This is a genomic window from Paenibacillus sp. FSL L8-0333 (genome assembly GCF_037965665.1).
In the GTDB taxonomy this organism is placed as follows: Bacteria; Bacillota; Bacilli; order Paenibacillales; family Paenibacillaceae; genus Paenibacillus_AQ; species Paenibacillus_AQ odorifer.
Map to the genome: position 1 here is coordinate 57,672 of NZ_CP150186.1, position 461,373 is coordinate 519,044.

The 461,373-nt window shown below is 45.4% G+C and carries 389 protein-coding genes, 13 tRNA genes, 6 rRNA genes, 2 other RNA genes, 1 pseudogene and 4 riboswitches (2 of these 415 running past the window's edge); of the genes and pseudogenes, 300 read left to right on the forward strand and 111 right to left on the reverse strand.

Translation table 11 applies throughout. From position 1 onward, the window contains the following. The 45 genes from NYE72_RS00265 to NYE72_RS00485 form a co-directional block, all read left to right on the forward strand. A protein-coding gene (locus NYE72_RS00265; protein WP_339211057.1) for a peptidylprolyl isomerase crosses the window boundary here: on the forward strand, nt 1-664 show its 3' portion. It extends 377 nt beyond the left edge of the window; the window shows 664 of its 1,041 coding nt (coding positions 378-1,041); the start codon falls outside the window, past its left edge; its stop codon occupies nt 662-664. Between the two features lie 255 nt (nt 665-919). Next, the gene (gene spoVT, locus NYE72_RS00270; RefSeq protein ID WP_036678783.1) at nt 920-1,462 is read left to right on the forward strand and encodes a stage V sporulation protein T; all 543 of its coding nucleotides are present in this window, start codon (nt 920-922) and stop codon (nt 1,460-1,462) included. 148 nt (nt 1,463-1,610) lie between these two features. Next, entirely contained in the window at nt 1,611-3,293 is a 1,683-nt protein-coding gene (locus NYE72_RS00275; protein WP_339211059.1) for a polysaccharide biosynthesis protein, read from the forward strand. A 27-nt stretch (nt 3,294-3,320) separates the two neighbouring features. Next, complete coding sequence (gene mazG / locus NYE72_RS00280; protein WP_076099916.1) at nt 3,321-4,820, forward strand: nucleoside triphosphate pyrophosphohydrolase; 1,500 nt, start codon at nt 3,321-3,323, stop codon at nt 4,818-4,820. A 289-nt stretch (nt 4,821-5,109) separates the two neighbouring features. Continuing rightward, complete coding sequence (locus NYE72_RS00285; protein WP_036678778.1) at nt 5,110-5,382, forward strand: HU family DNA-binding protein; 273 nt, start codon at nt 5,110-5,112, stop codon at nt 5,380-5,382. Continuing rightward, nucleotides 5,382-5,660 (forward strand): RNA-binding S4 domain-containing protein, encoded by a 279-nt coding sequence (locus tag NYE72_RS00290; RefSeq protein ID WP_036678775.1) that lies wholly within the window; start codon nt 5,382-5,384, stop codon nt 5,658-5,660. Before NYE72_RS00285 ends, NYE72_RS00290 begins: the two co-directional genes overlap by 1 nt. Before the next feature lie 157 nt (nt 5,661-5,817). Beyond that, nucleotides 5,818-6,102 carry a sporulation protein YabP gene (yabP, locus tag NYE72_RS00295; protein WP_036678773.1) on the forward strand — a complete coding sequence of 95 codons (285 nt, stop codon included), beginning with the start codon at nt 5,818-5,820 and terminating at the stop codon, nt 6,100-6,102. Continuing rightward, nucleotides 6,099-6,662: a spore cortex biosynthesis protein YabQ gene (gene yabQ, locus NYE72_RS00300; protein ID WP_036678771.1), complete on the forward strand. Its 564-nt coding sequence runs from the start codon at nt 6,099-6,101 to the stop codon at nt 6,660-6,662. Before yabP ends, yabQ begins: the two co-directional genes overlap by 4 nt. Before the next feature lie 24 nt (nt 6,663-6,686). Next, entirely contained in the window at nt 6,687-7,022 is a 336-nt protein-coding gene (locus tag NYE72_RS00305; RefSeq protein ID WP_036678769.1) for a septum formation initiator family protein, read from the forward strand. A gap of 124 nt (nt 7,023-7,146) precedes the next feature. Continuing rightward, nucleotides 7,147-7,647: a S1 domain-containing RNA-binding protein gene (locus tag NYE72_RS00310; protein ID WP_036678766.1), complete on the forward strand. Its 501-nt coding sequence runs from the start codon at nt 7,147-7,149 to the stop codon at nt 7,645-7,647. A 343-nt stretch (nt 7,648-7,990) separates the two neighbouring features. Beyond that, nucleotides 7,991-10,498 carry a stage II sporulation protein E gene (spoIIE, locus tag NYE72_RS00315; RefSeq protein ID WP_076099918.1) on the forward strand — a complete coding sequence of 836 codons (2,508 nt, stop codon included), beginning with the start codon at nt 7,991-7,993 and terminating at the stop codon, nt 10,496-10,498. A gap of 607 nt (nt 10,499-11,105) precedes the next feature. Continuing rightward, nucleotides 11,106-11,852: a VWA domain-containing protein gene (locus tag NYE72_RS00320; RefSeq protein WP_038568031.1), complete on the forward strand. Its 747-nt coding sequence runs from the start codon at nt 11,106-11,108 to the stop codon at nt 11,850-11,852. Beyond that, on the forward strand, nt 11,836-12,780 hold the full coding sequence (locus tag NYE72_RS00325; RefSeq protein WP_094902328.1) for a serine/threonine protein kinase: 945 nt from the start codon (nt 11,836-11,838) through the stop codon (nt 12,778-12,780). The genes NYE72_RS00320 and NYE72_RS00325 overlap by 17 nt, the downstream gene beginning before the upstream one ends. Nucleotides 12,781-12,816: 36 nt before the next feature. Continuing rightward, the gene (tilS, locus tag NYE72_RS00330) at nt 12,817-14,259 is read left to right on the forward strand and encodes a tRNA lysidine(34) synthetase TilS (RefSeq protein ID WP_038568032.1); all 1,443 of its coding nucleotides are present in this window, start codon (nt 12,817-12,819) and stop codon (nt 14,257-14,259) included. 46 nt (nt 14,260-14,305) lie between these two features. After that, nucleotides 14,306-14,845 carry a hypoxanthine phosphoribosyltransferase gene (gene hpt, locus NYE72_RS00335; RefSeq protein ID WP_036678757.1) on the forward strand — a complete coding sequence of 180 codons (540 nt, stop codon included), beginning with the start codon at nt 14,306-14,308 and terminating at the stop codon, nt 14,843-14,845. 109 nt (nt 14,846-14,954) lie between these two features. Further along, nucleotides 14,955-17,009, forward strand: a complete 2,055-nt coding sequence (ftsH, locus tag NYE72_RS00340) for an ATP-dependent zinc metalloprotease FtsH (RefSeq protein WP_038568034.1) — start codon at nt 14,955-14,957, stop codon at nt 17,007-17,009. 259 nt (nt 17,010-17,268) lie between these two features. Continuing rightward, the gene (nadA, locus tag NYE72_RS00345) at nt 17,269-18,207 is read left to right on the forward strand and encodes a quinolinate synthase NadA (protein ID WP_036678753.1); all 939 of its coding nucleotides are present in this window, start codon (nt 17,269-17,271) and stop codon (nt 18,205-18,207) included. Between the two features lie 39 nt (nt 18,208-18,246). Further along, nucleotides 18,247-19,863, forward strand: a complete 1,617-nt coding sequence (nadB, locus tag NYE72_RS00350) for an L-aspartate oxidase (RefSeq protein ID WP_036678750.1) — start codon at nt 18,247-18,249, stop codon at nt 19,861-19,863. Beyond that, nucleotides 19,853-20,728: a carboxylating nicotinate-nucleotide diphosphorylase gene (gene nadC / locus NYE72_RS00355; protein WP_036678747.1), complete on the forward strand. Its 876-nt coding sequence runs from the start codon at nt 19,853-19,855 to the stop codon at nt 20,726-20,728. Before nadB ends, nadC begins: the two co-directional genes overlap by 11 nt. Further along, entirely contained in the window at nt 20,725-21,492 is a 768-nt protein-coding gene (locus tag NYE72_RS00360; RefSeq protein ID WP_036678745.1) for a type III pantothenate kinase, read from the forward strand. The genes nadC and NYE72_RS00360 overlap by 4 nt, the downstream gene beginning before the upstream one ends. Before the next feature lie 48 nt (nt 21,493-21,540). Then, nucleotides 21,541-22,425 carry an Hsp33 family molecular chaperone HslO gene (gene hslO, locus NYE72_RS00365; protein ID WP_036678742.1) on the forward strand — a complete coding sequence of 295 codons (885 nt, stop codon included), beginning with the start codon at nt 21,541-21,543 and terminating at the stop codon, nt 22,423-22,425. Nucleotides 22,426-22,434: 9 nt separating this feature from the next. Next, on the forward strand, nt 22,435-23,379 hold the full coding sequence (locus tag NYE72_RS00370; RefSeq protein WP_081383712.1) for a peptidylprolyl isomerase: 945 nt from the start codon (nt 22,435-22,437) through the stop codon (nt 23,377-23,379). Nucleotides 23,380-23,520: 141 nt separating this feature from the next. Continuing rightward, nucleotides 23,521-24,459 (forward strand): cysteine synthase A, encoded by a 939-nt coding sequence (gene cysK / locus NYE72_RS00375; protein ID WP_036678737.1) that lies wholly within the window; start codon nt 23,521-23,523, stop codon nt 24,457-24,459. A gap of 338 nt (nt 24,460-24,797) precedes the next feature. After that, nucleotides 24,798-26,411 (forward strand): anthranilate synthase component I family protein, encoded by a 1,614-nt coding sequence (locus NYE72_RS00380; protein WP_339211062.1) that lies wholly within the window; start codon nt 24,798-24,800, stop codon nt 26,409-26,411. After that, nucleotides 26,408-26,989 carry an aminodeoxychorismate/anthranilate synthase component II gene (gene pabA, locus NYE72_RS00385; protein WP_036678733.1) on the forward strand — a complete coding sequence of 194 codons (582 nt, stop codon included), beginning with the start codon at nt 26,408-26,410 and terminating at the stop codon, nt 26,987-26,989. The genes NYE72_RS00380 and pabA overlap by 4 nt, the downstream gene beginning before the upstream one ends. After that, complete coding sequence (locus NYE72_RS00390) at nt 26,986-27,867, forward strand: aminotransferase class IV (protein ID WP_339211064.1); 882 nt, start codon at nt 26,986-26,988, stop codon at nt 27,865-27,867. Before pabA ends, NYE72_RS00390 begins: the two co-directional genes overlap by 4 nt. Continuing rightward, nucleotides 27,864-28,721: a dihydropteroate synthase gene (gene folP / locus NYE72_RS00395; protein ID WP_076142181.1), complete on the forward strand. Its 858-nt coding sequence runs from the start codon at nt 27,864-27,866 to the stop codon at nt 28,719-28,721. Before NYE72_RS00390 ends, folP begins: the two co-directional genes overlap by 4 nt. Before the next feature lie 30 nt (nt 28,722-28,751). After that, nucleotides 28,752-29,114: a dihydroneopterin aldolase gene (folB, locus tag NYE72_RS00400; RefSeq protein WP_036678726.1), complete on the forward strand. Its 363-nt coding sequence runs from the start codon at nt 28,752-28,754 to the stop codon at nt 29,112-29,114. A gap of 11 nt (nt 29,115-29,125) precedes the next feature. Then, nucleotides 29,126-29,677 carry a 2-amino-4-hydroxy-6-hydroxymethyldihydropteridine diphosphokinase gene (gene folK / locus NYE72_RS00405; protein WP_036678725.1) on the forward strand — a complete coding sequence of 184 codons (552 nt, stop codon included), beginning with the start codon at nt 29,126-29,128 and terminating at the stop codon, nt 29,675-29,677. Then, nucleotides 29,629-29,838: a helix-turn-helix transcriptional regulator gene (locus tag NYE72_RS00410; RefSeq protein ID WP_076099929.1), complete on the forward strand. Its 210-nt coding sequence runs from the start codon at nt 29,629-29,631 to the stop codon at nt 29,836-29,838. The genes folK and NYE72_RS00410 overlap by 49 nt, the downstream gene beginning before the upstream one ends. Nucleotides 29,839-29,871: 33 nt before the next feature. Then, the gene (gene dusB / locus NYE72_RS00415) at nt 29,872-30,888 is read left to right on the forward strand and encodes a tRNA dihydrouridine synthase DusB (RefSeq protein WP_036678722.1); all 1,017 of its coding nucleotides are present in this window, start codon (nt 29,872-29,874) and stop codon (nt 30,886-30,888) included. Between the two features lie 201 nt (nt 30,889-31,089). Continuing rightward, nucleotides 31,090-31,569 (forward strand): transcription elongation factor GreA, encoded by a 480-nt coding sequence (gene greA, locus NYE72_RS00420; protein WP_036678719.1) that lies wholly within the window; start codon nt 31,090-31,092, stop codon nt 31,567-31,569. A gap of 248 nt (nt 31,570-31,817) precedes the next feature. Beyond that, nucleotides 31,818-33,335, forward strand: a complete 1,518-nt coding sequence (gene lysS, locus NYE72_RS00425; RefSeq protein ID WP_038573979.1) for a lysine--tRNA ligase — start codon at nt 31,818-31,820, stop codon at nt 33,333-33,335. A gap of 405 nt (nt 33,336-33,740) precedes the next feature. Beyond that, nucleotides 33,741-35,298 (forward strand): 16S ribosomal RNA (locus tag NYE72_RS00430). A 232-nt stretch (nt 35,299-35,530) separates the two neighbouring features. Then, a 23S ribosomal RNA gene (locus tag NYE72_RS00435) occupies nt 35,531-38,456 on the forward strand. A 128-nt stretch (nt 38,457-38,584) separates the two neighbouring features. Then, nucleotides 38,585-38,701 (forward strand): 5S ribosomal RNA (gene rrf / locus NYE72_RS00440). The 16S, 23S and 5S rRNA genes sit together here, the layout of an rRNA operon. Nucleotides 38,702-39,132: 431 nt before the next feature. Next, complete coding sequence (guaB, locus tag NYE72_RS00445) at nt 39,133-40,590, forward strand: IMP dehydrogenase (protein ID WP_036679982.1); 1,458 nt, start codon at nt 39,133-39,135, stop codon at nt 40,588-40,590. A gap of 125 nt (nt 40,591-40,715) precedes the next feature. After that, nucleotides 40,716-42,110 (forward strand): D-alanyl-D-alanine carboxypeptidase family protein, encoded by a 1,395-nt coding sequence (locus NYE72_RS00450; RefSeq protein WP_036679981.1) that lies wholly within the window; start codon nt 40,716-40,718, stop codon nt 42,108-42,110. A gap of 112 nt (nt 42,111-42,222) precedes the next feature. Beyond that, a complete protein-coding gene (gene pdxS, locus NYE72_RS00455) occupies nt 42,223-43,104 on the forward strand; it encodes a pyridoxal 5'-phosphate synthase lyase subunit PdxS (protein WP_036679980.1) in 882 nt (293 codons plus the stop codon). 18 nt (nt 43,105-43,122) lie between these two features. Beyond that, the gene (pdxT, locus tag NYE72_RS00460; RefSeq protein ID WP_036679979.1) at nt 43,123-43,719 is read left to right on the forward strand and encodes a pyridoxal 5'-phosphate synthase glutaminase subunit PdxT; all 597 of its coding nucleotides are present in this window, start codon (nt 43,123-43,125) and stop codon (nt 43,717-43,719) included. Nucleotides 43,720-43,793: 74 nt separating this feature from the next. Next, nucleotides 43,794-45,080: a serine--tRNA ligase gene (gene serS / locus NYE72_RS00465; protein WP_076100088.1), complete on the forward strand. Its 1,287-nt coding sequence runs from the start codon at nt 43,794-43,796 to the stop codon at nt 45,078-45,080. Between the two features lie 67 nt (nt 45,081-45,147). Continuing rightward, nucleotides 45,148-45,236, forward strand: a tRNA-Ser gene (locus NYE72_RS00470). Between the two features lie 145 nt (nt 45,237-45,381). Beyond that, nucleotides 45,382-45,723 carry a hypothetical protein gene (locus NYE72_RS00475; RefSeq protein ID WP_036679977.1) on the forward strand — a complete coding sequence of 114 codons (342 nt, stop codon included), beginning with the start codon at nt 45,382-45,384 and terminating at the stop codon, nt 45,721-45,723. Between the two features lie 11 nt (nt 45,724-45,734). Beyond that, nucleotides 45,735-45,887, forward strand: coding sequence for a small acid-soluble spore protein P (locus tag NYE72_RS00480; protein WP_036679976.1), 153 nt, complete (start codon nt 45,735-45,737; stop codon nt 45,885-45,887). A gap of 105 nt (nt 45,888-45,992) precedes the next feature. Continuing rightward, nucleotides 45,993-47,084 (forward strand): hypothetical protein, encoded by a 1,092-nt coding sequence (locus tag NYE72_RS00485; protein WP_038568046.1) that lies wholly within the window; start codon nt 45,993-45,995, stop codon nt 47,082-47,084. Nucleotides 47,085-47,189: 105 nt separating this feature from the next. Here the strand turns inward: NYE72_RS00485 and NYE72_RS00490 are convergent, their stop codons facing one another. Both NYE72_RS00490 and tadA read right to left on the reverse strand, forming a co-directional pair. Beyond that, nucleotides 47,190-47,759 (reverse strand): GNAT family protein, encoded by a 570-nt coding sequence (locus NYE72_RS00490; protein WP_339211067.1) that lies wholly within the window; start codon nt 47,757-47,759, stop codon nt 47,190-47,192. Then, nucleotides 47,760-48,275 (reverse strand): tRNA adenosine(34) deaminase TadA, encoded by a 516-nt coding sequence (tadA, locus tag NYE72_RS00495; RefSeq protein ID WP_256721116.1) that lies wholly within the window; start codon nt 48,273-48,275, stop codon nt 47,760-47,762. 310 nt (nt 48,276-48,585) lie between these two features. On the opposite strand from tadA, the gene NYE72_RS00500 reads away from it, so the two are divergent. Together NYE72_RS00500 and rluF are read left to right on the forward strand one after the other, a co-directional pair. Then, nucleotides 48,586-50,913, forward strand: coding sequence for an ATP-binding protein (locus tag NYE72_RS00500; protein ID WP_339211069.1), 2,328 nt, complete (start codon nt 48,586-48,588; stop codon nt 50,911-50,913). After that, nucleotides 50,903-51,604 carry a 23S rRNA pseudouridine(2604) synthase RluF gene (gene rluF, locus NYE72_RS00505; RefSeq protein ID WP_036679985.1) on the forward strand — a complete coding sequence of 234 codons (702 nt, stop codon included), beginning with the start codon at nt 50,903-50,905 and terminating at the stop codon, nt 51,602-51,604. The genes NYE72_RS00500 and rluF overlap by 11 nt, the downstream gene beginning before the upstream one ends. Before the next feature lie 112 nt (nt 51,605-51,716). Here the strand turns inward: rluF and motB are convergent, their stop codons facing one another. Together motB and motA are read right to left on the reverse strand one after the other, a co-directional pair. Continuing rightward, the gene (gene motB / locus NYE72_RS00510; protein ID WP_036679969.1) at nt 51,717-52,532 is read right to left on the reverse strand and encodes a flagellar motor protein MotB; all 816 of its coding nucleotides are present in this window, start codon (nt 52,530-52,532) and stop codon (nt 51,717-51,719) included. Continuing rightward, the gene (gene motA / locus NYE72_RS00515) at nt 52,516-53,316 is read right to left on the reverse strand and encodes a flagellar motor stator protein MotA (RefSeq protein WP_036679967.1); all 801 of its coding nucleotides are present in this window, start codon (nt 53,314-53,316) and stop codon (nt 52,516-52,518) included. Before motA ends, motB begins: the two co-directional genes overlap by 17 nt. A gap of 206 nt (nt 53,317-53,522) precedes the next feature. Here motA and NYE72_RS00520 point away from each other — a divergent pair, with 206 nt between their 5' ends. After that, nucleotides 53,523-53,816: a hypothetical protein gene (locus NYE72_RS00520; protein ID WP_036679966.1), complete on the forward strand. Its 294-nt coding sequence runs from the start codon at nt 53,523-53,525 to the stop codon at nt 53,814-53,816. Nucleotides 53,817-54,044: 228 nt separating this feature from the next. Beyond that, the gene (locus tag NYE72_RS00525) at nt 54,045-54,332 is read left to right on the forward strand and encodes a 4a-hydroxytetrahydrobiopterin dehydratase (protein WP_036679964.1); all 288 of its coding nucleotides are present in this window, start codon (nt 54,045-54,047) and stop codon (nt 54,330-54,332) included. Nucleotides 54,333-54,413: 81 nt separating this feature from the next. On the opposite strand, the gene NYE72_RS00530 is transcribed toward NYE72_RS00525, so the two are convergent. From NYE72_RS00530 to NYE72_RS00555, 6 genes are all read right to left on the reverse strand, one after another. Next, nucleotides 54,414-54,770 carry a cytochrome c gene (locus tag NYE72_RS00530; protein ID WP_036679962.1) on the reverse strand — a complete coding sequence of 119 codons (357 nt, stop codon included), beginning with the start codon at nt 54,768-54,770 and terminating at the stop codon, nt 54,414-54,416. A gap of 127 nt (nt 54,771-54,897) precedes the next feature. Next, nucleotides 54,898-55,383: a GNAT family N-acetyltransferase gene (locus NYE72_RS00535; RefSeq protein WP_036679960.1), complete on the reverse strand. Its 486-nt coding sequence runs from the start codon at nt 55,381-55,383 to the stop codon at nt 54,898-54,900. A 188-nt stretch (nt 55,384-55,571) separates the two neighbouring features. Continuing rightward, complete coding sequence (locus tag NYE72_RS00540) at nt 55,572-56,024, reverse strand: C40 family peptidase (protein WP_232061490.1); 453 nt, start codon at nt 56,022-56,024, stop codon at nt 55,572-55,574. A gap of 44 nt (nt 56,025-56,068) precedes the next feature. Continuing rightward, nucleotides 56,069-56,211, reverse strand: a riboswitch (cyclic di-AMP (ydaO/yuaA leader). A gap of 348 nt (nt 56,212-56,559) precedes the next feature. Continuing rightward, on the reverse strand, nt 56,560-56,988 hold the full coding sequence (locus NYE72_RS00545; protein ID WP_052097401.1) for a C40 family peptidase: 429 nt from the start codon (nt 56,986-56,988) through the stop codon (nt 56,560-56,562). Between the two features lie 57 nt (nt 56,989-57,045). Beyond that, a riboswitch (cyclic di-AMP (ydaO/yuaA leader) is annotated at nt 57,046-57,184 on the reverse strand. A 217-nt stretch (nt 57,185-57,401) separates the two neighbouring features. Continuing rightward, the gene (locus NYE72_RS00550; protein ID WP_036679984.1) at nt 57,402-58,232 is read right to left on the reverse strand and encodes a hypothetical protein; all 831 of its coding nucleotides are present in this window, start codon (nt 58,230-58,232) and stop codon (nt 57,402-57,404) included. 11 nt (nt 58,233-58,243) lie between these two features. Next, nucleotides 58,244-60,250 (reverse strand): M1 family metallopeptidase, encoded by a 2,007-nt coding sequence (locus NYE72_RS00555; RefSeq protein ID WP_339211073.1) that lies wholly within the window; start codon nt 60,248-60,250, stop codon nt 58,244-58,246. A 103-nt stretch (nt 60,251-60,353) separates the two neighbouring features. Between NYE72_RS00555 and NYE72_RS00560 the strand changes: the two genes are divergently transcribed. Beyond that, nucleotides 60,354-60,860 (forward strand): YwhD family protein, encoded by a 507-nt coding sequence (locus NYE72_RS00560; protein WP_036679953.1) that lies wholly within the window; start codon nt 60,354-60,356, stop codon nt 60,858-60,860. Between the two features lie 78 nt (nt 60,861-60,938). Here NYE72_RS00560 and NYE72_RS00565 read toward each other — a convergent pair whose 3' ends face one another. Then, nucleotides 60,939-61,412: an AbrB/MazE/SpoVT family DNA-binding domain-containing protein gene (locus NYE72_RS00565; RefSeq protein WP_076106037.1), complete on the reverse strand. Its 474-nt coding sequence runs from the start codon at nt 61,410-61,412 to the stop codon at nt 60,939-60,941. A gap of 204 nt (nt 61,413-61,616) precedes the next feature. Further along, nucleotides 61,617-63,683, reverse strand: a complete 2,067-nt coding sequence (locus NYE72_RS00570; protein WP_339211075.1) for a PBP1A family penicillin-binding protein — start codon at nt 63,681-63,683, stop codon at nt 61,617-61,619. A 181-nt stretch (nt 63,684-63,864) separates the two neighbouring features. On the opposite strand from NYE72_RS00570, the gene NYE72_RS00575 reads away from it, so the two are divergent. The 3 genes from NYE72_RS00575 to argS all read left to right on the forward strand — a co-directional run bounded on the left by NYE72_RS00575 (nt 63,865) and on the right by argS (nt 67,811). Further along, a complete protein-coding gene (locus tag NYE72_RS00575) occupies nt 63,865-65,055 on the forward strand; it encodes a hypothetical protein (RefSeq protein ID WP_326047967.1) in 1,191 nt (396 codons plus the stop codon). A 630-nt stretch (nt 65,056-65,685) separates the two neighbouring features. Then, complete coding sequence (locus NYE72_RS00580) at nt 65,686-66,129, forward strand: DUF1934 domain-containing protein (RefSeq protein ID WP_036679946.1); 444 nt, start codon at nt 65,686-65,688, stop codon at nt 66,127-66,129. Next, nucleotides 66,126-67,811: an arginine--tRNA ligase gene (argS, locus tag NYE72_RS00585; protein WP_036679944.1), complete on the forward strand. Its 1,686-nt coding sequence runs from the start codon at nt 66,126-66,128 to the stop codon at nt 67,809-67,811. The genes NYE72_RS00580 and argS overlap by 4 nt, the downstream gene beginning before the upstream one ends. Before the next feature lie 128 nt (nt 67,812-67,939). Here argS and NYE72_RS00590 read toward each other — a convergent pair whose 3' ends face one another. Beyond that, the gene (locus NYE72_RS00590) at nt 67,940-69,106 is read right to left on the reverse strand and encodes a S8 family peptidase (protein WP_038568071.1); all 1,167 of its coding nucleotides are present in this window, start codon (nt 69,104-69,106) and stop codon (nt 67,940-67,942) included. A 460-nt stretch (nt 69,107-69,566) separates the two neighbouring features. Between NYE72_RS00590 and rpoE the strand changes: the two genes are divergently transcribed. The 35 genes from rpoE (at nt 69,567) to NYE72_RS00765 (ending at nt 97,223) form a co-directional block, all read left to right on the forward strand. Next, nucleotides 69,567-70,115 carry a DNA-directed RNA polymerase subunit delta gene (rpoE, locus tag NYE72_RS00595; protein WP_038568074.1) on the forward strand — a complete coding sequence of 183 codons (549 nt, stop codon included), beginning with the start codon at nt 69,567-69,569 and terminating at the stop codon, nt 70,113-70,115. 325 nt (nt 70,116-70,440) lie between these two features. After that, the gene (locus tag NYE72_RS00600) at nt 70,441-72,048 is read left to right on the forward strand and encodes a CTP synthase (protein ID WP_036679937.1); all 1,608 of its coding nucleotides are present in this window, start codon (nt 70,441-70,443) and stop codon (nt 72,046-72,048) included. 271 nt (nt 72,049-72,319) lie between these two features. Further along, on the forward strand, nt 72,320-72,706 hold the full coding sequence (locus NYE72_RS00605; RefSeq protein WP_036679935.1) for a response regulator: 387 nt from the start codon (nt 72,320-72,322) through the stop codon (nt 72,704-72,706). Between the two features lie 207 nt (nt 72,707-72,913). Continuing rightward, nucleotides 72,914-73,768 (forward strand): class II fructose-1,6-bisphosphate aldolase, encoded by an 855-nt coding sequence (gene fba / locus NYE72_RS00610; RefSeq protein ID WP_036679934.1) that lies wholly within the window; start codon nt 72,914-72,916, stop codon nt 73,766-73,768. A gap of 188 nt (nt 73,769-73,956) precedes the next feature. Further along, on the forward strand, nt 73,957-75,210 hold the full coding sequence (locus tag NYE72_RS00615) for a UDP-N-acetylglucosamine 1-carboxyvinyltransferase (RefSeq protein WP_036679932.1): 1,254 nt from the start codon (nt 73,957-73,959) through the stop codon (nt 75,208-75,210). Nucleotides 75,211-75,374: 164 nt separating this feature from the next. Beyond that, a complete protein-coding gene (gene rho / locus NYE72_RS00620) occupies nt 75,375-76,727 on the forward strand; it encodes a transcription termination factor Rho (protein ID WP_036679930.1) in 1,353 nt (450 codons plus the stop codon). A 25-nt stretch (nt 76,728-76,752) separates the two neighbouring features. Further along, nucleotides 76,753-78,030 carry a radical SAM protein gene (locus NYE72_RS00625; RefSeq protein WP_038568079.1) on the forward strand — a complete coding sequence of 426 codons (1,278 nt, stop codon included), beginning with the start codon at nt 76,753-76,755 and terminating at the stop codon, nt 78,028-78,030. A gap of 121 nt (nt 78,031-78,151) precedes the next feature. After that, nucleotides 78,152-78,349, forward strand: coding sequence for a 50S ribosomal protein L31 (gene rpmE / locus NYE72_RS00630; RefSeq protein WP_036679927.1), 198 nt, complete (start codon nt 78,152-78,154; stop codon nt 78,347-78,349). Nucleotides 78,350-78,466: 117 nt separating this feature from the next. Continuing rightward, an RNA gene (gene ffs, locus NYE72_RS00635) (signal recognition particle sRNA large type) lies at nt 78,467-78,735 on the forward strand. A gap of 137 nt (nt 78,736-78,872) precedes the next feature. Next, a complete protein-coding gene (dnaX, locus tag NYE72_RS00640) occupies nt 78,873-80,642 on the forward strand; it encodes a DNA polymerase III subunit gamma/tau (protein ID WP_036679925.1) in 1,770 nt (589 codons plus the stop codon). A gap of 47 nt (nt 80,643-80,689) precedes the next feature. Continuing rightward, entirely contained in the window at nt 80,690-81,001 is a 312-nt protein-coding gene (locus NYE72_RS00645) for a YbaB/EbfC family nucleoid-associated protein (protein ID WP_036679924.1), read from the forward strand. Between the two features lie 38 nt (nt 81,002-81,039). Then, complete coding sequence (gene recR / locus NYE72_RS00650; protein WP_036679922.1) at nt 81,040-81,639, forward strand: recombination mediator RecR; 600 nt, start codon at nt 81,040-81,042, stop codon at nt 81,637-81,639. A gap of 137 nt (nt 81,640-81,776) precedes the next feature. After that, the gene (locus tag NYE72_RS00655; RefSeq protein WP_036679920.1) at nt 81,777-82,028 is read left to right on the forward strand and encodes a DUF2508 family protein; all 252 of its coding nucleotides are present in this window, start codon (nt 81,777-81,779) and stop codon (nt 82,026-82,028) included. 33 nt (nt 82,029-82,061) lie between these two features. Next, nucleotides 82,062-82,328 (forward strand): pro-sigmaK processing inhibitor BofA family protein, encoded by a 267-nt coding sequence (locus NYE72_RS00660; RefSeq protein ID WP_038568084.1) that lies wholly within the window; start codon nt 82,062-82,064, stop codon nt 82,326-82,328. A 301-nt stretch (nt 82,329-82,629) separates the two neighbouring features. Further along, nucleotides 82,630-84,187, forward strand: a 16S ribosomal RNA gene (locus NYE72_RS00665). Nucleotides 84,188-84,311: 124 nt separating this feature from the next. Further along, a 5S ribosomal RNA gene (rrf, locus tag NYE72_RS00670) occupies nt 84,312-84,428 on the forward strand. Nucleotides 84,429-84,474: 46 nt separating this feature from the next. Then, nucleotides 84,475-84,551, forward strand: a tRNA-Ile gene (locus tag NYE72_RS00675). 24 nt (nt 84,552-84,575) lie between these two features. Continuing rightward, nucleotides 84,576-84,651 (forward strand) — tRNA-Ala (locus tag NYE72_RS00680). A gap of 165 nt (nt 84,652-84,816) precedes the next feature. After that, nucleotides 84,817-87,742, forward strand: a 23S ribosomal RNA gene (locus NYE72_RS00685). Nucleotides 87,743-87,824: 82 nt separating this feature from the next. After that, nucleotides 87,825-87,916, forward strand: a tRNA-Ser gene (locus NYE72_RS00690). Between the two features lie 30 nt (nt 87,917-87,946). Continuing rightward, nucleotides 87,947-88,023, forward strand: a tRNA-Met gene (locus NYE72_RS00695). 8 nt (nt 88,024-88,031) lie between these two features. Beyond that, nucleotides 88,032-88,107 (forward strand) — tRNA-Val (locus NYE72_RS00700). 32 nt (nt 88,108-88,139) lie between these two features. Continuing rightward, nucleotides 88,140-88,215, forward strand: a tRNA-Thr gene (locus tag NYE72_RS00705). A 14-nt stretch (nt 88,216-88,229) separates the two neighbouring features. Further along, nucleotides 88,230-88,307 (forward strand) — tRNA-Asp (locus NYE72_RS00710). A gap of 62 nt (nt 88,308-88,369) precedes the next feature. Then, nucleotides 88,370-88,442: transfer RNA gene (locus tag NYE72_RS00715), tRNA-Phe, on the forward strand. Nucleotides 88,443-88,450: 8 nt separating this feature from the next. Then, a tRNA-Tyr gene (locus NYE72_RS00720) sits at nt 88,451-88,536 on the forward strand. Between the two features lie 5 nt (nt 88,537-88,541). Beyond that, nucleotides 88,542-88,614 (forward strand) — tRNA-Lys (locus NYE72_RS00725). Nucleotides 88,615-88,763: 149 nt separating this feature from the next. After that, nucleotides 88,764-89,858 carry a helix-turn-helix domain-containing protein gene (locus NYE72_RS00730; RefSeq protein ID WP_036687042.1) on the forward strand — a complete coding sequence of 365 codons (1,095 nt, stop codon included), beginning with the start codon at nt 88,764-88,766 and terminating at the stop codon, nt 89,856-89,858. A gap of 111 nt (nt 89,859-89,969) precedes the next feature. Continuing rightward, the gene (ugpC, locus tag NYE72_RS00735) at nt 89,970-91,091 is read left to right on the forward strand and encodes a sn-glycerol-3-phosphate ABC transporter ATP-binding protein UgpC (RefSeq protein WP_036687044.1); all 1,122 of its coding nucleotides are present in this window, start codon (nt 89,970-89,972) and stop codon (nt 91,089-91,091) included. Nucleotides 91,092-91,301: 210 nt separating this feature from the next. Continuing rightward, nucleotides 91,302-92,240, forward strand: coding sequence for an HPr(Ser) kinase/phosphatase (gene hprK, locus NYE72_RS00740; protein WP_036687047.1), 939 nt, complete (start codon nt 91,302-91,304; stop codon nt 92,238-92,240). Between the two features lie 12 nt (nt 92,241-92,252). Continuing rightward, nucleotides 92,253-93,284, forward strand: a complete 1,032-nt coding sequence (gene lgt / locus NYE72_RS00745; RefSeq protein ID WP_076126827.1) for a prolipoprotein diacylglyceryl transferase — start codon at nt 92,253-92,255, stop codon at nt 93,282-93,284. Nucleotides 93,285-93,289: 5 nt separating this feature from the next. Then, on the forward strand, nt 93,290-93,946 hold the full coding sequence (ppaX, locus tag NYE72_RS00750; RefSeq protein WP_339211079.1) for a pyrophosphatase PpaX: 657 nt from the start codon (nt 93,290-93,292) through the stop codon (nt 93,944-93,946). Beyond that, entirely contained in the window at nt 93,943-94,452 is a 510-nt protein-coding gene (locus NYE72_RS00755) for an acyltransferase (RefSeq protein WP_170914218.1), read from the forward strand. The genes ppaX and NYE72_RS00755 overlap by 4 nt, the downstream gene beginning before the upstream one ends. A 293-nt stretch (nt 94,453-94,745) precedes the next feature. Further along, nucleotides 94,746-95,954 (forward strand): acyltransferase, encoded by a 1,209-nt coding sequence (locus tag NYE72_RS00760; protein WP_339211080.1) that lies wholly within the window; start codon nt 94,746-94,748, stop codon nt 95,952-95,954. A 111-nt stretch (nt 95,955-96,065) separates the two neighbouring features. Continuing rightward, nucleotides 96,066-97,223, forward strand: coding sequence for an acyltransferase (locus tag NYE72_RS00765; RefSeq protein WP_339211082.1), 1,158 nt, complete (start codon nt 96,066-96,068; stop codon nt 97,221-97,223). A 72-nt stretch (nt 97,224-97,295) separates the two neighbouring features. On the opposite strand, the gene gntK is transcribed toward NYE72_RS00765, so the two are convergent. Continuing rightward, on the reverse strand, nt 97,296-98,825 hold the full coding sequence (gene gntK, locus NYE72_RS00770) for a gluconokinase (RefSeq protein WP_339212037.1): 1,530 nt from the start codon (nt 98,823-98,825) through the stop codon (nt 97,296-97,298). A gap of 280 nt (nt 98,826-99,105) precedes the next feature. On the opposite strand from gntK, the gene NYE72_RS00775 reads away from it, so the two are divergent. From NYE72_RS00775 to NYE72_RS00900, 26 genes are all read left to right on the forward strand, one after another. Further along, the gene (locus NYE72_RS00775) at nt 99,106-100,323 is read left to right on the forward strand and encodes an ATP phosphoribosyltransferase regulatory subunit (protein WP_036687060.1); all 1,218 of its coding nucleotides are present in this window, start codon (nt 99,106-99,108) and stop codon (nt 100,321-100,323) included. Between the two features lie 69 nt (nt 100,324-100,392). Next, nucleotides 100,393-101,031 carry an ATP phosphoribosyltransferase gene (gene hisG, locus NYE72_RS00780; RefSeq protein WP_036687062.1) on the forward strand — a complete coding sequence of 213 codons (639 nt, stop codon included), beginning with the start codon at nt 100,393-100,395 and terminating at the stop codon, nt 101,029-101,031. Nucleotides 101,032-101,069: 38 nt separating this feature from the next. Further along, entirely contained in the window at nt 101,070-102,380 is a 1,311-nt protein-coding gene (gene hisD, locus NYE72_RS00785) for a histidinol dehydrogenase (protein WP_036687064.1), read from the forward strand. Beyond that, complete coding sequence (gene hisB, locus NYE72_RS00790) at nt 102,367-102,975, forward strand: imidazoleglycerol-phosphate dehydratase HisB (protein ID WP_036687073.1); 609 nt, start codon at nt 102,367-102,369, stop codon at nt 102,973-102,975. Before hisD ends, hisB begins: the two co-directional genes overlap by 14 nt. 1 nt (nt 102,976) lies before the next feature. Next, a complete protein-coding gene (gene hisH, locus NYE72_RS00795; protein ID WP_038568103.1) occupies nt 102,977-103,594 on the forward strand; it encodes an imidazole glycerol phosphate synthase subunit HisH in 618 nt (205 codons plus the stop codon). A gap of 147 nt (nt 103,595-103,741) precedes the next feature. Next, entirely contained in the window at nt 103,742-104,479 is a 738-nt protein-coding gene (gene hisA / locus NYE72_RS00800; protein WP_339211084.1) for a 1-(5-phosphoribosyl)-5-[(5-phosphoribosylamino)methylideneamino]imidazole-4-carboxamide isomerase, read from the forward strand. Nucleotides 104,480-105,598: 1,119 nt separating this feature from the next. After that, the gene (gene hisF / locus NYE72_RS00805) at nt 105,599-106,357 is read left to right on the forward strand and encodes an imidazole glycerol phosphate synthase subunit HisF (RefSeq protein WP_076101059.1); all 759 of its coding nucleotides are present in this window, start codon (nt 105,599-105,601) and stop codon (nt 106,355-106,357) included. Beyond that, nucleotides 106,354-107,067, forward strand: a complete 714-nt coding sequence (hisIE, locus tag NYE72_RS00810) for a bifunctional phosphoribosyl-AMP cyclohydrolase/phosphoribosyl-ATP diphosphatase HisIE (protein WP_339211086.1) — start codon at nt 106,354-106,356, stop codon at nt 107,065-107,067. The genes hisF and hisIE overlap by 4 nt, the downstream gene beginning before the upstream one ends. A 13-nt stretch (nt 107,068-107,080) precedes the next feature. Continuing rightward, nucleotides 107,081-107,908, forward strand: a complete 828-nt coding sequence (gene hisJ, locus NYE72_RS00815; RefSeq protein WP_076101063.1) for a histidinol-phosphatase HisJ — start codon at nt 107,081-107,083, stop codon at nt 107,906-107,908. A 26-nt stretch (nt 107,909-107,934) separates the two neighbouring features. Next, on the forward strand, nt 107,935-108,885 hold the full coding sequence (locus tag NYE72_RS00820; RefSeq protein ID WP_036687083.1) for a ribose-phosphate pyrophosphokinase: 951 nt from the start codon (nt 107,935-107,937) through the stop codon (nt 108,883-108,885). A gap of 233 nt (nt 108,886-109,118) precedes the next feature. Then, nucleotides 109,119-110,858: a tetratricopeptide repeat protein gene (locus NYE72_RS00825; RefSeq protein ID WP_051491491.1), complete on the forward strand. Its 1,740-nt coding sequence runs from the start codon at nt 109,119-109,121 to the stop codon at nt 110,856-110,858. A 151-nt stretch (nt 110,859-111,009) separates the two neighbouring features. Further along, on the forward strand, nt 111,010-111,963 hold the full coding sequence (gene trxB / locus NYE72_RS00830; RefSeq protein WP_036687084.1) for a thioredoxin-disulfide reductase: 954 nt from the start codon (nt 111,010-111,012) through the stop codon (nt 111,961-111,963). Nucleotides 111,964-112,314: 351 nt separating this feature from the next. Beyond that, nucleotides 112,315-113,742: a glucuronate isomerase gene (gene uxaC, locus NYE72_RS00835; RefSeq protein ID WP_339211089.1), complete on the forward strand. Its 1,428-nt coding sequence runs from the start codon at nt 112,315-112,317 to the stop codon at nt 113,740-113,742. A 57-nt stretch (nt 113,743-113,799) separates the two neighbouring features. After that, nucleotides 113,800-114,804 (forward strand): LacI family DNA-binding transcriptional regulator, encoded by a 1,005-nt coding sequence (locus tag NYE72_RS00840; protein WP_076105201.1) that lies wholly within the window; start codon nt 113,800-113,802, stop codon nt 114,802-114,804. A 157-nt stretch (nt 114,805-114,961) separates the two neighbouring features. Then, nucleotides 114,962-116,431, forward strand: a complete 1,470-nt coding sequence (locus tag NYE72_RS00845) for a tagaturonate reductase (RefSeq protein ID WP_339211091.1) — start codon at nt 114,962-114,964, stop codon at nt 116,429-116,431. 33 nt (nt 116,432-116,464) lie between these two features. Beyond that, nucleotides 116,465-117,955, forward strand: coding sequence for an altronate dehydratase family protein (locus NYE72_RS00850; RefSeq protein WP_339212039.1), 1,491 nt, complete (start codon nt 116,465-116,467; stop codon nt 117,953-117,955). A 203-nt stretch (nt 117,956-118,158) separates the two neighbouring features. Then, nucleotides 118,159-118,383, forward strand: a complete 225-nt coding sequence (locus NYE72_RS00855; protein WP_036687092.1) for a DUF1858 domain-containing protein — start codon at nt 118,159-118,161, stop codon at nt 118,381-118,383. A gap of 15 nt (nt 118,384-118,398) precedes the next feature. Next, entirely contained in the window at nt 118,399-119,658 is a 1,260-nt protein-coding gene (locus NYE72_RS00860) for a DUF438 domain-containing protein (protein ID WP_076105203.1), read from the forward strand. Between the two features lie 209 nt (nt 119,659-119,867). Next, nucleotides 119,868-120,818: an ROK family glucokinase gene (locus NYE72_RS00865; protein WP_036687097.1), complete on the forward strand. Its 951-nt coding sequence runs from the start codon at nt 119,868-119,870 to the stop codon at nt 120,816-120,818. A 46-nt stretch (nt 120,819-120,864) separates the two neighbouring features. Continuing rightward, nucleotides 120,865-121,764 (forward strand): RNase adapter RapZ, encoded by a 900-nt coding sequence (rapZ, locus tag NYE72_RS00870; protein ID WP_036687099.1) that lies wholly within the window; start codon nt 120,865-120,867, stop codon nt 121,762-121,764. A 54-nt stretch (nt 121,765-121,818) separates the two neighbouring features. Beyond that, the gene (locus tag NYE72_RS00875) at nt 121,819-122,766 is read left to right on the forward strand and encodes a YvcK family protein (protein WP_169744815.1); all 948 of its coding nucleotides are present in this window, start codon (nt 121,819-121,821) and stop codon (nt 122,764-122,766) included. Nucleotides 122,767-122,811: 45 nt separating this feature from the next. Next, entirely contained in the window at nt 122,812-123,741 is a 930-nt protein-coding gene (whiA, locus tag NYE72_RS00880) for a DNA-binding protein WhiA (RefSeq protein ID WP_339211093.1), read from the forward strand. Between the two features lie 97 nt (nt 123,742-123,838). Then, on the forward strand, nt 123,839-124,108 hold the full coding sequence (locus tag NYE72_RS00885; protein WP_036687106.1) for an HPr family phosphocarrier protein: 270 nt from the start codon (nt 123,839-123,841) through the stop codon (nt 124,106-124,108). 168 nt (nt 124,109-124,276) lie between these two features. Continuing rightward, nucleotides 124,277-125,032 (forward strand): SIMPL domain-containing protein, encoded by a 756-nt coding sequence (locus NYE72_RS00890; RefSeq protein WP_036687108.1) that lies wholly within the window; start codon nt 124,277-124,279, stop codon nt 125,030-125,032. 126 nt (nt 125,033-125,158) lie between these two features. After that, nucleotides 125,159-126,262: a DUF4163 domain-containing protein gene (locus NYE72_RS00895; RefSeq protein WP_339211095.1), complete on the forward strand. Its 1,104-nt coding sequence runs from the start codon at nt 125,159-125,161 to the stop codon at nt 126,260-126,262. 111 nt (nt 126,263-126,373) lie between these two features. After that, nucleotides 126,374-127,012 carry a GDSL-type esterase/lipase family protein gene (locus tag NYE72_RS00900; protein ID WP_076274174.1) on the forward strand — a complete coding sequence of 213 codons (639 nt, stop codon included), beginning with the start codon at nt 126,374-126,376 and terminating at the stop codon, nt 127,010-127,012. A gap of 89 nt (nt 127,013-127,101) precedes the next feature. Here the strand turns inward: NYE72_RS00900 and clpP are convergent, their stop codons facing one another. Both clpP and NYE72_RS00910 read right to left on the reverse strand, forming a co-directional pair. Further along, nucleotides 127,102-127,698: an ATP-dependent Clp endopeptidase proteolytic subunit ClpP gene (gene clpP, locus NYE72_RS00905; RefSeq protein ID WP_036687113.1), complete on the reverse strand. Its 597-nt coding sequence runs from the start codon at nt 127,696-127,698 to the stop codon at nt 127,102-127,104. A 193-nt stretch (nt 127,699-127,891) separates the two neighbouring features. Next, nucleotides 127,892-127,966 (reverse strand) — tRNA-Arg (locus NYE72_RS00910). Between the two features lie 268 nt (nt 127,967-128,234). Between NYE72_RS00910 and NYE72_RS00915 the strand changes: the two genes are divergently transcribed. The 14 genes from NYE72_RS00915 to NYE72_RS00980 all read left to right on the forward strand — a co-directional run bounded on the left by NYE72_RS00915 (nt 128,235) and on the right by NYE72_RS00980 (nt 145,352). After that, nucleotides 128,235-129,287, forward strand: a complete 1,053-nt coding sequence (locus tag NYE72_RS00915) for a sugar-binding domain-containing protein (RefSeq protein WP_036687118.1) — start codon at nt 128,235-128,237, stop codon at nt 129,285-129,287. A gap of 113 nt (nt 129,288-129,400) precedes the next feature. Continuing rightward, nucleotides 129,401-130,411: a type I glyceraldehyde-3-phosphate dehydrogenase gene (gap, locus tag NYE72_RS00920; RefSeq protein ID WP_036687120.1), complete on the forward strand. Its 1,011-nt coding sequence runs from the start codon at nt 129,401-129,403 to the stop codon at nt 130,409-130,411. Between the two features lie 116 nt (nt 130,412-130,527). Beyond that, entirely contained in the window at nt 130,528-131,709 is a 1,182-nt protein-coding gene (locus tag NYE72_RS00925; protein ID WP_036687122.1) for a phosphoglycerate kinase, read from the forward strand. A 26-nt stretch (nt 131,710-131,735) separates the two neighbouring features. After that, on the forward strand, nt 131,736-132,488 hold the full coding sequence (tpiA, locus tag NYE72_RS00930; protein ID WP_339211098.1) for a triose-phosphate isomerase: 753 nt from the start codon (nt 131,736-131,738) through the stop codon (nt 132,486-132,488). 1 nt (nt 132,489) lies between these two features. After that, nucleotides 132,490-134,034 (forward strand): 2,3-bisphosphoglycerate-independent phosphoglycerate mutase, encoded by a 1,545-nt coding sequence (gpmI, locus tag NYE72_RS00935; protein WP_339211100.1) that lies wholly within the window; start codon nt 132,490-132,492, stop codon nt 134,032-134,034. Between the two features lie 73 nt (nt 134,035-134,107). Continuing rightward, nucleotides 134,108-135,394 (forward strand): phosphopyruvate hydratase, encoded by a 1,287-nt coding sequence (eno, locus tag NYE72_RS00940; protein ID WP_036687130.1) that lies wholly within the window; start codon nt 134,108-134,110, stop codon nt 135,392-135,394. Between the two features lie 231 nt (nt 135,395-135,625). Then, the gene (gene secG / locus NYE72_RS00945; RefSeq protein ID WP_036687153.1) at nt 135,626-135,859 is read left to right on the forward strand and encodes a preprotein translocase subunit SecG; all 234 of its coding nucleotides are present in this window, start codon (nt 135,626-135,628) and stop codon (nt 135,857-135,859) included. Nucleotides 135,860-136,213: 354 nt separating this feature from the next. Then, complete coding sequence (rnr, locus tag NYE72_RS00950) at nt 136,214-139,081, forward strand: ribonuclease R (RefSeq protein WP_339212041.1); 2,868 nt, start codon at nt 136,214-136,216, stop codon at nt 139,079-139,081. Between the two features lie 598 nt (nt 139,082-139,679). After that, complete coding sequence (gene smpB, locus NYE72_RS00955; RefSeq protein ID WP_036687155.1) at nt 139,680-140,159, forward strand: SsrA-binding protein SmpB; 480 nt, start codon at nt 139,680-139,682, stop codon at nt 140,157-140,159. Nucleotides 140,160-140,360: 201 nt separating this feature from the next. Next, nucleotides 140,361-140,725, forward strand: a transfer-messenger RNA (tmRNA) gene (gene ssrA, locus NYE72_RS00960). Nucleotides 140,726-141,023: 298 nt separating this feature from the next. Beyond that, nucleotides 141,024-141,386 (forward strand): hypothetical protein, encoded by a 363-nt coding sequence (locus NYE72_RS00965; RefSeq protein WP_036687156.1) that lies wholly within the window; start codon nt 141,024-141,026, stop codon nt 141,384-141,386. Between the two features lie 405 nt (nt 141,387-141,791). Further along, nucleotides 141,792-142,157: a hypothetical protein gene (locus NYE72_RS00970; RefSeq protein WP_036687158.1), complete on the forward strand. Its 366-nt coding sequence runs from the start codon at nt 141,792-141,794 to the stop codon at nt 142,155-142,157. 539 nt (nt 142,158-142,696) lie between these two features. Next, a complete protein-coding gene (locus NYE72_RS00975) occupies nt 142,697-144,004 on the forward strand; it encodes an aminoacetone oxidase family FAD-binding enzyme (protein WP_143760541.1) in 1,308 nt (435 codons plus the stop codon). A 31-nt stretch (nt 144,005-144,035) separates the two neighbouring features. Further along, nucleotides 144,036-145,352 (forward strand): NAD(P)/FAD-dependent oxidoreductase, encoded by a 1,317-nt coding sequence (locus tag NYE72_RS00980; protein WP_036687159.1) that lies wholly within the window; start codon nt 144,036-144,038, stop codon nt 145,350-145,352. A 734-nt stretch (nt 145,353-146,086) separates the two neighbouring features. Here NYE72_RS00980 and NYE72_RS00985 read toward each other — a convergent pair. Continuing rightward, the gene (locus NYE72_RS00985) at nt 146,087-146,557 is read right to left on the reverse strand and encodes a DinB family protein (RefSeq protein ID WP_162164288.1); all 471 of its coding nucleotides are present in this window, start codon (nt 146,555-146,557) and stop codon (nt 146,087-146,089) included. 221 nt (nt 146,558-146,778) lie between these two features. Here NYE72_RS00985 and NYE72_RS00990 point away from each other — a divergent pair, with 221 nt between their 5' ends. Further along, the gene (locus tag NYE72_RS00990; protein ID WP_339211103.1) at nt 146,779-147,120 is read left to right on the forward strand and encodes a cyclic nucleotide-binding domain-containing protein; all 342 of its coding nucleotides are present in this window, start codon (nt 146,779-146,781) and stop codon (nt 147,118-147,120) included. Further along, nucleotides 147,084-147,404, forward strand: coding sequence for a Crp/Fnr family transcriptional regulator (locus NYE72_RS00995; RefSeq protein WP_080742373.1), 321 nt, complete (start codon nt 147,084-147,086; stop codon nt 147,402-147,404). The genes NYE72_RS00990 and NYE72_RS00995 overlap by 37 nt, the downstream gene beginning before the upstream one ends. A gap of 111 nt (nt 147,405-147,515) precedes the next feature. Here the strand turns inward: NYE72_RS00995 and NYE72_RS01000 are convergent, their stop codons facing one another. Continuing rightward, entirely contained in the window at nt 147,516-147,692 is a 177-nt protein-coding gene (locus NYE72_RS01000; RefSeq protein WP_169744731.1) for a hypothetical protein, read from the reverse strand. A gap of 342 nt (nt 147,693-148,034) precedes the next feature. Between NYE72_RS01000 and NYE72_RS01005 the strand changes: the two genes are divergently transcribed. Next, nucleotides 148,035-150,152, forward strand: coding sequence for a pectate lyase (locus NYE72_RS01005; RefSeq protein ID WP_339211106.1), 2,118 nt, complete (start codon nt 148,035-148,037; stop codon nt 150,150-150,152). A 135-nt stretch (nt 150,153-150,287) separates the two neighbouring features. On the opposite strand, the gene NYE72_RS01010 is transcribed toward NYE72_RS01005, so the two are convergent. The 3 genes from NYE72_RS01010 to NYE72_RS01020 all read right to left on the reverse strand — a co-directional run bounded on the left by NYE72_RS01010 (nt 150,288) and on the right by NYE72_RS01020 (nt 152,941). Next, entirely contained in the window at nt 150,288-150,509 is a 222-nt protein-coding gene (locus NYE72_RS01010) for a helix-turn-helix transcriptional regulator (protein ID WP_036687168.1), read from the reverse strand. Between the two features lie 334 nt (nt 150,510-150,843). Further along, a complete protein-coding gene (locus NYE72_RS01015) occupies nt 150,844-151,641 on the reverse strand; it encodes a WYL domain-containing protein (RefSeq protein ID WP_094902568.1) in 798 nt (265 codons plus the stop codon). Then, on the reverse strand, nt 151,628-152,941 hold the full coding sequence (locus NYE72_RS01020; protein WP_038568144.1) for a WYL domain-containing protein: 1,314 nt from the start codon (nt 152,939-152,941) through the stop codon (nt 151,628-151,630). The genes NYE72_RS01015 and NYE72_RS01020 overlap by 14 nt, the downstream gene beginning before the upstream one ends. 229 nt (nt 152,942-153,170) lie before the next feature. Between NYE72_RS01020 and NYE72_RS01025 the strand changes: the two genes are divergently transcribed. The 5 genes from NYE72_RS01025 to NYE72_RS01045 all read left to right on the forward strand — a co-directional run bounded on the left by NYE72_RS01025 (nt 153,171) and on the right by NYE72_RS01045 (nt 158,903). Next, nucleotides 153,171-153,962, forward strand: a complete 792-nt coding sequence (locus tag NYE72_RS01025) for a nucleotidyltransferase domain-containing protein (RefSeq protein ID WP_094902567.1) — start codon at nt 153,171-153,173, stop codon at nt 153,960-153,962. Nucleotides 153,963-153,986: 24 nt separating this feature from the next. Next, nucleotides 153,987-155,252 carry a class I SAM-dependent methyltransferase gene (locus NYE72_RS01030; RefSeq protein WP_339211109.1) on the forward strand — a complete coding sequence of 422 codons (1,266 nt, stop codon included), beginning with the start codon at nt 153,987-153,989 and terminating at the stop codon, nt 155,250-155,252. Between the two features lie 3 nt (nt 155,253-155,255). Next, nucleotides 155,256-157,841 carry a metallophosphoesterase gene (locus NYE72_RS01035; RefSeq protein ID WP_339211111.1) on the forward strand — a complete coding sequence of 862 codons (2,586 nt, stop codon included), beginning with the start codon at nt 155,256-155,258 and terminating at the stop codon, nt 157,839-157,841. Nucleotides 157,842-158,050: 209 nt separating this feature from the next. Next, nucleotides 158,051-158,500: a LytTR family DNA-binding domain-containing protein gene (locus NYE72_RS01040; RefSeq protein ID WP_038568151.1), complete on the forward strand. Its 450-nt coding sequence runs from the start codon at nt 158,051-158,053 to the stop codon at nt 158,498-158,500. Beyond that, entirely contained in the window at nt 158,493-158,903 is a 411-nt protein-coding gene (locus NYE72_RS01045; RefSeq protein ID WP_036687183.1) for a hypothetical protein, read from the forward strand. The genes NYE72_RS01040 and NYE72_RS01045 overlap by 8 nt, the downstream gene beginning before the upstream one ends. A 74-nt stretch (nt 158,904-158,977) precedes the next feature. Here the strand turns inward: NYE72_RS01045 and NYE72_RS01050 are convergent, their stop codons facing one another. From NYE72_RS01050 to NYE72_RS01060, 3 genes are all read right to left on the reverse strand, one after another. Next, nucleotides 158,978-161,359, reverse strand: coding sequence for a N,N'-diacetylchitobiose phosphorylase (locus NYE72_RS01050; protein ID WP_339211113.1), 2,382 nt, complete (start codon nt 161,357-161,359; stop codon nt 158,978-158,980). A 213-nt stretch (nt 161,360-161,572) separates the two neighbouring features. Next, complete coding sequence (locus tag NYE72_RS01055; RefSeq protein ID WP_076101093.1) at nt 161,573-162,181, reverse strand: zf-HC2 domain-containing protein; 609 nt, start codon at nt 162,179-162,181, stop codon at nt 161,573-161,575. After that, on the reverse strand, nt 162,178-162,660 hold the full coding sequence (locus tag NYE72_RS01060) for a sigma-70 family RNA polymerase sigma factor (protein ID WP_326046964.1): 483 nt from the start codon (nt 162,658-162,660) through the stop codon (nt 162,178-162,180). Before NYE72_RS01060 ends, NYE72_RS01055 begins: the two co-directional genes overlap by 4 nt. A gap of 204 nt (nt 162,661-162,864) precedes the next feature. Between NYE72_RS01060 and NYE72_RS01065 the strand changes: the two genes are divergently transcribed. Next, nucleotides 162,865-163,206 (forward strand): nitrous oxide-stimulated promoter family protein, encoded by a 342-nt coding sequence (locus tag NYE72_RS01065; protein ID WP_036687189.1) that lies wholly within the window; start codon nt 162,865-162,867, stop codon nt 163,204-163,206. Nucleotides 163,207-163,254: 48 nt separating this feature from the next. Here NYE72_RS01065 and NYE72_RS01070 read toward each other — a convergent pair whose 3' ends face one another. From NYE72_RS01070 to guaD, 3 genes are all read right to left on the reverse strand, one after another. After that, on the reverse strand, nt 163,255-164,406 hold the full coding sequence (locus NYE72_RS01070; protein ID WP_076274191.1) for a glycosyltransferase: 1,152 nt from the start codon (nt 164,404-164,406) through the stop codon (nt 163,255-163,257). A gap of 202 nt (nt 164,407-164,608) precedes the next feature. Beyond that, nucleotides 164,609-165,961, reverse strand: coding sequence for a solute carrier family 23 protein (locus tag NYE72_RS01075; protein WP_076187050.1), 1,353 nt, complete (start codon nt 165,959-165,961; stop codon nt 164,609-164,611). A gap of 38 nt (nt 165,962-165,999) precedes the next feature. Continuing rightward, a complete protein-coding gene (gene guaD, locus NYE72_RS01080; protein WP_339211118.1) occupies nt 166,000-167,364 on the reverse strand; it encodes a guanine deaminase in 1,365 nt (454 codons plus the stop codon). A 119-nt stretch (nt 167,365-167,483) separates the two neighbouring features. Between guaD and NYE72_RS01085 the strand changes: the two genes are divergently transcribed. The 8 genes from NYE72_RS01085 (at nt 167,484) to NYE72_RS01120 (ending at nt 177,217) form a co-directional block, all read left to right on the forward strand. Further along, a complete protein-coding gene (locus tag NYE72_RS01085) occupies nt 167,484-168,182 on the forward strand; it encodes a GyrI-like domain-containing protein (protein WP_339211120.1) in 699 nt (232 codons plus the stop codon). Nucleotides 168,183-168,297: 115 nt separating this feature from the next. Further along, nucleotides 168,298-168,486: a hypothetical protein gene (locus NYE72_RS01090; RefSeq protein WP_076101096.1), complete on the forward strand. Its 189-nt coding sequence runs from the start codon at nt 168,298-168,300 to the stop codon at nt 168,484-168,486. An 87-nt stretch (nt 168,487-168,573) separates the two neighbouring features. Then, nucleotides 168,574-169,296: a GntR family transcriptional regulator gene (locus NYE72_RS01095; RefSeq protein ID WP_036687196.1), complete on the forward strand. Its 723-nt coding sequence runs from the start codon at nt 168,574-168,576 to the stop codon at nt 169,294-169,296. Nucleotides 169,297-169,590: 294 nt separating this feature from the next. After that, nucleotides 169,591-171,972: a phosphoketolase family protein gene (locus tag NYE72_RS01100; RefSeq protein ID WP_178420378.1), complete on the forward strand. Its 2,382-nt coding sequence runs from the start codon at nt 169,591-169,593 to the stop codon at nt 171,970-171,972. A gap of 160 nt (nt 171,973-172,132) precedes the next feature. Continuing rightward, nucleotides 172,133-174,328, forward strand: coding sequence for an ABC transporter ATP-binding protein (locus NYE72_RS01105; protein WP_076101098.1), 2,196 nt, complete (start codon nt 172,133-172,135; stop codon nt 174,326-174,328). Then, nucleotides 174,321-174,854, forward strand: coding sequence for a DUF1854 domain-containing protein (locus tag NYE72_RS01110; protein WP_051491493.1), 534 nt, complete (start codon nt 174,321-174,323; stop codon nt 174,852-174,854). The genes NYE72_RS01105 and NYE72_RS01110 overlap by 8 nt, the downstream gene beginning before the upstream one ends. A 154-nt stretch (nt 174,855-175,008) precedes the next feature. Further along, entirely contained in the window at nt 175,009-176,331 is a 1,323-nt protein-coding gene (locus tag NYE72_RS01115; RefSeq protein ID WP_076101099.1) for an MFS transporter, read from the forward strand. Beyond that, nucleotides 176,303-177,217, forward strand: a complete 915-nt coding sequence (locus NYE72_RS01120; RefSeq protein ID WP_076101101.1) for a polysaccharide deacetylase family protein — start codon at nt 176,303-176,305, stop codon at nt 177,215-177,217. The genes NYE72_RS01115 and NYE72_RS01120 overlap by 29 nt, the downstream gene beginning before the upstream one ends. A gap of 36 nt (nt 177,218-177,253) precedes the next feature. Here NYE72_RS01120 and NYE72_RS01125 read toward each other — a convergent pair whose 3' ends face one another. Continuing rightward, nucleotides 177,254-177,691: a hypothetical protein gene (locus NYE72_RS01125; RefSeq protein ID WP_076101102.1), complete on the reverse strand. Its 438-nt coding sequence runs from the start codon at nt 177,689-177,691 to the stop codon at nt 177,254-177,256. 684 nt (nt 177,692-178,375) lie between these two features. On the opposite strand from NYE72_RS01125, the gene NYE72_RS01130 reads away from it, so the two are divergent. The 6 genes from NYE72_RS01130 (at nt 178,376) to NYE72_RS01155 (ending at nt 191,063) form a co-directional block, all read left to right on the forward strand. Further along, entirely contained in the window at nt 178,376-182,716 is a 4,341-nt protein-coding gene (locus NYE72_RS01130) for a bifunctional 2',3'-cyclic-nucleotide 2'-phosphodiesterase/3'-nucleotidase (RefSeq protein WP_076101105.1), read from the forward strand. Between the two features lie 227 nt (nt 182,717-182,943). Next, nucleotides 182,944-183,027, forward strand: a tRNA-Leu gene (locus NYE72_RS01135). A gap of 118 nt (nt 183,028-183,145) precedes the next feature. Continuing rightward, nucleotides 183,146-184,540, forward strand: a complete 1,395-nt coding sequence (locus NYE72_RS01140; protein WP_076135377.1) for an MATE family efflux transporter — start codon at nt 183,146-183,148, stop codon at nt 184,538-184,540. A 164-nt stretch (nt 184,541-184,704) separates the two neighbouring features. Then, on the forward strand, nt 184,705-185,805 hold the full coding sequence (locus NYE72_RS01145) for a glycerol dehydrogenase (RefSeq protein WP_076101108.1): 1,101 nt from the start codon (nt 184,705-184,707) through the stop codon (nt 185,803-185,805). 217 nt (nt 185,806-186,022) lie between these two features. After that, complete coding sequence (locus tag NYE72_RS01150) at nt 186,023-186,364, forward strand: hypothetical protein (protein ID WP_076101110.1); 342 nt, start codon at nt 186,023-186,025, stop codon at nt 186,362-186,364. 397 nt (nt 186,365-186,761) lie between these two features. Continuing rightward, the gene (locus NYE72_RS01155; RefSeq protein WP_339211123.1) at nt 186,762-191,063 is read left to right on the forward strand and encodes a glycosyl hydrolase; all 4,302 of its coding nucleotides are present in this window, start codon (nt 186,762-186,764) and stop codon (nt 191,061-191,063) included. Nucleotides 191,064-191,166: 103 nt separating this feature from the next. Here NYE72_RS01155 and NYE72_RS01160 read toward each other — a convergent pair whose 3' ends face one another. From NYE72_RS01160 to NYE72_RS01170, 3 genes are all read right to left on the reverse strand, one after another. Further along, nucleotides 191,167-191,922 carry an SDR family oxidoreductase gene (locus tag NYE72_RS01160; RefSeq protein WP_038568170.1) on the reverse strand — a complete coding sequence of 252 codons (756 nt, stop codon included), beginning with the start codon at nt 191,920-191,922 and terminating at the stop codon, nt 191,167-191,169. A 714-nt stretch (nt 191,923-192,636) separates the two neighbouring features. Continuing rightward, entirely contained in the window at nt 192,637-193,989 is a 1,353-nt protein-coding gene (locus NYE72_RS01165) for a HAMP domain-containing sensor histidine kinase (RefSeq protein WP_076101111.1), read from the reverse strand. Next, nucleotides 193,967-194,704, reverse strand: coding sequence for a response regulator transcription factor (locus NYE72_RS01170; protein WP_036687211.1), 738 nt, complete (start codon nt 194,702-194,704; stop codon nt 193,967-193,969). The genes NYE72_RS01165 and NYE72_RS01170 overlap by 23 nt, the downstream gene beginning before the upstream one ends. 160 nt (nt 194,705-194,864) lie before the next feature. Here NYE72_RS01170 and NYE72_RS01175 point away from each other — a divergent pair, with 160 nt between their 5' ends. After that, entirely contained in the window at nt 194,865-195,512 is a 648-nt protein-coding gene (locus NYE72_RS01175) for a hypothetical protein (protein ID WP_038568178.1), read from the forward strand. Nucleotides 195,513-195,608: 96 nt separating this feature from the next. Here NYE72_RS01175 and NYE72_RS01180 read toward each other — a convergent pair whose 3' ends face one another. Next, complete coding sequence (locus NYE72_RS01180; RefSeq protein WP_076101113.1) at nt 195,609-196,532, reverse strand: DMT family transporter; 924 nt, start codon at nt 196,530-196,532, stop codon at nt 195,609-195,611. A 142-nt stretch (nt 196,533-196,674) separates the two neighbouring features. Here NYE72_RS01180 and NYE72_RS01185 point away from each other — a divergent pair, with 142 nt between their 5' ends. Together NYE72_RS01185 and NYE72_RS01190 are read left to right on the forward strand one after the other, a co-directional pair. Continuing rightward, complete coding sequence (locus NYE72_RS01185) at nt 196,675-198,015, forward strand: PLP-dependent aminotransferase family protein (RefSeq protein WP_076101115.1); 1,341 nt, start codon at nt 196,675-196,677, stop codon at nt 198,013-198,015. A gap of 457 nt (nt 198,016-198,472) precedes the next feature. Then, nucleotides 198,473-199,447, forward strand: a complete 975-nt coding sequence (locus NYE72_RS01190; RefSeq protein ID WP_256717933.1) for a MerR family transcriptional regulator — start codon at nt 198,473-198,475, stop codon at nt 199,445-199,447. On the opposite strand, the gene NYE72_RS01195 is transcribed toward NYE72_RS01190, so the two are convergent. The 7 genes from NYE72_RS01195 to NYE72_RS01225 form a co-directional block, all read right to left on the reverse strand. After that, nucleotides 199,429-200,907 carry an acetylhydrolase gene (locus tag NYE72_RS01195; RefSeq protein WP_076101118.1) on the reverse strand — a complete coding sequence of 493 codons (1,479 nt, stop codon included), beginning with the start codon at nt 200,905-200,907 and terminating at the stop codon, nt 199,429-199,431. The genes NYE72_RS01190 and NYE72_RS01195 overlap by 19 nt on opposite strands. A 188-nt stretch (nt 200,908-201,095) precedes the next feature. Further along, nucleotides 201,096-202,406 carry a 6-phospho-beta-glucosidase gene (locus NYE72_RS01200; protein WP_076101120.1) on the reverse strand — a complete coding sequence of 437 codons (1,311 nt, stop codon included), beginning with the start codon at nt 202,404-202,406 and terminating at the stop codon, nt 201,096-201,098. Between the two features lie 6 nt (nt 202,407-202,412). Next, nucleotides 202,413-203,408: a BadF/BadG/BcrA/BcrD ATPase family protein gene (locus tag NYE72_RS01205; protein ID WP_076101122.1), complete on the reverse strand. Its 996-nt coding sequence runs from the start codon at nt 203,406-203,408 to the stop codon at nt 202,413-202,415. Between the two features lie 31 nt (nt 203,409-203,439). Continuing rightward, nucleotides 203,440-204,429: a LacI family DNA-binding transcriptional regulator gene (locus NYE72_RS01210; protein ID WP_076101123.1), complete on the reverse strand. Its 990-nt coding sequence runs from the start codon at nt 204,427-204,429 to the stop codon at nt 203,440-203,442. Nucleotides 204,430-204,564: 135 nt separating this feature from the next. Continuing rightward, on the reverse strand, nt 204,565-205,950 hold the full coding sequence (locus NYE72_RS01215; RefSeq protein WP_339211126.1) for a sugar ABC transporter substrate-binding protein: 1,386 nt from the start codon (nt 205,948-205,950) through the stop codon (nt 204,565-204,567). Between the two features lie 52 nt (nt 205,951-206,002). Next, on the reverse strand, nt 206,003-206,881 hold the full coding sequence (locus NYE72_RS01220; RefSeq protein WP_038568194.1) for a carbohydrate ABC transporter permease: 879 nt from the start codon (nt 206,879-206,881) through the stop codon (nt 206,003-206,005). Next, entirely contained in the window at nt 206,878-207,771 is an 894-nt protein-coding gene (locus tag NYE72_RS01225; RefSeq protein WP_036687229.1) for a sugar ABC transporter permease, read from the reverse strand. The genes NYE72_RS01220 and NYE72_RS01225 overlap by 4 nt, the downstream gene beginning before the upstream one ends. A gap of 362 nt (nt 207,772-208,133) precedes the next feature. On the opposite strand from NYE72_RS01225, the gene NYE72_RS01230 reads away from it, so the two are divergent. Further along, nucleotides 208,134-208,931 carry a hypothetical protein gene (locus NYE72_RS01230; RefSeq protein WP_339211127.1) on the forward strand — a complete coding sequence of 266 codons (798 nt, stop codon included), beginning with the start codon at nt 208,134-208,136 and terminating at the stop codon, nt 208,929-208,931. Here NYE72_RS01230 and NYE72_RS01235 read toward each other — a convergent pair. The 3 genes from NYE72_RS01235 to NYE72_RS01245 form a co-directional block, all read right to left on the reverse strand. Next, a complete protein-coding gene (locus NYE72_RS01235; RefSeq protein ID WP_076101127.1) occupies nt 208,926-210,275 on the reverse strand; it encodes a Mur ligase family protein in 1,350 nt (449 codons plus the stop codon). The two genes, NYE72_RS01230 and NYE72_RS01235, sit on opposite strands and share 6 nt — an antisense overlap. 14 nt (nt 210,276-210,289) lie before the next feature. Continuing rightward, complete coding sequence (locus NYE72_RS01240; protein WP_339211129.1) at nt 210,290-211,336, reverse strand: hypothetical protein; 1,047 nt, start codon at nt 211,334-211,336, stop codon at nt 210,290-210,292. Between the two features lie 67 nt (nt 211,337-211,403). After that, nucleotides 211,404-212,054 carry an N-formylglutamate amidohydrolase gene (locus NYE72_RS01245; RefSeq protein ID WP_339211131.1) on the reverse strand — a complete coding sequence of 217 codons (651 nt, stop codon included), beginning with the start codon at nt 212,052-212,054 and terminating at the stop codon, nt 211,404-211,406. Between the two features lie 345 nt (nt 212,055-212,399). Here NYE72_RS01245 and NYE72_RS01250 point away from each other — a divergent pair, with 345 nt between their 5' ends. The 4 genes from NYE72_RS01250 to NYE72_RS01265 all read left to right on the forward strand — a co-directional run bounded on the left by NYE72_RS01250 (nt 212,400) and on the right by NYE72_RS01265 (nt 216,810). Continuing rightward, entirely contained in the window at nt 212,400-213,782 is a 1,383-nt protein-coding gene (locus NYE72_RS01250; protein ID WP_036687237.1) for an ABC transporter substrate-binding protein, read from the forward strand. 156 nt (nt 213,783-213,938) lie between these two features. Further along, nucleotides 213,939-214,781, forward strand: coding sequence for a sugar ABC transporter permease (locus NYE72_RS01255; protein ID WP_036687240.1), 843 nt, complete (start codon nt 213,939-213,941; stop codon nt 214,779-214,781). Next, on the forward strand, nt 214,781-215,614 hold the full coding sequence (locus NYE72_RS01260; RefSeq protein WP_036687243.1) for a carbohydrate ABC transporter permease: 834 nt from the start codon (nt 214,781-214,783) through the stop codon (nt 215,612-215,614). The genes NYE72_RS01255 and NYE72_RS01260 overlap by 1 nt, the downstream gene beginning before the upstream one ends. A gap of 164 nt (nt 215,615-215,778) precedes the next feature. Next, the gene (locus tag NYE72_RS01265) at nt 215,779-216,810 is read left to right on the forward strand and encodes a LacI family DNA-binding transcriptional regulator (RefSeq protein WP_036687244.1); all 1,032 of its coding nucleotides are present in this window, start codon (nt 215,779-215,781) and stop codon (nt 216,808-216,810) included. A gap of 394 nt (nt 216,811-217,204) precedes the next feature. Here NYE72_RS01265 and NYE72_RS01270 read toward each other — a convergent pair whose 3' ends face one another. From NYE72_RS01270 to udk, 5 genes are all read right to left on the reverse strand, one after another. Continuing rightward, on the reverse strand, nt 217,205-217,435 hold the full coding sequence (locus NYE72_RS01270) for a hypothetical protein (RefSeq protein WP_235219548.1): 231 nt from the start codon (nt 217,433-217,435) through the stop codon (nt 217,205-217,207). Between the two features lie 180 nt (nt 217,436-217,615). Further along, entirely contained in the window at nt 217,616-218,815 is a 1,200-nt protein-coding gene (locus tag NYE72_RS01275; RefSeq protein ID WP_076101132.1) for a Ger(x)C family spore germination protein, read from the reverse strand. 50 nt (nt 218,816-218,865) lie between these two features. Beyond that, nucleotides 218,866-219,978 (reverse strand): endospore germination permease, encoded by a 1,113-nt coding sequence (locus NYE72_RS01280; RefSeq protein WP_076101133.1) that lies wholly within the window; start codon nt 219,976-219,978, stop codon nt 218,866-218,868. A 48-nt stretch (nt 219,979-220,026) separates the two neighbouring features. After that, nucleotides 220,027-221,619, reverse strand: coding sequence for a spore germination protein (locus NYE72_RS01285; protein WP_036687248.1), 1,593 nt, complete (start codon nt 221,617-221,619; stop codon nt 220,027-220,029). Between the two features lie 146 nt (nt 221,620-221,765). Further along, nucleotides 221,766-222,392, reverse strand: coding sequence for a uridine kinase (gene udk, locus NYE72_RS01290; protein WP_036687251.1), 627 nt, complete (start codon nt 222,390-222,392; stop codon nt 221,766-221,768). 157 nt (nt 222,393-222,549) lie between these two features. On the opposite strand from udk, the gene NYE72_RS01295 reads away from it, so the two are divergent. Beyond that, complete coding sequence (locus NYE72_RS01295) at nt 222,550-223,650, forward strand: beta-eliminating lyase-related protein (protein WP_036687253.1); 1,101 nt, start codon at nt 222,550-222,552, stop codon at nt 223,648-223,650. Here the strand turns inward: NYE72_RS01295 and NYE72_RS01300 are convergent. The 4 genes from NYE72_RS01300 to NYE72_RS01315 are packed head-to-tail and all read right to left on the reverse strand — an operon-like array spanning nt 223,636 to nt 228,676. Then, a complete protein-coding gene (locus tag NYE72_RS01300; protein ID WP_051491495.1) occupies nt 223,636-224,952 on the reverse strand; it encodes a glycosyltransferase family A protein in 1,317 nt (438 codons plus the stop codon). The genes NYE72_RS01295 and NYE72_RS01300 overlap by 15 nt on opposite strands. Nucleotides 224,953-224,971: 19 nt before the next feature. Further along, on the reverse strand, nt 224,972-226,519 hold the full coding sequence (locus NYE72_RS01305) for a sugar isomerase (protein ID WP_036687254.1): 1,548 nt from the start codon (nt 226,517-226,519) through the stop codon (nt 224,972-224,974). After that, nucleotides 226,494-227,621: a polysaccharide pyruvyl transferase family protein gene (locus NYE72_RS01310; RefSeq protein ID WP_076101135.1), complete on the reverse strand. Its 1,128-nt coding sequence runs from the start codon at nt 227,619-227,621 to the stop codon at nt 226,494-226,496. The genes NYE72_RS01305 and NYE72_RS01310 overlap by 26 nt, the downstream gene beginning before the upstream one ends. Continuing rightward, complete coding sequence (locus NYE72_RS01315; RefSeq protein ID WP_076147660.1) at nt 227,618-228,676, reverse strand: glycosyltransferase family 2 protein; 1,059 nt, start codon at nt 228,674-228,676, stop codon at nt 227,618-227,620. Before NYE72_RS01315 ends, NYE72_RS01310 begins: the two co-directional genes overlap by 4 nt. Before the next feature lie 220 nt (nt 228,677-228,896). Here NYE72_RS01315 and NYE72_RS01320 point away from each other — a divergent pair, with 220 nt between their 5' ends. The 4 genes from NYE72_RS01320 (at nt 228,897) to NYE72_RS01335 (ending at nt 234,489) form a co-directional block, all read left to right on the forward strand. Then, complete coding sequence (locus NYE72_RS01320) at nt 228,897-230,123, forward strand: Zn-dependent hydrolase (RefSeq protein WP_339211135.1); 1,227 nt, start codon at nt 228,897-228,899, stop codon at nt 230,121-230,123. Nucleotides 230,124-230,404: 281 nt separating this feature from the next. Continuing rightward, on the forward strand, nt 230,405-231,538 hold the full coding sequence (ald, locus tag NYE72_RS01325) for an alanine dehydrogenase (protein ID WP_038568222.1): 1,134 nt from the start codon (nt 230,405-230,407) through the stop codon (nt 231,536-231,538). Between the two features lie 884 nt (nt 231,539-232,422). Further along, nucleotides 232,423-233,685: a helix-turn-helix domain-containing protein gene (locus NYE72_RS01330; protein ID WP_036687266.1), complete on the forward strand. Its 1,263-nt coding sequence runs from the start codon at nt 232,423-232,425 to the stop codon at nt 233,683-233,685. A 75-nt stretch (nt 233,686-233,760) separates the two neighbouring features. Continuing rightward, nucleotides 233,761-234,489: a hypothetical protein gene (locus tag NYE72_RS01335; RefSeq protein WP_036687267.1), complete on the forward strand. Its 729-nt coding sequence runs from the start codon at nt 233,761-233,763 to the stop codon at nt 234,487-234,489. A 156-nt stretch (nt 234,490-234,645) separates the two neighbouring features. Here the strand turns inward: NYE72_RS01335 and hflX are convergent, their stop codons facing one another. Beyond that, nucleotides 234,646-235,911, reverse strand: a complete 1,266-nt coding sequence (hflX, locus tag NYE72_RS01340; protein ID WP_036687269.1) for a GTPase HflX — start codon at nt 235,909-235,911, stop codon at nt 234,646-234,648. A gap of 527 nt (nt 235,912-236,438) precedes the next feature. Here hflX and NYE72_RS01345 point away from each other — a divergent pair. Beyond that, nucleotides 236,439-237,239, forward strand: a complete 801-nt coding sequence (locus NYE72_RS01345; RefSeq protein WP_076275317.1) for a hypothetical protein — start codon at nt 236,439-236,441, stop codon at nt 237,237-237,239. A 49-nt stretch (nt 237,240-237,288) separates the two neighbouring features. Here the strand turns inward: NYE72_RS01345 and NYE72_RS01350 are convergent, their stop codons facing one another. Then, complete coding sequence (locus tag NYE72_RS01350; RefSeq protein ID WP_339211137.1) at nt 237,289-240,309, reverse strand: DEAD/DEAH box helicase; 3,021 nt, start codon at nt 240,307-240,309, stop codon at nt 237,289-237,291. After that, nucleotides 240,306-241,952 carry an SWIM zinc finger family protein gene (locus NYE72_RS01355; RefSeq protein WP_076101143.1) on the reverse strand — a complete coding sequence of 549 codons (1,647 nt, stop codon included), beginning with the start codon at nt 241,950-241,952 and terminating at the stop codon, nt 240,306-240,308. Before NYE72_RS01355 ends, NYE72_RS01350 begins: the two co-directional genes overlap by 4 nt. A 409-nt stretch (nt 241,953-242,361) precedes the next feature. Here NYE72_RS01355 and NYE72_RS01360 point away from each other — a divergent pair, with 409 nt between their 5' ends. From NYE72_RS01360 to clpB, 3 genes are all read left to right on the forward strand, one after another. After that, on the forward strand, nt 242,362-242,835 hold the full coding sequence (locus NYE72_RS01360) for an Hsp20/alpha crystallin family protein (protein ID WP_038568238.1): 474 nt from the start codon (nt 242,362-242,364) through the stop codon (nt 242,833-242,835). A 175-nt stretch (nt 242,836-243,010) separates the two neighbouring features. Beyond that, entirely contained in the window at nt 243,011-244,009 is a 999-nt protein-coding gene (locus NYE72_RS01365; RefSeq protein ID WP_169744732.1) for a J domain-containing protein, read from the forward strand. A gap of 1,278 nt (nt 244,010-245,287) precedes the next feature. Beyond that, entirely contained in the window at nt 245,288-247,930 is a 2,643-nt protein-coding gene (gene clpB / locus NYE72_RS01370) for an ATP-dependent chaperone ClpB (protein WP_326046941.1), read from the forward strand. 55 nt (nt 247,931-247,985) lie between these two features. Here the strand turns inward: clpB and NYE72_RS01375 are convergent, their stop codons facing one another. After that, nucleotides 247,986-249,563 (reverse strand): glycosyltransferase, encoded by a 1,578-nt coding sequence (locus NYE72_RS01375; protein ID WP_339211139.1) that lies wholly within the window; start codon nt 249,561-249,563, stop codon nt 247,986-247,988. Between the two features lie 434 nt (nt 249,564-249,997). Between NYE72_RS01375 and NYE72_RS01380 the strand changes: the two are divergent. The 7 genes and pseudogenes from NYE72_RS01380 to NYE72_RS01410 form a co-directional block, all read left to right on the forward strand. Continuing rightward, a pseudogene (locus tag NYE72_RS01380) lies at nt 249,998-250,158 on the forward strand (peptidylprolyl isomerase); the annotation flags it as partial. A gap of 127 nt (nt 250,159-250,285) precedes the next feature. Further along, entirely contained in the window at nt 250,286-251,902 is a 1,617-nt protein-coding gene (locus NYE72_RS01385; protein WP_076141416.1) for an ABC transporter substrate-binding protein, read from the forward strand. A 69-nt stretch (nt 251,903-251,971) separates the two neighbouring features. Further along, nucleotides 251,972-252,922: an ABC transporter permease gene (locus NYE72_RS01390; protein WP_036687292.1), complete on the forward strand. Its 951-nt coding sequence runs from the start codon at nt 251,972-251,974 to the stop codon at nt 252,920-252,922. A 4-nt stretch (nt 252,923-252,926) separates the two neighbouring features. Then, complete coding sequence (locus NYE72_RS01395) at nt 252,927-253,772, forward strand: ABC transporter permease (protein ID WP_036687295.1); 846 nt, start codon at nt 252,927-252,929, stop codon at nt 253,770-253,772. A gap of 15 nt (nt 253,773-253,787) precedes the next feature. Next, nucleotides 253,788-254,807, forward strand: a complete 1,020-nt coding sequence (locus NYE72_RS01400; protein ID WP_036687296.1) for an ABC transporter ATP-binding protein — start codon at nt 253,788-253,790, stop codon at nt 254,805-254,807. Continuing rightward, entirely contained in the window at nt 254,800-255,717 is a 918-nt protein-coding gene (locus NYE72_RS01405) for an ATP-binding cassette domain-containing protein (protein ID WP_280513446.1), read from the forward strand. The genes NYE72_RS01400 and NYE72_RS01405 overlap by 8 nt, the downstream gene beginning before the upstream one ends. A 33-nt stretch (nt 255,718-255,750) precedes the next feature. Then, nucleotides 255,751-256,200 carry a hypothetical protein gene (locus NYE72_RS01410; protein WP_076147623.1) on the forward strand — a complete coding sequence of 150 codons (450 nt, stop codon included), beginning with the start codon at nt 255,751-255,753 and terminating at the stop codon, nt 256,198-256,200. A 96-nt stretch (nt 256,201-256,296) separates the two neighbouring features. On the opposite strand, the gene NYE72_RS01415 is transcribed toward NYE72_RS01410, so the two are convergent. Genes NYE72_RS01415 through NYE72_RS01440 form a run of 6 tightly spaced genes read right to left on the reverse strand, consistent with a single transcriptional unit; the run spans nt 256,297 to nt 261,494 of the window. Continuing rightward, nucleotides 256,297-257,166 (reverse strand): metallophosphoesterase, encoded by an 870-nt coding sequence (locus NYE72_RS01415; protein WP_339211141.1) that lies wholly within the window; start codon nt 257,164-257,166, stop codon nt 256,297-256,299. A gap of 51 nt (nt 257,167-257,217) precedes the next feature. Further along, entirely contained in the window at nt 257,218-257,544 is a 327-nt protein-coding gene (locus NYE72_RS01420) for a multidrug efflux SMR transporter (RefSeq protein ID WP_038574002.1), read from the reverse strand. 11 nt (nt 257,545-257,555) lie between these two features. Next, on the reverse strand, nt 257,556-258,344 hold the full coding sequence (locus tag NYE72_RS01425) for an HAD family hydrolase (RefSeq protein WP_038568255.1): 789 nt from the start codon (nt 258,342-258,344) through the stop codon (nt 257,556-257,558). A 15-nt stretch (nt 258,345-258,359) separates the two neighbouring features. Further along, nucleotides 258,360-259,706: an ABC transporter substrate-binding protein gene (locus tag NYE72_RS01430; protein WP_339212043.1), complete on the reverse strand. Its 1,347-nt coding sequence runs from the start codon at nt 259,704-259,706 to the stop codon at nt 258,360-258,362. Between the two features lie 35 nt (nt 259,707-259,741). Further along, entirely contained in the window at nt 259,742-260,587 is an 846-nt protein-coding gene (locus NYE72_RS01435; RefSeq protein ID WP_051491496.1) for a carbohydrate ABC transporter permease, read from the reverse strand. A gap of 25 nt (nt 260,588-260,612) precedes the next feature. Beyond that, on the reverse strand, nt 260,613-261,494 hold the full coding sequence (locus NYE72_RS01440; RefSeq protein ID WP_036687311.1) for a sugar ABC transporter permease: 882 nt from the start codon (nt 261,492-261,494) through the stop codon (nt 260,613-260,615). A 219-nt stretch (nt 261,495-261,713) separates the two neighbouring features. Between NYE72_RS01440 and NYE72_RS01445 the strand changes: the two genes are divergently transcribed. The 3 genes from NYE72_RS01445 (at nt 261,714) to NYE72_RS01455 (ending at nt 264,825) form a co-directional block, all read left to right on the forward strand. After that, entirely contained in the window at nt 261,714-262,271 is a 558-nt protein-coding gene (locus NYE72_RS01445) for a transcriptional regulator (protein ID WP_076101159.1), read from the forward strand. A gap of 209 nt (nt 262,272-262,480) precedes the next feature. Then, the gene (locus tag NYE72_RS01450; protein ID WP_081393477.1) at nt 262,481-263,668 is read left to right on the forward strand and encodes a polysaccharide deacetylase family protein; all 1,188 of its coding nucleotides are present in this window, start codon (nt 262,481-262,483) and stop codon (nt 263,666-263,668) included. A gap of 140 nt (nt 263,669-263,808) precedes the next feature. After that, a complete protein-coding gene (locus NYE72_RS01455) occupies nt 263,809-264,825 on the forward strand; it encodes an AI-2E family transporter (RefSeq protein WP_036687315.1) in 1,017 nt (338 codons plus the stop codon). Between the two features lie 105 nt (nt 264,826-264,930). Here NYE72_RS01455 and NYE72_RS01460 read toward each other — a convergent pair whose 3' ends face one another. Further along, entirely contained in the window at nt 264,931-265,317 is a 387-nt protein-coding gene (locus NYE72_RS01460) for a hypothetical protein (protein ID WP_038568262.1), read from the reverse strand. 256 nt (nt 265,318-265,573) lie between these two features. Here NYE72_RS01460 and NYE72_RS01465 point away from each other — a divergent pair, with 256 nt between their 5' ends. From NYE72_RS01465 to NYE72_RS01525, 13 genes are all read left to right on the forward strand, one after another. After that, nucleotides 265,574-271,465, forward strand: a complete 5,892-nt coding sequence (locus tag NYE72_RS01465) for an S-layer homology domain-containing protein (RefSeq protein WP_339211144.1) — start codon at nt 265,574-265,576, stop codon at nt 271,463-271,465. Between the two features lie 574 nt (nt 271,466-272,039). Next, the gene (locus NYE72_RS01470) at nt 272,040-272,579 is read left to right on the forward strand and encodes a MarR family transcriptional regulator (protein ID WP_339211146.1); all 540 of its coding nucleotides are present in this window, start codon (nt 272,040-272,042) and stop codon (nt 272,577-272,579) included. 27 nt (nt 272,580-272,606) lie between these two features. Then, a complete protein-coding gene (locus NYE72_RS01475) occupies nt 272,607-274,061 on the forward strand; it encodes an aryl-sulfate sulfotransferase (RefSeq protein WP_339211148.1) in 1,455 nt (484 codons plus the stop codon). A 22-nt stretch (nt 274,062-274,083) separates the two neighbouring features. Beyond that, nucleotides 274,084-275,124: an ABC transporter substrate-binding protein gene (locus NYE72_RS01480; protein ID WP_036687322.1), complete on the forward strand. Its 1,041-nt coding sequence runs from the start codon at nt 274,084-274,086 to the stop codon at nt 275,122-275,124. Nucleotides 275,125-275,136: 12 nt separating this feature from the next. Then, the gene (locus tag NYE72_RS01485; protein ID WP_036687325.1) at nt 275,137-275,913 is read left to right on the forward strand and encodes an ABC transporter ATP-binding protein; all 777 of its coding nucleotides are present in this window, start codon (nt 275,137-275,139) and stop codon (nt 275,911-275,913) included. 15 nt (nt 275,914-275,928) lie between these two features. Beyond that, on the forward strand, nt 275,929-276,708 hold the full coding sequence (locus NYE72_RS01490; protein WP_036687327.1) for an ABC transporter permease: 780 nt from the start codon (nt 275,929-275,931) through the stop codon (nt 276,706-276,708). A 274-nt stretch (nt 276,709-276,982) separates the two neighbouring features. After that, nucleotides 276,983-278,095 (forward strand): extracellular solute-binding protein, encoded by a 1,113-nt coding sequence (locus NYE72_RS01495; RefSeq protein ID WP_076141409.1) that lies wholly within the window; start codon nt 276,983-276,985, stop codon nt 278,093-278,095. 91 nt (nt 278,096-278,186) lie between these two features. Continuing rightward, entirely contained in the window at nt 278,187-279,107 is a 921-nt protein-coding gene (locus NYE72_RS01500; protein WP_076101167.1) for an ABC transporter permease subunit, read from the forward strand. Beyond that, nucleotides 279,104-279,907, forward strand: a complete 804-nt coding sequence (locus tag NYE72_RS01505; RefSeq protein ID WP_051491499.1) for an ABC transporter permease subunit — start codon at nt 279,104-279,106, stop codon at nt 279,905-279,907. Before NYE72_RS01500 ends, NYE72_RS01505 begins: the two co-directional genes overlap by 4 nt. Then, nucleotides 279,904-280,947, forward strand: coding sequence for an ABC transporter ATP-binding protein (locus NYE72_RS01510; RefSeq protein WP_038568274.1), 1,044 nt, complete (start codon nt 279,904-279,906; stop codon nt 280,945-280,947). The genes NYE72_RS01505 and NYE72_RS01510 overlap by 4 nt, the downstream gene beginning before the upstream one ends. A gap of 4 nt (nt 280,948-280,951) precedes the next feature. Next, nucleotides 280,952-281,827 (forward strand): alkaline phosphatase family protein, encoded by an 876-nt coding sequence (locus NYE72_RS01515; protein ID WP_052096718.1) that lies wholly within the window; start codon nt 280,952-280,954, stop codon nt 281,825-281,827. A gap of 57 nt (nt 281,828-281,884) precedes the next feature. Next, on the forward strand, nt 281,885-282,202 hold the full coding sequence (locus tag NYE72_RS01520) for a hypothetical protein (RefSeq protein WP_036687337.1): 318 nt from the start codon (nt 281,885-281,887) through the stop codon (nt 282,200-282,202). A 110-nt stretch (nt 282,203-282,312) separates the two neighbouring features. Further along, nucleotides 282,313-282,549 (forward strand): hypothetical protein, encoded by a 237-nt coding sequence (locus tag NYE72_RS01525; protein ID WP_036687339.1) that lies wholly within the window; start codon nt 282,313-282,315, stop codon nt 282,547-282,549. 103 nt (nt 282,550-282,652) lie between these two features. Here NYE72_RS01525 and NYE72_RS01530 read toward each other — a convergent pair whose 3' ends face one another. Genes NYE72_RS01530 through NYE72_RS01540 form a run of 3 tightly spaced genes read right to left on the reverse strand, consistent with a single transcriptional unit; the run spans nt 282,653 to nt 286,012 of the window. After that, nucleotides 282,653-283,732 carry a mannose-1-phosphate guanylyltransferase gene (locus NYE72_RS01530; RefSeq protein ID WP_036687341.1) on the reverse strand — a complete coding sequence of 360 codons (1,080 nt, stop codon included), beginning with the start codon at nt 283,730-283,732 and terminating at the stop codon, nt 282,653-282,655. Further along, the gene (locus NYE72_RS01535) at nt 283,725-284,831 is read right to left on the reverse strand and encodes a glycosyltransferase (RefSeq protein WP_076107360.1); all 1,107 of its coding nucleotides are present in this window, start codon (nt 284,829-284,831) and stop codon (nt 283,725-283,727) included. Before NYE72_RS01535 ends, NYE72_RS01530 begins: the two co-directional genes overlap by 8 nt. Next, on the reverse strand, nt 284,831-286,012 hold the full coding sequence (locus NYE72_RS01540; RefSeq protein WP_036687342.1) for a glycosyltransferase family 4 protein: 1,182 nt from the start codon (nt 286,010-286,012) through the stop codon (nt 284,831-284,833). The genes NYE72_RS01535 and NYE72_RS01540 overlap by 1 nt, the downstream gene beginning before the upstream one ends. A 216-nt stretch (nt 286,013-286,228) precedes the next feature. Here NYE72_RS01540 and NYE72_RS01545 point away from each other — a divergent pair, with 216 nt between their 5' ends. From NYE72_RS01545 to NYE72_RS01555, 3 genes are all read left to right on the forward strand, one after another. Beyond that, the gene (locus NYE72_RS01545; protein WP_051491502.1) at nt 286,229-286,525 is read left to right on the forward strand and encodes a helix-turn-helix transcriptional regulator; all 297 of its coding nucleotides are present in this window, start codon (nt 286,229-286,231) and stop codon (nt 286,523-286,525) included. After that, nucleotides 286,491-287,435, forward strand: a complete 945-nt coding sequence (locus NYE72_RS01550) for a DUF1861 family protein (protein WP_038568279.1) — start codon at nt 286,491-286,493, stop codon at nt 287,433-287,435. Before NYE72_RS01545 ends, NYE72_RS01550 begins: the two co-directional genes overlap by 35 nt. An 87-nt stretch (nt 287,436-287,522) precedes the next feature. After that, nucleotides 287,523-288,107 (forward strand): 50S ribosomal protein L25, encoded by a 585-nt coding sequence (locus tag NYE72_RS01555; RefSeq protein ID WP_052096720.1) that lies wholly within the window; start codon nt 287,523-287,525, stop codon nt 288,105-288,107. A 64-nt stretch (nt 288,108-288,171) separates the two neighbouring features. On the opposite strand, the gene NYE72_RS01560 is transcribed toward NYE72_RS01555, so the two are convergent. Beyond that, nucleotides 288,172-290,469: a UvrD-helicase domain-containing protein gene (locus tag NYE72_RS01560; protein ID WP_076141407.1), complete on the reverse strand. Its 2,298-nt coding sequence runs from the start codon at nt 290,467-290,469 to the stop codon at nt 288,172-288,174. A 216-nt stretch (nt 290,470-290,685) separates the two neighbouring features. Here NYE72_RS01560 and NYE72_RS01565 point away from each other — a divergent pair, with 216 nt between their 5' ends. The 5 genes from NYE72_RS01565 (at nt 290,686) to NYE72_RS01585 (ending at nt 294,405) form a co-directional block, all read left to right on the forward strand. Continuing rightward, nucleotides 290,686-291,222: a hypothetical protein gene (locus NYE72_RS01565; protein ID WP_339211151.1), complete on the forward strand. Its 537-nt coding sequence runs from the start codon at nt 290,686-290,688 to the stop codon at nt 291,220-291,222. A gap of 84 nt (nt 291,223-291,306) precedes the next feature. Next, nucleotides 291,307-291,555, forward strand: coding sequence for a hypothetical protein (locus NYE72_RS01570; protein WP_339211153.1), 249 nt, complete (start codon nt 291,307-291,309; stop codon nt 291,553-291,555). Nucleotides 291,556-291,561: 6 nt separating this feature from the next. Beyond that, complete coding sequence (locus tag NYE72_RS01575) at nt 291,562-291,810, forward strand: hypothetical protein (RefSeq protein WP_339211155.1); 249 nt, start codon at nt 291,562-291,564, stop codon at nt 291,808-291,810. 376 nt (nt 291,811-292,186) lie between these two features. After that, nucleotides 292,187-293,023: a DUF6492 family protein gene (locus tag NYE72_RS01580; protein WP_076101176.1), complete on the forward strand. Its 837-nt coding sequence runs from the start codon at nt 292,187-292,189 to the stop codon at nt 293,021-293,023. A 2-nt stretch (nt 293,024-293,025) separates the two neighbouring features. After that, nucleotides 293,026-294,405: a sugar phosphate nucleotidyltransferase gene (locus NYE72_RS01585; protein ID WP_339211157.1), complete on the forward strand. Its 1,380-nt coding sequence runs from the start codon at nt 293,026-293,028 to the stop codon at nt 294,403-294,405. Nucleotides 294,406-294,819: 414 nt separating this feature from the next. On the opposite strand, the gene NYE72_RS01590 is transcribed toward NYE72_RS01585, so the two are convergent. Then, complete coding sequence (locus NYE72_RS01590; RefSeq protein WP_076275603.1) at nt 294,820-295,692, reverse strand: Cof-type HAD-IIB family hydrolase; 873 nt, start codon at nt 295,690-295,692, stop codon at nt 294,820-294,822. Nucleotides 295,693-295,996: 304 nt separating this feature from the next. Here NYE72_RS01590 and NYE72_RS01595 point away from each other — a divergent pair, with 304 nt between their 5' ends. Continuing rightward, on the forward strand, nt 295,997-297,238 hold the full coding sequence (locus NYE72_RS01595; RefSeq protein ID WP_339211160.1) for a DUF445 domain-containing protein: 1,242 nt from the start codon (nt 295,997-295,999) through the stop codon (nt 297,236-297,238). A 443-nt stretch (nt 297,239-297,681) separates the two neighbouring features. Here the strand turns inward: NYE72_RS01595 and NYE72_RS01600 are convergent, their stop codons facing one another. Beyond that, on the reverse strand, nt 297,682-298,821 hold the full coding sequence (locus NYE72_RS01600; RefSeq protein ID WP_076274116.1) for a glycosyltransferase family 4 protein: 1,140 nt from the start codon (nt 298,819-298,821) through the stop codon (nt 297,682-297,684). Nucleotides 298,822-299,002: 181 nt separating this feature from the next. On the opposite strand from NYE72_RS01600, the gene NYE72_RS01605 reads away from it, so the two are divergent. Then, nucleotides 299,003-299,779 carry a YheC/YheD family protein gene (locus tag NYE72_RS01605; RefSeq protein ID WP_036687402.1) on the forward strand — a complete coding sequence of 259 codons (777 nt, stop codon included), beginning with the start codon at nt 299,003-299,005 and terminating at the stop codon, nt 299,777-299,779. Here NYE72_RS01605 and NYE72_RS01610 read toward each other — a convergent pair. Further along, nucleotides 299,772-300,587: a hypothetical protein gene (locus tag NYE72_RS01610; RefSeq protein ID WP_339211164.1), complete on the reverse strand. Its 816-nt coding sequence runs from the start codon at nt 300,585-300,587 to the stop codon at nt 299,772-299,774. The two genes, NYE72_RS01605 and NYE72_RS01610, sit on opposite strands and share 8 nt — an antisense overlap. Nucleotides 300,588-300,867: 280 nt before the next feature. Between NYE72_RS01610 and NYE72_RS01615 the strand changes: the two genes are divergently transcribed. The 25 genes from NYE72_RS01615 to NYE72_RS01735 all read left to right on the forward strand — a co-directional run bounded on the left by NYE72_RS01615 (nt 300,868) and on the right by NYE72_RS01735 (nt 328,926). Continuing rightward, nucleotides 300,868-303,369 (forward strand): PAS domain S-box protein, encoded by a 2,502-nt coding sequence (locus tag NYE72_RS01615; protein WP_339211166.1) that lies wholly within the window; start codon nt 300,868-300,870, stop codon nt 303,367-303,369. Then, on the forward strand, nt 303,366-303,989 hold the full coding sequence (locus NYE72_RS01620; RefSeq protein ID WP_339211168.1) for a C39 family peptidase: 624 nt from the start codon (nt 303,366-303,368) through the stop codon (nt 303,987-303,989). The genes NYE72_RS01615 and NYE72_RS01620 overlap by 4 nt, the downstream gene beginning before the upstream one ends. A gap of 107 nt (nt 303,990-304,096) precedes the next feature. After that, nucleotides 304,097-306,052 carry a type I pullulanase gene (gene pulA, locus NYE72_RS01625; RefSeq protein ID WP_339211170.1) on the forward strand — a complete coding sequence of 652 codons (1,956 nt, stop codon included), beginning with the start codon at nt 304,097-304,099 and terminating at the stop codon, nt 306,050-306,052. 250 nt (nt 306,053-306,302) lie between these two features. Continuing rightward, nucleotides 306,303-307,787: a glutamate synthase subunit beta gene (locus NYE72_RS01630; protein WP_076141404.1), complete on the forward strand. Its 1,485-nt coding sequence runs from the start codon at nt 306,303-306,305 to the stop codon at nt 307,785-307,787. 125 nt (nt 307,788-307,912) lie between these two features. Then, complete coding sequence (gene yfcE, locus NYE72_RS01635; protein ID WP_076141403.1) at nt 307,913-308,461, forward strand: phosphodiesterase; 549 nt, start codon at nt 307,913-307,915, stop codon at nt 308,459-308,461. A gap of 538 nt (nt 308,462-308,999) precedes the next feature. Then, the gene (locus NYE72_RS01640; protein ID WP_076141401.1) at nt 309,000-310,028 is read left to right on the forward strand and encodes an agmatine deiminase family protein; all 1,029 of its coding nucleotides are present in this window, start codon (nt 309,000-309,002) and stop codon (nt 310,026-310,028) included. A gap of 54 nt (nt 310,029-310,082) precedes the next feature. Continuing rightward, nucleotides 310,083-310,958 carry an N-carbamoylputrescine amidase gene (aguB, locus tag NYE72_RS01645; protein ID WP_076107380.1) on the forward strand — a complete coding sequence of 292 codons (876 nt, stop codon included), beginning with the start codon at nt 310,083-310,085 and terminating at the stop codon, nt 310,956-310,958. Between the two features lie 225 nt (nt 310,959-311,183). Further along, nucleotides 311,184-311,999 carry a transporter substrate-binding domain-containing protein gene (locus tag NYE72_RS01650; protein ID WP_036687413.1) on the forward strand — a complete coding sequence of 272 codons (816 nt, stop codon included), beginning with the start codon at nt 311,184-311,186 and terminating at the stop codon, nt 311,997-311,999. Between the two features lie 93 nt (nt 312,000-312,092). Beyond that, a complete protein-coding gene (locus NYE72_RS01655; RefSeq protein ID WP_036687415.1) occupies nt 312,093-312,743 on the forward strand; it encodes an amino acid ABC transporter permease in 651 nt (216 codons plus the stop codon). A gap of 10 nt (nt 312,744-312,753) precedes the next feature. Continuing rightward, a complete protein-coding gene (locus NYE72_RS01660; RefSeq protein ID WP_076141451.1) occupies nt 312,754-313,476 on the forward strand; it encodes an amino acid ABC transporter ATP-binding protein in 723 nt (240 codons plus the stop codon). 155 nt (nt 313,477-313,631) lie between these two features. Further along, nucleotides 313,632-314,078 (forward strand): tellurite resistance TerB family protein, encoded by a 447-nt coding sequence (locus NYE72_RS01665; RefSeq protein WP_036687417.1) that lies wholly within the window; start codon nt 313,632-313,634, stop codon nt 314,076-314,078. 124 nt (nt 314,079-314,202) lie between these two features. Beyond that, complete coding sequence (locus NYE72_RS01670) at nt 314,203-314,799, forward strand: TerD family protein (RefSeq protein WP_036687418.1); 597 nt, start codon at nt 314,203-314,205, stop codon at nt 314,797-314,799. 29 nt (nt 314,800-314,828) lie between these two features. Continuing rightward, nucleotides 314,829-315,404 carry a TerD family protein gene (locus tag NYE72_RS01675; RefSeq protein ID WP_036687420.1) on the forward strand — a complete coding sequence of 192 codons (576 nt, stop codon included), beginning with the start codon at nt 314,829-314,831 and terminating at the stop codon, nt 315,402-315,404. Between the two features lie 56 nt (nt 315,405-315,460). After that, nucleotides 315,461-316,042 carry a TerD family protein gene (locus tag NYE72_RS01680; protein WP_036687422.1) on the forward strand — a complete coding sequence of 194 codons (582 nt, stop codon included), beginning with the start codon at nt 315,461-315,463 and terminating at the stop codon, nt 316,040-316,042. Between the two features lie 133 nt (nt 316,043-316,175). After that, nucleotides 316,176-317,456, forward strand: a complete 1,281-nt coding sequence (locus tag NYE72_RS01685) for a TerD family protein (protein ID WP_038568304.1) — start codon at nt 316,176-316,178, stop codon at nt 317,454-317,456. 27 nt (nt 317,457-317,483) lie between these two features. Then, nucleotides 317,484-318,224, forward strand: a complete 741-nt coding sequence (locus tag NYE72_RS01690; protein WP_036687425.1) for a TerC family protein — start codon at nt 317,484-317,486, stop codon at nt 318,222-318,224. A 224-nt stretch (nt 318,225-318,448) separates the two neighbouring features. Continuing rightward, nucleotides 318,449-319,657, forward strand: coding sequence for an HpcH/HpaI aldolase/citrate lyase family protein (locus tag NYE72_RS01695; protein WP_235219550.1), 1,209 nt, complete (start codon nt 318,449-318,451; stop codon nt 319,655-319,657). A gap of 76 nt (nt 319,658-319,733) precedes the next feature. Continuing rightward, nucleotides 319,734-321,044 (forward strand): phosphoribosyltransferase family protein, encoded by a 1,311-nt coding sequence (locus NYE72_RS01700; protein WP_038574026.1) that lies wholly within the window; start codon nt 319,734-319,736, stop codon nt 321,042-321,044. Then, nucleotides 321,025-322,176, forward strand: coding sequence for a cysteine protease StiP family protein (locus NYE72_RS01705; protein ID WP_038568308.1), 1,152 nt, complete (start codon nt 321,025-321,027; stop codon nt 322,174-322,176). Before NYE72_RS01700 ends, NYE72_RS01705 begins: the two co-directional genes overlap by 20 nt. Then, nucleotides 322,173-323,006: an HAD family hydrolase gene (locus tag NYE72_RS01710; protein ID WP_038568311.1), complete on the forward strand. Its 834-nt coding sequence runs from the start codon at nt 322,173-322,175 to the stop codon at nt 323,004-323,006. Before NYE72_RS01705 ends, NYE72_RS01710 begins: the two co-directional genes overlap by 4 nt. Next, a complete protein-coding gene (locus NYE72_RS01715) occupies nt 323,003-324,058 on the forward strand; it encodes an ATP-grasp domain-containing protein (RefSeq protein WP_036687430.1) in 1,056 nt (351 codons plus the stop codon). The genes NYE72_RS01710 and NYE72_RS01715 overlap by 4 nt, the downstream gene beginning before the upstream one ends. Before the next feature lie 34 nt (nt 324,059-324,092). Next, nucleotides 324,093-324,800: a hypothetical protein gene (locus NYE72_RS01720; protein ID WP_036687454.1), complete on the forward strand. Its 708-nt coding sequence runs from the start codon at nt 324,093-324,095 to the stop codon at nt 324,798-324,800. Between the two features lie 11 nt (nt 324,801-324,811). After that, the gene (locus tag NYE72_RS01725; RefSeq protein ID WP_038568314.1) at nt 324,812-325,912 is read left to right on the forward strand and encodes a toxic anion resistance protein; all 1,101 of its coding nucleotides are present in this window, start codon (nt 324,812-324,814) and stop codon (nt 325,910-325,912) included. A 416-nt stretch (nt 325,913-326,328) separates the two neighbouring features. After that, nucleotides 326,329-327,117, forward strand: a complete 789-nt coding sequence (locus tag NYE72_RS01730; protein WP_038568317.1) for a formate/nitrite transporter family protein — start codon at nt 326,329-326,331, stop codon at nt 327,115-327,117. A 192-nt stretch (nt 327,118-327,309) separates the two neighbouring features. Beyond that, nucleotides 327,310-328,926 (forward strand): ATP-binding protein, encoded by a 1,617-nt coding sequence (locus NYE72_RS01735; protein WP_076141400.1) that lies wholly within the window; start codon nt 327,310-327,312, stop codon nt 328,924-328,926. 91 nt (nt 328,927-329,017) lie between these two features. Here NYE72_RS01735 and NYE72_RS01740 read toward each other — a convergent pair whose 3' ends face one another. Together NYE72_RS01740 and NYE72_RS01745 are read right to left on the reverse strand one after the other, a co-directional pair. After that, a complete protein-coding gene (locus NYE72_RS01740) occupies nt 329,018-331,300 on the reverse strand; it encodes a TPM domain-containing protein (protein ID WP_076274109.1) in 2,283 nt (760 codons plus the stop codon). 174 nt (nt 331,301-331,474) lie between these two features. Then, nucleotides 331,475-331,618 (reverse strand): hypothetical protein, encoded by a 144-nt coding sequence (locus NYE72_RS01745; RefSeq protein WP_167348483.1) that lies wholly within the window; start codon nt 331,616-331,618, stop codon nt 331,475-331,477. 305 nt (nt 331,619-331,923) lie between these two features. Between NYE72_RS01745 and NYE72_RS01750 the strand changes: the two genes are divergently transcribed. Then, on the forward strand, nt 331,924-335,046 hold the full coding sequence (locus tag NYE72_RS01750; RefSeq protein WP_339211172.1) for an EAL domain-containing protein: 3,123 nt from the start codon (nt 331,924-331,926) through the stop codon (nt 335,044-335,046). A gap of 118 nt (nt 335,047-335,164) precedes the next feature. On the opposite strand, the gene NYE72_RS01755 is transcribed toward NYE72_RS01750, so the two are convergent. Next, nucleotides 335,165-336,259: a GGDEF domain-containing protein gene (locus NYE72_RS01755; protein ID WP_038568323.1), complete on the reverse strand. Its 1,095-nt coding sequence runs from the start codon at nt 336,257-336,259 to the stop codon at nt 335,165-335,167. Nucleotides 336,260-336,493: 234 nt separating this feature from the next. On the opposite strand from NYE72_RS01755, the gene NYE72_RS01760 reads away from it, so the two are divergent. Beyond that, a complete protein-coding gene (locus NYE72_RS01760) occupies nt 336,494-338,008 on the forward strand; it encodes a methyl-accepting chemotaxis protein (protein ID WP_052096724.1) in 1,515 nt (504 codons plus the stop codon). Nucleotides 338,009-338,083: 75 nt separating this feature from the next. On the opposite strand, the gene NYE72_RS01765 is transcribed toward NYE72_RS01760, so the two are convergent. Continuing rightward, nucleotides 338,084-338,599, reverse strand: coding sequence for a nucleotidyltransferase family protein (locus NYE72_RS01765; protein ID WP_051491511.1), 516 nt, complete (start codon nt 338,597-338,599; stop codon nt 338,084-338,086). Between the two features lie 261 nt (nt 338,600-338,860). Here NYE72_RS01765 and NYE72_RS01770 point away from each other — a divergent pair, with 261 nt between their 5' ends. From NYE72_RS01770 to NYE72_RS01780, 3 genes are all read left to right on the forward strand, one after another. Further along, nucleotides 338,861-340,465, forward strand: coding sequence for a sensor histidine kinase (locus NYE72_RS01770; RefSeq protein WP_280513476.1), 1,605 nt, complete (start codon nt 338,861-338,863; stop codon nt 340,463-340,465). Beyond that, nucleotides 340,462-341,190 carry a LytTR family DNA-binding domain-containing protein gene (locus NYE72_RS01775; RefSeq protein WP_036687441.1) on the forward strand — a complete coding sequence of 243 codons (729 nt, stop codon included), beginning with the start codon at nt 340,462-340,464 and terminating at the stop codon, nt 341,188-341,190. The genes NYE72_RS01770 and NYE72_RS01775 overlap by 4 nt, the downstream gene beginning before the upstream one ends. A 126-nt stretch (nt 341,191-341,316) precedes the next feature. Continuing rightward, complete coding sequence (locus NYE72_RS01780; RefSeq protein WP_143760543.1) at nt 341,317-342,573, forward strand: OFA family MFS transporter; 1,257 nt, start codon at nt 341,317-341,319, stop codon at nt 342,571-342,573. A gap of 656 nt (nt 342,574-343,229) precedes the next feature. Here NYE72_RS01780 and NYE72_RS01785 read toward each other — a convergent pair. Then, nucleotides 343,230-344,141, reverse strand: a complete 912-nt coding sequence (locus NYE72_RS01785; RefSeq protein WP_339211175.1) for an AraC family transcriptional regulator — start codon at nt 344,139-344,141, stop codon at nt 343,230-343,232. Nucleotides 344,142-344,331: 190 nt separating this feature from the next. On the opposite strand from NYE72_RS01785, the gene NYE72_RS01790 reads away from it, so the two are divergent. The 17 genes from NYE72_RS01790 (at nt 344,332) to NYE72_RS01870 (ending at nt 366,175) form a co-directional block, all read left to right on the forward strand. Beyond that, nucleotides 344,332-345,447: a glycoside hydrolase family 88 protein gene (locus NYE72_RS01790; protein ID WP_339211177.1), complete on the forward strand. Its 1,116-nt coding sequence runs from the start codon at nt 344,332-344,334 to the stop codon at nt 345,445-345,447. 128 nt (nt 345,448-345,575) lie between these two features. Continuing rightward, nucleotides 345,576-346,622: an inositol 2-dehydrogenase gene (gene iolG, locus NYE72_RS01795; RefSeq protein ID WP_339211179.1), complete on the forward strand. Its 1,047-nt coding sequence runs from the start codon at nt 345,576-345,578 to the stop codon at nt 346,620-346,622. A gap of 38 nt (nt 346,623-346,660) precedes the next feature. Then, nucleotides 346,661-347,491 (forward strand): 5-deoxy-glucuronate isomerase, encoded by an 831-nt coding sequence (iolB, locus tag NYE72_RS01800; RefSeq protein WP_038568337.1) that lies wholly within the window; start codon nt 346,661-346,663, stop codon nt 347,489-347,491. A 185-nt stretch (nt 347,492-347,676) separates the two neighbouring features. Next, nucleotides 347,677-348,687 (forward strand): LacI family DNA-binding transcriptional regulator, encoded by a 1,011-nt coding sequence (locus NYE72_RS01805; protein WP_076101202.1) that lies wholly within the window; start codon nt 347,677-347,679, stop codon nt 348,685-348,687. Nucleotides 348,688-348,950: 263 nt separating this feature from the next. Then, on the forward strand, nt 348,951-349,961 hold the full coding sequence (gene iolC / locus NYE72_RS01810) for a 5-dehydro-2-deoxygluconokinase (protein WP_038568343.1): 1,011 nt from the start codon (nt 348,951-348,953) through the stop codon (nt 349,959-349,961). Between the two features lie 115 nt (nt 349,962-350,076). Further along, entirely contained in the window at nt 350,077-351,537 is a 1,461-nt protein-coding gene (locus NYE72_RS01815) for a CoA-acylating methylmalonate-semialdehyde dehydrogenase (RefSeq protein WP_076274104.1), read from the forward strand. Nucleotides 351,538-351,563: 26 nt separating this feature from the next. Further along, the gene (gene iolD, locus NYE72_RS01820; RefSeq protein ID WP_038568349.1) at nt 351,564-353,537 is read left to right on the forward strand and encodes a 3D-(3,5/4)-trihydroxycyclohexane-1,2-dione acylhydrolase (decyclizing); all 1,974 of its coding nucleotides are present in this window, start codon (nt 351,564-351,566) and stop codon (nt 353,535-353,537) included. Between the two features lie 39 nt (nt 353,538-353,576). Further along, complete coding sequence (gene iolE / locus NYE72_RS01825; protein WP_038574038.1) at nt 353,577-354,473, forward strand: myo-inosose-2 dehydratase; 897 nt, start codon at nt 353,577-353,579, stop codon at nt 354,471-354,473. A gap of 281 nt (nt 354,474-354,754) precedes the next feature. Further along, complete coding sequence (locus tag NYE72_RS01830; protein WP_038568352.1) at nt 354,755-357,004, forward strand: helix-turn-helix domain-containing protein; 2,250 nt, start codon at nt 354,755-354,757, stop codon at nt 357,002-357,004. Nucleotides 357,005-357,383: 379 nt separating this feature from the next. Then, a complete protein-coding gene (locus NYE72_RS01835) occupies nt 357,384-358,994 on the forward strand; it encodes an extracellular solute-binding protein (RefSeq protein WP_038574040.1) in 1,611 nt (536 codons plus the stop codon). A gap of 74 nt (nt 358,995-359,068) precedes the next feature. Continuing rightward, a complete protein-coding gene (locus NYE72_RS01840) occupies nt 359,069-359,971 on the forward strand; it encodes an ABC transporter permease subunit (RefSeq protein ID WP_038568353.1) in 903 nt (300 codons plus the stop codon). A gap of 25 nt (nt 359,972-359,996) precedes the next feature. Beyond that, nucleotides 359,997-360,869: a carbohydrate ABC transporter permease gene (locus tag NYE72_RS01845; RefSeq protein ID WP_038568356.1), complete on the forward strand. Its 873-nt coding sequence runs from the start codon at nt 359,997-359,999 to the stop codon at nt 360,867-360,869. A gap of 34 nt (nt 360,870-360,903) precedes the next feature. Further along, entirely contained in the window at nt 360,904-361,854 is a 951-nt protein-coding gene (locus NYE72_RS01850) for a TIM barrel protein (RefSeq protein ID WP_076297266.1), read from the forward strand. Further along, on the forward strand, nt 361,854-362,540 hold the full coding sequence (locus NYE72_RS01855; protein ID WP_038568362.1) for a hypothetical protein: 687 nt from the start codon (nt 361,854-361,856) through the stop codon (nt 362,538-362,540). The genes NYE72_RS01850 and NYE72_RS01855 overlap by 1 nt, the downstream gene beginning before the upstream one ends. Nucleotides 362,541-362,568: 28 nt before the next feature. Then, the gene (locus NYE72_RS01860; RefSeq protein WP_076275619.1) at nt 362,569-364,317 is read left to right on the forward strand and encodes a hypothetical protein; all 1,749 of its coding nucleotides are present in this window, start codon (nt 362,569-362,571) and stop codon (nt 364,315-364,317) included. A 326-nt stretch (nt 364,318-364,643) separates the two neighbouring features. Beyond that, nucleotides 364,644-365,252, forward strand: coding sequence for an RNA polymerase sigma factor (locus NYE72_RS01865; protein ID WP_076275620.1), 609 nt, complete (start codon nt 364,644-364,646; stop codon nt 365,250-365,252). After that, nucleotides 365,213-366,175 carry a hypothetical protein gene (locus NYE72_RS01870; protein ID WP_076275621.1) on the forward strand — a complete coding sequence of 321 codons (963 nt, stop codon included), beginning with the start codon at nt 365,213-365,215 and terminating at the stop codon, nt 366,173-366,175. The genes NYE72_RS01865 and NYE72_RS01870 overlap by 40 nt, the downstream gene beginning before the upstream one ends. 403 nt (nt 366,176-366,578) lie before the next feature. Here NYE72_RS01870 and odhB read toward each other — a convergent pair whose 3' ends face one another. Further along, entirely contained in the window at nt 366,579-367,835 is a 1,257-nt protein-coding gene (odhB, locus tag NYE72_RS01875) for a 2-oxoglutarate dehydrogenase complex dihydrolipoyllysine-residue succinyltransferase (protein WP_339211184.1), read from the reverse strand. A gap of 52 nt (nt 367,836-367,887) precedes the next feature. Continuing rightward, nucleotides 367,888-370,755 carry a 2-oxoglutarate dehydrogenase E1 component gene (locus NYE72_RS01880; RefSeq protein WP_036682783.1) on the reverse strand — a complete coding sequence of 956 codons (2,868 nt, stop codon included), beginning with the start codon at nt 370,753-370,755 and terminating at the stop codon, nt 367,888-367,890. A gap of 470 nt (nt 370,756-371,225) precedes the next feature. Then, a riboswitch (cyclic di-GMP riboswitch) is annotated at nt 371,226-371,310 on the forward strand. A gap of 27 nt (nt 371,311-371,337) precedes the next feature. On the opposite strand from NYE72_RS01880, the gene NYE72_RS01885 reads away from it, so the two are divergent. Continuing rightward, nucleotides 371,338-371,493, forward strand: a complete 156-nt coding sequence (locus NYE72_RS01885) for an anti-repressor SinI family protein (protein ID WP_232061118.1) — start codon at nt 371,338-371,340, stop codon at nt 371,491-371,493. A gap of 107 nt (nt 371,494-371,600) precedes the next feature. Here the strand turns inward: NYE72_RS01885 and NYE72_RS01890 are convergent, their stop codons facing one another. From NYE72_RS01890 to NYE72_RS01925, 8 genes are all read right to left on the reverse strand, one after another. Then, nucleotides 371,601-371,930: a helix-turn-helix domain-containing protein gene (locus tag NYE72_RS01890; protein ID WP_036682795.1), complete on the reverse strand. Its 330-nt coding sequence runs from the start codon at nt 371,928-371,930 to the stop codon at nt 371,601-371,603. 169 nt (nt 371,931-372,099) lie between these two features. Next, nucleotides 372,100-372,708 carry a TasA family protein gene (locus NYE72_RS01895; protein ID WP_036682781.1) on the reverse strand — a complete coding sequence of 203 codons (609 nt, stop codon included), beginning with the start codon at nt 372,706-372,708 and terminating at the stop codon, nt 372,100-372,102. Between the two features lie 90 nt (nt 372,709-372,798). Further along, the gene (locus tag NYE72_RS01900) at nt 372,799-373,389 is read right to left on the reverse strand and encodes a signal peptidase I (protein ID WP_038568375.1); all 591 of its coding nucleotides are present in this window, start codon (nt 373,387-373,389) and stop codon (nt 372,799-372,801) included. Nucleotide 373,390: 1 nt separating this feature from the next. Further along, nucleotides 373,391-374,566: a hypothetical protein gene (locus tag NYE72_RS01905; protein ID WP_038568378.1), complete on the reverse strand. Its 1,176-nt coding sequence runs from the start codon at nt 374,564-374,566 to the stop codon at nt 373,391-373,393. Nucleotides 374,567-374,945: 379 nt separating this feature from the next. Then, a complete protein-coding gene (locus tag NYE72_RS01910) occupies nt 374,946-375,923 on the reverse strand; it encodes an aldo/keto reductase (RefSeq protein ID WP_036682775.1) in 978 nt (325 codons plus the stop codon). A gap of 52 nt (nt 375,924-375,975) precedes the next feature. After that, entirely contained in the window at nt 375,976-376,191 is a 216-nt protein-coding gene (locus NYE72_RS01915; protein ID WP_052096730.1) for a hypothetical protein, read from the reverse strand. 89 nt (nt 376,192-376,280) lie between these two features. Further along, complete coding sequence (locus tag NYE72_RS01920; protein WP_036682773.1) at nt 376,281-376,847, reverse strand: PadR family transcriptional regulator; 567 nt, start codon at nt 376,845-376,847, stop codon at nt 376,281-376,283. A gap of 5 nt (nt 376,848-376,852) precedes the next feature. Then, nucleotides 376,853-378,373: an MDR family MFS transporter gene (locus NYE72_RS01925; protein WP_036682771.1), complete on the reverse strand. Its 1,521-nt coding sequence runs from the start codon at nt 378,371-378,373 to the stop codon at nt 376,853-376,855. 259 nt (nt 378,374-378,632) lie between these two features. On the opposite strand from NYE72_RS01925, the gene NYE72_RS01930 reads away from it, so the two are divergent. The 9 genes from NYE72_RS01930 (at nt 378,633) to NYE72_RS01970 (ending at nt 386,388) form a co-directional block, all read left to right on the forward strand. Beyond that, nucleotides 378,633-378,980 carry a metal-sensitive transcriptional regulator gene (locus NYE72_RS01930; RefSeq protein WP_051491259.1) on the forward strand — a complete coding sequence of 116 codons (348 nt, stop codon included), beginning with the start codon at nt 378,633-378,635 and terminating at the stop codon, nt 378,978-378,980. A 53-nt stretch (nt 378,981-379,033) separates the two neighbouring features. Beyond that, entirely contained in the window at nt 379,034-379,234 is a 201-nt protein-coding gene (gene copZ, locus NYE72_RS01935) for a copper chaperone CopZ (RefSeq protein ID WP_036682768.1), read from the forward strand. Nucleotides 379,235-379,347: 113 nt separating this feature from the next. Then, nucleotides 379,348-381,810, forward strand: a complete 2,463-nt coding sequence (locus tag NYE72_RS01940; RefSeq protein WP_076275624.1) for a heavy metal translocating P-type ATPase — start codon at nt 379,348-379,350, stop codon at nt 381,808-381,810. 31 nt (nt 381,811-381,841) lie between these two features. Further along, nucleotides 381,842-382,594: an oxygen-insensitive NADPH nitroreductase gene (gene nfsA, locus NYE72_RS01945; RefSeq protein ID WP_076275625.1), complete on the forward strand. Its 753-nt coding sequence runs from the start codon at nt 381,842-381,844 to the stop codon at nt 382,592-382,594. A gap of 195 nt (nt 382,595-382,789) precedes the next feature. Then, nucleotides 382,790-383,698, forward strand: coding sequence for an ABC transporter ATP-binding protein (locus NYE72_RS01950; protein ID WP_038568382.1), 909 nt, complete (start codon nt 382,790-382,792; stop codon nt 383,696-383,698). Nucleotides 383,699-383,700: 2 nt separating this feature from the next. Further along, complete coding sequence (locus NYE72_RS01955; protein WP_036682760.1) at nt 383,701-384,435, forward strand: ABC transporter permease; 735 nt, start codon at nt 383,701-383,703, stop codon at nt 384,433-384,435. A 4-nt stretch (nt 384,436-384,439) separates the two neighbouring features. Then, complete coding sequence (locus tag NYE72_RS01960) at nt 384,440-385,594, forward strand: sensor histidine kinase (protein WP_038568385.1); 1,155 nt, start codon at nt 384,440-384,442, stop codon at nt 385,592-385,594. Continuing rightward, complete coding sequence (locus NYE72_RS01965; protein WP_036682756.1) at nt 385,591-386,193, forward strand: response regulator transcription factor; 603 nt, start codon at nt 385,591-385,593, stop codon at nt 386,191-386,193. Before NYE72_RS01960 ends, NYE72_RS01965 begins: the two co-directional genes overlap by 4 nt. An 18-nt stretch (nt 386,194-386,211) precedes the next feature. Further along, a complete protein-coding gene (locus NYE72_RS01970; protein WP_143758693.1) occupies nt 386,212-386,388 on the forward strand; it encodes a histidine phosphatase family protein in 177 nt (58 codons plus the stop codon). Between the two features lie 532 nt (nt 386,389-386,920). Here the strand turns inward: NYE72_RS01970 and infC are convergent. Continuing rightward, a complete protein-coding gene (infC, locus tag NYE72_RS01975; protein ID WP_038568388.1) occupies nt 386,921-387,439 on the reverse strand; it encodes a translation initiation factor IF-3 in 519 nt (172 codons plus the stop codon). Between the two features lie 61 nt (nt 387,440-387,500). Then, nucleotides 387,501-388,406, reverse strand: a complete 906-nt coding sequence (locus NYE72_RS01980) for a LysR family transcriptional regulator (protein ID WP_038568390.1) — start codon at nt 388,404-388,406, stop codon at nt 387,501-387,503. Nucleotides 388,407-388,516: 110 nt separating this feature from the next. On the opposite strand from NYE72_RS01980, the gene NYE72_RS01985 reads away from it, so the two are divergent. The 5 genes from NYE72_RS01985 to NYE72_RS02005 all read left to right on the forward strand — a co-directional run bounded on the left by NYE72_RS01985 (nt 388,517) and on the right by NYE72_RS02005 (nt 394,649). Further along, nucleotides 388,517-388,921, forward strand: a complete 405-nt coding sequence (locus tag NYE72_RS01985) for a tautomerase family protein (protein ID WP_038568393.1) — start codon at nt 388,517-388,519, stop codon at nt 388,919-388,921. A 1-nt stretch (nt 388,922) separates the two neighbouring features. Then, nucleotides 388,923-389,252, forward strand: coding sequence for a carboxymuconolactone decarboxylase family protein (locus tag NYE72_RS01990; protein ID WP_036682746.1), 330 nt, complete (start codon nt 388,923-388,925; stop codon nt 389,250-389,252). A gap of 85 nt (nt 389,253-389,337) precedes the next feature. Continuing rightward, complete coding sequence (locus NYE72_RS01995) at nt 389,338-390,912, forward strand: sigma-70 family RNA polymerase sigma factor (protein WP_339211190.1); 1,575 nt, start codon at nt 389,338-389,340, stop codon at nt 390,910-390,912. Between the two features lie 266 nt (nt 390,913-391,178). After that, nucleotides 391,179-393,569, forward strand: coding sequence for an ABC transporter permease (locus tag NYE72_RS02000; RefSeq protein WP_339211192.1), 2,391 nt, complete (start codon nt 391,179-391,181; stop codon nt 393,567-393,569). A gap of 102 nt (nt 393,570-393,671) precedes the next feature. Then, entirely contained in the window at nt 393,672-394,649 is a 978-nt protein-coding gene (locus NYE72_RS02005; protein ID WP_076101234.1) for a phosphotransferase, read from the forward strand. Nucleotides 394,650-394,696: 47 nt separating this feature from the next. Here NYE72_RS02005 and NYE72_RS02010 read toward each other — a convergent pair whose 3' ends face one another. Beyond that, nucleotides 394,697-395,590: a helix-turn-helix transcriptional regulator gene (locus tag NYE72_RS02010; RefSeq protein ID WP_036682739.1), complete on the reverse strand. Its 894-nt coding sequence runs from the start codon at nt 395,588-395,590 to the stop codon at nt 394,697-394,699. Nucleotides 395,591-395,735: 145 nt separating this feature from the next. Here NYE72_RS02010 and NYE72_RS02015 point away from each other — a divergent pair, with 145 nt between their 5' ends. The 3 genes from NYE72_RS02015 (at nt 395,736) to NYE72_RS02025 (ending at nt 400,529) form a co-directional block, all read left to right on the forward strand. Continuing rightward, the gene (locus tag NYE72_RS02015) at nt 395,736-397,988 is read left to right on the forward strand and encodes a glycoside hydrolase family 127 protein (RefSeq protein WP_076101235.1); all 2,253 of its coding nucleotides are present in this window, start codon (nt 395,736-395,738) and stop codon (nt 397,986-397,988) included. 306 nt (nt 397,989-398,294) lie between these two features. Beyond that, nucleotides 398,295-400,010: an ABC transporter ATP-binding protein gene (locus NYE72_RS02020; protein WP_076101237.1), complete on the forward strand. Its 1,716-nt coding sequence runs from the start codon at nt 398,295-398,297 to the stop codon at nt 400,008-400,010. A gap of 36 nt (nt 400,011-400,046) precedes the next feature. After that, nucleotides 400,047-400,529: an NUDIX hydrolase gene (locus NYE72_RS02025; RefSeq protein WP_076101239.1), complete on the forward strand. Its 483-nt coding sequence runs from the start codon at nt 400,047-400,049 to the stop codon at nt 400,527-400,529. 65 nt (nt 400,530-400,594) lie between these two features. On the opposite strand, the gene NYE72_RS02030 is transcribed toward NYE72_RS02025, so the two are convergent. Next, nucleotides 400,595-401,491, reverse strand: coding sequence for a LysR family transcriptional regulator (locus tag NYE72_RS02030; RefSeq protein ID WP_076101240.1), 897 nt, complete (start codon nt 401,489-401,491; stop codon nt 400,595-400,597). 228 nt (nt 401,492-401,719) lie between these two features. Between NYE72_RS02030 and NYE72_RS02035 the strand changes: the two genes are divergently transcribed. Then, entirely contained in the window at nt 401,720-402,391 is a 672-nt protein-coding gene (locus tag NYE72_RS02035; RefSeq protein WP_076101242.1) for an O-methyltransferase, read from the forward strand. Between the two features lie 164 nt (nt 402,392-402,555). On the opposite strand, the gene NYE72_RS02040 is transcribed toward NYE72_RS02035, so the two are convergent. From NYE72_RS02040 to NYE72_RS02060, 5 genes are all read right to left on the reverse strand, one after another. Further along, complete coding sequence (locus NYE72_RS02040; protein WP_038568418.1) at nt 402,556-404,502, reverse strand: ABC transporter permease; 1,947 nt, start codon at nt 404,500-404,502, stop codon at nt 402,556-402,558. Continuing rightward, nucleotides 404,492-405,253, reverse strand: coding sequence for an ABC transporter ATP-binding protein (locus NYE72_RS02045; RefSeq protein WP_038568421.1), 762 nt, complete (start codon nt 405,251-405,253; stop codon nt 404,492-404,494). Before NYE72_RS02045 ends, NYE72_RS02040 begins: the two co-directional genes overlap by 11 nt. Before the next feature lie 106 nt (nt 405,254-405,359). Then, nucleotides 405,360-406,364, reverse strand: coding sequence for a sensor histidine kinase (locus NYE72_RS02050; RefSeq protein ID WP_339211195.1), 1,005 nt, complete (start codon nt 406,362-406,364; stop codon nt 405,360-405,362). After that, nucleotides 406,361-407,050 carry a response regulator transcription factor gene (locus NYE72_RS02055; RefSeq protein WP_036682713.1) on the reverse strand — a complete coding sequence of 230 codons (690 nt, stop codon included), beginning with the start codon at nt 407,048-407,050 and terminating at the stop codon, nt 406,361-406,363. The genes NYE72_RS02050 and NYE72_RS02055 overlap by 4 nt, the downstream gene beginning before the upstream one ends. 77 nt (nt 407,051-407,127) lie before the next feature. Then, nucleotides 407,128-408,018, reverse strand: coding sequence for a TetR/AcrR family transcriptional regulator (locus NYE72_RS02060; RefSeq protein WP_339211197.1), 891 nt, complete (start codon nt 408,016-408,018; stop codon nt 407,128-407,130). A 205-nt stretch (nt 408,019-408,223) separates the two neighbouring features. Here NYE72_RS02060 and NYE72_RS02065 point away from each other — a divergent pair, with 205 nt between their 5' ends. The 3 genes from NYE72_RS02065 (at nt 408,224) to NYE72_RS02075 (ending at nt 411,412) form a co-directional block, all read left to right on the forward strand. Beyond that, entirely contained in the window at nt 408,224-409,747 is a 1,524-nt protein-coding gene (locus NYE72_RS02065) for a DHA2 family efflux MFS transporter permease subunit (protein WP_036682711.1), read from the forward strand. Between the two features lie 100 nt (nt 409,748-409,847). Continuing rightward, nucleotides 409,848-410,537, forward strand: coding sequence for a helix-turn-helix domain-containing protein (locus tag NYE72_RS02070; protein ID WP_076147889.1), 690 nt, complete (start codon nt 409,848-409,850; stop codon nt 410,535-410,537). A gap of 20 nt (nt 410,538-410,557) precedes the next feature. Then, nucleotides 410,558-411,412 carry an IS3 family transposase gene (locus NYE72_RS02075; RefSeq protein WP_081383579.1) on the forward strand — a complete coding sequence of 285 codons (855 nt, stop codon included), beginning with the start codon at nt 410,558-410,560 and terminating at the stop codon, nt 411,410-411,412. A gap of 209 nt (nt 411,413-411,621) precedes the next feature. Here the strand turns inward: NYE72_RS02075 and NYE72_RS02080 are convergent, their stop codons facing one another. Then, complete coding sequence (locus NYE72_RS02080) at nt 411,622-412,572, reverse strand: YncE family protein (protein ID WP_339211199.1); 951 nt, start codon at nt 412,570-412,572, stop codon at nt 411,622-411,624. 185 nt (nt 412,573-412,757) lie between these two features. Here NYE72_RS02080 and NYE72_RS02085 point away from each other — a divergent pair, with 185 nt between their 5' ends. Next, the gene (locus NYE72_RS02085; RefSeq protein WP_339211201.1) at nt 412,758-413,639 is read left to right on the forward strand and encodes a nucleotidyltransferase domain-containing protein; all 882 of its coding nucleotides are present in this window, start codon (nt 412,758-412,760) and stop codon (nt 413,637-413,639) included. A 368-nt stretch (nt 413,640-414,007) separates the two neighbouring features. After that, complete coding sequence (locus NYE72_RS02090; protein ID WP_339211203.1) at nt 414,008-414,757, forward strand: WecB/TagA/CpsF family glycosyltransferase; 750 nt, start codon at nt 414,008-414,010, stop codon at nt 414,755-414,757. A gap of 938 nt (nt 414,758-415,695) precedes the next feature. Here the strand turns inward: NYE72_RS02090 and NYE72_RS02095 are convergent. The 7 genes from NYE72_RS02095 to NYE72_RS02125 form a co-directional block, all read right to left on the reverse strand. Continuing rightward, complete coding sequence (locus tag NYE72_RS02095; RefSeq protein ID WP_339211205.1) at nt 415,696-416,895, reverse strand: hypothetical protein; 1,200 nt, start codon at nt 416,893-416,895, stop codon at nt 415,696-415,698. Nucleotides 416,896-417,125: 230 nt separating this feature from the next. Next, on the reverse strand, nt 417,126-417,959 hold the full coding sequence (locus tag NYE72_RS02100) for an ABC transporter ATP-binding protein (RefSeq protein ID WP_076107449.1): 834 nt from the start codon (nt 417,957-417,959) through the stop codon (nt 417,126-417,128). A 34-nt stretch (nt 417,960-417,993) separates the two neighbouring features. Next, the gene (locus NYE72_RS02105) at nt 417,994-418,755 is read right to left on the reverse strand and encodes an ABC transporter permease (protein WP_036682669.1); all 762 of its coding nucleotides are present in this window, start codon (nt 418,753-418,755) and stop codon (nt 417,994-417,996) included. After that, the gene (locus NYE72_RS02110) at nt 418,752-419,045 is read right to left on the reverse strand and encodes an MTH1187 family thiamine-binding protein (RefSeq protein ID WP_036682688.1); all 294 of its coding nucleotides are present in this window, start codon (nt 419,043-419,045) and stop codon (nt 418,752-418,754) included. The genes NYE72_RS02105 and NYE72_RS02110 overlap by 4 nt, the downstream gene beginning before the upstream one ends. A gap of 375 nt (nt 419,046-419,420) precedes the next feature. Continuing rightward, the gene (locus tag NYE72_RS02115) at nt 419,421-420,470 is read right to left on the reverse strand and encodes an ABC transporter substrate-binding protein (protein ID WP_076101299.1); all 1,050 of its coding nucleotides are present in this window, start codon (nt 420,468-420,470) and stop codon (nt 419,421-419,423) included. A gap of 161 nt (nt 420,471-420,631) precedes the next feature. After that, a riboswitch (TPP riboswitch) is annotated at nt 420,632-420,742 on the reverse strand. 158 nt (nt 420,743-420,900) lie between these two features. Next, entirely contained in the window at nt 420,901-422,364 is a 1,464-nt protein-coding gene (locus NYE72_RS02120; protein ID WP_076101301.1) for a hypothetical protein, read from the reverse strand. A gap of 72 nt (nt 422,365-422,436) precedes the next feature. Then, a complete protein-coding gene (locus NYE72_RS02125) occupies nt 422,437-423,657 on the reverse strand; it encodes an MFS transporter (protein WP_339211207.1) in 1,221 nt (406 codons plus the stop codon). Between the two features lie 160 nt (nt 423,658-423,817). Here NYE72_RS02125 and NYE72_RS02130 point away from each other — a divergent pair, with 160 nt between their 5' ends. The 9 genes from NYE72_RS02130 (at nt 423,818) to NYE72_RS02170 (ending at nt 430,833) form a co-directional block, all read left to right on the forward strand. Next, the gene (locus NYE72_RS02130; RefSeq protein WP_036682665.1) at nt 423,818-424,237 is read left to right on the forward strand and encodes a pyridoxamine 5'-phosphate oxidase family protein; all 420 of its coding nucleotides are present in this window, start codon (nt 423,818-423,820) and stop codon (nt 424,235-424,237) included. Nucleotides 424,238-424,356: 119 nt separating this feature from the next. Next, a complete protein-coding gene (locus NYE72_RS02135; protein ID WP_038568445.1) occupies nt 424,357-425,031 on the forward strand; it encodes a response regulator transcription factor in 675 nt (224 codons plus the stop codon). Beyond that, nucleotides 425,028-426,455: a HAMP domain-containing sensor histidine kinase gene (locus tag NYE72_RS02140; RefSeq protein WP_036682662.1), complete on the forward strand. Its 1,428-nt coding sequence runs from the start codon at nt 425,028-425,030 to the stop codon at nt 426,453-426,455. The genes NYE72_RS02135 and NYE72_RS02140 overlap by 4 nt, the downstream gene beginning before the upstream one ends. Nucleotides 426,456-426,525: 70 nt before the next feature. Next, entirely contained in the window at nt 426,526-427,437 is a 912-nt protein-coding gene (locus tag NYE72_RS02145; RefSeq protein WP_036682661.1) for an ABC transporter ATP-binding protein, read from the forward strand. Then, nucleotides 427,434-428,150 (forward strand): ABC transporter permease, encoded by a 717-nt coding sequence (locus NYE72_RS02150; RefSeq protein ID WP_339211208.1) that lies wholly within the window; start codon nt 427,434-427,436, stop codon nt 428,148-428,150. Before NYE72_RS02145 ends, NYE72_RS02150 begins: the two co-directional genes overlap by 4 nt. A gap of 1 nt (nt 428,151) precedes the next feature. Further along, nucleotides 428,152-428,886 carry an ABC transporter permease gene (locus NYE72_RS02155; protein ID WP_339211210.1) on the forward strand — a complete coding sequence of 245 codons (735 nt, stop codon included), beginning with the start codon at nt 428,152-428,154 and terminating at the stop codon, nt 428,884-428,886. Nucleotides 428,887-428,986: 100 nt separating this feature from the next. Beyond that, complete coding sequence (locus NYE72_RS02160) at nt 428,987-429,352, forward strand: metalloregulator ArsR/SmtB family transcription factor (protein ID WP_036682656.1); 366 nt, start codon at nt 428,987-428,989, stop codon at nt 429,350-429,352. 288 nt (nt 429,353-429,640) lie between these two features. After that, on the forward strand, nt 429,641-429,958 hold the full coding sequence (locus NYE72_RS02165; protein ID WP_036683594.1) for a transposase: 318 nt from the start codon (nt 429,641-429,643) through the stop codon (nt 429,956-429,958). Nucleotides 429,959-429,969: 11 nt separating this feature from the next. Then, complete coding sequence (locus NYE72_RS02170) at nt 429,970-430,833, forward strand: IS3 family transposase (RefSeq protein WP_256717136.1); 864 nt, start codon at nt 429,970-429,972, stop codon at nt 430,831-430,833. Between the two features lie 173 nt (nt 430,834-431,006). On the opposite strand, the gene NYE72_RS02175 is transcribed toward NYE72_RS02170, so the two are convergent. Then, nucleotides 431,007-431,768: a CPBP family intramembrane glutamic endopeptidase gene (locus tag NYE72_RS02175; protein WP_339211212.1), complete on the reverse strand. Its 762-nt coding sequence runs from the start codon at nt 431,766-431,768 to the stop codon at nt 431,007-431,009. A 264-nt stretch (nt 431,769-432,032) separates the two neighbouring features. On the opposite strand from NYE72_RS02175, the gene NYE72_RS02180 reads away from it, so the two are divergent. Both NYE72_RS02180 and NYE72_RS02185 read left to right on the forward strand, forming a co-directional pair. After that, complete coding sequence (locus NYE72_RS02180; RefSeq protein ID WP_339211214.1) at nt 432,033-434,282, forward strand: heavy metal translocating P-type ATPase; 2,250 nt, start codon at nt 432,033-432,035, stop codon at nt 434,280-434,282. Between the two features lie 180 nt (nt 434,283-434,462). Then, nucleotides 434,463-436,505, forward strand: a complete 2,043-nt coding sequence (locus tag NYE72_RS02185; RefSeq protein ID WP_244886415.1) for a methyl-accepting chemotaxis protein — start codon at nt 434,463-434,465, stop codon at nt 436,503-436,505. Nucleotides 436,506-436,614: 109 nt separating this feature from the next. On the opposite strand, the gene NYE72_RS02190 is transcribed toward NYE72_RS02185, so the two are convergent. The 3 genes from NYE72_RS02190 to NYE72_RS02200 all read right to left on the reverse strand — a co-directional run bounded on the left by NYE72_RS02190 (nt 436,615) and on the right by NYE72_RS02200 (nt 438,948). Then, the gene (locus tag NYE72_RS02190; RefSeq protein WP_036682652.1) at nt 436,615-437,577 is read right to left on the reverse strand and encodes an L-lactate dehydrogenase; all 963 of its coding nucleotides are present in this window, start codon (nt 437,575-437,577) and stop codon (nt 436,615-436,617) included. A gap of 402 nt (nt 437,578-437,979) precedes the next feature. Beyond that, on the reverse strand, nt 437,980-438,480 hold the full coding sequence (locus tag NYE72_RS02195; protein ID WP_036682651.1) for a cytochrome c biogenesis protein CcdC: 501 nt from the start codon (nt 438,478-438,480) through the stop codon (nt 437,980-437,982). Nucleotides 438,481-438,687: 207 nt separating this feature from the next. After that, nucleotides 438,688-438,948 carry a GlsB/YeaQ/YmgE family stress response membrane protein gene (locus NYE72_RS02200; RefSeq protein ID WP_036682650.1) on the reverse strand — a complete coding sequence of 87 codons (261 nt, stop codon included), beginning with the start codon at nt 438,946-438,948 and terminating at the stop codon, nt 438,688-438,690. Between the two features lie 249 nt (nt 438,949-439,197). Here NYE72_RS02200 and NYE72_RS02205 point away from each other — a divergent pair, with 249 nt between their 5' ends. Next, nucleotides 439,198-440,247, forward strand: coding sequence for a lactonase family protein (locus NYE72_RS02205; protein ID WP_038568464.1), 1,050 nt, complete (start codon nt 439,198-439,200; stop codon nt 440,245-440,247). A 129-nt stretch (nt 440,248-440,376) separates the two neighbouring features. On the opposite strand, the gene NYE72_RS02210 is transcribed toward NYE72_RS02205, so the two are convergent. Further along, a complete protein-coding gene (locus NYE72_RS02210; protein WP_339211217.1) occupies nt 440,377-442,644 on the reverse strand; it encodes an alpha/beta hydrolase in 2,268 nt (755 codons plus the stop codon). A 386-nt stretch (nt 442,645-443,030) separates the two neighbouring features. Here NYE72_RS02210 and NYE72_RS02215 point away from each other — a divergent pair, with 386 nt between their 5' ends. From NYE72_RS02215 to NYE72_RS02230, 4 genes are all read left to right on the forward strand, one after another. Further along, nucleotides 443,031-444,158, forward strand: coding sequence for a sulfate ABC transporter substrate-binding protein (locus NYE72_RS02215; RefSeq protein ID WP_339211218.1), 1,128 nt, complete (start codon nt 443,031-443,033; stop codon nt 444,156-444,158). Between the two features lie 93 nt (nt 444,159-444,251). After that, the gene (gene cysT / locus NYE72_RS02220; protein ID WP_339211220.1) at nt 444,252-445,100 is read left to right on the forward strand and encodes a sulfate ABC transporter permease subunit CysT; all 849 of its coding nucleotides are present in this window, start codon (nt 444,252-444,254) and stop codon (nt 445,098-445,100) included. Nucleotides 445,101-445,226: 126 nt separating this feature from the next. Further along, nucleotides 445,227-446,090: a sulfate ABC transporter permease subunit CysW gene (gene cysW, locus NYE72_RS02225; RefSeq protein ID WP_036682641.1), complete on the forward strand. Its 864-nt coding sequence runs from the start codon at nt 445,227-445,229 to the stop codon at nt 446,088-446,090. 117 nt (nt 446,091-446,207) lie between these two features. Continuing rightward, complete coding sequence (locus tag NYE72_RS02230) at nt 446,208-446,432, forward strand: YezD family protein (RefSeq protein WP_339211223.1); 225 nt, start codon at nt 446,208-446,210, stop codon at nt 446,430-446,432. A 637-nt stretch (nt 446,433-447,069) separates the two neighbouring features. Here the strand turns inward: NYE72_RS02230 and NYE72_RS02235 are convergent. Beyond that, on the reverse strand, nt 447,070-447,378 hold the full coding sequence (locus NYE72_RS02235) for a hypothetical protein (protein WP_038568468.1): 309 nt from the start codon (nt 447,376-447,378) through the stop codon (nt 447,070-447,072). 179 nt (nt 447,379-447,557) lie between these two features. Between NYE72_RS02235 and NYE72_RS02240 the strand changes: the two genes are divergently transcribed. From NYE72_RS02240 to NYE72_RS02250, 3 genes are all read left to right on the forward strand, one after another. After that, nucleotides 447,558-447,971: a GNAT family N-acetyltransferase gene (locus NYE72_RS02240; protein WP_235219476.1), complete on the forward strand. Its 414-nt coding sequence runs from the start codon at nt 447,558-447,560 to the stop codon at nt 447,969-447,971. 232 nt (nt 447,972-448,203) lie between these two features. Beyond that, nucleotides 448,204-448,836 (forward strand): NAD(P)-dependent oxidoreductase, encoded by a 633-nt coding sequence (locus NYE72_RS02245; RefSeq protein WP_076273102.1) that lies wholly within the window; start codon nt 448,204-448,206, stop codon nt 448,834-448,836. Between the two features lie 90 nt (nt 448,837-448,926). Further along, nucleotides 448,927-450,573: an NAD(P)H-hydrate dehydratase gene (locus tag NYE72_RS02250; protein ID WP_339211225.1), complete on the forward strand. Its 1,647-nt coding sequence runs from the start codon at nt 448,927-448,929 to the stop codon at nt 450,571-450,573. 16 nt (nt 450,574-450,589) lie between these two features. Here NYE72_RS02250 and NYE72_RS02255 read toward each other — a convergent pair whose 3' ends face one another. Both NYE72_RS02255 and NYE72_RS02260 read right to left on the reverse strand, forming a co-directional pair. Then, the gene (locus tag NYE72_RS02255; RefSeq protein WP_051491252.1) at nt 450,590-451,045 is read right to left on the reverse strand and encodes a hypothetical protein; all 456 of its coding nucleotides are present in this window, start codon (nt 451,043-451,045) and stop codon (nt 450,590-450,592) included. Nucleotides 451,046-451,076: 31 nt separating this feature from the next. Beyond that, complete coding sequence (locus NYE72_RS02260) at nt 451,077-451,976, reverse strand: SDR family oxidoreductase (protein ID WP_038568476.1); 900 nt, start codon at nt 451,974-451,976, stop codon at nt 451,077-451,079. A 124-nt stretch (nt 451,977-452,100) separates the two neighbouring features. Between NYE72_RS02260 and NYE72_RS02265 the strand changes: the two genes are divergently transcribed. The 4 genes from NYE72_RS02265 to sdaAA all read left to right on the forward strand — a co-directional run bounded on the left by NYE72_RS02265 (nt 452,101) and on the right by sdaAA (nt 454,838). Next, nucleotides 452,101-452,676, forward strand: coding sequence for a DUF4269 domain-containing protein (locus NYE72_RS02265; protein WP_038574055.1), 576 nt, complete (start codon nt 452,101-452,103; stop codon nt 452,674-452,676). 2 nt (nt 452,677-452,678) lie between these two features. Then, complete coding sequence (locus tag NYE72_RS02270) at nt 452,679-453,098, forward strand: GNAT family N-acetyltransferase (protein ID WP_076103846.1); 420 nt, start codon at nt 452,679-452,681, stop codon at nt 453,096-453,098. A gap of 154 nt (nt 453,099-453,252) precedes the next feature. Beyond that, complete coding sequence (sdaAB, locus tag NYE72_RS02275; protein ID WP_339211228.1) at nt 453,253-453,963, forward strand: L-serine ammonia-lyase, iron-sulfur-dependent subunit beta; 711 nt, start codon at nt 453,253-453,255, stop codon at nt 453,961-453,963. Next, on the forward strand, nt 453,960-454,838 hold the full coding sequence (gene sdaAA, locus NYE72_RS02280; protein ID WP_036682621.1) for an L-serine ammonia-lyase, iron-sulfur-dependent, subunit alpha: 879 nt from the start codon (nt 453,960-453,962) through the stop codon (nt 454,836-454,838). Before sdaAB ends, sdaAA begins: the two co-directional genes overlap by 4 nt. 2 nt (nt 454,839-454,840) lie before the next feature. On the opposite strand, the gene NYE72_RS02285 is transcribed toward sdaAA, so the two are convergent. After that, the gene (locus NYE72_RS02285) at nt 454,841-455,143 is read right to left on the reverse strand and encodes a hypothetical protein (protein ID WP_036682619.1); all 303 of its coding nucleotides are present in this window, start codon (nt 455,141-455,143) and stop codon (nt 454,841-454,843) included. Nucleotides 455,144-455,205: 62 nt separating this feature from the next. On the opposite strand from NYE72_RS02285, the gene NYE72_RS02290 reads away from it, so the two are divergent. After that, nucleotides 455,206-455,403: a YwbE family protein gene (locus tag NYE72_RS02290; protein WP_036682616.1), complete on the forward strand. Its 198-nt coding sequence runs from the start codon at nt 455,206-455,208 to the stop codon at nt 455,401-455,403. Nucleotides 455,404-455,468: 65 nt separating this feature from the next. Here the strand turns inward: NYE72_RS02290 and NYE72_RS02295 are convergent, their stop codons facing one another. Then, nucleotides 455,469-456,191: an HNH endonuclease signature motif containing protein gene (locus NYE72_RS02295; protein WP_052096736.1), complete on the reverse strand. Its 723-nt coding sequence runs from the start codon at nt 456,189-456,191 to the stop codon at nt 455,469-455,471. A gap of 366 nt (nt 456,192-456,557) precedes the next feature. Here NYE72_RS02295 and NYE72_RS02300 point away from each other — a divergent pair, with 366 nt between their 5' ends. From NYE72_RS02300 to NYE72_RS02315, 4 genes are all read left to right on the forward strand, one after another. Next, entirely contained in the window at nt 456,558-456,947 is a 390-nt protein-coding gene (locus tag NYE72_RS02300) for a hypothetical protein (RefSeq protein WP_235219475.1), read from the forward strand. 62 nt (nt 456,948-457,009) lie between these two features. After that, nucleotides 457,010-458,026: a LacI family DNA-binding transcriptional regulator gene (locus tag NYE72_RS02305; protein ID WP_339211229.1), complete on the forward strand. Its 1,017-nt coding sequence runs from the start codon at nt 457,010-457,012 to the stop codon at nt 458,024-458,026. Between the two features lie 395 nt (nt 458,027-458,421). Continuing rightward, complete coding sequence (locus NYE72_RS02310; RefSeq protein ID WP_076101329.1) at nt 458,422-459,759, forward strand: glycoside hydrolase family 30 protein; 1,338 nt, start codon at nt 458,422-458,424, stop codon at nt 459,757-459,759. Nucleotides 459,760-459,787: 28 nt separating this feature from the next. Continuing rightward, on the forward strand, nt 459,788-461,373 hold the 5' portion of the coding sequence (locus NYE72_RS02315; protein ID WP_339211232.1) for a cellobiose phosphorylase. It continues 1,642 nt past the right edge of the window; the window shows 1,586 of its 3,228 coding nt (coding positions 1-1,586); the start codon lies at nt 459,788-459,790; the stop codon falls past the right edge of the window.

Below are 461,373 nucleotides of genomic sequence, written 5' to 3' on the forward strand. Positions count from 1 at the left end.
TGACGTTACAGAGAAAGATATTCGTACTTATATGGAGCGTGTGCTGACAGTTTATCAGGATATGCTGCTTAAAGTGACTGATGATCAAGTTGTCAAAGAATTCGAAGCGACTAAAGGCGACTTTACGGTTGCCACACTGCGTCATGTGCTAATTGGTCTGACAGATGCAGACAACAAAGAGCGTACCAGCGAAGAAGCGCTTAAAATAGCGAAAGAAGTTAAGGCGAAGCTGGATGGCGGTGCTGATTTCGCAGCCATCGCTAAGGAATATTCTGACGATACTGGCTCTAAAGAGGCAGGCGGAGAATATAAAGATAAAGCTGTAGGCACTTATGTGGATGAGTTTAAGAAGGCTGCTCAGACCTTGCCTCTAAATACCATCAGTGATCCTGTAGAAACTTCTTACGGTTACCACATCATCAAGGTGGAGTCCCGTACAGACAAGACTTTTGACCAGTTAACGGATGAGCAAAAAGAAGGCATTAAGAGCTCAATTGTATCCAAGAACCTAGAAACGTTCATGGAAAAGGATCTGGAAGGCATTATTGAGAACATCAATCTGCCAAAAAGCTCTGCTGCCGCAGATGAAACCGGAACAAATAGTCGAACAGAAGCCACTACAGCTCCAAGCGCATCACCAAGTGCTACAGATGCCGCTGAATAAACATCGGTAAATATGGACAAGCTTACCTTAGAAAAGCCATCTTCACTTAAAGTGAAGATGGCTTTTTATTTCGCAGAAACGGCTGTAGAACTACCTTTATCTTGATGCAGATATTAATACATGTCAGCTTATGTATAAGGATCTGGGAAGAGATGAATACTATGGTCAGATATTACGATAAATCACTGGGATTATCCTTTCCCATAATGGACAGTAGTAAGACCATACTTCTTAAGAAAGCGGGGCACATGTGAAATGAAAGCTACTGGAATTGTTCGCCGTATTGATGACCTCGGACGCGTGGTTATTCCCAAAGAAATTAGACGTACTCTTCGTATTAGAGAAGGAGACCCACTGGAAATATTCGTCGATCGGGACGGTGAAGTCATTCTCAAGAAATATTCTCCGATTGGTGAGTTGGGTGACTTTGCAAAAGAGTACGCGGAGTCATTGTTCGAAGGTACTGGGCACATTACGATGATTGCTGATCGTGACACCTTCATTGCCCTTGCAGGCGGCTCCAAAAAAGATTATTTGGAGAAACAGGTGGGAGTGCTGTTGGAGAAAGTCATGGACAGCCGTAAGACTGTGTTAGAAACCAATGAAGGCAGTTATGAAATCGCTAAAGATCATCCGGATTTGGTGTCCTCATATGTAGCCTCACCGATCATTTCCGGTGGAGATCCTATTGGTTGTGTAGTGATGGTGAGCAAGGATGATTCGGCGAAGATGGCGCAAATGGAAATAAAAATGGCCGAAACGGCTGCCGCTTTCCTGGGCAAACAAATGGAGCAGTAATCTTAATTTAGACCCCGGTTTCCTTTTGGTAAGATATACAAAGGGCAAACGGGGTTTTGTCGTTTACACAAAACCGTTTCTACTTGTGGGCATACATAAGTTATAATATAGAAATTCATCCCATCAAAGTTGTAGAAGCAGGTATTATATGAAATCCAATACACAAACATCACGATTGCTGCAAGGCGCATTTATCCTTAGTGCCGCGGCCATTATCTCAAAGCTTATTGGCACACTCCAAAAAATTCCGCTGCAAAATCTAGGCGGAGATGCTGTATTTGGTATATACAACACAGTGTATCCCTTGTATACGATGCTGTTAACAGTAGCTATGCTAGGTCTGCCTGCGGCGATCTCCAAATTTGTCGCCGAAGCTTCGGCTGGGAGACGCGATGAAGAAGGCCGGCGGATTCTATTATTATCTGCGCTAATTACAGGCATCAGCGGTTATGTTATCGGCGCCATCACCTATGTAGGTGCACCCATCATTGCCGAATGGGTAGGTAACTCACATGTAATGCCTGCCTTGCGGACAAGCGCCTGGGGTTTGGCAGTTGTCCCTGTCATGTCGGCCATACGCGGGTATTTTCAGGGGCTGCATAATATGGTTCCTACTGCCGTGTCACAGATTGTAGAGCAGTCTGTACGGGTTACAGTGATGATTGTTCTTCTTTTATATCTCACTTCGCAGGGAGCAGGAGCTGAGAGCATCGCTGCTGGCGCGCTGCTTGGTTCTGCCGGAGGGGGAGCCGCAGGGCTTGTAATTATGCTGCTGTACTTGAGACGTCACCGCCGGAGGGTAAAACAGGAAGCTGCTGCTGAAGTAGCTGCTGCTGTCGAAAGTCAGCGTGTAAGAGCGCTGGATGCAGGACATGGACTAGGTTCCAAGCAAGGGTTCATGGGCATTAAAGCAGGTACACTGCTGGCTTATGGAATTCCCGTAATGCTAGGTGCACTGGCTATGCCTCTTATCGGTCTTGTAGATGTATTCACTGTGCCTCGACTGCTGTCGTCTGACGGAAGTGAAGTAGCTGCGATGGCCCAGTTTGGTGTGTACAATCGGGGTTTGCCACTTGTGCAGATTATAACGATGATTGCCACCTCACTGTCGGTTGTGTTCATTCCAGCTTTGGCAGAGGCGAAGTACAAGGGAGATATGAAGCTGATTGAGACCCGCTGCAGCTTGTCGCTGCGTTGGTTCTGGCTGTTGGGTCTAGCGGCCTCAGCGGGCCTTGCAGTGCTTGCTGAGCCGATTAATATGGCTCTTTACGGCGATACCGCTGGCAGCAGCACAATGACTTGGCTGGCTTTTACCGCTGTTGGCGGTACAGTCAGCATCATCTCTGCTGCGCTCCTGCAGGGCCTCGGCTACGTGCGCGCCCCGGCCCTGCACCTTTTGGCCGCCGCGCTGCTCAAGGCGGCCCTGAACCTGCTGCTGGTTCCGCAGCAGGGCATTACCGGCGCGGCCATCGCTGGCGTGGCTGCGCATTCGTTCGCAGCAGCGCTTAACGTGCTGCTGCTGTACCGCCAGGGCCATCTGCGGCTTCGCCTCGCAGATGCCCTGGCACGGCCCGCGCTGCTCACAGCGGGCCTGGCTCTTGCCGCCGCAGCTGCCAGCTGGGGCACTGGCGCCGCGGCTACGGCCGCTGGCATCGGCGGCGGACGCACCGCCAGCTTGGCGCAGAGCCTGCTTGGGGTGCTCGCAGGCTGCGTTATCTTTGCCGTAGGCGCGGTGGTGCTGCGGCTGCTCAGCGAAAGCGAACTTCGCCAGCTTCCGGGCATCGGCCCGTCTCTGGCGGACAAGTTCAAAAAGCTGTGGTTATTTCCATAATTAACTCGCTTAAAAGGAGGAACACATATGAGTGCAACATTAACAGTTGTTGGTCTCGGGTCAGGTAATCCCGATCGCCTGACACTAGGAATTATAAAAAAACTGAAGGCAGCATCCGTTGTATACGTTCGTACCCAAGAGCATCCAGTCATGGCTGCTCTCACCGAGCTTGAAATCGCCACGCAATCCTTTGATGGACTGTATGAAACATTATCTTCGTTTCCTGAGGTCTATGCGGCAATTACTTCAAAATTGATTGAAGAGGCTCGCTCTGCCGCAGACGGTACAGATATTGTCTATGCGGTTCCGGGGCATCCCATGGTTGCAGAGTCAGCTGTTTCACAGCTGCGTCAGCGTTGCCCGGAAGAAGGAATAGAACTGCAAATATTAGGCGGGGAGAGTTTTCTGGACGAGGCGTTTGTACGACTGGGGTTTGACCCTATTGAAGGGTTCCAGTTATTAGATGCTTCAGGCATTCGCAGCGCTCAGCTTCAACCTGAATTGCATACTCTGATTGGCCAGGTTTATGACAGCTTTACAGCTTCGGAGACAAAGTTATGTCTGATGGAGCTATATCCGCCGGAATATGAAGTGGTGGTGGGTCATGCCCTTGGCGTGGAGAACGAAGAAAGCATTGTGACTGTTCCTCTATACGAATTGGACCGGCTTGAGGGTTATGGCAATTTGTCTCTGGTCTATGTACCTGCGAATCGTGATGAGAAGCTAAGAAGTCGTACTTTCGCTCGCTTGCATGAGATTGTCGATATTTTGCGCAGTCCGGACGGTTGTCCGTGGGATCGGGAGCAGACTCATGAATCTTTACGTAAAAATCTAATCGAAGAAACCTATGAAGTGCTTGAGACGATTGATGAGGATGACCCAGACCATATGAAAGAGGAGCTGGGCGATCTTTTGCTGCAGATCATGCTGCACTCCCAAATGGAAGAGGAGCTTGGCACGTTTAACGTATTTGACGTCATAGAAGGACTGAATGATAAGCTTATCTTCCGCCATCCTCATGTATTTGGTGACAAGAATGCGAATGACGCTGAAGAAGCTCTGATCAATTGGGAGGGCATGAAGGCAGAGGAGAAGCGGCGGAAAGGCGTAAAGCCCGAGGAACTATCCGTACTCAGTGGAGTTCCGCGTGATTTGCCTGCTCTTATGAAGGCGTACAAGCTTCAGAAAAAAGCATCCAAGGTGGGCTTTGATTGGGACAACGCTACGGATTGCTTAGCTAAGGTTCGTGAAGAAATAGAAGAGCTGCAAGAAGCCATCGATACTGACGCAGCCGCGGAGGATCAAATCCTGGAGCTGGGCGATCTATTATTTGCTGTTACCAATGTTGCCCGATTTATTGGTGCAGATCCGGAAGAAGCTTTAACCCGGACCAACCGCAAATTTGTGCGTCGGTTTCAGTATATCGAGCAAAGTCTGCGAGCCAAGGGTGTGAGTGTAGAGGATAGCAGCTTGGAAGAGATGGAAGAGTTGTGGCAGGAGGCAAAGACTGAGGAACGAAAAGTATAGTGATTTTCTCAGACTATGTACGGTATACGGACCTTAAGATGAGGCAATGCTGTGAAAGTAGCATTCATCTCTGATTTAGATTATGGCGAGTAGTTTAATAGTGCTATAGAATAGATTCTGCGACGATTTCTGAGAAATAACTGTTTCTTTTTTTAAAAAACGACGATTCGTGGCAGGATTTTAAGATGACATCAAGAATATCATAAAGACGAAATGACGACTTGCCCCATAATATGGCGGTGAATCTCGTTTCATTTATTTTTTCGTATCCTAGGAGGAACTTTAAATTATGAACAAGACAGATTTGGTAAACAACATTTCCGAGAAAAACGGATTGGCAAAAAAAGATGTAGAAGCAGTATTGAACGGATTCTTGGGTGAGATCACAGAAGCTTTGGCAAAAGGCGATAAAGTCCAACTGATCGGTTTCGGTACATTCGAAACTCGCAAACGTGCAGGACGTACTGGTCGCAACCCGCAAACGGGCACAACGATTGAAATTCCAGAATCAACTGTACCGGCATTCAAAGCTGGTAACAAGCTTAAAGAAGCCGTTAACTAATGCGTCTTGACAAATTCCTGAAAGTGTCCCGATTAATCAAGCGCCGGACAGTGGCCAAGGATGTGTCCGAACAAGGCCGGGTGCTGATTAACGGGCGGGAATCTAAACCAAGTAGTGCAGTTAAGATCGGTGACGAGATTACTGTGCAATTTGGACAAAAGCTTGTAACGGTCAAAGTCGAAAAGCTAGTCGAAACGACGCGCAAGGACGAAGCCGCTGGTATGTATACTCTACTTCGGGAAGAGCCTGTTGCCAAAAGCAGCGGATTGGACTGGTAGGAGTAACATAATGAATAGTAAATAAGAAGGTGCAACTTTACATATTGTAGAGTTGCACCTTCTTTTTTCTTATTGTCTCTCTTATTTTAGTGGATTGGAATGTTCTATAACTTCTTCTACTGCCATAGATTAGAGGTAAGAAGGAGGGGTACATGCTATGATCGAGCCAGGAAAGGTAAATAAACAGCATGATCTGCACATGCGCAGTCGTAAACAGCTAGAGTTGACGGGCGTGCAAAATGTGGAGAGCTTTGATAGCGAGGAATTTTTGCTTCGTACAGAACTCGGCCATCTCACCATTCGCGGGAATCATTTACATATCAAAAATTTAAGTCTAGAGAATGGACTGTTGTCCTTGGAGGGCAATGTACATTCCCTGATTTATCTAGATCCCGGATCGCAGGGCAAAAATAAAGGTCTACTCGGTAAGCTATTTAAATGAATCCTGCAGTTCAGTGGCTGACGCTGTTCTACATGATATTGGCCGGGGTGACAATGGGACTGGCCTATGACAGCTACCGGGTGCTGTCGCTCAAGTTCAATTTTCCCAAATGGCTGAATGCCATGCTTGACCTGCTGTATTGGCTTTGTGCTGCTTTGTTTGTTTTTAGAATGCTCTATGCCGGAAATCAGGGGCAATTGCGATTTTATGTCTTTTTAGGTTTATTTCTAGGAATATGGATCTATTTTTTGATCTTCAGTGTTACGGTGCGGCGTTTTGTGTTAATGTTAATTCAATCGGTTCAGTATATGTGCAGATTGCTATGGAGACTTATGGAGATTATGATAGGTAAACCTCTTCGCTGGCTTTGGCGCCTTATTATAGGGTTGCTAGTGCTGCTAGGTCGTATTCTATTATTCATCCTTAAGCTTCTGCTGCGTCTAACGAAGCCAATTTGGGTATTACCTGTAAGGTGGATTTCTCCATGGTTATCACGGCTTAAGCATAGCGCCTGGATCGTGAAGATCACTGGATGGATTACCAAATGGCGGAAACGCTGACCTTTGAATTAGGGGGTACGCTGCATGAACAGATTCACTGCGGAAGAGAAAAGTAATCCTAGCAAAAATTCGGCCGCAGGCGCGAAGAGAAGAAGATTCATGTGGATTCTCTTTGTGGCAGTATTTTTTGGCTGGGCGGGTTATACTTACTTCAATCAAAGTGCAGTTATTGCGGACAAGGGCGAGCAACTCGCCAAGAAACAAAAGACTAGCGAGAGTGTCACGTCATCTTTGAATCAACTGAAATATGAAGTGTCCAGACTTAATGATGATGAGTATATTGGCCAATTAGCGCGTAAATGGTACAATATCTATCCTCAAGGGGAAACTCCTATTCGAACAGAGCAATCAGAGCAATAATACTGGCTAAAAGAGGCTTTTACTCTGTTGCCTTGCTTTGCTCTTTACTGTATAATCAAATCACCGCAGACAGGATGACCTTAATATTCGTCTGTATATTTTTAAGGGAGGATCATTTTATTCTATGGCAATTGAAGTGGGCACCAAGTTAGAAGGCAAAGTGACAGGCATCACGCATTTCGGAGCATTTGTGGATCTGTCAGGAGGTGTCACAGGTCTCGTTCACATCTCGGAAATCGCCGATAATTACGTCAAGGATGTTAACGATCATCTGAAGATTAGTGATGTAGTAACCGTCAAGGTGATCAACGTCGATAAGGACGGCAAGATCGGACTTTCCATTAAGCAGGCTGTTGACAAGCCAGCATCGGAAGTACGTCCGCCTAGAGCTCCAAGACCAGAACGTCCTAGCGGCGGAGACCGTTTCGGCGGCGGTGGCGGCAGTGGTGGAGGCGGCGGTGGATTCAATCGTGAACGGGGTGGGCGTCCATTTAAGCCTGCAGCCGGTAAACCTTCATTCGAGGATAAAATGTCGCGATTCCTGAAAGACAGCGAAGAACGGATATCTTCGATTAAGAAGAACACAGAAGGAAAGCGCGGAGGCCGTGGAGCCAAACGCGTATAATCCAATACCTGTACATCATAAATAACCGCAAGGGCATTTCGCCCTTGCGGTTTTTTTGTCGTGTCATATAAACTTGCCGACAGCATCCATGTCATTTTCACATAACTCTAGGGCAATCGCTGGCGAATGACCGCCAGGCTTGCGCCTAAAACTGCACTGGAATCAAGCTTGAGGAGAAGCAAACTACTGCGCCGCAAGGGATCGCTCTATTTTTTTAGGAATAATGAACAAAGGCTTTTTTGTCGGAAATTTCTTATGACTGTCCCTCCATTTCTGACAAACTTTCTCAAATGACCCGCTATATAATGAGAACCATAAATTCTTAAACGGGTGGTGTAGGGTAATGAGTAAAAGCAATGTGGTGAATTTGCCAGAGTGGACAAGAGTGGGAAGCGAAGATAAGAAGCAGAGACAAGCCTTAGGCACGCGTATTATAGCTTGGGGTCAGAAGCAGCGTTATATTCAGCTTATAACAGCGAAGAAGTGGATGCTTCTGTTAAGTTTTATGGGGTTTCTGCTAGGTAGAGCTATGATCCTGGACGAGCTGTCCCCTTTTGCTGTCGCATATTTTGCCGTCATTGTGTTTATGCGTCGAGACTCTATTTTACCTGTAGCGGGTGCTATTATAGCTGGAAGTCTCTTCACTCCGTTTCCGGGTGCCTTGGTTACTACGGCTGAACTGATTATCTTCTTTCTTGTTTATAGAGGGCTTGAAAGTTTCGAACGAATAGATTTGTCCTATGCACCCCTTATGGTATTCGTATCCTCGTTTATGGTTGGCCTGTTCAAGATTGTTCTCGGACCTTCTCTTTCCTGGTACCCCTTTATGATGACAACTCTGGATGCTTTACTTGGGTTTGTACTTACTCTTGTGTTCATTCAGGCACTTCCTCTACTAACTTACAAACAAAAGAGCAGATCGCTGAGGAATGAGGAGGTTTTATGCCTTATTATTCTGTTAGCCTCCGTAATGACAGGCCTTGTGGGATGGACCCTTAATGGTTTGTCATTAGAGCATATATTGTCTCGTTATTTAATTCTGCTCTTTGCCATGGCAGGGGGCGCTCCCCTCGGTGCAGCTGTTGGGGTGGTGACGGGGTTGATCCTTAGTCTGGCCGATATCAGTGCTATCTATCAGATGAGTCTGCTTGCTTTTTCCGGAATGCTAGCGGGAATGATGCAAGGTGGGCGAAAGGGTGCGGTATCTATTGGCATGCTGCTAGGATCAACGATCCTTTCCGTCTATTTTACGGGTCCGGGTGATATGATGGCCTCAACATGGGAGACCTGCGCAGCAGTAGTGCTGTTTCTAATAACGCCTAAAACGATGATATCAGCGATAGCAAAATATGTACCGGGCACGTCAGATCATAGCCGATCTCAACATGAATATGCCCGCAGGGTCAGGGATCTGACTGCAGAACGGGTCACTCAATTCTCACAGGTATTCCAACAGCTCTCCAGTAGCTTTGGTCAGATTCCACGTGCCGGAGAAGTGGGCAAATCGGATCGTGAAATGGAAGATTTTATGAATACGGTCACAGAAGGAGCCTGCGCTGGCTGCATTCGCCGTACTCACTGCTGGGATGCAAAATTCTATCAGACATATAGATACATGACAGATATGATGACAACTGTTGAGGAATGCCCTGATATTACGGCTGCTCAGCTGCCACCGGAATGGAGCCGTATTTGTGGCAAAACCGGTGAAGTGCTTGAGGTCATGAAGGGACAATATGATCTCTACCAACATGATATGCGGTGGAAAAGACAAATATACGATAGTCGGCAATTTGTTGCCGAGCAGCTGTCCGGCGTGTCACAGGTTATGGAAGACTTGGCCAAGGAAATTAAGCGTGAGGGGCAGGCCATGTATCGGCAGGAAGCGCAAATCCGCGAGGCTCTTGAGAAATTGGGACTGTCTATTCATGGCATTGAAATTTTAAGTCTGGACCCCGGACGCGTAGAAATAGAAGTAGTGCACGCTTATAATCGCGGTTTTGATGAATGCCGTAAAATGATTGCCCCACTCCTCTCCGACATTCTGGATGAGAATATTGCTGTCATGAGTGAGACGGCGGTTCATCCCCGGGAAGGACTCTCGATGGTTACCTTTGGTTCAGCCAAAGCCTTTGAGGTAAATACGGGTGTGGCAGTTGTTTCTAAAGGTGGAGATATGCTATCTGGCGATAGCTTCAGCACCGTAGAGCTTGGCAATGGCACCTTTGCAGTTTCCATCAGTGATGGAATGGGGAATGGTGAACGGGCAAGGATGGAGAGCAGTGCCGCACTCGGCATGTTAGAAAAGCTGCTGCAATCCGGAATGGATGAGAAGCTGGCTGTAAAGTCGGTCAACTCAATTCTTTTATTACGCTCCCCTGATGAATTCTATGCTACTGTCGACATGGCTTTAATCGATCAATATTCTGCGCAGACAACGTTTATGAAGATTGCTTCTGCACCAAGCTTTATCCGGAGGGGGAGTGAGGTCATTCCAATAACCTCTAGCAATCTGCCGATAGGAATCATTAAAGATATTGATGTGGATTTAATCAGTATGCAGCTTCGCCCCGGCGATATTTTAATTATGATGACCGATGGTATTTATGATGCGCCTGGATATGCCGTTAATAAGGAGATATGGATGAAACGGATGATCCAAGAGCTTGAGGGTGATGATCCTCAAGATTTAGCGGACAGCCTGTTGGAGAAAGTGATCCGTTACCAGGGCAATGAGATCCTTGATGACATGACTATTGTCGTCAGCCGTCTTGATCATTTCCATCCGGAATGGTCCAGCCTGCATATGCCGGGCATCGGCCGTATGGAGCGCCCGCGTACGGTAAGTTAGTTATTTTAGGTTTAGGTTTAGGTTTAGTAGGTTTTAATGTTGGGTACGCGCGAAGCGTCGTACTGCTTGTATAGTTTAAGGCACGCGTAAGATATCGTGCTGCTTGGGAGGCACGCGCGAAGCGTCGTGTTGCTTGTATAGTTTAAGGCACGCGTAAGATATCGTGCTGCTTGGGGCACGCGCGAAGCGCCGTGTTGCTTGTGGGTTTGTAGCACGCGTAAGGTGTCGTGCTGATGGAGGTATTCGAGGCGAGTCCGTGACATGTAACTCGCCGGCCTCTACTATTCTCGTTTCAATGGTCGGCTGACTTGGGACGGAATCTGTAGATCTAAACTGTTTACTAGTGAAGGTATGGAACGGAGAGAAAGTTTGGAGCTGTAGAAGCGGAGCGTTCGCCTTTGTCCTCGGATTCCAACCGCGAGAGGCGGTTCTAATCAAGGAATCTGAGGACAACAGCGATCGAAAGCCCAAACATTTCTCGTAGTTCCCCTATTCACTAACCCCCTCTGTTTTGATCTAGACTCCTCACTTAACATCGACCGTTTGAAATCTCTCATTTCTGGATATGCTAGAAACAGAGGTTCAAACAAAGGGGGAGTTGAGGGTTATGAAGCAAATTATGCTCATTACTGACGGTTGTTCGAATGTAGGAGAAAGTCCGGTGTTGGCAGCGGCGCATGCCCTGCAGGAGGGAATCACCGTAAATGTGGTCGGTGTAGTTGATTATGGTACGATCGGTGAAATCGGCAGCCGGGAGATTGCCGACATTGCCAAGGCCGGGGGAGGCCTTAGCCGAATAGTCGGAACACCACAACTGGCGCAGACGATTCAGATGATGACACGCAAGACCGTGGTTCAGACGATCCAGCAGGCGGTTAATAAAGAGGTAAAAAAGATACTAGGCGACGGCTCACTGGATCAGCTGCCTCCTGTTCAACGTTCACAGGTTGTTACAGTTGTAGATGAACTGACAGAAACAACGCCGCTGCGCATTGCACTCCTTATCGATGCCAGTGCCAGTATGAAGCCTAAACTGGGTGCTGTGGAAGATGCAATCCGCGATTTGGCACTCAGTTTAGAAGCACGGGAAGGCAAGAGTGAGATCGCTGTGTTTCATTTTCCCGGAAATAACAGCAGTGAAGATGCCAAGCTTGATCTAGATTGGACGCATGACATGTCAGGTATTCGTACGCTATTCTCTAAATTACACATGAGAGGCGCAACGCCGACTGGCCCAGCTATTTTCAAGGTGCTTGAACATTATCGTTATGATACACTGGATGAACATCGTGGACGCCGACTAAGCGATGACCACGACGAAAGAGAAGGGATGATTGGTGGGTATGTCGTCTAATCCGTCCTATCCTACTGGTACCTTAATTAACGGCAAATGGCGGGGTAACCGTTATGTCGTTGAGCGGATGCTGGGAAGGGGCGCGAACGGAACCGTATATCTTGTGCAAAGAGAAGGCAGACGGGAAAGGTACGCGCTAAAAATCGGATACGATACACTTGAACTTCAATCGGAGATCAATGTGCTGACCTCGCTGCAATCGCGACGAAAGCGGAATGAACATCGGGCTCGTCGTGAGAATCCATTGTCTTCTTATTTTTTGGAAGCGGATGATTTTGCGAATGGGGATAATATCCCCTTCTATGTGATGAGGTATGTTGAAGGCAAACCGCTGCATCATTTTTTATCGAAAAACGGTCCCGATTGGTTAGGCCTGGTAGGTCTTGGTCTGCTTGAAAAGCTGCGCACACTGCATGAATGTGGATTTGTGTTCGGTGATTTGAAGCCCGAGAACGTCATGGTATCGAAATACGGTGAAGTGGAACTGATCGACTTTGGGGGCACAAGCCCTATTGGTCGTAGTGTGAAGCAGTTTACCGAATGGCATGATCGTGGTTTCTGGAATGCGGGCAGTCGAATCAGCGATGAGGGTTACGATCTTTTCGCATTTGCTGTGCTGTGTCTTCGTTTGCTCAATGAAGAAGGGCTCAAAAAGGCAGCCTTACAGCTGCCGCAGACGAGAAGTGTGGACGAATTATTTAAGCTGGCTAGAAATTTACCCAATAAGAAACTATCCTCCTGGATTTGTATGGCGTTAAAAGGGGGGTTCTCAGGCTCTGCGGATGCTACTGAGGTCTGGCGAAACCATATTTATAACTCGCGCAGAAAGCGCCCGGATAGTATGGACACCCCCCGGTGGTTAAAAAATGCATTCGCATTGTCTTTGTTTTTGCTCGCCTTTACGATTTATTGGGTATTCCGTTTTTGAACTCATACATATAGTTGGAGAGAGAGGGGGGCGCATATGGAGCAAATGAATGGACTGGTGGAGTCTGTATTGGAGTCAGCAGCCGAGCATGAGCTGTGGGCGCCCCATGACACCATTGTAGTCGCAGTTTCCGGCGGCCCGGATTCTGTGGCTCTTTTGCATGTTTTACATGAAATATCTTTAAAATTTATACCGCTTACCTTAATATGTGCTCATGTGAATCATGGATTTAGGCCGGAGTCGAAGGAAGAGGCAGAGCTCGTACGTGGTATGGCTGAAGAACTGGGACTGCCCTTTGAGTTTGCGGAATTCGATATTCCCTCCTTGGCTAAAGAGAGTGGACTTGGTCCTGAGGGTACTGCACGTGAGAAGCGGTACGAATTTCTGATTGATACGGCACACCGATATGGGGCGCGTTCTGTTGCTCTGGCTCATCATGCTGATGATCAGGCAGAAACTGTAATTATGCGTCTATTACGCGGAAGTGGCTTATCTGGACTGTCGGGTATCAAGTGGAAAAGAACAGAAAAAAAGGTGGAACTCATTCGCCCATTCCTACGTATTAACAAAACAGCACTTTTAGGGTTATGCCAAAATGAAGGTTTCACTTATGCTGAGGATGCCACCAATCTGCTGACGAAATACAAGCGGAATGCCATTCGTTTGGAAGTTCTTCCTTTTCTGGAAAAGTATAATGGCAGAGTGAAGCAATCCCTCGTACAGCTTGCGGAAATTGCGGGAGCTGAAGATGAGTATATGGAGACGTCTGCGGCAAAATGCTTTGAAGAGCTAGTTTCGGAAGGGGATGGGAAATACACCTTTAACAGAGCTTCATTTGCTGCCATACCCTCCGCTTTACAACGGCGTTTGATTAAACTAATATTAAATTATCTGTCGGCGGATTTATCTGCCCTTGATTTCCCCAAGATCGAAACTGTACGTCGGGGAACGCTGCAGAGCTATCCCACCACCTGGAGCTTGGATTTGGGTGGAGGCCTGACTTGTGTGCGGCAATATGATAGTATCTTGTTCTCGTCCAAGCCCACGACGCCACAGGCAAGCTATACATATCGTCTGTTTTTACCGGACTCTAAGCTTAAATTGGAGGAAATAGGTAAGGTGATGTCGATGGCGGTACTGGAGAGAGAAAACTTTTTTGTACAGGGGGAGGATTATGGGAAGATGTCGGCTTGGTTTGACCGTGATGAACTGGTCTTTCCACTGACGATACGATCCCGATTGCCTGGAGATACCATAAGGATCATGGGATTAAACGGAAGCAAAAAGGTAAAAGATATTTATATTGATGATAAAATACCTGCTTCCGAACGGTCATTGATTCCCCTCGTTTGTGATGGTTTGGGCAATATCGTCTGGATTCCGGGCGTAAGACGCTCGATGCATGCCGCAGTAGGGCGGCACACGACCTCCGTACTTCTATTGTCTCTGGCAGAGCTGGATGACCGCGAAGAAACGTAATGGTCGAAGTAAGTCTTTCATAGTATAACTTAGGAGGTTTCGCAAGTTGCAAAACGATATTCAAGAAGTATTGATCACCGAAGAGGAACTTCAGCAGAAAATTAAGGAGCTCGGTCGAACACTGAGCGAAGAATACGCAGGTCGTACCCCTTTAGTCATTTGTGTACTAAAAGGTGCGTTTATATTTATGGCAGATTTGGTTAAAGCCATTACAGTACCTGTTGAGATGGATTTCATGGCAGTGTCCAGCTATGGAGCATCCACCAAGTCCTCTGGAGTAGTCAAAATTATTAAGGATTTGGATGTATCGGTAGAAGGCCGCGATATCTTGATCGTTGAAGATATTATTGACAGTGGTCTTACACTCAGCTATTTAATTGAGTTGCTCCGCAACCGGAATGCTGCTACTATCTCTGTGGTTACCTTGTTTGATAAACCATCAGGCCGCACTGTTAATCTTGAAGCCAGCTACACAGGCTTCGTGTTACCTGACGAATTTGTAGTAGGCTACGGATTGGATTATGCCGAGCGGTATCGGAACCTCCCATATGTTGGAGTACTGAAACCTGAGATTTATTCCAATTGAACTAAGGACTGCCTCGATCATACGGATCGGATACCCACAACTTCCTTTATTTGAGGTGTCCCAAGAGGCTATGGTACAATAACTTGAGTGTTGTGAGAGGAGGTAGGGGATGAATCGGTTCATCCGGAATTCTGGTTTTTATTTGATTTTATTTTTAGTCGTGGTGGGTATTGTCCAGTTTGTGAGCAATGGAAATGAAGCCGCCGATTTCCCTAGATACGACGAGTTACGGCAGGAGATCAAGAACAACAATGTGAAGGATTTGACGGTTCAGTTTGAGGGTAATGCCTTTCTGGTCACAGGCGAGTATAGAGAGCTGCCTGCCGATACTAAATCGAAAAGCTTCTCCACATATATTCCTCCTACAGATGCCGCTATCAATGAACTGATTCAAGCCAGTGATGTTAATGGGATTGAATTAACTCAGAAGAAAATGGAAGGTACCAGCATTTGGCTGACATTCCTTTCTTCAATTATCCCACTGGTAATTATGTTCATCTTGTTCTTCTTCCTGTTTAATCAGGCGCAAGGTGGCGGCGGTAAAGTCATGAATTTCGGCAAGAGCAAGGCTCGGTTATATAATGAAGAGAAGAAGAAAATCAGCTTTGAGGATGTTGCAGGGGCGGACGAAGAGAAGCAAGAGCTTGTCGAAGTCGTTGAGTTCCTGAAAGATCCACGCAAATTTGCAGCTGTCGGCGCACGTATTCCTAAGGGCGTATTGCTTGTAGGTCCTCCGGGAACAGGTAAAACATTGCTTGCCCGTGCGGTAGCAGGTGAAGCTGGCGTTCCTTTCTTTAGTATTTCCGGTTCTGACTTTGTGGAAATGTTCGTGGGTGTCGGTGCTTCTCGGGTACGTGATTTGTTCGAGAATGCTAAGAAGAATGCTCCATGTATTATCTTCATTGATGAAATTGATGCTGTGGGTCGTCAGCGTGGTGCCGGTCTTGGTGGCGGACATGACGAGCGTGAGCAGACGCTTAACCAATTGCTGGTTGAGATGGATGGATTCGGTGGTAACGAAGGCATTATTATTGTAGCGGCGACTAACCGCGCTGATATACTTGATCCGGCATTGCTTCGTCCAGGACGTTTTGACCGTCAAATTACGGTTGACCGTCCTGATGTGAAAGGCCGTGAAGCTGTACTTAAGGTGCACGCTCGTAACAAACCGCTTACGAAAGATGTAAGACTGGATGTTGTTGCTAAACGCACAACCGGATTCACAGGTGCTGATTTGGAGAATCTGCTGAATGAGGCAGCTTTGCTAGCTGCACGCCGTAACCGTAAAGATATTTCCATGATTGAAGTGGATGAAGCTATTGACCGTGTTATCGTAGGAACTGAGAAACGCAGCCGTGTGATCAGTGACCGCGAGAAACGTATTGTAGCTTATCATGAAGCAGGCCATACTATTGCTGGTTACTTCCTTGAGCACGCCGATATGGTGCATAAAGTTACTATTATCCCACGCGGACGTGCAGGCGGATACGTTATTATGCTTCCGAAGGAAGATCGGATGATCGTTACCAAGCAGGAGCTTTTAGATAAGGTTACTGGATTACTTGGTGGACGTGTTGCCGAAGAATTGTTTATTGGTGAGATCGGTACGGGTGCATACAGTGACTTCCAACAGGCTACGCGCATCGTGCGTGCCATGATTATGGAGTACGGTATGAGCGATAAGCTTGGACCTATGCAGTTCGGATCTTCTCAAGGTCAAGTATTCTTAGGTCGTGATATTGGGCATGAACAGAATTACAGTGACTCCATTGCTTATGAGATTGATCAGGAAATGCAGAACTTTATTACTTCGAGTTACGAACGTTGTAAAGATCTGTTGATCAAACACTCCAAAGAAATGCACTTGATTGCCAATACATTACTTGAGAAAGAAACACTTGAGCTTGATCAGATCACACAACTGATTGAACAAGGATTCCTTTCCGAGGATGGTAAACCAGAGGGTGGCGAAGGTGTTGCCCATGAAGTTGGCGAGCCTGTCATCGACAATATCGGTGATGTGCGAGTTCGCATTCAAGGCAAGCCTGAGGACGAACAGTCCACACTTCCTGACTTATCAAAGGATATCCCGAATAACCCTGATTCTGAGGGTAATGACGGTTCCGATGATGACAACAAAGGTGGGGGCACTAGCCTTACCTAATTGGGTCCACCATTCATATGATGTAAATTTATCCGGAGAACGTAACTGTTCTCCGGATTTTTTATTTTAATTTTTAAGGGATTCTATGCCTTAAAGCCTGTCCAGTTACATTGACAGGGGCTGGAACGTTGTGTACATTAGTGATTAATATTACTTACTATTTATATCAGCATGTTCATTTTTTCACCATGATGGCGCATGCCATTTGATAACATCATGTCGGCGAAAAGCCGCGAGGATTTAAGGGGGAGAACAATCGGTGGAAGCTCTGGCGCTTGAGCGCAAGCAGGAACAGAATCGAGAACTTCGTATACGTCTTGAACAGCTTAAAAAGGAACGAAACGCAATCATTTTAGCTCATTATTATCAGCGTGATGAAATTCAGGAGGTTGCCGATTTCCGGGGCGACTCTTTTTTACTCGCTCAGAAGGCTGCAGAGACAGATGCGGAAGTTATTGTATTCTGCGGTGTTCATTTCATGGGGGAAAGTGCAAAAATTTTAGCCCCGAACAAAACCGTCCTAATTCCTGATGAACGTGCAGGCTGTCCAATGGCAGATATGGTCAATGTAGACGGTTTACGTAAGCTAAAAGCTCAACATCCAAATGCTAAAGTAGTCACTTATATCAACTCGTCCGCCGAGATTAAAGCAGAAACCGATATTTGTTGTACCTCTGCTAATGCTGTGAAAGTAATCGAATCCCTTGACGCCGAAGAGATTATTTGGGTCCCAGATAAGAATCTTGGTCAATATGTACAAGATCAGACGGGCAAGAAGCTGATTATCTGGGAAGGTTATTGCAACACTCACGACATGTTGACCGTCAAAGATGTAGTAGAGATGAGAGCAAAATATCCAGATGCGGAATTTGTAGTTCATCCAGAGTGTCGTCCTGAAGTAGTGGCCATGGGTGACTATGTAGGCAGCACTACATCAATTCTGGAGTATTGCCGGAAATCGGATCGTAAGCAATTTATCGTTGGAACGGAAGATGGTACCGGATATCAGCTTCGTAAGGATAGTCCAGATAAAGAATTCCATTTTGCTACCAAATTTCTTGTTTGTCCTAATATGAAAGTTAATAATCTAAAAAAACTGGTGAAATGCCTGGAGACGATGAAGCCACAAATCTATGTACCGCCTGCTGTCGCCGACAAAGCCAGAACATCCCTAGAGCGCATGCTACAAGTCCGGTAGCATGCGCTACTCTTTCGTTGAAACAGGTGAAAAGCGGTCATGATTCCACAATATTTGGTTGATTTTGATCTTCGGGATATTCCTACGGTAAAGACAGATTGTATTGTTATTGGTTCAGGGATTGCCGGATTATTCACGGCTATTAAAGCCAGTGAAGATCGGCGTGTCATAATGATCACAAAGAAATCAGTAATGGAAAGTAATACTCGCTATGCACAGGGGGGGATCGCAGCTGTTATAGCTGAGGATGATTCCCCTGCATACCACCGGCAGGATACCTTAATGGCCGGTGCAGGTCTTTGCTCCTCAACAGCTGTCGATGCACTTGTTAATGAAGGGCCGGAAGGCGTTCATGAGTTAATTCGCTTAGGAACCCTGTTTGATAAGGAAGATGGGGTACTGGCTTTGACTCAGGAAGGAGCGCACAGCCACCGCCGTATTTTGCATGCAAATGGGGATGCTACTGGTTATGAGATTGTTCGTGCATTGGCGGAACAGGTAGCGGAACATGAGAATATTGAGGTCTGGGATGATCATTATGTTATCGATCTCATCACTGAAGGTGGCGAATGTGTAGGCGCATTATTGCAGCGGCCCGGTGGTGGACGGTTGTTCCTGCAAGGGGATGCGACCATTTTGTGCTCTGGTGGAGCAGGACAATTATATCGATACACTACCAACCCTGAGGTAGCTACAGGAGATGGTGTAGCGATCGCCTATCGCGCTGGTGCTCATATACGAGATATGGAATTTATTCAATTTCATCCTACAGCACTTAGTTACCCAGGAGCTCCTAGATTTTTAATCTCCGAAGCTGTGCGTGGGGAAGGAGCAGTCTTGCGCAATATTAATGGAGAGCGGTTCATGGAGCGTTATCATAACCTGCTTGAACTAGCCCCGCGGGATATTGTAGCGCGAGCTATTGTAAGTGAAATGGAACTTACTAAATCAACGTTCGTTTATTTGGATATTACACATGAATCTCCAGAGATGGTGAAGCATCGGTTTCCCACAATATATGAGACATGTATGGGCTATGGACTGGATATTACAAGTGATTGGATTCCAGTGGCTCCTGCTGCGCATTATATGATGGGGGGGATTAAGACCGATCTGAATGGAGAGAGTACCGTCCCGCGTCTGTTTGCTTGCGGAGAGGTTTCCTCCACAGGCCTGCATGGCGCTAACCGTTTAGCTAGTAATTCTTTATCTGAGGCCATTGTATTTGGACAGCGTATTATTGATCGGATTCATGAGCTTTCCCCGCTGGACCGTGATATTTTATCGGTTATCAGTAACGAGGGCCGTGTAGATTCGCCAACTCAAGCTATTGTGGAACGTCGTTTGAAGCTACAGAAGGTAATGGTTCGATATGCCGGACTACGTCGTAACGAAGAGATGTTACTTAAAGGATTAGATGAATTAAAACGACAGCTGCCAATCTTTGGATCAGCTTTGTCCAAACGTGAGGAATATGAATTTGCTAATATGCTGACCTGCTGTTTGCTTGTGACAGAGTCTGCTCTGGCACGGGAAGAGAGCCGTGGGGCGCATTACCGTGAGGATTATCCGCAGCGGGATGATGATCAGTGGCGTAAGCACCTGCTTCAAATTCGCGAACTGGGAATAGTGGAGGAATTAAGCGATGATGTTTAATGGTTACAATGAAGAACTAGTACAATCTATCAAGGCTTGGTTGCGGGAAGATGTTGGTTCCGGAGATGTAACCACGCAGATGACGATTCCAGTGGGCCATGAGTCCAAAGGGATTATTCATGCCAAGGAAGATGGGATAATTTGTGGCATCCCAATTGCAGAGCTGGTCTTTGAAATTGTGGATCCGGCGCTTAGTTTTACAGCCCTTGTCGAAGAAGGTCAAGCTGTAACCAAAGGGACTGTAATTATTGAGGTTGAGGGCAGCACACATGCGATTCTAACAGGTGAGCGGCTTGCGCTTAACTTGATGCAGCGTCTTTCGGGTGTGGCATCACGTACAGCTTCTTTCGTGCAGGTGCTGGAGGGATTACCGACTCGCTTAGTGGATACACGTAAGACAACACCAGGTCACCGGATGCTGGAGAAATATGCTGTTCGTATTGGTGGAGGCTTTAATCACCGTTTTGGCTTATATGATGCAGTTATGATCAAGGATAATCATATCAAAGGCGCGGGTGGTATTCGGCAGGCTGTAGGTCGTGCTCGGAAGAACATCCCGCATACGATGAGCATCGAAGTGGAGACCGAAAATTTAGAGCAAGTCGAAGAGGCGCTGGCAGCAGGTGCCGACATTATAATGCTCGATAACATGTCTAACGATATGATGAAGCAAGCCGTGGCTAGGATTAAATCCCAAGCTCCGCATGTTAAGACAGAGGCTTCTGGAAATGTATCGTTAGAAACCGTACGCGGGATTGCTGAAACGGGTGTGGATGTGATTTCTGTCGGGCGCCTTACGTACTCCTTCTCCAGTCTGGATATCAGTCTAGACCTTAATGCTAAGAAGGAAGGGCCTTTGTCATGATGCTTGCTGTCGATATCGGTAATACCAATATTGTTCTCGGTGTATATAGAAAACGCGAATTGCTGCATCATTTTCGGCTAAGCACTGCGCGCCAATCGACCGTGGATGAATATGGAGTAATGATACACAATCTTTTTCACATGTCAGGTATATCTGTCAAAGACGTTGAAGGTGTAATTATATCTTCGGTTGTTCCACCACTGGTTAAGACTATTGAGGATATGTGTATTAAATATATAGGGAAAGACCCATTGATTGTTGGACCAGGGATTAAGACGGGGCTTAACTTACGTTATGAGAATCCGCGTGAAATTGGCGCAGACCGGATTGTTAATGCAGTTGCTGCGATTGAACAATACAAATGTCCACTTGTGGTTGTTGATTTTGGTACGGCTACGACTTTTGATTGCATTGATGCAGGTGCTAATTATCTTGGTGGCGCGATAGTTCCTGGTCTAGGCATTTCAACAGAGGCATTATACCAGCGGGCATCTAAGCTGCCGCGAATTGAATTGGAGAAGCCTAAAAAGGTCATCGGGCGTAATACGGTGCATGCGATGCAGGCCGGAATTATTTTTGGCTATGCGGGTCAGGTTGAGGGCATCGTTAAACGAATTAAAGTCGAGATGAACGCTCCCGAACTGAAGGTTATTTCGACCGGAGGCCTCGCCTCGCTAATTGCGGGTGAAACGGACTGTATTGATGAAGTAAATCCTATGTTAACGCTAGAAGGATTAAGAATTATTTACGATCGTAACCAATAAAGATAAAGAAGCCTAAAAAGGCGAAGAGATAGGAGGGCTATGCACCCAATGGAAAAAAAGAAGGATCGACTAATCCGCGGCACGGCTCTTAATGGTAAAGTGAGAGCGTTTGCTGTCCGCACAACTGAATTGGTTGAAGAACTGAGACGCAGACACGATACGTATCCAACGGCTACAGCCGCAATGGGACGTACAGTTACCGCTGCAGCCATGATGGGCGCTATGCTCAAGGGTAGTGAGAAGCTGAGTATTATGGTTAAAGGGAATGGACCGATCGGACAAATCGTTGCAGAATCCAATGCATTGGGAGAAGTGCGTGGTTATGTGCATAATCCACACATTCATTTACCGAGCAATAGTATGGGCAAACTGGATGTAGCTGGAGCGGTGGGAACTGAAGGGTTCATTGATGTTATAAAAGATTTAGGCATGAAAGAGCCGTACCGAGGTAGTATTCCTATTATCTCCGGGGAGCTTGGCGATGATTTTACTTATTATTTTGCGGTTTCTGAGCAAACTCCAGCTGCGGTTGGCCTAGGTGTATTGGTAGATACCGATGAGTCGGTAATTGTGGCTGGAGGGTTTATTGTTCAACTTCTTCCTGGTCTGACAGATGCGGAGATTACTGAGATTGAAAAAGCTGTAGGGGCGATGCCTTCTGTAACAGCACTTCTCGATCAGGGGCTGGAGCCAGAAGAAATGCTGCGCTACCTTTTGCCGGATGCAGTGGTTATGGATGAACTGGATATTAACTTTGCTTGTCAGTGTTCGCGTGAGCGGGTAGAGCAGACATTGGTTAGCTTAGGGCGGGATGAACTGGAGAGATTAATTGCAGAAGATGAACAGGCTGAAGTCGTATGCCATTTTTGCAATGAGGCTTATGTTTTCAATAAGGACGATTTACAGGTCATTTTAGAACAAGCGAATTCGTAGGGCATTGGGATGATGACGAGACAGGAACGTGCACTTCGCAATACGGTTATTATTCTAGCTGTTGCAACTTTAATGCTCGGGGGTCTATTATTCTGGAGTTTGCGCGCCATGGCCCTACTTAAAGGAGATACAACAGACAATGAATCACCGGATGTAGCGACTGCAGGCGGACAACCGATAACGGATCAGCAGTGGATGGATGAGCTCAAAAAAAAGCATGGAGAAGAAGTGTTAATCAGTATGCTTAACCATATTGTCGTGGACATGGAAGCTAAGGCCTTAGGAATTACCGTGACAGACGATGAGGTTAAGCAGGAACTGGCACGCACTATAGTTGGATACGAATCAGAAGCGCAATATTATGCTCAAATGCAATCTCAGCTGGGATTATCTCGTCAGGAAGTGTTCGCAGAGACAGCTTATCGTCTGTCCTTACAAGCGATAGCCACGGTGGGCATTACAATCAGTGATGCCGATATAGATGCTTATTTAGAGCAAAATGCCGAGCGCTTCGTTCCAAAAAAGGAAATGCAGCTTTCTATGATCAAGGTTTCATCCTATGAGGAAGGTCAGCAGGTAATGGATCGCTTGGAACAGGGTGAGGATTTCGCTGATTTGGCTAGGGAAGTGTCTATTGATGAAGAGAGTCGGCAGCATGGAGGCAGTTTAGGCAAAGTAGAGGAAGACGACCCTTTTTGGCCAGAGGGAATGTTAAAGACTGCGGCTGGATTGGATGTGGGTGATATAGCCGGTCCGATCGAGACAGGGGAAGACTTCGCCATTATTCGCTTGGAGAGTATTCACTCTCCAGAAATGCCAGATCAGAAAGAAATTCGGGCGCTTGTACGTCAAGAGCTGGCTTTGGAGCAAGCCCCTCCCTTGCAGCAGGTGGAAAGCAATTTACGCAATAAATATGAGGTGTCAATAAATATTGACAACAGCCTGCAAGATTGATAATATGATATTAACGTAAACCCTACCGTTTTAGTCGGAAATAACTGACGGTGGTCAACAATTTAAACTCCACACACAGAAGCATAAAGTCACAATTTACGTTCTTATATCGCATTTATCATTCTAAGGAGGTTTTTGCTCATGGCTAAAGTCGTTAACAACGTAACAGAATTGATCGGAGGTACTCCGCTCGTTCGTTTGAATCGTCTGGCACAGGAAGGCTCCGCAGATATTTATTTGAAATTGGAATATCAGAACCCGGGATCAAGCGTAAAAGACCGGATTGCAATCAGCATCGTGGAAGAAGCTGAGCGTGAAGGTCTACTGAAACCAGGAGGTACGATTGTAGAAGCTACTAGTGGTAACACTGGTATCGGCCTGGCACTTGTAGCTGCTGCTAAAGGTTATAAGGCAGTTATCGTAATGCCGGAAACAATGAGCTTGGAGCGCCGTAATCTCCTTCGCGCATATGGAGCGGAATTGGTGCTGACCCCAGGATCGGAAGGTATGAATGGTGCGGTTAAGAAAGCAGACGAAATTCTGAAAGAGAACCCAAGCTATTTCCCATCCGAGCAATTCAAGAATAAAGCGAACGTGAAGATTCACCGTGAGACTACTGGACCTGAAATTATTGACGCTATTGAATCCATCGGCGGTCCTTTGGATGCTTTTATTGCAGGTATCGGAACAGGCGGAACGATCACTGGTGCGGGTGAAGTGCTGAAAAGCCAATATCCTGATATTAAGATCTATGCTGTGGAGCCTGCTGCTTCCCCAATCTTGGCTGGAGGCAAACCAGGCCCTCACAAAATCCAAGGTATCGGAGCTAACTTTATCCCTGAGATTCTGAACCAAGATATCTATGATGAAATCATCCACGTTGAGAATGATGAAGCTTTCGAAACTGCACGTCGTGTAGCTAAAGAAGAAGGCGTCTTGTCTGGTATTTCTTCAGGTGCTGCTGTATTTGCCGCACTTAAAGTAGCCAAAGATTTAGGCCCTGGCAAAAAAGTAGTAGTCATTATCCCAAGTAACGGCGAACGTTACCTGAGCACACCACTTTACAATTTCGAAGCGTAATTGTTTGCAATAACGTAAATCTATAAGAGTCTTCATACCACTTTTTTGGTGGTGATGGAGACTCTTTTCGTTGATTTAAAAGGCATTAGGTACTGTGCATATATGGCAGGCTAGACGTGGTAATTTTATTATTGTTGAAAAAAGCTCTGGTTTTTGCAGAAAACGAAAAAATCATAATAATTTCCTATCGCTGAGGGCTTTTCAATAATGCCTTAAGTACAGTATACTGACAGGCAATATACTACTGATGATTGGACAAAACTAAGCAAATGCTTACGAAGCGAGTTTTGTCTCGAAGATTAAACTGTAAGATGATGCTAGACAAAACTTTTAGGAGGATGGCTTTGGAAATCATAACAACCTGGAACGAGTGGGAACAATGGGCTGCTGAAGACTGGAGCATGTTTCCCTTGATTATAAAATCCCCCCGGTGCACAAACGAATTACCCGCGTCCTGGGAGAAAGCCTGGGAGTTAGCTTCCCAGTATTCTGTAGTTTTAGAAAGTGGTAAGGGTGGCCGTTATACGTACTTGGGCTTGAACCCTGTTTCGATATTGAAGGGCAAGGAGGATAATGCGGAAGTATTTAGCTTCCCTACTGAATCTTTGGAATCAGCATCAGTGGACGAGGAGAGGATACCTGAGGCAACAACACTACATGGACAACCGCTGGAGCTACTGCAGCAATGGATGTCGGATTTTACGTCACCTAAGTTAAAGGATGAAGATGTTCCTCCTTTTTCTGGTGGATGTATTGGTTTCCTTGGTTATGATGTGGTTCGTTCTTTGGAACGATTGCCGTCTCTTGCCCAAGATGATCCTGGTTTTCCTGATTATCTTTTTATGAGGTTTGACGAGATATGGATTTATGATCACGAAGAGCATGTGCTGTATTGTGCTGTTCACGTTCCAGTTCCAGCAGACTGTGGGATGGAAGAGCTGCAAAATCTTTATCTTGGCAGTATAGAACAGGCTGGACAAATGGTAGAGCAGTGGCAGCTGATATCTTCAGCTGCAGGATTGGATGATGAGGCTGTGGGCAGCATTGAGGCCCTTACAGTTTCATCAGGAGAGTGGCCGGGCATGGCTTCCGCTTTTTCGCCTGAGAAGTTTCAGCAGGCAGTGCTGGACGTTCAGGAATACATCCGCCAAGGCGATGTCTTCCAAGTGAACCTCTCGCTGCGCCAGGAGGCGCAGCTGAAGTCCCCGCCGGAGGATGTTTACGAGTGGCTGCGCAAGCTCAACCCGTCCCCGTACATGGGGCTCTTGCGGTCGCCCGGCTTCGCGCTGTCCAGCGCTTCACCGGAGCTGCTCGTCAAGCTGCACGGGGACAAAGTGAGCGCCCGGCCAATCGCCGGCACCCGGCGCCGGGGACTCACTCCCGCGGAGGATGCCGCCATGGAGGCGGAGCTTCGCGGGAGCGAAAAAGAGATCGCCGAGCATATCATGCTTGTCGATCTGGAACGCAACGACATCGGGCGTGTCGCTGCATACGGTTCCGTCAGCGTGCCGGAGCTGATGACGGTGGAGCGCTACTCTCATGTGATGCATCTCGTTTCGCAGGTAGAGGGCCAGATTGCGCCGGATAAAGACGCGTATGCGGTTATCGCAGCTTTATTCCCCGGGGGGACTATTACAGGGGCTCCCAAGGTAAGGACAATGGAGATTATTGAAGAATTGGAGCCGGTTCGACGTGGACCCTATACAGGATCGATGGGTTTTATTGACTATAACGGCAATATGGAATTAAATATTATTATAAGAACGCTGGCTGTAAAAGACGGGGTCGGATATATTCAGACAGGTGCCGGCATAGTGATCGATTCCGATCCCTACCGTGAATACCGTGAATGCCATAATAAAGCCAAAGCGGTAGTGAAGGCAGTACTCTGTAGTGAACTGCAGCAGGAATTTCCAGCTACCAGCGGAGCCGAAGGGGGAGTAGCACTGTGATCTTGGTCATCGATAATTATGATTCCTTTACGTATAACCTCGTACAGTATTTAGGTGAGCTTGGGGAAGAGGTTAAAGTGCACCGCAATGATGAAATTACCATCGAAGAGATTGAAAAGCTGGCACCTGACCATATTCTAATTTCACCAGGCCCATGTACGCCAAATGAAGCGGGAATTAGTCTGGAATTGTTGCATCATTTCAAGGGGATCATTCCGATCTTCGGCGTATGCCTTGGACATCAAGCGATTGGACAAGCATTTGGTGGCAATGTCATCCGTGCTGAGCGTTTGATGCATGGGAAGACATCGCCTATTTACCATAACGGGACCTCAGTTTTTGAAGGTCTGGAGTCTCCATTTACAGCTACCCGATATCATTCACTGATTGTAGAGCGGGAGAGTCTCCCAGATTGCTTGGAGATTACGGCTGAGACTGAAGAAGGGGAGATTATGGCATTGCGCCATAAAGAATACCCTATTGAAGGTGTGCAGTTCCACCCGGAATCTATTATTACGGATCATGGTCATACGATGCTGCGTAATTTCTTGAAACGGAGAGCCGGAGAAACGGCATGAAATATATAGGATTTAACAATGGTGTCATTGACGCCCGAGAAACCGTGGTTTCTACCTTGGATCACGGATTTTTGTACGGCATTGGCTTGTTCGAAACCTTTAGGACCTATGGGGGAGTTCCCTTTTTGCTGGAGCGTCATTTGAAGCGTATGGCAGAGGGTTGCAAGGCACTGGGCATTCCATTTGAAGCAGAAGCGGCACATCTACTTAACTGGATTAAGCGCGTTATGGACAAAAATGAATTAAAAGAAGCTTATATACGCTATACCGTAACAGCCGGTGAGGATATTCTCGGATTACCTGCTGGTGATTATCAAAAGCCTAATCATTTGTTGTACATCAAAGCGCTGCCGAAAGTACCAGATAAACTCTATAGTGAAGGCAAAGAGCTGCAGCTGTTGTCCTTGCGGCGTAATACTCCTGAGGGAACAGTGCGATTCAAGTCGCTGCATTATATGAATAACATTCTGGCTAAGCGAGAGCTTAGAGGGTATACTTCTGCGGCAAATGGTGCTGAAGGACTAATGCTGACGGCAGAAGAATTTATTGCCGAGGGCATTGTCAGCAACATCTTTTTTGTAAAAAACAACAGGCTCTATACCCCAGATCTTACAACAGGGATACTTCCGGGAATTACCCGGGAAATGGTAATGGAGCTGGCTCTTAGTGCAGGCCTTAGTGTTGAAGAAGGAACATATCACTGGGAGCAGTTAAAAGCTGCTGATGAAGTGTTTCTTACCAATTCCGTACAAGAAATCGTTCCTGTTACTGGGGTGTGGCACGGAGATGCAAGATTTACTATAGGTACTGGCCAGTGTGGAACAATTACTGCTGGCTTGATTTCATTATATAGAGATAGGACGGCGATTTCGAAATGAGACCAGTCCTCTTTAAGCGGACATACCGTTGTGGAAATACAGACTTGGAGTTAGGAAATCGAACATTGATTATGGGCATCCTTAATGTGACCCCGGATTCTTTTTCGGATGGAGGACTTTGGGATCATCCGGACAAAGCAGTTGAGCATGCGCTGCGTATGGCTGCAGAGGGTGCTGATATTATTGATATCGGCGGTGAATCTACTCGTCCTGGTCATCAACCGGTGGGACTTGAAGAGGAGTTAGCCCGTGTATTGCCTGTGATCGAGAGTATTCATAAGGCGGCACCTCACCTTCCGTTATCTATCGATACCTATAAAGCTGAAGTAGCCCGCCAAGCTATAGCTGCGGGTGCCCATATCATTAATGACATATGGGGTTGTAAGGCCGATCCGGAAATGGCGGCAGTGGCCGCTGCTGCTGACTGTCCTATTATTTTGATGCATAACCGGCAAGACCGTAATTATACGAATCTGAGTGCGGATATGTCGGCTGACCTTAAGGAAAGTATTGATCTTGCGGTAGCCGCAGGCGTTAAGCCGGCCAATATCATATTGGATCCAGGTATCGGCTTTGCTAAGGATTATAATGAAAACCTGCAGGCAATGACGCTTTTAGACGGGTTGACTGAGTTAGGTTATCCGTTGTTACTGGCGACTTCCCGCAAAAAATTCATCCGCACGGTACTTGATTTGCCGTCTGATGATGTTGTGGAAGGCACCGCAGCTACAGTAGCTTTTGGGATAGCTCAGGGTTGCCAGATCGTACGTGTACATGATGTATCTCTGATTAAACGAACGGTTAAGATGTGTGATGCGATGTTGTATGCTGCACCTCCATTGGTGCGTGAATAGCTATATTTTACGAAAAAGGGCGGATTAATCATGGATAAAATGACAATGCATCGCATGGAATATTACGGATACCACGGTGTATTTGAGGAAGAACGTAAGCTGGGACAACGTTTTTACATTGATTTAGAGCTGGAGCTTGATTTGCAGGGTGCGGGCTTGAATGATGATTTGAGTCAAACCGTGAATTATGCTGAAGTTCATGAATTAGTCAAAAACATTGTCGAAATAAAGTCTTTTAAGTTGATCGAAGCTTTGGCAGAATATATTGCATCCTCCGTACTGGACACTTATACTGTTATCAATGCAGTAACGGTTAAGGTAACTAAACCCCATCCGCCTTTCGACATTCATTTTCAGGGAGTGACTGTAGAGCTGCGCAGAACTAGAAAGTGAGAACAAGGTCCATGAATATACATTCCACCTCTGAAGAATCAGAGGCTTATATTGCTTTAGGGGCTAATTTGGGTGACCGCGAGGGCACACTGTCAGAGGCTTTGAACAGACTGGACGCTCATGATGAAATATCTGTGGTCCGCTGCTCCAAAGTTTACGAGACAGAGCCAGTAGGTTATTTAGATCAGCCGCAGTTTCTCAATATGGCAGCAGCTTTGCGAACGACACTTGCGCCCGAGTCCTTGCTGGAAGTGATGTTGGGGATTGAAACGCAGTTGGGTCGTATCCGGGATATCCGCTATGGACCGAGAACGGTAGATTTGGATTTGTTGTGGGTTGAGGGTCAGGTGCTCGATACACCACATTTAACGTTACCGCATCCACGCATGTTAGAGCGTGCTTTTGTATTGTTTCCGCTCAGTGACATCGTTCCACAGAATGAACAATCTTCCGGACTTCGCAAGCTGATTACAGCAGCGCTTCAAGACATAGACGGGAAGGAAGGAATTCGGTTGTGGACAACAAGCGTTTGGGACGGAGGGTCAGGGCATTCCGTAAGCTAAAAGGGTATACTCAACAGGATCTTGCGGATCTTGCCGGAATTTCCTTGGCTGTGCTTGGTGCAGTCGAGAGGGGTAACAGACGATTAGAAGATCAAATTTTAGATAAAATTGCGAATGTCCTAGGGGTTACAACAGAAGAGCTTGTGGATCCCAACTCATAATTTTTAAGAATTAAAAGGCAGGAAGTGATACGAATGCTGAAGATTGGCGATATCGAGATGAAAAATCAGGTTGTTCTGGCACCTATGGCTGGCGTGTGCAATCCGGCTTTTCGTCTGATCGCTAAGGAATTTGGTACAGGTCTGGTCTGTGCGGAAATGGTAAGCGATAAGGCCATTATTCACGGAAATACACGTACTCGCGAAATGTTGTTTGTAGATGAACGGGAGAAACCGCTTAGTTTGCAGATTTTTGGCGGGGATAGAGAATCACTGGTGCAAGCAGCAAAAGTGGTTGATAAAGAAACCAATGCTGATATTATCGATATCAATATGGGATGCCCAGTGCCTAAAGTAACTAAATGTGATGCGGGAGCCCGCTGGCTTTTGAATCCCGACAAAATCTATGAAATGGTCTCTGCGGTTGTCGATGTTGTCGATAAACCCGTAACCGTGAAAATGCGGATTGGCTGGGATAGCGAGCATATTTTTGTCGAAGATAATGCGCGTGCGGTTGAACGTGCCGGGGGTAAGGCTGTCAGCGTACACGGTCGTACCCGGGAGCAGCTTTACACAGGCCATGCGGACTGGAACTATATCAAGATGGCAAAAGAAGCAGTTTCTATTCCTGTTATTGGCAACGGGGATGTTAATACACCTGAAGATGCTCGGGCTATGTTGGATCAGACTGGCTGCGATGGCGTAATGATCGGGCGTGGAGCACTCGGCAATCCTTGGATGTTGTATCGTACGATTCAATATTTGAGCACCGGCGAGCTTATGCCTGAACCTGGCTTGGATGAGAAGATTAAGGTTGCTATTCTTCATATGGATCGACTGGTAGCTCTTAAGGGAGAAGCTGTAGCTGTCCGTGAGATGCGTAAGCATATGGCCTGGTACTTAAAAGGCTTGAAGGCTGCCGCTAGAGTGAAGGATGTTCTCATGACAGAAACAAAACGCGATGGAATGGTGAGGATATTGAATGATTTTGTCGTTCAATTAAAGCATGAAGAAGAGAGCAAGGGCATTGAAATGTCTTCTTCTGCTGTATAATCACCTTTTTTCTGCTGATATTTGAACACATCTGACTTTATATGTGGTGTCATTGACATTTTGTAGCGGTTCCAATATAATTTCACAGTATAAAATCGCCGTTACAGTAAGAGCAATGCAGCAGGGAGGGTTCTTATCCTTCTAGATTAGCATATAGTATGGTGTTTTCAATAATTGTATACGACAGGAGAATCGGTTGAGATGAGCGATAAAGAAGTCATCCTTACGCCGGACGGGCTAAAACGTCTGGAAGATGAGCTGGAGACCCTCAAATCCGTAAAACGCCGTGAGGTTGCTGAACGGATTAAGGTAGCGATTGGCTACGGAGATATCAGTGAGAACTCGGAGTATGAAGACGCGAAGAATGAGCAAGCTTTTATCGAAGGACGCGTTCTAACTTTGGAGAAGATGCTTCGCAACGCGCGTATCATCAATAGCGACGAGATCGTTACTGACGTAGTAAGTATTGGTGTTACTGTAAGTGTCGAGGATTTGGAATATGGGGACACTATGGAGTATACGATCGTAGGTACAGCAGAGTCTGATCCACTGAATAACAAGATTTCCAATGAAAGTCCGGTAGGCAAAGCTATTATCGGGAAAAAAATAGGTACGGTTGTTGATGTTTCTACACCTGCAGGAGTTATTCAATATAAAATTCTCGATATCAGAATGAAGTAATATACAGACCTTAATGTCTGTAAATAGATGTGCTGCCGTATGTATTAGTCATTTCACTGTACATAGGTAGATAAGGGAACATGTTTGGGAAAGCTTCCTTAGGGAAGCTTTTTTCAAATCATCCAGAAACGATAGGTAAAACAAACTGCTTATATTTTGAGCTGGAACGGGACTGTCCTCTAACTATGGAGACGGAGCCGTTTCTTCTTGTGTATATGATATTACTGAGTTATAAGGGGATGAATCGCATGACCGAGGAAATGAACAATGTGGACAATGCAGAGAACGAACTTAGTGAGCTTTTGCAGATCCGCCGTGCCAAACTGGACGAGCTAAGAGGACTTGGTATTGATCCTTTTGGCAAAAAATACGAGCGCACAGCTAACGCTGGCGATATCGTAGCTAAGTATGATGGACTTTCCAAAGAGGAATTGGACGAGCTTTCTGTTGAAGTGAGCATTGCTGGACGTATTATGGCAAAACGCGTTATGGGTAAAGCCAGCTTTGCGCATATCCAGGACCTTAGTGGAAGAATTCAGCTTTATGTTCGTCAAGACAGCATTCCTGAAACTCAATACGCGGCGTTTAATGTTCTCGATCTGGGAGATATTATTGGCGTTCGTGGAACAGTATTCAAAACCAAAACAGGCGAGACCTCCATCAAAGTGCATAATCTCGAAGTCTTGTCCAAATCCCTGCTGCCACTTCCTGAGAAATATCATGGTCTTAAAGATGTAGAACTGCGTTATCGCCAGCGCTATGTTGATTTGATTATTAATCCGGAAGTTCAACAGACCTTTATTGCCCGTTCAAGAATTATTCAATCGATGCGTCGCTATTTGGATTCACTTGGTTATCTTGAAGTTGAAACACCTACACTTCATACGATCGCCGGCGGAGCAGCTGCGCGTCCGTTTATTACTTACCACAACACACTTGAAATGCAGCTGTATATGCGGATTGCTATCGAGCTTCACTTGAAACGCCTTATTGTTGGCGGTTTGGAAAAAGTGTACGAAATCGGCCGTGTATACCGTAACGAGGGAATGTCGACTCGTCATAATCCAGAGTTTACTATGATTGAGTTGTACGAAGCATATGCTGACTACAAGGACATCATGAATCTCACGGAGAATATGATTGCACATATTGCCCAAGAGGTATTAGGTACACAACTGCTGGATTACCAAGGCAAAGAGGTAAATCTGTCTCCAGGATGGCGTCGTGTAACTATGGTTGATGCTGTTAAAGAAGTAACCGGTGTTGATTTCAGTGTTCACATGACAGATGACGAAGCACAAGCTTTGGCAAAAGAACATCGTGTGCCTGTTGAGAAACATATGACGTTCGGTCATATCCTTAACGCTTTCTTCGAGCAATTTGTAGAGGAAACTCTAATTCAGCCAACCTTTGTAATGGGACACCCTGTTGAAATTTCACCACTTGCGAAGAAAAACGATGAGGATCCACGCTTTACCGATCGTTTTGAGCTGTTTATTGTGGGTCGTGAGCACGCTAATGCATTTAGTGAATTGAATGATCCGATTGACCAACGTCAACGCTTTGAGGCACAGATCCAGGAGAAAGAGCAAGGTAATGACGAAGCTCATGAGATGGACGATGATTTCATCCGCGCCCTGGAATATGGTATGCCACCTACTGGCGGACTGGGAATCGGCGTAGACCGTTTGATCATGCTGCTTACCAATTCTGCATCGATTCGCGATGTATTGCTGTTTCCACATATGCGTAACCGTACTGAATAGTATCTATACAACACAGGGCTTAAGGGAGCTGTCTAAGGACAGTTCTCTTGGCTACTGTTGATTAGAAGCGGTGCTTTCACTTCATTGCTCCTATAGAATGTAGAGATTTAATATTAGTTTCAAAAAAACTCTTGCAATGCTTCTCCATACATGATATATTCTAAGTCCGGCCAAGAAATACACATGCCGAGCTCGAAAAAGAAGTTGAAAAAAGAGCTTGACATTAAATAGCCGAACATGATATAGTATAAGAGTTGCTGCTGAGACATTAAACGGCGCCAACGAGAACTTGATCTTTGAAAACTGAACAACGAGTGAGTAGGAAATCACGTAAGTGAAATCCAAAATAGAGAATTAATTTTCTCGTCAGATGTTTCAAAATGAGCATATCGCTCTTTTCAATACTAATTGGAGAGTTTGATCCTGGCTCAGGACGAACGCTGGCGGCGTGCCTAATACATGCAAGTCGAGCGGAGTTATTTTGAAAGCTTGCTTTCAAAATAACTTAGCGGCGGACGGGTGAGTAACACGTAGGCAACCTGCCCTTCAGACTGGGATAACTACCGGAAACGGTAGCTAATACCGGATAATTTCTTTTTTCTCCTGAGAGAAGAATGAAAGACGGAGCAATCTGTCACTGAGGGATGGGCCTGCGGCGCATTAGCTAGTTGGTGGGGTAACGGCCCACCAAGGCGACGATGCGTAGCCGACCTGAGAGGGTGAACGGCCACACTGGGACTGAGACACGGCCCAGACTCCTACGGGAGGCAGCAGTAGGGAATCTTCCGCAATGGGCGAAAGCCTGACGGAGCAACGCCGCGTGAGTGATGAAGGTTTTCGGATCGTAAAGCTCTGTTGCCAGGGAAGAACGTCCGGTAGAGTAACTGCTACCGGAGTGACGGTACCTGAGAAGAAAGCCCCGGCTAACTACGTGCCAGCAGCCGCGGTAATACGTAGGGGGCAAGCGTTGTCCGGAATTATTGGGCGTAAAGCGCGCGCAGGCGGCTATTTAAGTCTGGTGTTTAAACCTTGGGCTCAACCTGAGGTCGCACTGGAAACTGGGTGGCTTGAGTACAGAAGAGGAAAGTGGAATTCCACGTGTAGCGGTGAAATGCGTAGATATGTGGAGGAACACCAGTGGCGAAGGCGACTTTCTGGGCTGTAACTGACGCTGAGGCGCGAAAGCGTGGGGAGCAAACAGGATTAGATACCCTGGTAGTCCACGCCGTAAACGATGAGTGCTAGGTGTTAGGGGTTTCGATACCCTTGGTGCCGAAGTTAACACAGTAAGCACTCCGCCTGGGGAGTACGGTCGCAAGACTGAAACTCAAAGGAATTGACGGGGACCCGCACAAGCAGTGGAGTATGTGGTTTAATTCGAAGCAACGCGAAGAACCTTACCAGGTCTTGACATCCCTCTGAATCTGCTAGAGATAGCAGCGGCCTTCGGGACAGAGGAGACAGGTGGTGCATGGTTGTCGTCAGCTCGTGTCGTGAGATGTTGGGTTAAGTCCCGCAACGAGCGCAACCCTTAACTTTAGTTGCCAGCAGGTAATGCTGGGCACTCTAGAGTGACTGCCGGTGACAAACCGGAGGAAGGTGGGGATGACGTCAAATCATCATGCCCCTTATGACCTGGGCTACACACGTACTACAATGGCCGGTACAACGGGAAGCGAAGCCGCGAGGTGGAGCCAATCCCATCAAAGCCGGTCTCAGTTCGGATTGCAGGCTGCAACTCGCCTGCATGAAGTCGGAATTGCTAGTAATCGCGGATCAGCATGCCGCGGTGAATACGTTCCCGGGTCTTGTACACACCGCCCGTCACACCACGAGAGTTTACAACACCCGAAGTCGGTGGGGTAACCCGCAAGGGAGCCAGCCGCCGAAGGTGGGGTAGATGATTGGGGTGAAGTCGTAACAAGGTAGCCGTATCGGAAGGTGCGGCTGGATCACCTCCTTTCTATGGAGAATCGTTCTCTGCAATGAGGACATTCAAATCGGAAGCTAAGCTTCCACAACTCAGGTTTAGGCCTGTTACTCACTCGTTGCTCAGTTTTGAGAGTTTAAGCTCTCAAGTAAGACTTGATCCTTGAAAACTGGATACCGAAACGAATTTGCGTTTTAGAACATCTTTTAGCAACTTGTGCAAACAAGTAAATGTTATTAGTGAGATTTTTCTTCGGAGAAATCAAGGTTAAGCTAATAAGAGCACACGGAGGATGCCTAGGCGCCAGGAGCCGACGAAGGACGTGGCGAACAACGAAACTGCCTCGGGGAGCTGTAAGCAAGCTTTGATCCGGGGGTGTCCGAATGGGGAAACCCAGCTGTGGTAATTCGCAGTTACTCATTTCTGAATACATAGGAAATGTAGAGGCAGACCAGGGGAACTGAAACATCTAAGTACCCTGAGGAAGAGAAAACAATAGTGATTCCGTCAGTAGCGGCGAGCGAACGCGGAACAGCCTAAACCAAGGGGCTTGCCTCTTGGGGTTGTGGGACGTCTCACATGGAGTTACAAAGGAATATGGTAGGTGAAGAGGTCTGGAAAGGCCCGCGATAGAGGTAAAAGCCCTGTAACCTAAACTGTGTTCTCTCCGAGACGGATCCCGAGTAGTGCGGGGCACGTGAAACCCCGTATGAATCCAGCAGGACCATCTGCTAAGGCTAAATACTACCTGGCGACCGATAGTGAAACAGTACCGTGAGGGAAAGGTGAAAAGCACCCCGGAAGGGGAGTGAAATAGAACCTGAAACCGTGTGCTTACAAAAAGTCAGAGCCCGATCTATGGGTGATGGCGTGCCTTTTGTAGAATGAACCGGCGAGTTACGTTTAACATGCAAGGTTAAGCCGAGAAGGTGGAGCCGCAGCGAAAGCGAGTCTGAATAGGGCGATTTAGTATGTGGACGTAGACCCGAAACCGTGTGATCTACCCCTGTCCAGGGTGAAGGTGCGGTAACACGCACTGGAGGCCCGAACCCACGTACGTTGAAAAGTGCGGGGATGAGGTGGGGGTAGCGGAGAAATTCCAATCGAACTCGGAGATAGCTGGTTCTCCCCGAAATAGCTTTAGGGCTAGCCTCGGTATAAGAGTAGTGGAGGTAGAGCACTGATTGGGTGCGGGGTCCGCAAGGATTACCAAGCTCAGTCAAACTCCGAATGCCATATACTTATTGCCGGGAGTCAGACAGTGAGTGCTAAGATCCATTGTCAAAAGGGAAACAGCCCAGACCATCAGCTAAGGTCCCCAAGTGTGTGTTAAGTGGGAAAGGATGTGGAGTTGCACAGACAACCAGGATGTTGGCTTAGAAGCAGCCACCATTGAAAGAGTGCGTAATAGCTCACTGGTCGAGTGACTCTGCGCCGAAAATGTAACGGGGCTAAACACACCACCGAAGCTATGGCTAGATACTATGTATCTGGGGTAGGGGAGCGTTGTGTAGGGGTTGAAGGTGTACTGAAAAGAGCGCTGGACACTACACAAGTGAGAATGCCGGTATGAGTAACGAAAAGATCAGTGAGAATCTGATCCGCCGAAAGCCCAAGGTTTCCTGAGGAAGGCTCGTCCGCTCAGGGTAAGTCGGGACCTAAGGCGAGGCCGAAAGGCGTAGTCGAAGGACAACAGTTTGAAATTACTGTACCACCGTAATCCGCTATGAGCGATGGGGTGACGCAGGAGGGTAGTGACGCGGACTGATGGATGTCCGTCTAAGCAGTGAGGCTGATGTGTAGGCAAATCCGCACATCGATAAGGCTGGGCTGTGATGGGGAGCGAAAATTATAGTAGCGAAGGTCATGATCTCACACTGCCAAGAAAAGCCTCTAGCCAGGAGAAGGTGCCCGTACCGCAAACCGACACAGGTAGGCGAGAAGAGAATTCTAAGGCGCGCGGAAGAACTCTCGTTAAGGAACTCGGCAAAATGACCCCGTAACTTCGGGAGAAGGGGTGCCCCGGTAGTGTGAATAGCACGAGGGGGCCGCAGTGAAAAGGCCCAAGCGACTGTTTAGCAAAAACACAGGTCTGTGCGAAGCCGCAAGGCGAAGTATACGGGCTGACGCCTGCCCGGTGCTGGAAGGTTAAGGGGAGTGGTTAGGGGTAACCCGAAGCTATGAACCGAAGCCCCAGTAAACGGCGGCCGTAACTATAACGGTCCTAAGGTAGCGAAATTCCTTGTCAGGTAAATTCTGACCCGCACGAATGGCGTAACGACTTGGGCGCTGTCTCAACGAGAGATCCGGTGAAATTTTAATACCTGTGAAGATGCAGGTTACCCGCGACAAGACGGAAAGACCCCATGGAGCTTTACTGCAGCTTGATATTGAATTTGGGTACGATCTGTACAGGATAGGTGGGAGCCGTAGAAATCGGAGCGCAAGCTTCGGTGGAGGCGCCGTTGGGATACCACCCTGATCGTATCTAGGTTCTAACCTAGTACCCTTACCGGGTACGGGGACCGTGTCAGGCGGGCAGTTTGACTGGGGCGGTCGCCTCCTAAAGAGTAACGGAGGCGTTCCAAGGTTCCCTCAGAATGGTTGGAAATCATTCGCAGAGTGCAAAGGCATAAGGGAGCTTGACTGCGAGACCTACAAGTCGAGCAGGGACGAAAGTCGGACTTAGTGATCCGGTGGTACCGCATGGAAGGGCCATCGCTCAACGGATAAAAGCTACCCTGGGGATAACAGGCTTATCTCCCCCAAGAGTCCACATCGACGGGGAGGTTTGGCACCTCGATGTCGGCTCATCGCATCCTGGGGCTGAAGTAGGTCCCAAGGGTTGGGCTGTTCGCCCATTAAAGCGGTACGCGAGCTGGGTTCAGAACGTCGTGAGACAGTTCGGTCCCTATCTGTCGTGGGCGCAGGAAATTTGAGAGGAGCTGTCCTTAGTACGAGAGGACCGGGATGGACGTACCGCTGGTGCACCAGTTGTTCCGCCAGGAGCATGGCTGGGTAGCTACGTACGGACGGGATAAGCGCTGAAAGCATCTAAGCGTGAAGCCCCCCTCAAGATGAGATTTCCCAATTAGTAAGACCCCTTGAAGACGACGAGGTAGATAGGTTGGAGGTGGAAGTGCAGCAATGCATGGAGCTGACCAATACTAATCGGTCGAGGGCTTATCCTATACTTAGAATGCAGATTCGTTTCGGATTCAGTTTTCAGGCATCAAGCCTGTAACACGCTTAGAAATTCATTGTCACTTCTGGTGATGAACCGAATTTCACGCGGCAGCGTCTGTTTCACAGACGCATGTTTGGTGGCGATAGCGGAGGGGTTCCACGCGTACCCATCCCGAACACGACCGTTAAGCCCTCCAGCGCCGATGGTACTTGGACCGAAGGGTCCTGGGAGAGTAGGACGTTGCCAAGCACACAAGACCACTGTTGAGTAATCGACAGTGGTCTTTTTGTTATGTAAATAGAGAATTCATTAGGCTATATTTTGAAATACTATGATGGAGATAAGCGTGGGTAATAAGATGAGCAGAAATGCATTGTGGATTTTTTATACACTATATGTCCACTGAGCACGGACTAACGTCCAATAATTCGCTTACTCGGGGGCCGTTTTTTGAATACCTACTCTGATGATGTAATGTTCTTGACAGTCCAAATGCCCTTTGCTAAGATGGCAATAATATATTTTTGGATAAGCATCTCAAACCTTAATTGAAGATCTACACTTGTTCAGCCCCCAGATGTACAGAATTGTCTGTCGTGAATGGACTGGAGTCAAAGGTTCTTCTTTCATAAAGTTTGTAGGCGGGTATAATTTAAAACAACCGAGGAGGAATGACCCAGGTGTGGAAAGATAAGTTTGGTAAAGAAGGTCTAACTTTTGATGATGTGCTGCTGGTTCCGCGTAAATCTGAGGTACTGCCTAAAGAAGTGGATTTGACCACAGTTCTAAGTAAGAATGTGAAGTTGAATATTCCACTTATGAGTGCAGGGATGGACACAGTCACAGAAGCAGCCATGGCCATTGCAATTGCTCGTGAGGGTGGCATCGGGATTATACACAAGAATATGCCTGTAGAGCAGCAAGCGGAAGAAGTAGATCGTGTGAAGCGTTCCGAGAGCGGAGTTATTACGAATCCATTCTCACTTACGGCAGAACACATGGTATCTGATGCAGAGCTTTTAATGGGTAAATATCGCATTTCCGGAGTGCCGATTGTAGACAGTGACAATAAACTTGTCGGTATTCTAACTAATAGAGACTTACGCTTTATTCATGATTTCAATATTCAGATTAAAGAAGTTATGACACATGAGAATCTTGTAACAGCTGCTGTGGGTACAACCCTTCAGGAAGCAGAAGGTATCCTGCAACGTCATAAGATCGAGAAGCTTCCCCTTGTGGACGAGAATAATATTCTTAAGGGTCTCATCACCATTAAGGATATTGAAAAAGCTATTCAATTCCCTAACGGAGCCAAAGATGCACATGGCCGTCTACTTGTTGGAGCAGCTGTTGGTATCTCTAAAGACACGTTCGAACGTACTGCAGCATTAGTAAAAGCTGGTGTGGATCTGATCGTCGTCGATTCTGCACATGGTCACCACATTAATATTATTGAAGCGGTTCGCCAAATTCGTGAGTTGTATCCTGATCTTACGATTGTTGCTGGTAACGTAGCTACAGGCGAAGCAACCCGTGAACTTATTGAAGCTGGTGCATCTGTAGTTAAAGTAGGTATTGGACCAGGATCGATCTGTACAACACGCGTTATCGCTGGTATCGGCGTACCTCAGGTTACAGCCATTTATGATTGTGCGACAGTTGCTCGTGAGTATGGAATTCCTATTATCGCTGATGGCGGTATTAAGTATTCTGGGGAGATCACAAAGGCTATCGCAGCTGGTGCTCATGCTGTAATGATGGGAAGTATGTTTGCGGGTACAGAAGAAAGCCCAGGGGAATCTGAGCTCTATCAAGGCCGTAAATTTAAAGTATATCGTGGTATGGGCAGCATGAGTGCCATGAAACAAGGCAGTAAAGACCGTTATTTCCAAGATGATGATAAAAAGCTCGTTCCTGAAGGAATTGAGGGACGTATTGCTTTTAAAGGGCCTCTTTCTGACACTGTTCATCAATTGATCGGCGGATTGCGCTCAGGTATGGGCTATTGCGGTACGAAGTCATTGGAAGAACTGCGTAACGATACTTCTTTCATTCGCATCACAAGTGCTGGACTTCGTGAGAGCCACCCGCATGATGTGCAAATTACAAAAGAAGCACCAAACTATTCCGTATAATGGACTAACCGTATTATTTTTTGGACAGACAGGACTATTTCGTCCTGTCTGTCTTTTTTTGCGGGTACCCCTGTGTTAGAATAGAACAAGCTATTGATATGAGATTTAAAGGAGAGTCGTAATCATTGAAGCACAAACGAAAATTTAATGGTAAGCAAATTGTAATTAAGACAGCGACTGTAGGTCTGCTTTTAAATATGTTAATGAACCCAGTAATTCCAGCATTGGCTGAAGCGGGCAAAACTCCGGTTACAACCGAAGGTGCCGCAACTACTACTGAAACTGCACCCAAGACCAACGCAGTTAAGATCCCTTCTGTGGAATCTCTTAACTTGGAATTGAGTTCTGCTATTCTAATAGAACCAACTACAGGCCAAGTACTTATGGCTCTAAATCCAGATACACCACTCCCACCTGCGAGTATGACCAAGATGATGACTGAATATCTTGTATCTGATGCCGTGAAAAAAGGAGACATCTCTTGGGATCAGAAAGTTATCATTCAAGAGAATGCTTCCAAACAGGTCGGATCACGAATTTTTTTGGCAGCTGGAGATGAACATACGGTTAAAGAGCTATACATAGCGATGGCCGTAGGATCGGCGAATGATGCCACAGTTGCTTTGGCAGAATTGGTATCGGGTTCAGAAGAACAATTCGTAGAACTAATGAATCAGACTGCACAGAAGATGGGCATGAAAAATACCTATTTTATTAACTCAACTGGACTTGATCGGGCAGACATGCCGAAGAAATTCCGTCCTGATCTTGATAAAGAGACTGTAATGTCAGCTAGAGATGCAGCTACTCTTGCTAAATTTATAGTTACTGACCACCCGGACTTCACTGAATTTACAACGATTCAGTCTTATAAATTCCGTGATCGGGATACAGCGCCGATCATTAACTACAACTGGATGCTGGAAGCTAACAAAAGTATTCCCAACTTTAAGGCATATGCTTATCCAGGTCTAGATGGACTGAAGACTGGGCATACCACAAATGCAGGTAACTGCTTTACCGGTACTGCTGTGCGTGATGGAATGCGTCTAATCAGTGTTGTTATGGGTGCTAATTCAGAGGCACATCGATTCACAGAAACTAAAAAAGTGCTCGACTACGGGTTTAACAACTTTGAAATCAAACAGGTTGTAGCTCCGAAGGCTGTTATTGCTGGCACGGAAACAGTTCCGGTACTGAAAGGCAAGAATAAAGATGTTTCTATAGTTACTGATGAAGGAGTTTCTTTCATTGTTCCTAAGGGAACTGTTTCTCCTGAAGTTACTACAACTGTTGTAACAAATGACCCTGCAACTTTGGTTGCTCCTATAGCCCAATCCTCTAAAGTAGGTAAAGTTACCTATTCCTACAAGGCTGAAGGCATGCAAGCAGCACAGGAGAAAACAGTTAATCTGATCACTGTAGAGGAAGCTGAGAAAGCTGGCTGGTTCAAGTTGTTCCTTAGAGCGATTGGCGATTTCTTCGGTGATTTATTTTCAGGGATCAAGAACTTGTTCTAATGCAGTTCGGTGTCGAAATCAGCAGTAAATCCGAGTAAATGGGTTGTAGATTTCCCTTCATTGGGGTAAAATTACAAGTTAGATTAAGATAGATCATTCGGGGGGTTAGGACATGGAAACAGGTACATCGCGAGTTAAAAGAGGCATGGCAGAAATGCAAAAAGGCGGCGTCATTATGGACGTCATGAATGCAGAGCAAGCAAAAATTGCTGAGGCTGCTGGTGCAGTTGCTGTTATGGCTCTGGAACGCGTACCTTCTGACATTCGTGCAGCTGGCGGTGTAGCACGGATGGCCGATCCTACAATTGTAGAAGAGGTTCTCAAAGTGGTAAGTATCCCTGTTATGGCTAAGGCTCGTATCGGCCATTATGTAGAAGCGAAAGTTCTAGAATCTTTGGGTGTTGATTACTTGGATGAGAGTGAAGTTCTTACTCCTGCTGATGAAGTATTCCATATTGATAAACATGAGTTCACCGTTCCTTTTGTATGTGGAGCGAAGGATCTGGGAGAAGCACTGAGACGTATTAACGAAGGTGCCTCCATGATCCGTACAAAAGGTGAACCAGGAACAGGCAACATTGTTGAGGCCGTGCGTCACATGCGCTTTATCAACAGTCAAATCCGTAAAGTAACGAATTTGTCCAAGGACGAGCTATATAATGAAGCAAAGAACCTGGGAGTTTCCTACGAGCTGTTGCTCGAAGTGCATGAGCTTGGCAAACTGCCGGTTGTTAACTTTGCCGCTGGGGGTGTAGCTACACCTGCCGATGCTGCTCTTATGATGCATTTGGGTGCTGATGGTGTATTCGTAGGTTCGGGTATTTTTAAATCGGACAATCCTGAGAAATTTGCGCGTGCGATTGTTGAAGCCACTACACACTATACTGATTACAAACTGATTGCTGAAGTATCCAAGAACCTTGGTGCACCAATGAAGGGGATTGATATTGCAACTCTCACCCCGGCTGAACGTATGTCGGAGCGTGGCCGTTAATAGAGAGAAGGTTGTAGGATGAAGATAGGAGTATTGGCGCTTCAAGGCGCTGTTACGGAGCATATTGTTAGTATAGAGAAGACCGGTGCAGAAGGCGTGCCTATCAAGCGTGTGGAGCAGCTAGAAGAAGTTGAAGGCCTGATTATCCCCGGCGGAGAAAGTACAACGATTGGAAAGCTAATGCGGAAATATGGTTTCATAGAAGCCATCCGTGATTTTTCTGATCAGGGCAAGCCTATTTTTGGCACATGTGCGGGTATGATCGTGCTGGCCAAAAAAATTGCCGGTGGTGAACCGGGGCATTTGGAGCTGATGGATATTACCGTAGCCCGGAATGCATTCGGCCGCCAACGGGAAAGCTTTGAATGTGATCTGGAGGTTAAAGGCATTGATGAGCCGGTTCGTGCTGTATTTATACGTGCACCGCTTATCAACGAGGTAGGACCGGGAGTTGATGTGCTTACAGTCTATAATGATGAGATTGTAACCGCGCGCGAAGGGAACTTGCTGGTGTCTTCTTTTCATCCAGAACTGACCGATGATTTCAGACTGCACCAATATTTTGCCGATATGGTAGAGGCGAATAGGGAAGTCCAACAACAAAATTGCATATAAAGAACATCCTGACTCTTTCAAAGCTGTAATCAGCATTTTGAAAGAGTTTAGGCTGTTTTCAGGAGGGAAACATTGTGTTAGATGTAAAAATACTACGTAGTGATTACGCAAGAGTGGAAGAGGCTTTAGAAAAACGGGGCAAATCGCTGGACTTAATTGCTGATTTTCCACAACTTGATTTGCGCCGACGTGAATTACTGCAAGAAACCGAAGGGCTTAAGAACCGTCGTAATACAGTTTCGGGTGAAGTAGCGAAAAAGAAAAAGAACGGCGAGCCAGCAGATGATCTAATTACAGAAATGCGTACAGTATCTGACCGAATTAAAGAGCTTGATGACGAAGTACGTGAACTGGAAGCTCAGATTGCTGATCTTACTATGAATATCCCTAATATTCCTCATGATTCAGTTCCGGTAGGGAAGTCTGAGGATGATAACGTTGAATTACGCCGCTGGTCGGAGCCCAAAGAGTTCGGATTCACTCCGAAATCACATTGGGAGCTTGCGCAGCAGCTTGATATTATTGATTTCGAAGCTGCAGCAAAGGTTACAGGATCCCGGTTTGTTTTCTATAAAGGACTCGGAGCACGTCTAGAACGGGCGCTGATTAACTTTATGATGGATCTTCACAGTGGTGAGCATAACTATGAGGAAATGCTGCCGCCTTACATTGTGAACAAAGACAGCCTGTATGGTACAGGACAACTGCCTAAATTCGAAGAGGATCTGTTCAAGCTGCGGGATACCGAATACTATTTGATTCCTACAGCTGAAGTACCTGTAACGAACTACTATCGCGAAGAGATTTTGACGGCAGCTGACCTGCCTAAATACCATGTAGCTTACAGCTCTTGTTTCCGTTCTGAGGCGGGCTCGGCGGGCCGTGATACTCGCGGTTTGATTCGCCAGCATCAATTCAACAAGGTAGAGTTGGTGAAGCTCACCACGCCTGAATCCTCTTATGAGGAATTAGAAAAAATGACAGCAGATGCTGAACGTGTGCTGCAGCTGTTAGGACTGCCTTATCGTGTACTTGGGTTATGTACGGCTGATATGGGCTTTACATCGGCTAAGACGTACGATTTGGAAGTGTGGTTGCCTGAGAGCGGAATGTACCGTGAGATCTCCTCTTGCTCAAATACTGAGGACTTCCAAGCACGCCGGGCAAATATTCGTTTCCGTAAGGATCCAAAATCGAAGCCTGAATTTGTTCATACGCTGAACGGCTCTGCTTTGGCGGTTGGACGTACAGTTGCTGCAATTCTTGAGAATTATCAGCAAGAGGATGGCAGTGTTCTGATTCCAGAATGCCTACAACCTTATATGCGCAATGTAAAATCGATACAACCAAAAACTATTTAAAGATATAGTTGCTTTTTCTTTGCATTGTATGGTACAATCCTAATGCATGTGAAATTTAAATGCATTTGGAGAGGTACCGAAGCGGTCATAACGGGGCGGTCTTGAAAACCGTTAGGGTGCAAGCCCACATGGGTTCGAATCCCATCCTCTCCGCCATTCCTTTATGAACTTAAAGAATAATTAGATAGAAACCGTTCCCTCTGGGGGACGGTTTTTTGTTTTGTTTGGTAGACCGAGTTCTATTGAGAATAAAAAGCTTCATTTCTCCGCAATGTATTAGAGAAGGAGGATGATCATAATCATGGATAGATCATTAGAAGTTGATCAGCATAAGCTTGTTTCAGCCTGGCAGGAGCGTTTGCCGGCGTTGATGGATGATGGGGATAGTTTCAGTGTGCTGGCGGATAATGGGGATCCGAATAGCTTGCTGATTCATTTTAATGCGGCAGGTCATCAAGGCTATTCGCTGGATTTTCGCTGCAAGTATGTAGATAGCAGAGAAGTGGCAGTGGATCTGCTGGATGTGGAACAGAGCGGTCTCCATATTGATGAGCGTAGTGATGCCGTACAGCAGCTGGCACAGCAATACTCACGGCAAATTCACGAATGTGCTCAGGCTCTTCAGAACTTGACCAATCCTTAGGAGGAATGAAAATGTCGAAACCAAAAAGTATCCCTGTTCCTGGGGCAGAGCCAACAAGTGGTGAGCGGAGAAAAGACCATGCTCCTTCAGGTCCAGAACCGCTTTCAGGTTCTAAAAAGGTGAAACAAGCGAACCATGTTGACCACCATAATCCACAAGGTTAACAAATAAAAACGTTAAGAATTTTAAAGAAGTGTTTCTTGATTTTTACAAATGGTTTATCATAGGAGGGGGAGAGATTTCTTTTACAATGGGAGAGGAGAACAATAATGAACAAAAAGTGGGGTTTGTCGGCCGCTGCATTGCTGCTTACAGCAGCAGTAATTCTGCCGGGATGTGCAAGTAAACAGGAGGCGCCAAAAGAGGCCTTAAAATCAGCTGCTACTAAAGCGACTACAATGTCATCTTATGAGATGAAGAGTAAATTCACGATCAACGATCTTACGATCGAGACTTCTGACGCTGAATCTGCTGCAATGACTACACAGGTACTTAGTATGCTTAAGAATGCTGATATTACCATTGATGGGGTATATCAAGCAGAGCCAATGCAGACAGAACTAACTATGGTTCTGAATCTGAAAGGCGATATGAGCATGAGCTTTAATGTTCCTATGGTAATGACTGCCGAGAAGTTGTATGTTAAGATTCCATCTATTCCTTTCGTACCGATTCCTGAGACGATCCTCAATAAGTTTGTAGAGGTTGATCTGAAGGCGTTGGCAGAGCAGGAGGGTGCAGAATTTAACCCAAGTACGATGGATACTCAAAAAATGCAGAAGCTGTCTAATGAAGTGGTGGACACTGTCCTAGCTGAATATGACGAAGAAAAATATTTTAACGAGATTGATCCCAAAGATGCTAATTTACCAGAAGGTGTGGAAGCTAAACAAGTTGTTCAGTTCCAAGTGACTAACGATAATGTTAAAGAAGCAATCACTATCTTGGTGAATAATGCCCTGCCTAAAATTATTGATATCGTAAGCAAGGAAGAATACAAGGATATGCTGCAGATTAAAGATGCAGATCTAGCTAAGGCTAAAGAAGAACTGACATCAGGTGAAGCTAGAACTGAATTGGATAAGGGCTTAGCTGATCTTGATAAGTACCTTACCATCAACCAGTTCCACTATAATACTGCGATCGATAAAGATGGATACGCTGTGTATCAGGATTTATTGATGGATGTTAAAGTAAATGATCCGGAAGATGGCACAAAAGTGGCCTTCTCAGTAAATGGAACGGGCCAATACAGTAAGATCAACGAGAAGCCGGTATTCAAGATTGGTATCCCTCAAGGTGATGATGTAATTACAATGGATCAACTTGGAGAAGAATTCGGTGGTATGGGAACTTATTAATCCCAGTTCGCAAGATTAAGACCCGCATGATGCGTATATTATACGCCCATGCGGGTCTTTTTTTAGGAAAAAAAGTAGCACTCATTCCTGCGACAATGCAGAATCTTATTTCCGTTCCTCAGTCAGCACGTCTTCGGTTAAGATTGCGTAGGTTTGGTGATCCTGCCACTGTCCATTTATTTTAAGATACTGACGGGCGATCCCTTCAGGTTTGAACCCACTCTTCTCCAGGACTCTTCGGGAAGCTTCATTATGCAATAAAATAGCTGCTTGAACTCTATGTAGACCTAAGGCCCGGAACGCATAGCCGAGGACTAATCCGACTGCTGCTGTCATATAACCTTGTCCTTGCATCCGATGATCCATTAAATATCCTAAATCAGCATATTGTGCTATACCTCGTGAGACGTTGGACAATGTGATCTGACCGATTAGCTGTCCATCCAGCAGATAAATGCCGAACATATAAGCTCTGTCCTGTAGGGCGTCCTCAATACGCTGATTGATGATCTGTTGTTGACTCTCCAAGGTAAAGAAGTGATCATCACGTTTTGGCTCAAACGGTTCATGGGTTACCCGGTTATTTAAACGAAGCTCCAGCAGGCTCTGTGCATCCTTAAGCTCAAGTGGAGAAATATAGATGCCTTGAGAGGTATGATATAGAGTAAGGGTCATTTAGGAGTCCTCCTTTTGTTTTATTGGCTTTTTACGTAAACGGCGAAAGAAGGAGGTGAGTAGATCTGCACATTCTTCTTGTAAAACACCCTGTATTACCTCAGTTCTATGATTAAATCGCGGTTCTTCAAGCAAGTTCATGAGGGTCCCGGCACATCCAGCTTTAGGGTCAGGCGTTCCATATACCGTGAGAGGCACTCTGGACTGCACTATTGCTCCTGCACACATCGGACAAGGTTCTAGGGTGACGTACAGCTGGCAATCCAGCAGACGCCAAGAATTCATGACATTGCTGGCCTCACGAATGGCTACCATCTCTGCATGGGCTGTCGAATCCATTGTCGTTTCTCGTAAATTGTATCCACGTCCTATAATTTCACCATGTCGAACAATGACAGCGCCAATAGGAACCTCACCTAATGCCTCAGCTTTACGTGCTTCTGCGATCGCCTGCCTCATCCAATATTCATGAACCGCTTGTATATCTTCTGGCGATTCATTGGCTTTAATATTCAAGATCATCTTCCCTTCTTCTGTAACCATTGTACAACGAACAAATATTCGTTCTTAACAAAATGTGTATAACTCTGTGGATAACAGCCTACTTATACACATTTTTGTACACATCGGACTTTAATAATTTGTTTATATGTGCATAAGATGTGGATGGTTTCTTATATATTGTAGAGAAACACCTTTTGAATTTCAATATTTCGTGAATTAATAGGCTTGTTTTAAATGTCCTTTTCAAATGAGGGGGCAAAAGGTATGATGTTTATTATAGGCTCCGCAAGGATTTACCAGTGGATAAGAGGTGAATAACAGTTTGTCCATAAAGACAAAACTATCTGCTATTATTTTTGGAGCGGTACTGCTAATTTTAGCATTAAACCTGACATTTAACCTTTATGCCGCTCAGAATAATCTAAGAAATGAAAACGTAAATAATATGCAGATCACCGCTATGCAAATGGCTGTTTCTGTAGAACAAAGTAACTATAGCTCTAACTATGTAGAATATCAAATTGCGCATAACTTAAGAATGGCTGCCATCTTTGCCTCTAAGGAATTGGGTCCGGATTATAAGAATATAACCAATGCTCAACTTAAGGCCCTAACTTCCAAGTTGGGCGTGTCTAATATTTCAATTCTGGTAAAGATTGATAATGATATCGTGGTGACAAAGGCATCAAATCCGATTGATATTGGAATGTCCACTCAAGGTTGGGGGTACTGGTACCTTGCCCTTTTGGAGTTATTTGATAATCAGGAAGTCACTGTGGGACAAGGTCAGGCATTGGATCATTTTTGGTCAGGCCCATTTGAATATTCAACCTACAATCCCGATTTCATTGAGAAGTGGGGTTATTATCATGATGAAGCAAGTAACTACATCATTAATCCTGTTATTCTCAATACTGCGGCTAGTGAATATGTCAAAATCACCAATCCCGATCAAATTGTAGAGCGAACCAAAGAAGTTAATCCAGGGATTTTAGAGCTTACAGGATTTAATCCAACAACATTTGGTTTAGCGAGTATGGCGGGCGATGGAAGCGATGCATTTAAAAAGAAACTTGGCAACCGCCCAATTAAGTTCGGTACCTATACTTATGGTAATGTGGAGCAAGATAAAGCGGCCATTCTATTAGCTCAGCAGAAGCAGAAGCCAGTTACACTGGAGACGAGGGTACATGGGAAAAGAGTGCTCAAAAGCTTCATTCCTATTCAGAATCCTAAAATGGATCCTTACGTAATCGGTGTAGTTTTGGATTATTCTGTGATTTCATCCGTAGTTCATGAACAATTAGCCAATTATTTGACTACGTCTCTGTTGTTGCTGGCATTATTTTTGCTATGTAGTTACATACTTTCAGGTTTTGTTACTCGTCCAATTCAGGCTATACTTGCCAAAGTCAATGATGTAGCGCGAGGTAAGTTCGAACCTCCATTAAAGGTAACCTCTCGTGATGAGTTAGGTCAATTAGCCTTGCGGATTAACGCTATGACTTCTCATCTTATGCAACGCACCAATCGTCTTAAGCAGACGCTGGAAGAGAACCGGGCGGTTAAGGAGCATTTGGAATCCGTAATTAACGGTACGTCTGATGCGATTCATACGTTGGATATGGAGGGACGAATCACTAGCACTAACAGGGCCTTTGAGGAGCTGTATGGATGGAGTGCAACAGAAGTGATCGGCAATATGCCATATCTTGTACCCGCGACAGCGCTTAAGCAAGAGGAAGAGCGGCTTGACGCGTTAAGAAATGGTGCAGTTCTGCCACCGATCGAGACAGTGAGACTTAAACGGGACGGATCATTAGTTGAGGTTAGCGTTAGTACCTCGATAATTCGAGATGAAGAGGGTTATCCCCATTCCTTTATTCACGTTTCTCGTGATATGACGGAACGCAATCGAATGGAGGAGCTGCTTAGACGCTCTGAGAAACTAACTACAGTCGGCCAATTGGCCGCAGGAGTAGCTCATGAGATTCGTAACCCTCTTACCACATTAAAAGGATTTCTACAGCTTCAACAGGAGAAGGAGCTCTTGGTTCCGCTTCATGTAGAGCTGATGTTATCCGAGCTGGAGCGGATTAATCTTATTGTCAGTGAATTTTTAATCCTGGCTAAGCCGCAAGCCGTTCATTTTCAGGAAAAAGATCTTCGCTACATATTAGGTGATGTAGTTTCTCTATTGGATAGTCTGGCTCATCTACATGATATTCAATTTAGTACGAAATTCTCTGAACAACCTGCTACTGTACATTGTGAAGAGAACCAGCTGAAGCAGGTATTCATTAATATTGTTAAAAATGCAATTGAGGCTATGCCTGAGGGTGGCGTCATTTCAATGGAACTGTGGAACTCTGTGGATTGCGTCTTTATAGTAATCAAAGATCAGGGTGAAGGGATTCCAGAGGACGTGCTGCCTAAGCTGGGTGAACCGTTCTTCACGAATAAGGAATCGGGGACTGGTCTTGGGTTAATGATTAGCCAGCGTATTATTCAGGCTCATAAGGGTCATTTGGAAATACAAAGTGAAGTTGGCCGGGGGACAACCGTTATGATTAAGCTGCCTGCAGCTGGAGGGGGTACACCTTGGCTTAACATTAAGGATGAACGGAGTGAAGAACAACGTGAGAATTAATAAATTCATCAGTGAGACAGGGTACTGTTCACGCCGAGAAGCAGACAAGCTTGTGGATGCCGGCAGAGTTACGATCAACGGAGAGCCTGCTGTGCTGGGCAGTCAGGCTGTTCCGGGCGATGATGTGCGAATAGATGGTATAGCGCTTGAAACCTCAAGCCAGACGGTCTACATTGCTCTAAACAAGCCGGTAGGGATTACATCAACCACAGAACAGCATATCAAGGGGAATATTGTCGATTTTGTAGGTCATCATGAACGTATATTCCCGATTGGTCGTCTCGATAAGGATTCGGAAGGATTAATCCTGCTTACCAATGATGGCGACATCGTTAATAAAATTTTGCGGGCGGAAGGCCGGCATGAAAAAGAATACGTGGTTACCGTGGACAGACCCATTACGCCTTCTTTTATTACCGGCATGTCCAGCGGTGTGAAAATATTAGGCGAGAAGACGCTGCCCTGTGAGGTAACGCGTATTACGGAGCGTGTCTTCCGTATTATTTTGACAGAGGGCAAAAATCGCCAGATTCGTCGTATGTGCAGCGCTTTTGGGTATGAGGTTCGAAAGCTGCAACGCATTCGGATTATGAATATTCGCCTGGGGGCATTGCAAACGGGAGAATGGCGTGAGCTGTCTGCTGATGAGAAGAAAGAGCTTGGAGCTACGCTGAACTACGAGTTACTGTAGGAGTGTCATTACAATAATACAGTTCCATATAGAATGTAGTACTGCAACAAAAAAAGAGCTGTCCGGGGTCTAAGACCTTTGGACAGCTCTTTTTATTACCTTACGAAATCACTTATTCAGCAGAGGGAACAATCCCTGTAAACTCTTTGGTTTCTTGATATTTTCGAATAATGGAAACCTCTACCCGGCGATTCTTGCTTCGACCGGTAGCTGTGTCATTATCGGAAATAGGATGATATTCGCCGTATCCAATCGCACTAAATTTGCGTGGATTTAGATTTGTGTTCTGCAGCAAAATCTTCATGAACTGAAGTGCCCGATCCGCACTCAGATCCCAGTTGGATGAATAGTTGCTATTAGAAATCGGAATATCGTCGGTGTGCCCTTGCACTACTACATCATAATCCGGGAATTGCTGCAGCATCGTTGAGATGGATTTAGCTAATTGCCGCGAATCATCCTTAACAATGGCTTGGCCAGAAGCGAACAATGCGTTATCACTGATCGTAATCATTAGCTGAGATTGATTAAGCTTCGTACTGAGCAGATCAGTTAGACCGTTGCTCTTAATATATTGATCGAATTGTTTCTTAAGCTTCTCTAAATCCTCTTGTTCCTTTTGTCGTAGCTTTGCCATTTCTGCTTCTTCAGCTTTCTTGGAAGTAGAGCTACCCATCTTATCATTTTTCCCTAGATCTTCTTGAGTCTTACTAGGCATTGCTGCCCGCTCTTCAAGAATACCTGTACCGCCATTAAGTGCGGAACTGAAGGCCTGACTCATCTCTTCAAATTTCTTGGCATCCGTTGCACTCATAGAATACATAACGATGAACAGAGCCACCAGAAGAGTCATGAGGTCGGAGTAAGGTAACAGCCACGATTCATCGGCATGTTCTTCATGCTCTTCGTGTCTAGTCTTTTTGCTCACCTGATCCACCGTCCTTCTCATTTAACTTAACGCGTTGCGAAGGTGTTAGGAATACAGCAAGCTTCTGATTGATGGCAATAGTAGATACACCGGACTGTATGGACAAAAGACCTTCGACCATCATCATTCGAACTTCGATTTCTTGTTTGGAGAGACGTTTCAGCTTATTAGCAATAGGATGCCATAATACGTAACCTGTAAAGATACCAAGCAATGTGGCGATGAAGGCAGCCCCGATTGCCGCAGCCAGTTTGTTCATATCACTCATATCAGCCAGAGCGGCGATGAGACCGATAACCGCCCCGAGCACCCCGAGGGTAGGAGCATACATACCTGCCTGTGAGAAAATGAGGGCTCCTGCTTTATGTCTATCCTCTGTGGCGTGGATATCCTCCATGAGGACATCGCGGACAAAATCCTGATCATTTCCATCAATAATCATCCGCATGCCGTTTCTGAGGAAGTTATCTTCTATTTCATCGACTTTTGATTCTAGAGCCAACAGACCTTCACGCCGTGTGATAGAAGCCCATTCCATGAACATAGTGATTAATTCGGGTTTACTGATTAACTTCTTTTTGATAAAAATCATTTTGAACAGACTTGGAATCTTTTTGACCTCGTTGAAAGGAAAGGCCATGAAAATAGAAGCTGCCGTACCCACCAAGATAATAACGTAAGCAGCGGGTGTGGCCAAAGCATGAAGTGGAGCGTGCTTGAGGATCATGCCCCAGATTACAGCAACCAAACCAAAAATTAAACCAATTATTGTTGAAATTTCCATTTTGCACCTCGTCCGTGAGATTTAAGATGTGTTCCGACAATGCCGCGTATATCATCCTTGAAACAGCGGCAGGGCACTCTGTGCGAAACCGAATTAACGTATATTCTTATTTATCGACATCATTCGGTTTTTTGTGAAGTCATTTTTTCGGCTATAATGGATAAGGTAAGTAATTATTCATCTGTGAAGAAAACGGAGTGATATACGTGGGTGTAAAGCATGGTAGAGATTACGGTGAAATTCTAACCGATTTGACCGAAGCCGTCGGACGAATTTCCGATGGATATTTATTTTTTGAGATGGATCCGGACGAGTGGCAGGAACTACCCCAAGAATCAAAGCTGGAGGTATGGGAAGCATTGGCTGAGGATCTTTTCTTCGCGCTGGGTAATGAACCTATGATTGAAGTGGGGAGCGGCGTAATTATTTACGATAAGGACACGCACCGCATTAATATTCTAGTTGGCGAAGAGGATTTGGCTTCAGTAGTTTTGATTTAGGCAGAGGAGACGTCTGGACGTAATTTGCCCGTAGTTAGTAGCCCGTGTTAAAATTGATAAAGCCGAGTTATAATCGCTGGGATTTGTGAATACATTTAATCGAAAATATCGCCTTTATCCTGGCACATCCCTTGGACCTCAGAAGCTAAGGGATGTTTTGTTTAACGCCTAAGACAAGTAAAGGGAACTACGCACTTTACTGCAATTTTTTGTAAGGGAGGAAACGAATTGTTATTTACGGAAGAGGAACTGCGTGAGGAGATCACCAAGCTGGAGGGCTGGAAACTGGAAGATAATGTTATGGTGCGAAAATATATGTTCAGCCAATATATGAAGGGCATTGCGTTTGTGGATGAAGTAGCCACGATTTCAGAAGCCTTCGATCACCATCCACATATTACGATTGATTATAAAACAGTTACCCTGCGCCTGAAATCTAATGAAGAAGATGGGATTACAGCTCTAGATCTTCGAGAGGCGCATGAATTTAATGAAGCCTTTGAAAAAAATCATTAGTTTAGCCAAAATCATAAAATAAACGCCCGTGCACAGATAGTCACCTATCTCATACACGGGCGTTTTTGGTTGCTTGGCTGGTTACTTTTTCTCTGAGAGCCAGAGTGCGACGTTGGCGATCTCTTCAGGAGCTAGCTTCTCCTTAAAGGAAGGCATTTGGCCACGTCCTTTGGTGACGATGCTGTAGATTTCCTCAGCGTCATGCTGACCGCCTTCATTCTGAAGACTTGGTCCAACTCCACCTTGAAGCTGATCGCCGTGACAGGTGATACAGCTGGCTTTCACGGTTGCTTCTGCCTTTGCGGCGTCCAGTTGAACTACCGGCATCGTGGGCTTATTTTCTTCTGCTACCTCTTCTTTACCCGGAAGTGTAAACATGAGTACTACCGCAAAGGCACAGGCGGCAAAAAACAAACCGCTCATGATCCATTTCTGCATCCCAATTCGTCCCTTCTATGTAAGCTGCTCCCTACATTATAGCTTATGGTGAAGCGTTATCATAGGGTTTGTGACAAAAAAATGAACGAGAATACAATCATTCTTATGAAATATCTGGTATTTAATATCATTTGTCATAGACCATGCAATAAAAAGGTTTGTCTCCTGTAGGTGTGCGGCGTTCATACGTATCTGTAATCGTAAATCCACATTTTTGATAAGTTCGAATGGCGCGTTGGTTCCAGGTCAGGACTTCCAGATCTATCTCACGATCAGGATAACGATTCAACGCTGTCTGGACGATGGCATCTACGAATAGTTTGCCTAAACCATGGCCGCATAGATCGGGGCGCATCCCAACTCCTAAACGGACGACTCCTTCCATCGGGAACAACTGTGCGAATCCGCACAAAACCTCATTTTCATTTAATATGGAGATATATTGTTCCTCCCGGAGCTGCGGATCACCAAACTCGATGCCAAGAGCCTGCATCTGCTCCCACGGCATCCAGCCATAAATATTATATGGGGGCGTATAGCTCCACTTACAAATAGCTTCTCCGTGAATTGCCTCCATAGGAACAACATGAAAAGTTACCGAGGGATTTATCATAAGGTCAACGATCTCCTTTCACGAGGACATTGCTATATTACTAATTATATACAAAATGGGGGAGGTTCGACTCAGAAACTTTATATGAGGGGAATGTTTTACAAATTATGAGAGGGGTAAATAAGTAATAAGACAAAAAAACAAGCTCTCCTCCAAGAGTACCTTGGAAAAGAGCCTATGTACGTTATTTATTGCACATCATCATTGTCTTCCGATTCAGCAGCAACCGATTGGTAAGCGTCTGTGCTCATAATGCGCTTGGCACCAACGTAGCGTTTCACGTAGTAGCTATCACTCAGAGAGCTAATCGTAACACCGCGTGAGGTAGAAGCGTGTGCGAACTTACCTTCACCGACATAAATGCCGACATGGGAGACACCTTTGCCACTTGTATTGAAGAATACAAGATCTCCGGCTCTTATATCATCACGGGAGATTGCTGTGCCCATTTGATATTGGGAACCTGATTGGTGTGGAAGGTTAATGCCAATCTTATCAAACACATACATTGTAAATCCGGAGCAATCAAATCCGTTAGTGGATATACCGCCGGATACGTATTTAGTACCGATGGCCTTGTCAATCACTTTATCCATTTTGGAATCTGCGAAAGCGCTTCCTGCTCCGATGGTGAGGATGATGGAAAAGCTTAGTACTGCTGCTGCTAACTTCTTCTTCAAAAGTGTATACCCCTTCCAAATGCCTACGAGGTTAGCTTAAGGGTTCGGTTGAAGGTCCCCTATGACCCCTCTATATAATGGAGGTCAATTCACCCAAAGTTGGTTCCCCCGTTTTCCTAATAGTTAGGAAACTCGGCTCATACTGTTGATTAGGATTAGCTTGTAATCAATACATGACAAAACCTTTGTAAATAACAACTTAATGATTACAAAAATGTTACTAAAATCTCACTGCGCTAATTGTAACAAACAGAAAGCCGCTTGGCAATCGTTTTTAACATATTAATGCAGAAAAATTGGCATTTTTACGGTAGAAAGGCATATGTAAGCGTTAATAATGACCTAATTTTTAATATAATTGCAATTTTTATCAAATAAACGTGTTTCAATTGGGCTCTAATAGTGTAAAAATATATTATGGAATAAAGAAAAACCCGAATTTGATTACGGGCATAATCAGATTCAGGTTCATATAGTTGTAATTGTGAGGAAGGTTTCAATCGAAGGCTACAGCTTGATAAGCTGAAGTACTCATTACTCTTTTAGCGCCAACATAACGATTGGCCCAGTAGGCCTGACTGAGTGAAGTGATGGTCACTCCACGCGAAGAGGACGATTGTGCGAATTTTCCGTTTCCAACATAAATGCCGACATGGGATACTCCATTGCCAAGTGTGTTAAAGAACACTAGATCACCAGAACGCAGATTGCTTTTGGATACAGCAGTTCCAACGCTATATTGAGCTTTTGATGTACGAGGTAAAGTAAGACCCACATTCTTGAATACATACTTTGTAAATCCAGAGCAATCAAATCCGGCAGTGCTTGTACCTCCGGTTTTATAGGCAACTCCAATAGTCTTTGAGATTACAGAGTCCATTTTAGAGTCGGCAAAGGCGCTTCCTCCACCAATAGATAATGCCATTACAAGTCCTAGCGCCGCAGCGACGCATTTTTTTCTTAAATTATGTCTTTTCAAAAGATGTACTCCTTCCAAGGCCTGCGAGGTTAGCTTAAGGGTTCGGTAGAAGATTCCCTATGATCCCTGTAAAGCGAGATCAATTCACCCAAAATATGGTTCCCCCACTTCCCGGTGCAAAGGAATTAGGCGTGTTAAGCACCAGAGAATGACGTTTCGACAGTTACACTTACGATAAATACATTTAGTTATGTAGGAATCGTTTCAATTGATTACAAAATTGTTACTAATAGCACAGGACTTATTGTAACAGAGCTTTTACGATTTTGCAAATACTCTTAAGTTATCCGTAATGAGAAAAAGTCCCAGCTCCTGAATACAGGAATTGGGACCTTTTTATTATGTCAAATAAGGTTGATTTATTGTGGAAATGCTTTGCTACGCCATAGATGATATTGTGCAGAGATTCCCCACATTTTTAAGAGCGTAGAAGGTAGTGGTGAGATTTGCCGTATTATAAGTGCCGGTAGGCCGGGACAGAACAGACCCGTCAGTCCGCACACTAGCAGTAAGAGCAGGCCTCCCGCCCCAAGTACAATGGAAACACCTATAGCAGGAATCAGTGACCGCAAGCAGATGATCAGTGAGGAGAACATTCCTGTACCGCCGGTGTAACCAAACTGCATATATAGAAGAAACAGGCGCACGATAAAAATATATATAAGCCATGCCAATACGTATGGTACTAAATGAAGTAACAAAGCGTAGTTAAACAAAGAGGATAAGAACAGCCCGTACATTTTTGGAGCAAGCCAGTAAAGCGGCAGCAGGGTCAGCACCCATTCGATTAGGCTAAAGACTAAGACAGGTAGTCCATAGATCTTCATGCCAGGGAAAAAGAACAGTCCACGCTCGCCCTTTCGCTCCTGGTGGAGCTCATGCAGCAATCCTGCCCTTATGAAAGGGGAAAGCAGAAGTCGCAAGACAACAAGCGCCAGAAGCATCCATAACCAAGTGCGTATCGCAGGGTCCGTATTCAAGCTGAACTGTCCCTCGATATAATACAACAGTCTGCCCATACCGCTGCCTCCGGCGTCTTTATCCGGATAGCGCAGTAGAATTGGAATAATAGCAGATCGGATGAAACCATACATAAAGTAGCCCCAGAGCAGTCGGTAGATGAAGAGCAGAATTAAAATATAAAATTGCTCCTTCATGCTTTGCCAGCCGCGGGTTATCGATGTTCTCACAATCATTCACCTCACCAGACAAGAGTTCCGAGCACGGTTTCAAGTAGTTTAGTTACACTTAATGTCCAGCGAGAGAGCGTCTTGGGCTCTATTTCCGCCAGCCTAAAGTTGTTTAGATGTTTGCTCTCCAATAAGATGGAATGTTCAGGGTCAATCTCAGCAGAGAGAAGAGGCTTATCGCTTAACAATTGAAACGTAGTCTCTACTCCTTCACCGTTCCAGACCCGCTGCACCGAAGAGCTGTCGGCGAATGTGAATTTCACGGGAACATCAACGTAATCGCTCCCTTTGTTTGAAATCTTCACTAATGATTCGTAGCTTGGAGCATCGCCGCTGTTATTTTTTTTAAAAGTAATCGTATCTACTGAGAAGTCAGGCGCTCCATCACCATAAATGTAATCATCGAAATAGGCCTGCCATGATTTTTTGGTTACCTTCTCAACGACTTTCTGAAAATCTGACGTAGCAGGATGCTGGAAACGGAACTTACGAGCGTAGGAGGACATGATGTTGTTCATTGCTTTGGTACCTACCTGGCGTTCGATATCTTTAAGTACAAGCTTGCCGCGGATATAAACATTTCGGCTATAGGAATCCGCCCCTGCATATTTCCACGTTTCCAGATTTAACGGCTCAGGTATAGTCACCAGGCTGGCCTGTAAAGGCAAATTAGACTTGATACCGTATTCTTGCTCCATAAGTCTGTCTTCGGCATAGGAAGTGAAGCTTTCATCCAGCCAGGCTTCCTCGAATTCATTACTGGCTACCATACCGTAGAAGTATTGATGGCCGATTTCATGAATGACGGTTCTTTCAAGTGAGGTATCTGGAGAAGAATCCGCGGCCCCAAAGGCTGTAATAAGGGTAGGGTATTCCATTCCTCCAGCACCGTTGCCCTCCTTAGGTGGGACGACAATAGACAGCGTAGAGTAGGGATAAGGACCATACCATTTGCTGAAGTAGGTCAGGGCAGCCTTGGCAGCCTGAAGGTAACGCTCTTTTAAATCTTTGTGTAGTGGGTCGAGATACACCTTAATTCGTACTCCAGGCACCTCCGGCGTAGAGAAGGCTTCCTCAGCTACTGTAAAATCAGGGGAAGCGGCCCAAGCGAAATCGTGGACATCATCGGCGTAGAACTGATATATTTTCTGATCTTGTTTGAGCTTGGCATTTTTTACAGGAAATCCGGTCGCAGCCACCGTATAGTTGGAAGGGACGGCAATCGTTACATTAAAAATGCCAAAATCACTGTAAAACTCAGAGGTCCCGTGATACTGATGCAGGTCCCAGCCTTCTTCTTTAACTCCGCGTGTGCCCCTCGGCTCGTATACACTAAGCTTAGGGAACCATTGCCCAGCCATAACGAAGTTGCCTGAAGCACCCATGCGTGCAAAGATTTTGGGCAGCTGGACTTCATACTGAAGCTTAAGTGTTACACTTTCCCCACCATTAACAGGCTGAGGAAGATGTACCTTTAGGAGCGTCCTATCGTTGATATTGCCGTCATCAGGTTGGACATATTGCACTCTTTGCATTAGCGAAGTTCCTTCTGTCGTGCGCAGATCGGTCAGCGTCATATTTCCGAAGCCATTCTCAGGCATACTGTCGCCTCTGAGCGTCCCCCCGGATTCCTTCATAAAGGTGGTATCTGATGAGGCAAATGCATTTGGATACATGTGAAAATATAAATCACTTACTGGCTTTACTCCGGGGTGTGTCCAGGTTACTGTCTCAGAAGCTTTTAAGGTTTCTGTGTCAGGAACAAGCTGGACATCAATGTGATACTCGACTACCCGCTGGCTTAAAGCCTCCTCTGCCGGGACGGGCGCGCTCTCAGGCAATACCTGCTGTGGTACGGCTGCAGGCGCTGTGCCGCTGGAGGACTTGGCCTCTTTTGAAGCAAAGCTAGTAACAGAAGCTGTAGAGCTATCCCCTGAAAAGGCCCGTATTCCTCCTCCCAGCAGCGCGAGGATGGCCAGGGTCGCAAAGATGATGTACTTTAATGACAGTGACTTCATAGTGTGATTCCTCCCGTGACAAGCATCTACGGGATGTATATGTTTGCAATCGCCGCATTATTAGCTAAAATTAAATTATTCGTAAGAGGAAGGGTGTGCACTCGTGGACAACATACAACCGGAGGGCAAGAAACAGATTGCCTTAAATATTGTGAACGCTAAAAGTAAACATAAAGGCTTTGGAGCAGGCTCTATAGATCTCAACAACGTTTCACCTGTCATTATTGATGGTGATGTGGCGGTTATTGATATCGGTGCCATGCATGCCAAGAGCAAAGTGGAAAAAGGAATTAAATTTTCCATGAATCGTGAAGATGTACCGAATGGAAGACAGGTTTGGGTGGTATGGGTAGCGGTAGACCGTACATTGGAAGCTCAATTTTATGGTGGAATCACAGCCTGTGAAATGTGGATTGATACAGAAGCGCGCCGCGGATGGAAAATTCTTGCCGAGCATGTCAATAAGCTGGATGCAGCTCTTAAACGCAAGATCGATGTGGCAGGGCTTGGAGCCATTGAGAAGTCGGCTCTCAAATCCCTTCTGATCTCTCATAATGAAGCATGGTGGAATGCATCCTCAGATGAGCTTAAAGCTGCACTGACTGAATAGTATAGGAGCCTCCAGAAGGGTTATCCGATATAGAAAAAGCTTCGACCTCCGGAAATAGGAGCGTCGAAGCTTTTTAATTTATGATTTGCTTGTGCTGCTAAGCTTGCGTTTGAGCTGACTCACTCTCGCTTGGCTAATCCCGAGGATTTCTGCAAGCTCTTTTTGGTTGGCATAGGGATGATCTTCAATAGCTTGTTCCAGGCGTTGGCACATTTCCTCTGTCTTTGACTTTCGGATGCTGGTGTTGTGCTCAGGTGCCTCAACAACAAAATCTTCACGTGACTCTGGCAATTGAGACATGCGTTCAGGATCGACAATTTCTTTTAGACAGTTGCTACAAATAAACTGCTCTTTATAGTAGGTGACATGGTCGTGGCTTCTGCAAAATGTACACTCTGTCGAGGTGTACTTCCTAAGGACGATGATTTTTTCGTCTAAAACAAAAAATTCGATAGGATCACCAATGTCGATATTACGCGTCATACGGATTTCTGCGGGAACCACAATTCTCCCAAGACTGTCTAAACTCCGGATCATGCCTGTATCCTTCATCCCATGTCCCTCATTTACATCATTATATTTTGGTTTCTAATAACTATTATAGCAGTAATTGAGAGTTAAGAGAATGGGGTAAGCATAATAAATAAAACGGTTACATCCCTTGTGCGATAAGTGATATTTGAGTTTGGCAATCCTGTTGTTACTACAATATATAACTTATAAAAAAGAAAAACCCCTTCAATATAAATGAAGAGGCTAATTCAACCACCAGCGTTTAATGTTCTTCCACAGGGAACGGTTTTCTTCAGCAGAATCTACCTTACTTTGTGTGTCATCCACAGCAGGAGCGGAGCCTGTGCCATGCAGTTCGCAGTATTCGGTGGGCTCAGTTCCACTAATAAAAGTTTCCAGTTCTTTGTCGGGACATGCTGCTGTAGCAAGTTTGCCGGATTGCGGATTGACGTATACGCTGACTATTCCATCTGGAATAGGGAAAATTTTTGGAGGGACATTTTCCAGCGCTTTTTCAGTAAATTGGGCGAAAATGGGGGCTGCGCGCCGTCCGTCGGTAGTTGCGATGTCGCGCCCCTTGTCGTAACCAACCCAGACTGCAGTTGATAGCTCCGGGGTGAAACCTACCATCCAGCCATCTGTATCCGTGGTGCCGGTCTTGCCGGCTACCGGACGTTTGATTATGGAAGCCACACGATTACCCGTCCCCCCAGTCTCGAATACTCCCTCCATTAAACGAGTCAGTACATAGGCAGCTGAAGGTTCTACGACGGTTACTCCTTTGGGTTGAGGTGCTTCATACAGGACCATGCCATTTGAATCGGTTATTTTTAGAATGGCTGTGATCGGCATTTTCTGACCGCCGTTTCCAATTACAGCGAAAGCTGCAGCCATTTCAAGCGGACTGATCGGTGAAGTGCCTAGGGCCAGTGAAGGTACGCTTTGAAGTGGACTGTCAATGCCCATCTTCGCAGCCATTTCGCTTACTTTATCCGCGCCGATCTTCATAATTGTATTAACAGCATAGATATTGTCGGATGCTGCGATAGCTTGCCGCATATTAATTTCACCCAGATACTTATCCCCAAAGTTTCGGGGCTGATACGTTTTGCGGTTGTTATCATAATGAAACATCGTTGGCTGACTATTAAAGACCGAAAGTCCTGTCATCTCTTTGGATGAGAGTGCGGCTAAATACATAATCGGCTTAAAGGAAGAACCCGGCTGGCGTGTGGTGGCCAAAGCATGATTGTACTGGTTGGTACGATAATTTTTTCCGCCGACCATTGCTTTGATGTAACCGGTGCGAGGATCGATGGATACAAGTGCAGTCTCCAGATCACTAGTTTGATCCATCTCTTTGTCAACGGCATTTTCTGCGGCATGCTGCATGTCAGGGTCAAGGGTGGTATAGACATTTAATCCGCTTTGCTCCAGCTCATCATTACTGATGTGGAGAGACTCTATGGCCAAATTGCGGATATAATCCCGGAAATAAGGCGCAGCTACAAGCGTATCCTTTTGTCCTTGCGGCTTGAAGTTTAAGTTCTCCTGGACGGCTTGTCCCGCTTCTTCCTGAGTGATATTGCCTAAATTGGCCATGACGGTCAGGATGATTCTCTGGCGCTTTTTAGCATTGTCCATGTGGTTGTAAGGTGAATAATAGGTAGGTCCCTTTGGAATTCCAGCCAGCATGGTACTCTCTGCCAGGTCTAAATCCGCTGCAGATTTACCAAAATACATCCGTGAGGCTGCTTCAATGCCGTAAGCACCGTGGCCATAGTAGATATTATTTAAATACATGTTCAGGATTTCATCTTTGCTGTATTTCATCTCCAGCTGCATCGTATAGACAGCTTCTTTAGCCTTGCGCGTCCATGTTTTTTCATGGGATAGGTAGAGGTTACGTGCGAGCTGCTGAGTTAGCGTACTAGCACCCTGCGACCGGTTTCCCTCTTCCAGATTGACTAGAACAGCTCGCGCCATCCCCTTCAGATCAAATCCGGAATGTTCATAAAATTTACGATCCTCGACTGCTAGTGTAGCTTCAATGAGCAGGGGAGAAATTTGACTTAATTTGACGGGTTCGCGGCTGCGGCCGTCTGAGGTAAAGGTGGCAAGAATATTGCCCCGGGAGTCAAACAGCTTGGAGCGCACATCATCGCTAATCGGTGGAAGATCTTTTTGATATAGATAACCGAGCAGAGCTCCGGTGGTTAATACAAATAATATGATCAAGGCTGCCAGCAGCCGAAATAAACGCCGGAAGCGGCTTTTTCGTTTCGGTGGATTCGTTGATTCGCGTGTCATGGCACCAGACTCCTTTCTCTCATATTATGGGGAAGGATCTGGAAGGATATTCATTAGGGATATGGAGGGTAACAAATTGTTTCTATTTTGTGATTGTTTAAGGTAGATAGACCATCATCTCTGGCGGTATAACAGAGTAGGGATTGTAAGTAAGGGTATATACATATTAGGAGGTGTCATCATGAAATGGACGAAAAAGATTCATAAGACGACAATAACCGCCCTCTCGGCGACGCTTATTATGGTATCAGGCTGGAGTGCACCAGTAAGTTCTGTACATGCTGCGGCTGCACCAGAACCAGCACCAGCGACTTGCGGCACAGGAGATCACGGCTTGCTACAGGCCCTGCAAAACAAGCACTCAGGTGATATATCCACACCGCTTAGCTTTTCTGATGTTCAGTTTTTGAAAGGGAATACCGGACGGGCAGCAGGTAATGGATTTATGATTGGTACCTCTGACGGAGGCTGCCATTTTCAAGAGATCTATCAAGGCCAATGGAGCTTCAAACAATTCGATTTTCCCGATAATGTACATGGCTTTGCGCTTGCTTCTGTAGAGGAGGGTCAGGCTCAATATTTAATCGGTACCTCTAACGGTGGCTCGGAGTGGAAGAGACTTTCGAACAAAGCCGTCAGCTTTGAAAGAATAAATTTTATAGATAGTAAGAAAGGTTTTGCTTATGATAGAACCGCAACGTATTACACCAAAGACGGGGGGCTGAGCTGGAGTAAGATTTCCACCCCACCCAATACACGAGGTGCTTATTTTAGTGACCGGAATACCGGCTGGGCGGTTGTAATCGTGCCGGGAAGCGGGTATCGGGTAATGAAGACCACAGATGGAGGGGGAACTTGGAGCCTTTCACTGAAGGCGGCTTTTGCCGAGCCCGAGTTTGGACAAATCTCCGCTAAGGGAGATCAGGTCGCTGTAGTGCTCTATGGCGGTACGGGGATGAGTCAGACCTCCTACTCGCTGTATGAAAGTGCGAACAGGGGGAAAAGTTGGAATCGTGTGATCGCTCAGGAAACTGCGGGCGGCGGACCTGCGCCAGGAAGTGGCAAGGCTGAATTCAATAAAGGGCCAGCTGCTGGCAAACCTGGGAACCTGCAACTTGTGGGAAACAGCACCTCCTTTTTAGTGGGGTTTTCCCCAGCAGCAGAGAAAGTGGCGGTTGGACGCTCTTATAACGGCGGTAAGCAATGGACTAATCTTCCGGCGCTCGCTGGTTATGAGGGGGTAATCTCCTTCACTAGTAATAAAGAGGGCTGGCTCGCCATCCGTGAGCTTGATTACTCTTCCTTGTATGTGACCAAAGACGGCGGAGCTTCATGGGAACGCAGGTTTTCTTTGAAAGTGATGACCCAATAATTCTTTACAGTGCAAGAATATAAGGGTCCGATGTATTGTGAAAATCGCAAATAGACAGCAGAGCAGCGATTCTCCGGATACTTGGGGAATCGCTGCTCTGTATTTTTGTCGTTGGTATCTTTGCTTGCTTCAATAGTACCCTTATCAGTGCCCTAATCAGATCCCTCATCCTCGGAGGGTTACGGACCCAGATGACGTTATTTGCAAATTTTCGGCCTTTGGGATAGAGTTTCGGACTCCAGTAACACTATTCTCTAGAAAGAGGTTCACATGGGTTGTTTTTTAGGCTAATAGCGACTATGAAGTCCGTTATCGCACCAAATATGGAATCATACTGCGCATAGGGTCATTTATGTCCGATAGGTGCTTGGTAGGTGCAAATATTATCGAAGTAAATGATATACATAGAGAATGGACGTTCAAAGTGTGCTTTTAATCATCAATATGGTAATATTTTATGTGCTTATGAAGATATGCTTGATTCTGTATTGAAATGCTTCTTTGAACTGGATTATAGTGTACAATGGGAAAGCGAAATAGGCCTTTGATTAATATAAAAATGTTTAAGCTTTGCCATTAGACGTTTTTCTTATGCAGAATGCAGAGGCTTGCAGAATGGAGGAACGTGTGATGCCTGAAATACAGTCTGACAAATATGATGTCTCTATTACGCTCGTGAGCCTTCAAGATGGTCAGCGAAATGTTATGGAAGCGAATGGAGAAGTAACATCCAAAGGACCGCATCTATATATTCAATATGAAGAATTAGAGCAGGGTCCTCGCGGGGAGGAAGTTTCTGTTCGTACAACGATAAAGATTGCAGGTAATCAACTGAAGCTAATCCGCCATGGCGGGATTCAGTCAGAGCAGAGCTTTGAAGCTGGACGGCGTCTGCCAGGATTCTACCGCTCGCCATATACGCAGTTCAATCTTTCTACGGAAACGAACAAGCTGGAAGTTGTGCGCGAAGGGCGCTCTTTAACGGTTGCCTGGGAATATGATTTGTACGTTTACGAGGAATTGACAGGAAAGTTCGCTATTAGTTTGCATATACAGGAGGAACCGAAATTATGACACATAGTAAGAATCCGTTAGAGCTTGTAAATGAACGGGTAAAAGAAGCCATCGCCGATGCGATTGTGAATGCTGGGCTGGTTGCACCGGAAGAGGTTCCGGATATTGTACTGGAAGTACCAAGAGATAAGGCGCACGGTGATTTGGCTACGAACGCTGCTATGCAGCTGACCAAAATTGCTAAACGTAATCCACGCCAGATTGCTGAAGCTATTATTGAGCATTTGGATACGAGCAGAGCTTCTATTGAGAAAGCGGAAATTGCAGGACCAGGCTTTATTAACTTTACCCTGTCTAAGAACTACTTGTACCCAATCATCAGCCTTGTTGCTGAGCAGGGGGATGACTATGGCCGTATTAATCTGGGTCAAGGTCAGAAGGTTGAAATGGAGTTCGTCAGTGCCAATCCAACAGGTAGCCTACATTTAGGGCATGCCCGTGGTGCTGCTGTCGGTGATGCGCTGTGTAATGTGCTTGATTATGCAGGTTATGAGGTGACCCGGGAATATTATATTAATGATGCCGGTAACCAAGTGGCTAATCTTTGTAAATCCATTGAAACCAGATACCTGCAGGAGCTGGGTCAAGAGGCAGAAATGCCGGAAGATGGTTACCATGGTGAGGATATTAAGGGTTTTGCGAAGGAGCTTGTGGCAGAAAAGGGCGATACCTTGCTCGAGATGAGCCCTAGTGAGCGCGCTGCTTTTTTCCGGACCTATGGACTTAATAAAGAGTTGGATAAAATCAAACGTGATCTAGGTCTTTTCCGTGTAAACTTCGATATCTGGTTCAGTGAAACCTCGCTGTATGAGAACGGAGAAGTACTGCGTTCGCTGGACGAGCTCCGTGATCGTGGAGAAGTGTATGAGCAAGATGGGGCAACCTGGCTGCAAACGACAAAATACGGCGATGATAAAGACCGTGTCTTGATCAAAAATGACGGCACATATACCTACCTTACCCCGGATATTGCTTATCACAGCGATAAGTATGGCCGCGGTTACGATAAAATGATTAACATTTGGGGCGCTGATCACCATGGTTATATTCCGCGGATGAAGGCGGCAATGTCAGCCCTTGGCAATGATCCTGAGAAGCTAGTGGTTCTGATTGCTCAGATGGTCAGCCTGTTCCAGAATGGTGAAAAGGTCAAAATGTCCAAACGTACCGGCAAAGCGGTTACGATGGAAGATTTGATGGAGGAAGTAGGAATCGATGCGATTCGTTATTTCTTCACCATGCGCAGCATGGATTCTCATCTTGATTTCGATATGGATTTGGCGATCTCTACTTCTAATGAAAATCCTGTATTCTATGTTCAATATGCGCATGCCCGTATTTGCAGTATTTTCCGTCAGGCAGAGGAGCAAGGGATTTCTATCCCTGATTACGCTGAAATTGACTTCTCCAAGCTGACAGCAGTGCATGAATATGACCTGCTGCGAAAAATTGGTGAGCTCCCGGCAGAAATCGCTGTTGCGGCTGAAGGTTATGCTCCACATCGCCTCATCCGTTATGTATATGAGCTGGCTGCGATGTTCCACAGTTATTACAAAGCTGAACGTGTAATTACTGAGGATGCTGCTCAAACCGTGGCGCGTCTTGCATTGCTTGGCGCAACGCGTACTACTATTGCCAATGTACTGCGTCTTGTCGGAGTTTCTGCACCGGATCGCATGTAAATCAACAGCAAACGACAAAAAATCCGCCTTCCGGTTTCCTGGGGGGCGGATTTTTCTTGGCTGCCGTTCTTCGCACCGGCATCAGCTGCGCTCACGTCAGAGTGACCCACCCGGTGCCCGGGCGGGGTCTACACGTTCGCGGAGACCGAACGCTTCGCCCTTACTCCTGCTCTCAGCAGTCGCAGGGCATCGGCAGAGCCGCCGCCTAGGGATGCGCGGCGTTGCCCCTTGCGTAGCCGCACCGGGGACGCGGTGCGGCGCAAGAGCAGCTTCAGCTCCCTTGGCGTGAGGCCCGGTCGCAGTGCGAGCAGCAGTGCGGCGGCTCCCGTGACATGCGAGGTCGCCATGGAGGTGCCGCTCATTTCTTTGTAGCCCTCCTTCAGCCAGCAGGAGGGCACGCCTTCGCCGGGCGCGTATACATCGATATATGAACCGCGATTGCTGAAGCCGGCAACCCGGTGTCTTTTATCGATGGCGCCCACGGCTATCGTCTCGGGATAACGTGCGGGATAGTCCCCGCCACGTTTGCCGTCATTCCCAGAGGAGGCAATGACGGCGATTCCGGCCCGATATGCTTTTATAACCACATTGTGGAGCGCCTTGCTTCTAGTCTTCATTCCAAAGCTCATATTAATGACGTCGATTCGGTTCTGCACACACCAATCAATACCTAGCACAATATCGGACACATAGGCTGATCCACTATGATCAAAGGCCTTGACTGGATATAGCAGCGCTCGCGGCGCCACTCCCATCATTCCGCGATTTCCCCCTGCTGCCGCTAAGGTTCCGGCGATATGAGTTCCGTGCCCGTTATCATCCAGCGGCAGCATCCCGCGGTGTAGTAGGTTGACTCCAGAGGCTAATGAATGCTTCAGATCGGGATGACGGTAATCCGCGCCGGTGTCAATGACGCCGATTTTGACGTGAACTCCGGTTGATTTAGACCATGCCTGAGGAGCATGAATCGCTTTCACCCCCCAAGGGAGGGCGGCGATTCCGCTCTTTTCGTTAGCTATAGAATGAATTTGAATCTGCAGATCGTCTTCGACGTTTAGAAGGTCTGCAAATCGGTTCATCAGCTTTCCGGCGGCAGCGGGCACGAAGAAGGCCCGAATCAGCGGAGATACCTGTACTTGACGCAGCTCGGGCTGCTTTGCTTTTAGAGCCTTCCATTGGGAGAAAGCTCCGGCATACTGGCGGGGATCGTTGAAGGTAAGAATACGCCGCTCACCATTTTTTGGGGCAACCGATATTTCTTCAAGAAGCATGTTCCAAAATTTGTAATAGTCCATAGGTTTCGCTGTCCCCCCTCGGTGCCCTGCTGCCATATTGTATGAGCGGAGGGAGGGGTCCGAATGGGAACTTGCCCTTTTTTAAGGAAATGGGCTGCCCAGCGTGTCAAAAGACGGCGCTTTACATAAAATAAACAGAAGAGATTAAAACTCTCTTTGTAACATCCCGTAAGGAGCCGATCCTTGGCGTGGATACAGTCATGCGCGGAGGTCTTCCTCCGCCTTTTTAAATCCCATTTCTAAAAACTTTGGGTGCGGCGACCCTTGCTACAATTACATATCAACTCTTCTTGATGAAGACAGGTTTCCTGTATGGATAATAAGCAGGAGGCTTTTTCTGTTGGGCGGTTCTTGCATTTGACTTGCATTTTGTTGTTAAATAGGTTTTACTTAGTTTTGTTAATGGATATTATTGAAATAAACCGTAATGTGAACAATGCGTGAGAGGAAGTGTCCTTTAGTGAGTACGCCACTCAATTTAAAGCTAGACCCTGAGAAAGTTAAAGAAATGCCAATGGTGGATCTTGCCTTTCTGGTGCTTAAAGCAGCCAATACACCGTATTATTACCGTGATCTGATGGTCGAGGTAGCCAAGTTACGCGGTATGACCGATCAAGAAAGCCAAGATACTATTGCCCAGTTATATACCGAGATTAACATTGACGGGCGTTTTGCCTGTGTCGGAACCAACCTTTGGGGACTGAAACGCTGGTATCCTCTAGAGCGCTCCGATGATCCGGTTGGTAACACTAAACGGGTGCGCATCATCAACGATGAAGACGATGATTTGGAAGATGACGATTTTGCTGATGAAGAAGAAAACTACACAGCTGAAGAAGAGGATTTCGACGCTATCGATGAAGATCGCGACGACCTCTATTCTGACGACGACAGCGAAGAAGAAGTCGACGAAGATGTCGTGATCGATGAAGATGACATAGACGAAGACGATACGGACGAAGACGATGCAGAAGATAGCGACGATGAAGATTCCGAGGATGACAAGTAAGATCAATAATCAGAAGAGTCTTGTCTGTGGCATAATTCCTCCCTTGACAGGGGGGGATCGTCAGAGTAAACTATTGCATGGGCTTATCATGTAAGTTAATAAACGTGTTTTCTAAAATAAAAAGTGCCCCGGTTCTACGGGTGTCACTTTTTTGTTTTTTTAGATGCAAAGTAGCTGTAGATTAATGGAATTTGCGGGATGACGTTTTATGTTTTCCCCGGTGAATTAAACTTTTGATTTCCCCTGTTTTGATGATAGTAAAACGGGTTACGATAAACACCATGTGCCGCTTTTATGTTTGGACTTTATTTAGGAGGGTTTTACAGTGACAAAGTATATTTTTGTAACGGGTGGCGTTGTGTCTTCCCTGGGTAAAGGCATTACCGCCGCTTCGCTGGGCAGGCTGCTCAAGAACAGAGGTCTAAAGGTAACGATTCAGAAATTTGATCCGTATCTTAACGTAGACCCTGGAACAATGAGCCCTTACCAGCACGGAGAAGTCTTCGTAACGGATGACGGTGCAGAGACTGACCTTGACCTTGGGCACTATGAACGGTTTATTGATATCAATCTGTCGAAGAACAGCAATGTGACGACAGGTAAGATCTATTCATCCGTAATCAGCAAGGAACGTCGTGGAGAGTACTTGGGTGGAACTGTACAAGTTATCCCGCATATTACGAATGAGATCAAAGAACGCGTGTTCCGCGCGGGCCGCGAGACTAACTCTGATGTTGTTATCACAGAGATCGGCGGTACTGTAGGGGATATTGAAAGTCTTCCGTTCCTGGAAGCGATTCGTCAAATCAAGAGTGATATTGGCCGGGAAAATGTGATGTATATCCACGTAACCTTGATTCCTTATATCAAGGCTGCTGGTGAAGTGAAGACGAAGCCGACACAGCATAGCGTTAAAGAGCTGCGCAGTATCGGTATTCAACCGAATGTCATCGTGTGCCGTACGGAATATGAGCTTTCCGCAGATATGAAAGCCAAAATCGCACTCTTTTGCGATATTGATGCTAATGCTGTTGTGGAATGCCGCGATGCTTCGACGTTATATGAAGTTCCATTGAACCTTCGTGATGAAGGATTGGACGAGATTGTTGTTAATCATTTGAAGCTTACAACACCTGCGCCAGATATGCGCGAATGGGAAAGTATGCTTAGCCGGATTCAGAAATTAGAGAAGACAGTAGAAATAGCAATTGTAGGTAAGTACGTAGCACTGCATGACGCTTATTTGAGCGTTGTTGAATCACTTTCACACGCAGGTTTTGCTGCGAATGCAGAGGTTAAGATCCGCTGGGTGAACGCAGAGGAAATTACGGATGAGAACGTGGACGAAATGCTGCGTGGCATTGGCGGTATTCTTGTTCCTGGTGGTTTCGGTGATCGGGGAATCGAAGGTAAAATCTCCGCTATTCGTTATGCCCGTGAGCAATTGATACCTTTCTTTGGTATTTGCCTTGGAATGCAGGTTTCTGTAATTGAATATGGCCGTTCTGTTCTTGGACTACAAGGTGCAAACAGCTCCGAAATCGATCCAAATACACAATATCCATTGATTGATTTGCTTCCTGAGCAAAAAGATATTGAAGATATGGGTGGCACTATGCGTCTTGGGTTGTATCCTTGTAAGATTATTCCGGACTCTCTGGCAATGTCTTGCTATGATGATGAACTGGTATATGAGCGTCATCGTCACCGGTATGAGTTCAACAATACTTACCGTGATGAAATTGAAAAAGCGGGACTGGTTATCTCCGGAACTTCTCCGGATGGCCGTCTAGTTGAGATCGTAGAGCTTCCAGAGCATCCGTGGTTCCTCTCGGTTCAATTCCACCCGGAATTCACTTCACGTCCGAACCGTCCGCAACCGCTATTCCGTGAATTTGTCAAAGCCTCTTTGACGCATTCCGAGCAGCAGTAATTTATACACAGACAGAAAGAACCCATCGGTTCTTAAATAGTCTAAGAGAGCCTTCATCCGAAGGCTCTCTTTTTGTATTACCCTTTAATAGAAATATTGTAACTGACATTTATTTCATTTTAGACTCTTTATTTACCCATTTTATCCAATTAGCAGGATTTGGACAGTAAAGCACGAATAATAGGTTTCGTATGGAGTAGTTTCTAAAGGGGCCGGTCGCTGTGGAGAGCGCGGTATAGTCAATCTGCCTTAATTTCTGGGAGGGTATCGTATGGAAAAGAAGAAAGTATTAATTGTCGATGATCAGAACGGGATCCGGATTCTTCTTATGGAAGTGTTCAATAGTGAGGGATATACAACATTTCAAGCGGCTAACGGAAAATTGGCATTAGACATTGTTCGCAGCGAGTCACCCGATTTGGTCTTACTCGATATGAAAATACCGGGAATGGATGGACTCGAGATCCTGAAGCATCTAAAGGAGATCAATCCGTCCATTAAGGTCATTATGATGACGGCATATGGTGAACTGGACATGATTAAGGAGGCGACCAAGCTAGGGGCGTTAATGCATTTTACAAAGCCGTTCGACATAGACGAAATGCGCGTAGCGGTAAACATGCATCTTCATAACAAGTCTGTGGATCAATGCAGTTAGAACGGTGATTTCTGTATCGGTCCTATTTCGCGTGGTGACTCCGAAGAGGATGAGTCTAATTGCTATATGGGCTGGATAAAAATCGTCCCACCGGGACATTTTTTTGTTTACCCTATTTAGTATTTGACACAGGATGTGCTATAATAAGCCTGTATGTGATGTCGGTTTAAAAACATAGCCAACCAACATTCTTAGGAGGATGAAACCATGCCATTAGTATCTATGACAGACATGTTGAACAAAGCACTTGAAGGAAAATATGCAGTAGGTCAGTACAACATTAACAACTTGGAGTGGACTCAAGCTATTCTTGGTGCCGCTGAACAAGAAAAATCACCAGTAATCCTTGGTGTATCTGAAGGCGCAGCACGCCACATGGGCGGCTTCACTACTGTTGTTAAAATGGTTGAAGGTCTAATTATTGACATGAATATCACTGTTCCTGTAGCTATCCACCTTGACCATGGATCTAGCTTTGATAAATGTAAAGCAGCAATTGATGCTGGATTTACATCCGTAATGATCGACGGTTCCCATCACCCAATCGATGAGAACATCGATATGACTAAAAAAGTCGTTGAATATGCTCACGCTAAAGGCGTTTCTGTAGAAGCTGAAGTAGGTACTGTTGGTGGACAAGAAGACGACGTTATCGGCGGCATCATGTATGCTAAGCTTGATGAGTGCGTACGTATTGTGAAAGAAACAGGTATCGACACCCTGGCTCCTGCACTTGGTTCCGTTCATGGACCTTACCATGGCGAGCCTAACCTCGGATTCAAAGAAATGGAAGAAATCCGTGACGCTACTAACATCCCAATGGTTCTTCATGGTGGTACAGGTATTCCTGAACATGACATCAAGAAAGCCATCTCCCTGGGTACTTCCAAAATCAACGTGAACACTGAGAACCAAATCGTGTTCGCAAAAGTTGTTCGCGAAGTTCTAGCTGCTAAACCTGATGCTTACGATCCACGTACATTCATCGCACCAGGTCGCGATGCAATCAAAGAAACCGTTATTGGTAAAATTCGCGAATTTGGATCCAACAACAAAGCCTAATCATTGTAGCTTCCGCCTCAGGTGGACAAGCAATTTGTTAAAGGATAGGGCTATTACTCTGTCCAGTTGAATAGTTTGATGAGGAAAGCACACCGCTTAGCCGGTGTCTTTCCATTTTCATCACTAAAAGTCCACAGCACGTATTGCCCACCCAGCTGCAATACACGTAGGGGGAAATTGATAAATCTATGGAAAAATTAATGATTGGCGGTGGACGTCCGCTAGAGGGCGTTGTAACCATCAGTGGAGCAAAGAATAGTGCCATTGCGCTTATTCCTGCGGCAATTTTGGCCGAATCTGAAGTTGTTCTGGATAATTTACCGTCCCTTAGTGATGTAGCCGTTTACTCCGAAATCTTGCAAGAGCTTGGCGCTAATGTATCCTGGTCAGGCAATCAGATGAGAATTGACCCTTCACGTATTGTATCTATTCCAATGCCCAATGGGCCGGTTAAGAAACTTAGAGCTTCGTATTATATGATGGGAGCTCTGCTTGGAAGATTCAAAGAAGCGACAATAGGTCTTCCTGGTGGCTGTAATTTTGAACCTCGTCCAATTGATCAACATATCAAGGGATTCGAGGCTTTGGGAGCAACAGTTACCAACGAACATGGTTCTATCCACTTATATGCAAAAGAGCTACGCGGTGCGAAGATTTATCTGGACGTATCAAGCGTAGGTGCCACTATAAACATCATGCTGGCGGCTTCACGAGCCAAAGGCTCTACAATTATTGAAAATGCGGCTAAAGAGCCTGAGATTATAGATGTAGCTACCCTATTGAACTCTATGGGCGCTGTTATTAAAGGCGCTGGTACAGAAACCATCCGGATCGAAGGGGTCTCGGAAATGCACGGTTGCCGTCATTCCATTATTCCCGATCGGATTCAAGCAGGAACTTATATGATTGCCGCTGCGGCTACGCGTGGTAATGTGTTGATAGATAATGTTATTCCTAAGCACTTGGAAGCCTTAACAGCCAAGCTTTTAGAGATGGGCGTGGATATTGAAGAGCTTGATGAAAGTATCCGAGTTATAGGTAGAGCTAATTATGAACATGCAGATGTTAAAGCACTGACCTATCCTGGATTTCCTACAGATTTACAATCTCCTATGACAAGTATGCTGACACAGGCAGAAGGGGTTAGTGTGCTTAGCGATTTCGTTTACAGCAACCGCTTCAAGCATGTGCCAGAGTTGGTAAGAATGGGCGCAAAGATTCGTGTTGAGGGCCGATCTGCAATTATTGAGGGCAGTAAACTTAATGCTGCAAAAGTAAAGGCAGCTGATCTGCGTGCGGGTGCAGCCCTTGTCATTGCCGGGTTAACAGTAGAGGATGGTATTACTGAAGTGACCGGCGTAGAGTATATTGATCGTGGTTATGATAATTTAGTGAGCAACCTTCGGCAACTTGGTGCTCATGTTTGGCGTGAGAATGAATAATATTAGGATATCCCGCTTGGAAGGAGTATTAATTTGCGGCCAAACCGCATATTTCCTTCCATTTGGGGTAATACTAACCTAATGAGCATTTTAATAGAATCATATTTTTGCCTAGTAGATAGACTAGGAAGAACTCATTTAAAAATTGAATAGGTGGTTATTACATGGATCTTCAAATTTCCGATCTGGAAGAAATGAAGCTGACCGAGTTATATAAGCTGGCCAAGAAATACCAGATTCCTTATTACGGACAGCTGAAGAAACGGGAACTGATCTTTGCGATCCTTCGGGCACAGGCAGAGCAGAGCGGTCTCATGTTTATGGAAGGCGTACTAGAAATTTTGCCTGAGGGCTATGGATTTCTTAGGCCGATTAACTATTTGCCCAGCGCTGAAGATATTTACATCTCAGCTTCACAAATTCGTAAGTTTGATCTCAGAAGCGGAGATCTTGTGTCTGGTAAATGTCGGACACCAAAAGAAAATGAACGATATTTTGGCCTGCTTCAAGTCAATGCCGTTAATGGCGAGAACCCTGCTAGTGCAGCGGAGCGTCTTCATTTTCCAGCATTAACACCACTTTATCCGCAAGACAAGCTACCGCTTGAAACATCCCCTACTCATTTGTCTACCCGAATAATGGATTTGCTCGCTCCTGTAGGTTTGGGGCAGCGGGGTTTGATTGTAGCACCTCCAAAAGCAGGAAAAACGCTCCTCTTAAAAGAAATTGCCAATAGTATTTCCACTAATAATCCTGAGATTGAGCTCTTTGTATTGCTGATTGATGAACGTCCTGAAGAAGTAACCGATATGCAGCGTTCTGTAAAAGGCGAAGTGGTTGCATCGACGTTTGATGAGCTTCCAGAGAATCATATTAAAGTGGCTGAGCTTGTGTTGCAAAGGGCACTTCGTTTAGTTGAGCACAAGAAGGATGTAGTTATTCTTTTGGATAGCATTACGCGTCTGGCGCGTGCTTATAATCTGGTGGTTCCACCATCTGGACGTACACTAAGCGGGGGGATTGACCCGGCGGCTTTTCACCGGCCGAAGCGGTTTTTTGGTTCTGCACGGAATGTGGAAGAAGGCGGCTCATTAACTATTTTGGCAACAGCATTAATAGATACTGGCTCGCGTATGGATGATATTATATATGAAGAATTTAAGGGTACCGGTAATATGGAGCTTCATTTGGACCGCAAATTGGCGGAACGCCGGATATTCCCAGCTATCGATATTCGTCGTTCAGGTACACGTCGCGAAGAAGTGCTCTTGAGCAAAGAAGAACTGGATACGATTTGGGCGATTCGCAAAAATATGAACGAATCCTACGATTTTGTGGAGGGATTCATCAAAAAGCTGCGTGATACGAAGACTAATGCTGAGTTCTTGGCATCCTTTGACGTTGCTGGGGCAAAAACAACACCAAACGGGACTGCAAGTAACGGGGGCACCTCCAACAGTGGTACAGCTGCTCGTCGTACCACGCGGGCGAAGACACCTTCAGTACCTACAACTTGAGAATTGATAATAAGAGGAGACTAACATGTATTTGGTATATGCCGACGGGCAAGGAAACGTATATGATCATCCCGAACTGTACGGGCTAGCTCGTAGCGGGGATATGATTGTTGAAATGCTGGAGGAAGAATTAATTCCATTACCAGAAGGTGCTACGCTCGTGGGCTTGCCTAGTACACGTGCTGTGGGTATGAATCCTGAGACGGGTGAAATGATGTCTTTGCCGGAAGGCTCGCAGGCTGTCGGAGCGCTGCTGCCGCAAGGCTATACTCGTCTATGTCTTCCTGGTTATGTGAAGACAGATAAGTCTTATAAGCTTCCTCTGTTTGGGTATTCGGCTGTAGTGTGGAAGGATGGCGGGTTCTATGTTGCGGCAGACCCTACCGATAATCCGGAGAAATGGAATCCACTTAATTGTGACAAAGAAGATCTTGAAGTCAGCGTTGGTGAGATGACAGCCAAATATCCTGATAACCGTCTCTATGAGCATCTTTCTAACTGTGCGCTTGGCTATGAATGCCTGACTTCCTCCAATACCTTTTTAGGGCGTTGGGAGGGCGGTGTACCCGTCTCTTATTCATGTAATGCAGGATGTTTTGGCTGTATTTCTGAGCAACCTGATGATAGCGGCTTTGTATCTCCGCAGACTCGGATGAATTTCCGGCCTACGGTCAACGAAATTTCACAAGTTATGTTGGAGCATTTAAAGACGCCTGAATCGATTATCAGCTTTGGACAAGGCTGTGAAGGGGAACCTTCCACGCAAGCAAAACTTATTATAGAAGCTATTCGTGAAGTGCGCTCGATTACTGATATGGGCTATATCAATATCAACACCAATGCGGGATTAAGCGATCATATGCGAGGAATCGTTGATGCTGGGCTCGATTTGATGCGTGTCAGCACAATCAGTGCCCTTGATGACCATTATAATGCTTATTACAAACCACGCGGTTATACATTGGCCAATGTAGAGAAATCTTTGAAATACGCTGCTTCGCAGGGCGTTTACACATCGATCAATTATCTGATCTTCCCTGGAGTGACTGATCGCGAAGAAGAGATTGAAGCGATGCTGGAGTTTGTAAGACGTACTGATCTGAAGCTTATTCAGATGCGTAATCTAAACATTGACCCGGAGAGCTATTTAGAGTTGATTCCTCCTGCCCAGGGTGAAATCCTTGGGATGAAGACGATGCTTGATATTTTCCGCGATGAACTTCCGGATGTAGTTATAGGCTCTTATACACATGTGCCACCAGCAGATATGGCGCGGGCTAAGCGGCGGGGAATCAATATTTAAGCAGCTAAAATGTAAAAATGAAACATATTGCCCAATTCGATATTTCGTGCTAAAATACCACAGTGTAATCATATAACTCTGGGTCCGCATGAGGCTTAGGGCATGAGAGGTGAAATTCAAAATGCAAGAAGCAATTCAACCAAAGTATAATGTAACTAAGGTAACCTGCGCATGTGGCAACACTTTCGAAGCTGGCTCTGTTAAACAAGAGCTTCGTGTCGAAATTTGCTCCAACTGCCATCCGTTCTTCACTGGCAAGCAGAAGTTCCTGGATGCCGGCGGTCGCGTAGATAAATTTAAGAAGAAATATGGTATCTAATTTGAACAGTCGCTTTGCGGCTTAACGGTTAGATTGAGCCCCCAGCTGTATAGCTGAGGGGCTCATTTTATGTCTTGGAGTTGATTTTTGTCCGAGCGTGAGCTATACTTATCTTCGCCGTGCTAGACGGGGAGGTAGCGGTGCCCTGTAACTCGCAATCCGCTGTAGCGAGGTTGAATTCCTGTTAGAGGTGCTATCGATGTGAGGCCTTGGTTCCTATGGGCTGTGTTGACAGTTGGGTCCTCCGCAATGAGTGCTTATGAACCTGGTCAGGTCCGGAAGGAAGCAGCCATAAGTAAGATTACTCTTGTGCCGGAGGGTGGCCTAACTCGAGCAGTCATGTAGGGTTGCCGCTTGGATCGTAGCCATCAATAACAGGTGCACGGTTTATAATTCTGTTTATCATAGCATCTTTGCCACAAGCAAAGATGCTTTTTGTTTTTGGTCAATAGCCGATGAATATAGTATAATAAATTTGCGACAAATGCCGGGAAAGCGGCAGCTTAAGAGAGGGTAATGCATAGTGGAACATATCGCGCTGTACCGTGCTTGGCGGCCGCAGTCGTTTCAAGACATGGTTGGACAACAGCACATTATCCAAACGCTGCAGAACGCAATTCGTGAACAGCGGGTTTCGCATGCCTATCTGTTCAGCGGTCCGCGGGGAACTGGTAAGACAAGTGCTGCTAAAGTCTTAGCTAAAGCGGTTAACTGTGAACGTGGGCCAGGTCCGGAACCTTGTAACGAATGTCCATCCTGCCTGCGAATCGCTGCGGGTAATGTAATGGATGTGCAGGAAATAGATGCGGCATCAAACCGGGGCGTAGAGGAGATCCGTGATCTGCGTGAAAAGGTGAAGTATGCACCTACCGAGGTACGCCGTAAAGTGTATATCATTGATGAAGTGCATATGCTGACTACAGAAGCTTTTAATGCTCTATTAAAGACGTTGGAGGAACCTCCGTCACATGCGATGTTTATTCTTGCGACAACGGAACCTCACAAATTGCCAGCGACAATAATTTCCCGTTGTCAGCGTTTTGACTTCCGTAGAGTGGCGTTAGAAGAACAGACCGCCCATCTGACTGCTATTTGTGAGAAGGAAGGGATTACAGCGGATAACAACGCATTGCAGTATATTGCCCGTCTATCTGATGGTGGTATGCGTGATGCATTGAGCTTGCTGGATCAGATTTCATCCTTTACAGATGGTAATGTTACGTACGAACAAGTGTTAGGAATGACAGGAGGAATTCCCTCCGAGCAATTTGCACGTCTTGCCACTGCCATATTGGAAGGTGATATGGGTCTTCTTCTGGAGCTCGTTGAGCAGCTTATGCATGAAGGTAAAAGTGCAGATAAATGCTTAGAGAATCTCATGTATTATTTCCGAGATTTATTGATGATTAAGATGGTGCCCGAGGCCGATCAATTAACAGAGCGGGTGCTGAATCCTGCTGAATTTAAAGATATGGCCACCGCATTTTCTCGGGAGCGTCTATTTCAGATTGTAGATACAATCAATAAATACCTAGGTGAAATGAAATACGCAACACATCCTCAGACACTGTTTGAAGTGGCGCTGATGAAGCTTTGCAGCTTGCAGCAAGAGGTAAGTCAGAGCGCCGCATTTGCTCCGTTAGGTGAAACAAATGCCGGAGTAGGCGCGAATAATTCGAGTGTTGACTCTGGTGAACTGGATCTTCTCAAAAGACAGATCGCAGCACTGGAGAAGAAGCTGGAACAGGCTATGCAATCCGGTGGTATTTCCGGAGGAGGGCGTGATGGTGCTCCTGCACCGAAATCGCATGCGGTTCCAACACCGCGGGTTTCTTCAGCCTCAAAAATGCCTCCTAACGTAGATAAGTTTATTGCTGGTAAAGATAGTCCCGATTTTGCAGCAATCTATAAACAGTGGAGCCTTGTCCTGCAGGGAGTAAAAGAGGAAAAGGTAACGGTTCATGCATGGTTTGTAGACGGTGAGCCAGTATCGATTATGGAGGATGCGGTGCTTGTTGCATTCAAGAACACGATTCACCGCGATACTACTGAGAAGCCGGCAAACAGACAGGTTATTGAGAGTGTGCTTGCAGCGCGTCTAGGCAAACCTTATAGACTTGTAACCATGATGCTTCGTGACTGGAATGAAGCTGCCCAGAAGTCTGTGGGACAGACTGGCAAAGAAGAACTGCAGCTGGAGCATGAACACGATACTGCAGAAGCTAAACCTGAACCTTGGATTGATGAGGCTATCCAGCTTTTTGGAGAAGACCTTGTTGTCATAAAAGAGTAATATAAACATACTAGCGCTAATTGCGCATTCCAAAGGAGAGACGAAGTATGAATAATATGAACCAAATGATGAAGCAAGTTAAGAAAATGCAGGAGCAAATGCTCAAAGCTCAAGAGGAACTCGGAGGCAAGGTTATTGAGGGTTCATCAGGTGGCGGCGTAGTTACTGTCCAAGTAAACGGCCACAAAAAATTGCTGTCTATTCAAATTAAACCGGAAGCCGTTGATCCGGAAGATGTTGAAATGCTGCAAGATCTTGTAATCACTGCTGTAAATGATGCATTGACTCAAGCTGAAGAGCTTGCTAACAATGACATGGGTAAATTCACTGGTGGAATGAAGATCCCAGGCTTGTTCTAATAGCCCACTCCACTTCAGTCTAAAGGAGAATTATTAATTTGTATTATCCCGAACCGCTAGCTAAGCTGATCGATGCTTTTACGCGTTTGCCCGGGATTGGACCGAAGACAGCCGCCCGGTTAGCTTTTCATGTGCTTAACATGAAAGAGGATGAAGTCATTGATTTTGCAAAAGCGCTAGTAAGCGTCAAACGCAATCTTCACTATTGCTCGGTCTGCTGTAATATTACGGATACGGACCCATGTAAGATATGTCAGGACAAAACTAGAGATCCTTCAGTGATATGTGTGATACAAGACTCTAAGGATTTGGTGGCTATAGAACGAACCAAGGAGTTTAATGGATATTACCATGTTCTTCAGGGCGCAATTTCACCTATGGAAGGTATCGGCCCTGATGATATTCGCTTGAAAGAATTATTGACCCGTCTGAGTGATGAGAGAGTAAGCGAGCTTATTATGGCGACCAACCCCAACATCGAGGGAGAAGCAACGGCGATGTACATTTCTCGTCTTGTTCGGCCGTTTGAGATTAAAATCACCAGGATAGCTCATGGCTTGCCTGTAGGTGGCGATCTTGAATACGCTGATGAAGTTACCTTGTCCAAAGCGTTGGAAGGTCGTCGCGAGCTATTCTAGCAGCTCTATAGTGGTATTTTTCAAAAAGGAAGCCCTCGGGTTTCCTTTTTTTTGTTCTAAGTTTGTCCCTATCCCGATATGAATGAGAATAACGAGATGTGTATTTTGCATCAAAATTATTCTGAGGAGGAATTGAAATGGGATGGTGGAGAGAGCTGTGGCGGGGAGTGGATAAGGAACAAGGCAAAAAGGAAAGTGAGGGATGGGAAACCCTCTTAGAGGTCCGTAAGGCGCATTCAGAGTGGGAGAGGGCGTATCTGATGTTCGACGAGGCATTGGGACAGGATCAGATAGATTACGCGATATATATTCTGGAGGCTGCAGAACGTAAATATCAGATACATCTCAAACATGCAAAAAGCTTGGGGTTGAACAGTAGTCAAATATAAGGGCTTATAAATAAATGTATAAGGGGGATCTACATGCTTAGAATGATAGCTATGGGCGTATTGATATTATCTGTTATCTTATTAGGTTTAGTTGTATTTAGAAAAAAGCTGGGTTTTGGGTGGCTAAGTTTATTTGGGGTTCATTTGGTATTGGCTGCACTCGGGATATATGTAGTGAACTTCTCAGGTTTGCTCACGCAGGTGTATATCCCTTTGAACCCTGCAACTATAGGCGCAGTAACGGTTCTTGGGCTTCCTGGCGTGGTTATGTTGCTCGGATTAAGAATAATTTTATTTTAATGCTTGACGTGGCTTTGAAAAATATGATACATTAAGTCTCGCCCGTTTGGACAAGCTGTTGATTAACAACTTGCTGAAACGGTCAAGCAAAAAAAGAAATTAAAAAAATGCTTGACGAAAACAAAGGCGCTGTGATATATTATAAAGGTCGCTGCTGACAAGCAACGACGACGAAAGATGAGACATTGATCTTTGAAAACTGAACAACGAGTGAGTGGGAAATCACGCAAGTGAAATCCAAATTAGAGAATTAATTTTCTCGTCAGATGTTTCAAAATGAGCATATCGCTCTTTTCAATACTAATTGGAGAGTTTGATCCTGGCTCAGGACGAACGCTGGCGGCGTGCCTAATACATGCAAGTCGAGCGGAGTTACTTTGAAAGCTTGCTTTCAAAGTAACTTAGCGGCGGACGGGTGAGTAACACGTAGGCAACCTGCCCTTCAGACTGGGATAACTACCGGAAACGGTAGCTAATACCGGATAATTTCTTTTTTCTCCTGAGAGAAGAATGAAAGACGGAGCAATCTGTCACTGAGGGATGGGCCTGCGGCGCATTAGCTAGTTGGTGGGGTAACGGCCCACCAAGGCGACGATGCGTAGCCGACCTGAGAGGGTGAACGGCCACACTGGGACTGAGACACGGCCCAGACTCCTACGGGAGGCAGCAGTAGGGAATCTTCCGCAATGGGCGAAAGCCTGACGGAGCAACGCCGCGTGAGTGATGAAGGTTTTCGGATCGTAAAGCTCTGTTGCCAGGGAAGAACGTCCGGTAGAGTAACTGCTACCGGAGTGACGGTACCTGAGAAGAAAGCCCCGGCTAACTACGTGCCAGCAGCCGCGGTAATACGTAGGGGGCAAGCGTTGTCCGGAATTATTGGGCGTAAAGCGCGCGCAGGCGGCTATTTAAGTCTGGTGTTTAAACCTTGGGCTCAACCTGAGGTCGCACTGGAAACTGGGTGGCTTGAGTACAGAAGAGGAAAGTGGAATTCCACGTGTAGCGGTGAAATGCGTAGATATGTGGAGGAACACCAGTGGCGAAGGCGACTTTCTGGGCTGTAACTGACGCTGAGGCGCGAAAGCGTGGGGAGCAAACAGGATTAGATACCCTGGTAGTCCACGCCGTAAACGATGAGTGCTAGGTGTTAGGGGTTTCGATACCCTTGGTGCCGAAGTTAACACAGTAAGCACTCCGCCTGGGGAGTACGGTCGCAAGACTGAAACTCAAAGGAATTGACGGGGACCCGCACAAGCAGTGGAGTATGTGGTTTAATTCGAAGCAACGCGAAGAACCTTACCAGGTCTTGACATCCCTCTGAATCTGCTAGAGATAGCAGCGGCCTTCGGGACAGAGGAGACAGGTGGTGCATGGTTGTCGTCAGCTCGTGTCGTGAGATGTTGGGTTAAGTCCCGCAACGAGCGCAACCCTTAACTTTAGTTGCCAGCAGGTAATGCTGGGCACTCTAGAGTGACTGCCGGTGACAAACCGGAGGAAGGTGGGGATGACGTCAAATCATCATGCCCCTTATGACCTGGGCTACACACGTACTACAATGGCCGGTACAACGGGAAGCGAAGCCGCGAGGTGGAGCCAATCCCATCAAAGCCGGTCTCAGTTCGGATTGCAGGCTGCAACTCGCCTGCATGAAGTCGGAATTGCTAGTAATCGCGGATCAGCATGCCGCGGTGAATACGTTCCCGGGTCTTGTACACACCGCCCGTCACACCACGAGAGTTTACAACACCCGAAGTCGGTGGGGTAACCCGCAAGGGAGCCAGCCGCCGAAGGTGGGGTAGATGATTGGGGTGAAGTCGTAACAAGGTAGCCGTATCGGAAGGTGCGGCTGGATCACCTCCTTTCTATGGAGAATCGTTCTCTGCAATGAGGACATTCAAATCGGAAGTTTAACTTCCATAATAGAACCTTCGGGTTCGAACACTCACTCGTGTTCAGTTTTGAAAGAGCAAGTCTCTTTCGCATGCGTTTGGTGGCGATAGCGGAGGGGTTCCACACGTACCCATCCCGAACACGACCGTTAAGCCCTCCAGCGCCGATGGTACTTGGACCGAAGGGTCCTGGGAGAGTAGGACGTTGCCAAGCGGACAACCAATTCATTGGTTGATTCACAATGTTATATATGTTATATGGGCTTTTAGCTCAGTTGGTTAGAGCGCACCTCTGATAAGGGTGAGGTCGGTGGTTCGAGTCCACCAAGGCCCACCATATAACATTATAGAGTAATTTTATGGGGCCATAGCTCAGCTGGGAGAGCGCCTGCCTTGCAAGCAGGAGGTCAGCGGTTCGATCCCGCTTGGCTCCACCATAAATTTTTAAATGAATAACTTTTTTAACTTGATCCTTGAAAACTGGATACCGAAACGAATTTGCGTTTTAGAACATCTTTTAGCAACTTGTGCAAACAAGTAAATGTTATTAGTGAGATTTTTCAAAGAAGATATCGTTCGATATTTTCCTACGGAAAAATCAAGGTTAAGCTAATAAGAGCACACGGAGGATGCCTAGGCGCCAGGAGCCGACGAAGGACGTGGCGAACAACGAAACTGCCTCGGGGAGCTGTAAGCAAGCTTTGATCCGGGGGTGTCCGAATGGGGAAACCCAGCTGTGGTAATTCGCAGTTACTCATACCTGAATACATAGGGTGTGTAGAGGCAGACCAGGGGAACTGAAACATCTAAGTACCCTGAGGAAGAGAAAACAATAGTGATTCCGTCAGTAGCGGCGAGCGAACGCGGAACAGCCTAAACCAAGGGGCTTGCCTCTTGGGGTTGTGGGACGTCTCACATGGAGTTACAAAGGAATATGGTAGGTGAAGAGGTCTGGAAAGGCCCGCGATAGAGGTAAAAGCCCTGTAGCCTAAACTGTGTTCTCTCCGAGACGGATCCCGAGTAGTGCGGGGCACGTGAAACCCCGTATGAATCCAGCAGGACCATCTGCTAAGGCTAAATACTACCTGGCGACCGATAGTGAAACAGTACCGTGAGGGAAAGGTGAAAAGCACCCCGGAAGGGGAGTGAAATAGAACCTGAAACCGTGTGCTTACAAAAAGTCAGAGCCCGATCTATGGGTGATGGCGTGCCTTTTGTAGAATGAACCGGCGAGTTACGTTTAACATGCAAGGTTAAGCCGAGAAGGTGGAGCCGCAGCGAAAGCGAGTCTGAATAGGGCGAATGAGTATGTGGACGTAGACCCGAAACCGTGTGATCTACCCCTGTCCAGGGTGAAGGTGCGGTAACACGCACTGGAGGCCCGAACCCACGTACGTTGAAAAGTGCGGGGATGAGGTGGGGGTAGCGGAGAAATTCCAATCGAACTCGGAGATAGCTGGTTCTCCCCGAAATAGCTTTAGGGCTAGCCTCGGTATAAGAGTAGTGGAGGTAGAGCACTGATTGGGTGCGGGGTCCGCAAGGATTACCAAGCTCAGTCAAACTCCGAATGCCATATACTTATTGCCGGGAGTCAGACAGTGAGTGCTAAGATCCATTGTCAAAAGGGAAACAGCCCAGACCATCAGCTAAGGTCCCCAAGTGTGTGTTAAGTGGGAAAGGATGTGGAGTTGCACAGACAACCAGGATGTTGGCTTAGAAGCAGCCACCATTGAAAGAGTGCGTAATAGCTCACTGGTCGAGTGACTCTGCGCCGAAAATGTAACGGGGCTAAACACACCACCGAAGCTATGGCTAGATACTATGTATCTGGGGTAGGGGAGCGTTGTGTAGGGGTTGAAGGTGTACTGAAAAGAGCGCTGGACACTACACAAGTGAGAATGCCGGTATGAGTAACGAAAAGATCAGTGAGAATCTGATCCGCCGAAAGCCCAAGGTTTCCTGAGGAAGGCTCGTCCGCTCAGGGTAAGTCGGGACCTAAGGCGAGGCCGAAAGGCGTAGTCGAAGGACAACAGTTTGAAATTACTGTACCACCGTAATCCGCTATGAGCGATGGGGTGACGCAGGAGGGTAGTGACGCGGACTGATGGATGTCCGTCTAAGCAGTGAGGCTGATGTGTAGGCAAATCCGCACATCGTTAAGGCTGGGCTGTGATGGGGAGCGAAAATTATAGTAGCGAAGGTCATGATCTCACACTGCCAAGAAAAGCCTCTAGCCAGGAGAAGGTGCCCGTACCGCAAACCGACACAGGTAGGCGAGAAGAGAATTCTAAGGCGCGCGGAAGAACTCTCGTTAAGGAACTCGGCAAAATGACCCCGTAACTTCGGGAGAAGGGGTGCCCCGGTAGTGTGAATAGCACGAGGGGGCCGCAGTGAAAAGGCCCAAGCGACTGTTTAGCAAAAACACAGGTCTGTGCGAAGCCGCAAGGCGAAGTATACGGGCTGACGCCTGCCCGGTGCTGGAAGGTTAAGGGGAGTGGTTAGGGGTAACCCGAAGCTATGAACCGAAGCCCCAGTAAACGGCGGCCGTAACTATAACGGTCCTAAGGTAGCGAAATTCCTTGTCAGGTAAATTCTGACCCGCACGAATGGCGTAACGACTTGGGCGCTGTCTCAACGAGAGATCCGGTGAAATTTTAATACCTGTGAAGATGCAGGTTACCCGCGACAAGACGGAAAGACCCCATGGAGCTTTACTGCAGCTTGATATTGAATTTGGGTACGATCTGTACAGGATAGGTGGGAGCCGTAGAAATCGGAGCGCAAGCTTCGGTGGAGGCGCCGTTGGGATACCACCCTGATCGTATCTAGGTTCTAACCTAGTACCCTAATCGGGTACGGGGACCGTGTCAGGCGGGCAGTTTGACTGGGGCGGTCGCCTCCTAAAGAGTAACGGAGGCGTTCCAAGGTTCCCTCAGAATGGTTGGAAATCATTCGCAGAGTGCAAAGGCATAAGGGAGCTTGACTGCGAGACCTACAAGTCGAGCAGGGACGAAAGTCGGACTTAGTGATCCGGTGGTACCGCATGGAAGGGCCATCGCTCAACGGATAAAAGCTACCCTGGGGATAACAGGCTTATCTCCCCCAAGAGTCCACATCGACGGGGAGGTTTGGCACCTCGATGTCGGCTCATCGCATCCTGGGGCTGAAGTAGGTCCCAAGGGTTGGGCTGTTCGCCCATTAAAGCGGTACGCGAGCTGGGTTCAGAACGTCGTGAGACAGTTCGGTCCCTATCTGTCGTGGGCGCAGGAAATTTGAGAGGAGCTGTCCTTAGTACGAGAGGACCGGGATGGACGTACCGCTGGTGCACCAGTTGTTCCGCCAGGAGCATGGCTGGGTAGCTACGTACGGACGGGATAAGCGCTGAAAGCATCTAAGCGTGAAGCCCCCCTCAAGATGAGATTTCCCAATTAGTAAGACCCCTTGAAGACGACGAGGTAGATAGGTTGGAGGTGGAAGTGCAGCAATGCATGGAGCTGACCAATACTAATCGGTCGAGGGCTTATCCTATACTTAGAATGCAGATTCGTTTCGGATTCAGTTTTCAGGGAGTCAAATTCCTGTTTGGATTGCTGTGGTACTGATATCGTTTGGAGAGATACCCAAGTGGCTATAAGGGGACCCTCTGCTAAGGGGTTAGACTGCGTAAGCGGTGCGTGGGTTCGAATCCCACTCTCTCCGCCATTTTCAATCCATAGCAATACTAATTATTGTGGCGGTGTAGCTCAGCTGGCTAGAGCGTACGGTTCATACCCGTGAGGTCGGGGGTTCGATCCCCTTCGCCGCTACCATAATACCTGGAGGCTTAGCTCAGCTGGGAGAGCATCTGCCTTACAAGCAGAGGGTCGGGGGTTCGATCCCCTCAGCCTCCACCATTTTCATCTTTTTAGAATTGCTTTTACACCGTGCCGGTGTAGCTCAACTGGTAGAGCAACTGACTTGTAATCAGTAGGTTGGGGGTTCAAGTCCTCTCGCCGGCACCATTTTTAATTAATGCGGAACCGTGGTGTAGTTGGCCTAACATGCCTGCCTGTCACGCAGGAGACCGCGGGTTCGAATCCCGTCGGTTCCGCCATTTTTTCCACAAAATGAGTGGGAAGTGTAAGACTTTTCCGCTTAATTGTCATGTAATCTTATGGCTCGGTAGCTCAGTCGGTAGAGCAGAGGACTGAAAATCCTCGTGTCGGCGGTTCGATTCCGTCCCGAGCCACCTTTTTTGGGGGATTAGCGAAGTGGCCAAACGCATCAGACTGTAAATCTGCTCACGTACGTGTTCGGTGGTTCGAATCCATCATCCCCCACCATTTATGAGCCATTAGCTCAGTTGGTAGAGCACCTGACTTTTAATCAGGGTGTCGAAGGTTCGAGTCCTTCATGGCTCATCCCAAACAGAAAGTCATCACCTTATGGTGGTGGCTTTTTTTGTGTTTTTATGTCGTATTATAGTAGCGCGCTGCTGTAGTGATTAACATAATATTAGAGAATATGCTAAAATAGGCGAAAAGAGCAAAAGTGGTGGAGTATGGTGACTATGGATAGCGAAACATTGCGGAAAAAGTTAGAGCAGCTCACCGGAAAGAAAACCGGAATCAAGCAGTTAGGTAGGCAACATTCAGCTTCTCTTTTTAGCCTGGGATTGGAAGCACAGGAACAGCCGGTAATCCATGAGGGTCATCTTTGGGCACCATTATATGAGACTGATGGACGTGTAACCGCTGTCTGGGTGGAATTGGATGGACTTAACTCTTTGGAAATTCAATTAGTGAATTATGCGGTTCGAAACTTTGCAATTGCACTAAAAGCTACTGGGGTTAGAGAAGAAGGGGAAGCGGAGGCTCGGCAGCTGGGTACCTGGTTGAACACCGAACTGGAGCAAGAGAAAAATGACTCTGAGATACCCGATGAGATGGCTCTAAAGGGACGTTTATTCGGAGATATGGTTCCATTCCTACTTAGCAGTGAGAATGCACATAGCCCGCAGATCACTTATCGTTCCTTAATGAAGCTGTTGCGCAGCTATTTTGAGAATGAAATTCTGCTTATACCTCTTCAAGAAAAAGAATGGTTAATATTGGCCCGGAAGGAACTACTCACGGGCGGAGATGATAAGGATGAGGAAGAAGAGAGTGTAGATGAAATTCTGGCTCAGACCAGCATGGGCTTACACGAACTGATAGCCAGCGAATGGGTAGGTGTATTCCATTTGGCTGTAGCTCCGGCTATTGTTCCTGTTAAGGGATTGACGGGATCCGTGGCCTTGCTGAGGGAGACTATTGTACTTGGACGTATTTTCCAAGTGGGTGAATATATTCATTTACCTTGGGAGCTGCATCTGGAACGTTTGGTTAACAGCATTCCTGATGCACGGCGTAAACAGTTACTTGGACAGATTGGCGACTATTCTTCCGTATTATCGGATAAAGAGATGCTGATGACCCTGGAGACGTTTTTTGAGATGGATTGTAATGTGAGTGAAACAGCCAAGAAGCTATATATTCATCGCAACACGCTTTTATACCGTCTGGACAAGATCAAACAGGAGACTGGTGCGGATGTGCGTAGCTTTGGGGACGCTGCTATTGTGAAGCTTACTATGCTTTTGTATAAAGTGACGAAAAGGAAATAGGTTTTTTGTGAACGTTACAAATAGCCACCGTGTCCCGTCTAGGGTAATATAAATGTACAAGGAAAAAAGAATTTTTCAATTAATCAATAATTAACTCGAGGGGGAAATACAATGGCAGGCGTACGTTTAGAGCATATTTTCAAAAAATACCCGGGTTCAGATAAAGCAACAGTAATGGATATCAATCTTGATATTAAAGATAAGGAATTTCTAGTATTGGTTGGACCATCCGGTTGCGGTAAATCCACAACTTTGCGTATGATCGCTGGTCTGGAAGAAATCTCCGAAGGTAAAATGTACATTGGCGATCGTGTAGTCAACGACGTTGCACCTAAAGACCGCGATATCGCGATGGTATTCCAATCCTACGCCCTGTATCCGCATATGAGCGTATACCAAAACATGGCTTTCGGTTTGAAACTTCGTAAAGTGAAGAAAGATGAAATCGACAAGAAAGTACGTGAAGCTGCTAGAATTCTCGATATCGAGCATTTGCTAGATCGTAAACCAAAAGCACTTTCCGGTGGTCAACGCCAACGTGTCGCTTTGGGACGCGCTATCGTACGTGATCCACAAGTCTTCTTGATGGATGAGCCTCTTTCCAACTTGGATGCTAAACTTCGTGGTCAAATGCGCGCTGAAATCACTAAACTGGTTAAACGCCTTGAAACCACTTGTATCTACGTAACGCATGACCAAACAGAAGCTATGACAATGGGTGACCGTATCGTAGTTATGTATGATGGTATCATTCAACAAGCTGCTTCCCCTGAAGAGTTGTACAATGAACCAACTAACCTGTTCGTAGCTGGATTTATCGGATCCCCTACAATGAACTTTATCAATGGTACTTTGTCCGAAGCAAACGGTTCTGTCCGTTTCCGTGCTGAGAACCTTGATGTTGAAGTACCAGGCGGAAAAGCTCAAATCATCCGCAGCAAAGGCTACATTGGCAAAGAAGTAATTATGGGCGTTCGTCCAGAAGATATCCATGAAGAGCCAGTATTCTTGGAAGCTTCCCCGAACACAATCTTTACTTCATTGGTTGATGTAACTGAAAACCTTGGTCACGAAATGCTCCTTTACTTGAGCGGCCTTGGTAAATCTACTGTAATCGCTCGTGTAGATGGACGTTCCACTACTCGCGAAGGCAGCAAGCCAAAATTGGCTATCGATATGAACAAAGTTCACTTCTTCGATAAAGAATCCGAAGTTAACATTCTGTTGGGATAAGATCGCAGGATCTTTTCTCTCTTGATAAAGCCACCCGAAAGGGTGGCTTTATTGTTTAATTAGGGTCGTAATGGATAGGCGTTAAGATTGCATTCACAAGCGTTATCAATTAAGATAGCAGGAGAATTACCTCCGGAATTGTAATGAGATCGCTGTCAACCGGACGCAGTAAGCGGACATATACCGCAGGTGACGAAAGGACGAATTTACATGGCTAAGAAAGTAAAAGTATCTGAATTGGTACAACATTTTCAATTAGAGGTTATTTCCGGCCAGGAAGGTCTAAAGCGACCTATTACGGTAGATGACCTGAATCGCCCTGGACTAGAGATTGCTGGTTATTTCGAATATTATCCGGAAGAACGTGTTCAACTATTAGGTAAGACAGAACTCGCATTCTTCTCCATGCTGCCTGAAGCTGAACGTAAAAGTAGGCTTCGTGGAATCTGTAATGACAATACCCCTTGTATCGTAATTACCCGTAGTTTGGATGTACCACAGGAGTTAATTGATATAAGTAATGAAAAGGGACTTCCTGTGCTTCGTAGCTCGATGGCTACGACTATTTTCTCCAGCCGTTTGACGAGCTTCTTAGAAGGGAGATTAGCCCCTACAGCAACGATTCATGGTGTACTCTGTGATGTATATGGTGTAGGTATGCTGATTACTGGTAGTAGTGGTATTGGTAAGAGTGAGACAGCCCTTGAACTTGTAAAACGTGGACATAGACTGATCGCTGATGATGCCGTGGAAATCCGCCAGACTTCAGATAACCAGCTGCATGGTACAGCCCCTGAGTTGATCCGTCACTTGTTGGAAATTCGCGGAGTAGGTATCATTAACGTAATGACACTTTTTGGTGCGGGTGCTATCCGTAATCATAAACGGATTACACTTGTCGTTAGATTAGAGGCTTGGCAGCAAGACAAGCAGTATGACCGGCTTGGACTTGATGAGGAAACGACGCGGATTATTGATACCGATGTTCCACTTGTAACCATTCCTGTACGTCCAGGACGTAACCTTGCCGTTATTATTGAGGTTGCTGCGATGAACTATCGCCTGAAGCAAATGGGTTTTAATGCAGCCCTGCAGTTTACGAATAAGTTAACTGCGACCATATCTGAGGATATGGACGATCTCGATTAGGAGTGTGAGACAATGTTCCCATTAGCAATAGATCCTATTGTATTCTCAATTGGATCACTGCCTGTACACTGGTACGGGTTAATACTAGGGGTCGGTGCACTCGCGGGATTATTTCTTGCGATCCGCGAGGGCAAACGGTTCGGAATCCCGCAAGAATTCTTTATGGATATGCTGCTACTGGGTGTACCCTCGGCAATTATAGGGGCACGGATTTATTTTGTAGCTTTTAAATGGGACGATTATAAGCATAATCTGATAGACGTCTTTAAGATCTGGAATGGCGGCATCGCCATTTACGGCGCATTAATAGGAGCGATTATTTGCGGAATTATTTATTTCCGTTATAAGGGTTACCCTTTCTGGCGTATTGTTGATATTTGCGCACCTGGACTACTGGCGGGTCAAATGATTGGCCGCTGGGGAAACTTTGTCAACCAAGAGGCATACGGCAGCGTAGTTGAGGAATCTTTTTTACGGGATAAACTGCATTTACCTGACTTCATCGTTAATCAAATGTACATAGGGGATGCTTTTCATCATCCGACTTTCCTGTATGAATCTCTTTGGAGCTTACTAGGGATTGCGTTATTGATGGTTCTCCGTCGTCAGAAGTTTGTACGTGCAGGAGAAATCTTCATGTCTTACTTTATATGGTATTCCATCGGTCGGTTCTTCATCGAGGCTGTGCGTACTGACAGTTTAGCTTTTAACGGAAGTGCAGGACTGGCTTCGTTTATAAATGGCTTATGGAGTCCGATGGAATGGTTAGGTTTTGAACAAGGATATCTGGATCCTGCCTATGGTAATATTCGTATTTCTCAGCTGCTTTCTCTACTGATTATTGTGGCAGCTATATTGCTGATCGTTATTCGCAGAGTAACCGGAGAGCCTAAAGCACATTATTCTGACCCTATCGTATGTACTAAACCGATCCAAGCAGATACTGTAGTGCCAGAAAGCGCAGTAAATACACCGCAGAAAACTCGTCAAGGAACACAACCTGAGCAAGGACAGCCAGCGGATGGAGATAAGAAGGAGCAGTAAAACTTATGATAGAATGCGTTCTTTTTGATCTGGATGGAACGATTGTCGATACGAATGAGCTAATCATTAGCTCATTTATGTACGCGCTGAAGGACAATGGTCTGGCTCCACTGACCAGAGAAGAGATAATTCCGCATATGGGAACAACCCTTCAGCAACAGATGAGAGTATTCTCTGGACTAGAGGATGTAAATGGCACGTTAGAAAAGTCCTATCGTTCTTATAATAATAAGCATCATGATGAGTTAGTGCGGTCCTTCCCGCTTGTAAAGGAGACCATTGAGGAGCTCTCGCGTCGTGGGATCAAACTTGGGATTGTAACTACTAAGATCCGTCCAACAACGATCAAGACTCTGGAAAGGTTCGATTTGCTTAAGTACATGGATACGATTGTGACTGTGAACGATGTTACTGAACCAAAGCCACATCCGGAGCCCGTTCTGACAGCGGTCAAAAACCTTGGCGTTGATCCTCGTAAAACCTTAATGATAGGTGACAGTGCGGTTGATATTCAATCAGCCAAAGCTGCCGGTGTATACGCTGTTGGAGTATCTTGGTCTTTGAAGGGCGAGGATACGCTCCGCAAGTATGATCCGGACTTTATCATCCATAACATGAAGGATATTATAGAAATTATGGAGCGAGGAACGAATGAATCGTGAGAAACGTAACCCGTTATCCAGTAGAAGGTCATAACTCACTTTGGTATATTTACCGTACGGTCAGCCCTTGGAAGGGTGTCCGCAACTTTATTTTTATTCAGATTGCCCGCTATTGTCCGATTCTACCGTTAAAGAATTGGATCTATCGACGGATGCTGGGGATGAAGGTTGGTAAACACACGGCTTTTGGTCTTATGGCAATGGTGGATGTGTTTTTTCCGGAGAAAATAACGGTAGGTGAGAATTCTATTATTGGTTATAACACGACGATTCTAGCGCATGAGTATCTGATCAAGGAATATCGCCTGGGCGAAGTGGTGATCGGTGAAAATGTATTGATCGGCGCGAATACAACGATTCTTCCCGGTGTAACCATTGGAGATTGGGCAGTTATAGCTGCTGGCTCCGTGGTGCACAAAAATGTGGCAGCTGGCTCTTTTGTCGGGGGCAATCCACTGCGAGAGCTGCGCCCCTCTTCAACGGAAGAACATGCGGAACAAGTGTAAACGATGCTTTTTTAACCCTGCAGTTACATATTGCGTTTTTTTAGCGCAGGTTCTGCAGGGTTTCTTGCGTCTTAGAGAAGATTATTAAGGAAACTTTAAGTTCTTCTTAAGTTTTTAGAACAGATACATTCGATATAATTAGCGTTAGTGATAAGGCGAATCCCACGCTAGGCATTCAGCTTCAAATATCAGAATGTAAAATCAGCAGGTGCAGGCTTCCTGGTATTTTCAGTTTCCACATTCCGCTTAGCGTCTCTATGAACAACCATCATAGTAGAGAAGAGGAATATAATATGAACACTGCGAGACAGGAAAGGCTGCCCCAGCTGGATATCTTCAGAGCATTAGCGATCTTAGGTGTACTGCATGTGCATTCCTCATCTTTTGCCGCTGGAGAGCAGGCACTGCATTCACCTTATTATTACTGGCTGAACTGGATCAACATTTTCTTTAAATTCGGTACGCCCTCATTTATTTTTCTGAGCAGCTTCGTATTGTTTTATAATTATTATGGGCGCCCTGTGACACGCAGCTTGATTAATAATTTCTACCGTCGTCGATTAAAGTATATTTTATTGCCTTATCTGCTAGCCTCTATGGGCTATTACGCACTAACCTTATATGTGAACGGACGATTGACCCAGAACCTCGGTGGCAACCTGTACAGCTTTATTAGAGCGTTATTCTCAGGTTCCGCATATGCGCATTTGTACTTTGTATTTATCAGCATTCAGTTTTATTTGCTTTTTCCAGTACTGCTTAAGCTACTCCAGAGTTCCCGCTTTTTAATAAAATGGGCGATTCCACTCGGATTGGCACTTCAGTGGGGGTTTATTTTCTGGAATAAATACGAACTGCACATTGTTGAAAAAGGGAGCTTGGCGATCTCTTATCTGGCTTATTATATGATGGGCGCTTATATCGCGATTCACTTTGAGAAGGTGAAGACGTGGCTGATGAAGCCATGGAGGCAGCTAACTGCCAAGCAAAAAGGATGGACTGCCCTGTTAGTGAGCGGGTGGTTAATTGCAGCCTTTATCCATGTGCAGCTATGGTATGTGGCCCGCCATTTTGGGGTGTGGACGGATTCGTTGTGGTACGAGCTATTATGGAATGTCCATACGATGTTATCAGCATTGGTTCTGTTGTATGCTACATTTCTGATCTATCGTAAGGCTCCTCGCGGGATTGTTGCTTTTTTTACTCGTTTGGGTGAACTCTCCTTTGCGATATATTTGATTCATCCGCTATTGCTGGCAGTATATCGCAGGTTCCGATATCAGATTCCCCTAGAGTCGCTAACATATGTTTTGTTCATCTACGGAGGGCTTGTGGTCGCACTGGGAGGGAGCTGGCTTATTGTGCAGTTTGCTTTCCGGCGAGTTCCGGGATCATGGATTATTTTTGGAAGCGTGCCTCGCTCTTTGGAGTCCAGTCCGCAGGAAAAGTCAGGTTATATCCCTGAGGAACGGGCAAAGGGATTCGTGCAGCAGGAGAAATAACGTTAAAAGAAGGTCTCATACACGCACACGCTTAAACGTGGGGAGGTAGCCTTCATAATACTTGATTAAAAAGGCATCACTTCGATGCGGAGCTTAACAGGAGGAAAGATTATGAGACAAAAAGAAAGAATTCCGCAGCTGGATATTTTTCGGGCGATTGCTATTTTTGCAGTGCTGGCTATTCATGCTACTTCACGAACGTTGGCGGAGACACTAGGCACAAACATGTTTCATCCGTTCTTATTTATTAATAAATTCAGCCAGTTCGCCGTACCTTCATTCATATTTTTGAGTGGGTTCGTGCTCTTCTATAACTATATTGACCGTCCGCTGGGTGGCAAAACGCTAGGAAAGTTCTACTCTAGAAGGCTGCTTTATATTATTGTGCCTTATGTAGTATTTTCACTGCTGTATTTTGCGTTAAAAATGAATGCCGGGAATACTTGGGGCTTACCTCCGGGGGAGATGGCTTCTAAGCTATGGAAGTATTTATGGACAGGAACGGCATATACGCATCTGTATTATATTATTATCATTATTCAGTTTTACGTGTTATTTCCGCTTATTTTGTGGTGCTTGCAAAAGGTTCGTCATCTGGCGGCTTGGGCGCCGCTGATCGGGTTATTACTACAGTGGGGTTTTGTGCTGCTGAATAAATACATGACCAATCACGGGTATTGGCAGTTATCCAAGGGGAGTCTGGCGATTACTTATTTCTCGTATTTCCTGCTGGGTGCTGGGATTGCGGTGTATTATTCTTCTTTGAAAAAATGGCTAGTGCCTTCACGTGAAGGCTGGCGCGCCGGTAAAGGTCCGGTTTGGATTACGTTGTGGTTGTTATGGATTGTAGCAGGGGTTGTTCATGTTGAGCTATGGTTTAATAACTACACGAAAAAAACTGTCATCAACAGCTTATGGTATGAGGGTTTCTCTAATCTGCATGCGCTGCTCTCTTGTGTGGTGCTGTTGCAAATCTCCTTCTTGCTCTATGGAGCAGGTCGAAGCTTGCTGACAAGACTCTTGGTATCCGTGGGAGCATGCTCCTTCGGGATTTATCTATTACACCCTATGTTGCTGTATTTCTATAGAAAATTACCGTTTCACGGGGGTTCTCTTGCGTACATCGCAGCAATTGCAGGAGGATGGCTTGTTGCGCTGCTGGTTTCATGGCTGGCAGTGGCTCTCGTCTTCCGGTATGTGCCTGCGTCTTGGATTGTTTTTGGATCGGGCGCACCAAAGAAAGCAAAAACAGGTTCCAAAAGTGCATAGTCTACTGCTAGGTAATATAAAAGCGTCGGTCTCCCGTATGTGCGGGTTGACCGGCGCTTTTTATTTTTTGCTCTATTCTCCAGCTTGTTCCCGCTGAAACTCCGCAATAGCTTGATACTGGCTTTCCAGACTACGGTAGACGGAAATATAAATCGGCAGCAGCTGCTTGTACACTTTGGTATGTTCATCAATCGGATCATGCTGGTAAGTTGAGCCGATCATGTCGAATACAACATCGAAGGAGTCCACGCGGCCCGTTGCGTAAAGTCCAAGCACTACTGCTCCGAGGCAGGAGCTTTCGATACTCTCCGGAATGATGACCTCTTGATCAAAAATATCAGACATCATCTGCCGCCATACTGAGGAGCGGGCAAAGCCCCCTGTAGCCAGAATTTTGCTAGGACGCCCGATTTGCTCTTCCATAGCCAGCAGAACCATATACATATTGAAAATTACGCCTTCTAGTACCGAGCGAATCATATGCTCCTTATGGTGATTCATCGAAAGGCCGAAGAAGGAGCCACGAGCATCAGGATTCCACAGCGGTGCCCGTTCACCAGTTAAGTAAGGATGGAACAAAAGACCACCGCTACCTGCCGGAACTTGTTCCGCGATGCGCGTTAGAACCTCGTAAGGGTCAATGCCAAGACGTTTGGCGGTTTCGACTTCAGAAGCAGCGAACTCATCCCGTACCCAGCGGAACAACATACCGCCGTTATTAACGGGTCCTCCGATCACCCAATGTTTTGGGGTTAAGTTATAACAGAAGGTCCGTCCTTTAGGGTCGGTAAGCGGGTGATCGACTACGGTACGAATCGCTCCGCTTGTTCCAATCGTAGCGGCCACTACACCGGGCTTAATCGCGCCTACGCCAAGGTTGGACAAGACGCCATCACTGGCTCCTACGACAAAAGGTGTGGCCGGGAGCAGTAACAGCTCCTCTGCTAGACCGGGAAGCAGGCCTTGCATGATCTCTGTGGTGGGAACAAGCCGTGAGAGTTGATCTGGTGAAATATGGGCTATCTCCAGGGCCTCTTTATCCCACTCCAAAAGTTTAAGGTTGAGCATGCCTGTAGAAGAGGCAATGGAATGATCGATGATGTATTCGCCGAACAGCCGAGCGAATATGTATTCTTTTATAGAAATGAATTTATAGGCTTGTTGGAACAACTCAGGCTGCTCATCCCGAAGCCACATTAGCTTGGTAATCGGTGACATAGGATGAATAGGTGTTCCTGTGCGCAAATACAACTCATGTCCGTTAAACTCGTTCTTCAGGCGAAGTGCAGACCCGGCACTACGGTTGTCAGCCCAAGTGATGCAGGCAGTAAGTGGTTTACCTAGCTGATCAATTGCAATGACACTGTGCATGGCTGAACTGAAAGAGACGAATAGGATCTTATCTGGAGTTACGGCGCTTTGCCGCATGACATTAGAGATGGTATGAAAGACTGCACCTAGGATTTGCTCTGGGTCCTGCTCCGCTATAGAAGGGGAGGGTTGATGCAAGGGATAACCCATATTCGCTTGTGAAACTATGGCTCCATTCTCCTCGAAGAGAACTGCCTTTGTACTTGTAGTACCAATATCAACGCCAATCATATAGGATTTAGTCAAGCGTTAGCCCTTCTTTCTAGGTGAAAGTATATTTTTAGAACACCAATTACAAAATTATGAAGTACAATCGTATTAGCTCATTATAGTATTCGATAAGCGGGGAGGCAAAAATAAAGAAAATGCCAAACGCTCGACTAAGGGTTTGATTGACGAAAAAGCAGTGAACATGATACGATATTGAAAATACTTTAATTTGCTACCACTTTACCATAGTAAAGTAAACATAAACAGTATCTAATGATAACTGACGAGGTGAACAATGAAGATGTCCAAACCAAAGGGATTTGAGAAGCCGTCTGGCGTTCGGGACTATCTGCCCCGGGCCGTAACGAAATTGCGCAAAATTGAGAACGATGTACTGCATTGCATGAGTCGCTGGGGATATCAGCAAATGATGACTCCAACGTTGGAATATTACGATACAGTTGGCGTGGCTAGCTCTACGTCCGACCAGAAGCTCTATAAATTACTTAACAATCGTGGTCAGGCTTTGGTGCTTCGATCAGAAATGACTGCCCCGGTTGCCCGTGTTGTTGCCTCTCTATTGAAGGATGAGCCACTGCCATTGCGTCTGTCATATCACGCGAATGTATTCCGTGCTATTGAGGAAGAAGCGGGGCGGGAAGCGGAGTTCTTCCAGACAGGTGTAGAGCTGGTAGGTGATGATTCACCAGAGGCCGATGCGGAGGTAGTGGCGCTTGCTATTTCTTCGCTGCAAGCCGCGGGTGTGAAGTCTTTTAAGATCGCTATGGGGCATGTAGGCTTTCTGAATGGGTTATTTCAAGAGGCACTTCCTGAATTACCCGAGGCTCAAGAGGAGCTGAAAAGTCATTTGCTGGGCCGTGACTATGTTTCTTTCCGGGAGACTTTACGGCGGCTGGATCTTACAGAAGCGCAGAAGAACGAACTGGATGGGCTGCTGCGTCTGCGCGGAGGCAAGGAGATTTGTGGACAGGCGCTAGAGCTGAGCAATCATCCGCTCGCCCGTCATTCGATTGATCATTTGTGCAAGGTGTGGGAGGTGCTGGTCTCTTACGGCGTATCACAGCATGTACTGATTGATCTGACGATGATCGGGGACTTTTCCTATTATACAGGCATGACTTTTGAAGGTTATGCAGCGGAATTAGGATTTCCGGTATGCAGCGGTGGTAGATACGACAATCTGCTGCAACAGTTTGGGCGTCCGATCCCATCCACAGGATTTTCCTTAAAAACGAATCGCATCCTGGATGGTGTAACTGGAGTGGTCGAAGAGGAAGAGCTGCCTATTTTGATCCAATATGATGCGATTCGCAGAAAAGAAGGCTTGGAAGAGGCAACACGCCTGCGGTCAGAGGGTCATGCAGTCGTTACTAGACTTGCTGCAGGTCCAGAAGAGCTTGAAACGGTGAAGCGTTTGGATACGGACACGGTTGAAGCAGAGGGTGTACGGTACGGTGAAATCTATACATTCGTATCTTTTGTAAGTGAGCATGGCTGAGGATATCGCTAGTACAAAAAGCGATTAACATAAATTTTGCATGGAGATGGAAAAGGAGGCAACTTAACAATGGCACAGATATTGAAGGTGGCTATGCCAAAAGGCCGGATTTACGAAAAGGCTGCTGAGCTGTTCCGCCAGGCAGGTCTTCCGATTCCACCGGACGGTGAGGCATCACGCAAGCTTGTTATTCCGCTGCCTGAGGCAGGGATGGAGTTTATATTGGCGAAACCAGTAGATGTACCTACATATGTAGAATATGGCGTGGCGGATATTGGGATCGTGGGCAAGGATGTTTTGCTGGAGGAAGATCGTGATGTATACGAGCTGCTTGATCTTGGCATTGCCCGCTGCCGGATGTCTATCATCGGATTGCCGAACTGGCAGCCGGGGATTCAGCAGCGTGTAGCGACGAAATATCCGAATGTAGCTTCAAGGTATTTTAGGGAGCAGGGCCAACAGGTCGAGGTCGTGAAGCTGAATGGATCCATCGAGCTTGCACCACTGATTGGTCTGGCCGATCGTATCGTGGATATGGTAGAGACCGGGCAAACGCTGCGGGACAACGGATTAATCGAAATGAAGAGTATATTCGAAATTACAAGCCGCCTGGTGGCGAATCGTGTGAGCTATCGGATGAAAAATGAAGAGATACAGCAACTGTGTGACCGACTACAGGCAGTTATAGGGCAACCTAATTTGCGGTAGGCGGCAACAGATGTTAGGGGTAAAGGGAGGAACCAGCGATGAAGGTTGTGTCGAGCAAGGACTTTAAGCTAGAGCGGGAAGTGGAGTATGGTACGCCAGAGCAAAATCAGGCGGTAAAGGAAATTGTGGCCGCCATTAAAAAAGAAGGAGACACGGCGCTTCTTCGCTATACGGAGCAATTTGACCGGGTCGTACTTACGCCGAATCAGCTGCGGGTAACCCCGGAAGAGCTTCAGGCAGCATATGGCCGAGTAGAGCAATCTTTCGTATCCGCTATTCAAGCGGCTGCAGCCAATATCCGGGCGTTCCATGCCAGACAGAAACGGAATTCATGGATGGACTTGCAGCCGGATGGCACGATCTTGGGGCAGATTATTCGTCCGCTGAAGCGGGTAGGGGTATATGTACCTGGTGGCAAAGCAGCTTATCCCTCCTCGGTGCTGATGAACGTGATCCCAGCACAGATCGCGGGTGTGCCGGAGATCGTCATGGTGACTCCGCCATCCACCGGCGGCAAAGAAGGGATTGACCCTTATATCCTGGTTGCTGCCGCAGAAGCAGGTGTGAATGAAATCTACCGTGTGGGCGGAGCACAGGCGGTAGCTGCTTTGGCTTTTGGTACGGAGAGCATAGCGCCGGTAGATAAAATATGTGGACCCGGCAACATATACGTTGCGCTGGCTAAACGCGAGGTATATGGCGCCGTGGATATCGACAGTATCGCGGGTCCCAGCGAAATTGTCGTGCTGGCAGATGAGACCGCTGAGCCGGCCTATGTCGCAGCGGATCTGCTCTCGCAGGCCGAGCATGACGAGATGGCCTCGGCGATTCTGGTCACGCCATCGCAGAGCCTGGCGGATAGCGTGGCGGCCGAAGTGGAGCGTCAGCTGCAAGAACTGCCGCGTCAGGCGATCGCCCGTTCTTCCGTAGAGAATTACGGCGCGATCATTGTTGTGGAATCTATGGAGGAAGGGATCTCCGTAGTGAATAGACTGGCACCAGAACATCTGGAGATTGTTGTCGAAGATCCTATGGGCCTCGTAGGCAGCATTGAGAATGCTGGAGCCATCTTCCTGGGAGCGTATAGCTCCGAGCCCGTGGGTGATTATTTTGCCGGGCCAAATCATATTATCCCAACCAATGGGACCGCACGTTTCTCGTCACCAGTGGATGTGGATGATTTTATTAAAAAATCAAGTCTGATCTATTACAGTAAGGAAGCACTCTTGCGTGATGGGAAGACCATTATAGAGCTGGCACGCCGCGAAGGGTTAGAAGGCCACGCACGAGCCATTGAGATTCGACTCAAGAACGAAGGAAAAGGTGGAGACGGATATGGAGAACAATAACGAACAGGCCTTGCGCCAAGCTGGATTAAGCCGCAAAACAAACGAGACGGATATAAAGTTGTCTCTTAATGTAGATGGAAGTGGAGTTTCAGAGCTGGAGACGGATGTTCCTTTTCTGAATCATATGTTGGATCTGTTCACGAAGCACGGACAATTTGACCTGTCTGTACAGGCGCGTGGAGACATCGAGATTGATGACCACCACACGGTTGAAGACATTGGGATCTGCCTAGGGCAGGCGCTGCACGAAGCACTGGGTGATAAAAAAGGAATCAAACGTTATGCGAGTGTTTTTGTACCGATGGATGAAGCTTTGGCGCAGGTTGTGATCGATATCAGCAATCGCCCGCACTTTGAATATCGTGCAACCTATCCTTCACAGCAGGTAGGCAGCTTTTCGACGGAGCTTGTTCAGGAGTTCCTGTGGAAGTTCGCGCTCGAAGCACGGATTACGTTGCATGTTATCGTACACTACGGTTCTAACACTCATCACATGATTGAGGCTGTATTCAAAGCGCTTGGACGGGCGCTGGATGAGGCAACTTTGATTGATCCACGTGTGAAGGGTGTGCCTTCTACGAAGGGAGTGCTGTAGGATGACTGTTGCAATCGTCGATTATGGCATGGGCAACCTGCACAGTGTGAGCAAGGCGGTAGAACGTCTCGGTTATGAGTGTGTAGTGACGGGTGATGCCGAGCAAATTCTCGCTGCTGATAGTGTCATTCTGCCAGGTGTCGGTGCATTTGGCGATGCGATGGGGCATCTGCGGGAGAATGGTTTGGATCTTGTCGTCAAACAGGTAGCCGCTGGAGAGCAGCCTCTGCTTGGGATCTGTCTTGGCATGCAGCTGTTGTTTAGCACCGGTGAAGAGCATGGCAGCCATGAGGGGCTAGATATTCTCTCGGGTTCAGTGGTGCGGTTCGCTCCTAGAGATGGCTATAAGGTGCCGCATATGGGGTGGAACAAGCTCAGCTTTAGACAGCCGGAGAATCCGCTTTTTGTTGGCCTTGAGGAGGGGCATGTGTATTTTGTCCACTCTTATCACGCGCTTGTAGCAAAAGAGAGTGATCTGCTGGCTGTCACAGATTATGGTTACCCAGTCACGGCTATTGTCGGGCAAGATAATGTGTTCGGTATGCAGTTCCATCCGGAAAAAAGCGGAGAGCTGGGAATCAAGCTGTTGGGTAATTTTTTGAAATATAAGAAAGTATAAGTTTCACAATACACTTTATCCTTATATTTCTCGCTTAAACGCTTACCGTCCTTATAAGGACGACGAAGGCGTTTATACTTGAAGATTAAGAGAGAGCGGGCGTAAGCCACGCTATAAATATAATGTAACGAAAGTGGGGAGCGCCAAATGTCTTCTTTTATTGTATATCCGGCGATTGATATCCGGGATGGAAAATGCGTCAGGCTGCAGCAGGGGGATTACAATCAGGAAACGATATACAATGATAGTCCACTAAAGGTGGCAAAATCATGGGAAGAGCAAGGTGGAAAGTTCATTCATTTGGTGGACTTAGATGGTGCGAAAGCAGGTCATCCTGTGAACGATGCGATCATCGGTGCTATTGCTGCTAATGCTAACGTTCCTGTGCAGGTGGGCGGCGGTCTTCGCAATCTTGCGGACGTAGAGAAATTGCTCGGACTTGGCGTTAGCCGCGTCATTATCGGTACTGCTGCGATTAACGATCATGCTTTTACCGAAGAGGTATTGGCAAAATACGGCGATAAAGTAGCGATTGGCATTGATGCGCGCAACGGTTATGTTGCTACACACGGCTGGCTGAACACTTCCGAAGTTCGTGCTGAAGCTCTTGCCAAAGAATTGGCGGCAAAAGGAGCCGAGACGTTCATTTACACCGACATCTCCCGTGACGGGATGATGCAGGGGCCGAACGTGGACGGTATCCTGTCCATGGCGCAAGCCAGCGGTAAAACAGTGATCGCCTCCGGCGGAGTCACCAGTCTTGATGATCTGTTGCGTCTGAACGTGCACAACGGCAGCGGTGTGGGTGGAGCTATTGTTGGCAAGGCGTTATACACGGGCAATATTGATCTTTCTGAAGCTTTGCGAGCGCTTGGGCAGAAGTAGCGTTGGGCGAACGCGCTAATTCATGAGCGGATGAACAAAAAGACGACATGGGTTAGCCAAGGAATAGTGGATCAATGAAACAGACAGAACCAACAGTGGGTTAAAGAAATAGACTTAACAGTAACGTAGTGAACACATATCACCAAATCACCAAATCACCAAACTAAATTAATAGACGAGCGAATGAACAAAAAGACAACAGTTGAGCAATCCAATGAGCAGTGGATAAAAGAAATAGACGTAACAGTAAATGAGTAACTAATAATAATTAAATGAACGCCCAGAGAAGCAAACTAGCAAAAGTTAAACGAACAAACTAGTAAACCAGCAAAAGGGCTAAACAACAAAGCAACAAAAGAGCTAAAACAAACCAGCTGACCAATAAAGCAACAAACCCAACTAGCTAATGTGTTTCACTTTGTACAATCAAAACTGGTTAAAAATCTCCTTTTCGTGGATTCTACAGGAAACTATTGCACGAAATGCAACAGACTGCTCAACTAGAGGGTATGAGTTCGATTCTATTGCACTGAGTGCAATAGAATGTTGAACTAAGCTGGTTATCGGCTAAAACCCGCTGCACAATCTGCTACAATAGGCGTAATTAGGCGGCGGGGGGGTATTTTTCCTCGGATGATGATTTAAGTGTACTTTATACAGCTATTTTTCCTTTTTAGAGCTGATTAGCTAATTTAGTTGTATTTCGTGCAGCTATAACTCAGAGATGAGTTGATTTATAAGCTCATCCCCAGATTTAGTTGTACGAAATGCAGTTAAAAGAGTGGCTTGCAAAAAGGCTGATAAAATAACTGCACGTTGTGCAACTAAATACTCGTGGGCTTGCAGGTGGCGCGAGCTCTTACGACCACATAAGGGTCAAAACCGCGGAACATGAAGGTGTTATGGATCTAGGAAGTGGCCCCGAAGGGGTTAGCGATCATAGCACATGTTCAGTAGTGTGGGCTATGGTTCAGCCGGGTGGGCTATGATCCGCCATGCCAACAATCAAGGTTTCCAAAGGGCAGGGGCCCTTGGGCTCCCCCTGGGCTAAGAGGGCTTTAGGGGGACCGACACACTTTAGGCGTTTGAAACGCTTTTTAAAGAAAGGGGGATTTCATAATGTTAGCAAAACGTATCATCCCTTGTCTTGACGTTAAGGATGGACGGGTAGTCAAAGGCGTTAACTTTGTGAATCTGCGTGATGCTGGAGATCCGGTAGAGCTAGCGGCACTGTATGACCGCGAGGGCGCAGACGAGCTTGTGTTTCTAGATATATCGGCTTCCGTAGAAGGTAGAGCAACGATGATCGAGGTTGTGCGGCAGACCGCCGGTGAGATTGCCATTCCTTTTACAGTGGGTGGAGGGATCTCTACAACTGATGATATGAAAAGGATTCTTCGTGCAGGCGCAGACAAAATCGGCATTAATACGGCAGCCATCACTAATCCTCAGTTAATTTTGGAGGGTGCTCGCCGATTTGGCTCCCAGTGTATTGTAGTAGCGATAGATGCTAAATATAATGAGGCTTTTGGTGAATGGGAAGTGTACACTCATGGCGGGCGTAAGCCCACCGGCATCCGTGCTCTGGCTTGGGCTAAAGAAGCTGAAAAGCTGGGCGCAGGCGAGATTTTGCTCACTAGTATGGATGCAGATGGCACAAAAGACGGCTTCGATCTGAAGCTAACCTCGGCAGTATGCGATTTGCTCAGTATTCCTGTGATTGCTTCTGGCGGCGCTGGGAAGAAGGAGCATTTTTACGATGTATTTACGGAAGGGAAAGCCGATGCGGGACTTGCGGCGACCATTTTTCACTATAAAGAGATTGCAATTAATGATTTAAAGGCAGATTTGAAGCAAAAAGGGGTAGAAATCCGATGAGCGAAACACAAAAGAATACAACAATAAGCCAAAAAGAAGCTCTGGCAGGCATTCGCTGGAATGAAGCCGGTCTGGTGCCTACGGTTGTTCAGGATGCTAGCAGTTTAGAGGTACTGATGGTTGCTTATATGAACTCCGAATCGTTACAGCTTTCACTGGAGAGTGGTCAGACTTGGTTTTGGAGCCGCTCACGCAGCGAACTTTGGCATAAAGGCGGAACCTCAGGCAACACACAAGCTATTACCTCCATATCCTATGATTGTGATAGCGACACACTACTCGTGAAGGTTGTGCCTGAAGGACCAGCTTGCCATACTGGAGCTGCGTCATGCTTTTTCCGTGAGATTCCTTTGAATAACCCAATAACAGATGCTTCGAAACCAGTGTCTAGTTTGACAGATGGTGAGCGTTTTGCTGTTCTTGGTGAGCTGGAGCGTGTGATTGCTGAGCGGGAAGTGGAACGCCCGGAAGGCGCGTATACCACTTATTTGTTTGATAAAGGCGTGGATAAGATCCTCAAAAAGGTAGGCGAGGAAGCTTCCGAGACCATTATTGCCGCCAAAAATAAAGATAACGCCGAGCTGCGCCTTGAAGTCAGTGATCTGATCTATCATCTGTTGGTATTGCTGCAAGAACGTAAGCTTCCACTGGATGAGATTATGGAAGAGTTGAGTACCCGTCACGAACGCCCACGCCGGGATCAGTACTAAGGGGGACTGAGTGATGCATATTGATTACCACACGCATCATGAACGCTGTGGCCATGCCGTGGGTAAGCTTGAGGAGTATGTGCAGCGCGGGATAGAGCTTGGACTTCAGCAGCTGGGGTTGTCCGACCACTTGCCGCTCATCCACGTAGATCCCGCCAGCTATTATCCTGAAATGGCTATGCCAATGGCTGAGCTGCCTCGTTATGTGGAGGAATGTCTGACCCTAAAGGAGCGTTACCGTGGAGTCATAGACCTGCGGGTGGGGCTGGAAGCCGATTATATCGAAGGATACGAAGAGCAAATCCGCGAGATTTTGTCGCCGTATCCATGGGATTATCTTATAGGTTCTGTGCATTTTCTTGGGGAGTGGGATATTACGGATCACCGCCAGGTTCATGGTTGGGAAGGCAGAGATGCGCTAGAGGTGTATCGTCTTTATTACGATGCGGTAAAGAAGTCGGCGTTATCGGGATTATATGATATTATAGGACATATGGATGTTATTAAACGGTTCGGTTATGGTCCACAAACACCGGAGGGCAAGGCTGAGGTGAAGGCGCTGGAGCTAGAGACCTTAAAGGTTATAGCGGATAGTGGAATCGCCATGGAGCTGAATGCTTCCGGACTTACGAAGCCTTGCGCTGAGATGTTCCCGGCAGAGCATCTGCTACAGGAGGCCCTAAGGCTCGGCATACCGCTGACATTAGGCTCCGATGCACATGATCCTGCCAAGCTGGGGGACGGGCTGCAAGAGGCGCGTAGCATGCTTTGGCACACTGGTTTTCGTGAGCTGGCTGTATTTGAGGGACGCCGCCGTACCACTGTTCAGTTCAAACTATAATAATTTATAATCCGCAGGAGGGTATTATGCATCATCAACAATTACGTATTTTTTCCGGTTCGTCGAATCCAAAGTTAGCGGCTGATATTGCGGAGCGACTTGGTGTTGAATTGGGGCAGATAAAGCTGACCCGCTTCATGAGCGGCGAGATTTACGTGCATTACGAAGAAAGCATCCGGAACTGCGACGTATTTTTGGTGCAATCCCTTTCGCATCCCATTAATGAGATGTTCGTGGAGCTGCTGGTGATGATAGATGCTGCCAAACGGGCTTCAGCTCGTACAGTGAACATTATTGTGCCGTATTATGGATATGCTCGGCAGGAGCGGAAGTCCGCACCTCGTGAGCCGATTTCGGCTAAGATGGTGGCTGATGTGCTGACGACCGCTGGAGCAACCCGCGTGATCACTATCGATTTACACGCAGCGGCGATTCAAGGCTTTTTCAACATTCCGGTCGATCATCTGACTGCACTCGATTTGATCAGCAGCCATTTGAAAGCCAAGGCAATGTCTGATCTGGTCATTGTTTCCCCGGATGCAGGGCGTGCGTCTATGGCTGAGAAGCTGGCGAATAAGCTGGATTCACCTTTTGCCATTATGATCAAGAAGCGTCCAGCCCATAATGAATCGGTAATCACTCATGTGATTGGTGATGTCGAGGGACGGACACCAATCATTATTGAGGATCTGATCGATACTGGGACGACCATTGTGAATGTGGTGGAAGGTCTGAAGGAGAGAGGTGCGAAGGACAGTATTGTCTGCGCGACGCACGGATTATTCTCAGGGCCCGCGCTACAGCGGCTTGACCATCCTTCTATTCAGGAAGTGGTTACGACAGATTCTATTGCACTGCCTGATGACCATTCAAGTCGGTTTACGGTATTATCTGTTGCACCGATGCTTGCCCAGGCTACGCACATCATCCTTGAGGGTGGTTCAATCGATAAGCTATTTAGAGACGCGGGAATTTAATTCCCCGTCTTTTTTATTTTTTTGTCAAAAAAGATGTTGTAAGCAGAGTGGTAGAGTCTTTCTCAACTTGAGATTCTCGCTGTCACATGTGGTATACTGTGTGGAGATACCCGCGCCCAATAAGGGAACGGAATAGCGATTAAGGATGGAGCTCCGGCATACCCCATAGGGCGCCGCCCTCCTATTTTTCGTTAGTATAAGGAAGCTTCTTATAAGGGAGGTGCCTTGCTTCCATGATTGAGAGAACTTCAGAGTATGAACTGGGGAATGATAATGTGATTCCTGTAACTCTGAATGCCAATTTTTTCTTTGAAAGAGCCGTTCGGTCCTTGGATCGCTTTCAATATGATAAGGCATTAAAGAATTTTCGCAAAGCTGTAGAGTACGAGCCGGAGAATCCGGTCAATCATTGCAACGTGGCTGGCGTATTATCAGAAATGGGTAATTATGAAGCATCCAACGACATTTTAACCCATGTACTGGAGAATATTGATCCGGCAATGACGGAATGTTATTTCTATATGGCTAACAACTTCGCCAATATGGAAAGCTATGAGGAGGCAGAACGCTCACTCGTCACTTATCTCGAAGAAGATGTGAACGGTGAATTTCTGGCCGAATCGGAAGAATTGATGGAGCTGCTGCAATATGAGCTGGACCGTCCTGCTCCACTTATCCGGATTAGAAGCCGGGAAGGTGTAATAGAGCATGAGCGAGCCCGAGCACTGTTGGAGGAGGGCAAGTTTACACAAGCCGTCACTTTGCTTGAAGAGATTGTGAGCAATACGCCTGACTTCCTGGCGGCACATAACAACCTAGCCCTAGCGTATTTTTACATGGGTCGTTTTACCAAAGCTAAGGAATGTATTATGCGGGTGCTGGAGCAGGACTCCGGGAATTTGCATGCACTCTGTAACTTAGCGATCTTCCTTCAGTATGAAGGTGACCGCGGACAACTGGATGGATTGTTACGCCTTCTGGAGACCACTATTCCGTTTCATCAGGAGCATCTGTTCAAAATGGCCACCACCATGGGGATTCTGGGACGCCATAGAACCGCCTATGGCCATTTTAGACGTCTGTTGAAGGATGAAGAGGTCGGTGGCGACGCCAGTCTCTATCATTATTGTGCGGCTGCTGCCAGCAATAGTGGCCTGTATACAGAAGCCCAGCGCTGCTGGCAGAAGGCGGCTAAGCTCGATCCGGAATCGGCTGTGCCGAGATTTTTTCTAGCTCAGCTGCAGCAGGCGCAGGGGGAAGGCAAAACGCTGTCGCTGGTCAGCTACAACTATCAGCTTCCTTTTCAGGAGCAGCTGAAGCTGTGGAAGGACAACAAGGGCAGCTTTACCGAAGAGGTACGGAACAATCCGCTGCTTCGCTCTTCCTTCTTCTGGGCGCTCCGCTACGGGGATGCCAATACGAAGCTTCAGGTTACAGAAGCTCTGCGGTGGATTGAAGATGAAGAGATGTCCGAAATTCTGCAAGGACTTCTGAAGCAGCAGCCCTTGCAGGAAGAAAAGCTGCAAGAAGCGGCACTTCTTAGTCTGCAGCGGCTGATTGGAAGTGTTCCTGAAGAGAATGTGCTTCAGGAAGTCAAAGAAACCTCTTCCCCGCGTCTGAAGGGACTGCCGGAATGGAGAGAGGATTGGCAGAAAGTTATCGATCAGACCCTTAGTATGATGGATCGAAGATATGATGCAATCCACAAAAAAGATGCTGAATTACTTTGGAAGCAATTTCTGAGCAGCCTTTATCCGGATATTCCGTTTATCCGTCATGCGAATGGCTGGTGTGCTGCCTTAGAATATCTAATTGCTAAGACGCATAACCTGCCGGTCACCTATCGTGAAGTAGCTCAGCGTTACAATGTTTCTGTATCTATGGTCAGTCGTTATGCTCGGCGCATAGATGAGGAATGTAGTTTCGAGGGAAGTGTGAGCGACAGTCTTCCGCCATTTACCGAGAATATCTAAATCGATCATGTAGTATTTCGTAGAAACGGAGCCCTTTTTATATGTCTTGCGTAAACGCTAATGTTCCTTATAGGGGCACCGAAGGCGGCTATGCATGCCAAAAAAGGGCCCGTTTCTTCTAAATAAACCCTATTGTGAGGAGGCCACTGTTATGTACAAAACGATTGTAATCGGAACAGGCCCAGCCGGGCTTACTGCTGCAATTTATTTGGCACGTGCCAACCTAAACCCACTTGTGATTGAAGGTATGCAACCAGGTGGACAACTGACAACGACAACAGAAGTCGAGAACTTCCCAGGCTTTCCTGAAGGAATTCTAGGCCCGGATTTAATGGACAACATGCGCAAGCAGGCTGAACGTTTTGGAGCTGAATTTAAGAATGGCTGGGTGGATTCAGTTGATTTTTCACAGCGTCCATTTAAAGTGACTGTAGATGGATTGGGAGTATTAGAAGCGGAGTCAGTGATCATCTCAACCGGCGCATCTGCCAGATATTTAGGAATCCCCGGGGAGCAGGAGAATGTGGGCCGTGGGGTCAGCACTTGTGCTACTTGTGACGGATTCTTTTTCCGTGGCAAAAAGATTATTGTCGTCGGTGGTGGAGATTCAGCGATGGAGGAAGCCAGCTTTTTAACCCGATTCGCTTCCAATGTAACATTGGTTCACCGTCGTGATGAGCTTAGAGCTTCGAAGATTATGCAGGCTCGCGCACGGGATAACAGTAAGGTATCGTGGGCTCTTAACCGTACACCGCTTGAGGTTACAACCGACGAGTCTGGCGTTAAAGGGCTGACGGTTCGCAACAATGAGACGGGAATTGATGAACTCATCGAAGCGGACGGAGTGTTTGTCGCGATCGGGCACACGCCGAACACCGGATTTTTAGGGGGACAAATTACGACCGATACCAACGGCTACATTGTGGTCAACCCTGGAACGACAGAAACGAACATCCCGGGCGTATTCGCTTGTGGCGACGTGCAGGATACCCGTTATCGTCAGGCAATTTCTGCAGCGGGATCTGGCTGTATGGCAGCAATGGATGCCGAGAAGTACCTAGAGGGCACGATGGTGCATGACTGGAGCGAAACACTGGATAGTTAATTTTGTGAGAAATCGTAGTCGATGACATATAAGCAGGTTATCCTTTTTCTAAAGGGTTGCCTGCTTTTTTCAATATTGGCGGGGCCGTGTCCAGATATTAAATATGTTGTTTATTTATTACCGCTCGGAAGTTAAAATAACTGTAACAATGTCTTTATAAAAAGACTTGCGCATTTTAAAAATACGTTTACAATGAAGATATAATGTTAACGTGAACAATTTATATTATATCCTATTATAAGCAATAATTTTAAGTTTAAAATATTTATTAAGAAATCGACCGATTGAATAAATGTTCACGTTAAACTATGTGTAACTCCCATTCGAACTTAAAGGAGAGCAGCAAACCTCATGAGTAAAAAATTCATGGATGAGAACTTCCTATTGTCGAGCGAGACCGCAATTAAGCTGTTTCATCATCATGCGAAAGACATGCCCATTATCGATTATCATTGCCACCTCAGTCCAAAAGAAATTTATGAGAACAAAACGTTCAACAATATCACCGAAGCTTGGCTGTATGGCGACCATTATAAATGGAGAGTGATGCGCGCTAACGGTATAGAAGAGAAATTCATTACTGGCGATGCCAGTGATTATGATAAATTTTTAGCCTGGGCTAGAACGGTTCCGATGATTATCGGGAATCCGCTATACCATTGGACGCATCTGGAGCTGCAACGTTTCTTCGGTGTATATGAGTTGCTGAATGAAGCTAACGCACCAAAAATTTGGGATGAAGTGAATAGACAGTTACAGGGTGAAGGATACGGAGCAAGAGATTTGATCATTAAATCGAAGGTGACTACGGTTTGTACTACCGATGATCCTGTAGATAATCTGGAATATCATGAGAAAATCAGTAATCTGAGTGGGTTCAATGCTAGCGTTGTGCCGGGATTCAGACCAGACAAAGCGCTTGAAATCAACCGTCCTACCTTCCAGCCTTGGGTAGCTCAGCTAAGCGAAGTTTCGGGAATGGCTGTTAAGAATTACGGACAGTTTCTTGCAGCATTGGAGAGCAGAGTGAGATTCTTCCACGCCAGAGCCGGCCGTGTATCTGACCATGCTTTGGATGCGGTAATGTTTGAGCCTACTACCTTGGAGGAAGCTACAGCTATATTCGCTAAAGCACTTTATGAAGGCACTGTAAGTGAGAGTGAAGAAAAGAAATATAAAGGATTCACGCTAGTATTCCTCGGCAAATTGTATAACGAGCTGGATTGGGCGATGCAATTCCATATTCATGCGCTACGGAATAACAACAGCGTAATGTTCGGACGTCTCGGACCTGACACGGGTTATGATTCTATCAATGACGGCGTGATTGCTAAGCCTTTGGCGGGTCTGCTCGATGCGCTGGATCGTGAGAATGCGTTGCCTAAGACCATTTTGTACTCACTGAACCCTAATGATAATCATGTGATTGCCAGTCTAATGGGCAGCTTCCAGGGCGGCGGTATTCCAGGGAAAATTCAATTCGGAACCGCATGGTGGTACAACGATAATAAAGACGGCATGCTGGAACAGATGAAGACACTTGCTAATCTAGGCGTACTTAGCCAATTTGTTGGGATGTTAACAGACTCCAGAAGCTTTTTATCGTATACCAGACATGAGTACTTTAGAAGAATCCTGTGTGATCTGGTAGGCTCTTGGGTAGAAGCTGGAGAAGCCCCGGATGATATGGATTTACTGGGCAGTATGATTGAGAACATCTGTTACAATAACGCTGATCATTATTTTAATTTCTCGAAACAGGCATTGGTGACTAGGTAATCGTTATGATATCCTTACATGGAAGAGCCAAACCCGTTTGATAAGGAAGGTTGACCCATGGCACCTACAATCAAGGATATCGCCAAATTGGCGAATGTATCGCATACAACTGTATCGAGAGCACTTAACAATAGTCCACTAATTAAAGAGGTCACACGTAAAAAAATTGCCGAGATCGCTGCGCAAGTGGGTTACGTCCCTAATTACAATGCCAAAAGCCTTGTGATGCAGCGATCCTATACCATTGGTCTGTTCTTCACGAGCATTGCCAACGGCACAACTTCTGGTTTCTTCTCTGATACGATTCGTGGTGTAAATAGGGTCATAGATGTAGAGTACAATCTGTTCATCCGTGGGATCGACGATTATGCGGATTACTCCTCTATTCATCGCAAACGTTTTGATGGAATTATTCTAATGAGCCAGAGTGAAGCTGATAATAAATTCATTTACCATGTTGTCCAGCAAGGCATTCCAATCGTTGTGCTGAACCGGGAAATTGATGACCGCTCCATTATCAACATCATCTCGAACGACCGGGAAGGTGCTTATAATGCAGGCAAATACCTGATCGAAAACGGGCATCAAGACATTGCAATTATTGAAGGTGTGGAGGGCTTTAAATCCACGCAAGAACGCAGAGATGGCTTTATAAAAGCTTTGATTGACCATAATATCCCTGTTCGTAATGACTACATGATAAGCGGTAGTTATGATATGCAAAGTGGATATGAGGCGATGGGCAAGCTGCTGGATCTCGAGAAGCCACCGACTGCTGTATTTTGCTCCAATGATGATATGGCGATCGGGGCTATGAAAGGCGTGTTTGAGCGAGGGCTGCAGGTGCCAAATGATATCTCTGTTGTTGGTTTTGACGACATTGGGTTTTCACTTTTTGCCAATCCTTCACTCACCACGGTCAAACGTCCTATTGAGAAGATTAGTGAGCAAGGCGCTCGCCAGCTGTTAAGCTTGGTCAAGGAACCCTCAGAAAAAGACGGGCGGATCTCGATCGAGACAGAGCTTATTGCCAGAGAATCAGTCAGGAAGTTGCAGAAGTAGAGGCTGCGCATAGCAGCCTAATCCTTTACCTTCGTAAAGGGTTGCTATCTAAAATTTTCACGTGTGCATGTATTTAATCAATTAGTAATATAAATATGATTTTATATAGTTTATTTAACAAGTTTATCGTGTGCATTTACTATTAGGAGGCGTTAATATGAAAAGATTAAATAGTGATAATTGGACAGCTTACAAGCAGTATCCTGAGAAGGTTCTACAATTTGGCGAAGGCAATTTCATGCGCGCCTTTGTAGATTGGCAGATTCATACTATGAATCAAAAAACGGATTTCAATGGTGGAGTGGTTGTTGTACAGCCGTTGGCTAACGGACTGGCGGAAATGCTAAATGATCAGGATGGGCTGTATACCCTTTATCTGCAAGGCATTAAAGACGGAGCGGCTGTAAAAGAACACGAGGTAATTAATTGTATTACGCGGACGCTTAATCCCTATTCACAGCATGAGGAGTATATGAAGCTGGCTGAGAACCCTGAGCTGCGCTTTATCGTGTCTAATACTACTGAAGCGGGAATTGCTTTTGAAGCCGGTGACAAGTTAACCGATACGCCGCAGAGTAGTTTCCCGGGCAAGCTGACGGCCTTATTGTACAAACGTTATCAAATTTTTAATGGGGATGCTTCTAAAGGTTTTATCATCATTCCATGCGAGCTGATTGACCGGAATGGCGATGAGCTCAAGAAGGTTATTTTGAAATATGCTGAGCTGTGGAATCTTGGAGAAGGTTTTGTGAACTGGTTGAATGAAGCTAATACCTTCTGCTGCAGTCTGGTGGACCGCATTGTTCCCGGTTATCCAAGAGACAGCATTGCCGAGATTACAGAAGAGTTGGGTTATGAGGATAAGCTGGTCGTTGTCGGCGAGCAATTCCATCTTTGGGTGATTGAAGGACCGCAGTGGATTAAAGAGGAGTTCCCGGCTGAACTAGCAGGTCTTAATGTGCTGGTGGTGGATGATATGGCCCCTTATCGCACTCGAAAAGTGAGGATTTTAAACGGAGCTCATACAGCTATGACACCAGTATCGTATTTGTACGGTATTGATACGGTTGCTGAGGCCATTGAGCACGAAGAGGTTGGGGCGTACGTGAAGTCTTTAATCTATGATGAAATTATTCCAACGCTGGATCTGCCGGCAGAAGAATTGAATTCTTTTGCAGACGCGGTATTAGAAAGATTCCTGAACCCTTATGTGCAGCATTACTTGATGAGCATTTCCCTTAATTCTATATCGAAGTTTAAGACAAGAGTTCTGCCTTCTTTACTGCAATATGTAGAGGCCAAAGGACAATTGCCTGAAAAGCTCGTCTTCTCATTAAGCGCATTAATTGCCTTCTATAGAGGACGCAGAGGGGAAGAAAACATTCAACTGGCTGATGATGCGGATATTTTGGAATGGTTCGCCTCCTTATGGGGAGGATGGGATGGCACAGACACCGGGCTGCGCGCACTGGCCGTCGAAGTACTTGCCGCAACCAATCGCTGGGGCTGTGATCTGAATGAAGTGGCTGGACTTACTGACAAGGTGACAGAAGGGCTGATTGCGATTGAGAAAAATGGCATGAAGCAAGCCTTAAAAGCGTTCGTGAAGAGACCGGCACACAACTAATACCCTGGAGGTGACAATGATATGATCAAGACGATGAAAGAAGTATTGCAGATTAATGAGGCTGATAATGTCGCTGTTGCACTTAAAGACTATAAAGCAGGCGACACCATTGTGATTGGTTCAAAAGAGATTAAAATTACTGAAGATATCGCTAGAGGCCATAAAATTGCACTATCCAGCATTAGCGAAGGTGAAAACGTATTGAAATATGGTTACCCCATTGGTCATGCTATAGCGTCTATCGCGCCGGGGCAGTGGGTGCATACCCATAACACTAAGACAAACCTAACAGGGGTAGAGGAATATACCTTTGAGCAGAAGCTGACGCCGAATCCTTTTGCAGCGGAGAATTTGACCTTTAAGGGGTATCGCCGCTTTGATGGATCTGTAGGTATCCGCAATGAGCTGTGGATCGTCCCTACTGTTGGTTGTGTGAATGGAGTGGCGGAGCAGATCATCAATATTTTCAAAGCAGAGGTTGGGGATATCGCACCTTTCGATAACGTGCTCGTGCTTAAGCATAACTACGGTTGCTCCCAGCTGGGCGATGATCATGACAATACACGTACGATACTGGCTAACGCGGTTAAACACCCGAATGCGGGCGGCGTGCTTGTGCTCGGATTGGGCTGTGAGAATAACAATTTGCATATTTTTAAAGATATGCTTGGCAGCTATGATGAGGATCGTGTGCGTTTCCTTGTCTCCCAAGAGGTTGGGAATGAGATTGAAGAAGGCGTGAAGCTGCTGAAGGAAATCTACAATAATGTACAAGGCGATCAACGGGAAGAAGTATCACTCTCCGAGCTGAAGATCGGTCTGAAATGTGGAGGCTCCGACGGTTTATCCGGTATTACTGCGAATCCGCTCCTTGGACGTCTGTCTGATTATATGGCTGCTCAAGGCGGGACCACTGTACTGACTGAAGTACCTGAAATGTTTGGTGCCGAAAAAATTCTAATGGAACGTGCAGCAGACGAAACTATTTTCCACAAAATTGTCGATCTCATTAATGACTTTAAGCAGTATTTTATGGACTATAAACAGCCGGTATATGAAAATCCTTCTCCAGGGAATAAAGCCGGAGGAATTACTACGCTTGAGGATAAATCGCTGGGTTGTACTCAAAAATCCGGTAACTCTACGGTGATGGATGTACTCAAGTACGGAGAGCTTATCACTAACAAAGGCTTAAATCTCCTTAACGCGCCTGGCAATGATCTTGTGGCATCCTCTGCACTGGCTGCTGCAGGCTGCCAATTGGTGATCTTTACGACCGGACGGGGAACGCCTTTTGGTACATTCGTGCCAACGATGAAGGTGTCTACCAATACCCCATTGTATGAAGGTAAACGTCACTGGATCGATTTTAATGCAGGTGTGTTGGTGGAAGATGGTTCTCCAGATGAGGTCCTGCGCAGCTTCATAAACTATATTATTGCGGTCGCCAGCGGTGAATGGGTTAATAATGAAAAGAATAATTTCCGTGAGATTTCCATATTCAAAACAGGAGTAACGCTATAATAAATAATTAATTACAAATCAGGCTGTCTCTTATGCTTTTTAAGCGTAGGGGACAGTTTTTTTAGGTTCACAGCATACATAATCCGTCTTAAAAAGAACGATAAATGCTTTCTTTTGAATTAGTGATTGCAATCACAATGGTCCTCTACGGCCTGTGCTAATCTTTTATTGAGAATAGTTCTCACATAAAGGAGAAGAGTCAAATGGAAAAAGTGCTGAGTTTGGATGAATCTATATTCGAGATGGTATCACGGCATCCGGAGGTCATCGAGATTATGGTAGAGCTGGGCTTTAAGGATATTGCCAAGCCTGGCATGCTGCAGACCGCTGGCCGTTTCATGACCTTATCCAAAGGAATTAAGCTGAAGAAAATGGATCTCGAGCACGTGAAGCTAACTTTTGAACGTCATGGTTTCGAGATTATTTAATAAAGGAGTGTTAATATGAGCGAACTAATTAACAACCGTGAAGTTGATGTGCCGGAACAGACTCGTCGCCAGGCTATGCTTAAGGAAATTATTAAAGAGCTGCATGCAGGCAAAAGTGTAGAAGAGGTTAAGGCGCGGTTCGCCGAAGCTGTGGGTGATGTTACCGTAGCGGAGATTTCCGCGATGGAGCATTCATTAATGACCGAAGAAGGAATTCCGGTATCCGAGGTCCAACGTCTTTGTTCGGTGCATACAGCCATCTTTAAAGGCTCTATTGAGCAGATTCACCGCTCGTCTAAGCCCGAGGAGCAGCCAGGCCATCCAGTACACACCTTCAAATTGGAGAATCGTGAGATCGAAAGACTTGTTAACTTCCGCATGGATCTGCACGCAACAAAGTTTCAAAAGAACGATAGTGAGGAATTGATCTTCAAGTTGTTGGAGGATCTTAGCTTGCTGCTGGATCTTGATAAGCACTATAGCCGAAAAGAAAATCTGCTGTTCCCATACCTCGAAAAATACGGCATTTATGGCCCAACCAAGGTAATGTGGGGAGTGGATGATAATATCCGCCGTATGATTAAAGAGGCAAAAGCAGCGCTCAGCACTTATAGCGGAAATGCAGCAGAAATAGGCGTTCAGCTTGAGGAGATCATCAAGGAAGTTAATGAAATGATCTTTAAGGAAGAAAATATTCTACTGCCCATGGCCCTGGACAAACTGACGGAAGATGAATGGGTCAAAATCGCCCGGGAGAGCGATGAGATCGGGTTCTGCCTAACCGCACCGGAGCAGGAGTGGATCCCTGAGCGGGCTGCAGAGCCGGAAGGCGCAGTGCCGGAAGAAACAGAAGGAGCGACGCCGCAAGGCGGGTTCATCCGTTTTGAGACAGGGTTGTTGTCACTGCATCAGCTCGAGACCGTACTCAACCATCTGCCTGTAGATCTAACCTTCATTGACGAGAATGATGTCGTTCGATATTTTTCACACGGGAAGGAACGTATCTTTGCTCGAACTAAAGCGGTTATCGGCCGTACAGTACAGAACTGTCATCCCCCGCAAAGTGTTCATGTGGTAGAGAAGCTTTTGGAAGACTTTAAGGCAGGTCGTAAGGATGCTGAAGACTTCTGGATCAACATCAAGGATAAGTTTATCTACATCCGCTACTTCGCTGTACGAGACGAGTCAGGCCAATATATGGGCACGCTAGAGTTCACACAGAATATCGCTCCAATCCGAGCACTAGAGGGACAAAAGCGCATTTTATCAGAATAAATCGGTACGTTGGGTTATTTTCCAGATAATAATATAGGTACAAGACTCTCTTACTTAGGCGTAAGGGGGTCTTTTTAGAATATAATAGAGTATACTCTTAAAATAAGGAATTCCCGGGTGTGTTGTCTTTCCTTGACCACAGAGAGGGCTTCTATTATAGTTGGTACTTAGGATTAACTATTTTAGTATAAAAAAAGGTGGCTTGTTACATGTCTGAGAATATCTACGTTGGCGTGGATTTGGGTGGAACTGCAATTAAGGTTGGAATCTGTAATGCTGAAGGTACCCTGCTACATACTTATGAGGGACCTACAGGAACTGCAGAGGGTGTCGATACTGTTATCGATAATATCGAGAAGTATGTACGCCAAATTGTGGAGGATTCCCCGTACTCTTGGGATCAGCTTGCAGGTGTAGGAGCGGGTGTAGCCGGGTTCACAAATATTCGTGAAGGAATCATCATCCTTGCGCCTAACATAGGATTTAGAGATGTGCCGATCCGTTCCATTTTGGAAGATCGTTGGAACAAGCCTGTCAAAATAGACAATGATGCGAATGTGGCTGCACTGGGGGAAGCTTGGAGTGGTGCGGGACGTGGCGTTGATAACTGTGTCTGCTATACGCTTGGAACAGGTGTCGGTGGCGGAATCATTATTAATGGAAAGATTTATCAAGGTTTTGCGGGATTAGCTGGTGAGCTTGGACATATCACAGTAGTGCCGGATCTGGAAGCTATTCAATGCGGCTGTGGCAACATGGGCTGTCTGGAAACCGTTTCCTCCGCTACAGGTATTATCCGCATGGCTAATGATGCAGTAGCTCGTGGCGATCGTACTTCCCTCTCTATGGTAGAGAAGATTGCTGCGAAAGAAGTCTTTGATGCGGCTAAGGCTGGCGATGAAGTAGCTATCCGTATAGTAAATCGTGCAGCGTACTATCTGGGTAAATCCATGGCTTCTGTTGCGGCTGTGCTTAACCCTGAAGTATTTATCGTTGGCGGCGGCGTGTCTAAGGCTGGAGATATTCTATTTGATGAGGTTCGTCGTGTGTTTGCGAAATTGACACCGGCTCCGCTTCAAACTGGTGTTTCGATTATTCCAGCTGAGCTTGGCAATGACGCAGGTATTGTTGGGGCTGCCGGCCTTTTGCTGCGTTCTTAAAAGACGGGAAGTATTCATATACTAAATCTAGGGAGGGGACGCTTTTATGACCGAATTGGACAATACCCCAACGGCTGGAGCCACCCTGATTATTATTACGGGAATGTCAGGTGCGGGGAAGACAATTGCTGTACAGAGTCTGGAAGACCTAGGGTTCTTCTGTGTCGATAATTTACCACCGGTACTGATTCCCAAGTTCGCAGAGCTAATTGAACAGTCGAAGGGTAAGATTGCCAAGGTAGCCCTTGTAATTGACCTGCGTGGTCGAGAATTCTTCACTGCTTTGTCTGAGTCTCTTGCCTATATCAAGGATGAGTCAACCATTGGCTGTGAGATCTTGTTTTTGGATGCTACAGATTCAGTACTTGTTCAGCGTTACAAGGAAAGTCGACGTCATCATCCATTAGCACCTAAGGGGCTGCCGCTTGATGGTATCAAGCTAGAACGTAAGATGCTTGAAGAATTGAAAAATTCAGCTACGTTATGTTTAGATACCAGCAGTATGAAGCCCGTGCAGCTTAAGGAGAAGATCATTTCACGGTTTTCGCATCTAGGAAAAAGTACGCTTTCCGTCAATATTACATCCTTCGGATTTAAGTACGGTATTCCTATTGATGCAGATCTTGTCTTCGATGTCCGCTTCTTGCCTAACCCACATTATGTGGACCATCTGCGGCCTAAAACCGGCCAGGATAGTGAAGTCTACGATTATGTAATGAAGTGGCCTGAAACACAGGTGTTCCTGACCAAACTGCTCGATATGCTTCATTTTCTAATTCCGCAATATCGTAAGGAAGGTAAGTCCCAGATTATCATTGGCATTGGCTGTACGGGAGGTAAACACCGTTCCGTAGCCATATCCGAGTATTTGGGTAAAATGCTGGGCGTTAGCGAGACGGAATCCGTAACCGTTAGTCATAGGGATTCCGAGCGTGATCGGCACTAGAGAGAAGGGGTCATAGTGGCTGAAGAACAAAGACAGCGTCCACGTATCGTCGTTATGGGCGGTGGCACGGGGTTATCTGTCATGCTTCGTGGTTTAAAAGAGAAGCCATTAGATATTACTGCTATTGTTACCGTTGCCGATGATGGGGGAAGCTCTGGTATTTTACGCAGTGAACTGCAAATGCCTCCTCCTGGGGACATCCGCAACGTATTGACAGCTATGGCTGATGTTGAGCCGCTCATGGCAGAGATTATGAGATACCGTTTCAACACGGGTGAGGGACTAGCTGGTCATAGTCTCGGCAACTTGATTCTTGCTGCGCTCACGGATATATCTGGCGATTTCGTTACGGCTGTTCGGGAGCTCAGTAGATTATTCGCTGTTCGCGGCCGGGTATTGCCTGCGGCCGGTGAAGCTGTAATCCTGCATGCAGAAATGTCGGACGGCACGATTATCACAGGGGAGTCCAAAATCCCTGAAGCTGGCGGGATCATCAGACGAGTGTCCTTGGAGCCGCCAGATGTAGAACCGTTGCCCGAAGCGCTTGAGGCGATTCGGAATGCAGATGCGATCCTGCTGGGTCCTGGCAGTCTGTATACGAGCATTCTTCCCAACCTGCTTGTTCCGAAACTGGCAGAAGCGGTTGTATCTTCGAATGCTATCAAAATTTTCGTCTGCAACGTAATGACTCAGCCGGGTGAAACGGATAACTATACCGTCAGCGATCATCTTCAAGCTGTATATGATCATATCGGGATCGATTTATTCGATTATGTTATTGTTAATGACGGTGAGATTCCGGAACAGGTCCAGACGAAGTACGCCGAGAAGGGCGCGCGCCCGGTGCAGCTTGATAAAGAAGCGCTGGATGGCAATGGATACAAGGTTATAGCCGATAAACTGGTTTTATTCCGAACTTATTTGAGACATGATACCGATAAGCTTAGCCATCACATTTATCAGCTTGTGCAGGATTGGATAAACAGAAACCCTAGGGTATAACTTATAGATGAGAATGAAGTACTTATCAAGAAAGAGGTGAGACCCTTGTCTTTTGCGGCCCTTACCAAAAAAGAGCTGACGATGGTGGAGAGTGAACCCTGCTGCGAGAAGGCGGAAATGTCAGCGCTTATCCGTATGAATGGATCTGTGCAGCTTTCAAGCAAAAAGGTTATTCTCGACATTTCGACGGAGAACGCCGCGATTGCAAGGCGGGTATATTCTTTACTTAAGAAATATTACCAGGTCCATATTGAGCTACTCGTGCGTAAAAAAATGCGTTTGAAGAAAAATAACGTCTATATCGTCAGAATTCCAAACCGTGTACAAGAGGTCCTAAAGGATCTTAGAATTGTGTCGGAAGGATTTATTTTTACCGATGGTATTGATGATGAGATTGTTGGGAATAACTGCTGCAAGCGTGCTTATTTGCGTGGTGCCTTTCTGGCTGGCGGATCGGTTAATAATCCGGAAGGCTCCTCCTACCATTTGGAGATTTCCTCGATGTATGAGGAACATTGTAAAGCATTAGTGGATCTGGCTGGGGAATTCCACTTAAATGCACGCTGTATTGAACGTAAAAAAGGATTCATTCTTTACATTAAAGAAGGCGAGAAGATCATTGAATTCTTAAGTTTGATTGGAGCGCATCAGGCGTTGTTCAAATTTGAGGATGTAAGAATTATGCGCGATATGCGTAATTCCGTGAATCGGATCGTGAACTGCGAGACCGCAAATCTCAACAAAACAATAAGTGCTGCGGTGCGGCAGATTGAGAATATCAAGCTGTTGCAGCGAGAAATGGGACTGGAGAATTTGCCGGATAAACTGCGTGAAGTAGCAGAAATTCGAATGGCGCATCCAGATATCAACCTCAAGGAGGTTGGTGAAATGCTCAAAGGTACAGTCAGTAAGTCGGGAGTAAATCATCGGCTTCGTAAGATTGATGAGCTGGCGGACAAGGTTCGAGGCGGCTAATTACTTTTTTTCTAGTGTGGTTTACGTTATAATGATATAATAATATAAAATTAATGTGAAACTTTTGGGGAGAACTCAATTAGGGGGTAAGCGTTTCATGACAAAGCACCCGGTAGTTGTTCGGTTGAAGACAGGGCTTCATGCCCGACCGGCAGCATTGTTTGTGCAAGAAGCTAACAAGTTTTCGTCGGAGATTTTCGTGGAAAAAGATGATAAAAAAGTAAATGCTAAAAGTATTATGGGGATTATGAGCCTCGCTATCAGTTCCGGCACGGAGATTTACATTAGCGCGGACGGTGCGGATGCCGATCAAGCTGTAAACGCTTTGACAAGTCTGGTCAGCAAAGAAGAGCTTGAGAACCAATAATAGGAAGACAACATCGTTTCTGCTAGGAAGACTTTATTTATCGCATGACCAAAAGCCCTTCGGGGCTTTTTTTAATACCAAAAAATAGATTGAGACGTGCAACATTTACCAAAATGACTCGTCTAGAGGATAATAACAAATCACAAGAAATGAAAGGGGCTGGCAAATATGAAAGGTTTATTGAAGAAAATTGGTTCAGTGATGATCGTAGGGAGCTTGTTAATTGGAGGGATCAGCATGAGTGGTGTTTTCCAAGGTCCTGCAAAGGCTTACGCAGATGAAGTGCAGAAAAATGTCGTTAGTGTAGTAGGTAAAGGCGAATTGTCCCTCAAGCCGGATATCGTATACTTGACCATCGGTGTGGATACTACGGCCACAACTGCGCAAGAAGCGCAGAAGACCAATGCCGCTAAAATTCAGAAGATTATGACTTTACTGAAGAATACTTGGAAAATTGCAGATAAAGATATTCAAAGCACGCAGTTTTATGTGCAACCCAATTATAGTTACAGCGAAAAAGAAGGACAGCAAGTGAAGGGGTACAACGCCAATCATACGCTGTTAGTGTCTTATAGAGATCTGACCAAGGTTGGTGAATTGCTGGACGCTGCATCTGCGGCAGGGGCGAATAATATCGGAAATGCACGTTTTTCTGTGGAAGATACTTCTGCATTTGAAGCTCAGGTGATTGAAAAAGCGATGGCGAATGCAGATGTTAAAGCAGGGGCTATTGCTAAGGCAGCTAAACGCAGCTTGGGTCAAGTGATCACGGTCAGCCAAAATGATGGAGATGTCACTCCGGTTTATTTTGAACAGAATCTAAAAATGAATATGGCTGCAGCAGATGCTGGTGCAAGCACATCCGTGCAACCCGGAGTAGTTAAAGTTACAACTCAGCTAAGCGTAATGTATGAATTGAAATAGTATCAGAACAAGGTGAATGCAGAGAGGAGAGGTGATCTTCCACTAGTAATAGTGGGGGGCGCCTCTTTTTTTGTGTAAGTTCTCTACGATTCTGTTTAATAAATTGGAAAGGAGAGGAAAAATAAGATGATGAATATTATTTCAAAAGAATCAGTACGCAAATGGGGCATAGGTCTGATGTCGGCAGGTTTATTGTTTGGTGGAGGTCTGCTGCCCAGCGAAACGGGTTATGCAGCAGCTAGTAAAACGGAGAATAAAGCTATTGATTCGCGTATCGTTTTAAAGGCACACGGGATAAATTCGTTACAGGAAGGTATTTTGAAGGAAGGACAGGCCTGGATTCCCATAACTTTTATGCGAGATGTGTTGGGATTACCGCTTGCGTATGATAAGAAGGAAAATGCATACATGATTGGAAAAGGATCGGCCAAGGCGAAGTTGATGTTATCCAGTTACGGTACTTCTGTGTGGGTGAATAACTATTTCATTCGAGAGTATGAAGGGAAGTTAATTAATAATCGCCTCTACGTTCCATCAGGTTTGTTAAATGATTATATGGGTTATAAGGTAGATTGGAGTCGGGCCGCCAGTAAGCTGAATGTGGTGAACAGACCGCAGAACGCGCTGACGGTAACCACGGAAACTTATGCTAAAGATCGGACAGAAGCTTTTATTCAGCTTGATTATCCGAAGATCAGTGGATTGGGCAATTCCAGTGCGCAACAAGCTATTAATAATACTTTGAAGGAAAGTGTTATGAAATTCGCGGCGGGTGCAGAACAGGATATCTCCGATCGAGATGGAGCAGAGCCCAAATACACCTATGATTCAGGTTATGTAGTGACCTACAATCAGAATGGTGTGATCAGCATAGTGATGCATCAGTATAGTGATACGGGCGGCGCTCATGGAATGACTAACCGTGAGGCATTCACCTTCTCGCTTAAAGATGGTAAACGTCTATTGTTGGGCGACCTGTTTGGAGCTAATCCAAACTACAAAAAACAGCTGAATGCTAAGCTGAGCAAGCTGCTGAAGGCAGAGGATAGTTATTTGGGAGGATTCAACGGATTGAATACGGAGAAATATTTCTATCTGAAGGATGACAAGGTTGTTCTGTTCTTCCAATTATATGAGTACACAGCGTATGCTGCAGGCTTCCCTGAGTATACCTTTAGTTTCAAAGAGCTTTTGCCGGATGGCAGTAGCCCGTTTGCTGGCATGAAATAAATGGAGATACCTCGTCTCCGCTAATGTCAGCACAAGGCATCTCCCCCTTACCGGAGTTGTCTCTAGTTCATATACTAAAGGGAGTAACTAGTTTATGAACGGGGGAGAGCTATGGGCTACCAATATACTGCAATTGGCGATTCCTTGACGACTGGATTTGGTGCTCTGCCAGGTAACGGTTTTGTTCCGGTGTACCGTAGAATGGCAGAAGGGAGACTGCGGACTGCTGTAGCCTCTACGAATTTAGGCGTGAACGGAATGACTACTTCAGAGCTGGAGCAGCGGCTGCGCGGAAATTCCATGATGCGTGAGGCCGTTCGAGAAGCCGATATCATCACTGTGTCTATCGGTGGTAATGATTTGATTCACGCGGCCAAATCAGCAGCAAGACAGCAAGGGAACTTATCCGCACAACTGCGCAGATCGCTTCAGGAATGCAAACAAAATTTCTCTGCAATTATGAATATCCTTATACAATTGAAGGCGAGGACGCGTAGACCTTTTATCATTAGAATTGTGGGATTATATAATCCCTATCCTCAGGTGGTTGGTGCGACAGAGTGGGTCAGACAGTTTAATCAATACGCAGCACAGTACAGCAGCCGAGTATGTGGATTTGCTTCGATTTACAGTGAGTTCGCAGGAAATGAGAGAGGGTTGTTATCCATTGATCATTTGCATCCGAATGGCCGGGGTTATCGCGTAATTGCCGAGAAGCTGGATGCACTAGGTTATGGAGGGCTGAATTGATTGGATTTAGGTCTTCTATAAAATATAAAGAGGCTGTGCCCTATCCGTTATGGTTAGGGCACAGCCTCTTTATATTTTTACTTTATAGCTTACACACCGCTAGGCAATGTCTTCTCGATTACTTTATCTACGATACCGTATTCAGCCGCGTCTGCAGCAGTCATGAAGTAGTCGCGATCTGTATCCTTCTCAATACGTTCTAGAGGTTGACCCGTACGTTCTGCTAGAATACGGTTCAGCTTATCGCGCAATTTGAGGATGCGGCGGGCACGGATTTCAATGTCCGTTGCTTGACCTTGAGCACCACCCAGAGGCTGGTGGATCATGATCTCGCTGTTAGGCAGTGCGAAGCGTTTGCCTTTGGCGCCAGCGTTTAGCAGGAAAGCTCCCATGGAAGCTGCCATACCCACACAGATGGTGGAAACGTCTGGTTTAATGTACTGCATTGTATCAAAAATAGCCATACCTGCAGTAATGGAACCGCCTGGGCTATTCACGTAAAGGTGAATGTCCTTGTCAGGATCTTCGGCAGCCAAGAACAGCATTTGTGCGATGATAGAATTGGCTACCACGTCATTAACCTCCGTTCCAAGGAAAATGATGCGGTCCTTCAGCAGGCGGGAATAGATGTCATAAGCGCGCTCGCCGCGGTTGCTCTGTTCTACTACCATAGGAATATAACTCACGTGGAAAACCTCCTTGATATTGGTTCTTCAAATGTATTCATTTTTACTCTTGCCGTATTACCCACATGATAAACAAATTCAAACAAAAAGTCAAAGAAAGTCAAACTTATATTCAAAAAAAAGAGCCGACAAGCGGCTCTTTGGTTAAGTAGTAGTATAGGCACTACTAAATTATGTGCAAAAATGAAATTAATGGCGCGCCCGCCAAGAATCGAACTTGGATCTCAGGCTTCGGAGGCCTACGTCATATCCATTGGACCACGGGCGCAACAAAAATGATTATAATACAATTTTTACACAATTGCAATGTAATATTAATACTGGACAAGCGCTCTAGGGGCAGGCATCGGGCGCTATATCTTTTTCTGACCTTATTAATGTATAAGAAGACAAGTGCTTGAGAATTCTACTCTCGGAAGACTTGCGCTTCGAGCAATATTTGGTTAGAATATGGGTGGGACTTAAAAAGTTTACCCGGGACGTTTTGAGACCATGAACAAGGGAATAGAGGAAGACGAAGTTGCAGGAGTGAAAGTATGCGTAATTTATTAGATATCCAAAAGCAGCTTCTGCCTGATCTCATGGAAACCCTTAAGAGACGGTACACGATTCTTCATCAGATCATGCTGTCCGATATTATTGGGCGCAGAACGCTAGCCGCTTCGCTAGATATGACTGAGCGGGTACTGCGTGCCGAGACGGATCTTCTGAAATCGCAAGGGCTTATTGAGATCGAGAGTGTTGGCATGCGCATTAGCGCTGCTGGACGTAGACTGCTTGATTTGCTAGAGCCGGTTGTTAAGAGCCTATTTGGTCTGGATGAGCTGGAAGAGAAAATTCGAGCAACGTATGGTCTGGATAAAGTTATTGTAGTACCGGGTGATTGTGAGTCATCGCCGTTCACCAAACGAGAGCTTGGCCGGGCGGGTGCGAAAGCGCTGCTGAGTATACTTCGCGCAGATGATACAGTTGCCGTCACAGGTGGATCGACGCTTGCCGATATGGCTGATCAACTGACACCGCCGTTGTCCCTTTCCTATAAGAACGCTTGGTTTGTTCCGGCGCGTGGAGGATTAGGAGAGAGTATGGAGATTCAAGCCAACACGATTGCCTCAACAATGGCAAAGCGGGTTGGAGCCAACTACCGGTTGTTGCATGTCCCTGATTTGCTTAGTGGGGATGCATACCAATCGCTGGCACTTGACTCTAATATTGGAGAGATTGTACAAACCATCCGCAGTTCGCGTATTATTGTACATGGGATTGGGGATGCCATTGAAATGACCCGCCGCCGCAAACTGGACGAGGCTACAGTCTCGGAAATCCAGGGTGAAGGGGCAGTGGCCGAATCTTTTGGCTATTATTTCAATGAAGAGGGTCAGGTTGTCCATACCATGCTTACGATGGGTCTACGTCTAGAAGATATTATTCGGACAGAGAAAGTCATCGGTATTGCAGGAGGCAAACCCAAGGCCAAAGCCATTCATGCCATGCTGCGTTTCGGGCAGGAGAATATTCTCGTCACGGACGAGGCTGCCGCAGTAGAAATAGGCAAGGAAATTGACAATCAACTACAGCTATCTTCGTAGTTTTTAGATTGCAGGCAATAACATACTTCTTGCATCATACTTAACATTGTTGTCATGACAGACCTCACCGTCTGTTTTGAATAAATAAAACGAATTCTAGGAGGAACTATTCAATGAGTGTAAAAGTTGGAATTAACGGTTTTGGACGTATTGGACGCCTTGCTTTCCGCCGTATTCAAAATGTAGAAGGTATCGAAGTGGTAGCAATCAACGATTTGACTGACGCTAAGATGCTTGCTCATTTGCTTAAATATGATACAACTCAAGGTAAATTCCAAGGTGATGTTGAAGTGCATGATGGCTTCTTCAAAGTCAATGGTAAAGAAGTTAAGGTTCTTGCTAACCGCAACCCTGAAGAATTGCCATGGGGCGACCTAGGCGTTGATATCGTACTTGAGTGCACAGGTTTCTTCACAACTAAAGAAGCAGCTGAAAAACACTTGAAAGGTGGAGCTAAGAAAGTAGTTATCTCCGCTCCAGCTACTGGCGACATGAAAACTGTCGTTTACAACGTTAACGATGACATTCTTGATGGTACTGAGACTGTTATTTCCGGCGCATCTTGCACAACTAACTGCCTAGCTCCAATGGCAAAAGTACTGAACGACAAGTTCGGTATCGTTGAAGGCTTGATGACTACAATTCATGCTTACACTGGCGACCAAAACACTTTGGATGCTCCACATGCTAAAGGTGACTTCAGACGCGCTCGTGCAGCAGCTGAGAACATCATTCCTAACACTACTGGTGCTGCTAAAGCAATCGGTCTGGTTATTCCAGAACTTAAAGGTAAATTGGATGGTGCAGCTCAACGTGTTCCAGTTGCAACTGGTTCCCTGACTGAGCTTGTAACTGTTCTTGATAAGAGCGTTACTGTTGAAGAAATCAACGCAGCAATGAAAGCAGCTTCCGATCCAGACACTTATGGTTACACTGAAGATGAAATCGTATCTTCTGACATCAAAGGTATGACTTTCGGATCCCTGTTCGATGCTACACAAACTAAAGTATTGACTGTTGGCGACAAACAACTGGTTAAAACTGTTGCTTGGTATGACAATGAAATGTCCTACACTGCACAATTGGTTCGTACTTTGGAGAAATTCGCTAAAATCGCTAAGTAATTGACTTGATATAAGCAACATCTATAGAGCGGAAACAGAAATTCCTTGTTTCCGCTCTTTCTAAATGTATTTCTTGTTTCCTGCTAGAAACAATTTTGGGTGTGGAGGAATTAATCATGAACAAAAAAAGCGTCCGTGATGTAGAAGTAAAGGGTAAGCGCGTATTTGTACGCGTGGATTTCAACGTACCTGTAGAAGACGGTAAAATTACTGATGATACTCGTATTCGCGAAACACTTCCAACCATTAAATATTTGATCGAGAACGGTGCAAAGATCATTCTTGCGAGTCATATGGGTCGTCCTAAAGGCGAATTCGTAGATTCCATGCGTTTGACTACTGCTGCTGAACGTCTGTCCGAGCTTCTTGGCAAACCAGTAGCTAAAGCTGACGAAGCAATTGGCGAAGCTGTAAAAGCAAAAATCGCTGAGCTAGGCGAAGGCGACGTACTTGTACTTGAGAATGTTCGCTTCTACCCAGGTGAAGAGAAAAACGATCCTGAACTGGCTAAACAATTCGCTGAACTGGCTGATTTGTTTGTTAATGATGCGTTTGGCGCGGCTCACCGTGCACATGCATCGACAGAAGGTATCGCTCATTTCCTGCCGGCTGTATCCGGTCTTTTGATGGAGAAAGAATTGTCCGTTCTTGGTAAAGCTCTTTCTAACCCAGAACGTCCTTTCACTGCGATCATCGGTGGTTCGAAAGTTAAAGACAAGATTGATGTTATTGATAACTTGTTGTCTTTGGCTGATAACGTCCTGATCGGCGGTGGATTGTCTTATACATTCACTAAAGCACAAGGCTTTGAAATCGGTAAATCACTAGTAGACAACGACAAACTTGACGTTGCTCTTGGATTCATCGAAAAAGCAAAAGCACTTGGTAAAAACTTCATGCTTCCTGTTGATGTTGTTGTTGCTGATAAATTTGGTGCTGACGCTAACACTAAGATCGTTGATTACAATGAAATCCCAGAAGGTTGGGAAGGACTTGATATCGGACCTAAGACTCGTGAACTTTATGCCGATATTATCAAGAACTCCAAGCTGGTTGTCTGGAATGGACCTATGGGCGTATTCGAAATCGATAAATTCGCTGAAGGTACACTTGCAGTAGCAAAAGCTTGTGCAACTACTGAAGGTTACACTGTTATTGGTGGCGGAGATTCCGCAGCAGCAGCAGAGAAATTCCACCTGGCTGATCAAATGGATCATATCTCCACTGGTGGCGGTGCATCCCTTGAGTTCATGGAAGGCAAGGCGCTTCCTGGCGTAGAAGCACTGAACGATAAGTAAGACCTAAGAAGGAGGCAACATAAGTCATGAGAACACCTATTATTGCAGGTAACTGGAAAATGTTCAAAACAGTTCCTGAAGCAGAAAGCTTTATTGCTGAAATTAAAGGCAAAGCAGAAGTAGAAGGCGTTGAGACTGTAATCTGCGCTCCATTTACTAACCTGCCTGCACTTGTAGCAGCTGCAAAAGGTACTAACATCAAGATTGGTGCACAAAACCTACACTTTGAAGATAACGGTGCTTACACAGGCGAGATCAGTGGTGTAATGCTAAGTGATCTTGGTGTGGACTATGTTATCATTGGCCACTCTGAGCGTCGTGCTTATTTTGGCGAAACGGATGAAATCGTGAATAAGAAAATGCATGCTGCATTCCGTCACGGAATTACTCCTATCGTATGTGTTGGCGAAAAGCTCGAAGAGCGTGAAGCTGATCAAACTAAAGCAGTATGTAAAGTACAAACTGAAGCTGCATTCCAAGGTCTTAGTGCCGAGCAAGCAGCAAAAGTTGTTATTGCATACGAACCTATCTGGGCTATTGGCACAGGTAAATCTTCCACTTCCCAAGATGCTAACGAAGTTATTGCTTACATCCGCGGTCTTGTAAAAGATCTGTATGATGCAGCAACAGCTGAAGCTGTTCGTATTCAATACGGCGGCAGCGTGAAGCCTGAGAATGTAACTGAGTACATGGGCCAAAGCGACATCGATGGTGCGCTTGTTGGCGGTGCCAGCTTACAACCGGATTCCTTCGTTCAATTGGTTGAGGGGGCGAAGTAAGATGTCAGCTCCAAAACCCGTAGCTTTGATCATCATGGATGGTTTTGGTTTGCGTGGAACGACAGAAGGTAATGCCGTTGCTCAAGCCAACAAACCTAACTATGCCCGTTACCTGAAACAATATCCTAACACTACACTCACTGCTTGCGGTGAAGCTGTAGGCCTTCCGGAAGGGCAAATGGGCAACTCCGAAGTAGGGCATTTGAATATTGGTGCAGGCCGGATCGTTTATCAGGATTTGACTCGTATCGATAAATCGATCCGCGAGGGCGAGTTCTTCGATAACGAAACCCTGGTTAGTGCAGTGAGAAATGCTAAGAACACTGGCAAAAAGCTTCACCTATATGCGCTTGTATCCGACGGAGGGGTACATAGCCATATTAACCACCTGTTTGCTATGCTTGACCTGGCTAAAAAAGAAGATATGCATGAAGTGTATATCCATGCTTTTATGGACGGCCGTGACGTAGCTCCTGATAGTGGGAAGAAGTTTGTCCAAGATCTAGTAGCTAAAATCGAAGAGATTGGCGTGGGTACAATTGCAACGGTGTCCGGACGTTATTACGCAATGGATCGTGATAAACGTTGGGAACGTGTAGAGAAAGCCTACCGTGCTATGGTTTATGGTGAAGGTCCTAAATACACGGATGCTGTGCAAGCCATCACTTCATCTTATGAAAACTCGGTATTTGATGAATTCGTTGAACCTAGTGTAATTGTAGACAGTGAAGGCAAACCTGTAACGGCAGTAGAGAGCGGCGATTCCGTCGTGTTCCTCAACTTCCGTCCTGACCGTGCTATTCAATTGTCACAAGTGTTCACGAATCAAGATTTCCGCGGTTTCGACCGTGGTCCTTTGTTCCCGCAAAACCTGCACTTCGTATGCCTAACTACTTTCAGCGAAACGGTACAAGGTTATGTAGCCTACTCACCGAAGAACCTGGATAACACATTGGGTGAAGTGCTTGTTCAACAAAACAAGAAGCAACTGCGCATCGCGGAAACTGAAAAATATCCGCATGTAACCTTCTTCTTCAGCGGTGGACGTGACGAGGAGCTTCCTGGTGAAACCCGGATCTTAATCAACTCTCCTAAAGTGGCAACCTATGATCTTCAACCTGAGATGAGTGCATACGAAGTGGCTGCAGCCTGCGTAGCGGAAATCGAAGCGGAAAGACAGGATGCTATCATTCTTAACTTTGCCAATCCTGATATGGTTGGACACTCCGGCATGCTGGAACCAACAATCAAGGCTGTAGAAGTGACGGATGAGTGTGTGGGTAAAGTAGTGGATGCGGTTGTTGCCAAAGGTGGCGTTGCAATTATTATCGCTGACCATGGTAATGCAGATATGGTATTTGACGAGAACGGTCGCCCGTTCACAGCTCATACAACCAATCCTGTTCCGTTCATCGTGACTACTGAGAATGTTGTATTGCGTGAATCCGGTATTCTTGCAGACGTAGCACCAACAATCCTAGATTTGATGGGACTTCCTCAACCTGCGGAAATGACCGGACAATCCATGATTGCTAGCCGTAAGTAAGGTAAGGTATAACGCCTTTGATTTTAAGCTATACAAGTAAGACCAAAACAATGTTAAAAGGAGATTAACTTACATGACTATTATTTCTGATGTATATGCTCGCGAAGTCCTTGACTCCCGTGGTAACCCTACAGTAGAGGTTGACGTTTATCTGGAATCCGGTGCTAAAGGCCGCGCTATCGTTCCTTCCGGCGCTTCCACTGGTGCTCACGAAGCTGTAGAACTTCGTGATGGCGACAAATCCCGTTACATGGGTAAAGGCGTTCTGAAAGCTGTTGAGAACGTAAATGAAATCATCGCTCCAGAAGTTATCGGTATGGACGCTCTTGACCAAGTGGGCATCGACAAATTGATGATTACTTTGGACGGAACTCCTAACAAAGGTAAATTGGGCGCTAACGCAATCCTAGCTGTATCCATGGCAGTAGCTCGTGCAGCTGCAGCAGCTTTGGATATTCCTTTGTACGTATACCTGGGCGGATTCAACGCTAAAACTCTTCCAGTACCAATGATGAACATCATCAATGGTGGTGAGCATGCGGATAACAACATCGACGTTCAAGAGTTCATGGTTCTTCCTGTAGGAGCTCCAAGCTTCAAAGAAGCTCTTCGCACAGGTGCTGAAATCTTCCACAACTTGAAATCCGTACTTCAATCCAAAGGCCTGAACACAGCTGTTGGTGACGAAGGTGGTTTCGCACCGAACCTTGGTTCGAATGAAGAAGCAATCACTACAATCATCGAAGCTATTGAAAAAGCTGGTTACAAACCAGGTGTTGACGTATTCTTGGGTATGGACGTTGCTTCCACTGAGTTCTACAAAGACGGTAAATATACCCTTGCTGGCGAAGGTAAATCTTACACTTCCGCTGAGTATGTTGACCTTCTTGCTTCATGGGTTGAAAAATATCCTATCATCACAATCGAAGACGGTATGTCCGAGGACGACTGGGATGGCTGGAAATTGCTTACTGAAAAATTGGGCGACAAAGTCCAATTGGTTGGTGACGACTTGTTCGTAACTAACACTGAGCGTCTTGCAACAGGTATCGAAAAAGGTATCGGTAACTCCATCTTGGTTAAGGTTAACCAAATTGGTACATTGACTGAAACTTTTGATGCTATCGAAATGGCTAAACGTGCTGGTTACACAGCAGTTATCTCCCACCGTTCCGGTGAATCCGAAGATAGCACAATCGCTGACATCGCTGTTGCGACTAATGCTGGTCAAATCAAAACAGGTGCTCCTTCCCGTACAGACCGTGTTGCTAAATACAACCAATTGCTTCGCATCGAAGATGAGTTGGGTGAATTGGCTCAATACAACGGCCTGAAATCCTTCTACAACCTCAAAAGATAATCTGCTTTTATAGCAGACTTCTAAGACCCGCCGTTATGGCGGGTCTTTTTTATGATTTGAAGAAGATAGACTTCAATAGGTTTATCCTTATCTTGCAAGAAAAGCTACGACTTAACAGTCTAAGCTGTTGTATTACCGACAGCGCTATGATAAAATAAGAATACTGTTTATGTATCGTGATAACCTAAATTACCATAGATAGTGATGCTTAGGCGTAGGAGGTGGAAGTGAATGGATATCTTTTTGAAAGTTGTGCTCCTGATTTTTTCCGTCGGTCTTATTGCGGTCGTTCTTCTGCAAAAGGGGAAAAGCGCGGGTCTTTCCGGTGCCATCTCTGGCGGTGCTGAGCATCTCTTTGGTAAAACAAAAGCTCGTGGTATGGAGCTCGTACTACAACGTGTAACTGTTGGACTTGCTGCTGGTTTCTTTATCATGGCGATTCTAGCTGCAGTTCTAATCGACTAAAAGATCTACCGTAAGCCCTCGCTCTGTTCTAAATGGAATAGAGCGGAGGCTTTTTTGTTATATTAAAAGGAGTTAAAAAGCACCTAAGGGTGCTTTTCTTTTCATATTCGCAAAGAAAAAGGCTGGATCGATAGGAAGTAAACCTGCAGTCGGCATGGATGTATTTCAGCATTTAAAGGAAATTTTGTACTGTGTTAACCTTTGGATGACAGTAACAGGGATGCGCAGGATTGATTTCGTGTATACTAGGGTATGAAGTAGTAAAGGTAAAATTTACTTGGCATTACTGCATGGCAGGACAAGATATACATATTTGCCAGCGGCTTGAAGCCGCGGAGGGCTGGGGTGACGAACATGATAACACAAGAAATATTACTCGATTTCATGCGGGAAACTGCATATAAACCAATGACTTATGAAGAGCTGGTGAGTCATTTTGCTCTAGAGGATAGCGAGGGGTTTAAAAAGTTCGAGGAACTGCTGATTGAATTAGAGCAGGATGGAAGAATTGTATTAACCCGTACTGCACGTTATGGCGTGCCAGAACGGATGGATTTGCTGCGTGGACGTTTACAAGCACATGCGAAGGGTTTTGCTTTTCTAATCCCGGATGATCGTGATCATCCTGACGTATATATCCATGCAAATGATCTTAAGGGAGCTATGAATGGCGATATCGTTCTGATTCGTATTACCTCTAAAAGTCCGTCCGGCGGACGTATGGAAGGCGAAGTAGTACGTATTGTAAAACGTGGCGTGTTGCAGACGGTAGGTGTATTTCAGAACCTGGAGACCTATGGTTTTGTGCTGCCTGATGATAAGCGGATTAATCGTGATATTTTTATTCCGAAACAATCCTTTAAAGGTGCTGTTGATGGTCAAAAGGTCGTTGTGCGTATTGTGAGTTATCCGGAAGGCCGAGCAGCGGCAGAAGGTGAAATTATTGAGATTCTCGGACATAAGGATGATCCGGGTGTTGATATTCTTTCCATTATCCGCAAACATCAATTACCTGAGGCATTTCCAGCTGAAGTACTGGATGAAGCCGATAGCGCTCCTGATTCAATTACAGAAGAGGAGATTGCGGAGCAAGGAAGACGCGACCTGCGCGGACTGAACATTGTTACGATTGATGGCGAAGATGCTAAGGATTTGGATGATGCGGTAAACGTACAGCGCTTGGAGAATGGACATTACAAGTTGGGCGTCCATATAGCAGACGTAGGTTATTATGTGCGTGAAGGCTCTGAGCTGGATAAAGAAGCCTATGATCGCGGTTGTAGTGTGTATTTAGTAGACCGGGTTATTCCGATGCTGCCGCACCGTCTATCGAACGGGATTTGCAGCTTGAATCCACAGGTAGACCGGTTAACAATGTCCTGTGAAATGGAATTTAACGAGCAAATGAAGGTTGTGAAGCACGATGTCTTTACGAGCGTGATTCGCACCAAAGAGAGAATGACTTACTCCAATGTTCGTAAAATTCTCGAAGACGAAGATCCAGAGCTGCTGGAACGTTATAGTCCACTGATTGACGATTTCCGCCTCATGAAAGAATTGGCGATGAAGCTGCGCGATGCGCGGATGCGCCGGGGTGCGGTTGATTTTGATTTTGAAGAGAGCAAAATCATCGTGGATGAGAACGGCAAGGCTGTAGATATCGTGAAGCGTGAACGTTCTGTAGCGGAACAGATTATCGAGGAGTTTATGCTGGCGGCAAATGAAACAGTTGCTGAGCATTTCCACTGGTTGAAGGTTCCGTTCCTTTACCGGATTCACGAAGATCCAGACCCAGAGAAGCTGCAGAATTTCATGGCTTTTGCGGCCAACTTCGGATATCACGTGAAGGGCCGTGGCAATTCGGTTCATCCACGTGCTTTGCAGGATCTGTTGGAGCAAATCCAAGGCACAAAGGAACAAACGGTCATCAGTACGATGATGCTGCGTTCCATGAAGCAGGCAAAGTATGATGCAGAGAGCACGGGCCATTTCGGACTGGCTGCGGAATATTATTCTCACTTTACTTCTCCAATTCGCCGGTACCCCGATCTGGTCATTCACCGCGTAATGCGTGAAGTGATTGAGAATGGAGGGGCACTGACCCAGAAGCGGCATGATTATTTGTCTAGCCGGATGCCTGACATTGCTCAGCAGTCTTCGGAACGCGAGCGTGTGGCGGTAGAAGCTGAACGCGATACGGAGCAACTGAAGAAAGCAGAATACATGCAGGATAAAGTAGGCGAGGAATTCGAGGCTATGGTCAGCAGTGTGACCAGCTTCGGAATGTTCATCGAGCTGGATAATACCGTCGAAGGTCTTATTCGTCTCAGTGCAATGAGCGACGATTATTATCACTTCGACGAAGGTCATATGGCGCTCATTGGCGAGCGCACATCGCGTGTGTTCCGCATTGGTGACGAGGTGAAGATCCGAGTCGCGAAAGTAAATATGGATGACCACACGATCGATTTCGAGTTGGTCGACATGAAGCCACGCGCGCCTGGTGAGCACCGCGGCGGCGGCTTTGCGGGCGGCCGCGGAGGCAAGGGCGGCCGCTCGGGCGGCGGCTTCATTAAGCCGGCCGGGGGCAAAGGCGCCGCGGGCAAGGGACGCGGCGGTAAAGGCAAGCCCGGCGGCGCTGCTGCAGGCGCGGGCAAGGGCAAGCCGGGCGCAGGTGTGCGCGCCGGTGATGGGCCGCGCGAAGCGGCCGGTGTTGGCGCAGCGGGCGGACGCGGTAAGCGGAAGCGCGGGCGCGAGGCCGGCGAGGATGCGAGCCGGGTGGTTGCTGCGCCGGGCGCAGAGCGCGGAGGCGAAGCCGGCGGCAACGCAGGCGCGCCGCGTGAGCGCAGCGGCGGGCGAGGCCGCGGCGGAGACACCGGCGGTGCCGGTGGTGGACGCGGCATCAGCTTCGGCTTTGGCTCCGGCAAAGGCGGATACGGCGCTCCTGCGTCCGACTCCTCCGGCGGCGAAGCGCGGGGCGTGGACGGCAGCACGAAGTTCCGCAGCCGCGAGGATCGCGGGGGTAACTTTGGCGGTGGAGAAGGCCGTAACGGCGCTCCTACAGGCAAAGGCCGCCGCAAAAAGAAAACCAAGGGCGGGGTGTTCATCGGCCAGTCCGTGACACCAGGCAACGTAGAGACATCTGAGCAAGTCACTTCTAAACGAAGTGACAATAATGGCGGCGCTCCAGAAGGAGCACCACGTAAGCGTAAAAAGAAATAAATGACGGTTATGCGCTGCATAACTCTATAACGATACTAAGCACCGTCCCTCCTGTGGCGGTGCTTTTTAACTAATAATCAACTTGGTTAATTGCATTATGTGCAGTTAAATTTGGGTTATGTAGTAAAAGTGGCAGTTAGTTGTATTTTGTACATTTAAATCTGATCAGTTACCTTTAATTGGTCTGATTTCGCTTTTTTAGCTGCAGAAAGTGCAACTAATTAGTTTTTTGGCGGTGATAAGGCTTAAATAGTTGCACGAAATACATTTATATAGAAAAACGTAGGTGATAGCAAGTGAATAGGTAGAGGATAGGATAGGTACAGTATAGGATTGCACAGTATAGGTAAAAGCAGCACTATTTGAATAGGCGTCGAATAGATGCAGCTTAATGATTTTTTGTAACAAATGCTAGATATTGGGTAATATTACTGACAACTCTATGACAAATTAGGTGAAGTATATTTGGTTGAAGGTTCCTTGCGCTCACTTGATTCCATTTGTTACAATATAGATCAGACGTTCGATGGCTGTGTCGTTTAAGATTAGACAGACATGGTTACTTTAACTTATGAATATGATTCAAGGAGTGATTCTCATGGGTAAAAAAGCAGACGGGAAAGTACTTGCCCAGAACAAGAAAGCTTCCCATGATTATTTTATCGAGGATACTTATGAAGCTGGCTTGGTGCTGACGGGTACAGAGATCAAGTCGCTGCGTAATGGCCGCGCTAATATTGGAGATGCTTTTGCTACGATCCGTAATGGCGAGATTCAGATTCACAACATGCATATCAGCCCTTTTGAACAAGGTAACCGTGCCAATCCTACCGATCCCACACGCACACGTAAATTGTTAATGCATAAGGAGCAAATTCATAAACTGCTGGGCTTGTCCAAGCGAGATGGGTTTACGATTGTGCCACTTAAGATTTATGTGCGGAATGGCTATGCGAAGCTGCTGATTGGTCTTGGTAAAGGTAAAAAAGAGTATGACAAACGTGACTCGGCTGCCAAGCGAGATGCTCAACGTGATATCCAGCGTGTACTGCGTGATAAGCAAAAGATCGCCAGATAATCTGGGAGAACTAGACGATTCAAATGAGTTCCAGTTTCAACCTTCAATTCCTTTAACCCACGTGTTAAAGTGTTGATAAATGTGCTATACTGAGTAAGTAAGTTAGTTATTGCTTCGTTACAGTTTTCTTGAATAAGAAGCTGTAGATTGGATCTCTCTTGCTTGGAAGATCCGCTTGATCCGAAGCGCCCTTTTTAATGAGGGGCCGTTCTTGGATTCGACGGGGGTAGTTCGAGCATGAGTAGCGAGTAGTGGGGACGCGTCCGCTTCATCAACGCTAAAGCCTATTAAACGGCAAACAACAAAACAACTACGCTTTCGCAGCCTAAGAAACTGTGTGCGTGCTTCTACTCTGCATCGCCCATGTGACAGGGATAGGGGCTAACAAATAGTGGGATACGCTGTCTCATCTCCGCCTGCGGTGAGCTGAAGAAGACAATCAGGCTGACCCAACGTATAGCCGGTTACGGGGCGATACTCGGGTGACATCAAAACTGTGACTACACTCGTAGAAGCTTATGTGCCGTTATCTTCGGACAGGGGTTCGACTCCCCTCGGCTCCATATGGAGTTTTAGAAAAAGCGACCTTTAGGGGTCGCTTTTTTGTATCCTCATAATTAAAGTTAGGCAATGCCTTTTAATGATTTCAGCCAATTCCTCAAATGTGTACTTGTGGTTTATCATGTCTACTATGTGGTCTCGGAATGTTTGGTATGCATATTTTTAAACTGCAAAAGATTTCTCTACCACCACGAATACCATCCGCATGAGGATGGTTCCCATACTATGGTTAACGGTACCCTTTTGCAAAGTTTCTTTGTTATAATTATTATAATAAATCTCTTCATTGGCTGGTGATTATGAATGAGTGAGAAATTTTGGTTAGTAGTACAGTATCCTCTAAAAAGTGAAAAAGGAAGCCAACGTGATAACTGGTTAAGAGATAAAGTCATGGAATACCTGGACATATCTCTAGTAGATACTAACTTAGGTTGTGTTGATGGCTTTGATATGGGTAAATGCATTTCCGACCCGAAAAAATATGCTCTTAATATATTTTGTATCATTACGGAAGAAGAACGGAGTATAGCCTTGATAAAGAGAGTGTTAAGAGATAGCAGGCTTGATTATACTCGTATAAAAATTGCTACAATGCCCTATGGAAAAGAAGAAACATATAGTCTTAAATTTTCCTATAAAAAGGGTGTTACCGATTTTTCGCTATAGCACAGTTTTGAGTTAGAATTACAACTACACCGTAAACAATTTTCTGGTGGGAGTCATGAATTTTGTGACATCAAAACAGTAACTACATTCGTAGAAGCTTATGTGCCGTTATCTTCGGACAGGGGTTCGACTTCCCTCGGCTCCATAAGCAAAAAACCGCTGAGATAGCGGTTTTTTGCTGTTTAGTGATTGAATTGTAGACCGAATGCAGACAATGAATTATGGGGAACTAATATATTCATTTTTGTAGACATGTTGTCTACGTCTAAAATTAGATCATTCACTTTGAAGTTAATAATTAGTGGCACATTTTCCGAAACTACATCTATAAGAGCTCGAACTGATATAAGATTAGATTATGGCATTAAGCACTCAAAAGCAAAAACATTCGGAGGAATTACTATTATGAGTTTTACTATTGATTATGTTAAAAATAAAAACAGAATTATTGTAACATCGGACGGTATGGAAGTTGAGGATGCCTTTGCGTACGCAGAACAATTTCCGAAAGTACTGAAGAAAACTAAGCGAGGGTTTACAGGTATGACTGTAATTACTGGTGGCCTGGTATTTAAGCAAGAGGTGATGGCAATTCTTGCTCCAACTGGTGAAGATGCTGTGAAAGCTGGAATCTCTACAAAACATAAATGGGTGTATGTTGCGCCTACCGCGTTCTACAAAACGCAAATGAATCGTATGTTTAAAGATATTGCAAACTTGTACGAATCGATAGAAGAAGCTGAAGCGTATCTTGATTCCGCAGGGAATTAGCAACTTCTAAAAACTTTAGTAAACCTTCTGGTAGCATACATAAGGTTATCGTTCTTTATTCAACGTTGTGGTTGGTGATCATAATTGTTGCTTGGATCCAGCCATCATCTGTAGCGCCAAAGGTGCTTTCTGCGTATTGAAGAAGCACTGTGAAAAACCGATATATTCAGGATTAACTTATATAATTGGATCACTATACTAAGGAGTTATTCCTATGATCAGTCTCCTTAATCAGAATGACTTATCAAATATTGGATAGAATGCTTCTAGGGGACATCAAAACAGTAACTACACTCGTAGAAGCTTATGTGCCGTTATCTTCGGACAGGGGGTTCGACTCCTAGGCTCTATTTGAAACCCGCTGATAAAGCGGTTTTTTTCTTGTTTATGGACTAAATTGCAGTCAAGGGATAAAAGGCTAACCTAAGATGTGATGAGTACATAAGGAGATAAATGAAAACCAGTACACTTATGCTATAATTTAATAAAGTGCTTCTGTGCTTTTAGAAAAATTGGAATAAAGGATGCATTGATCAACCATGTATGAGAATCAGACTTCTATGCACCACAAGCTGTTTATTATCGGCGCAGGTGCTGCTGGATTAATGGCCGCTGTTACTGCGTGTGATATGGGTATCGATACTGCCATTCTGGAGAGTAACGACCGGATTGGAAAGAAAATATTAATGACAGGTGATGGGCGCTGCAACATTACAAATGAATCCACTGCAACGGGTACAGATGAAGCAATCGCTTTATCGCGCAAGTATCACAGTAATCAGGCCGGATTTCCACTTGCGGTATTGCAGCAATTTGGCATCCGTCAGACCATAGATTTTTTCTCCTTTCTCGGGCTTCCGCTTACAAGATTGAAGGATGGCTTGATGTATCCGATGTCGCTGCAGGCAGCAGCGGTGCTGGATATTTTCCAGCTTGCGCTGGAGGATCGGAATGTTCCGGTGTACCTCAATAACAAAGTGTTGGATGTTACTGTTTCGAAGAATCATCCGCGCTTCAAGATAAAATGCCAAACGGAGACAGAGGAGGAGGTTGTTTATACTAGCGACTATCTACTTCTATCTGCGGGTGGCCTTGCCGGTCCAAATGCGGGAAAAGAACCTCCTGGGTATACACTTGCTGAACGTCTGGGACACACCCTGATTGAGCCTTTACCGGCCATTGTGCAACTGAAGCTGCAATATCCTAATATGAGAGCACTGTCCACTATCAAATCTCAGGGACAAGCTCATATTATTGTAAACGGTAAAGTCATCGGCAGTGAACAGGGCGAAATTGCCTTTACGGACTATGGTATTACTGGTCCGCCAATTCTCCAGCTAAGCAGGAAGGCTGCGTATCATCTTGCAAGAGGAGAACAGGTGAAATTATCGGTGGATCTGATGCCTGGCCGCACGGAGGAAGAGTTAGTTGAGTTTTTAGAAAGGCTCTGGGAGACTTTTGGACACCGGACGGTTGCAGATTCTCTCGTTGGCATCTTTAACAAGAAGCTTGTTACGGTCCTACTCAAGGAGACCGGCTTAGATCAGCAGCCACAGCTGCTTTGCCAGGCTCTGTCGTTGAAAACTAAGGAGAAATTTTATCGAATCTTGAAGCGCTGGGAATTTAAAGTGACGGATACCAATGGCTTTACGAATGCACAAGTGACAGCTGGCGGCATCGATACGTCGGAAATAATCGAAGGAACGCTGGAATCCAAGCTAGTACCTGGGCTTTATTTGGCTGGCGAAGTGATGGATGTGGACGGAGACTTCGGCGGCTATAACCTACAATGGGCCTGGAGTTCCGGATATGTGGCCGCCATGGCGCTAGCTAAGTCAATTCAATAAATTTATTAGGAAAAGGGATGCATCAATTAACATGTATAAGGATCAGACTTCTAAGCACCACGAGCTGTTCATTATCGGTGGGGGTGCTGCAGGTCTAATGGCTGCAGTTACAGCGAGGGATCAAGGTATTGATACAGCAATTATTGAAAGCAATGACCGGCTGGGGAAGAAAATAATAACGACGGGTAACGGGCGTTGCAACATTACGAACCAATCCACCGCCACCGGTACGGATGAAGCGGCCGCTTTATCACGCAAGTATCACAGTAATCAGGAAGGATTCCCAATACATGTATTGCGGCAATTCGGTGTCCGCCAAACGATCGAATTTTTCTCCTCGCTCGGGCTTCCTTTTGTAAGCTTGGAGAATGGCCGGATGTATCCGATGTCGCTGCAGGCGGCTTCGGTGCCGGGTGTATTTAAGCTGGCGCTGGAGGATCGGAATGTTCCCGTATATTATAAACATAAAGTGTTGGATGTTACCGTTTCGGCGGGACATCCGCGGTTCGCGATAACCTGCCAGACGGAGACAGAGGAACAGGTTGTGTATACCAGCGACTATCTTTTTCTATGTGCAGGCGGCCTTACCGCTCCCAAAACGGGAACGGACGGCTCCGGTTATACGCTTGTCCAACGTCTGGGGCACACCTTGATCAACCCGGTGCCAGGCATTGTACAATTGAAGCTGGATTATCCGTATTTGAAGGAACTATCGGGCATCAAATTTGAGGGAGAGGCCCATGTTATCGTAAACAATGAAGTCATCCGCACTGAGTCTGGTGAGATTCTTTTTACGGACTATGGTATCTCGGGCCCGCCCATACTTCAGCTCAGCAGAAAGGCTGCGTATAATCTCGGAATAGGAGAATCGGTGACATTGTCGGTTGATTTAATGCCGGAGCGCACGGAGGAAGAGTTAATTGATTTTCTGGAGATCCACTGGGGGATCTTCGGACACCGGACGGTTGCCGATTCCCTTATAGGTATCGTCAGCAAGAAACTGATTCCAGTTCTGCTGAAGGAGGCTGGAATTGATCAACAGTTGCACCTGCTTTGTCAGGATCTTTCGTGGAAAACAAAAAAAATATTTTATAAAATCTTGAAGCGTTGGGAATTTAAAGTGACCGATACCAATAGCTTTACTAATGCACAAACAACAGCTGGTGGCATCGATACGACGGAGCTAACCGAAGGAACGTTGGAATCTAAGTTAGTCCCTGGACTGTATTTGGCAGGTGAGGTGATGGATGTCGATGGAGATTGCGGCGGCTATAACCTGCAATGGGCCTGGAGCTCCGGCTATGCCGCCGCGATGGCGCTTGCTGATCGACGTGCTAGCACCACGTAAGGGGGGCAGATGGTTGCTGACTCTTAAACGATCACCTATTACTAGGCAGAGGTTTGCTGTAACAAGTCTGGTTTTAGTAATGTGAAAGCGATGAGGGTTGTTTCTCATCGCTTTTTTGTGATTTTTTAAAGTTTGGTGCTCATTTAAAAATGATTGTTGGGGTTTAGCGAAATATCAATATTCGTTGCTTAACTCTGATGTCTTCATTTTACCTCAACTTTATTGTCGTCCCTTTATTAATCCTTAAGTTTATCAATTAGAGCTAGTATTCGTCTATTTTTTGTATCTTCCTTTTTAGCAAGCTCAATATAATTAATCTGCTCTCGTTTAATGTAATCAGGCTGGTTTAGAAATGTATTCAGCATGTGGTACTCTTCAAGGTTTGTAGTAATGTAATCTGGCACAATCAGTTTACGATTTTCCTCGCATTTCTTAAGTATTATATGTAATGTATCACCGAGCTCTTTTTGTAATGCTCATCGAATAAATTCGTTATAAACAAAATAATGCCCATTCTTTGACGGCAATAAAGTATGGTCAAATTCGTACCCGTCAACAGAGATTTGAATAGGTACTTTACCATTAGTATTGAATATCTCCCTTACTGAATAGGGGAAATAGACTACTTTCCATTTCATTTTACCTTCCAGCAGCTTTATCTCACTATCAAATTCATAAACCATATTAAATAACACTCCTCGTGGTAAAGAAGCTGATTTCGGTCACTCATTTTATCATAGCCACTTTGCTGTTTCTAGGTGATTCGAATTCAATATGCTGTTGCAATAACCTATATGATGTTGAACATGCCTTATCTGCATGAGGATAACATCAGTTTTAGTTATTTCTTCGTATAGTACACATGGTTCCAATAATCTGCAGTCAGTAAGTTCATCAAAAAAATTACGAGCCACACTCAATATCTCCTCTAGGTACGTCGTCATTTCCTCCTTAGTAGGGTAGTCAGAGCACTCCTTATCTAAGTCTTCTGTTATATCTTTACCGAAGTCAGGTATTTTGAATTCTTCATCCTTCTGCTGCCTAAACCAAAATTTCATGCTGGTTGTAGCGTGGAATATATGCTTCCAGTATTTATGCTTGGCATTCTTCCAAAAATGATCAGGACATACTTCGATAAGATTCTTCAACATTTCTACGGTTGGATCAAACTGTCTTCTTAAAACAGCCACCATCTTATCACTCATGTTCATCAACTCACTTCTTGAATTTTAGAATCTTAACTTTATTCTTGTTCTCAGCAACCAAAACCTTCCATTTTACGATGGTGCATTTGGAAAATTTGTGTCACATAATAATTTAATGAAGCTGTCGCTATTTATCTTGAATTAAAAGTATTGCAATATAGGATAGGTTCGCGATTCAATCATAAAAAAATTATTACTTATACTGGAGGAACCTCTAGAAGATGAACCCACAACTGTTACAGAATTTTCCGTTCTTTGAACATCTTGATGATGAATATTTAGCTGAAATTACTAAGGTATGTGGCGAGCGTACTTATATAAAAGGAGAGTCCATCTTTTTTGAGGGTGAAGAGGGAGAGGAGCTCTATCTGGTTCTATCTGGAGTTGTTCAAATCTATCAAGATAACCACTCTAGGGATGTAGTACTCTCTATTTTTAGAGTAGGTGATTTCTTTGGAGAGATGGCTTTGTTGCAAAATGAAAGAGCGCGCTCTGCTTCTGCAAGGACCATTGAGAAGTCTACCTTATGTATTTTGAAAAAACGCGATTCATTACTTTACTAAAAAGTAATCCGGAAATACTAATCGGCATTTTGGAAACAGCATTAGATCGTCTGCGTGATGCCAATAAATTAATAACAAACTTAACCGTTATCGACGTGCGTACGCGTATTGCTCGCGTGTTGTTGCGTCTAACAGAACAGCACGGAGTGCCCTCTGATGAAGGTGTTCTAATCGATTTGAAATTAACGCATCAACACCTGGCGGATATGACAGGAACGGCGCGTGAGACCGTGAAAAAATCATTGCTTGGATTACAGGATGAGCAGTTGATACGTATTGATTAAAGGAAATACATTATGATGCGGCTCCATAGGTAGTAAAAGAAAAGACACCTTGAAGGGTGTCTTTTTACGTTATTGCAGCTTAAAAAGAAGATTCCAACAGTATTCCCGACTTTAATGAAAGTTCCCGGTTTCATTTTCCGTGAATTTGCCGTCGCTGTCATGCTGAGATTGCTTGCGGCGATCATTACGGGCTTGTTGCTGCTGTTGGGCTTCCAGGCTGTTTACGGGCGTGGCTTCCAAATCTTTTACAGTGTTGATCAGATTCTTGTCTGGTTTATTTGCGCTCAATTGAAATTCCTCCTTGTTTACCTAATGGTTGTGAATTTTATTATGTGCTGGCTACTGTATGGCTATTCGTGTTGTATGATCACAATCCATTCGCTGTCCTATAATCATTAGCTCAGAACACGGTTAGATATGGGAGATATGAGTAAATGATTGTTTCGGAACCTTTTTTAGTTTTGATATGTTGAACGTGTTCTGGTTCCAGAATTTGTATTATTTTCGAAGGGATACAGGGGCTAGATGCAGGATCTCTTTCTAAATATTTAGGAGGTGAAAAGAGAAACTTCATTTTTTGCAAGCGGTTACAATGATATCTGCAACAAATTTAAATCGGGAGGAAATAAAATGAAAAAAAGAGTTGCAAAGGTAACCAGTATTGTTGTGTTGTTTTCTCTTGCTCTTTCTTTAATAGTAGGTGGATGGACAAATACGGTGGTGCATGCTGCTGGTCTTGCGGTAACAGGCAGTGGAGGCTGGAATGAAACGGCATATGTGGAATGGTCACCTGTAAGCAATGCGACAGGGTATAACGTTTATGTTAAATTGGCAAGTGCAGCGGATTCTGGGTATCAACAAATTAATAATGAGTTAATCCGCAAATATTCTTCCTACTGGAGAGCAGATGCTGTTGGGCTTGCAGCCGGTAATTATGTGATGAAAGTTGAAGCTACCTTGTCAGGGGGTGGGACGGTAAGTGCGGTTTCAAATCCACTATCCGTAACGTCATATGACCGCTCAGGATTTGCTTTTTCGACTAGTTCGCAATATGGTACAGGATCAGGGGCTTATAATGAGAATGGAACCCTCAAGAATGGTGCTCAAGTGCTGTATATAACATCTCAGAATGCGCAAACCGTAACCCTTGGTGTGAAAATCAACAGCTCCGGCGCTGTACAAACAGGGGTTGGTCTGGGTGGTATTCTGACACTGAGACAAAAAGGTTATGATACAACTCCACTTGCGATCCGAATTATCGGAAAAGTTACAGCTGCTGATCTGAGTGGACAGCTTAACAGCAGTGGGTATCTTGAAGTCAAAGGTAAAAACAATTATTCGGAAATGAATATTACTATTGAAGGTATCGGGAATGATGCTTACGCGTACGGTTGGGGAATGCTTCTAAGATATGTAGGTAATGTGGAAGTAAGAAACCTGGGTGTAATGTTATTCCCTGACGATGGCATTTCAATGGATTCCGGCAATATGAATGTCTGGGTGCATAATAATGATATTTTTTATGGAGCTGCTGGAGGCGATGCAGACCAAGCCAAGGGCGACGGTTCCACAGACCTTAAAAATGGATCCAACTATATTACAATCTCTTACAACCATTACTGGGATTCCGGAAAATCCTCGCTAGTTGGTTTGAGTGAGCCGGCTGAATTTTTTGTTACCTTCCACCACAACTGGTTTGACCATTCGGACTCCCGTCATCCGCGGATTAGAGTGGCTTCCGTCCATATCTATAACAACTTTTTCGATGGTATCTCCAAATACGGTGTGGGTGTAACTACAGGTGCTTCAGCTTTTGTAGAATCTAATTATTTTAGACATGCTAAATTTCCAATGATGATCTCCTTACAAGGTACAGATGCTTTAGGGGAGGGTACGTTCTCAGGCGAAAATGGAGGTGTGATTAAAGCCTATAACAATCTTATTGTAGAGGCTTCAAGTCTCATCTATGCGAATTCAAACACAGGGACAGCTCCTGCTAATGCTACCTCATTTGATGCTTACTTAGCTTCGTCAAGAAATGAAACCGTCCCAAGCTCATACAAAGCACTAAAAGGCGGAACAGCCTATAATAACTTCGACACGAGCGTAAATACAGGAGTGAACGTATCTAATATTGATAACGTAAGCAATGTTGAACAGATTGTTATGGCAAAAGCCGGACGTCTGAATGGCGGAGACTTCACATGGGAATTTAATGATTCAGTGGATGACGTTTCGTATGCGCTGAATACAGCGCTGATGTCTGCAATCAGAGGCTACACAACGGGACTTGTCTCTGTAGGGGGGAATTCAAACCCAACGAACCCGACTCCGACTCCATCAGTAACACCTACGCCAACAGCGACCCCAGCTCCAACAGCGACTCCAGCACCGACGACAACGCCAGTGCCGACAGCGGGAGCAACCGTTCACAACTTTACTACGGATGGAACAACAAGCAGCTTCTTCAATATCCAAGGCAATCTCTCAACAAGTAAGGGAACTGTGGCATATCAGGGTTTAACCCTATCCCAATGTCTAAAAATTGAGAGTGCAACCAGCATTCAATTCACTTCTGCTAAAGCTTCAACGCTAACCCTAGTGTTCAACACAGAGGGAACGAAAATCAAAGTGGATGGAACAAGTTACCCTATAACCAATGGCATTGCCACTGTCTCTCTGGCCGCAGGTGCGCATACCATTACAAAAGATAGTACGGCGAATCTGTATTATATGAAGCTGGAATAGGGAACTGACCGCCTCTACTTTAATATGGAGTATCAGAAAAGCGACCTGTAGGGGTCGCTTTTCTTTGCTTTTTCTTATGGTCTTATTACTTGAGTTATTGTCGATTGAAAAACTATCAATTTTGTGTTTATTTGATTAATCTTTATCATCAACCAAATCAATAATCTCACGAATATCCTCAATATTTAAAGCTTCTGCAATTTTGCTTATATGACTAAAGTTAATATTCTCCCTTTTTCCATTAGCTAACTCACTTAATGCAGCATGTCGGACATCGGATATTCTGGACAATTCTCGTAGGGAAATCTTATGTTTTTTAGTCAATTCTGATATTTTTACTATAACTCTCTTTCCCACTTCTAATCGCCTCACTAACTCTGAGTTTTCATCTTGACTATACGCATAAGCGTAACGTATAATAATTCCATAACTGGTACGCTTATGCGTATTGAATGCGTATTTTTTATTCTCACCAAAAAAATGTATCTCATATGAGAAGTTGAGGATAAGTGGTAGATATGAGCCTTTATTCAATTCGTATCACTAGAAGCAAACTATAATGAAAATAAATCTCCTCAAACCTTTCAGTTTCTAAGAAAGCTGCTGTAAGTAAAGTAAAAGACATCTTAACTGTGTCTTTTACTTTACTATATAAGCGTGATAGTTCAATCCAGCATATACTAATTCTCGGTTATTCCCCATACCGGTCAATCGCCATAGCTGCCGACTTCAGCATGCGCCGCTTAAGATGCTCACCCTCGACGATTTTTACGCGCAGGCCAAGAAAACGGATTTTGGACAATAGGAATTCGCTGTCGTCTCTCATGTAGATGACTTTGATTCGATAGATGCCCGAATTTTCATCAAAGGACACGGATTTATCAAAACAGGAAAAGGCGTACAGAATTCGGGACAGCTCAGCATTAAAGGTGGGAATGACTTGAATACATGCACATTCTTTCTGATCCTCTAATAATCGCGTTATTCTTGCTTTTAAGTCATCAATCCGTTTGGCAGGGAAGGGAGCTACTTCAACAGAAACAATGTTTTTTAGTTTAGTGGACATAAGAGAACGTTGCCGGGTGCTGTACCATTGCAAATACCACTCCCGCTTATACATGTTGTATTCCAGCTTATGAGGGAACCCGGTTTGGTCAGTTCGTTGGCCTCCATGCTTAATATGGAAAGTAATAAGGATCGCTTGATTCTGCATGATTATACGGCGGAGTGTACGAAGCATTGGGTGATAGACCTGCCGCTCTTTGCTTTTAGCTTTCTCCATAATAATTCCCTGCACTTCTGTGGACGCTTCTGCCTCCAATATGGAGTTCAATTTACTTAAGGTATCCAGTGTAAAAGCTGCTTCTGAGGCCGGGTGCATTAACATGGTTTTCAGCCAGGAACGTTCCTGGGAGGTCAGCGCTAATGAACCCACTTCGTCGAGGCGTGAAATGATTTGGAAGTTAAATATTTTCTCAAATGGATTCATAATAGCTGTGAATCTCCTTCCACTCCGCGATAAATTGCTTACGCAGCCAAGGGGGTTCTAATACCTCGCAGCTCGAACCAAAGCTTCGTAACCACGGCTTAATTTCATAAATACCATTCACTGTGATCTCATAAAGGAATGTAGAATCGGACTCTTCCGTAATTACTCCCCACTGTCCCTGCGCTTCAACCCGCTCCCGAATAAAATTAACACCAGAGCGATTGGGGTTATAAAATCTCGCAGCCACTTTAATTGCACTGGTGGTATCTATAACCCAGCTGTTTGTCATCTGCTCTTCCAGATTGCTGAGTTTCTGAGCAAACTCTGATTCTTCCACAGTGTCGCCCTCCTCAATTTGAGTAAGGCCCTCCATTCGGAATTTCATGATGCCCATACGTGAATTATGTCCGATTAAATACCAGCGCCCATATTGATGGTCATAGATGACGCGGAGCGGAAGAACGGTTTCTGTGACGCCCCTTGTTTCCCGCTCAAAGAGAGGATTGGTATTCTGAGAGGCGTAGTTTTTGCCCTTTTTAGGGGATAGATATAGAAACTTAATTTTTTTTCGCTGCTGAATCGCTGCAAAAATTGTGTATAGGTGTGCCTCGTCAAGAATACGTGAATGATAATTATATTTGTATCTATGGGTTTCCGTAGCTTCGGGGTTATAACCCCGCTTCCGCAGGACCTTTTTTAAGGTGTCGCGCAGCAGGTAACCTTGCACCGACGGAGTCTGCGTGTTGGCGATGACATCAACATAGTCGTAAAGATCCAAGAGCTGATCGCCCGATAATTGATCAATCAGATCGTTAGCAGCCTTGTATCGATAAGGACGGCCCTCATTTACACGAAGAATAACGCCAACTTCCTCAAGATATTTCAGATCTCCACGGATGGTCTTCTCATCGGGCATTGGACAATCGGTTGGCATTTGCTCACTGCAGACATCCTGTAGATCTTTAGCCGTTAGCTCCTGAGTCTGAAGCGCAGTTAATAGTAGAGTAAGCCGGATGCTCTCCGTTTCCTTAAGCGACTTCGCCCGGAACAAGAACAGGAGCAGCGGGTCGGCAGATTCATAATAGTTATAGCGGAGCCACTCAGAGAGTTCCGTTCCTTGTTCTGTAGGCAGGTCTTGTTGTAAGACGGTTACCATGCCCTTCAGGTTGCGCAGCGTTTTGTCATAGGTATGTACAGAAATGCCGAGACGATCGGCGAATTGTTGTCTGCTGTAAGCTCCCCCCGCTAAAGAGAGCATGCGAAGAAATTGAATCTCCTTGTCAAAACTTTCCCGGGCCATTTGTATCCCTCCAGCCTGTAGCGAATCCATTAGAAATAGTAGTACTTATTATATTAAGCACCAGAGTTGAATAAAATGGAAGTATTTTTGGCCGCCGCCATACTTCCGCCCTGTTCGTTACAGGGAAGATGAGCGAAGATAGATCCATGAAGCCGAAGCAATTCTGAAGAGGCGTTCGAATAGTATCAATGGTAGAGAATAGGGAAGTAACCGATCTGGAGGGATGAAGATGGATCCTATAAACAAGCTTATCTGTGAGCAGCTGGAACAGATTGAATATGAGGAGCAAGTTACAATATTGTATGCCTGCGAATCAGGCAGCCGGGCCTGGGGATTCCCATCGCATGACAGTGATTATGATGTGAGATTTATTTATCTGCATAAACCGGAATGGTATCTATCTATTTTTGATAAGCGGGATGTGATCGAGCGTCCTATTAACAATATGCTTGATATCAATGGCTGGGATTTGCGGAAAGCACTGAATTTATTCCGGAAGTCAAATCCACCGCTGCTGGAGTGGCTGCAATCACCCATTCAATATGCAGAAAAGTACAGTATAGCAGAGAAGCTTAGAAGCATCTCCCCGTACACATTTTCGCGGAAGTCTTGTATGTACCATTATTTAAACATGGCAAGAGGGAACTACCGTGATTATCTGCAAGGCGAACAGGTCAAGATCAAAAAGTACTTTTATGTGCTTCGTCCCGTTCTAGCTTGTGAGTGGACTCACCGATATGGAGAGATGCCGCCGATGGAGTTCGATGTACTGGTAGAGCGGCTTATTCCGAAGGATGAAGAGCTGTGGCAGGTGATTCAGCAATTGCTGGCACGAAAAAAATCCGGTGAAGAACTAGACTACGGACCGCAGCTAACCGTGATTAACGATTATTTAGAAGAACAGTTCCAAGTGTTGGATAAGGTGGCGGCGTCCTTGAATGCTAAGGAGAACAACAGAGATCATCAGCTGGATGCTCTATTTCGAGAAGCTTTACAGGAAGTATGGGGACGGGCTCTATAGAAAGATTGATAGGAGGAAGAGGTAGTGGCTATTGTACAACTGAAATCTACGAATCCAAAATTCACTTTTTTAATTAAAAAAAATCCAGTGACAGGTATGCAGCTTCGTCCGGTTCGTCAGGGAGTGGCTTATGGATGGTATTCTGATGAGGCAACTTATAACGTTTATTTTAAGGATGCAGATAACGATATATCCTACAAGCAGAACGGAAGCGAGAGCTTTGAGTATTTAAATGTCTCCCGGTTTAATACACCTCTATTTCCGCTTAATGCGGTCAATGAGTTTTTCTCTACACCCTTCAAAGCCCAGGATGAACGGGATGCGGAAGGATATGAGCATTCTTTTTTCATTAATATGGTTCAGGTTGAGCGGATACACTATATTGAATTTTTCCAAAAGCATTTAAAGGGATATACCTTCTCCTTGCAGCATCAGGCACATAAGAGCTATTCGCTGACGATTACCACACATAAAAGCTTGTATCACCTCTTGCATGTTGTTGGTGTGCTGTCCTTGTTCTTATCCATATTTGGGGATGAGTACATAGATATTTCGGATGCTATTTTGGATAAATATATCCGCAGCCTTAACGTCATTGATGCACCCTTTTATATAAGAAGTCTATTTGCAAGGAATTTCCTTACCTCAAAGGAACGGTTCAAGCGATATAAAGCCTCCATCGAACAAACGGACCAGTATTCTATTGGGCTGGAGTATGGCGGTACTGCGATGCAGCGGCGTACTTTTATTTCGAGTGTGCTTCCATTCAATAAGCCGATTCTGGACATCGGTTGCGGAGAAGGTTTCTATGCAATTCCGTTTGCCGGGAAAATAGAGAGTGCCTATTATGCGGTAGATATAGCTGAGGAGCTGCTGGAGGTTGTGAATCGGAAAGCGAAAGCTAAGGACATTGATAACATTGCAACCTTTGGCTCACTGGACCATTTTCTGGAGTCGTACAACGGGGAGCAGGTTGATGTGATTCTAACAGAAGTTGTAGAGCACATGAGTGAGGGTGAGGCAGCAGAGCTTATTCAGCAAATAATCGGTAATGTGAATTTTCAACAGCTTATTGTGACCACACCGAATGCTGATTTCAATCGTTATTATGAGCTGGAAGGATTCCGGCATGAGGATCACAAGTGGGAAATGGGACAGCAAGCGTTCGGGCAATGGGTTTTGGATACGATTCAAGGTTTAGCAGTCGAGGTCGAATATTTGATGGTTGGTGACCGGGTTGGCGAGATCCGTACGACGCAATGCGCTATTGTGCGAAGAAAGGAGGAATAGACAGTGGAAATTCAAACACGTGTACATACCATATTTCTGCTTGTAGGAGCAACGGAATGTGGGAAATCGACCTTTGCTAAAGAAGTTCTGATCCCGCAGTTAAAACTAGAGGATGTTTCTAAAGGGTTACGTACGAATGTGCAGTACTTATCCTCGGATAGTATCCGTCAGGAGATATTGGGCTACGACTATGATAAGTATGATCAGGTTATGCTGGAGGCGAGTTCGCATACCTTTCAATTATTGTTTGAGAGATTGAAGTTAGTCACTTCTTTTCCGATTAATGCGGAGTTTGTGGTGATGGATACCATTGGGCTATCCGAAGATTATCGTAGTAAAGTCCGTGAGATCGCCGGGCAAAATAATTACAATCTGGAGGTTATTCTGTTTGATTACCGCAAACGGGAGGATTACTACGCCTCAGAGCGCTCGAAGAAGCTGATCTCCAATCATTTAAACCGGCTCAGAAAAGAAGTCCTGCCTGTTCTGTCACGGGAAGGTTACAACAAGATTCATAAAGTGCGTGCTAAAGATTTTATTCTCGAGGGTGAAGGGATACCTAATCCGGACTACCGGGTGATTATACAGGATTGGGATACTTACGCATCTACGGTACTTCTACAAGCACAAGAGTATATTGTGGTTGGGGATGTTCATGAGTGTGTCGAAGAGCTTCAGGGACTATTACGTAATTACGGCTATCGGGAGCACGAAGGTAAGTTAAGTGCAACAGATAAGCTCAGTAACACACGAGTCATTCTTGCTGGTGACTGGATTGATAAGGGTAAAAAGACGCGGGAGACGATAGAGTTCTTATTTGATAACCGCGAGCATTTCCTATTTGTTATGGGCAATCACGAGAACTTTGTATACAAATACGTAAAGGGGGAGATTCAAGGAACCGATCCGGAACTGCTAAGAACGTACTTTGATTCCACCCAAGTGCTTAAGGAGGATACCGCGCTTTTTAGTAAATTTTCGGATTTAGTGGAGCAATCTCAGCCCTTTTACCGCTATATCGGTATGCAAGGTCCTTCTTTTTATGTTACCCATGCTCCTTGCCGTAATAAGTACATTGGTAAGCTGGATACGAATTCACTACGCCATCAGCGTAACTTTCGGCTGGATCGTGAGGTTTCCTTTGAGGAACAGCTTGATTTCCTAAAGCAAGAGGCTGTGAGTAATCACCCCTTTCATCTCTTCGGACATATTGCAGCCAAGCAGATTTTTCGGATCAAAAACAAACTCCACCTTGACACAGGGAGTACGCAGGGTAATGAACTAACTTCTGTTCGCATGTCGTTTAAACCTTTCTATAAAAGTCAAAAATCGCATGTGACTACGGTGCACGAAGAGCTACCTATCCTGTTCCGGGAAAAGCAAACCGTATCCTTGCTGGAGCTTGATTACGAGTCTGTGCGCAGACTGCAGTATTCCTCGCAGAACCGGGTCAACTTCATCTCCGGGACGATGTCACCTGCGGATAAGGATGTGGCTGCCGGTGAGCTTGAGTCTCTGCGAAAAGGGTTGGATTATTTTGCCGAACGTCGTATTTCAGAAGTCGTTCTGCAGCCTAAATATATGGGATCACGCTGTAGTTTGTACCTTTATCGGAACTTAGAGCAGTGTTACGCAATTAGCCGGAACGGCTATAAGGTTCAGGCAGTCGATCTGACGCCTATCTACGAACAGCTGCTTCATAAATTCGGAACCTATATGGCTGAGCAGGGGATCCGTGTGCTTTTACTGGATGGCGAGCTGCTGCCTTGGAAAGCGCTTGGGGATGGGTTAATTGAGCGTCAGTTCCGGCCAATTGGCAAAGCGCTGGAGACAGAGCTGGATTTCTTAAGACAATATGGATTTGAGGAGTCACTGGGTAAACTGATACAGGATTTTGAAGTAAGCGGGTTTGAACAAGACCAGCACCATATGTCGAAAGAGACGCTTAACAATAACTATGGGTCTCATGTTTACCAGACTTTTAAGCATGTCCGTGACATAAGAGAATCGTATGTAGATCTTGACCAGCGTGACGAAGCCTACCGAGTATACAAGCAGCAACTGGAGCTGTATGCGGGTGATGCGGAATTAACATACAAACCTTTTGCAATCCTGAAGGAAGTGCTGGAGAATGGCGCTGAACGGGTACCTGACGGCAAAACCTCCGAATTATACAGGTTCTTAAACGAGGATGAATTTCTGGTTCTGGACTTGAAAGAGCCTGATGCTTACATCAGAGCAGAGGAGTATTTCGCAAAGATAACGGTAGAGAAACATATGGAGGGAATTGTAATCAAACCGGAGCAAGAACAGCAGGGGGTAGTCCCATACATGAAGGTCCGCAATCCGGGCTACCTGTCGATCATCTACGGGTACGACTACAAGTTTCCACATAAGTATGCCAAGCTGATGAAGCAGAAGAATATCGCTCCTAAGCTTCGTACGTCCTTAATCGAACACCGGCTGGGCAGACAAATGCTAGAAGTGAAGCTGGATGAGATCTCGTCTGACAACGAGGACTACAAGCAAATTGCAGCAAACTTGTTATTCGAGGTAACGAAAGAGAAAGAGATCGACCCGAGGTTGTAGAGGATTGTTACAGGCGAAGAAACTTGGTTTGCCAATTATGAGAATGAGTTCAGGCTGTCGGGAAGGTCCCGGCAGTCTTTTTTTCGTTCGGGGAGGAAGCGGAAACAGCTATCTTGCAACAAACAGACAAATTAATGCAAGAAAACGTAAGATAGTGGTCATAGGCCTTTTTTGATAATAATATGAAACCTGAGAGGAGGCAGCACAACTTGGAAATCATTTTTGAAGAGGACATAGAAATGGACCGGGGTACTACGAAAGTAACAACCCACCCGGCTGAAAAGGAACATTGGGCAAATATCGAAGTAGCCATTCAAACATCGGAGAAACGGATCATGGTCATCAACGCCAAAAATGATCGCAATGTCTCGATTGTATCCAGCTCAATCGCGGTCATAGAGCCGGAAGGCCGTATGTGCAGTGTACGTGTAATTACGGGAGAAATGTTTCTTCTTAATACACGATTGAAATTTGTTGAAGAAGTTCTGAATTCACCTCAGTTTATAAAAATTAATAATCAGACCATAATCAACACCAGCTACATAAAAGAGTTCTCAGCAACGGATAATGCGAGAATAAAAGTGATTCTGACGAATGGTTCTTGTTATTTTGTCAGCCGCTATTATATTAAAAATTTCAGGAGGAACTATCATGGTTAATCAATTAAAAAATTCATTTTTTCAGGTGTTTACTTTAACTTCTTTATGGATAACGCTACTGTTAACTGTGTTTTTCAAGGATCAATCTATTGATATGTTATATCTATGGCGTATTGCAGGTATCGCCATTATTTCCGCGGGGATATTCGGAGTGATGTACAATGTGTTGTGGAACTATTTCACGTTAAGACCGCTTTGGAATATTCTGATTTCTTCGACCTTCAGTATATTTGGCGGAATGGGAATGGTGTGGTTATTCTCAAAAGAAATGTTCAACTTCATAAGCCCCTGGTTGCCTGGAATGTTGTTGTTATCGGTTATACTGCACACTATAGCTTTCTATTTCTACGCCAGAATTAATAGCAGGAAACAAGCTGAGGAGTTAAATAAAATTTTGAAATAACCTCGTTCTAATTGTAAAAACAGGAGGACGCACCTTATCGGTCCGTCCTCCTATCTATTCCTCATAAATACGCTTTAACCCATAATAACGAGCACGTTGTTTTCTGGCGCCATTTTGGCGACGGGGATCAGGTTGCCTTGAATTTCTTCACCGTTAATAACGATATGGGTAACCCCTTTTTGTACACCTTTCTTGTTCTCCACCTGGATGTTCAGCTTCTTCCCACGGAATTCCCGGACCATGGAAAAGTCTGTCCAGTCGGAAGGAACACACGGGTTGAGGCGAAGGCCATCAAATTGCGGTTGAACCCCCATAATACCTTCCGCCAAGGAGACCATTACGGTTGAAGCGGTGCCGGTCAGCCAGTGGACATGGGCCCGGCCTTGATATGGGCTGTCCTTGGACTCGACAAACTGGCCATGTACATAAGGCTCGAGTTTGCGGATTTCGGCCTTATCGTTCATGCTGGCCGGACTGCAATTCAGGAAGTATTCGAACGCGCGCCGACCGTTGCCAATCATGGTTTCCGCCAGAATGAGCCATCCCTGCGGCTGGCTGAAGATGCCGCCGTTTTCCTTAGTTGAGGCGTTGAAAAGAGCCATCAACGCTACTGGCAAACCGTATTCACGGAACGGTGGGTAGAATAACATAGTGCCGTAATCGGTCCGCAGATTCTCATACACTTTGTCCATGGAGAGCTTCGCCTGATCCGGGCGGGCTGCACCGCTTAATACGGCCCAGCTTTGCGGATTAAGCCAAATTTTGGCCTCATCATTCTCCCAGGAGCCGATGGTATAGTTGTCTTCTGTAAATCCGCGGACGAATTGATCGTTCTCCCAAGCGTGCTTTTGAATGTTATCGTCCAGCTCATCAAGCAGGCCCTGCGCCCATTGAATGTCTTCAGGCTTGTTCTTATTTTGTGCAATTTCCATGAACACCTTGAATGCCATATACAGCTGGAATGCGACGAACAACGACTCGCCCTTCGCTCCAAGCCGTAGACAATCGTTCCAGTCGGCATGAAGCCCAACCGGCATGCCGTGTGCGCCCATACGATCCAGACTGAACTGAAGCGCCTGGCGCAAATGCTCGTACACAGTGCCCTCACCTTTATCCGAATAAGGGATTATTTCATCTGTAAAATCCCAGTTGCCACTTTCATTCAAGTATTTAATGACGGTTGGGAACAGCCATAAAGCGTCATCGGCCCGATAATGGGGATGACCAGTTTCCCGTACATATTCCGGATCATCCGGTGTGCCCTCATGCCCAGGATTGTGGTCAAATTTCACCAACGGAAGTCCACCGCCGTTGGAAACCTGGGCGGATATCATCAGTCTAAGACGTTCAAGGGCCATCTCATGATCCAGATGAATGATGCCTTGAATATCCTGCACCGTATCCCGATAGCCCAGTCCATTACGAAGACCGGAGTATTGGAAAGAGGCTGCTCGTGACCAGATGAAAGTGATAAAGCATTGATATGCATTCCAAGTGTTGATCATGTTGTTCAGGTTATCGCTTGGTGTCTGGACCTGGAAGCGGTTAAGCTTGCTGTGCCAGAATGCTTTTAACTCTTCGAGTTCTTTATCTACCACGGACAAGTCTTTATAATGGCTGAGAATCTCGGAAGCGCCTTTCTCATCATACTGTCCCAGTAGAAATGCGATTTCTTTCTCTTCTCCCGGCTGCAAATCTACGTTAATCTGCAGGGCACCGCAGGAGTTAGTATTGTAGTTTAATGAATTGGAGCATTGGCCGTTCTCGACAGAGGCTGGATTGCCATAACTGCGGTAATCGCCTAGGAACGTATCCCGGTCACCGTCATAAGCGGTAACTTCTGCACCTGCAGCGCCGAAGAATCTCCAGGTCTGTTCTTCGGGGGTGTTTTCATTGATGACTTGAAGGATCATATTATTTTTATAGTAGGTCCGTGAAATAAACAAAGTGTACTGAAGGTTGACGGTATCCTGCTCGTAGTTGTTATTGTTGGTTAATTCAACAAATCCGAAGAGAGCCAGCTTGCGTGCTTTGGAGTCATCATTGCGCACCTTCATGCGCCACACCTCGTAGGTTTTGTTCAGTGGCACATAATATAATGATTCTGTATGGATGTTATCGTAATCCGAGACGAGGTTCGTGTATCCGGTTCCATGATGGCATACGGACTTATATTGCTCCAGATCTTTACCCACAGGCTGCCAGGAGCCGGACCAATAATCCCCGTTCTCCAAATCTCTCACGTAAATATAGCGTCCGGGCTCGTCCTTAGAGTTGAAGTGGTAACGGATATGCCGCCCATTTGCGCCAGATTTTACAAAGCTATAACCGCCTGCGTTACCTGAGATGATCGCGCCATATTCCGGCGAGCCGAGGTAATTCGCCCAAGGGGCAGGCGTATTCGGCTTGGTAATGAGGTATTCCTTGTTTTTTTCATCAAAATAACCATATTGCATAACCATTCCTCCTATTAAGTGGTTAATGGGTCAATCTATAAACGCGCGTTCACAAAGGGGTAAAATATCCATGTGTAATTTTATTATAAGATACTTTCAGTAAATCGATAACCCTATATTTTAGCGAAAAAACGAACAAAAATGCTAACTTTTTTAGTGGGTGTAAAGCGAAAGACACCTTGAAAGGTGTCTTTTTTTATTTTTGCGGCATGTCTACTCCACTAAAACACCATTAACAAACGTCATAGTTTTATCTTTGAATTCAAGAATAAACTTGTTTGGAAAATCCAGATCGGTATGAATCTCCGTCCCCAACATAACTTTTTTTCCTACATCATCAAAGGGATTATGAAGTAAACCTCTAGGCGTATACCTAGTTTCAGAACCGATTACATTATTATTCTCATCGCGGATGAATTTAGTTTTTCCTGAGAACACGAGGTCCTTGCCATTTTCCAAAGTTAGATGAACCTCCAAACGATCCTTTGTCTTCTGATAATCTATGACTACATCTTTAGAGGATACAGGGAAACCGATAACAAAAAATCCAATAAGGGCCGTAGCCAGTATAAGTACCGATAAGACGGAATAAATGAGAGTTTTTATATTCTTTTTTTTCACTTTTTTAAAATAATTGAGTTTGTTAACTTCCTCTTTATCAATAATAGGCACACTTAGATTTGCTGTGGCGGTCATTTCATTATAGGATTGAAGGCAGCTTTCACAGGATTGCAGGTGTTTTTCGATTTCTTCGTTACTATGTACAGAGGTTAGCTTTTCAATATAGGAAGGTAATAAATCCTGAATAATCTCGCATTTCATGAAGATCTTCCTTTCATCAATTTTTGTTTTCCACGGTAAAAGGTAACTCTTGCCCAGGTCTCATCTCTTCCAAGAATTTCGCCAATTTCCCGAAAACTGAATTCTCCGGTTAAACGCAGATATAATACTTCTTTGGTATTTGGATCAAGTAAATGAAGTTGTTTAAATAAATCCATTTTGTCCTGAGCAAAAATGAACTGGGATTCTGTTGAATTTGCGTTAGCCAAAGGAGCGTCTTCTAATTCCTCAGACTTCCGCTTACGCTGCTTGTCCAGCTCCTGATACCACACATGTTTAGCAATTTGACAAAGCCATACGTATACTTTGCAGGTCCCATCGTATTTGTCTATCGATTTTATAGCTCTATAAAAAGTTTCTTGGGTAATTTCTTCTGCCAGCAAGTGATTATGACAAAGGCTAAATACGAATTTATATACTTGGGTTGAATATTCCCTGTATAATTGCTCGTTGTCCTGCATCCATTCACCTCCTCAAGTTATATATCCGTAAAAAGCTATAAACGTTACAAGTTTTTTTAAAAAAATTTGATTTATACAATTATCGCTTTCATCCCCGGTATGTGAGGGAATTAAGGAGGTTCAGCGTTAAGGCTGGTTTCACAGTTGGTTTTCCCTTTATAATTACATGAGATCTTATTGTACAAGTTACAAGGGGGTTCATATATGATAACAAAGGTAAACCGGCAGTTAAATGAGGGTCCTAAAATTCAAAAAGAGCAAGAGCTTGTTACCAAAATGATTCGTATATATTGTAAGAAAAAACATCATCATAAGGGGTTTTGTGAGGAATGTCAGGAATTAAATGAGTATGCGCTGAAGAGGCTAGCCTATTGTAAATTTGGTGAAGAGAAAACAGCTTGTGCCAAATGTCCTGTTCATTGTTACAAACCGGATTATCGCCAAAGAATTAAAGGGGTTATGCGTTTTTCTGGTCCGTGGATGCTGCTCTATCATCCCATTGAGTCGATTAGGCATATTCCGCTACCCAATAAATTGAGAAAATAAGTGAAAACCGGACATCATTTGATGCCCGGCTTAATGTGTTTTTAGATATCATTCTCCCAGTTTTTCAGCCTTCACCAAAATCTCTCGCAAAACCCGGGCAACCCGGCTTTTTCTTCTCTTTACTTTTACACTTATCCGTCTTAACGACTCTTGGTATACGGCGGTATCCTTGGGTTCATAGAGCTGTTTGGCGGCAATCCGTAACGTTCTTCTCATTAATATTGCTGATGAACGTGTTAACTTCGTTCGGTATCCTCTGCGCAAGACCCGTATAGTATGTTTGTACTTCTCTAAGTCTTCGTTTGGGGGAACAAGGGCGAACAGATTTAGGGAGGAGTCATTGAACCCGTAGCTTTTGAACATAATTTTTAGATTCTCAATATTTATGAGATTCCCTCTGAAGTGGGTTGGATGTTCTTGGTGAACGCCGACAACTTCTTTGATGCTGTGAAAAGGGATTTTTAATCGATGCAGTCGATACCCAAGGTCCCAATCTTCGAGTCCATAGAGGATAAACTGTTCATTAAAACCTCCAGCACGAGTTAATTGGCTGCGTCTTATGGACACACAACGTGTGACGAGTAACATCCAAGGGGCTACATCTGTGCTGGCAAATTGTTTTTTAGTATTTGGAGGAACTCTTGAGGGAAAGGTGACTTTTGATAACGTCTCCGTCTGCTGAAGAATATCATTGGGTGTGATTAATGGGATGATTTCAGTCGCTGATTCGAAGTCGGGATTCCATAAGTTAGAAGGCGAAAGTGTATTGCGGCAATGCTCTTTTTCTTCAGGAGAAAAGTCTGGGTAGTAGTGGGTATAAGCGTCATCCCATGAGTGTGGAATACCTGAAATTATGGACTTAGGATATTTACGGTGATACTGGTTTACGATCCTAATGAAGTCAGGGAATACCAGAAAATCAGCATCGCAGAAGATGACGTATTTCCCTTTTGCCTGACTCAGCCCCAGATTTCTCACGGCAGAACGGCCGCGTTGTTCCTGCTGAGCGACATAAATAAGCGGATAAGAAGTTTGAAAGCTTTCGACCATTTCCTTGGTACCATCTGTAGAACCGTCATCTGCGACGATCACCTCGAATCGATCCTTCGGATAGGTCTGTGTCTCGAATGAAGTGAGTGTAAGTAGCAGCTGCTGAAGTCGGTTATAGGTTGGAATTATGATGCTGTAACGGATAGCCAGAATGATCACCCCCACCATTTAATAAAAGCCCTTGAATAGGATAAATAATAACAATATATTCAGGGACTTTAGCCTGGTCTAGTCAAACGCCTTTAAGGATCGAAATAGGCAGTGGACAGGGGCCAATATGGGATGATCTTTAAAAAAGACAGCCCCTAAAGGAGATCTATCGATTCCTTTAGGGGCTGCTCCTTTTTATTTTCTATTTTCCACTAGGTAATAATTTATTCAATAATATTGCTGCCAATGAAGCAGCTAGGATAGGTGAGCCTAATAAATACTGTACGAATGTAGGCAAAGAGTTCAAGTAGTCACCAGGAATGAGTACCAAAGCCAAGGTGATGATCATTGGTAAGGCAATAATGTACATTTCTTTTTCGCCGATGGTTACATTCTTCATTACTTGCACACCATTAATTGCGATGATGCCGCAGATGATGGCGAAGACGCCGCCGATTACAGCGGATGGAATGGAAGAGATCAAAGCGGCGAGTTTACCGGAACAACCAAAGAGGACAAACCATCCTCCTACAGCGAGAAAAACCCGGCGGCTGGCAACACCTGTAATGGAGATGATCCCTGCATTAGTTGAATAACCTGTAACAGGAGTCGAACCGAGCACAGACGCAATAAGACAGCCAATTCCTTCTCCAATTACGCCGCGGTTAATATTTTTGTCTGTCAAAGGTTTATTGATTACATTGCTGACCGCAAACCAGGTGCCTGTTGTTTCAGCCAGCAGCACGATATAAATAATAACCATGGTGATAATAGCTGAAAAGTTGAAGGAAAAGCCGAAATCAACAAAAGCGATCCGCGGCATGCTAAACCACTTGGCACTACTTATCGCTGAGAAATCTAAAACGCCCATAATATTAGCGGAAATACATCCGACTACTAACGCCATCATTACGGAAAGAATTCGGAAGACAGATCCTTTATTACGGAACAAAGTACCAAGAACCACAAAAACAAGTAGTGTAGCGCCTGAAATGAGGGCTAATAATACATTTTGATTAATTGAAGCCCCGGAGGCTCCGTAGATATTATCTCTGATCGCAACAGGCAATAAAGATAGACCTACAATGAAAATGATTGTGCCACCTACGATAGGCGGAATAAAGTTTTTAACGATTTTATTAAAAATCCCCGCATAACCCAAAATAATAACCAGGATAGCCCCGATTAAGCTGGCACCTAACACGGAGCTCCAACCGAGCTCTCCGCCACCACTAGCTGCATAAATACTGACGATCGCACCCAGCGGAACATAAGAAGGACCTTGAGCGATAGGCAGCTTCATACAGAAATAGGTTTGCACAATCGTTGCAAGTCCTGCGGCAATAAAGGTGGATTGGATTAACGCGCTGGACTGATTGGGCTGTAAGCCGATTAACATCGCAATAAGGAATGGCACTACATAGACATCCATAGCCAATACATGTTGAAAGCCGAGAATGACGGATTTACTAAATGAAACTTTTTCATCGGGTAGGACAGTTAGTAGCTGTGATTCCAAATGTGCTTGCTCTTGTACGTTTACTTGTGTTTTCACTCCGATGCCCACCTTAAGTTTTCTAGTTTAATTAATCTTTAACGCGAATGAACTTTTTCACCCTGTACCCAGACTTCACGGATATTTTCAGGTCTAGCCAGATACATTATCTTTTGAAAAATATCTTGCAAATCTTCATTCTCATCAAAGACGGGCAATTTCGCCGAGGGTACTTTCGTATCGATTATTTGAACATCCCATGCATAACCTTCTAGTAACCGGCCGATAGGTAAGCTTAAGCTTTCTCCGCCGCCAGCGGTAGCAAGATAAAAGGATTCATGGATCGTAATCCGTGATCCGGGTACTCCGCGATTTGGTGCAGACAGGGAAGGATTCACACCATCCTCCAGCATTCTTGAAGACATTACGGCTTGTCTAATGTTATCGAAGAGACTAGGTGAAAAACCTCCGGAAATATCAGAGCCTAAACCAATCTCCACGCCTTTGGCATGGAAGTCAGCGATCGGAATAACACTATTGGCAAAATACGCGTTGGATATCGGACAATGAGCAATAGCTGTTCCTGTCTCTGCAAACAAATTCACATCATCTTCATCTAAAAAATTACAATGTGCCATTACAGATTTATCACTGAGCAGACCAAAATCATGCAAGGCAAAAGCATCGTTCTTCTGGAACCGTTCTTGCACATAACCGTGCGCCCAATCACTTTCACTACAGTGCGATTGAACATACGTATCATATTTAGCGGCTAGTTCTCCCAAGCCTTGTAAAGCCTCATTAGTGCAGCTTGGAATGAACCTTGGTGTCACTACCGGATATACGCCTTGTTTAGTAGATTTAGCGAGTTCTTGTACAGCTAGTATAAATTCTTCCGTATCCACTAGCGCGGTGTGGGTGTCGGAGTCGCGGTAATTCTCAGGATTTCCCTGCGGATCGTCCATAACCACTTTTCCAACGAGTCCACGTTGCCCTTTTTCCGCACATATTTTAGCCAATAATAAACTGGCCTCTTTATGCACCGTTGCAAAATAAAGTGCTGTAGTTGTTCCGTTTGCGAGCAAAGTGCCAACCACGTCATCGTAGACTTTTTTTGCAAAAGCCAGGTCCGAGAATTTAGACTCCAGTGGGAAGGTATAAGTATTTAGCCAATCATAGAGTGGAATATCTAATGCAGTTCCAGATTGAGCCCATTGTGGCGCGTGAACATGCAGGTCGATAAAGCCGGGCAAAAAATACTGGCCTTCAGCTAATACATGAAAATTGTCCTGACCTTGATAAGCATCAAGCAAGGGTTGATAGTCGGGGTGCTTCGGTGCAACAATCATTTCTATCATCCCATCCGTGTTGATACAGAAGAGATGGTCCTTTAAAATTTGAATTTCTTTTGGGGATAGGCTAGAAAATGAAGTGCCTAGGAATATTTGCATATATTTTCTCATGATTTCCGCCTTAATGTTCGTCTTTTGGTGTGCATTCGTTATTATAATCCGTGAAAAAGGATAAGTCCAGACCAAAAGTCGAATAAAGGCGTAATTGACGGATAGGAGGAGCGGAGGAATTGAAACCGAATATGACGCATAGACGTCATGTTCGCTATGCTAGAATACAGAAAAAGATAGGGGGAAGTAAAATGCCAAAACATGAATATAGAAAGCATGAAAAGGAGTTATATCAACCCAAAGCTAAGCCGCAATTATTAGAAGTTGGGAAACAGAAATTCATCTGTATAAAAGGTAAAGGTAATCCTAATCATGAGGATTTTTCAGAAAGAGTCGGGGTTCTATACTCTCTGGCCTATGCGGTGAAAATGATGCCTAAAAATGGATTTACTCCGGAGGGTTATTTTGATTATACGGTATATCCACTCGAAGGATTATGGGATTTGACAGAGGAAGGTAGAAATCACAAGGATTTAATAAAAGATGAATTACTATATACAATAATGATAAGACAACCGGATTTTGTAACAAGAGAGACGGTAGAAAGAGCTTTTGAGATAGTAAATAAAAAGAAACCTCACCCCCTATTGAAAGAGGCATATTTTGATGAATTAGAAGATGGCTTATCGGTGCAAATCTTGCATATTGGTTCATATGATAGTGAACCTGAATCATTCCAACAATTAAAAATGTTTATAGATGAAAACAATTATGTGCTAAAAACGCTTGTTCATAGAGAAATTTATCTGTCGGATGCTAGAAAAGTAGAACACGAAAAGTTGAAAACCATTTTAAGATATAGAATTAATAAAAAATAGCAGGTCGGCTTCGATTCCTTTACGGTTATAGGAAATGAATGCGGTTACCATCTTGTGATATAATAGATGAAATCGATCGATAGTTTGAGAAAATTGGATTAGGAGTGTTGCCTGGATGAGAAGATACAACATTTGGCGCCCGTTGATGTTAATTATTGTTGCTGTACTTACAAAAAGCTTGGTCACTAACCTGTGCATTTTGTTTGGTATGCAGGCTGAAGCAGCAAGTAGTATGGGGACGCTGGGCATGGTCATTGCCGGTTTAGTGATGTACAATCGCATGACAAATCGCCGACGTAAATAAGCTGGCCGGATAGATTATAAACGTCTGGTTATTATGTTATAGTAAAGGTTGAAATAAAACTTGTATCGACCTGAAAAGGAGTACTTCATGACACAGTTTGTCTACAAACAAATTATTGATGACTTAAAAATGAAAATTTTTGCTGGGCAGTTTCCCGATATGAAATTACCGGATGAACGAACACTTAGTGAAACTTATCAAGTGAGTCGTAGTTCTATTAAAAGTGCTCTGACTAAAATGGCAAATGCCGGCATTATTTTTAAAAAGCGTGGCTCAGGGACATTTATAAATCCTTTATACATAAAAAATGAATCTATTTTTAACTACGAAGGTTCTAATTTAGGTGTCACCGACAATTTTCAAATGAATGGGAAGAAGCCAAAGATTAAAGTTTTGAAATTCGAGGTCATTCCACCAACGGAAGAACTGCAACGGGATCTGTTTTTAGGACCACATGATTTTGTATACAAAATCGTTCGCTTGCGTCTTTTTGATGATGAACCCTTTATGATTGAAACGGGTTATATCCCAATCAAAATCGTGCAGAACTTAAATCAGACTATTATTGAAGGATCTATCTTTAATTATTTGGAGGATTCACGGAACCTGGCGGTAACCAAATCCTTTTTATCGATATCCGCAGAACCCTCTGAGGCTACGGATCAAGAGCTGCTGCATTTGCAGGCGAATGAGCCAGTAAGCATTATGGAAGGGATTTTCTTTTTAGATAATGGCACACCCTTTGAATTCTCCCATATGCGTTTCCACTATAAATACTTAAAATTTAATACCTTTGTGTCCGTTCATTAAAAGTAAGACTGGGGAATTTTTCTCGGTCTTATTTTTTTTATTTTGCGCAAAATAGATGAAGGAAAAGCAGCAAATATCTCCCGCAAACTTCAGCCCATATTTTTACATATATATTAATATTGACGTATTTTTACAGACAATTGACACCGTTTTTCATACTATGTTCATATTTTCACAAAATTGGACCGTATCATTTGTTGAAAAGGTTGAATTAATTTTTGGCGGCGGTATGATGTACTTGTGGAAGAAATTACGGCAATGTAGACACAGAAAAAATTTTGGGGAGTGGAAGAAATGGTATTATCCATGGATGTTGATTACTCATCAAAAACTTATTTAGAGAAACTTGATGCATACTGGCGCGCAACTAACTACATCTCTGTAGGTCAACTGTATTTGAAAGATAATCCGTTGTTAAGAGAACCGCTGAAAGAAGCAGACGTAAAGATTAAGCCAATTGGACACTGGGGAACTATTCCCGGCCAGAACTTTATTTATGCCCATTTGAATCGGGTCATTACTAAATATGATTTGAATATGTTCTATATCGAGGGTCCTGGTCATGGCGGTCAGGTCATGGTTTCGAACTCCTATCTCGATGGTAGCTATACTGAAATTTATCCGGAAATTACACAAGATATCCCAGGTCTGAAGAAATTGTTCAAACAATTCTCTTTCCCAGGTGGAGTTGCTTCCCATGCTGCCCCTGAAACACCTGGATCGATCCACGAAGGTGGCGAATTAGGTTATTCTCTATCCCACGGTGTAGGTGCAATTCTGGATAATCCAGATTTAATCTCCGCTGTTGTTATTGGCGATGGAGAGGCTGAAACTGGCCCATTAGCGGCTTCATGGTTCTCCAACCGGTTCATCAATCCAGTTACTGATGGTGCAGTTCTGCCGATCCTGCACTTAAATGGTTTCAAAATCAGTAACCCAACGATTCTGTCTCGTCAATCCAAAGAAGAAATTACTGCATACTTTAAAGGTATGGGTTGGGAACCGTTCTTCGTTGAAGGCGAAAATCCTGATCTAATGCATCCAGAAATGGCTAAGGTGCTTGATACCATCGTAGAAAGAATTGAAGCGATTCAAAAGAATGCACGTGACAACAATGACCTTACGCGTCCGGTTTGGCCAATGTTGGTCTTCCGTTCTCCTAAGGGCTGGACGGGTCCAAAGCAATGGGATGGTGTTCCGAATGAGAACTCGTTCCGTGCCCATCAGGTGCCGATTCCAGTGGATCAAAAGAATATGAAACATGCTCCAGCGTTATTGGAGTGGATGAACAGCTATAGACCAGAAGAATTATTTGATGACAATGGTCGTCTGAACGCTGAACTTGCTGAGATTCTGCCAACTGGCGACAGACGTATGGGAATGAACCCAGTTACTAATGCTGGCAACCAGATTAAAGATCTAAACTTACCCAATTTCCGTAAGTTCGCACTTGATAATTCCAAACCAGGTGAAGTAATAGCACAAGACATGGCCGTTCTGGGTAAATACATGAAAGATGTTATCTCTCTGAACGAAGAGAACTGCAATTTCAGAATTTTCGGACCGGATGAAACAATGTCCAACCGTCTGGGACCTGTCTTTGAAGTGACGAAACGTCAATGGTTGGATCAAGTGATTGAGCCGAATGATGAATTCCTAGCTTCTTATGGCCGTGTTATCGATTCCCAATTGTCTGAACATCAGGCAGAAGGTTTGCTTGAAGGTTACGTATTGACAGGTCGCCATGGTTTCTTTGCAAGCTATGAAGCTTTCTTGCGTGTCGTGGATTCGATGATTACTCAGCATTTCAAATGGCTGCGTAAAGCAACAGATCAAAGCTGGCGTGCGGATATTCCATCATTGAATGTGGTAGCAACTTCAACTGTATTCCAACAAGACCACAATGGTTACACTCACCAAGATCCAGGTTTGCTAGGTCACTTGGCTGATAAAAAACCAGAATTTATCCGTGAGTATTTGCCGGCTGATGCGAACTCCTTGCTGGCTGTCTTTGACACCGTCTTAAATGACCGTCAAAAAATTAACTTGATCGTTTCTTCCAAACATCCTCGTCCACAATGGTTCAGTGCGGATGAAGCACAAGAGCTGGTGGATAAAGGACTGAAGATTATTGACTGGGCAAGCACCGATCAAGGTGGAGAGCCTGATGTTGTCTTTGCTTCTGCAGGTACAGAACCAACTATCGAAAGCTTGGCTGCAATCTCTATCCTGCATGAAAAACTGCCGAACCTTAAGATTAGATATATCAACGTGGTAGACTTGTTGAAACTGAGAAGTCAAAAATTAGATCCGCGTGGCTTATCTGACGAAGAGTTTGATCAATTTTTCACAAAAGATAAACCAGTTATCTTCGCTTTCCACGGATATGAAGGTCTGATTAAAGACTTGTTCTTTGATCGCCATAACCATAACCTGCACGTACACGGATACCGCGAGAATGGCGATATCACAACACCATTCGATATGCGCGTATTGAATCAAATGGACCGCTTTGACTTGGCGAAGGAAGCTGTTCTGAGCTTGCCTAATGCTAACGACTATAAAGCGATCGCAGATGAAATGGATGCTATCGTTAAGAAACATCACCAATTCATTCGTGAAGAGGGTATTGATTTGCCAGAAGTAGAGAACTGGGTATGGAAAGCTTTGAAATAAACGTATAGCCAGTACCATAGGAAGTAATACAAAAAGACACCTTTAGAGGTGTCTTTTTATTTGTTCAAGTAACCATACAAAACAATTATAATCATTTTTTCATCTTTACCACTGTAAATATATGTGAGTAAATAGGTGGGTAAAGAAAGGGGAGAAATGTATGACATCTATTGATAAACTTCCCAAGTCTATAGAAATACAGCTTACAGAACAACCTTTATTTCACTCTGTATCTGATTTAATGAAAGATGGGCAATTCGGTGAGCAGTGGCTTGTATTGACTGAGAAGGAGGTTTCCGTTTGGGGGACGGACGGGAAACTGGTCTCAAAGCTTCTAGTCTCGAATATTACCGATGCCCGGGTAGTAGGCGGGGTAGGCGGCGGTTCGTTGCTTGTGGATACCCAAGAGGGGCCTATTATACTTATACGTTATACAGCATCACTTACCTCTATATTTGGTTTTGCTGCTAAATTAATTGGCGCTGTAGCTAAAGGCGAGGAACGGCCAACCGCTTCTGAAAAAGAGTTTCCAAGAAATTGTCCAAAATGCCGCAATCCGCTGCCGGAAGATTCACAAGCTTGTCCGGTGTGCAAGAGTAACGGCAAGGTTCTATTTCGGATGTTGAGTTACGCTAAGCCTTATAAGATCCAAATGATCGCTGCGGCGATTATGTTGATTTTTACTACATTGGTAGAGCTTGTTCCACCATTTTTGACGAAGATGATCGTTGATAATGTGTTGACAGAAAAGGATATGGGCTCGACGCTTCTATGGATTGTGATCGGGCTAGCAGCCACGTCCTTAGTAATAACTTTAATGCAGACTGTACGTGGACTTATAGGGGTATGGATTGGTTCCAAAATCATGGGTGATCTTCGTCATGATGTGTATCATTCCTTGATGAAATTATCTTTATCTTTTTTCGACCGAAGACAATCTTCGCAATTTATTGGACGGGTGAATAATGATTCAGAGGCGATGCGGCAATTTATGACTGACGGTGTAATCTGGGTCTCGGGTGAATCGCTGCGGGTAATCGCTATTTTCACTATTATGTTCAGTATGGATTGGAAGCTAACGCTGCTTGCTATGCTGCCTATGCCGCTTATGGTGGTGCTGTCGACCGTGTTATGGCCGATGATTGGCAGACGTTGGTACCAGCAGTGGAGATCTATTTTTAGATTAAACGCTTTGGTTGGCGATTCTTTGCAGGGGATTCGTGTAGTCAAAGCATTCGGCCAGGAAACAACAGAGATGTCACGTTATACGGTCGCCAATAAGGAGTTGGTGCGGCATAATATTCGGATCGAAGGCTTATGGCAGGGGATGTTTCCTGCTTTTGCGTTGGTTGCTGGTGTTGGTACGTTATTAATTTGGTTTTATGGCGGAAAAACGGTGCTGGAGGGTCAATTATCCATCGGTACGCTAATTGCTTTGGTGACCTACCTTGGGATGCTTCTCGGACCTTTGCAGTGGGTGAGCCAAATGATCAACTGGGCCAGCCATGCGATTTCAGCAGCAGATCGGGTCTTTGAGATTATGGATACTCCGTCAGATGTGCCTGATACAGTAAATCCAGCAGCCATCGGCCGCGTAAATGGTGAGGTTGAGTTTAAGCGGGTTACTTATGGATACGAAAAACATCATCCTGTGCTCAAGAACGTGGATTTAAAAGTGGGTGCGGGCGAGATGATTGGTCTGGTCGGACATTCAGGTGCCGGTAAGTCGACGTTCATTAATATGATCTGTCGCTTCTATGACACAGATGAGGGAACCATTACCATCGATGATGTGGACATCCGAAATATCAGCCAGTCAGATCTGCGTAGTCAGATCGGTGTAGTGCTGCAGGAGACGTTTCTATTCGACGGAACGATTGCTGAGAATATTGCCTATTCTAAACCGGACGCTACGGAATTAGAAATCATGCGCGCTGCAAAAATCGCCAACGCCCATGATTTTATCGTTCAATTGCCGGATGGCTATGATACAAGAGTTGGGGAACGTGGACATAAATTGTCTGGTGGAGAGAAGCAGCGAGTGTCTATTGCCCGAGCAATAATTCACGATCCACGAATTCTAATCCTAGATGAAGCAACAGCTTCTGTAGATACAGTGACCGAGCGGCAAATTCAAGAAGCGATCTCGCGACTGGTAAAAGGCAGAACGACATTCGCGATTGCCCATCGATTATCCACGCTAAGAAATGCGAACCGGCTTGTAGTGCTTGAACGCGGGAAGATCATTGAAGTGGGTACACATGAGGAATTGCTTGCTGCAGAAGGTGCTTACTTCAAGCTAGTTGAGGCACAGAAGGAAATGTCGCAGATTAAGGGGGTTGAGATGCATGAGTGATCCGAATCTTGTTAACGGGGAATTGAATCCTAAAGATCCCTATGAGATTAACATTCTTGAACCGGGTGCAATCTCTTTTAGCCGCAGTCAAGGTGGCGTGTTTCAAGGAGTAGTGGAGGGTCAAGTCTATGAGGAATTAATTCTTTTTCGTATATTTCCATTCCAATATACCACGGAGTATATTTCAGTTCGTAACTCCAAGAGTGAGGAGATCGGGGTCATACGTGACATTGATCAGCTCGATGAAGAAAGTCGGGTGGAAGTGGATACAGAGCTCCGGCTGCGGTATTTTCTCCCGGTTGTAACCCGCATTGATTCTATTAAGCAAAAAGCGGATATGTGGATTTGGGAGCTGCAAACGAATCTGGGCCAGACCCGGATCGTCATGCGGAACCTGCACGAGCATATGCAGTATCCAAGTCATAAGCGAATCATTCTTACAGATATCAATGGGAAAAGATGCGAAATCCGTGATTATCTAGCCCTGGATGTTCAGAGCCGGAGCAAGCTGAAGGATGTTTTATAGTCTAGTTGTGAAAAAGCTCCGCAGCCATTTGTTGATGGTCTGCGGAGCCTCTTTTTTTTATCCGTAGATTCTACGAAGGAAAAAATTGATGGCGTTCTCTCATTGGTATGGTAATATATTACAACCGGATCTTTTCCATATGGGAGGTATGTGAGTGAAGCGTAAATGGATCAATTCGCCGTACACCTTTGCTTTAGGGATGTTTGCGATGATGGTTCCAAGTCAGGCATTTAGTTCATTTTACAGTTACTTTTATGTAGAAAAATTAGGATTGGGCATTGGACTTGCTACATTAGCCAGAACAATCTTTCTGATCTGGGATGCGGTAAACAATCCGTTATTTGGTTATTGGTCAGATCGCACAGATACTCGTTTAGGTCGACGCAGACCATGGGTATTTGGCTCAATTCCGTTATTTATGCTGGCATTTGTACTGGTTTTCTCCCCTCCCGGCGGATTATCTGAGAATGGATTGTTCACTTGGTTTTTAGTCACACTTATTTTCTATGAGGCAGTCGCTACTGTGTTGTGGGTGAACTATGGAGCGTTACTCCCGGAGCTCTTCCGAGGAGACCGTATTCGGGCAAAAGCTTCCGCGATTCAGCAAGGCTATCAGGTCGTTGCTTTGTTAATCGGTACTGCCTTAACGCCAATTATTTTTGCAGCTATTAATTTCTCTAATATGGCTATAGTGTATGCCTGTCTCTTTGGAGTATTTATGTTTTTATGTATGATGAATGTCCAAGAAAAGAAGGAGCTCACAGAGCAGGAACCCTTGAAGTTGATTCCGGCTTTTCGGGAGACCATTCGGAATAAAAAGTTTTGGGTGTTTAATATTTCGAACTCTTTTGCTCAAACGGTGAATGGACTTGTAAGCTCGATGATCCCTTTTTATGCAAAATATGTACTTCATATCTCAGAGGCTCAGGTATCGATTTTACTCGCAGCTGTGTTTGTTTCGGTCATTCCATTAGTATTCGTGTGGTACTGGATGATTCGTAAGATGGACGGGGTCAAGGCGTGGCGGTTATCGCTGATTTTATATGCATTATCGGTAATTCCGTTATGGTTTGGTTATGACCTCTTAAGTGGCGTGGCTGCTGGCGTAGTTGTCGGTTTCGGATTAGCCGGATTTCTAGTGACCCCAGCAATAGTAGGTGGCAAGATTATTGATGAGGATGCGGAAAAAACAGGTCTGAGAAGAGAAGGGATCTATACGGCTGTAAGCGGATTCATCACTCGTTCAAGCGGGTTAATCTCAGCGTTGGCTTTTTTTATTGTAGGTATGATTTTTGGCTATCAAGGCGGCGATGACCCAGGGTCCAATCCTGAAGCGACATTTAGGTATTTAATAAGTGTGGTGCCATTATGTCTGTTGGCCATAGCTGTTGTCATATCCTTCACAATGAAATTTACATTTATGGACTCTTTGAGAGGTGAGGCTGACTATGAACAAAAAATTAATCATCAACTGTGATGATTTTGGGCAAAGTCCCCCCATGAATCAGGCGATTAAACATCTGCTGGAAGAGGAAAAAGTATCCTCAGCAACGATTATGGCGGTGGCCCCTGGGTTTGAGGAGGCAGCTGCATGGTGTAGTCGCAGGCAACAACGAAATGTGGGACTGCACTTGACGATGACTAGTGAATTTGAGGCTTTGCGCTGGGGAAGCCTGACGGGAGAGGTTTCTCTTCACGACGAGAGCGGACATCAATATAGGACGGTAAAAGAGTTCGAACTGGGGGCGCAGACGAAAGCTGTACTAAAGGAGATAGATGCGCAGTACGAGCGAGTAAAACAGTCGGGAATAGTGATTAGCCATGTAGACAACCACATGGGTAGTTTATACGGAATGGAAACAGGACGCAGCTTGCTTCCGCAGACGCTGTGGAAAATTTCGCGCTGGGGATTGCCCTCACGATTCTTCAGATACATCCATGCTGAGGATCCGCTTTTGGCATCGCTGAAAAATATTGAACGACCAGTTGCCCTTGGAGCAGGGCTGGCGGATACGTTTGGGGTGCCGATTCCCGACTATTTGCTGTCGCATCCTTTTGGTGTAGAGGAAGGCGAGACGTATGAAAGTTTTAAAAGATCTATTATTGCTAAGCTGTATTCGTTGCCGGATGGCGTTAGTGAGACCTATATTCATCCCGGGATAGACGATCCATGGATGCAAGCAAATATTCCGCACTGGAGTAAGCGCGTTTGGGAGTATAAGTTACCCTTTGATGATGATTTTACCTATGCCCTCTGTGATGCTAAGGTTGAAATGACGAATTATCGTTATGTACAGGAGCATCTAAAGCGTCCACGGTTAAGATCTGCAGGTAGATTGTTAAAGAAACTGATAAGCTCATGAGCAAAAATAAAAGACACCTTGAGGGGTGTCTTTTGATTATCCCATTAATCCTTTTAGCCCATTAAGGAAGGGGGAAATAGATTTAATCATATTGTAGCCCATCTTCATAACCGGCATAGTTTTTTGTACCATTCCAATAAAGTTGCCGATTCCTCCGAACCCCCCAAATCCGCCAAATCCACCGCCTCCGGAACTGGCAGCCCCTGCTCCTGCGGAGCCTAGAGCGCCTCCACCCATTCCGAAAAGTGAGCCGAATAAGGGCATTAATCCTGATACGCTTGCTTTCCGAGAGCGGGAAGAAGAGTGTTTTTTTGATTTTTTGTGTTTATTTTTACGCGGTTTGGAAAGGGTCAGTCCATTCTTATCGAGGCCGGTTATCCATCCTACATACGTACGTCCATCATGTAGCGTAATGCATACGGGTCTACCTTTCAGCTGTTCAGCACGTTTGCGAATCTTCGTTGTATTTGCCATTTGCGGATCACCTCATTGGTCTATTTACTTCTATATTACTCAGATATTTTTGTGTTGCTTGTGCTGGTTCATCATAAAAAAATTTGGGAGCAGTGATTCTTTATGTACTGCTGTCTCTGGGACTGCCTTATGGGGAATTTGCAATGGGAGGAAGGCATAGAATTATGCCTCCACAAATGAGAGTCGCGTGTGGAGTTTCAGTAGTGATACAGCTAATTGCCATCCTGTACTTATTGCAGGCAGGTAATGTGATCTCTATTGGATTACCTTTTGATAGAAGGGTATGTTATTTTTTTGCCGTCTATTTAATTCTTAATACTATAATGAACTTATTGTCGAGGAGCATGAAAGAAAAACTTGTGATGACACCCTTATCTCTAATAACTGCAATTTGTTTTGGGATTACTGCTATGAATGGGTAAAAAGTAGTGCCGGATATAGATTCGACTTTTCTAGACTTTATATAGGATTGTTTTTAGGACACATCTGGTGAAGATGTGTTCTTTTTGCATCTATTGACTCTTGACCTATAAAAACGGATTCATAAGTCTAGGTCTTTCTTCTTATGTTATTATATTTAACATTGTTTTATATTATTTTTACAATTATATGATAATTGGTTATGTTTGTGTGATATAATATCACAGAAATTATGTGAAAATGATAGGGAGGACTAATATTATTATGGGATGGAAGACACGATGGAATAAGCCGATTGCTTCTGTATTAGCAACTGCAGTGCTTTCTTTGCAGGTGTTTGGAGGTATTGGTTTGGGTGCAGCTTGGGGTACAGATAAAGCTGAAGCAGCATCCGCAGCCACAGCCAAACTCCGGCTGATGAGCACGACGGACGTACACACCAATGTCTACGGCTGGGACTATTTTAAGAATGCGGCTTCAGTAACTGTCGGTCTTGACCGCACAGCAAGCTTGGTGAAACAAGCCAAAAGTGAAGAACCCAACACCCTCCTACTCGACAATGGGGACTTGATTCAAGGAACTCCGCTAGGTACTTATGTGGCGAAGGAATCGGATCTGAAGGATCCTACTAATGTTACTGATATCCATCCGATGATTGCAGCCATGAACGCTATGGGATATGATGCTGCGACTTTTGGTAATCATGAATTCAATTATGGATTACAATTTTTAGATCGTACGATAAACGGTAGCACTGGTAATGAGATGACTACTGGAGCCAATTTTGATTATGTGAATGCGAATATATATAAAATGGATGGCGTTACAAATGCTTATCAGCCTTATGTTATTCTTCCTAAGAAAGTTACGGATAGTAACGGCGATGAGCAGACGATTCAAGTTGGTCTAATCGGCCTAGTTACTCCTCAAATCATGGAGTGGGACAAGGTTAATCTGGAAGGCAAAGTTGTCGTTGAAGATATTGCTAAAACGGCAGAAAAATTTGTTCCTGAAATGAAAGCTAAGGGAGCAGATGTTATTGTTGCTATGGCCCATACGGGGTTTGATGTTAACGCCGTTACAGGAGACGGTTCTGAGAATGATATTAACGCTTTGAGTAAGGTTCCTGATATTGATGCGATTACGTTCTCTCATACGCATAAGGTATTCCCAACAGGGAATAACGATACGTTGGACGCGTCGTTCAAAGATCCTGTTACTAAACAACCGTATGCAAACGAAAAGGCTGTGATCGATAATGTGAATGGTCACATTAACGGTACGCCTGCTGTACAAGCTGGTTACGGCGGAGCTTATTTGGGTCTAATCGATCTGAACATTGTATACGATGGTAATGACTGGACGGTAGACAAGCAAAGTTCAAAAGCTTCTGCTCGTTCTATTTATAAGACAGAGAATAAAGTGAATATACCACTGGTTGAGCCTGATGCGGCTGTAGATGCAACTGTTGCAGCAGCACATGAGGCTACTATTGCTTATACTGGACAAAAGCTGGGTGTTACAACAGCTCCGATGAACAGCTATTTCGCAATGGTTCAGGATGATCCTACGGTTCAACTTGTTACGTATGCACAAAAGTGGTACGTTCAGAATTATATTGATATCAATGTTCCTCAATATAAGGACCTTGCCATTCTTAGTGTTGGTGCTCCTTTTAAAGCAGGACGCAACGGACCTGATGAGTACACCAGTATTGATAAGGGTGACTTGACTATTCGTAGCGCAAGTGACCTGTATTTATATGATAATACCCTTAAAGCAATCAAAGTTAAGGGTTCTGTTGTGAAAGAATGGTTGGAAATGAGTGCGGGCGCATTTAACCGCATCAAACCAGGGATCTCGACTCCGCAGTCTCTGTTGAATACGAAATTTTCGGTTTTTAACTTCGATGTAATCGATGGGGTTCAATATAAAATTGATGTGACGAAAAACGCGAAGTACAATCCGGATGGTACGATTAATGATGCTTCTTCGAGTCGTGTAACGGATGTCACTTACAATGATCAACCTTTAGATCTAGATCAGGATTTCATTGTTGTTACTAACAATTACCGCGCAAGTGGTGGCGGGAACTTCCCGGGTGTTAAAGGTGCAGAGCTGGTTGTAGACTCTCAAGATGAGAATCGTCAGGTTCTGATGGACTACATCAGTGAAGCTGGTACGATTGATCCAACTGCTGATGGTAACTGGTCCTTGGCACCTATCAAAGGCAATGTTGATGTTACATTTACAACAACACCTAAAGCGGCAAATGTACTCCCAGCGAACATTTCCGATACTGGACAGCAAGATAATAAGGGCTTTGGAATTTTCAAGCTAGATCTAAGTGTGAAGACACCTGCACCGACGGAAGATGTGGAGGTTCACCTTCTTGGAATTAATGACTTCCACGGTCAACTCGACACTGTTTCTACAGTGAACAATAAGTCTGTAGGCACAGCAGCCTATCTCGCGACTTATTTGAAAGCAACTCGTGCAAAGTATGAGAACTCATTACTCTTCCATAATGGTGACTCCGTTGGAGCATCCGCTCCAGTATCATCCCTTGAGCGCGATGAGCCGACTCATGCTTGGATGAACATGATGAAATTTGATGTGGGTTCTCTTGGTAATCACGAATTTGACCAAGGTGTTGATGCACTGATGACACAGCTTTATGGTGGTATCGACCCTAAGGATAATAAAGTTAACCATGCTGGATCTGATTTTGATTATGTTAATGCGAATGCAGTGGATGCCAAAACTGGCGAGCCAATTATTAATCCTTATGTAATCAAAGAAGTGGGCGGTGTGAAAATTGGCTTTATTGGTCTTGTAACAAAATCCACACCAAGCAAGGTAGCGCCTTCCGGTACGGCCGGCGTGCATTTCCTCACGCCTGAGGAGGAAGTGGCGGCTGTGGAGAAATACGCTAAGGAGCTTCAATCTAAAGGTGTTGAGACGATTATCGTGCTTGCACATGATCCTGCAACGACCAAAGATGGTGTGACTACAGGTGAAGCGGCTGATCTGGCCAATGCGCTTCCTGCGGAATCCCCTGTTGATGTTATCGTTGCTGGTGATAACCATGCACTTGCAAATGGAACAGTAAACGGCAAGCTGATTGTACAAGCTTATTCTTACGGTACAGCATTTGAGGATATCAAGTTGATCATTGATCCTAAAACAGGTGATGTGAAGGATAAGTCTGCTGTGGTAACTTCCACCTTCCATGAGGGTGTAACACCAGATCCGGAAAGTGTGGCACTGGTTAATGCTTACCTTGAGAAGCATCCTGAGCTTACCCAACCAGTAGGTACAACGGACGGAACTATCACTCGTACCGATGCTTACAATAATGAGGCTGCACTTGGGAATCTGATTGCTGACTCTATGCGTAATGCTGACTTCGGCGATGGTGCAAAAGCTGCCGATTTCGCCTTTATGAATCCAGGCGGTATCCGTGCGGACCTTCCAAAAGGTCCTGTAACCTTCGGCGATCTGGCTAAAATTCAGCCATTCGGCAACACGCTTGTGAAGCTGACACTAACCGGAGCGCAAATCAAAACATTGCTGCAACAGCAATGGAATGTAAAAGCTGATGGAACACCAGATATCAAAACGCTGCAAATTTCCGGACTGAAATATACAGCGAATATGTATCTGCCAGTAGCTGATCGTATTGCGAGCCTCACACTAACTGATGGAACACCAATTAATCCTACGCAGAAATATACAGCAGTAGTAAATAACTTTATGGCTGCGGGTGGAGATAACTACAAGGTTCTGACTCAAGCTAGTGATTCATTGGCTGGACCTATTGATTTGGACGTATTCTACGACTACATTGTAAAAACGTTTAATGGCAAAGAGATTAAAGCGGCCATTGAAGGACGTATTATTAATAAATTAAAGGCTGATTCGGGATCGGGCAATGGCAGTGGAGGCGGTTCTACCGGTGTAACTCCAACGCCTACTCCAACCGCGAAACCAACAGCAACACCTGCACCATCAACAGCACCAACGGTAACACCTGCACCAACTACTGCGCCAGCAGCAAACTTCAAGGATCTGGGTAAGGTAGCTTGGGCGCAAGAAGCTATTGAAGCATTGGCTGCTAAGGGCATTCTGAAAGGTCTGGATGCAAATACTTTTGCGCCAACCAAAACAGTGACTAGAGCAGAGTTCGTTACGATGCTGGTACGCGCACTGAATCTTACGGGTTCAGCAACAACCAGTTCGTTCAACGATGTTAAACAAGGAGTTTGGTACACGGATTCTATCGCCCTTGCGGTGAAGGCTGGACTTGTACAAGGCTCTGGAAATGGCAAATTTGAACCGGGTCGTGAAGTGACTCGTGAAGAAATGGCCATTATGGTTGCTAACGCACTGAAAGACAAACTACAGCCGATTGATAAAAATGCAGCATTGGGTAAGTTTGCAGACAAATCCAGTATTGCTCCTTATGCACAAGAGGCTATCGCACAGCTAACTCAATTGGGAATCGTCAACGGTGTTGATGGTGGGAAATTTGCACCTAAGGGTATAGCTAATCGCGCTCAAGCAGCGGTTATCATCTATCGCATGCTTGGACAAGCATCATAATTCTATTGTTCTAACTAAAAGTGTATCGATGATCCTCGTGAGGGCATCGATACACTTTTTTTAAATATAAGAAAGTATAAGTGGCACCAATACTCTTATAGTCTTCCCTTAAACGCTTACTGTCCTTACAAGGACGCCGATGGCGCTTTTACTTGTTAAATTTGTTGTTGCTCTTTCTGTGAAATCATGTTAACTTATATTCTGCACTGTATTTTTTAATATTTTGTGCGGTCGTGGCGGAATTGGCAGACGCGCACGGTTCAGGTCCGTGTGGGCTAACCCCCGTGGAGGTTCGAGTCCTCTCGACCGCATACCTAAGTGCATATAAACAGGCAATACTTTTGAATCGCTCTTCAACCTGAAGAGCCTTTTTCTATTTATACGCATAATTCAATTTGACAAACTCTATGTAAAAGAAGTGAAGCAAAGATGGAGCCTAATGTAGGTGTAAATACGAAGCAAAGTGTGCGGTTTCTGGAAAAGTATTTCTCTGGTGAATCGATAGATTATCGTCAGATGATTGCTTTATTCATCCCTATCCTAGTGGATCAGGCCTTTGTGGTGGGTCTTAATCTAGTGAATACAGCTATGATAAGCTCGTCTGGTGTGGCAGCTATCAGTGCGGTCAATATGATAGATTCTCTTAATATTTTTCTCATTAGTGTGTTTATTGCCGTCTCAACAGGTGGGACGGTTGTTGTTGCGCAGTATAAAGGGAGCGGCAATGACCTCATGGTGTCAAAAGCTACGGCAGGTGCTACGTCATCTGTTTCGCTGATGGCATTTGCTATTGGGATGTTCGGAATTCTTTTTCACAATCCGCTGTTAAATTTACTATTTGGAGCGGCCTCACCAGAGGTTATGGAGAACGCCCGAATATATTTGATTGGGAGCTGTATCTCTTATCTTGGTATAGCTGTTGTGGAGGCGGTATGTGGTGCTCTTCGTGGAATTGGTAGAACGAGGGCCTCGCTTGTGCTTTCGCTAATTATGAATTTAACTTATGTCTTATTGAATCTCGTCTTTATTAACCTGTTACATATGGGTGTTCTGGGGATGACCATTTCTATAAATATAGCTAGATACCTGGGGGCGTTTTGCGCACTTTATTATCTATTCCGATTGGACAACGATCTGCATATCCGTATTCGCGATCTTGTAGCGGTTAAGCTGTCTATGCTGAAAAAAATAATGTTCATCGGGATGCCGTTTGCGGCGGAGCAGATGTTCTTTAATGGTGGTAAAATTCTGACTCAGATCTTTATCGTTAGTCTGGGTACGTATGCACTTGCGACTAATGCGATTGCCTCCTCCTTTGCAGGGATTATGCAAATCCCCGGGAATGCGTTGTCCTTGACGATTATTACAGTGGTTGGACAATGTATGGGAAGTAATAATGTTAAGGATGCTCGAAAATTCATTAAATCCTTCCTTGTCACCTCTTCTCTTTCTCTGGTGGTGATGGGTTTGCTGATTATGCCGTTTTTCAATCCATTAGTGTCGATGTTCCATCCTCCTGCTGAGATTGTGGGAGATATCTTCCTGATTGTGCTCATCAATACGATTGCGCAAATTCCGTTATGGTCCATAAGCTTTATTACACCTTCGGCGCTTAGAGCAGCAGGGGATTCCAAGTTTACCTCCATGGTTTCGATGCTTACGATGTGGCTGTTCCGTGTAGTGCTCGGATACATCTTAGGTATTGTTCTGAACTTTGGTATACTCGGCGTTTGGCTGGCGATGAATTGTGAGTGGGGGATCAGAGGTTTGATTTTCCTGCGGCGATTTATGGGCAAGAAATGGGTTCAGCATCGTGTTATATAATAGATATAAAAAAATCAAAGGACACCCTGAGGGGTGTCTTTTTTGCATGCTCTGATGAGTGCCTTTGGAGAATGCAGCTTGAGTATTTCTTGGGTAGCGGGGTAATAATATGTAGGAATTGCGTCTTTATGCTTACTAAAACACACAACAAGGAGTCTTGCACAATGTCACATTTCGTTAGATCCGTTACTTCACCAAAGAAATTTATCTCCGGCCATAACTTACTTTCAGATCTGAATGAGTATATTAAGGCGTTTGGCGATCATGCCTATGTGATCTGTGATGAGTTCATTTTGGAACGTGCTAAGAAAGAGGCGGGAAGTTCCATCGAAGGTGCGGGGAATAAGGCTACTTTTGAAAAATTCAATTATGAATGTACTCAGGAAGAGATTAATCGTAATCGGGAACTTGCCCGTAAAGCTGGGGCGAATATCATCGTTGGTATCGGCGGAGGTAAAACACTGGACACCGCAAAAGCTACTGCGTATTATGAGAAGCTGCCTGTAGTTATTTTTCCGACGATTGCATCTACTGATGCACCATGTACAGCGCTGGCTGTCATTTATAATAAAGATGGTTCATTTGATCAATACTTGTTTCTCCCAAGTAATCCGGATGTAGTCTTGGCAGATACAGCGATTTTAGCTTCAGCGCCTTCCCGTTTTTTCGCAGCTGGAATTGGCGATGCACTGGCTACTTATTTTGAAGCCCGTGCCTGTTATGCCTCTAATGGCGACAATCTCGTACTCATGAAACCTTCTACAACGGGTCTAGGTATATCAAGACTTTGTTATGAAGCTCTACTTAAGAATGCGGTAAAAGCAAAACGTGCGGTTGATCAGAAGCTCTATACACGCGCGGTGGAGGAAACTATTGAAGCGACAATTTATCTAAGTGGTGTGGGTGCTGAATCTGGTGGTCTGGCTGCCGCGCATGCTATCCATAATGGGATGACAGCCGTTCCTTCACTACACAAAGCTCAGCATGGTGAAAAGGTTACGTTTGGTCTTTTAGCTCAGCTAGTACTGGAAAATGCCTCAAATGAGGAGCTGGAAACTGTCATTAAGCTTATCAAGGATGTAGATCTTCCGCTAACCCTCGCCGATCTGGGGTGTACGGAATTTATCGAATCCGAATGGCGCCAAGTTGCTGAAGCTGCTTGTGCAGAAGGAGACACAATGGGCAATATGCCGTTCCCGGTTACTCCGGAAGATGTGTACAATGCGATAGTGGTAGCGAACTCGCTGGCAGAGTCTTATAAATAACTAGCACAACTAATATGCAGTGATAATGAAGGCACCCTTGGGGGTGCCTTTTGTTTTTATATAGGGTAAGCTTTTGAAGTACTGTAGTGGTAAAATTTTGCATATAGCTATTGGCTTCGGCACTTAATCGCGGGATAGGGTGCCTACAGAAACGAGATTATTGCTAATCGCCCCGCGCTGTGCCAATTGTACTCTATGTAATAAGGAGGAAGGAAAGATGAGAAAAAACCAATTGGGTTATCTAATCCTTATTATCATAATTATTGGAGCGATAATAGCAGTAATTCACGGAAGCTCGGAGTGTCAGAACAAGCGGGAAGCAGGAAGTCTTGGGATGGATTATGTGCGCAAAGAGTACACGGAAAGTGCGTCGCTGAGAGTTGCAACGGTTTGCAAACCCTTATTTGGAGGGTCGGGTTATCAGGTAGTGCTGGAGGATTCACGTGGGCAATCGTATTATGTCATTATCGTTCTCGGAACTACACGTAATCTTGTCACTATGGACGATCTGACGAAAGAGGTGCGGGAAGGTACATCTGTATTTCCATGCCACCAATAAAAAAATGATAAATGAATTGGATTTCATCTATATGATTATTGGGAGGCACTCCTGCGGGGTGTCTATTTTTGTTATATTAAATTGAATTTTGTTATTTATTTTCGGAATAACTAACATATGCGCTAACGTAAAAGATAAAATAATTATAACAAAAGGCAATATTTTGATTGTTTTATGCCAATGTAACCGCTATAATCTTGCATATACCGGAATATGTAACGAAATAAGAAGTTTTTGTTAGTGTTTGTTATCAATAACAAAGTTGAAAATGTGGAGGTGAATAGTTAGCGAGTAGGTCTGTAATTGTCTTCTATAAGGACAGATAGTTATTGGGTTCATAACAGCTGGTTGGCTATTCTTATTATCAAATCCATTTATTTTCGAAGGAGAATTAGGAATGAAAAAAGCGAAAAAGTGGCTGGGGGGTATACTTGCCTGTGCAATGATAATGTCTCCTTTCCCATCTGTAATTTCTGCAGCAGCAGCACCATCCACTGTTGGATTCGGTGATACAAAGGGTCACTGGGCACAACAAAATATTGCGAAGTGGGTAGAAAATGGCGTTTTAAACGGGTATCAGGATGGTTCTTTTCATCCCAATGAAGGAATTACAAGAGCTGAGTTTGCTACGATCTTGAATAAGGTATTCGGTTTCTATATGAAGTCAGATCAATCTTTTTCCGATGTAAAAGCAAACGATTGGTATGCAGATCAGCTTTCGTTGGCACGATATGCTGGGTATTATGAAGGCTACTCAGAGAATAAAGCACAAGCTACTGATTATATAACGCGTCAGGATGCGGTGACGATGTTGGCTCGGATATTTACTCTCCAAGCTACTGAAAGCGCTTTATCAATGAGTGAATTTAGTGATTCCGCTCAGATTCAGGCTTATGCTAAGGATGCAGTTCATGCGCTCTCAGGTTTGATTACAGGGTATGAGGATGGAACCTTTAAGCCGCTTGGAAGGATCACCCGTGCCGAAGTTATAACGTTAATTAATAAAATAGTGAAGAGTTATTACTCGCAATCTGGGAGCTTTGAAGGAGGAATAGTTTCTGGAAATGTAGTCGTTAATCAGGATGGTGTTGTGTTAAAAAATGCAACGATAAACGGAAACCTGTATCTAACCGCTGGGATCGGTAACGGCGAAGTGACCCTTGAGGGCATTAAGGTTACGGGCACCACATTTATTGCAGGTGGCGGGGTAAACTCCATTCTTATTAAGAATAGCTCATTAGGCAAAGTAAATATAAATCGTAAAGAGGGTGAGGTTCGTGTCCTCACGAGTGGTACAACCCAAATCTCTCAGCTAACGGTAGATAGTCTAGCAAGGCTGGAGTTTGGAATTGGGACGATGATCACCACGGGAATTCTAAATAGAACTGTGGGACTGATCCTAGGTGAAGGCGCATCGATTGCAAATCTAAACGTTGCTGATAAAGCGACTGGAACCACCCTTTCCGGTCAGGGCGACATTGCAAAAGCGGACGTTAAAGCAACAGGAGTAACGTTGAACGGTAAGCCCATTGCTCCTGGCACAATTGTCATTATCAAAGGCAATCAAGGTCCTGTAGCAACGGCTACCCCAGCGCCTAGCTCGGCATCGGGTTCATCAACAACGCCGGCAGGCCCGACTAATCCAACCGCGGCACCTACAGCGACAGCAACACCAACACCAACGGCAACACCAACAGCAACACCAACAGCAACACCGACACCGACCGACCCGACGGGTCCTGTGGGACGTATCGAGAATTTAGCGGATGTTGATGCAAGTAGTGAGACTAAATCACTATTCGCCTACTTACAGGATATCCGCGGCAGTGAGATCTTGTTTGGACATCAGCATGCTACTACAGAAGGACTTTCTATTACTGAAAAGGACGGAACGCAGTCTGAGGTCGAGAATGCAGTAGGCGACCTTCCGGGCCTGTTCGGCTGGGATACGCTTAGTCTTGAAGGTTTTGAGAAACCAGGCGATCTAGGCGCAACCAAGCTGGAGAATCGTGATAAATTAATCGGCGTGATGAAATCTGCTTATGAAAAAGGCGGCGTGCTTACATTAAGCTCACATATGCCGAACTTCGTCACAGGAAAGGACTTTTATGACACCAAAGGGAATGTGCTTACGCATATATTACCCGGTGGTGACAAGCATGCAGAATTTAATGCATTCCTGGATATGATTGCGGACTTTGCGAATAACTTAAAAGATGATAATGGTAAAGCTATTCCGGTCATTTTCCGTCCATTCCACGAGCAAAATGGTGGCTGGTTCTGGTGGGGTGCGCCTTACCGTACGAAGGAGCAGTATGCTGAAATTTATCGTTATACCGTTGAATATTTACGGGACAAAAAAGATGTGCATAACTTCTTGTATGCGTTCTCACCGGGAAGTCCGTTTAACGGCACAGATGCGACCTTCCTTGAGACGTATCCGGGAGATGACTATGTCGATATCCTTGGCTTCGATAATTATTATGACGGAACAACTGAGGGGTGGTTTGATTCAGTCGTGAAGGATGCTAAGCTGATCTCGAAGCTGGCGGATGATAAGGGGAAAATTGCAGCATTTACTGAGTTCGGTTATTCGGGTGTGAAGCCAACCGGCACGAAGGACCTGAAGTTCTTTACCAAGCTAATCTCTGCACTGCAGTCTGATCCGGATGCTAAACGGATGGCCTACATGCAGACTTGGGCGAATTTCAATACAGATTCTATCTTTGTCCCTTATAGAAATGCTCCAAACGGACTAGGGGATCATGAACTGCTCCCTGATTTTGTGGACTATTATAATGATCCGTATACAAGCTTCAGCCATGAGGTGGCTGTTGCGGATGCTTATTCGAAACAGGTAACTACAGAAGCCGAGCAACCTTTTTTACACATTGTCTCACCAACGGCAAACCAAACAGTGCCCACGACAAAAGCATCGACCCTTCGTGTTCGTGTGTTAAATCAAGACGTGGATAAAGTAACCTATCTGATTGGGGATGACACAACAGAGTACAGTATGGCAGCTGACACAGAAGGTTTCTATTACTTGGCAGATTGGACACCAGGTGTAGCCTTCGACGAATCAGGCGTGATGCTTACTGTTAAGTCCTATGCAAAGGATGGTTCTGTACTTTCACAAACGATCCAAATCTTTGTAAGTGACGTGCAGGGCATTGGGGACCCATTGATTGTAGATACTTTTGAGAATTACAAAGGGAATGATGAATTACTTCGTGCGGCATTAAGTCCTGCGGGCGATCTAAATACGATCTCACTTGATGCGAACCATAAAAATGATGGCAAGTATGGCCTGAGGTTCGATTATAATGTGGATGGTCAAGGTTATACAGGTCGTACCAAAAACATGAATAATGCCGACTGGTCGGACGCCAACAAATTAAAGCTCTGGATTGCACCTGATGGCAGCGACCACAAGCTTGTTATTCAGGTCAATGCAAGTGGCATCTCTTTTGAAGCTTATCCTTCACTGGCAGGTACGACACCTGGCATGGTGGAAATTCCATTCAGCCAGTTCGCTCCAGCGCCATGGGATACAGGAAATGCCGGTAAAGTAATCACTAAAGAGAACCTTAAGGACATTCGGGCAGTGTCTATCTACGTAAATAAAAAGGACACAGTAGCAAGTACGTCTGGTACGCTGTACTTTGACGATATTACAGCGTTTAATGATGGAACGGGTGGCGTCCCTAACGGGGGCGAAGGTCCTGGCAGCACGCCAGAACAGGCGAAGCTGTTGTATGGCTTCGAAAAAGATACTCAGGACTGGACAGTAGAGCAGAATAATGCCAGTGCAACCGCGGCAGTGATCTCGACTGATGAGGCTGCTGAAGGAACTCATTCGTTAAGCTCCTTGTTCTCACTCGATTCAGGTGGAGCTTTTGAGCTCAGCAAAAATGGCAGTCTGGATCTGAGCGCGGTAGATAAATTAAGCGCACAAATTAAACTGTCGAACGGAACAGCGGATGCACGTTTGTATATTAAGACGGGATCGACCTGGTCTTGGGCTGACAGTGGAGCTGTGAAAGTAGATTCGAGCGGATTTACTACGGTTTCACTCAACTTGGCAGGTATTGCTGATCTTAATAGTGTAAAAGCCATAGGTATCAAGCTCGAGGGATTCAGCGGTACGGGAACTTCTACGTTGTATCTGGATGATGTTCGGACCCTGAAGAATGGTACCGCACCTGAAGCTGTCGTCTATGGCTTCGAGGACAATACACTGCAAGGCTTCAGCATCAATGTGGATGAAAATAATAAATATAATACAGCACTGGCTCAGAATCTATCGGTGAGCAATGCTGTGTATGCTGAGGGAACTCACTCGATGCAAGCGGACTTAACATTAAATGGAGGGCAATTCCAGCTGCGTCGTATGGTGGTTACCAACTTAGCGAATGCATCAACAATTACGCTTAAAATCAAGGTTGTACCTATTGATGCAAGCGATGTTAGCGGTGTAATGGCTCAGCTGTTTACCCAAAGTGGCTCAAGCTGGGGAACATGGACTGCTTCTACGGCTGCACCAGTAGATGCCAATGGATTTACTACACTAACACTGGATATCAGCAAGGTAGCAGATCGTAATTTGACCCAAGCGATTGGCGTACAAGTCATGACCACAGCAACTGATCCTCTAGGTAGTGCTACCGTATATGTGGATGAAATCACGATTAAATAGAAAGTAGTAAAGCCGGAAGCGAACATTTCACGATGTTCACTTCCGGCTTATTTATTTAGCATCAAATTTATTCATTTTAAGGTCTACGAGAATCTGCTTGAAATTAACGAAGCTTAATAGATCCGCCATCTACCATGATAGTCTGGCCCGTAATATAATCGGAATCTTCACTCGCTAGGAATACCGCAACACGACCAATATCACTTTCCAGTTCACCCAATCTTCTCAAAGGAATTTTTGAAATCATGTTTTGGTAATACTCAGGGTTTGCTTCTGCCCATTCAATCATGCCAGGGGAATTAGCAATTGGAGCAATGATGTTTACGTTGATTCCAAATGGACCAAATTCATTAGCGGCTACCCGGGTAATTCCACGGATGGCTTCTTTTGCAGCAGCATATGTTCCTTGATTGGTATCACCGTTGAGGCCAGCACCCGATGCAAAGTTAATAATTTTACCTTGAGTTTCTTTTAAATAGGGTAGTGCTGCTTGCATGAAATAGAAGGTTGGATAGAAGCCTGTATCAAAAGATAAATCGAAATCAGCCTGTGTAGTTTCTTCGATAGATTTCATTCTGGATGCGTGGGCATTGTTTACTAAAATATCTATTTTTCCGAATTTATCAGCTACTTGTTTAACAAGGTGAGCTATTTTATCGTGTTCCTTGAGGTTCGCTTGAATAAAGATAGATTCAGGTTGATATTCTTGTAATTCTTTAATTGTTTCTTTGCCGGTTTCTTCATTGAGGTCAATAATAGCTACCTTAGCGCCTTCTTTAACAAAAGCCAGGGCCATCCCTTTACCAATACCGCCTGCTCCACCAGTAATAATAGCTACTTTTCCTGCAAGTCTGCTCATGTTGTGATCTCCTTTTTGTGAAAAAATGTAGTATTTAACTCTTATCAGAGGTAAGGTGTAATTGTTACTTCGACTATATATTACCCAAAATAGTAGCTATATTTACCATGAAGTAGAAACGGCATCATTTACCAAGATGAATATAGAGGGTGATGATGAATGTTTCAGCAGCTGATGAGGCCTATTCCGGCTCTTATGTAGATGTTGAGCGATTGAATTAAGCGGCGCACCAAGTGATGAGCAATTGATGATTCATGTGTCGCACCAAGTGATGCTGCAAGTGATGCAATAAGTGAAGTATTTATAGAGTAATTAGGGAATTTCTCCCTGAAATTCAGAGATTTCTGTTCATCAGACTTATAATTAGGGAAAACTTACCTGATTTTCGGCCGATTTAGTAACTAATTAAGAAATCCCCCTAATTATTAGGGAAGAATTCCCTGATTTCGTTCATTTAGAGCGAATACCGGTTATTTTCAGGGAGTTTTTCCCTAATTAGTTTAAACCCTACCGCAAGCCGTACGAAAATCACACCTAGCAAGTCGCCCACCGCCCACTGCCTACGCCCACCGCCCAACCCAATATCATAGAACACTACGCGTGGTGTCATATGGCACAGTAAAATCCATTACTTTTCTTTTCAATTCCATTCCATAAAAAAGAAGCTGCCCCCAAGTAGAGTTCACTACTTTTGAGACAGCCTCTTACGAATAATTATAAGGGAAACCCCATCGAGATGACCGCACCGCCATTTCTGCGGTTGCCTGCGCTGATCTGACCTCCACAACGCTCGATGATTGCGCGGGAAATAGCCAGTCCAAGTCCGGATTCTCCGTCTTTTCCTTTTACAAACCGATGGAAGAGATAGGGGAGCAGATCGTCCGAAATTCCAGGACCATCGTCACTTACGGATAACAGGGCCCGGCCCTCCTTGACCGAAACATGGATATAGATATGTTGGTTAGCGTAACGTGTGGCATTCGATACTACATTAAGAAGCGCCTGTAGCAGCTTATCCCTATCCGCACGGATCGTAAGAGAATCTTGATGATCGTGGGAGATATGGAGGGTTAATTCTTTTTTCATTAATAGAGGGTTCATTCTTTCGATGGTTTCTGTCAGTAGATCTTTTAAACAAATATCCGTAGGCTTGAATATATCTTCCTCGCTGTCCAGCTTCGCAAGTAAAGTCATTTCGGACACGAGCTTCTTCAAGCGGCTGCTTTCGCTCATGATAATATCTAGCCCTTTTACTACATTCTCACCTTCAAAAACACCATCCTTAATCCCTTCAGCATAGCCGGAAATGGACATTAAGGGGGTTTTTAATTCATGAGACGCATTCTGGAAAAATTGTTTCTGCACATGGTTGAAACGATTTAATTCATCTGCCATGTCATATACCGATTGTGCGACAGAGCCAAGTTCCCCTCCTGCCTTAATTAATTTAACATCTGAGAAGTGGCGTTCTTTGACTTTGCGGAGTTCTTGTTGCAGCCTCATTAGAGGTTGAATCAGCTTCTTGGTGATAAATAGGCCAAATAGGAACATAAATGCTCCCGCTGCACTGAAAACGATCAGCAGTCTTCTGAGCAAAGCTTGTTCAATAGCAGTGACTGTGCTCATAGGGGTTAGTAGAGTTAGCGTGCCTATAGGTGTAGCCTTCACTTCAGTAATATACCGTGTATCTGTTCCATTCCAAATGTTCTGGAGCTCAGTGGCTTGCCCTGTGACACTCTTGGCATCGTAGTTTATTGCAATTGAACTCATCTCTGATGATGTGGACAAGACTTTTCCTGTCTCATCGCTAAGAATGGCTTCGACGCCTGGAGTGCTTAGAGAAGGTATGGTCACGGGCAGAGCTTCCAGCTGAGTGCCAATCTCCCCGATGTATTTACTTTCTTCAGTCAATGTAGCTGACATCGCCGCACCAATGGTTCTTAAATCCTCTTTTTGTGTTCCGACAAAATGGTTGAGTAGTACAAAATGGATCACGACAGCAGTAATAGATAGTAGCAATACCAATGCAATACTAAAGGCTAAATTAATCTGATGTGCTAGTTTCATTCGTATGCTCACCCCCATCTGTTCTCATGCGGTATCCGTGTCCCCATACTGCCTCAATGGGCAAATGCTCCAGTTTTTTGCGCATCCGTTTAATTAGATGATCCACGGCGCGATCACTTCCAAAATAGTCGTCTCCCCACACATAGCTCAGCAGCTCATCTCTTGTAAATGCCCGGTTAGGGGCATCAGCGAATACTTTTAGCATGGTGAATTCCTTGCTGGTCAAGTCCACCTCTTCACCACACCAGAATACACGTCTTTCTTCCGGCAATAGTAGAAGCTGGTCAATTTCAAGACGGGTGGAAGTGGCCTGACTGTTCAATTTTTCGGCCTGATTACTCATTTTGTACCAGCGTTGAAGCTGACGTTTGATCCGGGCGACTAACTCACGAGGACTGAACGGCTTGACTAGATAATCGTCACTGCCAAGCTCCAATCCTAATATTTTATCCACTTCATTATCTCTTGCGGAGATCATAATGATCGGTACTTCGGCTTCGTTACGAATCCTTTTACAGAACTCATAACCATCCATGCCGGGGAGCATAACATCGAGTACCCACATATCCGGGGGGCTTGTCTGCCACAAGGTCCATGCTTCCTCAGCGCTGCCAAGGCCGATGGTGTGGTAATTTTCTTTTTGTAAATAAGCTTCAACAAGATTGCGTATATGTTCATCATCGTCGACTACGGCAATGAGGTATGGATTATTCATTTCGGGTTACCTCCAAATTATTCTCCCACAAGTATATCAATCCAGAGGTGGGTAGGGGCGGCTGCCATCGTTTTTCCACAAATTAACCAATGTTCTGCCACACCCATTTTGTAAGCTTGGTCTTGTAAGATCATTCGAATCGACGAGGAGTGTTGTATTTATGAATCAACAGATGTTATTTAAAAAGTTAGCGCTGTCCACCCTGCTAGTGTCCGCCGTTGCTGCACCGTCTGCAACGAACGCAGCAAGTGGAGCACAAGACGGAAACACGAAAACAACGGCCGCAGCCGTGGTTACTGCTGCCTCTAAAGGAACAATTGCCACTAAAGTAACCACTATTGATTGGGTAGATCCCCTGGAGTTGGCTAAGACCTACGCACCTAATACCCAAGAAGACTGGAAGAACACCTTGGATCAGTATTATAAGGTTGCTGGATTTAGTGTAACCGCACTTGCCGAGCTTGTGCCTGCGGAACTGGTGGAGGGAGTTCAATTATCAAAAGAAATACTATCCACCGAAGCTCTACCTGCGGGATATATCGAAGCTGGTCGTAACCTTGAAGTAGTACCTGTAGTCGATGATATGCAGGTAGATAGCAATATCACTACTTCAATTAAAGCTGTAGATGCGACTTCAATTGCTATTTCCATTCCAGATCTTAGCGACGCGGATAAAGCTTTTTTCAAAGCTCAAGATGATCTGAATAGTGCCGTTAAATCCAAAGATGCGACTGTGATCAAGGAAGCTTTAGCTAATCTGTTGGACCAATATAAAGAGAAGATCAAGGAGCTTGAAACAGCCAAATAACGGTGATTAGCGAGGCTTGATACAGAATAGAGATACTGAAAAGGGTAAAGATAAAAGACACCTCGCGGGGTGTCTTTTTTGTATGCATATCAATCTTCACGCTTTGCCTTTGGCCCTTACTTGCTTCCGCCAGTTCACACCGATCACCCCGGCGATGATCATCACTGTACCAGTCCAATGGTACCATTCCAGTTGCTCATTCAGCAGAAGTACACCACCGAGAATAGAGACAACTGTTGAAAGACTGCCGAAAATGCTCACGCGTGAAGCCTCCATCCGTGATAAAGCATAGTTGGAGAGGAAGGAGGTCACGAGGGAGGAGAGTACGCCGAGATAGAGCATGGAGAATATGAATTTTGGCTCTTGAAAAGGTGTGAAATACTGATCCAAGGTTCCTGCCGAACCATGCTTAATGATCGCCAGTCCATTAAAAAATATAAATCCGAACAAAGTAATCATATAGGTAAGTTCTTTGGGACTCCAGGTACGTGTCAGCTTCCGAGCCGCAACATTATAACCGGCAAGGGATAAAGCTGAGATTAGGATGAGCAAGACGCCCCAAAGACTAGAAGAAGAGATACTCAAACCTGGAATGGCAAAGATAAGAATAATGCCTGCAACTGAGATTAATGTAGAGATCTTTTGGAAGCTGCTCGTGGTTTCCTTCAAGAACATCGCCGCCAAAAGGATGGTGAAGATGGGCATTGTTGCCTGAATAATACCCGCTACAGCGGAGGTTGTATACAGAAGTCCATACGCTTGAAGGGTGAAATACAACGCTGGATACATTAAAGCCAGTGGGATGATCACTGCGGCCTTGGATATTCCAAACTTCACCCGCCCCCACCCTGGAAAAGTAAATAAAGAAGCGGCAAGGAAAGATAACGTGAAGCGATGAGCTAGCGTATCAAAAGGATCCGAGACGGTTAGGGCCATTTTTACAAATATAAAGGAAAACCCGACAATAATAGCATTCAAGACAGCTGCTGCTATCGCTTTTTGAGTAGAAGATGTATTCATTAGTAAAGACCTCCAAAGTGTTGCGCGCATTTAGGTACCGGTCCTGTTCTGCTCTTTATTCTAAGGCTAGAGTAGCTGTGCTACAATGTAATTATTATTTATCTGTACCGGTACAGAATAAGCTTGGAGGAAGGTGAAAGGGATGTATAAGTATTCGGAGTTAATCAACGAGCTGGAATTGCAAATCGCCGAGGATACGTATCGTGAGGGGGATAAATTACCGTCTATCCGGGAGTTGTCCTTACGTTATGGATGTAGTAAAAGTACGGTTATTCGCGCGTTGCAGGATCTTCAGGACAAACATTTAATCTATGCCGCCTCAAAAAGTGGTTATTATGTCATGAAACGAAGCGGACAGCGAAAAGACGAAGGTGCACATTGGATCGATTTTACGGTGTCTGCACCCGACCCGGATATTTTTCCGTATCTGGATTTCCAACATTGTATTAATAAAGCGATTGATATGTACCGCAATGACTTGTTCATCTATGGAACGCCGCAGGGGCTTCCTTCTCTTATTCGTGAAATGCAGCGCCATCTGGCTTCTTATCAGGTATTTGCTAATCCGGATCAGATTTTTATTACCTCAGGTGTGCAGCAGGCGCTTGGCGTATTGACCCGAATTCCTTTTCCGAATGGCAGGCAGCGAGTGCTGATTGAGCAGCCGGGTTACCCGTTGTTTATGGAATATCTGAAGACGTATGGCATTGAGACAGAGGGGATAAAGCGTTCGGACGCTGGGGTTGACTTGAATGAATTAGAGCGGTTATTTAAGACAGGCCAGTTCAAGTTCTTTTATACCGTCCCGCGATTTCATAATCCGCTTGGCGTCTCCTATACCCGTACCCAGAAGAAGGCGATTGCTCAGCTAGCAGCTAAATACGATGTGTACATCGTTGAGGATGACTACATGGCGGACTTGGAGCAGGATGCAAAAGAGGATCCGATCTACGCTTATGACGATGCTTCCCATGTGATCTATTTGAAAAGCTTTTCCAAAATTATTTTTCCGGGCCTGCGTGTCGGTGTCGCTGTACTGCCAGAGGTCCTGTGTGACTCTTTTAACCGATTCAAAAGACTGATGGATATAGATAGCTCTATGCTGTCTCAGGCTGCCCTGGAGTTGTATCTGAAAAGCGGAATGTTCGAGCGCCACCGAAAAAAGATGCGTTCCTGCTACGAAAAAAGATCCACGCTGCTCCATGAATCGATTATGAGAGAGTTAGATACAGCAACAGCACAGCATTATTCTTACCATCCAACCGGCCAGCTTGGCGTGCATACGTATCTGAAGCTTAGTGACAGCGTAAAGACAGAACAGATGATCAAACGTCTGCAAAAAAAGTTCATTCGCATCGAAATGGCGGACAGCGGTTATTTGCCCTCTTTTAATAAAGAGAAGATTCTAAAGCTTAATGTATCCAGTGTAAAAGAGCCGGATATTCGCTCTGGCATTGAACAGGTAATGCAAGAAATACGCTGAGAGCGCAGCGATAAATCAGTGGATAATAATGGTGGAAATGCTGGGAGCCATCTATAATAAAAGGTCAGTAATCCCTGGTTTCTCTATAAATATCCGAACACATTTTCTGGTGCAATCTTCGGCCGAGTCATGCGGACCCAGATGACGTTATTTGCTAGTTTTTAGCCTTTGGAGCAGAGTTTCGGACCCCAGCGCCGCTATTCAAGTAGAAAGTGATCATATTGAGTGGTGTTCACGCTAACAACTGCTGTGGGGTCCGATAGCACTCTAAAAGTGGGAAAAAGCCGCTTTAAGGTCAGCTGTGTCCGATATCGAATTGGCTAAGTGCAAATTACCAAGATGCTTTATCCATCTTTGCTTGGGTAGCAAGTATCAGCAACAAGCAAATTGAAAGCTGTCGTTCCTTTCGGTACAATCCATTCCAACATCGTATGATTCCATCAAAAAGGGTGATCACTTGCGTAAAGATACCAAAACCATCGGCGAGGTGGCTAAGCTGCTGGGCACAACCATTAAAACCGTTCGTTATTATGACGATATCGATCTATTGAAACCATCCAGCCACAGCGAAGGCGGGCACCGTTTATATACTCCTGAAGATATTTCCCGCCTGCGGCTGATCACAACGTTACGTTATTTGGACTTCGGCATTGACGAGATTCGCCAAGTTATCGCTGGAGAAATCCAGCTCACTACAGCACTCAACTGGCAGATTGAAGCTTTGGAGACCCAGGTCAGTACGCTGACCAATATGATTTCGATTCTGCGCCAAGCCCAAGAGCATGTCTCAACAGGTGATTCCATGGATTACATGAATGAGCTGGTGGACTCTTTGTCCATGAATGCTGATAAGCGAACCCAGTTCATCTCCAGTAAAATAGAAGAAATACAGCCGCTCGGTCAATTGCCGTCCGAATGGCGGGATACCTTTTTATATTTGTTCAATAAATATATTATGAATGAAGTCAAAGTGACAGCCGCGCAAACCGTAGCTTGGAACGAACTACAAGCACTTATGAACGATACACAGTACATGGAGGAGCTTGTCCGATTTGAGCTGCCTTTTTTCAATATGGTTAGACATCCCCGCGTTCCCGCTGCGGTTTGGATTCGAACGCTGGAGAATATCCGAATTCGGGTGGAAGCAGCCTTGCAACAAAAACTATCAGCAGACAGCGCTGTTGTACAGGCAATTGTTGAAGATTTTGTGATGATGTATGCAGGTCCAGAGCAGTTCCGCGATAAAGCCGCCTTTTTCCGCCAATATGCTCATTTGATGCAAACTGCTCCTACCGAACGGATAGAACGCTTTAATAAACTATGCTTGCTCCTCAATCCCAAATGGGATGTTATTGTGAGAGGCAACGCCTTGCTGATGGAAGGGCTAGAATGGAAGCTTGCGCAGGAGAATTCTCATTCCGCACCTTGTTGAAGTGTATACTTCGGATGGTCTCCCAGGTTGTTATTCAAATATTGCAAGGGCTGTCCTTTTAAATAATGGTCAAAAAAATCCAGCGTATACTCATTAATCAGCTCATGTGTTCCGCGCACATCTACATCTTCCATCCATTCAAACAAGGGGGTAAGCAGATATAGATCTGAGAAGCTCATGTGCTTGCTGTGTTTGAAGGTCAGCCAATAGTTCCCGCCTGCAGTTACTGGCTCATACCGGGCGAATAGCTCATTATAGTAGGCTGTAATCTCTTTCCTATCCGTCCGTAGTGCGGCGATTTCAGCATCGCTGGTTTGGTCTACTCCTTTTAAGGTGTCATCGGCACTCATGAGCAGAAAAGGTTTCTTCAAGCCGTCTGCAGGAATCCGCTTTTCACCGTAAAGCACCCCATCCATATCAATGCCTGCTTGAATTCTTTGATCCTCTATCAGCATCTGCACCGTTGTGGCTCCCCCAAAGGAATGACCGAACATGCCCATATGTTCAAGATCAATCCGGCCTGTAAACAGACCACTAGGATCGTCCGCAGATAAGGCCTCCATTTGATCCAGCACATACTTAGCATCTTCTACCCAGACTTCATTACGCCGATCCATAAAAGAATACTTCATTTGCTCATAGCCTGTTTTTCCTTCTGAATCAAACTTCACCACAGACTTGTCTGGAAATACCGAAGCTACGCTGCTATAAGCATGTTCAATCCCTACGACAATATAGCCGTGGCTTACCAATTGCTCGACTTGAAAGGTGTTCTGATTCTTGTAGCCCATAAATCCATGCGAGAAAAGAAGCACCGGATATTTAGTTTCCGTATCTGCCAAACCGGCATTCGCAATAGCGTGGGTGTTGGCCAGTTTTAATCCTGAGAATAAAAACTCCGGCAATTGTAAAAATTCATGCAGCCCTTCTATATACGGAGTAGGATCAGATAAATATGGCGCCGGGCTCCCTGTAGCCTCTGAACTTGCTGGATACCAGATTTGCACCATTAATTCGCGGGAGTCACCGGATGTTTCTGTGAACTTTTCTTCCCGTGCAGAATCGGTCCAATGGTAGGTGACGGTTCCTATCTTGTAAGGACCTGTGGGCTCCGCAAAAGAAAATACAGGGAACAGGAGGGGTAGAGCAATGGAAACGGCAGCATAAACCGCCCCAACTCCAGTCAGCACTAGTGTTTTCCAACGCCGTTGCGGTTTTCTTGCTGCCTTTGCTGCGGATCGGAAGAAAAGTCTTGTTCCGCCCACGATTGCCCACAGTGTGATCAGATACACTGGAATCATCGGCCACCGCAACCCTTCCACGAATGCATGGATAAGCAGTAAAGCAGTAGAAATCCCGCCGCCGATCAGCCACCCGCGCTGTGTTTTGGGCCGTCCTAAGGTTAGCCAACCCAACAACAATACATTAAATAAGACAAGTGTGATTTCAAGTAATCTCATAATCTATAATCCTCCTTGGTTTTCTTTTCTGGCTGCTGTACTGAATCCAAGTATAAAACCTCCTGTTAGGGGAGAATCAATGCTCGCTGTGACTTCACTATATTTAGAGGATTATTTAAGATTTATAACAAGAAAAAAAAGAGACCGGGTTCGGTCTCTTTTAGTTATTTCTCGATAGGAGGTATGAATTAATTCGCAAAAAAGTTCGGCAGGAACTCTTTATTAGCTTCCAGCATTTCGTCCAGCATCCGAATCGCTACGTCCACGGACGGAACAAGCGGGTGATGTGCGAGCGCCTGAAGGGCAAGGGCGCGATCTCCGGTTACAGCGGCGTCAATCGCCAGCTGTTCATAGGTTTTGACAGCATGAATGAGTCCTTTAGCCATGGTTGGAATTTTGGTCAGTGGCAGAGGTAGCGGGCCGTTTTTGGTGACCACGCAGTTCACTTCAATGCTGGCGTCATCTGGCAGGAAGTCCAATATGCCGCGGTTGGCGACATTTAGGGTCTGAATGTCGTTTGATCCGTTATGGAGCGATCTCATGAGGTTAACAGCTGCTTCTGAGTAAAAAGCACCGCCGCGCTGTTCCAGCTGCTTCGGCTTCTCGCTTAGCTCTAGATTGCCATAAAGCTCGAAGAGCTCTTCTTCTACACGTTTGACGACTTCAGCACGGTTAATGCCTTGTTTATGGGATTCCATCTGCTCTTCGAGCATGGCATCGGTCATATAGAAATATTTTAAATAGTATGAGGGCAGTGCATGAAGGGATTGCAGGAATTCCGGGTTCCATTCTCTTGCCGGTACGTTCTTAGCGCTGTAGCTGGTTGTATCTGCAAGCATATCATCCAGCTTGTCTTCACCTTCAACATCGATACGAGTAATCCAGTGCAAGTGGTTGAGGCCCACAAATTCGGCATATACGCGGTCTGCTGCTACATTATATTTGGCAGAGACTTGCTTGATCAGGCCGATAGGTGCGTTGCACAGGCCAATACTTTTAACCTTAGAATATTTCAGAACGGCTTCGGTGACCATCCCAGCAGGGTTAGTGAAATTGAGCAGCCATGCGTTGGGAGCCAGTTCCTCGATATCACGGCATACATCCAGAATAACAGGGATGGTGCGCAGTGCTTTCATCATTCCCCCAGGACCTGTTGTTTCTTGGCCAATAACGCCATATTTGAGCGGAATCGACTCATCACGGGCACGGGCATCAAGCATGCCGACACGCATCTGGGTGCTGACGAAGTCGGCGCCTTCGATAGCTTTACGGCGGTCTGTTGTCAGATGAACCTCAATCGGAAGGCCGGATTTCTCCACCATACGTTTTGCCAAGTTACCTACAATATTCAGCTTGCGAAGACCAGGCTCAATATCTACAAGCCATAATTCGCGCACGGGAAGTTCTTTATAGTGAAGAATGAATCCCTCTACTAATTCTGGGGTATACGAAGAACCTCCACCGATAACTGCAATCTTTAATCCTTGGTTAGCTGCCAAGATTAATCACTCCTGTCTTGTAGTTTGTTTGATCGATTCATAATCCTGAAATTTCCGCATTTTGTCATATACTTCACTACTAAGGACCAATCCATCTTGATCCATAGCTGACCATACTGCACCGACTACAGGCTCTGTGGCAAGGGTAACCACGGTTGCCTGAGGGGCTGCAGCATGTACAGCTTTCTCGATAGGCTGGCGAATCCAACCGCGATCCCCTCGGGTTAGCAGACTTCCTGCCAGCACCACATCGAAGGTCTCCTGCTCCATGCCTAGCTTGTGAATGATAGCTGCCGCAGACTTACCTAGTTCAACCCCTTGCCGATGTAAAATCTCCAACGCTACGGCATCGCCTTCAGCTGCTGCTTCAAAGAGCAGGCGAGCAACATTTACAGGGACTTTTTTCCAATGATCGAGGAAATCGTGAAACATATGCCCAACTTCCTCATAACCTAGCATTTTTAGCAGTAAGCCTGTTAAGAGGGTGGGCTGTTCCCGGCCGTCCCAAGCTCGGATAACGGAACGAAACACCTCAATATTGAGTGCGCCACCTCCGCCAAAATCACCGTACATATAGTCAAAGCCGCCGCATTGATAATGCTCTCCCTGCAGGTTTCTGCCTGCTGAATTGGTGCCGGTGCCGCAGATGAGCGCGACACCATATGGGCGATTCGTTCCGGCGCGTAGACCGATCATAGTGTCACAGTTAATGGTGTATTTGGTGAATCCTATCTGGCGTATCATCGGATGGAGAATAGCGTAGTCGGCCTCGCGATCAGCACCGGCAAGTCCGAGATAGGTATGCTGGATGTCTTCCAACCGGAGTCCGGCTTCAGCCAGTGCCCCGAATGTGGCCTCTTGAATACTGTTGGCGGCCTCAAGGGCGCCTGTCTGGTGGTTGCCGTTACCGCTCTTGCCTTTACCAAGAACATTGCCATGTTCATCGCTTAGCAGAGCATAGGTTTTCGTGCCTCCCCCATCGATCCCCAAGTAGTAAGTCAATGGTCGTCACTCCTAGTGTATAAAATTTAATCTACTCAGCTCCGGTAGACTCACGTACGATAAGTTCCGGATCAATCCGCATCCCGGCTCCGCGTTTCATCTTTCCAGAGATGCGTTTGAGCAGCATATCCGCGGCTGCCAGCCCGATTTTATCCGCAGGCTGACGTATTGTTGTCAGATGTGGATGGAGCTGTGAAGCAATATAATGATCGTCATAGCCGACCACTGCCACCTCTTCGGGTACCTGAATACCCGCTTCCATCAGGGCATTGATGACTCCTAGCGCGATATTGTCATCCCCGGCGAATACGGCGGTGGGCAGCTTTCCTTCCTTCAGCCAACGTTTGCAGGTATCGTATCCCATACCAATATCGAAATCACCTGGTACGATCTCAAAGGGGGTCAGCCCTTGTTCCTGAAGCGCCTGTAGGAATCCACTGCGCCGCTCCCGCGTACTCCGGAACATTTCCTGACCGCAGAGATGAGCGATTGAAGTATGTCCCAGCTCCAGCAGATGACGCGTAGCTGCATATCCCCCCTTGAAGTTGTCGATCGTGATGGAGTAGGTATCATTTTCGGGCTTCTGATTATCTATCAGCACATAAGGGATACCCCGCCGTTTTAACTCCACAATATAATTGTCCTCTTCCATTGGAGAGAGCAGAATTAAACCGTCTACACGATCCTCCTGAATTAAATAATGGCTGTCATCCGATTCGATGCCTGTTGAGATAGATATGGCTAAAAAATAACCATGCATCGCTAATATTTCATTCAGCTCTTTGACCACTGCGTCAAAAAAGGAATCTTGCAGGGTAGTGACAATAATGCCGATAATTCCCGTCTTACCGCTTGCCAGACTGCGTGCCGCAGCATTAGGGCGGTAATCCAGCTCTTTAATTGCCTCCAGTACCTTTTGGCGATTATTCTCACGCACCGATTCGGCCCCATTTAACACCCGGGATACGGTTACAACGGATAATCCGGATTTTTTGGCTACATCAAAAATACTCACTTTCATCTTTAATTCTCCTCACGGCAGATTTTCCGATCCTGTTTTCTACTTTCAGTATACAGGGTTGGCAGACTGTCCGCTAAACGTATGATTTCACGCAGGTATACCGTCCCTAAAGGGGGCGGTATACCTGCCAAACAGTTATCGCTGAATGATCTCTGTAACCTTCTTCTGAATCGTCGCCATCACCTCTTCAACCGTCTTATGTCCAGTTTCTACTGGCTGCAATTCATTAATGAACATGTCATTAATTTGCGAGTAGTTGGTGATTAAGTGGTTATAGGATTCGAAGCCGTAGTTAACAGCACCCTCGTAGACATTTTTGATATCCTGTGGATCGATACCGTCAAAATGTTTATAGTAAGCTTCTGCAGCTTCGGTGTTGACTGGCGGGTTACCGCCACTAAGCTCAATGGATTTCTCTTGCACTTCGCTTGTGATCAGGTATTTGATCCATTCAAAAGCTTCCTTCGGATGTTTGGAGTCCTTCAAGATCAGCAGCGGATCGACATAAAGGGTGCTGCGTACCTTATCGTTGCCTCCCCATGGGACAGCAGCAACGCCAATTTTGAAGGGGAAGTCATTTGCGCCTGCAAGGTTCCATGAGCCTCCGATAGACATGCCGATTTTACCAGCAACAAAGGGATCACCGTTCTGTCCAGCTACGCTTTTGCTCCATTCGGAAGAAGGAGAGACTTTATCCTTAAAGACAAGATCAAAAAGCTTGTTGTAGGCAGCGATCACCTCGGGGGAGTCAAAATAAGTCTCGGAAGGCACGCCGCCATTAGTCCATGTATCTTCTGAGTAAGGCTCCGCTCCAAAATATAATGGCCGCATATCGCGTTCGGACCAAGTGAAGTCTACGCCATATTGAGTTTTGGCGATATCATCGGATACAAGCGTCATTTGTTTAGCTTCGTCGACCATTTTTTCAAACGTCCAGCTCTTATCTTCATAATCGCTTGTTGGATAAGTCAGTTTGGCAGCATCAAACATGTCTTTGTTATAGAGCATCAAGGTGACATACATATTGACCGGGATGCCGTAAGTGTGATCTTTAACCTTGTAGATGCTCATCAGATTCTCTGGGATGCTATAATCCTCTGCCTTGAAACCATCCTCTTTCATAAGGTCGGTCATATCGAGCAACATACCCTTATTGTAGTATTCTGCGAAACCTCCATACCCCCAGTGACTTGTCACGTCGGGCGATTTGCCGCCGGCAATTAGTGTTTGCAGCTTGCTGTCGAACTGCTCATATGGCGCTTTTTCCACTTTCACTTTAATATTCGGATGCTGCTTCTCGAAATCAGGGATTAATTTTTCGACAAATGTGCGGTCTTCTGAATCTATTGTGTAATGGGTAATCGTTACCGTTTCTGCTTTGCCTCCAGAATTAGTAGAGCCACCGTTTCCTTCAGATAGGGCGTTACCCGCCGATTTGCCGCCGCTACAGCCTGATAAGGCTAGAACAACGAGCATGGTTGCTGCAAGTAAAAGCGCAATACTTTTCCTGTTCTTATTCATTAGCTAAACCCTCCATGATTTCAAGTATATTTGGCCGCCGGATGGCGGATTATTACTTAATCCCTGTAAGTACAATCCCTTCGACGAACTGTTTCTGGGCTACAGCAAACAGCGTAACGATTGGGACCATAGCTAGAACCGAAGCAACCATTAGCAGATGCCAAGGTGGAATGCGGAACCTCGATGAGGTAAGAGAAGCCATCCCGACGGGTAGCGTGAACTTATCTGATGAGCTTAAGTAAAGCACTGGCGTAAGCAGATCATTCCAGTTGTAGATAAAAGCAAAGATAGCTACGGTTGCAAGTGCAGGTTTGGAGAGTGGGATTGCTATGGTAGCCCACATCCGTATTTCGCCACAGCCATCAATGCGTCCCGCATCAAACAGCTCTTCAGGCAATGTGGAGAAGAATTGGCGCAGCAGAAAAATATTATAGGCTGAGCCGAAGAAAGCAGGCACGATCAAGGGTAAAAAGGTATCGATCCAATTCATTTGCGAAAAGAGTACAAATTGCGGAATCATAATGGCTGGATAAGGTAACATCATGGTGCTAAGCAGCAGGATGAACCACACCTGATTACCTGTACCTCTGAATCTGGCGAATCCATAGGCGACTAGCGCCGAAGAAATCAAGGTTCCCACAACACTAAAGCCGGCGATAATCAGACTGTTTTTATAAAGTGTACCGAACTGCAGAGTATCAAATATTTCTGTGTAATTGCTCCACTGCCAGCTCTCCGGAAGAAAGGTGGGTGGGAACTTCAGCATCTCACGTTTGGACTTAAGTGAAGTGGAGACCATGAAGAACAAAGGAAGCAGCATCAGAAATGTTGTAACTACTAAAGTGATAAAGCTGAAAATCTTAACAGGCTCCGCTTTCCGGCGACGTTTTGTTCCTTTAGTCCGGGGGCTTAGCGCTCTGACTGTACTCATTTGCGTCCGCCTCCTTCATAGTGAACATAACGGTTAGACAATTTCATAATTAGTGCGGTGCACAGCATAACTACGATAAGGAGCACCCATGCCAAGGCTGAGGAATAACCGGCACGATATTCTTTGAAAGCGCTGGTGTAGAGATTATAGACATAGAACCAGGTAGAGTAATTCGGCCCCCCTTGAGTCATGACAAAAGCTTGGGTAAAGACTTGGAAGGAATCGATCAGTCCCATAATTAGTTGAAAGAGCAACACGGGAGAGATCATCGGTAAGGTAATGTTCAGGAAGATTCTGAAGCGCCCTGCACCGTCAAGGTTAGCGGCTTCGATCAAGCTTGCCGGTACGCCTTGCAGACCTGCGAGGAATAAAATCATTCCTGAGCCTGCTGTCCAGAAGGTCATGATGATCAAGGCATATAGCGCAGTGTCTGGGTTCATCAGCCAAGCCGGTCCATGAATACCGAACCAGGAAAGGATGTAATTGAAGAGCCCGATCTGCGGGTTGAAGATCCAGTACCACAGCAGGGACATGGCCACGCCGGATACCATGCTTGGAAAATACATTGCTGTTCTGAAAAAGCCGCGTAGAGGAATGGTCTGGTGGAGCAATAGCGCAAAGCCAAGACCGAGCGCAAGCTGGATAGGTACACCGATGAAGGTATATCTCAACGTGACAACCACCGATTTCCAGAACAGGTCATTGTGAAACATCTCTGTGTAGTTAGCGAGCCCGATAAATTTAGGTGGGTGTATGATGTCATAATCAGTAAAGCTGAAGTAAAGCGATGATAAGATAGGATAAAGGGCGAATACTAGGAAGCCGATAATCCAAGGAGAAATGAACAGATACATGTAGAACGTCTGCCGCCTGTTCTCGCGATTGATCATGACACACCAACCTCTCGTTTTAAAAGTATAAGCGCTTTAACTTTTAATCAAACTAACACTATTAATTAGCAATAATACTAGGCGCCTAGAGATTAAAGTTTAACCGCTTTAACTTTTTGATTCGCTTTAATAAGCTTATCATAGAGGATGATCACTAAATAATCAACACTTATTTTATCTATAAAAGCGCTATCAGTCATTAAACGTAACATATATTCTGCGATTTTTGTGAAAAACGGACCTAAAACAAGATTCAAGGGATGAATGTGTTAACTATTATAACGTAATGTTATTATTTTTTATTGATATTTCTCATGCTATGATTAGGTTTGGTCATATTTTGTTAGAAATGAGGAAACTGAATGACGACTAGACCTTACTTAAAAATGATCCAGCATTCTGTTACAGCCTCAGGGATTAGCTTTGAGGTAATTACACCAAATTTCGTATATAGAGCGACAGATGGAGTGAAATCATTTGTGATGGTAGACGCTGAGATCGGACTAAACAACAGTGCTTCTACGATTATTGCCATGAGTAAATCTCTAACTTATGATGTTTTGCATAAGGCGAATATCCCAGCCGTAGAACATATTTATTTGCCGCATCCTGACTCCAAATTTAGCAATTTGAATCCTTATCCATTGGCTGAGCGTTATTTCCAAGCGCGCAATGGGGAGGTAGTTATGAAGCAGGATAACGGGGCGCAGGGAAAGCATGTGTACAAAATCAATGAGATAGCCGATCTGCACGAAAAGCTCGATTTATTATTTTCTTTACAGCTTAATGGGGCAATAGGTCCTTATTATGAAGCGGAGATTGAGTATAGAATTGTAACCTTTAATCATCAGGCGCGTGTATTCCTTGGCAAAAAAAGAGTTCTTTCGTGGAAGCATAATTTGATTAACGGGGCTGTTACGATTGAGGTGAAAGATCAGGCCAAACAAGAGGCGCTGGCGGAGCTTGCCTCCCGGACCTCTAAAGCGCTGGGTCTTGATTTCTGCTCAGTAGATATCTTAGAGACAAATCAAGGCTTGATGGTGATTGAGGTTAACCATAAGGTGATGTTAGATGAATATTGCAAGCAAAATCCAAGTGAAGTACCTGGCCTCTCAGACCTTTACAGGGAAGTTATTTTTCAGCGTATGAATCAGTTATAAGCCGATATTCAGCAGCGATTGCCCGAATAATCTTTTGGCATTTCCGATTAGAGTTTGCGTACCCACGATTACAATAATCTCCGAAGGTGATTGTTCTTTAAGATACGTAAGAGCATCCTCTAAACAAGGGAATTCGGAACTTTTTTTGAGAAAACTTTTGGCGATTAGCAGGGCATCCGTAGGGAAAATCAGATGGCTTATATCGGGTTTGGTTACGATTAGTTGATCCGAGACTGTGCTCATGACTTCGATGACCCCTGTGTAATCTTTATCCTTAGGGACACCGATGATGGATGTGACGGTACGGCTGCGCTCAGGATTCACTAATTGAATAAGTTCAGCAAGATAGCTTGCAGAATCTCTATGAATAGCTCCGTCAATAATCGTCAGCGGGTCATGATAGATAACTTCACAACGCCCCGGCCATTGTAATTGTTCAAAACAGTGGTGTACGATCTCCTGATCCAAGGGTCCCCCTGTAATCTCTTCACAAAGTGACACTGCGCTAGCAGCATTGACCGCTTGAAACTGTCCCAATAGCGGGAGGGTCAAGGATGGATAAATGGCTTGCTTCGTCCGGACATCAAAAGTAGTCCCGATAGAAGTGGTTGTGATAGATTCAGCTAAAAACTGTTCTTCATAATATTGCACAGGGTTGGAGGAGAGGTTGTCCTTCATGATCGCAAGAACTCCCGATTTCTGTTTGCTAACATAGACATTTGTTGTGTTGTTTTTGACAATCCCCAGCTTGTGCAGTGTAATGCTGCTCAGATCAGGTCCCAAATGGGCTACATGCTCTTCCATAATCGGGGTAATGACAGCCCAGTCATTGCTCAGGACATTGGTGTCATCAAACCTTCCCCCTCTACCGCATTCAATCACATTGATATCTGTACCCTTCTCCTTAAAGTACAAAGCCGCAATAGCCAAAGCAACCCCAACCGGACCTTGATATTCGTCAGCAGCAAGCTGCTCCTCAATCTGGTGGAAGCCCCCGCGAATTACATTACCTAATCGTACAAAGTCTTCGGTGGCTATTGCCTGCCCATTGACCCGGATTCTTTCGTTGAAATCCACCAGGTGAGGGGAGGTGAATAACCCCACTTTATATCCCAAGTGACTTAACAGAGAGGAGATAAATCTAGAGGTGGAGCCTTTACCTTTACTGCCTGTGACCAGTATGTATTTTTGATTACGATCCGGACTTCCAACTGCATCCAGTAATACTCTGGTTAACTCCGGTTTTCTAACTTCTTCATCCAAAGTTTGTGTAATGTTGTTAATGGCTCTTAGATAAGAGCTGTAGATCATATCTTCAACTTGGGATTGTGAAGTGAATTCCACGGAAATCCCTCCATTTAATTAATTTTGGCGCGTTCCTCAGATAGTGTTGTGTAGATGATAATCGGAAGTAACACAAGAGAAATGATGACGGTCAGAGCGATGCTCCAGTTCAAATCTTTATATAGCTGTACTATGGTGAACAACAAAGCGATAACAGGTAAGACCAGTTTGTTTAAGTGCTTTAGGAATAAGGAGTACATACTTCTTTTTACGGTAACTGATGTGCCGATGCTTGGAATTTCTAACTCGTTACGCGATAAGGCGGTGATTCCGATAAATAAGTGGCTGTCGATAAATTTAAGCTGCTCATTATCCGCATGAAGCTTGACCGACTGGGCAATATGCTCCGTATCGATGTCTAAGATGGGGATGGTGATTTGTTTTGAATTATAGGAGATCACGATCTGATCTGTTTCTTCCATGCCTAGCAGTTTTCTAACATTCGGATGAATTCTGCATAAATTCTGGTGCTCATCAAAAGGGTAAGGATGGCCCACTCTGAGGGTGAGCTCTCTTTTGCCAATAAAAAAGTTCCCTAATGCACTTAAGGGCCGTTGGATCAGTTGATTTATAAGTTTATGTATGCCTGGCTTGGGTTGAGAACGCGTCCTAGCGCGAGTAATGATTAATGGGTCATGCCCCTCGGAATGGGTTTCCAGCAATAACATGATGTATCTGTTGAAGTAAAGGGTATTCGGTTTGGCTGTGCTATCTTCTCGTAAAGTTAGGTTTACCCGGAAGCCATTTTTGGGATTGATAAGTTCTACTTGATTCGTATATTTACGGACGAGTGCTGGACAGGCTTTTACATAGGGTTTGGCAATCTCGTCCACTTTAGGAATTCCCCGAAGAACTGTGTCGTATTCTGGCTTCGTTATAGTTAATCCTGTAGTGAGGCAGTCCCCAAGCTTGTCCTTTGCCCGCTTGGATAATTGGATTGAACCTCTTGGCACCTCATCTGCCGATAAAATTAAACAGCTGACTTTCACACCATTCTCTGCTGTAAGATCAACGAAGATATGCTGGACTAAACCTAATTCCTTTAACTCTTCAGAGTTCATTGTGATTTCTTCACGAGGTTGAAGGCTTTGTTTGTCTAGAATAGTAAAGGTTTGCTCGATAATAATGTCAGACACCGCCCAATAGTTTAATGATTTGTTCAAGGGAATGAATGGTTTTTTGGAATAAATCAAACGCATTCGGGTTACGATAATTTCGATTAATTTCAATTTGAATACTTTGAACTAACAATTCCTTAGCACAATATGAAGTAATCGTTCCAGGATGGGAAGCGGAAAATGTATGATTTTGTCGAACTTTGGTAAAACCATTATTGTTAAAGATGCCTATGACGTCATTTAAATTATTCTCTCGTATAGAGGTTCCGTACAGTGTCCCTAGGTCAATATCAAACTCCCGAAGTTTGGAAGCCCCGTGCAGATCGATCACAAACTGAATGCGATGTTCTTTGACAAGCGCTCGTAGCGCAGCCTTATATTCTCCACCTAAGATGTAATTTGGGTCTTCTTTGGAGAAGCTATTCGAATAAATACAGTAGCAATTTGTGAGCTTTTGTAACAAGAGGGCAAGGGAGCCTGTATACATGTCAGCTGGTTTTACAGCATGTTCTCGAAAATGGTTAATGGCATGTGGAGCTGAGACAAGTACAGGAAGGGAGCCTTCTACAATCGAGTAGGAGGGATCTACCCCGATATCGCCAAAATAATTATTATTGGAGAATTGTAGCTCATACTGTTCGATCAGAGATAAAATATGCAATCACCTATTCATAGTTATTTAATGGGTCGTTAACCATTAGTATGTCCTAAGCATTCACCATTCATGAATAAGGATGAATCTATTATAACGCTTGCAAGGTTTGCCGTGGGCAGTTTTTCCATAAAATGATTCTAAAAGATTAGCTATTGAAAAGTTCAAAATGGTGTGCTAATATTTCAATTGAAAACGTTACCGATAAGGATACCGATAAGGATACCGATAAGGATACCAAAAAGTAGGCTGGGGATTACTTAAGCAAATGAAAACGCTGACATAATTTTCACTGAGAGCATCGGAACGTCTTCATGCGAAGTAATTTAATAAAAAGTACGAGGGGGAAGAAGAATGAAGAATATCAAAAAATATTTAGGGCTCATGTTAGTAATGTCTATGGTTGTTGTCTTAGCGGCAGGATGTGGGAATAAAGAAAATAATTCTGCATCCAATGATGGAAACGCTACATCTGGTAAAAAAGGGTCAGTTTATTTCTTGAACTTCAAACCTGAGATTGCAGAAATATATGAAAAGATCGCTAAGGATTACGAAGCAGAAACAGGAGTTAAGGTAAAAGTCGTAACGGCTGCTGCGGGTACTTACGAAACTAAATTGAAATCCGAAATCTCCAAGTCTGAAGCGCCAACTATTTTCCAAATTAACGGACCTGTTGGTTTTCAATCCTGGAAAGATTACACCTTGGATTTGAAAGATACTAAGCTTTACAGCTATCTGTCCGACAAAAGCTTGGCTGTAACTGAAGGTGAAGGCGTGTATGGTATCCCTTACGTAGTTGAAGGATACGGCATCATCTACAACGACGCAATTATGAAGAAATACTTCGCTTTGGCTGATAAAGCGGTATCGATCTCCACCACAACTGAGATCAATAACTTCGATACTTTGAAGGCAGTAGTAGAAGATATGACGGCTAAAAAAGACCAACTGGGCATTAAAGGTGTATTCGCCTCCACTTCCCTCGCTGCTGGCGAGCAATGGAGATGGCAGACTCACCTTGCAAACTTGCCGCTGTACTATGAATTCAAAGACAATACTGAGTTTGACAACACCGTTCTTGCGGGTCTAGCTTCTAAAGAAGTTGAATTCAAATACAACGATAAATTTAAAAATATTTTCGATCTGTACATCAAGAACTCTGTAACTAAAGAATCCTTGCTGGGTAGTAAATCCGTAGCTGACTCCATGGCTGAATTTGCACTAGGTAACGCAGCAATGGTTCAAAACGGTAACTGGGCTTGGTCACAAATCAACGATGTTGACGGTAACGTAGTTAAAGCTGAAGAAATCAAATTCTTGCCTGTTTACACCGGTATGGAAGGCGAAGAAAAACAAGGTCTGGCTGTAGGTACAGAAAACTATTTCGCAATCAACAGCAAAGTATCTGCTGAGAACCAACAAGCTTCTATCGCTTTCTTGGAATGGTTGTTCTCCAGTGAAAAAGGTAAAGCTTATGTAACTAACGATCTAGGTTTCATCGCTCCATTCAATACCTTTGAAGACAGCGAAAAACCAGCAGATCCACTTGCTAAAGAAGTATCTGCTTGGATGGAAAAAGATCTTACTTCTGTAGCTTGGACATTCGCAGCATTCCCAAGTGAAGAATTCAAAAACGTCTTTGGTGATGCCCTCTTGCAATACGCTCAAGGAAACAAAACTTGGGATGAAGTTGTAACCATCTTCAAGGACACTTGGAAGGCTGAAAAAGCAAAATAATAAATGCATGGAAAGATGCTTGAATAACTCTCAGTTGTCATACAGATAAAAGCTTAGTGCCACTGGGCTCCCTCGGGATTCAGTGGCACTAAGCAACAATTTGAGTGGATCTTGCTACGTTTCATCATTTTCCATACTGAGATAGGAGAAGACTCCATGGAAAAATCGATAAAAAAATATTTTGCTCTTTTTGCATTACCGACCATAATAGCCTTTGGAATTGCATTTGTGATCCCTTTTCTTTTGGGTATATATTTGTCTTTTACAGAGTTTACTACAGTCAATGATGCAACATGGATAGGGTTTGGCAATTACGCTAAAGCTTTTTCGAATCAAGAGTTTCTAAATGCATTAGGTTTTACCGTTAAATTCACAGTTTTATCTGTTCTTACTATTAATGTGTTCGCCTTCATCTTGGCGATGTTGTTAACTAGAAAGCTAAAAGGTACCAACGTATTTAGAACGATCTTCTTTATGCCTAACTTGATAGGCGGTATCGTATTAGGATACATCTGGCAGTTGATTTTTAATGGGATTTTGTACAAATTTGGTGTCACTTTGACCTCTGATGCAACGTACGGATTTTGGGGACTAATCGTTCTTATGAATTGGCAATTGATAGGGTACATGATGATTATCTATGTTGCAGGTATTCAGAATGTTCCTAAAGATATAGTAGAAGCCGCAAGAATTGATGGAGCTTCACGTTCTAAGATTTTGCGTAATGTGACTATTCCACTCGTAATGCCGTCCATTACTATTTGTTTATTCTTAACCTTATCCAATTCATTTAAATTGTTTGACCAGAACTTAGCATTAACCGCTGGTGCTCCGTCTAAGCAGACCTCCATGTTAGCACTGGACATCTACAATACATTCTACGGAAAATCAGGATGGGAAGGTGTCGGTCAAGCGAAAGCCGTCGTATTCTTTGCTTTAGTAGCCTTAATCGCCTTAATACAACTTGTCATTACTAGAAGAAAGGAGGTTGAGAACTAATGCAAAAGACTAGAGCAAAAGATTACTCCATATTCACCATTTTGTTGGTCTTGGCCATTGCGTTCTTATCTCCTATTTTTATTGTTCTGATGAACTCCTTCAAGGGTAAGTTCTACATTAGTGATACGCCGTTCTTATTCCCTAATGAGACTACATTTGTTGGTTTAAAGAACTATACTAGTGGTGTAGCAAAGATTGATTTTTTCAGTGCCTTCGGAATGTCCTTGTTTATCACGGTATGCTCGGTGGCTGTGATCGTGTTATTTACTTCCATGACTGCATGGTACATTACCCGGGTGAAGTCCAAATTCACAGGTATGATGTATTATGCGTTTGTATTCTCGATGATCGTGCCTTTCCAAATGGTTATGTTCACAATGACTAAGACTGCAAACGTGCTGCATCTCGACAATCCGATTGGGATTATCTTAATCTATTTAGGGTTTGGATCAGGGCTGTCTGTGTTTATGTTTAGCGGATTTGTGAAGTCTATCCCGCTTGAAGTTGAAGAAGCGGTAATGATTGATGGCTGTAATCCACCTCAGGCCTTCTTTAAAGTGGTATTGCCCATCCTGAAACCTATTGCTGTAACTGTAGCTATCCTTAATGTAATGTGGGTATGGAACGACTTCCTATTGCCAGACCTGCTGATTGGTACAGAATATAAAACGATTCCTATTGCGATCCAGTACCTAAAAGGTGGATACGGATCGATTGACATGGGAGCTATGATGGCGATGCTGGTCTTAGCTATTGTGCCAATCATCATTTTCTACCTGACTTGTCAAAAGTACATCATCGAAGGTGTCGTTGCAGGTGCGGTTAAGGGTTAAGCTTGATCTACCTCGTTAAATAAATTAATATTCATGTAAGAAGCGAGTAGGGTGTTTTTCTTGATGGGTGACCATCAGGAATCCCCTGCTTTCTTATTTTGACTATGAAGTTGAATAAGGATTAAGGAGTTTGATAGATACTAACAAGTAAAGGATAGATAGAAATGGAGAGACTGACTATTATAGACATCGCCAAATTATGCGGTGTTGGCGTGACTACTGTATCAAGGGCTATTAACAATCATCCGGATATTAATGAAGAAACAAAAGCGATGGTTATGAGGGTTATCAAAGAAAATCATTATGTTCCGAACAACAGTGCAAGAAATTTAAAACGTTCTGATTCGAAAACGATTGCAGTATTGATTAAAGGGATATCCAATCCATTTTTTAGCCCGATGATCAAAGTGTTCGAAAAAGAGATTCAACGCAAGAAATACTCCTTCATCCTACAACGAGTTGATGAGAATCAAGATGAGATCGAAGTGGCGATTGAGCTGGAGAAAGAAAAACGGTTGAAGGGAATTGTCTTCTTAGGGGGGTTATTCTCACACTCTCAAGAGAAATTACAGCAATTAACGGTTCCATTTGTCCTTAGTACGATTGGGATGACGGAAGAGTTTGATTTGAGCGACTATTCCTCTGTATCTGTAGATGACTTTAATGAGAGTTATAAAATTGTCGACTATCTATGTAATCTAGGGCATGAGAAAATCGCGGTCATTACTGCACCAGAAGAAGATGTAAGTATCGGTAAGCTGAGATATGAAGGGTATAAAAAGGCTTTAGCTGATCATGGAATCGCTTATAATGAACGGCTAGTGCGGCGGATGAAAGAAGATATCGACAGTTACAGTATGGAAAATGGGTATGCGGTTACAAAAGAATTGCTAGAGTTAGGAGAAGAGTTCACCGCTATTTTCACCTTATCAGATAGTATGGCTATCGGCGCCTGTAAGGCGATATTTGAAGCGGGCAAGCGAGTCCCGGAAGATTACTCGGTTGCTGGTTATGACGGATTGGATATTTCCTTCTATTATAATCCTTCTATTACTACCATCAAACAGCCGGTAGTAGAGATTGCGGAAGCGACGATTAAGATTCTCTTTGATCTCATCAATAAGAAGGTTAATCATGCGCATCAGATTTTCCCGGCAGAATTAATAGTTAGAGAATCTACGAGGTCTTTATTGTAGTTTCAACAAGTGAGTATGTTTAAGTTTATTTACGAATCGGGGTGGGGAGATAGAACCGCAAGAGATTAAACCTAACGATATCAACAGCATCACACGGTTTCTCACCGCATTTGGTGATCCTACTCGGATTCGGATTGTTACGTTATTAGGGAATAAAGGTCGGCTGAATGTTGGGGAAATTGCAGGTGAATTCGAAATAAGCAGGCCAGCGATTTCACATCATCTCAAAATCCTACGGGATGCCCGCATTGTTGACCATAAAAAGAGAGGCCAGGAAGTTTATTACTGGCTGGCGCGTGAACGGCTAGCAACAAACTTTAGGGCGCTTGCTGATTTGGCAACGTCGTTTAATCATGGGGACTAAGCCATCTCAAGGGAATGGTTCAGTCCCATTTTAGGATAACCAGGCATTTACCATATCCGAGACGGGTTTATAGATAAATATCATCCATCCCAGTGGGTTAGAGAACGAAATATGTAACGCATTAATAAGACTGAAGAAAGTTCCCAGCAACAGAAGAAATGAGAAAATCCACATCTCCTTGATTAATTTTTTCCTCCACATCAGGGGAACTTCAATGGCTGCTATAATGGCTACAACTATGAGAATCACTACTATACCCAATATTCACAACCTCCCAAACCATCTAGTTTCGAGATATTAAGTCTTTGCTCAGTGCTCTTCTGAACATTACTGCGCTTAACAAAACCAAGTGTAGTAATAGGTTAACACTCGATACTCAAAGATTCCACCTACAGATATGCGCCTTGCGATGTTATACATGGTTTTGTTCACTCCAATTCATCACTTCGTCTCTTCTAGGAAAGAGTTAGTCACTTTCCCTAACAGGCGAATCTTAATATCCATCTTTACGCTTATTGGAAGGTTAACAAAGGTCTCATCCCAATTGTTTCGCAGTTTCTTCCACGCCTGCGGGTTAGAACGATGGATGATTTCGCCGAATCCAAAAATATCGCTTTTGTATTCATTCTGTACCTTTTTAATAGTAGTTTTAAATAAATTTTGGACTTTTTTATTGGCGATTTGTTCTAATTCGGTGATAGTTTTTGTGTCTGTCAGTTCTAGATTTCTACACTGAACCTCTCCTATATCTGATTCTATATGTTGCTCAATACTGACTTCTGGTTTGTCACTATGGATGCTGCCTTTCATTTTGGAACGGGCTTCAAATACATCAAGCGAAACCTTTTTACCTTCGGGACATTGGATATAGAAAACAGTGCTCTCAACTTTATTGGTTAAATAGTTATACACTTTTGATTCCTCAGGATTTAGCCAACCAATCAATTTGTCCTCCTTGAATACGGCCAATCCGGAGTATTTCAATTCTGTTGGAGAGTCTACCGTTTCAACATTATTCGGAGTTTCTCCTACATCTACACTACCCTCGATGACAACACCTGTTAAGACTGGATTCTTACCCCTACTCACAAGTTCTGTAATTAGTGTTCCTAATGTCACAGTAGATGTAGGTGCCCAATTTTTCTCCGAGCTTTCCAGACTGAAAAACAATCGCACGGCAGGAATCTTTTCAAGACTGGTTAATATTTTCAACGCATCTTCTGCCTTTGCATCCTTTGCTACCACTATAAAATAATCATTTCGCGTATCGGTATCTCTTGACATGAAATCAAGAACATCACTAATTCCCTCTTTAGCCAAATCCTCGCCAAGGACTAGGATTCGTAAATGAGAGATATAAATTTTACGTGGACTAACGGTTGTGATTTTCCTAAGGGCTTCATATACGGTATGCCCCGTCGCTTTGTAAAGGTTGACTGGTGCCTGAGGAGAGCCTCCCTTTGAGCCAGCGATTTGACTGGGTAAGACCACTTGTGCAGAAACTTGATATTGATCTCCAATTTTATCGATACCTATTCCTACAGCAATCGCAAGATCATTTAATTCTCGGCGGCTCCAGCAACCTGTTACAAATATTTGCATGAGAATAAGAACACAAATCAGAAGCGATCTTCGTTTCATGGTTTAATCCTCCGTTAGATCTTTCGGTATTCATGACTCCGAGCCCATCTTTAGCTTCTAGATTTTAAGCCTTTGCTCAGTGCCCTTCGAAACATCCCCACACCCAACAACACCAAGGGTAGAAATAACCCGAAGGTTATAACATAGTACACCCAATAATTATCGAATACTTTGTTGTAATAGGTGTAATTTGGCGCAATAAGAGGTGCTAGTGTAACCAAAATTAATCCTGCGGGTAGAGTTAGCACTCGGTACTCTTTTAGTTTGAATAATTGAGACAACCCCAGAACGAAAGCATAGAAGTATAAGGTAACTTCTATAAACAAGGTTAACATCCAAAGTAGTGCTATCATGGCTTCCACCCGCTCGAAGAAACCACCAACGGATATGCGCCTTGCAATGTTATAACTGGGATAGATATCCCTGGTTGTCAGATCCGGACCCAGCACTAATATGGAAATAGTGATTGTCAGGAAGATAATAATACCGCCTAAGAAACAGCCCTGTAATAAGCCTTTGGTTATCTTTTGTTGTTGGTGTACATAAGGGAGAAACATTAGAAAAACAACCGGTTCTAAAAAGGTGTAAGCCGTAATGGAAATAGACCCTCTCACCACTGGTTTTATGCCATCCTCCAATATGGGCAGTAATCTGACAATCTCCATCTGAGGAATAATTGCGACCGTCAGAATCAGAAATAGGATAATAATCATAGGTGTAAAGATCTCTCCAGCTCGTCCTATGACTTCAATACCTAGTCGTGTAGCCATAATCACGATCACCATGAATAAGATTAAAACAGCCGGAATAGGGGTTCTCGGTAATATTTCGGATGTAACGAACTCACTGAGTTCTCGCATGCTTCCAACGGTGACGATAAGAAAATACATTAAGGTCAAAAGCGATAGAATAGTCCCAATCCATTTTCCAAAAGCCTTTTGAATCACTTCAATAAGCGTTAGTTTGGGGTACAACTTTGCGAACTTGCTGTACATATAGATGGCTAGTAAACCTACGATCATGCCAATTAATGCGGAAATCCAGGCATTTTGTCTGGCGTAGTGTGTAGTGGAAGGGGGGATTACGAGAATGGAGTCCCCGATCGTAAGGAACATAACCAGTATGGTAAGCTGGCGAGTACTTATTTTACCTTTTTCGAGCATGGCTTTGTTCACTCCAATTTATCACTTCATAGGTCAAGGTTTCAGGGGCTATTCCTCTGTGAGATCTCCCGGTTTTTCCGGTGGTGTGCTCTTTTCCCGAACGATATTTTTTTTATTGATTAGCTTAGGGCGGGTAAACATAGCCCAATGCGGCATTCGGAAAAAGGTGTCCTTTTGATCGGCGAGATTATAGGGAGCAAACGGGCTCAAATAAGGAACGCCAAAGGAACGTAAGCTGCACATGTGAAGAACTATCGCAATAACCCCGATGATGATACCGAACAAACCAAAAGATGCAGCAAGGAACATCATCGGGAAACGGAGCATTCTGATGGTCAGGGCAAGATCGAAGGATGGCAGCACAAAGCTGGAGATAGCAGTAATAGCGACGACAATAAGCATGGCAGCAGAAACAATGCCGGCATCAACTGCCGCAGTCCCAATCACCAGGGTGCCTACAATGGATACAGATTGGGCTATGGTTTGAGGCATTCGTACACTCGCTTCCCTTATAATCTCGAAGGCAAGCTCCATTAAGAGTGCTTCAATAAATGCTGGAAGCGGTACGCCCTCCCGTTGTGCAGCTAGACTGATCAGCAGGGTTGTGGGCAGCATCTCCTGATGAAAGGTAGTAATAGCTACATACAAAGATGGGGCTAGTAGTGAAATAAAAATACTGAAGTATCTAAGCATCCGTACTAAGGTGCTGACATCGGCACGTTGATAATAATCTTCCGCTGTCTGCATGAAGGAAACGAATAAGGTAGGGACCGTCATTACTATAGGAGTCCCATCTACTAATATGGCTACTTTTCCTTCCATAAGAGCAGCAGCTATAACGTCAGGACGTTCCGTATGATGGATGGTTGGAAATGGGGTATAGGTTTCATCCTCGATTAATTCTTCGATATAGCCACTTTCCAGGATACCGTCAATGTCGATCCGATCTAAACGTGAGTGTACTTCTTGCAGAATCTCATCACTAACAATGCCATTGATGTACATGAGGGCTACGTCTGTCTGTGTTACACGTCCAATTTGCTGTGTTTCTAACCAAAGATTGGGGTCTTTTATTTTCCGCCGGATTAATGCGGTATTCGTGCGTAAGCTTTCTGTGAAGGCTTCCTTTGGTCCACGAATCACCGTTTCAGTGGCACTTTCCGTTACGCCACGGTCTTTCCAGTCACGCATGCCTATGGTGAACCCTTTGGTATATCCATTGAGTAAGAGGATCACATCTCCGGATAATAGAGAGGTGAATAAAGAATTGAACTCCGTCGCATCTTTAATATCCCCTACAGTGAGCATGTGATCTTTTAATAATTGATAGTTGGCTGTTTGTCTATCAAGACTTGGATCTGGAAGTTCTAAGATTAGTGATTCCAGAATGAAATCCTGAATAGCTTTACTATCCGCCAATCCATCTGTATAGAAAATAGCTGCTTTAATCTGGTGTTTGGAACCAATAAAGAATTCTCTAATCACAAGATCTGTACTATTGCCGAGTGTTGTTTTTATATATTGAATATTATCTTGAAGTTTTTCTTTAATAGGTTCCTTAGGTAATTCTTTAGTGGGGTTGGGGTGCCCTAATGAAGGGTTCTTAAAAACTTTTGTTATTGTTCTGTTCAGAAATCCCATAGTTGTTATCCCTCTTCCGCTGGTGCTGTAAATATAGCTATTACCATAATGAGGTGGGATTATTCTGAACCATAGATGGGTTCATACACACCAAAAAAGCCGCAGAGAGATTCTCTGCAGCTAGCTAGAAGCGCTTAATTAAGACTTTAAGACGTCCAATCGTTATATAAATGCTTCTCCGTTAGGATGGACAACAACTGAATACCAACCTCATTATGGCCACCTTCAGGGATGATCAGGTCAGCGTATTTTTTGGATGGTTCGATAAACGCTTCATGCATAGGTTTAACTGTACTCAAATATTGATGATGGATCGACTGGATGCTCCGTCCACGTTCTTCAATATCTCTAAGGACCCGGCGGAGAATACGCACATCAGGATCGGCATCCACGAATACCTTGATGTCGAGCATTTCACGGAGATTCTCGTCAGAAAGGACGTGGAGTCCCTCAATGATTACAATATTGTTTGGCTTCAGTTCTACCGTCTCTGTAGTGGAGCGGGCATGGACTGTAAAGTCATACACGGGAGCGAATGCGGTCTGTTCTTCACGCAGAGATTTAAGATGCTCAATGAGCAGCTCGTTATCGAAAGCGAAAGGATGATCGTAATTAATGGATTCACGTTCAGCAAAGCTGAGATGTGAGTGATCCTTATAGTAGTTATCTTGAGATATGAAAGTTACCTTTCCCGTTCCAAGACGGTCAATGACGGAGCGGGCTACGGTTGTTTTTCCCGAGCCGGTGCCGCCGGCGATACCAATAATGAGCATGTGATTCAATAACCCTCCCTAAGATTGCCGTTGCAATTCCAATATTGTAGCACAGCGCTCATGTTTTTTCACCTTAGATCGGGTAAAATTAAGATGGGATTTTTGGAAATTCGTCTATATTAGGGACAAGGCAAATCCGGAAGGGGTTATTCAACGAATGAACGGAAAAAAATCAGTACAAGAGGCTTTTAATGAAACGGCCTATCGAATCGCAGGGAATGGGAATAGAGATGTGCAAGTGTTGAAGGAAGCCTTGGCAGCCGTAGAGAACAGTACGGCATCTGATATCTATGGAACGGGCGAAGTGATTGAAGATTTCCAGACGAAAATGGCGAATATCCTGGGCAAAGAAACCGCAGTTTTCTTTCCGAGCGGAACGATGGCGCAGCAAATCGCTTTAAGAATCTGGTGCGATGAAAAAGAGGTGAAAAAAGTAGCCTATCATCCCTTATGCCACTTGGAGATCCATGAGCAGGATGGCATGAAGGAATTACATCATATTGAGCCTATCTTGCTTGCGGATAAGGACCGATTAATCACTTTGGAGGATGTGGCGAATCTAAAGGACGATATCGCTTGTCTGTTGCTGGAATTACCCCAGCGCGAGATTGGTGGTCAGCTGCCAGAGTACACGGAGCTTGAAGCTATTTCTGCTCATTGCCGTGCACGCGGCATTAAATTGCATTTGGATGGGGCGAGATTATTTGAGATTCTTCCGTATTACGGGAAGTCAGCAGCTGAAATCTCTGCACTCTTTGATAGTGTGTATATATCCTTTTATAAAGGAATTGGAGGAATCGCCGGGGCAATTCTTGCAGGCAGCGAAGACTTTACGAAGCAATCAAAGATATGGAAACGGCGGCATGGTGGAGACTTAATCAGCTTATATCCGTACATCATTTCTTCTGATTATTATTTCCGGCAAAGAGAGGGCAGGATGCAGCAGTATTATGAAGGCGCGAAGGAGCTTGCTGCTTGGGTTAATCAATGTCACGACGTAACCACTTTGCCCGCTCAACCTGTCTCCAATATGTTTCACATGCATTTTCAAATGTCTAAGGAACAAATTGAACCGATTCTGTCAGCGGTGTATGAGGCGACAGGAATCGGTTTAAGCGCGGGAATAAGAGCTACCGGGGAGCATACTTCTTATTGTGAGATCAGCATTGGAGACAAGTATGCCGACATTCCAAAAGAAAAGCTTAGGGAGTTTTTTCTGCTGCTCGATAAGCTAATGAACGAATCATCTGCCGAGTAGCGTACGGAGTAAGGAGATTCGTAATAATTGTTTTTTAATAAGCTTCATGCGAAACTCATTTTTTAATTGATTGTAGATCAGCGGGCAATGGTTAAGCGCCCAATGGTACATGAATTTAAAGTCTGTAGCATCTTTTGCAGAATTTAATAAATAGTATGAGATCGTATCGTAAGCATTATGGTTGAACCATTCCGTCATTTCCTGTGCGTTATATCCATATTTCTGCACGGCCATATTCTTAATGAGTTTCTTTTCTTCCAGATTCTCAATTAAGAATCCTTGGCTCAGATTAAAGGTGATATTGTTCCCGTGTATTCTGTACACGCCGGCAATCACATCAATGAAGCCCGCATCACCTACCAGCAGGGAACGCAAATAGATGGAAGCATCGTTGACCATATTCATATCTAGGATATCCATAGCCATTAAGGCCTCTCGTTTAAAGACAGTAGTTAAAGTAGAGGCGGGTTTTGGATATCCTTTTTTCTCGAAATTCATGAAATAATCGCGTTTCTTAATAATGCTGCTAAGCTGCAGATTGGAGATTTTTAGTTGTTTGGCTTTGGAATACTCCAGGAACACATTCGCAGCTACAAATGATATTTCGGGATGAAGGAGATGGAAGCGGACCGCTTTACTGAAATAATTCATGTCGATCAGATAATCATCATCATCGAGAAAAAGAACATATTCCCCATCACCATGTGCAGCGAAAGCTTTTCGGCGATTATTTCCAGGTCCGCTATTGGTAGCATTGCGCATGTAAATGACCCGTGGCTCCGCCCCAAAGTGTTGCTGCATTAACTCTTCCGTGCCATCTGTAGAACAATCATCAATCACTGTAATCTCTTTATTGGGATAGTCCTGCATTAAGATACTTTGGATCGCTTGGTATAGGAATGCTTTTCTATTATAGGTAGTGATAATGACACTGATCTTGGGGGAATCGGCTAAGGCCTGGACCGTTGGATAGGAAATTTCCGTATCCGAAATGCGGCTTTCCATTTTAACCAACCCCTGAATTAAACCTGCGATATCGCTGGCAACAATGCTGAATTGTTCAGATAAATAGAATTTCAAGGTATCCTCTGAAGCCCTCCCCGTGAGATAAGCATGAATAACCTCAGATAAGGTTTCCAGATAAGGTTTGATTTGTACATTTTGTTCTTGATCTATGATCTGGCGGCATCTTTGCAATAGTTCTGTATCATCTATTTGGATGGTGGGTGAATGGTTTATTTCATCATTTAGGTCATTTAAAAAGACGTAACAGGCTTGCTGTAAAACCTCGCTATGATCCATTTCCAGTCCTCCTGTTGTGTTATTTGGATAAACCACTTACCTCAGGCTGAGCGTTAATTTTATTTTTGAGTTTATATCGATACTTTTTGAGATGTTCCCATGTATAAAGGAAGACTTCCCGTTCCATTAAAGAGCCGATTACGAAATATACAGGCAAGATCACAAATCCTAGAAGTACACCCCAGATCATAAGCCCCAGATAGGAATGGATCGGGATGTCGATGGCGGTGATGATTAGAATAATGCCTACAAAAACTACTGCATTCGTGAGCCATCTTCTAAAAGTGACCCAAGGACTGCGGTCCAGTAAATGTTTGCTGGCATAGATTACAATATCTATGGAGCGGTATAAGAGGGCAGCTATCGTTCCCATTAGTACACCGTAAATTCCCATGAAGATTACGAAGACAATAGAAGCCACCAGATTAATGGCGGATTCCAGAATGGAACGGTTTTGTGTTTTTTTGAAATGTCCAGCGATGGTAATCACATTATTGGAAGACGTTCTGGCATTGGTTAATAATTTGATGACTACGAACAGGACCGGCAGCCACATATCAATGTAATTCACGTCGTTTACCCCAGCCGTATACAATTTCATAAAGGGTAAAATCAAAATGTAAGCCACCGTTAGAATCGAGAAGATAAGCCCCATAAAATACACTTCGTAAGCATCATAAAATTTAATAAATGCTTCTTTGCTCTCATGGTAGCTTTGCCCGAGGGCAGCCTTCACACTTCCGTTTATGGTCTGGACGATATTATCCACGATCGTAAAAATCATATTGTACATAACATAGATACTGACGATTTTTAGATTCGTAAAGATGGTTAATATGAGTACGTCCGTATTTCTAAACACCAAGTAGGAGATTTCATGGACTAATACGGAATTCTTTTGGCCAATAGCTTCATAGTCTGGTTTGAGATTCAGGTTGATCCACTTGTAATTCTTATTCATATAAATATAGAAAGCGATAATTTGAAGTAAGGTTAAGATAAAATAGGAAGCTTGAACGGCAATAATGTCCACACCTTGCAGTAATAACAGAATCCGGATCAGGCTGTTCATAATATTAGCTACAGTGACAATAGAAGTCTCTACATAGCTTTTTCCCTCCGCAGCGAGCAGGACCTTGAATTTTCCCTGAAAATAATAATTGATCGCTCCGCCCATCCCTGTAAGCAAAATAATGACCATAATCGATAATTTATCGATCTCAGAAGAGATCACCAGCGGGTACACGATGGCGAGTAGCAGTACGGCGAAGAAATAGTAAATGCCTGTTTTTTTATAATAGCTGGAGGTGGCAGCCAGAATAGAGTTAATATTGTTTTTATTATTCGAAGCTACCGGCTTATAAAGCGCTTGGATCGAGGCCGCTCCAACACCTGCTTCCAGCAGCGCCAAATAACTAATAATCTGCACAATCGAAGCGATCAACCCATTGGCCTCAGAGCCATAGTTGACCATTATCAGTCTGGGTATAAAAAAACCGAGGATGATCGTGATGAGTTGACTTCCCAGTCCAAAGGATAAGTTAAGAATGCTCCGCTTGGCTTTCATAACGAATCCCCCTTTCGTAAAGCGATAAATACGTATCTAGATGCTCGAAATGCCTTTCGGCTTGTTTTGCTTGCAGTGTGACATCCATAGAGCAGGTGATCATACTTTCAAAAATCTGTGCAGGCTGGACCTGTTCCAGCGTATTGAAATCGGCATACAGACCTGTGAACCCAACATCTTTCATTACATTGATCATTTTTTTGCTGTAGGCTACGGGGAATACCGGTTTATTAAATACCCAGCCCAGAATCATTGCATGGAATCTTGAAGCCACAATAGATCTGGCATTAGCTAACACGGACAATACTTCTTCCATGTTCGTTTTATATAAATGCACTTGCATAGCATCCTTGTAGGAGGGACCGATAAGGCGCTGAATCTCTTCAATTGCCAGTTGATCGCCTTCGTGTTCGCAAAATGACATGAAATGAACCGCGTAACCTTTTTCAATGAAATAAATTGCGAGTTCTTTCATTTTTTCATAATAGAGGTTGTCAAAACCGTTCAGACCTTTCGTAGAAGGCTTAATAACGGATAAGACGATGTAATCCTCCGGTTCGTTTGGAATATCTGGCGGGTCTAGCTGAAAAATAATATCTGGGGCTAAGCGGACATTATCCAGATCCTTAAATAAATCATAAGAGTACTGTTCTCTGAAACATATATCTGTATAATCCTTGAAAATCCGCTTGTGCTCATCATAGTATTCTTGATTTGTAAAAGGGCCAAAATTAGATCCTAACAGATAGTAAGGCTTATTTTGATTACGAATGACTTCTGCATTCTTGAAATGCTCTGCCCAGTGGTCTGCCTCCATGAAAATCGAGCCGCCGATATGAACGACGCCATCTGAGTGATCTGCCAGATATTTGTGAGCCACATTATGTATCTTTAGCTTCCTGCAAATATAGCCAATGCCTCTTAGAAGAAGGGAATCGGAAGGATACACTTTGAGGTTAGGGAGCTCTTTGAAACATTGTTTATAGAGGCGTGGTGCGCAAATTCTGAATTTGGTATCCGGATATCTTTCGCATAGCACCTTAATGAATAGATCATCACCCAGATTAAATTCGGTATAGGCGTATATCAGCATCTTTTTCATATTCTAGATTCCTTTCGGGTTCCGTTCCCTTTAAGTAGGTTGCGCTTGAACCTGGATAAGCTTCTCTCCACAGAGATGAATCTGTGATATAGAAGCGGGGAGATTAAAAATGTTCTGATATAAAGGGTTAATCTGCGATTATCTCCTCTATAACGTCTTATGAGTTCATCCATTTCTTGATTGAGCTTGGGATAGGTATGGTTGATGTCACGAAGTAATTCCTGAATGCTTACCCCTTCCGTACCATTTAGACAGGTTTTGAGGTTGAAAAAGTAGTTCTCAATCAGCTCCCGGTTCATTAACAATGGGGAGATCGTATCTAGTTCAGCAAAGGGATAGGTTTTGAAATATTCATCCACCCTTTTAAAAGCATCCACTACATCAAATTTATTCACGTTATAGCTGTTGGAGATGGAGGAGTTTCTCTGTAAATAAAATGATAGTATATCCGGGATTGAGATGACTCTGGCCGCTCTGGACAAGGCTTTGTAGATGAACTCTTGATCCTCTCCATTCACACAGCGTTCTGTATAACCTAGCTCGTGGAGAAGTAGGAATTCTCGCTTATAAGCGATACTCCCTGTCCATATTCGCAAGCTCTTGTTCACGAAAATCCGCGCCAGTGCTTCACTTCCCGTCACGTCGCTGAAATCAGAGGTACAGCTCAATAGAGTTTCTCTGCCTTCGGAGACATGATTATAACCCCAGCAAATAATCTCGGGTTGTTCATCTTGGGTATAAGACTGAAGGGTTGAGACCAAGTCTGCGGAGACATAATCATCTCCATCTACAAAAAGAACATAATTACCTGTGGCTTCAGCTAAACCCCTATTTCTAGCCGCGCTTACTCCATGATTCTCCGTTTGAATGACTTTACAGAAAAGGCCGGGATTACGCGAAAGAATCTTTTCTATAACGTTGTAAGTGTTATCCGTAGAACCATCATCTACGATGATGACCTCGAAATGCGGATCGCTTTGGTCAAGGAGTGAATTGAATATAGGGGTTATATACTGCTCTATATTATATACCGGGATCACAAGGCTTAGATTCATGGGCTCGCTCCTTTCCTGTGTAAAACGGGACGATAAGCTATCTTAAGCTTACCCCTCGTATGAAAAGATTGTATATACTACTTTAGTTTACTTATTGCTGGCTCTACTCGTTGTAGCATCATGTGAATAATAATTATTACAATATGTAAAATGAAAATATTATGGTTTGGTTTAACATAGATAGAAAGCCAACAAAACGTTCGAAGCGGAGGGATCTGGGATGCAGCTGCAAAAAATATTCGTGAACGGTGAGAGACTGAAGAGTACAATCGAGGCATTTGCCGATTATGGGTGTACAGATAAAAATGGCGTGACCCGATTATCGCTGACCGAAGAGGATCTTAAAGTTCGGGAGTATTTTCGTGCCTGTTGTGAAGAGCTCGGAATGTCTGTGAAGATGGATGATATGGGGACGATGTATGCCACATTGGCAGGCGAAACTTCCGGGCCTCCGATTGTGATTGGCTCGCATATGGATACTGTGAAAAAAGGGGGCAGATTCGATGGCGTCCTAGGGGTTATCGCGGGTCTAGAGGTTGTGCGGACGCTTGTAGATCACGGGATTAAGCCGAAGGTTCCGGTGACGATTATGAATTTTACGAATGAAGAGGGGGCACGTTTTGAGCCATCGATGATGGCCTCTGGTGTGCTATCCGGAAAGTTTGATAAAAGTGTTATGTTGAACAAAAAGGATCCAGCGGGCATTAGCTTTGGTGAAGCGCTGGAGAAGAGTGGATATAAGGGAGAAATGAGCAATCGTATCACCGAAGCCACCGCTTATTTGGAGCTTCATATCGAGCAAGGGCCTGTTCTTGAAAAAGAGGAGCTGGCGATTGGGCTGGTTGACTGTGTAGTTGGTATGGCCTGTTACGAGATTGAGGTGACGGGAGAATCCGATCATGCGGGCACAACCCCCATGGCGATGCGCAAAGATGCTTTGTTTGCTGCCACAGACCTGATTATTGAGCTGCGGAGCAAGCTGGGGGCGCTCGATTCCGAGCTTGTGTATACCATGGGCAGAATGAATGTGCTTCCTAATATCCATACCGTCATTCCCAATAAAGTGATTTTCACTATTGAAGCCAGACATAAAGATATGGAGATTGTGCGTGAAGTGGAAGCCATTATTAACGGTTTGCCAGAGCAACTGCTGGGTTGTGAAGTAAGCAAAACTAAGCTTTGGGGCCGAGATACGGTGTGGTTTGATCAGAATGTGTGTGATTTGGTGGAGCAAGCGGCTCAAACCTTAGGTTATTCCAGTCGAAAGATCGCAAGTGGTGCAGGGCATGATGCACAGTTCGTAGCCAGCTTTCTGCCATCCGCAATGGTGTTCGTGCCTAGCGTGAATGGTAAAAGCCATTGTGAAGAGGAACTAACCTCTTATGAAGACTGCGAAAAAGGGGTAAATGTAGTGTTAGAAACAGTGATGTTGTTATTATCAAGATAGTCCATGTAACTTAATATAACATTATGCGATATGGTAGTCGCTTTAATTTCATACAAAATCGTCAAAAAGGCACTCTATAGGGTGTCTTTTTTTATGAGATAATAAAGATGGTTGTGTTGAGTACCAAAGTGGTTAAAGATTAATGGGCAGTTAAGTCTGATCCTTTGTGTAAAAACACAATCATGGTAGATAATATTTTAATTTTTTAACAAAATGGGAATGCTAATCATATGTTATCATTCTTTACATAAGGGATCTACATTAGATGGGAGAGATGAATGATGATTATCGGAGTACCTAAAGAAATTAAAAACAATGAAAATCGTGTTGCCATAACCCCTGCGGGTGTAGTTAGTTTAATTACTGAAGGTCATCAAGTGCTCGTAGAAGCTGGAGCCGGTGTTGGCAGCGGATTTCCTAACGAAGAGTATGTCTCTGCCGGAGCACAACTGATTGAGGATGCAGCAAAAGTCTGGAGCTCCGCTGAAATGGTGATGAAGGTAAAAGAACCATTGGCAACGGAGTACCCCTATTTCCGTCCAGGCCTTATTCTATTTACGTATCTTCATCTTGCTCCAGAGCCTGCCTTGGCTGCTGCGCTTAAAGACAAAGGTGTCTTTGCGATCGGATATGAGACGGTTGTTCATGGACGCACCTTGCCGCTGTTAACACCGATGAGCGAAGTAGCTGGCCGGATGTCCGTCCAATTGGGAGCGCAGTTCCTGCAAAAGAACTACGGTGGACAAGGTATTCTTCTTTCCGGTGTTCCTGGCGTTAGCCGAGGTAAAGTGAGTATTATTGGCGGCGGTGTAGTAGGTACTAATGCAGCTAAAATGGCTATTGGCTTAGGTGCAGATGTTACGATAGTTGACCTCAGTGCGGAGAGACTACGTCAATTAGATGACATTTTTGGAGCACAGATCAATACGTTGATCTCTAACCCTTATAATATTGCGAAAGCAGTGGCTGAAGCCGATCTGCTGGTAGGTGCCGTGTTAATTCCGGGTGCCAAAGCACCGAAGCTGGTTACCGAAGAAATGGTCAAGACCATGAAGCCGGGATCGGTGATTGTCGACGTGGCCATTGACCAAGGTGGCATTGTAGAAACCATCGACAGAGTGACGACACATGATAATCCCGTGTTTGTGAAACACGGCGTGCTGCATTATTCCGTGGCTAATATGCCGGGCGCTGTTCCTAAGACCTCAACTATTGCCTTAACAAATGTTACAGTTCCATATGCCCTGCAAATTGCCAATAAAGGTGTGATCAAGGCGATTCAGGATAATGACGGCCTAAGAAGCGGCGTGAATGTAGCCAATGGCAGAATCACCTGCCAAGCTGTTGCCGAAGCGTTGGGTGAGACACCTTATTCGGTTGAGCAAGCCATGGAGCAGACATTCACATTGATCTAAAATAAACACGTTCCATAATGGAATGAGCCAAACAGCAAGCTCTCTGCGGGGAGCTTGCTGTTTGGCGTTTCTTGCGGAGGAGATCGGGTGGAAGTTTGTCAGTACGGTGTTAAAGTAAATAGATTGCGTTTCAGTGTGATTAGATACATTAGGTGTTTGCTCGTGTGGTGTGATGGTGGAAAGATTACGTAGTGAAGTTGGTTGGATCAGGTGGAAGTTTGTTAGTACAGTATTAAAGTAAATAGATTGTGTTTCAGTGTGATTAGATACATCAGATGTTTGCTCGTGTGGTGTGATGGTGGAAAGATTACGTAGTGAAGTTGGTTAGATCGGGCTAGTTTTGATTAGTTTTTGCTTCTGCGATGGTGAAGGCTTTGATGGAGAGATGCTTTAGGGAAATTCTCCCTAAAAAAACGCGAAAATAGCTTATAAATGCTGTTATTAGGGAATTCCTCCTTAAAAAACGAGGAATATGCCTGTTTATACGCAAAACGGAAGAAAATCAGGGAGGATTTCCCCAATTATGATCGTGTGATGCTTAAAGTGCAGAATATTAGGGAGGATTTCCCTAATTATGATCGTGTGATGATTAAAACACAGAATTTCCGGGCGCTGTTCCCTAAAAACCATCTATAACATTCGGTAAACACCAACAACTATTAAACCTTCCCAAACACCCGACAAAACTCCCCACAAAACTTCCCACACCACCCCCAACAAAACCCCCACCAAACATCCCCGTCCCAAACACCTTCCTCAACTAGCCGATCTCGTCCCTCACCTAAACCAGCTATTTATCTTATAGTCAGTTAGGGGGATGCATACTATAATGAAATCACTCTAGAGTACAGGATTTGGTTATTCTTCAGGTGGGAGTGAAGCTAGTGACAGATAAAGATCCATTATTTGATCGTTTTTTCGACAGTATGGAATCATTGGCGGATACGATAAGTGAATCGCTACAGTCTCAAGTTACCATCGAGGACAGCAATCATCATGTGATTGGCTACAGCTCGCATGAATTTGAGAGTGACTCCGCGCGGATTTCAACGATTATCGGGAAGCGTGTACCTAACGCTGTGATTATTGGCTTGCGCAAAAAAGGGATTATGCAGCAGCTGGAGAGCGCGGCACATCCCATTCGAATTCCTGCGGTGCTGGAGGTGGGACTTGGTCCCCGGCTGGCCATTTGTATCAAACATCAGAAGGAAATTCTCGGGTACATATGGGTAGTAGATACAGGCAACCTGGTAGAAGGGCATGCCGAAAATATCGTTGAGAAAGCGGCAGGTATCGTAGGCCGTTATTTACTTAAGCAGCGAGGCTGGAAAACGAAGCAGGATAAAACGCATGAGGATTTTTTCTGGAAGCTGATTACCTCCCACTACGACAACGAAGCAAATATTAAAAAGGATGCGGAATTTTGGTCCATTCTTTTGCCGGAAAAATATTATATTAGCGTGTTTGAGAGTGACAAGGTAATCGATGATCATTTAATACTCCGGTTTCGGCAGGTTATGGCTTCTTATTCTGGCCTGCAATTATTATTTCTGACGGCTGAGCACAATCGGCTGATTATTTTGTTTTCCTTCAGCTTTGTGATCGAGGGGGCGGGTGGATTATCTTCATTCCTGCATAAAACAATGGAGGATATGTATAAGAGTGAAGGCTGCACACTGGCTGCTGGCTGTAGTCTCGATTACACTGAATATATGTCCGCGGCTATTGCCTATTGGGAAGCGGTATCCATTGTGGAGATCAAAAAGCTGCTGCCTTTTCATGGGCGGGAGCTGCTATTGTACGAGGAGATTGGATTTTGGGCATATATACCGGCTATTATGGAGCAAAAGCGCAGTCGAATTCGTAAAAGCCCGTTGCTATATCCGCTAAAAGAACATGATCGCGAGCATAAAAGTGATTTTCTCAAAACCATCGCTGTCTATTTATCATTAAGCGGCAATTTAAAGGAATCCGCGGCTTTTTTACATATACACACTAATACATTGCTTTATAGATTAAACCGAATCGCAGAGATTACGGGCAAAAGCTTGAAGGATACGGGTTATCGGACTTCTATTTTCCTCGATATTTTGACGGAAGAAACACGGCAGCTTAACCAATGGTTTGTCGATGCCTGGGAATCATGAGAATTAAGCACCAACCCGGTGACGAACACGTACAATAACCTATATTTAGAACCTATAGCATTGGAGGGACTAAGCATGGTGAAGGAAGTTCGTTCACCCGATGCCCTTGACTTTGAGCGCAAAATGAGAGAAAGCATCGTGGAATCGGCTGAAGCTTTAAATGAAAGTGGAGTGGATTTTGCAACATTTGATGATTCCCGCTGTAATCCGCTGTTTTGGACACGTACAGAGATTGGTGGACTTCAGCTGAACGCTGGCGTGGAACCCACAGTGGGGATTAAAGATATTTTTCGGAATGGACATTTATATGCCTTCGAATGTGCGACAGCCATGGTTATTGTTTTGTATAGGGCGACAATTGAAGCTATAGGTGAAGGAGCCTTTAATAAGTATTTTAAGGACTTGTTCTTATGGGACTGGAATTATGACGAGAATTTACGCTTAATCACAAACTACAACAAGGACCACACGCAGCGGGGAGACGTTGTATATTTCAAGAATCCCGATCATGCTCCGAGCAAGCCAGAATGGCAGGGCGAGAATGCAATTAAGCTTGAAAATGATCTGTTCTACGGCCATGGCATAGGGATTACTACTGGAGAGATCATCATAGACTCTCTGAATCAGGAAAGAGTATATGGGAGTGATATCTCGGCCTATTTAACGGATGAATCGGTGCATCCAGACTTTAATTACTTACAGCGGTTATCTGCAGGAACGGTTTTACCGGCAGCCAACAATAGAAGCTTCCGATACACTGTATGTTCAAGAATAGGGTCTAGAAACTATATTTATAAGATCTAGCGTCTGCCTATTGTATACTTACTGAGCAATGCAAAGAGAGGGCTCTTTTGTATTGTTCATTTTTTTATTCACAAAAGAAAGGGATAGAGCTTCAGATAACTCTGAAAACTCTATCCCTCTTTTTTAATTAAGGACTACCACTTCGTTTCTAATTTGTTATAGCTCAATAAAATCGTTGCGGAATTTCTCGAAATCAGATTTTCTGCATTCCAGCTCAAGGCGTGTGCCTGTTTCTTCATAGCTAGTAGATTGAACATGGGCATGTTCGTTGAAATATGAGACTACATTACCCCGATCAAATGGAACCAGAATCTCACACTGGACATAGTCCGTAAAAACATGGCTGCGGATCAGAGCGGTAAGTTCAGCCATTCCACTATTTTGCTTGGCGGAAAGGTAGACATTGTCACCTTCAATTTGCGGGTAAGGCAAATCAGTCAGATCAGCCTTATTATAGGCATAGATCGTTGGAATCTGGTCAGCGCCGAGTGCTTTAAGCGTCTCATCCGTAACCGCCATATGCTGTTGATGCTGCGGATCGGAAATATCGACTACGTGAATCAATAAGTCCGCTTCGGTAACCTCTTCAAGAGTGGAGCGGAACGCTTTGACCAGATGATGGGGAAGCTGGCTGACGAATCCGACAGTATCTGTTAATAAAAAGGTTTTGTGATCAGGCAGCTCAATGCTGCGAACCGATGTCTCTAGTGTAGCGAACAGCATATCCTTGGCGAATACTTGTTTATTGGAACCTGGATGGTAAGTCTCTACCATGACATTCATTAAGCTGGACTTTCCGGTGTTCGTATAGCCTACAAGGCAGACGACGGGAACTTCATTTTTATGCCGTTGTTTCCGCTGGATTTGACGTCTTGCTACTTGTTGCTGCAGTTCAACCTGTAAAGCAGTGATCCGCTCTTCAATTCTTCTGCGGTCCAGCTCTAGCTTGGTTTCACCCGCACCTCTGTTTTTAAGTCCAGCTCCGCCACCTTGTCTGCCCAGCGACTCACGAAGACCTGTGAGGCGCGGCAGCATATATTGCAGCTTGGCTACTTCAACTTGCAGCTGTGCTTCCTTGGTCTTCGCTCTTTCCGCAAAAATATTCAAGATTAGAATGGTCCGGTCAATGACCTGACGGTCCAGTGCGGACTCCAAATTGCGGATCTGTGAAGGTGACAGTTCGTCGTTAAAAATAACAATAGGAGCATCGTGTGCTTCTAAAAGTGCCGATAATTCCTCGATTTTACCTGTCCCGATATAATGGGAGGGGTTAATTCGACTTGCCTTTTGACTAAGCTCTCCTACGACTTCAAGGTCACAGGCAGCTGCCAGATTGCTCAGCTCTTCCATCGAATAGGCGAAATTCGTTTCGTTCTGAAGCTGGACACCGACTATAATTGCTTTTTCTCGTATTTGTTCCATATATTTATTCATCCTCCAATAGTAAATAATAAACGCAAAAAAACACAGGCAATCTGCCTGTGCTTACGGTTCGTTAGAGGACGTCAGAGTTAGGGCCTTCCATAGGTAGAATGAATTAAACAACAGTCCAGTCGCAGGGAAGAGGCACTTTGATCCCTTGCGAGCAGCAGTTGGCTAATCGGCTTCTATGGATGTTCAATTCTTAAAGGAATGGAGGTGAAGAGAATCCTCCCTACACGCTGTTGTTAAATTATCGGGTTACCTTTAAAAATGGGTAGACCAATCCTGAGTCCTCTGCACATGGGCAGAGCTTTAGCGCTATTCAATTAGCCGCGCAAAGTTCTAACTCGGATAAAGTCTATCACACGTAACCCTCCGTTCATAAAAAGTTAAGTCGAGTTTACCACATTCGTTATTTAGTGGCAAATCTCTATTTAGGCTCTGGAACATCTCTTGTATTTTAATTACATCCAATAATTCTAAACAATGTTTACATATCATATATGAATTGATATATAGGAGGTGTGATGACATTGCCTGTTCTGTCCACAAACACCATTATTAATTTACCTGTCGACGGTACTCGGCCAATAGATCAAGTAGTGATCAAAGTTGTTAACAATGGATCGGCTGGCGCGTTTTGTTATATTACGGGCTTATCCAATAGTGTCAGTCCCCAGGCCATTTTTGTTGAAGAGTTATTTGAGCTGCAATATCAGGAGACCTTAAGCAAGACCTATGTCATGGTAGAGGATTTATTCCAATTTAATTTTGTATATTCGCAGGAGCAGATGAAGATTCAGGTTTTTCTTGTTGATGTGGACGGTGTATGGACCGCCGTTGATCTTGAAGTGTTTCAAGTGAGCCGGATAACCTCGGAAATACGTGATAACGTGACCGTTACATCGACTGACTTCGCAGCAATCAGCTTTATGAGGCGTCCCGGCTTTGCTATTCCACAAGGTCTTGCGGCTGAGATTCGACCGGCGGCTTTAGATGTTATGTCCAAAAGACCAGTGCGCTATATGATCGTTGCAGGCGGGACACTTGATGGGACCTTCGAGAATTATCCTACACCGACTACGAATATTCCTGCCACGGACACGGCACTGCTAGTGAACTATACCTGCACTACGGTCACGGGTGGAAAAGTTATTATGCAAGGTACAGGATCAGGGATTTCTGGTGCGTATGCGAATCTGGCGGTCAATTTGCTTAATGAGCGACTCTCATACGAGTTCCATGATGAACCTGTCACATTGGTGGTAAACTCCCTCTCGGGCGGGGATGATCTCGCAGTCACCTTTAAAATGTCCGAGCAATGGTAATTATTCTTGTGAAAAAGGAACATTCGCATCTACGCGAATGTTCCTTTTGCTAGTCATTTAAGTCTCTACGCAAGGTAAAGAGATCTTTCAGAGCCTCAGTGGACAGCTCGGTAATCCAGCCTTCTGAGCTGGAGATCACATTGTCGCTGAGCTGCTGCTTATTCTCCAGCATTTCATCAATCCGTTCTTCGAGTGTACCCAGGGCGATGAACTTATGCACCTGGACATCACGAGTCTGGCCCATGCGGTAAGCGCGGTCAGTTGCCTGATTCTCCACCGCTGGATTCCACCAGCGGTCGAAGTGGAATACGTGATTAGCTGCAGTTAAGTTAAGGCCAACACCCCCAGCTTTGAGTGAAAGGATGAATACATTCGGCTGATCAGACGGCGGTGCGTCTGGGCGTGTAGACCCATCTTCCGCAGCAGGGGCTGGTGTCTGAAACCGCTCGATCATACGGTCGCGCGCCTGTTTGGAGGTGCTTCCGTTCAAATAAAGGACAGGTTCGCTCAGCTCCTGCTGGAGAACCGCCTGAAGCATTTTTCCCATACCCACATATTGAGTAAAAATCAGGCAGCGCTCGTCTTCCGCGCGCAGCTCCTTGACCATATCCAGCAGTCTTTCGAGTTTGGAGGAACGGTTAATAAGAAAGCTGGTATCCAGCTTGTTGTCCGTATCCAGTTCAGGGATAGCCTCTTTTGTTACAAGCATCGGGTGATCGCATAGCTGCTTAAGCCCGGTCAGAGCTCCAAGAATTGCCCCTTTGCGCTCAATGCCTTCCAGCTTCTTCATCCGTTCCAAGAGTCCGTTTACGGTCTGATCGTAAAGCGCTGCTTGCTCGGCAGTCAGATGAACATAGGTTTTCATTTCGTTTTTATCAGGTAGATCGAGCTGTATATTAGGGTCTTTTTTCTTGCGGCGCAGCATGAAAGGTTTCACTAGATTTTGTAAGTCCGCTGTACGTTTCGCGTCGTGTTCCTTCTCAATAGCATTCGTGAATCGGTCATTAAAAGACTTGGCGCTGCCCAGATAACCTGGGGTTATAAAATCATAAATGGACCACAGCTCGGATAATCTGTTCTCTATAGGCGTCCCTGTTAAGGCAACCCGGTGTAGTGCTGGAAAACTACGTACAGCAGCGGATTGTTTGGTTTGGGCATTTTTAATATTTTGAGCTTCATCCAGGCAGATCGTCGCCCAAGTGAATTCCTTCAGCAGCTCCTGGTCAAGCGCGGCAGTCGCATAAGAGGTGAGTACCACATCGGCTTGCGAAGCTGCGCCATAGAAGAATTCTGCGTCCAGACGGCGGCTTCCGTAATGAAGCATAACATTCAACGAAGGCGCGAAGCGTTGCAGCTCCTTCTGCCAATTGCCTAACACGGAGGTCGGGCAGATGATCAATGAAGGCCAACCTGGTGGGTCGGTCTGCCGCCGGGCTGAGCTTGCATCCGTGTTCTCTTGGATGTGTAGCAGATAGGCGATGAGCTGTACTGTTTTGCCTAGTCCCATATCATCGGCTAGGCAGGCCCCCAGCCCAAAGCGGCGCAGAAAGGTCAGCCAAGCGAATCCTTCATGCTGATAGGTGCGCAGCTCCGCCTTAAGGCTTGCAGGTACGGGCGGCTTAGGCCATTCTGAGCGCTGGCCCAGCTGACCGATAAGGCTGATCAAATGCTCGTTCAGCTCTACCTCCAGACGCAGACGCGCGGCATCCTCTTGCAGCTGCTCTTCCGTAGCTTCAGCGTCTGCCTCTTCACCTGCTCCTAGCAAATGGAGCTGAAGCACGTCTTGGAAGGACAAGCCTTGCGACTTGTCCATTCCTGCCATGGCTCTTTGGATCTGCGCCAGCAGAGCCGGATCGAGTGAGACCCATTTGCCCTTGAAGCGGACGAGCCGCTCCCCTCTTGCGACCAGCTCGGCAAATTCGGCCTCAGTGAGATCCGCGTCGCCGATGGAGATTCGCCAATCGAAATCGATGATCGAATCGAGACCGAACAGCGACTCACCGCCGCTGCGTTTGTCTTCGCCGGAGCTGATCTTTGCGCGCAGGCGCGGCTTTTTCCGACTGGCGGCTTCCCACCACGCCGGCAGCAGCACTTGCCAGCCTGCTTCCAGCAGCCGCTGGCTCTCGGCCGTCAAGAACCGCCAAGCGATGGCATCGCTGAGCGGTTCGGCCAGCACATCGCCGCCCGCCGCGAAGCGCTCGGGCGGCAGACTGCCGCGGAGGCGCTCCAGCCATCCCGCGGCCCGTTCATGCACGTGAGCCGACCACGCGGCCGGCCACAAGCCGTACGGCTCGCCGTTATCGGCGAGCCTGATGGGAACAAGCGCGGATTCATCGCGCTTGTCCTGAAGGATCAGCTGCAGCCGCCAATAGGATTCATCCTCATCGGGCTCCAGCAGCTGTAGCGCGGGCCGGAAAGGCGCGGTGTCCGCCTTCCAGCCAATGGCGATAAGCCACGCGGCGGTATCCATGCCCGCTGCAAGTGCTCCGTTTCTATCGAAGAGAAGCGGGAATTCGCTGCGGAGGTCGCCGGCCTCGGCCTCCGTGCTGTAATAGCGCTGCGATACGGCGGCAGAGAACGCCGCACGTAATCCGCGGCTAAATTCGCTGCCGCCATTTAGCGCCTCAAGGGCTCCCTTAGCAGTGTAACTGTCCACTGCCACCTGCGCAAGAGCCCCTTCGTCCCAAGTCCATTGCAGCCTCCCGGCGCGGTAGGCTGAGATGTCGGGAATATACTGTTTGTGCTCCAGACATATTGCCAAAAGTGGCGCCAGTTCTGTGAGCTGGGCGGCATCGCCCTCCCAGCTCCATTCGATATGCGCCAGAAGCTTCTGCTCGGCAAAGAAGGGGATGACCTGCTCAGCAGGAAGAATCACTAGCTCCACGCCTTCGCCAGCTGGCTGCACGGTTAACTCCGTACCATAAAAAGACGCTTCATGCCAGGCGAAAAGCCGCTGCTTAAGCTGCAAGCCCGGCACGAGATCTTCGCGCTCATTCATTCCAAATATTAAAGCATCGCCATACTGGCTTAATGCAAGCCGGATGGTCAGCGTGCGTAAATGCATGTTCATGGTATTAGCTTTCCTTTCCGAAGCTCCTCTTGCAGCGCACGGAGCCTGCTATGCCTAATGGCGAAGGCAGTGAGGAACTCTTCCCAGCGTTCTTCTTGTTTCAGCTTTTTATACAGCTTGGATAATCGTTTCAATAATTTCACAGCCGCTTTGTAGCTATGTCTGTTCTTATCCAGCACAAATCTTTCGGCGGCCTGATGGTAAAAGGGCAGCAGAACCTCAGGCGCATTCTTTTCCACCGGTTGGAGGTCTTTGACACGAAATTCGGAGGGCTGTTTACCGATGGACAGCTGATAATCCATCCAGGTCTGCCATTTCTCATAGGTGATTAGCTTCTCTTCATAGACTTCGCCAGAGATAGGTAACATGGTGGCTAGTGTATCCCACATTTGCGGCTCAGCTTCAGGCAGGTGGCGAACAGCTTCTTCCCAACTGGTTGAATAGCTATTGAGATTATAGAGTCTGCTGCTCAGCAGTGGACCGATTTGAGCAAGCCAACCCACCAAACGGGACCAGTCCCCTGCAGCCAGCAGAGGAAAGGTGAAGCTCATGAGCTCATCGGGATGGAGACCCGGGCGCTCGGCCGCTTTATTCAATAAGTCCCAAGCCTTCTGGTCATCCATCAGATAGTAATACATACGGCTCTGAGCTAACAGCCACGCATGTTGTGAAAGGGAAGCACCTAATTCACCTTCTGCTTGCTGCAGCTGTTCGATTTCATTCAGGTAAAGCTTAGTTCCACCTATATTCGGATAAATCCAATTTCTCCACAGCAGATCATAGCTAAGAGAAAAAGAGGGTTGATCCCGTGAGCGATCCCGTGACTCCGTCAACATCTCGCGCCGCAGATAAGATAAAGTATCGATGACGTATGGCCATAGATCCTGCTCTTGCTCGGGGGACAGCGGAAGTGTCTTTTTTAAAAGACCTGTGATTACTTCCTGTAGCTCTGAGACCGCTACCTGTGTGTAATAACCAAGAGAAGGGGCGTAAGCGGCCTGACCGACGGATTGCGCAGAAGGCTTAGCAAGCTTTTCCAAAAGGAAAAGATGAGCATGCAGAGTGAACAGCTTCTCCGTTTCCGGAAGCATTTTCGGTTTGAATTTATTGATTGCAGACAAGGCCCGACTCACATATTCAGGATTTCGGGTGGTATGGGCTAAAGGGGAGACACAGAATTCAAAATACTCCCGCCACTCCGTGATTTTTCCGCCAGCAATGCGGTTGGCCATCTCTTTCATTTGCTGCTGACGAGTTGCATCGGCTCCAATAGAGGCATTTGTTGCTGTGCTTGATATTTTGGGCAAAAAGGATGCAGCTTTAGCGTTGGCCAGAACCTGTACAGATCTATTCTGTTGTTCGGCATAATTCAGCAGCACAGCAGCCATATGTTTGCAATGACCTGATACTGGACAATTACAATGACAATTGGTGAAGCCGTCGAGATCAATGGTGACGCGGTAATCCTCTCTACCTTCAACTAGAGCGTTAATCTTACGAGGCTCCGTCATGGTAAACGGCTGCACTCGATTTTGTTTATAATATTGGAACCCTCGCTTGAGGGTAAGATCATCGAAATAATAGGCGACATTTTGGATGAGCTTACTCCACTGCGTATCATCCATAGCATAGGTTGGTTGCATACAATTGGTCTCCTGTAACGAAAATGGTCTTTATTTGTCTTTCATTATATCACTTCTGCAGGCTTCATCTTTAAATCGTTAAATTTTGATAGCTCGTAAGGAAACTCCGTTTAAAAGCTGGCGTGGAGATGATTAGAAGCTAATGGCTTGTATTGAACGGAAGGTCTGAACATATAATAATCGTACTGCAAGTTGGGTCATGATTATATAGGTGTCATTTACGAAAGATCAAACAAAGGTCAAAATTGGTCAAATAAATAAAAAGAACTAATTTTCTCGTGTGAAATCAGTTAATTCGCCTGAATTTGAGCGATAATCGGCTTAAATCGGTTTTGTTATTCCTCAGTTAGGGGACTATAATAAGGTCATAGGTCAAATAAAGTCAAAGTCAATGAGAGGAGAATGGATAATGTTTGATATGGTTCCTTTTGGTAAACGTAGAGATGATGCTTTTGGTATGCTGGCTAAGTCTTTGAATGATGTTTTTAATGATGATTTTTTTGCACCGATTAAGAGTTCCACGATGTCCTTCAGAACAGATATTCATGAGAGTGAGCAGGCTTACCTGATTGAAGCTGAACTTCCTGGTTTGAAAAAAGAAGAAATCGACATTGATTATGCCAGTCCTTATTTGACGATAAAAGCGGTACGTAAGGAAGAAAATGCCGAGGAGAACAATGAACATCAGATTTTACGCAGAGAACGCCGATATGGTGAATATGTGCGCAGATTCTATGTTCAAGATATTGCAGAGGAAGAAATTCGCGCGTCTTTGAAAGATGGAGTGCTGAAGCTGGAAGTTCCCAAACGGCAAAAAATGCAAGGTAAACGCATCGAGATTCAAGACGGAGATTCTAATTCTACCGGTTCGCAGTCTGAATAAGCATAAATTAAGCGGAATGGACTTCCGCTCAGCCTTTTAGAGATGGCAGCGAGCTTTTAACATAGTGTTATGAATAGAAGGCGCATTGTAGTGGAGGATTCCGGCTATGGTGCGTCTTTTCTCGGAGTGCAATGGTGGTCGGTATGAGATTAGGGATGGAAAGGAGGAAGCGCGAGTGGCTAGTAAAAGCTATTATGATGCTTTGGGCGTGAGCAAAAAAGCTACTAAACAAGAAATTAAAAAGGCTTATCAGAAGCTTGCCAAGAAGTGGCATCCCGATGTTAACAAAGCCCCTGAGGCTGAGGCGAAATTCAAAGAAGCAGCTGAAGCTTATGAAGTACTTGGTAATGAGGATAAACGGAAACTCTATGATGAAGAGCTGCTTTATGGAGCTCAACGTGGCAGAGCTAGTGGAGGGGCGGCGAGTGGAGCCTCTTCTTGGGATTCAAGATTTGGTGGAAGTGGAAGCTGGAACGGTGGGACTTATTCAACGGGAGGTTCTGGTATTTCGGAGGAAGATTTATTCGGGATGTTTTTTGGAAATCGGGGCTCGGCGGATCGGGCTGGCTTTGATTTTTTCTCGGGAAGTGGAACGGGGCGTGCGAATGGCAATCCGTGGGGCGAGGCCCGCAGTACTATGCAGGCGCAGCTGGATATTACCTTGGAGCAGGCTTATAAGGGCGCCACTGTAAGAGTACAGGTCAGCGACAAAACGGTGGATGTGAACATTCCGCCCAGATCCCATGAGGGTACAATTATTAAAATCGCGGGAAACACTCCGGGTGGCGATGTGCTGCTGGCACTTCATATTCTTCCTCATGATATTTATGAGATTCGCGATGGTGACTTATATGGCATGGTTGAAATTGCTCCTTGGCAAGCGGTATTGGGCGGAGAAGTGAAGGTTCCATTACCGGGTGGCGGCGCCGTCAAATTGAAGATTCCAGCAGGAATTCAGAGCGGTAAAACGCTACGCATCCCCGGCAAGGGCTTAAAACGTGAGAATGGTGCGAACGGCGATATTTTATTTGGTATTGAGATTGTTATCCCTGAACCCACCAGCGAAGCGGAGAAAAATCTGTACCGAAAGCTGGCAGACTCCAGCCCTTTCGAAGCCAGAGCTAAACGTCAAAACACTGGCACCCAGCGGCAAAAGGCGAAAGTGGGTAATTAATAGATAGGTAGAAGAGGTAGAGGTGAGGTGATTTCACCCGTTTGTGATCAACTCTGGTTGGTGAATAAGGTGATTTGAATGCTAGTTGCAGAACAGTAACTTATTTAGCCACTAACTATAAAAGAACTTTTCGCTCAAACGGTGAAAGTCGGCACTATGGTGGGAAAAGAGAGTCAAAAGTGTACTAGAAAGCGCTAGATGAGGCTCGTTGGTCGAAAAGAAAGGCAAAAGTGCCTTAGAAAGTGCCGAATGGGGCTCGATGTGCGAAAAGAGAAGCAAAAGTGCCTTAGAAAGCGCTGAATTAGGCTCGTTGTTCGAAAAGAAAGTCAAAAGTGCCTTTAGAATGTGACGAATGGGGCTCGTTGGGCGAAAAGAGAGGCAAAAGTGCCTTAGAGTACGTCGAATGGGGCTCGATGTGCGAAAAGAACGGTAAAGATCCCGTAGAATGAGAGCAAACCAGCCAGTTACTCGAAAAGAACGGTAAAAATCCCGTAGAATGAGAGCAAAACTGCTAGTTACTCGAAAAGAACGGTAAAAGTCCCGTAGAACGAGCGTAAACCAGCTAGTTACTCGAAAAGAACGGTAAAAATCCCGTAGAATGAGCACAAACCAGCCAGTTACTCGAAAAGAACGGTAAAAGTCCCGTAGAATGAGCGCAAATCGGCTAGTTACTCGAAAAGAACGGTAAAAATCCCGTAGAATGAGAGCAAACCAGCCAGTTACTCGAAAAGAGCGGCAAAAATCCCGTAGATTGAGCACAAACCAGCTAGTTACTCGAAAAGAGCGGTAAAAATCCCGCAGAATGAGCACAAAGCGTTTAGTTACTCGAAAAGAACGGCAAAAATCCCGCAGAATGAGAGCAAACCAGCTAGTTACTCGAAAAGAACGGTATAAATCCCGCAGAATGAGCACAAAGCGTTTAGTTACTCGAAAAGAGCGGTAAAAATCCCGTAGAATGAGAGCAAACCAGCCAGTTACTCGAAAAGAACGGTAAAAATCCCGCAGAATGAGAGCAAATCGGCTAGTTACTCGAAAAGAACGGTAAAAATCCCGGAGAATGAGAGCAAACCAGCTAGTTACTCGAAAAGAGCGGTATAAATCCCGTAGATTGAGCACAAAACGGCTAGTTACTCGAAAAGAGCGGTAAAAATCCCGTAGATTGAGAGCAAATCAGCCAGTAGTCCGAAATCAACGGTATAAATCCCGCTAAATTAACCTATCCCCGGCCAAAAAGGCCGATTTAATATAATCACTCTTAAATAGAAAGGTGAGAGAGCTATGGATTTCAATAAATTAACTCAAAAGCTGCAGGAAGCAGTGGCTGCGGCGCAGTCGCTGGCATCAGACAGCGGTCATCAGGAGATCGATAATCTCCATCTGTTAAAAGCGTTGCTTCAGCAGCAAGAAGGTTTGCTGCCAAGATTGCTGCAAAAGATGAATATCCCTGTGGCTGAGCTGATGCGCAGCACGGATGAATTGCTTCAACGCAAGCCGAGCATCAGCGGGTCAGGAGCAAGCACGGTACGGCGTTACGCCTCGCAATCGCTGATTCATCTGCTGGAGCAGGCGGAGAAGGAAGCGGCGAAGATGCAGGATGAGTTTGTTTCTGTGGAGCATGCTGTGCTGGCCATGGTGTCAGATTCGAGCGGGGAGAATCGTGAGCTAAGGGATCTTTTTGTCCGCCGTGGGCTGACCCGTGAGAAGCTGATGTCGGTGCTTGCTGAGATTCGTGGACATCAGCGGGTAACCAGCCGGGAGCCAGAAGCTACTTATGAGGTGCTGGAGAAATACGGCCGTGATCTTGTAGCTGAGGTTCGGGCGGGCAAGATTGATCCAGTCATTGGTCGTGATGGCGAGATCCGCCGAGTAATCCGGATTTTGTCCCGTAAAACGAAAAATAACCCTGTGCTGATCGGTGAACCAGGTGTAGGGAAAACAGCCATTGTAGAAGGCTTGGCACACCGGATTGTACGCAAAGACGTACCGGAGGGTCTGAAGGATAAGACGATTTTTTCACTGGATATGAGTTCACTTGTGGCAGGCGCGAAGTTTCGTGGTGAATTCGAAGAACGCCTGCAGGCGGTATTGAGAGAGGTTCGCGAAAGCAACGGCCGCATTATTCTTTTTATTGATGAGCTGCATACGATTGTGGGCGCAGGTAAAACCGAAGGCTCGATGGATGCGGGTAATATGCTGAAGCCGATGTTGGCCCGGGGTGAGCTGCATTGTATCGGTGCCACAACGCTCGATGAATATCGCAAATATATAGAGAAGGACCCTGCGCTGGAACGCCGTTTCCAACAGGTGCTCGTGAGCGAACCCGATGTAGAGGATACGATCTCCATTTTGCGTGGTCTGAAGGAGCGGTTTGAAGTCCACCACGGGGTCAAAATCCATGACAGCGCCCTGGTAGCCGCAGGGGTATTGTCCAATCGTTATATTACGGATCGATTTTTACCGGATAAGGCGATTGACCTAGTGGACGAGGCTTGCGCCATGATCCGCACAGAGATAGACTCCATGCCGGGTGAGATGGATGAAGTGACCCGCCGCCTGATGCAGATGGAGATTGAAGAAGCGGCGCTTAAAAAAGAAACTGATGACGCCAGCAAACGCCGACTCGAAATATTGCAGCGCGAGCTCGCTGACCTGAAGGAGAAGCAGCTAGGGATGACGGCGCGCTGGGAGAAAGAGAAGTCGGCCATCCAAGGGATTCGCGACCTCAAAAAACGGCTGGAGCAAGCACGTAAGGATCTGGTCGATGCACAGGAGGAATATGATCTTAATAAGTCAGCCGAACTGAGCTACGGCATTATTCCTGATCTGGAGCGTCAGTTGAAAGCAGCGGAAGAAGCGGCACAGCAGGATCAGGATACAAGATTGCTACGTGAGGCTGTTACTGAAGAGGAAATCGCAGATATTGTCTCCCGCTGGACCGGCGTTCCGGTTAGCCGACTGGTAGAAGGCGAACGGGATAAGCTGCTGCGTCTGGAGGATACGCTGCATGAACGGGTAGTGGGCCAAGACGAAGCCGTCAGCTTGGTGGCCGATGCGGTGCTTCGGGCAAGAGCAGGAATCAAAGATCCGAATCGCCCGATTGGTTCATTCCTGTTCCTTGGCCCGACGGGTGTAGGGAAGACTGAGCTGGCTAAGTCGCTTGCGGTATCTCTTTTTGACCGCGAAGATGGCATGATCCGTATAGATATGTCGGAGTATATGGAAAAGCATAGTGTCTCCCGTCTCGTCGGCGCACCTCCAGGATATGTTGGATATGAGGAAGGCGGGCAGCTCACGGAAGCTGTGCGGCGTCAGCCTTATACTGTAGTGCTGCTCGATGAAGTGGAAAAGGCGCATCCCGATGTGTTTAACATTCTGCTGCAGCTGCTTGATGATGGACGGCTGACTGATTCACATGGTCGAATGGTTGACTTCAAGAATACAATCATCATTATGACTTCCAATATCGGTTCACCCCATCTGATTCAAGGCACCGATGAAAAAGGTCAGCTTACGGAAGCTGCCAAGGATAGAGTGATGAAGGAACTGAGTGGTCATTTCCGTCCAGAGTTCCTGAACCGGGTGGATGACATTGTAATGTTCAAGCCGCTGACACTGGGTGAGATCGAGAAAATTGTGGACAAACTGGTGGATGGATTGCGTCTACGTCTGGCAGAACGGGAGATCGGGCTGGCATTAACTGAATCGGCGGTGCGTTTTATCGCTAAGGAAGGTTTTGATCCTGTGTATGGGGCAAGACCGTTGAAAAGATTCATCCAGCGCAGCTTGGAGACACGTGTGGCACGTGCGATTATTGCTGGTGAAGCCGCAGAGGGATCAGTTATTCAGGTGGATGAATCCGGCAACGAGCTGACGGTAAGCATTCTGAAGCCAGAAGTCGATGGACCACAGAGTTCTGAATAAAAAAAGCGTCCACAAAACCGTAACGGCTTTGTGGACGTCCTTTTTATGGTAAGCCTCACTCCACCCAAGGGATTAGATGAGGCTGTTCATCCAAGATGGACATATATTGCTCTTTCCAGCCGTATTTGCCGTCGGGGTCGAGGAGCATATAACGCAGATATTTTTCGAGCCGGAACTCGGCTTTGGACCAACCGAGATGCTTGAGCCGCAGGTTGCTTAGCTGATGAGACAGCTCGAAGATATTTTCCGGGAATCGCCCACAGTGCTGTGGGGATTCATTCCATACATAGTTGAAGTCTTCTTTATAGCGAAGCAAAAAAGGGCGGTAGTTCAGATGAGAGCGCCAGTAGGTATCCTCCCTGTAATGGTTCGCGTTCCATAAATCGTAAAGGCGGAAGCAGAACAGATCGACCCCATCTGCATACAGCAAGGTATCTATATTTTCCGCAAAGCTGGCTTCAAAGATCTCATCCGCGTCCAGACTCAGAATCCACTCGGGATTTGTCTTTAGGACTTCCTCCCACTGCTGTTTTCGCAGCTCAATTTCATTGCTGAACTTGGATTCGGTATTATGCACGAGATGAACGGGAATGCCGTCAAGTGCTTCCAGACAGACAGCTGCTGTATTGTCGGTGCTGCCGTCATCAATAATGACAGCCTCATCGATATATTTGCGGTGTTCCTCCAGAACCTGTCGCAGGAAGCGCCCGCTTTCATTTTTTACAACCATGGTAAGGGTTAGCTTGGGGCGCTTTTTGGTTATAGGAGCAGCTGCAGCCTCATTGGAATTTTCCTCGATGGGTGTGGGTGCCGATTCAGCTTTTACCCCTGTTGTTTCTCTGATGAAATCTTCAACCTTGTTCAAATCACTATCTCTGTACAAATGAAGGGCAGGATAATGGGTGTCAGCAAATAGCGGAATGCCAAGGGCCGCGGCACGAATGCAGAAATGGCGATCCTCGCCCCAGTATGAAATGTTCCGGATCTGATTGTAGCTCACCCCGGCTTTTATCGCATGCTGGCTAATCAATGTACAAGCGCCGAGACCCCCCACTTCATAGATTCCAGGATTGCGTAGTTTGGCTATGAATTCATGAAATCTGCGGTTGATCTCCTCGGGTTGCAGTTTTTCGCCGGGAAGTATCTCCCACTGATTGTATTCGTCATGCATCCAGACCTGCGGCTGAAACATGGTATCTGGCTGCCACTGTGTCCAAAATACTTCTGAAATAATATCTTTGTTCGTCCCTATTAAATGTCTTAGCGTATCTGGGTGGAGGATGAGGTCAGAGTCGATCAGGAAGAGGTAGTCATAGTTCAGGGTTTGCGCTCGGTTAATCATGAGGTTTTTGAAGTTGGCGACTTTCCAGACTAAATCAGAACTCCAAAAGTGGGTCGTATCATTGCGAATGTACGCATCGTGAAAGCCGGAGCTTTGAATAAAAATATGCTCACCCTTGCTTTTGAATTCCTGGAGCAGCCGGCTGGACGCTTCATCATCATTGTCATCAATCAGATGGAAATCCAGTTCGATTTGCTCAATATTCAGGCGCAGCAGGGAATTCAGAAATTCTCGCAACACATTGGGCTTTTGATGGATCGGGCTGCCGATTAATACGCGTGTCTTATTCATTGCGGCCTCCTTGGGGGACTCTCCCTTTCTTCCGAGAGGTATAGGTATGTTCTCAATATATTTACAGTTAGATAGTAATAATCCTTATTTCGCAAAGTTCTTATAGTAAATGAGAAATGAGAGTTGGATAAATTGAACTTTTTAGATATATTAATTTTTATGGATCTGCTGTACAATTACCGGATAATTAGATAAGAATGCCAGCCAGATGAGCACAGGAATGAGACTATGGATAAATCACCACAAAAAGCTCAGTAGTTAATCGATCTGTTACTGGCCATGAATCCTCGTGCGGATGTGTTCTGGTATGATGTAAAGGTAAATACCGACCTCTGCTGGATGGGGATGTTGAGGAAATATACGTACCGGAAGAGACAGCGAAGACTGAAGCTCATATTGGTGGCTGAACAGAGTTTAGGAGAGTAGTCACGATGAAGCTGGTCCATCAAGGTTTTTATAACGGTCTGACTTTCCAACGTGTGGTTCGTGGATTTATTGTCCAAGGGGGTATTGCGACCCTTGGCATACTGTATTCGGAAGAGTCATTTCAGGTATGGACCATGTGGATACTTTAAAGCGTGGGGATGAGTCATGAAAAAGGTCGGAATTTTCAGTTCCCTCAATATTACATTAATGTGAAATGCTATCCATTGTAATTCCTAGTATCCCGATATACAATATAAAAAACAAACAAAGACAATATAGACACGGGGGAGAAACTTATGCGTAAAGGATTATCTGGAGTTATTACTTTGGTTTTGTTAACATTTTTGATTAGCGCGTGCTCCGGGGGAAATAACGCCGCTTCCACAAATACAAATCAGACGCCTACGGCTACTGAAGGATCGACAGCAAGCACTGAACCAAAAGATGGTGGCAACTTAATTATTGGGGTCGCTGCAGATCCTGTCATTCTAAATCCGAACTATGCTGGTGATCGTGTCAGTCTGACGATTGACCAAGCGCTCTACGCGCCATTGTTCCAAGTGAATAACGGAGAGAAGACCTTCTACTTGGCAGACAGCCTGACACTTTCCGAAGATAACCTGACTTATACATTGAAACTGAAAAGTGGACTAACTTGGCATGACGGAGAAAAGCTTACAGCTGACGATGTCGTGTTCACGATTGATAGCATCCTCGATGAGAAGCAAAACAGCATGTTGAGAGCGAACTTATTCATCGGTGATAAACCCGTTAAGGCAGTTAAGGTGGATGATCTGACTGTAGAGTTCAAGCTTCCGCAGGTCAGCCCAGCTTTTGAAGCTACACTAGTGCAAGTATTTCCGATTCCAAAGCATATTTTTGAGAATGAGACGGATCTAGAGAAAAGCACCAAGAATGCTGCTCCGGTTGGATCTGGCCCATTTAAATTTAAAGAATACAAAGCAGGCGAATATGTTACGCTCGAGAGATTTGATAACTACTTTGGTGGCAAACCACATCTTGATTCTATAACGTACCGGATTGCTAAAGATACGAATGCTGCGAATCTCGCACTTCAGAATGGTGAGATCAACATTAAATATCTAGATCCACAGGATGTTGGAACGATTGAGGCTTCGAACAATTTCGAAATCCTGCCTTATAGTGAAGGCCGATTGTCCTACCTGTTGTTCAATGCAAACAGTGATAGAGGTGCTCTTGCTAAAAAAGAAGTTCGTCAAGCCTTGTCTCTAGCCCTAAGTCGTGATGAAATCATTCAGGCTGCTTATACCTCTAACGAGTATGCAGACCCGGCGAAGTCCTTTTTGACTCCGGATGCATTGTTCTATACTAATGACGTACCTTCTTTTGATAATGATGTAGAAAAAGCCAAAGAGCTTCTGCAATCGGCAGGGGTTAGCGATCTGAAATTGAGATTGATTGTATCGAGCGGTAATAAAGCTCAGGAAGCCATTTCACTATACGTGCAGCAAAAGCTAAAGGCCATTGGCGCTGAAGTTGAACTGCAAAATATGGATGCCTCGGCATATGGTCAGAAATTCAGTGATATGAATTCAACAGATTTTGAACTTGCGATTGCAGGTTATATCATGGGTTACGATCCTGATGCTTACAGAATTTTGTATACATCTACTGCAGACTCTAACTACTCGCATTATAATAATGCTGAAGTCGATAAGTTGTTCAATGATGGTGCAGGAGAAGCAGATGTGACTAAACGTGGTGAGATCTATAAGAAGATCCAAGAGATCATTGCTGATGATGCACCGATTTATCCAATTGCTAATACTAAGACTATTGTAGCTGTCTCCAAGAACTACGGCGGTCTAGAAGAAGCAGTCTTGAAGCCTGTCGTTATTTTTGAAGATTTATCGAAAATCTACCTTAAATAAGAACGGGAAAAAATAAGCTGGTCAATCCAGCTTATTTTTTTACCGATATAGAACTGGGAGAATATACGTATGAGACAACTTATCGTCCGAAGATTACTGCAAACCCTGCCGATGCTGTTTTTTGTCTCGGTTGTGTGCTTTGCGATGATTAAGCTGGCTCCGGGGGATCCGGTACTATCCTTCGTTACGCCGAATATGCACGCGGATGATATTGAGCGCATCCGGCATAACCTTGGGCTGGATAAGCCAGCCTACATTCAATATTTTATATGGATCAAAGAAGTACTGCAGGGTAATTTCGGTTATTCCCTTGTGAATCATCAGCCTGTATTGGAGCAAATTCTAGAACGTTTACCTGCAACAGCAGGTTTGATGGGCAGTGCAATCGGCTTAGCCGTTCTGTTGGCGATCCCGATGGGTCTGCTTGCTGGAGCTAACCGGAACCGCTGGGTGGATAAACTAATTAACTTTTTATCCTATATCGGAATTTCAGTACCTTTATTTTGGCTGGCCATATTACTTATGTACTTATTTGCAATTAAGCTGCACCTGCTGCCTATTATGGGGATGCGAACCATTGGTGTGGAATCAGCGGTTGATGTATTGAAGCATGGTATTCTGCCTTGCGCCGTATTGGCTTTTGGATTTCTGGCCGGTTACGTACGATACATCCGCTCTAGTACGATTGGACAGCTAAAAGAAGAGTATGTGCAGATTCAATATGCTTTTGGATCCAGCAAGACAACGATTCTGTTCCGTCACGTGCTTAAGCATGTACTGTTGCCAGTAATTACATTGCTCGGGATGTCGATGGGTGATCTGGTGGCGGGTGCAATTGTAACGGAGACGGTATTTTCATGGCCGGGTATTGGCTCTTTAGGGATGACTGCGGTTAAAGGGATGGATTATCCCGTAATTATGGGAATAACTTTGTTCTCTTCTTTAATGCTGATCATCGGCAATCTGGTCGCGGATATTCTATATAGCTTCGTGGACCCACGAATTAAATTAACGAGGTGACCTCATGAATCGCAGTAAATGGAAAAGTGTTGGAGATGAGCTATTTACGAATAAATTGGGTGTCGCAGCCCTCATTACTTTAATCGTCTTCACACTAGGCTCTATATTTGCTTTTTTGTCCGGACATGATCCGAATGCAATGGATGTTTTGGCACGTTTGAAAGCGCCCGGAGCGGATCATTGGTTTGGTACGGATGATTACGGCCGGGATTATTTTGCCCGAGCTTTGTATGGTGGCCGGGTATCTTTGCTAGTTGGTTTTGCTTCAATGATCATTGCCACGGGTATAGGTGTGACGGTGGGCGTAATCAGTGGATATTTTGGCGGATGGATTGATAATCTATTGATGCGGATGCTTGATGTAGTGATGTCCATTCCATCTTTCCTTGTGCTGCTGCTGCTCAGCGTATTTCTGAAGCCGAGTGTAGGAAACATCATTTTAATTATTGCTCTATTAATGTGGATGAACATTGCCCGTGTGATTCGTGCGGAGACGATGACGATTAAAGAACGGGAATATGTACTATATGCAAAAGCTTCCGGCCAGAGCAACTTCGGAATTATCTGGCGTCATATTCTTCCGGGGCTAGTACCTGTTGTGATTGTAGGTGCGACGAATAATATCGCTTCCGCGATTATGATGGAGTCGTCCCTAAGCTTCCTTGGGTTCGGGGTACAACCTCCGAATGCCACTTGGGGCAGTATGCTTAACAATGCACAGGGATATATCGCTCAGGCACCTTATTTGGCATTGTTCCCGGGGTTATTGATACTACTAACGGTTCTGAGCTTTAATGTTCTGGGCGATATTTTGCGGGTTGGCTTTGAACCGAAGCTGATCCGAAGATAGGAGTGTGAAGACATCATGACGGAACGGCTATTGTCTGTTGAGAATTTGAAGGTTTCCTTCCAAACTCGAGATGGGGAGAATCAGGCAGTTCGTGGCGTTAGCTTTCATATAGATGCTGGAGAAACGGTAGGGATTGTTGGTGAATCCGGAAGCGGGAAAAGTGTAACTGCGAAGGCGATTATGTCGTTGATTACACCTCCGGGTAAAATTATCGCTGGAAATATCAATTTTCGTGGTGAGAATTTATCTAACCTTTCGGAAAAAGAGTGGAGAAAACTGCGTGGCAACCGCATAGCGATGGTGTTTCAGGATCCCATGACCTCTCTTAATCCTGTGAAAAAAATCGGCCAGCAGCTTACGGAGGTCATCCGGCGGCATCGCGGCTTAAATAAGGAAGAAGCGTTCAAAGAAGCAGCAAGTATCCTGCGGCAGGTGGGTATAAATAATCCTGAGCAGCGGCTGCAGCAGTATCCGCATGAATTCAGCGGCGGGATGCGGCAGCGGGTCATGATCGCCATGGCTCTTTCCTGCCAGCCAGAGCTATTGATTGCGGATGAGCCGACAACTGCGCTTGATGTAACGATACAGGCCCAAATTCTTGATCTTTTTAAAGAGCTAAAAAATAATACCAGTACAGCTATAGCACTGATCACCCATGATTTGGGTGTGGTGGCTCAGGTATGTACACGGGTTATCGTAATGTATGGTGGACTAGTGATGGAGGAAGGTACGGTGGAGGATATTTTTTATCGCCCACAGCATCCTTACACGAAAGGTCTGCTTCGCTCGATTCCGAAACGTGACGGCAAATCGCGTGAACGTCTAATTCCAATCGAAGGCACACCTCCGGATTTGTTGAATCCTCCTTCTGGCTGTCCCTTTATGGAGCGTTGCCCTAATGCTTTTGCCCGTTGCAGCGAACGTCCTCCGGTAATCGAATTATCGCCCGGTCACCGTTCGATGTGCTGGTTAGCAGATGGTGTGCAGGAGACTCCAGCCGTAGCTGGCGTTGAAGGGAGCGGTTCGGTTGAGTGACAATAAGATTCTAGTGGACGTAAATAATCTCAAAAAACATTTCTCCAAAGGCAAGGATATGTGGGGACGCGATACATCGGTGCTTAAGGCAGTAGATGGCGTAAGCTTTCAGATTCGTCAGGGAGAGACCTTTGGGCTGGTTGGAGAGTCAGGAAGCGGCAAGTCCACGGTTGGACGCTGCTTGCTGCGCTTATATGATTACACAGACGGTGAAGTGTCTTTTGACGGGCAGCCGCTGAGCAAGCTTGGAGAGAAGCAGTTAAAACCTTTTCGCAGACGCATTCAGTCGATCTTCCAAGATCCCTATTCTTCACTTAATCCAAGCTTAAATGTGCTTGATCTGATCAGTGAGCCTATGAAAATCCACGGCATCCACGAAGGTGAAGAACGCAAAGAAGCTGTTGCGGCATTGCTGGAAAAGGTAGGTTTAAAAAGAGAACATCTCTACCGCTTCCCGCATGAATTCAGCGGTGGACAACGCCAGCGGATTTCGATTGCCAGAGCATTGTCCGTAAGACCTGAGTTTGTCGTGTGTGATGAGCCGATCTCAGCGCTGGACGTGTCTGTCCAGGCCCAGGTAGTGAACATGCTGGAGGATTTGCAGTCCGAATTTGGCTTGACCTATCTCTTTGTCGCACATGATCTGTCGATGGTACGGCATATTTCTGACCGGATCGGCGTGATGTATGGCGGTCGACTAGTAGAGGTAGCCGAAAGTGATGAGCTGTACGATAATCCTATTCATCCTTATACAAAGGCGCTGCTGTCTTCCATCTTGGAGACGGATCCCCGGCGGGCCAATCAGAGAATTATTTTAGACGGATACTCGCAAGAGTACGGCAGAGCTGAGACTTCTACACTACAGGAAGTAAGCCCGGGCCATTATGTTGCTTATGATTTTACGGTATGATTAGACTCTATATATAGATTGGGAGGGATCAGAATGTCAGAGAACTTAAACCGGGTAAAGTTATCCCAGTGGGATGCGTTATTGGTGGAATCACTCCGCTCCTTGGGGTGGTCTGATGAGGATATTCTTCGTAAAGTGGCAGAGGGCGATTTGCCCGTTGACGAGAGCGAATACCAATTTGATTATAAGCAGCTGACCACGTTGCAGTCAGAGCAGCCGGAGTTGTTCGGGCAAGCGGTGAAGACAGGCTATCAGATCAAATACAATACGATTCGTGGGATTCGCAGCTGGATATGGGTAGCTCTGGGCAAAGAAGCGGCTCTGGAGCTTGAGGAAGGTAAGGAAGCCGCTGAGGTGGCTTTAACCTTGGCCGAGAAGGAACGTTTGGCCTCTGTGTTGTCCTTCGGTTGGCAGATCGAGAGCGATACGAAGGCAGCGGATGGAGATACAGCTGTCTACCGGATTGCGCCGATTGGACGATAAGCTGAATAGCTACAGTAAAAAACGATTGTTGCGGGGAAGGACTCCCTGTGCACAATCGTTTTTTTTTTGTTATATTTCTCGCTTAAATGCTTATCATTAATATACGCTTACCGCTGGGTAAGCTACCTCATATTGTGCAGCCTCAATCCAGCTTCCTGTCTTAAAATCTCTGCCCCGGACAAGCACTTTATCGCTATACACTTCCACATAGAAGCCTTGGCTGCCCGTCTTATGTTTATCTTCATTAGTCCAAAGATAGGCGACAGAAGCAGCATTAAACATCGTTGCGATCTCTCCATGGCCAGGGAACATAGTGTTGTTTACCTCCAGCTCCCAATGGGTATGTCCAGTGAATAACAAGGTCTGGGGATATCTCGACAGAATTTCTTTTAATTCCTTATCTTGTGTGACACCATACCAATCTTGCGATTCCAGTGATCCGGCTACGGTGTCTTTAAGCGGTTGATGCAGGAAGAGAAAGATAGGCTGCTCTGGTGAAGCTTGCTCTCCAAGCTTATGCTCCAGCCAATCAAGCTGCTCAGAGGAGAGATCACAGAACTTGGGCAATCCTTGCTCCGTCCCTAGCAAAATAAAATGATAACCATTGATCCAGTGATCATGATAGGGTCCGGACATTCCGGTCTGTGACGTATACATTCCTAAACGTGATTCCCAATTTCCGAGCCCCACATCATGATTGCCTAAGGTAAAGGTAATCTCGGGCAGGTCGTTTTTATATTGTTTGAGGATACGAAGCATTTCTTCGTATTCAGCAGGGAAGCCGTGGTCTGTGACATCACCGATATGCATAATCCCGCTGCTGCCTTCCCCATGCGCTGCTATATCACGGAGTGCCAGCTCGAAGTTAAGATTGTACTCATGATTGCGGTCAGCAGTGACATGGGTATCCGTAATGATCTGAAAGGTGATAACTGGTTTATCTTCAGGTGATGTGTTCGTACTCATGTTTGGGCATCCTCCTTCATCTATGAACCTATCCAATACTGTTGCTGTTCGCTAATGCGTCTTGCCGCTAATGTTCAGTCCTATGATCCCGACAATGATGACGGCTATCCATAGTAGTGAGGATAGGGTTAGCTTTTCTTCAAAGAACAGGGTTCCTATGAAGGAAATCAGAATGATTCCCGCTCCTGACCATATCGCATAAGCTACGCCTACCTTAATCGAGGTGAGAGCATAATTCAGGGAGGTGAAGCTGGCTCCATAGAACAGGAACATAAGCACGGAAGGCCAGAGCTGGGTGAACCCCTGAGATATTTTCATTGAGATGGTCCCTGAGAGTTCGAACACAATAGCCAGCGTCAGAAACATCCATGCCCACATTCCTTCTATTCTCACAGGGAAGTAACCTCAATTCTGAGCTCAGCATAAGATTGTACAATGAGATCTGCATCCGGGAGAATATGTGTTGAAGCACTAGTACCTTCGCTTTCTGCTAGGCCGATAGCTACCTGTACACCCGCTGCTTTAGCCATTCGCATATCCCCGTTAGTATCGCCGATAACCGCTGTGTACGCGGGTTCCACGGCTAACCTTTTGCAGGCCAGCTGCACCATGTCGGGGAAAGGTTTACCCTGATCCACAAGATCTGTTCCAATTACTTCGGAGAAATAATGCCGTATGCCCAGCCATTGGAGATGTTTGTCTGCGGCCTCTGTTTCATCTGCGGTCACCACGGCGAGAGGGATGCCTGCACTCACGCACTCATCAAGAAAACGATGAAGTCCCGGAAGGGAGTGAACAGGGCGTTTCTCTTCTAACATAACATCCGCTTCGAGACGGCATTGATGGACAAGCTCCATGGACTCCGCCCAAGATAAACCTTGCAGATAACCCTGCCATGACAGAATGGCATAAAGATCACTCATAGTCCCCATAGCCAGCGGTCCGTTGCGATCATAATCGGTAATGCTCCCCTGGGCATTGTGTATAGTTCCCATTAATGCAGGGAGCTGCTCTTCTGCAATCTGTAGTCCTTTTTCCTTCATATACTTCGTGAATCTCTCTAAAAAACATTCGCCCCAGCTGCCCCAGAGGGATACGAACTGGAGCAGCGTACCATCCTTATCGAATAGAATAGCTGCTACAGTGTATCTGCCTTGCGGAGTGATGAGCTCAGACATGAAGTCCACCGCCCTTTATTTTAATTTATCAAGCGCTGCTTGTGCCGTTTCTTGTGCTTCCTTAAGTGCTTGTGCTGCTGGGATATTCTCAATTTGCACCTTATCTGCGGCGATTGTCAACGCATCGTTAATTTTGCCGCCAGTTGGGTCTTGGAAAGGTGCAGAACCATGAGAAGCTTGCATCAATGGGACCTTAATCTGTGGATTGCTTTCGCTGAATGACACAAATGCCGGGTCTTGCAATGCGGATTGGCGCACCGAAATATATCCCGTATTAATGGACCAGGACGCAGTATTCTCAGCATTTGTGAAGTAGGTTAGCCATTTCATAGCTGCTTCCTTTTCACTGTCGTTAGCTTTGGATAGAATGCCGGCCATAAGTGCTTGGGCTACGGGTTTGCCCTCACCGATCCCTGCCCAGCCTGGCTGCTCCATAGCCGAAACAATGCTGAAGTCCAAGTCGCCCTGATCGCCGCTGGAGCCGGTGTAGCCTGCGGATTGACCCTTCATTACATCGTCAATCGTCTTGTACCAATACTCCCAGCCTTGACCGCCGGAATGAATTCGCATGATCTTATCCTCGTGAATCCACTTGCGGAACAAATCCCAGGTTTCAATCCACTCTTTAGAGTCGACCATAACTTGTTTTCCATCCTCACTAAGGATAGTGCCTCCTTTGCTGAGTACGGCATCAATCATGTTCCCTGAACCCCACATAGGCTCCCAACCATAAAGGGTGGTTTTGCCGCCGTCCTTCACTGTCATTTTCGCAGCTGCGGCAGCTAGATCTTCCCAAGTCTTTAGTGTGCTCGCATCAATCCCATTCTTCTCAAAAACATCTTTGCGATAGTACATGACCTGCGTTGTTCCATACATCGGCAGGAAGTATTGCTTACCATCAACCTGGCCCTGATTTAGAAAGGTTTGGACAAAATCCTCTTTATTAAAATCTGGCTGCAGTGCCATAAGCTCGTCTATCGGAGCGAAATATCCTTTACGGGCCCAATCTACATTGGAGGAGAGAGCAGCCGCAGGCACTTTTCCTATAGCGATAGCTGCTTGCAGCTTCTGTTCGGTTTCAGTGTAGTCTGCCTGCGCGATACCTTTGACGATGACCTCTTGCTGAGAGGTATTAAATTTCTGAATCAGTGCCTCCATATTCTCACCAAGCTTGCCGCCGAGACCATACCAGAATTCAATCGTTACCGGCGCATTTTGTGTGGGTGCAGCCTCTGTGGAGGGGGAGGAAGAAGCTCCATTTGCCGCTGTAACATTGCCTGTATTCGCATTTCCTCCGCAAGCTGTTAACATTGTAAATCCGGCAACCAAAGACAGGGTGGACAGTCTCTTCAATACGTTCATCATCATTCTCCTCTTATTAAAATAGAATTGTTAGCTTATCCTTTGCTGGAACCAGCGGTCATGTTGACACTTTGCATGATCGTTTTCTGAGCTAGTAGAAATACTAGCAGCAACGGGGCGATGGTGAATGCGCTAGCGGCCATGATCAGCGGCCATTTTAATCCGTAAGCACCTCCTTGAGTAAAGAAACTACGCAGACCCGCCGAGACTAGCTGGAGATTAGGGTCTTTGGTGATCAGCATCGGCCAGAAATAGTTATTGTACTGATCAATGAAGGTGATCAGGGCTAGCACAGCAAAGGAAGAACGTGTAATGGGGACAAGAATGGTCCACAGAATCCGCATATGCGAGGAACCGTCCACTTCTCCAGCCTCCACTAGCTCATGGGGAACCTGAAGGAAGGCCTGGCGAATTAGAAAAATGGAGAAGACACTTACACAGTTGGATAGAATTAATCCGGCATATGAATCCAGTAGATGGAGCTGGGACAATACCAAATATCCGGGAAGATAAACAGCGGTGGCTGGAACCATGTAGCCGAAAAGAATAACGCCTGAGAACAGCCCTCTGAAGCGGAATTTCATATGCGTAAGCGCATAGGCCATCATCCCGGAATTTATTACCTGCAAAATAACAATCGACACAGCGACAAATATGCTATTGCCCATATATCTGAAGAAAGGGGCTTCGTGCCAGGCGGCTGAAAAATTACTCCACAGCGGATCCTTAGGCCAGATTGTGGGCGGAGACTGCCAGATTTCATCATTGGTTTTTAAGGCGCTGGTGACCATCCAATAGAAGGGGAAGGCCATGATCAGTGCAATAGCTGTAAAAAATAGATGGCGGGTCAGCTTGCCCACGCGTACGATCGTTGCATTCATCAGTCGTTCTCCTTTACAGCAGTTGTTATTGATAATGGGTTGTCCGTTTACTAACCTCTAGCGAGACTACGGATAGCAGCATACATATAAATACCAGAACCATTGCGACACTAGAGGCTTCTCCAATCTGGAAGGCTTCAAAAGCAGACTGATAATACATATAGAGCAAGGTGCGTGTTGATCCTGAGGGTCCACCTTGTGTAAGTACGTTAATCTGGTCGTAAGCCTGTAACGCCCCGATGATCTGTACGATGAACAGAAACAGTGTCGTTGGTGAGATAAGCGGTAAGGTAATGCGGATGAACTTTTGAACAGCATTTGCTCCATCCAGTTGAGCAGCTTCCAGCAGATCCGTAGGGACATTGCGTAGTGCTACCAAGTAAAAAATCATCGCCCAGCCTACCGATTTCCATATCGTCACGAGCAGAACGCCGAGCAGCGCCCATTTAGGATCTTGAAGCCAGCCGATTTTTTCTAGACCTAATAGATCAAGTACAGTATTGGCAAGGCCGATTTCGGGTTCATAGATCCAGGACCACACAATGGATACAGCCACGGTCGGCGTGACCCAAGGGGAGAACAGCAATACCTGATAGAGGGTGGAGCCTTTCAGCTTCCCGTTCATCAGGAGTGCTAGTCCAAGTCCGATCAGAATAACGGGCAGCACACTTCCCGCACAGAATAACAGAGTCACTCTAAGTGCTTTATAGAAGGCAGGATTGCTGAACAGATCCAGATAGTTGGTTAGTCCGACAAAGGTTTTCTCGGGGCTCATGAAGTCCCATTCGGTAAAGCTGAGATAAAATACATAAAGTAATGGCGCTAGCCAAAATACAACGAATGGAATCATTGCCGGCAAGGTGAAGAGCACCGGTTTCAACTCCCCTATAAATCTCGAACGTTTCATTATTCTGTCGATACCCCATTCCATCTTCTGTTTTTTGCGGTATAATTCTGAGGAAAGCTCTTCCGTTCAAAAAAAATTGTACACTCATCGAGCGGCTGCGTGGTCAAGTGGACGTAAAGATCGATGCGAGATTATGTAAAAATTTAAGAGATTAACGCAGGTAGTTGCTATTTTGTGTAAAATAGAAGGGCAGATTCTAAGTGGAATGAAGGTGCAGCTATGAAACAGGTAGCCTTTGGTGAAGAGAATAAAGACTTATCTCCACGCGAGCAGCTGCTGCGTCCAATGATCGATGCGATTGCTCAGACGATGGACCTATATGGTGCGAATTATTCATTCGGGCAGCTGTATGGAATTATGTTCTTCGAAGACCGTCCGATGACGCTTGAAGAGATGAAGAATGTGATGAATATGAGCAAGAGTAATATGAGCTATGGGGTCCGTTCTTTGATGGCCTCCAAGATGGTCACTAAGCTGGAGGAGAAGCGGGACCGAAAGGATCTGTATGCAGTGGAAACAGATTTCTTTCAGACCTTTAAGAACTTTTTTGGGATGAAGCTGCAGCGGGAGATTGATGTCATGAAGCACGCTTTAGACGTTGTCATTCCTGAGCTGGAGGGACTGGTTCAAGCCGTAGATACATCTGAGGAGGAGCGGCAATTCTGCCTGAAGGATCTGGAGAAGCTGGAGCATGCCGTCCAATATTATCATTGGCTGCAGCAGTTCGTGGACGAGCTTGGGGAAGAGAATTACTTCGCAGATAAGAGAAGGTCCTAGACCGTCTACATTCACATATAGATGTACATAATTGTATATAAATCTCCATTTTTGCAGGGTGTTCCTTAAGCCGATTCGGCTTGAGGTTCACCCTCTTTTTTATGATAAAGAAACAAAAATAAGAAGAAAATGTAACCAATAGCAGGTGGAACTTCCATAAAATATATAGTTACATAGGGACAAGAAATGTTTTTAAGGAGATTCTGAGATTGAAAACGAAAAAATATATGCTGCTTGTTGTTGTCATAGTTCTACTGCTAAGCCTTGCTGCTATTTTAAATACACAACGTGAACCTTCAACAATTACTATTAATGTAAATGGTCAAGTTATAAAGACGGTAGCTGCCAACCCAGCCTCGCCTGATGATCTTATGATCCCTAAGGCAGTGGCTGAACAGGCACTAAATACACAAATCGGCTGGCAGAAATCCGGACCTCTTCCGCAAGGCATTTACTACAGAGATCAGGTGGCTGTGCTGATGTATCATCATCTTTCCGAGAAGCCCATGCCACAGTTTCCTTGGGTGTTATCGGTTGATCGGTTTGATGATCAAATGAATTTGCTGAAGCAGGAAGGCTTTCATGTGATTACCATGGCGGAATACCGCGAATTTATGTTGAATAACGGCGCAGTTCCGGACAATGCAGTGCTGCTGACCTTTGATGATGGATATGAGAGTTTCTATAAATTGGCGTTCCCTGTCTTGCAAAAATACGGATATACAGCCGTGAATTTTGTTATCGTATCTACAATAGATCACCCAGATCCGAATAGCGTGCCGAAGCTCACTTGGGAGCAAATGCGGGAAATGAAGCATGTAGGGATGGGATTTTATAGTCATACCTATGATTTGCATCATTATGGGATTGTGGATGCCGAGGGCGGGCAGCGGCCAGCTGCAAGTGCCTTGTTATATGTTGATGATGAGAACAGGAATGAGATGAATGTGGAATACTACAGCAGAGTTACACGTGATCTGGCCAAGGCGGAGCAAAGGCTGAAGGAAGAATTGGGCAATACGGATTCGGCAATTGCTTTTCCTTACGGCTCCTACAATGACAGATTGCTGGCTGTTTGTGATTCGCTGGGGATTTCACTGACCTTCAAAATTGAGGATGGGATTAACACCAGAGCGGATCGGAATGCCGTACGAATTAACGGGGGAAGTGAGACACTTACCGCTGCATTAACACTTGACCAGATGAAGCATATCGATTTGCCAATGGAATTGACCTTGAACAACCAAAAGGTGAATATGGTAAGGAATTCTCCTGAAATGAGGAAGGGAACCTTGATGGTTCCGTTTCATCAATTATGCAAAGATCTGCATATAAATATGAAATATGATCCGAAACGCCGAATCGTTGAATTGACTCATATGGATGCAGGAGCATGAAAAGTGTCACTTTTATCGATGATGAGATTACAAAAAGTGAGTAATTTCGTCATTTTAGGCGAATCACTAGTTGCTATAAGTGAATTCCTTACTGTAGACTATAAACAGAGTACTAATTGGTAGGCGAATGGAGAGAACTGATGGAATTGTTTAAGCGTTATTACGCAAATTTAACGGTCCGGCGTTTTTTGATTTTAGGATTGGTTGCTCTACTGCTATTCAGTATTAGAGATATGCTTAATTTGGTACTGTTGACGTTTTTGATTGCGTATGTAATGAATAGCTTTCAAGTGCTGCTCACGAAGCGCATTAACAAATATGTAGCAGTTAACAGCAAAGTGATTATTGTTATTCTATACCTTGCCTTAATCGCTGTAATTGTCATAACCCTCGTTAATTATCTGCCTAAGGTTTTCATACAGATTAAACAGTTAACGAATTTTTTGACCAATTTGACCCCTGAGAACATCCCGCAGAATGATATTGTGCAGTATATATTCGCCCAGCTTAAGGATTTGAACTATCAGTCGTACATGAAAGACGGTATTGAATATGTCTTGAAAATAAGCAATTGGGGCACCAGCTTTGTTTTATCAACCATTTTGAGCTTTGTATTTATACTTGAGAAAAACAGGATCGTTAGCTTCACTTCCCGCCTTAAAGAGAGCAAAATCTCTTGGTTCTATGTAGAGCTTGAGTATTTTGGCAGAAAATTTATCTCCTCTTTCGGAAAAGTGATCGAAGCACAAATTCTGATCGCGTTGTTTAATACATGCTTTACGGTGATCGGACTCTGGATTTTAGGTTTTCCTTACCTTTTCGCATTATCCATTATGATCTTCTTGCTTAGTTTAATTCCGGTTGTAGGTTTTGTTATCTCGCTAATCCCACTTTGTATTATTGGTTACAATATTGGTGGCCTAGTCATGACGATATACGTACTGGCAATGATTGCCGTACTGCATTTTGTAGAAGGCTACTTCCTAAATCCTAAACTGATGTCATCCAAAATGAATTTGCCTATGTTCTATACGTTTATCGTGTTGTTATTCTCTGAGCATTATCTCGGGGTATGGGGTCTGATTCTGGGGATTCCGATCTTTGTATTCTTCCTTGATATTCTGGAAATTAACAGAGAGAACAAGATAGGAACTTAGGGATTCTGTTATAAAATAAGTATTAAACATACAAAACCCGGCTAAATGGAAGGTCCATCTAGCCGGGTTTTTTGTGTATGTTACAGCGTCGCTGTATGTATTCCCTTAACCGAAGGAAGTATGGACACTATCTGAAACGATGTCCCTCAGCTCCGCTTTATATGCCGCATACTGCTCGGTTGTTATGCTTCCAGCGGCTAACCGTGAATCCAGTTGATCCGTTAGCTGGGCAACTTGTAGATCGATTACAGCTTCAATATCTTGGCCTTGTTCTGATGCAATATCTTGAAGTGACTTACCGTCATATATGGCCTCGTATAGATCCTCGTCCGTTGGCTGGTTAAGTACCTCCAATAATTCGTCTTGATCCGCGACCTCTGCGGTGGACCATTTTACAGGCGAACTTGCATTAGCGGTAAGACTAGTCCAAGCATTTCCGAAAGACATCACTACAACTACCGTTCCGACTATGATCACTCTTTTTATATCCATTAGAGTCCTCTTTTCTTGTTCTGCAATAACTTATCTTGCTTAAGCATCCGTCTAAAGTATCGTTTAAAATGGGTTCTAACTAGTTATATTGTAACCCGTGAAGCTGAACTGAAGCTTAAGCAATATTAAAAATAACCTAAAGATTTAACACGGCTATGATATAGCGATAATACACTACAGGTATACTTTCCAGATGAGATTCAATGCATATTTATGCATTGAATCACAATCAAACAAATGGGGAGTGTTCGGAGTTTTGAGAATAACAGCAAAAGCTAAACGTTTTCTATCCAGCGTAATTGCCAGCAGTCTGATGTTTGGAATCATGGTTCCAGCAGGATATGCCGAGGAGCAGCAGCTGGAGATGGAGCAGACATCTTCCGAATTAGAGGCGCATTTTGATGAACAGGTTGAGCTCGACACGCTTTTAAGTCAACCGACTGTAATGGCAGATGTGTACGCGGTACCTAACCATCCAGGAGCATTACTGATTACAGAAGTTGTTCCGGATACTAAAAATGTAAAAGGGACAGATGGAACCTCTGTAGATGGTTACGAGTTCGTTGAGGTCTACAATAATACGGACAAGCCGGTTAATTTTAAGGATTATTATTTCTTTTATAATGACAAAGATACATGGGCACCTAATGGTGATGCTGTAATACCGGCGCATGGAAATATTGTTTTCTGGATTATGAACGGCAATAATCTGAATGTTCCTACGGAGGATTTCATCAAAAACTTTAGTCCTACTGCAGCTTTGCAGGAAGGAGTGAATCTGTTCCGGATCAACGGTGGCGGGGGGATGGCTAATACTTCTGCGCGTAATTTACAAATTAAAAGCAATGCAGGAGATACGCTAATTGTTTCTGCTTCCTATGGAAAAGAACAGGTGAAGGAGAATAACGGGATCTTCTATCAATATTTGCAGGCAGATAGCTCCGTTATGAACCTCATGGCGAATTCGGGAACGGTTGTGGCTACGCCTGGAACCGTAGAGGCAGAACAAGTGCCTGAGCTAGTTCCTGGGGACAAGCAGCCAGTGATTGAACATATCGCACAGAGTAGTGTTGATCCAGCCGATCTTCCTATCAGTGCGAAGATTACTAATCTGGAAAGCGGGGCAGATGGATCACTACCCGTAGTGAAGCTACAGTATGGCTCTCCTTCTCAGGTGAAAGATACGGTAATCACCATGACCTCAAAAGGTGGGGACGATTATGCGGCAATGATTCCTGCAGCTGCGCTGGAAGAGCCGGAGCTGCATTACAGCATCCGCGTTAACAATGTGACAGAGAGTTATTCTGTTCATGTGAATCTGCCGGCGTTCGATCCGAACAATGTGCCACCATTGTTAATCACAGAGCTGCTGCCAAACTCGACGAATGTAAAAGGAACGAGCAGCGACGCTTTTGAATTCATTGAGGTCTATAACAATACCGATGCACCAGTTAATTTCAAGGAATACAAGGTCTATTATCGTTATCCCGATAAAGGTAACGCTTCTGATGTGAAGTGGCCTTCGACACCAGAGAACTTTCTGATTCCTGCACAGCAGTCCGTGGTGTTTTGGGTTATTAATAGTGCAAATAGCACTTACACTGCTAATGATTTCAATACAGAATTCAACACAAACTTAATTGAAGGCACCAATCTCTTTTTGATCAAAAGCGATGGTATGGCGAACTCAGGCCGCCGGGCAGTCGTAATCAAAAGTAACACGGAGAAAGAAATTTCCTCCGCGTATTATGATGCAGACCTCACCTACGATGGTGGAGCTAAAGGTGACGATACTAAAGAAAATAAAGCCCTTCTATACAAGTATCCTGTCAATGGACTAAGCAAAATGCTCAAGATCAGTACGGGCTCAGCCGTTCCGTCACCAGGCCATACGGATGTAACACAACTTCCAAACACGCCGATCCATGTGGAGCCGGATACAGAGAAACCATCAGTAGAAGATCTGACGGGCGTAACGGAGATTGACCAGTCGATGGGTCTCGATTTGAAGGCTTTTGCTGATGACAATAAAGCTGTTACTTCTGTGGAGGTTAGAGTATCTTCGGACAAGCAGCCGGAGGCTGTTAGCCACAATCTATCCCAAGACTTCAACGACAGCTTGTATCACTTTAAATTGACCTCTGCTGATTTGATTGGCAGAAATGAAATTCAATATTACTTTGTCGTTTCTGATGGAACGAATGAAACACAATCTCCAGTAATAAAAGTAAAAGTTACAGGAGGACAGGATCAATCCCCACTTCGTTTGAACGTGAAGGAGGGGCAATTGATCAATGGTTCTGTGACCGTAAAAGGAACCTCTGCCACCGCTAAGGCTGATGATTTAGGCTTGAGCATCGACAGTAAGCTACTGGGCAATAACGAGGCATATACTGCACTTGAGAATGATGCCTACTTTGTATTTGAAGCCAAAAATGTGGATTATTATTTTAAAAATGCCATCACGATGGGACCGGAAGAACTAGGAGATGCCAGTATTCTGTATACCTTTCTGGACCCGATTACTACGTATACTACATTGACTTTTCCTATTTCTTCTGCCGCTTTACAAGTGGGTGCGGATAATGTGATTTACATTCGGGCGGGCTCTAAATCTTCCCCCTTTGATCCTCGTCCTGAGGAGAATAAGGATGATTTTGAAGTGAAAAATGTTCGTCTCCTGCTGGCAGATGGTACCGAAATTTGGGATCCGGCTTATGCAGAACGTGATAAGGAAATCAAGATGGGGGACAGCGCAGGTAAGCACGAATCCCTCGGCTTCCAGTTCGATCTGAAAGCGGATTTGTTCCGTTCAACGGCGTATAACTGGAATACTAAAGAAGTACCTGACGGAGAACATAAAGTAACGCTTACCGAAGGTGGAACGAAAGTATCATCAAACGTGATTGTCGATAACACGCCACCATCCATTAAAGCATCGATAGAAGAAGGACAAACTTACCGTGGCAATTTTGAAATTGCTGCTGAAGTTAAGGATACTTATGCGGGCGTAGTTAAGGTCAGTGTGAAGCTGGACGGTAATGTTATTGAACTGCCCTATGCTACTTCATCCGGGAAGTTATCTGCTGGGGATCATACGCTTTCTATCACAGCCTTGGATAAGATCGGCAATCAGGCAGAAAAGGTAATTGCATTCCATGTGCCGAATGAGAATCCATTTGCACCTCTGCTTATTTCTCCTACGAACTGGGAGACTGCTGTAGGTACTAATCCGACTTTAAAGGTTAAGGTTGAAGATCCTAATCAGGATAAGATAAACGTTACCTTCTTTAGAGGATTCAAGTACGATGCTAACCATCCAGAGCACGGCTTTGCTGGGTTTATAAACGCATCCGATACAGAGCCGCCGAAACAATCCGAACCTGCGGGCGAACAAGCGCTTAGCGGTGACGACTACAGTAAAATAAGTGCGGTGGACGGACAATATTTAATTAATGATGCTGTTGATCAATTCCCTTATCAGCGTTATGAAATTAAGCTGGATGAGTCGGTTAAGGCGTCAGATCGTGTAGATATTAAATGGAAAGGGAATTCATTGCCGGGACGTAAAGTAAGTCTCTACGCTTGGAGCCCTGCTCAACAAAAATGGGTACAGCTGGATCATTTAATCGCTGGAACAGAGGATTTTGAGCTGAAATCCACGGTTACAGCTGGAGCATATGCTAATGGAAATAGCATTGCTGTAATGGTTCAGGACGAAATTGCTTCTGTAGCTAAGACAGCACCTACAGTAACACAAGATACGTATGATTTCTCTTTTGTATGGATGTCTGATACACAATATTATTCACAGAGCTACCCTTACATTTACCGTAAAAATGTAGAATGGATAGCTGACAACAAAGAGAGCTTGAACCTGAAATATGTAATCCATACAGGAGATGTCGTGGATAAATCCTATCAGGAGTATGAGTGGAAGGAAGCTGACCGGAACATGAAGGTTCTGGAGGAAGCTAACATTCCTTATGGTGTTCTTGCGGGTAATCATGACGTAGGCCATCAAACCGGGGATTACACGAAGTTCTGGGAGTATTTTGGGGAGTGGAGATTCAAGAATATGCCGACCTTCGGTGGCTCTTATGACAACAACAGGGGCCATTACGATTTAGTGTCTGCGAACGGAAATGATTTTGTTATTGTATACATGGGCTGGGGATTGGCTGAGGAAGAAATCGAATGGATGAATGAGATCGTTGCCCGTTATCCAGAGCGTAAAGCGATTCTTTGTCTCCATGAATATTTGCTGGTTTCTAATAACCGTGCACCTATTGCGGATAAGATTTTTGAGATGGTTGTGAAACCTAACAAAAACGTAATCGCAGCACTGTCCGGCCATTATCATGATGCTGAGCTTAAGGTAGACGAGCTGGATGATAACGGTGACGGTATTCCAGACCGCAGTGTCTATCAAATGCTGGCAGATTATCAAGGTGCTGAAGAAGGAGGCCTTGGCTATATCCGTCTGCTTCAGTTCGATGTTGCTAATAACAAACTTCGCGTGAAGACTTATTCGCCTTATTTGGATGATTATAACTACTATGATGAAGACGAATATCCAGGCAAAGATGAGTTCGTTCTGGATCTGGATCTACAGCCTGTGACTAAACGTGTGGCTACCGACTATATCGGAGTCAAGGTTTACAGCGATCAGGAAATTTCGGCCAATCAACAAGTAGAGAGTGGCGCGGAGACTCAGGTCATTTGGAGTAAGCTAAATCCGGATAGCTACTACCAATGGTACACAAAGGTTGAGGATGATCACTCCGGCAGTGTGCTTTCAGATATCTGGGGCTTTTACACTGGAAAAGAGGATGTGACGCCGACACCAGAGGTGACACCAACACCGTCGCCAGAGGTGACGCCGACACCTGAGGTATCGCCATCGCCAGAAGTGACGCCGACACCAACACCAGAGGCGACAACGGCACCTCCAGTAGTTTCACCAGTGCCAATAGTGACTCCAACGCCTACCACCACACCGGTAGCGGAAAAAGGAAACATTGAACTGACATTAGGAAGTAATGGAACGTATACAGCTGATCCGTCAGCCTTGAAGAAGCGGATAGAGGAAGCTGCTACAGGGGGAAGCCTAAAGATTAGCGTAGGCGGAGCCGCCTCGGCTCAAGATCAGATTAGAATTGCTCTTGATGCAGCGAGTATACAACAGGCTATCGATAAGAAGCTGAACCTGAATATTGTGTCTTCTAACGTTACATTGAGCGTACCGACAAGCTCCTTACCAGCCATCCCGGCAGGCAGTGATATGCTGCTACTAAGCATTGATATGAGTATGATTTCTGTACAGGCCAATGTCGCTGGAATGGGTCCAGCTAGAGCTACCGTTACGATGAACCTCAGTACATCAGCAGGCGGCAAAGAAACAGCTATCCATCAGCTTAAAGGTACTGTTACGGTTACCTTGACGCTGACTAAGGAACAGCTTGCTAAGCTCGATACGGATTTTGCGGGTGTCTATTATGTAAATGGCAGCACGTTAGAATATTTGGGTGGAGTGTTTAAGGATAATACCGTTACCTTCACAACAAATCACTTTTCCTCCTTTGCGGTGCTGGAATACCATAAGCAATTTAGGGATACTGCTGGCCACTGGGCAGAGTCGTATATTTCCAAGCTGACGGCTAAGCATGTGATTAAAGGGATTGACGATACGCATTATGGACCACAGGCGAATGTAACCCGCGCAGACTTTGTTACACTGGCCATTCGTTCTCTCGGATTGGATGAGGCAAGTGGAGCTATCGCCCAGAGTGCTTTCGCAGATGTATCTAAAGATGCTTATTATGCACAGTCGATAGACAAAGCTGTCCAGCTTGGATTGATCCAAGGCAGTGATGGCAAGTTCCGCCCTAAAGATGCAATTACCCGTGAGGAAGCGGCAGTTGTCTTGCAGAAACTGATGCAGTATAAAGCTGGATCGCAAGCTTCCGTTGCTGCTACTGCAAGCTTCAAGGATATGAATAGCGTATCTGAGTGGGCGAAGCAAGCAGTCATTGATTTACAGGCTAAGGGAATCCTTGACGGCAAGGGCAACAATAACTTTGACCCTCGTGGTAAAGTAACCCGCGCTGAAATCGCAAAACTGTTATATGGAATAATTAATTTATAAGATTGGATGGCAAAGGCAGGCAGAGGTGACTCTGGCCTGCTTTTTGTCATTTTTGGCGTGTAGTCTTCATGTTCTTCTATGAAAAAAGGAAATTCTCACTACTCATATGATTTTTCATATATAATATTTTGGATTAATTTTTAATTTTCAAATTTTTCAAAATAAAAGATAGATTGCAAGGAGTGCAAGTGAAATTAAATACCTCCAATCTGCCACTTCAGGAATCGGGTAAAATATATTTACCGGTTAGAGCGTTATTTACCGGCCGTATCATCTTTTATGCAGGTTTATGATGAAGACAGTCATGCGCTTGTACTGGAAAGTGGTCAATAAGCTTACAAGTTGGAGGGCACCTTTGTGAGTGCTCTTTTTTTGAATTCTTAAAAATACGCACTTGACAGGTAGGAATAAAGGGGTATATGATATCACCAATACTTAAACAGTAATTAAATGAACAGTGAAATAATTCAACCGAGCTGATTGGACCACCAAAGGCTCCCGTACTTTTCCCTTGTCAGGGGTAGGTGCTGGGAGTCTTTTTTTATGGGCTGATTGGGAGAAAGCAGAGGTAAGCATGAGCGAACAGTATTGGAGACAGCTGGAGGAGACAGATTGGGCATTTCGCAAGGCGGTTCGCAGATTCGTGAAAGAGCGGGATAAGGTCGCCGTAGCAGGCATCTCCTTACCAGGCATGCTGATTCTGCACAAAATCATTCGCGATGGTGAGCAAAGGCTAGGAGACTTAGCGGATGAACTAGACTTCACCTCAGGTGCGATTACCGCATTGAGCGATAAGCTTGAGGCGGGTGGATATACCGTACGCAGACGTAAAGAAGGTGACCGTAGAACGGTAATGCTGGATATTACGCATAAAGGCCGCAAGCTGGCGGAGCAGAACAGCAACATCGGAGAACGATGTATTTCGCTTTTGTTTGAGGGGTTTACGGAGGAGGAATTGGCGCAGCAAAATGACTTTTATCAGCGGATCATTAGCAATTTAGAAGGATTCTCGGATATCCTGCTGAAGCTCGCCAAGGAGAATGCAGAGACCTCTCCAACCCTTGAACAGAAGCCACGAACAACCACCAAAAAAAATAATTATCTTAGCTACTAAAAAAATTGAACATAGGAGAGATGAACGATGGGACATTCAACCATTTATCCAACTGGAGCAACCGTATATAACCCTGACAAAGCCTGGAGTGGCTATACTGTATTTCAAGCTGGTGAAGAAGGTGTTGCACTGATAGATATGAACGGTAAAGAGGTGCATTTGTGGAAGGGGCTGCTTGGATTTCCGGCTAAAATCTTCCCGGGTGGTTATGTGCTGGGCAGCACAGGAAGAAGAGATCCAAAATTCGGCATACAGGATAATGTAGATCTGGTACAGGTGGACTGGGATGGGAACATCGTGTGGAAATATAACAGCTATGAACATATAGAAGATCCGGGTTATGAACCCCTCTGGTATGCCCGCCAGCATCATGACTATCAGCGCGAAGGCAATCCGGTCGGATATTTTGCACCAGGGCTTGAACCCAAGGTAGAAAGTGGCAAAACGCTAATTCTTGCTCACAAAAATATCTACAATCCTCAGATCTCCGACAAACAATTGCTTGATGACACGATCCTTGAGGTGGACTGGGAGGGGAATATCGTCTGGGAGTGGGCTCCAAATGAACATTTTGATGAGCTAGGCTTTGATGAAGCTGCCAAAAATGTACTATTCCGTGATCCTAACTCACGCTCTTTCGGAAATCTAGGTGGCGGTGTTGGGGACTGGCTGCATATCAATTCGGCTTCTTATGTAGGACCCAATAAGTTTTACGATGCAGGTGACGAGCGTTTCCATCCGGATAACGTGATCTGGGATGCGCGGGAAGCAAATATTATTGCGATAACGGATAAGCGTACCGGAGCCATCGTTTGGAGAATCGGTCCGGATTACTCGCTGCCAGAAGTGAAGCATATCGACTGGATCATTGGCCAGCATCATGCGCACATCATTCCGAAAGGTTTGCCGGGAGAAGGTAACTTACTTGTATTCGATAACGGGGGCTGGGGCGGTTATGGTCTTCCAAATCCATCTTCTCCTTTTGGGCAAAAAAATGCACTCCGCGACCACTCGCGAATTCTGGAGATTAATCCCGTGACCCTTGAGATTGAGTGGCAATATACAGCGGCAGAAGCTGGTTTCTCTGTCCCAACCGATTCTTATAAATTCTACAGTCCATATATCAGCTCAGCTCAACGGCTTCCGAATGGCAACACCTTAATTACAGAAGGTTCTAACGGCAGACTCTTTGAGGTTACGCCAGAACATGAACTGGTATGGGAATATATTTCGCCATTTACGGACTCCAGAAATACCAACATGGTCTATCGTTCCTACCGTGTGCCTTATGCCTGGGTACCACAGCTGGAAACGCCAGTTGAACAAGCGATTGAGCCAATAGACGTAACACAGTTCAGAGTCCCGGGGGCTGCACCTAAAGGATCGGATTCTGTGGTAAGTGTGGCGACAACCCTGCCCTTTGTTGAAGGAGCTGCTTGTGTGGCGACGACGGATGAAGGCAGCAGCCGCAAGGTAAATTAACAAATTTGAGGAGATGTGTCGGTTGAAAAAATCATGGATCAGCTCAAGCTTTCTGCTCTTATCTTTATCAGTGGTTATCCTTTTATCGGGCTGCAGCTCCAAGGGCGATGCGGCTGCCTCTAATGCCTCTAAAGAGGGAGCGGCGAACAGCAAAGATGAGATATTAAAGATAAAAATTGCTGACATCAATACGAATCCCACTTTTCGGGTGGCATTAGATAAAGGCATCTTTGCCAAACACGGGATTGACGCTGAACTAGTCAACTTTGGTTCCCCTGCGGAAGGTGTAAATGCCCTTTTTATTAAACAGGTGGATGTGGCTTTCGGGGCAGACTTCCCATTGCTGAACGCAGTGGCGAAGGGCGATTATGCTATTATCGCCTCGGCGGGATTAGCGACTGATGAAGCGTCCACTGAATGGAAATTGTTCGTACAGGACGATATTCAGAAGGCTGAAGACTTGAAGGGAAAGAAGCTGAGTTTCATACGCGGCACCTTCATTCCGTACCTTTGGGATGAATATTTGAAAGAGCATAATGCCGCTCTCAGTGATGTGGAGTTAATAGGACAGGGTGCCTTTGATGAAGCTTATATCGCTTTGAAGCAAGGTGCTGTGGATGGAGCATGGTTTTATGGTTCGGTTCTGAATGATAAGCTCTATGCGCTTAAAGGTGTTCATGAACTGACGGATATGTCTAAAACCACGGTTCGATTGGGGATGGGGATTGTAACGGGAAATGATTTTGCGGCTAAGAATCCACAAGGTATAGCGAATTTCCTAGCAGCGGTGGATGAAGCTGGAGCCTATGCTCAGGCTCACCCAGATGAGGTTGCTGATCTGATGTATAAGGAAGTGAAGCAGCCTAAGGAATCTACGATAAAAGACCTGCCGAATAATCCGTGGGCACTAGGATTTACTCAAGCAGCGTATGACAGTTTGACCAAGCAGAAGAAATATATGGTCGACAACGGAATCATCGAGAAGGATTTCGATCTGGATAGCAAGCTGAATCTTGAGCCGCTGGCGAAGGCATTGCCAGAAGAGGTTACGTACAAGAAATAGGGGGAGTTCAGAATGTCATTACCTGCTAAGCAGCATACCATTCATATTGAGCAGCTCCGTAAAAGCTACAGCGAACCAACTGCTGGGGACATTCACTACATTATAAAAGATGTAGATCTCGTAATTAAAGGTGGGGAATTCTTCGTTCTGCTTGGGCCGAGTGGTTGCGGGAAATCAACACTGCTGAATATGATCGCCGGGTTTGTCTCCAAATCTGGTGGGCATCTACGGGTGGATAATGTAGAGGTGAATAAGCCCGGCAGAGATCGGGCGGTTGTGTTCCAGCAGGCGGATTCCTCCTTATTCCCTTGGTTAACCGTCCGGCAGAATGTGGAGTTCGGATTGCGGATGAAGAAAATCGCAAAGGCGGAACGGCACACAATATCGGATAGGTTCATCGGGCTTGTTGGGCTGAACGGGCATGAGGAGAAGTTCCCGAAGGAGCTGTCTGGGGGTATGAAGCAGCGTGTTCAGCTGGCTCGGGTGCTGGCGAATGATCCAGCGATTCTGCTAATGGATGAGCCATTTGGTGCGCTGGATGCGATGACGCGCCGAACGATGCAGAAGGAATTGGTCAACATTTGGCGCCAGACACATAAGACGGTGATTTTTGTAACTCATGATATTCAGGAGGCGTTATTGCTGGGAGAACGAATTGGCATTATGTCAGTAGGACCGTCCTCTAATATTACAGATATTTATGACAATACACTGGCGTATCCGCGGGACGTAACCTCACCGGAATTCTACTCGTTATACAATCAAATTCAAGGTCATTTCGAAGAATAGGATAGGGTGAGACAGATGAGGAAATGGGTGGAGAAGAAGTGGGTTTCCGTAACCCTTCTATGGATTACCGCGCTCTGCGTCTGGCAGCTTGGAGCTGTAATCTATGGCCCCGATGTGATCCCCGGACCATGGAGTACACTTAAGGGCGGACGGGAGCTGCTGGAAGACGGAACCTTGCTGCAATATATCGGGATTAGCTTTTATCGGGTGCTCATTGGTTGGGTACTCGGCAGTTTACTGGCGATTCCCGTAGGACTAATCATTGGGAAGGTGAACTTGATCCGTATTTTTGCGGAGCCTTTCCTGAACTTTATCCGTTTTATCCCGCCGATTGCATTCATTACTTTGTTCCTAGTATGGTTTGGTATTGGGGAGCAGTCGAAGATTGCGTTAATTATGTACGCCACCTTTTTTATCGTGGTGCTGAATACTTTAACCGGTGTGATGTCCGTGGAAGAGGACAAAATCCGCTCAGCCCGCAGTATGGGCGCCAGTGAGTGGCAAATTCTGATTCATGTGGTCGTTCCGGCGACGATCCCTTATATTTTTACGGGTATCCGGTTAGCGATGGGCACCTCATATATGGCGATTATCGGCGCGGAAATGATTGCTTCGAACGAAGGTGTAGGTTATCTGATCTGGAATTCCCGGTTGTTTTTCCGTACGGATTGGATCTTTGTCGGGTTGTTCTGCCTTGGCTTTATGGGCTTCTTTACGGATCGGCTTTTTGGCTGGTTCGGTAAGAAGGTGCTTTACAGATACGGTGTTGTCAGTGTGGCAGCGCGTAGACGGTAATTATATTCATACATGTAAAACTGCCTGGAAATGTCGGGCAGTTTTTTACTTGGACTGAAGTTTATACGAATATTTCTTGTCATTGTAAGTAAATTGTATTTCTAAGGGAAACGGCGGTCATCTAAAAAAGACGACAGGTCGTTTCTTTTTATTTACAAATATTCCTATTCTCCTTAATGCCGCGAAAATAGTACACGCCTATACTGCAATTGGGTGCCTAACAGTTGGAGCATAAAGAAGCCCGCAAATAAGAAATAGGAGTGAAGGGGAAATCATGAAAAAAGGGATCAAAAATCAATTATCAATGGGTCTAATGTTATCCTTGCTCGTCCTGTTGCTTGCTGCTTGTGGAAATTCAGCCAAGGCTGAAGAAACAACGAATGGAAAGGCTGGCACCAAAGAATTAAGTCTGACTGAGATCGAGAGTAAAGCTAAAGAAGAGGGCAGTATCGTCAGTGTAGGAATGCCGGATTCTTGGGCGAACTGGAAAGATACATGGAGTGATATGGACAGTAAGTATGGTCTTACACATTCGGATACCGATATGTCGAGCGCGGAGGAAATTGCCAAGTTTGATGCGGAAAAAGACAAACCAACGGCCGACATCGGAGATGTGGGGATTGCGTTTGGATCGGTTGCCGTGGAGAAAGGGGTAACACAGCCTTATAAAACATCCTACTGGGATGAAATCCCTGATTGGGCTAAGGACAAGGACGGAAATTGGATCGTCGGCTATCAAGGCACCATCTCTTTTCTGACTAACACTAAGCTCGTGGCGAATCCGCCGAAGAGCTGGGAAGATCTGAAGAACGGCAATTACAAAATCATCGTTGGTGATGTAACCAAAGCTGCTCAAGCACAGATGGCTGTATTGGCCGCAGCGATTGCCTTTGGTGGCGACGAGTCGAACATTGAACCAGGGATTGCTTTTTTCGAGGATTTAGCTAAAAAAGGACGTCTCTCCAATGCAGAGGCTTCCCTTGCCAACATTGAAAAAGGTGAAGTGGAAGTTACCCTGCTGTGGGATTTCAACGCTTTGAATTATAGAGACCAGATCAACAAAGATGGCTTCGCTGTAGCCATTCCACAAGAAGGCAGTGTCGTGAGCGGGTATGCCACGATCATCAACAAATATGCGCCGCATCCTAACGCGGCGAAGCTTACACGCCAATACATCCTTAGTGATGAAGGACAGATTAATCTTGCCAAAGGTTACGCTCGTCCGATCCGTGACAGTGTAACGTTGCCGGATGATGTTGCAGCTAAGCTGCTACCAAAAGACGAATATGTCAACGCTAAGCCTGTTGGTGATTACAAGGTATGGGAAGAGACGGCAAAAACCATTCCTCAATTGTGGCAGGAACGTGTGCTTGTGCATTTGAACTAGTATGCATTTCTCCCCAAAAAAGAAGCAGGGCGCCTTCGTCATGATGCCGTAAGGCGCCTTTGTTCTATTCCCGCGACAAGGAGCGAGTAAGATGAAACAAAGAAGCCGCGGTGTGATCCTGGCACTTATTCCATTTGCACTAATGGTGTTAGCCTTTCAACTGGTACCTATAATATCCATGCTGACGGGAAGCTTACGCACAGCGGACGGAACGGGATTTACGTTAGGCAATTATCTGCATGCGTTGCAAAGTGCCTATTACATGCAGGCGATTAAGAACAGTCTGCTAATCTCCATAACCTCAAGTCTGATAGGGATCATTGTCGGACTTTTTTGTGCTTATTGCATTACCCGGTTTACCCCGAGAGTACGCGATAGACTTCTAATGCTGTCGAATATGACCTCTAATTTCGCAGGTGTTCCGCTGGCGTTTGCTTATATCATTTTGCTCGGAAATAATGGGGTGTTTACACTCTTATTTAAACAGTGGGGCTGGAGTGTTTTTGCCGATTTTGATCTATATAGCTGGTCAGGTCTAATACTGGTGTATGTATACTTTCAGGTTCCGTTAGCCTTATTGCTTTTGTACCCGTCCTTTTACGGAATCCGTGAGCAGTGGAGAGAGGCAGCGTCTTTACTGGGGGCTGGGCCTTGGCAGTTCTGGAAGACGATTGGCCTGCCTATTCTAACTCCAGCGATCTTTGGCACACTTGGAATTCTTTTTGCTAATGCAATGGGTGCTTATGCCACGGCTTACGCATTGGTTGGCGGAAATTACAATCTGTTGGCGGTACGTATCGGTTCACTGGTTGCCGGAGATGTGGTTACACAGCCACAAATGGGGAGTACGCTTGCTGTTCTTCTTGGTCTGACTACGATTTTGGCGGTTTATCTGAACCATTTAATGGTGCGGCGCGCGGAGAGGTTCGGAACGAAAGCGCTCAGTAAACCGGATGTGAAAACCACAGCTCCCCGGCGTTTATGGACAGCTCGTGAGGAGGTAGGGCAATGAATATACGCAAAGCAGGCTTCGCTCCACGCACCTTCATGCTGCTGCTCATGGTGTATTTGCTGCTTCCTCTTTTGGCGACGGGTATTTATGCTTTTGCACAAGACTGGCAGAATACCCTGCTGCCCCGAGCTTGGACCTTGAATTGGTTTGGGGAAATGTTTGAGGATATTCGCTTTCTGGAGGCGCTTTGGACCTCGCTTTATTTATGCCTGATCAGCGTGGTGCTGAGTCTGGCCGTGATGCTGCCAGCTGTTTTTGTCATCACCCTCTATTTTCCGCGCTGGGAGAGCTTTATGAAAGGTATTGTTGTTTTGCCTTATGCGGTGCCTGGTGTTGTGGCTGCGGTAGGTCTTATTCGTACCTATTCCTCTGGTCCTTTTGATATCGCTGGAACAGCGTATTTATTGGTGGGCGCATATTTTGTGGTCATCCTTCCCTATATGTATCAGGGCATTCGCAATAGTCTGTTAACGGTTAATGCCGTAGAACTGCTGCATGCTGCGGAGCTGCTTGGTGCCCGCCGAAGAACGGCCTTCTTGAATGTGATTTTGCCTAATATATGGCCTGGGGTTATCGTCTCTACACTGTTATCATTTTCAGTTCTATTCGGCGAATTTGTTCTTACGAACATGTTAGTTGGCGGACATATTCAGACGATTCAGGTATATCTATATCAAAGGGTTGGTGAAAGTGGACATTTGGCCAGTGCGATTGCGATCTCTTATTTTCTGTTTATTCTAATTCTTTCGATGGTACTAATGAAGCTCGGTAAAAAGATGGGGGGAGGTATTAAGGGATGAATGATTATCTAAAGCTGCAGGGTGTACGCAAAATGTTTGGGAATACCTGTGTGTTAGACAATGTTGATTTGGAGATCCGTGAAGGTGAGCTTGTGACACTGCTAGGCCCCTCCGGTTGTGGAAAAAGCACATTGCTACGCTGCATAGCCGGTCTTTCAGAGCTGGATGGCGGCAGAATTCTTTTGGAAAATAAAGATCTGGGAAGTTTGCCGCCCCGTAAGCGCGAGGTAGGAATGGTGTTTCAGTCTTATGCCTTGTTCCCCAATCTGACGGTGAGCCAAAATATCGAGTATGGAATGAAAATGCGGGGACTATCGAAATCAGCCCGCCATCATCGCTGCGCGGAATTGCTGGCATTGGTCGATCTGGAGGATAAACGGGATGTATATCCGCAGTCCCTCTCTGGTGGACAGCAGCAGCGGGTAGCGCTGGCTCGTTCTCTAGCGGTGCAGCCCAAAGTATTGCTGCTGGATGAACCCTTAAGCGCACTAGATGCTAAGATACGCAAGAATTTACGTGCTGAAATCCGTGATATTCAAAAAAGGTTTAACATGACGACACTATTCGTGACGCATGATCAGGAGGAAGCACTGATTCTTTCTGACCGCATCTGTATTATGAATGGTGGCCGGATTGTGCAGGATGGCACACCTGAGGGGTTGTACTCCGCACCACGAACAGAGTTCGTTGCCCGGTTTATGGGCAGTTACAATGTATTGACCCGATCAGAAGTGATGACGTTGTTCCGGGGGATAGATAGCACGAAGGACCGATTTGCTATTCGGCCTGAGGCGGTTACGCTGCTGCATGAGGGCGCGGGACTTCACGAGGTTGCTGCCGGACTGCAACTGGTGGATGGCATCATTAAATCTGTCTCCGTATTGGGCAATATTGTTAGGTGTACGGTAGAGGTGGAAGACATTTCTTTAACGGTTGATCTTTTAAATGACGGACGCTGGCTGAGGCTGGTGGAAGGGGCTAACGTCACCTTGGCTCTGAACCCTTCTGAGCTGCTGCATCTGGAACGAGAGGGAGCGTAATAAGATGACTGAAATGAACAATAAACTTATTGTGGTAGTGTTGGACGGACTTAGATATGAGGCCGCACGTGAATATATGGGGTATATGGAGCATCTGGTGGAGCAGGGGAAAATATCATGTCACCGAGTGAAATCGGAATTACCCAGTCTGTCACGCCCGCTTTATGAAGTGCTCTTGACGGGTACACCCGTGTCCAAAAATGGAATTACGGCTAACCATATTGTGAGACCAAGCCATGAAGAGAGCGTATTCCATCTGGCAGTGGGCGCTAATTTGCGCACAGCTGCTGTCGCCTATCATTGGGTCAGTGAGCTTTATAATTCGGCCCCTTTTGATCCGCTTGCTGATCGCCATCAGCACAATGTGATGAAGCCCATTCAGCATGGCAGTTTTTATTTCGAGGATCACTATCCCGACAGTCATGTGTTTGCCGACGCTGTGTATTTACGGAGTGCCTATGATCCGCATTTCCTATACATTCACTCCATGAATATAGATGACGCCGGGCATCGTTATGGCGGAGAGAGCAAGGAATATGAGTTTTCAGTGCGTAATGCTGACGGTCTGTTGGCCACTGTTTTGCCCATTTGGATGGAACAGGGCTATAAGATTATGATTACGGCAGATCATGGAATGAACGCAAATGGGTACCACGGCGGGATAACCCCTTCCGAGCGAGATGTGCCATTATATACGTTTGGGGTAGATGTATTATCTTCGGAAAAAGAGGAAGAAGTACTGCCACAGCTGCGACTGGCTCCTTTAATGTGCCACTGTTTGGGGCTGGCCCCTTCGGCAGCAATGAGTAAGGAGGGCTTGCCTCCACTTGTGCAGAAGCAATCCCATGACAAAGTGGAAGAACCTTTGCCGTTGGTATGAAATAAAATAATTAGCACGAGAAAAATCATATATTTCAACCAATTAGGAGGTTGTCTATTGAGCGCTTCTAAAGCTATGAAATGGATTACGGGTTCCTGTGAAATTATTTTGGCAATTCCAATCCTGGGTGCTGCTATTGTTATTGGCACGGGGTATTCCGTTCTGGGGTTGATGTTTATTCTACATGTGATTACATTGATTTTATCTTCAAGAGACCGTGAGTCTATCTACGGTTCAGTGCTAGGAATTATAACTTCTTTATTGGCATGGATTCCTTTTGTGGGCTGGTTCTTGCACTTAATTACTGGGATTCTGTTGATGGTGAGTGGAGGACAGAAGTCCCGTTATCCTTCGAACCATATCTATCCACAGTGATGTAAAATGACTTCAATACAGCCCAATTCGGACGTTTGTCCGGTTGGGCTGTATTCATGTTATAATGAGGGCACATTTTAGCAGTAAGCACAGAGAGGAGGCGCATCCATATGGAAATAACCGCACAAGAAGTAGCAGAATGGATGGTGAAGGAGATTCGTTTTACGGGTACCTTGCATCAGACGGCGGCGATTGAATATGTGAAAGAGAATTTTGGAGAACAATTTGTATTTGTGAATGAGAACGGCAATGCCTCACTCTCCAAAGAAGTGAAGAAAGCTTTCCGGAAACTCCATGGCGGGAGAATTGCTTGGGATCGAGACGGGTTCTTGTGGGCTTGGACCTAAGTTTGGCGCTTCCAAACATGTACAAACTGTTCAACTTATATAATTAGTTAAAAAACGGACCATGCATGTACTGCAATGGCCCGTCTTTTTGCATTCTTTTTAGTTAGATATATTCTGTCATTCCCTGTTCCTTTAGAAGCTCCACGATATCTTTGACTGACTGCGCTTTATCCTTGGGACAGATTAACAGTGCATCCCCAGTATCCGCAATGATGAACCCGTCTACACCAATGGTCGTGATAAGTCTGCCATTTCCATAAATGATTGAGTTATGGGTATCTATTCCCACATGATTTGCTTTTATAATGTTGCCTGCATCATCCGGAGGGAAGATTGAACCCAGTGCATCCCAGCTACCGATATCATTCCAGCCAAATTGTCCGGAAAGCACGACAACTTCATCAGAGCGTTCTAAAATGCCGTAATCAATCGAAATATTCTGAAGCGTTGGGTAGATGGCATTAATAACTTCCTCTTCCTGATCTGTACCCAAACAATCACTGATGGGCAGCATGGTTTTGTAGAGTCGAGGTAGATAACGTTTGAAATTATCAATAATGACAGAGGTCTGCCAAATAAAAATCCCACTATTCCATAGATAATTACCGGATGCCAGATAACTCTGTGCATTCTGAAAGTTTGGTTTCTCTACAAATTCATCTACATCATATACAGCCACTGGGCTTGTCGCAATCGGCGTCTTATCAAAGGCAATATAGCCGTAGCCAGTAGATGGGAAAGTAGGCTTGATTCCGATGGTTACTATTTTGTCTGACTCCATGGCAACAGTACAGGCTTCGTCTAGTGTAAGACGGAATTGTTCCTCATCCGTTATATAGTGATCGGAAGGAAGGACGACCATTAAAGAATTGCCATGAGACTTCTCTATAGATAATGCTGCAAAAAGAATGCTAGCGGCTGTATTTCGCGCCACAGGTTCAATTAGAATATTAGCTTTGAGAACGCTGCTGTGCATAATACTCTCCAACAATACTGCTTGGGTACGATTAGTAACGATAACTGTATTCTCCTGAGGAATAATCCCTTTGAAGCGTTCAATCGTATCGTTTAACATAATGTCGTTGCCACTAATGTTCAGCAGCTGCTTTGGGATTTCTTGTCTGGACAGGGGCCAAAACCGTGTTCCGCCCCCGCCGGCTAGGATCGTAGCATATTTATTCATGATGCATCACCAACCGGGCAATTGTGAAGGATATAATGCTCTCCGAGCCTTGATTCAGGTTGAGCCCCGCCGCATGAATACCGTCATAACAAGCACCAGTCTGCGGATCGATTAGGGGGATTCCCAAGGAATTATGCCCTAGATACCAGTTGTAGCATAATTCTGCCTGCGCAAGATAAGAGGGGTCCTCAAGAACAACAGCTGCTTCCCGGCAGGCCAGCAGCATCTCGCAGGCTTCAATGGGCTGTTCATCATAGGGTGCAGCCAGCCCATCGCGCAGCAGCCAGCCATGGCTGCCGATCGGTTTATAGTAGCCTTTGCTGGAGAAGGTGGTTGAAGCTAGGAAATCCAGGCTTTCCTTGGCGGTCTCCCGCAGGTTTTTATTCCCGGAGATTAGGTAGGCCCGAAGCAGAGCCCAGGGCAGCATGGAATTGCCATAAGTGATGCTGTCCTCGAACCAATTCCAGCCGTGCCCCTTATAGCGGGTATATTGATTATGCAGCCGAACCGCAATATTTTCGATCAGACTCTCAATGGTTGCCCTTGGCAGAAAGGCGGCTTCTTCGGTCGTGTTTTCAGTATGCGGGTATGGAAAAGCATAACCTAATGGGCCGGGTGCTTCGGTAAGATAACTTAAGCCGATGATGGCATAGGCTCCGGCCCGAGGTGAGCCCAAGGCTTCCAGATGCGGCAGTGCCTGATTGATCAAATACCGGCAGGTATTCATCAGGTTGTCAGGCAGGGAAGCTGCATGCGACAAGGCGAACCCTAGTGCCCACAAGGTACGTCCCTGGCAATCTTCAGAACCTTTATCCTCTATAAAGGAGCGGTTATAATCCATGAAATTGCGAAAATTGCCGTCCGCTGTCTGGGAATGATAGATAAAAGAGATATACGTATGAATGAGATCGAGTGCCACGGCATCCCGGGAATTCTCGTACATTAAGACCGCAGCAATCAGGGCGCGGGCATTATCATCGGTAGTGTAGCCCTTGGAACGGTCCGGAACCCCAAACTTGGTATGCTGAAAGATTCCTGTATCGTCCGTGATTCTGCGCATATAGCCTGGTTTAGACTGTACTGTGGTGGAGGTTTCCATTAAATCACGCTCCGATCAGCTGACGCCGAGCTCTGGATATGGCTGTGGAACAAGGCGGCATAGATTTTGGCGATTTCGTTCCAGCGCATAGTGAGCCCGAGCTTCAACGTGCGGTCTTCCATCGTTTGCACCAGAGCAGGGCTGTTCAGCAAGCGCAAAATGCAGGCTTCCAAGGAAGCAGAATCATGAAAATCAGCCAGTAGACCGCGGCCTTCTGCCAGCATTTCCTGGGCGTAGCGGTAAGGGGTCGACACGATGACCCGGCCATAACCGACTCCGTAGGCCAGGGTGCCGCTGACGGCCTGATCCTTACCCAGATAAGGAGTCACATAGATATCTGACATGACCAAGGACTCTATTACTTCTTCTTGGGTCAGCAACTTATCGACGAATTGGACATTGTCCTGCAAGTCAAACATTTCTACGAGGTCCGTCAGTTTCTGGCGGTAAACTTCCCCGGATTCCAGCTTGACGACCGGATGGGTCTTGCCCCAGACAATGTAAAGTGCTTCGGGATGGCGCTTGACCACGCCGCGCATGGCTTCGATGCTGTATTCAATCCCTTTGCCGGGACTGAGGAAGCCGAAGGTGGAGAGGATCTTGCGGTCTGGATAACCGTATTGTGCTTTAAGGCTGGTGCGTGAGGCTGTGCTAACTTGAGGGACACCGTGATGGATGAATGTGATTTTGGAAACTGGGATCTCATAAATAGTAGATAAATCGGTAAGGGTTGATTCTGCCATCGTCACGACCTGCACGCTACGCTCGGCCAGACATCGGATGATCTGATGCTGCTTAGGGGAGGGCTTGGTCAACACTGTGTGAAAAACAACAACATACGGAATGTTCAAACGTTCGACAAAGGGGAGCAGGTATTCACCGCTTTCTCCGCCGTAGATGCCAAATTCATGTTGGATGACCAACAAATCGGTATCAGAATTGTTGAGGAAATCGGCCGTATCTATATAATCTGCGTAATTATGCTGGTCGATCTGCCGTATTACCTGCTGATCGTAAGCGTAGGTTTCATTGTTGTTTATGGCAATAATCCGGGGCGGGTTAAAGCCGGGAAGGTGGATAAGTTCATCTAGCAGATCCTGTGTGAACGTGGCGATACCGCACTCTCGCGGCAGACTGGTTCCCAGGAACACGATGTTGTGATTACGGACTGTATTTTTCATTCAAAGAGCCTCCCTAATGGTCTTGCGATTGGTCTGGATACAAAAAAAGAAAATAAAGAAGACTCTATTTTCTGAATAGGGAAAGGTATTTGGTTTTCTAAAATTAGAAATGTTGCAAATTATTTCCTAATCCAACTGTAACATGACCGTTTTATCTTGTCAATTCGATTGACGCCTTGGGGTTAGTACGGATATATTATTGGAGGAGGTGTATGAATGCCAGTCATACGCAGTAAACTGAGTGAGGTCATGGAGAGGCATGATCCGAAATTATCGATCCGCAAGCTTGCTAAAGAGATCAATTACCATTTTGATTCGGTACGCCGAATGTATAAGAATGAGATGGTGCAGTATCCAAGGGATCTGTTGCTAAAATTATGTGTATACTTTAATGTCCAGCCCGGCGAGCTGATTGCCATGGATGCGGAAGACAACGATTGGGTGATCGATCGTTCAAATGATTATGAGGAGGACGGCGATGACAAGGAACCCGGCACAGACAGCCACCTGTAAGCAGCTTCTGGATACATATCATGCCGGACGCGGTACAACCACTGTAAATAAACTGACGTTCACCGGTGTTGGGCACCGGGATGTCTATAATATAACCGCCCCGTTTATGTATAACGGGGAAGAGGTACTAATGGGAAGAGTTGAGGAACGGGACAGTGAGTTCTCTCAAGTCTTCTTTTTTACATGCCATGATGGGGTTTGGAGACCTCGTGCGCATACGCATACGTACAATTTACAGGACCCGTGCTGGACCCGGATCAGGGGGGAACTTATTGTGGGCGGGGTGGAAGTGATTACGGCAGCGGATGATCCGCATCGGATTATCTCCTGGGTGACCCAGTTCTACCGGGGTTATCACATCGATTCTTTGACCCACTTTTCTTCAGGCCCCGGCACGATGAAGGATATCCGGCTTATCGAGCTTGATAATGGCAGTGTAGGCGTATTTACCCGGCCGCAGGGCGAACGGGGTGGGCGAGGGCAGATTGGGTTCACAGTGATTCCTTCGCTGGACGAACTGAATGAGCAGACCTTTATTGATGCCGAGGTGCTACAGGATCAATTCGTGCCCGAAGAGTGGGGTGGAGCCAATGAAGCTCATCTGCTGCGGGGTGGGAAGGTGGGCGTGTTGGGCCACATTGCTTGCTTCGATAGCGCCGGAAACAAACACTATTATGCCATGGCTTTTTCGCTGAATCCTGAGACTTATAAGGCAACTCCGGTCAAAATAATAGCAGTCCGCAGTGATTTTCCGGCGGGCCCGGGCAAGCGCAAAGAACTGGAGGATGTCATCTTCAGCGGTGGCTTGAAACGTCTTGGAGGAGGCCGGGCGGTATTGTCTGTAGGGGTGAGTGACGCAGAAGCGTATCAGATTGAGATCGCGGACCCGTTTGACGAATATGAATCCTAGCGTTCTTTCAGTTGGTTTGACTAGATTATATGGTCATGTTACACTTAGTGTGACAAGAATTTATGGTCAAAGAGAGCGGGAAACCCAATGAATAAGTTTATTCAATTCAACACACGTAAGACTGACACCAAGTCCAACATCAATCAGGCGCGTAAGCAAGGACGTATTCCGGCTGTATTATATGGTATTGGTAAAGAGACTCTGACGTTGGAAGTGAATGAAAAAGAACTTCTGGACATTCTCAAAAAGAATCCGCGCGCAATTCTGCAAGGTAAGGTATCGGAAGATCTAGAGGTTCCGGTCGTGGTTCAGAACATTCAGAAGGATACCCTGTCCGGCAAAATTCTGCATATTGATTTTCAACATGTAAATATGAAAAAGAGCATGGACAGCAAGGTGACTATTCATTTTGCAGGTGAAGCCGTAGGTATTAAAGCAGGCGGTACGCTTCAGGTTGAAATTTATGAAGTGGAAGTTCGCTGTATGCCTGAAGATCTTCCTACCTCCATGGAAGTGGATATTAGCGGATTGGATATTGGCGACCAATTGCTTGTCTCTGATCTGATCTTTAAGGACGGGATTGAAGTGTTGACCGAACCGTCAACCGTAATGATCCAGATCAAGACCGTGCATGAAGAAGAGGAAGAAGAAGCGGTAGTAACTCCAGCCTAAACCTATATTTTTATTAAAAAAGCAAGTTTCCAGGGAAGAGGAAACTTGCTTTTTTTGCGTTGAATCATACAGGAACTTCTCGTTGGTCCTTTGCCATAGAGGAACTACATAACGGGCAGGGCTTTGAGGTTAAATGATCCTCAGCTCCGCCCGCTTTCATGCGTGTCCAGCCAGGACAGGTATTGCTGGTACAATTCCATACTGGAACGACATGGGTTCTTGTCGCAGTTGTGCGACTGGTAGGTAAGGATCTTGTTGTTACTGTTCTGCTCACCGTAGTCGTTGCTGTGGAAGAAACAGCAGAGCGGAAGGCTGATAACATGAAGCGGGAGACCTCTGCTTTTTTGCCTCGATGCCTCGCAGGTGAACTGATAAATAGCTCTTCCCGGGCTCTAGTAACAGCTACGTAAGCCAGTCTTCGCTCCTCTTCCAGTGCAGCCAAGCTTGAACTACCACTATTTGCAGCGGCCAGCTTGCGGTCCTTGAGCCGGTCGCCCTCCAGTGCGGAGCTATGCGGAAGAATTCCTTCAGAGGCTCCAATCAAAAAGACCACAGGAAACTCTAAGCCCTTGGATTTGTGAATGGTCATAAGCGCGATCCGATTCCCTTGTTCTTTGGTGCTTGGCTGACGATTATGTTCATTACGTTCCGTAACATTATCTATGAAATCTAGAAAGGCAGGAATACTATCAAATCGCTCTGCAGACGATTCTAGTTCATCTAGCATTTCTTTTAACGTTTCGCGATGCAAGGTTGCTTGATGCCGCTCATTTGCTTCGATGAAATAATCATAAAATTGCGTGCGGATCTGGCGAATCGCTTGGACTGGGGTTAACTCGCGCATATTGCGAATTAGATCCAGCCGCTCTCTAAGCTTAGTGCCCTTGAAATCCTCCATGCCGGGCATGGACAACAGATGGATTAGTGGGCCTTGCTTTGGTTGTCTAGCTTCCATTTGCCGGATGTGATTCATACCTTTTTCACGGTTCATATATAGAGTAGGCAGGATGTTCTCCATAGCCGCAAAATTCCGCCGATTCACGGAGAGACGCATATGATCCACGACCGGGGAAATTAGCCAGTGTTCGTACAGTAATTGGCCTTCTCCATAATCAATATAGGGAATATCGCGTAAAAGAAGTAATTCCAGAACGGCCCGGTTGCTGCTGGACGCTCTATATAACATGGCGAAGTCGCTATATTCTCTTTTGCCGCTCGAAACCTCGTTTAAAATATGCTCAACCATCTGCTCAGCTTCCTCGTCTGCTGTCTGCGGACGCATATACCGGGGCTGACTCCCGCTGCCTTTGGCAGCTTGCAGGGTTTTGGAACGCCGGCGCGTATTGTGCCGGATAATACCGTTGCCGAGTCCGACTATAGCTGGACCAGAACGGTAATTAATATCAAGTGTAATAACCCTTGCTCCTGGGTACAGCTTCTCGAATTCCAGAATAAATTCACTGCGTGCCCCATTGAAGGAATAAATCGTCTGGTCATCGTCGCCAACTACCATCAGATTATGCTGCGGGTGAGCAATCATTTTGACTAACTCGTACTGCAAGGCATTGGTATCCTGAAACTCATCCACCATCACGTATAGATATCTCATCTGCAATTCCTGCAAAAGCGTAGGACGCTCCTTCAGCATCCGATAGGCGATTAAGAGGACATCGTCGAAGTCGATTTTGAAATTGTCTAGTTTCCATTGTTCGTAGATTTCCAGAATGGATTTCATTTCTTTTTCAGCGGTGGTTCCTTCAGGCAAGCCTTCTACAGTACCCATGTTCATTTTGCAGGAAGAGAGCAGAGACAGTAGGGTTTCCGGTGGATACGCATCTTTAGGTAGCCCTAGCTCACGCATGATCTGTTTCAACAGGATGTGCTGGCGCCGCGTCTCACTGAAAATTTCTTGCTGCAATCCTTGTCTGCGCAAGAAAAATAAGAAAAAGGAATGAAAAGTACGGGCTTGCAGCCGCGCGACGTCCGCTGGGCCTACTCCCGGTAATAGGGCGATCCGCTCGCGCATTTCCGCCGCAGCTTTACTCGAAAAAGTCAGCAATAGCAGCTGACTTGGCGAGACGCCGCGCACGGACAACAAATAACCGGTTCTGCAGATCAGAACCGAGGTTTTGCCGGAGCCTGCGCCGGCCAGTGTTAGAAGCGGCCCTTTATGATGCCGTACCGCAGAAATCTGCGGACGGTTAAGCAGGATGCCGCCTTCTTCCAGCCTGCGGAAATAAGCGGAGTCCTCATCCTCCCGCTTCACCAGTTCTTGGCTTGTCTGCGCTGAGGCCACAGCCGCTTGCGGGATCCGCTCACCAGTAGCTCCCAGCGGGATAGTATGAAATAAAAGCTTATTCAATAGATTCACCTTCATTATTTCTGTATAGAGTAGTGATCTCAACAAACCTAGTTCTATGATGTTTGAGTTCATCTTAAAATGTGCCGAAAATTTAGCCAATCTACAATATACCATCCCAAGCTTTTTGCTGCACAGGAAAAGTGTTGGATATTGAGCCAGTAAAAATCTGGGGATTGGTGTGGGAGTGGGACACAACGGTGGTATAAATCCCGTAGATTGGCAGGAATGTGGCTGCGTGGGCGGAATGTGCGGTATAAATCCCGCAGATTAGCTGGATCGTGGCTGCGTGGGCGGAATGTGCGGTATAAATCCCGCAGATTAGCTGGAATGTGGCTGCGTGGGCGGAATGTGCGGTATAAATCCCGCAGATTAGCTGGATCGTGGCCGCGTGGGCGGAATGTACGGTATAAATCCCGCAGATTAGCTGGATCGTGGCTACGTGGACGGAATGTACGGTATAAATCCCGTAGATTAGCTGGATCGTGGCTGCGTGGGCGAAATGTACGGTATAAATCCCGTAGATTAGTTAGAATGTGGCTGCGTAGACGGAATGTACGGTATAAATCCCGTAGATTGGCAGGAATGTGGCTGCGTGGGCGGAATGTGCGGTATAAATCCCGTAGATTGGCTGGAATGTGGCTGCGTGGGCGGAATGTGCGGTATAAATCCCGTAGATTAGCTGGATCGTGGCTGCGTGGGCGGAATGTACGGTATAAATCCCGCAGATTGGCTGGAAAGTGGCTGCGCGGGTGAAATGTACGGTATAAATCCCTTAGATAGGCTGGATTGTGGCTGCGTGGGTGAAATGTACGGTAAAAATCCCGTAGATTAGTTGGAATGTGGCTGCGTAGACGGAATGTGCGGTATAAATCCCGTAGATTAGTTGGAATGTGGCTGCGTAGACGGAATGTGCGGTATAAATCCCGTAGATTAGTTAGAATGTGGCTGCGTAGACGGAATGTACGGTATAAATCCCGTAGATTGGCAGGAATGTGGCTGCGTGGGCGGAATGTACGGTATAAATCCCGCAGATTAGCTGGAATGTGGCTGCGTGGGCGGAATGTACGGTATAAATCCCGCAGATAGGCAGGAATGTGGCTACGTGGGCGGAATGTACGGTATAAATCCCGTAGATTAGCTGGAATGTGGCTGCGTGGGCGGAATGTGCGGTATAAATCCCGCAGATTAGCTGGAATGTGGCTGCGTGGGCGGAATGTACGGTATAAATCCCGTAGATTAGTTGGAATGTGGCTGCGTGGGCGGAATGTACGGTATAAATCCCGCAGATTAGCTGGAATGCGGCTACGTGGACGGAATGTACGGTATAAATCCCGCAGATAGGCAGGAATGTGGCTACGTGGACGGAATGTACGGTATAAATCCCGCAGATAGGCAGGAATGTGGCTGCGTGGGCGAAATGTACGGTATAAATCCCGTAGATAGGCTGGATTGTGGCTGCGTGGGCGAAATGAGAGGCAAAAATGCCCTAGAAAAGGATGAATCCGCCTCCGTAAGCGAAATGAGAGGCATATTCGCCCTACTAAAGGGCGCTGGGTGCAGGTCTGTTTCTATTTTTATAATATAAAAATTTCCGCCCCGCGCATCACAGAATTGTTCAGCGCACGTTTGCCACTCCCCTGAACAATTCTGTGATGCCCATTCCCTTTTCCTATCATGCTCATATCCTAAAGCAAAAACATGATATGGAGATGACCCTATGCCCTCGCCCAGTAAGGTCCGCATCAGACATGCCGTTACTATAGACGTACTGATTCCCGCGATTGAAAAAGATTTACAGACCCTTCCCCATGTGATTGACGCTGTTAGAAAGCATGTTAAGCATCCCATCGGCCGGATATTAATTGTTGCTCCCAAAAAGAAACGGATGATTGAGTTCTGTCGCACAAAAGGCTGTACCTTTATTGATGAGAATACGGTGCTGCCGATTACGAAAAAAGACATTCATTATCGCTCACGCACCTGGGAACGTTCCGGCTGGCTATTCCAACAGCTGCTGAAGCTGAATGGCGACAAGCTCTGCACGGCGGATTATTTTCTGGTTATTGATGCCGATACCGTTCTGATCACCCCCCACCGTTTTCGGGCGGACGGCAAGACACTCTTTTACAGCCGGAACTGGAGCCAACCACAGTATTTTGTAACCTATAGGAAACTCATGGGCCGCAAGGTGACCGCAAAATCGTCATTTGTGACCCATTATATGCTGTTTGAACGCAGTCAATTGGCTCAAATGAAAAGAGAGATAGAAGCAAAACACCAAATGCCTTGGTATCGAGCTATTTTACACAGTATGAACCGTTCCAAGCAATTTGCCTTTTCTGAATTCGAAACCTATGCCAATTACCTGTATTCGAAGAATCGCGAGGGAATGAAGATTCAAAAAGCGCGTAATAAAGGTCTCCATATGAATGCAGGACAGCTATCCAAGCAGAGAGTGAATCAGCTGGCTGAGAAGTATAGATCATTGTCTTTTCATAAACGAAAGGGGTATGTGAGAACACCGGGGGCTAAATCCAGCGCAGGGGGGCGATAGGATTGCAGATCGTACTCCTTTCAGGGGGATCGGGGAAGCGGTTATGGCCGCTATCAAATGAGATCAGGTCTAAAGCTTTTTTAAGGCTGCTTCCAACAGAAGCTGGCGGTGTGGAGTCGATGATCGAGCGGGTATGCAGAGGGCTGGAAGAAGTAGGCTTGTTGGATTCAAGCTGCATTGTGACTCATCGCAGTCAGGTGGAGATTACTCGCAAATCCGTTGGTGCTCAAGTCCCTTTATTAGCGGAGCCGCAGAAACGGGGGACTTTTACTGCAGTAGCTCTGGCGGCAAGTTATCTGCATTCTGTGAAGGGTATGGACTCAAAAGAGATCGTAGTGGTCATTCCGGTGGATTCGTATGTGGAGGCTTCTTTTTTTAAACAGCTTCATCAATTTCCAAGTGTACTTGCCGAATCACAAGCAGATATTGCTTTGATTGGTGTTTTACCTGAATTTCCTTCTACACAGTTCGGTTATATTCTGCCTGGTGAAGGGTCAGGGGTAGGAGGGACTTCTTTTTTAAATGTTAAACAGTTTGCAGAGAAACCGAACGAATCGACAGCCGCCGAGTTCATTTCTCAGGGAGGACTGTGGAATTGCGGCGTGTTTTCCTGCTCATTAGGATATTTGCTCTCAAGTATGAAGGAACGGAATCTTCCAGTAGATTACATGGAGTTTTTGGGGCATTATGATCAATTGCCAGAACGAAGCTTTGACTATGAGGTGCTGGAACACACACGGCGTGCGGTAGTGATCCCCTATATTGGGGTATGGGCGGATATTGGCAGCTGGGATGCGCTTGTTCCCCATTTGCAAGGAACGGTGATTGGCGAGGGGAGTATCTCAGAGGATTCAAAAGGTACCCATTTGATCAACGAACTCTCTTGTCCTGTGCATATCATCGGCGCTCCTGGTTTAATCGTGGCGGCAGGGCCAGATGGTATATTGGTAGCTGGGATAGAGCAGGCAAAACGAATTAAGCAGAAGCTGGAGGGCCATGCAGCGAAGCCGATGATTGAAGAAAAACGCTGGGGCACCTCACGCATTTTGGACTTCTCTCGCACGGCAGCCGGTATTGAGGTTACGACCTCAAAAATAACCATTTTGGCAGGTGAGCACACCAGTTACCATTTTCATCAACATACTAAAGAAGTTTGGTCTTTTCTTTCTGGAAATGGAGAATACCGGATGAATGGCCATCTTCATGCGGTTGCCGCCGGGGACACGGTCACGATTCCTGCTGGTACGAAGCATGGGCTGCGGGCCATTACAGCGCTCGAATTGATTATCATTGAACTGTTGGAATTTCCTGAGGTGGATGACTACGTACGAGTGTCTGCCGAATGGGAGGGGGAGGACAGCTTCCTTGATGATTTGGGATGAATGGAAAGGTAGTTCGCTTTAACCCGGAGGCTGTTATAGATATGGATAGATTGCGCGGCTGAAGTGAAATAGATGTATCCAGTGCAACTATTTCGTGGAGTAGCGAATGCCTTGCGATATAGATGTAGTTTGTACAGTTAAAAATAGCGAATTTTTGCGTTTTGAATAAATTTGCTGAATATAAATGTACAGAGTGCAATTAAATCCGAATTAGCTCTTAAAAGAGAGCATTTAACTGTACGAAGTACAACTAATCTTTGAGAGGGACGGGGGATGCAATAGGCAAGCCACGAGCTAAACCTAAGCCTAAAGTGTAAATGAGAGACCCCTGCCTAACAAAAATAAACCCACAAATAGCACCGTGAGCAGAACTGCCCACGATGCTATTTGTGCATTCACTGCTGTATACAGAAATTATTCTTTAGAATTTCTATTCAAAAGATGCTCAATTCCTGCCGCGACTCCGTCTTCGTCATTACTGGTGGTGATGAATTCCGCCATTTCCTTAAGAATTGGCGCAGCGTTAGCCATAGCAATCCGGTAGCCGGCCTTCTCGAACATCGGCTGATCGTTATAACTGTCGCCCATGACAGCTACATCCGCTAGCGGGATACCATAATGGTCAGCAAGCATGGTTACACCGGAGCCTTTGTTGGCCTCTTCATGGTTAATCTCGATATTATTTACATGGGAGGCGGTAATAATTAAGCCCGGAATAGCTGCGAAGCGGGTGGAAGCTTCCTTGAGCAGCTCTCGGTTTAGAGAAAAAGCCAATGTTTTATAAATAACATTTTCCTCCTTGCTCCACACCTCTTCCATACTCTCCACATAGGTTACCGCTGCTTGTTGAAACTGTTGATCGATCATTGCTTTTAGCAGCCAGCTGACTTCTTCAGGAACTTCATCATCGCTTAGTGCAGATAATTTCTCTAACCGTACACGTTTGTTCAGCTCTACATAAACGTTATCCTCAGTGTATACCTCGTAATACAAGTCCGGAATTTCGTTCATCCAGCGTAGAGCAGGAATGATGTCTGCTTTATTCAGCGGCGTGCTTGCCGCGAGGGTGCGATCAGATAATGTGACGACTGCGCCATTTAGACTGACTACAGGACATTCCAGATCCGCCAGCCGAAGCTGACGTTCTGCATCCATAAAGGAGCGCCCTGTAGCAATGATAACAATGTGACCTAGTTTCTGAGCTTTTATAATAGCTTCGCGGTTTTTTGGACTGATGTTTCCTTCTTCGTTCAGTAATGTTCCATCCATATCTAAAGCAATCAGCATATTGTATGAGCTCCTTTTCCAGGTAAAGTAGTACTTTTTAAGGGGATTTGAAACGTTACTTGTATCTTATCATTAATATTCTGAAAACCAAAAACCATTTTCATGCAAATGCACAATAATGAACGTCTAACAAGAGATAAGAGTTTTTACAGTATATTTTTAGAAAATAGTTCAGTCGTGGTACAATAGTTGTCAAACTAACCGACTAGCCGAATCTATCGTCAGCTTATGTTCGAGGAACGTGACCGACGGTATTTTTCCTGCGTAAGGACATCGGCAGCTGCTTATGTAAAGGGGACTATTTATGAGATCCAAAAACTTAGCCACCATGTCACTCGCCTTTATGGCATGTGGGTTTCTGATTACACTGTTTCTACCTGAAAACCTAGCCGTGATTCTACTGAGAGGTGGTTTCGAGGCCGGTTTGGTGGGGGGGATTGCCGACTGGTTCGCGGTAACGGCGCTGTTCCGCCATCCGATGGGGCTGCGTATTCCACATACCTCACTACTGCTCAAGAATCGCGATAAGATCATCCAATCACTAATCACCGCGATGGAGACTGAGCTTCTTAACAAGGAAAGCATTGAGAACAAGCTGCGTAAGTTTGGCTTTATATCAATGGGCTCCAAGCTGCTGACAAAGTTCTTTAGTAAAAAGAAGGCAAGAGTACAAATATTGGAGCAGCTTGGCGAATTCGTGTCTCGTCTTCCGGTAGAGAAGGCCGTACCGTTTCTGCAAAAGGCAGCCTCCGAATATGTTCGTGAAGCTGAGCTTGGCGTTGCGGCTGATAAAATAGTTACTAAGTTAATGAATGACGGTAAAGATGTAGCTGCTCTAGACTATGCGCTGGAAGGGGTATCTAATTGGAGCGGACGTCCTGAAACGAAAGCTATGCTGGGCAAGATCGCCAGCGAGAAATTGGCTGAAGTGAAGCTTGGCGGACTTAAAGGTATGGCTTTTCAGGCTTTTGTCGGGTTTATGGATGCAGATATGCTTGGTGAAATGCTGCAAGGTATGTTGCAGTCCGGTATCCGCGATTTTCGGGAAGAGGATAGCCCATACCGTGAAGAGGTTATCCGTGAGATTCGAGTGGCCCTGTTCCAGATTGTTAATGATGAGGCTAGACTGGCTTCATTAAAAGAATGGGCACTAAATGAGCTTGAAGGCGAAGCGGCGACCGTATTTCTGCATACGCAATTGGAGAACATTCGCAGCAAAGCAATTTCCCTACTGGAAGAAGATCGGGCGTCTGGCGGACGCAAGCTGTTCACGTTATATACCCTGCTTGTACGTCGTATTGGCAAGGAACAAGAATGGATCAGCAGCTGGGAAGAGCGGATTCGCGCTTCGCTAATTGCTTTTGTAGAGGCTAACCACTACAGAATAGGTCTTTTGGTAAAAGAGAATCTGGACAGCATGGATGACGCTAGTCTAGTGAATATGCTGGAAGATAAAGTGGGTAAAGATCTGCAATGGATTCGTGTGAACGGGGCTTTATGCGGGTTTGTCGTAGGGCTTGTGCTTACAGTTATTCAATTGATTTGAATGAAACTTACCTATGTAATGTAAAATTCACAAACAAAGCAAGCAGCGATTCTCCCGTGTTGGAGGATCGCTGCTTTTTGTTGTTGCTTATGGCCTGTCTGCATCGTGGAGTAATAATCCTTCTCTGAGGCTTACGGACCCATATGACGTTATTTGTTAGTTTTTGGCCTTTGGAACATGTTTACGGACTCCACCGACGTTATTCCTATGGATGCGTTCATATTGGGCATTTTTCATGCCAATAGTGGTTATAGGGTCCTTTAGCATTGCAAATGTGGGATAAAGCTGCGTTTGGGGTCAGCTGTGTCCGATAGCTACCTTTTATACGCATATATGACCTAATTCAATCGGAGATTGGTGTTTGTTTAGCTCAAGCAAACACCAAAAAGAAGGGAACCCAGCAGCCAGTTGATGGCTTATGGGCCCCCCTACTTTTCTTGAGTCTACAATTGCATTCCGCCTGCAAGAGTTCTGTACGCCTGCTGTGGTGATGTAGAAGCTTGGTACAGCTGTTCTAAATGGTTCGCTGTACGCAACCAATTGAAGGCTTCAAGCGCATCTGTTCTCCCTTGTGATCCGATGGTAACTGCCAATTGTGGATTGCGGGCTATCCGCAGCAAATGTCGGGCAAAGGGTAAAGCCTCACGATATCGTTCTACCAGATAACCGTTATGGCCAGAGGCGACAATCTCTCGGATTCCCCCATTATTAGAAGCGATAACAGGTAGACCGGAGGCCATAGCTTCTACATTAACAAGCCCGAAGGATTCATGATTCTGGGAAGGGCATACAAAGCAGTCTGCTGCCTGATAAAGGGTGTGAATATTCTCATGAGCTACATTTCCTAGAAAAGTAACCGACACTCTCAGCCGCCGTGCAAGTAGCTTCAACTGCCGTATGTACGACGGTTTGCCCTTGCCTGCGATGACGAGATGAGCGGGGAGGTGTTTGTTTAAATGCGACATAGCACGTATTAATATAGGCACTCCTTTGCGGGGTATAACTCGACCAACGAACAAAACGGTAAAGGTCTGCGGAAGTCTGTAAAAACTACGAAGCTGTTGTTTTTCAGATGTCTGCACAGGGGTAAACCGATCAAGATCGGCTCCCAATAAGACAATGTGAATCCCTGTGGTCAGTTGAGGGAAGCGGCGATCCAATCTTCGCTGTAAGGAGTGGCTGTTGGCAATGATCAGATCTGCTTTTGCCAAGGCATTTGCCACTTTATCTGTACCCGGTGTGAAGGTAAGAGAGTGCAGGAACAGAAATACCGGGATATGAGGAAGCTGTTTCTTTACAGCAGACATAAGATGGGGGCGATTATCAACCTGAATGATATCAAAGGATTCTTTCTGAATGTATTCTAATACCGAAGTAAGATAATGGGCTGGGGTGCTTGCGGGCAACCGGATAATTCTGACCTGCTCCAATATAGTGGCAGCAGGTAGTCCAGGTAACTTCCGACTTACAATGGTTACCTTATGTCTCTCCGCGAGCCTTCTGGCAATGGCCCAAATGCAGATTTCTACTGAACCGTCTCCCGGAACTGGGAACTGCTCCGGTGCAATGATACAAATGTGCATGGTTCACGCCTCCTTTTATCCGCTAATGGATATCCTCTTCCACCATATGCAACACAGTAAACAGTAGATACATCCGAAAGCGGAGAGGGCGTTTCACTCATGCCATTTGTACAGTTGCAGCATAAAATACTAAGGCTTACTAAGGCCGTGATTATTTTCTGAGGGACAGGGGAGAGGACAGTTGGGAAAGAAGTTAAAGTCTGCATTGACCAGCAAATGGATTAAAACCAAGGTGCTCATGCGAAGCACTGAAATTTCACCGTTGATTCCCGAAACAGTAAAATTCAGTAAAGTCAATCTGAAAGCTATGCTGCTGAAATATGGAATGGTTTATGTCAAACCAGAATACGGTACCTATGGCAATGGTGTGATGAAGGTTGAACAGAGTAGAGAGACTTATGGAACAGAATACAAGTACCAAAGTGGAACAAGACTTAAGACTTTTAGAACCTTCGACGCCTTCCATTTATCCTTAAAGAAAGCGACGCGTGGACGTAGTTACCTGATCCAGAGAGGAATAGTATTGCTAAAGCACGGGAAACACCGCTTTGATATCCGTGTGATGGTCCAGCTCAGCCCGCAGGGCAAATGGGAAACTACCGGTCTGATTGGTCGGGTAGCTGAGAAAGGTAAGATTGTTACCAACTATCATAGCGGCGGCAAACTAACTGCTATGGAAAAGCTGCTGTCTCCTTATCTGAACGAAGCTCAGCAAGCGCAAATGCTTAGGATACTGAGAAAGCTAGGAGAAGATACCGGACGTTTCTACCATAAGAAATATCCTGGGTTTAGACAGATTGGTGTCGATGTAGGATTGGATAGATCCATGACGCCTTGGATTATTGAAGTGAATACTAGTCCGGACCCATATATTTTTAAACATCTTTCTGATAAAAGCATGTACCGCAAAGTAATGGCTTACCGCAGAGCGAATGAGAAGAAAAAAAATACTAAATGATCTGTTTCCTCGTATTAGCAATGACAACAGAAATCTTTTGTTCTAATTCTATGATTTTTTGCTTGTGCGTTGCGATTTGGCGGTAACCCGAGACGAGTGAGGACAGAGACTGAGTGGTTAATGTAAGGTTTTGCTTGCGAATCGCTGCTTTGAAGTCACTCCAATCTGCGGAAATCCGTTTATTCAATGAGGTGACTACGCTTTTGTTAGATTTAATTGAGACTTGTGGGCTATCAATGCCAGACAAGGTTTTGCGGGCATAGATTATCTTTCGGGTACGTGTCTGTTTGGCTGCATTCAACTGATTCTGTTTTTCGCTAATCTCTTTGCGAGCCAACTGAACCAGGACCTTCATAGCATCGCCTTGGGCTTGTAGTACGGTATTCAAAGTCTTATTTTTAAGACCCTTGGCGATCTTGATACGTTTATTAAGCGCATTGTATTGGTCGAATAAGGGCTGATAGTGCTGTTTACAGCTCTTAACGGTGACCTCCAGTTGAGCTACGGCTTCTAAATCAATCTCTTTAATTTGCTTACGTACCGCAATCAGTGTTTGCTCATTGTTATAGTGAAGGGTTCGGATCTGCTCCTCACGGTTATTGTATTGCATCTTTAAAGTAGATAATTCATTGTACAGATTAGTCATCTTCATCCTTGCAGGAGCCTCGGCAGTGGCAGCTGTTAGATCAAAAGCCGCTTGAATTGAGGGCGTTAATTCAGTCGTTGCTGCAGCAAAAGCTCTTGTTGATGTGCTTAACGATAGCAGGATCACCAGTAGTAGTAAGGGGAATGACTTTAGTGCGTTCATTGATTCGCTCCTCCTTTTGTCCGTATTCCTGAAGACAACAAAAAAGCACCCGTAGCAAAGGCAAAAGCCTTTATTACGGGTGCTTCCATCGTAATAGGTCACGAACGATATATTTATTGTTAAATATAAGTTGTTTATTTGCTTACGTCAATAATTTAAATTTAAATATTTCCAATTTAAAATAATGCGCTAGACATTTCTTTCCCCAGTTCTCTTATCGTATACTGACATAAGAAGGTATGAGAGCTTTAGCGCTAGCAACAAAGGAGGTCTGGCTTAAATGGGCAGCTCGGTAGAATTTAACGCAATTCTGGATCATGCATTTATGAGGTCTCCAGAAGGAATGGCCGTACTGTTTTCGAATAACGGCAATTTCAACTGGATAAAAGTCAATCCGGCTTTTTGCAATCTACTTGGCTTTACGGAAGCCGAGTTTCTTGCCGGGGCTCTTTTTACAGAATCGGAAAATAGAGAGGCACATTCAAAAGAGCTCTCCTATAGAGTGGTAATGGATGAGCTTCAGAAATCGCCAGCGGGCAGCTGGAAGAAGGAGCATTGTTTTTTAAACAAAGAAGGTCAACCCGTCTGCCTGTCTCTCATGTTCTCTGGGTTAGGAGCAGAAGAAGGACAAGCCCCTTCGTATATTATAGTATATGCCGAGGATATTACGGAACTAAAGATCGCAGCTCAGGAAACGGTGGATCATCTGGATCAGCAGCAGCAAATGGAAGAACAAATTCGTCAAAGTGAACGCAATTATAGATTAATGTCCGAGAATTCACTGGATTTAATCTCGCGTCATGCGGTCAAAGACAGTATTTTCTTATATTGTTCTTCGGCTAGTCGTACCCTGCTTGGTTATGAACCTGAAGAGATGGTTGGGACAAGCGCCTATAATTATCTCCATCCGGATGATCTAGTTATGATGCAAGGTTTAATGGAGCAGAGCCGCAGCTCTGGCGTTATTCCGGCTGTAGCTTACCGCTACCGCCATAAGAATGGCACCTATGTCTGGTTCGAGTCGAGCAGTCGTTATACCTATGATGATGAGGGGAATGTCATGGAGATTATAGCGATTGGACGTGAAATTACGGAGCGCAAGCAGTTCGAGTTCAAGCTTAAGGAGAGCGAGCAACGGTATAAATCTTTGTTCGAATATAATCCATCTGCCGTGTACTCTATGAATTTGCATGGAGATTATTTGACCGCCAATGCGAATTTGGAGAAGTTGACCGGGTATTCGCTGGATGAACTGATCGGAATGTACTTTGGCCCCATTGTCCATGAGAAGGACATAGAGAAGACGTTGTATCATTTTAACTTAGCCGCCCAAGGTTATCCTCAAAGCTATGATCTAACGCTTATTCATAAAGACGGACACTTTGTAGAGATTAATACTACCAATATTCCGATTATTGTAGATGATCAAGTAGTAGGTGTGTATGGGATTTCCCGTGATATTACAGAGCGCATCCGTTATACAGAACAAATTGAGAAGCTTAGCAATGAGTACACTCTTATTTTAAATGCAGTTTCGGAAGGCATCTTTGGACTCGACATGGAGGAGAAGGTGACGTTCATTAACCCTGCAGGTTTGCAAATGCTGGACTATGAACATGATGAAATTATGGGCCATCCTTATTTGGATCAAATTCAGCAGATAGCACTCGATGGGAGCCATTATCGGCCGCAGGAATCTCCACTAATGAAGGCTATTAAGTCAGGTGTATCTTATCAGAGTAATGATGCGGTCTTGTGGCGTAAGGACGGTTCTAGCTTTCTTGCGGAATATCAGGTAACCCCTCTGTTTGATAAGGGGGAGCCGAAGGGTGTTGTTGTAGTGTTCCGGGACATCACGGATGAGAAGGAAATCATTCGGGCGAAGGAATCTGCGGAAAAAGCAGACCAGGCTAAGTCTGAGTTCTTAGCTATTATGAGCCATGAAATCCGTACTCCGATGAACGGAATTGTAGGGATGACGGATCTCCTGGCGGAGACGGAGCTTGATGAAGAACAGCTTGGATATACTGACATTATTAAGGAGAGCAGCAGCTCGCTCCTATCTATTTTGAATGAAATACTGGATTACAGCAAAATTGAAGCCGGAAAAATGATGATTGTAAATGAGCCCGTGCAGCTTCAAGCCGTATTAGACAGCGTAATCGATCTATTTACAGCGAAGGCTTTGGAGAAAAATATTCAGTTATCATGCAGCATGGCACCTGGAGTGCCGCCACTGATTATGGGCGATGCCGGGCGGTTGCGTCAGGTATTGGTCAATCTGGTCAGCAATGCAATCAAGTTTACAGATCGGGGCAGTATCAGTATTTACGTAGAGCAGAAGCTGTCCGCAGATCAAAAGAAATTAACTTTGAAATTTAATGTTAGGGATACGGGAATCGGCATTCCTCTAGAGAAGCAGCATCGGCTGTTTCAGTCTTTTTATCAGCTGCATTCCTCGTTTAACCGCAAATATGGCGGGACCGGATTGGGGCTGGCGATTTGTAAAAAGCTCGTTGAGCTGATGGGCGGAGCCATTGCTGTAGAGAGCAGTGAAGGAGAGGGCTCTAATTTCTATTTCACGCTGCAGATCAATCCTGATAGTAAAGCTGAGATAGATGTGGAAGATACAGTGCAGACAGAAGAACGGGAGACAACAATGGAAGGGGCAGCAGCTGTAGAAGGAGAATTGGATGCCGGTACAAATGTGATTTTACTTCCGGAGGCGACTCCACATATTACTCCTAAGTCTAGCCCTTTAAGAGGGGATCTATCTGAATGAAGCATAGACAGCCTCGGATTAGCAACAAACTGCCTGCGGAGCCATATACACAGTGGGAGGTTGGGGTCGAATCCCCGTCCTCTGCGTGTGGCCCGGCTACGATGGCAGCGTTAACGGAGTATTGGAACACCCATTTCGGAGCGGACTTTATTCGGGGGAAAGGTCATTTTCCTTCCAAAGCCGCTCATATTAATTACATATACAGCCATCACGGCGGAAGACCTTGGGGGATGAGTGTGCGCTGTTTTACCAAAGAACTGAAGAACTATATCCATTCATCGACTTTACCTAAGGATCAGCAAAAGTTACTCATTACTACGTTTAATGATTTTGAAGTATATAAAACAGAAATTGATGCCGGCCGGCCTGTGGCTGTTAAATTTGATAAGTGGTTTCGTCTGCGGTGGAGAGGCAAGTTTACTTACGATTACCATTGGGTACTAGGTATAGGATATGAGGTATTTGATGACGGAGAGCGTTCTATCCTGATTGTCCACGATAATGGTGTGCGGTACAAGGACGGTAGAGTTACTCTAGGTAAAGAACGGCGTATTCCGTATTTTGCAAATAAAGACATTATTACGATGGTCGGGTTAGATATTGCAGATGCATCGAGGTAGAGGGGTTGTCCTGACAAAATAGCTTGAAAAATTTGAGTCCAAACGTTTGCACTACTTAGACGATCATACTATAATCCAGTTAATAACTGGAAAAGGGGATAGGTGCTTTGTCCGTACAAAGGGAAATGAAGGAACCCATTTATTATGGGGACCCTGCGGCTACTAGAGGGATTTCCGTGTTTGCTCAGGAGTTTGATCAGTTATTCAGCTATGATGGGGACGATCTTGGCCTAACGTACTCACCGGGTAGTTCAGCTTTTTGTTTGTGGGCGCCCACCGCTCAAGAAGCGGAGCTGGTACTTTATAATTCATGGCAGGGAGCAGCCGAGTGTAAGTATTCTATGATCCGTGATATCCGGGGCACGTGGAGAATTACAGTTGACGGTGATTTAGATGGCAAGTTCTATACCTACCGAGTACGTCTTGGAGAACAGTGGAATGAGGCGGTTGATCCTTATGCACGTGCTGTAGGAGTGAACGGTGATAGGGGAGCTATTTTAGATTTACGCAAAACAGATCCTGAGCGGTGGACGGAAGATAAACCACCCCTGGATGATCCTGTAGATGCCATCATTTATGAGCTTCATTTGCGTGACTTATCTATCCATCCAGCAAGTGGTATGACCCATAAAGGACAATATCTTGCTTTGGCGGAAGAAGGGACCCGCGGACCGGAGGGTATTCTCACTGGACTCGATCATATCACGAACCTCGGTGTAACCCATGTGCAGCTATTGCCTGTTTATGATTATTCTACAGAGAGTGTAGATGAGACGAGGCTGGATGAACCGCATTATAACTGGGGTTATGATCCGAAGAATTATAATGTGCCAGAAGGTTCCTATGCTACAGATCCTTATGTGCCTGGAGTGCGTATCCGTGAACTAAAAACAATGATTCAAGCACTTCACGATCGGGGCCTCCGCGTCATTATGGATGTGGTTTACAACCATGTGTACGATGGCTACCGCGTGAATTTTACCAAGCTGGTTCCCGGCTATTATTTGCGTTACAAGCAAGACGGAAGCCTGTCGGATGGCTCTGGCTGCGGGAATGACGTGGCTTCGGAACGATTGATGATGTCCAGCTTCATTGTGGAATCCGTAGTTTATTGGGCCAAAGAATACCATATCGATGGTTTTCGTTTTGATCTGATGGGCTTGATTGATCTCGACACGATGGAGGAAATCCGGCGTCGTCTGGATGGGATTGACCCGTCCATCATGACGATTGGTGAAGGTTGGATGATGGGGACAGAGTTGCCGATGGAGCGGCTTGCCCATCAGAAGAATGCGGCGCTTTTGCCGGGAATCGGACATTTTAATGATGATTTCCGGGATGCAATTAAAGGGAATATCTTTCTGCATGATCAACCGGGCTTCATCAGCGGAATGATGGGTCTGGAGCTTGCGATAAAGGCAGGAGTCGCGGGAGGCATTGCTTTTGCCCCAGGCATTGGACAATTTGCCGTGGAGCCTCAGCAAACCGTTAATTATGTGGAGTGTCATGATAATCATACGTTATGGGATAAAATATTACTGTCCACACAAGGGGAGACGGACAAACAGCGCCAATCTATGCATAGATTAGCTTCTGCGATAGTGTTCATGAGTCAGGGAATCCCCTTTGTCCATGCGGGTCAGGAATTTATGCGCACGAAAAACGGGGTGGAGAACAGCTATAAATCCTCGGTGAAGATCAACCAATTGGATTGGGAACTGTGCGCTGCTCATCAAGACGATGTGGTTTATCTGAAGCAGCTAATTGCCTTGCGAAAAGCGCATCCGGCTTTCCGTATGCGAACGGCAGATGACATTCGGAATTATCTAGTATTTGAAAAAGCACCGGTAAGTTCGGTAGCTTATACGCTGCGTGGCCATGCTGGAGGAGATGCGGCGAAGCATATCTATGTGCTTTTTAATGCTAATGTTGAACAGACGACTTTGGTTCTGCCACAGCTCGGGGCATGGAAAACGGTTTTTGGAGCCGATCTTGTGCAGAATCTGACGGGTAATAAGCTAAATGTAAGTGGGATTGGAATGGTAGTGCTGACGGTGAACTAGATGGTTTGTTATAGATAATTCGTCAAAAGCATACGGAGTATTGTGCTCAATGAGTACAGTGCGCTGTGTGCTTTTTTGCGCGGAACTTTCTTTTGAAAGGATGCTTTTATTTTACATAAAAAGGTGACATTACTCATTTTCGTTAAAGATCTAGAATGCTAATATTAAGGCATTTACTTTGGCGCTTTAGAGTGGCATAACAGCAGAAAGTGACAGAGAGTACTTTTCTTTGGTAGAGAGGATGAAAGAGATGGGGAAAGCAACCGGATTTTTAGAGTTTGAACGACAGACACCCTCCGAGTGTGAGGCATTGGAGCGAATTAAGAATTGGAATGAATTCTCGATTCCTATGGATGAAGAAAAGCTGCGCGAGCAAGGGGCACGTTGTATGGATTGCGGTACGCCATTCTGTCATGTAGGACGTCTGTTGTCTGGTATGGCTTCCGGCTGCCCTTTGCACAACTTGATTCCTGAATGGAACGATATGGTCTATCGTGGAAATTGGGAGATAGCGCTGAAACGTCTGCATAAGACAAACAACTTTCCTGAATTTACAGGCCGTGTCTGTCCCGCTCCTTGTGAAGGCTCTTGTACGGTAGGGATGAACGGCAAACCTGTCACCATTAAATCCATTGAGAAGTCAATTGTAGATAGAGGTTTTGCAGAAGGCTGGATTGTGCCTGAGCCGCCACTTCATCGCACGGGTAAGAAGGTTGCTGTAGTGGGTTCAGGTCCGGCAGGCCTTGCCTGTGCGGCACAGCTTAATAAGGCTGGACATACGGTGACTGTGTATGAACGGGCGGACCGGATTGGCGGTCTGCTTACCTATGGTATTCCCAACATGAAGCTGGATAAAAAGACTGTGCAGCGCCGGGTGGATCTGCTTGCGGCTGAGGGTATTACCTTCGTAACTCGAACAGAGATCGGCCGAGATCTCCCAGCTTCACAGCTCAAGGCAGAGCATGATGCTGTGGTACTGTGTGGTGGATCTACACAGGCACGTGATCTTCCGATAGAAGGACGTGATCTGCGTGGGATTCATCAAGCTATGGAGTTTTTAACGCTGAATACAAAGAGCCTACTGGATTCAGGGCTTGCAGATGGCGAGTATTTATCTGCAGCAGGTAAGGATGTAGTTGTAATCGGCGGTGGGGATACTGGAACAGACTGTGTGGCCACCTCAATCCGCCACGGCTGCCGCAGTGTAACTCAGCTCGAGATTATGCCACAGGCGCCGCTGACTCGTCAGCCTAACAATCCTTGGCCGGAATGGCCAAAGGTGCTTAAAGTGGACTATGGTCAGCATGAGGCCGCTTCACTGTATAAAGAAGATCCACGCCGTTATCTGGTTTCGACGAAACGGTTTGTCGGCGATGAGGGCGGGCAAGTGCAGGAGCTGCGTACAGTGAGCATTGAATGGACTCGTAATGAACAGGGACGAATGGTACCGGTCGAAGTGCCGGGCAGTGAGGAGACCCTGCAAGCGCAGCTGGTATTGCTGGCTTTGGGATTCACAGGGCCTGAAGAAACTGTACTGGGCGAGCTTGGGGTGGAACGCGATGAGCGGGGGAACGCCAAAGCAGAGTTCGGAGCACAAGTAACCAATGTAGAAGGTGTGTTCACAGCAGGTGATATGCGGCGCGGGCAAAGCCTTGTAGTATGGGCTATTGACGAAGGGCGTCAGACTGCGCGCGAAGTAGACCGCTTTTTGATGGGATCCTCGAATTTGCCGTGAGTGTTAAGATATAGCGAGCAGGGCGTTCCTTTGGGAACGTCTGCTTTGCGTTGTGGTATGTTCAAGGTTAAGATTATTGTCTAAGCACATATTTACTTAAGTTAAGTTGAAAAGGAGAATACATGATGAAGTTAATGTTTATTTCCGACATTCACGGATCTTTATTTTGGCTGGAACGGGCTTTGGAAAAGGTAGAAGAAGAGCAGCCGGACAGTCTTATTATTCTAGGAGACTTCCTATATCATGGTCCAAGAAATCCGCTGCCGAAGGACTATAACCCACAAGAGGTTGCTAATAAGCTTAATGCATATAACAAAAACAAGCCGATAACCGCAGTGCGTGGAAACTGTGACGCCGAGGTAGATCAAATGCTGCTGGAATTCCCGATGATGGGCGATTATGTAATGCTTTTGCACGAAGGCAAACGGATTTACGCTACACATGGTCATGGCTTTAGCATTGAGCATTTGCCGGCGCTTTCCGAGAAGGATATTTTTATTCAGGGACATACCCATATACCAGTTGCCGATGTAAAGGAGGGAGTGTACGTGCTGAACCCCGGCTCCATATCGCTGCCTAAAGAGAATAATCCGAATTCCTATGCTGTTCTAGAGGGCGGGGAATTTATCGTTAAGGATTTTGAAGGCAATGTGGTAAAAAAGATTACCGTATAGTGAGAGGGATCGTTTAAAGGAACTCCTGAAGATTGAGAGATTGAACAAGGGAGACAATGCCAAAGGACAACATTACCAATCCGGATAGTTTGTTGAACATGAGCTGTTTCGAACGTCCTGACATTATGTTGTTTCTGAACAAAGCGGTGCTCCCTGTCAAACCCATCCACCATAATGCGGAACCCAGAAAGACGCCGCTAACTAGAAACGGCATATTGGAGCTGCTATGAGACAGAAGGACGCCAGATGCGCTGAATACGCCAAGGGAAAAAATAATTGTCATGGGATTAGACAACGTCAGCAACAGCGTTACCGTGTATGAATTCAGTGAGCTTTTTGGGGAATTGGGTTCTGTTAGCTTCGTTGTAACGGATGAAACTTAAATTTTTTAACTGTAAAATGGGGGCTGCGAAAAAAAATTCCTTCCAACATTATTAATGTCCCAGGGAATTGAGCACTAGAACATATTATTGTATGATGAGGAAGGAGTTTTAAGGGTAGGAATGGCTCCAAATATATTAGTAAAGGTAGTTAACACATGAATCCTAAAGATTTGAACTATACAATGCCACCGGAATGGGGCAAGCATGAACGTACTTTTATCTCCTGGCCGGTGCAGGAATCTATGTGTTTCCCGGACAACCACGAGTCAGTGTGTCAAGGTTATGCTGACATTATCACAGCCATCGCCGAGTTTGAACCGATCACGGTCATTGTGAACCCGGAGGACGTGGAGCGGGTAGAACATCGGGTCGGCGGACCGAATGTAACGCTGCTGCCTATTGCGCATAGCGATGCTTGGCTGCGTGATAATGGACCTACCTTTATTGTTAATAAAGAAGGACAAATGGCAGGTGTGAACTGGAAGTTTAATGCTTGGGGCGGTAAATATTCACCTTGGGATCTGGATGACGAAGTGGCTCCGCAGATTCTGGAGCATGCACAGATCACCCGTTTTGATGCACCGCTTGTGATGGAGGGTGGCTCGATTCATACGGATGGAGAAGGCACTTTGCTTACTACAGAAGAGTGTCTGCTTAACCTAAACCGCAACCCGGAGCTGAAGCGCGAAGAGATCGAAGAGTACGTGCGGAACTATACAGGTACAGAAGCTATTATCTGGCTGAGACGTGGCCTTAGCGGCGATGAAACCGATGGTCACGTTGATAATATTGCTTGTTTTGCTGCACCAGGCAAAGTTATTATCCAGGTCTGTGAGGACCCGCAGGATGAGAACTATGAGATTACGCAAGAAAATCTGCGTATTCTGGAGAACGCTACAGATGCCAAAGGGCGTAAGCTGGAGATTATCAAGATTCAGCAGCCACCACGGGTCGATCATGACGGCAGTCGTCTGACACTCAGTTATTTGAACTTTTATTTCGTGAACGGCGGAATTATCTTGCCTGTGTTTGGCGGCACCGCGACAGAAACGGATACACTTGCTGAGAAAGTGCTCGCTGATTTGTTCCCGGATCGCAAGATTCGTACAGTTAACGGAATGGCCGTTATCACCGAAGGCGGGAATGTACATTGCACTACGCAGCAAATGCCTGCACAGCAATAATTTGAAGGAAACTAAACGTCCAAAGGGACATTTATATACAAGGAGGACAGATTCTTGAGAAATGTAAAAGTAGCTGCGACACAAATGAGTTGTTCCAGCAATATTGAGGAGAATATCAGCAAAGCCGAGACATTGGTCAGAGAAGCGGCAGCACAGGGTGCGCAAATTATTTTGCTGCAGGAGCTGTTTGAGACTCCGTATTTCTGTCAAAAAGAGAAAGCTGATTATTACGCATATGCAACAGAGCTTGAGCATAACAAGGCGATTAATCATTTCAAAGCAGTAGCCAAGGAGCTGCAAGTGGTACTGCCAATTAGTTTTTATGAGAAAAAGAATTACGCGCGTTACAATTCACTTGCTGTAATCGATGCTGATGGAACGGTGCTTGGCAAATACCGCAAGAGTCATATTCCAGATGGCCCAGGTTATGAAGAGAAGTTCTACTTTAATCCGGGAGATACTGGCTTTAAGGTATGGAACACTCGTTATGCCAAGATTGGCGTAGGTATCTGCTGGGATCAATGGTATCCAGAAGCGGCTAGAGTAATGAGCCTGATGGGAGCAGAAATTCTGTTCTATCCAACGGCTATTGGTTCTGAACCGCAGGATGGATCGATCGATTCCAAGGATCATTGGCAGACCTGTATGCTTGGACATGCAGCTGCTAATCTTATTCCAGTCGTGGCTTCCAACCGTATTGGTGAAGAAATTGATGAGGATTCGAGCATTAATTTCTACGGTTCATCATTCATTGCAGGTCCTCAGGGCAATAAAATCGTTGAGGCTGGACGTGATGAGCAAACCGTGCTGGTAAGCGAATTCGATCTGGATGCTTTGGAAGTTGGACGGATCGAGTGGGGAATCTTCCGTGACCGCCGGCCGGATTTGTATAAATTGATCGGTTCTTATGATGGAGATATCACACTTTAATAGGTTTAAGGTTAAATCTAAAGGCATTGCTAGGGAGAATACAATCTCTGGCAGTGCCTTTTTGTGTTTGATGGTAATTTTTTGAGAGTGATGTACGTATAAAACTTATAAAATAATAATATTATGTTATATAACCTTACATAAAATAGAAAAGTTAATTGTCATGAATCCTTTAATCTGTTAAAATCTCTTTAAGTTATTTCCAAAAATAGGGGGTATGGAGATATGACAATAAAAAGTCGCGCTTTAATGTCAGTTTTTATCGCATTGGTGGTGGTTGGATTGGTAGGTTGTGGAGCAAATAACAGTAAAGCTGGTAACGAATCCCCGGCAGAGAAAATTAAGTTTGCCAGTGATGCCAGCTACGCTCCTATGGAGTACATGGACACGGATAAAATCAAAGGATTCGACATCGATTTTATTAAGGCAGTTATGGAAGAAGCGGGAATAGACTATGACGTAACGAACACAGGCTGGGAAACGATGCTTCAAAGTGTGAAGCAGGGAACGGAGTATCAAGCAGGGCTGTCTTCAGTATCCATTACGGATGAACGTAAAGAAACCTATGACTACTCCATCCCTTATTTCGAATCTACCAATATGATCATGGTTAAAGAAGGCAGCGACATCAAAAATGCACTTGATCTTAAAGATAAAGTAGTTGCAATACAAGGGGCCACAACTGCAGACGACCTGATGAGCGGAATAATGGGCGTCGACAACCCTAACTTGAAACGTTTTGACAGCAATGCGGTGGCATTGATGGAACTGAATGGCGGCGGAGCCGATGCGGTCGTAGCGGATATTGCCATTGTACGTGAATACATGAAAAACAATCCTAAGCAGAAGCTGGTGGGGATTGTAGACACGGAGAACTTCGGAGCGGAATATTACGGCATTCTTTACCCTAAGGGCAGTGAGTTAAAAGCGAAACTGGATCCGGCTATTAAGAAGGTATTGGAAAACGGAAAGTACACGGAAATCTACAAAACTTGGTTCGGCGAAGAACCTAACCTGGATAGCTTATTGAACGCAAAATAAGGAAAGAACCTAATAAGCATGCGTAATGATAGCTATTGCGCATGCTTATTTTTTTAAAGAGAGATGACATAAAGAAGAGAAGGGGAGAGTCCTATGGATTTTAGAATGGACATTATTATTCATTATTTGCCCGTCCTTTTAAAAGGGACATTGCTGACTATCGGTATTTCTGTAGTTTCTATTTTATTTGGTTCTATTTTGGGACTGGGGATCGGATTTGGCAAAATGGCTCCTAAATGGTATTTGCGCTGGCCTTTTCATTCATATATCAACTTTTTTCGGGGAACACCACTGTATGTGCAGATTCTGATTGTTCACTTTGGAGTGATTCCCCCGCTTTACGGCAAAACCAACGCCCTAATCACTGCGTTTGTCGCTCTGTCGCTTAATTCGGCTGCTTATTCGGCTGAGATTTTTCGGGCGGGCATTCAGTCGGTTGATCGTGGGCAACGGGAAGCCGCTATTTCACTGGGGATGACTAATCGGCAAGCGATGAGATTTATTATTTTACCGCAAGCGATCAAACGGATGGTTCCGGCTTTTGGTAACGAGTTTATTGTGCTTGTGAAAGACTCCTCTCTTCTGGCTTTGGTGGCTGCACCGGAAATAATGTATTGGACCAACACGATGAAAGGGCAATATTTGCGGATATGGGAGCCTTATTTGACAGCGGCACTTATTTATTTCATTCTTACCTATTCTCTTAGCAAGCTGCTGAATTACGTTGAACGGAGGCTGAAATAGGATGGAGCCTATGATTTCAGTACGGAACTTACATAAATCATTTGGAACAAATACGGTGCTGGCCGACATAAGTATCGATATTTTCAGTCAGGAGGTAGTGGTGGTTATTGGGCCGTCCGGATCGGGTAAATCCACCTTTTTGCGTTGCCTTAATTTACTGGAGCAGCCGCAGGGGGGCGAGATTGTAATTGAAGGCACTTCTTTGATGGCGGCGAGTACGAAGATTAACGATATCCGTACAGAGCTTGGGATGGTGTTTCAGCAGTTTAATTTATTTCCTCATATGAAGGTTATAGAGAACATTATGCTGGCACCGGTTCAGGTGCGTAAATGGTCTCCGGATAAAGCGCGGCAAAAAGCGCTGGAGCTGCTGCAAAAAGTAGGTCTAAGTGAAAAAGAAGAGATGTATCCAGCCTCATTGTCTGGGGGGCAGGCTCAGCGGGTAGCAATTGCAAGGGCGCTGGCTATGGAGCCCCAAATTATGCTCTTTGACGAACCAACCTCAGCGCTTGACCCGGAGATGGTGGGGGAAGTGCTGGCGGTGATGAAGGAGCTGGCCCGTGAGGGGATGACGATGGTCGTGGTGACGCATGAAATGGGCTTTGCGCGTGAGGTGGGAGATCGTGTGCTGTTTATGGAACAAGGTGAGATTGTGGAGGAAGGAAGTCCGGAGCAGCTGTTCGGAAATCCTGTGCAAGAACGGACACGCTCTTTTCTATCAAAGGTGCTGTAATTTTGTGGAAAGTAGAATCTTGTTATTTTATCAGGTATATTAGAAGAGTAACGGTTATTTCAGGGATTTATATGCAAAATCTGTCGGAACGTGGAGAGGAGGCTCTGGGGATATCTTTTGTTATCATAATCTTGCAGTGATAGAGGGAGAATACGATGAGCACATTTAAAAACTGGTTAAACACAACCAAAAGCGGACTAACAGATCAAGTGAAAAAATTCAAAAATAAAGATTTTATGAATGCTGTAGTTGCGGGCTGCGCTTTGGTGGCTGCGGCTGACGGTAAAATAGAAGAAGCAGAGAAAAATAAAATGGCCGGCTATATGAATATGAGTAATGAATTGAAGGTATTTGACATGAGAGATGTCATTGCTCAATTTAACTATTATGTAAGCAACTTCGAATTCTCACCGGAAATAGGGAAACAAGAGGCTTTGAAGGCCATCGCAAAGTTTAGCGGCAAACCAGATGCAGGACGTTTAATCGTGGGCGTATGCTCGGCAATTGGATCGGCCGATGGCGATTTTGATGACTATGAAAAAGCAGTTGTGCGGAATATTTGTAGCGTCTTGGGATTAAACCCTAGCGAATTCAGTTTATAAATTAGGTGGAGTCATAGATGAAAGTTCGTTGAAACGTAATTTAATCTTTATCGTATCATTGATATAACACCTAAAAGCTAGACTAACAGATAATGATTTTTATCGGAAACGGAGGTACGTTGATTTGGCTGGAATTAATCTGGTAAAAGGTCAAAAGATTGATTTGACTAAAGGTAATGCGGGCTTGTCCAATGTAATTGTGGGCTTAGGCTGGGATCCGATTGAAGCCTCGCGGGGATTCTTTGGAGTCAAGAAACAGGCGAATGTCGACTGTGATGCCTCAGCACTGCTATTAAATGAGGAAGGTAAGCTAACTAAGAAGGGTAACCTGATCTGCTTCCACAACAAGCAAAGTCCTTGCAACTCGGTTATTCATTCCGGAGATAATCTGACGGGTGAAGGCGACGGAGATGACGAGCAAATCATGGTTAATTTGAAAGCCATTCCTGCCGATGTTCACAAGGTTCTGGTTGTCGTTAACATTTACGATGCAGTGAATCGCAAACAGGATTTTGGAATGATCAAATCAGCGTATATTCGGGTAATGAATGCTGCCGGGAATAATGAGTTGATTAAATTTAACTTATCAGACAACTACACAGGTTTTACGGCACTTATTTGTGGAGAGCTTTACCGCCAAGGTGGGGAATGGAAATTCGCTGCAATTGGTGAAGGCAGCCACGCCGCTCATATCAATCAACTTGCAGAACGCTACGTATAATCCAAATATAAGAAAAGAGGTATGTAATCATGGCAATTAATCTATCCAAAGGTCAAAAGATCGATTTAACGAAAACAAACCCAGGTTTATCCAAAATCACAGTAGGTCTTGGTTGGGACACTAATAAATATGACGGCGGAAAAGATTTCGATTTGGACGTATCCGTCTTTTTGACCAATGCTAGTGGTAAAGTTGATAAAGAAACAAACTTTATTTTTTTCAATAACAAGCAAAATGAAAATGCTTCTGTTGTTCATACCGGCGATAACCGTACAGGTGAAGGCGATGGTGATGATGAGCAGGTTCAAGTGGATCTTCAGAACATCCCTGCTGATGTAGACAAAGTAGCTTTTACTATTACAATTTATGATGCTGAAGCAAGAAGTCAAAACTTCGGACAAGTTTCCCGTTCTTATGTACGTATCGTAAACGATCTGAACAATGAAGAGCTGATTCGTTTCGACCTCGGTGAGGATTTCTCTATTGAAACTGGTGTTGTTGTAGGCGAACTGTATCGTAATGGTGCAGAGTGGAAGTTCAATGCCATCGGCAGCGGCTATAAAGACGGCTTGAGCGGTTTGACTCGCGACTACGGCCTGCAATAAATTTCGTTGTATATGCCAAAGATGAACTAAATGAATAATGAAGGAAGGTTTTGTCAGTGACGATCAGTCTCTCTAAAGGACAACGGATTGATCTTACCAAGACTAATCCGGGTTTGACTAAGGTAGTAGTAGGATTGGGCTGGGATACTAATAAGTATAGCGGCGGCCAAGATTTTGACCTTGATGCTTCAGCCTTTCTACTGCATGAAGATGGTAAAGCCAAGGGCTCCGATGATTTTGTATTCTACAATAATCCCTCGGGTGGCGCAGGTTCTTTGACTCATACGGGGGATAACCGTACGGGTGAGGGGGACGGAGATGATGAGCAGATTGTTGTTGACTTCAGCAAAATCCCTGCTCATATTCAGCGCATCGGAATAACGGTAACGATCTATGATTACGAAACTCGGGCACAAAACTTTGGACAAGTCTCCAATGCCTTTGTACGTGTGGTAGATGCTTCTAATGATCGTGAAGTGCTTCGCTTTGATCTGGGTGAAGACTTCTCAACTGAAACAGCTGTTGTATTCTGTGAGTTCTACCGCAATGGTGCGGATTGGAAGTTCCAGGCGATTGGAAGTGGCTTTGCCGGCGGTCTAAGCGCTTTATGCAGAAACTATGGACTGGACGCGCAATAGCATCCAAGTGGGCGGGGTCATTACCGATCCTGCCCTTTTTCTAAATATTTAGAGCAGTACAGACTCCACTTTGTGGGGTTCTTTTTTACAAAATTATGGGTTGGTTTACTCCATTTATAAAGGTGGCGTAAGAATGAGTGTTAACGTAGTCAAAGGGCAAAAAGCTGATCTGACCAAAGGCAATGCTGGACTTCATTCTATAATCGTAGAAATCGGCTGGAATGCTCCGGCTGCTCTGGAGATTGATAGCTCTGCTTTCCTGCTTGGATCAGAGGGTAAGGTAAGTAAAGACGAGGATTTAATATTTTATAATAATCCAGCCACTTCTTATATTAGGTATAAGGATGTGCCAGGATTCAATGACCGCAAGCAATTCGAAGTTCAATTGGATAAGATTCCTTCCGATGTGATGAAGATTGCCTTTACACTTACCATCTATGATGGGGAGAAAAGGGGTCAAAGTTTTGGGCAAGTAAGTCAGGCCTATTTTCGGATTCTGAATCAAGTAACAGGTGCGGAACTGCTCCGATGTGATCTCGACAATCTTTTCTCCGTGGAAACGGCCATTGTGGTAGGGGAATTATATAGATATAACAGTGAATGGAAGTTCAGTGCCATTGCAGCGGGGTTTGCCGGAGGTTTGAAAGAGATATGCAGCAACTTTGGTATTGAAGCGAATGAGGAGCCTGCTCCTGCTGCTCCACAGCCGGAGGTTAAGCCGCAGATTCCACCACAAATCTTCGCAACGCCGCCTGCGCAGCCAGTGAAACGTGAAGAGAGCCCTCCACCCACACCTCCGCCTTCGCCAATAAATCTCAACTTGAAGAAAATCGAGCTGAAGAAAAAAGGCGATTCCATCAATTTGAAAAAATCAGCCAGTGGTGATTTAGGGGAAGTGTTGATTAATCTCAACTGGAACCAGAAACAGGGCGGACTCTTTAGTCGTAAAAATGGCGTAGATCTAGATCTTGCTTGTCTGTATGAACTGAAGAATGGCAGTAAAGGAGTGGTACAAGCGTTAGGCAATGCCTTTGGCTCCTTAAATCAACCTCCTTATGTCATGCTTGATGGGGATGATCGTACAGGCTCCGTAACTACTGGTGAGAATTTGCGTATAAATGGTATCAAAATTTCCGAGATTGAACGCATTCTAGTGTTTTCCTTTATTTATAAAGGGGTAACCAACTGGTCGGAGGCCGATGGGGTTGTCACCATCAAACAAGGCGGAGGACCTGATATCATTGTAAATTTGGACGAGCATAACAACCGAAAAGGGATGTGTGCCATTGCGTTATTCCGGAATGTAAGCAATGAAACATTTAGTGTTGAACGGCTGGTGCAATATTACAGTGGTCATCGTGAGATGGATGAAGCCTATGGATGGGGGCTGCGCTGGGTTGCGGGCAGCAAATAATCGATTTTACCGGAGGCGCAAAGTGTAATGGATTGGTTCGCAGATTTTTTTAGAAATATTAGTGAGAATTACGGGCATTTTTTCTCATGGAGTGATGTAGTAGGCACGCTCTCTGATCCTGTGAGCTGGGGGATTATCGGAAGCTTAATTCTACTAGAAGGTTTGCTCTCTGCAGATAATGCGCTTGTGCTTGCCGTTATGGTTAAGCATCTACCTAAGGAGCAGCAGAAAAAGGCACTTTTCTACGGTATCTTAGGGGCTTATTTGTTCAGATTCCTGGCCATTGGACTAGGGACATTTCTTATTAAGTTTACTTTGGTTAAGGTTCTTGGTGCACTGTATCTCTTTTATATCGCATATAAAGGTTTATTTAAGGGCAGTGGCGAAGAGCATACGGAGAATAAAGGCACTTCTTTTTGGAAGACGGTTCTCCTTGTTGAATTAATGGATATTGCTTTCAGTATTGACAGTGTCATTGCTGCATTTGGACTTAGCGATCAGGTTTGGGTTCTCTTTATGGGTGGTATATTAGGAGTTCTGATGATGCGCGGAGTGGCGCAGGTATTCTTGAAGCTTATTGATAAATTCCCTGAATTGGAACAGGCAGCGTTCCTGCTTATCGCCATTATTGCGGGTAAGATGCTAGCGGGTGCTTTTGGCTTTGAATTGCCGCATGTCGTATTCTTTACAATCCTTATAGCGGTATTCGTGGGTACGATCCTCTACAGTGCTAGACGTAAGAAAAAAGATGCCCACAAAAGTGCATGATTAAAAAAGTAATTGCACCATAGAGAAGTCGGAGCCGATCATGCAAGAATAGAAACGCCTGCTTCTTTCAGGTAATCGTATATGTTATAGCGTAGGCCTTCACTTATATTTGAGAGAGCCAAGATGCCATCCCAAGGGACAGTATTGCCGGTTCTGACACTCTCTATGAGGAGAGGTCTACGCTTGTTTTGCTTGGCTTCGCAAAACTATAAGGGGGAACCGATTTGAGATACTTCGATTACCTGACGAAAGAACAAGAAAACTCTTTGTTTTACACTCCGCCTATCTCATTTGATCATACCACGAACAAGGAACTGCTAGCCTACGCTGTCGGCGCTGCCCTCTATATGCCGGCTACCCGTGCAAGTGTTGCAGAAGACATCATTAAGCTCAAGAATGCAGGTCTGGTGACGGTTATTATAGATCTGGAGGACGCAATCGGAGATGACCAGGTTGACAATGCAGAGGAGTCTATTATCCAGCATCTTATTTATCTAGCTGCTTACGCAGAAAATGAGCTGGATTCGGCAAACAGCCTCCCGCTTCTTTTTATACGAGTACGTAACCCGGACCAACTCCGGCAAATGATTTTCCGCTTGGGATCCTTGGTAACGATGTTAACAGGGTTTGTTTTTCCTAAGTTCTCTGTGGACAATGGAATTCAATATTTTGAAACGTTAGCTGAGTACAACAATACGCGTGGTTATAATGATCCTGTGCTTTACGGGATGCCAATCTTGGAAACTGCACCTATTATTTATCGGGAAAGTCGAGTGGACAGTCTGCTATCTATCCGTGATTTACTCCGTAATTACCGTGAACTTGTCCTAAACGTTAGAATTGGGGCAACGGATTTCTCCAGTCTGTTCGGACTGCGTCGCAGTCCTGATGTTAGTATTTATGATCTTACTCCTATTCGTGACTGTATCTCGGACATTATCAATGTGTTTGGGCGGGTTGAAGAGGGATATGTGATCTCAGGACCCGTCTGGGAGTATTTTGCGAATAAAGGCCATCGAGTTCTCCGGCCGCAGCTACGGCAGACGCCATTTGAGGATACTTACGGCAAAAACGGCCGTGATATGCGGAATAGCTATATTTCGAGCAGTGTAGACGGGCTAATTCGTGAGGTTATTTTAGATAAAGAGAATGGAATTGTAGGCAAGACGATTATCCATCCTTCTCACCTCAGACCTGTTCAGGCGATGTATACGGTTATGCATGAGGAATACGTTGATGCTTTAAGCATTGTAGAAAGTAATGATGGCAGTTTGGGCGTGTTTAAGAGTCAATATTTTAATAAAATGAATGAAATTAAGCCCCATCTCAATTGGGCAAGACGAACTTTACTACGATCTCAAATATACGGGGTGTTACATGAACAACAGCATTTTGTCGGATTATTACCCGAAAACGAATTTACGCACGTATAACATAGTCGAGAACCTGCAAGTGAATGTAACCGAAACCTTTAACCCCTTTCATATGCCTCTGGATTCTTTATTCTCTATGGCGGCGCGAATTAATAAAAAGCGGACTTTTCTGTTTGTCAGTAAGGTGCTTGGCAAGCATATCCCCGTCGATCCGTATACTTCACTTCTAAGCGGAGCAGCGTTGGCGCTGCTGTTATATCAGGAGATGAACGGTGATTCCGTGGACAGTGATCGTATGACAGAGTTATTGGATATGGCGGTTCATGGGCTGATTCATCCTGAATTTGCTAAGGAAGCCTATCAACATTTGCTAGCGGCCCAGCTGGTTTTGCCCAAGCCTGTGGTTTTTATTGGATTCGCAGAAACGGCAACTGCACTGGGTCACAGTGTGTACAACATCTTTGCTGAGCAGGCATCATATATTCATACTACGCGTGAGCATATTCCTGATTTGGAGTCTGTTGTAAGTTTTGTAGAAGAACATTCTCATGCGGTTGATCATCTATGTTATGCCTTGGATACCGAACTATTATCTGGGACAGAGCCTATTATATTGGTAGATGACGAGATTACGACTGGGAAAACCGCGATCAATACGATTCGGGATATTCAGTCAAAGTTCCCGCGGGAGGAATATGTGGTAGTCTCCCTTTTGGACTGGAGAAGCGGCAGCAATCTTCAACACTATAGTGATCTTGAGCAGGAGCTGGGGATTCGCATTAAGTCGTTATGTCTGCTGCAAGGGAATATTGAAGTGATAGGTTCACCAGTATTTAATAAGGATACAGAGCAGCTGGATAGAGAGGCTGCTTTAGAGTGTGAGGTTGTAACCACTTATGCTCCAGATGGAATGGAACGACTGGAGGTATCCTCTATCGATTCATATGGTGAGATTAACACAGCGCCGTATATGAAATATAGTGGACGTTTCGGAATTGTGTCGCAGGATAATCCGGGGCTTGATCAGGGTGTGAAGCGAATAGCTGAACAGCTGCGGCAATTGCGTAGAGGACCGAAAGCCTTGGTAATGGGCGTAGGGGAATTTATGTATCTTCCGATGAGAGTGGCGGCGGAAATGGGGGAAGGGATTGCTTATCAGTCTTCCACTAGAAGTCCAATCCACCCTGAGCGTCGACCGGATTATGGGGTGCATAGTGCTGCTGCCTATCCTTCAGCCGGCGACCCGGAGATCACAAACTTTATCTATAATGTAGCTCCTGATCAATACGATGATATATTTGTGCTGATTGAGCGTGATGTACCGCATGAACGTATGAAACCTATGCTTGATATACTGAAGAAACTGGCCCGCCATAAAGTGCATCTTATTGTACTGACCTCGGAAAGAAGAAGTGGAGGCCCTACCAATGAAGGGAACAGTAACTGAAGAAATTCTAAACAGAAGTATAGCCGAACCGGTTCCGCTAGGCAGCTATTCTCCATCAGATGTTATATTTTTGCTTAAGGATCTGAGTGATGTTTCACTGGAGCGGGCGACTGACGAAAGAGAGGCCGCCATTCAATCAGGTGTACATTACTCTGAGATGCTGCCCGTGGAATATCAGCCTACTGAGCAGTATATTGAGTTATTTCACGAGACGCTGGAGCAATCTGCGGAGAAGGTCGCTCTAGCAGTAGCGGTAGTCTCTGAGATGATTGTCGCTCAACGGGGACTTGATACGGTGTTAGTCTCTTTGGCAAGAGCGGGAACACCAATTGGTGTACTGATTAAGCGTTATATCCAAGAGCGATATGATGCTGATTTGCCGCATTATAGTATCTCTATCATTCGGGGCAAGGGGATTGATGAGAACGCAATCCTCTATATTCTGCAAAAGCACGGGCTTGACGCTGATTTGCAGTTTGTCGATGGATGGACGGGGAAAGGAGCTATTCGCCAGGTATTGATTGAAGCGTGCAACAGCCTGTATGAGAAATATGGCATTCGGCTAAATGATGACCTGGCCGTATTGGCTGATCCCGGGAATTGTTCAGGCACGTTCGGTACTAGAGAGGATTATCTTATTCCTAGTGCATGCCTCAATTCTACGGTGTCAGGGCTGATGAGCCGGACAGTGTTGCGCGATGATTTAATCGGTCCGGAAGAATTCCATGGGGCTAAATTCTACAAGGAATGGCTCGATACGGATGTATCTAATGTATTCATTGCGGCGATCTGCCCGTATTTCTCCTCCGTTGCGGAAGAAGCACAAGGGATTGCTGAACAGATGCAGCAATCCCCGCCAGAAATTACATGGCAGGGGCTGCGTGATATTCAGAGTATTCAAGAAGTGTTCGGCATAGATAACATCAATTTGGTCAAGCCCGGAGTCGGAGAAACAACCCGAGTGCTGCTGCGCAGAGTACCGTGGAAGATTCTTGTCGATACTATGGATAATCCAAATCTCCGTCATATTATTCTCTTAGCAGAGGATAGGGGGGTTCCAGTAGAAGTATTCCCTGGACTCACCTATTCCTGTTGCGGGATTATTAAACCGCTGAGAGGTGAGACGGAATGATCTATGCCAGTGATTTGGACCGAACGTTAATCTATTCCCTAAATGCAATCGGTGTCCCGGAGAATACTCCGGGCCTGGTTCCTGCGGAGGTTGTGGATGGCAAGACGGTTTCATACATTTCCCAAAAAGCATTGGCTGATCTGATGGAGCTTACTTCCCGTATTATCTTTATGCCCGTTACAACACGTACAATCGCGCAGTATAAGCGTATTAATCTGTTTCAAGACACGATTATTCCAGACTACGCGATTACTAGTAATGGCGGGAATATTCTGATTGGTGGCGAAGTGGATAAGAGCTGGAGAGCTTCTGTGGGCAGGCTTGTTCAAAATGAATCGGCTGCGGCAGAAGAAGTTAGAATGCACGTTAGGTCTGTAGTGCACGAGGAATGGATCATTAGTGAGCGGTATTGTGATGATTTATTCTATACCTTTGTGGTAGTGCGTGATTTATTACCTATGGATGAGATTACGAATCTGGCAGAGCGATTATACGATTTGGGCTGGCGGGTATCCTTACAAGGGCGCAAGCTATATGTCGTTCCTGCCGCTGTAAATAAAAGTGATGCGATTGTTTATGTACGCCGGACGGTTCGGTCAGAACCGATGGTAGCATCGGGAGATTCCTTGTTGGATAAGAGTTTACTAGAAAGTGCGGACTATGCGATTGCTCCTTGTCATGGAGAAATATTTGCAGAGCAGCAGAGTGGTCTTGTAAAATCAAGGTATCCCTTTACGAAGCAAGCGGGTGTTTTTGCTGGTGATGAAATTCTACAGTATGTAAACATGATCTATAATAACTTAACCGTATTGGGAGTTGGGCCACTATGAAAAAGGTAAACATTTATTTCAATCGCTGGTTTTCCGTCGCTTACCATTATATGAATCTCATCCGCAATAATGAGGATGGCGTTCCTGTACAAATCTTCGCCACGCACCCAGATATTCACCATATGTCACTTCAAGGGGCTGATGTTGCTGGGACTGAACCGGCACTGACTGGAATAGAATATGTTCAATTTTGTGTGGATTTCTGTCGCCGCAATGAGATCGATATCTTTATTCCACGGTTACATATGCTGGATATAGCTTTGCATGCTGCTATGTTTGATGCGATTGGTACCAAGGTTCTGGTCTGTAGAGATTTGGACTTGTTGGAGACCATCATGGATAAGGGTAAGTTCTACGAAAGTGTTAAGGAAACCGGGATTATGACAATTCCTGATTATCATGTGGTCAGTACAGCAGAGCAGTTCAAAGAGGCTTATCATGATCTTGTAGCCAAAGGGCATCGCGTATGCTTTAAACCTACGGAGACAGAGGGGGGCCTCGGCTTCCGTATCATTGATAACACACGTAGTCCTCTGCAGGAGCTGTTTGGTCATGTAACACCGCTGATATCCTTCGAAGAGGCTTATCGTATTCTGGGAAGTGAAGCTACATTCCCTGAACTTATGGTGATGGAATTGCTGGAAGGTTATGAATACAGTATAGATTGCTTGTCAGATGAGAACGGCAGACTGTTAGCGGCTGTGCCCCGTCGTAAAGCTGGCGGCCGTCTGCGGCTGATGGAGCATATTCCGGAGCTGGAGGAGATCGCTTCTCGGGTAGCAGAGGTATATAAAATACCTTTCAATTTCAATATTCAAATGAAGTATAGTGGTGGAATTCCTAAACTGCTGGAGATTAACCCCCGGATGTCTGGAGGTCTTCATATTTCTTGTCTGTCTGGAATTAACTTTCCATACCTGGCTGTCAAAAGTGCACTCGGCGGAGAGGTACAGCCTGCGGAGTTCGGCGATAATGTGCTTGCCAGCCATGTAGAGCAGCCGCTAATTATGAAAATAAACGGCGAATCCGTAATTTCGGATCCCGTGAATTGAGCGTTCGCAATCTCGCTCACAAGAGGTGAGAAAAATTAAATTTAAATCGAAAATATTGCTGTATGCCGGTATTGGCTATGTTGTCGCTGTATTAACGAGCTCTTTTCTGCCTGAGTTACTCTCCTTGCTGTTGCCTGTAGCAGGTGCTGCTGTAGGGGTTCTTGCAACGAGAAGTCCGAGAACCAACCTTCCGGCTGAGGTGCTGCCAGCAGGTCCAGAGACGGTACCTATTGCTCCAGCTCCCTCTGCAAATGCTCCGCAATTAAATAGTGCGGCAAATAATGCTGCACCATTTAATCCGGGCAATAGTGGTAGAACTGAGGCCGAACCGACGAAGATTGGACCGGAATTTGCTCCGGTAGTTGAGTATCTTAGCATTCTGGAAGATATGATTATCTCCGAAGGGCAGAAGGATACACTGGACAATGAAATTGTCGAGAAATCACTGGCGCTTTTTGCGAGACTTCAACGTGTAATTCCGCTGCTGCAGGAGCTCAATAATGGCGATATTAATCACACGGTCCGCAGATTGATTCTGAAGGATTTGAATGGTGTGATTAACCCATTTTTGCGCCTAAGTGGTGAAGCAAAGACGAAGAATCGGAGAACGCTGCTGAACGGTCTAAGAGATGTTGATTCCAAAATATCGGATATTGCTTCGACGATCGAACATAAAGACCTGATGGAACTTCAGACGAAGGCGGAACTGATTCATCAGCGGTATAGCAGTTCCGAATTATAGGAGGGAAACCCATGTCCACGCAGTTGATCCAATTAAAAAAAGAAGATGAACAAAAGGTAGTCGAAGAAGCGGCACAATTGATCGAGAAGGTATCCCAAACAGATACAGTCACGTTGGATTCTTTAATGGATGATATCGGGAAGCTTGGGGTGAAGACGCAGGAGAAAGCAGGCCAAACCCTCAAACTTCTGGATCGTCCGGTAAATGACCTGATGTCCGGTAAGCGTGTTGAAGTGCCTAACATGATTATGAAGCTGCGGAATGAGTGTGAAAATCTGCAACAGAGTAAGAATGTTAGCTTTTTCGGCAAAATGCTGCGGAAGAGTCCGATGAAGAACTATGTGTACAAATATCAGTCTGTCCGCACGAATATTGATGCGATTGTTACCGGTCTACGCGACGGCAGGGATACCCTCGAAGAGAGTATTGTAAATATGCGCCAGCTGAAACGTACCTCTATGGAGGAGATCTATAACCTGCAGACCAAAATTGCCTTCGGCAATAAGCTAAAAGAGCTGTTCGAGGTGGAGATTGCGAAGCCTGAGAATGAGTTCCGTAAAGCTTATCTGGAGCGTGGTCTACGTAAAGTGATGGTTCGTATTCAGTCCATGACAGAGATGATTCTATTGTACAATCAAGCGATCGCTGCTACAGATATCATCAATGACAATAATGATAAACTGATCGATTCCGTGAATAATGCGATTGATAAGACCTCTAATCTGATCACAGTGTCGGCAATGATTGCGATGTCGCTGGCCGATCAGGAGAATGTTATCAATGCTGTAGAAGCAACAAATAAGACGATTGAAGATCAGTTTAAAGAAAATGCACGCTTGCTGCGTACGACTACAGAAAAAACGACCGAGCTTCTATCCAAACCTTCCATGTCTATGGAAGCCGTGAATCAAGCGATCGGCGATCTGCTTAGCGCATTAGACACTTCGGAACAGTCAAACCGTCGTATTATCGAGAGCTGCCAGGATTATACATCCAAAATGACGACGATCAATACCCAATTGGGCAATCGTCTAGGTCTCAATGAAGCGGACAAGCCTGAGGCGCTGAAACAAGGTGTAGCAGAGAGCCAACTGAGCAGTTTCTTGAACTAATTAGTTAAAAAAAGACCGTAAAAATATAGCAGAGCAGTGAGCCTTCGTTTCTGGGGGCTCGCTGCTCTGCTTTTTTTGGTCTAATCAAATGAAGTTTGCTGTAGCCAAACATAAAGCCCTATCCACATACATAAGTTGTCACAAGACTACATGTGGAGGAAGTGGGGATAGGCTATGGTTTTAGGCTGTTTGATACTCGTGCTTATCATCGTCGCCAGCAGTGAAAAAGCAGAAGCCATTGCTAAAATGAATGAAGACAATTAGCAAGAGGTAGCTTCGCTTCCCCGTAAGTATTCAGGGATTTTTTGGCGTGAATTGGTTCAAGTAATTTCCAGCGGGTTATTGGGTATAATAACGCAAGGCTGTACGATTAGCCCATAATCAGCTGGAAATACCAAAATCCCTAAGGAGGTCACATGGAGAACGAGGCGCTGCTTCAGGTTGAACATTTAGCACTTAAGAAACAGAAGATATTCCGGCAAAGCGTAATGCGCTATATTGCCAGAGCCATGCTGGCCAGTATGTTTATCGGATTCGGTGTAATTGTAGCCTTTAAGACAGGCAACTATTTCTTTATGGAGCAATCCCCCTTTGCATATCCAATGGCTGCGATAACTTTCGGAGCGGCTATTATTCTAATTTCTTTTGGTGGTGGGGATTTATTCACCGGAGATACTTTTTATTACACATACACGGCACTAAGACGGAAAATGAAATGGTCTGAGGTTGTCCGCATGTGGATCATGAGTTATATCGGTAATATTCTTGGAGCTGCCGTTTTTGCCTTGCTGATTTTTTTGACAGGACTGTTCTATAGCTCAGATGTAAACGGATTTTTGTTATATGTAGTGGAGCATAAGATGGAAGCCCCGGCAGGTCAGCTTTTCTTTCGGGCCATTCTTTGTAACTGGCTCGTTTGTATGGCTTTTTTTATACCCATGAATATGAAAGGCGATGGGGCCAAAATGTTCGCAATGGTCTTATTCGTATTCTGTTTTTTCATCTCCGGCTATGAGCATAGTATTGCCAATATGTGTACCTTTGCGATTGCGCTTGTACTTGATCATCCCGGAACGGTATCGTGGTATGGAGTGTTCCATAACCTTGTCCCCGTTACGATCGGTAATTTAATTGGCGGTGGCGTACTGATGGGGGTAATGTATTATTATGTGAATAAACCTTTTTTGGATGACACTAAGCATTAACAGAAAAACAGAAAATAATAATCCTCCAAAACTTCGCTCTTTTACAGGGGTGGAGTTTTTTTGTGCAGAAAGTTATTTTTTAACATTGGGATTATTTGATTTTTAAGGATTGAAAAGGATTAGAGGGAGAGAGGTAGAATACATAATTATGCAATGCAAAATTGAAGATTCATACAGAATGGGGTAAGGGCTTTGGATGAGACAACAGGGATACTGACGGATGAGACCATTATTAAGGCTTCCAATCAGCATTGTATAGACCAAGGAATTGATTCTGAGCAACCGCCTGTCTTTGCAAAGGGATATTCTGCTGATGAATTGGGAGCGCAGCTTAGCGTATATAGTGAAGTGATTGAGGTTATCGAATTTTTTGTCAAAAAATTTCTGTCCTCAGTAAAGGGGAACCCGATCCTAATTACGATTTCGGATGATGCAGGTTATCTATTGGCGTTCCAGGGAGATGCGACGATTATTGATCTCGTAGGACAGGTAGGCATCAAAGAAGGCGTGCAGATGAACAAAGAGGTGGGTACCAATTCAATCGCTTTAGCCCTTGAATATCAGAGGCCATTCCAGCTGACAGGACGAGACCATTTCCATCATATTTTGCATCATTTAGTATGCTGTACGGCTCCATTTTATAAAGAAAATGGGCAGGAAATCTTAGGTACAATTTCATTTATGGCAGATATAGATGTAGCCCATCCCCATTTGCTGCCTCTGCTCTGTACGATGGCTGACTCGATTGAACGTGAGATTTTGTTGCGGAGAGGAAATTCTCAGCTGCAATTATTAAATCGGATTTTGCTAGAGACCAATTACTTAGGGGTAATCATAACAGATCAATTCGGAACAGTCGTGAATATAAATGAGAACGGTTTAGCCATGCTTCATTTGGGTGGTGAGCATCAAGAGTCTGTTGTTGGAACTAGTGTCTTTGAAATTAGGAATGTGGGCGCATACTTTCAACATGTCATCATACATCATGTCGCATGTGCCGGGTTAGAAGTGATTCAGGAGAAAAACGGGTTGTTCGAGCATTATATGTTAGATGTACTACCCGTTTACGATGCGAATGGTTACTTAGCGCGTGTGATTGGAAGTTTGCGCAACATCACGGAGATGAAAAGAACGGAAGAAGTGCTGCGCAATACAGAAAAGCTAGTGGTCGCAGGACAACTGGCCATGAGCATTGCACATGAGATCCGCAATCCCCTGACTACGGTGAAAGGGATGCTTCAACTGGCTAATAAAGATTCACGTCTGCTGCATTATGATCTCATTATGTCAGAAGTGGAAAGAATGAATCTCATTGTGAGCGAGTTTCTTATTCTGGGTAAGCCGCAGGCTGCGCATTATATGACTGAACAATGTAGTACGATCCTTCTGGAAGTATTGAATATCTTCGCGATTCAGGTGGAGATGAATAATATAGCGTTGAATACAAAGATCCATTATGATGCTGAGATCGAATGTGACCGCAATCAGATTAAGCAGATTTTCCTGAATATCCTAAGAAATTCAATGGAAGCTTTGCCTTTTGGCGGGAGCATTACAGTAACTCTTGATGTGAAGGATGAATTCCAGGTGATTACCTTTACCGATAATGGAGAGGGTATGAACAAGGAAGTTCTGGAGAAATTAGGGGAGCCCTTTCACACGACCAGAGGCGATGGGAATGGACTTGGCTTCATGATTGTCAAAAAAATCGTGACTGCCCACAGAGGATATGTGGCAATAGCTAGTGAAAAGGGAGTGGGCACAGCCGTTACAATTTATCTTCCAATGGCACATTCATACCACAAATGAAACAGCAATAATTCATAATTAAAAAGACTCTTCCGCCCGGTGTAGGCGAAAGAGTCTTTTTGTATATCCATTTGCATCTAATGGTGAGGAATCACCACTTTGAGCCACCCGATGAATTTCCACCGGATTTGCCGCCGCCACCGCCCCAAGAAGAACCGCCGGAGGATTTGCCGCCACTGCCGCCTCCGCCCCAGGAAGAGCCGCCGGAGGAACGTCCCCCACCGAATCCACCTGAAGAAGGAGGACCAGAGGACATTCGTTTACGGGCTTGTGCACGCCGCTGTTGCTCTCTCATCATGGCTAGCTGGGCCAGCCGTTCTTCCTCTTCCTTTTGGCGAATGATTCGGTTCGCTTCATTCACAAAGGAAGTGATCTGAGCGTCATAAGCGCGGCCAATCGATTCCAGTTCCTCTAGGTTGTAAGGCCGGGATGACAGCCGTTGCTCCAACTGGCTATATTCCGGCAATAAGGACAACTCAAAGCGGATTCTGGAAGACAAGCCTCTGCTGTGCAGCATTCGCTGGGTCGTCTCTACCCGACTTTGTCCTTCGGAGAAGAGACGTTGTACTTTATCAAGTCTTTCATTTAATACATTTAGACTTTCAGAGACACCGTCATATTGCCGGCCAGCTTCATCCTGCAATGACAGCAAGCGCTCCAGCGCATCGTGGGCCTTGTCATATTCGCCCCGTTCATCACTGGTCCAGTTCTCAATTTGCGCCACTTCACCTGCGCCTTCCCGAAGACGTGTGCTCCACTCCGTCAGAATATTCTCTATAGTAGCTACATGCTGTTCTTCGAAATGTACACGTGCTTCTGTAATTCGTGCCTGCAGCTCGTCTCGCCGCTGTTTCAAATGGCTCCATGTGGTGCGGAATGTCTCTAGATCTCTACGGTTATTCTGCCGCAGCAGTGCTTGTTGCTCTGTCATAGCAATAGCCTCATCCAGAAGAAGGTCTAGACTGGCGCCGATTCTGCGCACCTCATCCATATCTCCTATACGCAGTGGCGCTTCAAGAGTCAACGATTCTGCGCGGGCCTGCTCCAGGTGATCATATGGCTTAACCTTCATATTGTGCAGTGAATTCTGTTCAATGATCCCGGTGATTTTGGCACGTGCCGCAGCTAATACCGTAGGGAATTTGTTTAGCTTATCATCATAGAGATCAACATCCTTCAGATCCTGTTCGATCTTTTCCTGACGTTCCTGTGCATCCTCGGTAACCTCTTGTGCAGCAATGGGATCAAAAAGCTCTAATTGGTCTGCCTTAGCTGTCTCCTCCGCAAGCTCCTTAAGTTCTTCTACAATTTCTTGAAGTTCATATCCGGTTTCTTTAACTGCACCTTGCAGTTGCTCTTCAAGCTCCGGCGTATCCTCTTTCAGCTCTGTAATACGCTGTTTGACATTGCGGTCAGCTTCGCTGATGACAGCAATGTGTTTCTCTTCCTCTTCAAGCGCTGCGCGGAAGGAAGCTTCGGTCAGCTGTAATTGTTTCACAGCTGTCTTGAGGGCAGCCAAGCGATAAAATGCCGGCTGAACGCCTTGACCTTCGCTTTGTAGTGCAGAGATTTCAACGAGCTTGGCAGACAGCCGCTTAGAAATACCCTCGACTAGCTCTCCCGTCTTGCCTTGAACGATCCCTTGAAAAGGATTTAGCGATTCCAGTGCCCGATTTGCCTGGACCATTAAATTAGATAACTGTTTCTGTTGCTCGCTAAGCTGCTTGCGACGACGCAGGCCCGTAACCACTACAAAGAGTACAAGGAGGATTAGAAGGGCTCCGATAAGAATCGCTGCAATCATAAACATGGAGCTGCTGGAGCGGTTTACACCATTCCCGGCGCCGACTGCGCTCCCGCTTCCTGCGGTTCCTCCAGTATTGCCGGCACGATCTCCAATAGAATGGATGGCATTAATCAAAGTCTTTGTCCCGCCAGCGAAGTCCCCTTTTTTGGCATAAGGAATGAAATAAGTGTCGAGCAGTTTTTGGATGGCTGAACTTCCCGAGGACCCTCCCTGATTCTTAGACCAAGTATTTAACGAGCTTTGAAAGTCTGGATTTAAGAAATTTAGCTCAATGGACTGGTCACCAGCGGAGATCAGCAGTAGAAGATCCCGCGTGGACAGTTTCCACGAGTCGTAAACCTTGTCTGCATACTTATCAGCTGGAGTACCGTCTGTGGAATCTACAGTGAGTACGTGGATGGTCAGGAGTTCTCCAGTAGCGGTAGCAGAAATAGACGCGGCTTCTGCGGAACTGAACATTTCAGCGTTATCGGTAACGAATCCCTGCTGTGCAGGAATTCCAGCGGCATATGCACCGGGTATCCATAACAGGCTGAGCATTAAGAATAAAGCTATATACTTTTTCAAGCTGACACGCTCCGATCTGAAGGGCTTTTTATTCTATATATTATGCTGATAATTATACTATATCATTAACCATCAGGTGACCTGGAGATACTCCTATTATTATATAGCTATGTCGGCATACCAACAAAAAAAGCCATGCTCCCAATAAGGGAACACGGCGTATATTCAGAAGCATTATCTTGTCGGCAGACAGAGAATGTATTGCAGTCTGGATTTAATTTCTTTTTGCCATTTCAAATCTCCAACTTTAACGGCAAGATTGAGCAGATCCAGATAATCGTCAACCTGTAATGTTGTTCGGGTAGAGGTAACGTTCATGGGTGATCAGTCTCCTTTTAACTTAAATATAGTAAATTGAAATTATTAACGCTTATAATAATGATAATCATTATCATCGTTTGTCGTTATTGCTATTATCCACATTTTCTATGTAAAAAGCAATATAAAAATCAAGACTTCGTAACTTTTATCATTTACAAATAAAAGAGTCCATCGAAAGATGGGGATTTGCGTATAATGTGTGGTTTTAGGAAAGAATTAGCAGGAATCTTACCATATTTTGTCGAATACTTTTTAGAATAATGCTTTAAATTCTAAATTTTTGCAAAAAGGGGAATTGGGCAATGAAGCGGTGCACAATGTTGCTTCTGATTATTTTTCTGCTTTTGCTCGTACCTCCTACAGCCGCTCACGCCGAAAGAGAGGATATAAGGTACCAAGTAGAACTGGAATATCCACCGTATAAATATGTAGAAAATGGGTATTTGACCGGGTTTGATATTAATTTGAGCACGATGATTTTTGAGAAGCAGGATTATCTTATTCACTACAGTACTGGGCAATGGGATGAAGTTTACAGTCGGCTGATTCAAGGAGATATTGAGATAGCAGGTCTTATGGCAATTACGGAGTCGCGTAACCAAGAGGTGTTATTTTCAGATCCAGTTATTAAAAACTATATTTCCATCTATGCAAGGCGAGAGCTTGAGGATGAGATCGATTTAAAGACGTTGGGAAGTTATAAGATTGGGTTAGGGAATGGACAGTATTCTGCAACCGTGCTGAACAGCAAGGTGGGGATTACAAATTACATAGAGTATGCAACGACTCCTGAAGCTTTAAAGGCTCTTGAAAAAGGGGAAATCGACCTTCTATTTGAGAATCAGGAAGTGATCGATTATCTGATTGCTGAACAGAAATTGAAGGGGAGTATTATCAAAAAAATGAGCAATCTCTACCCTAGGGATGTTGCTTTTGCAATAAGTAAATCCGCTCCGGAGCTAGTAACTTATGTTAACGAGAGATTGGATCGCCTGCATCGTTCCGGTGCTTTTGAAGAGCTGTATCAGCACTATTTCTTCGTTCATTCAGATTATTATAAAGTTATGATGCGCAATAGATTTATTGTGGGAGCCATTATTCTGCTTGGTCTTCTAATCATTAGTGCGGTTTTGCTAAAAATGTATATTAATCACTTACGGCGTGCGGTTTATTCGGAACAGCAATTTTTTGAGGATGTAATAGAGCATAGCGGTATGGTGGTTTGGGCTGTGCAGGCGGATAAAAAGGTAGTTCGGTTTAACAATTACGCTGAGCGAATGACGGGCCTATGCGAGAATGAAGTAGTGGGCAAAAACATTGCGGATATGGAGGGTCTGACAGGCAGTACGGCGGCTATTCGGAATCTGCTGGAAAGGGCCGTACAGCTTGACTATGTTGATAATATCGAGCATAAACTTCCGGACAATTCGCCAGCGGCGCGGTATTTTTCATTTCGGACCACCTTGTTAAAAGGATTGGATAAGCAGGCAGCTGATATTTTTGTGCTTGTAGGAGTGGATATCGATGAGCGCAAACAAAATGAGCTAAGGCTTCAGCAAAGTTATGAGGAACTGGAAGCTACTTACGAAGAGCTGTCAGCGACAGAGGTCGAGCTACAGGAGCAATTTGCTAAGCTGCAAGTAGGTGAACGACGGTTCAGTCTCGCGACAGAGGGTTCTGGTGCATACATGTGGGAGCTTGACTGGGAGACTGGACTGTATAATCTATCGGATCGCTGGTACAAGCTTATGGGCTATACGGAGGATGAAATCAATTCATTCGAAAATGGGGTGCTTAGTATTATTCATCCCGATGACCAGCCATCATCCCAAAAGGCAAGACATGATCATCTGGCAGGTTTAACACCTATCTACGAGACGGAATACCGCATGCGGACCAAAGATAATCAATTCGTCTGGTTTGAGGTAAGTGGTAAAGCTATCGTTGATCCAAAGGATGAAGTTGTGTTATTTATCGGTTCACTGATTGATATTAGTAAGCGGAAGCAGGTAGAGCTAAAGCTGAGCAACAGTTATCAGGAGCTTGAGGCAACCTATGAACAGCTAACAGCCACACAGCAGGAGCTTGTAGAGCAATACGATATGCTGGTGGAGAATCAAAAACACATGCATCGTTTAGCTTATGTGGATGAGCTTAGTAATTTACCCAACCGTGTATGTCTACTGGAATCTATGGAGAAATATCTGCAATGTTCAGGAGGCAAGGCGGCGCTGTTGTTCGTAGATACCGATAATTTTAAATACATCAATGATACCTTAGGGCATAAATCCGGTGATGTTCTCATTCAGAAGGCTAGCAAAAGGCTGCAGTCGTTGGTGCGTGAAGGGGATATGCTCTCTCGGCTCGGTGGGGATGAATTCGTGATTTTTATTAAGGATATAGAAAACCACGAGGATGTGTTAGACCTGGCGGAGCGTATCATGAGAGCATTCAGGCAGTCCTTTTTAATCGGAGAGAGTTATTTGTACGTTTCCGTAAGCATCGGAATTTCCTTTTATCCGGAAGATGGGGAGACCACCGAGCAAATCTTAAAAAATGCGGATGTCGCTATGTACCGGGCGAAAGAGGATGGCAAGGGGACTTATGTGGTATATGACAAATCCATGCATACTGCGTTTAATGAACGGATGAATATAGAGAAGCATTTGCGCAGTGCCATGAATAATAATGAGTTTGAGCTATATTATCAACCGCAGGTGGATATCCAGTCTGGATTAATCTCTGGTTTTGAGGCTTTAATTCGCTGGAATAGTCCAACGCTGGGCTTTGTATCTCCACTTTCCTTTATCAAAATCGCCGAGGATTCCAGGCTGATTATTTATATTGGAGAATGGGTGCTTAGGGAATCGTGCATCTTTATGAAGGGCATTCAAGATCGTATGGGCATTCCTTACAAGATATCAGTTAATATTTCCATTATTCAACTATTGCAGGATGATTTCGTCGAGATGGTGCAGGAAAGTCTGGCTGAAAGCGGGCTAAAGCCTAGTTGTCTTGAACTGGAAATCACCGAGTCTATTTTTATGGAATCGTTTGAGAGTATCGTGAATAAGCTTCAATTCCTCAAATCCCAAGGCATTCGTATTGCGCTGGATGATTTCGGAACGGGGTACTCATCTCTTAGTTATTTGCAGCAATTGCCGATTTCTACGCTTAAAATGGATAAAACCTTTATCGATTCGCTTTCGGAAAAAGCTTACAGCCAGTCTTTTGTGCAGACCATTATACAGCTGGGACACAATATGGGGCTGGAGGTCGTTGCGGAGGGAGTGGAAGAGATCAGCCAGATGGATTTCCTCAGAAAATCGGGCTGCGATAAGGTACAGGGGTATCTGGTTAGCAGACCTGTTCCGAAGCAGGAAGTGGTGGAGCTTTTGGAACCGCAGAAGCGTTACGGAATATAGCAGTTGATACACAGCCCTCATCTACAAGGTGGGGGTTTTTGGTGTGTAATGCTTCTGAGATTAAGTCTTTGCAAAAAAACAAGCTCCGACAGATAAACAGTGTCTGTGGAGCTTGTCACTAGCTGATGACAATTTTATTCTTCCCGGTGTTTTTAGCTTCGTAAAGTGCATCATCAGCCTGCTGAAAAGTGGAATTTTTGGAGTCTGCGCCTGTGTAATCATGCATCCCGATACTGACGGTTATGCTTTTACCTTCCATTTCGGCAAAAGGGGTATCGGCTACTTTGGCTAGAATTTGTTGCATGATTTCATAGGATCGCTCAAAGGTTTTGGTAGTCAAAATGACAATGAATTCCTCGCCACCGTACCGCGCGGCGAAATCATCAGGACCGATATACTCGAGCAGAATCGCTGCGACTTTTTGTAATACGATATCTCCAACGGAGTGTCCATAGCAATCATTTACTTTTTTGAAATTATCGATATCCATAACGGCAAGCTGCATGGAGAATGGATTACTCTGCTGATGCTCAATTAGCCAACCTAAATATTCGTGAAAAGTCTTGTGATTATACAGATCAGTCAGGGGGTCTATCTTAGATAGACGATCCATAATTATATTCTGAATGCGTAATTCCTGTTCTGACTTAACGGAGTTCTGCAGGGATTGCATCAAATCACGTCCACGAACGATTACTGCAAAACCTGCCAAAGCAGTGCCTGCAAAAATAAGAGCGATAATGATAGTTTGGGTGATCGGTAAGTACTCGTGAATGGGTGTCCTGATGAATAAAATGATCGTGTACAGTAGAGAAATAGCAGAAGTGGCTATCATATAACTGCTCTTCAGATAGATCATCGAGACTAGTAGCGGGAACAGCATAATTAATGATTTAACATGCAACTCATCGCTGAGATTGACGATAATCAAAACCGCAAATAGATGGCTTGCAACCGTAATGGCGAGTTGGGCCCACAGAGGCCTCCATCTATAGATTACTTCTAGAATAATGATCAAACTCACTATGATGGAATCAGAAATCAACGAGTGCTCAATATAATCGTTCCTGGTTGGGGTTTCCGGACGCTGGCTCCATAAGGATAGAGAAACAATGAACTGAATACTTAAATACACAATCAGGATGATCCAGAATGAATTGAGAAGCACACGATTCCAATAGGTCTGACGAGGAGTTTGAGGTGTGGCGCGCATAATGTGATCCTCTTTTCCAGTGGCAATATGCTTATATATTCGACAATAAGCTCAGGTTTCCTCTTGATGGCTTTCTTGGAAGCGGGAGTTCAACAAGCATCTTTATAAGGGGAGATTGCCTGGCCCGGGGAATGATTGAACGAAAAGGAATACTATAGAAAGTATTTCCTTTAATTAACTCTGCTGATATAATGTTAGAATACATAACATCAATCGAGTGGAGTGGAATTGAAGATGCAGATCCGTCCAAACCAGATTTTTGTAGTCGTCCTGTTGCTTCTTGTCAGTGTGTACAGCTTATTGATTGACATGCTCTGGATTCATAAGCTGGTGATTATTCTGTTTATGGGTTCTCTAGGATGGTTCTCGCTGAATACATCCCGCTACGGTTATCGCAAAGAAGCGCTGCTGAAGGAGTCACAGAACAAAGTGGAGCTTCTTGGCAATGAGATTGTAGTTACCTCGGATCGGCTGCATGGTGCACTTGAAGAAATCAGCCGCCATACAGAGCAGCTGCAGCAGACAGCGGATTATTCACACGCGTATGAAACGGATTTAAGGATTCGCAGCAACGAAGCTAAAGCCAATATTGAAGGGGCCTATCAGACGATGGGCGGTGTAGCTTCAGTTACAGCACATATCGAAGAATTGACGGAAAAACTAGGCTCGAATATGCAATATGCCCGGCAAGGAATGACAGCAATGGTAGATTCCCTGAGCATTGCAGATGGGGTGATGAAGGATCTGCAAACACAGAGTGGGGACATGTTAGCTAAGTTTACTACCCTGAGTAATCATATTGCGATGGTAGAGGAGATCAATACATTGATTAACTCCATTGTGAATGAGACCTCATTGCTCGCGCTGAATGCTTCTATTGAAGCGGCCCGGGCCGGTGAACAGGGCCGCGGATTTGCAGTAGTGGCCAGCCGGATTCGGCAGCTGGCTGATCAAAGCAAGAGCTCGGTAGAACGCTCCTCAGGCATCTTGCTTGACATTAATAATGGAGTACAGCAGGTGCTGGAATCCGTTACGAAAGAGCAAGTCTCAGTGGAGCGTGGGGTGAACGAGGTCGGCACGGTGAAGCTTCGACTCGATGATATCGCGTCGAGAGTAGATGAAGTAGGCAGCGCCGTGACGGAAACAATCGATGCTGCCGCGAAGCAGGGCAAGCTGATTGTAGAAGTGACAACGGAGCTGAGCGGTGCGGTGGCGATCGTGAATGAGACGATTGCCAATGTAGACCTTACGCTGGAGCAGGTGACACGGCAGCGGGATCAAATTGGGCAGCTGAACGAAGTCAGCGCCAATCTGTTAGCGGAGTCGCAATCCTTGCAGCAATCGGTTACTAGCATTGCGGGCAGAGCGGAAATTGAGATGAGCCAATATGCAGCCCGGCTTCAGGAAATGCAGAGTCTCTTGGAGACGATTTCCGCCAAGGAAGAACTTTACGCTCCAGATACTGAAGTTCATCAAGGTGTTTTGAACGCTTACATTAAGAAAATTCCAGATGTACAAGCCATTTGGTCTAATCGGACGGATGGAACCTTTATCTACTCCGAGCCAGCGGCTGGCTTGTTGAATGCTAAGCGGCGTGATTGGTGGAATGGGGCCATGAATGAAGGTGAATATGTCTCTAAACCTTACGTATCTGCGATTACGAAACGTTCTTGTATTACATTATCTAGAGCAATCCGGAATCGTCAGGGAGATGTAGTAGGCGTGGTGGGTATTGATTTAGCGGTGTAATAAAGCAACAGCAGCAAGCCCTTCTGTAGCAGAGGCTTGCTGTTTTTTTTATTCCGATGCTAACACAACTTAGCTTTAGGTAGCGCTGACCTGCAATTGCTTCCACGTTGCCTGCCAGTTTTTTTGTGCAATTCGTTTTTCATAAATAGGGAGTAAGCTTGGATTATTGTTGAAATGAGGGGTAGCCCGCAACACTACATTAATAACATCCGCAATCCCATGCGGAGCGGTTAGGATAACCTTACCGTATTCATCTAAGGAAAGCCCAAGCGCTGTAGCTGTTTCCGGAAACTTGGAGATGGCATCTACAGATGACGTATAGGGTGCAAGGTTGTTAATGGTATGCATTCTTGCTTCATTCTTAACGGACCATGGCACATGGGGATTTAAATCTCTTAGTTTTGCCTCCCATTGCTTTTCCACTTCCTCATGAAGATTGCTGCCGTCATAATAAATAACATCAATATCTGGCAAAGGGGTCCGTTCTTCAAATCCATGTAAGGTATCCCAGATTTTTGAACGTACAAACCCCGCACAAACCCACCAGTCAGGTAACTGTAGCGATCTGGCATTTTCTAAAATATCCATCATCCAGGGATCATTATGTACAAGCTGAATGATATCTGCCTCGTGTTCTATCTTGCGCAAACTGCCACCTCCTAATATTCATGCTTCCAATCTGTTAATATCATACAACAAGAGTTTCAATAGAGGTATAAAGGGACAGGCTGAATGGACAGAGGCATGAACTATCTTTATAATGAATCGACATCGAGACCTTTGGAGGCGGTGACCGTGCAATATACGTTTACTATATTACTGCAATTGTTGGAAAGAGCTGCGTTATTGCTGATGTGTCTATTTGTATTGACTCGTCTGCCGCGGTTTAAAGAGGTTTTTCAAAAAGGGAGTTACGCTCCGCAAGAGCTTGCTATTGCAACGATGATCTTCAGCTTATTTGCCATTTTCGGCACTTATAGCGGAATTAATGTGGAAGGTTCGCTTGTGAATGTACGAATTATCGCCATCGTATCTGGCGGGATTTTGTTCGGGCCATGGGTTGGACTTATAACAGGCATCATCTCAGGGGTTCACCGTTTTCTGATTGATATCGGAGGGGTAACCTCTCTTCCTTGTCTGATTACGAGTATCACCGCGGGCATAGTGTCTGGGATAATCTATCGCCGCACCTCTGGTGAGCGTCGCTGGATAGCAGGCATCTTGGCGGGAATGGCCTGTGAGGCACTGACGATGCTGCTCATTCTAGCGATGGCTCAGCCGATGTCGCTGGGTGTGGATATCGTGTCCAAGATCGCTTTTCCGATGATTATGAGCCAGATTAGTGTCGGCCTGATTGTCGTGTTAGTGCAGAGCGTGGAAGGTGAGAAGGAACGGATTGCGGCTAAGCAGTCCAAGCTGGCGCTTGATATTGCCAATAAGACCTTGCCGTATTTTCGCAATATTAACCAGGAGTCGCTGCACACCATCTGCCAGATCATCAAAGAGGATATCGGTGCAGACGCTGTAGCGATTACTGATACTCGGTTTATTCGTGCCTATGTTGGTGTGGGTGAGGAGGATTATGAGACAACTAACGATATTATCAGTGAGGAAACTAAAGTAACGTTGTCCAGTGGTGAAATTACCATCCGTAATGATGATAGTGATTACGTGAATCCGCAGATCAAGTCGCTGATCATTATTCCTTTAAAGGAAAAGGGTGAGGTGACGGGAGCGCTCAAAATCTATTACACCAAAGCCCACAAGATTACCTACTCACTTCAAGCTATGGCCGTGGGTCTGTCGCAAATGATCTCTACCTTGATGGAAGTGTCGCGGGTGGAAGGCATTAAGGAAATGGCGAACAAAGCGGAGCTGAAGGCACTGCAGACCAGCATTAACCCGCATTTTTTATTCAATGCACTGAATGCGATTGCGTCCTCGATTCGAATTAATCCGGATAAGGCGCGTGAGCTGATTGTGAATCTGTCCGGTTATATGAGATACAATCTGGAGCTTACCGATGAATTCATTGATATCAAACGAGAGCTACAGCAGGTCCAGCAATACGTAGAGATCGAAAAGGCGCGTTTTGGAAGCCGGCTTAACGTGCTTTATGATATTGATGAGGTTCAGGTTCGGATTCCGAGTCTGATCATTCAGCCGCTTGTAGAAAATGCGATTATACATGGCATACTGAAGGTAAGAGGGACAGGAACAGTAACGATTTCTGTAAAAGACCACGGGGATACCGTACGGGTGGGCATTCGCGATACCGGAGCTGGCATCAGCGAGGAAACGATAGAGAAAGTCTATACTGGCGATATGCCGGAGAATAAAATCGGGCTGTTTAATGTACACCAACGGGTAAAGCTGATCTATGGGACTGGACTTACCATTCAGAGATTGGATAAAGGGACGAACATCTTTTTTGATGTTAAAAAGGAGGACCAATGAGAGCGATCATCGTAGAGGATGAAGAGCTGGCAAGACAGGAGCTGGCTTATTTAATAGAGACGCACAGCGGGATCGATATAACGGCACAGTTTGAAGATGGGCTGGACGCACTTAAATTTTTGCAGAGTGATACGGTAGATGTGATTTTTCTGGATATTAATATTCCCTCTATCGATGGGGTGCTGTTGGCACAGAATATCAGTAGATTCTCGGTAAAACCCTACATAGTGTTCATCACTGCGTATAAGGAGCATGCCGCTGAGGCGTTTGAGATTGAAGCTTTTGACTATATTCTTAAGCCGTATAGCGAGGTTCGCATTAAAGCCATGCTGCACAAGCTGGAAAATGCGTTTGCCAACCGTGGACGACAGGGGGAAGAGGAGCGTAATCCGGTCAGTGACAAGGTCAATCTGTGGAAAAATGAAAAGATTATCGTAGTGAATGCCGACGATATTTATTACGCCTCCGCGCAGGAAAAAAGTACAAGTGTGATGACTAAAGGTGAGGAATACAGCATGGCACTTAGTATTAGCGATTTCTTTCAGCGGCTGCCGCAGGATCGTTTTTTTCGCTGCCATCGTTCCTATATTGTTAACCTGTCCAAGATCAAGGAAATCATCCCGTGGTTCAACAATACGTATTTGCTGCGCCTGCATGATTTAGATTTTGAAGTGCCGGTAAGTCGTAGTAAGGTAAAAGAATTCAGGCAGATTATGCGCTTATAAATGCAATTCATTCTTCATTTCCGTCATCTCATGCCGGATTTCTCTCAACATCGGCTGGTTTAGCTACAATAAAGAGGCGATAGAAGCTCTTGTAGCAGACAACGAGAGAGAAAGAAGGAAAAGACCATGACTACGACAATGGACAGCAAAAGCACCAAACGGTGGCTAATCGTATTAGGTACAGTAATTATGCAAATGGGTCTAGGGACCATCTATACATGGAGTTTATTTAATGCGCATCTGGTAACGAAATTTGGCTGGGAGCTTAACTCCGTTTCGATTACTTTTTCTATAACGAGCTTTGCACTCGCTTTCGCGACCTTGTTCGCAGGGAAGCTGCAGGATCGTTTCGGGCTTCGCCGTTTGACTGCTACTGCTGGGATTGTGCTCGGACTAGGATTGATCCTTAGCTCGCAGGCCAATTCACTCTTCATGTTCTATTTATTGGTTGGGGTGATCGTTGGTTTTGCGGATGGGACAGCTTATATCACTTCATTATCTAATTTAATTAAATGGTTTCCGAATAATAAAGGTTTAATCTCCGGCGTATCCGTTGGTGCTTATGGAACAGGGAGTTTGATCTTTAAATATATTAACGGCGGGTTGATTGACTCAGTGGGTGTGTCTAATACATTTATGTATTGGGGTTTGATTGTTATGGGCATGATTGTAATCGGTTCCTTGCTCGTAAGAGAAGCTCCGGTTCAAGCGGCCCCAGCACCAGCGGGTTCAACGACAGCTGCAGTAATGAGTTCACCGAAAGACTATACGGTCAAAGAAATGCTGCGGACAAAAGAAGCGTATCTGCTATTTATCATCTTTTTCACCGCCTGTATGTGTGGTCTGTATTTGATCGGTATTGTAAAAGATATCGGCGTGCAGCTGGCTGGACTTGATGTACAGACAGCAGCTAGTGCGGTGGCTATGATTGCGATCTTTAATACAGCGGGACGTTTAATTCTGGGTGCTTTATCTGACAAAATGAGTCGCTTGAAGCTGGTAGGCGCATCGCTTGCTGTAACTGCGGCGGCTATGCTGACCCTCAGCTACGCGACCCTGAATTTCGGACTTTTCTTCACTTGTGTAGCAGCCATTGCGTTCTGCTTTGGCGGGAATATCACGGTGTTCCCGGCCATTGTCAGCGACTTCTTCGGACTGAAAAATCACAGTAAGAACTACGGAATCGTCTACCAAGGTTTTGGTATTGGTGCCCTTTCCGGTTCGTTTATCGCCGTCTTCCTAGGCGGGTTCAAACCAACCTTTGTTATCTTTGGCCTCTTGTGCCTGCTGGCCTGCATCATCGCGATTTCTCTGAAACCGCCAGTGGCGAAGTCGAAAGAGAAAAAAGCGCTGCGTCTCAAAGCAACGGAACGTACGGCTTAAGGTGTAATTGAAGTTAGAGCCAGGCAGCGATTCTCCGGTTAGTGGAGAATCGCTGCCTGTTTTTTTGATTTGCGGTGGCTTGCTGAGCTGAGACTTGTTTGGGCGGATTATCTTCAATTGGGAGAAGGAGTTTTGCTGGGATCTGAGAAGTAACTGCATTTTGTACAACTATTCCGTATGAAATAGTGAATCTTCGGACTTTAGCTGTATTCTGTACAACTAAAACCTCGAGATGTTGCTTAGAGGCGAAAAAACCAAGGAAATAGTTGCACCAAATACAGCTATATCTAATGGTGGCGTGATGCATGAAAAAATAGGTGTACGAAATACAGCTAAACGTGACTACCCTTACACCAGCACCAGCACCAGCACCAGCACCAGCACCAGCACCAGCACCAGCACCAGCACCAGCACCAGCTACATCACTAGGAGCACCTAGCACCTATATCACTACAGGCACCTACACCAGCACCTACATCAGTACCTGCATCTGTACCAACGTCTGTGCGCCTGCACCATCACTTTTGCCATTCCTTTCCCTTCGTCTCTCTTTTTGCGTCTAACATGCCTCAGTTACTGCTCAATATAGTTATTTAGAGGGTGGATAGATTTGTCGGACGCACAGCGGATTTTTTGTAACTAGGTAAGCAAGTACATCAATAGGAAAATGTGGTCGAAGCAGTGTTGGATGTGACCTGGTTCTTGCGGAACTCGGATGGGGAGACCCCGCTAAGTTTATTGAATATGCGGTTGAACTGGGAGAAACTGTTGAATCCGCATTGCCCGGCGATCTCGGAAATCTTCAGGCGGGTGTAAATCAGCAATTGCTGGGCATTACGGACCCGGGTCATCTGAATATATTCTGTCAGCGTGGAGCCGGTAATTAACTTAAATTGGTGTGATAAATAATAGGAGCTGATAAAGAACTCTTTAGCGAGGAAATCAAGGGATAACTCGCTGTTGTAATGGCTATGGATGTATGCGGTGATCGAGTAGATTTTTTGCATAATGGCATTTCCGATCTCCTCTGGGACATAGCTGTTCTGATCCCTGCGCTGGTATAAAGCACATAGAAACTGTTGGAAAAGGCTGTGAATCAGTACTGGATTTAATGGTGAAGTGCTGTGTGATAAGGTGAAGATAGCGTTAAGAGGATCAAACACGGCTTTGCGCAACTCTTTTGGCAAACGGTAGATCGGTATTTCTTCCCAAAATGAGAGAAACATACTTTTGTAAGCGTTCTCTAAACCGGGTATATCCTTGGGCATGGCGAAGTTTATGATCAGCCGCTTAAACGGCGGCCCTTCCGGATATTGTGTCTTATGCATCCGATAAGGACGCAGGAGCACGATGTCATACTGCTGGAGGGCGCAGACATTCCCATCGATAATATGAGTGGCTCGGGAATCCATTAAGATATGAATCTCGTAAAAATCATGAAAATGCTGAAACTCCATATTGATATCGTGAGAACGCTGGTCATAATCAAAATAGTAAAAAAGGGGATCAACGGGCGTGTTGATACGTACGCTATATCCTTGTTCGTACAGTAAGTCGCTTTCAAGCAAATGCTCTCACCGCCTTATTCTGTAATATGCACTTATTATATGTTCAGAAAAGCAAGATTTGCAATATATGAGGGTTATTACAGCAAATATAAAGTAGTTTTTGTATGGAATGGTTTGATATATTACGGGTGAATGGAACTAGCCAACATGAGGGAAGACCCAAAATGGCAGGCGAAGGGGCGGAAAACAGATGAACAACAGCCGGATTAGTAAAGTTGAGATCATTGAAAAGCTGAACCGCGTGACGGATAAGCTGCTGAAGCTGGAGCGGCCGGAAAACGAAGCCGAACTGCAAAATTTAGGGGAGGATGCGGGACGACGGGGGTATTTTGCTCGTGATTTTGGCATGGAGGAATGGGATTGGCCGCAGGGAGTGGGGCTTTACGGACTTCAAAAGCTTGAGCAGCATTTCAAGGATGAGCGTTATCAAGAATATGCCAAGCTTTGGATGAGCAAGCAGCTGGGCAAGGGGCTGCCGAGCCGGAATATCAATACAACAGCGCCGTTGCTGTCATTGATGGAACTGAAGGAATCGGAGGAATTAAGCCTGGAATGGGTACAGTGGTTGATGCATGGCCTGCCGCGGACGAAGGAGTCTGGTTATCAGCATGTCACAACAGGAGCGAGCAAGGATGAAGTTACGCTCAACGATAATGAAATCTGGATTGATACGTTATTTATGGCTATTTTGTTCACGGCAAAAATGGGTGTGAAATACGATAATTCCGCATGGCGGCAAGCGTCGCTTTACCAACTGCTGCTGCATATCAAATACCTGTATGATAAAAAGACAGGGCTGTTTTTTCATGGCTGGCATTTTGGCGGCCGGCATAATTTCAGCGAAGCCTTCTGGTGCCGGGGTAATAGCTGGTTTACACTCGGCCTGCCTGAATACCTGGATTTGATGGGGCCGTATCTGGACAGTGGAGTGTTTGAATATCTTCAACAGATCCTGAACGCACAGGCAACAGCTTTATTAGCCTGCCAGAGCGGAGATGGATTGTGGCATACGCTGCTGGACGACTCTAGCAGTTATACTGAAACGTCAGGCTCAGCAGCTATCGCAGCGGGTATTTTGCATAGCGTACGCAGGGGGTTGTTGCCGGAATCGTATGCAGGTCATGCCCTGAAAGCGATCCGGGCGGTGCTGGACAGAATTGACGATGAAGGCACGGTGCTTGGTGTATCCGGCGGCACTCCAATTGGTGCTGCAAAAGAAGATTATAAGCAAATCATTATTGCCCCCATGGCCTACGGGCAGGCCATGGTTTTAGTCGCACTAGCTGAAGCGTTACATTACTGTTGAGGTTGAGTAAATAGCTAAGGCGAGAGTCAAAAAAAGCTGGAGAAATTTTTGCTTGTAACTTCGCTGGTGCTTGGAGTATACTATTTTCGGGATGGTTAAGCGCTTACCTTGAAGGAGGATAAGCAAACATGGTAAATCCGATCGTAGTTGGCATTATTGGGGCAGGCAGAATTGGCCGGCTTCATGCAGATAATCTGCGTGTGATGCCGTCGTTTAAGTTGAAATCCATTGCGGAGGCTGTGGTAAGTGAGGAATTGCTGGTCTGGGCAGAGAGCCGGAATCTTGGCTCTGCATTTGTGAATGGGCAAGACCTTCTGAATGACCCTGAGATCGAGGCTGTGTTTATCTGCACACCTACGGATACCCACGCCTCTTGGATTGAGCTAGCAGCCCGGGCTGGGAAACATATTTTCTGTGAAAAGCCGATCAGCCTGTCGTCGGAGTTTACCCACCAGGCACTGAAGATAGTGGAGGATGAGGGTGTATTGCTACAGGTCGGCTTCAACCGGCGAATGGACCCTAGCTTCCGCAAACTTAAGCAACTGGTTCAGTCAGAAGAGCTAGGCAGTCCACATGTTGTGAAGATCACATCACGTGATCCGCAGCCTCCGGGTGAGGCTTATGTGCGGTCTTCCGGCGGGATGTTTATGGATATGACGATTCACGATTTTGATATGGCCCGTTATCTGATGGGTGAGGAAGTAACAGAAGTTTATACCCGAGGTGCCAATCTCGTTGATCCGATGTTTGGGCGCTGCGATGATGTGGATACAGCTGTCATCACGCTGACCTTTGCCAGTGGCGCAATCTGCGTCATTGATAACAGCCGTAAGGCTGTATATGGTTATGATCAACGTGTGGAGGTGTTCGGTTCCTGCGGCTCAGCCACCGCCGACAACTGCCGTCCAACAACTGTAGAGGTTTCAACCGCTGCTTCGGTCACACGCGATCAGCCGCTTCATTTCTTTCTCGAGCGGTATAACCAGGCTTTCGTGGAAGAGGTTGCCGCATTTGCCCGGGCAATCCGCTTGCAGGAGCCTATCATTTGCAGCGGGTTTGATGGGCAACAGGCGGAACGGATTGCCGAAGCCGCTAAAGAATCCTATCTTACCGGGCTTCCGGTCAAGTTGTCTTCTTGTGCCGGAGAGGGAATATCGGCGACACATGCTTTGTAAGCGGATGCAGATGCTGAAGATGGGGGAGGTCTGTGAAGATGTCCAATCTAATCATAAAAGCCGGAGCACCCGGCAAAGATGGACTTGTAGCGGCAGTTAGCAAGGAGAGCGCTGGATGGGAGTATGTAGGTTTTGAAGTGTACCAGCTGCAGGTTGGGGATACGCTGAGCCGCAGCGCGGAAGGGAATGAAATCTGTCTGGTGCTGCTGGCGGGCAAGGCGGATGTGAGAGCAGGCGCCCAGTTGTTCGCCGGGATCGGTGAACGTATGTCTGTATTTGAGGATTTGCCGCCGTATGCGGTGTATATTCCGGCGGGAGGGCATTATGAAGTTACGGCCTTGACGGAGCTGGAACTTGCGGTTTGCCTTGCACCAGGAACGGGCAAATATGCGCCACGTTTGATCACTCCGTGCGATACTGTAGCCGAAGCCCGCGGTTCTGGCAGCATGTCACGGCGAGTGGTCAACATTTTGCCTGAGCAGAGTGAAGCCGAGAGCCTGCTGGTCGTGGAAGTGCGTACGGGTGGCGGCAATTGGTCCAGCTATCCTCCGCACAAGCATGACTGTGACAATCTACCTGCTGAGTCTTATCTGGAAGAGACATACTACCACCGGGTTAACCCGGCTCATGGTTTTGTAGTGCAGCGGGTGTATAATGATGACCGCAGCCTCGATGAGACGATGGCGGTGTCTGACCGCAGTATTGTATTGGTTCCGGAGGGCTATCATCCTGTATCGGCACCGCCGGGTTATGATTCTTATTATCTCAATGTGATGGCAGGTCCGGTCCGCACATGGGTTTTTCATAATGATCCGGAACATGAATGGCTGTTCGAGATGCAGCAACACCAGAAGGATAAGAAGGAATAGTGTAGCAGCACGCACGAAAAGGGGGCTTCCGCAAGGCGGAGGCTCCTTCTTTGTGTCGATGTATTGACCAAATGTTCGCCACAGTAACAGAGTCCCTTGCACCGCTTAATAGACACTGTCAGAAGAGTTCCTTATAATCTAGGTATAGGATTGATTGTACGAACGTAAAGGCGGGCTCACTAACGATGAAACCTACGATATATGATGTGGCACGGGAAGCGGGAGTCTCCATCGCTACGGTGTCCAAGGTGTTGAACAAGAACGGGAGAATTAGCGATAAGACACGGGAGAAGGTTCATCGGATCATGGAGGAGCTGAATTACCAGCCGAGTCTGGTGGCCTCTGCGCTGACGAGTCGCCGAACGGGAACAATCGGGTTGATGATTCCCGATATTTCCAACCCCTTTTTTGCTGAGGCGGCCCGAGGTATTGAGGATTATGCTCAGGAGCAGGGAAGCGACTTAATTGTATGCAGTACAGACCGGGATGATGAGAAGGCGGCCCGGTATATCTCACTGCTCCTGCGCAAACGGGTGGACGGTATAATCATTGCTTCTCATACAGGGAATCCGGATATGGTCCGCCGCCTGCTGGCTGATCACGTGCCGCTTGTGTTATTTTCGGCTGATATCCGGATGATGGAGAGCAACAGCGTCACGGTGGATGACTATAAGGGAGGCTATCAGGCGACAGAATATCTGTTGTCCTTGGGCCATCGCAGGCTCGGCGTTATCTCTGACAATTTACCGGGGAGTAAGCTGCGCGTGGAAGGCTTTATGGATGCGCTCAAGGCAGCAGGTGTTGGCTTTGACAATCCGGCTAATCTCACGCATACCTCAGCCACGCTGGAGAACGGCCGCAAAGCGGCTGCCGCGATGCTGGCTCAGGCGCAGGAAGACCGGCCGACCGCGATATTCGCTTGCAACGATCTGCTCGCGATTGGGATATTGAAGGAGGCGCGCAGCGCAGGCTTGTCAATTCCCCGTGATCTGTCCGTAGTGGGTTTTGACAATACAATGCTGGCTGAAATTTGCCATCCCACCTTGACCAGTATTGCTCAGCCTCTGCGTGAGATGACGGAACAGGCGATGATTCTGCTGAACGAATCTATCGACAATCCCGATAGTCCTAAGCGCAAGATCATGCTGATGCCGGAACTGATAGTCCGCCATTCCACCGGACCGGCACCGCATTAGGAAGACACAAACTCTACAAACGGAGTAAGAACGCCGACTCCTATCTGAAGACCTGTACTTCGCTTAGCGGCGAGATACAGGTCTTTTCTTTGCTTTTTTCTGATACATGAGTTCAGATCCCAACTTCGTTTAAGTTCAGGATTGCCAAACTCCAATTTCTAAACTATACTAATGGAAATTAGGTTAAGCGCTTAACCCATCCCCCGATGATTGTTGTTTCTCATTAATCCATTTCACTGAAGTTTTCTCAAGGAGGCGTCATAATGAACGGTTTACAGTTCGATCCTGCACGACCGCTGGATTTAATCGCTGTCGGTCGGCTCTGTATTGACTTGAACGCTAATGAAACCGGAAGACCCATGGAAGAGACACTGACCTTTACCAAATATGTTGGCGGCTCTCCTGCCAATATCATAATTGGAGCAGCACGGCTAGGGATGCGCACTGGCTTTATCGGTAAGATATCCGATGATCAGATGGGCCGTTTTATCCGAACTTATCTGCAAAGGAATGGCATTGACGATAGCCAGGTGAGTGTTGACCAGACTGGTGCAGTGACTGGGCTTGCTTTTACTGAAATAAAGAGCCCTCAGGAGTGCAGCATTCTGATGTACCGGGATCATGTGGCTGATTTGCTGCTGAGTACGGAGGAGATCTCGGAAGAGTATATTCGGAAGTCCAAGGCACTGCTGATCTCAGGTACTGCACTGGCACAAAGTCCGTCCCGTGAGGCTGTGTTTGTCGCTTTGGAGTTCGCCCGCAAGCACAATGTCACTGTATTTTTTGATCTCGATTACCGCCCCTATACGTGGAAGTCAGCCGCAGAAACAGCGGTTTATTATAATCTGGCAGCTGAGAAATGCGATTGTATCATCGGTACCCGTGAGGAATTTAATATGATGGAGAGCCTGTACAATGTAACAGATGCAGATGACGAAGCAACAGTTAACCGCTGGTTTTCGCACCAAGCAAAGCTGGTCGTTATCAAGCATGGCGGGAGTGGTTCAATCTCCTACACGGCGGATGGGCAGAAGCATCGGAGTGGTATTTTTCCCGCTAAAGTATTGAAGACATTTGGAGCCGGAGATTCTTACGCCTCAGCCTTTATTCACAGTCTAATGCGGGGGGAAAGCGTGGGTGAGGCCATGCGCCGCGGCAGCGCGTCGGCATCCATTGTCATCTCCCGCCACAGCTGTTCGGATGCCATGCCAACCTTGGATGAATTGGAAGCGTTTTTATTGTCTAACGAGGAAATCACTTCAGGTGCAGAGTAAGTAGGCGGAGGTTGGAGAGGACACAACTCAAACAACCCCGGATCGAATAGCTATGCAAGATTAGATTAGATTACATTCGCGGGATCGCATTAATAGAGATGAAGGAGTGAGTAGAATGGCACAGCAAACCGTGCAAGTGCTGAACAACTATATTGACGGGCAGTGGGTAGAGGCGGCTGCGGAGCAGACAGAAACGGTATACAATCCAGCGTCTGGTGAGGAGATGGCAAGTGTTCCGCTGTCCAGCAGAGTCGATGTTGATCGGGCAGTGGCGGCGGCAAAGGCGGCTTTTGCAGGCTGGTCCAAGACACCGGTGCCGCGCAGAGCGCGGATCTTGTTCAAATATCAGCAGCTGCTGGTGGACCATTGGGATGAACTGGCGAAGACGATCACGCTGGAGAATGGAAAAAGCTTCAAAGAGGCCTACGGAGAGGTGCAGCGCGGCATTGAGTGTGTGGAATTTGCGGCAGGTGCGCCGACGCTGATGATGGGCCGGCAGCTGCCCGACATCGCGACAGGCATCGAGTCTGGGATGTATCGCTATCCCATCGGTGTAGTCGGCGGGATCACACCGTTTAATTTTCCGATGATGGTGCCTTGCTGGATGTTCCCGTTGGCCATCGCCTGTGGAAATACCTTTGTGCTGAAGCCCTCCGAACGCACACCGCTGCTGGCAGCGCGTTTGGTCGAATTGCTAGAGGAAGCCGGGCTTCCGAAAGGCGTGCTCAATCTGGTTAACGGTGCGCATGAGGTGGTAAACGGCCTGCTGGAGCATCCTGATGTGAAGGCGATTTCCTTCGTTGGCTCACAGCCAGTGGCCGAATATGTCTACAAGAAGGGTACGGCGTGTTTGAAGCGGGTTCAGGCGTTGGCAGGGGCGAAAAATCACTCTATCGTGTTGGCAGACGCGAATCTTGAGGCTTCGGCAACACAGATTGTCAACGCAGCCTTCGGCTCGGCGGGAGAGCGCTGTATGGCTTGCTCCGTGGTAACGGTGCAGGAAGAGGTTGCTGATGAGCTGATCTCCATCCTCCTGAGGGAATGTGAGCAGATGAACATCGGCAATGGTTTAGACGACGACACGTTTCTTGGGCCGGTTATCCGCCAAAGTCACAAAGACAAAACGGTCGCTTATATTGAACAAGGCGTGGCTGAGGGTGCTAAGTTGCTAAGGGACGGCCGGGCGGATGCCGCGGTGCAGGGACAGGGTTATTTTATCGGCCCAACCTTGTTTGATGGAGTGACCCGGGAAATGAAAATCTGGCAGGAGGAAATCTTCGCGCCTGTCCTGGCAGTGATCCGTGTCAAGGATGTAGAAGAGGCGATTGAAATTGCCAATACCTCTCGTTTTGCCAACGGGGCATGTATTTTTACGAATGACGGCGGGAAAGTGCGCTATTTCCGGGAAAATATCGAGTCAGGCATGTTGGGTGTCAATGTCGGAGTGCCAGCACCGATGGCCTTTTTCCCTTTCTCCGGCTGGAAGGATTCCTTCTATGGCGATCTGCATGCGAATGGAAGCGACGGGGTTGAATTTTATACACGCAAAAAAGTCGTCACTGCCCGCTGGCAGTAACAAAAACGGCGAAAGGGAGGCTTCATGTGGATACGATTAGATTAACGACGGCGCAGGCGCTGGTGAAATTTCTGAACCAGCAATATGTGGACTTTGGCAATGGACCGGAGCGTTTTGTACACGGTATATTCACCGTTTTCGGCCACGGCAATGTACTTGGTTTGGGGCAGGCACTTCAGGAGGCGCCGGGTGAGTTGACGGTCTATCAGGGGAGAAATGAGCAAGGAATGGTTCATACGGCGACTGCCTTCGCGAAGCAGAGCCGCAGACGGCGAATCATGGCCTGCACCGCTTCGGTAGGGCCGGGTTCAGCCAATATGCTGACAGCCGCTGCCACTGCGACGGCGAATCAGATTCCCGTGCTGCTGCTCCCCGGCGATACCTTTGCCACCCGTCAACCGGACCCGGTACTTCAGCAAATGGAGCACACCTACAATCTGTCGATAACGGTCAACGATGCCTTCAAAGCGGTGAGCAAATATTGGGACCGGATTTATCGGCCAGAGCAACTGATGACAGCATTGCTGAACGCGATGCGTGTGCTGACTGATCAGGCAGATACCGGGGCAGTCACGATTGCGCTGCCGCAGGATGTGCAAGGGGAGGCCTGGGACTATCCACTTGAGTTCTTCCGCAAGCGCATCCATCGGATCGTTTCCCGTACTCCGCATCCGGATGAGCTTGCTGCGGCAGCTGATCTTATTGCCAGCAAACAGCGACCTCTGCTGGTCTGTGGGGGTGGAGTCCGGTATGCAGATGCAGGGATGGAATTACGTGCATTTGCAGAGAAATTCGCCATCCCATTCGGTGAGACGCAAGCCGGAAAAAGTGCCGTGGCAAGCGACTGTGCCTACAATCTCGGTGGCATAGGAGTTACCGGGAATGGCTGTGCTAATACGTTGGCCGCAGAAGCGGATCTGGTGATCGGTGTGGGTACCCGGTTTACGGACTTCACGACAGGTTCGAAGAGTTTGTTCGCCCATCCCGAGGTGGAGTTCCTGACAATTAACGCTTCCCTTTACCATGCCTCCAAGCTGGATGCGCTGGCTGTGGTCTGTGATGCTGCCGAAGGTCTTAGAGCGCTGTCTGCCACGTTAGAGGAGCGCGGTTACCGCACCGCTTATACAGATGAAATTGTAGTGGCAAAAAGGGCATGGGAAGTGGAAAGAAAGCGTCTATCTGACGTGGAGTATACGGTGAATCAGAAGGCAGATCGTTCAGATCGTCCAGATCGTTCTTCAGTTTCCTTCGTGCCGGAAGTTGCCGGACATCTTGACGAGAAGCTATCTGAATATGCGGCGAAGTTGAACACTTCGCTGGCGCAAACACAGGTACTCGGGATTCTCAATGAATATCTTCCGAAAGACGCCATTGTGATAGGAGCCGCAGGCAGCTTACCGGGCGACATGCAGCGGATGTGGAATTCCACTGTGCCGGATACTTACCATATGGAATATGGCTTTTCGTGTATGGGGTATGAAATCTCCGGTGCACTCGGTGTGAAATTGGCGGAGCCGGACCGGGAGGTATATGCATTGGTGGGCGATGGCAGCTATCAAATGCTGCATTCAGAACTAGTGACGAGCCTTCAGGAGAACAAGAAGATCAACGTCATTCTGCTAGATAACATGGGGTTTGGCTGCATTAACAACCTGCAGATGGAGCAAGGACTGGATAGCATGGCGACTGAATTCCGCTACCGGGGCCCGGAAGGTCAGCTGAGCGGCGAACTGATAGGCATAGATTATGCAGCAAGTGCCGCGGGATATGGAGTGAAGACCTTCCGTGCGTCAACGGCTGAGCAGCTGCGTGACGCTTTGAGGGAGGCTCAGCTGCAGGATCGTTCCACCCTAATCGACATTAAGGTGCTGCCCAAGACAATGACACATGGTTACGGAGCCTGGTGGAATGTTGGTGTTCCAGAAGTGTCCGGCAGTGAGGCCGTTCGGGCTGCCCACGAGCAGAAGCTTGAACAGCTTGGAAAGGCCCGCAGTTATTAGTATTAGTAATACTGTGAAACGGAAGGGGTAGAATCGATGATGTTCAAAGAACATGCGGTCAAGCTGGCGATTGCTCCTATCGCTTGGACTAATGATGATATGCCTGAACTGGGAAAAGACAATACCTTTGAACAGTGCATTAGCGAAATGGCGCTTGCCGGGTTTCAGGGAAGCGAGGTGGGCAACAAGTATCCACGCTCTCCGGAACGGCTGCGCCGGGCACTGGAGCTTCGTGGACTTGAGATTGCCAGCGCTTGGTTCAGCGCGTATCTGACTGTGCGGCCATATGAGGAGACAGCGGAGGCTTTTTGCGCGCATCGTGATTTTTTATATGAGATGGGTGCGAAGGTGATTGTCGTCTCAGAGCAAGGGCGGAGTATTCAGGGACAAATGGATACGCCGCTATTTGCTAATAAACCTGTATTCACAGAAGCGGAGTGGGCCGCACTTGCCGATGGACTGGGTGGGCTTGGCCGGCTGGCTGCTGAAAAAGGTATGGCGCTTGTATACCATCATCATATGGGGACAGGGGTGCAGACTGGGGGCGAAATTGCTAAGCTAATGGAGCTCACGGAACCGGAAGAGGTGTCCCTGCTGTTCGATACCGGTCATCTAGCTTTTGCCGGTGAGAATCCCTTAGAGGTGCTGCGCATCCATCTACCTCGGATTAAACATGTCCATTTGAAGGATATACGTCCGGAGGTTGTTCAGCGTGTGCTGCGGGATCAGCTCAGTTTTCTCCAGGCTGTAAAAGCGGGCGCATTCACCGTACCTGGCGATGGATGTATATCCTTTGCGGAGATTTTCACCGAATTGGCAAGTTACTCTTATACGGGATGGTTTGTAGTGGAAGCGGAGCAGGATCCGGCACTTGCCGATCCACTGGAATATGCGATCAAGGCGCGCCGTTATATCAGAGATCTGAGTGGTTTATAGGCCGAGGAGGGCTACCACTTGGTGCTTGGCGGCTGCTCGGACAGATTTATATGCGGGGGTTCACGGCTATGGCTGTGCGCACCTCGCCTTTTTAATGAGCGGGTGTAAAATACGAATGGCTTCGTTGGTCGGGTTCATGTTGTATGTGTTATAATGGCAGCAAATTAGGCGGAAGAGTTTCCATTTCCATGATGGTGCAGCCAAATATCTATGAACTACTCGTGCATTAACGGCTAAACCGTGGCCGGGTATCCTAACGGTTGTACAGAGGGGGTTATCTATTGTTCCGTTCCTGGTATCGCCGATTACTGCTGTCCTACTTTCCTATTTTTTTGCTTACTGTGACGATACTGATTTTTGCCTCTTTTGTATTTATTAATGATATTTCACGAATGGAAACCAAAAAAGCGGACCGTATCACCGCCAGCTATCTTATGGATAATGTGGACCGAACGATCAAGGAAGCTGAATTGTCAGTGCTGGAGGCTGCTGAACGCAGCGATGCTTATAAACGTTATTTTAACAATCAAGGCCAGATTGATATGGCGACCGTCTACGCTGTTGCCCAGAATCTACGCAGCTTGACGCGTGAATCGCCCTATATTCAGTCCATCTATCTTTATGACAAGAGAAATGAAAGCGTTTTAACAGAAACTGGATTAAAGGACCTTTCAGGATTTGTAGACGAGGATTGGATTGGCCGCATCACCTCCGGCTCTTTATCGGAAGGCTGGCAGCCTGTTAGGGAATACAAAGATGAATTTCAGCGTACGTCTATACGTGTGCTTACCATAAATAAAGGAATGCCGCTGCCCTTCGGCTCGGAGGGAGTGCTCGTAATCAATCTCAAGATGAGCGGAATGGAACAGATCGTCGACGGTATGGTCAACGAACAGTTGTCCTTTCTGACCATCTTTGGCGCAGATGGACAGGTGGTCTATCAGGCCCATTCGGACAGTGAAGGTGCCAAGAATGGGAAGCAGTTGAACACTTTATATATGGAAAGGCTTGGCTGGACGTTTTCCAGCGGGATCAAAACGGGCAGTCTATTCAGCTGGGTGTCGGTGATTTCTTACCTTTGGGTAGCTATTGCCTTAGGTACGGTTGTGTGCGCGATTTTTTACCTGATCTATGTTACGCGGCGGAACTATAAACCAATTCAGGTGATTATGAACCGGATTGAAGGCCATCAAATTCGCAAGCTGGACCAATCCAACGACAGACCGGACGAAATGATGCTCATTGACGGGGTGCTGGAAGATCTAATCAACCATATGACGGATTATGATAAGAAAAGCAGAGAGAATCTGCTGTTACAGCGCAGCAAGCTTTTCAACGATCTCTTGCAAAGCGAACGGTTGGACAATGTCGTCCAGCGGATGGAAGAGCTGTCGCCGCTCTCCGGAGCTCATTCCACATCCCGCTTTATGGTTGTGCTAAGCGAAATCAACCGCTACGACAAGGTTTTTCAAGATCGGTATACAAGGGGCGATCAGAACACGCTTAAATTTGCCCTGATGAATGTCTTTCAAGAATTGGCGCGGAGTGCGGAATTGCAGGCTTGGGCGGAGTGGATTGGGACTGACCGGGCGGCAATTCTCTTCCTGACCACAGGAAGTGATGAAGAGATGGCAGAGAAAATCCGTGTATTCGCTGAGGACTGCCGCACCTGGGTGGAGCAGAATTTGCGCCTCTCCCTAAGCTTCGCTATCGGGCCAGTGGCGGCTGGGCCAGGGGAGATTCGCGATTCCTATGCGGCAGCGGAGAATGTGATGCAGCACAAGCTTTTAATGTACGAAGACATCGCTTTAACGGAATTTGGAGAAACGCGCCAGCCGCTTCTTGAGACATTCAAGTATCTACAAATGATTGCTGAGTTTGTTAAGCAGTTCCGGATGTCGAGCGGCCAATGGCGGGAACTGCTGGAAGGTGTTTTTGATGGTTTTAAACAGGATTATTTACAAGATGATGATATTCGCTCTCTAATTCAGGCCATGCTACAGATGCTGAGCCGGGAAGTGGCTGTCATGTCTGAGCAGCTGCAGGATGAGCTGTCAGCGGAAAATGCGGAGAAGCAGCTGAAGCGGCTGGAAGAGGCAGAATCCATAGATGAAATGAAGGGGATTTTGTTTGAGTATTTGACTGATTTATTCCGCACTTATGTTTCTGTCAGTGAGACTAAAAGCTACCGGGCGATGGTAACCGAGATGAAGAACTATATAGAAGAGAATTTTACAAATCCCGATCTCTCCTTAAAGCATTTGAGCGACCGGTTTCAGGTATCCGGCAAATATGCCAGCTATCTATTTAAAACAGAATTTAAAATGAAATTTGTTGATTTTCTAACAGAGCTACGCATGAAGGAAGCCGAAAAGCTTTTAGTGGAAACGGAATGTTCGCTGCAGGATATTGCACTCCAGGTGGGGTATGCGAATGCAATTACATTCGGCAGGGTATTCAAACGAGTATTAGGAATCACGCCGGGTGACTACCGTTCTTTAAAGCGCGGGCGCGGGACCTCCAGACTATAGGCTGCCGACTTTATTAATCCAATAGCAAGTGAACAATAGTTTTTTATAACCGCATCTGTGCACGCCAACCTCTATGATGGGGGCGCGAACACCGATGCGGTCTTTATTTTCACACTTTTGAAAGCGGTTTATTCTACGAAAATGGTTTGTATAGATAAACCGGAAGTCCGATTTTGCTGGGATATGAGCATCCGAAAGAGGTTTATTGTCAGACTGCCGAAATTCGTGAAATACTGTGGGCATCCAGAACAACAAGCGACCCAGTAGCACGGCAGTAAAAAGCATCACGAGCTATGGATTCCGCTGGGGATGGATAGAGTTAAGGCTAGGGGATCATAAATACACCATTAAAGCCTGCAAGGGCGAAGGGGATGGAAAAATGACAGTGAACGTACATCAAGGAGTTCTGAAGAAAGCAATCGGGATCGGATTAACCGCAATAATGGGCGTTTCTCTGCTAGCAGGCTGTTCCAATGATTCTAAAAACAACACAGCATCCGAGGGTGCCGCAGCCGGCGAAAGTGCCAAGCGCGTTACATTAAAGGTGGAAGTGTTTGATCGCGGCAACAGCCCAGCCCCTCATACCATTACCAATAACTACTTAACTAAACTAGTGCAGGAAAAGTTCGGAGATCCGAATAACATTGATGTGGAATTTGTACCTATCCAACGTTCTGAGGAAGTTACCAAGCTGAATGTTTTGATGGCGAGCAATACGGATGTGCCCGATATCGTATTTACGTATGATTCCAGTGTGTTTTATCGGTATGCCCAGCAAGGTGGCTTGACTGATGTCGGAGAAATTCTCGATGAATATGGCCCGAATCTGAAAAAGTTTATTGGCGAGGATACGCTGGCGTTCGGCCAGCTTGAAGGCCAACAGTATGCGATCCCTGGTAAACGGGCGATCACAGGCCGTTATAGCTCCTACATCCGTCAGGATTGGTTAGATAAATTAGGATTGCCTGTGCCAACGACGACCGATGAGCTGTACACCACTTTGAAAGCGTTTAAAGAAAAGGATCCGGGCAATCTCGGCAGCAAAAACATCCCGATGGGCATGGCACTGGCACCAGCCCAATTCGAGACGTTGATTTTCTCTTTCATGAAGCCGATCAGCGGCGATCTGACCTACAGCCAACGTTATGAGCTGCCGCTGCATGAGGGCTTTAAGGATGCCCTGCAATTTCTTAATAAGCTCTACAATGAAGGGATGATCAGTAAGGACTTCAGTCTGGACGAGGATAAAACACAGTTGGCCAAGGATATCCAGAACGGCAATGTAGGCTACTGGTCGGAGGATGTGGATGTCTTGTTCTATGCCGATGGTACCCTAGATAATCTCTACAAAAATGTAGAGGGAAGCAAGGTGCTGCCGGTAGACGTCTTAACCAACGCCAACGTTGATAACAAGCACATTAAATCCCGGTATGCCTCCAACGGCATGTACATCATGATTCCGAAGAGTAGTAAACGCGCCGTGGAAGCCGTTAAGTATCTCGATTGGATGGCTTCGGATAATAATCTGATTGATATCCAAAATGGCGTTGAAGGTGAAAACTACGATCTGGTAGACGGTATTCCAGTGGCTAAAACAGATGTTTCCCAGGAGTTCGCCGATCGTCTGTTTAACGCGGGTGACATGGCCATTATCTCCAACGGCAAAAACATTGGTGATCAGGCCACTAATGAAAAAGCATGGGCGCTGGGCTTCCCGGAACGTAACCGGGAGATGCTGACTCAATCAATCGCTATCGCCAACGCTGACACGGTGGGTCCGCTCGTCTTCGGCAAGCCGATAGAAGCGGAATCCCAATATGGCACAACGCTTAAAGATAAGCTCAACGTAATTATTGTAAAGACAGCAATGGCCAAACCGGAGCAATTTGAAGCGGTTTACGAGCAGGAAATGAAAGATTATATGACTTTGGGCGGAACCAAGCTGAAAGAGGAACTGGAGAAGTCGTTTAAGGAACTTTCAGCTCAATAAACAAATATATAGTGAAAACCGGGGGGAGATGGTGCTGCGCTCCACCCGGTTTTTCTCCTTAGGAGGAAAACGACTTGAGCAAAGCGACATACTTTAGACGGTATTGGCAATTGTACGCGCTGCTTTCGCTGCCTATTATTTATTTCCTGATCTTCCGCTATGGTCCGATGTATGGTGTGCAGATTGCTTTTAAGGATTTCAATTTGTTTCAAGGGATTGGAGGCAGCGAGTGGATCGGCTTTGATGCGTTCCGCGAGGTTTTTGGAATGAGAGAGTTCTATACCACCTTGCGCAATACCTTTATGCTGAATTTTCTGGATTTGCTGGTCTCTTTTCCGGCTCCGATTATCCTGGCGATTATGCTGTTCGAAATTCGTTCGGTGTGGTTCAAGAAAATATCGCAGACGATTTTGTATATCCCCCACTTTATTTCCTGGGTGATCATCGGGGGGATTGTGTATCAATTATTCGGCAACCAGTCCGGTATGGTGAACGGTGTGCTGGAGAGCTTAGGCCTTACTCCCATTCCGTTTCTGACTGAAAAAAATCCCTGGCTGATCACTTACTTATTCACAGGCGTCTGGCAAAGTGCTGGTTGGGGGACTATCCTTTATCTGGCGGCGTTAACCGGTGTCAACCGAGAGCTGTTTGAAGCTGCTGAAGTGGATGGAGCGACAAGGCTGAAGAAAATCCGTTACATTACGCTTCCCAGTATAAAACCAACTATCGTGACGCTGCTTATCCTCAATCTGGGGAAGATGGTCAGCATCGGTTTTGACCGTCCTTACATTATCGGTAACACTGCTGTGCGTGAGTATTCTGATGTGCTTAGTACCTTTGTGTACCGGGTGGGTCTAGAATCCGGACAATATACGTTGGCTACCGTAGTCGGATTGTTCCAGGCTGTGGTGGGACTGGTGTTTATTTTTGGCTCCAACTATATTTCGAAAAAAGTGACCGGAGACGGTATTTTATGATAAAGAAAGAAGGAGGCGGAGTGCTATGAGTGAACGTACCTCAAACCGGATATTCGATATCGTCAATATAACGTTTGTTGCCTTGTTCGTGTTGTTCTGCTTGGCTCCGTTTTTGCATGTGATTGCCGTGTCGCTTAGTTCCAACCGGGCAATTACTTCTGGAGAAGTAACGATTTTCCCCATTGAATTGAACTGGAATGCATACATTAATGTTTTTTCCAATAATGCGATGATCCGCTCTCTTGTCTTTACGGTTATTCTGACGTTTGCCACAACGGTGCTATGTATGCTTTTCACTGTCGCAGCAGCTTATCCGCTGACCAAAAGAAAATTGAAGGGCCGCAAATTTTTTATGTATCTGATCGTTATCACCATGTTTTTCAGCGGTGGTATTATTCCTGAATATTTGTTGATCCGTGATTTACATTTGATTAATTCGGTCTGGTCGCTTATTCTGCCAGGTCTGGTCAGCCCCTTTAACCTGATTATCCTGATCTCCTTTTTCAATAACATTCCTGCCAGCCTGGAGGAATCCGCCGAGATCGATGGCAGTTCCCATCTTCGTACACTGATGAGTATTATATTGCCGCTATCCATGCCGGTTATGGCCACGTTGGCTCTTTTCTACGCAGTGGGAAGGTGGAACGGCTTTCAGGATTCTCTGATGTATATCAATAATCCTGATTTGTATCCGCTCCAGCTTAAGCTGTTCCAGATGGTGCAGAACAACATGGTATCCGAACTGACACAAATGGAAGGTGCTAACCGGACCCCACTGACACCAGAGAGCCTAAAAGCGGCCACTGTTATCTTTGCAACAGTACCGATCCTTGCCGTATATCCATGGCTGCAGAAATATTTTGTCAGCGGGGTAATGCTTGGTGCCGTAAAAGGTTGAACCGTAAGCTGTAACAAGGGAGGAAAACATAATTATGGAGGACAAAGGCATATTTTCGTTCTCAACTTGCTGGAACATTAAACGCCACACTGCCGGTGACGCCATGCTGCGGGAAATCCGCGATCTCGGCTTTCAGCGGGTGGAGCTGAACTATAATGTGACTAAGGAAATGCTGGAAACGATCGAGCCGATGCTTGAGCGGGGGGAGATGGGGATCTCCAGTGTCCACAACACCTTCCCGCATGTGCATGACTCCGATTATGGCACAGATTCCGTGCTGCTAGGTTTTGAGGATGAGGAGAAGCGGCAGCGGGCGATTGAGCTGCTGATTGGCTCGGCTAAGTACGCTCAGCGTTACGGAGGAGAAGCCGTTGTTGTGCATCCCGGTGAGGTACCCTTTCCAAATGATATCAGCAAAGAGCTGGAGCAAATTTATAACGGAGAGGGTAGAGATTCTAACGCTTATCGCAGCAAATGGGCGGAACTGATGGAGCGGCGGGAAGCTTACAGCGCCGGCTATGTGCAGAAAATTATTGAAAGCCTAGATGAAGTATGTAACCGGGCAGTTTCTGAGGGGCTAAACGTCCGCTTTGGTATCGAAACACGTTCCAAACCGCAGCAGATTCCGACGCTTGCGGAAGCCAAAACGATTATTAAGGCGCTAAAGGGAGCGCCTGTGGGCATATGGTATGACACCGGGCATGCCATTATGATGGACCGTTTGGGTTTGTACGACAGTGTGGGGGAAATGGAAGGTCTGATGGATGATATTGTAGGTGTTCACATTCATGAGACCATCGGTCTGTCTGACCACTGGTGCCCTTATGTAAACAGCGGGAATATGGAATTCTATGATGCGTATCTGCCGATGATTGAACGGGCGCAGGTCAAAGTGTATGAGCTGAAGGCAGCTTGCCAGCCGGAAGAAATTGATGAAAGTCATCGGCTGCTTATGGCCAAATTGGCGCGTAGAGGGCAGGTCTGATGTTGAACGATGAAGACCGTAGGTTAGCTATGAAGTATGCTCCGCGCTTATTTTTCGATCAGAACGAGCCGTTTTTTCCGGTACGTCTCGGTATAACGGTGATGCGGCAGGAGGAGGAGTCTCCTTCCTTCCGGCGCCGTCTAGCTGTGAAGCATCCGGATGTGCAGTTCGTTGTGGAATACGCGATTTATTACGATTATGATATTCAGCATTTATATGATCTGGAGCATGTGTGGGTTTACATCGGTAGAAACGGGGAAGTGGTGGATGCCGAAGCGAGCTTTCACGGGAAATTTCTTAAAGCGCTGCTGCGCGGGGGCAGCAATCTAAGCGGAACACGGGTGGACCTCTATGTCCAACCCGGCAAGCATGCCCTCGCCCCGTTCCCTGAAGTCTTTGAGCTGTTACCAGGATTCGCATCCAGTACACAGGATGGGGCAGGTGCGGAGGGTCTGATTTATGGTGACTTTTTCCGCGATATACTGGCATCGGATGAAGAAACTGACCGTCTTGTCCACCGTTATCTGCAAACCTGCCGGTTCACGCCTTCCCTGTCCTATTCGATCTGGGAATATGCGGACCGGGAGGAATTGTTCGTTTCTTGGATTCAACTGTTCACGGAAATTCCTGAACGTATCCGACAAGAGCTGGTGCGGCTTCAGCTCCTGTTACCACCCAGACATTGAGCAGATTGTTAACATGGAGGGAAGTATAATGTACAAGCAACTGGTAGCCAGTAATGATAGAGCGTCAGTGGAGGGATTATCCCGGCAGGTACTTGATCCGACGAGCCGCTATTACGGAGGGACAATAGATCCGGGTACTGGCGTTGCCTGGGTTAATCATACGACCGGCACACCAACCGATATGTGTTATTGGGGAGCGGCTCTGGTTAACCCGGGTTCCGCATTCTACCGTGATGAGCTGCTTCTGGCCCGCCTGCTGCTGGCGACGGAGTTCGTGCTGCGTGCACAACATGAGGATGGCTCGATCTCTCCGGGCTGGACGAACTATCATTCTCCCCCGGACACAGCCTTTGTCATCGTCGGCTACGCTCAGCTATACCAACTGTTGGCGTCGCAGGATTGGGCACCACTGCAACAGGTGCTTGATAATATGCTTCTGTTTCTTAAGCGAACTATTCCCGTCATGCTTACAGGGGGCTGTCACACGCCGAATCACCGTTGGGTATTGTGTGCAGCACTGGGATTTCTGCATGAACTGTTCGGACTGGAGGAGGCTGTCCAGCGGGCGGATCAGTGGTTGGCGGAAGGGATGGATATTACACCTGATGGAGAATGGACGGAACGCAGCAACGGTATTTATAGTGCGGTCAGCGACATCATGCTGATTCATGCCGCTCGTCTGCTGGATCGGCCCCAGTTGCTGGAGCCAGTTCGTCTGAATTTACACATGATGGTCTATTTGGTGCATCCTAAGGGCGAAGTTGTGACCGATTATTCTGGGCGCCAGGATCTGGGGAGCTTTCACGACCTGTCTCCATATTATTTACCGTACGCTATTCTGGCCCGTTTCGATAAGGAGCCATTGTTTGCGGGGATGGCCGAATGGGCAGGCAGTGCACTGGAAAATCCGGGGGTCTGCTCTGTCAACGTACTTGTACGGATGCTGCTGGAGCCGGAGCTTCAGCAACCTTTTGAAGATTCGGCAGCTCTGCCTGTAAAATATGAGAAAATACTGAACGGCGATTTTCCGCGACACGGCTATCTGCAGGGTATGGAGAAGTCCGGCCATCAAGGGCGAATTTACCACAGCCGGCTGCATACTGATTTCGGAGCACCGGTTGCGCGCTACAGGGACGGGAACACTAGCGTGACCTTAATTACGGAGACGCCGTCTTTTTTTGCACTCCGTCACGGTGCCGTCAGGCTGCTTGCAGTGCAGCTGGCTTCTTACTTTTCTCCGGGATATGTACCGATGCAGAAAATGGTCAAATTGCCGGAAGGATACCACCTGTCAGGAGAACAAAAGAAGGGGTATTACGGTCCTGTCGAAGGCGAACTGCTTCCGCAAACATCTGCGGAGCCGGTAAGCCCTTGGTATCTGCTCCCGCACCAGAGCCGCGCACTTACGCATGAACAGACATTCCGTGTGGAGACGGAGGTTCAGCGTACGGACAGAGGGTGGACCCTCCGGTTGCATGCTGAGGAGCCTAGAGAGGTTATGACACAGTTGTCTTTCGTTTTTGGACGGGAAGGATGTTTCACTTCGGGCGAATTGCAGGCTGTCGGAGAGGACCATTATCTCTGGAACGGCGGTAACCTCCGCTATAGTTGTGAAGAGGACTGGATTGAACTGACAGGGGGCGAGCTTGGCCATCTGGCGGCTACGGTGCGTGAGGCGAAGCTGCAGGATAACTGCAAGGTGGTGTTGGTCAATTTTATGACCCCGTTCGATAAGACGATTACGATCACTCTATCTCCTTCCATGATAAGAGAGTAGCCTTTGTACAATTTACAATCTAGTAGGCTTTGAAGTTACACCTCAGTCTTAGAATAATGAAGCCTTATTAAAAAACCTTCCATTAGAAGCAAACCTGGAGTTATCAGGTCTAATGGGAGGTTTTGTTATGCATCTGCTAAGCATAGACTCACCAGATTTTAACCGTGCATTATGGTATAAGTAAGAAATCCGGGCACACCAGCCGTCAGAAATTCAAATATTCTCCGAAGCTGTGATTATCACCTTTTATAAAATTTCCTTTAGTTTGGTTTACATAGGCACTTTTTTCGGCAGTCAAGTGTTATAGAGATATAAAGGTTAAGGAGGTGCTTACATCGCCACAGGATTCGCTAGACTCGACAGAGTTGGAAGAGCTAATCGTTAGGATTCAGGAGGGGGATTCCGAGCAGTATGCTTTAATTGTCAGAGTATTCCAAAAGCCGATCTATCGCTATTGCTATCGTTTGTTAGAAAACAAGCAGGATGCGGAGGACGCGGTTCAGGATATTTTGGTAAAGGGTTATCAATCTATCCAGCAATACAAATCGCAAATGCATTTCTCGGCTTGGCTCTATCGTATCGCATATCATCATTGCTTAAATCTGCTGCGCAGGCGTCGTCTGCACAAGCAAGTCATGCGTATTTTTCGTCCGGAAGTACTGTCTGCAAGCCCTGAACAGGAGCTGGATGCTCGGTTGTATAGTCCTTCATTGTCTGCAGCTTTAGCGCGATTGTCGCTTGAGGAGAGAAACATGCTTATTCTGCGGGTGTTTGAGGAACAAACTTATGCAGAGATAAGTGAGATTCTAGGGGTCAGTCCCAATGCGCTAACTAAAAGAATGAATCGGATCAAGCTAAAGGTTCAGGAAGCTATGAAGTCGGAGGAGGAGATCACATGGAAAGAAACAAAATCAGCAATGAATACCAAGATATAATTTATGCCTCGGCTGGCAATGAACTTTTGGATGAGGTAGATGTAGAAGATAAGGTCATGGGGCGTATTACTGGCATAACAGGTCGAAAGCGATCGTTCTCGCTGAGGGTGATGAATAAAACAACGGCAGTGGCTAGCATGTTAACGCTGTTTCTGCTGATCTCTGTGACTGCGTATGCTGCATCTGAATATATCCAAATCCGCAATAGTGAAGGAGTAGTGAAGGTTCAACATGTTGCGCCGACAGAATCTGCAGAGAGGGCTTCTTATGATAAATATGCGCAGCAAGCAGAACAGTTCGCTAAACCGGGTGAATTGATCGGCTATCTTGTGAAAAATAAAGCAGGTGCAGCAGGCTTGGCGACAGAATTGCAGTTTAAGTATAAAGAGCAGCGGATAGATGCGTATTCTGACTTTATAAAAGAAATCAAAAGAACAGGGGCGCCAATGCTTCCCGAAACGGCAGCGGGGTACGCTTTTAAATATGGTGTAATCCATCCTAATTCTCCGACTACGGATACAGCTAAGCTAGGTTCTCTGTATAAGGAAACATTAAATGATCTTACCGCTCAGGCATATAAGGATAAGGGGACGCGCAATTTGTTTATGAAGGCTATACCGTGGTCTGAGCCAGGGGGGCTAAGTGTAACTTATTCGAAGAACAATGCTTTTATAGGGATCTCAGCAACGCTCATGCATGGCGGCAAGGTTTTCGTGGAACAAACATCTGAGAATCAAGCTAATAAGCTCACAGTCGCAGGCACAGATGTTATCTATAACAAGGTAGTAAGGGAAGAAGTCAGCTATGACTATCTGAATTGGTATAACGAGAAGCAGGATGCGTATTATACACTCACCAGCTATGGAGATGAGATTTTAACCAAGGAGCAATTTTTACAGCTGGCTGAGGAGCTATTGAAGTAGAGTTTTGAAGTTTGAAGTTTGAAGTTTGAGGTTTGAGGTTTGAAGTTAGTAGTTAGTTGTTAGTAGTTAGTAGTTAGTAGTTTGTAGGTGCATGCGCTAAGTTAGTTGTATTATGTGCAATTAAAGTTCACCAATATTCTGTATATAGGTCCTTTAGTTGTATTTGATGCAGCTATTACTGGTTAGATTAGTGGGAATAGACGTTTTTACGGATTTTAGTTGTAGAGAATGCAATTAGAGAAGAGGATATGAGCGGATCAGAAAGATATAAGTGTATAAAATACAGTTAAATCGTATGCAGGGAAGGCAGCAAGTCGATCCAGATATAAAAGAAGGTATCCCCAAAGCGAGAGCGTAGGGATACCTTCTTTATATTCTTATGTCGTCGAAAAGTCGAAGAGCGTTAGCCTTCTAACAACAGTGCTTCTGGATCTTCCAGCAATTCCTTCACTTTGACGAGGAAGCTTACCGCTTCAGAGCCGTCAACGATCCGGTGATCATAGGAAAGGGCGATGTACATCATTGGACGGTTTACGGTTCTTTCTTCGTCCAGCGCGATCGGACGCAGTTGGATCTTATGCATCCCTAGAATACCCACCTGTGGTGTATTCAGAATCGGTGTGGATAACAAGGAGCCGAATACGCCACCGTTGGTGATGGTGAATGTTCCGCCTTGCAGCTCGGAGAGGCTGAGCGTATTGGCGCGTGCTTTGGAAGCGAGCTCGCCAATTTGGCGCTCGATTTCCGGGAAGCTGAGCCGATCCGCATCACGGACTACTGGAACTACAAGTCCTTCTTTCGCTGCAACAGCAATACCGATGTCGTAGAATTTCTTAACGACCAGATCTTCACCGTCGATCTCGGCGTTCAGCAGTGGATAGGTTTTAAGCGCACCGATCACGGCTTTGGTGAAGAAGGACATGAAGCCTAGTCCAACTTCATGTTTCTCTTTAAATGCATCCTTGCGGCGCTTGCGGATGTCGAGGATCGCTGTCATGTCCACCTCGTTGAAGGTGGTAAGCATGGCCGCGGTCTGCTGCGCTTCGACCAAGCGGCTGGCAATCGTGAGCCGTCTGCGCGACATGCGCTTGCGCTCCACGTTTTTGCCCTCGTCCGGCGTGGCTTTGCTCGCTGCCGGCTTCGCTGGCTCCGGCTTGCCTTGCGGCGCTGCTGCACCATGACCGGACACATCGGCCTGACCAATCCGGCCGATAGGATCACGGGCGCTAACCTCGCCGAGGTCGATGCCGCGCTCCCGTGCCAGCTTGCGTGCGCCCGGCGATGCCAATGCAGCGTGGCTGTCGCCACCTGCTGCAGGCACTTCGGGCGCGGCTACAGGCGCGGCGGCTGCTACTGCGTTGCCGCCTGCCGGTGCCGCTTTAGGCGCTTCGGCTTCGCTTTCAGCGGCCCGCGGCGTACTGCCGCTTGCGGCTCCAATGATGCCGATGGCTTCGCCAACGGCTACGTTCTCGCCCGCTTGACGCAGGATGGTGGAGATGACACCCTCCACCTCTGCACTAATTTCTAGATTGACTTTATCCGTTTCCAGCTCAGCGAGCACATCGCCTTGACCTACCGTGTCGCCTTCTTTAACCAGCCATTTGTAGATGGTTCCTTCGGATATGGATTCTCCCAGATCGGGTACTAAGATTTCTGACACAGGCCGTTTCCTCCCCAAACATAATGGTTTACGCTATTGTGATACCGTCCTCTTAAGAGGACGGTACAGCCGCTTGTACGTTCGAATTTGATTTTAGGGCTTCTGTTACAATTCTACGTTGTTCGAAGCTATGCACATCTGCATAACCACTGGCCGGGCTGGAACGTTCCGGACGGCCGATATATCTTACGCCGGCATTCTTTGGTGCGATGGCGCGTAACCGAGGCTCACTATAGCTCCAGCCGCCCATATTTTTCGGCTCTTCTTGCACCCAGACAATTTCCTGAAGGGAGCTGAAGGAGTTTAAATGTTCGCTTAACTCTTGTTCCGGGAACGGATAAAGCTGCTCTAGGCGAAGAACATGCAGCCATGACCAATCCTTATCCTGTGCTGCTTCCAGTTCTGTTTGGATGTCGATAGCGACTTTACCGCTGCAGACTACGAGCCGTTTAACTTCACTTGGTTTCTGGCCAAGCAAAGATTCAGCTAATACAGGCTTGAATTGTCCTGAAGCCAGCTCGGTTCCGGCAGAAGTGCTGCGCGTATTCCGAATGAGACTTTTCGGCGTCATAATGACTAGCGGTCTAGCATCTTCCTGCCCGCATAACGCTGCTTGGCGCCGCAGCAGATGGAAATATTGCGAAGCGGTAGTCAGATTAGCGACTGTCCAGTTCTCCTCAGCGGATAGCTGCAAGAACCGTTCCAGCCTACCGCTGGAGTGCTCAGGTCCCTGTCCTTCGTAGCCATGCGGCAGCATGATGACGAGATTGCTGCGCTGTGTCCATTTGGCGCGTCCAGCCGCAATGAACTGGTCAAAAATAACCTGACCCGCATTGGCGAAATCACCATACTGTGCTTCCCAGATTACGAAGGTTTCCGGTGCGAACACATTATAACCATATTCAAAGCCTAATACTGATGCCTCTGACAATGGACTGTTGTATACGCCAAAGGAGGCACGGGAATCGCTTAGCTGATGTAGCGGAGAGAATAAATCTCCTGTTTTACTGTCGTGCAGCACCAGATGGCGATGTGCGAAGGTTCCGCGTTGGGCATCTTGACCGCTCAGTCGGATGGGCGTCCCATTTTTCAAAATGGTAGCGAAGGCTAACGTTTCAGCCAGTGCCCAGTCGACCTTTTCACCCTCATTCAGTGCATCTTTACGACGTTGTAAAATGCGCTCCAGCTTCGGATAAACCTGGAATCCAGCTGGAACCGTCAACAGTTCACGATTGATCTCCTGCAGGCTGGAGATGGATACCGCTGTAGTGTTTGCCGCTGCGCGGTCCGTTTGTAGAGGAATGAAGGCTTTGGGTTCTTTTTTCTTATGATTGCCTTCCTTCATATTATCGTACGCACGCTGCAATACGCTTTCTGCTTCAGCATTCATCTTTTGCACGTCTTCGGCGGTAAGAACCTTTTCGTTTTTCAGTCTCTCTGCATAAACCTTGTAGACGGTCGGATGATTGCGAACCTTGCCGTAGACAATAGGTTGTGTGGTTTCAGGATCATCCATTTCGTTGTGACCATGACGGCGGTAGCCGATGAGATCAATTACGAAATCTTTTTTGAATTGATGGCGGTATGCGCTAGCTAAACGTACGGCTGCTACGCAGGCCTCTGGGTCATCAGCGTTGACATGGACTATCGGGATTTCATACCCTTTGGCGATGTCACTCGCATAATGCGTAGAACGGGAATCTTCACTTTCAGTCGTAAAACCAATTCGGTTATTAACAATGATATGGATCGTCCCACCATTTTGATAACCTTGAAGTTTGCCGATATTAAGCGTTTCTGCAACAATTCCTTCACCTGGAAAAGCAGCATCACCATGCATCAGCACCGCCATAGCTTTACTGGTATCAATCTTCGGCAGTCCTGCAGTGCTCCGATCTTCTTGTGCGGCACGAGTGAAACCTTCCACGACAGGATTGACGAATTCCAAGTGACTTGGGTTATTCGCTAGTGTTATTCTTGTGCGTACGGTTTCTCCTTCACGGACAGCACGGTCTGCACCGAGATGGTATTTCACATCACCTGTCCAGCCATAGTTAATGCCTGTGGAGCCTTCGGAAGGGAAAAGCTCCTTGTTCGGAGAATGATGAAACTCTGAAAATATGATATCATAAGGTTTGCCCAAAATATGTGCAAGAACGTTGAGGCGACCGCGATGCGCCATGCCCATCAAAATATGCTCTGCACCGTCATGTGCAGCAGCGCGTACGATTTCGTCTAACATCGGCACAAGAGCATCATTGCCTTCAAGACTGAAACGCTTCTGACCTACAAAAGTCTTGTGGAGGAAGGTTTCAAATTGCTCTACCTGAATCAGGCGGTTCAGGAGCTCTTTGCGTTCTGTATTATTCAGGGGTGCTGGTGAGCTGGTGGATTCTGCCTGTCTATTTAGCCATTGCAGTTCTTTTTCTTCATGCACATGCCCGAATTCATAGGCGATAGTCTTGGTGTATGCCTGACGCATACGTTGCACGGCATCCCACCCGGTATGCACATCATTCGGCGCATTTTCCCATATAAGCGTGGCAGGCAGTGCAATCAGGTCTTCGCGGGTCAGCCCATAGGTTTCAGGCTCAAGATATTTTGCCATGGGATTCTGATCGCGTACCAGCGGATCAATTTCAGCGGCCATATGGCCATATATACGAATATTGGCGATTAGCTTGGAAGCTCTTACTGCTTTTCTAAGCCATTCGGTGTCTCCCGAGATGCGCGGCTGAGGAGCCGGTTCGCTATCCGGAGTTAGGGGAGGGGGTCCCGAATTTGTAAAAAGCTCGCGATAATTATTTTCTACGGTGGAGGGATCTTTCACAAACTGTTCATATCTTTCTTGAATGTAGCCTAAATTGGGTCCGTAATACTTACTCCAAATGGATTCGTTATAGGGCTCTTTGGCTGCCATGAATACATCCTCCTTAACGGATGAACTCCATACGTGACATTTTGTGTCAACGCTTACTGGAGCTGTGATGATTGCGGTTTCATTTCTCATCTTATTGTGCTACTTTCAGCCACTGTAATCAATTCATTCTTTCGTCCAATACGTTCGCAAAATGGTATAGGTTAGCTTGTTCTAATGAAAAGAAGGGTGTTTCTTCTCATTACCCATTCTAAAGGCCTATTAAAATGATTCTATTATCCTTATTTTTAACTATTAGGTCAGTAAATATTTATTTTGCTAGTACAATTTATTTTATGTAACGGACGAGTATCGTGATAATCGGACAAGATCTTTGAAAAAAAATCTTTTATTTTTCGTTTTTAAAATAGAAAGTAACCAGGAATCGACACACTTTTCCGCTTTCTTTTTGTATAATGTTATTGCAGATAGTAATTTTATAGTTTTTTAAGCAGATCCTTTCGTGAAAAGGGTCCAGTAAAAGGTAAACTTGCCGAAAGGCAGGGGCACAAAGTCGCGGGTCTAAGGTAGAGATACTATGACAGCCGGATTGCCTGGGGACGTAAAATCTTAGGGGGAGATTTTTTGGAAAAGTCCAACCAGGGTAGCAACAGAGAACAGCAGTTTATTGATCTGGATCAAGAGTGGGTACATTTATTATTAGCAGCTAAGAAGGCTGGCATTAAGGCAGATGAAATCCGCCAGTTCTTTCATGAGAAAACTGTGCAGATCGTGCAGTAATACATTAGAGGGGTTACATATCGAAAAAGGGCACAGCGGTTCTTCGCTGTGTCCTTTTTCGATATGATTTAGTAGAAGAGAGGATCGTACCAGATTAGTAGGAAGTATTAATCCTTTTGATCGAGCTTCCATTTCTGATAGTCCAGAAATTCTTTGAATTCGCGTTTGCTAATGCCTGAGTCCATAGCTTCCTGCACCAATCGGAACCATTCCGAATCTAAATGTGATTCCTCTGCATCATTTGGTTCTCCATAGAGTAGGGCATGAATGGATACCTGAAGCGCGTCAGCGATCTTTTCGATAAACTGGATGGATGGATTGGATTGGATGTTTCTCTCCACGTTGCTAAGATACGACTTAGCCACATCTGCTCTGTCCGCAAGCTCAGATAGGGAGAAACCCTTGTCTAGGCGGAGCTGCTGGATACGTTGGCCCATATTCTGTGGCACTATGCTGACGCCCCTCCGTAATTTTTGTTATTAGTATAGCAAATATCAATAAATCGGACAAAGTTTATTGTAAAGAGAAGAGCAGCAATCTGCTTATCCGTGGCCGGATTCAGGATCTGCTGCTCTTCGAGTATTTTATTAAATTACTTTATTGATCTTAGTAGTCTTTTTTCGCACCTTGTTTAGCTACGAAATCCCAAGTCAGTGTTAAGCTATCGCCTTGGAAAATATTTTGATCTTGGTTATTTTCCACAAATTCGAATTGGACGGAGAAGCTGTCATTGGTACCGGCTTTAATACCGGATGCTTCGGTAAAGAGTTGATCCCAACCTGTATTTTTTACGAGATCCGGATGCTGACTTTTTAAAGCAGCAAGTGTAGTCTCATAAACTACATTTTCAGGAGAGACGATAGGTACCCCTTTATCATTATTTCTAAGGAATTTAACTTTAATGAACTCGGCTAAATCCAAGTAGTTATCTCCTTTAGCATCCGTGATTTGAGTCGATGTATTCAGAATGATAGATCCGATATCGAGCGAACCATCGTTTTTCAATTTGAAGGATTTAGTTACAGTATCACCTGGTTTCAGGTTAGGAATATTAACGATGACAGAAGGGTCGGAGTTCAGATCGAGTGTACCCGCTGCGAATGTAGCTGTGCTTTGCGCAGTGTCGCTAAAGTATGCGAAGGTTCCTCCGCCGATTAATGATAAACCCAGTGCTGCAGATGCTACGCCAAGACCCAATGTTTTCTTGATACCCATAATAAAATTCCTCCTCAAATTTGTGTTTGAATTTTTTATAAAATTTATATATTGTATCTTCCGGTTCGTAAGCGGAAGTGGACAATCAACTTAGGGCTGTGTTTCTGTTGGGGACGGTGAGGCTGGCAGTAGGGCAGTATTTTTCTTTTCTAATGCAGCTACAGCCTTCCAAGAGGTATACAGAGCATAGAGCAGAAGCATCAAGCCAGGCACGATCATGAGGACTACACTTCCAGCTTTGGAAACCGCGAAATTCATAGCGTAACCGACATAGGGTACAGTGACCCCGGTATACTGAGCTACAACATTCGCAGAACTGGTTGGGTTCATGTCGGGTGCGTCGTTGTTATCGCCTTTAGTGCGATAAACAGCTTCACCAGTAGCGTTATTGACGGTCGCTTCTACAATCCGGTGAGTAATGAGCAGATTATCTTCGTTCCTAAAGGTGATGACATCGCCTGGTTTGAAACGATTCATATCCCCTCCGGGTTTTAATGCGACAATTGAGCCTGTCTGAATTCCTGGTTCCATCGATCCTGAGAGTACGGTTTTGATCTCATATCCGAAGAAAGCAGGTTCACCACCGGAGGCCTTGGATAACACTACGGCTGCCACCAGCAGAATAAAGATCACAAGCATTAAGCTCGATAAGGTATTATTGATAATTTTTTTAATTCGCATCTTATTCTCCACCTTTCTCAGGTTGAGGGTCCGAAGGAGCTTGGGTTGCTACCGGCGGGGTAGTCGTACTGTCTTCCGCCTTTGGCGTCTCTTGTGGAGCCTCTTGCTGAGGAACATCTTTTGGAATTGTGAGCTCTTCACCAATTTCCGGCTTAACCGGGTCAGTGGCTGGGGCTTCAGGTTGTTCTTTATTTGGGGCTTCCGGAGCAGCTTCACCTGACGTTGGAGGGGTTGCCTCAGCTTTCGCTTTATCCTCGGCTTCTTGTTGCTTTTTCTCCTCAGCCAAACGTTCTTCTTCCTTCTTCGCTTCTTCTTCTTTCTTTGCTTGCTCTTCTTCTAGCCGAGCTTTTTCAAGCTCTTCTAGTTTTTGCTCGCGAGTCTGACTGATCATTTGGAGTTTATCTTGAAGGGTAGTGATACCTGAGGTTGCCGATTCTTTAAGGTTAGTCAATTCGGTATTTAGAGCTTCATAAGTGGAGGTGAGGTCGCTAGAGATCACGCCATCTGGTTGAGTGAAGGTAATCAGGAATGGCAGCGGCTGTGGGAACTCTCCTTCGCGTAATTCAAGTTGTCCATAAACATCACTGGTAACTACCGAAGCGAATGGAAGACCGACATCGTGTATGGAGGTTAGGTAACTAATAACTCCATTTAAGGAAGCATTCAAGGATTCCGAGATCACACCGCTTTGATTCAGGCTGCTTTGTAAATCTCTGAAAAATTGCTCATCCTTGATTTCTAGACAGTTTGAATCTAGAGAAGTCATATATCCTCCTATCTGGAAGAGTAAGGCTGCTGCTGCACTTAGCTCATTGTGGATTTGATTCCAAATTTGGCTGTTAGCCGCCAGTTGCTCGTTAACGCTATCTATTTGGGATTGAAGCGCCGCTATTTGCGAAGAAATCTCTTGTGCAGCGACATCAAGCTCTTCCAGCGACATCCCTTCTATTCCCGAAACGTCCGAGTAGTTAGCTGATGAGGAAAAGGGTTGTAGTGATTCTTTTAAAGTGAGCGCTCGATTAACATGCTCTTTGAACTCTGTAAGCAGTGCCTTGATCGAATTCGGAAATACTTCGCAAAAGCTAATCGTGCTAGTGGTTTGCGCAGCAGCTCCAAAGCCTCCATAGGTACCACCAACTTGCTGCGAGGTATATAGAAATAAGACGGAGACAGCCATTCCTGATTGCAGTATACGTAAACCAATTTTCCTGTTTCTTCTAGGTCTTCTCCTTGCTGATCTGGGTCTCAGAGGAATACCTCCCCTCAATGTCTGTTTCTTTGGTTCGTTATTATCGTTCTTTATTAAGAACAACTTCTGTAATGAATCATACATGGAATAAAACAAAAAGAAAACTGCCAATAACGCGCATTTGTACTCTATAAAGAACAAAAATGATAATTTATCTCTGAATAACTCTATTTATCGCTCGATTACTAAATATATTCGCAATAAAGAACGATCTTTTAGGGTGATTCGCAAAAAAATACCCGGCTCGCAGTAAAAACGCGAGCCGGGTATAAGTGGAGTAATGAAGTTGAGAATATAAATGTATATGTTACGGAAGTTTTGAACCACGTGAACTAACATACAGGTCGTACCATTCCTTACGGCTAAGCTCCAGCTTGTCCGCATCGGCACAGGCAGTAATACGCTTCGGATTCACAGTTCCAATAACAGGCTGAATGGCAGCTGGATGTGTCATTAGCCAAGCCAATACAATGGCTTCGGGTGTTGTTCCTTTTTCATCTGCAAGCTGTTGGACCATAGCTGCTGTTTGGACGATATTCTCCGGTTGATCCTCTAATGAACGCCCGCTAAATAGACCTTGGGCGAGTGGCCCCCAGGCTTGAAGCTGAATGTTCTCCATTCGACAATGTTCAAGGGTTCCCTCAGGAAAGATGATATCCTTCCAGGGTTCACGATTTACACTGATTCCAGCATCCACCCAGCTGATCTTAGCCAAGCTCATATGCAGCTGGTTTACGATAAAAGGTTCATCGCAATAAGTCTGCAGCAGCTTGATCTGAGCGGCGCTCATATTGGAAACCCCGAAATGGCGAACCTTACCAGCGGCCTTCAGTTGATGTAATGCGGAGGCTACTTCCTCAGGATCCATTAAGGGATCGGGTCTATGCAATAGAAGAATATCAATGTATTCGGTCCCAAGTCGTGACAATATTCCATCCACGCTGTTCAGAATATGTTGGCCAGAGAAATCAAACGTATTAGTGCTGTCCCCAGGCTCCATTAGCTTAATTCCACATTTAGATTGAATTATAATTTCTTCACGTAGTCCTGGACGATCCTTAAAAATCTGACCGAATACCTTCTCCGCCTTGCCACGAGTGTAAATATCTGCATGATCAAACATGTTGATGCCGATGGAAAGTGCGGCATCGACCGCTTCATGCCCTTGTTTAACATTCTCCGCAGTAATCGGCTCATGGTCCCAGTCACCGCCTAGTCCCATGCAGCCTAAAGCAATGCGGCTTGCGGGAATCCCGCGCTTGTTTAAAGGTAACGCTTTCAACAATGTGATTCCTCCTTGGAAAATATGATTGCGTACTTGTAGTTATTGTACACTCTCAGAAGCCCGTATGGTATTTTTTGTCGCTGGAAGAGCGGTGTTTGGTCTCCTCTTTATTCTTTTCCTCTTGCTTTTCCAGTGTCAAATCTTCCATCGGAATCGGGTCTACATTCTGCTCACTTTCATGAAGATCAAATAGACTTTCTTTCTCTGTTGGATATTGTTCCGGGTGATCCCGTTTGCCACTATTCAGCTGATGTTTTTCTTGGGTCATTTTTACCGCCTCGTCTTCCTTTGAGATTTAATGGATATTGTGCTCGTTAATAAACGTATTTTGACTCCCTTAAACAGAAAAAGAGGCCATTAGGCCTCTAAATTCAACGGTGTCCCTATGTCTTTTAGCTTGCGTGCTACAACATCATCGTATAGGCGCTGCAGCCATTTTAGCTCAGTCAGGGTGTGCTCATATGTACCGTACATTAGATGCAGGGCAGAACGAGGCACGATGGAGATGTGTTCCTCGTATACCTGATAAGCCAGATTAACCTGATGTTCTGTTTCCCGTAGGCGTTCCTCGAGCAGCTTCTCAACCTTGCTCTGATCGATATGACGGGACATAGCAAGCGCCATATACATCGGATGATAGAAGGGTTCGTTTTTCTTAATTTGTTGCAGGATAAGCTGTTCGAATAAAGCTTTACCTTGCTCTGTTATGGCATAGATCGTTTTGTCCGGCCGATCACTGCTGCGGATGACCTCTAAAGCTTCTATATAACCATCTTGTGCAAGCTTATCCACAGCATAATAGAGTGATCCCATCTGCAGCTTGGTGATCCGGTCCATGGAACGTTCCTTCATCACTAATGTGATTTCATAGGGATGCATGTTCCGCTCCAGCAGTAAACCTAAAATGGCTAATTTCATGGACATAATGGTTACCTTTTGCCCTCTGACGCCTGAACAGCTTTAGCAGGAATGGTAAGACGGTCTTTTGGCATGAGCAGTACAAAGACTAGACCGAGCACTGCAGGAATCAAAGCCCACATAAAGGTTTGTGCAATAGAGGTGGATAACGCACTTGATATTTTCTCTAATATTTCAGCAGGGATCTTCGCTCTTGCTTCAGGTGTTAACGCAGCGCGTGGATCTCCGAAGGCTGCTGACTGTTCACTACCGCCAAAAGCATCGCTTAGACTGTTAGTAAAGCTATTCCGCTGAATAATCCCGAAGATCGTAATTCCCAGCGTCATTCCAAGGGAGCGCATGAAGGTACTGGTTGATGTTGCCGACCCCCGTTGGCGCATATCGAAATTATGGATAGCTGCCATGCTCAGCACGGAGAAGGAAAAGCCTACGCCGAACCCAGTCAGAGCCATAAATACATTAAGCATGAGGCGGGAGGTATCTGGTGATAAAGTGCTTAGGCTGTAGACCCCTGCGACAAAGCAGACTGCGGATAGGATCATAATGTTGCGGAAGCTGGTTTTTGTTGTAAGCAGCCCCCCGGTCTGACTGCCAACGACCGTACCGATCATCATCGGCATAAGGATCAGCCCTGAGTTCGTAGCTGAGCCGCCAAATACACCCTGCACAAAGATAGGGATATAAATAGTAGCTACAATAAAAGCAGAACCATAAAATAAGCTGGTCACGCTGCTTGTTGCAAACAACCGTTTGCGGAACATAGCGAACGAGATCACAGGTTCAGCAGCTACTCTCTCAATAAGGATAAACGCCAGCAAGAGAACAGCAAAACCTACGAATAAGCCAAGGATGGCACTGGAATCCCAAGCATATTGATTACCACCAAGTTCCAGAGCGAACATTAGGCAGATAATCGCGCCAACCAGAGTGAAGGCTCCGCCCCAGTCAATGCGCTGTTTAGCGTGGGAGATCGACTCCTTATAAGAAGTTGCAATCAGGAACAGTGCAATAATTCCTAGCGGCAGGTTAATGTAGAATACCCACTGCCAACCAACATAGTCGGTAATATAGGCACCGAGTAAAGGTCCAAGTACACTGGAAATTCCGAAGACGGCTCCAAAGAGACCGGTCAATTTCCCTCTTTTTTCAGGCGGGTAAATGTCGAAAACGATGGTGAAGGCGATTGGCATTAGTGCACCGCCGCCGATCCCTTGAATGGCACGGTAAATGCTGAGCTGTGTGATACTGGTGGCAGTACCGCACAGAGCCGAGCCAATCAGGAATACAATCAATCCGAAAATGAAAAAACGTTTACGTCCGTACATATCAGAGAGCTTGCCGAAGATAGGGGTTCCGGCCATTACCATTACCATGTAAGCCGAGGTGACCCATACGATTTTATCCAGACCGCCGAGATCTGAGACTATCGTTCCCATAGCTGAAGCTACAATGGTATTGTCCATTGCGGACATAAGAATACCAAGCAGCAGGCCAACTACTACGAGTTTAAGATTACTTTCTTTAGTATGCATGCTTCGCAGCTCCTTCTTCTAAATAGTGATAGTTCTGTTCGAAAAATGTTCATAATTGGAAGCAAAATTTATTATATTCAAATTTGAATAGGGAGGCAATAGTTTTTTTGGAAAATAGAGATGTATAGCCAACCATAGAAGAATACGGCGGTAATAAAGGGACAAACTACCGGTGGAGATCATCTGTGGATGAATTAGGAATGCCTCTTGACATACCCTACGGGGGTATATTATATTATAACCAAGGAGGCTGATTCTTATGTCTACTGCCAAGAAAGAGCAAGCTGCAGAATCCTGCGACATAAATTGTCATTCTTCATCATCAGGAGAACGAAAAAGTCATCATTCGGCAGAATTCAAGAATAACTTGAATACGCGCCTCAACCGGATTGAAGGCCAGATCCGCGGGGTAAAGGGTATGATTGAGCGGGATACCTATTGTGATGATGTGCTCAACCAGCTCGCAGCGGTACAGGCGGCGTTAAATGGTGTCGGTAAGTTGCTGCTAGAAGGGCATATGAAAAGTTGCATTGTTGAGCGAATCGAAGCTGGCGAACATGAGGTTATCGACGAGCTCCTAATTACGGTTAACAAATTAATGAAATAATAAGCTAATGCTTCTAGAGCATAGCTTCACAACATTTATTGGAGGTTATATTAATGTCAAACGCTACATTAAACGTTGAAGGAATGTCTTGTGGTCACTGTGTTAACTCCGTAGAGAAAGCCGTAGGCAATCTTGGAGCAACAGCTAAAGTTGATCTTGCTGCTAAGAAAGTTTCCGTCGAGTATGATGAGAACAAAGTAAGCCTTGGCGCGATTAAAGAAGCGATTGAAGATCAAGGGTATGACGTAGTTTAGTTTGAAGCACAGTAATAAGGCTTGGAGTGATATGGGGAAGCAACCCGAAGCTCCAATGCCTTTTCTTTTAGAAATTATCATACCCTATAGGGGTATGTGGAGGCGTGGAAATCATGGATAAAACCAAAACAACAACTTCACCAAACGAACAGCAGGCAACTGTACAGATTACAGGGATGACTTGTTCCGCTTGTGCAACCCGGATTGAGAAAGGTTTGTCCCGAATGGACGGCGTATCTCGTGCGAATGTGAATCTAGCCTTGGAACAGGCTACTGTTGGATTTGATCCGACAGTATCAGGGTTGCCACAAATTGAAGATAAAATCCGTTCTCTTGGTTATGACACTATTAAAGAATCTGCGGATTTTGATATATCGGGGATGACCTGTGCTGCTTGTTCCTCACGGATTGAAAAAGTGTTGAGCCGTACACCGGGCATAGCAGCAGTTAATGTGAATTTGGCGCTGGAAACAGCACATGTAGAATATACACCCGGTAATATCAGTCCAAGGGAGATCATGGAGAAGGTAAGCAGTATCGGCTATAAAGCTTCTCTTAAAGAAGACCGCAAGGATCATGTGGATCGTCGTGGAAAAGAAATTCAGCATAAAAAGTGGAAATGGATCATTTCTGCAATTCTTTCGTTCCCATTGTTATGGGCGATGGCGGGTCATTTCTCCTTCACCGGCTGGATTCCAACACCGGATATATTTATGAATCCTTGGTTCCAGCTTGTTCTGGCTACCCCTGTGCAATTTATCATCGGTTGGCAGTTCTACGTCGGTGCTTATAAAGCCCTTCGTAACCGGAGTGCCAATATGGATGTGTTGGTCGTATTAGGGACGTCGGCAGCTTATTTCTACAGTCTTTATCTGACCATTGATTCCTTAAGCATGAAGGGAATGAATCATACTGTAGAAATGTATTATGAGACGAGTGCTGTACTCATTACACTTATCCTTGTCGGTAAATGGTTTGAGGCGCTGGCGAAAGGCCGTTCCTCTGACGCAATCAAAAGCTTAATGGGGCTTCAGGCAAAAACCGCCCTCGTAATTCGGGATGGGCAAGAAATGAATATCCCGACAGATGAAGTCATTCCTGGCGATATTGTATTGGTGAAGCCCGGTACTAAGGTGCCTGTGGATGGCGAAGTTGTCGAGGGATCTTCTTCTGTGGATGAGTCGATGTTGACCGGGGAAAGTATTCCTGTGGAGAAAAAACCAGGGGATACCGTGATCGGTGCCACTATGAATAAGAATGGTATCTTGAGAATCAAAGCAAATAAAGTGGGTCGCGACACTGCGCTGGCTCAAATTATCCGAGTAGTGGAGGAAGCTCAAGGCTCCAAAGCTCCGATTCAACGGATTGCCGATGTAATCTCAGGGATTTTTGTGCCGATTGTTGTGGGTATTGCTGTGATAACGTTTCTGATCTGGTATTTCTGGGCAGCCCCTGGCCAGTTCGCTGATGCCCTCGAAAAAGCTATTGCAGTGCTCGTAATCGCTTGTCCATGTGCGCTAGGTCTGGCAACGCCAACCTCCATTATGGCAGGATCGGGCCGGGCAGCAGAGCTTGGAATCCTCTTCAAGGGTGGGGAGCATTTAGAGGGAGCGCAAGGGATCCAGACCGTTGTGCTAGATAAAACAGGTACAGTGACGAATGGTAAACCCGTGCTTACCGATGTTGTGACTACTACTGGAATTGCAGCTTATGGAAAAGAAAACGCGGAAAACCGTTTGTTAGCTTTAACTGCAGCCGCCGAAAAGCTATCAGAGCATCCACTTGCGGAAGCTATTGTTGCTGGCGCCGCTGATAGAGGTTTGGCTTTGCCTACTGCTGAGCAGTTTGATAATGTGCCCGGACGTGGAATTATGGCGGTTATCTCTGATCAGCAGGTTATGGTAGGCACACGGCGGATGATGGAAGATCATCAGCTCGATATCACAGAATGGACTCCAATTATGAAGAAGCTGGAGGAGTCGGGAAAGACAGCTATGCTAGTAGCGGTAGAGGGAGAAATCGCTGGAATTGTGGCCGTTGCTGATACGATTAAACCGACCTCAAAAGCGGCTGTAGCCGCGCTTCATGATATGGGTATTGAAGTCGTTATGATCACTGGTGACAATAAAATTACAGCTGAGGCTATTGCGAAGCAGGCAGGGATCGAAAAAGTGTTAGCAGAGGTTCTGCCAGAGGGCAAAGCTGAAGAGGTTCGCAAGCTCCAGCAAAATGGGACTAAGGTTGCCATGGTTGGGGATGGGATCAACGATGCTCCGGCACTGGCTACTGCCGATACGGGTATGGCGATTGGGACAGGAACGGATGTAGCTATGGAAGCAGCAGATATTACGCTGATGCGCGGGGATTTGAAGAGTATTCCTGATGCGATTATGATGAGCCGCAAAACGATGAGAAATATTAAACAAAATTTGTTCTGGGCGCTTGCTTACAATACAATAGGAATACCGATTGCTGCACTTGGGTTTCTAGCCCCATGGCTGGCAGGAGCTGCGATGGCATTTAGCTCCGTGTCTGTTGTCTTGAATGCACTTCGGCTACAGCGGGTAAAGCTGTAATATCACCATCACTATTTAGGGAGTGGCCACAGTGCAAGTAAATAACGATACAATTTCTCTGTTAATGAAACATGCATCTGTCCGCAAGTTTCGGGATAAGCCAGTAAGTGAAGATCAGCTTAGCGCTATTATTGGAGCAGCTCAGATGGCTTCAACCTCAAGCAATGTTCAGGCCTATAGTGTTATTGCAGTTACTGACCCGGCACTAAAGACGGAGCTTGCGGGATTAGCGGGCAATCAGGCTTATATAGAACAATGCCCAGTGTTTTTGGTCTGGTGCGCTGATCTGTATCGGCTGCGCGAGGTGACGAAACCTCATTTGCAGGGAGAGACTTCTTATGAAGATTCTGCTGAGAACCTGATTGTAGCTACCGTTGATGTTGCGCTTGCTGCACAGAATGCTGCAGTGGCTGCGGAATCATTAGGACTTGGAATTGTATATATCGGTGGAATCCGTAACCGGATCGCTGAGGTATCGGAATTGCTGGGACTGCCTGAATTGGTCTACCCGATATTTGGGATGTGTGTGGGTTATCCTGACGGAGCTTCGGGCCTGCGTCCGCGGCTTCCACTAGAGGCTGTTCTGCATCGTAATCGCTACAATGCGGAAACCACTGTGGAGCAGGTCAAAACTTACGATAAAGTCTCCTCAGACTATATGCGTGAGCGGACCCACGGCGCCAAAGACACCCCTTGGTCGGCCATTATGGCAGAGCGATTGGCACAGCCAGCACGGCTGCATATGAAGGAGTTCCTGCTGGAAAAAGGATTCCTTCGAAGATAACTAAACTTTCTTCACCTAAAGAGGCTGCCTTATTAGTAGTTCATTCTACTGATAGGGCAGCCTCTCTTTTTTATTCGGAGCCAGGAAGGTGACAGTTGTCATCTTAAAGAAATGACAGTCCATACTAATGTCATTTCTTCTTTTTCCATATGATTGAAATAGATCAAACGCATTCGGAAGCGGAGGGATTACGTTATGGATAATATTATAGAAATGCACGGGGTCAGCAAAATATATAAGGATAAAAAGGCCGTAGATAATATCACCTTTAACATTGCTAAAGGTTCGATTACAGCTATTCTAGGACCGAACGGAGCGGGTAAAACAACGGCATTAGGCATGCTGCTGGGGCTAATAGAGCCTACCGAGGGTACAGTGGAGTTGTTCGGGCGTCATCCGAAGGATAAAGCAGTACGTGAAAAGACTGGAGCGATGCTGCAGGAAGTAAGTGTAATGGATCGGCTAAAGGTGCGGGAGATCATTGATCTGATCCGCAGCTATTATCCAAAGTCTATGGATATGGAGTTTCTAATTAAGGCTACTGGACTTGCGCCAGCCGATTTGAATAGATACGCCGAGAAGCTCTCGGGCGGTCAAAAGCGTAGTTTGGGTTTTGCGCTAGCCCTCGCGGGTAATCCGGAGCTGATCTTTTTCGATGAACCTACAGTCGGACTTGATATTACTTCCCGGCGGCGGTTCTGGGAAACGGTTCGTGGACTTGCGGAGCAAGGAAAAACGATTGTGTTCACGACCCATTATTTGCAGGAAGCAGAAGATATCGCGGATCGTATTCTGTTATTCAGTAAAGGCCACTTAGTTGCGGACGGAAGTCCAGATGAGATTAAATCGCGGATTGTGAAGCGTTCCGTGTCCTTCCTGCCTGTGGGTGATCGCTCGCAATTGCGCAGAAACCTGCTAGAACTAGCTGCTATAGAGGATTGTTATGAAAAAGATGGCCGCATTCATGTGACCACAGAGGATACAGATGAAGCGCTTAAAGCGATTTTTGTGGCTGGACTTCCCGTGAAGGATGTTCGAATTGATCAGGGACGTTTGGATGAGGCTTTTGAACAATTGACCATGAACCAAGAGGAGGCTGTCTAACCATGAGACTAATTACTGTACAGTGTAAAGCAGAAATGCTGCGGATCATCCGTAATCCCTATTATGTGTTCTGGTCTTTGCTCATGCCCATCATGTTCTATTTCATCTTCACCCGGGTGGTCAATACAGGCAGCGATGACCTAACGTGGCGTGCTCATTATTTAATGTCTATGGCGACCTTCAGTGTAATGGGCTCAGCCATTATGACGCTTGGCATCCGGTTGGTGCAAGAGCGAACACAAGGCTGGACCACCTTTATTCGGATTACACCGCTGCCGGGTTCGATCTATTTTTTCGGAAAAATGTTCGGACAGACGATGATGCATCTGTTTTCGGTCATTTGTATTTTTATCGCAGGCTATTTAATCAATGGCGTCTCTTTATCCGCGGGTCAATGGGTGCTTAGCGGGCTGTGGATCCTGATCGGTTCTCTACCATTTTTAGCGATTGGTACGCTTGTAGGTGCTATGAAACGGGTGGATACAGCCAGTGGAGTCAGCAACGTGATTTATATGGCTCTTGCTGTAGCAGGGGGCATGTGGATGCCGATTGAGATTCTTCCACGATTAATGCAGCGGATTGGTCATTGGTTGCCTTCCTATAACTATGGGAATGGAGCCTGGGAGATCGTTCGTGGATCAGCTCCGACGTGGAGTAATGTCTTGATTTTGCTCGGATATTTGGTAGTTTTTATGTTACTATCGGTCTATATTCGAAAAAAACAGGAAGCGGTGTGAATGAATGGCTGAGCGTGCGAAGTTCCGGTTATTTCCACAAAAACAGGGTTTTTTCCCTTTTGTATGGGCTGTTTATCTGGTTTTGCCCATCCTGAATTTGCGCGGGGAGACTGGAATGAAGCTCATTCTGGGCGGGATTATGATAGCGGTATTTGCCCTCAGCTATCGCCAGCTGTATTGGGTGCGGGGTGGAGTGTTTAATGTTTGGTTAATTATTCAAATGTTGATCATCGTGGTGCTTAGTGTGTTCTATACCCCCTATAATCTGTACATGGGCTTTTTCACCGCAAATTTTATCGCATATTATACGGAGAATAAAGGTTTCAAAATTGCATTTACTTCTTTTGTGATCATGATCCTTTCGGTGCTGGTCTTAGTGGGTCGTGGGATGGAGTGGGGAAGTGTGATATTTTTAGCTCCGTTTATTGTTATTATGTTGATTAGTCCGTTCGGAGTGAGGTCCATGAATCGGAATCAGAAGCTGGAGAAAGAGCTGGATCAAGCGAATGAGGTAATTAAAGAGCTGGTGAAGCGTGAGGAACGAATGCGAATCGCCCGTGACCTGCATGATACCCTTGGCCATACCTTGTCCTTGATTACGTTAAAGAGCCAACTCGTAGAGAAGCTGGTGACGAAAAATACGGAGCGAGCCCAAGAGGAAGCGCGGGAAATCCAGCGCACTTCACGGGCTGCGCTCCGTCAAGTGCGTGAGCTAGTGTCGGAAATGCGTGCGGTCTCAGTAGCAGAGGAACTGGCTGAAGCTGGAGAGATGCTGCGGACGGCAGAGATCGCCTTAGAAGTGGAAGGGGATATCTCTCTGGAGGGGGTATCCGACCTGACGCAAAATATCCTCAGCCTCTGTATCAAAGAAGCGGTGACTAATATCGTGAAGCATAGCAGAGCGGATAAATGCTTCATAGGAGTGGCAAAGCTGGCTGGAGAAGTGCGAATTACCGTTAAAGATAACGGCATTGGCCTACAGCACGGGGAGAAAGGGAACGGCGGGCTTAGCGATGGAAATGGCATGAAGGGGATGGCGGAGCGCCTATCCCTGATTGATGGCTCCCTGTCGCTAAGCTCAGCTGAGGGTCAGGGAGCTAAGCTGATCGTTGCCATCCCGCTAATCGTAAAAGATGCACAAGGGGGTGAGACTGCATGATAAGCATTGTTATAGCGGAGGATCAACGTCTGCTTCGGGGAGCGATGGCTTCTTTGCTGGATCTTGAAGACGATATCGAAGTAGTCGGAGAAGCTTGTGATGGGGCGGAGGCGTTAGCTTTAATCGACAAGCTTCAGCCGGATGTCTGTCTCATGGACATTGAAATGCCGTTCAAGAGCGGGCTGGAGGTTGCAGAAATATTGCGGAGTAAGGGTTGTCCGACCCGTATTATTATTTTGACTACCTTTGCCCGTCCGGGATATTTTGAGCGTGGAGTAAAGGCTGGTATTCAAGGGTATTTGTTGAAGGACGAGCCTGTAGATAAGCTAGCTGAATCTATTCGTCGTGTCATGGCTGGACATCGGGAGGTATCTCCGGAGTTAGTCTTTGGCAGTTTGCGGGAGGAGAATCCATTAACAGCACGGGAGCGAGAGATTTTAAAACTGGCTGGAGAAGGGCAAACCGCGAGCGAGATAGCCTTTTCGCTGCATCTGTCTTACGGCACTGTCCGCAATTACATCTCTGAAATACTCAACAAGCTGGAAGTGAAAAGCCGGATTGAGGCGGTACGGCTGGCGGAAGAAAAAGGCTGGATTTGAGGGGAGAAGGGTATTGTTATGCAAATATTTCTGATTCGTCATGGTGATCCGGACTATTCCATAGATAATCTAACGGAATTCGGGCATCAGGAAGCAGCAGCGGCATTGGGAAAACGCATGGCATCTATCGGTCTGGTTGAATTATATGCTTCACCATTGGGGTATGAACTATCGCCCAAGGGGATTAATGGGTAATCATGTTTAAGGTGACTGATTAAGAGCGAGCTAGGATATTGTCTATGAAGTGAAAGGCCATCCCGCAGAGGATGGCCTTTTTTTTAAATACAACAAGAACGTATAAGTTCGGCACGATACATTACCTTCTATTTCTCGCATAAGCGCTTACCGTTCTTTAGGGACATCGAAGGCACTTTTGCTTGCATATAAGAATCGTGCCCCTTGCCCAGTTCCTGATTTCCACTTGCTATTGTACTAACGGACTTAGATGCAGCTATTTGTACATTTTAAGCCTTTTGGAGGAAGTTGTGGACTCGAGAGATCTTATTTTCCATAAATGGAGGGAATATCGTGCTATTTTAGTGATATAAAGTCTCTGAAGTCCGTTAGCATCCCAGAACAGCGAAATAGTTACGAATAAGGGCTGTGGTGTCCGAACGCAATTCTGAATTCTGCTCGCAATAAAGCTACATTGGCAGATAGCAGCAGCTTTTCATGAAATGGTCGACTCATTTTAGTTTTGAGCCTACTCTATCTGAAATTCCACTCTTCACCGTGGATTTAATTTCACCTGTGAACCTTTGCCGCCTGTCTGTATGCCCGTTTCCTTCGTTCCAACGTCCTTCAAGTCAGTCACTAGTCGCTCCAATACGGCCTTGGAGGCAGCCGCTTCTTTGGCGCCGGATGCCTTCACGACTAATTGCACCGGCTTGCCGGAGCGGAGATGCTTATCAGCCTGACGGAGCTTAGTATCGTAGTCGTGCTCTTCAATATGAGCAGTAAAGCGGAGTTCTTTGACCTTCTCCTTGCTGCCGCCCTTTGCAGCTGAACCCCCACTGGCCTTGCGTGCTGAGGCTGCTTCTTTCTGCGCGGCCGCTTTTGCTTTGCCTTTTGCAGTTAGGCTGCAGGGCGGTGGGCTGCTCATTAGCGAGGTGCATACCAGATCAGCACCTGCTGATCTGGCCATGGCCAGCGCCTCTTCCCGGGAGACGATACCCAGCTTCTCACCCCTAAGTCCTGTAAGGACTACTTCGGATGCTCTGATTTGTTCATTGATTAATACTGCCACTTCTATGAATCCTCCCCTGATAACGATGATAAAGCTATCATATATGGAACTAGCTTGAGGTTCAAATGTGGAGCGTAGGATTAGCGTTACTAATCCTCTCAATTTCTTCTTTTATGATTTTTAGGATTAGTTTTTTAGATGATGTTGCTAGATATTCTCGGTTGCGCCGCTGCAATATACCTACTTGTATGAACGGTTCGCTTAGTGCAACATCTATTTTTACGATATCTGTCATTAAAGCTGTCGAATCAAGCACTACCCCTACCCCAGGGTTCTTTCTTACAAAATGAGGAATAGCAGAAATTTGGCTTATGGTGGATAAAGTGGGCTTTGATTCGAATCTCGAAAATTGCTTAGCTAACCGAAGGTAATATAAGCAAGTGCGCCCTCCAGCTATAATTGGATATTCAAGAATTTCTCGAAATGAAATATCGTCTCGTCCGCTTAAAGGATGATTTTCATCTACTATAAAAGCGATTTTCTCGTGATAGAGCGGTTCGAAATAAAAGAAAGACAGGTCGGACGGCTCACCGCAGATGGCGAAATCCAGCTCACTTTGGAGGACAAGCTGTGAGAGGGAATCAGTGTTACCCTGAATGAAGTTACATGCCATCTTTGGTTTTTGCTCCTGAAACTTTCGCAAGGCGTTCGGTAGGACGGATTCCATCATGGATTCAATGCCTCCGATATGAAGTGTGCCAATTTCGTCATGCTGTAAAGCCTTGGTGAGTTCTGATACATAGTTCCAATGTTGAATAAGGTTATCGATTTCCCCTGCAAAAACTTGCCCAGCACTTGTCAGTTCTACTTCCCAGCCTCTGTGAAAGAGTTGTATGCCCAGTTCTTTTTCAAGTCGTTGAATTTGGTTGGTAATGGTAGACTGCGCATAATTCAACTTCTCGGCAGCGCGTGAGAAAGTGCCTTCTTGAAGAATGGTCTTAAAAGCCATCAGTTCTTTTAGATCCATCGATTGTCACCTCTATCGGTATAATTGATTAAGATTATTATCTTATTCAATTATATAAATCAAAATACTGAGAGTACAATAAAAGAATTCCAAAGAAGGAGTGAATTAAAATGCCTTTCATTAGAGTCAGTTATCTGGAGCAACAATACGACATTCATCAGCTAGAAGGAATATGCAGAGCGATTATGAGCGCGTTAATTCAGCATTTCCATGTACCGGAGGATGATATGTTTCAGGTTTTTCATGCGCATAAAGCGGGGGAATATTTTTATAGTAAAGATTATTTAAATATTGAACGAAGCGACGGACTGATATATATCCAAGTTACGCTAAAATCCGGAAGATCAACGGAACAGAAGAAAAGCTTTTACGCGAGGCTAGCCGAGGAATTATCGATGACGCTAAACATCAGAAAAGAAGATATATTCATTGTGCTCGTCGATACGGAATTCGAAGATTGGTCGTTTGGTAACGGTGTTGCTCAAATGCTACAACCTCCGGTTAGGGAGGCGTAATATGGCGCATCAGAAAATCGCCACAAATGTACGGGAATCGTTAGGCGAGTTCGCTCCGGCATTCGTCGAATACTCGGAAAATGTGTTGTTTGGGGACTTATGGAGACGTGAGCAATTATCACTTCGGGATCGTAGCATGATTACGATTTCTGCCTTGGTGATGGGGGGCATGACGGAACAACTCCCCTATCATCTGCGCTTGGCTTTAGAGAACGGCTTACAACTTGAAGAAATCGTGGAGGCTATCACCCACCTTTCTTTTTATGTAGGTTGGCCGCGAGCCTCTTCAGCTCTAGAGGTTGCAAAGGATGTAATAGGAAAAAATAAATAACGTCTAACTTTTCAATCCCATCCGTAACCTTTAGGAACTTCATTGGCACTTGTATATAATACGGAAGAAGGGAGCGGGGGAGAAAATGCTTCAGTATATCGAAGAGGCTAAACAAGGAGACCGACAAGCTTTTGAACAGATTGTTAGGCACTTTACACCGATGGCCAATGCAGTTGCGTTCGAAAAGCTGCGTGACTATCAATTAGCGGAAGATGCTGTGCAGGAAGCTTTCACAGAAGCCTTTTTGCATTTGAATAAATTACGAGCAGTAGAGGCATTCCCGGGCTGGTTTAAAGCTATTGTGGTGCGGCAATGTTATCGCATCTTGCGAAGAAAGCAGCATCCTGCATTACCCTACGATGAAGCTGCGCAAGCGACAGAATCTTCATTTTCTATAGCAGATATTATTGAGAAAAAGGAAACCCAGCGGCTGGTTCACGAGTCTATAGCTGCATTAACGTCCAATATGCGAATTGCTGTTCAATTATATTATTTTCAAGGCTACTCACTACAAGAGATTGCTGACTTTCTGGGGACTTCGGTTTCGGTATTGAAGAAGCGACTTTTTGATGCCCGCCGCAAACTGAAAGGTGCATTGCCTGTGGCAGATGTTCTTTCCGTATTCAACCATTTGTACGAAGGGGGAAAAGATGTGCTTCACATTGTAAATGGAGATGTAGTGGGAGAGAAGCTGCGGCAAGGAATCGTGAAAGGTGATGTACTAGTGTGGAGAGAGGTATATTCGCATGGGCCGGTATTTTTGGATCCTGCCGATGGAGATAACCGTGCAGTTCGAGCGCAATATTTGGAACAAACGATGGGAGTTCCGCAGAGGGAATTTATTGAAAATAGTGAGAGGCAAGAGAAGATTTTAGCTGATTTTCATAAATATGAAGAAGTGGTGTTATGGTTCGAGCATGATCTTTTCGATCAGACGATGCTCAGTTATTTACTCCATTGGTTCTCGAAGCAGAAAATATTAACCACCAAGCTAAGCTTACTATGCATTGGAGAATATCCGGGAATAAAGTTATTTCGAGGACTTGGACAACTTTCTATAGAGCAGATGGAAACATTATCAGGCACATGGAAGCTAATCGGAGCCAAAGAACTAGAAGCAGGTCAAGCACTCTGGGAAGCCTATGTATCACCGAATCCAGAATTGCTGCAACAACGATTAACTACCGATACATCGGCTTTGCCCTTTGCACATGACGCTTTTCAGGCGCATTTATCGCGCTTTCCCTCTACTACAAACGGACTTGGTATCGTAGAACAACTCACGCTGGAGATGATCTATGAGGGAATAAAATCACCCTATGAGCTGTTCAAAAATGTGGGTGATCAGCTTCATATCTTAGGAATGGGCGACTTGCAATATTGGCATATCCTAAGAAAGCTGGTACAAGGCCCGTACCCTTTGCTACAAACCCATGGATGCAATGAGTTCCCTGTTTATAACGATTCAGTAATGCAATTTAAAGACTGTGAGCTTGTATTAACAGAGCTAGGTAAGAGTGTAATAACTGGAAACGAAGACTGGGTGCAGAAGAATGGCAGCGATGAGTGGTTTGGAGGTGTACATCTGCAAGGATTGACTCTGCGCTGGCGGTGGAATCCGTTGGTCGGTGCGCTTCAGGATAGAAGTGCCGAGGCGTAATTTATTAATCTAAATGTTTGCTACACAAGGCATATTGAGCATAAAAAGACTTCCACTAACTTGGAGATACTCAAGCGCTCCAGAGGGGGAAGTCTTTTTTTGTTGTATCCATATATTATATGAATAGTAAATATAGTATATATCATCTATTTAAAGGGTGATTGATCTTTGTTGGAGAATATTATCTATAGAATAAATAGTGAAAGTATTCACTTGTTGATGTAAAGGGAGGAATATTCGTTACACGATAGGAGGATGATGTATCAATGTCCATACAGAATAAAACAGTAATGATAAGAATTGCAAAAGCGAATTTAAAAGCGGAAAAAACCAAAAATTATTTTGTAGGCAGTGTAATAGCTTTAGCTGCATTTTTATTAACTGTTGTAATGACCTTTGGTTATAATTCTTTTACTAACCTACAAAATGAGTCGAATTTCCAAGCTTTATTCTATAACCTCAATAACAATGAAATCTCACGATTGAAAGAAATAGAGGAAATTAATAAAATCGGACTCTATAAGGAAATAGGCAGAGAGAAAAAAGAAGAACGTTTATTGTCCATTCTCTACACGGATCCAGCCATGATGGATTTATCAAATGCCAATATCGTTCTGGGGAAATTTCCTACAAAAGAAAATGAAATTGCAATAGAAAAAGACTTTCAGTTATCCGATGATCGAAGCCTGGGGCTTGGCGATTCTATTTCTTTGCAATTTAGAAACAACGCCAGCAAAGAATTTCAAACCAGCCAATTTGTGATTACTGGAATTCTGCAAACAACCGCATCAGGTAACGAGAATCGAATCGGTTACAATGCTCTGGTATCAAGCGCGTTCGTTGAGGCGGATCCGTTTCTTTCCAAAGAGGATTACTCCGCGGCAATTAGCATCAACAATAGCAGCAGTTATTCTAACGAGGAACTGAAGTCAAAAATCAAAGAAATAGGGCAGCGAATGGGTATCCCTGAGAGAAATATTCAGATCAATAATGTGAATGTGGATAGTAATAATCTGTCAGGAAGCACTGTGATAACCATCCTGTCTATCATGCTGATTATCGTACTGGCTTGTTGGCTTGTCATCTACAATATCTTTTATATTTCAATTACTAAGCGAATTAAACAATACGGACAACTTAGAGCAATCGGTGCAACAAAAAAGCAGATAAAACAGCTTGTTCTATATGAAGGGAAAAATCTTTCAAGAAAATATATCCCTATTGGAGTTATCTTTGGATGTTTAATGAGCTGGATTTTAAGTGGCTTTCACTGGAATGCAGCTCCAAGTTTTTCACTTGCTTTTTTAGCAGGTTTGCTCACCAAAGTAACAGTTAGAGCTTCATTAAACGCACCATCTAAATTCGCATCAAGAATCTCCCCTATAACAGCGATTAGACATGTAGATGCCGATGTTAATACAAAAAAGGAGAAAAGAAACTCTAAAAGACTAACACCATTTTCTTTAGCTGCATTGAACTTATCAAGAAGCAGGAAAAAGACGGTGTTAACTTTGCTGTCTCTTTTTTTAAGCGGAACGCTATTTGTTTCCTTGGGGACATTGTTAAACTCGGTCGACCCAATCTCAAAAGCAGAGAAATATTTTCCAAATCATGGTCAGTTTGATATTCAAATTAATAATGATTTGTATTCTGAAACAACCTCATTAAGTGATCTTCAGACGGAAGGGCAACTATCTACTTCTTTAAAAAATAAAATCCTAGCTATAAATGAAGTTGAGGACGTAATCGAACATCAGTATATTGAAGCTGCTATCGAAGGAATAAAAACGGATGACGGGGCCGCGATAGTCAGTATTGAGAATATCCCTACGTTAAACAACGAAAGAGGGAGTAGTCATTTGGCTGAGGGGAAGATCCCGGATGTTGATTCATCGGATGCATCCTACATTCTTTTGAACAGCGCCAGTAGTGACTTAGATTATTACGGGGCTCATTACGCTGTCGGTGATCATATTTCATTCATAATTGCTAATGATCAGGAGAAGGCCAAACATGATTTTGAGATCATTGGAGATATTCCGGATAAGAATTCAGGAACTTCATTTTATCTTCCACCCAAAGTAATGCAAACTACAGCCCCTTTTAATAGCAATAAGAGCTACGAAGTTATTACTATGGATAAAGCGAATGAAGAGTTAATAAAGAGTGAGTTAGAGGGTATGATTCTCAATGAGGATACACTCAAATTATTGTCTTTTTCCGAAGTTGTGGAATCCAATAGAATTGCTTTTAGAACTATCACTATTTCAGTGTATAGTTTTATGGTTTTTATAGCAGTATTCAGTATGATCAATCTCTTGAACACCATAATCACCACTATTTCTGCAAGAAAAGGGGAGCTAGGCCTTATGCAAGCCATAGGAATGGGCCGAAAACAATTAATGGCTATGTTAACCTATGAAACAGGATTTTTAGTTGTCGGAAGCTTTACGATGGCTCTTGTTACGGGCAATCTAATGGGATACATGATAAGTAAGAGTGCGGGGAATATGGGGGGGCTTTCCTACATTCAATACCAATTCCCTTGGAGTGCTATTTTCCTGTATTTCTTGGTTATTTTACTTGTCCAGACTGGTATGGTTCAGTTTGTTAGACGAACAATATCGAAGCAGAGCATTATAGAGCAATTAAATTAACGATGCGGAAAGTTTAGCTATATTTAATAAATCCCTCGCCTTTATACGGGCCAAACGTGAAAATAAATAGTGAGTAGCAATTAACGTTGAAGGGTGATTTATATGCTGAAACTACCGGTGTATCATTCCGTTATTTCTTCCAATGCCTTAGTACCCGTAATTAATGATCTTTATGAAATCGGGGATGTTTTGGAGTGTAGTTTTTATGAGAACGGACTTAATGATACCTATTTACTAAAGACCTCTATTGATAAATACATTCTTAGGATCTATAAAGCTCATTGGCGAAATAAACATGAGATTGATTTTGAAGTGGAGTTATTGAATCACTTAAATAAGAAGAATATCCCTGTATCGGCTCCGGTAATCAGCAGGGATGGTGGTTACCTAATTGAGCTGGAGGCTCCTGAAGGAACACGTTACGCAGTTCTGTTTACTTTTGCAAAAGGCAATTATTCCGATGAAAAAGCTAGCTGTGAATTATACGGTGAACAAGTGGCTAAGATGCATCTGGCTATGAATGATTTCGAATGTGGGCAGCAAAGATTTACGCTTAATCTGGATCATCTGCTTAAAGAACCGCTTCAATCGATTCGCAAGCCTTTATCCCACAGGCAAAAGGATATCGATTATCTAGAATCTTTGTCGGAAGTATTGGCAAATAACATAGCAGAAATCTCATCAGAGCTGGATTGGGGGGCATGTCATGGTGATCTTCATGGAGCGAACGTACATTTCTACGAGGATACCCTGACTCATTTCGACTTTGATTGCGGAGGTTTTGGCTGGAGGGCCTATGATGTTTCCGTGTTTTTGTGGTCAAGGGTTAGAGGGAAAGAACGAGAGCATTTTGACAATGAACAATGGACTGTTTTCCTGAATTCATACCAAAAGCATAAAGTATTATCTGAGAACGATTTAAAGGCAATCCCTATATTTGTTGCTATCCGGGAGATATGGTTGATGGGTCTGCACACAGGGAACGCACAGGTTTGGAGTTGTGGGTGGCAAAACGATCATTACTTCAATACTAATCTGCAATTCCTACGTAATTGGTGTGAAGTTCATTCTATCCAATAGACAATACCCAAACAAGAAGCCACTCCATATTTAGGGGTGGCTTTACTTCAGTCATTATTCATAAACGTCTTATGATAAGCGTTACGATATTGGGTGGGCGTCATGTTTTCGTATTTTCGGAAGAGGCGCATGAAATATTTATCGTCGGTGAACCCCGTCTCTGTCGCGATTTCCCTCACGCTTAATGCGGTTCTGGTTAGTAGCTCCTTCGCTTTAGTCACACGTGCTGAATGGATATATTCCAATGGCCCCATGGAGGTATGCTGTTTAAATAGCCGAGCTAAATAGTCCTTGTTGTAATTGAATTTATCCGCGATGATGGCCACGGTAAGCGGTTCGCTTGCATGTATCCTTGTCCACTCAGCTATTTTGACGAAGGTGACATCTTGCTGTGCGCGGATCAGCTTACTGGCGAACGGCTGAAGTGCATGCTCAGATAGCTCAATTAAAAGCGAGGTCAGCAAATAATTAACGCTGGAATAGGTTAAATACCCCGAATTGGCCACATGAAGGATTTGATTCGCCAGAATATGAATCCGGTCACTATGTTCGATTTTTATGATTTGGGGCAGATATAGATCATGTACGGACCATAAGCGCTGTGTGCGCGAAAAGATTTCTTCTGCCTCAGGCTTCATTTCCTCCTCACTCAGCAATAGCCCCTCGTTTGTCAGTTCGAAATGAAACCAATAAAACTTAACCCCGGGTCGTGACTCTCTATAGCCGACATGTGTGCGATTAGGCATGAGCAGAAGAGCTTCGTCAGGGCCTACTTCAAATTGTTTGTTTTCCTCACTCAAATATACTGTTTCGTTCACGCCAATGATTAGTTCGTAGTTCCCCATAACACGCTCCACATGCTTCCATGGTGTTTCTGAGATAAATTCACCTGCCGCTGTAAAATGAACAGGTACATCTGCATTTATTTTTAAATAGCTCATGCGGTCCTCCTAGCAATCAATAAGTCGGGTTTGTCCACTATTTGTACGACTGATCTACCGACAAATCAACGTTCCGGTGTTATCTTATGGATACAAATATACACTTGTCATCTAACCCTGACAAGATTGCGAGGGAGCGATTTCATTGAAGACGCAAGCTTTTGATCTACAGAACGTACGAATTGATTCAGGTCCACTTCTCCATGCGATGGAGTTAAATACTGATTATTTACTCAAGCTTGAGGCAGATCGGCTTCTGTCGCGTTTTCGCGAATATGCTGGCTTAGAGCCTAAGGCTGCTCACTACGAGGGCTGGGAATCTCAGGGCATTAGCGGCCATACGTTAGGCCATTATATTTCTGGATGTGCGTTAATGTATGCCTCTACGGGAAATGAAGAGCTGCTACAACGCGTGAATTATGTAGTAGATGAATTAGAGCAATGTCAGGATGCGCATGGCAATGGCTTTATTTCCGGCATTCCTCGTGGCAAGGAGTTATTTGAGGAAGTGAAGGCAGGCGACATTCGCTCACAGGGCTTTGACCTCAACGGAGGTTGGGTGCCACTTTACACGATGCATAAGCTGTTTGCAGGTCTTCGCGATGCTTATCGACTGGCCGGCAATCAGAAGGCGCTCGTTATTGAAACGAAGCTGGGCCTGTGGCTTGAGGATATTTTTGCAGGGCTGAGTAAAGATCAGATCCAAGAGGTGCTGCGTTGTGAGTTTGGCGGCATGAATGAAGCGCTGACGGATTTGGCAGAGGATTCCGGGGAAGAGCGTTTCCTCGCGTTAGCGGAAAGCTTTTATCATGGGGAAGTGCTTAATGATCTTGCTATAGAAAAAGATACCCTAGCTGGAAGACATGCTAATACACAGATTCCAAAAATCATCGGAGCTGCTAGACAATATGAGGTAACAGGGCAGGAGCATTATGCAGGTATTTCCCGCTTCTTCTGGGATCGGGTCGTGAATCATCATTCTTATGTGATCGGCGGCAACAGCTATAATGAGCATTTTGGTGAACCGGATAAGTTAAATGACCGATTGGGTGAAGGCTCCTGTGAGACATGCAACACGTACAACATGCTGAAGCTGACCAAGCATATGTTCCAATGGGATGCGTATGCAGCGTATGCGGATTACTACGAACGTGCGATGTATAACCACATCTTAGCCTCTCAGGAGCCGGTAGATGGCCGGGTATGTTACTTCGTATCTCTTGAGATGGGTGGACATAAATCGTTTAATTCGCAGTTCGAAAGCTTTACGTGTTGTGTAGGCTCGGGAATGGAAAGCCATTCTATGTATGGCTCGGCGATATACTTCCATAGTGCAGATGAGCTTTATGTCAATCAGTACGTACCTTCTACAGTGGCTTGGAAAGAGCAAGGCATTAGCTTGCAGCAAGAGACCAAGTTCCCGGCAGAGGGACAAGGTGTACTGCGGATCAGTGCAGCACAGCCAACGAAATTCACATTAAAGCTAAGACATCCTTACTGGGCTGAGCAAGGGATGAGTGTTAGCGTAAATGGTGAAGATGTTCAAGTAAATGTAGGCAAATCTAACTACTTTACTTTGGATAGAGAGTGGCAGGATGGAGACGTTGTCGAATACGATATTCCGATGTCGGTGAGAATCGAGACGATGCCGGATAATCCGAACCGAATTGCATTCCTTTACGGTCCACTTGTGCTCGCAGGTGATTTTGGGCCTATAAATGCAGAGGTCAATAGCGATCGCGCCCTTGCCTCCGTATTAATCGGAGATCGGGACACACTGACGGACAACCTCATCCAATCTAATGTGAGCAAAAATGTGTTCCGGATGAAAGGTTTAGGTTATACAGGGGATCATGAGCTTCGTCCGTTCTACCCTATGCATGATCATCGTTATTCCGTGTATTGGGATTTGTTCACACCGGAAGAGTGGAAGCTGGCAGAGGCTGAATATCGCGAAGCCGTGGAGAATAACTTGCTGCTTGAGCAGTTAACTGTCGATTCGGTACAACCTGCTGAAATGCAGCCTGAACGCGATCATAATTTCACAGGTGAATTTGTAGGCTTAGGCAAAATCCACAATCGCAAGTATCGGGACAGCTGGATCAATGGCTGGTTCTCCTTCACGATGGAAGTTTTGCCGGATGAGCAAGTGGATCTGGTGGTCACGTATCTGAAGTCGAACGATACTTCGCTGGCATTCGATATTTTGGCGGATGGGGAGCAACTTGGTGTAGGCACTCTTGAGTCTGAGGAGATGAATAAGCTGGAGACGATTCGTTATGAACTCCCGCAACCGATCACGAGCGGCAAATCAGCGGTTACGATCAAGTTTGCTTCTCATGAAGGACATAAGGTTGGCCAAGTGGCCGGACTTCGTATCGTTAAACGTAATTCTTGAATTAAAAGGCTTACAGAATTATAATAGGGTCAATTCTTTTAATTGAGGTGAAATGGATGTCTTTCCGTACCGTTACAAGGAACTAGTTATCGGGCTGGGTGAAACGCGTACCAGCTATCAAGGGGGGAGTCTACCCTTTTGATTACAACTAACTAGAGCTTTGAACGGTGCCATAGGCAGCTGTTTTTGTAGAGCCAGGCACTTAACCTATTTAACTTAGAGAACCGTTTATTTGTGGATGGTTTTTTACAGTGGGATAGGGGTGCCTGGCTTTTTTGAATTCAATTAAAAGAGGGGATAAACGATATGTTAAAAAAGAGTCTAGCTCACCTAAAATGGTGGGTAGGTGGTTATATTTTATTGGGTTTTGCCATTCAGCTGTTAAGTAGTTTAGGTGTTGTTGTCTTTCAAAAAATATTAGATAAGGCCACGGTAATCAACAGTTTTGGTGAAATATCCACATTAATTATAGTGTATGGGGTTCTGCTAGCTGGGGTGGCGATCCTGAATTATATAGACGAATACCCGAGTGTGTTTTTATCGAACAGCATCACGGAGAGGTTAAAGATTATTGCACTGTCCAAAATATCAAAAATGGATTATCAAGCGTATCAGGATATGGGAACAGGGCAAATGATTAAGGTAATCGAGAACGGGGCAGCGGCTGGAAACAGCATTATTTTTTCTTTTTTTCTCAAAACACTACATGAGTTGTTACCTACTCTTCTATTCAGTCTAGTCTTTATCAGCTTCTATGACCTAAGGATCATGTTAGTGATTGCAGCTGGCTATGTGGTCGTCTTTCTGATAACAAATCTGCTGTTGAAATTTCTGTATGCCATGAAGGCAACCATTCTCCAAGAGCAAGAAAAGATGTCCAGATTCTCTATCCGCGGGTTTATGGAATTGGTCGTCTTTAGAACCAACAAGAGATATGAGAAAGAGATCGATAAATTAAGCCAGACCGCGCGCACTATCATTCATAAAAATGCTCAGCTAAAAATGATTCATGAAGCTTTTTTCGCTATATTCGAGTTATTTGTCACGATCATTAAAGTTATTGTCCTGATTTATGGTGTGAAAAGCATTGTCGCAGGCGAGACCTCACTTGGTATTGTGGTCGCATTGTTTATGTTCATCGATAAAATTTATACCCCAATTGCCATCTTCAATGTTTTATTTGTAGATTACAGACTGAATAAAGTGACTTACAGAAGATTCGAGGAATTTATTGCTGCCCCAGAAGATAAGAACTTGGAATCCGGAGAAGCCATCACTGAGCTCCAAGGCAATATTGAGTTTAGGGAGGTGTCCTTTACTTATGGGAATGTGCAGATACTGAATAACCTGTCATTTTCGCTTACGCGAGGAACTTCTGTTGCTATTGTCGGATTAAGTGGAGGCGGGAAATCTACGCTGATTAAATTGATTGTGGGGTTATTAAAAAAGGGCGAAGGTGAACTCTTACTGGACGGTAAGGATATCGATGAGATTCGTTTGAATAGCTACTATGATCATATTTCCTATCTATCCCAAGACACGCCGATTTTCGATGCTACGATAAGAGATAATATTGTATTCGATGAGGATACTCTGTCCGATGAAGAGCTATATGAGATTTTGGAAAAAGTTCATTTGCAGGAAAAAGTAAGCCATTTGCCGGATCGCTTAGATACTTTGGTGGGCGAAAAAGGTCTAAAATTATCAGGAGGCGAAAGACAGCGATTAGCCTTTGCCAGAATCATTGCCCAAAAAAGAAATATTCTAATTCTGGATGAGCCTGTGTCAGCGCTTGATAATATCACTGAGCAGAGTCTTATGGAGACGATTTTGAATGAATTTAAGGACAAAACTATCATCATTGTGGCCCACAGGCTTAATTTTATAAAAGACGTTGATAAGATACTGGTAGTGGATCAAGGGTCAATTGTTGGGGAAGGGAAGTTTGATGATTTAATAGAACAGTGCGAAGCTTTTAAAGCGTTATGGAATAGAAAAATATCGTTTACAGATTATCGATAAATTGCTAGACTCTTCTAAAAAAAAGAGGTGCTATCGATGGCTTGGCCAACACATATTGTAGCGGTGGGTGGAATTGCAATAAATGAAGAGGGAGATATTCTTTTAGTAAAAACACATCATGGTGGGTGGGTATTTCCTGGAGGACAAGTGGAAGTTGGAGAAAACCTAATGGATGCACTAATTCGCGAGATTAAAGAGGAAAGTGGAATAGATGTCGTTGTTTCTCAATTGATTGGCGTGTATTCGAATACAGGTATGCATAAATGGTATGACGGTGAGACGGATGTTCCTACCAAGGTCATGTTAGACTTTATCTGCAAGCCCGTGGGAGGAGAATTAAGTACTTCGGAGGAAACATCTGAAGTGATGTGGGTAGCCAAGGAGAAGGTGCTGGATCTGATTTCTGCAGCGGCTATTCGTACCCGCTATCAAGCTTATTTGGATTTCGATGGAAATACTAGGTACATGGATTATGTAACTGGAGGTGCGTTTGAAGTTAAATTGGATCGGACGGTGTAAAAAAGAAACTTTGAGGCTTTCCCGAAAGGGAAGGCCTCTTTTGTTGGGAATGAGCGATCATTCCGCTATATCGTATAAGGATTGTGACGAATCATCTCAATTAAATTCACTGCGGCTGCTGATAAGGGCTCATTTTTACGTGTACAGATCGCAATGGTATTCTTCAGATGGATTCCTTCTACATATACTCGGCACAATTCTCCACGCTCTACATATTTGCGTACGACTAATGAAGAAACGAAGTTTGCGCCATATCCGGCGATAACGGCTTTGATGGCTTCATGTAGTCCATTAAATTGCAAAGAGATGATAGGAGCGGGTGTGTTGTATGTGCGGCATAAAGATAATAATCGCTCCCGCGTTGAACTTCCTTCTTCACGCATAACAAAGGGTTCCTTCATCATTTCGGATAGAGAAACTTGCTGATTGGCATAACGATGATCGGGTGCGACTACAAACCATAACTCGTCCTGAAATAACTCTTCTGTCTGGATTGTATCTGGATAAGCCTCGGCGATTCCTCCATAAATAGCTATATCCACGTCTACATTTAACAGCTGCTTGAGGGCATCACTTGAGTTGGTAGTGGTGATCATCATCTCCACTTGTTCATATTGTTGCTTAAACTTTGCAATCCAGGTAGGAATGAGAAAGTGAGCAGGCAAATACGTTGCGGCTAGACGGATACTTCCGTTAGTGCCGTTAACATAATCTTGAGCGAATTGTTCAATTTGTTGTTCTACGGCGAACAGTCGCTTGGCGAGTAGAGTAAGCTCTTCCCCAGCATCCGTTAAAGCGATTCCTCTGCCTTGAGGTTTAAATAGGGTAAAGGACAGTTCTTTTTCGAACTTCTTAATCTGCGCAGTGATGGCAGGCTGACTTATATTTAAAATTTCTGAAGCGCGTGTCACACTGCCTGTCGATGCGATTACATGGAATAAGCGTAAGGCATGTAGGTTCATGGTTAAACTCCCATTCTTCGATTTATATATTAAATATATAAATTGGACTTAAAGATATATTATATTTATGATTATAACTGATTTACAATACAGATATAAAGATGAACTTGGAAAGATGAGATTAGGGAAAGGAGTAATGGAGAGGAGGTTTGGAACTGTAGGAGCGTAGCGATCGCCTTTGTCTCCGGATTTCAACCATGAACAAATACTAAAGGAGAAGTGATAAATATGAATCAAACGACTACTTGGGATAAAGTCGATCAGTATATTACAGAGCGCCTGATTCCACAGGACTCTGTGTTGGAAGAAGTGTTGGTCACCAATCAACAGGCAGGGCTGCCGCCCTTTGATGTTTCGCCTAGTCAGGGGAAATTCCTGAATCTACTGGTGCAAATGAAAGGTGCACGCCGGATTTTGGAGATTGGCACCTTGGGCGGGTACAGTACGATTTGGATGGCAAGAGCCCTGCCGTCTGACGGACAGATAGTTACTTTGGAGCTGGATCCCATTCATGCGCAGGTAGCTAAAGCTAATCTTTCGCTTGCCGAGGTGGATCATCTGGTAGAGCTTCGTGTAGGGGATGCATTAGAGCAACTGTCTCAGATGAAACAAGAGGGCGTTGAACCCTTCGACTTTATTTTTATAGATGCCGATAAACCGAATAATCCTAACTATTTAAAGTGGGCTCTGCAATTCTCCCAGCCCGGAACGGTGATCATTGGAGATAATGTGATTCGTGAAGGTGAGGTCATTAATGAGAATAGCGAAGACCCTCGTGTAGTAGGCGTACGGGAATTTTATGATCTCTTGGCTGAAGAGCCTAGAATTTCAGCTACTGCCATTCAGACGGTGGGAAGCAAAGGTTATGATGGATTTGTATTGGGGATTGTGAATAGCTGAGGGATTTCACAGGTCCTCTGAGCGTTACGGACCCCAGTGACGCTATTGCTTAGAAAGAGGTTCATCTGTGTCCGATAGATGCCGGTGCCTCCTACCTGTAAATGATATCAAATCAAACAAAGGTGTCCCTAAGCCATGATGGCTTTAGGAACACCTTCGTTATTTTAAAGCGCCTCTTTAATCACCTTTTTGTAATAGAAGACGGACAATATTGCAAAGATCGAATACAAAGCAGTGTATAACAGCATCACCAGAATCATCGGTGTCCAAAGCTCTGTGCCGAATAAGAACCAGCCGGATTTAACGGCGAAGTAGCTGTGAAGCAGACCTATGACTAATGGAATACCGAAGTTGAACAATTGTTTCATCTGTATACCTCTGAGCAGATCACCTTGCGTGAATCCAAGCTTTCTCAGAATGGTGTAGTTAGGTTTTTCATTTTCACTTTCATCCATTTGTTTAAAGTATAGAATACATCCGGAGGTAATCAAGAAGGTTAACCCCAGAAAAGCAACGATAAACATAATGAGTCCCATATTTTGTTTTTGACCTTTTATCGACTCTAATTGAGAGTCTTGTTTGTTATTCTCATCAAATTTTAAGGTCTTGAAAAGTTCATTTGCCTGTTCAACGCTGGCCCGGACTTTCATATCAATCCCGATATTAAGGGAGGATCCTCTTTGAAGGGCAGGATCTAAATCCTTCTTTAAGCGCTTAAAGATCGATTCGTCTACAACCGCAACCGGTAAGCCACCACCTGTGTAATACCCTGAAATGGGACTTTCGATATCTAATCTTTTATAATCCTGCGGAAAAACCTCATGTAACCCTTTGAGTTCAATCGCACCTTTATCTTTCATAGTAACAAAATTATCCAATGTACTGCTTGATTTCGTGAAATAAGCTTTATCTGGAGTTAGATCAACGTCTTCAAGTGCATTTTCACTTATGACCGCCAGGGTCATAATATTTGAAAACATATTGTCTCCGTCCGGTTTTTTAACAAGAATCTCTTCAACATCTACATCGACCTGAAGGACTTGGGTCCTTCTTTCTGTAAATACTAAATCATTTGCCGTTAGGATCTTTGTAAATTGTTCAGCCTCTTGGGCATTCGTGAATACAAAATCCGTTGGGACATATTGCTTGGAAGTTTTCTCAGCAGAGTAAAAGGAAATGTAGCTAAGGGATAATAAACCCAGCGCTAGTGCCGATACCGTTGTAATGATGGTTAATAATACGGCATTGGATTTCATGCGAAACATAATGGAGGAAAGAGATAGAACCTCTCTAATGTTCAGATAGCCGTTTTTCCGCTTACGAATGATATGAAAAATAAAACTTACCGAGCCTTTATAAAATAGATAGGTCCCAATAATGACGGATCCCAAAATAGTAATCATGGATATAGCCAATTGATTCATTGAGGTTACGTCTTCGGTAAGTAATTTAGAGGAGAGCACATAGCCCAGTAGGATTAGGCCAATTCCGACAATCCCTATGATCATTTCAAAGAAGGATAACTTTTTCACTGTACCTTCTGTTGTTGAGGTCACCCGGAACAAGGATAAAATACTTTGTCTTTTAATAAATCCATAATTCATCAGCATGATCAAAAGATAAATCACACAGAATACGATCAACGTCTGAATCAAAGCTTCGATAGAGAAATGAAGGGAGGCTATAGCATCGACCCCCATTATCTTAAATAAGATCATGAGGATTAATTTTGAGATAGAAAAGCCAACCAATATCCCCAGGACCAAGGAACCGAAATACAGAATAAAGTTCTCTGCCGAAAGAATGCGGAAGATTTTATTTTTGGTCATTCCAATTAACTGAAATAAGCCAATTTCTTTACCGCGTCGTTTGATGAAGATCGTATTAGCATATAACAGGAAAATAGAGACAATTACGACTAGTAAAATCGAGGCAGCCATGATTGCTGCGCCCCCTTTGATAGAGCTTTCCAGCTCATCCATCGAGGGATCATATTGCAAGGTGACAAAGGCGAAATATAAGGCCACACTAAAAACTAGCGCAAACACGTATAGGTAGTAATTTCGAATGTTTTTTCGCAGATTTCGAATCATTAATACATTAATGCTCATTCTGCACACCGCCTAATACACCCTGTGTTTTTATAATGTCGTTGAAGAAAACTTGTCTTGATTGTTCTCCTTTATTTAGTTGCGTATAGATTTTTCCATCTTTTATAAAAATAACTCTACTGCAATAACTGGCAGCCACTGGATCATGTGTAACCATAACGATGGTTGCTTTTCGTTTTTGATTGAGTTCACTTAGCTTATTTAATAAATCAGAAGCGGATTTAGAATCCAGCGCCCCGGTAGGCTCATCAGCAAAAATAATACTTGGATCATGAATGAAGGCACGAGCTGCTGAGGTACGTTGTTTTTGACCGCCAGAGATTTCATTGGGGTACTTATTTTTTAATTCCAAAATCCCCAATTCCTTTGCGAGACTTTCGAATTTCTGATTGGCGGCTTTCTTGGGTGTATTGGTAATGGATAGTGGCAGCAGGATATTCTCCTTTACCGTCAGTGTGTCCAAGAGATTATATTCTTGAAAAATAAAACCTAAATGATTTTTGCGAAATTCCGCGAGCTGCTTCTCTTTCATATTGGAGATTTCATTGCCCTCAATGGTAATAGATCCGTTGCTGATTTTGTCGATCGACGAGAGTACGTTGAGTAGGGTTGTTTTACCTGAACCGGAAGGCCCCATGATGCCAACGAATTCGCCTTCTTCTATACGAATATCGAGTCCGCTTAACACGGATTGTTTGTTTAATTTATTGCCATAGCTTTTATGAATTTTAGTAGCTTCTAGAATTGCCATAATGATTCACTCCTTCGTTTCTTCTTGTATAGCCTTATTATAAAAAAGTTTATTGTTCTTATCCTGCGATTGCCCGAACAAAATATAAAAGCATGTGACATTGTTGTCACATGCTTGAGATTTTAACGAATTCATTTTTGAGTGGGAAGGTTAGCGTAAATGTTGATCCCGCTCCGAGCTTGGATTGAACTCCGATGATGATGAGTAATGATTGAGCTGCTTTCTGAGCTAAATATAAGCCCATGCCTGTGGCGGCATTGTCGCGATGTACAGTAGTGGAAGTAAACCCTCTGTCGAAGATGCGCGGCAGGTCCTTCGGATCTATCCCGCGCCCGCAATCCTTCACCTCAAGAACGATATGTTCAGCTTGCTGGTAGCTATTCACTGTAATATCAGAAGCTTCACTATATTTTACGGCGTTGGTTAGGAGTTGTCTGAGGATAAAAGCCAGCCATTTAGCATCACTAAGCACTTCAGCAGCTTCTAAGTGCAACTCAAAGCCGATTCCCTTCTGAATACACCAAGACTGTAACGTCTTAATCTCACTAAAAATAAGCGTTTCTATATCGATTTGCTCCATATACAGATCGTTTTCAATAAAGGGTATCCGTCTTTGGTGGAGCTGCTGATCCAGCAGCAGATGAATACGCAGCCACTCATAGGTCAAGTGCCTCTTCATAACATCATCTTCTATACGTTCAATCATTAGATGCATTGCGGTCAGTGGAGTCTTTACTTCATGAATCCAGGATAACAGCTCATCCTTCTCTTGCTCCAAGTTCATTAGATTGTCTGAAGCAGTCCTCTTTAACAGTTTCACTTGGTTGGTGATGCTCTCTTCGATGATTTTCTCAAAAGGACTTTCGGCAAGAGCGATACTTGTCAGATCGAGATCATCGTCCCGCTCATTTAAGCTTTTATAAAATCTGGTTTCCTTAGGATAGCGAATGACTAGAAAAATTACGAAAAAAATCATTGATAAAGAGACCAGATAGAGCACTGAAGACAGGGGGATGGTCGGGTCCATAAAGGTGATAAAGAGCATAAATAGATGTACAAAGAGAAAGAGCAGAATCCAACCGAGTCTTTCGAGCAGGTACTTTTTTATCATAGACAATCCTCTTCAATGGCTACGTACCCTTGTCCAACCTTCGTCTCAATAAACGCCCCTAATTCAAGCTCGTCCAGCTTTTTGCGCAGCCGATTTACGTTGACGGTGAGGGTGTTATCACTAATAAAGCGCTTATCGTCCCATAAGCTATTAATTAATTCCTCGCGGGTGACAATTTTATTCTTTTTCTCAATGAGTAATTTCAATATGAAAATCTCATTTTTGGTAAGCTCAATCGATCCCGTGTCGTTGGTCACTGAATTCCGCTCATAATCGACGGTAGCTCCGCACCACGTTTTGAGTTCAATGTTATCCGAATTGTAATTGTACACACGTCGGAGAATGGCTTGCACCTTGGCAATGAGTACATCGAAATGGAAGGGCTTTTGGATATAATCATCGGCTCCCAGCTGCATGGACATCACCATATCTGTCGGATGATCCCGGGAGGATAAGAAGATAATCGGCAGGTTAGAGTGAGAGCGAATCATTCTGCACCAATGAAATCCATCGAATTTGGGTAATTGGATATCAATTATCACTAAATCAGGTTTGATTTCCGTGAATTCCTGCGTAACATTGTTGAAATCTTGAATGCCATATACATCATAAGACCACTGCGTAAGCCGCTCTTTGATCTCATTAAACAGCGTTGTATCATCTTCGATTAATAAAAGCTTGAACAAATCGGTCACCACACTTTTAGTTTCGTACCTTGCGTTTAGAATACGCTTAAACGATTGAAGCCATACTTTGATTGTGCTTAGAGCATTGCAGATAACACTGTCTGATAATGCGCAAATTCCTTCGTTTCATTAAATTGAGGGCACATTTTCAAGGAGAGCAGGGCGCTTTCGATTAAGAACTCTCTTGGTTCCTTGTTGTTCATGATCTCTTCTTGGATAAAATATAACAGCTTTAGTGCATTGGACAGGCTAGGATCATCAGCGGTGAATGATTTATCTATGATTTTTTTTAAGCTCACGGTCGCAAACGATAAATCATTATTAAAAAAATCAGTGTATTCGGCTACAGGTAATAGTTTCCCTACATGATCGGGGGAGATAAGCTGGATTCCTTTTTCGCTTACATCCTCAACAATCGTCTGGATAAGAGTAGTGCAATAATTAATGATTTGTTGAGAGGTAATGACTTCATTCATGGCACTGTTAATTTGCAGCATATGTTGCAAGATGCCTGTGAAAATGATGGCTCCATCCAGTAGATAGGGCTTCTTATCTTCAGAAAATATATGCAGGAAACGTTCATGCACCCAGGTTAATAAGGTGAATTTAGTTTTTTTGATGAACGTAATTAAGTCCGGATCATTGGAGACCAGGGCATCTTCAACCAGCTGCAACAATTTATTTTTTTTATTGATTTTCATAACCAGTTGAACTTGTTTAGCGAATATATCAATGTCAGAGGGGTCCTGGCCAATGAGCAGGCCATTTCTGCCTTCTTCCAGCTGGTCATGAATAGAGGTGAATACAGCTTTAAAGAGATCCCCTTTGGAAGGGAAATAATTATAAAAAGATCCTTTGGAGATCCGGCTGTGATTCAGAATGTCCTGTATGGATGTGGCGTGGTAGCCTTTTTCAATAAATAATTCATGTGCTTTTTGAATTACTTGCTCTTTCCGTTTATTTATCATCTTAGGTGCCCCTTTAAGCTGGACTCTTTTGTGCAAAAAAAACACTTCACGTAGAATAGACTAGCTTATATTTCCACTTAATACAATTTAGTTTTTAAATGAATTCTGACTTGCCAAGCAGTAAATATAAGAGTAATATATTCTACATTGTAACATAAGTTCAAATTTGAACCGACGGTATGATTATAGAATGGAGGATTCCAAAATGAAAACGAAAGAAAGTAAAGCGTCCTATGGGATTTTGGCAATCCTTATGATTGGTGCATTTGTTGCTTTACTAAGTAATACACTACTCAATATAGCTTTACCATCGATTATGAAGGATTTTGATGTCAGTGCCTCAACGGTACAGTGGCTATCGACGGGTTATATGCTAGTGAACGGGATCATGATTCCTTCAACGGCCTTTTTAATTCAAAAGTATACAGCGAGACGATTATTCTTAATCGCCATTGGATTATTTGCAATAGGGACCTTTATTGGAGGCTTTGCTCCAAGTTTCCCTGTATTATTGATTGCGAGAATGGTCCAAGCCTCAGGGGCCGCAATTATGATGCCATTATTAATGAATGTATTGTTTACCACATTTCCACCTGAAAAACGCGGCTCGGCCATGGGGATGTTTGGTTTGGTTATGATTTTTGCACCAGCCATTGGTCCTACACTGTCAGGATGGATTATTCAGCATTATGAATGGCCTGTGCTGTTCTTTATGATTGCACCTATCGCCGTATTGGTGTTCATTCTTGCCTTCTTCAAACTGCATGATCCTAAAAAAGATGTGGCTATTAAAATCGATATTCTATCTGTAGTTCTATCAGCGATTGGGTTCGGGGGTCTTCTATACGGCTTCAGTTCCGCTGGGAATAAAGGATGGGATGATCCAATGGTCTACTCCACCCTTATTATCGGGGTTATTGGTTTAGTGATATTCATAATGCGCCAGATGAGAATGAAGGAGCCTATGCTTAACTTCAGAGTGTACAAATATCCGATGTTCGCTTTATCCTCAGCGATTTCGATTACACTGAATATGGCGATGTTCTCAGCGATGATGTTAATGCCGATTTACCTGCAAAATATTAGAGGCATTTCACCTCTGGATTCGGGACTCCTAATGTTGCCTGGTGCGTTGATTATGGGGGTTATGTCTCCAATCACAGGTAAATTGTTCGATAAATTCGGCGGCAAAGTCTTGGCGTTAATGGGTCTGGCTATCGTAGTGATCAGTACGTATTTCTTTAGTGATCTAACTGAAACAACGAAATATTCGACACTTATGATTTTGTATTCTGTGAGAATGTTCGGGATTTCAATGGTTATGATGCCTGTGATGACCAATGGTCTGAACTCCATCCCGGCTAAATATACACCGCATGGTACAGCCATGAACAGTACGATTCAGCAAGTCTCCGGAGCGATTGGCGGGGCGCTGCTTGTAACGATTATGTCTAACAGTACCACTTCACATGTCAAAGATATGGTAGCAGAAGCTGTGAGTAAATTAACGGCTAAACCTTCTGCAGAGCAATTGCTTGGTATTCAAAACCAAGTCATCGCAAAAGCAACGATCGAAGGAATTAACGATGCGTTCTTAGTGTCAGTAGGCGTAGCCATCATTGCCTTTATCCTAGCTTTCTTCATAAAAAGAGGGATACAGCCTAAGGATACAGAAACAGTCGAAGAAAAAGTGGCTGTTAAACAAGTTTCATCCGCTAGATCGATGTAATTTGCTATGCAGAAAGACGCTCACCTGTGATAAGCTCCCATCATAGTAGACAGTAGAAAAAACAAAAACTTCTACTGCTACAATGATGGGAGTTTTTCTAATGTCTAATAGAAGTCCAACATCTTTAAAAGTAAAATTACATGTCGTAAGGCTGTGCCTTGAGCACAAGTCAAATCCAAACTATGAGGCAAAGCAGCTAGGTCTTAGTTCACACACAGTTAGAGAATGGATTAGGAAATATAAAGCAGATGGTTTGGACGGGTTGAGGGAATCGAGAACATGGAAATCATACCCAAAGGAATTGAAGCTTGCTGCTGTTAACGAAGTGTTGTCTGGTCGTTGCTCCGTTGAAGAGGTGACAAACAAGCATTATATTTCAAGCAGAAGTGTTTTGACAAAATGGATTACCAAGTATACTAATGAGATAGAATTGAAACCTACACATACAGGAAAAGGACTATCTCATATGAACCAAGGACGTAAAACAACTTTCGAAGAACGCATTGAAATTGCACAATATACCATCGCTAATGGATTGGATTATCAGAAAGCGATTGAAAAGTACGGAGTATCTTATCAGCAAGTTTACGCATGGGTCCGGAAATATCAAGTTGGCCGCGAGGAGGCTCTTCAGGACAATCGCGGTCGCAAAAAGCCTGTAGAAGAACTAGATGAGCATGACCGCCTTAAACTACGGATTAAAGAGCTAGAAGCGCGAAATGAATACCTAGAGATGGAGAATGACTTCGCAAAAAAGTTGGCGGAGATCAAGCGACGAAATACACGCTAACCCTCGTTCGACAAGTAAACTTGTATCAAGCGATTCAAGAACTGAACAAAGAAAAAGGTCACGCAATTACGAAGTTGTGTGCGTTAGCTGGGGTTGCTCGATCTGCCTATTACAAGTGGTTAAAATGGAAACCCTCTTGCATAGAACTTGAAACTCGTGCGTTAGCGAAAGAAGTAAAGCTACGATATGACAAGCGAAAAGGGATTCTTGGCTATCGTCAAATGCGCACGCAATTAAACCGAAAGCTCAAAAAGCAGTACAACAAAAAGCGTTATTACCGAATTATGTGTGCTCTTGGGCTTAAAGCAGTCATTCGCAGAAAACGAGCGAGTTATGTGAAAGCTACGGAGATCCATGTAGTTGAAAATGTAATGAACCGTAACTTTGATGCCAATTCTCCTAATTCAAAATGGTGTACAGATGTGACTGAACTGAAGTACGGGAATGGGCGCAAAGCCTATTTGAGCGCTATTATTGATGTATATGATAATTCCATTGTCTCATGGGTATTAAGCCATTCCAACAACAATAAACTCGTGATGGATACGTTGAAGAGGGCTTACGCGAAGAATCCTGGCGTATCCCCTCTTTTACAAAGCGACAGAGGCTTCCAGTACACGTCTCATGAGTACAACCGACTTCATGTAAAATACGGATTTAAGAAAAGCATGTCTCGTGTGAGTCGGTGTTTGGACAACCAACCTATTGAGCGTTTTTGGGGTACATACAAGTCAGAAAGCTATTATCTTACAAAGTATGACACCTATGATGATGTCCTCACAGAGGTTAGCAAATATATTCACTACTACAATAATTACCGCTACACAGAGTGTTTGGATGGCTTGTCACCTAGCGAATACCGACGAGCTGCATAACGAAGATACCTCAGTTCTGGCAATACGAACTGAGGTATCTAAACTAACTATTTTTGTTTTTTACACTGTCCACTTGACAGGGAGCACTTCACTGTGGTGGGCGTCTTTTTTGTCTTAATTAAAAATAGAGCTCTGAGTGAGTCTTGGTCCATCCTGAATGACCGTTATGGAGTCGTTTCCACCTACATAAATTCTATTTGTGAGCGGGTTTAGCACAGTACTGCCTGATACAGAGGGAATCTTGCGAGCCGTTTAAACGTGGTGGCGTTATAAACGGACATATGATTTTTATCGAAATTACCAACAAATAAATGATTTGTATTCGGATTAATGGTTATGTTGGAGGAAGTAGGAAGAACCTTTGTTGTAATGATTTTGTTGTTATTTCCATTGATGACGAATAGCTTTCCTTTACCTTCAACTTGTGCACTTGAAACAAAAATACGGTTCGTCAGGGGATTTATAACGACCTCGCTTTGCAGACGTCCCAGCTGTACATTACGCAACAATTTGTTGGTTCGGCCATTGATCACAGAAAGAAACCGGCTTAAGTTATTAGCGACATAAATACGATTGGTAATTTTATTAAGTGCTGGCGCTATCACGGGGTTACTTCCGACTTTTATTGTCGTAATGATAGCCTGTGTAGTTCCGTTAATGACGGTGACGCTATCATTTGCTGTATTGGTCACATAGACACGGTTTGTAAGCTCATTGATAACGATTCTGGATGGGCGTCCACCGATTTCAATCTTTTTGCGGACCTGATTTGTTTTCCCGTCTATGACGAATAGGGTTCCGAATGCGCTAGTTACATAAATCAGATTGGTTCGAACATTCACTCCGATATTGTCTGGGAATCGGCCTACTTTGACAGTTTTGATTACCTGGTTTGTCCGCCCGTTTATGACAGAGACATTTTCGTCACGGAAGTTAGGTACATAAATCCGGTTGGTTTGGGGGTTGATTCCGAGCTGAGACGGCAGTCTTCCTACAGGGATCCGAGCGATAATGCGATTAGTTCTGCCCTCCAATACCCCGATAGTTCCAGCCTCGGTGTCTGGGTTTACAAAGTATACTCGATTCGTGACGACATTTACTTTTATATCTCCGATCGGTCCGGCAGAGCGGACTGTAGCAATCACTTTTGGCTGCGCCATGCTTTTACCCCTTTCCAAGTAAATAGATACTTCATTATATTTAGGCTTAGGCAAAAGGGTACTTCATTTATCCTTGCAAGATATATATTAGGAGTGTAGAATGGTACTCCATTATCCAAATATTAGGTTAGTTGTAAGCGTTTTATTTTTTGAAAAATTGAGATTGATTGGAGGTTGGGGTTGAGATGGTGAAATCAGTGTTGTCGGATATTTTATTAACACCTGATAAGACGCAGCTTCATAGTGAATTGTTAGAGGAAATTGGGCAGTATATCACGCAAGAAATTCTAAATCATCCGTTAATGAAAGAGGAGAGTCAGCGGGTAAGTATTCTCCTTGATGGATCGACCGCACTTGGTGTGGTGGATGAGCAGTCGGATGTGGATGTAATCATTATTTGTCAGGACGAGTATTATAGCAGCATTAATCATCGGTTCGAACAAGCGGGGCTGATCCCTGAGCAAAGTAGTTTTTTTATGGATTTACGACTCCCAAGTGGCAAGTCCGGGCATTACACGCTGCATAAAATTTCAGAAATTAAAGCGGCGTTAATGAGCGAAAATATGGAATGGCTGTGGAATGCTTCTATTTCTTATATCTACTATGACCGATTGGATGTAAAGTCACTTTTTGATGCCTATATGCCCCTCCAACCTGAAGTCCTAATGAGATTTCGTAAGAATTCATACATACAGTTAAGAAGTTATGCCAAAAGCTTAGATAATCCTGTAGTGCGTGGCGATGCCTTTCCTATTTTATTTTTAGCGGTTTCTCTTTATAAAGAAGCATTACGCTGTGCCATTACTATTGAAGGTTATCCCTACCCCTACGACAAATGGCTGGTACCTGTAGCCAAACAAACGACTGTCGGACGAAAGATTACGGAGTGTGCGGGCGATTTTTGGAGTTTTATTAGAGATGATGAATCCTTTGCCCCTATGTACCAGGAGGATAATAACTTTGTCAAAATGGAAAAACGTTTCCGGAAGATACTTGTAGACGAATTCCGCATGCGGGGGATCGATGAACCTTGGTTAGTAGAGTGGTGGAAGTTTATGGAGGAGTGAGTGGAGCTATAGGGTGAGTGTAGTGGTTGAGTGGTTGGGGTGGTTGGAGAGGTGGCGGAGGGAGTGAAGTGGTTATTGTGAGGTGAAGCTATGGTGGATTGTAGTGGCTGCACTAGCGTAGTAGCTGTGATGGCTGGAGAGGTGGCGGAGGGAGTGAAGTGGTTATTGTGAGGTGAAGCTATGGTGGACTGTGGTGGCTGTAGTAGCGTAGTAGCTGTGGTGGCTAGGGTGGGGAATGGTCGGGTGGTTGAAGTGGCTATAGTGTTTGGGTAAGTGGCTGTAGTGATTAAGTAACTTAAATGACTCCCCTTCCTCCTCTTGATTATGGTAAGGTATATTGAAGTGGAATTTTAGTGAGAGGTGATTATATGGACGGGAAAGTTTCAATATTAGGAGTTCCCTTTTCAAAACTAACACTACATGAGACAACACTTCATCTAACAAAACATATTCAATCTGGAGAACCGAAACTTTTCCATTTGATCACGGCTAACCCGGAAATTACGATAACAAGTCAATCGGACGAGCTGCTACGAACCATACTTCAAGAAGCGGATTTAATCACTCCTGACGGGATTGGCATTGTGATGGCTTCAAAAAGAAAAGGCGATCCTATTGCTGAGAGGGTAACTGGATATGAGCTGCTTCTTGAGCTTTTGGAGCAAGGAAATAGCTTGGGATGGAGTTTTTATTTCTTGGGAACAGATGAGCTTACCAGTTGTAAAGCGGTCGAAAAGATAACGGAGTTATATTCGAATGTGAAGATTGCAGGAAGACATAATGGTTTTCTTACCAAGGAAGAGGAGCCTGCCATTGTAGCAGAGATTCAGCGTGCACAGCCGGATTTTCTGATCGTTGCGATGGGGGCGCCATACTCTGATAAATGGGTATATAAGCACAAACAGGAGCTTACGCAGGTGAAAGTTGTTTTTGGCGTGGGAGGCAGCTTGGATGTAATAGCGGGAAAAGTTACTCCTGCACCAGCGCTATGGAAAAAACTCAATCTGGAGTGGTTGCATCGACTTTTGTTCGCTCCCGTTGCGAAGGGACAAAAGTCGCGATGGCGCAGACAGGCAGTACTGCCCAAATTCGTGTTCCGAGCTATGATTAAGAAATGAAGAAAAGGCCTCGTTTATGGGGGCCTTTTTTGGTTCGGTTGGTGTGAGAGGAAGAGGAGGCAGGTGTGAGAGTAGGAAGTAAGGAGTAAGGGGAAGAGTAATAGTGGTTAGTGGGAGTGAGGTGAGGAGTAGGGGGAAGAGTAATAGTGGTTAGTGGGAGTGAGGTAAGGAGTAGGGGCAAGAGTAAGTAGTGGGAGTGAGGTAAGGAGTAGGAGTAAAAGTGAGTAGTAGGATTGAGGTAAGGAGTAGGAGTAAAAGTGAGTAGTAGGATTGAGGTAAGGAGTAGGGGCAAGAGTAAGTAGTGGGATTGAGGTAAGGAGTAGGAGTAAAAGTGAGTAGTAGGATTGAGGTAGGGAGTAGGGGCAAGAGTAAGTAGTGGGATTGAGGTAGGGAGTAGGGGCAAGAGTAAGTAGTGGGATTGAGGTAAGGAGTAGGAGTAAAAGTGAGTAGTGGGATTGAGGTAGGGAGTAGGAGTAAAAGTGAGTAGTGGGATTGAGGTAGGTAGGGAGTAGGGCAAGAGTAAGTAGTAGGATTGAGGTAAGGAGTAGGAGTAAAAGTGAGTAGTGGGATTGAGGTAGGGAGTAGGAGTAAAAGTGAGTAGTGGGATTGAGGTAGGGAGTAGGAGCAAGGGTAAGTAGTGGGATTGAGGTAAGGAGTAGGAGTAAAAGTGAGTAGTGGGAGTAAGTGTAAGAGTAGCGAGTAGAATGTAAGTGCGACTATAGTTGTGACCTTTAAACAAATTAATAATAATAAACAACACCGATTCTGGTTGATGCCATAGCCTCGTATTTAATTCAAGCTAAAAGCTAAAGGGAAACTATAAGGGCAAAAATGCCCTTGAGTCACTGGAATTCCGCCCGAAGAAGTAAAAGAAAGACAAAAATGCCCTAGAATCGGTGCGATTCCGCCCGAAGTGGTAAAAGAAAGGCAAAAATGCCCTAGATCGGGTGCAATTCAGCCCGAAGCAGCAAATCAACGGTATATATCCCGTAGAATGAGCCGAATCCGGTCCGAAGCAGCAAATCAACGGTATAAATCCCGTAGAATGAGCCGAATCTGGCCCGAAGCAGCAAATCAACGGTATAAATCCCGCAGAATGAGCCGAATCCGGCCCGACGAAACAAATCAACGGTATAAATCCCGTAGAATGAGCCGAGTCCGGTCCGACGAAGCAAATCAACGGTATAAATCCCGTAGAATGAGCCGAATCCGGCCCGAAGAGGCAAATCAACGGTATAAATCCCGTAGAATGAGCCGAATCCGGCCCGACGCAGCAAATCAACGTTATATATCCCGTAGAATGAGCCGAATCCGACCCGAAGAATCAAATCAACGGTATAATTCCCGTAGAATGAGCCGAATCTGGCCCGAAGCAGCAAATCAACGGTATAAATCCCGTAGAATGAGCCGAACCTGGCCCGAAGCAGCAAATCAACGGTATAAATCCCGCAGAATGAGCAAAATCCGGTCCGACGAAGCAAATCAACGGTATAAATCCCGTAGAATGAGCCGAGTCCAGCCCGAAGCAGCAAATCAACGGTATAAATCCCGTAGAATGAGCCGAGTCCAGCCCGAAGCAGCAAATCAACGGTATAAATCCCGCAGAATGAGCCGTATCCGGCCCGAAGCAGCAAATCAACGGTATAAATCCCGTAGAATGAGCCGAACCTGGCCCGAAGCAGCAAATCAACGGTATAAATCCCGCAGAATGAGCCGAATCCGGCCCGAAGCAGCAAATTAACGGTAAAAATCCCGTAGAATGAGCCGAGTCCGGCCCGACGAAGCAAATCAACGGTATAAATCCCGTAGAATGAGCCGAGTCCGGCCCGACGAAGCAAATCAACGGTATATATCCCGTAGAATGAGCCGAGTCCGGCTCGAAGCAGCAAATCAACGGTATAAATCCCGCAGAATGAGCCGAATCCGGTCCGACGAAGCAAATCAACGGTATAAATCCCGTAGCCGAATCCGGCCCGAAGCAGCAAATTAACGGTAAAAATCCCGTAGAATGAGCCGAATCCGGCCCGACGAAACAAATCAACGGTATAAATCCCGTAGAATGAGCCGAACCTGGCCCGAAGCAGCAAATTAACGGTAAAAATCCCGTAGAATGAGCCGAATCTGGCCCGAAGCAGCAAATCAACGGTATAAATCCCGTAAATGTCCCCAGCCCAACCCGGTTACTATCCATTACCAACACGGAGGCCGTTTTCGCCACACATTTAATGTGATCCCTACTATGATGAGTGAAATTTGTTTAATTGAGCAGATACATCCGCGTCAATTATAAATAGGGCAGGAGTTTATCGCTGCAAAATAAAAAACTGACACCGCTATACCAGCGATATCAGTTTACAGTGCTTAGCGATTAAGCTAGCGGCTGCCTATTTTTAGCTTGTTCCTCTCGCATCCACTGTGACAACTGGCGTTTGAGCTTAAGGAACTCGGGAGAGTCCGTAATCTCATCACGGCGTGGCCGCGGAAACGGCACATCGACTGTATGCAGGATGGAGCCGGGGCGGCCGGAAAATACATAGATACGATTAGAGAGCAGCAACGCTTCTTCGATGTTGTGAGTAATGAACAGCACAGAGCGGCGATTCTCTTCCCACAGCTCAAGCAGCCAGCGCTGCATTTCACTGCGAGTTAGTGCATCGAGTGCGCTGAAAGGTTCATCCAGCAACATTAGCTCCTGCGGAGCGAGCAATGCTCTGAGAAAAGCTGCACGCTGCTGCATCCCGCCAGACAGCATATGCGGATAAGCATGTTCGAACCCGCTTAACCCAACCTTGGCAAGCCACTGGCGTGCTTCCTCGCGGGCTCCATCCCGCAGTGCGCCCTTGATCTCCCCAGCAAGCAGCACATTATCCTCAATCGTACGCCAAGGAAAAAGAGCAGGCTGCTGCGGCATATAACTAATTTCACCGCGTTGACCTGTAACGACCTTACCGTTCATGCGGATCGTGCCTGCATCGGGTTTCACAAGGCCGCCAATCATATGGAATAAGGTGCTTTTTCCGCAGCCGGAAGGACCAACGATCGAAACGAATTCTTGTTGCTCTACCTTGAGAGAGACATTATTCAGAACTTTTGTCTCACGGCGACGATGGAAAAAAGATTTGGAGATGCCGCTCACTTCAAGGGCGGGTGCCGCGGTATGAGCTTCAGGAGAGCTGATGACTTCTGTTGTTCTGTGTTGCATTTGCATCGCTTGAGACATACAGGCATTTTCCTTTCTATGAGTTACGGCGCGGCTTCCAGCGAACCAGCCATTTTTCCAGCAATGCAATAATAGCAAAGAGTACAAGACTTAAAAGTACAATAATAACAATAGCGACAAACATCCGATCCGTACGATAAGCGGATTTCTGCAGAAGCATATAATAGCCAATACCTTTATCCGCGCCAATCCATTCAGCGACCACGGCGCCCATAACCGCATAAGTAGCAGATATTTTTACACCGGAAAATAGTGCCGGGATAGAAGAGGGCAGCTCCAGCTTGGTAAAGATTTGCCACTTGCTTGCGCCAGCCATTTTCATATAATTCATCATGACCTGATCACTTTGGGCCAGGCCGCCCATCGCAGCGACAGCTACAGGGAAGAAACATACTAGTGTAATCAGCACGATTTTGGGCAAAAGACCAAAGCCGAACCAGATAATGAGCAGGGGGCCGAGCGCGATGGAGGGAACATTTTGACTCAGAATAATGAGTGGATAAAAAGCCCGTCTAGCCCAAGGCAAAAGATGCAAAAGCAAAGCGACGATCAGACCTACCCCCGTACCGATGGGAAAACCAATTAAAGTGAGCCGCAGCGTAGCCATCGTATGAGCCCAAAGACCAGAAGCGTTACTGGTGGATTCACGGGCAATATCAGCAGGACTCGGCAGAATCCAGGATTCAATATGAAATACAGATACAGATAGCTGCCATACGGTTAAAAAGAAGACGACCGCCACAAGGGGCGGCCATATTAGCTTCCAGGTCGATCTCACGGCCGATATTTCTCCGTCAATTTATCCATGCTGATTCCGTTAGGATTATGAGCGATTTTGATCTGCGAAATTACGCTTGGACTGCCTGCTTCGATCAACGCCTCTTGCATCTGACGCACAACCTCCAGCAGCTCGCTAAGCTCACCTTCCATTGTGGTTTCCAGCGGATTCACCTGATGTTTAACACCGGATTTTTGAATGACCTCAATCGCTTTATCTACGTATGGGATGGAATCCTCATTGTTCGGAGTTTTTGGAATTACTTGAATGCTTAGTAGGGTGTTAGCCACAATAATCAATCCTCTCATTTTATAAGGTAAGTTCAAAAAGCCAACTTTGATAACGAAGTAATTCAGGAAGCAAACTCGACGTCGAATCTTGAACGAACTTGGGAAGTCCGGTACTCACGTAGCACATCACTACGCTCCGTTCCTCCTTCCTCAAGTAACGTCCAACCTTCTTGGTTCTGAAAGCCGTCTTTTTGAACTCTTAAATTATAAGTTAAGTTCAAAAAGCCAACTTTGATAACGAAGTAACTCAGGAAGCAAACTCGACATCGAATCTTGAACGAACTTGGGAAGTCCGGTACTCACGTAGCACATCACTACGCTCCGTTCCTCCTTCCTCAAGTAACGTCCAACCTTCTTGGTTCTGAAGTCCGCTCTCTACTCCGCCGGTAAAAAATCATTACTGAATGCACTAGCAGCATCCAGCGGTTTATCCAGCAACTTCAGATCATACATCCAGTCGCCGTAATTTTGCCAGACCTCGGTTTTTTGCTCGCCCCAGCGGGCAGCATCGTCCTTGTATTTTGGGCTAAGCCATTTTTGGCTAGCTAGGACAAGGTCGGCGTCCAGGTCAGGAACGGCCTTCGATAACATACCGGCAGCCTCTTCCGGATGATCAATAGCATATTGATAACCTTTTGATGTGGCTTTCATGAAGGCCTTCACCAGCTCAGGATGATCTGCAATTTGCTTCTCACTCGTCGTCAGCACAGGCGTGTAATAATCGAGCTGTGGCGCATAATCCTTTAAGTACAGCATATCCAATGGCTGGCCACGCAACTCAGCCTCAACGCCAGTCCAAGCGTAGAAAATCCAGGCGAAATCAATGTCACGTTTGACGGCGGTAAAATAATCAGCTTCACCGATACTGATCAGCTTCACCTTTTTCACATCGCCACCTTCAGGATCCATGATGGCCTTCATGGCTGCTTCTTCGGCCGGTGAGCCCCAGCCTCCGTAGGTTTTACCTTCGAAATCCTTTGGTGATTTAATATTGCGATCTACTGGAGCGGCGAATCCCGATGTATTATGCTGAATAATAGCTGCTATCGAGACAAGGGGTACGCCTTGTAGACGGGCTAGCGTTAATCCTTCTTGGGCGCTGATGCCAAATGCGGCTTCGCCAGAAGTAACCATAGTATCAGAACCCGCTGCGCCTGGTTGAACGATTTCGACGTCCAGACCTTCTTCAGCGTAGTAACCAAGATCCTTAGCTACGTATAGACCGGTATGATTCGTGTTCGGTGTCCAGTCGAGTGCGACTTTAACTTTGGTGAGCTCTTTTGGAGCATCCGTGCCAGCCGCTGCAGTTGGATCAGTAGCATTTGCTTTGTTTCCGGCTGTATTCCCATTGTTGCTGCCGCATCCGGCAATGGCAAGAATGAGTACACAGGTGAGGCACAACGTAAGTGCTTTTTTGAGGTGCATGTCTTCTTCTCTCCTTTAAGGTTACAAGAATCCCGTCTTCACAACATGAACCGTAAAGTGTAGTATGTACGTTTTTCTACATCTTTTAGTGATCTTACAAAAAAAGCGCCCCGAGTGATCGGGACGCTGGCTTGGCGCAAGGTTAGTCAAGGTCACAGGGACCAGAACCAATTGGCGATTCCTACGCTGGCATTATCCAGATCAGGTATAAGGGTCAGTATCTTGTGGGATACAATCTCAGCCGGCCAATTCCAGCACCCCTGGTTCTATGAAGTTAACGGGTATTTCTATGTGCAATATAAGTAAGTATAAGTTTTGTACCCATACTTTATATCTTATATTTCTCGCATACGGTGTATTATAGACGGCTGTACTCGGAATGTCTAGTAGTGCACTCCTGAATTTTTCCAATCCAGTAGTTTCTTTTTTGCTAGTCTAGATCTTTATATTTCTTGCGGTGACGCCGTTTAAGCTCACTAACCAGCGCCCCTAGCGTGAGGACAACGCTGATCAGAATCCCGCTCATGATCACGAAGAGGGCAAGAAATTCAAAGGGGGAATAACCAATCATTTTACTCCATTGGATTTTTCCATCCAGATCGTCAATGACTTGATTCATGCCGTAAATCCCGCTTACTACCGTAAATACAGTGAGAATCATCAGCAGATTATCCCGTCGCTTGGACTGAAACTTATCCTGATACTGAAACAGATCATTTAAGGTTTCTTTCACTTCCTCGAACAAAGCGTCGTTTCCGTATACTTTACGCAGCTGAAGAAATATCTCCCGGCCCTGCGACTGGGAAATCAACTCCAAGAAGTAGAACTTTGCCGAGAACTTATTGATGGAATAGATTAGATTGTCTATTTCCTCATAATCATGATTAATCCGAAGTCGGGAGTGCATATTGGCGAGCTTCAGCAGAACGATTTTGTGGAAAATATTGAGTAAAAATCCGTAATAATATTGCCCGTACATCTGGTTGGCTAGACTTACAGCAATCTCCTGTTCAGCCCGGGTCATGCAGCAAAAGGTCTGCTCATTCATCATATAATACGTGTCTGGGCCCCAGCGATTATAGGAATGCTCATGACAATAGTTTGCAATATACGCTGGATCGCTTGCACTGGCATAGGGCTTTCCGTTCAGATCAATTCCATCAAGCTGTGAGGCGCGATAGCGTAGATTTACACTAATCTCATCAGAACTTTCTTCATTCTGAAAGCCGTAAAAAGCTTGCACCTGCATTCTTTCATCTACGAAAAAAGGAAGGGTCTCAAAATAAGCCCCATTGATATCCGATTGATCCAGATATGGCTCCAGTCCATCCACCAAATTTCGGAAGACAAAATCCTCTACCATCTCATAGGTCTGTTCCCCGCAATGAATATAAGTGTAGTCATCCTGTATGAAGGTTTTCTCTAGCGCACGGAAACGATCCGCGAATTCTAGTGCAATACTAAAGGGAATCGAATCCCCCTCCAGCTGGACACGTATCGTCACGAATCCAAGCTGAAAGGGACATATGAATATATCCGTCGAGAGAATTTTGAAAAATATAGATTGCTGCGGAATCTCCAGAATGCAGTCGAGATTATTTACTCTGGAAAAACGGCGAAACGAGTCGGCATCCTTCCTGCGCGGAAAAAGGACGTGTGCGGCAAACGGTAAATAGGTGCGCTCCATTCGTTCATGGGAAACACAGTAACCTTCTCCATAATAGGCAGCTTCCAGTTCTTTGTTATCCAGAAAAAAACGTGTGAATCCGTCGTCCTGTAATTGCTGGATAAGCTGCTTAGAATCGCCCTTTTTTATAGAGAAGGGAAATATAAACTGCATAAGCGCAGTATGTAACAAAGGCTCAGTTGAAGACTCATTTAAAGACTCATTCATTCATTGTCCATCCTTGTGCTCAGAATATGCTTATAGATCACATTACCCTAAAAGGATAACGTTGATACTATTCTAAATACGGGAACTCTTTCCTTCCACCGCTTGCCTGGCTTGGAATCTCCATGCGGCAATGCTTAGCAGGAACAAGAAGGCAGCAAAAGTGGCAAGTAATCCGGCTGTTTGTGCCACTTCTAAATGGTCCATAGACCAGCCCGTAAACAGAGGTAGCAAAGCACCACCAACGCCTCCGGAAGCAATCATAATGCTGGGTGTTGACTCTTCGGTGCAAGGCAGCATTTTGCTGGAGAAAACCAATGCAATGGAGAAAATACCGGACATAAACAGCCCCAGCAGCAGAATTACAATGAAAGCAGTCATTCGATTGTCAGTGAACGGAAAGAGTGTCAGCAGTAACAAGGTTAGTAAACAGCTGCTGAGAATGTACACGCGATAAGATATTTTTTCGGCAATTACACCCGCAAACAATCTTCCTGTAGACATCGCTAGCCAAAAGAAAGTGACTGTCAGTGCTGCCGTAGACTCTGTCATCCCTAGCTTGGCAATAAAGATAGCCGGCATAAAGTTGACTAAACTCATCTCTGTGCCTACATAAAGAAAAAAGAAAACGATGAAGATCCCTAACAGAATCCATTGCTTACCTTTATACGGAAATTTTTTGTTAGAACGTGAGCTTGAGGAATGCGAATTGTCTGCTCCTTGGACAGAGGCACGTTCATCCAGCATGCGTTGTAGATTACCGAAGTGTCCTCTTGCCCAGAGGATAAGAGAAATCAAAGAGAAGGCAGCGACGATTAGAAAGGCCAATCTCCACGCTCCGGCAGCAATGAGCGGACTGGCGATAAGCGGCATCACGAGTGCGCCTATCCCGAATAGAACTTCGAGCCGGCTCATCGCAATAGCCGTTCCTTCGGTTACAGCACCAATAATGATGGTGCCGATAACCGCTTCGATCATCCCGAAACCAAAACCTGCGGCAACAGCGATAAAATACATCCAGCCCCAAGGCGGTAGAAAGGCATAGGCAACTTCTGCAACTATTAGAAGACTGGTGGCAATGAGGATGCCTCCACGTTTACCGAAGCGGCGATTAAGTAGGGGAGAGACCAACACGCCTGCTAAAAAACCAGCGAATTGACTAAAGATTAATTCACCGCCAGCACTGTAATTTTGATCATAATGTTGCAGTAGAACGGGCAGAATAGATCCCAGCACAACATGTGCCAGACCGATAACGAAGTAGGAGAGACAGCCGATCCAAATCAGTTTTTTCACGAAGTAAGCTCCTTATCTTGATGTAGTTTATGGAGTAAGGTCGGATTCAATGTGAACCTGAAGGGTACATTATAATAAGCACCATTGTTATGATAAATCCAAACGGTGAGCTTGGATATATAAACTTTTGTTTACATGCTTGAAGGGAGAGATTTACGTAATGGATAACAAACAACTGGAACAACTCATTATTAAAGCATTGGATGACAACAAGTTCGGTTCCTTTGGTACGATCGAAGAAGGAAATAAGCCGAAAGTACGTTATATGGCCATTTTCCATGAGGGTTTGAAGATTTATTTGGCTACAAATCGCAAAACTCATAAAGTGGAGGAGTTATCCGATAATCCGAATGCTTTTGTACTGCTTGGCTATGAGGCCGGCGGAAGCAAAGATGTGCTGGAGATTGAAGCGACCGCTACCGTCTCTAAGGATGAAGGCTTGCGCTCCAAGGTATGGAATAAAGAGCTGGAGCCATGGTTTACTGGACCTGATGATCCTAATTATGTGATTTTGGAGCTTACTCCAACACGTATTGAGTATGTAGGTAGCAATAAAGAGCATGGAGTATGGCAGCCATAAGCTATAGCCTTGAATTGATCAAACAGCCCTCCTATCCCCTATGGGGTAGGAGGGCTGTTTGATGTGTTATAATGACTTCAACTTTTTAGGTATTCATATCGGGGAGGAGCTAAAGCTACATGAGCGTTACTCTGTTATATATTGAAGATGATCGTGAGATTGGCAGCGTAGTGTCTGCTGATTTAAGCGAAAGAGGATATAGTGTCCGCTGGCTACGGAGCGGCGAAGGTGCGATGGAAGAAGCCGGCGCCTGCCAACTGGCTATTCTCGATGTTATGCTTCCTGGTCTGGATGGGTTTACGATCGGGCAACGATTGAAACGTTCCTACCCTAAGCTGCCCATTTTAATGCTCTCCGCCCGAACCTCGATTGATGATAAGCTGCAAGGTTTGGAATTCGCGGATGATTATTTGACCAAGCCTTTTCATCCGGATGAATTGGCCGCTCGAATCGAGGTGCTGCTCCGAAGGAATGGGGCATCTGTTCAGGATTCGCTCACACTTAAACATCTAGTCGTATATGAAGGGGATAACCGCGTGATGAATGCTCAGACTCAGGAAGAAATCATGCTTACAGGCAAGCAATTTCAGATTTTTTCCTATTTGCTGCGTCATCTTAACCAAATTATGACGAAGGAGCAGATCTACGAGGCCGTGTGGGGTGAGGCTTATATCGAAGGGGATAAAACTCTGATGGTACATATTCGTTATTTGCGCGAAAAGCTGGAGCTTGATCCGGGTAATCCGGAAATTATCGAAACTGTCCGTGGGATCGGATACCGGGTAAGAGCATGAGAGGATTGGAGCGCATTCGCAAGAAACGCAATTCCTCTTTGTTATCAGGGTATTTGCTAATTATCGTTTCTGCACTGCTATTTATCCCTGTGGTCCTTCCGCTGTCTTTTGTTGGCTACAATATTGTTAACGAAGTGACTAAAGGTGCCCCGCCTGTAGATACATCCCTGTATTCGAATATTGCACCGCTGGAGACTATGTGGCATAAGGAGGCACTTCACTTAGAAAATGCTTCTTCGGAAGCCATAAATCAGCGGCTGCATGAACTGAGTCGAAAATACACTGAGACTACTATGTTTTGGGTAGACGGGCAGGGAAAAACCCAGCTGATTCTCACACCTGATGAAGGGGATACGGATAAGATTTACCATGAAGTTCCTGATCAGTGGACTGCGGCTGAGGCTATTTCATTTATGAAAGAAAGTACGAATCGTGATCCTTTAGCGATCGTTGCTTTCGTGGGGGACAAGGTGGAGGCAGGCAAGGGATTTATAGTGATGCAAATTCCAAGTGAGCTGCTGAACAAAGGGGCTTATGGGGGATTAGGGGCTTGGGCTTGGTATAACTTTGTGTTATTTACCCTTTTTGGAGGGTTCGCTCTGGTTTCGTGGATGTTCTTTAGAAAAATTCGCAAACGGCTATTGCAACTGCAAACCGCGATGACGATTACAGGCCCGGATAGAATGCCTAAGTCTATAGTGACAGGCAAACTGGACGAGATCGGTCGCCTGGAGGAAGCTTTTAATACGATGGTAACCAAACTGGATGAAAGCCGACGCAGGGAAATAGAAGAGGAAGAGTTGCGTAAGCGTCTAGTCTCGAATCTATCTCACGATTTACGTACACCTCTAACCGTCATTCGCAGCCATATCCATGTTATGACCAAAGAGGATCTGACCTCAAAAGGTAAGCAGTCCTTACAGCTTATGGATGAGCGTATTGCGGATCTTAGCGTCCTGATCGAGAATCTTTTATCTTACAATCTGCTCAATAGTGGACGGGTAACCTTAAAGCTGGAACGTAAAGATGTTTTACGCTTGTTGCGGGAAAGTGCGGCTGCTTGGTACCCCGTATGGGAAAAAGAGGGCTTCGACATTGATATTAACCTGGAAGCCGAACCGCTATTCTGGAGGGTGGATGAGGTCTGGTTCCGCCGTATTCTCGATAATTTGTATCAAAACATTGTACGACATGCCAGCAGCGGGCATTATGTCGGGATCTCAACGGAGCAACGTAATGAACAACGTGCCATAATTATTGCGGATCATGGTCGAGGCATTCAGAGTCCATCCGATTACAAGGGGGCAGGTTTGGGATTGTCTATCGTCGATCTTTTGATGAAGCATATGGAGCTGGAATGGGTTATGGAGAGCACAGGCGAAGGCACTTCTATTGTAATCTTTGATCCGCGTCGTGAAATTTAAACAAAACTTAAACTTGGCACTTCCTTGTTCTTAACCTTGGGACGTTATGCTGTATACCGAGGTGAAGAACATGGAAGAAACAGTGATTAAAACTAAGGATTTATTGAAAAAATATCGTGGCCGGGCTGCGGTAGAAAATTTGAATTTAAATATCCGCAAGGGTGAGATTTATGGTTTTCTGGGTCCCAACGGAGCTGGGAAAACTACAACAATCCGTATGCTGCTTGGCCTAATTACACCGACATCTGGAAAAATTGAAGTGTTCGGCCAGGATCTTCGGAAGAATAAGCTGCAAATTTTACGGAAGGTAGGGTCGCTTGTTGAATCCCCCTCGTATTATGGGCATCTGAGCGCTGTGGACAATCTCGAAGCGATCCGCCGCATTCTGGATGTTCCGAAGTCACGAATCGCTGAGGTGCTAGATATTGTTTCTTTAACCGGGGAAGAGAGACGTCCGGTCAAAGGATTCTCCCTCGGGATGAAGCAGAGACTTGGTATCGCAGCTGCCTTGCTAGGGAATCCAGAGCTGCTTATTCTGGACGAGCCAACGAACGGACTCGACCCGTCAGGGATTCAGGAAATTCGTGGGCTTATCAAACGTTTGCCACAGGAGCAAGGAATTACGGTTGTAGTATCCAGTCACCTGCTTAGTGAAATTGAACAAATGGCAGATACCGTGGGTATTATTCGCCAAGGGCAAATGGTGTACCAAGATACAATAGCTAATCTGCAACAACAGGCTGCTGGCGAGATACGCCTTGCGGTTTCGGAACCAGAGTCTGCGTTACGTCTCGCTGGAGGTCGGGGGTATGAAGGGACACTACATGAGCAAAAACTGATTTTTTCAAGAATGAACGATGCAAGAGTAGCGCTGCTAGTCAAAGCTTTGGTAGAGAATGGGCACGCTGTCTATCGTGTAGAGGAGCGGAGACAATCGCTTGAGGACTTCTTCCTACAGGTTGTGGGAGGCGGGGAATCATGATGTGGCGGGCGTTGTCAGCGGATTGGCTTAAAATCCGCGGCAAAGGAATTTGGTTTCTAGTGTTTCTAGGACCGATTGGTCTAGTAGCCATGCAGGGCCTTAACTTTGGCCTTCGTTATGATTATCTGCGTCAGCAGTATAGCGCGGATTTATGGGGAGGACTACTGGATAATGTGTCCGGGTTTGTGCCCACAGCTCTTTTTCTGGGAGGCACTTTAGTATGCTCGCTGATTGCAAATGTCGAACATCAGATGAGCTCGTGGAAGCAGCTCTTGGCACTGCCTATCTCCCGTACTTCAGTGTTTATGGCTAAGCTAACGCTCTGTCTGCTGCTTGTGGCAGTTTCCTGTTTGTTGCTCTCAGTGGGGATAGTTGTTTTAGGGCTTATTTTGGGCTTCAAAGCTGATCTTATTCCTTATGTGGATGTACTCAGAATTGGCTTTATGTCCTACATTGCGGCTCTGCCGGTCATCGCGCTACAGCTTTGGCTTTCCCTGGCTAATCGTAATCAGACACTGCCGGTTGCCCTGGGGATCACATTATCTTTGACGTCATTTTTCTCCATGTTCCTTTCGGAGTGGGTGCCTTTAACATGGCCATATTTGGCGTGGGACTCCTCTAATCGCCTCTTGTTCAGCGGTGCGGGTCTGCTGCTGGGAATGCTGTTGTTTTTGCCGGGTGCAGTGCATTTCGCTCGAAAGGATGTGGATTAAGATGAAGTCATTTTGGAGAGTATTATCCTCAGAGCGATTAAAAATGTCTAAATCATATGTTTGGCTTTTAGTCATAGGAAGTCCGGTTTTATCACTGGTTCCCGGATTGTTATCGGATAATCAAGGCGAGAAGATGACTTGGGAGCTGCTGTTAAGTGTGATGTCAATGATGCATGCTTTGCTGTTTCTGCCTGTGCTTTCAGGCATTTTTGCGGCCCTGATCTGTCGTTATGAGCATCATGACGGTGGCTGGAAGCTATTGTTGTCTCTGCCTGTAACCCGGTTGTCGGTGTATCTCTCAAAATATGTGATGATCATCGGATTGCTGGCTGCTGTGCAAATAACGTTCCTCGTTATGGTGCTGGGAATGGGTTTGTTCCGTGGGGCTCCAGATCCAATCTCTTGGGCGCTGCTGCTAAAATCAGTATTTGGCGGCTTTGTAGCCTGCCTACCACTCGCCGCATTGCAGCTGGCGATCTCGCAAAGCTGGAGCAGCTTCGGCGCACCGCTGGCGCTGAATGTGAGTCTGACCATTCCCAATATACTGATCGCTAATTCTTCAACCTACGGCCCCTATTATCCTTGGGTACAGCCGATGTTAGCCATGAGTCCTTATGGTGATGACGGATTTGGTGCCTTTAATCTGCCTTTAGAGACACTGATGATGATAGTGGGAGGGAGCTTGATTGTCTTTTTTGCCGCAGGACTAATCTCCTTTTATCGTAAAGCAGTCTGATTCACAATCAGAGGCTATAAACTCCTCCTCAATGGACATCCCGTGCTGTTTTTCTTATAATTAAAGAATATAATTAGCTAAGATGGAGGAGGGCGAGAGCATGGAGCCAACGGCATTAGAAGATTGCGACAATACATGCAAGGGTTCAGAGCTTGAACCGGAATCCATTGCATTGATCCTGCCAGACCGTGGGATTACTGATAAAATGGCAGAAATGTTCAAAGCGTTGGGTGATCCAACACGAGTGCGGCTCATTTACGCTTTGTCTCAGCAAGAATTATGTGTACATGATTTGTCCGTGATCCTTGATATGGGCCAATCTGCGATATCCCATCAGCTCCGTTATTTACGGAATCTACGGATCGTGAAACGCCGTAAAGAGGGGAAAACGGTATTCTATTCGCTGAACGATGCGCATGTGGAGCAGATCTTTTTGCAGACCCACGAGCATGTCCGACACGAATAGCTAGTTGCAAAAAGGGGGACTCCCAGCAGCCATTGGATGGCTTTTGGGAGTCCCTCTTTTTATTATGCTGACGAGTCCTGATCATCCGCTACGGCTTACGGACCCAGCTGACGTTATTTGCACAATTATCGCTTTTTGAGCTGAGTTGCGGACCTCAGTGCAGTTATTCTTTAGAAAGAGGTCTTGTTTTGCTCTTTTTCATGCCAATAGCGCCTCTGGTGAAGCTAGAATAAAAAGTGGACAGTAGTTAACAGACTGGCGATAATGAGTCCACGGAGGTGTGTTCACATGGGAGAACATCGACAACGGTATAACGAAGAATTTAAAAAACAGACAGTGCAGTTCATTCAAGAGCAAACAAAGACAGTGGGCGACTTGGCGGAAGAGCTCAACATCCCAAAAAGTACCCTGCATCAATGGATGAGCCAGTATCGAGAACTAAAGAATGAACCGGCAGCTAGCGTGGATCGAGTACGGGAACTCGAGGCACAGTTGAAAGAAATGAGCCGTCAACTTCAAGAAAAAGATAACAAGATTGCCGATGTGGAAGAGGAATTAGCGATCGTAAAAAAAGCAGTGCACATCTTCAGCAAACCAAGGAACTGAGATTCCAGTTTATTGAAAAACATCGCTCCGAGTTTCTCTTGGAGAAGATGTGCATGACCCTACATGTGTCACGGAGCGGGTACTACAAGTGGCGGACAGAAAAAAACAGTACGCATATGCTTCGTAAGGCTGCGATAATGAAGCGAATTCAGTATCATTTTGCAGACCATCAAAAGCGGTATGGGAGTCCGAAGATCACCCGCCTGTTGCATCAAGAAGGTTATACCGTTACCGAACGCACGGTGAGTGTGTACATGCGACATATGAAGCTTCGCTCCATTGTCTCCAAAACGTATCGCGTACAGACCACCGACTCCAATCATGACCATCCGATTGCCCCAAATACGCTGAACCAGCAATTTAAAATACTCAAACCCAATTCAGTATGGGTTACCGACATTACATACATTCCTTGCCGGGGAGGGCGCTTGTACCTGGCTAGTGTGATGGACCTTTGCACGCGCGAAATCGTGGGGTGGCGCTTGGAGAACCATATGGAAACTAGCTTAATTTCGGGCGCCTTACAAGATGCTTACGAAGCTAAACAACCGGAAAAGGGTCTATTACATCACTCCGATAGAGGTTCTCAATATACTTCTCATGAATACACGAAGCAGTTGAAAGCGTATGGCATGGAGTCCAGCATGAGCCGCAGAGGTAACTGTTATGATAACGCCTGTATCGAGTCGTGGCACAGCATTTTGAAAAAGGAGCTCATTTATTGTAATCCACGATTCAAAACTAAGGAGCAAGCCTACCAGACACTTTTTCAATATATTGAGTTTTATTATAACCGCAAGCGAATGCATGGCGCGCTGGGGTATCTTTCTCCAGTTCGTTTTGCTGAGCAATTGACTAGAATGTCTGTTGCGTAACTGTCCACTTTCTTGACAGAGGTCCATGGGGTCCGATAATATGCTAAATCGGGGATAATACTGCTTTTAGGGTCAACTGGGTCCGTTAGCTGTGTGGGTTGCGACAAATATTGCTCTAATGAAACCAAGTTGAATCCACTGAAGCCTTGTATTTTGAAGCAAGGGTTAGCTTATTAACTGGCTTGATTTAGGTTCTTCGTTAGGTTTGGTTTTCTAAAGGACAACACTAGCCAGACACATTGCACTGCGAGCACTAGCAGGATAAATAGATCGATTCCCATGTATTCACTCGTATTATCATTGCCCACAAACTGAATTAAATTATGTATAAAATGAAAGGATATCAGCGGAAGAATATTATTATTTTTTAGCATCAGCAAGGCTAGCGCAAAACCGATCAGAAGCGCATATACGAGTTGTAGAAGAATTTGTGTGATATCTGTGCCGGATAATGCATTAAGTAAGTGGGTAATAGAGAAGAGAATGCTTGAAGTGATCACTGCTGTTTTAGCCCCTTTAGGAAGCAAGGTCTTAAAAATCAAACCGCGATAGATGCTTTCCTCCACAAAAGCGACCAGCAGGGTGAAAAAAATAAAGAACAGTACCTCGGATGCGCTGATCTCACGAACACCCTTAAAGGATATGGTAATCAGGACCACTACTAGTGGGGCATAATAGATCCAGTTGCCCGAGGATATGGTGTTTAGAGGTCGGAAGCCGAGCGTGCTCCATTTGCGCTTAACTGTAAAGTAGATGATGAGTACAAGCGCGATTGGGATGAAGGAGATAAGTACAGGGGCGTTGTACGCAAGTTCCTTAATGGTTGCGTAAGCCCCGGCGGCAGTTACGGCTACAAGTAATAACACCTCGATAATAACTACGCTCCAAATGGGGTGTTTCTGTGAAAAAGAAGACGTTTTGGCTAGCTTTGACATGTTCTAAATTCATCCCTTCTGTGTAAATCATTTGCCCATCGAGCTTCATTGATAATGGGGTCATTCGTATGTAAGAAACTTACTTTCGGTCATACATGATTTTACATATTTTCACGTAAAGGTCAATTGATTTAATTTTTAAGATAATGTAGAAAAATGGTGTATATCGCGTATTGACCTTGAAATATAAAGGGAATATAATAGGGCTAAGATAACATATGAACAAGTGCTCATATATGGTTTTTATTTGAGGAGATGTGCCGTATGGATACAATGCAAGGAAAATTAAAACGTCAGTGGGAATTAGAAGGTTTGGATTGCGCCAATTGCGCGATGAAAATTGAAGATAAGGTGAAAAAGATTGAAGGTGTATCGTCTTGTTCCGTTAACTTTGTAACAAAAACAATGACGTTGGAAACCGCCGCAGGGTATGAGGAATCAGCGATTGTAGAAGCGAAGAAAATGGTGAAGGCACTCGAGCCCCACGTAAATGTGAAAGAGAAGGTTGGGGGAAATCACAAGGCGCGCAATAGCGGTGCTCATGAACATACGCATGCTCACGAGCATGGACACGAGCATGTTCACGATCATCAAGCTGCTGGACATCATCATGGTCATGAGGATGCTGAAGGTCATGGTCATACTCACGAGCATGGAGAAGGTGATACACGCAAAATATTGCTGCGGTTAGGCGCTGGTGGAATTCTTGCTCTAGCTGGGATATTCCTGCCCGTGGATGGAGTGGTTGAATTGCTGATCTTTTTGGCAGCCTATCTTATCGTGGGTGGTGAAGTTGTCTGGCAGGCGGTTAAGAACATCATCCGTGGCCAGGTGTTTGATGAGAATTTCCTGATGGCTCTGGCAACTATCGGTGCATTTGCGATTGGTGAGTATCCAGAGGGCGTGGCAGTAATGCTGTTTTACCAGATTGGAGAATTGTTCCAAGGCCTGGCTGTGAATCGTTCACGCCGATCTATTACGGCACTTATGGATATTCGCCCCGAGTTTGCCTATCTCAAGCTTGGAAATGATCTGAAGAAGGTCTCACCTGAGGAAGTAGCCATCGGAGATTTGATTGTTGTTAAACCCGGTGAGAAAGTACCCCTTGACGGAACTATATTTGAAGGTAACGCCATGATGGACACATCTGCACTTACTGGAGAGTCGGTGCCACGATCAGCTGGTCCAGGAAGTGCGGTGTTAAGTGGTTTTATTAACCGGAACGGCGTAATTACTGTGCAAGTTACTCAGACCTTTGGAGAATCGGCCGTATCCAAAATACTGGAGCTAGTGCAGAATGCATCAAGCAACAAAGCTAAAACCGAGAACTTTATTACTAAATTTGCACGTGCCTACACGCCTGTAGTAGTGATCACAGCAGTCCTGCTGGCCGTCGTTCCTCCACTGCTGATCAGTGGTGCGACTTTTTCGGATTGGATTTACCGAGCACTTGTATTCCTCGTAATCTCTTGTCCTTGTGCGCTTGTGGTCTCGATTCCACTGGGATTCTTCGGAGGGATTGGTGCAGCTTCACGCAGCGGTATTCTGATTAAGGGAAGCAACTACCTGGAAGCCCTAAATGATGTGAAGGTAGTTGTCTTTGATAAAACGGGAACGTTGACCAAGGGACAGTTTAAGGTGACGGGGATTTATCCGTCGGGTGGCAAATCTAAGGATGAATTACTGCGGACAGCCGCTTATGCGGAGAGCCATTCCAATCACCCGATCGCTGAGTCGATTCGGACGGCTTATGGTGAACAGATTTCTAAGGAAGCTATCACGAATTACAATGAAATCTCTGGTCATGGTATCGAAGTAACTATCGAAGGCAAGACCGTATTTGCAGGTAACGCACGTCTGATGGAGCGTGAGGGAATTGCTTATGAGGTCCCAGAGCAGAGCGGTACCGTTGTTCACATTGCGGTAGATCATCAATACGAGGGTTATCTGGTGATCGCCGATGAAGTGAAGGAGGACTCACTGCAGGCCATTCAGCGCCTCAAAAAGCTTGGTATACGCAAGACGGTGATGCTGACAGGTGATGCTTCCGCCGTAGCTGAAGATGTAGGGAAGCAGTTAGGGGTAGATGAGGTACACGCAGAGCTTTTACCACAGCATAAGGTAGAGGCCATCGAGAAGCTGGATCGTGAAAAGTCTCCACGCGAGAAGATTATTTTTGTCGGAGACGGAATTAATGATACTCCTGTACTGGCTAGAGCCGATGTCGGGATCGCTATGGGGGGACTCGGTTCCGACGCTGCCATTGAAGCAGCGGATATTGTAATTATGACCGATGAACCTTCGAAGATTGCTGTAGCTATCGGAATTGCCAAGCGTACTCGGACCATCGTATGGCAAAATATTATTTTTGCTTTAGGTGTAAAAGCTATATTCCTTCTGCTCGGTGCATTCGGGATTGCCACGATGTGGGAGGCTGTATTCTCAGATGTAGGGGTAACCGTACTAGCCGTACTGAACAGTATTCGAGCTTTAAAAGTGCAAGACGAGGGTTAAGTATCTTTGGTGTTTAAATAAATGATTTCAACAAAAGTAAGCTTTAGGATTCCAGTTTTAGGGGTCTTAGGGCTTATTTTTTTTATTTGCCAGCAAAGAATTTGTCTTTTTTTGCCGATATAGAAGATATATCCACATCAGGAGACATTATAACAAATGGAGTCAGGAGGCTATTTCATCGTGAATGAAAATGAAATGAAAGGAAACAAGATGAAAAAAATGAGAAAAAATGTAACGAAGAGAAAAGCGACGTCAATTCAACTTAAGTGGTCATCTGTTATATTAGCTATTGCAATCGTGCCGCTCATGGTAGCGACCATATTTTTACTTGATTATTTCGGCAATGTCACACGCACAGACAGTGAGCAAATGGCGCAGGACACCATTAATACGAACACATTCCGGATGGATGAGTGGCTATCCAACAAAACCTCGTCCGTAAAGGATCTGGTGTCCCAGCATCCTGAGTTCGATTTTACGAATCCAGCGAGTATCTTCCCTGTGATAGAAGTGCTGGAGGAAAGTGACAGTGAGACAGAAGGTTACAGTGTCATCAGTAAAGACGGCCAGTTAACTAATATGATGAACATGACCGCAAGTGTAGCAGATGCGAGCTATTTCTTGAAAGCGAAAGAAACACATGCGCCTGTGTTGGGGGAAATGTCCTATCTGGAGCAGCTTGATAAATATATCATTCCGATCGTAGTTCCTGTCATGGATAAGGATAAGCAATTTATGGGAGGTATTGTCTTCTCGATTACTCCTGAAGTTCTTGCCGAAATGAGTAATGAAATTACTATGGCGGATACCGGATTTGGATACGTGATCTCAAATGATGGCATGTATTATACTTATCCAGACGTCAGTCGTATGGGCAAAAAAATTACCGATTACGCTAAAGAACCGGCTCTTCAGAAGGTCGTTGACAAGATTTTGAGCAACAAAGAGGGGTCCGAAACTTATAAGGGCGAAGATGGTAAGAAAGTCATTACATACTTTAAGACCATTCCAGATACTGACCTGAAGCTTCTTGTAACAGTACCGGAGAAAGAGGTTTTTGCCAAAGTGACCTCTGCACAAAGAACAGCAATGTTCATCTTATTGGCAGTTATACTCGTCATAATTTTTGTTTCTCTCTACCTTACTCGCCTTATCGTTAGACCCATTAAAGCTATTTCCTCCACTATGAAAAAGGTGGCAGAGGGTCATCTGAATGAGAGGGTTAAAGTGCAATCCGGAGATGAAATCGGCGAGATGAGTCAAAATATCAATGATATGATTGAGACACTCTCCGGTATTGTCAACAAGATTGATACAACGGTAGTGGAGGTTTCTTATTCCTCAGAAGGAATGCTGAAATCGGCTCAACGGTCGTCTTATACTTCAGCAGAGGTAGCAACAGTTATCCAAGAAGTGGCTCAAGGAATGGAAGAGCAATTCAGAGGCTCGGAGCAATCGGCAAGAGCAACGGAAGAGATGGCCGTAGGTTTACAACGTATTGCTGAGTCCTCTGCAGCGGTATCAGATCAGGCTGAGACGGTCAACTCAGAAGTAGAGAGTGGCTATTTGGAAATCCAATCTACACTGCAACAGATGGCTGTTATCAGTTCCACAGCTAATCAGACAGCCGAGATGATTGGTAAATTAAGTGAGCAATCGGAACAGATCGGACAAATTGTGGATGTAATTTCTGAGATATCCAATCAGACAAGCTTATTATCTTTAAATGCTTCTATTGAGGCTGCCAGAGCTGGGGAACATGGCCGTGGCTTCGGTGTAGTTGCGAATGAGGTGAAGAAGTTAGCGGAGCGGACGAACAGTTCCATCATTAGTATAGTGGAGCTGATCGGCGGCATTCAGTCTTCGACAACAAGTGCAGCGGATTCCATGAAGAAGAGTATTGAGGAAATTGGCGATGGAATGGGAAAAATGCAAAACGTCGGTGTTTCCTTTGATCATATCCGTTCTTCGATCCGTGAAGTATCGTCGCAAATACAGGATGTGTCAGCAATTAATGAAGAGATGTCAGCTGGCACAGAAGAAATAACGGCTTCTATATCCGATATGCTCGGAATAGCTAAAGAATCTGCTGAGAATGCTCAGGCGGTCTCATTAGCTTCAGCGGAGCAGACGGAGATTATGAAGGATGTCGTGTCCTCGGCGGAATCACTTAATGAAGTGATGTCTGTGCTGAAAGAAGAAATCGAGAAGTTTAAAAAGTAGGAGATAAACTGAGATTCATCTCCTTATAATACAAAAAATCGCTCTTTGGGAGCTGGTGGGCTTATTTCACCAATTCCCAAAGTAGCGATTTTTTTTGTTCTTTATGAGATTAAATGCTTTCTTCCAGCTGTAGACTCTCGATGCCTGCACGTACAATATTGCAGGAGTTGTTCAATTTCTGGGTTTCCTCTGTATTTAAATTAAGCTCCAGCAGCTCTTGAATCCCAGTGTTGCCTATAATGGCGGGCACACCCGTGCATACACCACTATGTCCGTATTCTCCATCCAGAATGGCGGATACGGCGATAATTTTGTGCTCATCATTCAGGATCGAACGGGTAATGTAGGCAAGTGCGCTGCCAATCCCGAAATGTGTGGAGCCTTTACGGGTGAAAATTTCCCAGCCGGCATCTTTTGTCTTGCGGGAGATATCCTCCAGATCCAGATGCGGGAACCGCTCGCGATGCTGATCCAAAATTTGTAGAATAGGCTTGCCGCCAATTGTCACATGGGACCAAGCTACAAATTGAGATTCGCCATGTTCACCTAACGCGTAGCCATTAACACTACGCGGGTCAATGGAGAACACATCGGAGAGCAGTGTTTTTAGGCGCGACGAGTCAATGGAGGTTCCGGTACCGATAATTCTGTGGCGAGGCAGACCTGATATTTTCCAGACCATATAAGTGACAATATCGACCGGATTAGCGGCGACTACGAATATTCCATCAAATCCCCCAGCCATGATGTTGGTAATGATTTCTCTAGTAATAACAGCAGAGGCTTCCAATACGTCAAGTCGGGTCTGCCCGGCTGTTGGATTAGCACCAGCGGTTAAGATAACTACATCCATCTTTGCACAATCGCTATAGGTTCCGGCATATACCTTTGTGCGTGTGCTTGTGAAATCCATACAGTGCGAGAGATCAAGTGCTTGTGCCATAGCCCGATCATAGGTGCGGTCGATCATCATTATCTCGTCACAAATGGCCTGATTAACCATGGAGTAAGCACAGCTTGAACCCACCATTCCTGCCCCGACGATGGCTACTTTTCTCGATTTACTTTTCAATTGCCTTGTCCTCACTCTCTAAAAGTTATACGCAGTATAGGTTTCCAAATGATATTTATTTCAGCATTAAGGTCTTTTGGAAGCTTATCGTTAGGTATGCTTATAGTTTAACGTATCCCTTCGCAGGTTACCTGACATCGGACTTACAAAGAGTATATTTTTTCTTTTTAATGCTGAATAGGTGACATAATGAGTTAGATATTTTAGGTGATCTATCCCTATAGTGTATGTAAAGTACTAAAAGAGGATGTAATAAGAGGATGGCTAATTGATGTCAGAAAAGGGTGAAAAGTAGAAAAAAGCAGAGGATATAACATAAGCTTGAGTTACAAGAGGTAAGAAGTCATCTCAAGGATATCGGGTAAGCACCCTGAGATGGCTTCTTAGGATCATTGTTGACAATCATGGCTGGGGCAGCAGACTCCCCGAGGAAGTCATAGCCTTATAACGCTTGAACATAAAAAATCTCCAATGAACAATCATGCCGAAGGCTAAAATAAAGAACAAACCACCGGACTGTGGGATAGACACATAACGGTTAATAAATTCATGGAGTAAAGTGCGGACTAGAAGAAGTCCGAGCAGGATAAACGCAAAGCTCTTGGAGCGTTGAGCATAAATTTGTCCATCACGTTGTTCAAAATGGGTGCTGCGTATAAGAGGATACGCGAAGATGAACCAGCCAATCAGAAAGGCGACTGCCGCCCACCATAATGGGAACCTGACCGCAGGTGCCACAAACATGGCAAAACCCGTCGACATACCGAGAGGTGGAATCCATATTTTTCGAATGGTAACCGGACGTGCGCTTGCTTTTAGACGAATGAAAATAACCATCAGCGCCATGAACAAAGCCCCTAATGTAGAGCCAATATGTAGAAGCGAGGGGTTTATGTTACCCATGATACACGACCTCTCTATGATTTCAGTCACTTGTATCTTCATTATAACAGAAAAACGATGGCAAAACATTGAAGTGTATTGGCTCCATACCCGCTACAATTCCAGCTTAGGAATTATTTCTTAAAGGAGCGATACATACAAAAATCCCCGCCAGAGCATACTCTGACGAGGATTTATTGATGTGAATATTATTATCTCAGCCCAGACTTACGAACGGCTGCGTCCACTTGTCGAGCGAAGAATAAGGCTCACGATAAAGATCAGCACAACCGCACCGATCAAAGAAGGGAAGAAGTAGAAATCACTTACTTTAGGTCCCCAGCTTCCCAGAAGCACGCCACCGAGCCATGAACCGATAATACCAGCGATGATATTACCGATAACACCACCAGGAATATCTCTGCCCATAATCAGACCAGCCAACCAACCAATAACCCCACCAACGATTAACATCCATAGAAAACTCATGTTACTTCAACTCCTTCGTTTTGTTGTTTGCGATGTCTACTATTAACCTTTGTGACCATCTTTAAACCACATGGAAAAACTTACTTCTTCCGGAATAGTTAGGGAGTAGGCTCTAAATGCAGTTTCGATAATGTATTACAACTATAAACATGCTATAGTGAAAAAATATTATAAAATTATGAGTAAACCCCTATTAGTAAAGGGTAAGTAAGAAGTAATACAATACATAAAGATAAAGGAGCCACTATTATGGAACGGGCTAATGAGGCATTGTTTTATGTAGGAACGTATAACTCTGAGAATGAGAAGGCGATTCAGTTATGTGCGCTTAGTCTTTTATCGGGGGAAATGAGAATTCTTGAGGGTACCGAGGGAATTGAGAACCCATCGTTTTTAGCTGTGAATAGTGCAGGCAGCGTGTTGTATGCAGTTAGTGAGAAGGATCAAGGTGAGGTTTACGCATATGCAATTGATCCCGCAACTAAAGCGTTGCAATCACTTGGAAGTCGTTCTACGGAAGGCGGCGCTCCTTGTTATGTCTCCATTAGTCCTAAGGAAGATTACATATTCGTCTCCAATTACTCGGGAGGCAATGTTAATGCTTTTCCTGTAAATGAAGATGGTTCGCTTCAAGAAATGTCCGACCAAGTAAAACATGTGGGTTCAGGCATTCGTGAAGACCGTCAGGAGGCTCCGCATCCGCACTCTGTCATTCCGGACGCAAGTGGTAGACATGTGCTGGTGTGCGATTTGGGACTGGATCAAATTGTGATCTATCGCCCTGAAGAGGGCAAACTGGTAAAACATCGTGAGCTTAATCTGCCACCTGGTTCAGGTCCACGTCATCTGGCGGTGCATCCCTCTGGACAATGGATCTACCTGGCGAATGAACTGAATTGTACAGTAACGGCATTTGCTAATGATGAACAGGATGCAAATCTAAATATTTTACAGCATCTTAGCACGCTTCCTGATAATTATACTGCTGGTAGTGACGATACAGCTTCCGATATTCATGTCTCCCCTTGTGGCAGATTCCTGTATGTCTCCAATCGCGGACAAGACAGTATCGCCCTGTTCCATATTGATGAATTAACGGGTCTGCTTGAAGCAGTGGATTGGCAGGTTACCGGCGGGCGTACTCCGCGTAACTTTGCAATTATTGGGGATAAGCTGCTTGCTGCTAATCAGAATAGTGATAATATTACCTCGTTCTCCATCGATAGTGAGAGTGGCAGATTAATCCCTACAGGAAATGAATTGGAAATGAAGTCACCTGTTTGTGTGCAAGCGTTGTAGGCTGAGACTAGGTTATTGTATGTCGTAAAAATAAGGGCTATTCCCGTAATCCATTCATTTTTTCGTGAGTGGAGGTTGGGAATAGCCCTATTTTGCAAATGAAGACCTAAGGATAATAGCAAGTGATTGTTAAAATGTATTTCTGATACCTAAATCGTAAAAACCGATGTCATCAAGCATGATCCGGTCGCCTTCTTCTTCAAGATAGAAGGTGATTTCCGTCAGGTTGTCAGGATCCAGCTCTGGTTCTTCCTCCTGAAATTGTTCGAACGGCATCTCGTAGGTTTGAAATACAGCTTCGGAAAGGTCGCCGTATTTGCCATCGTTTATCCGCTCTTCAAGCCATGGGAATAACGTGAACTGAGTTTGTGGAAGTGGCAGTATATCCATTACTTCATCCAGCTTCAAGCGTGCTGAGGTATCGTTATGGTCAGTTAACTCCACCTCAACCTTTGGAGGTTGTGGAACATCCATTTCTTCATTCATGTCGTCATTCAGATTTGCCATGGAGAACGTAAGGCCATCTGCCCCTAAAAGAGCAGTTTCAGTACGGACACTGTCGTTAAGCTTAATGTTGTAATAAGCTTCTTCGTTTTTGCTGGCTGTGCGTTCAAGGACAACACCATAGGTGGCTTTGCTTTTCGACTCCCGGTCTTTAGCTAACTCTTCTGACCAAGAAATACCCGATGCTGCTGCTGTTCCCAGTTCTACAGTGTTTTTGTTACGGTCATCGTCAAATGTGGCTACAGGACGATATCCCCCGCTTTGGAATCTATTGTAGTAGGCGGTATCTGGTAACCACTTCAGCCCGCTGCGATAATCCCGGAACAAGCTTTGGTATTCCTCTTTTTCATGCAAGGTGGTCTCTAAGAAAGCTGATACATAGACCTTGGCGATTTGCCGTTGTTTGTCTGCATCCATGATTTGTGTCCGATTTAAAAAGAGTCCAGCTGGCAAGGTCTGATCATACCCGCCCCAATCGCTGTTGAATTGACTGTGATTGGCATCCGCAATATACAGCGAGCTTTTGAAAGCAGATGATCCTTGGGAATAGGAAGTGCGTATATACTGCCGATCACCATAGAAATCATGTACATCTCCATCGCGGGCTCCCTGCAAGGTCAAATAATTGATGTCTTTGAGACGGGCTTGCTGGTCATCTATTGTTTTGTCCGTCGGTGCAAGCGCGATTACAGAGGTTATATTAAAGCGATTAACTGCCGCCATCACCGGATCATCCTTAAACCAACGAGTGGCATCCGCGGCCATAGCTACGGCTTGTCCTCCGCGGCTATGGCCGAGCAGGGCGGTTTTTGTGAAATCTATTTTCTGATATAAAGGACTGCCCGGATCATCTGAAAAATCTGCTAGCTGCTCTAAATGTTTCAGTAGGATCCAAGTACGTACTTTAAAATCATTGTCCGGAATGCCGGACCAAGCAGAATAATTCAGGAAATTCTCATCGAGCGAGATCGCGATAAATCCCCGGCTTGCCAATAGTTCGCCGAGATAAGCGTACCCGCCATCAGAGTAATCTTCCATCATATGATTGCCGTGCACCATCAGCACTACTGGATATGGACCTTCACCTTCTGGCATCCATACGCGACCATTCAGGGGAAGTGCCTTATAATCGAAACCCCAGAATAAAGTGCGCAGCTTTGACCAATCCTTAATATAAGCAGAAGCATCGGCCGTAGAGGATATCAAGCTTGTATCCTTGCCGTATTCGGCACGATGAAGATCGGTACCACTGGCATAGGTGAAGGTCTGATAAGCTAGATTGCCTGGTATTCCCGGATCGGAGGCTGTCAGTGGAACGACTTCCGTATCGTTGATATCGACCGACTCTGAAATAGGCAGTTCTTGTACTCCGCTTGCCAGCGCAAGTGGGGAAAAAGTCACCGCCACTGTTAGCAGAAGCCCTAGTGTTATTCTTTTGCTGCGGAGCAGGCCGATGGCTAATCCGCCTAATGCCCCTAGCAGTGCAAGCACGATCGCGATGACAACCGCGGCTTCAATCTCAAAATCTGCGTAATATAAGATTAGTAGAATAGCTCCAAAATCACTCAATACACAGCCTGCAAATAATCTTGGGATACGCAGTCCGGTCAACGCTAGCAGAACAGCTAAGATATTGCCGGAAATCGCCAGCAGGACAGTGCCTGCACCTGCAGCAAGAGCGATATCGGTAGGTTTACCTAATCCAGTAGGAATGCCTAACACGGCACTACTAAAGGCTAAAAAGCATACTATCCAAAGACCGGCTATAGCTGTTCTCCAAACTGCTGTATCGTAACGGTAGGTTCCCCTAATTCTTCGTCCAATTTCTTGAGCCATACGTCTGTGGAGCCGTGGTTTCAACGGCGCAGGGACGTACTCTAACTCCATACCCATGACTCTCTCCCCTGACATAAAGCGGTATTTTCTCTTAACCCATAAGCTGTAGCAATAATATTACTTTATAGCATCAATAACAAGTGGATCTTACAGGAACCGACCCCATAGCTTGTACGGTGTGGTGTGTGGGAGTTTTCTTTGACATAGGCTGGAAAAAAAGGTTTGACACAGTTAAAGGGTTTCAGTATTATATCCATATAAACCAACTAAGTAGATAGGAATAATTGAAGAAAGTTCTTACCGTACGAACGGAGGAACGCCTGCATTAGGCTCGCAGACACGGTCTTAGGACCGGTTTGACCTGCCATACGTAGGCTTTCCTCCGTTCTTTTTGTGTTACCCAAGGGTTGTCTGGTACGAAAAAACATGGGGGAGTGGAAGAGATGAAGAAAAAGATGAATAAAGGGCTTCTTGTAGGGTTTAGCTTGTTGCTGACGGCAGGGCTTACTGCTGCTTGCGGCAGCAATAACAATAACGGCAATAGTGCTAGTCCGGCAACAGACGCATCAGCAACAACCAATTCAGCGGAGGCCACAAATGCGGCTGAAGCAACAAAAACTCCATCTAAAGATCCAGTAGAACTACTGAACGTCTCATATGACCCTACTCGCGAATTGTACGAGAATTATAATAAAGCTTTTGCTGCCTATTGGGAGAAAGAAACAGGACAGAAGGTCACCATTAAACAATCCCACGGTGGATCAGGGAAACAAAGCCGTGCTGTGCTTGATGGTCTGGAAGCGGATGTTGTGACATTAGCACTTGGTTATGATATTGATGCCTTGCAGGAAAAGGGACTGATCAATGAGGGCTGGCAAAGTAAATTCGATCATAATAGCTCGCCTTACACCTCGACTATCGTGTTCCTTGTACGCAAAGGGAATCCGAAAGGAATCAAGGATTGGCCAGATCTGCTCAAAGAGGGCGTAGAGGTTATTACACCAAACCCGAAAACATCAGGTGGAGCACGCTGGAACTACTTGGCAGCTTGGGGCTACGCACTAGACCAGAACAATAATGATGAGGCTAAGGCTGAGGAATTTGTAAAAGAACTGTTCAAGCATGTGCCAGTGCTGGATACCGGCGCGCGTGGATCTACGACAACGTTTGTGGAGCGTGGAATTGGTGATGTGCTGATCGCATGGGAGAATGAAGCCTATTTATCTGTGGAAGAGCTGGGACCGGACAAATTTGATATCGTGAATCCTTCGGAGAGTATTTTGGCTGAACCGCCAGTAGCTATAGTAGATAAGGTTGTGGATAAAAGAGACACGCGTGAGGTATCCGAGGCGTACTTGAAGTACCTCTATAGTGAAGAGGGACAAAAAATCGCGGCTGAAAACTACTACCGTCCTACATTAGATAGCGTGAAAGAAGAATACAAAGATAAGTTCCCGGAAATCAAGCTGTTCACATTGGCTGACAAATTCGGAACCTGGAAAGAAACGCAAGAGAAGCATTTTAATGATGGCGGGATCTTTGACAAGATTTATGTGCCAGGTGCCAAATAACAGATGAATGAAACGCAGGATGTAATCATTGAGATTTGTCCCGGTAGGGGCTGATCGGCTAAAAGGCCGAAGGCGAGAAAGGATGAATAGGGGATGAATGTCACCACTACGGCTGCACCAGCAGCAACACGGCGCAAAATACTGCCCGGCTTCGGGCTGACGATGGGCTACAGTGTACTATACCTGAGTCTAGTGGTTCTACTGCCACTTTCGGCGCTGCTGTTCAATTCTACAGGTCTGAGCTGGGCGAAATTCTGGGATGTAGCTACGGACCCGCGGGTATTAGCCTCGTATCGTGTGAGCCTGTCGACAGCTGCTGCGGCCGCTTTTGTAGATGCAATTCTAGGACTTTTGCTGGCGTGGGTACTGGTACGTTATGAATTTCCGGGCAAAAGAATATTTGATGCGCTGATCGATCTCCCGTTTGCCTTGCCGACAGCTGTAGCCGGTGTCTCTTTGACGGCGCTCTATGCAGGCAATGGCTGGATTGGGTCTTGGCTTGAGCCGCTGGGATTAAAGGTGGCATTCACTCCGCTCGGGATTACCTTGGCTTTGATGTTCATCGGCATACCGTTCGTTGTCCGGACGGTGCAGCCGGTGCTGGAGGATTTGGACAGAGATATGGAGGAAGCTTCGGCAACCCTTGGCGCAGGCCGCTGGAGAACCTTTCGCTCAGTAGTACTGCCTGAGCTGTTCCCGCCACTGCTAACAGGTTTTGCTCTAGCTTTTGCCCGGGGCATCGGTGAATTCGGCTCCGTCGTATTCATCTCCGGTAACATGCCGATGAGGACGGAGATTGCTCCGCTGCTTATCATGTCTAAACTGGAGCAATATGATTATGCCGGAGCTACCGCCGTAGCCCTGCTATTGCTCTTCATTTCCTTCTTTATGCTGCTTGTTATTAACACACTTCAGCGCTGGGTTCGTAAGACTTCTCGTTGAGGGTAATCTCTGTGACAGCTGACATCCGATCATGTTCAAACTTACTCGGAGACAATTCGTATCTGTTGTCGATACTGCATACTCGAAGTATCTTGTCTTCGTAAAACCCTTAAAGGAGGAATAATTTTGGCCGGTACCGTCCCCCTCTACACCCCCCGGCTACAAAAGAATGCGTCCTCGTCCGCGACAACAGAAACCCCAATTGTAAAATGGGTGTTGATCGGAGCGGCTGGGCTAGTCCTTTTTTGGCTGATTGCTCTGCCATTAGTTGTTGTGTTAACCGAGGCGCTGAAGAAGGGCTGGGATGTATATATAGCTGCCCTGACTGATCCGGATGCCCGCTCAGCGCTGCGATTGACGCTGCTTGTTGCAGCGGTAACTGTGCCTCTGAATACCTTTTTTGGTGTAACAGCGGCGTGGGCTGTAACCAAGTTTCGTTTCCGCGGCAAAGGGTTTCTAATTACCTTGATTGATCTCCCTTTTGCAGTTTCGCCTGTCATCGGCGGTCTAATCTTTGTGCTCGTCTTCGGTGCTAACGGATGGTTTGGTCCTTGGCTAAGCGCACATGATATCAAGATTGTATTTGCGCTTCCGGGTATCGTGCTAGCCACGTTGTTTGTGACGTTTCCTTTTGTAGCGCGTGAGTTAATCCCGCTGATGGAGGATCAGGGTACACAGGAGGAAGAAGCCGCAATTACACTCGGAGCACATGGGTGGCAAATCTTTTTCAGAGTCACACTGCCTAATATTAAATGGGGATTACTATACGGCATTATTTTGTGTAATGCGCGGGCCATGGGTGAGTTTGGTGCGGTTTCTGTGGTGTCTGGGCACATACGTGGGGAGACGAATACGCTGCCGCTGCATGTTGAGATTTTGTACAACGAATATCAATTTTCAGCATCTTTTGCAGTAGCTTCTTTGCTCCTGTTATTGGCTTTGGTAACGATGATCATTAAAAGCTGGTTGTCACGAAAAAATGCCCATTGACATGACTTTTAGTTCCATGCTAAGTTAATTCATAGTATACTGGTTGGTAATAACGGAATTGAGGAAATAAGGAATTTAGGCGGATACAATCCTTTGGTGAGAAAGGGAGGCTAGAGAATGGCTAAACCGCTGAAAGTGGACGATTTATGGCTTACGCGGATTGCAGGACTTCTGGATGATATGGAATTTGGCTCATTGCATATTGTGGTGCATGAAGGTCAGATTGTTCAGATGGAGCGTACGGAACGCAAACGGTTTGAGAATAGCAGTGGCAACGCAAATGGACGTTATATTGGTGAAAACGGCAGCCGGCGGGCCGATTCTCAATCCGCGGGACGTTGATTCAATCTCTGGGCAATCATAAAGATATATCTCATCTTTTTGGATAAAAGATTATGGAGTTGTCACATAAGCCACGTAATGGCTGCTGGGGCAACTCCTTTTCTTTGTATGCTTGGATATTCTGGCACGTATGACGCATCCCATCGGACTCAGTTGACGCTAAACGCAGTATTATGCCACATTTGCCACGCTAACGGACCGCATAGCTGCTATTGGCATAAAAAACACCACATATGGACCTGATTCTAAGCAATAACGTCCCTGGAGTCCGAAACCACGCTCCAAAAGCTGAAAAGGCGCAAATAACGTCATCTGGGTCCGTAGGTCGCAAGGAATGATGAGTGTTGAAGCAGACCGCTCATGAGTAAGAACAAAGCAATATGTCATCTGGGTCCGTAGGTCGCAGGAATGATGAGTGTTGAAGCAGACCGCTCATGAGTAAGAACACAGTAATATGTCATCCGGGTCCGTAGGTCGCCGGGAATGATGAGTGTTGAAGCAGACCGCTTACCAGTAAGAACACAGCAATACGTCATCTGGGTCCATAGGTCGCCGGGAATGATCTGTCTTTTTACGACTTTTACAAATGATTCGGCCCGTGGGACAGCTACATATTTTGATGTTGCAGGTACGTTTGTTAATAACGAGGGGCTTGGCGTGAGGCGGATACGCCCTCCATTAACAGGATGAACGCAGTGATGGCATGCATAATCCAACCAACGATCGGAATAAAAGCTAAAATCGAGGTGATAATGCCCAGAACGTTACCCATGAATGGTTTATGCTCTCTCTGCAGCACAACAATGGCTACAGCGTGGAGCAAAAAGGCAATGGCCAAAGGGACCCAACCATTTGCAATGATAAAGAGTCCGCCGATCAACGGCAGAGCCAGAAAAGCTTCATAAAGGCATGTTCCCCATTTGAACAGCTTGGCTACAGGAGACATAATGCTTCACCCACCCTTTTATAAATATTGTTACAGATACTATTCCACACAGTCAGTAAAGGAATTCAAGAATATAAAACTTATCCCTCAGTTTCAAAAACATCCCTAGCAGTGAGCCTTGCCTGTGAACCATGCAGTCGTATATAGTGGGAACAGCAATGCTGAACGGAGGAGTGCGGGTGGAAACAACAAGAAAGCTTGATATACGCCATGAACAGCCTTCAGTGGAACAGTATTTGGCGCTGAGAAAAGAAGCTGGGCTGAGTGAAATGAGTGTGGAAGGTGCAGCGATCGGTTTGCCTCGTTCTATTTTTGCTGTAACCTTGTATGAGGAGAATAACCTAATCGGGATGGGGCGGGTGATTGGCGATGGGGGATGTTTTTTTCAGGTCACGGATATCGCGGTCAAGCCTTTACATCAAGGACAAGGTTTGGGAAAGCTGATCATGCGGGAAATCAGAGAATTCCTTAATACTGTACCAGACAAGGCGTATGTAAGTCTGATTGCAGATGGAGAAGCCTCGAAGCTCTACGCACAATATGGTTTTGAATCGGTTATGCCACGTTCTCAGGGAATGTTTTTGCGTCGCTAAGCTAAGGCGAATACATGCTGCTTTTTTTAGTAGAGAGTGCCCCTTGTATTGGTTAAGGGGTTTTTGGTCTGAAAGCGGGTTAGTAGGTGCGATCTGGTTTCGATTGGATCTCAGGGGATAAATAATGTTTAAAGGCTGTAAGGGAAAAGCTATTCAGATGAGCATCAAAAAAATAATTGAGCAGAAGGCTGCACGATAATGGCTTTGCTCGTAGAATGTGAGGAACAACAAGATGGATGTTGTAATATTGGGCGCTTCAGGAACGATTGGAAAGGCAATTGTACAGGAGGCATTAAAAAGAAAACACGAAGTAACAGCTGCGGTACGCAATCCAGAGTCAATAACTCTCGAACACGAGCGTTTACATGTAACAACGGTGGATATTCTTGATCCGGCTTCAGTAGCAGCTGCAGTCCGTGGCCATGAAGAGGTAATCAGTGCTTATGGACCAGGAGCGGGCCACGAGCAGGATCTGATTACGGCGGCAAAAGCGTTGGTGGAGGGTATGCAGACGGCAGGGTTAAATCGGCTGTTGGTTGTTGGAGGTGCAGGTAGCTTAAAGACTGAAACTGGAGAGCTGCTGATGAATACACCGGATTTTCCGGAAGAGTTTAAACCAGTTGCAGAGGCGCATGCGCAGGCTTATGAGATTTACAAAAATACAGAATTGGATTATACGTATCTCAGTCCTGCTGCGGTAGTTCATCCAGGTCGTCGTACAGGTCATTTCCGCATCGGATTGGACCGTCTTATTCTAGATGAGAATGGTGAAAGCAAGATTAGTGTGGAGGATTTCGCTGTAGCTATGGTGGACGAGCTGGAGGAAGGGAATTTTAGTCGGGCCAGATTTACTGTCGCTTACTGATATCAGACTTGCGCCGGACTTGCGCTCGGACTTGTACTTGGAATTGCGTGTGAAGCTTTGGAACGGTAGATAGCGGAAAGGGGCTAAATCATGTATCTGGTAACTGCTGAGCAAATGAGGCAGCTGGACAGCGAAACGATCCAGCAGCTGGGGATTCCAGCGATTGCGCTGATGGAGAATGCGGGAAGAGTTATCGCAGAGGAGATCATCGCGCTTTGCCGGGAGAGAGGCGGGGCAGGCTGCAGTAATGCAGCAGAAGGGAACGATGCCGGGCTAAAGGAGGCCGCGCTGGATGACCCAGGCAAGGCATTTAAGGTCAGCGCAGATCATGCGCTGACGCTTGCCTCTGCCGCAGCCGAGCGATGGTTCATCCTCGTCGGCAAAGGCAACAACGGCGGCGATGGCCTCGCCGCCGCACGGTACCTTCGCGAGACCGGCATCGCCGTCACGCTCGTCTATGCGGTGCCGCCGGAGTCGCTCTCCGGCGAGGCCGCCCTGCAGCGCGATGCGGCTGCAGCCATGGGCCTGCCTGCCGTAGTATACGGCAGGGATCGGCTGGACCTTGCCGAGTGCAGCGGCATCTTGGATGCGCTGCTCGGCACCGGCGGCGCGGGAGCCCCGCGCGGCGCCTATGCGGAGCTGATTGCCGCGGCGAACAGCAGCGGCAAGGTCATTGTGTCCGCGGACATCCCCAGTGGTCTGAACGCGGACACAGGAGAGATGCATGAGCCTTGCATTCATGCATCTGTGACGGTATGCCTCGCCTTTCTCAAGCGAGGCCTCCTGCAATACCCCGGTGCAGGCGCAGCGGGGCATGTCAAGGTACGGGCCATCGGCATTCCGACTGCTCTGGCTCTTAACAGCGGTGTGCAGGCACACCTGCTGACACCGGAAGTGCTGCATGCCCATCTGGGTGTCGATCTGGCCCGGCGGCGGTCGCCTGAAGGCCATAAGGGTACTTATGGGCATGTACTCCTTGCCGCCGGCACCCTACGGATGAGCGGTGCTGGACTACTCGCAGCCCGTGCTGCGCTACGCACGGGCTGCGGACTGGTGACGTGGGCGCTTCCTAAGAAGCTGTTACCTTCCGTCATCGGTGTTGTTCCTGAATTGATGCTGGCTGATGTAGGTGGCAGTGAAGAGGGAAACTGGGTGGCTGAGACCGTGTCAGAGCTACTGAAGTTAAGCGAAGAGCGAGATGTAATAGCTGTGGGTCCTGGTCTTGGACGGTTCCCGGGAGATACAGATTGGCTTCGCAGTCTTTGGGAAGGCAGTGATTGCCCGCTGGTTATCGATGCGGATGCCTTAAATATTCTGGCTGACTCCGATTATAAGAGTTGGGTGCGGCGTCATTCTGTAATTCTGACCCCTCACCCAGGTGAGATGGCTCGTCTAGCCAACCTAACTACGGCTGAGGTCCAGCGTGACCGGATCGGTCTGGCTATGGACTATGCCAAGGAGCATGGGGTTACACTTGTGTTAAAAGGAGCGCATACCGTGATAGCAACTCCTGAAGGGCAAGCTTATGTAAATACCACAGGCCATCCCGGCATGGGCACTGGTGGAGCCGGTGATGTGCTAACGGGCATGATTTCCAGCCTGCTGGCTCAGGGACTTCATGCTACGCAGGCAGCAGCTTTTGGGGTATACCTGCACGGATTAGCAGGAGAGAGAGCAGCCCGTCAGCGGAATAATCCGGCGGCTATCATTGCCGGAGATATCATTGAAGCGCTTTGAATACACCTAATAAGGTTTATGACAGCAGTAAACAGAGCAGTGGCAGAAACAGGGCGAATACTGGCAGCAACAGAGGGAATCTTTCCACACCAAGCTGGGTCACTCGAAGAATGAGCAGTCCCAGAATTCCACCCAGACCCCATAGCAGATACTCTGCACCTTGTTCCGCTGCCAGCCATAAACCTGCGCCGAAACCCGTGACGACGTATACAGCCAGAGGCAGGATTTGCGATTTCGAACGCAGAATATGCAGCAGTATATCCGCTACTAACGCCGCAGGCAATCCATAAGCATAAATGGCATAAGGAATCGATAGTGGCCAGCCTTCAGGGATTCCGTCGGATTGTGGAAATCCAAGCATAAGTAAGGTAACAAGGACGTAGGTTAACCCTGCGCAGGCTAATTTGGTTAATGCGTACATGCCACTGCTCAGGCGGACAGAAGAGATATCATAATCGTTTATCTTATTCATTTGATATACATTCCTCTCGTGGTGTAATGCATCAGCTGGTGACCATGTCTCCACCATTGACATGAATACATGTCCCGGTAACATACGAAGAATCCGGTCCCGCTAAATAAAGATAGGCTCCTGCTAACTCATATGGCTGTGCGGCACGTTTAAAGGGTGTATCCGTCCCAAATACACTAACCTCATCTGCGGAGTAGCTGGAGGGAATTAGTGGTGTCCATACGGGTCCGGGAGCTACACTATTGACACGAATGCCAGAGTCTACGAGTGATAAGGCTAAAGAGCGGGTAAAGGATACGATCGCACCTTTAGTTGAGGAATAATCTATAAGCTCTTTATTTCCTTGATAGGCAGTAATGGACGCAGTATTGATGATGGCTGCGCCTTTTTTTAGATGTGGAAGTGCGGCTTGCGTCAGGTAAAAGAATGGAAATATATTCGTCTGAAACGTTTGGTAGAGCTGTGCTTCCGTGATATCCAAAATACTTTTTTGTGGATACTGGACGCCATGATTGTTGACGAGGATGTCCAGCTTGCCAAAAGTGCGAAGGGTATGCTCCACAGCCTTGAAGCAGTTTTCCTTATGGCGTAAATCAACTTCGATCCGCAAACAACGTTGCCCTAATTCTTCAATTCGCCGCTGAGTGACCTCTGCATCTGAAGCTTCGTATAAATAAGCTATAGCGACATCTGCGCCTTCCTTTGCAAAAGCAATGGCCGCCGCTTTACCAATCCCGCTGTCGCCTCCGGTGATGAGTGCAATTTTTCCTTTCAGCTTTCCACTGCCGGCAATCTCCGGATCTTCACTGATGGGGCGAGGATTCATTAGACTCTCTAGACCTGGCTGACGGTCTTGGTGCTGCGGGGGAAAAGCAATAGGCTGTTCCTTACATATCGTTTGTTCCCCATAGTAGGGGTAGGTGGGATTCATTTTTACATACACTCCTCCTTGCCTTCTATCTTCCGTATATTTCTATGCATGCGCCTAGAAAAGCGTGCGCTGTTATCCAGTTATACCTGTGTTTATATCCTAGTCGGAGGGGCGTTTGTCCGAGATGAATGATTGGCGAAATATAGATTATTTGAATCACGGAACTCCAGTGCAAAAAGAGGTCTATGCCCTGTTAAGAAAATTAAATATTATGAGTTTGCTGGCCGACTATAACCCGGTGCTGGTTGGCACAGTGCCGCTTGGAATTCAGGTGAAGGGCAGCGACCTGGATATTATTTGTGAGGTTCATGATTCCGTAATGTTTACGGACATTGTTAGTCGATATTTCGGAACCATGGATGATTTTACTAGTGTATCGCGTGTGGTTGATGGGGTCCCTCGAACGAAAATTAACTTTATGGCCGGGGGCTGGCCTATAGAACTGTTTGGGCAGCCGCGACCCACAGCTCTGCAGAATGGTTACTTACATATGATCATTGAAGCGGAAATTCTAGCTCAGCTGGATAATGATTTTCGCCAGCAGATCATTACAATGAAAACAAACGGGTGGAAGACCGAACCTGCCTTCGCGCAAGTGCTGGGTTTGGAAGGTGACCCTTATGAAGCGCTGCTGATGCTGGAAAAGCTTCCGCGGAGTGCTCTTTATGCTTTTTGTCATTCTATACAAGCGAGGGGATAGACATGAATTATCGAGAGATGATTGCGGATGATTATGAAGCTGCCTACCAGCTATGGGAAAATACAGAGGGAATGGGACTCAGCGAAGCAGATTCGAGGCTGGAGGTTGCGCGTTATCTGGAGCGTAATGCTGGCTTCAGCCAGATCTGCGAGAATGAAGACGGCCGGATTGTAGGAACTGCATTGTGTGGACATGATGGGCGAAGAGGTTATATGTATCATGTGGCGGTTAGTAATGACTGCCGAGGCATGGGCATCGGGCGTGAGCTTGTAAAGCGTTGTCTCGGTAATTTACATGCAGCTGGTATTGCAAAATGCCATCTGATGGTTATAGGAACCAATGAACAAGGAAGAGGATTCTGGGAAGGGATAGGCTGGCAGTATAGAGGTGGAATTATGTTATACTCCCAGGATATCTTGTGATACATAAGATGCGAAATGAAGATACTATCTAAGTAAAATATCATTAGATTAGAAGTGGATATATCACAGCAAATGTAACGGTGAACTCCGACTGCCAGTGCAGTATACTATATATGAGTTTGATAATTGCCTATTTGCAGGCAGGAGGTCTTTTATGCGTTTTAAAGATGTGTTTTCAATTATTGGTCCGGCCATGGTCGGGCCTTCAAGCTCGCATACAGCCGGTGCAGCACGGATCGGAAGGGCTGCAAGGCAGGTGCTGGGTGAACTGCCGCGTGTGGCAGAAGTGACGTTTTTTGGTTCTTTTGCAGCTACTTATCAGGGACATGGTACAGACCGGGCTATTGTCGGAGGACTTATGGATTACGCTACCGATGATCATCGGTTACCCGACTCTCTGGAGTTGGCGGCTGAAGCTGGGATGGAAGTATCTTTTGAGCAAGGAACGGGATTGTTTCCTCATCCTAACACGGTTAAACTGCATCTTATCGGACAAGAGACAGGAAGTGAGCTGACTTTAACGGGGACATCCATTGGTGGTGGAAACATTGAGATCGTCGATGTGGATGGTTTTGGAGTAAAGCTTACGGGAATGTATCCGACGGTATTGATTCATCATATGGATTATTTAGGTGTTCTGGCGAGTGTTACAGAAGTGATGCGTAACGGACAATTTAATATAGGGCATATGTCTCTTGATCGGAAGAATCGCAGCGGTGCAGCCTTAACGGTACTGGAGCTGGATGAAGCTGCTACTCCTGAGCTTATTGAAGCGCTTAAAGCGCTCACTGCGGTGAAATCGGTGAAATTGGTTAATTTAAACGAAGGTAAGCAAGATGAGAAGGGGAAGGAAAGCTTAACATGAATTTTCAAACACTTAGCCAACTGGCTGTATTATGTGAGGAACGTGGCCTCACCATTGGAGCTCTTATGCTCGAAGAGCAAAGCGCGGAATCTGGACGTTCCAGTGAACAGGAATTTGCCACTATGCGTGAGTATTATGGGGTCATGAAAGAGGCTGTTCATCGTGGGATGCATGAAGATACCACTTCGCGCAGCGGCCTTACGGGAATGGATGCCCAGCGTGTAGGAGCCTATAACGCAGCAGATGAACCATGCCTAGGTGGACCCGCTGGTCAAGCAATGGCCTATGCTTTGGCTGTATCCGAGGTTAATGCCTCAATGGGCCGAATAATTGCTACACCTACCGCAGGTTCATGCGGAATTATTCCGGGTGTATTTCTCAGCTGTCAGGAACGGTTTGGCTGGGATGATGATTATATGGTTTCCGGTTTGTTCGCTGCGGGAGCAATCGGTTATGTCATTGCCAACAATTCGTTTGTATCTGGCGCAGAGGGTGGCTGTCAGGCCGAGGTCGGATCGGCCATCGGGATGGCGGCAGGAGCTTTAACCGAACTGCGTGGAGGGACGCCTGCACAAGCAGTGCATGCTGTTGGACTGGCGCTTAAGAACACATTAGGACTGATTTGCGATCCGGTGGGAGGACTTGTAGAGATTCCTTGTATCGTTAGAAACGGATTCGGTGCAGTGACCGCGCTCGCCGCCGCCGATATGGCACTGGCTGGTGTACGTAGCGTGATCCCTTCAGATGAAGTAATCAAGGTCATGCTTGAGGTAGGCTCAGCTATGCCAGAAAAACACCGCGAGACCGCAGGTGGCGGATTAGCACAGACACCTACCGGCCGCAAGATCATGCAGGATTTACGTAAAAAGAAATAATTTTAGAGCATTTTGAAACGTTCCAACTGTTCCCATAAGCCTTCCTTCCGAAGGATTTCTGCTTGTTTAGGTCCCATAAGGTCAAAGTGGGGGAATGGGGAACGATTATGAATATATTTAGCCGGCAGTCCATTTTCCTCACACCAATAGGTTAATCTGGTTAGGTCACTACAGCCTACCTTGGTGACAGTAGTCATGCCGGGAAAACGCGGGTCTAGCCAGTAATGGGTTAAGAAGGCGATTTCTCCTGCGGAGACTGCTTTTTTCCAGCGGGTTAATTCTTCTCTGTTGATGCCGAAGGCCATTACGTCTCCTCCTTATCTAGTATAGTTGACAACATTATAACCCATTGAAAGGGGATTACATCATGAACGGACAGGTAAGAGCCGATATTCGTCCTGGGCTTGAAGTGGATATTGTGCTTAAGCAGGATCAGCCGACGGGTAAGCTAACACATGGAACGGTGAAGGATATTCTCACCAACTCACCTCGACATCCGCATGGCATCAAGGTGCGTTTAACCAGTGGACAGGTAGGACGAGTTAAAAATATTGTTGCTAACTAATAATAAAATTCACCTTTAATTTAAAAAGCGCCCCTAATCAACTGAGATTGGGGCGTTTTTCTATTTTATCTGCTCATAAAATCCTCAACGGACTGATCGGCCTTGGTCTGATTACATAACGTACAAGCGCAAACGCAATTATCCGGAGTAGTATGACCACCTTTAGCACGGGGCAGCAGATGATCTATAGTGTCTCCATAGGAGCCACAGAAGTAGCAGGTATAGTTGTCTCTGGTCAATATATAAGCACGGAAATCCTTATTGCTGTATATCCTGCGGATGGTTCGGCGATTCACTACGATAGCGGCATGTTCTCTGACTAGAGTAACCGCAAGCTCGTAGTCAATTTCCTGATGCCAGCGCCGTCCTTTATCACTGTGGCCACGCATTAGAATTTTCCCTTTGGCAGAGGGAATCAATTGCGTTGGATCTTCGGGACTCAGTTTCGCGCCTTGAGAATGAGAATGTTTCCTTCGTTGTTCCAAGCCCCGTATGCGCTGATTTGGGTTGGATTGCGGTGAAGAAGCAACCGTGGAAGAAGGCTTTCCTTGTTTGGAGCGTTCTTTGACAGCCGAAGAAGGGGTTTCAATAGTAACAGGTTGTACTGGAATGGGACCTGCTGCAAGGGTCAGATCTATGTTTTGTCGTTGTTTGCGGCACTCCCGACAAGCACCACGGCGAGACTGGCCTTTGGAACGTTTGCCGGTACGTTTACGAAATTCAGAGAGCGGCTTCTGTTGCTGGCAATAGGTACATTGTTTGGTGGATAAAAGATGGGTATCGTTCATAGATATGTTAGGTTCAGCGCGTCTTTGCGCCCGTCCTGTCTCCTTGTTTTTTAGGATCCAATGTATTTTATTTATTAGATTCAGTCGGCAGGGTTAACATTTCGTTCTAATCTTAGTATAGCGTAAAATACAATCGTTCACATCGCACTCAAAAAAAGCTTAAATACGGCTTTTTGTGTGATATCTATCTTGGTGACGTTCAGGAAAAACATGTAAAATTGAAAAGAGCAGTAAGGAATGCTCTACTTTTTTAACATGGGAAGGGGTATTGAAATGGAACCAACCAAAAGAAGGCCGTTTACGGTAACATTGCTTTATATTCTTCATATATTTTTGGGGGTTGGAGCGTTAGCAGGAGGCGGGTCAATGGTCATAGATCCTAGTGGTGATCTGATACACATGCCCACATCTATGCTGGAAAGATCGCCATTTTCAGATTTTTTAATTCCGGGTATTTTGCTATTCATCGTATTTGGTATCCTGCCCTTGTTTGTGTTTTATGGGTTGATCAAGAGACCAGAATTGCGCTGGGTGAATACTTTGAATCCCTTTAAGAAATTATATAGCTTCTGGGCATTGTCCCTATATATCGGATTTGGGTTAATTATTTGGATTATGGTGCAGACGTATATGTTGAACAGTGTGGCAATCATACATCTGATCTATATGAGTCTAGGGCTTTTGATCCAAGTCTTTACGCTGCTTCCTTCCGTACAAAGTTACTTTTTGCTGGACGGCGGTACCGAAAGACGTTAAAATTGCAGTGAACAGAAGGTATCAGAAGGTATTTCATTAGTCTGGGCAAGGAGTGAACCGGATTGACAACTATATATGATATTGCCAAAAGAACCGGTTACTCTCCTACAACGGTATCCAAGGCGTTTAATAATTATTCCGATGTACGGGAGAAGACTCGCCAGGAAATTTTCCGGGTTGCCCAAGAAATGGGATATTTGCCGAATTCCCATGCCCGTACACTGACTACTAAGAAATCATGGACCATCGGTGTATTGTTTGTAGAGAATACGGGATTTGGTATTCGCCATCCCTTTTTTAGCGCTGTGATTGAGAGCTTTAAGAAGGTTGCTGTGGATAAGGGGTATGCCCTCATGTTTATTTCCAAGGATGTTGGAGGTAAACAAAGTGGTTATTTGGAGAATTGCCGAATTCGTGGTGTAGATGGTGTTGTCGTATTCTTGTCTGATTACGAGGACCCTTATTTCCGTGAGCTGCTAGAGAGTGATATTCCTACTGTGATTCTGGATTTTGAGACTACGCAGTCGCATACGGTATGTTCGGATAATACGGCTGGAGCTCAGCTTGCGATAGAGTATTTAGTTTCTTTGGGTCATCGCAAGATTGCTCATATTTCCGGAGGTATGAACACTTTCCCTGGTAAAACCCGGGAGTTAGGATATAAGAACGCTATGAAGCAGCAGGGGCTTGAAGTGCCGGAGTCCTATGTTGTGAATGGAGCTTTTTATTCTCGTGAAAGTGGTTATCAAGCGATGCTGGAGCTTCTTAAGCTGCCTGATCGGCCAACCGCTGTTTTTGCTTCGGGTGACATGTTAGCTTTAGGGGCTATTATGGCGGTAAAAGATAGTGGACTTTCCGTACCGCTACACATTTCAGTTGTGGGGTACGATGATATTGATCTAGCTGAGTATGTTACACCTGCATTGACAACCATTCGTCAGGATACGGAACTTTTAGGAAGCCGAGCAGCGGACATTCTTTTAGCATCGATTGAAGGGAAACAGTTGGATAAGGAAGCGGTTCTAGTTCCGGTAGAAGTGATCGAACGGGAATCCTGTGCGCCTCCGAGCGGAAATTAGGGCTGTATCAAATTCCATAAGTACAGAGAGCAGGCTGCTGCCCACAGGATAAATCTTGACGAAAAGAAAAGAGTCCTGATAAAGTAGAGGACATCATAGCTCGAATTCTTCCTATGTGGTATTTGCTACAGCTTATTCAGAGGAATGGGGCTATAATGGGTATATTGTTATGCCGCTTTTTTTCCTGCTCTTCGTTAGATCATTTTTTTTCGCAACAATCGAAACCGGTTTCGATTTTAAGTTTCGAATGAGCTGAAATCAAAGTTTACCGAAGGCTTCCTTGAATTTTCTCAAACGTTTCAGTGGCCCATCGCTCCGAACCCTAACATCGGATGGTGATCCAGTAAAGACAGTGCTTGTTGTTAGTAACAAAACAATTAGAGGAGATGGATGAAATGGCAAAAGTTCAAACTGTAGTAACTGCAAAAGATACAGGGGAACGCTTAACTCCGAAAGAGGCAATTGTTTTTAGCACAAGAGTAGATTCTGGATCTGCCGATGTAGAGCTTAAGCCAGAGCAGGAGTTCCAAAAGATGATAGGATTTGGCGGCGCTTTCACAGAAGCTGCGGCATATACGTTGTCACGGCTCAGTCCTGAGAAACGGGCAGAGGTTATTCATCGCTACTTTCATCCGGTAGAGGGATTAGGCTATAACATGGGTCGTGTTCATATTCATAGCTGTGATTTTGCGCTTGGAAATTATACTTATGTCGCTGATCATGATACGGAGCTGGCTACCTTTGATATCTCCCATGATCATAAGTGGGTGCTTCCGCTGATTAAGGATGCAATGCAGGTAAAAGGTGGACCGTTCACGATGTTGGCCTCTCCTTGGAGCCCTCCGGCATGGATGAAAACAAATGGTGAAATGAATAATGGAGGATCGCTCAAGCCAGAATACGCTGAAGTTTGGGCACGCTACTATACCAAATTTATTGAAGCTTATGGGAAGGAAGGCGTACCTATTTGGGCGGTTTCCGTGCAGAATGAGCCGGCTGCTGTTCAAGTCTGGGATTCTTGCATTTATAGTGCGGAAGAGGAACGCGATTTTGTTAAAAATCATCTCGGTCCAGTGATGCAGCAGGCAGGCCATTCCGATGTGAACATTGTTATCTGGGATCATAACCGCGATATTATGGTCGAACGTGCTTCGGTCGTGTTGTCTGATCCTGAAGCTGCACAATATGTGTGGGGTACAGGCATCCACTGGTATGGTGGTGAGGAGTTCGACAAGGTAGAGAAGGTACATGATCTATTTCCTGACAAACATCTATTGTTCACTGAGGGCTGTCAAGAGGGCGGCGTCAAGCTTGGCGAATGGTTTACAGGTGAACGTTACGGCAGAAATATGATTGGGGATCTCAATGCATGGACAGAAGGGTATCTGGACTGGAACCTGGTACTGGATGAGACCGGCGGGCCCAATCATGTAGGGAATCTCTGTGATGCTCCAATTATTGCAGATACAACAACAGACGAATTGCACTATAACAGCTCTTATTATTATATCGGGCATTTCAGTAAATTTATCGCGCCAGGTGCGGTACGGATTGGCTTTACTTCTGAAGCGGAAGGAATCCTATCCACAGCATTCCGTAATCCGGACGGCAGCCTTGCTGTCATATTGATGAATGAGAGCGAAGAAGCTCGCACGGTAACCTTGGGGCTTGGCGAAGAGATTGCCAACTGCGAGCTATCCCCTCATTCTATCGTAACGCATCTGATTTCATAAATAAGTAACAGTTTAGGAGGACATTAACGTGAGTAATTATTATTTCGAATCAGGTAATTTTGTAATGGAGCAGTTTGATACAGGAAAGCCTTTCTCTAGTTTCCTGCCAGGTCTTGCAGGTCTTAAGGGAATTCCAATGTGGACTTTTTATGTGAACCGGGGGCAAGCGATTTGCAGCTTTGGAGTACGCGACAAGAACTCGCCAATCATGGAATTTTCTCCAGCAAATATCTCTTATAAAGACGTAGGAACCACCGGCTTCCGAACCTTTATTAAAATAAAAGGCGAGCAAGAGATTTATGAGCCATTTCAATCGGCACGTCCAGATCCTGCCGCCAAGCGGATCATGACCATTTTGCCTAACGGACTGACCCTTGAAGAAAGCCATGCCGGGCATGGGCTGAAGACGACCGTACACTATTTCAATCTGCCTAATGACGATTATGCCGCGTTGGTACGTCGGGTGGAGATTGAGAATATCGGGGGCAAAGAGATTGAGCTGGAGCTGATGGATGGTCTGCCTGAGATCTTGCCTTACGGAGTAGAAAACAGCGGCTACAAGGAGATTGGTAACCTGCTGCGCAGCTGGATGGACGTATACAATCTGGAGAACGGTATTCCGTTCTATAAGCTGCGTTCCAGCACCAACGATAGCGCGCAGGTTAGCGAAATCACAAATGGGCATTTCTATCTGTCGTTTACTGGAGAAGGAGAAAAAGTCGCGCCAATCGTTGATTTCGAGCTTATTTTCGGCGGCAATACCTCTCTTACTTACCCAGACCGCTTTGCGGGATTAACGCTTTCGGAGCTGAGTGAGCTTCCACAATATCCAGTCAATAAGGTTCCTTGCGGCTTCAGTGGTGTGGCTAGACGTTTGGCACCCGGCAGCAGCTTGACCCTGAATACTTTGGTTGGGCATGTAAATGACATCGATAAAATCAATAAAAAGGCAGAGCAGTTATGCCGAGATGAATATATTCTGTCCAAATCCCAAGAAGCCGCAGGTCTGACAGAGGAATTAACAGAAGACATTGCCACGCACACTTCATCGGCTGTATTTGATGCTTATTGCCGTCAGTCCTATCTCGATAACTTCCTGCGTGGAGGCTATCCTTTTATTTTTGATAATGGCGGAGATGGCTTTGTGGTTCATTTATATTCCCGTAAACATGGCGATTTGGAGCGCGACTATAACTTCTTCTCGCTTGCCCCAGAATACTATTCACAGGGGAACGGAAACTTCCGCGATATGAATCAGAACCGCCGGAATGATGTGTTTTTTAATCCGAAGGTGGGCAGCTTCAACATCAAAATGTTCTATAGCTTAATTCAAGCAGATGGCTACAACCCACTTAGTGTTCAAGGAACAACCTTTGAAGTGAAGTCAGACAGCAGAGCGAAGGCTGCGGAATGGATCGGAGAAGCGGCTGCGGATCATCAAGCTGAGCTTGTTAAGCTATGCAACAGTCGGTTCACCCCAGGCAGCCTGATCAATTACATTGCGGATCATAACGTTACGTTGAAGGTTAGTGAGCAGGAGTTTCTGTCGGGTCTGCTAGCCCTGTCACAGCAAAACATTGAGGCTGCTTTTGGCGAAGGCTTCTGGTCTGATCA

Coding starts and splice junctions, on each gene's coding strand:
- spoVT (WP_036678783.1), top strand. CDS start 920: ATGAAAGCTACTGGAATTGTTCGCCGTATTGATGACCTCGGACGCGTG.
- NYE72_RS00275 (WP_339211059.1), top strand. CDS start 1,611: ATGAAATCCAATACACAAACATCACGATTGCTGCAAGGCGCATTTATC.
- mazG (WP_076099916.1), top strand. CDS start 3,321: ATGAGTGCAACATTAACAGTTGTTGGTCTCGGGTCAGGTAATCCCGAT.
- NYE72_RS00285 (WP_036678778.1), top strand. CDS start 5,110: ATGAACAAGACAGATTTGGTAAACAACATTTCCGAGAAAAACGGATTG.
- NYE72_RS00290 (WP_036678775.1), top strand. CDS start 5,382: ATGCGTCTTGACAAATTCCTGAAAGTGTCCCGATTAATCAAGCGCCGG.
- yabP (WP_036678773.1), top strand. CDS start 5,818: ATGATCGAGCCAGGAAAGGTAAATAAACAGCATGATCTGCACATGCGC.
- yabQ (WP_036678771.1), top strand. CDS start 6,099: ATGAATCCTGCAGTTCAGTGGCTGACGCTGTTCTACATGATATTGGCC.
- NYE72_RS00305 (WP_036678769.1), top strand. CDS start 6,687: ATGAACAGATTCACTGCGGAAGAGAAAAGTAATCCTAGCAAAAATTCG.
- NYE72_RS00310 (WP_036678766.1), top strand. CDS start 7,147: ATGGCAATTGAAGTGGGCACCAAGTTAGAAGGCAAAGTGACAGGCATC.
- spoIIE (WP_076099918.1), top strand. CDS start 7,991: ATGAGTAAAAGCAATGTGGTGAATTTGCCAGAGTGGACAAGAGTGGGA.
- NYE72_RS00320 (WP_038568031.1), top strand. CDS start 11,106: ATGAAGCAAATTATGCTCATTACTGACGGTTGTTCGAATGTAGGAGAA.
- tilS (WP_038568032.1), top strand. CDS start 12,817: ATGGAGCAAATGAATGGACTGGTGGAGTCTGTATTGGAGTCAGCAGCC.
- ftsH (WP_038568034.1), top strand. CDS start 14,955: ATGAATCGGTTCATCCGGAATTCTGGTTTTTATTTGATTTTATTTTTA.
- nadB (WP_036678750.1), top strand. CDS start 18,247: ATGATTCCACAATATTTGGTTGATTTTGATCTTCGGGATATTCCTACG.
- nadC (WP_036678747.1), top strand. CDS start 19,853: ATGATGTTTAATGGTTACAATGAAGAACTAGTACAATCTATCAAGGCT.
- NYE72_RS00360 (WP_036678745.1), top strand. CDS start 20,725: ATGATGCTTGCTGTCGATATCGGTAATACCAATATTGTTCTCGGTGTA.
- hslO (WP_036678742.1), top strand. CDS start 21,541: ATGGAAAAAAAGAAGGATCGACTAATCCGCGGCACGGCTCTTAATGGT.
- NYE72_RS00370 (WP_081383712.1), top strand. CDS start 22,435: ATGATGACGAGACAGGAACGTGCACTTCGCAATACGGTTATTATTCTA.
- cysK (WP_036678737.1), top strand. CDS start 23,521: ATGGCTAAAGTCGTTAACAACGTAACAGAATTGATCGGAGGTACTCCG.
- NYE72_RS00380 (WP_339211062.1), top strand. CDS start 24,798: ATGGCTTTGGAAATCATAACAACCTGGAACGAGTGGGAACAATGGGCT.
- NYE72_RS00390 (WP_339211064.1), top strand. CDS start 26,986: ATGAAATATATAGGATTTAACAATGGTGTCATTGACGCCCGAGAAACC.
- folP (WP_076142181.1), top strand. CDS start 27,864: ATGAGACCAGTCCTCTTTAAGCGGACATACCGTTGTGGAAATACAGAC.
- folB (WP_036678726.1), top strand. CDS start 28,752: ATGGATAAAATGACAATGCATCGCATGGAATATTACGGATACCACGGT.
- folK (WP_036678725.1), top strand. CDS start 29,126: ATGAATATACATTCCACCTCTGAAGAATCAGAGGCTTATATTGCTTTA.
- dusB (WP_036678722.1), top strand. CDS start 29,872: ATGCTGAAGATTGGCGATATCGAGATGAAAAATCAGGTTGTTCTGGCA.
- greA (WP_036678719.1), top strand. CDS start 31,090: ATGAGCGATAAAGAAGTCATCCTTACGCCGGACGGGCTAAAACGTCTG.
- lysS (WP_038573979.1), top strand. CDS start 31,818: ATGACCGAGGAAATGAACAATGTGGACAATGCAGAGAACGAACTTAGT.
- pdxS (WP_036679980.1), top strand. CDS start 42,223: ATGGAAACAGGTACATCGCGAGTTAAAAGAGGCATGGCAGAAATGCAA.
- pdxT (WP_036679979.1), top strand. CDS start 43,123: ATGAAGATAGGAGTATTGGCGCTTCAAGGCGCTGTTACGGAGCATATT.
- NYE72_RS00475 (WP_036679977.1), top strand. CDS start 45,382: ATGGATAGATCATTAGAAGTTGATCAGCATAAGCTTGTTTCAGCCTGG.
- NYE72_RS00480 (WP_036679976.1), top strand. CDS start 45,735: ATGTCGAAACCAAAAAGTATCCCTGTTCCTGGGGCAGAGCCAACAAGT.
- NYE72_RS00485 (WP_038568046.1), top strand. CDS start 45,993: ATGAACAAAAAGTGGGGTTTGTCGGCCGCTGCATTGCTGCTTACAGCA.
- NYE72_RS00490 (WP_339211067.1), bottom strand. CDS start 47,759: ATGACCCTTACTCTATATCATACCTCTCAAGGCATCTATATTTCTCCA.
- motA (WP_036679967.1), bottom strand. CDS start 53,316: ATGGAAATTTCAACAATAATTGGTTTAATTTTTGGTTTGGTTGCTGTA.
- NYE72_RS00530 (WP_036679962.1), bottom strand. CDS start 54,770: ATGCAGAAATGGATCATGAGCGGTTTGTTTTTTGCCGCCTGTGCCTTT.
- NYE72_RS00535 (WP_036679960.1), bottom strand. CDS start 55,383: ATGATAAATCCCTCGGTAACTTTTCATGTTGTTCCTATGGAGGCAATT.
- NYE72_RS00545 (WP_052097401.1), bottom strand. CDS start 56,988: ATGGCATTATCTATTGGTGGAGGAAGCGCCTTTGCCGACTCTAAAATG.
- NYE72_RS00555 (WP_339211073.1), bottom strand. CDS start 60,250: ATGAAGTCACTGTCATTAAAGTACATCATCTTTGCGACCCTGGCCATC.
- NYE72_RS00565 (WP_076106037.1), bottom strand. CDS start 61,412: ATGAAGGATACAGGCATGATCCGGAGTTTAGACAGTCTTGGGAGAATT.
- NYE72_RS00570 (WP_339211075.1), bottom strand. CDS start 63,683: ATGACACGCGAATCAACGAATCCACCGAAACGAAAAAGCCGCTTCCGG.
- NYE72_RS00575 (WP_326047967.1), top strand. CDS start 63,865: ATGAAATGGACGAAAAAGATTCATAAGACGACAATAACCGCCCTCTCG.
- NYE72_RS00580 (WP_036679946.1), top strand. CDS start 65,686: ATGCCTGAAATACAGTCTGACAAATATGATGTCTCTATTACGCTCGTG.
- argS (WP_036679944.1), top strand. CDS start 66,126: ATGACACATAGTAAGAATCCGTTAGAGCTTGTAAATGAACGGGTAAAA.
- NYE72_RS00590 (WP_038568071.1), bottom strand. CDS start 69,106: ATGGACTATTACAAATTTTGGAACATGCTTCTTGAAGAAATATCGGTT.
- NYE72_RS00605 (WP_036679935.1), top strand. CDS start 72,320: ATGGAAAAGAAGAAAGTATTAATTGTCGATGATCAGAACGGGATCCGG.
- fba (WP_036679934.1), top strand. CDS start 72,914: ATGCCATTAGTATCTATGACAGACATGTTGAACAAAGCACTTGAAGGA.
- NYE72_RS00615 (WP_036679932.1), top strand. CDS start 73,957: ATGGAAAAATTAATGATTGGCGGTGGACGTCCGCTAGAGGGCGTTGTA.
- rho (WP_036679930.1), top strand. CDS start 75,375: ATGGATCTTCAAATTTCCGATCTGGAAGAAATGAAGCTGACCGAGTTA.
- NYE72_RS00625 (WP_038568079.1), top strand. CDS start 76,753: ATGTATTTGGTATATGCCGACGGGCAAGGAAACGTATATGATCATCCC.
- rpmE (WP_036679927.1), top strand. CDS start 78,152: ATGCAAGAAGCAATTCAACCAAAGTATAATGTAACTAAGGTAACCTGC.
- NYE72_RS00645 (WP_036679924.1), top strand. CDS start 80,690: ATGAATAATATGAACCAAATGATGAAGCAAGTTAAGAAAATGCAGGAG.
- NYE72_RS00655 (WP_036679920.1), top strand. CDS start 81,777: ATGGGATGGTGGAGAGAGCTGTGGCGGGGAGTGGATAAGGAACAAGGC.
- NYE72_RS00660 (WP_038568084.1), top strand. CDS start 82,062: ATGCTTAGAATGATAGCTATGGGCGTATTGATATTATCTGTTATCTTA.
- NYE72_RS00730 (WP_036687042.1), top strand. CDS start 88,764: ATGGATAGCGAAACATTGCGGAAAAAGTTAGAGCAGCTCACCGGAAAG.
- ugpC (WP_036687044.1), top strand. CDS start 89,970: ATGGCAGGCGTACGTTTAGAGCATATTTTCAAAAAATACCCGGGTTCA.
- hprK (WP_036687047.1), top strand. CDS start 91,302: ATGGCTAAGAAAGTAAAAGTATCTGAATTGGTACAACATTTTCAATTA.
- lgt (WP_076126827.1), top strand. CDS start 92,253: ATGTTCCCATTAGCAATAGATCCTATTGTATTCTCAATTGGATCACTG.
- ppaX (WP_339211079.1), top strand. CDS start 93,290: ATGATAGAATGCGTTCTTTTTGATCTGGATGGAACGATTGTCGATACG.
- NYE72_RS00760 (WP_339211080.1), top strand. CDS start 94,746: ATGAACACTGCGAGACAGGAAAGGCTGCCCCAGCTGGATATCTTCAGA.
- NYE72_RS00765 (WP_339211082.1), top strand. CDS start 96,066: ATGAGACAAAAAGAAAGAATTCCGCAGCTGGATATTTTTCGGGCGATT.
- gntK (WP_339212037.1), bottom strand. CDS start 98,825: ATGATTGGCGTTGATATTGGTACTACAAGTACAAAGGCAGTTCTCTTC.
- NYE72_RS00775 (WP_036687060.1), top strand. CDS start 99,106: ATGTCCAAACCAAAGGGATTTGAGAAGCCGTCTGGCGTTCGGGACTAT.
- hisG (WP_036687062.1), top strand. CDS start 100,393: ATGGCACAGATATTGAAGGTGGCTATGCCAAAAGGCCGGATTTACGAA.
- hisD (WP_036687064.1), top strand. CDS start 101,070: ATGAAGGTTGTGTCGAGCAAGGACTTTAAGCTAGAGCGGGAAGTGGAG.
- hisB (WP_036687073.1), top strand. CDS start 102,367: ATGGAGAACAATAACGAACAGGCCTTGCGCCAAGCTGGATTAAGCCGC.
- hisH (WP_038568103.1), top strand. CDS start 102,977: ATGACTGTTGCAATCGTCGATTATGGCATGGGCAACCTGCACAGTGTG.
- hisA (WP_339211084.1), top strand. CDS start 103,742: ATGTCTTCTTTTATTGTATATCCGGCGATTGATATCCGGGATGGAAAA.
- hisF (WP_076101059.1), top strand. CDS start 105,599: ATGTTAGCAAAACGTATCATCCCTTGTCTTGACGTTAAGGATGGACGG.
- hisIE (WP_339211086.1), top strand. CDS start 106,354: ATGAGCGAAACACAAAAGAATACAACAATAAGCCAAAAAGAAGCTCTG.
- hisJ (WP_076101063.1), top strand. CDS start 107,081: ATGCATATTGATTACCACACGCATCATGAACGCTGTGGCCATGCCGTG.
- NYE72_RS00820 (WP_036687083.1), top strand. CDS start 107,935: ATGCATCATCAACAATTACGTATTTTTTCCGGTTCGTCGAATCCAAAG.
- NYE72_RS00825 (WP_051491491.1), top strand. CDS start 109,119: ATGATTGAGAGAACTTCAGAGTATGAACTGGGGAATGATAATGTGATT.
- trxB (WP_036687084.1), top strand. CDS start 111,010: ATGTACAAAACGATTGTAATCGGAACAGGCCCAGCCGGGCTTACTGCT.
- uxaC (WP_339211089.1), top strand. CDS start 112,315: ATGAGTAAAAAATTCATGGATGAGAACTTCCTATTGTCGAGCGAGACC.
- NYE72_RS00840 (WP_076105201.1), top strand. CDS start 113,800: ATGGCACCTACAATCAAGGATATCGCCAAATTGGCGAATGTATCGCAT.
- NYE72_RS00845 (WP_339211091.1), top strand. CDS start 114,962: ATGAAAAGATTAAATAGTGATAATTGGACAGCTTACAAGCAGTATCCT.
- NYE72_RS00850 (WP_339212039.1), top strand. CDS start 116,465: ATGAAAGAAGTATTGCAGATTAATGAGGCTGATAATGTCGCTGTTGCA.
- NYE72_RS00855 (WP_036687092.1), top strand. CDS start 118,159: ATGGAAAAAGTGCTGAGTTTGGATGAATCTATATTCGAGATGGTATCA.
- NYE72_RS00860 (WP_076105203.1), top strand. CDS start 118,399: ATGAGCGAACTAATTAACAACCGTGAAGTTGATGTGCCGGAACAGACT.
- NYE72_RS00865 (WP_036687097.1), top strand. CDS start 119,868: ATGTCTGAGAATATCTACGTTGGCGTGGATTTGGGTGGAACTGCAATT.
- rapZ (WP_036687099.1), top strand. CDS start 120,865: ATGACCGAATTGGACAATACCCCAACGGCTGGAGCCACCCTGATTATT.
- NYE72_RS00875 (WP_169744815.1), top strand. CDS start 121,819: ATGGGCGGTGGCACGGGGTTATCTGTCATGCTTCGTGGTTTAAAAGAG.
- NYE72_RS00885 (WP_036687106.1), top strand. CDS start 123,839: ATGACAAAGCACCCGGTAGTTGTTCGGTTGAAGACAGGGCTTCATGCC.
- NYE72_RS00890 (WP_036687108.1), top strand. CDS start 124,277: ATGAAAGGTTTATTGAAGAAAATTGGTTCAGTGATGATCGTAGGGAGC.
- NYE72_RS00895 (WP_339211095.1), top strand. CDS start 125,159: ATGATGAATATTATTTCAAAAGAATCAGTACGCAAATGGGGCATAGGT.
- NYE72_RS00900 (WP_076274174.1), top strand. CDS start 126,374: ATGGGCTACCAATATACTGCAATTGGCGATTCCTTGACGACTGGATTT.
- NYE72_RS00915 (WP_036687118.1), top strand. CDS start 128,235: ATGCGTAATTTATTAGATATCCAAAAGCAGCTTCTGCCTGATCTCATG.
- gap (WP_036687120.1), top strand. CDS start 129,401: ATGAGTGTAAAAGTTGGAATTAACGGTTTTGGACGTATTGGACGCCTT.
- NYE72_RS00925 (WP_036687122.1), top strand. CDS start 130,528: ATGAACAAAAAAAGCGTCCGTGATGTAGAAGTAAAGGGTAAGCGCGTA.
- tpiA (WP_339211098.1), top strand. CDS start 131,736: ATGAGAACACCTATTATTGCAGGTAACTGGAAAATGTTCAAAACAGTT.
- gpmI (WP_339211100.1), top strand. CDS start 132,490: ATGTCAGCTCCAAAACCCGTAGCTTTGATCATCATGGATGGTTTTGGT.
- eno (WP_036687130.1), top strand. CDS start 134,108: ATGACTATTATTTCTGATGTATATGCTCGCGAAGTCCTTGACTCCCGT.
- secG (WP_036687153.1), top strand. CDS start 135,626: ATGGATATCTTTTTGAAAGTTGTGCTCCTGATTTTTTCCGTCGGTCTT.
- rnr (WP_339212041.1), top strand. CDS start 136,214: ATGATAACACAAGAAATATTACTCGATTTCATGCGGGAAACTGCATAT.
- smpB (WP_036687155.1), top strand. CDS start 139,680: ATGGGTAAAAAAGCAGACGGGAAAGTACTTGCCCAGAACAAGAAAGCT.
- NYE72_RS00965 (WP_036687156.1), top strand. CDS start 141,024: ATGAGTGAGAAATTTTGGTTAGTAGTACAGTATCCTCTAAAAAGTGAA.
- NYE72_RS00970 (WP_036687158.1), top strand. CDS start 141,792: ATGAGTTTTACTATTGATTATGTTAAAAATAAAAACAGAATTATTGTA.
- NYE72_RS00975 (WP_143760541.1), top strand. CDS start 142,697: ATGTATGAGAATCAGACTTCTATGCACCACAAGCTGTTTATTATCGGC.
- NYE72_RS00980 (WP_036687159.1), top strand. CDS start 144,036: ATGTATAAGGATCAGACTTCTAAGCACCACGAGCTGTTCATTATCGGT.
- NYE72_RS00985 (WP_162164288.1), bottom strand. CDS start 146,557: ATGAGTGATAAGATGGTGGCTGTTTTAAGAAGACAGTTTGATCCAACC.
- NYE72_RS00990 (WP_339211103.1), top strand. CDS start 146,779: ATGAACCCACAACTGTTACAGAATTTTCCGTTCTTTGAACATCTTGAT.
- NYE72_RS00995 (WP_080742373.1), top strand. CDS start 147,084: ATGTATTTTGAAAAAACGCGATTCATTACTTTACTAAAAAGTAATCCG.
- NYE72_RS01005 (WP_339211106.1), top strand. CDS start 148,035: ATGAAAAAAAGAGTTGCAAAGGTAACCAGTATTGTTGTGTTGTTTTCT.
- NYE72_RS01015 (WP_094902568.1), bottom strand. CDS start 151,641: ATGAATCCATTTGAGAAAATATTTAACTTCCAAATCATTTCACGCCTC.
- NYE72_RS01020 (WP_038568144.1), bottom strand. CDS start 152,941: ATGGCCCGGGAAAGTTTTGACAAGGAGATTCAATTTCTTCGCATGCTC.
- NYE72_RS01025 (WP_094902567.1), top strand. CDS start 153,171: ATGGATCCTATAAACAAGCTTATCTGTGAGCAGCTGGAACAGATTGAA.
- NYE72_RS01045 (WP_036687183.1), top strand. CDS start 158,493: ATGGTTAATCAATTAAAAAATTCATTTTTTCAGGTGTTTACTTTAACT.
- NYE72_RS01050 (WP_339211113.1), bottom strand. CDS start 161,359: ATGCAATATGGTTATTTTGATGAAAAAAACAAGGAATACCTCATTACC.
- NYE72_RS01055 (WP_076101093.1), bottom strand. CDS start 162,181: ATGAAATGCGAGATTATTCAGGATTTATTACCTTCCTATATTGAAAAG.
- NYE72_RS01060 (WP_326046964.1), bottom strand. CDS start 162,660: ATGCAGGACAACGAGCAATTATACAGGGAATATTCAACCCAAGTATAT.
- NYE72_RS01065 (WP_036687189.1), top strand. CDS start 162,865: ATGATAACAAAGGTAAACCGGCAGTTAAATGAGGGTCCTAAAATTCAA.
- guaD (WP_339211118.1), bottom strand. CDS start 167,364: ATGAGAAAATATATGCAAATATTCCTAGGCACTTCATTTTCTAGCCTA.
- NYE72_RS01090 (WP_076101096.1), top strand. CDS start 168,298: ATGAGAAGATACAACATTTGGCGCCCGTTGATGTTAATTATTGTTGCT.
- NYE72_RS01095 (WP_036687196.1), top strand. CDS start 168,574: ATGACACAGTTTGTCTACAAACAAATTATTGATGACTTAAAAATGAAA.
- NYE72_RS01100 (WP_178420378.1), top strand. CDS start 169,591: ATGGTATTATCCATGGATGTTGATTACTCATCAAAAACTTATTTAGAG.
- NYE72_RS01105 (WP_076101098.1), top strand. CDS start 172,133: ATGACATCTATTGATAAACTTCCCAAGTCTATAGAAATACAGCTTACA.
- NYE72_RS01110 (WP_051491493.1), top strand. CDS start 174,321: ATGAGTGATCCGAATCTTGTTAACGGGGAATTGAATCCTAAAGATCCC.
- NYE72_RS01120 (WP_076101101.1), top strand. CDS start 176,303: ATGAACAAAAAATTAATCATCAACTGTGATGATTTTGGGCAAAGTCCC.
- NYE72_RS01125 (WP_076101102.1), bottom strand. CDS start 177,691: ATGGCAAATACAACGAAGATTCGCAAACGTGCTGAACAGCTGAAAGGT.
- NYE72_RS01130 (WP_076101105.1), top strand. CDS start 178,376: ATGGGATGGAAGACACGATGGAATAAGCCGATTGCTTCTGTATTAGCA.
- NYE72_RS01140 (WP_076135377.1), top strand. CDS start 183,146: ATGGAGCCTAATGTAGGTGTAAATACGAAGCAAAGTGTGCGGTTTCTG.
- NYE72_RS01145 (WP_076101108.1), top strand. CDS start 184,705: ATGTCACATTTCGTTAGATCCGTTACTTCACCAAAGAAATTTATCTCC.
- NYE72_RS01150 (WP_076101110.1), top strand. CDS start 186,023: ATGAGAAAAAACCAATTGGGTTATCTAATCCTTATTATCATAATTATT.
- NYE72_RS01155 (WP_339211123.1), top strand. CDS start 186,762: ATGAAAAAAGCGAAAAAGTGGCTGGGGGGTATACTTGCCTGTGCAATG.
- NYE72_RS01160 (WP_038568170.1), bottom strand. CDS start 191,922: ATGAGCAGACTTGCAGGAAAAGTAGCTATTATTACTGGTGGAGCAGGC.
- NYE72_RS01165 (WP_076101111.1), bottom strand. CDS start 193,989: ATGAAACTAGCACATCAGATTAATTTAGCCTTTAGTATTGCATTGGTA.
- NYE72_RS01170 (WP_036687211.1), bottom strand. CDS start 194,704: ATGAATAATCCATACCTCATTGCCGTAGTCGACGATGATGAACATATA.
- NYE72_RS01175 (WP_038568178.1), top strand. CDS start 194,865: ATGAATCAACAGATGTTATTTAAAAAGTTAGCGCTGTCCACCCTGCTA.
- NYE72_RS01180 (WP_076101113.1), bottom strand. CDS start 196,532: ATGAATACATCTTCTACTCAAAAAGCGATAGCAGCAGCTGTCTTGAAT.
- NYE72_RS01185 (WP_076101115.1), top strand. CDS start 196,675: ATGTATAAGTATTCGGAGTTAATCAACGAGCTGGAATTGCAAATCGCC.
- NYE72_RS01195 (WP_076101118.1), bottom strand. CDS start 200,907: ATGAGATTACTTGAAATCACACTTGTCTTATTTAATGTATTGTTGTTG.
- NYE72_RS01210 (WP_076101123.1), bottom strand. CDS start 204,429: ATGAAAGTGAGTATTTTTGATGTAGCCAAAAAATCCGGATTATCCGTT.
- NYE72_RS01215 (WP_339211126.1), bottom strand. CDS start 205,950: ATGAATAAGAACAGGAAAAGTATTGCGCTTTTACTTGCAGCAACCATG.
- NYE72_RS01220 (WP_038568194.1), bottom strand. CDS start 206,881: ATGAGTACAGTCAGAGCGCTAAGCCCCCGGACTAAAGGAACAAAACGT.
- NYE72_RS01225 (WP_036687229.1), bottom strand. CDS start 207,771: ATGATCAATCGCGAGAACAGGCGGCAGACGTTCTACATGTATCTGTTC.
- NYE72_RS01230 (WP_339211127.1), top strand. CDS start 208,134: ATGACGACTAGACCTTACTTAAAAATGATCCAGCATTCTGTTACAGCC.
- NYE72_RS01240 (WP_339211129.1), bottom strand. CDS start 211,336: ATGAACTCTGAAGAGTTAAAGGAATTAGGTTTAGTCCAGCATATCTTC.
- NYE72_RS01250 (WP_036687237.1), top strand. CDS start 212,400: ATGAAGAATATCAAAAAATATTTAGGGCTCATGTTAGTAATGTCTATG.
- NYE72_RS01255 (WP_036687240.1), top strand. CDS start 213,939: ATGGAAAAATCGATAAAAAAATATTTTGCTCTTTTTGCATTACCGACC.
- NYE72_RS01260 (WP_036687243.1), top strand. CDS start 214,781: ATGCAAAAGACTAGAGCAAAAGATTACTCCATATTCACCATTTTGTTG.
- NYE72_RS01265 (WP_036687244.1), top strand. CDS start 215,779: ATGGAGAGACTGACTATTATAGACATCGCCAAATTATGCGGTGTTGGC.
- NYE72_RS01275 (WP_076101132.1), bottom strand. CDS start 218,815: ATGAAACGAAGATCGCTTCTGATTTGTGTTCTTATTCTCATGCAAATA.
- NYE72_RS01280 (WP_076101133.1), bottom strand. CDS start 219,978: ATGCTCGAAAAAGGTAAAATAAGTACTCGCCAGCTTACCATACTGGTT.
- NYE72_RS01285 (WP_036687248.1), bottom strand. CDS start 221,619: ATGGGATTTCTGAACAGAACAATAACAAAAGTTTTTAAGAACCCTTCA.
- udk (WP_036687251.1), bottom strand. CDS start 222,392: ATGCTCATTATTGGTATCGCCGGCGGCACCGGCTCGGGAAAAACAACC.
- NYE72_RS01295 (WP_036687253.1), top strand. CDS start 222,550: ATGAACGGAAAAAAATCAGTACAAGAGGCTTTTAATGAAACGGCCTAT.
- NYE72_RS01300 (WP_051491495.1), bottom strand. CDS start 224,952: ATGGATCATAGCGAGGTTTTACAGCAAGCCTGTTACGTCTTTTTAAAT.
- NYE72_RS01305 (WP_036687254.1), bottom strand. CDS start 226,519: ATGAAAGCCAAGCGGAGCATTCTTAACTTATCCTTTGGACTGGGAAGT.
- NYE72_RS01310 (WP_076101135.1), bottom strand. CDS start 227,621: ATGAAAAAGATGCTGATATACGCCTATACCGAATTTAATCTGGGTGAT.
- NYE72_RS01315 (WP_076147660.1), bottom strand. CDS start 228,676: ATGAATCTAAGCCTTGTGATCCCGGTATATAATATAGAGCAGTATATA.
- NYE72_RS01320 (WP_339211135.1), top strand. CDS start 228,897: ATGCAGCTGCAAAAAATATTCGTGAACGGTGAGAGACTGAAGAGTACA.
- ald (WP_038568222.1), top strand. CDS start 230,405: ATGATTATCGGAGTACCTAAAGAAATTAAAAACAATGAAAATCGTGTT.
- NYE72_RS01335 (WP_036687267.1), top strand. CDS start 233,761: ATGGTGAAGGAAGTTCGTTCACCCGATGCCCTTGACTTTGAGCGCAAA.
- hflX (WP_036687269.1), bottom strand. CDS start 235,911: ATGGAACAAATACGAGAAAAAGCAATTATAGTCGGTGTCCAGCTTCAG.
- NYE72_RS01345 (WP_076275317.1), top strand. CDS start 236,439: ATGACATTGCCTGTTCTGTCCACAAACACCATTATTAATTTACCTGTC.
- NYE72_RS01350 (WP_339211137.1), bottom strand. CDS start 240,309: ATGAACATGCATTTACGCACGCTGACCATCCGGCTTGCATTAAGCCAG.
- NYE72_RS01355 (WP_076101143.1), bottom strand. CDS start 241,952: ATGCAACCAACCTATGCTATGGATGATACGCAGTGGAGTAAGCTCATC.
- NYE72_RS01360 (WP_038568238.1), top strand. CDS start 242,362: ATGTTTGATATGGTTCCTTTTGGTAAACGTAGAGATGATGCTTTTGGT.
- clpB (WP_326046941.1), top strand. CDS start 245,288: ATGGATTTCAATAAATTAACTCAAAAGCTGCAGGAAGCAGTGGCTGCG.
- NYE72_RS01375 (WP_339211139.1), bottom strand. CDS start 249,563: ATGAATAAGACACGCGTATTAATCGGCAGCCCGATCCATCAAAAGCCC.
- NYE72_RS01385 (WP_076141416.1), top strand. CDS start 250,286: ATGCGTAAAGGATTATCTGGAGTTATTACTTTGGTTTTGTTAACATTT.
- NYE72_RS01390 (WP_036687292.1), top strand. CDS start 251,972: ATGAGACAACTTATCGTCCGAAGATTACTGCAAACCCTGCCGATGCTG.
- NYE72_RS01395 (WP_036687295.1), top strand. CDS start 252,927: ATGAATCGCAGTAAATGGAAAAGTGTTGGAGATGAGCTATTTACGAAT.
- NYE72_RS01400 (WP_036687296.1), top strand. CDS start 253,788: ATGACGGAACGGCTATTGTCTGTTGAGAATTTGAAGGTTTCCTTCCAA.
- NYE72_RS01410 (WP_076147623.1), top strand. CDS start 255,751: ATGTCAGAGAACTTAAACCGGGTAAAGTTATCCCAGTGGGATGCGTTA.
- NYE72_RS01415 (WP_339211141.1), bottom strand. CDS start 257,166: ATGAGTACGAACACATCACCTGAAGATAAACCAGTTATCACCTTTCAG.
- NYE72_RS01420 (WP_038574002.1), bottom strand. CDS start 257,544: ATGTGGGCATGGATGTTTCTGACGCTGGCTATTGTGTTCGAACTCTCA.
- NYE72_RS01425 (WP_038568255.1), bottom strand. CDS start 258,344: ATGTCTGAGCTCATCACTCCGCAAGGCAGATACACTGTAGCAGCTATT.
- NYE72_RS01430 (WP_339212043.1), bottom strand. CDS start 259,706: ATGAACGTATTGAAGAGACTGTCCACCCTGTCTTTGGTTGCCGGATTT.
- NYE72_RS01435 (WP_051491496.1), bottom strand. CDS start 260,587: ATGAATGCAACGATCGTACGCGTGGGCAAGCTGACCCGCCATCTATTT.
- NYE72_RS01440 (WP_036687311.1), bottom strand. CDS start 261,494: ATGAAACGTTCGAGATTTATAGGGGAGTTGAAACCGGTGCTCTTCACC.
- NYE72_RS01445 (WP_076101159.1), top strand. CDS start 261,714: ATGAAACAGGTAGCCTTTGGTGAAGAGAATAAAGACTTATCTCCACGC.
- NYE72_RS01455 (WP_036687315.1), top strand. CDS start 263,809: ATGGAATTGTTTAAGCGTTATTACGCAAATTTAACGGTCCGGCGTTTT.
- NYE72_RS01460 (WP_038568262.1), bottom strand. CDS start 265,317: ATGGATATAAAAAGAGTGATCATAGTCGGAACGGTAGTTGTAGTGATG.
- NYE72_RS01470 (WP_339211146.1), top strand. CDS start 272,040: ATGAGCGAACAGTATTGGAGACAGCTGGAGGAGACAGATTGGGCATTT.
- NYE72_RS01475 (WP_339211148.1), top strand. CDS start 272,607: ATGGGACATTCAACCATTTATCCAACTGGAGCAACCGTATATAACCCT.
- NYE72_RS01485 (WP_036687325.1), top strand. CDS start 275,137: ATGTCATTACCTGCTAAGCAGCATACCATTCATATTGAGCAGCTCCGT.
- NYE72_RS01490 (WP_036687327.1), top strand. CDS start 275,929: ATGAGGAAATGGGTGGAGAAGAAGTGGGTTTCCGTAACCCTTCTATGG.
- NYE72_RS01495 (WP_076141409.1), top strand. CDS start 276,983: ATGAAAAAAGGGATCAAAAATCAATTATCAATGGGTCTAATGTTATCC.
- NYE72_RS01500 (WP_076101167.1), top strand. CDS start 278,187: ATGAAACAAAGAAGCCGCGGTGTGATCCTGGCACTTATTCCATTTGCA.
- NYE72_RS01505 (WP_051491499.1), top strand. CDS start 279,104: ATGAATATACGCAAAGCAGGCTTCGCTCCACGCACCTTCATGCTGCTG.
- NYE72_RS01510 (WP_038568274.1), top strand. CDS start 279,904: ATGAATGATTATCTAAAGCTGCAGGGTGTACGCAAAATGTTTGGGAAT.
- NYE72_RS01515 (WP_052096718.1), top strand. CDS start 280,952: ATGACTGAAATGAACAATAAACTTATTGTGGTAGTGTTGGACGGACTT.
- NYE72_RS01525 (WP_036687339.1), top strand. CDS start 282,313: ATGGAAATAACCGCACAAGAAGTAGCAGAATGGATGGTGAAGGAGATT.
- NYE72_RS01530 (WP_036687341.1), bottom strand. CDS start 283,732: ATGAATAAATATGCTACGATCCTAGCCGGCGGGGGCGGAACACGGTTT.
- NYE72_RS01535 (WP_076107360.1), bottom strand. CDS start 284,831: ATGGAAACCTCCACCACAGTACAGTCTAAACCAGGCTATATGCGCAGA.
- NYE72_RS01540 (WP_036687342.1), bottom strand. CDS start 286,012: ATGAAAAATACAGTCCGTAATCACAACATCGTGTTCCTGGGAACCAGT.
- NYE72_RS01545 (WP_051491502.1), top strand. CDS start 286,229: ATGCCAGTCATACGCAGTAAACTGAGTGAGGTCATGGAGAGGCATGAT.
- NYE72_RS01550 (WP_038568279.1), top strand. CDS start 286,491: ATGACAAGGAACCCGGCACAGACAGCCACCTGTAAGCAGCTTCTGGAT.
- NYE72_RS01555 (WP_052096720.1), top strand. CDS start 287,523: ATGAATAAGTTTATTCAATTCAACACACGTAAGACTGACACCAAGTCC.
- NYE72_RS01570 (WP_339211153.1), top strand. CDS start 291,307: ATGTGGCTGCGTAGACGGAATGTGCGGTATAAATCCCGTAGATTAGTT.
- NYE72_RS01575 (WP_339211155.1), top strand. CDS start 291,562: ATGTGGCTACGTGGGCGGAATGTACGGTATAAATCCCGTAGATTAGCT.
- NYE72_RS01580 (WP_076101176.1), top strand. CDS start 292,187: ATGCCCTCGCCCAGTAAGGTCCGCATCAGACATGCCGTTACTATAGAC.
- NYE72_RS01590 (WP_076275603.1), bottom strand. CDS start 295,692: ATGCTGATTGCTTTAGATATGGATGGAACATTACTGAACGAAGAAGGA.
- NYE72_RS01595 (WP_339211160.1), top strand. CDS start 295,997: ATGAGATCCAAAAACTTAGCCACCATGTCACTCGCCTTTATGGCATGT.
- NYE72_RS01600 (WP_076274116.1), bottom strand. CDS start 298,821: ATGCACATTTGTATCATTGCACCGGAGCAGTTCCCAGTTCCGGGAGAC.
- NYE72_RS01610 (WP_339211164.1), bottom strand. CDS start 300,587: ATGAACGCACTAAAGTCATTCCCCTTACTACTACTGGTGATCCTGCTA.
- NYE72_RS01615 (WP_339211166.1), top strand. CDS start 300,868: ATGGGCAGCTCGGTAGAATTTAACGCAATTCTGGATCATGCATTTATG.
- NYE72_RS01620 (WP_339211168.1), top strand. CDS start 303,366: ATGAAGCATAGACAGCCTCGGATTAGCAACAAACTGCCTGCGGAGCCA.
- NYE72_RS01630 (WP_076141404.1), top strand. CDS start 306,303: ATGGGGAAAGCAACCGGATTTTTAGAGTTTGAACGACAGACACCCTCC.
- yfcE (WP_076141403.1), top strand. CDS start 307,913: ATGAAGTTAATGTTTATTTCCGACATTCACGGATCTTTATTTTGGCTG.
- NYE72_RS01640 (WP_076141401.1), top strand. CDS start 309,000: ATGAATCCTAAAGATTTGAACTATACAATGCCACCGGAATGGGGCAAG.
- NYE72_RS01650 (WP_036687413.1), top strand. CDS start 311,184: ATGACAATAAAAAGTCGCGCTTTAATGTCAGTTTTTATCGCATTGGTG.
- NYE72_RS01655 (WP_036687415.1), top strand. CDS start 312,093: ATGGATTTTAGAATGGACATTATTATTCATTATTTGCCCGTCCTTTTA.
- NYE72_RS01660 (WP_076141451.1), top strand. CDS start 312,754: ATGATTTCAGTACGGAACTTACATAAATCATTTGGAACAAATACGGTG.
- NYE72_RS01665 (WP_036687417.1), top strand. CDS start 313,632: ATGAGCACATTTAAAAACTGGTTAAACACAACCAAAAGCGGACTAACA.
- NYE72_RS01675 (WP_036687420.1), top strand. CDS start 314,829: ATGGCAATTAATCTATCCAAAGGTCAAAAGATCGATTTAACGAAAACA.
- NYE72_RS01685 (WP_038568304.1), top strand. CDS start 316,176: ATGAGTGTTAACGTAGTCAAAGGGCAAAAAGCTGATCTGACCAAAGGC.
- NYE72_RS01690 (WP_036687425.1), top strand. CDS start 317,484: ATGGATTGGTTCGCAGATTTTTTTAGAAATATTAGTGAGAATTACGGG.
- NYE72_RS01700 (WP_038574026.1), top strand. CDS start 319,734: ATGGCGGCGCGAATTAATAAAAAGCGGACTTTTCTGTTTGTCAGTAAG.
- NYE72_RS01705 (WP_038568308.1), top strand. CDS start 321,025: ATGAAGGGAACAGTAACTGAAGAAATTCTAAACAGAAGTATAGCCGAA.
- NYE72_RS01710 (WP_038568311.1), top strand. CDS start 322,173: ATGATCTATGCCAGTGATTTGGACCGAACGTTAATCTATTCCCTAAAT.
- NYE72_RS01715 (WP_036687430.1), top strand. CDS start 323,003: ATGAAAAAGGTAAACATTTATTTCAATCGCTGGTTTTCCGTCGCTTAC.
- NYE72_RS01725 (WP_038568314.1), top strand. CDS start 324,812: ATGTCCACGCAGTTGATCCAATTAAAAAAAGAAGATGAACAAAAGGTA.
- NYE72_RS01730 (WP_038568317.1), top strand. CDS start 326,329: ATGGAGAACGAGGCGCTGCTTCAGGTTGAACATTTAGCACTTAAGAAA.
- NYE72_RS01745 (WP_167348483.1), bottom strand. CDS start 331,618: ATGAACGTTACCTCTACCCGAACAACATTACAGGTTGACGATTATCTG.
- NYE72_RS01750 (WP_339211172.1), top strand. CDS start 331,924: ATGAAGCGGTGCACAATGTTGCTTCTGATTATTTTTCTGCTTTTGCTC.
- NYE72_RS01755 (WP_038568323.1), bottom strand. CDS start 336,259: ATGCGCGCCACACCTCAAACTCCTCGTCAGACCTATTGGAATCGTGTG.
- NYE72_RS01760 (WP_052096724.1), top strand. CDS start 336,494: ATGCAGATCCGTCCAAACCAGATTTTTGTAGTCGTCCTGTTGCTTCTT.
- NYE72_RS01765 (WP_051491511.1), bottom strand. CDS start 338,599: ATGATGGATATTTTAGAAAATGCCAGATCGCTACAGTTACCTGACTGG.
- NYE72_RS01770 (WP_280513476.1), top strand. CDS start 338,861: ATGTGTCTATTTGTATTGACTCGTCTGCCGCGGTTTAAAGAGGTTTTT.
- NYE72_RS01775 (WP_036687441.1), top strand. CDS start 340,462: ATGAGAGCGATCATCGTAGAGGATGAAGAGCTGGCAAGACAGGAGCTG.
- NYE72_RS01780 (WP_143760543.1), top strand. CDS start 341,317: ATGACTACGACAATGGACAGCAAAAGCACCAAACGGTGGCTAATCGTA.
- NYE72_RS01790 (WP_339211177.1), top strand. CDS start 344,332: ATGAACAACAGCCGGATTAGTAAAGTTGAGATCATTGAAAAGCTGAAC.
- iolG (WP_339211179.1), top strand. CDS start 345,576: ATGGTAAATCCGATCGTAGTTGGCATTATTGGGGCAGGCAGAATTGGC.
- iolB (WP_038568337.1), top strand. CDS start 346,661: ATGTCCAATCTAATCATAAAAGCCGGAGCACCCGGCAAAGATGGACTT.
- NYE72_RS01805 (WP_076101202.1), top strand. CDS start 347,677: ATGAAACCTACGATATATGATGTGGCACGGGAAGCGGGAGTCTCCATC.
- iolC (WP_038568343.1), top strand. CDS start 348,951: ATGAACGGTTTACAGTTCGATCCTGCACGACCGCTGGATTTAATCGCT.
- NYE72_RS01815 (WP_076274104.1), top strand. CDS start 350,077: ATGGCACAGCAAACCGTGCAAGTGCTGAACAACTATATTGACGGGCAG.
- iolE (WP_038574038.1), top strand. CDS start 353,577: ATGTTCAAAGAACATGCGGTCAAGCTGGCGATTGCTCCTATCGCTTGG.
- NYE72_RS01835 (WP_038574040.1), top strand. CDS start 357,384: ATGACAGTGAACGTACATCAAGGAGTTCTGAAGAAAGCAATCGGGATC.
- NYE72_RS01845 (WP_038568356.1), top strand. CDS start 359,997: ATGAGTGAACGTACCTCAAACCGGATATTCGATATCGTCAATATAACG.
- NYE72_RS01850 (WP_076297266.1), top strand. CDS start 360,904: ATGGAGGACAAAGGCATATTTTCGTTCTCAACTTGCTGGAACATTAAA.
- NYE72_RS01855 (WP_038568362.1), top strand. CDS start 361,854: ATGTTGAACGATGAAGACCGTAGGTTAGCTATGAAGTATGCTCCGCGC.
- NYE72_RS01860 (WP_076275619.1), top strand. CDS start 362,569: ATGTACAAGCAACTGGTAGCCAGTAATGATAGAGCGTCAGTGGAGGGA.
- NYE72_RS01870 (WP_076275621.1), top strand. CDS start 365,213: ATGGAAAGAAACAAAATCAGCAATGAATACCAAGATATAATTTATGCC.
- NYE72_RS01880 (WP_036682783.1), bottom strand. CDS start 370,755: ATGGCAGCCAAAGAGCCCTATAACGAATCCATTTGGAGTAAGTATTAC.
- NYE72_RS01890 (WP_036682795.1), bottom strand. CDS start 371,930: ATGGGCCAACGTATCCAGCAGCTCCGCCTAGACAAGGGTTTCTCCCTA.
- NYE72_RS01895 (WP_036682781.1), bottom strand. CDS start 372,708: ATGGGTATCAAGAAAACATTGGGTCTTGGCGTAGCATCTGCAGCACTG.
- NYE72_RS01900 (WP_038568375.1), bottom strand. CDS start 373,389: ATGCGAATTAAAAAAATTATCAATAATACCTTATCGAGCTTAATGCTT.
- NYE72_RS01905 (WP_038568378.1), bottom strand. CDS start 374,566: ATGGCTGTCTCCGTCTTATTTCTATATACCTCGCAGCAAGTTGGTGGT.
- NYE72_RS01915 (WP_052096730.1), bottom strand. CDS start 376,191: ATGACCCAAGAAAAACATCAGCTGAATAGTGGCAAACGGGATCACCCG.
- NYE72_RS01920 (WP_036682773.1), bottom strand. CDS start 376,847: ATGTCCATGAAATTAGCCATTTTAGGTTTACTGCTGGAGCGGAACATG.
- NYE72_RS01925 (WP_036682771.1), bottom strand. CDS start 378,373: ATGCATACTAAAGAAAGTAATCTTAAACTCGTAGTAGTTGGCCTGCTG.
- NYE72_RS01930 (WP_051491259.1), top strand. CDS start 378,633: ATGTCTACTGCCAAGAAAGAGCAAGCTGCAGAATCCTGCGACATAAAT.
- copZ (WP_036682768.1), top strand. CDS start 379,034: ATGTCAAACGCTACATTAAACGTTGAAGGAATGTCTTGTGGTCACTGT.
- NYE72_RS01940 (WP_076275624.1), top strand. CDS start 379,348: ATGGATAAAACCAAAACAACAACTTCACCAAACGAACAGCAGGCAACT.
- NYE72_RS01950 (WP_038568382.1), top strand. CDS start 382,790: ATGGATAATATTATAGAAATGCACGGGGTCAGCAAAATATATAAGGAT.
- NYE72_RS01955 (WP_036682760.1), top strand. CDS start 383,701: ATGAGACTAATTACTGTACAGTGTAAAGCAGAAATGCTGCGGATCATC.
- NYE72_RS01960 (WP_038568385.1), top strand. CDS start 384,440: ATGGCTGAGCGTGCGAAGTTCCGGTTATTTCCACAAAAACAGGGTTTT.
- NYE72_RS01965 (WP_036682756.1), top strand. CDS start 385,591: ATGATAAGCATTGTTATAGCGGAGGATCAACGTCTGCTTCGGGGAGCG.
- NYE72_RS01970 (WP_143758693.1), top strand. CDS start 386,212: ATGCAAATATTTCTGATTCGTCATGGTGATCCGGACTATTCCATAGAT.
- NYE72_RS01980 (WP_038568390.1), bottom strand. CDS start 388,406: ATGGATCTAAAAGAACTGATGGCTTTTAAGACCATTCTTCAAGAAGGC.
- NYE72_RS01985 (WP_038568393.1), top strand. CDS start 388,517: ATGCCTTTCATTAGAGTCAGTTATCTGGAGCAACAATACGACATTCAT.
- NYE72_RS01990 (WP_036682746.1), top strand. CDS start 388,923: ATGGCGCATCAGAAAATCGCCACAAATGTACGGGAATCGTTAGGCGAG.
- NYE72_RS01995 (WP_339211190.1), top strand. CDS start 389,338: ATGCTTCAGTATATCGAAGAGGCTAAACAAGGAGACCGACAAGCTTTT.
- NYE72_RS02000 (WP_339211192.1), top strand. CDS start 391,179: ATGTCCATACAGAATAAAACAGTAATGATAAGAATTGCAAAAGCGAAT.
- NYE72_RS02005 (WP_076101234.1), top strand. CDS start 393,672: ATGCTGAAACTACCGGTGTATCATTCCGTTATTTCTTCCAATGCCTTA.
- NYE72_RS02010 (WP_036682739.1), bottom strand. CDS start 395,590: ATGAGCTATTTAAAAATAAATGCAGATGTACCTGTTCATTTTACAGCG.
- NYE72_RS02020 (WP_076101237.1), top strand. CDS start 398,295: ATGTTAAAAAAGAGTCTAGCTCACCTAAAATGGTGGGTAGGTGGTTAT.
- NYE72_RS02025 (WP_076101239.1), top strand. CDS start 400,047: ATGGCTTGGCCAACACATATTGTAGCGGTGGGTGGAATTGCAATAAAT.
- NYE72_RS02030 (WP_076101240.1), bottom strand. CDS start 401,491: ATGAACCTACATGCCTTACGCTTATTCCATGTAATCGCATCGACAGGC.
- NYE72_RS02035 (WP_076101242.1), top strand. CDS start 401,720: ATGAATCAAACGACTACTTGGGATAAAGTCGATCAGTATATTACAGAG.
- NYE72_RS02040 (WP_038568418.1), bottom strand. CDS start 404,502: ATGAGCATTAATGTATTAATGATTCGAAATCTGCGAAAAAACATTCGA.
- NYE72_RS02045 (WP_038568421.1), bottom strand. CDS start 405,253: ATGGCAATTCTAGAAGCTACTAAAATTCATAAAAGCTATGGCAATAAA.
- NYE72_RS02050 (WP_339211195.1), bottom strand. CDS start 406,364: ATGATAAAAAAGTACCTGCTCGAAAGACTCGGTTGGATTCTGCTCTTT.
- NYE72_RS02060 (WP_339211197.1), bottom strand. CDS start 408,018: ATGATAAATAAACGGAAAGAGCAAGTAATTCAAAAAGCACATGAATTA.
- NYE72_RS02065 (WP_036682711.1), top strand. CDS start 408,224: ATGAAAACGAAAGAAAGTAAAGCGTCCTATGGGATTTTGGCAATCCTT.
- NYE72_RS02070 (WP_076147889.1), top strand. CDS start 409,848: ATGTCTAATAGAAGTCCAACATCTTTAAAAGTAAAATTACATGTCGTA.
- NYE72_RS02080 (WP_339211199.1), bottom strand. CDS start 412,572: ATGGCGCAGCCAAAAGTGATTGCTACAGTCCGCTCTGCCGGACCGATC.
- NYE72_RS02085 (WP_339211201.1), top strand. CDS start 412,758: ATGGTGAAATCAGTGTTGTCGGATATTTTATTAACACCTGATAAGACG.
- NYE72_RS02090 (WP_339211203.1), top strand. CDS start 414,008: ATGGACGGGAAAGTTTCAATATTAGGAGTTCCCTTTTCAAAACTAACA.
- NYE72_RS02100 (WP_076107449.1), bottom strand. CDS start 417,959: ATGCAACACAGAACAACAGAAGTCATCAGCTCTCCTGAAGCTCATACC.
- NYE72_RS02115 (WP_076101299.1), bottom strand. CDS start 420,470: ATGCACCTCAAAAAAGCACTTACGTTGTGCCTCACCTGTGTACTCATT.
- NYE72_RS02120 (WP_076101301.1), bottom strand. CDS start 422,364: ATGAATGAGTCTTTAAATGAGTCTTCAACTGAGCCTTTGTTACATACT.
- NYE72_RS02130 (WP_036682665.1), top strand. CDS start 423,818: ATGGATAACAAACAACTGGAACAACTCATTATTAAAGCATTGGATGAC.
- NYE72_RS02135 (WP_038568445.1), top strand. CDS start 424,357: ATGAGCGTTACTCTGTTATATATTGAAGATGATCGTGAGATTGGCAGC.
- NYE72_RS02140 (WP_036682662.1), top strand. CDS start 425,028: ATGAGAGGATTGGAGCGCATTCGCAAGAAACGCAATTCCTCTTTGTTA.
- NYE72_RS02145 (WP_036682661.1), top strand. CDS start 426,526: ATGGAAGAAACAGTGATTAAAACTAAGGATTTATTGAAAAAATATCGT.
- NYE72_RS02150 (WP_339211208.1), top strand. CDS start 427,434: ATGATGTGGCGGGCGTTGTCAGCGGATTGGCTTAAAATCCGCGGCAAA.
- NYE72_RS02155 (WP_339211210.1), top strand. CDS start 428,152: ATGAAGTCATTTTGGAGAGTATTATCCTCAGAGCGATTAAAAATGTCT.
- NYE72_RS02160 (WP_036682656.1), top strand. CDS start 428,987: ATGGAGCCAACGGCATTAGAAGATTGCGACAATACATGCAAGGGTTCA.
- NYE72_RS02165 (WP_036683594.1), top strand. CDS start 429,641: ATGGGAGAACATCGACAACGGTATAACGAAGAATTTAAAAAACAGACA.
- NYE72_RS02175 (WP_339211212.1), bottom strand. CDS start 431,768: ATGTCAAAGCTAGCCAAAACGTCTTCTTTTTCACAGAAACACCCCATT.
- NYE72_RS02180 (WP_339211214.1), top strand. CDS start 432,033: ATGGATACAATGCAAGGAAAATTAAAACGTCAGTGGGAATTAGAAGGT.
- NYE72_RS02195 (WP_036682651.1), bottom strand. CDS start 438,480: ATGGGTAACATAAACCCCTCGCTTCTACATATTGGCTCTACATTAGGG.
- NYE72_RS02200 (WP_036682650.1), bottom strand. CDS start 438,948: ATGAGTTTTCTATGGATGTTAATCGTTGGTGGGGTTATTGGTTGGTTG.
- NYE72_RS02205 (WP_038568464.1), top strand. CDS start 439,198: ATGGAACGGGCTAATGAGGCATTGTTTTATGTAGGAACGTATAACTCT.
- NYE72_RS02210 (WP_339211217.1), bottom strand. CDS start 442,644: ATGGGTATGGAGTTAGAGTACGTCCCTGCGCCGTTGAAACCACGGCTC.
- NYE72_RS02215 (WP_339211218.1), top strand. CDS start 443,031: ATGAAGAAAAAGATGAATAAAGGGCTTCTTGTAGGGTTTAGCTTGTTG.
- cysT (WP_339211220.1), top strand. CDS start 444,252: ATGAATGTCACCACTACGGCTGCACCAGCAGCAACACGGCGCAAAATA.
- NYE72_RS02230 (WP_339211223.1), top strand. CDS start 446,208: ATGGCTAAACCGCTGAAAGTGGACGATTTATGGCTTACGCGGATTGCA.
- NYE72_RS02235 (WP_038568468.1), bottom strand. CDS start 447,378: ATGTCTCCTGTAGCCAAGCTGTTCAAATGGGGAACATGCCTTTATGAA.
- NYE72_RS02245 (WP_076273102.1), top strand. CDS start 448,204: ATGGATGTTGTAATATTGGGCGCTTCAGGAACGATTGGAAAGGCAATT.
- NYE72_RS02250 (WP_339211225.1), top strand. CDS start 448,927: ATGTATCTGGTAACTGCTGAGCAAATGAGGCAGCTGGACAGCGAAACG.
- NYE72_RS02255 (WP_051491252.1), bottom strand. CDS start 451,045: ATGAATAAGATAAACGATTATGATATCTCTTCTGTCCGCCTGAGCAGT.
- NYE72_RS02260 (WP_038568476.1), bottom strand. CDS start 451,976: ATGAATCCCACCTACCCCTACTATGGGGAACAAACGATATGTAAGGAA.
- NYE72_RS02265 (WP_038574055.1), top strand. CDS start 452,101: ATGAATGATTGGCGAAATATAGATTATTTGAATCACGGAACTCCAGTG.
- NYE72_RS02270 (WP_076103846.1), top strand. CDS start 452,679: ATGAATTATCGAGAGATGATTGCGGATGATTATGAAGCTGCCTACCAG.
- sdaAB (WP_339211228.1), top strand. CDS start 453,253: ATGCGTTTTAAAGATGTGTTTTCAATTATTGGTCCGGCCATGGTCGGG.
- sdaAA (WP_036682621.1), top strand. CDS start 453,960: ATGAATTTTCAAACACTTAGCCAACTGGCTGTATTATGTGAGGAACGT.
- NYE72_RS02285 (WP_036682619.1), bottom strand. CDS start 455,143: ATGGCCTTCGGCATCAACAGAGAAGAATTAACCCGCTGGAAAAAAGCA.
- NYE72_RS02290 (WP_036682616.1), top strand. CDS start 455,206: ATGAACGGACAGGTAAGAGCCGATATTCGTCCTGGGCTTGAAGTGGAT.
- NYE72_RS02295 (WP_052096736.1), bottom strand. CDS start 456,191: ATGAACGATACCCATCTTTTATCCACCAAACAATGTACCTATTGCCAG.
- NYE72_RS02300 (WP_235219475.1), top strand. CDS start 456,558: ATGGTCATAGATCCTAGTGGTGATCTGATACACATGCCCACATCTATG.
- NYE72_RS02310 (WP_076101329.1), top strand. CDS start 458,422: ATGGCAAAAGTTCAAACTGTAGTAACTGCAAAAGATACAGGGGAACGC.